The 461,373-nt window shown below is 72.8% G+C and carries 396 protein-coding genes, 3 tRNA genes and 11 pseudogenes (2 of these 410 cut by a window edge); 160 read left to right on the plus strand and 250 right to left on the minus strand.

What is annotated here, in order from left to right; genetic code table 11:
• Together QCD66_RS27485 and QCD66_RS27490 are read right to left on the minus strand one after the other, a co-directional pair.
• Positions 1 to 687: the 5' portion of an ABC transporter permease gene (locus QCD66_RS27485; RefSeq protein ID WP_364222921.1), read on the minus strand. Its footprint begins 93 nt before the window's first position; 687 of the gene's 780 nt are visible here — the first part of the coding sequence; its start codon is at positions 685 to 687; its stop codon lies beyond the left edge, outside the window.
• Positions 684 to 1,601 carry an ABC transporter ATP-binding protein gene (locus QCD66_RS27490; RefSeq protein ID WP_375735351.1) on the minus strand — a complete coding sequence of 306 codons (918 nt, stop codon included), beginning with the start codon at positions 1,599 to 1,601 and terminating at the stop codon, positions 684 to 686. The genes QCD66_RS27485 and QCD66_RS27490 overlap by 4 nt, the downstream gene beginning before the upstream one ends.
• A gap of 138 nt (positions 1,602 to 1,739) precedes the next feature.
• Between QCD66_RS27490 and QCD66_RS27495 the strand changes: the two genes are divergently transcribed.
• The 3 genes from QCD66_RS27495 (at position 1,740) to QCD66_RS27505 (ending at position 4,205) form a co-directional block, all read left to right on the plus strand.
• Positions 1,740 to 2,864, plus strand: a complete 1,125-nt coding sequence (locus tag QCD66_RS27495) for a histidine kinase (RefSeq protein ID WP_364222927.1) — start codon at positions 1,740 to 1,742, stop codon at positions 2,862 to 2,864.
• On the plus strand, positions 2,861 to 3,508 hold the full coding sequence (locus QCD66_RS27500; RefSeq protein WP_364222930.1) for a response regulator transcription factor: 648 nt from the start codon (positions 2,861 to 2,863) through the stop codon (positions 3,506 to 3,508). The genes QCD66_RS27495 and QCD66_RS27500 overlap by 4 nt, the downstream gene beginning before the upstream one ends.
• A 103-nt stretch (positions 3,509 to 3,611) precedes the next feature.
• Positions 3,612 to 4,205, plus strand: coding sequence for an NUDIX domain-containing protein (locus QCD66_RS27505; protein WP_364222933.1), 594 nt, complete (start codon positions 3,612 to 3,614; stop codon positions 4,203 to 4,205).
• Positions 4,206 to 4,257: 52 nt separating this feature from the next.
• On the opposite strand, the gene QCD66_RS27510 is transcribed toward QCD66_RS27505, so the two are convergent.
• From QCD66_RS27510 to QCD66_RS27625, 24 genes are all read right to left on the minus strand, one after another.
• A complete protein-coding gene (locus tag QCD66_RS27510) occupies positions 4,258 to 4,884 on the minus strand; it encodes a GntR family transcriptional regulator (protein WP_364222936.1) in 627 nt (208 codons plus the stop codon).
• A 33-nt stretch (positions 4,885 to 4,917) separates the two neighbouring features.
• Positions 4,918 to 5,700: an SDR family NAD(P)-dependent oxidoreductase gene (locus QCD66_RS27515; RefSeq protein ID WP_375735350.1), complete on the minus strand. Its 783-nt coding sequence runs from the start codon at positions 5,698 to 5,700 to the stop codon at positions 4,918 to 4,920.
• Positions 5,697 to 6,641, minus strand: coding sequence for an acyl-CoA dehydrogenase family protein (locus QCD66_RS27520; protein WP_364222949.1), 945 nt, complete (start codon positions 6,639 to 6,641; stop codon positions 5,697 to 5,699). Before QCD66_RS27520 ends, QCD66_RS27515 begins: the two co-directional genes overlap by 4 nt.
• 5 nt (positions 6,642 to 6,646) lie before the next feature.
• On the minus strand, positions 6,647 to 7,735 hold the full coding sequence (locus tag QCD66_RS27525) for an acyl-CoA dehydrogenase family protein (RefSeq protein ID WP_375735349.1): 1,089 nt from the start codon (positions 7,733 to 7,735) through the stop codon (positions 6,647 to 6,649).
• Positions 7,732 to 8,883, minus strand: a complete 1,152-nt coding sequence (locus QCD66_RS27530; RefSeq protein WP_375735348.1) for a CaiB/BaiF CoA transferase family protein — start codon at positions 8,881 to 8,883, stop codon at positions 7,732 to 7,734. The genes QCD66_RS27525 and QCD66_RS27530 overlap by 4 nt, the downstream gene beginning before the upstream one ends.
• The gene (locus QCD66_RS27535; RefSeq protein ID WP_364222289.1) at positions 8,880 to 9,635 is read right to left on the minus strand and encodes an enoyl-CoA hydratase-related protein; all 756 of its coding nucleotides are present in this window, start codon (positions 9,633 to 9,635) and stop codon (positions 8,880 to 8,882) included. The genes QCD66_RS27530 and QCD66_RS27535 overlap by 4 nt, the downstream gene beginning before the upstream one ends.
• A complete protein-coding gene (locus QCD66_RS27540; RefSeq protein WP_375735347.1) occupies positions 9,632 to 10,570 on the minus strand; it encodes a hydroxymethylglutaryl-CoA lyase in 939 nt (312 codons plus the stop codon). The genes QCD66_RS27535 and QCD66_RS27540 overlap by 4 nt, the downstream gene beginning before the upstream one ends.
• Positions 10,567 to 10,998 (minus strand): heme-binding protein, encoded by a 432-nt coding sequence (locus QCD66_RS27545; RefSeq protein ID WP_212816721.1) that lies wholly within the window; start codon positions 10,996 to 10,998, stop codon positions 10,567 to 10,569. Before QCD66_RS27545 ends, QCD66_RS27540 begins: the two co-directional genes overlap by 4 nt.
• Positions 10,999 to 11,065: 67 nt before the next feature.
• Positions 11,066 to 12,289, minus strand: a complete 1,224-nt coding sequence (locus QCD66_RS27550) for a CoA transferase (RefSeq protein WP_364222282.1) — start codon at positions 12,287 to 12,289, stop codon at positions 11,066 to 11,068.
• Complete coding sequence (locus QCD66_RS27555) at positions 12,286 to 12,594, minus strand: NifU family protein (protein ID WP_375735346.1); 309 nt, start codon at positions 12,592 to 12,594, stop codon at positions 12,286 to 12,288. The genes QCD66_RS27550 and QCD66_RS27555 overlap by 4 nt, the downstream gene beginning before the upstream one ends.
• Positions 12,584 to 13,639, minus strand: coding sequence for an amidohydrolase family protein (locus QCD66_RS27560; protein WP_375735345.1), 1,056 nt, complete (start codon positions 13,637 to 13,639; stop codon positions 12,584 to 12,586). Before QCD66_RS27560 ends, QCD66_RS27555 begins: the two co-directional genes overlap by 11 nt.
• Positions 13,640 to 13,676: 37 nt before the next feature.
• Entirely contained in the window at positions 13,677 to 14,753 is a 1,077-nt protein-coding gene (locus QCD66_RS27565) for an ABC transporter permease (RefSeq protein ID WP_364222273.1), read from the minus strand.
• A complete protein-coding gene (locus tag QCD66_RS27570) occupies positions 14,753 to 15,580 on the minus strand; it encodes an ATP-binding cassette domain-containing protein (protein ID WP_364222270.1) in 828 nt (275 codons plus the stop codon). Before QCD66_RS27570 ends, QCD66_RS27565 begins: the two co-directional genes overlap by 1 nt.
• Complete coding sequence (locus QCD66_RS27575; RefSeq protein ID WP_375735344.1) at positions 15,562 to 16,764, minus strand: substrate-binding domain-containing protein; 1,203 nt, start codon at positions 16,762 to 16,764, stop codon at positions 15,562 to 15,564. Before QCD66_RS27575 ends, QCD66_RS27570 begins: the two co-directional genes overlap by 19 nt.
• Before the next feature lie 1,548 nt (positions 16,765 to 18,312).
• Positions 18,313 to 19,752, minus strand: a complete 1,440-nt coding sequence (locus QCD66_RS27580) for a hypothetical protein (RefSeq protein ID WP_375737102.1) — start codon at positions 19,750 to 19,752, stop codon at positions 18,313 to 18,315.
• 68 nt (positions 19,753 to 19,820) lie between these two features.
• On the minus strand, positions 19,821 to 20,009 hold the full coding sequence (locus QCD66_RS27585) for a hypothetical protein (RefSeq protein ID WP_357536320.1): 189 nt from the start codon (positions 20,007 to 20,009) through the stop codon (positions 19,821 to 19,823).
• Positions 20,010 to 20,075: 66 nt separating this feature from the next.
• Positions 20,076 to 21,224: a glycosyltransferase family 4 protein gene (locus QCD66_RS27590; protein ID WP_357536318.1), complete on the minus strand. Its 1,149-nt coding sequence runs from the start codon at positions 21,222 to 21,224 to the stop codon at positions 20,076 to 20,078.
• A gap of 26 nt (positions 21,225 to 21,250) precedes the next feature.
• Positions 21,251 to 22,384: an endonuclease/exonuclease/phosphatase family protein gene (locus QCD66_RS27595; RefSeq protein WP_375737103.1), complete on the minus strand. Its 1,134-nt coding sequence runs from the start codon at positions 22,382 to 22,384 to the stop codon at positions 21,251 to 21,253.
• A 36-nt stretch (positions 22,385 to 22,420) separates the two neighbouring features.
• A complete protein-coding gene (locus tag QCD66_RS27600; RefSeq protein WP_364222306.1) occupies positions 22,421 to 23,743 on the minus strand; it encodes an aminotransferase class III-fold pyridoxal phosphate-dependent enzyme in 1,323 nt (440 codons plus the stop codon).
• Positions 23,676 to 24,848, minus strand: a complete 1,173-nt coding sequence (locus tag QCD66_RS27605; protein ID WP_375737104.1) for a lysylphosphatidylglycerol synthase domain-containing protein — start codon at positions 24,846 to 24,848, stop codon at positions 23,676 to 23,678. Before QCD66_RS27605 ends, QCD66_RS27600 begins: the two co-directional genes overlap by 68 nt.
• Entirely contained in the window at positions 24,845 to 25,927 is a 1,083-nt protein-coding gene (locus QCD66_RS27610) for a glycosyltransferase family 2 protein (protein ID WP_407566849.1), read from the minus strand. The genes QCD66_RS27605 and QCD66_RS27610 overlap by 4 nt, the downstream gene beginning before the upstream one ends.
• Positions 25,924 to 26,928: a glycosyltransferase gene (locus QCD66_RS27615; protein ID WP_364222252.1), complete on the minus strand. Its 1,005-nt coding sequence runs from the start codon at positions 26,926 to 26,928 to the stop codon at positions 25,924 to 25,926. Before QCD66_RS27615 ends, QCD66_RS27610 begins: the two co-directional genes overlap by 4 nt.
• A complete protein-coding gene (locus QCD66_RS27620) occupies positions 26,929 to 28,290 on the minus strand; it encodes a glycosyltransferase 87 family protein (RefSeq protein WP_407566850.1) in 1,362 nt (453 codons plus the stop codon). It abuts the gene before it with no gap.
• Positions 28,287 to 29,285, minus strand: a complete 999-nt coding sequence (locus tag QCD66_RS27625; RefSeq protein ID WP_364222246.1) for a glycosyltransferase family A protein — start codon at positions 29,283 to 29,285, stop codon at positions 28,287 to 28,289. The genes QCD66_RS27620 and QCD66_RS27625 overlap by 4 nt, the downstream gene beginning before the upstream one ends.
• Positions 29,286 to 30,320: 1,035 nt before the next feature.
• Between QCD66_RS27625 and QCD66_RS27630 the strand changes: the two genes are divergently transcribed.
• The 10 genes from QCD66_RS27630 to QCD66_RS27675 all read left to right on the plus strand — a co-directional run bounded on the left by QCD66_RS27630 (position 30,321) and on the right by QCD66_RS27675 (position 41,501).
• Positions 30,321 to 31,532 (plus strand): aspartate aminotransferase family protein, encoded by a 1,212-nt coding sequence (locus QCD66_RS27630; RefSeq protein ID WP_364222243.1) that lies wholly within the window; start codon positions 30,321 to 30,323, stop codon positions 31,530 to 31,532.
• On the plus strand, positions 31,529 to 32,455 hold the full coding sequence (locus QCD66_RS27635) for an inositol monophosphatase family protein (RefSeq protein WP_375736716.1): 927 nt from the start codon (positions 31,529 to 31,531) through the stop codon (positions 32,453 to 32,455). Before QCD66_RS27630 ends, QCD66_RS27635 begins: the two co-directional genes overlap by 4 nt.
• A complete protein-coding gene (locus QCD66_RS27640) occupies positions 32,452 to 33,480 on the plus strand; it encodes a zinc-binding dehydrogenase (protein ID WP_375736715.1) in 1,029 nt (342 codons plus the stop codon). The genes QCD66_RS27635 and QCD66_RS27640 overlap by 4 nt, the downstream gene beginning before the upstream one ends.
• Positions 33,477 to 35,387: a beta-galactosidase gene (locus QCD66_RS27645; RefSeq protein WP_375736714.1), complete on the plus strand. Its 1,911-nt coding sequence runs from the start codon at positions 33,477 to 33,479 to the stop codon at positions 35,385 to 35,387. Before QCD66_RS27640 ends, QCD66_RS27645 begins: the two co-directional genes overlap by 4 nt.
• Positions 35,384 to 36,307: a ScbA/BarX family gamma-butyrolactone biosynthesis protein gene (locus QCD66_RS27650; protein WP_375736713.1), complete on the plus strand. Its 924-nt coding sequence runs from the start codon at positions 35,384 to 35,386 to the stop codon at positions 36,305 to 36,307. The genes QCD66_RS27645 and QCD66_RS27650 overlap by 4 nt, the downstream gene beginning before the upstream one ends.
• On the plus strand, positions 36,300 to 37,643 hold the full coding sequence (locus QCD66_RS27655) for an amidase (protein ID WP_375736712.1): 1,344 nt from the start codon (positions 36,300 to 36,302) through the stop codon (positions 37,641 to 37,643). The genes QCD66_RS27650 and QCD66_RS27655 overlap by 8 nt, the downstream gene beginning before the upstream one ends.
• On the plus strand, positions 37,640 to 38,845 hold the full coding sequence (locus tag QCD66_RS27660) for a cytochrome P450 (RefSeq protein ID WP_364222225.1): 1,206 nt from the start codon (positions 37,640 to 37,642) through the stop codon (positions 38,843 to 38,845). The genes QCD66_RS27655 and QCD66_RS27660 overlap by 4 nt, the downstream gene beginning before the upstream one ends.
• Positions 38,842 to 39,219: a nuclear transport factor 2 family protein gene (locus QCD66_RS27665; protein WP_364222222.1), complete on the plus strand. Its 378-nt coding sequence runs from the start codon at positions 38,842 to 38,844 to the stop codon at positions 39,217 to 39,219. Before QCD66_RS27660 ends, QCD66_RS27665 begins: the two co-directional genes overlap by 4 nt.
• Before the next feature lie 92 nt (positions 39,220 to 39,311).
• The gene (locus QCD66_RS27670; RefSeq protein WP_407567259.1) at positions 39,312 to 40,106 is read left to right on the plus strand and encodes a helix-turn-helix domain-containing protein; all 795 of its coding nucleotides are present in this window, start codon (positions 39,312 to 39,314) and stop codon (positions 40,104 to 40,106) included.
• Positions 40,107 to 40,109: 3 nt separating this feature from the next.
• Complete coding sequence (locus QCD66_RS27675) at positions 40,110 to 41,501, plus strand: FAD-dependent monooxygenase (RefSeq protein ID WP_364222219.1); 1,392 nt, start codon at positions 40,110 to 40,112, stop codon at positions 41,499 to 41,501.
• 145 nt (positions 41,502 to 41,646) lie between these two features.
• On the opposite strand, the gene QCD66_RS27680 is transcribed toward QCD66_RS27675, so the two are convergent.
• Positions 41,647 to 42,891, minus strand: coding sequence for an MFS transporter (locus tag QCD66_RS27680; protein ID WP_375735030.1), 1,245 nt, complete (start codon positions 42,889 to 42,891; stop codon positions 41,647 to 41,649).
• Between the two features lie 251 nt (positions 42,892 to 43,142).
• Here QCD66_RS27680 and QCD66_RS27685 point away from each other — a divergent pair, with 251 nt between their 5' ends.
• The 4 genes from QCD66_RS27685 (at position 43,143) to QCD66_RS27700 (ending at position 46,837) form a co-directional block, all read left to right on the plus strand.
• Positions 43,143 to 44,354: a S8 family peptidase gene (locus tag QCD66_RS27685; RefSeq protein WP_364222214.1), complete on the plus strand. Its 1,212-nt coding sequence runs from the start codon at positions 43,143 to 43,145 to the stop codon at positions 44,352 to 44,354.
• Between the two features lie 88 nt (positions 44,355 to 44,442).
• On the plus strand, positions 44,443 to 44,808 hold the full coding sequence (locus QCD66_RS27690) for a PadR family transcriptional regulator (RefSeq protein WP_375735028.1): 366 nt from the start codon (positions 44,443 to 44,445) through the stop codon (positions 44,806 to 44,808).
• Positions 44,809 to 45,476: 668 nt separating this feature from the next.
• The gene (locus QCD66_RS27695; protein WP_407567260.1) at positions 45,477 to 46,043 is read left to right on the plus strand and encodes a tetratricopeptide repeat protein; all 567 of its coding nucleotides are present in this window, start codon (positions 45,477 to 45,479) and stop codon (positions 46,041 to 46,043) included.
• 50 nt (positions 46,044 to 46,093) lie between these two features.
• Entirely contained in the window at positions 46,094 to 46,837 is a 744-nt protein-coding gene (locus QCD66_RS27700) for a ThuA domain-containing protein (RefSeq protein WP_375735027.1), read from the plus strand.
• 75 nt (positions 46,838 to 46,912) lie between these two features.
• On the opposite strand, the gene QCD66_RS27705 is transcribed toward QCD66_RS27700, so the two are convergent.
• The 3 genes from QCD66_RS27705 to QCD66_RS27715 form a co-directional block, all read right to left on the minus strand.
• A complete protein-coding gene (locus QCD66_RS27705; RefSeq protein ID WP_375735026.1) occupies positions 46,913 to 50,902 on the minus strand; it encodes a ThuA domain-containing protein in 3,990 nt (1,329 codons plus the stop codon).
• Between the two features lie 55 nt (positions 50,903 to 50,957).
• The gene (locus QCD66_RS27710; RefSeq protein ID WP_375735025.1) at positions 50,958 to 52,175 is read right to left on the minus strand and encodes a multicopper oxidase domain-containing protein; all 1,218 of its coding nucleotides are present in this window, start codon (positions 52,173 to 52,175) and stop codon (positions 50,958 to 50,960) included.
• A gap of 141 nt (positions 52,176 to 52,316) precedes the next feature.
• Complete coding sequence (locus QCD66_RS27715) at positions 52,317 to 54,311, minus strand: OmpL47-type beta-barrel domain-containing protein (protein ID WP_364222196.1); 1,995 nt, start codon at positions 54,309 to 54,311, stop codon at positions 52,317 to 52,319.
• A 641-nt stretch (positions 54,312 to 54,952) separates the two neighbouring features.
• On the opposite strand from QCD66_RS27715, the gene QCD66_RS27720 reads away from it, so the two are divergent.
• The 3 genes from QCD66_RS27720 to QCD66_RS27730 all read left to right on the plus strand — a co-directional run bounded on the left by QCD66_RS27720 (position 54,953) and on the right by QCD66_RS27730 (position 56,921).
• Positions 54,953 to 55,561: a TetR/AcrR family transcriptional regulator gene (locus tag QCD66_RS27720; protein ID WP_375735024.1), complete on the plus strand. Its 609-nt coding sequence runs from the start codon at positions 54,953 to 54,955 to the stop codon at positions 55,559 to 55,561.
• The gene (locus QCD66_RS27725) at positions 55,554 to 56,129 is read left to right on the plus strand and encodes a class I SAM-dependent methyltransferase (protein ID WP_375735023.1); all 576 of its coding nucleotides are present in this window, start codon (positions 55,554 to 55,556) and stop codon (positions 56,127 to 56,129) included. The genes QCD66_RS27720 and QCD66_RS27725 overlap by 8 nt, the downstream gene beginning before the upstream one ends.
• Positions 56,130 to 56,234: 105 nt before the next feature.
• Positions 56,235 to 56,921, plus strand: coding sequence for a GPP34 family phosphoprotein (locus QCD66_RS27730; RefSeq protein ID WP_375735022.1), 687 nt, complete (start codon positions 56,235 to 56,237; stop codon positions 56,919 to 56,921).
• Between the two features lie 3 nt (positions 56,922 to 56,924).
• Here QCD66_RS27730 and QCD66_RS27735 read toward each other — a convergent pair whose 3' ends face one another.
• The 4 genes and pseudogenes from QCD66_RS27735 to QCD66_RS27750 all read right to left on the minus strand — a co-directional run bounded on the left by QCD66_RS27735 (position 56,925) and on the right by QCD66_RS27750 (position 60,469).
• Complete coding sequence (locus QCD66_RS27735; protein ID WP_375735021.1) at positions 56,925 to 57,920, minus strand: ATP-binding protein; 996 nt, start codon at positions 57,918 to 57,920, stop codon at positions 56,925 to 56,927.
• 146 nt (positions 57,921 to 58,066) lie between these two features.
• Positions 58,067 to 58,399 (minus strand): annotated as a pseudogene (locus QCD66_RS27740) (response regulator); the annotation flags it as partial.
• Between the two features lie 8 nt (positions 58,400 to 58,407).
• Positions 58,408 to 60,099 (minus strand): serine hydrolase domain-containing protein, encoded by a 1,692-nt coding sequence (locus QCD66_RS27745; protein WP_375735020.1) that lies wholly within the window; start codon positions 60,097 to 60,099, stop codon positions 58,408 to 58,410.
• 130 nt (positions 60,100 to 60,229) lie between these two features.
• Positions 60,230 to 60,469, minus strand: coding sequence for a hypothetical protein (locus tag QCD66_RS27750; RefSeq protein ID WP_364222184.1), 240 nt, complete (start codon positions 60,467 to 60,469; stop codon positions 60,230 to 60,232).
• A gap of 859 nt (positions 60,470 to 61,328) precedes the next feature.
• Here QCD66_RS27750 and QCD66_RS27755 point away from each other — a divergent pair.
• The 9 genes from QCD66_RS27755 to trpS all read left to right on the plus strand — a co-directional run bounded on the left by QCD66_RS27755 (position 61,329) and on the right by trpS (position 71,120).
• A complete protein-coding gene (locus tag QCD66_RS27755) occupies positions 61,329 to 62,309 on the plus strand; it encodes a class I SAM-dependent methyltransferase (protein WP_375735019.1) in 981 nt (326 codons plus the stop codon).
• The gene (locus QCD66_RS27760; protein WP_407566851.1) at positions 62,306 to 64,132 is read left to right on the plus strand and encodes a hypothetical protein; all 1,827 of its coding nucleotides are present in this window, start codon (positions 62,306 to 62,308) and stop codon (positions 64,130 to 64,132) included. Before QCD66_RS27755 ends, QCD66_RS27760 begins: the two co-directional genes overlap by 4 nt.
• A 13-nt stretch (positions 64,133 to 64,145) precedes the next feature.
• Positions 64,146 to 65,345 (plus strand): phenylacetate--CoA ligase family protein, encoded by a 1,200-nt coding sequence (locus tag QCD66_RS27765; RefSeq protein ID WP_375735017.1) that lies wholly within the window; start codon positions 64,146 to 64,148, stop codon positions 65,343 to 65,345.
• A 29-nt stretch (positions 65,346 to 65,374) separates the two neighbouring features.
• Positions 65,375 to 66,517, plus strand: a complete 1,143-nt coding sequence (locus tag QCD66_RS27770; RefSeq protein WP_375735016.1) for a pyridoxal phosphate-dependent aminotransferase — start codon at positions 65,375 to 65,377, stop codon at positions 66,515 to 66,517.
• Complete coding sequence (locus tag QCD66_RS27775; RefSeq protein ID WP_375735015.1) at positions 66,514 to 67,455, plus strand: 2-hydroxyacid dehydrogenase; 942 nt, start codon at positions 66,514 to 66,516, stop codon at positions 67,453 to 67,455. The genes QCD66_RS27770 and QCD66_RS27775 overlap by 4 nt, the downstream gene beginning before the upstream one ends.
• Entirely contained in the window at positions 67,442 to 68,104 is a 663-nt protein-coding gene (locus QCD66_RS27780) for a hypothetical protein (RefSeq protein ID WP_375735014.1), read from the plus strand. The genes QCD66_RS27775 and QCD66_RS27780 overlap by 14 nt, the downstream gene beginning before the upstream one ends.
• On the plus strand, positions 68,094 to 68,801 hold the full coding sequence (locus QCD66_RS27785; RefSeq protein ID WP_375735013.1) for a class I SAM-dependent methyltransferase: 708 nt from the start codon (positions 68,094 to 68,096) through the stop codon (positions 68,799 to 68,801). The genes QCD66_RS27780 and QCD66_RS27785 overlap by 11 nt, the downstream gene beginning before the upstream one ends.
• Before the next feature lie 61 nt (positions 68,802 to 68,862).
• Positions 68,863 to 69,945 (plus strand): aminotransferase class I/II-fold pyridoxal phosphate-dependent enzyme, encoded by a 1,083-nt coding sequence (locus QCD66_RS27790; RefSeq protein ID WP_375735012.1) that lies wholly within the window; start codon positions 68,863 to 68,865, stop codon positions 69,943 to 69,945.
• Positions 69,946 to 70,154: 209 nt separating this feature from the next.
• Positions 70,155 to 71,120, plus strand: coding sequence for a tryptophan--tRNA ligase (gene trpS, locus QCD66_RS27795; protein ID WP_364222181.1), 966 nt, complete (start codon positions 70,155 to 70,157; stop codon positions 71,118 to 71,120).
• 104 nt (positions 71,121 to 71,224) lie between these two features.
• On the opposite strand, the gene QCD66_RS27800 is transcribed toward trpS, so the two are convergent.
• From QCD66_RS27800 to QCD66_RS27810, 3 genes are read right to left on the minus strand one after another with little or no spacing between them, the layout of a single operon-like run.
• The gene (locus tag QCD66_RS27800) at positions 71,225 to 71,866 is read right to left on the minus strand and encodes a methyltransferase family protein (protein ID WP_375735033.1); all 642 of its coding nucleotides are present in this window, start codon (positions 71,864 to 71,866) and stop codon (positions 71,225 to 71,227) included.
• Entirely contained in the window at positions 71,866 to 72,582 is a 717-nt protein-coding gene (locus QCD66_RS27805) for a cation transporter (RefSeq protein ID WP_375735011.1), read from the minus strand. Before QCD66_RS27805 ends, QCD66_RS27800 begins: the two co-directional genes overlap by 1 nt.
• Complete coding sequence (locus QCD66_RS27810) at positions 72,582 to 72,926, minus strand: metalloregulator ArsR/SmtB family transcription factor (RefSeq protein ID WP_357536253.1); 345 nt, start codon at positions 72,924 to 72,926, stop codon at positions 72,582 to 72,584. Before QCD66_RS27810 ends, QCD66_RS27805 begins: the two co-directional genes overlap by 1 nt.
• A 353-nt stretch (positions 72,927 to 73,279) precedes the next feature.
• On the opposite strand from QCD66_RS27810, the gene QCD66_RS27815 reads away from it, so the two are divergent.
• Positions 73,280 to 73,924, plus strand: a complete 645-nt coding sequence (locus QCD66_RS27815) for a DsbA family protein (protein ID WP_375735032.1) — start codon at positions 73,280 to 73,282, stop codon at positions 73,922 to 73,924.
• Positions 73,921 to 74,556: a vitamin K epoxide reductase family protein gene (locus tag QCD66_RS27820; RefSeq protein WP_375735010.1), complete on the plus strand. Its 636-nt coding sequence runs from the start codon at positions 73,921 to 73,923 to the stop codon at positions 74,554 to 74,556. The genes QCD66_RS27815 and QCD66_RS27820 overlap by 4 nt, the downstream gene beginning before the upstream one ends.
• 20 nt (positions 74,557 to 74,576) lie before the next feature.
• Here the strand turns inward: QCD66_RS27820 and QCD66_RS27825 are convergent, their stop codons facing one another.
• Positions 74,577 to 75,551, minus strand: a complete 975-nt coding sequence (locus QCD66_RS27825) for a GlxA family transcriptional regulator (protein ID WP_375735009.1) — start codon at positions 75,549 to 75,551, stop codon at positions 74,577 to 74,579.
• A gap of 265 nt (positions 75,552 to 75,816) precedes the next feature.
• On the opposite strand from QCD66_RS27825, the gene QCD66_RS27830 reads away from it, so the two are divergent.
• Positions 75,817 to 76,590: a DJ-1/PfpI family protein gene (locus QCD66_RS27830; RefSeq protein WP_375735008.1), complete on the plus strand. Its 774-nt coding sequence runs from the start codon at positions 75,817 to 75,819 to the stop codon at positions 76,588 to 76,590.
• A 207-nt stretch (positions 76,591 to 76,797) separates the two neighbouring features.
• Here QCD66_RS27830 and QCD66_RS27835 read toward each other — a convergent pair whose 3' ends face one another.
• Positions 76,798 to 77,310: a hypothetical protein gene (locus tag QCD66_RS27835; RefSeq protein ID WP_375735007.1), complete on the minus strand. Its 513-nt coding sequence runs from the start codon at positions 77,308 to 77,310 to the stop codon at positions 76,798 to 76,800.
• A gap of 347 nt (positions 77,311 to 77,657) precedes the next feature.
• On the opposite strand from QCD66_RS27835, the gene QCD66_RS27840 reads away from it, so the two are divergent.
• Positions 77,658 to 79,550: an AMP-dependent synthetase/ligase gene (locus QCD66_RS27840; RefSeq protein WP_375735006.1), complete on the plus strand. Its 1,893-nt coding sequence runs from the start codon at positions 77,658 to 77,660 to the stop codon at positions 79,548 to 79,550.
• Positions 79,551 to 79,602: 52 nt separating this feature from the next.
• Here QCD66_RS27840 and QCD66_RS27845 read toward each other — a convergent pair whose 3' ends face one another.
• Positions 79,603 to 79,998, minus strand: coding sequence for a VOC family protein (locus QCD66_RS27845; protein WP_375735005.1), 396 nt, complete (start codon positions 79,996 to 79,998; stop codon positions 79,603 to 79,605).
• Positions 79,995 to 80,795 carry a helix-turn-helix domain-containing protein gene (locus QCD66_RS27850; protein WP_375735004.1) on the minus strand — a complete coding sequence of 267 codons (801 nt, stop codon included), beginning with the start codon at positions 80,793 to 80,795 and terminating at the stop codon, positions 79,995 to 79,997. The genes QCD66_RS27845 and QCD66_RS27850 overlap by 4 nt, the downstream gene beginning before the upstream one ends.
• 228 nt (positions 80,796 to 81,023) lie before the next feature.
• Between QCD66_RS27850 and QCD66_RS27855 the strand changes: the two genes are divergently transcribed.
• The 4 genes from QCD66_RS27855 (at position 81,024) to QCD66_RS27870 (ending at position 83,629) form a co-directional block, all read left to right on the plus strand.
• Complete coding sequence (locus QCD66_RS27855) at positions 81,024 to 81,437, plus strand: hypothetical protein (protein ID WP_375735003.1); 414 nt, start codon at positions 81,024 to 81,026, stop codon at positions 81,435 to 81,437.
• Between the two features lie 270 nt (positions 81,438 to 81,707).
• Positions 81,708 to 82,688: a helix-turn-helix domain-containing protein gene (locus QCD66_RS27860; protein WP_364222151.1), complete on the plus strand. Its 981-nt coding sequence runs from the start codon at positions 81,708 to 81,710 to the stop codon at positions 82,686 to 82,688.
• A gap of 101 nt (positions 82,689 to 82,789) precedes the next feature.
• A complete protein-coding gene (locus tag QCD66_RS27865) occupies positions 82,790 to 83,224 on the plus strand; it encodes a hypothetical protein (RefSeq protein WP_364222148.1) in 435 nt (144 codons plus the stop codon).
• A 57-nt stretch (positions 83,225 to 83,281) separates the two neighbouring features.
• The gene (locus QCD66_RS27870; RefSeq protein WP_375735002.1) at positions 83,282 to 83,629 is read left to right on the plus strand and encodes a hypothetical protein; all 348 of its coding nucleotides are present in this window, start codon (positions 83,282 to 83,284) and stop codon (positions 83,627 to 83,629) included.
• Positions 83,630 to 83,856: 227 nt separating this feature from the next.
• Here QCD66_RS27870 and QCD66_RS27875 read toward each other — a convergent pair.
• The 3 genes from QCD66_RS27875 to QCD66_RS27885 all read right to left on the minus strand — a co-directional run bounded on the left by QCD66_RS27875 (position 83,857) and on the right by QCD66_RS27885 (position 84,120).
• Positions 83,857 to 83,931, minus strand: a tRNA-Val gene (locus QCD66_RS27875).
• Positions 83,932 to 83,943: 12 nt separating this feature from the next.
• A tRNA-Cys gene (locus QCD66_RS27880) sits at positions 83,944 to 84,014 on the minus strand.
• Between the two features lie 33 nt (positions 84,015 to 84,047).
• Positions 84,048 to 84,120: transfer RNA gene (locus QCD66_RS27885), tRNA-Gly, on the minus strand.
• A 318-nt stretch (positions 84,121 to 84,438) separates the two neighbouring features.
• Here QCD66_RS27885 and QCD66_RS27890 point away from each other — a divergent pair.
• Complete coding sequence (locus QCD66_RS27890) at positions 84,439 to 85,044, plus strand: TetR/AcrR family transcriptional regulator (RefSeq protein ID WP_357536213.1); 606 nt, start codon at positions 84,439 to 84,441, stop codon at positions 85,042 to 85,044.
• A 145-nt stretch (positions 85,045 to 85,189) separates the two neighbouring features.
• On the opposite strand, the gene QCD66_RS27895 is transcribed toward QCD66_RS27890, so the two are convergent.
• Entirely contained in the window at positions 85,190 to 85,528 is a 339-nt protein-coding gene (locus QCD66_RS27895; protein ID WP_364207669.1) for a DUF952 domain-containing protein, read from the minus strand.
• A 193-nt stretch (positions 85,529 to 85,721) separates the two neighbouring features.
• Positions 85,722 to 86,579 carry a PmoA family protein gene (locus tag QCD66_RS27900; protein ID WP_375735001.1) on the minus strand — a complete coding sequence of 286 codons (858 nt, stop codon included), beginning with the start codon at positions 86,577 to 86,579 and terminating at the stop codon, positions 85,722 to 85,724.
• 141 nt (positions 86,580 to 86,720) lie between these two features.
• Between QCD66_RS27900 and QCD66_RS27905 the strand changes: the two genes are divergently transcribed.
• A complete protein-coding gene (locus QCD66_RS27905) occupies positions 86,721 to 87,395 on the plus strand; it encodes a methyltransferase (protein ID WP_375735000.1) in 675 nt (224 codons plus the stop codon).
• A 1-nt stretch (position 87,396) separates the two neighbouring features.
• On the plus strand, positions 87,397 to 88,611 hold the full coding sequence (locus QCD66_RS27910; RefSeq protein ID WP_375735031.1) for a cytochrome P450: 1,215 nt from the start codon (positions 87,397 to 87,399) through the stop codon (positions 88,609 to 88,611).
• A 1-nt stretch (position 88,612) separates the two neighbouring features.
• Here the strand turns inward: QCD66_RS27910 and bioD are convergent, their stop codons facing one another.
• Together bioD and QCD66_RS27920 are read right to left on the minus strand one after the other, a co-directional pair.
• A complete protein-coding gene (bioD, locus tag QCD66_RS27915) occupies positions 88,613 to 89,356 on the minus strand; it encodes a dethiobiotin synthase (protein WP_364207675.1) in 744 nt (247 codons plus the stop codon).
• Between the two features lie 70 nt (positions 89,357 to 89,426).
• The gene (locus QCD66_RS27920; RefSeq protein ID WP_407566852.1) at positions 89,427 to 90,563 is read right to left on the minus strand and encodes an aminotransferase class I/II-fold pyridoxal phosphate-dependent enzyme; all 1,137 of its coding nucleotides are present in this window, start codon (positions 90,561 to 90,563) and stop codon (positions 89,427 to 89,429) included.
• A 53-nt stretch (positions 90,564 to 90,616) separates the two neighbouring features.
• Here QCD66_RS27920 and bioB point away from each other — a divergent pair, with 53 nt between their 5' ends.
• Both bioB and QCD66_RS27930 read left to right on the plus strand, forming a co-directional pair.
• Entirely contained in the window at positions 90,617 to 91,612 is a 996-nt protein-coding gene (gene bioB, locus QCD66_RS27925) for a biotin synthase BioB (protein ID WP_375735879.1), read from the plus strand.
• Between the two features lie 2 nt (positions 91,613 to 91,614).
• Positions 91,615 to 91,812: pseudogene (locus QCD66_RS27930) on the plus strand (hypothetical protein); the annotation flags it as partial.
• A gap of 424 nt (positions 91,813 to 92,236) precedes the next feature.
• Here QCD66_RS27930 and QCD66_RS27935 read toward each other — a convergent pair.
• Positions 92,237 to 94,594, minus strand: a complete 2,358-nt coding sequence (locus QCD66_RS27935) for a glycoside hydrolase family 9 protein (RefSeq protein WP_407567261.1) — start codon at positions 94,592 to 94,594, stop codon at positions 92,237 to 92,239.
• Positions 94,595 to 95,003: 409 nt separating this feature from the next.
• Here QCD66_RS27935 and QCD66_RS27940 point away from each other — a divergent pair, with 409 nt between their 5' ends.
• Together QCD66_RS27940 and QCD66_RS27945 are read left to right on the plus strand one after the other, a co-directional pair.
• Complete coding sequence (locus QCD66_RS27940; protein ID WP_364207683.1) at positions 95,004 to 96,338, plus strand: hypothetical protein; 1,335 nt, start codon at positions 95,004 to 95,006, stop codon at positions 96,336 to 96,338.
• A gap of 231 nt (positions 96,339 to 96,569) precedes the next feature.
• Positions 96,570 to 98,120, plus strand: a complete 1,551-nt coding sequence (locus QCD66_RS27945) for an aldehyde dehydrogenase family protein (protein WP_375735878.1) — start codon at positions 96,570 to 96,572, stop codon at positions 98,118 to 98,120.
• A 129-nt stretch (positions 98,121 to 98,249) separates the two neighbouring features.
• Here QCD66_RS27945 and QCD66_RS27950 read toward each other — a convergent pair whose 3' ends face one another.
• The 8 genes from QCD66_RS27950 to QCD66_RS27985 form a co-directional block, all read right to left on the minus strand.
• Positions 98,250 to 99,329: a GNAT family N-acetyltransferase gene (locus tag QCD66_RS27950; protein WP_375735877.1), complete on the minus strand. Its 1,080-nt coding sequence runs from the start codon at positions 99,327 to 99,329 to the stop codon at positions 98,250 to 98,252.
• Positions 99,330 to 99,450: 121 nt separating this feature from the next.
• Positions 99,451 to 100,188: an amino acid-binding protein gene (locus QCD66_RS27955; protein ID WP_364207688.1), complete on the minus strand. Its 738-nt coding sequence runs from the start codon at positions 100,186 to 100,188 to the stop codon at positions 99,451 to 99,453.
• Positions 100,189 to 100,617: 429 nt separating this feature from the next.
• Complete coding sequence (locus QCD66_RS27960; protein WP_364207690.1) at positions 100,618 to 101,664, minus strand: LacI family DNA-binding transcriptional regulator; 1,047 nt, start codon at positions 101,662 to 101,664, stop codon at positions 100,618 to 100,620.
• An 84-nt stretch (positions 101,665 to 101,748) separates the two neighbouring features.
• Entirely contained in the window at positions 101,749 to 103,176 is a 1,428-nt protein-coding gene (locus QCD66_RS27965; RefSeq protein WP_375735876.1) for a GH1 family beta-glucosidase, read from the minus strand.
• On the minus strand, positions 103,173 to 104,075 hold the full coding sequence (locus QCD66_RS27970) for a carbohydrate ABC transporter permease (protein WP_357536190.1): 903 nt from the start codon (positions 104,073 to 104,075) through the stop codon (positions 103,173 to 103,175). The genes QCD66_RS27965 and QCD66_RS27970 overlap by 4 nt, the downstream gene beginning before the upstream one ends.
• 10 nt (positions 104,076 to 104,085) lie before the next feature.
• Positions 104,086 to 105,069 carry a sugar ABC transporter permease gene (locus QCD66_RS27975; protein ID WP_357536188.1) on the minus strand — a complete coding sequence of 328 codons (984 nt, stop codon included), beginning with the start codon at positions 105,067 to 105,069 and terminating at the stop codon, positions 104,086 to 104,088.
• 72 nt (positions 105,070 to 105,141) lie between these two features.
• Entirely contained in the window at positions 105,142 to 106,449 is a 1,308-nt protein-coding gene (locus tag QCD66_RS27980) for an extracellular solute-binding protein (protein WP_364207694.1), read from the minus strand.
• 375 nt (positions 106,450 to 106,824) lie between these two features.
• Positions 106,825 to 107,370 (minus strand): plasmid pRiA4b ORF-3 family protein, encoded by a 546-nt coding sequence (locus QCD66_RS27985; RefSeq protein ID WP_357536184.1) that lies wholly within the window; start codon positions 107,368 to 107,370, stop codon positions 106,825 to 106,827.
• Between the two features lie 147 nt (positions 107,371 to 107,517).
• Here QCD66_RS27985 and QCD66_RS27990 point away from each other — a divergent pair, with 147 nt between their 5' ends.
• Complete coding sequence (locus tag QCD66_RS27990) at positions 107,518 to 108,249, plus strand: pyrimidine reductase family protein (RefSeq protein WP_364207698.1); 732 nt, start codon at positions 107,518 to 107,520, stop codon at positions 108,247 to 108,249.
• Between the two features lie 104 nt (positions 108,250 to 108,353).
• On the opposite strand, the gene QCD66_RS27995 is transcribed toward QCD66_RS27990, so the two are convergent.
• Positions 108,354 to 109,715, minus strand: a complete 1,362-nt coding sequence (locus tag QCD66_RS27995; protein WP_375735875.1) for a BtrH N-terminal domain-containing protein — start codon at positions 109,713 to 109,715, stop codon at positions 108,354 to 108,356.
• A 270-nt stretch (positions 109,716 to 109,985) separates the two neighbouring features.
• Between QCD66_RS27995 and QCD66_RS28000 the strand changes: the two genes are divergently transcribed.
• A complete protein-coding gene (locus tag QCD66_RS28000; protein ID WP_364207702.1) occupies positions 109,986 to 110,231 on the plus strand; it encodes a DUF6289 family protein in 246 nt (81 codons plus the stop codon).
• A gap of 13 nt (positions 110,232 to 110,244) precedes the next feature.
• On the opposite strand, the gene sigJ is transcribed toward QCD66_RS28000, so the two are convergent.
• Together sigJ and QCD66_RS28010 are read right to left on the minus strand one after the other, a co-directional pair.
• Entirely contained in the window at positions 110,245 to 111,195 is a 951-nt protein-coding gene (sigJ, locus tag QCD66_RS28005; RefSeq protein ID WP_375735874.1) for an RNA polymerase sigma factor SigJ, read from the minus strand.
• A gap of 50 nt (positions 111,196 to 111,245) precedes the next feature.
• On the minus strand, positions 111,246 to 111,617 hold the full coding sequence (locus tag QCD66_RS28010) for a DoxX family protein (RefSeq protein WP_364207706.1): 372 nt from the start codon (positions 111,615 to 111,617) through the stop codon (positions 111,246 to 111,248).
• Positions 111,618 to 111,712: 95 nt separating this feature from the next.
• Between QCD66_RS28010 and QCD66_RS28015 the strand changes: the two genes are divergently transcribed.
• Positions 111,713 to 112,018 (plus strand): metalloregulator ArsR/SmtB family transcription factor, encoded by a 306-nt coding sequence (locus QCD66_RS28015; protein WP_364207708.1) that lies wholly within the window; start codon positions 111,713 to 111,715, stop codon positions 112,016 to 112,018.
• 12 nt (positions 112,019 to 112,030) lie between these two features.
• Entirely contained in the window at positions 112,031 to 112,540 is a 510-nt protein-coding gene (locus tag QCD66_RS28020; protein WP_364207710.1) for an SRPBCC domain-containing protein, read from the plus strand.
• Positions 112,541 to 112,598: 58 nt separating this feature from the next.
• Here QCD66_RS28020 and QCD66_RS28025 read toward each other — a convergent pair whose 3' ends face one another.
• Entirely contained in the window at positions 112,599 to 112,973 is a 375-nt protein-coding gene (locus tag QCD66_RS28025; RefSeq protein WP_375735873.1) for an Mth938-like domain-containing protein, read from the minus strand.
• A 147-nt stretch (positions 112,974 to 113,120) separates the two neighbouring features.
• Between QCD66_RS28025 and QCD66_RS28030 the strand changes: the two genes are divergently transcribed.
• The 4 genes and pseudogenes from QCD66_RS28030 to QCD66_RS28045 all read left to right on the plus strand — a co-directional run bounded on the left by QCD66_RS28030 (position 113,121) and on the right by QCD66_RS28045 (position 119,576).
• Positions 113,121 to 114,872 carry an ATP-binding protein gene (locus tag QCD66_RS28030; RefSeq protein ID WP_364207714.1) on the plus strand — a complete coding sequence of 584 codons (1,752 nt, stop codon included), beginning with the start codon at positions 113,121 to 113,123 and terminating at the stop codon, positions 114,870 to 114,872.
• A gap of 14 nt (positions 114,873 to 114,886) precedes the next feature.
• Positions 114,887 to 116,035 (plus strand): exonuclease SbcCD subunit D, encoded by a 1,149-nt coding sequence (locus QCD66_RS28035; RefSeq protein WP_375735872.1) that lies wholly within the window; start codon positions 114,887 to 114,889, stop codon positions 116,033 to 116,035.
• Positions 116,036 to 116,105: 70 nt separating this feature from the next.
• Positions 116,106 to 118,614, plus strand: a pseudogene (locus QCD66_RS28040) (AAA family ATPase).
• On the plus strand, positions 118,611 to 119,576 hold the full coding sequence (locus QCD66_RS28045; protein WP_364207719.1) for a hypothetical protein: 966 nt from the start codon (positions 118,611 to 118,613) through the stop codon (positions 119,574 to 119,576). The pseudogene QCD66_RS28040 and the gene QCD66_RS28045 overlap by 4 nt, the downstream one beginning before the upstream one ends.
• 30 nt (positions 119,577 to 119,606) lie before the next feature.
• Here QCD66_RS28045 and QCD66_RS28050 read toward each other — a convergent pair whose 3' ends face one another.
• Entirely contained in the window at positions 119,607 to 119,975 is a 369-nt protein-coding gene (locus tag QCD66_RS28050) for a helix-turn-helix domain-containing protein (protein ID WP_375736480.1), read from the minus strand.
• A 119-nt stretch (positions 119,976 to 120,094) separates the two neighbouring features.
• On the opposite strand from QCD66_RS28050, the gene QCD66_RS28055 reads away from it, so the two are divergent.
• The gene (locus tag QCD66_RS28055) at positions 120,095 to 120,940 is read left to right on the plus strand and encodes a spermidine synthase (protein WP_375736479.1); all 846 of its coding nucleotides are present in this window, start codon (positions 120,095 to 120,097) and stop codon (positions 120,938 to 120,940) included.
• On the opposite strand, the gene QCD66_RS28060 is transcribed toward QCD66_RS28055, so the two are convergent.
• Both QCD66_RS28060 and QCD66_RS28065 read right to left on the minus strand, forming a co-directional pair.
• A complete protein-coding gene (locus QCD66_RS28060; RefSeq protein ID WP_375736478.1) occupies positions 120,937 to 121,611 on the minus strand; it encodes a pentapeptide repeat-containing protein in 675 nt (224 codons plus the stop codon). The genes QCD66_RS28055 and QCD66_RS28060 overlap by 4 nt on opposite strands.
• The gene (locus QCD66_RS28065) at positions 121,608 to 122,267 is read right to left on the minus strand and encodes a hypothetical protein (protein WP_364207726.1); all 660 of its coding nucleotides are present in this window, start codon (positions 122,265 to 122,267) and stop codon (positions 121,608 to 121,610) included. Before QCD66_RS28065 ends, QCD66_RS28060 begins: the two co-directional genes overlap by 4 nt.
• Positions 122,268 to 122,558: 291 nt before the next feature.
• Between QCD66_RS28065 and QCD66_RS28070 the strand changes: the two genes are divergently transcribed.
• From QCD66_RS28070 to QCD66_RS28090, 5 genes are all read left to right on the plus strand, one after another.
• On the plus strand, positions 122,559 to 123,479 hold the full coding sequence (locus tag QCD66_RS28070; RefSeq protein WP_375736477.1) for a DNA-3-methyladenine glycosylase family protein: 921 nt from the start codon (positions 122,559 to 122,561) through the stop codon (positions 123,477 to 123,479).
• A 263-nt stretch (positions 123,480 to 123,742) separates the two neighbouring features.
• Entirely contained in the window at positions 123,743 to 124,309 is a 567-nt protein-coding gene (locus tag QCD66_RS28075) for a hypothetical protein (RefSeq protein ID WP_364207729.1), read from the plus strand.
• Between the two features lie 25 nt (positions 124,310 to 124,334).
• Positions 124,335 to 125,423, plus strand: coding sequence for an ATP-dependent DNA ligase (locus tag QCD66_RS28080; RefSeq protein WP_357536149.1), 1,089 nt, complete (start codon positions 124,335 to 124,337; stop codon positions 125,421 to 125,423).
• A 44-nt stretch (positions 125,424 to 125,467) separates the two neighbouring features.
• Positions 125,468 to 127,021, plus strand: a complete 1,554-nt coding sequence (locus tag QCD66_RS28085) for an alpha/beta hydrolase (protein ID WP_375736476.1) — start codon at positions 125,468 to 125,470, stop codon at positions 127,019 to 127,021.
• A gap of 22 nt (positions 127,022 to 127,043) precedes the next feature.
• The gene (locus tag QCD66_RS28090; protein ID WP_364207735.1) at positions 127,044 to 127,562 is read left to right on the plus strand and encodes a GNAT family N-acetyltransferase; all 519 of its coding nucleotides are present in this window, start codon (positions 127,044 to 127,046) and stop codon (positions 127,560 to 127,562) included.
• A gap of 11 nt (positions 127,563 to 127,573) precedes the next feature.
• On the opposite strand, the gene ligD is transcribed toward QCD66_RS28090, so the two are convergent.
• Complete coding sequence (ligD, locus tag QCD66_RS28095) at positions 127,574 to 128,749, minus strand: non-homologous end-joining DNA ligase (RefSeq protein ID WP_375736474.1); 1,176 nt, start codon at positions 128,747 to 128,749, stop codon at positions 127,574 to 127,576.
• Between the two features lie 125 nt (positions 128,750 to 128,874).
• On the opposite strand from ligD, the gene msrB reads away from it, so the two are divergent.
• Complete coding sequence (gene msrB, locus QCD66_RS28100) at positions 128,875 to 129,288, plus strand: peptide-methionine (R)-S-oxide reductase MsrB (RefSeq protein ID WP_364207739.1); 414 nt, start codon at positions 128,875 to 128,877, stop codon at positions 129,286 to 129,288.
• A 45-nt stretch (positions 129,289 to 129,333) separates the two neighbouring features.
• Here msrB and QCD66_RS28105 read toward each other — a convergent pair whose 3' ends face one another.
• Entirely contained in the window at positions 129,334 to 129,612 is a 279-nt protein-coding gene (locus QCD66_RS28105; protein WP_364207741.1) for an isoamylase early set domain-containing protein, read from the minus strand.
• A 248-nt stretch (positions 129,613 to 129,860) separates the two neighbouring features.
• On the opposite strand from QCD66_RS28105, the gene QCD66_RS28110 reads away from it, so the two are divergent.
• Together QCD66_RS28110 and QCD66_RS28115 are read left to right on the plus strand one after the other, a co-directional pair.
• The gene (locus QCD66_RS28110; RefSeq protein ID WP_364207743.1) at positions 129,861 to 130,121 is read left to right on the plus strand and encodes a Prokaryotic metallothionein; all 261 of its coding nucleotides are present in this window, start codon (positions 129,861 to 129,863) and stop codon (positions 130,119 to 130,121) included.
• A 237-nt stretch (positions 130,122 to 130,358) separates the two neighbouring features.
• On the plus strand, positions 130,359 to 130,808 hold the full coding sequence (locus tag QCD66_RS28115; RefSeq protein WP_364207745.1) for a GNAT family N-acetyltransferase: 450 nt from the start codon (positions 130,359 to 130,361) through the stop codon (positions 130,806 to 130,808).
• Between the two features lie 159 nt (positions 130,809 to 130,967).
• Here the strand turns inward: QCD66_RS28115 and hemQ are convergent, their stop codons facing one another.
• From hemQ to hemE, 3 genes are read right to left on the minus strand one after another with little or no spacing between them, the layout of a single operon-like run.
• Positions 130,968 to 131,672 carry a hydrogen peroxide-dependent heme synthase gene (gene hemQ / locus QCD66_RS28120; RefSeq protein WP_364207747.1) on the minus strand — a complete coding sequence of 235 codons (705 nt, stop codon included), beginning with the start codon at positions 131,670 to 131,672 and terminating at the stop codon, positions 130,968 to 130,970.
• A complete protein-coding gene (gene hemG / locus QCD66_RS28125) occupies positions 131,669 to 133,096 on the minus strand; it encodes a protoporphyrinogen oxidase (protein WP_375736473.1) in 1,428 nt (475 codons plus the stop codon). The genes hemQ and hemG overlap by 4 nt, the downstream gene beginning before the upstream one ends.
• 1 nt (position 133,097) lies before the next feature.
• Positions 133,098 to 134,195, minus strand: coding sequence for a uroporphyrinogen decarboxylase (gene hemE / locus QCD66_RS28130; RefSeq protein WP_375736482.1), 1,098 nt, complete (start codon positions 134,193 to 134,195; stop codon positions 133,098 to 133,100).
• Between the two features lie 182 nt (positions 134,196 to 134,377).
• On the opposite strand from hemE, the gene QCD66_RS28135 reads away from it, so the two are divergent.
• Positions 134,378 to 134,950, plus strand: coding sequence for a DUF3000 domain-containing protein (locus tag QCD66_RS28135; protein WP_375736472.1), 573 nt, complete (start codon positions 134,378 to 134,380; stop codon positions 134,948 to 134,950).
• 43 nt (positions 134,951 to 134,993) lie between these two features.
• On the opposite strand, the gene QCD66_RS28140 is transcribed toward QCD66_RS28135, so the two are convergent.
• Both QCD66_RS28140 and QCD66_RS28145 read right to left on the minus strand, forming a co-directional pair.
• A complete protein-coding gene (locus QCD66_RS28140; RefSeq protein ID WP_375736471.1) occupies positions 134,994 to 135,689 on the minus strand; it encodes a hypothetical protein in 696 nt (231 codons plus the stop codon).
• A gap of 83 nt (positions 135,690 to 135,772) precedes the next feature.
• Positions 135,773 to 136,885: a S1C family serine protease gene (locus tag QCD66_RS28145; protein ID WP_407566853.1), complete on the minus strand. Its 1,113-nt coding sequence runs from the start codon at positions 136,883 to 136,885 to the stop codon at positions 135,773 to 135,775.
• A gap of 279 nt (positions 136,886 to 137,164) precedes the next feature.
• Here QCD66_RS28145 and QCD66_RS28150 point away from each other — a divergent pair, with 279 nt between their 5' ends.
• On the plus strand, positions 137,165 to 138,523 hold the full coding sequence (locus tag QCD66_RS28150) for an HRDC domain-containing protein (RefSeq protein WP_407566854.1): 1,359 nt from the start codon (positions 137,165 to 137,167) through the stop codon (positions 138,521 to 138,523).
• 97 nt (positions 138,524 to 138,620) lie between these two features.
• Here the strand turns inward: QCD66_RS28150 and galE are convergent, their stop codons facing one another.
• Positions 138,621 to 139,625 (minus strand): UDP-glucose 4-epimerase GalE, encoded by a 1,005-nt coding sequence (gene galE / locus QCD66_RS28155; protein ID WP_357536126.1) that lies wholly within the window; start codon positions 139,623 to 139,625, stop codon positions 138,621 to 138,623.
• 151 nt (positions 139,626 to 139,776) lie between these two features.
• On the opposite strand from galE, the gene QCD66_RS28160 reads away from it, so the two are divergent.
• From QCD66_RS28160 to QCD66_RS28170, 3 genes are all read left to right on the plus strand, one after another.
• Positions 139,777 to 140,973 carry a thiolase family protein gene (locus QCD66_RS28160; protein WP_375736751.1) on the plus strand — a complete coding sequence of 399 codons (1,197 nt, stop codon included), beginning with the start codon at positions 139,777 to 139,779 and terminating at the stop codon, positions 140,971 to 140,973.
• Positions 140,970 to 143,036, plus strand: a complete 2,067-nt coding sequence (locus QCD66_RS28165) for a 3-hydroxyacyl-CoA dehydrogenase NAD-binding domain-containing protein (protein ID WP_375736750.1) — start codon at positions 140,970 to 140,972, stop codon at positions 143,034 to 143,036. Before QCD66_RS28160 ends, QCD66_RS28165 begins: the two co-directional genes overlap by 4 nt.
• A gap of 553 nt (positions 143,037 to 143,589) precedes the next feature.
• Positions 143,590 to 144,639, plus strand: a complete 1,050-nt coding sequence (locus QCD66_RS28170; protein ID WP_407566855.1) for a ricin-type beta-trefoil lectin domain protein — start codon at positions 143,590 to 143,592, stop codon at positions 144,637 to 144,639.
• A 90-nt stretch (positions 144,640 to 144,729) separates the two neighbouring features.
• Here QCD66_RS28170 and QCD66_RS28175 read toward each other — a convergent pair whose 3' ends face one another.
• From QCD66_RS28175 to QCD66_RS28185, 3 genes are all read right to left on the minus strand, one after another.
• Positions 144,730 to 147,213: a M14 family metallopeptidase gene (locus QCD66_RS28175; protein WP_364207767.1), complete on the minus strand. Its 2,484-nt coding sequence runs from the start codon at positions 147,211 to 147,213 to the stop codon at positions 144,730 to 144,732.
• A gap of 357 nt (positions 147,214 to 147,570) precedes the next feature.
• On the minus strand, positions 147,571 to 148,797 hold the full coding sequence (locus tag QCD66_RS28180; protein WP_357536119.1) for a HAMP domain-containing sensor histidine kinase: 1,227 nt from the start codon (positions 148,795 to 148,797) through the stop codon (positions 147,571 to 147,573).
• Between the two features lie 171 nt (positions 148,798 to 148,968).
• Positions 148,969 to 149,640: a response regulator transcription factor gene (locus tag QCD66_RS28185; RefSeq protein ID WP_357536430.1), complete on the minus strand. Its 672-nt coding sequence runs from the start codon at positions 149,638 to 149,640 to the stop codon at positions 148,969 to 148,971.
• 143 nt (positions 149,641 to 149,783) lie between these two features.
• On the opposite strand from QCD66_RS28185, the gene QCD66_RS28190 reads away from it, so the two are divergent.
• On the plus strand, positions 149,784 to 151,142 hold the full coding sequence (locus QCD66_RS28190; RefSeq protein WP_407566856.1) for a C39 family peptidase: 1,359 nt from the start codon (positions 149,784 to 149,786) through the stop codon (positions 151,140 to 151,142).
• Between the two features lie 3 nt (positions 151,143 to 151,145).
• Here the strand turns inward: QCD66_RS28190 and QCD66_RS28195 are convergent, their stop codons facing one another.
• The 3 genes from QCD66_RS28195 to QCD66_RS28205 all read right to left on the minus strand — a co-directional run bounded on the left by QCD66_RS28195 (position 151,146) and on the right by QCD66_RS28205 (position 156,916).
• Positions 151,146 to 153,032 carry a hypothetical protein gene (locus QCD66_RS28195; protein ID WP_407566857.1) on the minus strand — a complete coding sequence of 629 codons (1,887 nt, stop codon included), beginning with the start codon at positions 153,030 to 153,032 and terminating at the stop codon, positions 151,146 to 151,148.
• 57 nt (positions 153,033 to 153,089) lie between these two features.
• Entirely contained in the window at positions 153,090 to 154,964 is a 1,875-nt protein-coding gene (locus QCD66_RS28200) for a hypothetical protein (protein WP_364207771.1), read from the minus strand.
• Between the two features lie 80 nt (positions 154,965 to 155,044).
• Positions 155,045 to 156,916 (minus strand): hypothetical protein, encoded by a 1,872-nt coding sequence (locus QCD66_RS28205; protein WP_375735788.1) that lies wholly within the window; start codon positions 156,914 to 156,916, stop codon positions 155,045 to 155,047.
• A gap of 212 nt (positions 156,917 to 157,128) precedes the next feature.
• On the opposite strand from QCD66_RS28205, the gene QCD66_RS28210 reads away from it, so the two are divergent.
• Positions 157,129 to 158,316 carry a hypothetical protein gene (locus tag QCD66_RS28210; RefSeq protein WP_375735789.1) on the plus strand — a complete coding sequence of 396 codons (1,188 nt, stop codon included), beginning with the start codon at positions 157,129 to 157,131 and terminating at the stop codon, positions 158,314 to 158,316.
• 51 nt (positions 158,317 to 158,367) lie between these two features.
• Here QCD66_RS28210 and dxs read toward each other — a convergent pair whose 3' ends face one another.
• Complete coding sequence (dxs, locus tag QCD66_RS28215; protein ID WP_357536110.1) at positions 158,368 to 160,320, minus strand: 1-deoxy-D-xylulose-5-phosphate synthase; 1,953 nt, start codon at positions 160,318 to 160,320, stop codon at positions 158,368 to 158,370.
• A gap of 220 nt (positions 160,321 to 160,540) precedes the next feature.
• Here dxs and QCD66_RS28220 point away from each other — a divergent pair, with 220 nt between their 5' ends.
• On the plus strand, positions 160,541 to 160,759 hold the full coding sequence (locus tag QCD66_RS28220) for a hypothetical protein (RefSeq protein WP_364207778.1): 219 nt from the start codon (positions 160,541 to 160,543) through the stop codon (positions 160,757 to 160,759).
• A 175-nt stretch (positions 160,760 to 160,934) separates the two neighbouring features.
• Here the strand turns inward: QCD66_RS28220 and QCD66_RS28225 are convergent, their stop codons facing one another.
• The 3 genes from QCD66_RS28225 to QCD66_RS28235 form a co-directional block, all read right to left on the minus strand.
• Entirely contained in the window at positions 160,935 to 161,561 is a 627-nt protein-coding gene (locus tag QCD66_RS28225; RefSeq protein WP_375735790.1) for an LPXTG cell wall anchor domain-containing protein, read from the minus strand.
• Between the two features lie 303 nt (positions 161,562 to 161,864).
• The gene (locus tag QCD66_RS28230) at positions 161,865 to 163,112 is read right to left on the minus strand and encodes a TRAM domain-containing protein (RefSeq protein WP_364207782.1); all 1,248 of its coding nucleotides are present in this window, start codon (positions 163,110 to 163,112) and stop codon (positions 161,865 to 161,867) included.
• A 2-nt stretch (positions 163,113 to 163,114) separates the two neighbouring features.
• Positions 163,115 to 165,196 (minus strand): APC family permease, encoded by a 2,082-nt coding sequence (locus QCD66_RS28235; RefSeq protein WP_364207784.1) that lies wholly within the window; start codon positions 165,194 to 165,196, stop codon positions 163,115 to 163,117.
• Positions 165,197 to 165,375: 179 nt separating this feature from the next.
• Here QCD66_RS28235 and QCD66_RS28240 point away from each other — a divergent pair, with 179 nt between their 5' ends.
• Both QCD66_RS28240 and QCD66_RS28245 read left to right on the plus strand, forming a co-directional pair.
• Complete coding sequence (locus QCD66_RS28240) at positions 165,376 to 166,038, plus strand: TrkA family potassium uptake protein (protein WP_364207786.1); 663 nt, start codon at positions 165,376 to 165,378, stop codon at positions 166,036 to 166,038.
• Positions 166,035 to 166,730 carry a TrkA family potassium uptake protein gene (locus QCD66_RS28245; RefSeq protein WP_357536102.1) on the plus strand — a complete coding sequence of 232 codons (696 nt, stop codon included), beginning with the start codon at positions 166,035 to 166,037 and terminating at the stop codon, positions 166,728 to 166,730. The genes QCD66_RS28240 and QCD66_RS28245 overlap by 4 nt, the downstream gene beginning before the upstream one ends.
• Before the next feature lie 9 nt (positions 166,731 to 166,739).
• Here QCD66_RS28245 and QCD66_RS28250 read toward each other — a convergent pair whose 3' ends face one another.
• The 4 genes from QCD66_RS28250 to dut form a co-directional block, all read right to left on the minus strand.
• Positions 166,740 to 167,423, minus strand: a complete 684-nt coding sequence (locus QCD66_RS28250; RefSeq protein WP_364207788.1) for a DUF3159 domain-containing protein — start codon at positions 167,421 to 167,423, stop codon at positions 166,740 to 166,742.
• 78 nt (positions 167,424 to 167,501) lie between these two features.
• A complete protein-coding gene (locus QCD66_RS28255) occupies positions 167,502 to 167,879 on the minus strand; it encodes an OB-fold nucleic acid binding domain-containing protein (RefSeq protein WP_357536098.1) in 378 nt (125 codons plus the stop codon).
• A gap of 125 nt (positions 167,880 to 168,004) precedes the next feature.
• Positions 168,005 to 168,772: a DUF3710 domain-containing protein gene (locus QCD66_RS28260; RefSeq protein ID WP_375735792.1), complete on the minus strand. Its 768-nt coding sequence runs from the start codon at positions 168,770 to 168,772 to the stop codon at positions 168,005 to 168,007.
• Positions 168,769 to 169,242, minus strand: coding sequence for a dUTP diphosphatase (gene dut, locus QCD66_RS28265; protein WP_364208775.1), 474 nt, complete (start codon positions 169,240 to 169,242; stop codon positions 168,769 to 168,771). Before dut ends, QCD66_RS28260 begins: the two co-directional genes overlap by 4 nt.
• 181 nt (positions 169,243 to 169,423) lie before the next feature.
• Between dut and QCD66_RS28270 the strand changes: the two genes are divergently transcribed.
• Positions 169,424 to 169,912 (plus strand): DUF3093 domain-containing protein, encoded by a 489-nt coding sequence (locus QCD66_RS28270; RefSeq protein WP_364208778.1) that lies wholly within the window; start codon positions 169,424 to 169,426, stop codon positions 169,910 to 169,912.
• Positions 169,913 to 169,922: 10 nt separating this feature from the next.
• On the opposite strand, the gene QCD66_RS28275 is transcribed toward QCD66_RS28270, so the two are convergent.
• Positions 169,923 to 170,705, minus strand: coding sequence for a hypothetical protein (locus tag QCD66_RS28275; protein ID WP_364208781.1), 783 nt, complete (start codon positions 170,703 to 170,705; stop codon positions 169,923 to 169,925).
• A 299-nt stretch (positions 170,706 to 171,004) separates the two neighbouring features.
• Positions 171,005 to 171,301 (minus strand): DUF4193 domain-containing protein, encoded by a 297-nt coding sequence (locus QCD66_RS28280; RefSeq protein WP_121159124.1) that lies wholly within the window; start codon positions 171,299 to 171,301, stop codon positions 171,005 to 171,007.
• A gap of 405 nt (positions 171,302 to 171,706) precedes the next feature.
• Here QCD66_RS28280 and QCD66_RS28285 point away from each other — a divergent pair, with 405 nt between their 5' ends.
• Positions 171,707 to 172,234 carry a LytR C-terminal domain-containing protein gene (locus tag QCD66_RS28285; RefSeq protein ID WP_357536420.1) on the plus strand — a complete coding sequence of 176 codons (528 nt, stop codon included), beginning with the start codon at positions 171,707 to 171,709 and terminating at the stop codon, positions 172,232 to 172,234.
• 97 nt (positions 172,235 to 172,331) lie between these two features.
• Here the strand turns inward: QCD66_RS28285 and QCD66_RS28290 are convergent, their stop codons facing one another.
• Positions 172,332 to 173,180, minus strand: coding sequence for an inositol monophosphatase family protein (locus tag QCD66_RS28290; RefSeq protein WP_375735794.1), 849 nt, complete (start codon positions 173,178 to 173,180; stop codon positions 172,332 to 172,334).
• 234 nt (positions 173,181 to 173,414) lie between these two features.
• On the opposite strand from QCD66_RS28290, the gene QCD66_RS28295 reads away from it, so the two are divergent.
• Both QCD66_RS28295 and QCD66_RS28300 read left to right on the plus strand, forming a co-directional pair.
• Positions 173,415 to 175,046, plus strand: a complete 1,632-nt coding sequence (locus tag QCD66_RS28295; RefSeq protein WP_364207794.1) for an RNA polymerase sigma factor — start codon at positions 173,415 to 173,417, stop codon at positions 175,044 to 175,046.
• Positions 175,047 to 175,293: 247 nt separating this feature from the next.
• Complete coding sequence (locus QCD66_RS28300) at positions 175,294 to 175,527, plus strand: hypothetical protein (protein WP_344141869.1); 234 nt, start codon at positions 175,294 to 175,296, stop codon at positions 175,525 to 175,527.
• Positions 175,528 to 175,723: 196 nt separating this feature from the next.
• Here QCD66_RS28300 and QCD66_RS28305 read toward each other — a convergent pair whose 3' ends face one another.
• The 3 genes from QCD66_RS28305 to QCD66_RS28315 all read right to left on the minus strand — a co-directional run bounded on the left by QCD66_RS28305 (position 175,724) and on the right by QCD66_RS28315 (position 178,702).
• A complete protein-coding gene (locus QCD66_RS28305) occupies positions 175,724 to 177,442 on the minus strand; it encodes a DEAD/DEAH box helicase family protein (protein ID WP_364207796.1) in 1,719 nt (572 codons plus the stop codon).
• A gap of 296 nt (positions 177,443 to 177,738) precedes the next feature.
• The gene (locus QCD66_RS28310) at positions 177,739 to 178,452 is read right to left on the minus strand and encodes a trimeric intracellular cation channel family protein (protein ID WP_407566858.1); all 714 of its coding nucleotides are present in this window, start codon (positions 178,450 to 178,452) and stop codon (positions 177,739 to 177,741) included.
• Positions 178,453 to 178,483: 31 nt separating this feature from the next.
• Positions 178,484 to 178,702: a DUF3039 domain-containing protein gene (locus QCD66_RS28315; protein ID WP_364207800.1), complete on the minus strand. Its 219-nt coding sequence runs from the start codon at positions 178,700 to 178,702 to the stop codon at positions 178,484 to 178,486.
• A 140-nt stretch (positions 178,703 to 178,842) separates the two neighbouring features.
• Between QCD66_RS28315 and QCD66_RS28320 the strand changes: the two are divergent.
• Together QCD66_RS28320 and QCD66_RS28325 are read left to right on the plus strand one after the other, a co-directional pair.
• A pseudogene (locus QCD66_RS28320) lies at positions 178,843 to 179,733 on the plus strand (pseudouridine-5'-phosphate glycosidase); the annotation flags it as partial.
• A 92-nt stretch (positions 179,734 to 179,825) separates the two neighbouring features.
• The gene (locus QCD66_RS28325; protein ID WP_407566859.1) at positions 179,826 to 180,794 is read left to right on the plus strand and encodes a carbohydrate kinase family protein; all 969 of its coding nucleotides are present in this window, start codon (positions 179,826 to 179,828) and stop codon (positions 180,792 to 180,794) included.
• Positions 180,795 to 180,865: 71 nt separating this feature from the next.
• Here the strand turns inward: QCD66_RS28325 and QCD66_RS28330 are convergent, their stop codons facing one another.
• Complete coding sequence (locus QCD66_RS28330) at positions 180,866 to 181,219, minus strand: DUF3099 domain-containing protein (protein WP_375737254.1); 354 nt, start codon at positions 181,217 to 181,219, stop codon at positions 180,866 to 180,868.
• Positions 181,220 to 181,342: 123 nt separating this feature from the next.
• Between QCD66_RS28330 and QCD66_RS28335 the strand changes: the two genes are divergently transcribed.
• Both QCD66_RS28335 and QCD66_RS28340 read left to right on the plus strand, forming a co-directional pair.
• Complete coding sequence (locus QCD66_RS28335; protein WP_357536080.1) at positions 181,343 to 181,642, plus strand: hypothetical protein; 300 nt, start codon at positions 181,343 to 181,345, stop codon at positions 181,640 to 181,642.
• A 1-nt stretch (position 181,643) separates the two neighbouring features.
• Positions 181,644 to 181,955 (plus strand): hypothetical protein, encoded by a 312-nt coding sequence (locus QCD66_RS28340; RefSeq protein ID WP_357536078.1) that lies wholly within the window; start codon positions 181,644 to 181,646, stop codon positions 181,953 to 181,955.
• A 63-nt stretch (positions 181,956 to 182,018) separates the two neighbouring features.
• On the opposite strand, the gene rfbB is transcribed toward QCD66_RS28340, so the two are convergent.
• The 3 genes from rfbB to QCD66_RS28355 form a co-directional block, all read right to left on the minus strand.
• Complete coding sequence (rfbB, locus tag QCD66_RS28345; protein WP_364207806.1) at positions 182,019 to 183,014, minus strand: dTDP-glucose 4,6-dehydratase; 996 nt, start codon at positions 183,012 to 183,014, stop codon at positions 182,019 to 182,021.
• Between the two features lie 130 nt (positions 183,015 to 183,144).
• Positions 183,145 to 183,309 (minus strand): hypothetical protein, encoded by a 165-nt coding sequence (locus QCD66_RS28350; RefSeq protein WP_212816535.1) that lies wholly within the window; start codon positions 183,307 to 183,309, stop codon positions 183,145 to 183,147.
• A gap of 48 nt (positions 183,310 to 183,357) precedes the next feature.
• Positions 183,358 to 184,098, minus strand: a complete 741-nt coding sequence (locus QCD66_RS28355) for an HhH-GPD-type base excision DNA repair protein (RefSeq protein ID WP_375737255.1) — start codon at positions 184,096 to 184,098, stop codon at positions 183,358 to 183,360.
• Here QCD66_RS28355 and QCD66_RS28360 point away from each other — a divergent pair.
• From QCD66_RS28360 to QCD66_RS28380, 5 genes are all read left to right on the plus strand, one after another.
• Positions 184,097 to 184,582, plus strand: coding sequence for a BlaI/MecI/CopY family transcriptional regulator (locus QCD66_RS28360; RefSeq protein WP_375737256.1), 486 nt, complete (start codon positions 184,097 to 184,099; stop codon positions 184,580 to 184,582). The genes QCD66_RS28355 and QCD66_RS28360 overlap by 2 nt on opposite strands.
• Positions 184,579 to 185,478 carry a M56 family metallopeptidase gene (locus QCD66_RS28365; protein WP_407566860.1) on the plus strand — a complete coding sequence of 300 codons (900 nt, stop codon included), beginning with the start codon at positions 184,579 to 184,581 and terminating at the stop codon, positions 185,476 to 185,478. Before QCD66_RS28360 ends, QCD66_RS28365 begins: the two co-directional genes overlap by 4 nt.
• A gap of 109 nt (positions 185,479 to 185,587) precedes the next feature.
• Positions 185,588 to 186,649 (plus strand): iron ABC transporter substrate-binding protein, encoded by a 1,062-nt coding sequence (locus QCD66_RS28370; protein WP_375734723.1) that lies wholly within the window; start codon positions 185,588 to 185,590, stop codon positions 186,647 to 186,649.
• A gap of 107 nt (positions 186,650 to 186,756) precedes the next feature.
• Positions 186,757 to 188,307 (plus strand): iron ABC transporter permease, encoded by a 1,551-nt coding sequence (locus QCD66_RS28375; RefSeq protein WP_364207815.1) that lies wholly within the window; start codon positions 186,757 to 186,759, stop codon positions 188,305 to 188,307.
• Positions 188,304 to 189,497: an ABC transporter ATP-binding protein gene (locus tag QCD66_RS28380; protein ID WP_375734724.1), complete on the plus strand. Its 1,194-nt coding sequence runs from the start codon at positions 188,304 to 188,306 to the stop codon at positions 189,495 to 189,497. Before QCD66_RS28375 ends, QCD66_RS28380 begins: the two co-directional genes overlap by 4 nt.
• Before the next feature lie 279 nt (positions 189,498 to 189,776).
• Here the strand turns inward: QCD66_RS28380 and QCD66_RS28385 are convergent, their stop codons facing one another.
• The 6 genes from QCD66_RS28385 to QCD66_RS28410 all read right to left on the minus strand — a co-directional run bounded on the left by QCD66_RS28385 (position 189,777) and on the right by QCD66_RS28410 (position 195,184).
• Positions 189,777 to 190,403 (minus strand): response regulator transcription factor, encoded by a 627-nt coding sequence (locus tag QCD66_RS28385; RefSeq protein ID WP_357536065.1) that lies wholly within the window; start codon positions 190,401 to 190,403, stop codon positions 189,777 to 189,779.
• Between the two features lie 65 nt (positions 190,404 to 190,468).
• On the minus strand, positions 190,469 to 191,677 hold the full coding sequence (locus QCD66_RS28390; RefSeq protein ID WP_375734725.1) for a sensor histidine kinase: 1,209 nt from the start codon (positions 191,675 to 191,677) through the stop codon (positions 190,469 to 190,471).
• A gap of 119 nt (positions 191,678 to 191,796) precedes the next feature.
• Positions 191,797 to 192,579: an ABC transporter permease gene (locus QCD66_RS28395; RefSeq protein WP_364207820.1), complete on the minus strand. Its 783-nt coding sequence runs from the start codon at positions 192,577 to 192,579 to the stop codon at positions 191,797 to 191,799.
• Entirely contained in the window at positions 192,576 to 193,586 is a 1,011-nt protein-coding gene (locus QCD66_RS28400) for an ABC transporter ATP-binding protein (RefSeq protein ID WP_364207822.1), read from the minus strand. The genes QCD66_RS28395 and QCD66_RS28400 overlap by 4 nt, the downstream gene beginning before the upstream one ends.
• Positions 193,587 to 193,790: 204 nt before the next feature.
• Complete coding sequence (locus tag QCD66_RS28405; protein WP_375734726.1) at positions 193,791 to 195,035, minus strand: YeiH family protein; 1,245 nt, start codon at positions 195,033 to 195,035, stop codon at positions 193,791 to 193,793.
• The gene (locus QCD66_RS28410) at positions 195,035 to 195,184 is read right to left on the minus strand and encodes a hypothetical protein (RefSeq protein WP_357536032.1); all 150 of its coding nucleotides are present in this window, start codon (positions 195,182 to 195,184) and stop codon (positions 195,035 to 195,037) included. The genes QCD66_RS28405 and QCD66_RS28410 overlap by 1 nt, the downstream gene beginning before the upstream one ends.
• A 282-nt stretch (positions 195,185 to 195,466) precedes the next feature.
• Between QCD66_RS28410 and QCD66_RS28415 the strand changes: the two are divergent.
• Positions 195,467 to 196,930: pseudogene (locus QCD66_RS28415) on the plus strand (methyltransferase); the annotation flags it as partial.
• A 74-nt stretch (positions 196,931 to 197,004) separates the two neighbouring features.
• Positions 197,005 to 197,427, plus strand: coding sequence for a D-aminoacyl-tRNA deacylase (dtd, locus tag QCD66_RS28420; RefSeq protein ID WP_364207826.1), 423 nt, complete (start codon positions 197,005 to 197,007; stop codon positions 197,425 to 197,427).
• Positions 197,428 to 197,531: 104 nt separating this feature from the next.
• Here dtd and QCD66_RS28425 read toward each other — a convergent pair whose 3' ends face one another.
• Complete coding sequence (locus tag QCD66_RS28425) at positions 197,532 to 198,320, minus strand: sporulation protein (protein ID WP_357536026.1); 789 nt, start codon at positions 198,318 to 198,320, stop codon at positions 197,532 to 197,534.
• A 297-nt stretch (positions 198,321 to 198,617) separates the two neighbouring features.
• Between QCD66_RS28425 and sigB the strand changes: the two genes are divergently transcribed.
• The gene (sigB, locus tag QCD66_RS28430) at positions 198,618 to 199,640 is read left to right on the plus strand and encodes an RNA polymerase sigma factor SigB (RefSeq protein WP_375734727.1); all 1,023 of its coding nucleotides are present in this window, start codon (positions 198,618 to 198,620) and stop codon (positions 199,638 to 199,640) included.
• A 359-nt stretch (positions 199,641 to 199,999) separates the two neighbouring features.
• Here the strand turns inward: sigB and QCD66_RS28435 are convergent, their stop codons facing one another.
• The 3 genes from QCD66_RS28435 to QCD66_RS28445 form a co-directional block, all read right to left on the minus strand.
• The gene (locus QCD66_RS28435) at positions 200,000 to 202,597 is read right to left on the minus strand and encodes a GNAT family N-acetyltransferase (protein ID WP_375734728.1); all 2,598 of its coding nucleotides are present in this window, start codon (positions 202,595 to 202,597) and stop codon (positions 200,000 to 200,002) included.
• Between the two features lie 3 nt (positions 202,598 to 202,600).
• The gene (locus QCD66_RS28440) at positions 202,601 to 203,818 is read right to left on the minus strand and encodes an acetoin utilization protein AcuC (protein ID WP_375734729.1); all 1,218 of its coding nucleotides are present in this window, start codon (positions 203,816 to 203,818) and stop codon (positions 202,601 to 202,603) included.
• 185 nt (positions 203,819 to 204,003) lie between these two features.
• Positions 204,004 to 204,855: a sulfurtransferase gene (locus QCD66_RS28445; RefSeq protein WP_375734730.1), complete on the minus strand. Its 852-nt coding sequence runs from the start codon at positions 204,853 to 204,855 to the stop codon at positions 204,004 to 204,006.
• Between the two features lie 99 nt (positions 204,856 to 204,954).
• Between QCD66_RS28445 and QCD66_RS28450 the strand changes: the two genes are divergently transcribed.
• Positions 204,955 to 205,647: a metal-dependent transcriptional regulator gene (locus tag QCD66_RS28450; RefSeq protein ID WP_357536016.1), complete on the plus strand. Its 693-nt coding sequence runs from the start codon at positions 204,955 to 204,957 to the stop codon at positions 205,645 to 205,647.
• A gap of 53 nt (positions 205,648 to 205,700) precedes the next feature.
• Here QCD66_RS28450 and QCD66_RS28455 read toward each other — a convergent pair whose 3' ends face one another.
• From QCD66_RS28455 to QCD66_RS28470, 4 genes are all read right to left on the minus strand, one after another.
• Positions 205,701 to 206,264 (minus strand): hypothetical protein, encoded by a 564-nt coding sequence (locus tag QCD66_RS28455; RefSeq protein WP_375734731.1) that lies wholly within the window; start codon positions 206,262 to 206,264, stop codon positions 205,701 to 205,703.
• A 101-nt stretch (positions 206,265 to 206,365) separates the two neighbouring features.
• Complete coding sequence (lhgO, locus tag QCD66_RS28460; protein WP_375734732.1) at positions 206,366 to 207,562, minus strand: L-2-hydroxyglutarate oxidase; 1,197 nt, start codon at positions 207,560 to 207,562, stop codon at positions 206,366 to 206,368.
• 9 nt (positions 207,563 to 207,571) lie between these two features.
• Positions 207,572 to 207,859, minus strand: a complete 288-nt coding sequence (locus tag QCD66_RS28465; RefSeq protein ID WP_375734733.1) for a DUF5522 domain-containing protein — start codon at positions 207,857 to 207,859, stop codon at positions 207,572 to 207,574.
• Between the two features lie 64 nt (positions 207,860 to 207,923).
• Positions 207,924 to 208,790, minus strand: coding sequence for a PP2C family protein-serine/threonine phosphatase (locus tag QCD66_RS28470; RefSeq protein WP_357536008.1), 867 nt, complete (start codon positions 208,788 to 208,790; stop codon positions 207,924 to 207,926).
• Positions 208,791 to 209,023: 233 nt separating this feature from the next.
• On the opposite strand from QCD66_RS28470, the gene QCD66_RS28475 reads away from it, so the two are divergent.
• The gene (locus QCD66_RS28475; RefSeq protein ID WP_364207841.1) at positions 209,024 to 209,686 is read left to right on the plus strand and encodes a TetR/AcrR family transcriptional regulator; all 663 of its coding nucleotides are present in this window, start codon (positions 209,024 to 209,026) and stop codon (positions 209,684 to 209,686) included.
• A gap of 140 nt (positions 209,687 to 209,826) precedes the next feature.
• Positions 209,827 to 211,371: an MDR family MFS transporter gene (locus QCD66_RS28480; RefSeq protein ID WP_375734734.1), complete on the plus strand. Its 1,545-nt coding sequence runs from the start codon at positions 209,827 to 209,829 to the stop codon at positions 211,369 to 211,371.
• 70 nt (positions 211,372 to 211,441) lie between these two features.
• Here the strand turns inward: QCD66_RS28480 and QCD66_RS28485 are convergent, their stop codons facing one another.
• The 4 genes from QCD66_RS28485 to QCD66_RS28500 form a co-directional block, all read right to left on the minus strand.
• The gene (locus QCD66_RS28485; RefSeq protein ID WP_364207845.1) at positions 211,442 to 212,104 is read right to left on the minus strand and encodes a class I SAM-dependent methyltransferase; all 663 of its coding nucleotides are present in this window, start codon (positions 212,102 to 212,104) and stop codon (positions 211,442 to 211,444) included.
• Between the two features lie 157 nt (positions 212,105 to 212,261).
• Positions 212,262 to 215,132: a vitamin B12-dependent ribonucleotide reductase gene (locus QCD66_RS28490; RefSeq protein WP_375734735.1), complete on the minus strand. Its 2,871-nt coding sequence runs from the start codon at positions 215,130 to 215,132 to the stop codon at positions 212,262 to 212,264.
• A 54-nt stretch (positions 215,133 to 215,186) separates the two neighbouring features.
• Positions 215,187 to 215,702, minus strand: a complete 516-nt coding sequence (gene nrdR / locus QCD66_RS28495) for a transcriptional regulator NrdR (RefSeq protein WP_357535999.1) — start codon at positions 215,700 to 215,702, stop codon at positions 215,187 to 215,189.
• A gap of 299 nt (positions 215,703 to 216,001) precedes the next feature.
• A complete protein-coding gene (locus tag QCD66_RS28500; RefSeq protein WP_364207849.1) occupies positions 216,002 to 216,208 on the minus strand; it encodes a hypothetical protein in 207 nt (68 codons plus the stop codon).
• Between the two features lie 292 nt (positions 216,209 to 216,500).
• Here QCD66_RS28500 and lexA point away from each other — a divergent pair, with 292 nt between their 5' ends.
• Entirely contained in the window at positions 216,501 to 217,289 is a 789-nt protein-coding gene (gene lexA / locus QCD66_RS28505) for a transcriptional repressor LexA (RefSeq protein ID WP_357535995.1), read from the plus strand.
• A gap of 56 nt (positions 217,290 to 217,345) precedes the next feature.
• Here lexA and QCD66_RS28510 read toward each other — a convergent pair whose 3' ends face one another.
• Both QCD66_RS28510 and hflX read right to left on the minus strand, forming a co-directional pair.
• Positions 217,346 to 219,007 (minus strand): hypothetical protein, encoded by a 1,662-nt coding sequence (locus QCD66_RS28510; RefSeq protein ID WP_375734736.1) that lies wholly within the window; start codon positions 219,005 to 219,007, stop codon positions 217,346 to 217,348.
• A gap of 69 nt (positions 219,008 to 219,076) precedes the next feature.
• Positions 219,077 to 220,579 carry a GTPase HflX gene (gene hflX / locus QCD66_RS28515; RefSeq protein ID WP_375734737.1) on the minus strand — a complete coding sequence of 501 codons (1,503 nt, stop codon included), beginning with the start codon at positions 220,577 to 220,579 and terminating at the stop codon, positions 219,077 to 219,079.
• Between the two features lie 207 nt (positions 220,580 to 220,786).
• On the opposite strand from hflX, the gene QCD66_RS28520 reads away from it, so the two are divergent.
• Positions 220,787 to 222,259, plus strand: coding sequence for an NAD-dependent malic enzyme (locus tag QCD66_RS28520; protein ID WP_375734738.1), 1,473 nt, complete (start codon positions 220,787 to 220,789; stop codon positions 222,257 to 222,259).
• A 1,133-nt stretch (positions 222,260 to 223,392) separates the two neighbouring features.
• Here the strand turns inward: QCD66_RS28520 and dapF are convergent.
• From dapF to QCD66_RS28535, 3 genes are read right to left on the minus strand one after another with little or no spacing between them, the layout of a single operon-like run.
• Positions 223,393 to 224,238 (minus strand): diaminopimelate epimerase, encoded by an 846-nt coding sequence (gene dapF, locus QCD66_RS28525; protein ID WP_407566861.1) that lies wholly within the window; start codon positions 224,236 to 224,238, stop codon positions 223,393 to 223,395.
• Positions 224,239 to 224,245: 7 nt separating this feature from the next.
• On the minus strand, positions 224,246 to 225,199 hold the full coding sequence (miaA, locus tag QCD66_RS28530; protein ID WP_375734747.1) for a tRNA (adenosine(37)-N6)-dimethylallyltransferase MiaA: 954 nt from the start codon (positions 225,197 to 225,199) through the stop codon (positions 224,246 to 224,248).
• Positions 225,184 to 225,996, minus strand: a complete 813-nt coding sequence (locus QCD66_RS28535) for a class III extradiol dioxygenase subunit B-like domain-containing protein (protein ID WP_375734739.1) — start codon at positions 225,994 to 225,996, stop codon at positions 225,184 to 225,186. The genes miaA and QCD66_RS28535 overlap by 16 nt, the downstream gene beginning before the upstream one ends.
• 177 nt (positions 225,997 to 226,173) lie before the next feature.
• Between QCD66_RS28535 and QCD66_RS28540 the strand changes: the two genes are divergently transcribed.
• Complete coding sequence (locus QCD66_RS28540) at positions 226,174 to 227,382, plus strand: DUF349 domain-containing protein (protein ID WP_364207863.1); 1,209 nt, start codon at positions 226,174 to 226,176, stop codon at positions 227,380 to 227,382.
• A 61-nt stretch (positions 227,383 to 227,443) separates the two neighbouring features.
• On the opposite strand, the gene miaB is transcribed toward QCD66_RS28540, so the two are convergent.
• Together miaB and QCD66_RS28550 are read right to left on the minus strand one after the other, a co-directional pair.
• Positions 227,444 to 228,940 carry a tRNA (N6-isopentenyl adenosine(37)-C2)-methylthiotransferase MiaB gene (gene miaB / locus QCD66_RS28545; RefSeq protein WP_364207865.1) on the minus strand — a complete coding sequence of 499 codons (1,497 nt, stop codon included), beginning with the start codon at positions 228,938 to 228,940 and terminating at the stop codon, positions 227,444 to 227,446.
• Positions 228,941 to 229,001: 61 nt separating this feature from the next.
• Positions 229,002 to 229,502, minus strand: coding sequence for a hypothetical protein (locus QCD66_RS28550; protein WP_357535979.1), 501 nt, complete (start codon positions 229,500 to 229,502; stop codon positions 229,002 to 229,004).
• A gap of 147 nt (positions 229,503 to 229,649) precedes the next feature.
• On the opposite strand from QCD66_RS28550, the gene QCD66_RS28555 reads away from it, so the two are divergent.
• From QCD66_RS28555 to QCD66_RS28570, 4 genes are all read left to right on the plus strand, one after another.
• Positions 229,650 to 230,402 (plus strand): amino acid ABC transporter ATP-binding protein, encoded by a 753-nt coding sequence (locus QCD66_RS28555; protein WP_375734740.1) that lies wholly within the window; start codon positions 229,650 to 229,652, stop codon positions 230,400 to 230,402.
• A 64-nt stretch (positions 230,403 to 230,466) separates the two neighbouring features.
• Complete coding sequence (locus QCD66_RS28560; RefSeq protein ID WP_375734741.1) at positions 230,467 to 231,354, plus strand: glutamate ABC transporter substrate-binding protein; 888 nt, start codon at positions 230,467 to 230,469, stop codon at positions 231,352 to 231,354.
• A gap of 44 nt (positions 231,355 to 231,398) precedes the next feature.
• Positions 231,399 to 232,109 carry an amino acid ABC transporter permease gene (locus QCD66_RS28565; protein ID WP_375734742.1) on the plus strand — a complete coding sequence of 237 codons (711 nt, stop codon included), beginning with the start codon at positions 231,399 to 231,401 and terminating at the stop codon, positions 232,107 to 232,109.
• Complete coding sequence (locus QCD66_RS28570; RefSeq protein WP_375734743.1) at positions 232,106 to 233,077, plus strand: amino acid ABC transporter permease; 972 nt, start codon at positions 232,106 to 232,108, stop codon at positions 233,075 to 233,077. The genes QCD66_RS28565 and QCD66_RS28570 overlap by 4 nt, the downstream gene beginning before the upstream one ends.
• Positions 233,078 to 233,186: 109 nt before the next feature.
• Here QCD66_RS28570 and QCD66_RS28575 read toward each other — a convergent pair whose 3' ends face one another.
• The 8 genes from QCD66_RS28575 to QCD66_RS28610 form a co-directional block, all read right to left on the minus strand.
• Entirely contained in the window at positions 233,187 to 233,831 is a 645-nt protein-coding gene (locus tag QCD66_RS28575; RefSeq protein ID WP_375734744.1) for a LysE family translocator, read from the minus strand.
• Between the two features lie 88 nt (positions 233,832 to 233,919).
• Complete coding sequence (gene rny / locus QCD66_RS28580) at positions 233,920 to 235,689, minus strand: ribonuclease Y (protein ID WP_364207878.1); 1,770 nt, start codon at positions 235,687 to 235,689, stop codon at positions 233,920 to 233,922.
• A 644-nt stretch (positions 235,690 to 236,333) separates the two neighbouring features.
• On the minus strand, positions 236,334 to 237,065 hold the full coding sequence (locus QCD66_RS28585) for a regulatory protein RecX (protein ID WP_364207879.1): 732 nt from the start codon (positions 237,063 to 237,065) through the stop codon (positions 236,334 to 236,336).
• A gap of 23 nt (positions 237,066 to 237,088) precedes the next feature.
• Entirely contained in the window at positions 237,089 to 238,135 is a 1,047-nt protein-coding gene (recA, locus tag QCD66_RS28590) for a recombinase RecA (RefSeq protein ID WP_212816493.1), read from the minus strand.
• 180 nt (positions 238,136 to 238,315) lie between these two features.
• Positions 238,316 to 238,516 carry a DUF3046 domain-containing protein gene (locus QCD66_RS28595; RefSeq protein WP_364207882.1) on the minus strand — a complete coding sequence of 67 codons (201 nt, stop codon included), beginning with the start codon at positions 238,514 to 238,516 and terminating at the stop codon, positions 238,316 to 238,318.
• Between the two features lie 2 nt (positions 238,517 to 238,518).
• Positions 238,519 to 239,871: an MFS transporter gene (locus QCD66_RS28600; RefSeq protein ID WP_364207883.1), complete on the minus strand. Its 1,353-nt coding sequence runs from the start codon at positions 239,869 to 239,871 to the stop codon at positions 238,519 to 238,521.
• Positions 239,872 to 240,044: 173 nt separating this feature from the next.
• Complete coding sequence (locus QCD66_RS28605; RefSeq protein WP_364207885.1) at positions 240,045 to 240,710, minus strand: UdgX family uracil-DNA binding protein; 666 nt, start codon at positions 240,708 to 240,710, stop codon at positions 240,045 to 240,047.
• Positions 240,711 to 240,739: 29 nt separating this feature from the next.
• Positions 240,740 to 242,062, minus strand: coding sequence for an aminotransferase class I/II-fold pyridoxal phosphate-dependent enzyme (locus tag QCD66_RS28610; RefSeq protein ID WP_364207887.1), 1,323 nt, complete (start codon positions 242,060 to 242,062; stop codon positions 240,740 to 240,742).
• A gap of 52 nt (positions 242,063 to 242,114) precedes the next feature.
• On the opposite strand from QCD66_RS28610, the gene QCD66_RS28615 reads away from it, so the two are divergent.
• Positions 242,115 to 243,365 (plus strand): bifunctional pyridoxamine 5'-phosphate oxidase family protein/GNAT family N-acetyltransferase, encoded by a 1,251-nt coding sequence (locus QCD66_RS28615; RefSeq protein ID WP_375734746.1) that lies wholly within the window; start codon positions 242,115 to 242,117, stop codon positions 243,363 to 243,365.
• A 10-nt stretch (positions 243,366 to 243,375) separates the two neighbouring features.
• Positions 243,376 to 244,035 (plus strand): leucine efflux protein LeuE, encoded by a 660-nt coding sequence (gene leuE / locus QCD66_RS28620; protein ID WP_357535951.1) that lies wholly within the window; start codon positions 243,376 to 243,378, stop codon positions 244,033 to 244,035.
• 161 nt (positions 244,036 to 244,196) lie between these two features.
• On the opposite strand, the gene QCD66_RS28625 is transcribed toward leuE, so the two are convergent.
• The 11 genes from QCD66_RS28625 to QCD66_RS28675 all read right to left on the minus strand — a co-directional run bounded on the left by QCD66_RS28625 (position 244,197) and on the right by QCD66_RS28675 (position 255,633).
• On the minus strand, positions 244,197 to 245,210 hold the full coding sequence (locus QCD66_RS28625) for a sporulation protein (RefSeq protein WP_364207891.1): 1,014 nt from the start codon (positions 245,208 to 245,210) through the stop codon (positions 244,197 to 244,199).
• 11 nt (positions 245,211 to 245,221) lie between these two features.
• On the minus strand, positions 245,222 to 246,286 hold the full coding sequence (locus QCD66_RS28630; RefSeq protein WP_364207893.1) for a hemolysin family protein: 1,065 nt from the start codon (positions 246,284 to 246,286) through the stop codon (positions 245,222 to 245,224).
• A 126-nt stretch (positions 246,287 to 246,412) separates the two neighbouring features.
• Entirely contained in the window at positions 246,413 to 247,738 is a 1,326-nt protein-coding gene (locus tag QCD66_RS28635) for a hemolysin family protein (protein ID WP_375736691.1), read from the minus strand.
• A 191-nt stretch (positions 247,739 to 247,929) separates the two neighbouring features.
• Positions 247,930 to 248,316: a monovalent cation/H(+) antiporter subunit G gene (gene mnhG / locus QCD66_RS28640; RefSeq protein ID WP_357535944.1), complete on the minus strand. Its 387-nt coding sequence runs from the start codon at positions 248,314 to 248,316 to the stop codon at positions 247,930 to 247,932.
• Positions 248,313 to 248,576, minus strand: coding sequence for a monovalent cation/H+ antiporter complex subunit F (locus QCD66_RS28645; RefSeq protein ID WP_357535942.1), 264 nt, complete (start codon positions 248,574 to 248,576; stop codon positions 248,313 to 248,315). The genes mnhG and QCD66_RS28645 overlap by 4 nt, the downstream gene beginning before the upstream one ends.
• Complete coding sequence (locus QCD66_RS28650; RefSeq protein WP_375736690.1) at positions 248,573 to 249,325, minus strand: Na+/H+ antiporter subunit E; 753 nt, start codon at positions 249,323 to 249,325, stop codon at positions 248,573 to 248,575. Before QCD66_RS28650 ends, QCD66_RS28645 begins: the two co-directional genes overlap by 4 nt.
• A complete protein-coding gene (locus QCD66_RS28655) occupies positions 249,322 to 250,827 on the minus strand; it encodes a Na+/H+ antiporter subunit D (RefSeq protein ID WP_357535938.1) in 1,506 nt (501 codons plus the stop codon). Before QCD66_RS28655 ends, QCD66_RS28650 begins: the two co-directional genes overlap by 4 nt.
• A 139-nt stretch (positions 250,828 to 250,966) precedes the next feature.
• Entirely contained in the window at positions 250,967 to 251,515 is a 549-nt protein-coding gene (locus QCD66_RS28660) for a Na(+)/H(+) antiporter subunit C (protein WP_357535936.1), read from the minus strand.
• Positions 251,512 to 254,334, minus strand: a complete 2,823-nt coding sequence (locus QCD66_RS28665) for a Na+/H+ antiporter subunit A (protein WP_375736689.1) — start codon at positions 254,332 to 254,334, stop codon at positions 251,512 to 251,514. Before QCD66_RS28665 ends, QCD66_RS28660 begins: the two co-directional genes overlap by 4 nt.
• Before the next feature lie 308 nt (positions 254,335 to 254,642).
• On the minus strand, positions 254,643 to 255,047 hold the full coding sequence (locus tag QCD66_RS28670) for a hypothetical protein (RefSeq protein WP_357535932.1): 405 nt from the start codon (positions 255,045 to 255,047) through the stop codon (positions 254,643 to 254,645).
• A 226-nt stretch (positions 255,048 to 255,273) separates the two neighbouring features.
• Entirely contained in the window at positions 255,274 to 255,633 is a 360-nt protein-coding gene (locus QCD66_RS28675; RefSeq protein WP_364207906.1) for a hypothetical protein, read from the minus strand.
• A 226-nt stretch (positions 255,634 to 255,859) separates the two neighbouring features.
• On the opposite strand from QCD66_RS28675, the gene QCD66_RS28680 reads away from it, so the two are divergent.
• From QCD66_RS28680 to QCD66_RS28750, 15 genes are all read left to right on the plus strand, one after another.
• Positions 255,860 to 260,437 carry an ATP-dependent helicase gene (locus QCD66_RS28680; protein ID WP_407566862.1) on the plus strand — a complete coding sequence of 1,526 codons (4,578 nt, stop codon included), beginning with the start codon at positions 255,860 to 255,862 and terminating at the stop codon, positions 260,435 to 260,437.
• Positions 260,438 to 260,543: 106 nt separating this feature from the next.
• On the plus strand, positions 260,544 to 261,329 hold the full coding sequence (locus QCD66_RS28685) for an S-adenosyl-l-methionine hydroxide adenosyltransferase family protein (protein ID WP_375737187.1): 786 nt from the start codon (positions 260,544 to 260,546) through the stop codon (positions 261,327 to 261,329).
• Positions 261,330 to 261,377: 48 nt separating this feature from the next.
• The gene (locus tag QCD66_RS28690) at positions 261,378 to 261,617 is read left to right on the plus strand and encodes a CPCC family cysteine-rich protein (RefSeq protein ID WP_364207911.1); all 240 of its coding nucleotides are present in this window, start codon (positions 261,378 to 261,380) and stop codon (positions 261,615 to 261,617) included.
• A gap of 247 nt (positions 261,618 to 261,864) precedes the next feature.
• A complete protein-coding gene (locus tag QCD66_RS28695) occupies positions 261,865 to 262,074 on the plus strand; it encodes an MbtH family NRPS accessory protein (RefSeq protein WP_357536062.1) in 210 nt (69 codons plus the stop codon).
• 689 nt (positions 262,075 to 262,763) lie between these two features.
• Positions 262,764 to 268,784, plus strand: coding sequence for an amino acid adenylation domain-containing protein (locus QCD66_RS28700; RefSeq protein ID WP_407566863.1), 6,021 nt, complete (start codon positions 262,764 to 262,766; stop codon positions 268,782 to 268,784).
• Positions 268,781 to 272,071, plus strand: a complete 3,291-nt coding sequence (locus tag QCD66_RS28705) for an amino acid adenylation domain-containing protein (RefSeq protein WP_375736753.1) — start codon at positions 268,781 to 268,783, stop codon at positions 272,069 to 272,071. The genes QCD66_RS28700 and QCD66_RS28705 overlap by 4 nt, the downstream gene beginning before the upstream one ends.
• Positions 272,068 to 273,447 (plus strand): FAD-dependent oxidoreductase, encoded by a 1,380-nt coding sequence (locus tag QCD66_RS28710; protein WP_375736754.1) that lies wholly within the window; start codon positions 272,068 to 272,070, stop codon positions 273,445 to 273,447. The genes QCD66_RS28705 and QCD66_RS28710 overlap by 4 nt, the downstream gene beginning before the upstream one ends.
• A gap of 5 nt (positions 273,448 to 273,452) precedes the next feature.
• Positions 273,453 to 274,199, plus strand: a complete 747-nt coding sequence (locus QCD66_RS28715) for a DUF6875 domain-containing protein (RefSeq protein WP_375736755.1) — start codon at positions 273,453 to 273,455, stop codon at positions 274,197 to 274,199.
• Positions 274,196 to 277,498 (plus strand): amino acid adenylation domain-containing protein, encoded by a 3,303-nt coding sequence (locus QCD66_RS28720; RefSeq protein WP_407566864.1) that lies wholly within the window; start codon positions 274,196 to 274,198, stop codon positions 277,496 to 277,498. The genes QCD66_RS28715 and QCD66_RS28720 overlap by 4 nt, the downstream gene beginning before the upstream one ends.
• 233 nt (positions 277,499 to 277,731) lie before the next feature.
• The gene (locus QCD66_RS28725; protein WP_407567262.1) at positions 277,732 to 282,207 is read left to right on the plus strand and encodes a non-ribosomal peptide synthetase; all 4,476 of its coding nucleotides are present in this window, start codon (positions 277,732 to 277,734) and stop codon (positions 282,205 to 282,207) included.
• Positions 282,200 to 283,660 (plus strand): MFS transporter, encoded by a 1,461-nt coding sequence (locus QCD66_RS28730; protein ID WP_375736311.1) that lies wholly within the window; start codon positions 282,200 to 282,202, stop codon positions 283,658 to 283,660. Before QCD66_RS28725 ends, QCD66_RS28730 begins: the two co-directional genes overlap by 8 nt.
• A gap of 26 nt (positions 283,661 to 283,686) precedes the next feature.
• Positions 283,687 to 284,748: a methyltransferase gene (locus QCD66_RS28735; protein WP_407566865.1), complete on the plus strand. Its 1,062-nt coding sequence runs from the start codon at positions 283,687 to 283,689 to the stop codon at positions 284,746 to 284,748.
• Between the two features lie 112 nt (positions 284,749 to 284,860).
• Positions 284,861 to 285,256: a type II toxin-antitoxin system RelE/ParE family toxin gene (locus tag QCD66_RS28740; RefSeq protein WP_375736312.1), complete on the plus strand. Its 396-nt coding sequence runs from the start codon at positions 284,861 to 284,863 to the stop codon at positions 285,254 to 285,256.
• On the plus strand, positions 285,253 to 285,567 hold the full coding sequence (locus QCD66_RS28745) for a helix-turn-helix transcriptional regulator (RefSeq protein WP_357535908.1): 315 nt from the start codon (positions 285,253 to 285,255) through the stop codon (positions 285,565 to 285,567). The genes QCD66_RS28740 and QCD66_RS28745 overlap by 4 nt, the downstream gene beginning before the upstream one ends.
• A gap of 42 nt (positions 285,568 to 285,609) precedes the next feature.
• Entirely contained in the window at positions 285,610 to 286,431 is an 822-nt protein-coding gene (locus tag QCD66_RS28750; RefSeq protein WP_375736313.1) for a DNA-formamidopyrimidine glycosylase family protein, read from the plus strand.
• On the opposite strand, the gene QCD66_RS28755 is transcribed toward QCD66_RS28750, so the two are convergent.
• The 12 genes from QCD66_RS28755 to QCD66_RS28810 form a co-directional block, all read right to left on the minus strand.
• On the minus strand, positions 286,424 to 286,660 hold the full coding sequence (locus tag QCD66_RS28755) for a hypothetical protein (RefSeq protein ID WP_375736314.1): 237 nt from the start codon (positions 286,658 to 286,660) through the stop codon (positions 286,424 to 286,426). The two genes, QCD66_RS28750 and QCD66_RS28755, sit on opposite strands and share 8 nt — an antisense overlap.
• Positions 286,661 to 286,788: 128 nt before the next feature.
• A complete protein-coding gene (locus tag QCD66_RS28760) occupies positions 286,789 to 288,522 on the minus strand; it encodes a BCCT family transporter (RefSeq protein WP_375736315.1) in 1,734 nt (577 codons plus the stop codon).
• A gap of 164 nt (positions 288,523 to 288,686) precedes the next feature.
• Entirely contained in the window at positions 288,687 to 290,837 is a 2,151-nt protein-coding gene (locus tag QCD66_RS28765; protein ID WP_375736316.1) for a fibronectin type III domain-containing protein, read from the minus strand.
• Positions 290,838 to 291,000: 163 nt separating this feature from the next.
• Positions 291,001 to 291,531, minus strand: coding sequence for a hypothetical protein (locus tag QCD66_RS28770; RefSeq protein ID WP_375736317.1), 531 nt, complete (start codon positions 291,529 to 291,531; stop codon positions 291,001 to 291,003).
• Positions 291,532 to 291,777: 246 nt separating this feature from the next.
• Positions 291,778 to 297,594, minus strand: a complete 5,817-nt coding sequence (locus tag QCD66_RS28775; protein ID WP_375736318.1) for a ThuA domain-containing protein — start codon at positions 297,592 to 297,594, stop codon at positions 291,778 to 291,780.
• Between the two features lie 313 nt (positions 297,595 to 297,907).
• Complete coding sequence (gene pspM, locus QCD66_RS28780) at positions 297,908 to 298,693, minus strand: phage shock envelope stress response protein PspM (protein ID WP_357535893.1); 786 nt, start codon at positions 298,691 to 298,693, stop codon at positions 297,908 to 297,910.
• 28 nt (positions 298,694 to 298,721) lie between these two features.
• Positions 298,722 to 299,591, minus strand: a complete 870-nt coding sequence (locus QCD66_RS28785; RefSeq protein WP_375736319.1) for a PspA/IM30 family protein — start codon at positions 299,589 to 299,591, stop codon at positions 298,722 to 298,724.
• Between the two features lie 231 nt (positions 299,592 to 299,822).
• Positions 299,823 to 300,380 (minus strand): helix-turn-helix transcriptional regulator, encoded by a 558-nt coding sequence (locus QCD66_RS28790; RefSeq protein WP_364207942.1) that lies wholly within the window; start codon positions 300,378 to 300,380, stop codon positions 299,823 to 299,825.
• Between the two features lie 177 nt (positions 300,381 to 300,557).
• Positions 300,558 to 301,178 (minus strand): CinA family protein, encoded by a 621-nt coding sequence (locus QCD66_RS28795; protein ID WP_375735208.1) that lies wholly within the window; start codon positions 301,176 to 301,178, stop codon positions 300,558 to 300,560.
• Positions 301,175 to 301,774, minus strand: a complete 600-nt coding sequence (pgsA, locus tag QCD66_RS28800) for a CDP-diacylglycerol--glycerol-3-phosphate 3-phosphatidyltransferase (RefSeq protein WP_357535888.1) — start codon at positions 301,772 to 301,774, stop codon at positions 301,175 to 301,177. Before pgsA ends, QCD66_RS28795 begins: the two co-directional genes overlap by 4 nt.
• A gap of 52 nt (positions 301,775 to 301,826) precedes the next feature.
• Positions 301,827 to 303,293, minus strand: coding sequence for a 30S ribosomal protein S12 methylthiotransferase RimO (gene rimO / locus QCD66_RS28805; RefSeq protein ID WP_375735207.1), 1,467 nt, complete (start codon positions 303,291 to 303,293; stop codon positions 301,827 to 301,829).
• 55 nt (positions 303,294 to 303,348) lie between these two features.
• Positions 303,349 to 305,859, minus strand: coding sequence for a DNA translocase FtsK 4TM domain-containing protein (locus QCD66_RS28810; RefSeq protein ID WP_375735206.1), 2,511 nt, complete (start codon positions 305,857 to 305,859; stop codon positions 303,349 to 303,351).
• A gap of 242 nt (positions 305,860 to 306,101) precedes the next feature.
• On the opposite strand from QCD66_RS28810, the gene QCD66_RS28815 reads away from it, so the two are divergent.
• The 3 genes and pseudogenes from QCD66_RS28815 to QCD66_RS28825 all read left to right on the plus strand — a co-directional run.
• The gene (locus tag QCD66_RS28815; RefSeq protein WP_375735205.1) at positions 306,102 to 306,572 is read left to right on the plus strand and encodes a YbjN domain-containing protein; all 471 of its coding nucleotides are present in this window, start codon (positions 306,102 to 306,104) and stop codon (positions 306,570 to 306,572) included.
• A 15-nt stretch (positions 306,573 to 306,587) separates the two neighbouring features.
• Entirely contained in the window at positions 306,588 to 308,420 is a 1,833-nt protein-coding gene (locus tag QCD66_RS28820) for an HSP90 family protein (RefSeq protein WP_375735204.1), read from the plus strand.
• A pseudogene (locus tag QCD66_RS28825) lies at positions 308,401 to 309,991 on the plus strand (YbjN domain-containing protein); the annotation flags it as partial. The gene QCD66_RS28820 and the pseudogene QCD66_RS28825, both read left to right, overlap by 20 nt.
• Before the next feature lie 309 nt (positions 309,992 to 310,300).
• On the opposite strand, the gene QCD66_RS28830 reads toward QCD66_RS28825, so the two are convergent.
• The 4 genes from QCD66_RS28830 to thyX form a co-directional block, all read right to left on the minus strand.
• Positions 310,301 to 310,681, minus strand: a complete 381-nt coding sequence (locus QCD66_RS28830) for a DUF2784 domain-containing protein (protein ID WP_357535877.1) — start codon at positions 310,679 to 310,681, stop codon at positions 310,301 to 310,303.
• Positions 310,682 to 310,783: 102 nt separating this feature from the next.
• Positions 310,784 to 312,472 carry a ribonuclease J gene (locus tag QCD66_RS28835; protein WP_364207956.1) on the minus strand — a complete coding sequence of 563 codons (1,689 nt, stop codon included), beginning with the start codon at positions 312,470 to 312,472 and terminating at the stop codon, positions 310,784 to 310,786.
• On the minus strand, positions 312,469 to 313,389 hold the full coding sequence (gene dapA, locus QCD66_RS28840; RefSeq protein WP_364207958.1) for a 4-hydroxy-tetrahydrodipicolinate synthase: 921 nt from the start codon (positions 313,387 to 313,389) through the stop codon (positions 312,469 to 312,471). Before dapA ends, QCD66_RS28835 begins: the two co-directional genes overlap by 4 nt.
• Positions 313,390 to 313,441: 52 nt before the next feature.
• Complete coding sequence (gene thyX / locus QCD66_RS28845; RefSeq protein WP_364208795.1) at positions 313,442 to 314,185, minus strand: FAD-dependent thymidylate synthase; 744 nt, start codon at positions 314,183 to 314,185, stop codon at positions 313,442 to 313,444.
• A 156-nt stretch (positions 314,186 to 314,341) separates the two neighbouring features.
• On the opposite strand from thyX, the gene QCD66_RS28850 reads away from it, so the two are divergent.
• Positions 314,342 to 314,833 (plus strand): toxin-antitoxin system HicB family antitoxin, encoded by a 492-nt coding sequence (locus QCD66_RS28850; RefSeq protein ID WP_364207960.1) that lies wholly within the window; start codon positions 314,342 to 314,344, stop codon positions 314,831 to 314,833.
• A gap of 48 nt (positions 314,834 to 314,881) precedes the next feature.
• The gene (locus QCD66_RS28855) at positions 314,882 to 315,685 is read left to right on the plus strand and encodes a DUF4097 domain-containing protein (RefSeq protein ID WP_375735203.1); all 804 of its coding nucleotides are present in this window, start codon (positions 314,882 to 314,884) and stop codon (positions 315,683 to 315,685) included.
• Positions 315,686 to 315,712: 27 nt separating this feature from the next.
• On the opposite strand, the gene QCD66_RS28860 is transcribed toward QCD66_RS28855, so the two are convergent.
• Together QCD66_RS28860 and QCD66_RS28865 are read right to left on the minus strand one after the other, a co-directional pair.
• Positions 315,713 to 316,381: a DUF2752 domain-containing protein gene (locus QCD66_RS28860; RefSeq protein WP_375735202.1), complete on the minus strand. Its 669-nt coding sequence runs from the start codon at positions 316,379 to 316,381 to the stop codon at positions 315,713 to 315,715.
• Between the two features lie 59 nt (positions 316,382 to 316,440).
• Positions 316,441 to 317,670, minus strand: a complete 1,230-nt coding sequence (locus tag QCD66_RS28865; RefSeq protein WP_375735201.1) for a winged helix-turn-helix domain-containing protein — start codon at positions 317,668 to 317,670, stop codon at positions 316,441 to 316,443.
• 94 nt (positions 317,671 to 317,764) lie between these two features.
• On the opposite strand from QCD66_RS28865, the gene QCD66_RS28870 reads away from it, so the two are divergent.
• On the plus strand, positions 317,765 to 318,319 hold the full coding sequence (locus QCD66_RS28870) for a GNAT family N-acetyltransferase (RefSeq protein ID WP_375735200.1): 555 nt from the start codon (positions 317,765 to 317,767) through the stop codon (positions 318,317 to 318,319).
• On the opposite strand, the gene QCD66_RS28875 is transcribed toward QCD66_RS28870, so the two are convergent.
• Positions 318,212 to 319,483 (minus strand): glycosyltransferase 87 family protein, encoded by a 1,272-nt coding sequence (locus QCD66_RS28875; protein ID WP_364207970.1) that lies wholly within the window; start codon positions 319,481 to 319,483, stop codon positions 318,212 to 318,214. The two genes, QCD66_RS28870 and QCD66_RS28875, sit on opposite strands and share 108 nt — an antisense overlap.
• A gap of 32 nt (positions 319,484 to 319,515) precedes the next feature.
• Between QCD66_RS28875 and QCD66_RS28880 the strand changes: the two genes are divergently transcribed.
• Positions 319,516 to 320,160, plus strand: coding sequence for a GNAT family N-acetyltransferase (locus QCD66_RS28880; RefSeq protein ID WP_375735199.1), 645 nt, complete (start codon positions 319,516 to 319,518; stop codon positions 320,158 to 320,160).
• Between the two features lie 6 nt (positions 320,161 to 320,166).
• Here the strand turns inward: QCD66_RS28880 and QCD66_RS28885 are convergent, their stop codons facing one another.
• The 4 genes from QCD66_RS28885 to QCD66_RS28900 form a co-directional block, all read right to left on the minus strand.
• The gene (locus QCD66_RS28885; protein WP_364207972.1) at positions 320,167 to 321,078 is read right to left on the minus strand and encodes a carbohydrate ABC transporter permease; all 912 of its coding nucleotides are present in this window, start codon (positions 321,076 to 321,078) and stop codon (positions 320,167 to 320,169) included.
• Between the two features lies 1 nt (position 321,079).
• Positions 321,080 to 322,180 carry a sugar ABC transporter permease gene (locus tag QCD66_RS28890; protein ID WP_364207974.1) on the minus strand — a complete coding sequence of 367 codons (1,101 nt, stop codon included), beginning with the start codon at positions 322,178 to 322,180 and terminating at the stop codon, positions 321,080 to 321,082.
• Between the two features lie 68 nt (positions 322,181 to 322,248).
• Positions 322,249 to 323,493, minus strand: a complete 1,245-nt coding sequence (locus QCD66_RS28895) for an extracellular solute-binding protein (protein ID WP_375735198.1) — start codon at positions 323,491 to 323,493, stop codon at positions 322,249 to 322,251.
• Between the two features lie 26 nt (positions 323,494 to 323,519).
• On the minus strand, positions 323,520 to 324,512 hold the full coding sequence (locus QCD66_RS28900; RefSeq protein ID WP_375735197.1) for a LacI family DNA-binding transcriptional regulator: 993 nt from the start codon (positions 324,510 to 324,512) through the stop codon (positions 323,520 to 323,522).
• Between the two features lie 163 nt (positions 324,513 to 324,675).
• On the opposite strand from QCD66_RS28900, the gene QCD66_RS28905 reads away from it, so the two are divergent.
• Entirely contained in the window at positions 324,676 to 326,778 is a 2,103-nt protein-coding gene (locus QCD66_RS28905; protein WP_375735196.1) for a glycogen debranching N-terminal domain-containing protein, read from the plus strand.
• A 162-nt stretch (positions 326,779 to 326,940) separates the two neighbouring features.
• Here QCD66_RS28905 and dapB read toward each other — a convergent pair whose 3' ends face one another.
• The 8 genes from dapB to QCD66_RS28945 all read right to left on the minus strand — a co-directional run bounded on the left by dapB (position 326,941) and on the right by QCD66_RS28945 (position 336,286).
• Positions 326,941 to 327,720 carry a 4-hydroxy-tetrahydrodipicolinate reductase gene (gene dapB / locus QCD66_RS28910; RefSeq protein WP_375735195.1) on the minus strand — a complete coding sequence of 260 codons (780 nt, stop codon included), beginning with the start codon at positions 327,718 to 327,720 and terminating at the stop codon, positions 326,941 to 326,943.
• 51 nt (positions 327,721 to 327,771) lie between these two features.
• Positions 327,772 to 329,139, minus strand: coding sequence for a M16 family metallopeptidase (locus tag QCD66_RS28915; RefSeq protein ID WP_375735194.1), 1,368 nt, complete (start codon positions 329,137 to 329,139; stop codon positions 327,772 to 327,774).
• Between the two features lie 62 nt (positions 329,140 to 329,201).
• Positions 329,202 to 331,574 carry a polyribonucleotide nucleotidyltransferase gene (locus tag QCD66_RS28920; RefSeq protein ID WP_364207984.1) on the minus strand — a complete coding sequence of 791 codons (2,373 nt, stop codon included), beginning with the start codon at positions 331,572 to 331,574 and terminating at the stop codon, positions 329,202 to 329,204.
• A gap of 312 nt (positions 331,575 to 331,886) precedes the next feature.
• On the minus strand, positions 331,887 to 332,156 hold the full coding sequence (gene rpsO / locus QCD66_RS28925; RefSeq protein WP_364207986.1) for a 30S ribosomal protein S15: 270 nt from the start codon (positions 332,154 to 332,156) through the stop codon (positions 331,887 to 331,889).
• A 176-nt stretch (positions 332,157 to 332,332) separates the two neighbouring features.
• Positions 332,333 to 333,262: a bifunctional riboflavin kinase/FAD synthetase gene (locus QCD66_RS28930; RefSeq protein WP_357535847.1), complete on the minus strand. Its 930-nt coding sequence runs from the start codon at positions 333,260 to 333,262 to the stop codon at positions 332,333 to 332,335.
• 43 nt (positions 333,263 to 333,305) lie between these two features.
• Positions 333,306 to 334,190: a tRNA pseudouridine(55) synthase TruB gene (gene truB / locus QCD66_RS28935; RefSeq protein WP_364207988.1), complete on the minus strand. Its 885-nt coding sequence runs from the start codon at positions 334,188 to 334,190 to the stop codon at positions 333,306 to 333,308.
• Positions 334,191 to 334,379: 189 nt separating this feature from the next.
• Positions 334,380 to 335,708 carry an MATE family efflux transporter gene (locus QCD66_RS28940; protein ID WP_375735193.1) on the minus strand — a complete coding sequence of 443 codons (1,329 nt, stop codon included), beginning with the start codon at positions 335,706 to 335,708 and terminating at the stop codon, positions 334,380 to 334,382.
• A gap of 50 nt (positions 335,709 to 335,758) precedes the next feature.
• Entirely contained in the window at positions 335,759 to 336,286 is a 528-nt protein-coding gene (locus QCD66_RS28945) for an adenylate kinase (RefSeq protein WP_364207992.1), read from the minus strand.
• Between the two features lie 380 nt (positions 336,287 to 336,666).
• Here QCD66_RS28945 and QCD66_RS28950 point away from each other — a divergent pair, with 380 nt between their 5' ends.
• Positions 336,667 to 336,789, plus strand: coding sequence for a hypothetical protein (locus tag QCD66_RS28950; RefSeq protein WP_357535841.1), 123 nt, complete (start codon positions 336,667 to 336,669; stop codon positions 336,787 to 336,789).
• A gap of 8 nt (positions 336,790 to 336,797) precedes the next feature.
• On the opposite strand, the gene QCD66_RS28955 is transcribed toward QCD66_RS28950, so the two are convergent.
• From QCD66_RS28955 to rimP, 10 genes are all read right to left on the minus strand, one after another.
• Positions 336,798 to 337,016 (minus strand): DUF6186 family protein, encoded by a 219-nt coding sequence (locus QCD66_RS28955; protein ID WP_364207994.1) that lies wholly within the window; start codon positions 337,014 to 337,016, stop codon positions 336,798 to 336,800.
• Positions 337,013 to 337,420 carry a hypothetical protein gene (locus QCD66_RS28960; protein ID WP_357535837.1) on the minus strand — a complete coding sequence of 136 codons (408 nt, stop codon included), beginning with the start codon at positions 337,418 to 337,420 and terminating at the stop codon, positions 337,013 to 337,015. The genes QCD66_RS28955 and QCD66_RS28960 overlap by 4 nt, the downstream gene beginning before the upstream one ends.
• A gap of 42 nt (positions 337,421 to 337,462) precedes the next feature.
• A complete protein-coding gene (locus QCD66_RS28965) occupies positions 337,463 to 338,515 on the minus strand; it encodes a bifunctional oligoribonuclease/PAP phosphatase NrnA (protein WP_375735210.1) in 1,053 nt (350 codons plus the stop codon).
• A 32-nt stretch (positions 338,516 to 338,547) separates the two neighbouring features.
• Positions 338,548 to 339,048, minus strand: coding sequence for a 30S ribosome-binding factor RbfA (rbfA, locus tag QCD66_RS28970; RefSeq protein ID WP_375735192.1), 501 nt, complete (start codon positions 339,046 to 339,048; stop codon positions 338,548 to 338,550).
• A gap of 192 nt (positions 339,049 to 339,240) precedes the next feature.
• Positions 339,241 to 339,534, minus strand: a complete 294-nt coding sequence (locus QCD66_RS28975) for a DUF503 domain-containing protein (protein WP_357535835.1) — start codon at positions 339,532 to 339,534, stop codon at positions 339,241 to 339,243.
• A gap of 50 nt (positions 339,535 to 339,584) precedes the next feature.
• Complete coding sequence (locus QCD66_RS28980) at positions 339,585 to 340,622, minus strand: SAM-dependent methyltransferase (RefSeq protein ID WP_364207998.1); 1,038 nt, start codon at positions 340,620 to 340,622, stop codon at positions 339,585 to 339,587.
• 96 nt (positions 340,623 to 340,718) lie between these two features.
• Positions 340,719 to 343,694 (minus strand): translation initiation factor IF-2, encoded by a 2,976-nt coding sequence (gene infB / locus QCD66_RS28985; RefSeq protein WP_407566866.1) that lies wholly within the window; start codon positions 343,692 to 343,694, stop codon positions 340,719 to 340,721.
• A gap of 107 nt (positions 343,695 to 343,801) precedes the next feature.
• Positions 343,802 to 344,119, minus strand: a complete 318-nt coding sequence (locus tag QCD66_RS28990) for a YlxR family protein (protein ID WP_375734474.1) — start codon at positions 344,117 to 344,119, stop codon at positions 343,802 to 343,804.
• Positions 344,120 to 344,133: 14 nt separating this feature from the next.
• On the minus strand, positions 344,134 to 345,177 hold the full coding sequence (nusA, locus tag QCD66_RS28995; RefSeq protein WP_357535830.1) for a transcription termination factor NusA: 1,044 nt from the start codon (positions 345,175 to 345,177) through the stop codon (positions 344,134 to 344,136).
• The gene (gene rimP / locus QCD66_RS29000; RefSeq protein WP_364208000.1) at positions 345,174 to 345,827 is read right to left on the minus strand and encodes a ribosome maturation factor RimP; all 654 of its coding nucleotides are present in this window, start codon (positions 345,825 to 345,827) and stop codon (positions 345,174 to 345,176) included. Before rimP ends, nusA begins: the two co-directional genes overlap by 4 nt.
• Positions 345,828 to 346,086: 259 nt before the next feature.
• Between rimP and QCD66_RS29005 the strand changes: the two genes are divergently transcribed.
• From QCD66_RS29005 to QCD66_RS29035, 7 genes are all read left to right on the plus strand, one after another.
• Complete coding sequence (locus QCD66_RS29005) at positions 346,087 to 346,539, plus strand: hypothetical protein (RefSeq protein WP_375734503.1); 453 nt, start codon at positions 346,087 to 346,089, stop codon at positions 346,537 to 346,539.
• Positions 346,540 to 346,632: 93 nt separating this feature from the next.
• Positions 346,633 to 347,055: a ferritin-like domain-containing protein gene (locus tag QCD66_RS29010; protein ID WP_375734475.1), complete on the plus strand. Its 423-nt coding sequence runs from the start codon at positions 346,633 to 346,635 to the stop codon at positions 347,053 to 347,055.
• Between the two features lie 102 nt (positions 347,056 to 347,157).
• The gene (locus tag QCD66_RS29015; protein WP_375734476.1) at positions 347,158 to 347,784 is read left to right on the plus strand and encodes a PadR family transcriptional regulator; all 627 of its coding nucleotides are present in this window, start codon (positions 347,158 to 347,160) and stop codon (positions 347,782 to 347,784) included.
• Positions 347,781 to 348,497: an ABC transporter ATP-binding protein gene (locus QCD66_RS29020; RefSeq protein WP_357535823.1), complete on the plus strand. Its 717-nt coding sequence runs from the start codon at positions 347,781 to 347,783 to the stop codon at positions 348,495 to 348,497. Before QCD66_RS29015 ends, QCD66_RS29020 begins: the two co-directional genes overlap by 4 nt.
• Complete coding sequence (locus QCD66_RS29025) at positions 348,494 to 351,184, plus strand: FtsX-like permease family protein (RefSeq protein WP_375734477.1); 2,691 nt, start codon at positions 348,494 to 348,496, stop codon at positions 351,182 to 351,184. Before QCD66_RS29020 ends, QCD66_RS29025 begins: the two co-directional genes overlap by 4 nt.
• Before the next feature lie 50 nt (positions 351,185 to 351,234).
• Positions 351,235 to 351,702 (plus strand): nitroreductase/quinone reductase family protein, encoded by a 468-nt coding sequence (locus QCD66_RS29030; RefSeq protein ID WP_364208008.1) that lies wholly within the window; start codon positions 351,235 to 351,237, stop codon positions 351,700 to 351,702.
• Between the two features lie 236 nt (positions 351,703 to 351,938).
• Positions 351,939 to 352,652: a nucleotidyltransferase domain-containing protein gene (locus tag QCD66_RS29035; RefSeq protein ID WP_364208010.1), complete on the plus strand. Its 714-nt coding sequence runs from the start codon at positions 351,939 to 351,941 to the stop codon at positions 352,650 to 352,652.
• Between the two features lie 18 nt (positions 352,653 to 352,670).
• Here the strand turns inward: QCD66_RS29035 and map are convergent, their stop codons facing one another.
• A complete protein-coding gene (map, locus tag QCD66_RS29040; protein ID WP_364208012.1) occupies positions 352,671 to 353,528 on the minus strand; it encodes a type I methionyl aminopeptidase in 858 nt (285 codons plus the stop codon).
• A 117-nt stretch (positions 353,529 to 353,645) separates the two neighbouring features.
• Here map and QCD66_RS29045 point away from each other — a divergent pair, with 117 nt between their 5' ends.
• Positions 353,646 to 353,957, plus strand: a complete 312-nt coding sequence (locus tag QCD66_RS29045) for an STAS domain-containing protein (protein ID WP_375734479.1) — start codon at positions 353,646 to 353,648, stop codon at positions 353,955 to 353,957.
• Positions 353,958 to 353,987: 30 nt separating this feature from the next.
• Here the strand turns inward: QCD66_RS29045 and QCD66_RS29050 are convergent, their stop codons facing one another.
• From QCD66_RS29050 to QCD66_RS29095, 10 genes and pseudogenes are all read right to left on the minus strand, one after another.
• Positions 353,988 to 357,737, minus strand: coding sequence for a SpoIIE family protein phosphatase (locus tag QCD66_RS29050; protein ID WP_375734480.1), 3,750 nt, complete (start codon positions 357,735 to 357,737; stop codon positions 353,988 to 353,990).
• 125 nt (positions 357,738 to 357,862) lie between these two features.
• Positions 357,863 to 358,414 carry a pyridoxamine 5'-phosphate oxidase family protein gene (locus QCD66_RS29055; protein ID WP_375734481.1) on the minus strand — a complete coding sequence of 184 codons (552 nt, stop codon included), beginning with the start codon at positions 358,412 to 358,414 and terminating at the stop codon, positions 357,863 to 357,865.
• Positions 358,415 to 358,577: 163 nt separating this feature from the next.
• Positions 358,578 to 361,667, minus strand: a complete 3,090-nt coding sequence (locus QCD66_RS29060) for a hypothetical protein (protein ID WP_375734482.1) — start codon at positions 361,665 to 361,667, stop codon at positions 358,578 to 358,580.
• A 501-nt stretch (positions 361,668 to 362,168) separates the two neighbouring features.
• A complete protein-coding gene (locus QCD66_RS29065) occupies positions 362,169 to 363,224 on the minus strand; it encodes a hypothetical protein (protein WP_375734483.1) in 1,056 nt (351 codons plus the stop codon).
• 323 nt (positions 363,225 to 363,547) lie between these two features.
• The gene (locus QCD66_RS29070; protein WP_375734484.1) at positions 363,548 to 365,791 is read right to left on the minus strand and encodes an LLM class flavin-dependent oxidoreductase; all 2,244 of its coding nucleotides are present in this window, start codon (positions 365,789 to 365,791) and stop codon (positions 363,548 to 363,550) included.
• A 106-nt stretch (positions 365,792 to 365,897) separates the two neighbouring features.
• Positions 365,898 to 366,482, minus strand: a complete 585-nt coding sequence (locus QCD66_RS29075; protein ID WP_364208024.1) for a MarR family winged helix-turn-helix transcriptional regulator — start codon at positions 366,480 to 366,482, stop codon at positions 365,898 to 365,900.
• A gap of 135 nt (positions 366,483 to 366,617) precedes the next feature.
• Positions 366,618 to 366,842, minus strand: coding sequence for a hypothetical protein (locus tag QCD66_RS29080; protein WP_407566867.1), 225 nt, complete (start codon positions 366,840 to 366,842; stop codon positions 366,618 to 366,620).
• Positions 366,843 to 366,954: 112 nt separating this feature from the next.
• Positions 366,955 to 369,099: an EAL domain-containing protein gene (locus QCD66_RS29085; protein WP_364208030.1), complete on the minus strand. Its 2,145-nt coding sequence runs from the start codon at positions 369,097 to 369,099 to the stop codon at positions 366,955 to 366,957.
• Between the two features lie 53 nt (positions 369,100 to 369,152).
• Positions 369,153 to 369,971, minus strand: a complete 819-nt coding sequence (locus tag QCD66_RS29090; protein WP_364208810.1) for an SAM-dependent methyltransferase — start codon at positions 369,969 to 369,971, stop codon at positions 369,153 to 369,155.
• Between the two features lie 420 nt (positions 369,972 to 370,391).
• Positions 370,392 to 370,691, minus strand: a pseudogene (locus tag QCD66_RS29095) (SDR family NAD(P)-dependent oxidoreductase); the annotation flags it as partial.
• 47 nt (positions 370,692 to 370,738) lie between these two features.
• Between QCD66_RS29095 and QCD66_RS29100 the strand changes: the two are divergent.
• From QCD66_RS29100 to QCD66_RS29115, 4 genes and pseudogenes are all read left to right on the plus strand, one after another.
• Positions 370,739 to 371,805: pseudogene (locus tag QCD66_RS29100) on the plus strand (glutathione S-transferase family protein).
• A gap of 170 nt (positions 371,806 to 371,975) precedes the next feature.
• On the plus strand, positions 371,976 to 372,434 hold the full coding sequence (locus QCD66_RS29105) for a DUF998 domain-containing protein (RefSeq protein WP_375734504.1): 459 nt from the start codon (positions 371,976 to 371,978) through the stop codon (positions 372,432 to 372,434).
• Between the two features lie 10 nt (positions 372,435 to 372,444).
• Positions 372,445 to 372,960, plus strand: a complete 516-nt coding sequence (locus QCD66_RS29110; RefSeq protein WP_357535796.1) for an ArsR family transcriptional regulator — start codon at positions 372,445 to 372,447, stop codon at positions 372,958 to 372,960.
• Complete coding sequence (locus QCD66_RS29115; RefSeq protein ID WP_375734486.1) at positions 372,957 to 374,450, plus strand: serine hydrolase; 1,494 nt, start codon at positions 372,957 to 372,959, stop codon at positions 374,448 to 374,450. The genes QCD66_RS29110 and QCD66_RS29115 overlap by 4 nt, the downstream gene beginning before the upstream one ends.
• A gap of 13 nt (positions 374,451 to 374,463) precedes the next feature.
• On the opposite strand, the gene QCD66_RS29120 is transcribed toward QCD66_RS29115, so the two are convergent.
• Complete coding sequence (locus QCD66_RS29120; protein ID WP_364208038.1) at positions 374,464 to 374,982, minus strand: hypothetical protein; 519 nt, start codon at positions 374,980 to 374,982, stop codon at positions 374,464 to 374,466.
• A gap of 130 nt (positions 374,983 to 375,112) precedes the next feature.
• The gene (locus tag QCD66_RS29125) at positions 375,113 to 375,952 is read right to left on the minus strand and encodes a GNAT family N-acetyltransferase (protein ID WP_375734487.1); all 840 of its coding nucleotides are present in this window, start codon (positions 375,950 to 375,952) and stop codon (positions 375,113 to 375,115) included.
• Between the two features lie 244 nt (positions 375,953 to 376,196).
• Between QCD66_RS29125 and QCD66_RS29130 the strand changes: the two genes are divergently transcribed.
• Entirely contained in the window at positions 376,197 to 376,796 is a 600-nt protein-coding gene (locus tag QCD66_RS29130; RefSeq protein ID WP_364208044.1) for a PadR family transcriptional regulator, read from the plus strand.
• Positions 376,797 to 377,066: 270 nt separating this feature from the next.
• Here the strand turns inward: QCD66_RS29130 and ispG are convergent, their stop codons facing one another.
• From ispG to dxr, 3 genes are read right to left on the minus strand one after another with little or no spacing between them, the layout of a single operon-like run.
• Positions 377,067 to 378,239 carry a flavodoxin-dependent (E)-4-hydroxy-3-methylbut-2-enyl-diphosphate synthase gene (gene ispG / locus QCD66_RS29135; RefSeq protein ID WP_357535787.1) on the minus strand — a complete coding sequence of 391 codons (1,173 nt, stop codon included), beginning with the start codon at positions 378,237 to 378,239 and terminating at the stop codon, positions 377,067 to 377,069.
• A 7-nt stretch (positions 378,240 to 378,246) separates the two neighbouring features.
• A complete protein-coding gene (locus tag QCD66_RS29140; RefSeq protein WP_375734488.1) occupies positions 378,247 to 379,485 on the minus strand; it encodes an RIP metalloprotease in 1,239 nt (412 codons plus the stop codon).
• Positions 379,485 to 380,696, minus strand: coding sequence for a 1-deoxy-D-xylulose-5-phosphate reductoisomerase (gene dxr, locus QCD66_RS29145; RefSeq protein WP_364208050.1), 1,212 nt, complete (start codon positions 380,694 to 380,696; stop codon positions 379,485 to 379,487). Before dxr ends, QCD66_RS29140 begins: the two co-directional genes overlap by 1 nt.
• A 109-nt stretch (positions 380,697 to 380,805) precedes the next feature.
• On the opposite strand from dxr, the gene QCD66_RS29150 reads away from it, so the two are divergent.
• The 3 genes from QCD66_RS29150 (at position 380,806) to QCD66_RS29160 (ending at position 384,141) form a co-directional block, all read left to right on the plus strand.
• The gene (locus QCD66_RS29150; protein ID WP_407566868.1) at positions 380,806 to 381,711 is read left to right on the plus strand and encodes a YhjD/YihY/BrkB family envelope integrity protein; all 906 of its coding nucleotides are present in this window, start codon (positions 380,806 to 380,808) and stop codon (positions 381,709 to 381,711) included.
• 65 nt (positions 381,712 to 381,776) lie between these two features.
• Positions 381,777 to 382,478: a TetR/AcrR family transcriptional regulator gene (locus QCD66_RS29155; protein WP_375734490.1), complete on the plus strand. Its 702-nt coding sequence runs from the start codon at positions 381,777 to 381,779 to the stop codon at positions 382,476 to 382,478.
• 52 nt (positions 382,479 to 382,530) lie between these two features.
• Positions 382,531 to 384,141: a phytoene desaturase family protein gene (locus QCD66_RS29160; RefSeq protein ID WP_375734491.1), complete on the plus strand. Its 1,611-nt coding sequence runs from the start codon at positions 382,531 to 382,533 to the stop codon at positions 384,139 to 384,141.
• A 381-nt stretch (positions 384,142 to 384,522) separates the two neighbouring features.
• On the opposite strand, the gene QCD66_RS29165 is transcribed toward QCD66_RS29160, so the two are convergent.
• Positions 384,523 to 386,118, minus strand: a complete 1,596-nt coding sequence (locus QCD66_RS29165; RefSeq protein ID WP_375734492.1) for a Rieske 2Fe-2S domain-containing protein — start codon at positions 386,116 to 386,118, stop codon at positions 384,523 to 384,525.
• A 173-nt stretch (positions 386,119 to 386,291) separates the two neighbouring features.
• On the opposite strand from QCD66_RS29165, the gene QCD66_RS29170 reads away from it, so the two are divergent.
• Entirely contained in the window at positions 386,292 to 386,513 is a 222-nt protein-coding gene (locus tag QCD66_RS29170; RefSeq protein ID WP_357535775.1) for a DUF2631 domain-containing protein, read from the plus strand.
• A gap of 136 nt (positions 386,514 to 386,649) precedes the next feature.
• Here the strand turns inward: QCD66_RS29170 and QCD66_RS29175 are convergent, their stop codons facing one another.
• The 8 genes from QCD66_RS29175 to QCD66_RS29210 form a co-directional block, all read right to left on the minus strand.
• Positions 386,650 to 387,888 (minus strand): DivIVA domain-containing protein, encoded by a 1,239-nt coding sequence (locus tag QCD66_RS29175; RefSeq protein ID WP_407566869.1) that lies wholly within the window; start codon positions 387,886 to 387,888, stop codon positions 386,650 to 386,652.
• 143 nt (positions 387,889 to 388,031) lie between these two features.
• The gene (gene rlmN / locus QCD66_RS29180; RefSeq protein WP_357536050.1) at positions 388,032 to 389,096 is read right to left on the minus strand and encodes a 23S rRNA (adenine(2503)-C(2))-methyltransferase RlmN; all 1,065 of its coding nucleotides are present in this window, start codon (positions 389,094 to 389,096) and stop codon (positions 388,032 to 388,034) included.
• Between the two features lie 201 nt (positions 389,097 to 389,297).
• Positions 389,298 to 390,521: a phosphatidate cytidylyltransferase gene (locus QCD66_RS29185; RefSeq protein ID WP_364208070.1), complete on the minus strand. Its 1,224-nt coding sequence runs from the start codon at positions 390,519 to 390,521 to the stop codon at positions 389,298 to 389,300.
• Positions 390,521 to 391,078: a ribosome recycling factor gene (frr, locus tag QCD66_RS29190; protein WP_364208073.1), complete on the minus strand. Its 558-nt coding sequence runs from the start codon at positions 391,076 to 391,078 to the stop codon at positions 390,521 to 390,523. The genes QCD66_RS29185 and frr overlap by 1 nt, the downstream gene beginning before the upstream one ends.
• A gap of 44 nt (positions 391,079 to 391,122) precedes the next feature.
• Positions 391,123 to 391,890 carry a UMP kinase gene (gene pyrH / locus QCD66_RS29195; RefSeq protein ID WP_357535770.1) on the minus strand — a complete coding sequence of 256 codons (768 nt, stop codon included), beginning with the start codon at positions 391,888 to 391,890 and terminating at the stop codon, positions 391,123 to 391,125.
• A 184-nt stretch (positions 391,891 to 392,074) separates the two neighbouring features.
• The gene (gene tsf / locus QCD66_RS29200; RefSeq protein WP_375734494.1) at positions 392,075 to 392,905 is read right to left on the minus strand and encodes a translation elongation factor Ts; all 831 of its coding nucleotides are present in this window, start codon (positions 392,903 to 392,905) and stop codon (positions 392,075 to 392,077) included.
• Positions 392,906 to 393,040: 135 nt separating this feature from the next.
• Complete coding sequence (gene rpsB / locus QCD66_RS29205; RefSeq protein WP_364208079.1) at positions 393,041 to 393,886, minus strand: 30S ribosomal protein S2; 846 nt, start codon at positions 393,884 to 393,886, stop codon at positions 393,041 to 393,043.
• A 295-nt stretch (positions 393,887 to 394,181) separates the two neighbouring features.
• On the minus strand, positions 394,182 to 395,453 hold the full coding sequence (locus tag QCD66_RS29210) for a hypothetical protein (RefSeq protein WP_375734495.1): 1,272 nt from the start codon (positions 395,451 to 395,453) through the stop codon (positions 394,182 to 394,184).
• A 437-nt stretch (positions 395,454 to 395,890) separates the two neighbouring features.
• On the opposite strand from QCD66_RS29210, the gene QCD66_RS29215 reads away from it, so the two are divergent.
• The 5 genes from QCD66_RS29215 (at position 395,891) to QCD66_RS29235 (ending at position 401,725) form a co-directional block, all read left to right on the plus strand.
• Complete coding sequence (locus tag QCD66_RS29215) at positions 395,891 to 396,250, plus strand: YraN family protein (protein WP_375734496.1); 360 nt, start codon at positions 395,891 to 395,893, stop codon at positions 396,248 to 396,250.
• A 145-nt stretch (positions 396,251 to 396,395) separates the two neighbouring features.
• Complete coding sequence (locus QCD66_RS29220) at positions 396,396 to 397,916, plus strand: YifB family Mg chelatase-like AAA ATPase (RefSeq protein WP_364208088.1); 1,521 nt, start codon at positions 396,396 to 396,398, stop codon at positions 397,914 to 397,916.
• Positions 397,917 to 397,935: 19 nt separating this feature from the next.
• On the plus strand, positions 397,936 to 399,201 hold the full coding sequence (dprA, locus tag QCD66_RS29225) for a DNA-processing protein DprA (RefSeq protein ID WP_375734497.1): 1,266 nt from the start codon (positions 397,936 to 397,938) through the stop codon (positions 399,199 to 399,201).
• Between the two features lie 132 nt (positions 399,202 to 399,333).
• A complete protein-coding gene (locus QCD66_RS29230) occupies positions 399,334 to 400,266 on the plus strand; it encodes a tyrosine recombinase XerC (protein ID WP_375734498.1) in 933 nt (310 codons plus the stop codon).
• Positions 400,267 to 400,510: 244 nt separating this feature from the next.
• Entirely contained in the window at positions 400,511 to 401,725 is a 1,215-nt protein-coding gene (locus QCD66_RS29235; protein WP_375734499.1) for an aminotransferase class V-fold PLP-dependent enzyme, read from the plus strand.
• A 27-nt stretch (positions 401,726 to 401,752) separates the two neighbouring features.
• On the opposite strand, the gene QCD66_RS29240 is transcribed toward QCD66_RS29235, so the two are convergent.
• From QCD66_RS29240 to ftsY, 20 genes and pseudogenes are all read right to left on the minus strand, one after another.
• Positions 401,753 to 402,367 (minus strand): M23 family metallopeptidase, encoded by a 615-nt coding sequence (locus tag QCD66_RS29240; protein ID WP_375734500.1) that lies wholly within the window; start codon positions 402,365 to 402,367, stop codon positions 401,753 to 401,755.
• A gap of 354 nt (positions 402,368 to 402,721) precedes the next feature.
• Positions 402,722 to 403,045: a DUF2469 domain-containing protein gene (locus QCD66_RS29245; RefSeq protein ID WP_212816376.1), complete on the minus strand. Its 324-nt coding sequence runs from the start codon at positions 403,043 to 403,045 to the stop codon at positions 402,722 to 402,724.
• Complete coding sequence (locus QCD66_RS29250; RefSeq protein WP_375734501.1) at positions 403,042 to 403,971, minus strand: ribonuclease HII; 930 nt, start codon at positions 403,969 to 403,971, stop codon at positions 403,042 to 403,044. The genes QCD66_RS29245 and QCD66_RS29250 overlap by 4 nt, the downstream gene beginning before the upstream one ends.
• A complete protein-coding gene (locus tag QCD66_RS29255; protein WP_375734502.1) occupies positions 403,965 to 404,438 on the minus strand; it encodes an NUDIX hydrolase in 474 nt (157 codons plus the stop codon). Before QCD66_RS29255 ends, QCD66_RS29250 begins: the two co-directional genes overlap by 7 nt.
• A gap of 132 nt (positions 404,439 to 404,570) precedes the next feature.
• Positions 404,571 to 405,212, minus strand: a complete 642-nt coding sequence (gene lepB / locus QCD66_RS29260) for a signal peptidase I (protein WP_357535751.1) — start codon at positions 405,210 to 405,212, stop codon at positions 404,571 to 404,573.
• Positions 405,209 to 406,099 carry a signal peptidase I gene (lepB, locus tag QCD66_RS29265; protein WP_375736906.1) on the minus strand — a complete coding sequence of 297 codons (891 nt, stop codon included), beginning with the start codon at positions 406,097 to 406,099 and terminating at the stop codon, positions 405,209 to 405,211. Before lepB (QCD66_RS29265) ends, lepB (QCD66_RS29260) begins: the two co-directional genes overlap by 4 nt.
• 255 nt (positions 406,100 to 406,354) lie before the next feature.
• Complete coding sequence (gene rplS / locus QCD66_RS29270) at positions 406,355 to 406,720, minus strand: 50S ribosomal protein L19 (protein ID WP_375736907.1); 366 nt, start codon at positions 406,718 to 406,720, stop codon at positions 406,355 to 406,357.
• 155 nt (positions 406,721 to 406,875) lie between these two features.
• On the minus strand, positions 406,876 to 407,646 hold the full coding sequence (trmD, locus tag QCD66_RS29275) for a tRNA (guanosine(37)-N1)-methyltransferase TrmD (protein ID WP_364208110.1): 771 nt from the start codon (positions 407,644 to 407,646) through the stop codon (positions 406,876 to 406,878).
• A gap of 24 nt (positions 407,647 to 407,670) precedes the next feature.
• Positions 407,671 to 408,228 (minus strand): ribosome maturation factor RimM, encoded by a 558-nt coding sequence (gene rimM, locus QCD66_RS29280; RefSeq protein WP_375736905.1) that lies wholly within the window; start codon positions 408,226 to 408,228, stop codon positions 407,671 to 407,673.
• Entirely contained in the window at positions 408,228 to 408,461 is a 234-nt protein-coding gene (locus QCD66_RS29285) for an RNA-binding protein (protein WP_212828255.1), read from the minus strand. Before QCD66_RS29285 ends, rimM begins: the two co-directional genes overlap by 1 nt.
• A 1-nt stretch (position 408,462) precedes the next feature.
• A complete protein-coding gene (gene rpsP / locus QCD66_RS29290; RefSeq protein WP_357535743.1) occupies positions 408,463 to 408,900 on the minus strand; it encodes a 30S ribosomal protein S16 in 438 nt (145 codons plus the stop codon).
• A gap of 226 nt (positions 408,901 to 409,126) precedes the next feature.
• The gene (locus QCD66_RS29295) at positions 409,127 to 409,777 is read right to left on the minus strand and encodes a DUF402 domain-containing protein (RefSeq protein ID WP_375736904.1); all 651 of its coding nucleotides are present in this window, start codon (positions 409,775 to 409,777) and stop codon (positions 409,127 to 409,129) included.
• Positions 409,778 to 409,868: 91 nt separating this feature from the next.
• Positions 409,869 to 411,275: a proline--tRNA ligase gene (gene proS, locus QCD66_RS29300; RefSeq protein WP_357535739.1), complete on the minus strand. Its 1,407-nt coding sequence runs from the start codon at positions 411,273 to 411,275 to the stop codon at positions 409,869 to 409,871.
• 95 nt (positions 411,276 to 411,370) lie between these two features.
• Positions 411,371 to 412,453, minus strand: a complete 1,083-nt coding sequence (locus tag QCD66_RS29305; RefSeq protein WP_375736903.1) for an amidohydrolase family protein — start codon at positions 412,451 to 412,453, stop codon at positions 411,371 to 411,373.
• A 76-nt stretch (positions 412,454 to 412,529) separates the two neighbouring features.
• Positions 412,530 to 414,077, minus strand: a complete 1,548-nt coding sequence (gene ffh, locus QCD66_RS29310; RefSeq protein ID WP_375736902.1) for a signal recognition particle protein — start codon at positions 414,075 to 414,077, stop codon at positions 412,530 to 412,532.
• Between the two features lie 751 nt (positions 414,078 to 414,828).
• A pseudogene (locus tag QCD66_RS29315) lies at positions 414,829 to 417,009 on the minus strand ([protein-PII] uridylyltransferase); the annotation flags it as partial.
• A 23-nt stretch (positions 417,010 to 417,032) separates the two neighbouring features.
• Positions 417,033 to 417,371, minus strand: a complete 339-nt coding sequence (locus QCD66_RS29320; protein WP_212828248.1) for a P-II family nitrogen regulator — start codon at positions 417,369 to 417,371, stop codon at positions 417,033 to 417,035.
• 24 nt (positions 417,372 to 417,395) lie between these two features.
• Entirely contained in the window at positions 417,396 to 418,667 is a 1,272-nt protein-coding gene (locus QCD66_RS29325) for an ammonium transporter (RefSeq protein WP_375736899.1), read from the minus strand.
• A gap of 297 nt (positions 418,668 to 418,964) precedes the next feature.
• On the minus strand, positions 418,965 to 419,753 hold the full coding sequence (locus QCD66_RS29330) for an aminoglycoside phosphotransferase family protein (protein WP_375736897.1): 789 nt from the start codon (positions 419,751 to 419,753) through the stop codon (positions 418,965 to 418,967).
• A gap of 48 nt (positions 419,754 to 419,801) precedes the next feature.
• The gene (gene ftsY, locus QCD66_RS29335) at positions 419,802 to 421,031 is read right to left on the minus strand and encodes a signal recognition particle-docking protein FtsY (RefSeq protein ID WP_375736896.1); all 1,230 of its coding nucleotides are present in this window, start codon (positions 421,029 to 421,031) and stop codon (positions 419,802 to 419,804) included.
• A gap of 165 nt (positions 421,032 to 421,196) precedes the next feature.
• On the opposite strand from ftsY, the gene QCD66_RS29340 reads away from it, so the two are divergent.
• Together QCD66_RS29340 and QCD66_RS29345 are read left to right on the plus strand one after the other, a co-directional pair.
• Positions 421,197 to 423,026: an alkaline phosphatase D family protein gene (locus QCD66_RS29340; protein WP_375736898.1), complete on the plus strand. Its 1,830-nt coding sequence runs from the start codon at positions 421,197 to 421,199 to the stop codon at positions 423,024 to 423,026.
• On the plus strand, positions 423,023 to 423,544 hold the full coding sequence (locus tag QCD66_RS29345) for a DinB family protein (RefSeq protein WP_357535732.1): 522 nt from the start codon (positions 423,023 to 423,025) through the stop codon (positions 423,542 to 423,544). Before QCD66_RS29340 ends, QCD66_RS29345 begins: the two co-directional genes overlap by 4 nt.
• A gap of 50 nt (positions 423,545 to 423,594) precedes the next feature.
• On the opposite strand, the gene QCD66_RS29350 is transcribed toward QCD66_RS29345, so the two are convergent.
• The 3 genes from QCD66_RS29350 to QCD66_RS29360 form a co-directional block, all read right to left on the minus strand.
• A complete protein-coding gene (locus tag QCD66_RS29350) occupies positions 423,595 to 424,218 on the minus strand; it encodes an HAD family hydrolase (RefSeq protein WP_375736895.1) in 624 nt (207 codons plus the stop codon).
• A complete protein-coding gene (gene smc, locus QCD66_RS29355) occupies positions 424,215 to 427,796 on the minus strand; it encodes a chromosome segregation protein SMC (RefSeq protein WP_407566870.1) in 3,582 nt (1,193 codons plus the stop codon). Before smc ends, QCD66_RS29350 begins: the two co-directional genes overlap by 4 nt.
• A gap of 307 nt (positions 427,797 to 428,103) precedes the next feature.
• A complete protein-coding gene (locus tag QCD66_RS29360) occupies positions 428,104 to 428,298 on the minus strand; it encodes a hypothetical protein (RefSeq protein ID WP_357535726.1) in 195 nt (64 codons plus the stop codon).
• Positions 428,299 to 428,682: 384 nt separating this feature from the next.
• Between QCD66_RS29360 and QCD66_RS29365 the strand changes: the two genes are divergently transcribed.
• From QCD66_RS29365 to QCD66_RS29375, 3 genes are all read left to right on the plus strand, one after another.
• Positions 428,683 to 429,498, plus strand: a complete 816-nt coding sequence (locus tag QCD66_RS29365) for a CAP domain-containing protein (protein WP_407566871.1) — start codon at positions 428,683 to 428,685, stop codon at positions 429,496 to 429,498.
• Between the two features lie 232 nt (positions 429,499 to 429,730).
• The gene (locus QCD66_RS29370; RefSeq protein ID WP_375736633.1) at positions 429,731 to 430,351 is read left to right on the plus strand and encodes a spherulation-specific family 4 protein; all 621 of its coding nucleotides are present in this window, start codon (positions 429,731 to 429,733) and stop codon (positions 430,349 to 430,351) included.
• A gap of 1 nt (position 430,352) precedes the next feature.
• Positions 430,353 to 431,168, plus strand: a complete 816-nt coding sequence (locus QCD66_RS29375) for an endo alpha-1,4 polygalactosaminidase (RefSeq protein WP_375736634.1) — start codon at positions 430,353 to 430,355, stop codon at positions 431,166 to 431,168.
• A gap of 70 nt (positions 431,169 to 431,238) precedes the next feature.
• On the opposite strand, the gene mutM is transcribed toward QCD66_RS29375, so the two are convergent.
• The 8 genes from mutM to rsmD all read right to left on the minus strand — a co-directional run bounded on the left by mutM (position 431,239) and on the right by rsmD (position 436,746).
• Positions 431,239 to 432,093: a bifunctional DNA-formamidopyrimidine glycosylase/DNA-(apurinic or apyrimidinic site) lyase gene (gene mutM, locus QCD66_RS29380; protein ID WP_375736635.1), complete on the minus strand. Its 855-nt coding sequence runs from the start codon at positions 432,091 to 432,093 to the stop codon at positions 431,239 to 431,241.
• Positions 432,086 to 432,982: a ribonuclease III gene (gene rnc / locus QCD66_RS29385; RefSeq protein WP_375736636.1), complete on the minus strand. Its 897-nt coding sequence runs from the start codon at positions 432,980 to 432,982 to the stop codon at positions 432,086 to 432,088. The genes mutM and rnc overlap by 8 nt, the downstream gene beginning before the upstream one ends.
• Positions 432,983 to 433,108: 126 nt before the next feature.
• Positions 433,109 to 434,062: a phosphate acyltransferase PlsX gene (locus tag QCD66_RS29390; protein WP_375736637.1), complete on the minus strand. Its 954-nt coding sequence runs from the start codon at positions 434,060 to 434,062 to the stop codon at positions 433,109 to 433,111.
• 104 nt (positions 434,063 to 434,166) lie between these two features.
• On the minus strand, positions 434,167 to 434,340 hold the full coding sequence (gene rpmF / locus QCD66_RS29395; RefSeq protein WP_357535714.1) for a 50S ribosomal protein L32: 174 nt from the start codon (positions 434,338 to 434,340) through the stop codon (positions 434,167 to 434,169).
• A gap of 5 nt (positions 434,341 to 434,345) precedes the next feature.
• Positions 434,346 to 434,909 (minus strand): YceD family protein, encoded by a 564-nt coding sequence (locus QCD66_RS29400; protein ID WP_364208161.1) that lies wholly within the window; start codon positions 434,907 to 434,909, stop codon positions 434,346 to 434,348.
• A gap of 99 nt (positions 434,910 to 435,008) precedes the next feature.
• A complete protein-coding gene (locus QCD66_RS29405) occupies positions 435,009 to 435,506 on the minus strand; it encodes a hypothetical protein (protein ID WP_357535711.1) in 498 nt (165 codons plus the stop codon).
• Positions 435,507 to 435,697: 191 nt separating this feature from the next.
• Positions 435,698 to 436,183 carry a pantetheine-phosphate adenylyltransferase gene (coaD, locus tag QCD66_RS29410; protein ID WP_364208164.1) on the minus strand — a complete coding sequence of 162 codons (486 nt, stop codon included), beginning with the start codon at positions 436,181 to 436,183 and terminating at the stop codon, positions 435,698 to 435,700.
• Positions 436,180 to 436,746, minus strand: coding sequence for a 16S rRNA (guanine(966)-N(2))-methyltransferase RsmD (gene rsmD / locus QCD66_RS29415; protein ID WP_364208167.1), 567 nt, complete (start codon positions 436,744 to 436,746; stop codon positions 436,180 to 436,182). Before rsmD ends, coaD begins: the two co-directional genes overlap by 4 nt.
• Before the next feature lie 337 nt (positions 436,747 to 437,083).
• On the opposite strand from rsmD, the gene QCD66_RS29420 reads away from it, so the two are divergent.
• Complete coding sequence (locus QCD66_RS29420; protein ID WP_375736638.1) at positions 437,084 to 438,187, plus strand: cell wall anchor protein; 1,104 nt, start codon at positions 437,084 to 437,086, stop codon at positions 438,185 to 438,187.
• A gap of 82 nt (positions 438,188 to 438,269) precedes the next feature.
• Here QCD66_RS29420 and recG read toward each other — a convergent pair whose 3' ends face one another.
• A complete protein-coding gene (recG, locus tag QCD66_RS29425) occupies positions 438,270 to 440,474 on the minus strand; it encodes an ATP-dependent DNA helicase RecG (RefSeq protein WP_375736639.1) in 2,205 nt (734 codons plus the stop codon).
• Positions 440,471 to 442,219, minus strand: coding sequence for a DAK2 domain-containing protein (locus QCD66_RS29430; RefSeq protein WP_407566872.1), 1,749 nt, complete (start codon positions 442,217 to 442,219; stop codon positions 440,471 to 440,473). The genes recG and QCD66_RS29430 overlap by 4 nt, the downstream gene beginning before the upstream one ends.
• Positions 442,220 to 442,500: 281 nt before the next feature.
• Here QCD66_RS29430 and rpmB point away from each other — a divergent pair, with 281 nt between their 5' ends.
• Complete coding sequence (gene rpmB, locus QCD66_RS29435; protein WP_203899300.1) at positions 442,501 to 442,692, plus strand: 50S ribosomal protein L28; 192 nt, start codon at positions 442,501 to 442,503, stop codon at positions 442,690 to 442,692.
• A gap of 113 nt (positions 442,693 to 442,805) precedes the next feature.
• Here rpmB and QCD66_RS29440 read toward each other — a convergent pair whose 3' ends face one another.
• Together QCD66_RS29440 and QCD66_RS29445 are read right to left on the minus strand one after the other, a co-directional pair.
• The gene (locus tag QCD66_RS29440) at positions 442,806 to 443,273 is read right to left on the minus strand and encodes a GNAT family N-acetyltransferase (RefSeq protein WP_364208181.1); all 468 of its coding nucleotides are present in this window, start codon (positions 443,271 to 443,273) and stop codon (positions 442,806 to 442,808) included.
• 126 nt (positions 443,274 to 443,399) lie between these two features.
• A complete protein-coding gene (locus tag QCD66_RS29445; RefSeq protein WP_364208183.1) occupies positions 443,400 to 444,338 on the minus strand; it encodes a thiamine-phosphate kinase in 939 nt (312 codons plus the stop codon).
• Between the two features lie 93 nt (positions 444,339 to 444,431).
• Between QCD66_RS29445 and QCD66_RS29450 the strand changes: the two genes are divergently transcribed.
• Complete coding sequence (locus QCD66_RS29450; protein WP_357532655.1) at positions 444,432 to 444,665, plus strand: Lrp/AsnC ligand binding domain-containing protein; 234 nt, start codon at positions 444,432 to 444,434, stop codon at positions 444,663 to 444,665.
• Positions 444,666 to 445,280 carry a DUF3515 family protein gene (locus tag QCD66_RS29455; protein ID WP_375736986.1) on the plus strand — a complete coding sequence of 205 codons (615 nt, stop codon included), beginning with the start codon at positions 444,666 to 444,668 and terminating at the stop codon, positions 445,278 to 445,280.
• Positions 445,281 to 445,360: 80 nt separating this feature from the next.
• On the opposite strand, the gene QCD66_RS29460 is transcribed toward QCD66_RS29455, so the two are convergent.
• The 5 genes from QCD66_RS29460 to QCD66_RS29480 all read right to left on the minus strand — a co-directional run bounded on the left by QCD66_RS29460 (position 445,361) and on the right by QCD66_RS29480 (position 450,254).
• Positions 445,361 to 446,464, minus strand: coding sequence for a D-alanine--D-alanine ligase family protein (locus tag QCD66_RS29460; protein ID WP_375736987.1), 1,104 nt, complete (start codon positions 446,462 to 446,464; stop codon positions 445,361 to 445,363).
• Positions 446,465 to 446,546: 82 nt separating this feature from the next.
• A complete protein-coding gene (locus tag QCD66_RS29465) occupies positions 446,547 to 447,365 on the minus strand; it encodes a putative protein N(5)-glutamine methyltransferase (RefSeq protein WP_364208192.1) in 819 nt (272 codons plus the stop codon).
• 3 nt (positions 447,366 to 447,368) lie between these two features.
• Positions 447,369 to 448,493 (minus strand): cystathionine gamma-lyase, encoded by a 1,125-nt coding sequence (locus QCD66_RS29470; RefSeq protein ID WP_375736988.1) that lies wholly within the window; start codon positions 448,491 to 448,493, stop codon positions 447,369 to 447,371.
• Positions 448,494 to 448,515: 22 nt separating this feature from the next.
• Entirely contained in the window at positions 448,516 to 449,538 is a 1,023-nt protein-coding gene (locus QCD66_RS29475; RefSeq protein ID WP_357532664.1) for an NAD(P)H-dependent glycerol-3-phosphate dehydrogenase, read from the minus strand.
• Positions 449,535 to 450,254 carry a lysophospholipid acyltransferase family protein gene (locus QCD66_RS29480; RefSeq protein ID WP_375736989.1) on the minus strand — a complete coding sequence of 240 codons (720 nt, stop codon included), beginning with the start codon at positions 450,252 to 450,254 and terminating at the stop codon, positions 449,535 to 449,537. The genes QCD66_RS29475 and QCD66_RS29480 overlap by 4 nt, the downstream gene beginning before the upstream one ends.
• Positions 450,255 to 450,441: 187 nt before the next feature.
• Between QCD66_RS29480 and QCD66_RS29485 the strand changes: the two are divergent.
• From QCD66_RS29485 to QCD66_RS29510, 6 genes and pseudogenes are all read left to right on the plus strand, one after another.
• Positions 450,442 to 450,777, plus strand: a pseudogene (locus QCD66_RS29485) (NTP transferase domain-containing protein); the annotation flags it as partial.
• Positions 450,778 to 450,915: 138 nt separating this feature from the next.
• Positions 450,916 to 451,287 (plus strand): annotated as a pseudogene (locus QCD66_RS29490) (2-phospho-L-lactate guanylyltransferase); the annotation flags it as partial.
• Between the two features lie 414 nt (positions 451,288 to 451,701).
• Positions 451,702 to 451,899 carry a cold-shock protein gene (locus QCD66_RS29495; protein WP_375733890.1) on the plus strand — a complete coding sequence of 66 codons (198 nt, stop codon included), beginning with the start codon at positions 451,702 to 451,704 and terminating at the stop codon, positions 451,897 to 451,899.
• A gap of 141 nt (positions 451,900 to 452,040) precedes the next feature.
• Complete coding sequence (locus QCD66_RS29500; RefSeq protein WP_364208820.1) at positions 452,041 to 454,308, plus strand: RNA degradosome polyphosphate kinase; 2,268 nt, start codon at positions 452,041 to 452,043, stop codon at positions 454,306 to 454,308.
• 35 nt (positions 454,309 to 454,343) lie between these two features.
• Entirely contained in the window at positions 454,344 to 455,870 is a 1,527-nt protein-coding gene (locus QCD66_RS29505) for a CHAD domain-containing protein (protein WP_375733889.1), read from the plus strand.
• A complete protein-coding gene (locus QCD66_RS29510; RefSeq protein WP_364208209.1) occupies positions 455,867 to 456,760 on the plus strand; it encodes a bifunctional NUDIX hydrolase/histidine phosphatase family protein in 894 nt (297 codons plus the stop codon). Before QCD66_RS29505 ends, QCD66_RS29510 begins: the two co-directional genes overlap by 4 nt.
• 222 nt (positions 456,761 to 456,982) lie before the next feature.
• Here QCD66_RS29510 and QCD66_RS29515 read toward each other — a convergent pair whose 3' ends face one another.
• From QCD66_RS29515 to leuC, 4 genes are all read right to left on the minus strand, one after another.
• Complete coding sequence (locus QCD66_RS29515; protein ID WP_375733888.1) at positions 456,983 to 458,953, minus strand: endonuclease/exonuclease/phosphatase family protein; 1,971 nt, start codon at positions 458,951 to 458,953, stop codon at positions 456,983 to 456,985.
• 302 nt (positions 458,954 to 459,255) lie between these two features.
• The gene (locus QCD66_RS29520) at positions 459,256 to 459,978 is read right to left on the minus strand and encodes an HU family DNA-binding protein (protein WP_364208215.1); all 723 of its coding nucleotides are present in this window, start codon (positions 459,976 to 459,978) and stop codon (positions 459,256 to 459,258) included.
• Between the two features lie 176 nt (positions 459,979 to 460,154).
• The gene (leuD, locus tag QCD66_RS29525) at positions 460,155 to 460,742 is read right to left on the minus strand and encodes a 3-isopropylmalate dehydratase small subunit (RefSeq protein WP_364208218.1); all 588 of its coding nucleotides are present in this window, start codon (positions 460,740 to 460,742) and stop codon (positions 460,155 to 460,157) included.
• Positions 460,743 to 460,757: 15 nt separating this feature from the next.
• On the minus strand, positions 460,758 to 461,373 hold the final stretch of the coding sequence (gene leuC / locus QCD66_RS29530; protein WP_364208221.1) for a 3-isopropylmalate dehydratase large subunit. The gene runs 839 nt beyond the window's last position; 616 of the gene's 1,455 nt are visible here — the last part of the coding sequence; its start codon lies beyond the right edge, outside the window; it ends in the stop codon at positions 460,758 to 460,760.

The following is a 461,373-nucleotide window of genomic DNA, read 5'->3' on the forward strand; positions in this document are numbered from 1 at the left end:
GGCCCAGGCGTCGCCGACCGCCGCGGTGACGGCGCCGAACGGCAGCACCTCGCCGACGCGGGCGACGGCGTCGGGCAGGTTGACGACCGGCCCGAACATGCCGCCGGTGGCGCCCATGCCGAAGAAGAGCACCAGGCCGATCGCGACGGCGGCGTTGCCGGTCGGGGCGACGGCGGCGATGAGGATGCCGACGGCGTACATGGCCAGCGCGGCGAGCACGACCACCGCGAGTGCCATCCCGGGGTTGCGTGGCGGGTTGGCGTCGAAGGCCAGCATGGCGACGGTCAGGGCGATGACGATGCCGACGGTGGTCTGGACGATGCTCGTCACGACCTGGGCGGCGAGCACCATCGCCGGGTGGGCGGGGGTGACGGCGAGGCGGCGCAGCACCCCGGTACGCCGGTAGTAGGCGAGGAAGCTCGGCATGTTCACCACCCCGATGGTCGCCACGACGATGGCGATGACGATCGGGATGACGTACACGTCGAAGGCGGTGAGGCCGTCGAGGCCGGGCAGTTCCTGGGTGCTGGCGCCGAGGCCGTTCATGACCAGGATCAGCAGCGGCAGGCCGATCGGGATGAGCAGGCCGGCGGTGTCGCGTACGACCATCTTGGTCTCGGCGCGGATCAGGTTCAGCCAGGCCCGGGGACCGGGCCGGTGCACGGCGATGTCGGTCTGCGAGGTCATGACTTCTCCTGGGCGAACGGGCGGCCGGTGAGGGCCAGGAAGGCGTCGTCGAGGGTGGCGCGTTCGAGGCGGGTCTCGGTGGCGACGACGCCGGCGTGGACAAGGGCGGTGCTGACGTTGTGCAGCAGCTCGCCGTCGCCGGTGACGGTCACCTGTTCCCCGGCGACCTCGACCCCGGTGACGTCCGGCAGCCGGTCGAGGACGGTGGGGTCGAATCCCCGGGCGGCCCGGAACCGTACCCGCTGGGCCAGGCCGGCAGCGGCGATCAGCCCGACCGGGGTGTCGACCGCGACTACCCGGCCTTGGTCGATGAGCGCGACCCGGTCGCAGAGCCGTTCGACCTCCTCCATGAGGTGGCTGACGAGCAGGACGGTGACACCGCCGGCGCGCAGGTCCTCGACCATGGACCAGATGTGCCGGCGGGCTTCGGGGTCCAGGCCGGTGGTGAGTTCGTCGAGCAGCGCCACCCGGGGGTTGCCGACCAGCGCGAGCGCGATCGACAGCCGCTGCTGCTGGCCTCCGGAGAGTTTCTCGAACCGGGTCCCGCGGCTGCCGGTGAGCCCGACGGCCTCGATCAGCTTGTCGGGGTCGGCGCCGGTGGCGTAGAAGCTGCGGTAGAGGCCGACGAGTTCGCGTACGGTCAGGGCGCTGTGCAGGGCGCTGGACTGGAGCTGTACGCCGAGCACCTGGCGGACCCGGGCCCGGTCGCGGTGCGGGTCGAGCCCGAGGACCCGTACGGTGCCCCGGTCGGGTCGGCGCAGGCCGGCGATCGCTTCGACGGTCGTCGTCTTGCCGGCGCCGTTGCGGCCGAGTACGCCGACGATCTCGCCCTCGTCGACGGAGAGGCTGACGTCGTCGACGGCGACGACCTGCCCGTACCTTTTGTGCAGATTACGAACCTCGATGGCTAGCACGCTGGCCCTCTCCGGTTGGTGGCGGTACATCGACGCTAGGTGTCGGGGCGGGCCGGCCGCGCGTGCCGGAGGTCATGACCGACACCCATGACCTTTGGCAGGGTCTGTGCCGTTCACCAGCGCATACGCTGGACGATGATGAAACGGTTCGAGCCAGATCTGTGGGCGGGGATCCTCGGCACCCTGCTGTGCGCCGCCGTCAGCCTGTCGGTGCTGGTCGCCCAACTGCAGGGCGGAGACGTCACGCTCGGGCCGGGCTGGGTGTGGTGGCTGTGCTTCGGCGCGTACGTCGTCGCGTGGACGACCTGCGCCTGGCTGGTCGACCTTTTGCCGCGGCGGATCCTCCACGCGGTCTTCGCGGCACAGGTCGTGCTCGGCGCGACCGTGGTCCTGCTGGCGCCCCGGGCCGGGTTCATCCCGATCGTGCTGGTGTTCACCGCGGCCCTCAGCGTCTACCTGGTCCCGTGGCCGGTCACGGCCGGCGTCATCGTGGTCAACGCGGCCGTCGTGACGGCGGCGGCGGTGTTGGCCGCCGCGCACCTCGCGGCGGTCCTGGGGACGGCGCTGATCTACCTGCTGCTCCAGCTCGGCACCACGCTCGGCACCAAGGCCCACCTGCGGGAGATCCAGACCCGCCGCAGGCTGGCGGCGGCCCACACCGAACTGCGGGCGGCCGGCGCGTTGCTGGCCGAGTCCAGCCGGGCCGACGAGCGGCTGCGGATCGCCCGCGAACTGCACGACCTGATCGGCCACCAGCTGACCGTGCTGACCCTCGAACTGGAGATCGCCTCCCACCAGAGCACCCCGCCGGCCAGCGAGCACGTCACCCGCGCCGCCCGGGTCGCCCGCGAACTGCTCGCCGACGTACGGACCACGGTCGGCGAGCTGCGGCACCGGGCACCCGACCTGCGGCACACGCTCGAACACATCGTCGCGGAACTGCCCGAACCGGCCGTGCACCTGCGCATCGACGACGCCGTACAGGTCGACGAGGGGCGCACGACGGCGCTGATCCGGTGCGTGCAGGAGGTGGTCACGAACACGATCCGGCACTCCGAGGCCAGCCAGATGTGGATCGAGATCACCGCCGGACACGACGGCGGGATCACCTTCACCGCCTGGGACGACGGTCGCGGCGCCGAGCGGATCGTGGTCGGCAACGGCCTGCGCGGCATCGTCGAACGGGTCACCGAACTCGGCGGCCGGGCCCGGTTCTCGGCCGACCGTGGCTTCAAGGTCGTCGCGGAGGTGCCGGCGCCATGATCCGGGTGTGTCTCGTCGACGATCAGAACCTGGTCCGGCAGGGCATCCGTACCCTGCTCGGCCTCGCCGACGGCATCGAGGTCGTCGCCGAGGCCGACGACGGCAGCACCGCGCTGGCCGCGATCGAGCGGGACCCGCCGGACGTCGTCCTGCTCGACCTGCGGATGCCCGGGTACGACGGGATCTGGACCCTGCGGGCGCTGCGCGACCGGGGAATCGAGGTGCCCGTCCTGGTGCTGACCACCTTCGACGACGACGAACTGGTGCTCCAGGCGCTCCGGGCCGGCGCCAAGGGCTACCTGCTCAAGGACGTCACCCTCGAACAGCTCGTCGGCGCGGTCCGTACCCTGGCCGGCGGCGGCACGCTGGTGCAGCCGGCGATCACCGATCGGCTGCTGCGTGCGATCCAGGGCAACGCGGTCGTCGCCCGCGACGATCCGGCGCCGGTACGCGAGCTGACCGACCGCGAACTCGACGTGCTGCGGCTGCTCGCCAGCGGCTACGCCAACAAGGAGATCGCCGAGGCGCTGTTCCTGGCCGAGGGCACGGTGAAGAACCACGTCTCCAGCCTGCTGCTCAAGCTCGGCGCCCGGGACCGGACCAACGCCGTACTGCTCGCCCTCCAGCACGGGCTGCTGAAGTAGGGGCGGCCCGGCACTGTCGGCGAGCCGACCCACCGGGCCGGTATCAGCGACCCGTTCCCGGCCGTCAGCTCTGCAGACGATCCCACGGGAAGGGGAGACGAAAATGCAGAGCTACGCGGTTCTCTACGAGCCTTCGGGGCGGTTCCTGATCGCAACGAAGTTCGACCTGGGCTACTTCTTCTTCGAGCACGGCGTCGGGCAGATCAAGACGGCCGGGCAGGTGCTGAACGGGGCGGGCAAGGCGGCCCTCCCCGGCGGCAGGATCGACGGAAACGAGTCCATCGCCGCCGCGGCGCGCCGCGAGTTCCGGGAGGAGACCGGGGTCGACATCGCCACCGCCGCCCCCACCGTCCAGGTCGCCCAGCACTCGTTCGGCGCGTACGGGGCGGGCTACTTCCGGGTCAGCGCCGCCGAATTCAACACCCTGGCGATGCGGATCGCCACGGTGACCCTGCCGGCCGGCGAACAGGCCGCCGCCGCCATCCGGAACGGCACGATCAACAACTACGCCGGCGTGCACGCCCGGTTCCCGGCCGCGCCGCCGTCGAACGAGCTGCGGTACTCGTACACCTGGAACGTGACCGATCCGATGGACTGGCAGCAGATCCAGCAGTTGCAGCACGACCGGGACACGAACTGGTACTACACGGTCCTGCTGCACCTGCGGGTCAACCTGATCGGCGTCGCGGTCTCCTGACCGGCGCCGGCCCGGGGGCGGGCGGTGCCGCCCCCGGGTCCGCGGGGACGGGTCAGGTGATCCCGAGGGTGGCCCGGGCGGCGAGGATGTGGGCGCGCATCACCGAGCCGGCCCAGGCCCGGTCACCGGCCTCGAACGCGTCGATCAGCTCCCGGTGATGGGCCATGCTGCGCGCCATCGCGGCCTCGTCGTAGCGCCGAAACGTCCGGTTGACCAGCGGAGTCTGCACCACCGCGCCGAGCAGGGCGCTGAGCCGCCGGTTGCGGCCGGCCCGCAGGATGATCGCGTGGAACTCCGCGTTGCACACCGCGATCCGGTCGGCGTCGCGGTTCGCGGCATGGCGCTCCATCTGTGCGCTCAACTCCCGCAACTGGGCGGTCTCCTCCGGGGTGATCCGGGTGGCGGCCAGTTCGGCGCCGTAGCCCTCCAGCAGGGCCCGCAACTCGAAGATCTCCTCGAGATCCTGGTCGCTCCACGCGGCGACGGTCGCGCCACGGTTGGCCTCCCAGTCGATGAGCCCCTCGGCGTGCAGCCGGCGCAGCGCCTCACGGACCGGGGTGCGGCTCACCCCGACGGCCGTCGCAAGATCCTCCTCGGAGAGCTTCGCGCCGGGGCCGTACGTGTTGTCGAGGATCAGATTCTTGATCGACTCGTATGTCTTCTGCGAGGCGCGCGCCATGTTCCACCTTCCGTCGCCGTCGAAGAGTAGCGCCTAGACCGACGCCGTTCCGCCCGCGTTCACGGCGTATTCCGAACCGGTCACCTGGCGGGACCGGTCGCCGGCCAGGAAGAGCACCACCTCGGCCACGTCCTCGGGCTCGTTCATCCGGCCCAGCGGGAGCCCCCGCACCTGGTTGACGAAGCGGTCGGCGGCCGCCTCGACGTCGATCTCCAGCTTGCCGGCCAGCGCCGTCAGGAACGAGTCCATCGTGGACGTACGGGTCGGACCGGGCGCCACCGTGTTGACCCGTACGCCCCGCGCGCCGTACTCGATCGACAGGGCCTTGGCCAGACCGAGCAGCGCGGCCTTGGTGACGGCATAGTCGACCAGGTAGGGCTTGGGATGGCGGGCCGCCTCGGACCCGATGTTGACGACGCTGCCGCCGCCCCGGGCCGCCATCAGCGGGATGACCGCCCGGCACAGCCGTACGCAGGACATGACGTTGACGTCCCAGCTCCGCTGCCAGGCCGCGTCGTCGACGGCGGTGAACGTGTCGCGGTACGGGGCGAGGGCCACGTTGTTGACCAGTACGTCGACACCGCCGAACCGGGTCGTCGCCGCCTCGACCACGGTCGCCACCCCGTCGGGTGTGCCGAGGTCGACCGCGACCGGGACACCCGAGCCGGCCGGCCCGACGTCGACGCAGGCCGACGGGTCGAGGTCGGCCATCACCACCCGGCAACCGGCACCCGCCAGCGATCGGGCCACCGCCAGCCCGATCCCGGAGCCGGCCCCCGTGACCACCGCGACCTTTCCGGCCAGTCCGTCGCTCATCCACCGCTCCTCACGTCGATCTCCGGACCGGCCGACCAGGCCAGCGCTTCGCCGCCGGCCCGCACCACCCGCCCGATCCCGTCCTCCAACTCGTGCTCGGTCGGCAGGTCCCGCCAGGCCCACAGCCGGCGGGTGAGCCGTTCCAGCCCCAGCTCCCGGGTGACGCCGATCGCGCCGTGCACCTGGTGGGCGCAGCGGGCCACCACCCCGGCGGCGCGGGCCGCGGTGGCGAGCGCCGCCGGCACCGTCACCGCGCCGTCGTCGGCCGCCGCCAGCGCGGCGTCCAGGGCCGCCGCAGCCAGCACCGTCTGCGCATGGGCCTCCGCGACCAGGGCGGCGACCGCCTGGAACCGGGCGATCGGGCGGCCGAACTGTTCCCGGGTCGCGGCATAGGCCGCCGTCCGCCGGGCGGCACCCTCGGCGGCGCCGACAAGGCGGGCCGCGTGCAGCAGCCGCCACCGGGTCCCGGTGGGATCCGGGCCGCCGTCGGGTGCCGGCCGAGCCAGGGTGTCCACCGGCTCGTGCGCCAGGTTGACCGCCGGCCGCAGGTCGGCGCACGCAACGGTCGTGCCCGCCACGACCGCCGCGTCGAGGTGCCGTCCCCAGGGCACCGCGACCTCGGCGCCCCGGGGCAGGGCGACGCCGATCCGGCCGGCGAGCGCCGCGGCGGGGTCACGCCCGGCGGCCAGCGTCCCGAAGACGCCGGTGTGCAGTTCCGGCAGCGGTGCCGAGAGCCCGGCGGCGGAGATCGCCCGGACGACGTCCGCGAGGTCGGCGAGGTCGCCGCCCATGCCGCCGTCGCCTTCCGGTACGGCGAGCAGGTGCCAGCCCTGCTCGCCGGTGGTCCGCCACATGGCGGCCATCTCGGCGGCCGGTTCGTCGCGGTGCGGGGCGGCCCGCGCCGCCAGCACCTGTACGGCCGCCTCCGCGACCGCCCGCATCCCGGTCACCGGGCTGCCCTCATCGCCTCACGGCCGACGACCACGGTCAGCACCTCCGTCGTACCGCCGCGCAGCGAGAAGCCGGGCGCGGCGAGAACCGCGTCGTCCAGCGCCGCCCGTACGTCCACATCAGACGGAAGCGTCTCGCGGGCGGCCTCGATGACGTCGACCTCGAAGCGGTTGCCGAGCAGTTTCAGCGTCGCTGCTGCGGCGACGGGCGCCTGCCCGGCGTCCATGCGTACGGCGACCTGGAAGGCGAGCCGGCGCAGGGCGACCAGCCGGCCCACCAACTCCCCCACCCGGCCGGCCGGTCCGGCAGCCCGGTCGAGCAGCAGCCGCAGCAACGGGTACGTGCTCAGCACCCGCTCGGGACCGCCGCGCTCGAAGGCGAGCTGCTCGGTCACCTGTGCCCAGCCGGCGCCGATCTCGCCGAGCACCCACGCGTCGGGCACGAACGCGTCGTCGAGGAAGATCTCGCAGAAGTGGCCGGGGCCGCGCAGGTCGGGAATCCGCCGCACCGTCACCCCCGACGCGGTCATGTCGAGGACGAACTCGCTGAGCCCGTCGTGCCGCCGCTCGCCGTCCGACGTACGGGCCAGCACGTAGGCGTGGGTGGCCCGGTGGGCGTTGCTCGACCACACCTTCTGCCCCGAAAGCAGCCAGCCGCCGTCGACCCGGCGGGCCCGGGTACGTACCGAGGCGAGGTCGCTGCCGGCGTCGGGTTCGCTCATCCCGAGACAGAAGCGGGCTTCGCCGGCCGCGATCGCGGGCAGCAGCTCCCGCCGGAGCGCCCCGGTGCCGAGCCGGGCGATCGCCGGGCCGATCTGCCGGTCGGCGATCCAGTGCGCGGCGACCGGTGCCCCGGCCCGCAGCAGTTCCTCGGTGAGCACGAACCGGTCGACGAAACCCCGGCCGTGACCGCCGTACTCCGGGCTCCAGGTCAGGCCGATCCAGCCCCGGGCGCCGAGCCGGCGGCTGAAGTCCTCGTCGTAGCCGACCAGCCAGCTGTCGCTGCGCGGGGTGAAGACCCCCTCGGCCCGCCACCGGTCGAGCTGGTCCCGTACCTCCGCGCGCAGAGCCGCCGCCCCGCTCACGGCGCCACCTCGTCTAGTTGGGCAAGGATCTCGGCGGTGTGCTCGCCGAGGGTCGGCGCGTGCCGTCCGGCGACCACCGGCGTGCGGGAGAACGCCATCGGTGACCCGATCTGACGCAACCGCCCGGCGACCGGGTGCTCGACGGTCGACACGAACCCGCTCTCGTGCAGGTACGCCTCGGACAGGATGTCCTCGTAGCCGGCCAGCGGCGCGCACGGGACGTCGATCTCGTCGAGTACGGCCAGCCACTGCGCGGTCGGGCGCTCCCGCAGGATCTCGGCGACGATGGCGTAGAGGGCGTCGGCGTTGGCGATCCGCCTGCCGACGGTGTCGAACTCGGGCCGGGTGAGCACGTCGGCGCGGCCGGCCCGGTCGAGGAACCGCCGCCACTGCTCCTCGGTGTAGAGCAGCACGCAGAGGTGACCGTCGGCGGTCGCGTACGGCCGCCGGTTGACCGCCGCCGTACGCGGATAGAGCGGTGGCCCGGTCGGCGGGTCGAAGGTCCAGCCGTCGAGCTGTTCGAGCAGCCCGAAGGCGACCATCGTCTCGAACATGGGCACCTCGACCCGCTGCCCGGCCCCGGTCGTGTCCCGGTGCCGCAGGGCGGCGAGCACGGCGACCGCCGCCGTCAGTCCGGCGATCTTGTCGGCGAGTGGGGTGGTGACGTAGCCGGGCCGGTCCTGGTTGACGCTCTGGAGGGCGGCCATGCCGGCGGCGCCCTGGATGACGTCGTCGTACGCCGGCCGGTCGGCGTGCGGGCCGGTGCCGCCGAAGCCGGGGATGGCGCAGTAGACGACGTCCGGCCGGATCCGCTCACAGTCCTCGTAGGACAGTCCGAGCCGCTGGGCGGCCCGGGGCCGCATGTTGTGCACCACCACGTCGGCGGTGCCGACCAGGCGGCCGACCGTGGCCCGGCCGTCGGCGGACTTCAGGTCGAGCACCACGCTCTTCTTGCCCCGGTTCATGTTGAGGAACACCGCGGCCAGGCCCGGGGTCCGCGCCGCGCCGAGCTGGCGGGCGATGTCGCCGCCGGGCGGCTCGACCTTGACCACCTCGGCACCGAGGTCGGCCAGCACGAGCGTGCAGTACGGGCCGGAGAACGTGCTGGTCAGATCGAGGACCCGGATCCCCGACAGCGGCGCCGTCACGGCCGCGCCGCCCGGCGCCGCAGCGACCACATCTGGGCCGCCCGCTCGGCCTCCACCGCGAGCTCCCAGCGCGACGGTGACGGGTCGACGGCGCGCCGGAACGACGCCGTCGTACGGCGACTCAGCTCGGGATCGGCGGCGGCCGGGACGGCGAGCGCGTACGCCCGCTCGTCGACCTCGGCGTCGTCGACGCACTCGAGGGCGAGGCCGACGTCGACGGCGCGTACGCCGTCGAGTTCCTGGCCGAGCAGGGTGAAGGCGGCGGCGCCCTGGCGGCCCAGCGCGGTCGCGGCGAGCAGGTGGTGGCCGCCGCCGGGATGCAGTCCGATGGCGCCGAAGCCGGCGAGGATGCGGGCGTCGCGGGCCACGACCCGCACGTCGGCGGCGAGCAGCAGGTTGACGCCGGCACCGACGGCCGAGCCCCGGACGGCGGCGACCACCGGTACGCCGAGCCGGCCGACCCGGACGAACGAGTCGTAGACGGTGCCGAGGTCGCGGTAGTTGGCGTCGTCGGCCGGATCGGCACCGACGGCGGCGAGCAGCGCCCGGTGGGCGCCGGCGCAGAAGTGGCCGCCGGCGCCACGTACGACGACCGCGCCCACCGACGCGTCGGCGTCGGCGGTCGCGGCGGCATCGGCGAGGTCGCGGGCCATCGCCACGGTCAGCGCGTTGCGGCGCCCGGGGGCGTCGAGGGTGATGACGGCGACGCCGTCGCGGACGGTCAGGTCGACCTCGCCGCTTCCGCCGGTCACGCGGCCTCCTTCCGGTCGGGGACGGCCGGGTACGGGAACCCGCCGGCCCGGCTGAGCAGGCCCGGCACGTCGGCGCCGAGGACGTCGCCGAGCCACCGGGCGTTGTCGATCGCGGCGTCCAGCGCCACCCCGGTGCGGTAGCCGGAGCGTTCCAGCGCGTAGACGACGTCCTCGGTGGCGACGTTCCCGGTCGCCCCGGGCGCGAACGGACAGCCACCGATCCCGCCGATGCTGGCGTCGACCGCGCGGGCGCCGGCCGCGGCGGCGGCGAGCACGTTGGCCGTACCGAGATTGCGGGTGTTGTGGAAGTGGCAGCGCAGGTCGGCGCCGGTTGCCGAGCGGACGGCGGTGAACGCCGCCCCGACCGCCGACGGCACCGCGACCCCGATCGTGTCGGCGAGCGCCACCTCGTCGGGGTTGGCCGCGCCGAGCGCGTCGACGATGCGCAGGACGCGGTCGAACGGCACCTCGCCCTCGAACGGGCAGCCGAACGTGGCCGCCACGGTGACCGACGCCCGCCGGCCGGCGTCGTGGACCCGGGGCAGCAGCCGGCGTACCTCGGCCACCGCCGGTTCCGTCGGCTTGCCCTGGTTGCGCAGGCTGAACGTGTCGCTGGCGACGACGACGAAGTTGACCTCGTCGACGCCGGCGGCCAGCGCCCGGTCCAGGCCGCGCTCGTTGAGCACCAGCCCGATCGAGACGAGACCGGCGTCGCCCGCGACCTCGCCCATGACGGCCTCGGCGTCGGCGAGCCGGGGCACCTTGGCCGGGTTGGTGAAGCTGGTGACCTCGACCCGCCGGGTGCCGGCGGCGACCGCCCGGCGCACCAGCGCGACCTTGTCGGCTGTGCCGAGGTGGGTCGGGTGGTTCTGCAGACCGTCGCGGGGGCCGACCTCGACCAGTTCGACGGGCGGGCCGGCCGGCGGACGGCTCAAGACAGCACCGCCAGGCCGGCCTTAGCGACCTCCATGTCCTGCGTGTAGTGGCCGCCACTGACGCCGATGCCGCCCACGACCACGTCGTCGACCTTGATCGGGTAGCCGCCGCCGAACGTCACCAGCCGGTCGATCCCGCTCGGCGCACCCATCGCCAGCGGGCCGTCCTCCTTGATGAAGTCGTACCAGCCGTCGCTGCTCAGGCCGAACCCGACAGACGTGTACGCCTTGTCCTGCGCGAGCTGCACCGACACGAGCGCGGCGCCGTCCATCCGCTCGTACGCCTTCAGGACGCCGCTCTCGTCGACCACCGCGACGGTGACGGCGAACCCCATCTCCTCGGCCTTCGCCACCGCCGCCGCGATCACCGCGCGGGCGGCGCGCAGCGAGATCGTCTGCTTCTTGACCACGATCGCCTTCTTGGACATGATTTTTCTCCTCTGCTCAGATGGCTCCGCCGCTGCGCGGCTCAAATGGCTCCGCCGCCGGGGCGGCTCAAATGGCTCCGCCGGCGCGCAGCGCGGCGATCCGCTCGTCGTCGAGGCCGACGACCTCGCGCAGTACCTCGTCGGTGTGCTCGCCCAGCTTCGGGCCGACCCAGCGCAACCGGCCGGGTGTCCGGGACAGCCGGGGTGCCACGTTGTGCATCGGGAACGGGCCGAAGTCCGGGTGCGGCAGTTCGACGATCGCCTCCCGGGCCGCGAAGTGCTCGTCGGCGAGCATCTCCCGGGCCGTGTAGACCGATCCGGCCGGCACACCGCCCGCGTGCAACAGCTCCAGCAGCGGGTGCTGGTCGAGTTTCCCGGTCCAGGCGGCGATCAGCTCGTCCAGCGCCGCCTGGTTCTCGCCGCGCTTGGCGTGCGACGCGTAGCGCGGGTCGTCGGCGAGTTCGGCCCGGCCCATCACGGCCGCCAGCCGGCGGAACACCGTGTCCTGGTTGGCGGCGATGAGCACGGTCGCGCCGTCCTGGGTGGGGTACGCGTTGCTCGGGGCCACGTTCGGCAGGATCGAGCCGGTCCGTTCCCGTACGTAGCCGGTCAGCGCGTACTCCGGCAGCAGCGACTCCATCAGGGCCAGCACCGACTCGTAGATGGCGCTGTCGACGACCTGGCCCCGCCCGGTGCCGGCGGCGACCCGCAGCGCCATCATCGCGCCGAGCGCGGCGAAGGTGCCGGCGAGCGAGTCGCCGAGGCTGACCCCGATCCGGCTCGGTGGGGTCGACGGGTCGCCGGTGACGTGCCGGATGCCGCCCATCGCCTCGCCGATCGAGCCGTATCCGGCGCGGGAGGCGTACGGGCCGTCCTGGCCGAACGCGGTGACCCGGACGACGACGAGCCTCGGGTTGATCTCGTGGAGCTGTTCGGGTCCGAGGCCCCAGCGCTCCAGGGTGCCGGGCCGGAAGTTCTCCACGAAGACGTCGGCGTGGGCGAGCAGTTCCCGCATCACCCGCTGCCCGTCGGGCACCCGGAGGTTGCAGGTGACGGACTTCTTGTTGCGGGCCACGACCGGGAACCACAGCGACTTGCCGTGCGGTTTCTCGCGTCCCCACTGGCGCATCGGGTCGCCGTTCGCCGGCTCCTCGACCTTGATGACCTCGGCGCCGAAGTCGCCCAACAGCTGCCCGCAGAACGGGCCGGCGAGCAGGACGCCGGCCTCGACGACCCGGACCCCGGTCAGCGGGCCGTCCGCGAACGTCTGCTCCGGTGCCGGGGCCGTCATCGGTCGCCCTCCACGGTGTCCAGGCCGAACATCGCCGCGATGCGGGCCTCGGCGAAGCGGGACACGTTGCCGCGCCGGGAGACCGTACGGACGCCCTCGACCTGGAGCAGTGCCGGCGTCACGAGAGAGCCCATGGTGACCGGGGCGGACGGGCAGGCCGCGCAGCGGCCGTGGAACGTCACGTGCGCGTCGCCGTCGGCGCCGACGTCGACGGTGACCCCGCCGCCGTGCGCCTCGACGAGCTGGCGCACCTTGCCGTCGAGGGCCCGGTCGGCGGCGCGCGCGGTCTTCTTCCTACTTGCCATGGGAGCCGGCCTTCTTGTTCTTCTTCGCCTTCTTGCCCTTGGGGCTCGGCGCGCCGTACAGCTCGGCCTTCTTCGCCTCGACGTCGATGCCCATGATCCGGGCGAAGTTGAGGCCGAAGATCTTCGCCTTGACCTGGTCGGTCAGCTCCGGGTAGCCGTAGCCGTCCTGGAGGTCCTCGGGCATCGTCATGTCGGCGAACAGGTCGATGTACGCCTGCACCTTCGGCCAGACGAACGCCTCGGAGCCCCACAGCAGGCGGTCCTCGCCGACATGCAGGAGGCACTTGCCGATCGCGTGCAGCGCCGCCCTCGGCGCCACCGGGTACTGGTTGATCCAGGCGGTCAGCGCGAGGCTGATGTTCTCGTACCGGGACGCGATGTTGATCGTCTCGTCGATGAACGGCTCACCGAGGTGGTGCACGATGAACGTCATCTCGGGGAAGTCCTGCGCGGCCCGCTCCAGGTCGTACGGGGCGAGGTCGATGATGTGCTGGGTGTTGAACGCGAGTCCCTTGTGGAACTGCACGTTGGTCACCCCGTTCTCCAGGCACGCCTCCCAGATCGGGTACGCCACCTGCCGGTCGTCGATGCGCCACGACACGCCGCCGGAGTGCGCCTGGTAGAACTTGAAGCTGACCGCACCCCACTCGGTGATCTGCCGGATCGCCTCCTTGACCGCGCCGTACCGGCCGTGGGTGATCGGATCGACGCCGCCGCAGAAGAGCACCCGGTCGGGGTACGCCTCCTTGAGCTTGTAGTTGTTCTCCGCCGGGGAGAAGCCCAGCTTCCAACCGCCGTGGCTCGGCACCGTCTGCGCCATCGCGATGTCGGTGTCGGACTCGTCGAACATCAGCCGGTGGGCGTCCTCGACCGACAGTTCCCGCCCGGAGATGTCGTCGTACGGGTATCCGGGCCGGGAGTAGAGCTTCGCGTACTCGACCAGGGCGTTCGTCGACTTGCGTCCGCCGGTGCGCTCGTCGAGGTTGTCGTCGGTGAGCTTGTACATGTGGATGGCGTTGTCGAAAACGAAGTAGTCGTTCTTCATGACCCAGCTTCCGTGTCCGAAGGGTTGGGGGTTCGCGTCAGCTGCCGCGCGGTGACTGCCGTTCCAGCCGCTCGACATGCCGTACGGCGAGCTGCCGCCGGCGCCGTACGGCGAAGCCGGCGAGCGAGACACCGACGATCACGGCGAGCCCGTTGAAGATGCGCTCGATCCAGGTGGCGGCACCGAGGTGTTGCAGGCCGGCGATGGTGAAGCTGACGAAGTACGCGGCGATGACGGTGCCGAGCATGTTGACCCGGCCGGGACGCAGCACGGCCGCGCCGAGGAATGCCGCCGCGAACGCCGGCAGCAGGAACTGCTCGCCGACGGTCGGCTGGGCGGAGCCGACCCGTGACGCGAGGAGCACCCCGGCGATCGACGCGAGTACGGCGGCGCCGACGAACGCCCGGATCGTGTAGCTGTTGACGTCGATACCGGCCCGGGCCGCGCCCCGCAGGTTGCCGTCCATGGCGTAGAGCCGCTGCCCGAACGGGGTCCAGACGACCAGGAACTCCAGCAGCACCACCAGGACGGTGAGATAGATCAGCGGCAGCGGGATGCCGGCCAGGTCACCACGGGCGATGTTCGTGAAGCTCTCCGGCACGTTCTGGAAGATGACCCGACCACCGGTGATCATGTAGAGGCTGCCCATCAGCAGGCTGCCGGTCGCCAGCGTCGCGATGATCGACGACATCCCGAACTTCAGCACCAGCAGGGTGTTGAGCAGACCCACCGCGACCGCGAGCACCAGGACCGCGACCAGCGCCAGCCAGATCGGCACGCCCTGCACCGCGATCAGCCAGACGCTCACCCCCTGCGCCAGGCCGAGCATCGGGCCGACCGAGGCGTCGAGGTAGTGCGCGAGCAGCGGCAGCGTCGCCGCCAGCGCGACGATCACGGTCACCGTCTGGTTGACCAGGATCAGCCGGAAGTTCGTCGTCGTGAAGTACGTCTCCGGGCTGGCCACCGAGAACACCGCGATCACCAGGAAGAGCAGGCCGACCAACCCGTACCGGCTGACGCCCTCGACGGCGCGCTCGCCGGCACCCTGGCGCGACCGGTCGGCGCTCTGCCGGACCACGGCCCGGTCCGGTGGCGTCTTCGTCACCGTCTCCATCACGCCGGCTCCTCCTTCCCGAGCGCGTCGGCTCCCCGGACGATCAGTTGCACGCACCGCTCGACGTCGAGCGCGCCGGTCGGCCCGTGGTAGACCCGCCGGCCGCCCTTCATGACGAGCAGGCGGTCGGCCAGGGCCAGCACCTCCGGGATGCGGTGGCTGATGACGATCACCGCGTAGCCGCGGTCGCGCAGCCGTACGATCAGGTCGTTGACGCCCTGCGACTCGGTGGTGCCCAGCGCCGCCGTCGGCTCGTCCATCACCATCACGCGCGGCTCGTTCTCGGTCACCAGGGCCCGGGCGATGGCCACCATCTGCCGCTGGCCGCCGGACAACCCCTCGACCAGCACGTTCATGTCGTGCAGGTCGATACCGAGCCGCTCCAGCACCTGCCGGGTGCGGGCCCGCATCGCCTTCTTGCGCAGCACCGGCAGACCGGGCGGCCCGGCCGTCCACTCCCGGCCGAGGAAGACGTTCTCGACCACACTGAGGTTGTCGGACAGCCCCAGGTCCTGGTAGATCATCTCGATGCCCCGGGCACGGGCGTTGCCGATCGTGTGCGGCGCCAGCCGGTCGCCGGCGATCCGCAGCTCGCCGCTGTCCGGCGCGACCGCGCCGCTGACCATGTTCATCAGGGTCGACTTGCCGGCACCGTTGTCGCCGACGATGCCGAGGATCTCACCGGGCAGTACGTCGAAGGAGACGTCGGTGACCGCGCGGACCCGGCCGTACGACTTGGACAGTCCGACGACCTCCAGCACGGGACCGTCGGTCCGGGCGCCCTTCGCCAGGGACGCGGGGGCGGCCGTCACGAGGCGGCCCGCCACATCTGCTCGTACCGCTGCGCGTAGTCGACGTAGCTGTCCCAGTCGACGACCCCGTCGGCGGGCGCGTTGTCCTTGACGAAGATGGTGGCCGGGATGCCCTGCTCCGCGTCGGGCAGCGGTTCCTGCCCGGCCAGCAGCCGGACGACCTGGTCGATCGCGGCGTACGCGTTCCAGCCCCGTACCGCGCCGAAGTCGGCGAACTGGTCGCCGGTGGCGACACTGCCCAGGCGCTCGGGTTCGGCGTTCTTCGACAGCACCTTCACGTCGTCGCGGCCGGCGGCCTTCAGCGCGGCGATGATGGACTCCACCCCGTTGCCGTACGGGGTGAAGATGTACTGCAGGTCGTTGCCGTGTTTCTGCAGCAGCGACGTGGTGATGTTCTGCATCTCGATCGGGTCGACCGCCTGGGCGAGGGTGCGTTCCCTGACCTCCAGCAACTGGCAGCCGGTGCAGCCGGCGAGCACGCGCTTACTGGCCTCCAGGGCCTCGACCAGGTGCGGGTAGCCGACGTCCCACAGGAAAACGGCCTTCGCGGTGCCCTTGGAGTCGGCGACGGCCTTGGCCACCTCCAGCACCGCCTGGAACGTCTCCCGGCTGGACACGTTGGCGTCGTAGCCGACCGCCCCGCCCTCGTCGATCGCGGACACGCCGACCACCGGGATGTTCTGTTTCTGCAGTTCGGCGATGCCGTCGGCGACCTGGTTCTCCGGAATGGCGACCGTGATGACCGCGCTGGGCTTGTTGGCGGCGGCGGTCGCGAACGCCTTCTGGAAGCCCTCGGGATTGCCCTGGCCGTCGTGGATGTTCGCGGTCCAGCCCAGCGACTGGGCGATGCTCTGCGCCTTCTTGCCGACCTCTTCGCAGGAGGTGCCGATGCGGCACACGATGATGTCCAGCTTGGCGCCGGGGACCGGCTTGACCGACTCGGTCGGTCCGGACCAGTCCTGATAGACCTTGATCTTGTCGAGGGTGAGGTCGGCCTCGTTGCCCTCGAAGAAGAGCAGGCCGTCCGTGCCGGCCTCGACGAGGGTCGCGGCCTGTTCGGTGTACGCGTCGTTGACGGGGCCCGGGGCGGCGGAGTCGCCGCCGTCGCCGCAGGCGGCCATGGTTACGAGCAGTGCGGCGGCGCCCAGCGAGGCGGCCGCGGAACGGAGCCGGCGGGCTCCGGAAGTCCTGACCAACATGCCACTCCCTACAGAGGTCCGCGACCCGCGCGGCAGGGGGCTCTTTTGTCGTGGTGGAGTGCCGCCGCGGCCGTGGCCGATGGCTGTCACGACGGCGGCGGGGACGGTCCCCGGAGGCGGCTTGGGTGACACCCTCGCCCCGAGGTTGTACGCAATTGACGGTAAGCAGCGACCCCAGGGGTGTCAATAGTTCATCGGCTCGAAACAGTTAGCCCAGGTAAAGCGGACGGTAGCCGACATTAGGCCGAGAGCTACCTCACATCGATCGAGGCGGATTGTATGCAGTGAGGGGTCGGCGGCGTGCTTCAGTAGCGACCGCCCCGCAGCGTGGTTTAGGGCTCCACGGCGGTTCGGATTTCCATGCGGTTCGGCCCCATGCGGTTCGGCCCCAGGCGGTTCGGCCTCAGGCGGTTGAGGGCTCCGGCGGTTGGGGCTCCAGGCGGCGCGACGACGCCCGGTCGACTCGCGACTCCGCGGGCGATGGCGGGCCCTCGCCTGCCTGACCGACCTGCGTGGGGCTTGAGGTGGACTCGCGGAGAAGGACGGTCCAGCCCTCACGGCCCGGGCCCGGCGGGCGATCGGGCCGCCGATTGGCCATGCGACCGAGCGGGCGGGCCGAGCCGCCGGCAGGACCGAGCAGCGGACGCCGGACGGCAGGGCCGGACCGCCGGCAGGGCCGAGCAACGGGGAGGCGGGCGGCACGGCCGGACGGAGCGGCAGGGCCGAGCAGCGGGGAGGCGGGCGGCACGGCCGGACGGGTGGCAGGGCCGAGCAGCGGGGGGCGAGCGGCGGGGAGGCGGGCGGAACGGCGGGCGGCAGGGTGGCCGTGATGCGGTGTGCCCATGTCGGGTTCTGGCCTGCCCTACCGAAGGCACCCCCACCGCCACGATGATCGGCTCACGGGGCTGAGCGCGGGAGGGGTTATCCGGCTGGGATAACCCCTCCCGCGCTCAGGTCGTCAACGGGATCTCCAACGCCTGGGCGATATGTGCCGAATGACGGCGGCGGGTCACGGGTCACGCCGTTGATCTGAGCGTGAGAGACGTTATCGGGCGTGGATAAGGTCCCTCACGCTCAGATCAACAAGGAAGGCCACTGACGCTTCCGGCAGGAACCGCCCCGCCCTCGGCTCGGCCACACATCGCCGCTCCACCGCGCGCACACCCCGCCCTGCACGCCAGTAGCCGACCGGACGGCCCGCTACCGCACCGCGCCGTACAGCGCCGCGCCATACCGCTGCCGCACCGCACCGCGCGCCATGCCACTGCCGCACCGCCCGCCATGCCGCCGCCGCACCGCACAGCGCCGCGCCGCACCGCACAGCGCCGCACCGCACAGCGCCGCGCAGCACCGCACAGCGCCGCACAGCACCGCACAGCACCGCACAGCGCCGCGCAGCACCGCACAGCACCGCACAGCGCCGCGCCGTGCCGCACAGCACCGCACAGCGCCGCGCCGTGCCGCACAGCGCCGCACAGCGCCGCGCCGTGCCGCACAGCGCCGCGCCGTGCCGCACAGCGCCGCGCCGTGCCGCTACCGGCCCGTTGGTCAGGAGCCGGCGATGCGGGGCGTGATCAAACGGACTTCGACCGGGGCGCCCGGCCGGCCGCCGGACCGCGACGCGTACTCCGGGACGCCGACGCACGTGAAGAGCAGGCCGGCGAGGTCGTCCGGGCCGCCGAGCAGGGCCGGGATCTCCGAGTCGAGGAACGTCATGCCGGAGGCGCCGGCCCCGAGGGCGTACGCCGCCAGGTGCAGCCGTCCCTCGACCAGTCCGGCCGCGAACTGGGCGTCACGGTAGCCACGGTCATCGAGTGTGGACAGTGGCGTAGCGGCGATGACGACGAACGCGGCGTCGGCGGCGAGGCTCTGGTCGAGGCAGACCCGCTCCAGCTCGTCGCGCAGGTCGCCGGCCCGCAGCGGGGTCGACAGGTCGGGCCACCGGTAGAGCCCCGGCTCCACGCCGTCCACGCCGTGCACGGCCACCCAGTGCGGGATGTCCACCCCGCGCAGCGCCGCCGTCATCGACCACTCCAGCACGGCCCGTGGCAGGGTCCGGGAGCGGTCCATGAGGCGCTGCGAGCCACGCCGGAGCACGACCTCGTCGAGGGAGTCGGACGGCGGATGGTCGGGCAGCGCGGCGGCCGATGGCCACGGCTCGCCCAGCACGTCCCGCTCCCCCGCCCGCTGGGCGGTGGTGACCAGCGGGAACTCGACCGGCGGGAGGGTGCCCGTCGCGGCCGGCCCGCCCGGGCCGGTCGCCGGTTCGCCGTCGCCGAACGTCAGCAGCGCCAGCGGGTGTTCGTGCACCCCGTCGGCGCCGACGAGGCGGCGCAGTGCCGCGTCCGGGAAGAGCGTGCGCAGCCGCGGGGCGAGGCCGGCGCTGTCGGCCGCCGCCGACAGCTGCGACAGCAGGGTGCCGGCGTCCCAGTACATGTGCCGGAAGCCGCGTTCGGCGTAGCGCCAGCCGGTCCGCCAGGGCACGCCGGTCACGACCAGTGTCGTGGCCGTGCCGGACGCCGCCGGGCCGATCTGGACCAGGGCGTGCGCGGCCGCGTCGTACCAGTGGACGCCGTCGGGCACGCCGGCGACGCCGCGGGTGCTCGCGTAGACCTCCAGCGGGAAGCGGGCGCCCGCCGATCCGGCGGCCCGGAAGTAGACCTGGCGCCCGTCGCGTTCCATGCTGCGGACGACGCCCGCGCCGAGGAACAGCACCCGGCCGAGCTGGGCCGCGTCGAGCGGGCGCGCCGGTCCTTCCACCCCGGCGAGGACCGCGGTCGCGGGCACGCCGGGTTCGGGCAGGTCGCGCGGCAGGGTGACGACCGGCAACCCCTCCGGGTACGTCTTCATCTGCGGCGGGCGCGTGTCGGCGTCGTTGGGCACGAGGTCGTGCCGGACCCGTGGGTCGTCCACCGGCTCGTCCCACTCGCGGTCTGGCACATACGACGTCAGCCGGTGCAGCAGCCCGGCGCCGGAGTCTTGATCCACGCAGGCATCCTGCCAGGCCCCGACTCCGGACGCCGCTCGTTTACCGTGCCGTCGACCGGCCGGGCCGGTCAGGACTTGTCGTCGGCCACCTTGCCGCCGGGGCCGTACGGCGACCGCTGCCCCTTGGGCACGGGACGTTTCGCGGTCTTGTCGTGCGTGCCGCCGGGCGCCTCCGTCGGGTGGGGCTCCTGGGTCCGTTGCCGGGTGGTCGCCGTGTCGCCGCTGCGGCGCATCTCCGGCTGCTGGATGTTCGCCATGGCGTCTCCCCTCTCGCTCCCCTCGGCGTACCCGTGGGGCGCCGGCCCATGCCCGCCGAGGCCGGCTCACCGCACCCGGCGGGCGGCCCGGTCCCGGACGAGGTTGAACACCTCCTCGTGCGCGTCGAGGCTCCGCTCGGCGGCGAAGAGCTTGCGCGCCTCGCGGGCCTTGACCTCCCGCCGGTCGGCCGGGATGGCGGCGAGGTCCAGGATCGCCCGGCGCAGCGCCTCCGGGTCACGTGGCGGGATCAGGGTGCCGAACTGGGTCGCGAGGACCGGATACCGCCCACCGGGCAGGTCGGAGGTCACCGACGGCACGCCGCACATCATCGCCTCGGCCTGTGCGATACCGAACGATTCCGCCATCGACGGCAGGGCGAACACGTCGATGGAGGCGTAGAAGTCGTCGATCTCCTGCCCGCGCAGTTCGCCGAGCACCTCGATACGGCTGTCGGCGCCGATCTCCGCCCGGATGTCGCCGAGGTTGTCGCCGCCCATCACGGTCTTGTAGTTGCCGCCGATCAGCAGCCGGGCGTCGGGGTCGGCGATCTGCCGGAAGGCCCGTACGAGGTAGACGATCCCCTTGTCCTCGACGATGCGGCCGAGGAAGCCGACGTGCAGCCCGCCGGTACGGCGGTAGCGGGGCCGGCCGCCCCGGCGGTCGAGGCACGGCGCGGGGATGGGGCGGAACTCCTTGTTCCGTACCAGGGGCCAGAACTTCGACGCGTGGGCCTGGTCGTCGCTGTTGGTGATGACCGCCGCGGAGCGGCGCAGCGCCGACCGGGAGGTGACGTCGGAGGCGCCGACCGCGATCCGGTTGAGCAGGCCGGGCGGCAGGTAGAGGTCGATGTGCAGCATGCTCACGATCGGGGTCGGGTGGGCGAGCCTGGCCAGCAGCGAGGCTTCGGCCATCGGCAGGTTGAGGTAGAGCAGCGAGGAGCGGCGCGCGATCCGGGCCGCCTCGACCGGGTAGGCGGGGCTGATCTGGGCCCGGGTGATCTGGCCGAGCACCGGCGACCGGTAGACGTCGACGCCGCCCAGGGTCTCCCGGCGGGGCGCCGAGCGGTCGTGCTGGCTGGTGACGACCGCGACCCGCCAGCCGCGGGCGGCCATTCCCTCGGCCACCACCCGGGCGGTGTGGGTCACGCCGGAGATGTACGGCGTGTAGTAGGTGAGGGCGACGGTGAGGTCGTATTGCGGTTCGGGGTTCGTCATCGACACGGGGTCCTTTCTGGACGGTTTCACGGCGACACGACGGCGAGTTGCCCGCTGTGGTCCGACAGGCCGCCCGGCGGCACCATCCGGTATTCGTGCACGTCGACGTCGCCGCTGGTGAACAGCCAGTCGAGGCGCCACAGCGGCAGGCCGTAGCGGGCCCACGAGGTCGGATAGAGCGAGTCCAGCGCGGCGGTGGCGTCGACCAGCCGGTCGGGCAGCGTACGCAGCAGCCGCATCGCCGGTGAGGTGTTGAGGTCGCCGGCGAACACGATCGGGTGCGGGTTGTCGGCGACGTCGGCGGCCAGGGCGCGGTAGTTGGCCTGCCGCAGGTCGTGGCGGGCCAGCCCGTCGTCGGCGGTGTCCGGGGAGCGGGCCGGCAGCCCGACGACCGGCACGTGCAGGTGCGAGTTGTAGAAGGAGACCACCCGGCCGTCGACGAGCAGGTCGGTGCGCAGTGTCTTGACCGTGTGGTACGCCGGCATCAGTGAGCCGGCCGGCGGCAGGTCGGGCCATTCGTGGTCCAGCCAGGGGCGTACGTCGAGGGGACGCTCCAGGGTGATCGGGAACCGGGAGATGGTCAGCAGTTCACCGGCGACCGCGACGTGGAAGCCGGGGAACTCCCGGCGCAGCCGGTCGACGTCGGCCACCGGGACCGGGTCCCACTCCGGGGTGAAGTAGAGGAACTCGTGCAGCAGGTAGACGTCGGCCGCCTGCGCGTGCAGGAAGCGGTAGAGCCGGTCGGGGTCGTGGATCGGCTCGCCGCCCGGTCCGGTCTCCAGCAGCTGGTCCCAGTACCACGTGTTCCAGGCGAAGACGGTCACCGCGCCCGGCGGGGCCGGGGCCGGCCGGTGCCACAGCGCGGCGGGGTTGACGCCGGCGACCGGCCAGCCGACCGCCAGCGCCGTGGCGAGCAGCGCCGCGCACACCGCCCTGGCCGGCCGGGCCAGCGGCACCAGGGCGGCCAGGGCCAGCGGCACGGCGAGGAACAGCAGCGGCGGGAGCAGGTCCGGCAGGTTCCACCACCAGGCCCGGCCGGACAGCAGCCGGTGGGCGGCGACGAACGCCAGCCACGCACCGGCCGCGCCGAACGCGATCAGCGCGCCGGGGCGCGGTCGTCGCCGGGTCGGCGCGGGTGCGACGTCACCGACCGCGGTCACCGGGTGCTCCGGTCACCGCGGTCCGGCGGGTCGCGGCTACCACGCGGAGCCCACCTTCTCCCGTACGAATCCGGTCAGCAGCCGGCGCAGCCCCAGCGCGAGCGTGGCGTCGAGCGCGTCGAGGAAGTGCTCCAGGTCGGCCGGCTCGACCATCAGGGTCGGGGCGACCATGAGCGGGTTCTCGACGTTGGGGCTGTAGTACGTCATGATCTTGTGTTCGCGGTAGAGGTGCGCGATCACCGACAGGGTGATCAGCTTGGTGCCGAACCGTGGGTCGCGGTTGAAGCCGGGCACCAGCTTGCCGGCCAGGTCGAGCAGCTTCGGGCCGCTGTTGAGGAACACTCCGAACAGCGATCCGACGCCGGCGACGCGGTCGACCGCGTCCGGGTGGGACTTGCGGATCCGCTCCAGCCCCGGCCCGAGGATCGCCTCGATCTCCCGGGCCCGGCCCGGGAAGTCCTCCTCCACGACCACGTTGACCGCCTCGATCGCGGTCACGGTCTCCTCACCGAAGCCGTAGTACGTGGTGCTGTGCAGGATCACGTCGGCGAGCCGGTCGTACGCCTTGCGGAACAGCCGCTCGCGGGCGGTGTAGCCGGAGATCGACGCCTTGCCGCCGCCGAGCGACTTGGAGTAGGCGAGGATGTCCGGCAGCAGGCCGTCGTAGCGCATGAAGTAGAACAGGCTGCCGGTCTTGCCCCATCCGGTGTAGACCTCGTCGAAGATCAGCACGATGTCCTCGTCGGTGCAGAGCTGCCGCAGTTCGCGCAGTGCCGACTCCGACCAGGAACGCATGCTCGACGCGCTGTACGGCTCCACCATCAGCGCGTACACGTCACAGCCGCCGTCCGGCCGGCGGGTGGCCTCGATCGCGGCGCGCACCGCGTCGACGTCGCCGTACGGGTAGACGACCGCGTTCGGCAGCCCCGGGAACCGGAAGTGGTTCTCCGCCGAGCCGGTCAGGCTGCCCGCCCCGAGCGTCTTGCCGTGGAAGCTGATGTCGGCGCGCAGGATCGTGTTGCGGCGCCCGTCGTGGTATTTGTACGCCATCTTGATGGCGCCCTCGTTGGCCTCGGCGCCGGAGTTCGGGAAGTAGGAGACGGACAGGTCGCCGGGCAGCAGTTCGGCCACGTTGTGGCTCAGCGCCGCCAGGTATGGGGAGAAGAACGCCTTGTGCACCTCCATCCGCCGCTGCTCCGCGAACCGGGTCCGGGCCGCGAGGATGCGCGGATGGTTGTGGCCGTGGTTGAGCACCCCGACCCCGCCGGACATGTCCAGCACCCGGCTGCCGTCACGCATGTGGACCCAGGGGCCCTCGGCCTTCTCCACCAGTTCCCGGCCGAACCCGAACGTCGTCATCAGCGACACCTGCGACCGGCTGACGTAGCGGCGGTAGAGGTCGTGCACCTCCTTCGCCGTCAGCTGCTCGCACTCCTCGATCCCGATCAACCTGCCCATGGCCGCTCATCTCCCTTGCCAACGCCGCATCCGATGCGGACGACCTCCGATGGACGATCTCCACGACGCCCAGCGCCGCGCCGCCGAGCACCACCTCGCCGACGGTGGTCACCAGCCGGCTCGCCACGGCCACCACCACCGCCGCCGGCACCGGCAGCACCAGCGCCAGCGCCCCGGTCAGCACCGTCTCGCGCACCCCGAGCCCGTCGGGTACGACGACGGCCAGCACACCGACGACGGTCGCCAGCCCGAACGCGCCGACGCACAGCGGCAGCGACGGGCCGGGCGCGGCGCCCATCGCGACCGCCAGGATCCACAGGTGCACGCCGCTGACCAGCCACGACAAGGTCTGCCAGCCGACCGCGACGCGTACCGCCCGGTCGGACACCGACCGGGCGGGCTCGGGCCGGCGGAGCAGTCGCAGCACCAGGTGGGCGCCCCGGCCGAGCAGCCCCGGCCAGCCCACCGCGACCACGACCGGCAGGGCGGCCAGCGCCAGCCAGGCGGCCCGGTCGCCGAGCACCTGTACGCCGGCGAGCAGGCCGACGGTCAGCCCGGTCAGGTGCACCAGGAGGGTGCTGAGCGTCCCCGCCACCAGCATCCGGGGCAGGGTGATCCCGTTGGACGTGGCCACCTTGACGGCGGCGACGATGCCCGGCACCTTGCCGGGCACGTACTTGGCGAGGAAGCCGACGAAGAAGACGCGCATGATCCGGGTCAGGCGCAGTGGCGGGCCGAGTTCGAGCAGGACCGCCCGCCACGACAGCATCCCCAGCAGCGGGCCGACCGTGGCCGCCAGCAGGGCGGCGGCCAGCAGCAGGGCGATCCCGGCGGCGTCATGCCGCTCGCCGAGGACGGCGACGACCGACCAGTCCTGGCCGGCAAGTGCCCGTACGACGGCGGCCACCACGACGAGCGTGAACACCACCACCACGACCCGCCACAGTGGACGCCACCAGCGCGGCGCGGGGCGGCGGACCGCGGCGGCCAGCGCACCGAGGTTCATCGCGGCACCTCCGCCCCGGCCGGCCGCGGCCGGCGCCGGTGCGCGCGCTCGCGCAGCAGGACCCAGCCGGCCCGGGGCAGCCCGGCGACCAGGCCGGCGACCAGGGCCGCGTACGACAGCGCGTGCAGCCCGGCGGCGAACACGGCGAAGCCCGGCCCGCGCAGTTGGTGGGTGAGCCGGAGAAACCGGCGGTTGGCCGCGACGAACATCGCGCCCAGCACCGGCCAGGTCAGCGCCAGCCAGGGCACGACCACCGTCAGCGGTACGGTCGCCAGCGCCAGCGCCGACGTGAGCAGCGAGATCTGGGCCGCCCACTCCAGGTGCCGGAAGCGGTCGGTCGACATCATGCCGACCCGGGCGCCGGTGCCGGCCGCACCGGCCCGCTGCCGCCGCCACGTCCGCGCCATGAGCAGGGGCTTCGCGCTGGCGCGGACGAACTGTTCGGCCAGCAGCGGCAGCAGCCGGTCGACGTCGTCGTGCCGGGTCAGCACCCGGTCGGTGGCCACCAGCCGGTAGCGGTCGGGCAGCCGGGTGCCGAACTCGTCGTCCTCGCCGCTGCGCAGCCGCTCGTCGAAGCCGCCGGTCTCCTCGAAGACGGCGCGCGGGATCAGGGTGGCGGCGAAGAGGGCACCGGTGTCCCGCCCGACGCTGCGTTTGCGCCAGAAATGCTCGAACGCCACCCGGTACGCCTCCACCGGACCGTCATCGAACAACGGACGCGCGTCATAGATCCCCTGCACCATCCCCACCCCCGGCGACCCCACCAACAGCCGCACCGCATTCCCCACCGCATCCGGCGCCAACGCCGTATCCGAATCCACAAAAAACAACAACGGCGCCGAACTCGCCGCCACCCCCGCATTCCGCGCCGCCGCCGGCCCCGAATTCACCGGCAACTCCACCACACGACACGGAAACCCCGCCGCGATCTCCCGCGAACCATCCGTACTCCGGTCATCCACCACCACCACCTCGACCGGCACATACGACTGCCCGAACACCGACTCCAAACACGCCCGCAGCGTCTTCTCCTTGTTGAAATTCGGCACGATCACCGCAACCCCGCCGGCCCCGCTCACCGCGCCCGCCCCCGTGCCACGACGTACGCGACCCGCAGCACGCCGACTCCGGTGCCGACGACGGCCAGCGCGTAGAGCAGCATGTGCATCCCGGTCGCGTACGCGGCGAACGCGGCGCCCCGGAACCGGTAGGTGAAGCGCAGGAACCGGTGGCTGGTCGCCGCCGACCCGATCAACAGGCCGAGCCACAGCGGCAGCAGCCACGGCAGGAAGAAGACGAACGGCAGGGTCAGCAGGCTGAGCCCGGACAGGACGAGCCCGGTCGGCGAGAACGCGTTCACCCGCATCCCGGTGCCGGCGTTGCGCCGCCGGCCGGCGCGGAGCATGACCAGCGGTGTCTGCGTCGCGAAGCCGAACTGCTCCCGAACGAACGGCAGGAACCGGTCGACGTCGTCGTGCCGGGTGACGACGGTGTCGGTGACGACGAGGTGGTAGCGGTCGGGCAGCCGGGTGCCGAACTCGGTGTCCTCACCGGTGCGCAGCCGCTCGTCGAAGCCGCCGACCTCCTCGAACACCGTACGCGGGATCAGGCTGGCCGCGAACAGCGTCGCGGCCCGCCGCCGCCCGACGCTGCGCCGGCGCCAGAAATGCTCGAACGCCACCCGGTACGCCTCCACCGGACCGTCATCGAACAACGGACGCGCGTCATAGATCCCCTGCACCATCCCCACCCCCGGCGACCCCACCAACAGCCGCACCGCATTCCCCACCGCATCCGGCGCCAACGCCGTATCCGAATCCACAAAAAACAACAACGGCGCCGAACTCGCCGCCACCCCCGCATTCCGCGCCGCCGCCGGCCCCGAATTCACCGGCAACTCCACCACCCGACACGGAAACCCCGCCGCGATCTCCCGCGAACCATCCGTACTCCGGTCATCCACCACCACCACCTCGACCGGCACATACGACTGCCCGAACACCGACTCCAAACACGCCCGCAGCGTCTTCTCCTTGTTGAAATTCGGCACGATCACCGCAACCCCGGCCGCCGGTGCCATCTACGGCCTCCCCTCGACGGTCACGCGGCCCGGGGCCGGAGGACGTGCCGGACGGGGTGCCGGACCGGCATCCGGACCGGTCCGGTGCAGCCGGACCGCGGCCAGGACCAGCAGCGCCGCCCCGAGCAGGGTGTAGAGCAGTTCGACCGGCCGCACCCAGGTCTGTTCCGGCAGCGGCACCCAGCCGACGACGTGCGCGATCCACCAGGGCAGCGGCAGGGCGAAGACGAGCCACAGGCCGCCGACCAGCACCGGACGCCCGGGACGGGCGGCCAGCACGGCGGGCACCTGACGCCCGGAACGGGCGGCGAACACGGCGGGCACCTGACGCCCGGAACCGGCGGCGAACACGGCGGGCACCTGACGCCCGGGACGGGCGGCGAGCAGGGCGAGCAACGGCACGCACCAGACCCAGTGGGCGTACCAGGTGACCGGCGAGACGAGCAGGCCGGTGACGGCGCAGGCCAGGATTCCGGTCAGCTCCTCGTGGCGCCGGCTCGCCCACACCGCGACGGCCAGGCCGGCGACGCCCGCCAGCACACTCACCGGCAGCCACACCGGATGCCACGATTCCGGCAGGAGGTTCAGCGTGGCCCCGCGCAGCGAACTGCCGTACGCCTCCTCGTCCGGCGGCCGGGTGCGCGAGCCGTCGACGAAGGCGCCGCCCCAGAAGGTGGCCGAGGCGGACGGCAGGAGCACGAACCCGACCACGACGGTGGCGGCGAACGTCGCCAGCGCGGTCACCGCGGCCCTGATCCGGCCGGTCAGCAGCAGGTAGGCGACGAAGATCAGCGGGGTCAGCTTGAGCCCGGCGGCGACGCCGATCAGGATCCCCTGGTGGCGCCCCCGGATCCGGAGCAGGTCGACCAGCACCAGCGCCAGCAGCAGGATGTTGACGTTGCCGAGCAGCAGGGTTCCGGCGATCGGCGACAGTGGCAGCACGGCCAGGGTGCCGGCCGCGAAGAGCACCAGCCGCCGCCGGCCGTCACCGGGCGCCAGGTGTCCGGCCAGGAGCCACACCACGGCCGGTACGACCAGTGCCGACAGTGCCGTCCAGGCCCAGTAGCCGACCGAAGGGCCGACGGTTGCCAGGGGCAGCAGCGTCAGTACGGCGAACGGTGGGTAGACGAAGCCGTACCCGTCCCGGCTGACCTCGTACGGCGATCCGCCGCCCAGGACCGCCGTGGCGGCGTCCCGGTAGACCGCGAGGTCGCCCCCGGGCGCCCAGGCGCTTCCGGTCCGTGCGGCGACCCACTGCACGGCGGCGATCGCCGCGACCGTCACGGCGACGGTCAGCAGGAGCACGCCGGTCACGGTGGCGGCCGTACGGCGGTCGGGGCCGGTGTGCGGGGCAACGGTCACCGGGGCACCCCGACGGACGGGGCGGCCCGCCGGGCGGCGGGGCGGACGATCCGCTCGACGGTCCCGATCGCCGCGCCGGCCGCGGACGTGAGCTGGTAGAGCAGGTGGACGGCGGCGAATCGCAGGCCGAACCGGACGCCGCGGTCGGACATCACCCGCCGGTAGGTGCCGCCCTCGAGTGCCACGGCCAGCGCGAGCAGCAGCAGCGGCGCCGCGAGCCCGGCGGCGCCGACGATCAGCGGCAGGGGCAGGGTGAGGGCGGCGGCGAGGATCAGGCCGCTGGCCAGCACCCGGGAGGCGGCTCCGCCGAGGACCTCACCGGGCCGCACCTCGTAGGCGCTGGCCCGGGCCCGCAGGAACACCTTCGGCAGCAGGACCCGCAGCGTCGTGTCGTGGTCGTGTGTGCCGGCGATGGCGGCGGTGCTGCGTACGTCGTAGCGCTGCCTGATCCGGTAGCCGTACTCCGGTGCCTCGGTGTGCCGCAGGTCGGGGTTGAACGGCCCCAGCTCGCGGAAGACGTCGGCGCGCATCGCGCACAGTGCGGTGTGCAGCCCTTCCATCGGGCCCTCCCGGGCCAGCCACCAGTGGTACATCTGCAACGCCCGGTATTCGGCGATGAGGTTGTGCGACAGCAGCGACTCCGGGCGGAGCACGCCGCAGATGGCGCCGAGCCCCGGCGCCGACGACAGCTCCGCGACCGCGGCGGCGACGCTGCCCGGTTCGAGCGCGACGTCGGCGTCGAGGAAGAACAGGATCTCGCCCTGCGCGTGCTCGGCGCCCAGGTTGCGGGCGGCGCCGGGGCCGCTGTTCGTGGTCAGGCGCAGGACGGTGGCACCGGCGGACGCGGCGATCATCGCGGAGCCGTCGGTGCTCGCGTCGTCGACCACGATGATCTCGATGGCCGGGTGGGTCTGCCGGAGCACCGACTCGACGCACAGCGCGACCGTGCGAGCCCGGTTGTAGCAGGGGATGACGACGGAGACCAGCGGGTCCACTGTGCCTCTCCTTCTCGCGTCGGGCCGGTCCGGCCGGGGCCGGCACAGGCCGGTGCCGCGTCGATTGGGCCGGGTCGCGTGTCGCCGGAACCTCTGCGGCGAAATTCCGAGATTCGGCTTTGTCTGCTCATGTTCATATGAACGGAAGTCTGAATTGTCGACCATCAAGATCCATCAAGCGATGGCCGCCTATATTCTGCGTACGGGTGGTCACCCCGTCAAGGACTTCACAAAGAGCATTCAAGGCTTGACATCTGCTTGATACAGGTCAATATGCCGCATTGGATGGGGACAAGCGGTTCGAGAGGTTTCGGCCACCGTGCGCCGTTGTGTCACCCCATCTCTCCACCACGAGGACGGGCTGGACCGACCGGCCCGCGCCCGACGCGAGCCGGCCCACCTGCGACGACCGGACGCCGACCAGCCCCCGGGACCGTGGCGCCCGAGCCCGGGCCGGCCCGACGGCGGGCCGGGCACCGGGGCCGACCGACCCGCCGCACATGACCTCCGACACTCCGACCGTCGTCCCACACCGGACCCGGAATTGGGAACCTGTTGACACGACCGGTAATGGGAGAAACCGACCCGACGAAATCCCGGGATAGTCACGACCGTCGCACGTAGACGGATTCGGCACGGCGGGCGCACCCCCGCCCTGGCACCGGACCCGGGAAATCCTCGGGACACACTCCGCCCACCGGCCCCGCCCGCTCGGGGTCGCGGCCGCCGGCGCCCGCACCGCCGCCGGCACCCGGCGCTCCCCGACCGGCGGCACGCCCGACGGACTCCGCGGCCACCGGCGGCGGCCCGCCGTATCCACACCGGACCGCAGATGAATGGAATGCTTCCCGCTGGCGGAATTCCGCGCGCCCTTTCGGCGCCTCACGGAACAACCGGATGATTCATTGACATCACTGTTATCCGTACTCATGCTTGGTGGGCATTGCCGCCACGGGCGGTTTTGGAATACCGAATCGAGGTGGAATGGATACGTCAATACGTGACGCGTTCTATTACCCGGTCAGCGACACCAGAATGGTTCGCGGAGAGGGAATCTATCTGTACGACGAGGACGGGCGGGCGTACATCGACTGCGCTTCCGGAACGTTCAACCTCAGCCTGGGCTACTCGCATCCGGCGGTGGTCGAGGCGATCCGGCAGCAGTCCGCGAACCTCATCCACACGACCTCGACGTTCCAGGTGGACCCGGTCAGCCGCACCGTACGGCGGCTGGTCGAGGAGTCGCCGCCCAACCTGGTGCAGGTCCACCTCAAGGTCGGCGGCGGTTCGGAGGCGAACGAGGGCGCGGTCAAGATGGCCCAGCGGGCGACCGGACGGCGGGAGGTCGTGACGCTTTTCCGCAGCCACCACGGACAGACGATGATGATGACGTCGATGTCGGGGAACGCATTCCGCAAGGCCCCGTTCCCGATCCTCTATCCGGGCTCGGTGCAGGTTCCCGATCCGTACTGCTTCCGCTGTTTCTACGGACAGCGGCGGGAGAGCTGCGCGCTGATGTGCGTGGACCGGATCGACGACTTCCTCGAGTACGCCAGCGGCGGTCAGGTCGCCGCCGTCATCGTCGAACCCATCTCCGGCAACGGCGGCAACGTGGTGGCGCCGGACGGCTATCTGCCGCGATTGCGGGAGTTCTGCGACCGGCACGACATCGTGCTCATCTTCGACGAGATCCAGACCGGGATCGGCCGTACCGGGCGGATGTTCGCGGCGCAGCACTTCGGCGTCGAGCCGGACGCGATCACCGTCGGCAAGGGGCTCGGCGGCAGCGGCGCCCAGATCGCCGGCATCCTGACCAGCGAACGGCTGGCCGGGCTGCCCGCACACCACCACTCGTTCACGTACGGCGCCAACGCGCTGGCCGCCGCGGCCGCCGCCGTGACGCTGGACATCGTGGCGCGGCCGGAGTTCCTGGCCAACGTACGCGCCACCGGCGACCACATCATGGCCCGGCTGCGGGACCTCCAGCGGCGGTACCGCGCGATCGGCGACGTACGGGGCGTCGGCCTCATGATCGGCGTGGAGCTGGTGCTGCCCGGCAACGCGCCGGCGGTGGCGCTGACCGGCGAGTTGGCCGAGCGGGGGATGCGGCACGGGCTGGTGCTGCGCACCTCCCGGTACGGGCACGGCAACGTGCTGAAGATCCGCCCGCCGCTCATCCTCACCCTCGACGAGGCGGACCTGATCTGCGACCGCCTGGACGCCCTGCTGCGCGAGGTCGCCACATGAGGGCGCTGCTCACCGGCACCGCACGGGCGGTGCGCGACGCGCTCGCCGGGATCGTTCCGGCCGGCGGGCGGGCGGTCCTCGGCGACGCGCCGGGCGGCGACGCCCAGTTCGACATCGACAAGGTCGCCGAGCGGGCGGTGTGGGAGTACGTGTGCCGGCACGCGCACGTCCCGGTCGCGGTGCACACCGAGGACGAGGGAACCCGGACCACCGGCTCCGACCCCCGCCACGTCCTCGTCGTCGACCCGATCGACGGCACCCGGCCGGCGTCGGCCGGGCTGGAGATGGGCACCGTCTCGATCGCGGCGGCACCGATCGGCGACGGCCGGCCGACGCTGCGCGACGTGACCGCCGCCCACGTGCTGGAGCTGAAGACCGGCGCGTGGCTGTACGCCGACGACACCACCGGGGTCGAAACGGCCGGCTACCCGTGGCCGGTGCCCCGGCTCAGCCCGAACACCGACCTGACCCGGATGTTCTGGTCGCTGGAGTTCAACGGGCACCCGATGCGCCTGATGTGCGAGGCGTACGCGCACCTGGTGGACGCGTCGGCGAACACCGGCGGGGTGTTCGTGTTCAACAGCGCCTCGTACTCGATCACCCGGATCGTCACCGGCCAGCTCGACGCGTTCGTCGACGTCGGCAACCGGATCCTGCGCGACCACCCGGGCACCGAGGCCGCGTTCCGCCGGGCCGGCCGGGGCAACATCCTGCACCTCTTCCCGTACGACATCGCCGCCGCCGTCTACCTGGCCCGGCGGGCCGGGGTCACGGTGACCGACGGCTACGGCGCCCCGCTGGACGACATGCCGCTGCTCGCCGTCGACCCGGCCGGTCAGCGGTCGTGCGTCGCGGCGGCCACCCCGGCGCTGCACCGCGCCCTGCTCGACAACATCCGCTGGCACTCCGGAGGATTCGCGTGAAGGCCCTCGTCCTGCAACCGGACCGCACCCTGCGGCTGGTCCACCGTCCACGGCCACGGGTCACCGCCCCCGACGACGTCGTCGTACGCGTCGTGCAGACCGGCTTCTGCGGCACCGACCGCGGGGTGCTGCTGGGGAAGTTCCCGGCCGTGCCCGGTGTGGTCATGGGACACGAGGCGGTCGGCGAGGTCGTCGAGGTCGGTGCCGGCGTGACCACGCTCGCACCCGGCGACCGGGTGGTGGCGAACCCGACCCTCTACTGTGGCCTGTGCCGGTGGTGCCGGCGCGGCGCCCTGAACTTCTGCCTGCACAAGGCCGGCAACGAGATCGGCATCGACCGCGACGGCGCCTTCGCCGAACACCTGCGGCTGGAGGAGCGGTTCCTCCACCGGCTGCCGGACGGCATGTCCTACGACCGCGCCGTACTGGTCGAACCGCTCGCCTGCGTCATGAACAACCTGGCGGCGGGCCGGCTGCGGACCGGCGACGAGGTCGTCGTCCTCGGCGGCGGGCCGATCGGCGTCCTGGTCGCCCTGCTCGCCGACCACGCCGGCGCCCGGGCCCGGCTCGCCGAACCCGACCCCTACCGCCGGGCCGCCGCACGGACCTACTTCGCCGGCATCCCCGGCAGCGCGGTCACCGTCACCGAACCCGACCTGGTCGCCGCCCGGTCGGCGGCCCTGGTCGTCGACACCGTCGGCCCGCTGCTCGAGCGGGCCTGCGAGATCGCCGACGACGCCGGCCGGATCGTCGTCATGGGCTTCCACGAGCGGGCGACCGCCACCCTGCGCCCCCTCGACCTGCTCCGGCGCGGGCTGAGCGTCATCGGGGCCGGCGACTACAACAGCCACATCTTCGTCCGCGCCGTCGAACTGGCCCGGGACCTGCCGCTGGAGGGGATCGTCAGCCACCACGTACGGCTGGACGACTTCGCCGACGCGCTCGACACCCTCGGCATCGCCCCGGGCGCGGCCGCGCCGTACAGCGGCATGAAGGTCGTCATCACCACCGGCGGTGGCCGATGAGCCCCCGACCGGTCGTCTACGGCGAGTACCCGTACTACCGCGCCGACCCCGACCGCTGGGGGCCGAACCTGGCGGCGCTGGCCGACGCCGGCATCGACGTCGTCACCTGCTACCTGCCGTGGCGCTTCCACGAGGTCGCCCCGCGCCGGTACGACTTCACCGGCGCCCGCGAACCGCAGCGGGACCTGCTGCGGCTGATCGCCCTCGCGCAGAGCGCCGGCCTGGGCGTGCTGCTCAAGCCGGGGCCGTTCATCCACGCCGAGGTGCAGTTGGGCGGCCTGCCCGACCGGGTCAGCCCCGCCACCGACCCGGCGTACACCGCCGTCCTCGACGTGGCCGGCCGGCCGGTCACGTCGCAGGGGCTGCCGCTGCCGAGCCTGTCCTGCCCCCGGTTCCGGGCCGAGGTCCGGCACTGGCTGGCCGCGGTCGACCGGCAGGTCCTGGCGCGTACGCTCGCCCCGCACGGGCCGGTCGTCGCCGTCCAGATCGGCAACGAGGGCATCTACAGCGACGCGAACCGGCCGGCGACCGCGCACGACTTCGCGGCCCCCGTGCTCGCCGCCTTCGCGCAGCGGCTGCGGGCCGCCGGCTCCGCGCTCGCCGCCACGGTACGCGACACCCGGCCCGCCGACTGGCCACCGCCGCTGCGGGCGGCCTGGGCCTGGTACGGCGGCGAACTGCTGCGCGAGCGGTACCTCGACCTCGCCGCCGACCTGTCCCCGGAAACCCGCCGGGTGGCGACGGTCAACCTGCCCCTGCCGGCGCTGGACGGCCCGGCCGGCGGCGCCGCGGCGTGGCTGCTGCGTACCGCCCGGCTGGACGAGACCGGCCTGCGCGAGGGCTACACCGCCTGGGTCGGCAACCCGGCGAGGTCCCGGGCCGCGTTCGCGTCGCACTGGTTCGGCGTACGGACCCGCCGGTCCAGCAACGTCGAGGACAACTGGGGGTTCACCTGGACCGACCCCGCCTTCGCCCGCCCCGGCAACGCGCTGTTCCAGTCGCTGCTGGCGCTGGCGCTCGGCTCGCGCAGTTGCAGCGTCTACACCGCCTGCGCCACCGGGCACTGGGGTCCGCTGATCGACCTCGCCCCCGACGGCGTACGCGCCGACGGCCTGGACCCGCTGGACTACGCGCCGCCGTACTGCCCGGGTGCCCCGCTGCGCGAGGACGGCACCGCCGGCGCCAACCTGCACGCCCTGCACGCGCTGCGCGACCTGGTCCGCGCGCCGCACGCTGGACTGGCCGGCGCCCGGTTCGCCGCCGACGCCGTCCTGCTGGTCCCCGAGGCCGTCGCCCGCGCCGAGGCGTGGCCCGGCGACAGTGCCCCGGCCGCGCCCGCGCTGCCTACCGTGGCCGGGCTCGCCGTCGACCTGATGGAGCGGCACCAGTTCCAGCTCGACGTGGTCACCGAGACGAACGCGGCCGACGCCGGTGCCGGTGTGCCCTGGCTCGTACCGGTCGGACCGGCCGGCCCGGACCCGAGGCTGGCGGAACTGATCCGCGACCACCGCGCCGCCGGCCACCCGGTGGTGCTGCTCGCCGGGACGGCCGGCGGCCCGCCCGGCCCGCTGCCGGTGTTCCGGCCGGACACGCCGGACCTCACGCCGCTGCTGCGGCTGCTCCCGCCACCCCGGCACGCCCACCCCGACACCGACCCGGCCGTGGCGTTCGTCCACGTCGACGCCGCCGGGCAGCCGCTGGCCGTGTTCGTGTTCAACCTCGGCCCGCGGCCGGTCACCGTCCGCCGCACACTGCGCGGCGCCGCCGTCGCCGTCGAGGTGCCGCCGCACGGCGCCGTCTGCCTGCGGCACACCGGCACCGGCTTCACCCCGGCCGCGGTCAGCGCCGACCCCGGCCCGGCCACCACCGCATCCGGCCCGACCACCACCCCGAAGGAGACAGCATGACCACCGGCATCACGTTCGACCAGACCGTGCCCCGCGCCCTGGTCGACCGGGGCGACACCACGACCGTACTGATCACCAGCTGGACCAGGACCGCGACGACGGTGACCGCCGGCGCGGTCTGGCCCCGCCTCGGCGGCTACTACAGCCTGCTCGACCCGGCCCGGCACGACCCGCTGCTGGTCCTGGAGACCCTCCGGCAGGGCTCGCTGCTGCTCGCCCACGTCCTCGACGACGTACCGCTGGCCACCATGCAGATCATGCGCTCGGTGCACTACACCGCCGAGCCGGACGGGCTCGCGATCACCGACGAGCCGACCGAACTCGTCGTCACCGTCGAGTGCGACCACGAGGAACCGGACGGCCACACGATCATGCAGACGCAGGTGTCGTGCCGGATGTACCGCGACGGCCGCCTGGTCGGCAGCGGCGGCGGCCAGGCGGTCGTGCCGCCGGCCGACCGCTACCTCAAGGTCCGGGGCCGGGACCCGCTGGAGGTCGTGGTCGCCGACGTCGTGCCCGGCCCGGCCGTCGCGCCGCGCACCGTCGGCCGGGCCCTCGAACGCGACGTCGTCCTCTCCCCCGGCGACGTCGTCCTCTCCCCCGGCGGAGAGTCCGCCGACGGCACGGCCTACCGGCTGCGGATCGACCCCGGGCACGCCAACTTCTTCGACAACCCCACCGACCACACCCCGGGCATGCTGCTGACCGAGGCGATGCGGCAGGCGGTGGTCGCCGAGTCCGGCGACCCGTACTTCACGCCGATGTCGATGTCGGCGCGGTTCCTCCGGTTCGTCGAACTCGACCACCCGGCGGACGTACTCGTCCGGCGCGTCCCGGCCGGCTTCCGGACCGAGGTGCACCAGTTCGGTCGCCGGGCCGCCCACGCGAAGTGGCCGCTTCCCGGTGGCGGCAATGGATGAGCTGCTGCGCCTGAGCGCCGTACGGGTCGTCGAGGCGCTCCGCGACCGGCAGGTGAGCCCGCTCGAACTGCTCGACGCGGTCGAGGTCCGCCTCGCCGAGGCCGAACCGGTCGTCAACGCCCTCACCACCGCCTGCCTGGCCCGCGCCCGGGCCCGGGCGCACCGGCTCTGCGCGGACGCCGCCGAGGCCGGGCACCCGGCCTGGCTCGCCGGCCTGCCGGTGCTGGTGAAGGACGTCGTCGACGTCGCCGGGGTGCCGACGACGTACGGCTCCCCCGCCTACCGCGACAACGTGCCGACCCGCTGCGACCCGCTGGTGGAACGGATCGAGCGCCGCGGCGCGATCGTCGTCGGCAAGACCGCGCTGCCGGAGTTCTGCGCCGGTGCCGACACCGTCAACGAACTGTCCGGGCGTACCGTCAACCCGGTCGACGCCACCGTCTCCTGTGGAGCGTCGAGCGGCGGGGCGGCGGCCGCGGTCGCCGCCGGCGAGATCTGGTGCGGGCACGGCACCGACACCGCCGGCTCGATCCGGATACCGGCCGCCTTCTGCGGCGTCGTCGGCCTGCGCCCCACGCCCGGGCTCGTGCCCGCCGGCACCACCGACCCGGTCGGGTTCGAGGTCCACGGCCCGCTGGCCCGCACCGCCGCCGACGCCGGGCTGCTGTTCGCGGCCATGGTCGCCGAACCCGTCCGGGCTCCCGCCTGGTCCCGCGAACCACGGGTCGCGTTCAGCGCCGACCTCGGCGGCACCGTCCCCGTCGACCCCGAGATACGGCGGCTGTGCACCCGCGCCGCCGAGCGGCTGCCCGACGCCGGCTACCGGGTCGAGCCGGACGCGCCGGACGTCGACGGCGTACACGACGCGGGCCTGACCCTGCTGGCGCACCGGGCCGCGCTGCTGCACGGCGACCGGGTAGACCGGCACCGCACCGCCGTCGGCCCGGTGCTGCGGGCCGAGGTGGCGGCCGGCCGGCGCGTCACCGCCGACCGCCTCGCCGCCGCCCGGCGGACCCGGGCCGGGTTCCGGCGGACGGCGGCGGCCTTCCTCGGCCGCTACGACATCCTCGCCATCCCCACGTTCGGCGTACCGCCGTGGCCGGTCCCCGACCGCCCGAGCCCGTACCCGGACCGGCCGCACCTGGACCGGGCCGCCGCGGTCTGGCCGCTCGCCACCCTCGCCCCGATGGCCGGCTGCCCGGCCGTCACGGTGCCGTGCGGCCGGACCGCCGCCGGCCATCCCGTCGGTCTGCAACTCGTCGGTGCCCCGGGCAGCGACCACCACCTGCTGCGGGCCGCCGCCGACGTGGAGGCCCTCACCGGAGCCGCCGCATGAACCGCTATCCCGCCGAGCGGTCCTGCCCGCTGCGGCCACCACCGGAGTACGCGCGGTGGCGCGAGGAGGCACCGGTCACCCCGGTCGTGCTCCCCGGCGGCCGCCCCGCCTGGCTCGTCACCCGCTACGACGACGTACGGCGCCTGCTGCGGCACCCCGCGCTCAGCTCCGACTCCACCCACCCCGGCTATCCGGCCTTCGGGTCGGCGGTCGAGGTGCCGCCGCTGAGCCGTTCGCTGATCGGGCTGGACGGCGCCGCGCACGAACGGCTCCGCCGCGTCCTCGGCGCCGAGTTCTCCGTCCCGGCCGTGGCACGCATGCAACCGGAACTGGACCGCATCGTCGACCGGGCCGTCGACGGCCTGCTGGCCGGGCCGGTACCGGCCGACCTCGTCGAACGGTTCGCGCTGCCGGTCGCCTCGCGCACCATCTGCCACGTGATCGGCCTCGGCTACGAGTCGCACGAGGTCTTCGAACACAACACCCACGTGCTCACCGACGGCACCCGCTCGGCCGGGCAGAAGGCGGCGGCGAGCGCGGCGATCACCGCCCTGGTCGCCGACCTGGTCGGGGACCGGCGCCGCCGGGCCCGCGACGACCTCGCCAGCCGGCTCGTCACCACCGGCGGGCTCACCGACGAGGAGGTGGTGGACAACCTCGTGCTGCTGGTCGCCGCCGGCCACGACACCTCGGCGAACATGCTCGCGCTGAGCGCGTGGACCCTGCTGGACGATCCGGCGGCCGGCGCGGACTTCCTGGCCGCCGGCCCGCAGGGGCAGCAGAACGCGGTCGAGGAACTGCTGCGCTTCCACAGCATCATCCAGCTCGGGCTGGCCCGGGTCGCGACCGCCGACATCGAGGTCGGCGACCGGATCGTCCGGGCCGGCGAGGGCGTCGTCCTGGGCCTGCCGGCCGCGAACGCCGACCCGCGGCGCTTCACCGAACCGGACACCCTCGACCTGGCCCGCGCCGACGCCCGCCGGCACCTGGCGTTCGGGTTCGGCCCGCACCAGTGCCTCGGGCACTACCTCGCCCGCACCACGCTGCGTACGGCCCTCGCCGGCCTCCTGGGCAGGCTGCCCGGCCTGCGTCTCGCCGACGAGGCGCGGGCGCCGCAGATCAAGGACTCAATGGACTTCCACGGCCTGCACCGGCTGCCGGTCCACTGGGAAACCCCCGTCGAAGGAAGGGACACCGCATGACCACGCCCGCACACAACAAGGAACTCGTCCGGCGCCTCTACGAGCAGTTCTTCGTCCACCGCGACCTCGACGCCGTCACCGAACTCATCCACGAGCGGTTCCGGCAGCACAGCCCCGACGCGCCGTCGGGCCGCGACGCCTACGTCGACCACCTGCGCGAGGCCGCCTTCGCCGGCGGCAGTTCCGACATCAAGCGGATCCTCGCCGACGGCGACCTGGTCGCCGTACACCACCACATGCGGCTGCGCGACGACACCGGTCCCGGCCTGGCCGTCGTCGACCTCTGGCGGATCGAGGACGGGCGGCTGATCGAGCACTGGGACGTGGAGCAGCCCGTACCGGAAACGGCCCGTGTCCCCAACGGAATGTTCTGACCGCACGGCACGGGCGGCGTGGCCGGCCGCCATCGCGGCCGGCCACGCGCCCACTCAACACATCAGTACGTAAGGAGAACGTCAGCGTGACGATGGGCCTAGATTTCGCACGAACCTCAAACGACCGGGTCTTCGAGCTTCTCGATGCCCTGGAGTCGCTCGGCCCCGGGCCGCACCGGCTGCGTGACGTGGCCGCCCAGGCCCGGCTGGGCCCGTCGACCGCCCATCGCATCCTCCAGGCGGGCATCCGCGCCGGGACCGTGACCAAGGCCCAGCGCGGCCGGTACGCCCTGATCAGGTGGCGCGACCAGGGTGCCGCGACGCAGGAGCCGACCGTGCCGGTGAGCCTGCCGCTCGCCGTCTCCCGCCGGATCCGGCTCGGCCTGGCCGCACTCCAGGAGAGCACCGGCCAGTCCGTCCTGCTCTACGTTCCCCTCGTCCTCGACCCGCCGATGCGGTACTGCCTGGCGTACTTCGCCCCGGAGCACGACGAACTGCTCAGCGACGCCGAACGGCTGCTCGCCACCGACATGGTGTTCTGCGCCCCGCTCACCGTCGACGCGCCCGGCCGGCTGATCCTGGCGCACATGGCGGCCGGCGGCCCGGCCGGCAACGGCCGGCGCGGCGGGGCGGACACCGGGGGGCGGGGCCGGGCCGGCGGCGGCCACACCTACGGCCCGTCGCCGGTCGCCGGCTGGAACACCCTCGCCGTGCCGTTGCGCCGCTACGGCCAGATCGCCGGCGCCATCTGTGTGACCGCCCGGGCCGGCTGGCTGGACCAGCACCGGGACCAGACCCTCGACCGGCTGTCGCGGCTGACCGCCGAACTCGGCGACGAGACCCCGGCGTACGGCGACCCGAACCGACCAGTCCTCGAACGGAGATGAGCCATGGCAACCACACCCGCCGTCGTACTCGGCGCCGGGATCGCCGGTCTGCTCGCCGCCGCCGTACTCGCCCGGCACCCGCGCATCGGCGACGTCACCGTCGTCGAACGGGACCGGCTCGAACCCGGACCACGGCCCCGGCGCGGCCTGCCCCAGGGCCAGCACGCCCACGTCCTGATGTCGAGCGGCGCCCGGATCATCGAGTCGATCCTGCCCGGCACCACCGACCGGTGGCTCGCCGCCGGCGCGCACCGGATCGGGCTGCCGGACGGCTACGTCATGCTGCTTCCCGGCGGCTGGCTGCCCCGCTGGACCAGCGACCACTTCGTGATCAGTTGCAGCCGCGGGCTGCTGGACTGGGTCGTCCGCGAGCAGGTGCTCGCCCTGCCCGGGGTACGCCTGGTGGACCGTACGGAGGCGACCGGGCTACGCGGCGACCGCCGCCGGGTCACCGGCGTACGCGTCGAGGACCTGGACGACGACACCGGGCGGACGCTGGACGCCGGTCTGGTCGTCGACGCGACCGGCCGGGGTTCCCGCGCCCCGCACTGGCTGCGGTCGCTCGGCGTGCCCGAGGTCGCCGAGGACGTCGTCGACTCCGGACTGCGGTACGCGACCCGCGTCTTCCGGGCCCCGGCCGCGGCGGCGCACCGGTTCCCGATCGTGAACATCCAGGCCGACCCCGGGCAGGACCGGCCCGGCCAGACCGCCGCCCTGATGCCGATCGAGGACGGCCGGTGGCTGGTCACGCTCTCCGGCACCCGCGGTGGCCGGCCGTCGGCCGACGAGCGGGACTTCGTCGCCTTCGCCCGTGGGATGCGGCACCCGGTCGTCGCCGACCTCATCGCCGACGCCGAGCCGCTGGGCCCGGTCACGGTCACCAACAGCACCGCCAACCGCCGGCGCCGCTTCGAACGCCTGCCCGCCTGGCCGGACGGATTCGTGGTCCTCGGCGACGCCGTCGCCAGCTACAACCCGGTGTACGGCCACGGCATGTCGGTCGCCGCGCACGGTGCCGCCGCCCTCGGCGCGGCGCTGGCCGGGGCCGGGCCGCGGACCGGGCTGGCGCGTACGGTCCAGCGCCGGATCGCGGCCACCGCGTCGGCCGCGTGGGAACACGCCACCGGCACCGACGTACGGTTTCCCGGGGCGCGTGGCCGCCCACCCGGGCGGGCCGAACGGATGCTGTGGCGCTACCAGACCCGGCTGATGCGGACCGCCCTGGACCGGCCGGACGTGGCCCGCGAACTCGTCGAGGTGCTCACCCTCTCGGCGAAGGCGAACCGGCTCGTCCGGCCGCGGGTCGCCCTGGCCACGCTGCTCGGGCCGCGCCGGCCGGCGCCGGACGGTCCGACGTTCACCGCGGCCGAGCGGGCGATGCTGGGCACGGACTGACGGTGCGCCGGTGCCGCCGGCCGTTCCGGCCGGCGACACCGGCGCGGGTGGCACCGTCGCCGCCGGCCGCAGCAGCCGGTGGCACCGTCGCGGGCGGCGCCGTGGTCGCTGGCCGCGCGGCGCCGTCACCGGGCGTCCGGCGCGGTCATCCGTCGCGCAGCGCCGGGGCCGGCAGGCGCCGCTCCAGGGTCAGCAGCGCCACGACCGCGAGGCCGTTGAGCGCCGCGAGCGCGAGCCACGGCAGCCCGTGCCGGATCGCGAAGAGCGTGGTGAAGAAGCCGGGGCCGACGATCTCGGCGAGGGTGAACGAGTACTGGAAGGTCGCCAGGTAGCGGCCGCGGGTGGCGAGCGGTGCGGCGGCCGCGGCGAGGCCCGCCGAGACCGGCGCGTGCACGACCGACGCCGCGGTGTAGAGCACGGTCGCGCCGGCCAGAACGGGCACCACCCACCACGACTGTCCGGGCCGCAGGAGCGCCAGCGGCACGCTCCACGACGCCCAGAGCAGCGCCGCCACGGCGAGGACGCGGGTGCGCCGGTACGGCCGTAGCCGCAGCACGACCGGCGCCGTCACCAGTGACACCACGACCGTGTTGCCGACCAGGATGCCGGACACCAGCCAGGCCGGCGCGTCGAGTTGGATCACCACCACGGTCGGCAGGGCCAGGGCCAGCATGATCGTCGACAGCGCGAAGACGGCGTTGACCCCGATCAGCCCCAGGTAGGGCCGGTCGCGCAGCAACTCACGGTAGCCCGCCAGGGTCGCCGTACCGTGCGCCGTGCCCCCCGGTGCCCGTACGGCGACGGCGATGACCACCGCCGCGACCGCGAAACAGGCGGCCGCCCCGAACGCGATCATCCGGAAGACACCCGCGTCGGTGTCGGGGCTGGCGATGACGATTCCGGTCAGGACGCCACCGATGCCCAGGCCGGCGGTCCGTGACATGCTGGCCCAGCCGTACCAGTAGTCCCTGCTCGTCGTGCCGGGCCGGCCGTCGACGTAGTCGGCGATCAGGGTGAAGATCGTCGACCAGAAGAACCGCACGCCGAGCGCGGTCAGCACGGCCGCGACCAGGATGCCGGCCGGGCCGGTCACCAGCCCGGCGGCGAGGTAGCCGGTCGCGTGCAACACCTGGGCCAGCACGACCAGCGGGCGGGCCCCGAACCGGTCGGCCAGCGCCCCGGCGACCAGCGGGACCGGCAGCTGCATCAGGTTGGCGGCGCTGAGCAGTACGCCGACGAGGGCGAGCGGCACGTCGGTGACCCGGGTGAAGAAGATGAGTCCCAGCGGCAGGAACAACCCGTTGCCGATGGAGTCGACCACCAGGGCGCCGATCAGCACCGCCCCGCCCCGGCTGCGCGCCGGCGTCGTCGTGGTCCGCCCGACTGTCATGCTCCGACGAGCCTCTCGTGAGACGTACTCCAGCCACGCCGTACGGGCGGCTCTGCGCGCGGTGGACGCTACATTCCGTAGCGAGATCCGCAAATCATTATCCGCGCGGCGACGGGGGATCCGCCCCGTGCCGAAGGCCGCACCTGGGCCGGCACCGCACACCACGGATTGATTCATGTAACGTTATCTATGTATTCTCTCGACACTCACCGTCGTAAATCAGTACGACGTCCGGTTTATCGGGAGGATAAGTGCCCCCCACGAGGTCCTGGCGCCCACGCCTGCTCGCTCTCACCGCCGCCACCGCCACCACGCTGGCCACCGTCGTGGCCCTGCCAGCCCCCGCCCAGGCCGCGGCCGGCGCGGCCTACCGCGCGGCGGCGGTCCCGATCACCGCCCCCGCCGTCGACCGCAACACGACCCTGATCCCCGGCTCCTACCTCGTGACGTTCCGCGAGGGCGCCGACCCGTCCGTCGCCCTGCGCGCCCTGAAGGCCAACGCCAGCGTCGACTTCGGCAAGGGGGTCAACGGCTTCGCCGCCGACCTCACCTCCGCCCAGGTCAAGGAACTGTCGCACAGCTCCGACGTGGTGAGCATCGAGCAGAACGCCTGGCACGAGAACGTGCTCGACGCCACCCAGACCAACCCGCCGTCCTGGGGCATCGACCGCATCGACCAGACGAACCTTCCGCTGTCGGCCAGCTACACCTACAACGCGACCGGCGCCGGCGTGCACGCGTACATCATCGACTCCGGCGTCGACCCCGCCCACCCCAACTTCGGCGGCCGGGCCTCGTTCGACTTCAACTCCGTCGACACCAACAACACCGACTGCAACAACCACGGCACCCACGTCGCCGGCACCATCGGCGCCACCTCGTACGGCGTGGCGAAGTCCGTCCGGCTGCACGGCGTCAAGTGGCTGAACTGCGCCGGCGGCGGCAGCACCGCGGGCGCCGTCGCCGCGGTCAACTGGGTCACCAACAACCACATCAAGCCGGCCGTGGCCAACACCTCGTGGAACATGACGTACAGCGCCACGCTGGCCACCGCGCTGACCAACATGATGAACGCGGGCGTCTTCCTGGCGACCTCGGCCGGCAACACCGGCGGCAACTCCTGCGACCGGCTGCCGCGCAACCTCACCGCCTCGCTCGTCGTGGCCGCGAGCACGTCGACCGACGCCCGCGCCACCTACTCCTCCGTCGGCCCGTGCGTCGACATCTACGGACCGGGCTCGGCGATCGTCTCCACGCTTCCGGGCAACCGGACCGGCAGCATGAACGGCACCTCGATGGCGACGCCGCACGCGGCCGGCATCGCGGTGCTCTACAAGGCGACGTACGGCGACGCGAGCCAGGCCACCGTGCACGCCTGGATCGTCAACAACGCCACCGTCGGGGTGGTGACCGGCAGCCTGTCGGGTACCCCGAACCGCCTGCTCAACAAGCGCTCGCTGTAGGCACGCCGGCCGGGGTCGGGGCGACCCGACCCCGGCCCGCCACGTACGGCCGTTGACACCTCTCCGACCCTATGTAAGCCTTTTACTCATGACCGTCAGAGTCACCGTCGCCGTCGCGAGGGTCCTGCGGATCTTCCTGGACGACGTCGCCCAACCCCACCACGGTTACGAGTTGATGCGGCTCACCGGCTTCCCGAGCGGCAAGCTCTACCCCATCCTCGCCCGCCTCCAGAGCGCCGGGTGGCTCATCCGGGAGCCGGAGGACATCGACCCGGTCGCCGCCGGCCGACCAGCCCGCCACTTCTACCGGCTCAGCCCACAGGACGCGCACGCCGCCCGCCGCGAACTGGTCACGCTGACCGAGCAGCTCCGACCGACGGCCGCGGTATCGGACGCACCGCCCCACCGGGACGGACGTCCCGCCTGGGCCCCGCGTCTCGCCGACGACGTTTGAAACGGAAACGCCGCGCCACCACGCCCGGCACCGGTCCGGGCCCGAGCCAAGTCAGGCAATCGCACCCTCGGGAGAAGGGCTGTAGATGAGCGGGCTTCTCGAACAACTGACCGACGGAATCGACATCGTATGGGCCCTCCTGGCCGCCGTCGTCGTCGCCGTGCTCTGCGACCTGGCCAGCGAGGAGATCCGGGGCCGGCTGGCACAGTTGCCCGAGCTACCCGTACGCCTCGCCGCCCGGCGCCTGCCCCGGGAGATCCCCAGGGAGATCCGTGACGACCAGGTCGCCGAATGGCTCGCCGTCCTGCACGACATCCTTCACGACACCGAACTCCGTCCGGTCACCCGGCTGTGCCGCGGCCTGCGGCACGGCCTGGGCGTACTGCGGACCGCCAGGACCATCGGCCGTGAACTGATCGTCACCAGTTCTCCCGGCCACCTGATCACGGTCTTTCCCCGGGATCCGCTGGATCCCGCCGACTGGTCGACCTGCACCCCCGCTGCTCGGCCGGGTCCAGGCGGTCCTGCGGCAGGTACGCGAGCAGCGTGTCGACACCCGGGAGCGCGCCGACCTGCTGCTGGGAACCGCACGTTACCTGCTCCGTACCGGAATCAGCCCCGAGACGGCCCTCCACCTCCACCGGGAGGCGCTCGGCATCCGCCGGCGGCTGCACCGGGCCGGCCGGCTCAGCCTCGCGGAACTCGCCGACGGCTATCACAACGTCGCCTACAACCTGCGTGAGATGAGGCAGTTCCGCCGGGCACTCGTCCTCGACGCGCACGTCCTGCGGGTCCGCCGGGACCTGTACGCGAACGGCGACGACAACGCCGCCGAGCACCTGGCCCGTAGCCTCACCAGCCTCGCCAGCGACCACCGGGGATGCCGGGAGGCGGCCCAGGCGCACCCGCTGGACCGCGAGGCGCTCGACATCCGGCGCGGGCTCCGCCGCCGCGGACACCTGGCCGACGACCGGGACGTCGCCCGGAGTCTCAACAATCTCGCCGAGGACGAACGCATGCTCGGCGATCTCGAACAGGCCCGCCGGCACGCCGAGGAGGGCCTGGCCATGCGCCTGCGCCTCTTCGACACCGACCACCCCGACCTTGCCAACAGTCTCGACACCCTGGCCGAGGTCTACCACGAACTCGGCCATGCCGCCGACGCCATCGGATACCGGGCGAGCGCCCGGGCGATGCGGCGGCGCCTGGGTGCCCGGTGGGCCGGACGTACCTGAAGCCCGCACACCCGCAGCCGTGACGAGCGGCAGTCGAAGGAGCCGACCCGGTGTCAGAAGCCATCCACGCGACCGTCTGGAACGAGCACACCGACGAGCAGCGAAGCGGCCCGGTCGCCGGGATCTACCCGCACGGGCTGCACACCACGATCGCCGAAGGGCTGCGCGACCTGCTCGGCGGCCACACCACCGTCACCACCGCCACGCTGGACCAGCCCGGCCAGGGTCTTCCGCAGCCGCTGCTGGAGAACACCGACGTGCTGCTGTGGTGGGGCCACAAGGCCCATCACCGGGTCACCGACGAAACCGTCGCCCGCGTCCAGGCGCGGGTGCTGGCCGGCATGGGCCTGGTCGTGCTGCACTCGGGTCACCTGTCCAAGATCTTCACGCGGCTGATGGGGACGAGCTGCAACCTGCGCTGGCGCAAGGCCGACGAACGGGAACTGGTCTGGACCGTCAACCCGACCCATCCCATAGCGCGAGGGGTGCCGCACCCCATCCAGATTCCGCAGCAGGAGATGTACGGGGAGTTCTTCGACATCCCTCAACCCGACGAGCTGGTCTTCGTCAGCTCGTTCACCGGCGGAGAGGTCTTCCGCAGCGGCTGTTGCTTCACCCGCGGCAACGGCCGGATCTTCTACTTCTCCCCCGGCGACGAACTCTACCCGGTCTACCACCATCCGCAGATCCGGCGGGTGCTGGCCAACGCGGTCCGCTGGGCGCACAATCCGGTGCCGTCGCCGAGCGTGCCGGCCGGCTCGCCGCAGGTCCGCGGCGACTGGTTCACGGCCTAGCCGCGATTCCGACAGGACCCACACACGGTGGTGCCGGGTACGGGCCGCCGCCCGTACCCGGCACCTGCCGGTCGGTCAGAGCTTGCGCACCCTGACGTCGCGGAACTCCATCACGTCGTTGTTGCCGTGGTTCTGCAGCCCGACGAAGCCGCTGGTGAACTGGCGCAGATCCGTCGACGGGTCACCGGCCCGCGACGACTGCTTGCCCGGGACGTTGTCGAACACGTTGATCGTCACGCCGTTGCGGATGATCGTGTAGCGCTGTCCGACGACCCGGATCTCGTAGTCGTTCCACTCCCCCTTCGGGGTGGTCCGGGCCTGCTCCAGGTTGTTGGGCTGGAAGTTGTAGACCGAGCCGGTCTTCTGGGTCTCGCCGGTCTCCCCGTCGTACAGCTGGATCTCGTGGCCGCAGAAGATCGCCACCCAGGCCGGCGAGGTACGCGCCGAGCCCATGGTCCCGCAACTGCCCGCCGGCCGTTCCTCCAGCGGCGTACGCGGGTCCGGGAACCGCACGAAGACGCCGCTGTTGGCCCGGACGGTGCCCGGTGAGCTGTCCCGGAACCGCAGCTTGATCGAGTAGTCGGCGAACTCCTCCTTGGCGTACCAGAGCATTCCGAGCCCGCCGGAGGTGCTCATCGTGCCGTCCGGGTGCACCTTGAACGACCCGCCGGGTGCCTGCCGCCAGTCGGCCAGCGAGTACGCCGTACCGTCGAACAGCGGCTTGTAGCCGGCGGTCCGGCCGATCGGCGACGCGGCACCGGCGGCGCGAAGCGCGGCCGCCTCCTCGGCGCTGATCACGCGGGTGGAGGTGAGTGCCGCCACCAGCTCGTCGAGGTGGCTGGTGAACGAACCCTGGTTGGGCCATTCCCGTTCGTCGTCGATCAGATCGTTGATCGTGCAGCCGCCGCCGACTTCCCGGTTCGCCACCTCGGTGTCGCTGTCGAGCAGCCACACCGTTTCGCGGGAGTCGGGTGCGACACAACCGGTGTCGACCTGGACGGTGTGCTCGGCGACCTCGCCGTCGGCGTAGGTGACCTTCACCTTGGCCTGGTAGCTGCCGTGCTTGCTGTAGGTGAACGTCGGGTGCGGCTGGTTCGACGTCCGGTTGCCCTCGCCGAAGGTCCATTCCCAGGCGACACCGCCGACCCGGTGGCTGGAGAACTGCACCGTACGCGGCTGGCTCGGGTCGGTCACCCGGGCCGAGGCGTATTCCGGGCCGGGCGTCTCCGCCCCGCCGTGGTAGGTGATCCGGATCAGCTTCTGGTTGCTGTGCAGGCTGAAGAAGCCGCCCGCGTAGTCGAGCATGTAGAGCGCGCCGTCCGGGCCGAACTTCGCGTCCATCCAGGACTGGAGCTGGGCGCCACCGCTGCCGCCCGGGATGATCGCCCGCAGGTCCTCGGCGAAGGCCGGCGCCCCCTGGCTCGGTACGTTGGCCGGGTCGACGGTGACCGCGACCCGGTTACCGGAGTTCGACTGGTCACCGATGAACCACTTGTTGTCCCAGTACGCCGGCCAGGCGACCCCGCTGTTGGTGTCGACCTTCGAGCGGTGGTAGGTCGGCCCGTCCATGACGGCCTGGCCGCCACCACGCAGGAACGGACGGGTGAACGTCTCCTCGCCGGTGACGTACGACGGCAGTCCGCTGCCGTCGTTGCGGGTCGGGTAGACCGGTCCGCCGCCCTGCGGCGAGTACCAGATCATGTTGTCCCGGGCCGGCGGGATGTTGACCAGGCCGGTGTTGCGCGGCGACTCGTTCTTCAGGTTGTCGCAGTCGTACCAGCCGGTCAGGACCGTCGCGTCGGTGTTGCTGCGGTCCCGGTACGGCTGCCGGTTGCCCATGCAGTACGGCCAGCCCTGGTTGCCGGCGGAGGTGATGATGGTGGCGGTCTCGTACTTCGCCGGACCCAGCTCTGGGCTGGGGGCGGCGGCGTCCGGACCGACCCAGGCGGCGGTCAGCCAGTTGTTGACCGGGTCCCAGGCGAGCCGGGACGGGTTGCGGACCCCCATGACGTAGATCTCCGGGCGGGTCTTGCCGCCGCCTTCCTCCTGCCCGGTGAAGAGGTTGCCCTCCGGGATCGTGTACGTCCCGTCCGCCTCCGGGTGGATACGCAGGATCTTGCCGTTGAGGTCGTTGGTGTTGCCGGAGGTGCGGCGGGCGTCCTGGAAGGAGATGCCCGCGTACTCCTGCGTCCAGTTGTTGCCGGAGTAACCGCTGGAGCCGCCGGACGAGTTGCTGTCACCGGTGCCGACGTAGAGGTTGCCCTCGTTGTCGAAGGTCATCCCGCCACCGGCGTGGCAGCAGCTGTGGATCTGGGTGTCCCAGTTCAGCAGGTCCTTGCGGGTGTCCTGGTCGATCGTGGCGGCCTCGCGGTCGTAGGTGAACCGGGAGATGGTCCGCTGACCGATCCGCTTCTCCCGGTCGATCGACTCGTGCGGCATCCAGTAGGCGTAGACCCAGCCGTTCTCGGCGAACTTCGGGTCGAGGGTGATGCCGAGCAGGCCCTCCTCGTTCTTGACCAGCTCGCTGCCGCTGCCCCGGTTGCCCATGACCGCCAGCGTGGTCAGGAGCTTGACCTGCTTGGTCCGCGGGTCCCACTGGTGGATGGTGCCGCAGCCGCGGCCGACGTTCTCGTTCGCCCAGTCGACGATCGGGCCGGACGCGCAGGCGCCCCGACCGATGTAGAAGACCGTGCCGTCGGGGGCGATGGTGAGGCCGTGCGGCTCACCGATCTGGTCCATCTGGCCGGACTGGTTGGTGGTGGTGAGCCGTTCGACCCGGTAGTTGGCGGCGATCGTCGCCTTGCAGTCGCCGCGGACCGTGCCGGAGGTCCACTGGATCGCCCCGAGCAGGTGGTCGCGGAACCGGGTGTCGGTGGTCCAGCTCGCCTCGGTGCGGCCCATGCCGGTGTAGAAGGACCGGCCACCGTCGTAGTCGTGGCACCAGGAGATCGGGTGGAACGGGCCGTTGCCGCTCAGGCCGGGGTTGTAGCTGGTCTCGTCGACCTGGGCGATGGTGTGCACGCGGCCGACCGGGCTCGGGTCCCAGTTGATCCACTGGTCGGATCGGGTCCAGGTGAGCGGGAGTCCGTCGTTGGCCGGGTGGTTCCGGTCGGTGACGTTGACCTTGGCTTCCTGGACCTGGCTCTCCGGTGCCGGCCCCGCCTGCGCGCCGATCAGCCACAGCTCGGCGAGCTGGATCATCGGCTCACCGCTGTTGGCGGTGATGTCCAGCCGGTAGTACTGGTAGGCCGTGGTGTTCTCGAAGGAGAACTGCCGGGTCAGGAACCGGGACGGGAACGTCTGCCCGCTGCGGCTGTCCAGGTCGGTCCAGTTCTGCCCGTCGTTCGAGCCACGCAGGGTCCAGTTGCGCGGGTCGCGGCCCGGGGAGTCGTTGGCCGACGTCAGGGCGTACCGGCTGATCACCTTCGGCTCGGCGAGCTTGCCGGTCAGCCAGCCGGTCGTGGTACGGGTCAGCCACTTCGTGCCCGTCGAACCGTCGAAGGCGTGCTGCGCGGTCTCGTTCGGCGGGTTGTTGCCGCTCGCGGTGGCCTCGACGACCTTCTCCGACGGCGGCAGGCTGGGCGCCGGCCGGGTGCCGATCAGGCCGGTGAACCACTCCGAGGTCGGTTGGGCGTACGCGGCGTCGTGGACGCCGACGAAGCCGCCGCCGCCCTTGACGTACGCCTGGAAGGCCGCCTCCTGCGTGTCGTTGAGGGTCACCCCGTTGGCGGAGAGGAAGACCACGCTGCGGTAGCGGGCCAGGTTCTCGGGGTTGAAGACGCTCGGGTCGTCGGACTGGTGGACGTAGAAGCCGTGCTCGTTGCCGAGCTTGCGGATGATGTTGGTGGCCCGGTTCACCGGGTCGGCCTGCTCGGCCGCGGGTCCGTGGAACACCAGGACGTTGACCACCCGGTTGCCCCAGGTGGGCGGCGCCGCGGACGCGGCGGTGGTGGCGGCCGGAACGGTCAGCATGCCGGCCAGCAGGGTGGCGGCCGCGGCGACCGCGACGGCGGGACGGATCGGTCTTGTCGGTCGGGGAATCCTGAAATGGCGTCTGTCGGCCATTCCTGCTCCTTACGGGGGTCGGCGGGTCACGCCGGGGGTGGTGGGGACGGACGGATCAGCGGTGCCCGGCGTGCGGGTCGGTGGACTGGTCGCCGCCGGCCGCCGGGGCGCCGTCGGTGGAGCCGCCGTTGTTCAGCGGCGTCCGGTTGACGATCTCCCGGTGCTGATGGCCACCCGGCGGCATCTGCCCGTTCTCGTCGAGGACGTGCAGCGTGGTCGCCATGCCCAGGTCGGAGTGGAACTGCATGTGGCAGTGCAGCATCCAGTGACCCGGGCCCACCGAGTCACCGGCGGTGATCGTCACGCCGAACGAGTCGCCCGGTCCGAGGGTCTTGTTGTCGATCACCGGGATCGAGTCGACCAGCGCCTTGTTGTCGCCGGCCACCATCCCGGTACGGGTGTCCGCCCACGAGTGTCCGTGGACGTGCCAGGTGTGCATGTCGTCGCCCATGCCGATGACGATGAACTCGACCCGCTCGCCGATCTTGGCGACGAAGCAGGCCGGGCCCGGCACCGGGTTCTCCAGGTCGCAGTTGTCCGCCGCCGCTCCGCGCCGCAGGTTGATGCTCTGCCGGTCGCCGAACGCGGTGACGTACGTGCGGTCCGGGCGTACGTCGCCCTGCCGGCGCACCACCAGGCCGCCGAAGAGGCCGGAGTTGAGCCCCTGGGTGCCGTGGGTGCCGCCGACCACGTGGTCGTGGTACCACCAGTAGCCGGCCGTGCCCGGCGAACCCGTCCGGGAGCTGCGCGGCTTGGCGTACCAGGTGTAGGTCCGCGACTCGCCGGGCGCCACGAACGACCCGCTGTGCACGGTGCCGTCGGAGTCCTGGGTGTACTTCACGCCGTGTACGTGCAGCGAGACGCCGAGCGGATGCGTGGGGTTGGTGCGCAGCTGGGACAGCGTCTCCGCCGACACCTGGTTGTGCAGGGTGATCGCCAGGCACTCGCCCTCGATCATCTCCATCGTCGGGCCCGGGTACGAGGCCGTCTCCGGGGTCAGGCCGTAGCCGAGCCGGATCTGGTTGGTCACCGGGTCGCGGGGCAGTTCCACCGCGTACATCTGCAACTGGCGGTCCGGCGCGACGCAGCCCTCGGGCCGCTGGCCGTCGTGCGGGCCGGCGGCGACCGGAGTGGTGTTGTTGTTGAGGGCGAAGGCCGTGCCGGCGCCGGCGAACGTCACCAGCAGGACGGCCAGGACCATCGCCGCCCGGCTGGCACTGCTGCCCAGGAAGCCGGCCGGTCTGGACCGTTCTTCGATCGTCTCTGTCGTCAAGGTCGTTTCCAATCCTGAGCCGACCGGGGTCGGCGGGTGGGGCGTGGTCGCGGCCGGTGCGGTGCCGGCCGGCGGGTGTTCCGGTCCGCCGCCGGCGGTGGTGCGCCGCCGTTGCGGCACGGCGCACCACCGCCGGTCGGCTCACGGCGTCAGCGGGGCGACCCGTACGTTGCGGTAGCTGACGATGTCGTTGGCGCCGTGGACCTGCAGGCCGATGTAGCCGTGGGTCCGCTCCCGGCCGGCACCGCCCGGATCGTCCGCCCGGGGCGGGTCGAAGACCGCGTCCGAGGTGTTGACGAACTCGTTGATCAGTTCACCGTTGCGGAAGATCGAGTAGTGCTGGCCGACCACCCGGATCTCGTAGTCGTTCCAGGTGCCCTTCGGCGTCACGCCCGCGCCGTCGAGGGCCACGCCGTCGAAGCCGTACACCGAACCGGTCTTGTACCGGTCGCCGGTGGGGCTGTCGAAGACCTGGATCTCGTGGCCGTACTTGATCGCGACCCACTCGGGGCGGGGCTCCGTCGGGTGCTGGTGCACGCCGGGGAAGCGGACGAAGACGCCGCTGTTGGCCCGGGCGTCGCCGGGCGCCTCGTCCCGCCACTGCAACTTCAGCGAGAAGTCCCCGTACGTGCGGATCGGGAACCACAGCATGCCGAGGCCGGCGACCGGACGGCTGGTGATCGAGCCGTCGGCGTTGCGGGTGAAGCCGCCCGCCCCGACGTGCTCCCACTGGTCGAACGAGGAGCCCGACCGGTCCAGGATCGACCGGTAGCCGGTGTGCGTGTCCGACTTGCCGACGGCCGACGCGGAGGCGGTCTCGATCAGCTTGACCCGCTCGGCGTTGCTGATCACCCCGAGGTCGCGCAGTCCCTTGGCGACCGCCCGGACGTGCTGCATGAACTCGTTGTGGTTGGGCCAGGACCGCTCGCTGGCCATCAGGTTGTTGATGGTGCAGCCGGTACCGACCAGCCGGTTCGCCACCCCGCTGCTGAGCGTGCCGAGCCAGACGGACGGGCGGGTGTCGAGCACCGCGCACTCCGGGTCGCCGCCGCCGATCACGATGATGAAGGTGACCGATCCGGCGTCGGAGGTGTTGCCGGCGTTGTCGGTGGCCCGGTAGCTCAGCGTGTGCGAGCCGGGCCGGTTCACGGTGACGGGTGCGGTGTAGGCGGTGTAGGCACCCGCGTCGAGCGAGTACTCGACGGTGTCGACACCGGAGTCGTCGTCGGTGGCGGTCAGCGTGACGGTGGCCGATCCGACGTAGGCACCGGTCTCGTCCCGGGTGCCGGCGACCGCGGCGGTCACCGTCGGCGGCGTGGTGTCCGGGTCCGGCGGAGGCGCCACCGTGAACGACACCGAGCCCGGCGTCGAGGTGTTGCCCGCCAGGTCGGTGGCCCGGTAGTGCAGCGTGTGCTGGCCCGGCTCGTTGACCGTCACCGGGGCGGTGTACTCGGCGTACGTGGTGCCGTCGAGGGAGTATTCGACGGTGTCGACACCGGATTCACCGTCGGTGGCGGTGAGGCTGACGGTGGCCGCCCCGATGTAGGCGCCGCTGCTGTTCTGCTGCCCGGCGACCGAGGCGGTCACCGTCGGCGGCGTGGTGTCCTCACCGTTCTCGTCGGTGACGATCAGCAGGCCGTTCATCATCCCGTGCCCGGGGATCGCGCAGAAGTAGCGGTAGGTGCCGGGGGTGAGGACCACGTCCACCGTCCACCGCCCGCCGTTGGCGTCGAACGGGTCGGCCAGGAGGTCGACGTTCACGTCCCGGTTGTAGGCGGGGTCGCCGGTCTCGAACGTCAGGGTGTGCTGCATCCCGGTGGTGTTGCCGGTCGCGGCGCTGTTCTCGAAGACCAGCGTGGCCGGGCCGGCGACGGCGACGGCGGGTGCCGTGGTGTACGTCGTGACGTCGTTGCCGGCCGTCCAGGTGAGCACCTGGGCCTCGCGCTGCTGCGGCCGGCTGTCGTCGCCGGCCGGGCGGGCGCTCACCGGGGTGGAGGCCAGTGCGGAACTGAGCAGCAGGGCGGTCGCGGCGACGAGGGCGGTCAGCGGGCGGCGCAACCGGCCGGCGGTCGTCCGGCGGGGTGGTGGTCTCAGGCGGCGACCGGGCGCACCGTGGCTGGTGGGTGGGATTGGCATGTCCGGCAAACCTTTCACGTCTGTCCTTTTAGGACTGTGGAGATGGCCGCGCGGGATCGCGGGACGGGAGGTGGGGTGATCGGGGCGCGCGGCGACCGAGTCGGGATCTGGTTCGCTATCCGACTCGACACCGATGCCACGCGGTGGCGTGGATGACGGCCGCCGTGACCACCGGGACCCCACGGTCACCACGGACGACACGAACGTCACCGTGGTCGGGGTCCCGCCGGACGGGCGGGTGGACGGGCACGACTCGAGACCGCGGGTCCGGGTCCGATGGGGGTGGACCGGTCACCGCGCGTCGGGACGGGCGGGCAACTGTGGGACGGGGCGCGCGCCGTCGCGCCGGATCGGGTACGGCCGGTGCCCTCCAGGGGTGCCACGCCCCGTGAGGTGCTGTCTCGGAGAGGGTCGAGACCCCCGCCGAAACCTCGGTGAGCTAGCCACGCCGTCGGTTTACCTCACCGAAACAACTTACTAGCGCCAGACCTTAACGGACTTAGCATCGACGTGTCCACATCTTTCGCTAACGCGAGCAAGACTTTTATCTTTGCCAACGAAAGGGTTTCGTCGATGAAGGCGATCCCCTCATCGAGGGAACCCCGATGGCAGGATTTGCTCAGCTGTACTAATTTTGGGTTGTGCAAGCAAACAAGAAACAGACCGTCACCACGACGGCCCGGCGCCAGCAGATCGTCGACGCCGCGATCCGGGTACTGGCCCGCGACGGCCTCTCCCGGACCTCGCTCGGGCGCATCGCCAGCGAGGCCGGCCTGTCCAGCACCGGGCTGATCACCTACCACTTCGCCGACAAGAACGACGTCCTGCTCACCGTCGTGGACCACCTGATCGGCCGGTGCGCCGAGACACTGCGGGCCGCCGTCGACCGGGCCGCCGACCCGGCCGAGGCGCTCGCCGCCTACATCGAGGCGTTCATACGGTTCCAGGACGACAACCGCGACGGCGTACGGGCCCTGTGGCGGCTCGCCGCCGGCTGGAAGGCACCCGGGCGGGATTCCGCCTTCGACGACGAACCCCTCGTCGCGCCGGTACGCGAGGTGCTCGACGACGGCCAGGCCCGCGGCGCCTTCCGCGGCCTGGCCAGCCCGGTCGTGGCGCAGAGCATCCTGTGCTCGGTGGAGGGCTTCCACGAGGCGTTCACCGCCGATCCCGACATCGACACCACGGCCTACATCCGCGAGTTGCAGATCCTCTACCGACACGGAACGGAGCGTGCCGACCATGGCTGAGGGATTCACCGCGTACGACGCCGCCAAGTCGGCGGCGATCGGCGGGTTACGCGGCACCGTCCTGGAGATCGGCGCCGGCCGCGGCCGCAACTTCGGCCGGCTGCACCCGGACGTGACGTGGATCGGCTGCGAGCCCGACCGCCGGCGCCGCACCGAACTGGCGCGCACCGCGCACGGCTTCGGACACACCCGCGAGCCCCTGGCGTCGGCCGCGGAGTCCGTGCCGCTGCCCGACGCGAGCGTCGACGCGGTCCTGGCCACCGTCGTGCTGTGCTCGGTCCGCGACCAGGCCCGCGTCCTCGCCGAGATCGCCCGCCTGCTGCGGCCCGGCGGGGAGTTCGTCTTCGCCGAACACGTCGGCGCACCGGAACGCACCTGGAAACGCGCGCTGCAACGGGTGATCGCACCGGCGACGCGGCTGCTCGACCACGGCTGCGACCCGAGCCGGGAAACCGAACTGTCCCTGCGCCGCTCCCCGCTGGACCTCGTCCAGGTCGAACACTTCGACCTGCCGGCCCTGGGCGCCATCACCGTGCCGTACGTCGTCGGCCGCGCGCTGCGGACCTGACGCCACCGCCTCCGCCCCGTCTGGATAGTGGTTTTCATACCCCTTGGCCTCGGGAATCTGATCCTTCGCAAGAGGCCGATCCGACCCCGACGGCAGGTGAACCTCATGCCAACGACACCCGACGAACCACTGATCGCCGAAGACCTTCTGCTCCTGCTGTTCGATCCCGCCTCGGGATCGATCGCCGGCGAGGGCACGCTCTTCTACGTCCTCGGCGGCGCCCTCCTCACCGAACTCGCGCTCGACAGGCGGATCGACATCGACGACCGGACCGGGTTCAAGGGCCGCCTCGTCCGCACCGTCGGCAGCACCGTCCCCGGGGACCCGTTGCTGAGGTCGGCGTGGGAGCACGTCGCACAGAAGCCACGCGACGTGCAGGCCATCCTGGCGGCGATCGGTCCCCGCCTGCGTGAGCCCGTACTCGACCGGCTGGTCCGCGGCGGACACGTCCGCCGGGAGCGCCGGAAGGCGCTCGGCCTGTTCCCCACCACCGCGCTCAGCGACGGCGGCACCCCGCACCGGTCGGAGCTGCTGGCCCGGGTGCGCGCCGTACTCGTCGACGGGGCGGACCCCGACCCCCGCACCGCCGCGATCTGCGCGCTGATCTCGGCGAGCGGGACCCTCCCCACCTTTCACCGCGACATTCCCTGGTCGACCCCGGTCATCACGCGCGCGAAGGAACTCGAGCGCGGCGACTGGGGCGCCGAGGCCGCCGGGGCGGCCGCCGCCGGCACCATGGCGGCGATCGTCGCCAACGCGCTCGTCGCCGCGAACGTCCTGCCGAAGAACTGACCGTCAGCGGCGTACGGTGAACCGGAAGGCGCAGCCGTCGCCGGCCGGTCCCGGCGAGGTCAGGGTGAGGTTTCCGCCGTGGGCCAGGGCGATCTGCCGGGCGATGGCGAGGCCGAGGCCGGTGCCGGGCGGGTCGGACCGGCCACGCCAGAAGCGGTCGAAGACGCGGCCCCGGTCAGCGGCGGCGATCCCGGGCCCGTGGTCGGTAACCACCACGGCGACCTCGGCCGCCAGGACCTCGACGGTGACGTCGACGGCGGTGCCGCCCGGGGAGTAGCGGACGGCGTTGTCGACCAGGTTGTGGATCGCCCGGCGGACGGTGGGCTCGTCGACCGGGCAGACGGCCGTCGGCGCGCCGGCCGCCGACAACCTGCTTCCTCTCGTCGCGGCGAGAACGCCCACGTCGTCGACGACGGCGCGGACCAGCGCGGTCAGGTCGGTCGGCCGCCGGTCGAGCGTACGGGCCCGGCCACGGGCGTCGACGAGCAGTTCGTCGAGCACGGCCGCGAGCCGTTCGGCGGCCGCCCTGGACCGTTCCAGCCCACGCCGGTAGTCCTCGACGGTCGGGTCCGGGTGCGCCAGCAGCACCTCGGCGTTGTTCATCAGGACCGCCAGCGGTACGCGCAGTTCGTGGCTGGTCTCCTCGATCAGCCGCCGCTGCACCTCGGCGGAGTGTTGCAGGCGGTCGAGCATCGCGTCGAAGCTCGCCGCGAGCGCGGCCACCTCGGCCGGGCCGTGCGACAGCGCGATCCGGCGGCCCAGGTCGGCGCCCTGGATGTCGTCGGCGACCGCCCGCACCTGGTCGATCGGGCGTACCGCCCGGCCGGCCCACCACCAGGCCAGCGCGGCGGCGGCCGGGCTGAGCGCGAGCACGGCCCAGGTGACCCGGGCCGACCGGTGCGAGACCGTGTCCTGTGTGGCCGGAGCACCGGTTCGGATGTCCGCCGTGGTCCGCGTCTCGGTGGCCAGGACCACGCCGAAGAGCAGCAGCGCCGGCACGTAGATGGCGAGGAAGCCGAACAGGGCCAGCCGGAGCGGCCGGCGCGCCAGGCCCGGCGTGCCGCGAGGTCCAGCGTCAGTTCACCGGTCCGCAACGTCGAACCGTGGCCGTCGCCGCGCCGGCCCAGCGCGCGCAGCCGGGCCACCAGCTCCGCGAAGTGGAACGGCTTGACCAGGTAGTCGTCGGCGCCGGCGTCGAGTCCGGCGACCCGGTCCGCCACGGCGTCCCGGGCGGTCAGGACGAGCGTACGGCGCGGCCGGCGCAGCTCCGGGTCCCGGGCCAGCCGCCGGACGAGGTCGAGGCCGTCGCCGTCGGGCAGCCCCAGGTCGAGACACGCGACGTCGTACGTCGTCGTGCGCAGCAACTCCGCCGCGTGGGTGCGGGTCGCGGCGAGGTCGACCGCGTACGACTCGTTGCGCAGGCCGAGGGCGACGACCTCGGCGAGGTCGGGATCGTCCTCGACCAGCAGGATCCGCATGACGCCGCTCAACCGGCCAGCTCGGCGACGGCCGTGCCGGCCGGCCCCGACACGGTCATCCGGCCGTCGCGGAACTCCACGGTCACCTCCGGGCCGACGCCGGTCGGGTCGTCCGGACGGTACCGGTCGCCGCCGGCCGGCACGAGCTTCAGCGTGGGCGGTCCGGCCGGGACCTCGGCGGCCTCGATGCCGCCCTCGGCGTTGACCGCGTACCACCCGGTGACCGCCCCCGAGCCGGCGACCAGGGTGACGTAGGTGCGTAGCTCGCCGTCCCGGAACACGGTCCCGGCGAGGGCGACCCCGCTTATCGGCCCGAGGTCCTCTTCGAGCGATCCGCGCTCCTCACGCCCTTCCCTGGTCCGCCCGTCGAGCAACGCCAGGACCCGCTCGTCGTGCGCCCGGACGTCGTCGCTCGAGACGCGGCCGCCCGGCGGGAAGAGCGCCGTGACGGCGTCGACGCCGGTGGCGGCGACCGTGACCTGATTGCCGGCGGCGGTCACGTCGAAGCTCCCTCCCCCGTCCAGCCGGTACTTCCCGACGGTGGCGGCCGGCCCCGCGCCGGCCGCCGGTGGACCGGGCGTCGGCAGGGGTTCGCCGGCCAGCAGCGCCGGCCCCACCGTCGCCAGCAGGTCCTCGGCCGAGATCCCGGGCTTGTTGGACGCCATCGCCACCACCCGCTGCCGCTCGGGAACCCATGCCACGACCGCGTTGTGGCCGATCTGGTCGTCGCCGCCCGCCGTCGCGAGAAACGGTACGCCGAGCACCGACGCGTCGGACGCCACCCAGCCCGGCGTCTCGGACCTGCCGGCGCCGAGATCGTGCCCGGGCGCGCTGATGACCTCGACCGACTCCGGCGCCACCACCTGCCCGGTGAACAGCGCGTGCGTCCACACCGCCAGGTCATGTGCCGTCATCGCCAGCCCGCCGCTGCCGTCCATCGCCCAGTGCGGCCCGGCGAAGTCGCCCGGTTCGCCGGTCGTACCGTCGTCCAGGTAGCCGACGGCGCGGGGCCCGGGTGCGGCGGGCGTACCGTCCCAGAAGCCGCCCGCACCCCGCCCGTCGGGCAGGCGCAGGATCCGCGACGCCGTGTACTCGCGGTAGGTGGCACCCGACACCCTCTCGATGACGAGCGCCAGCAACGTGTAGCCGGCGTTCGAGTACAGGTGGCCGGAGCCGGACGGGAACGCGAGGTCCAGCCCCGCGATCGAGGCGAGGGCCGCGTCACGGTCCAGCGCCTGGTGGTCGCTTCCGTGCGACCCGTTCAACCCGCTGGTGTGCGACAGGAGCTGCCTGACCGTCACCGTCGCCACCGGGCCGGTCAGCTCGGGCAGGAGCCGACCCACCCGGTCGTCGAGGGCGACCCTGCCCTCCTCGACCAGGTCGAAGATGGTGGCGGCGGTGAACGCCTTGGTGACCGACCCGATGCTGAACACCGTGTCGATCGTGTTCGGTGTGTGGGTGGCGTCGTTCGCCGAGCCGTACGCGGCCAGGCAGTCGAAGCGGCCACCGGTCGAGATCGCGATCGAACCGCTGAATCCGGCCCGCGCCCAGGCGGTGAACGCGCCGTCGAGCCGCGGATCACACCGTGCGGCCGGGCCACCGGTGGTGGCTTGCGCCCCGGGGACGTCCTGGTTTCCGGTGCAGCCCGCCACACCGACCACCATGACAACGGCCGCCACTGTCGCAACGAATCTGGTCATGCGACGCACCGTACGAGCCGGCCCGCGAACCTGACGTAAACGGAGATCCGACCTGTCTCACCCCGCACGAGACGAAAGGGTGCGCGGCCCGCCGTTACGGTGGCGGGCCGCGCACTGCCTTTCTCGTGGTCTAGCGGCGCTCGTTGGAGCCCCGCCAGGCGCTACCGGCCTTGGCCAGGCCGCGGCTGACCACGTATCCGATGGTCAACAGGGTGATGTACAGCCAGGCCGTGTCGGCCCGGAACACGTCCACCCCCGCGCTGTTCGCTCCGACCCGGTCGGATGCGATCAGCACGGCGGCCACCGCGGCCAGGAACACCCACAGTTCCGTGCTCTTGAACGACGCCTTGGTCTCGGTCCCAGGTGTCATGGTACGGATGGGCTCCGCCTGCCGGCCGGCAGTGGCCTGCATACTCCGGTCACCCTGCGGCATGTTCCTGGTGTCCGGCATCTGCTGCGGTGCCGTCATGGTAGGGCTCTGCGCACTCATCTCTCCTCCAATGCGGTGAGATTTCGTCCGGTACGCCGCCGGCGCACCGGACCATGGTGAGCCACCCCTGGCGTACCCGGCGGGCCTCGGTGGAAACCGCCCAGCACGCGGGCGGGTCCGCCCGGCACCGCCAGCCCGTACCCGGTCGCGCCGCACCCGAAGACGCCGACACCGCGTCCACGCCCATCCGGGTTCACGCGACGGTCGCCGGGGTGTCCGGCGTCCCGGACGAAACCAGATGGCCGACGAACGCACCGACCCGCCTGGAACGGATAAGTCGCAGCCATCGGACCGATCACTACCAGACGGACAAAGGCTCGTTGTCGGACCATTCACCGAGGAGTCCGCACGTCGGCCTCCCACTTCCAGCGCGGATCCGCCCGGCCCCGGCCGACATGCGAGCCCTGCTCTCGCGCCCGACCGACGTGGTCACCCACCAGGATTCGTCCGGCCCAGGGGCGCGGTCCGCCTCACGTCCGACCGACACGTAAATCAGACCTTTGACGCGGGAAAAGTGAATCACAAATTGCGCGGAACAGGGACAAAGAACGGACAATAAACGTGAGTGAGAAAGCGATCTCGAATGAAGATCCCGATCGACCGAATGCAATTGGTGGTCAACATTTAGGAATGCCGCCTTGACGTTGACTCCCCGGCGACGCGGCGATTACGCTCGCCCAAGCGTCTTTCATGGCGTTCGATCAAATGCGAGCCAGCGACCGCCACATTGGAGAGTTCCTTGGCCAGCGTCGAATTCAAGCACCCCCGGATCGCACCCGTCTTCACTGGGGCGTTCGCCGCACACGCAACCGTCCTCGCCGACGATCTCGGACTATTCCGCGCGTTAGCCGACACCGCACTGACAGATCACGATCTCGACCGGCCACCATGGGTGGAGAACAGAATCAGAATCGAGGGCGTTTTGAACACCCTCTGCCGGATCGATGCCGTACGACGCACCGCGGACGCGTACCGTCTCACCGACTTCGGACTGGAACTCGGTCGCCAGGCACCCGTCTTCCGGCTCTGGCTCGGCGGATACGCCTCCGTTCTCGCCGACCAGATCAGCGGCGCCGTCGACCCCCGGTCAGGAGTCCGCGGTGGCGTCGTCGCGGAATCCTCCAGCCAGATCGGCAGTCGCTACATCGACGAGACGTTCATCCAACTCGTCGATTCGCTCCAACCGGCGGGACGCATCTGCGACCTTGGCTGCGGAACCGGACGACGACTTCTCAAGATCTGCCGCGAGACCGGGCAGCCGGGCCTCGGGTATGACATCTCCGCCGATGCGATCCGGGCCGCCCAGGCCACCGTCGCCGAGGCTCGCGGCCTCGGCATCGATCTCGAGATCAACCAGGGAGACGCGACGACCCTGCCCCGGAACGTGTCGGGCGTGGACATCGTCACCCAGGCGTTCATGACCCACCACATCGCTCCCGACGACTACTGCACCGCGGTCCTCGCCTCCTACCGGGTGCGGTTCCCCGGCGCCAGATACCTGGTCGTCTTCGACACCGTGTCGTCATCGGATCCGGAACACCCCGAACTGTTCGCTCCGGGGTTCGACTACATCCACGCTTTGCAGAACATGGAACCGCGAAGCCGCGCGGACGCCCTTCGGATCTTCGACGAGGCCGGCTATTCGTGCCAGCAGGAACTGGAACTCGCCGTACCCAACAGTTACGCCTGGGTGCTGAAGTTCGGCAGTGATGGTCCATGATCGACTCCCTGCGCGGAAAGAGCGTCCTGGTCATCGGAGCGGGAGAGGTGGGCACCAGCATCGGCACCGCGCTCCTGCGAAGGGGCGACATAGCCAGGCTCACCGTGCACACCGCCCGCCGGGAGACCATGGCGCGCAGGCTCCGCCAACTGTCGCAGGTCGGCGACTCGACGGTCGACCTGGTCGGGTCGTGGGGAGACGTGTTCGCTCCGGCGGACCTCGCCCACCGGTCCCGCACCGACCCGGCGGACCCCGAGTTACGGCTGGCCCTGGCGAACTTCTTCCTGGGCCCGCCGGAGCCGGGTCAATCGCGCCGGATGAAGGTCTACCGCCTGATCGACGAGCACCGTCCCGACATCGTCGTCGACGCGCTGGGGTCGGCGACGTCGTGTTCCTACGCCAGCGACACGCAACAGGCACAGCACGATCTTCTCGAGCTCGCCAACGCCGCGGCGGGACGTGGCCGCGTCGACCACGACGAGGGGTCGGGCAAGGCACGGACCGAGGTTCTCGTCGAGGCCGCCCTGTCGCTACAGATTCCGATCATCCATCGGTACGTCGAAGCCCTGGGTATGGCGATCAGGGATTTCGGGGTGGCTCGCGTGATCAAGGTGTCCACCACGGGCCTCGGCGGCATGGGCTACAACTGTCCGTACACCCATGGCTCGGTCACCGAGACGGGCCTGTCCGGAGCCCTGGTGGAGAAGCTGGCCGCCGCGGGCGTGCTGCATCAACTGCTCTGGAACCTCCACCACACGGCGGGATGCGAGATCAGCCTGGTCGTTCCGTCCGCGTTGATCGGATGGGAAGCCGTACAACACGGGCCCTACGTCTCACGGGGCCGGCCGGTAGTGGCACAGGATTGCCCGACGCCGGTCAAGATACGTTACGACCTGCCCCTCGCCGAGCAGGAACTGCCGCGATCGGACGCCGACGAAGATCAAACGGAGATGGTGTTCGTCCCCTCCGGCGACAGTTCGACCTACAGCCGGGCCGAGATGTCTCTCAGCACCGCCCTCGGCCAGTTCGAGAGCGTCACCCGCGAAGAGGTCGCCGCGGCCGTACTCGAGACGATGCGGGGCAGCACCCGGTTCGACCTTCTCACCGCGATGGACTCGGCGGCGATGCAGCCCTCCTACCTCGCCGCCCACATACGGTTCTCCGTCCTCACGTCGATGAGGGACCTGGAGGCCGTCACCCGGCAGCCGAGCATCGTCAGCGGAAATCTCGGCCCGGCGATATCGAAGGACCTGCTGGAACTGCACCTGATCTGCTCGGCGGCCGGCACGCTCCAGGATGCCGGCACCATGTCCCCGGACCTGCTCGCGGACACCACCGTCGAGAGGTTGCGTACCGACGGATACCTGCGCCGCCAGATCCTGTCCATCGGTCTCGCCGTGCTTCTGCCGGGAGACATGTGGATGGCCGGCCGGCGGCTCTCCGTCCCCCGCCAGATCCACGGGGGGATGCGGCTCACCCGCCGGCGGATAGAGGACTGGACCCGGCAGGGCTGGATCGACCTACGACCGCGGAACATCGCCCGCTGGCAGACCCACATCCGCGGCATCGAACGCCACAGGTCGGCGCTGAAGTCGCTCCTCGCGATCGACGGTCGGCAGTTCGACGTGGGCGAGGTGCTGGCATACCACTACACACTCACCGGACGCGCTCGTCGGTGGACATTGAACGGGATCGGGGCAGACAATGAAGGAATTCTCGAAGGCCCAGCTCCACACGCTTCAGGAAGAGGCGCCGACGATCTGTCGGGAACTGCGCCGCAACCAGTTCCTCAGTCGATCGGCGATTCAGAGAAATCAGGATGAGGCTGTCGTCAGAATGATTCGGCACGCTTACCACAACGTGCCGATGTACCGCAAGAAGTACGACGAGGCGGGTGTCGACATCGACTCGATCCGGCGCGCCTCGGACATCGCCCGACTTCCGATCCTCGAAAAAGAGGAACTCATCGAGGCCTTCCCGCACACCTGCATAGCGGACGGTTACTCGCCGGACGATCTGACCACGGCGGTGACCGGCGGCTCGAGCGGAAAGACGGTCCGTATCGCGTACTCGGAGCAGACGATGCGCAAGCGCGTCGTGACCGCGTACCGGATCTACGACATGATGATGGGCGGGTATCGGCCCGAGCACGTCCAGACCTACGTCTACACCGGCAAATACCCGCTCGACGGGCTGCCGGACGGCAGCTATCGACTCGTCCACATCTGGACCCTCGACGGGCTGGAGGACGCCAAGCGCAAGCTGCTGGACAGCCGGCCACACATGCTGACGCTCTACCCCTCGAGGCTGGAGGACATACGTCGCCTCCTGAGCCCGCAGGACGTGCGACTACTCCGGCAGAACCTCATCGTGATCAACGTCAAGTCGGAGATGTCGACCCAGGCCCAGCGCGACGCCTGGGCCGAGTTCTTCGGCGTGCCGGTTCTCGACGAGTACGGATCCGAGGAACTGGCGGGCACCGTCGCCGCCCAATGCCCGCAGAAGGGCTACCACATCTGGGAGGACATCGCACTCGTCGAGGTCGTGGACGAGGATGGACGCCCCCTGCCGGACGGGGAGACCGGCGACCTGGTCGCGAGCTGTCTCTACAACTGGGCGATGCCGATCATCCGGTACCGGCAGGGTGACCTGGCGGCACTGCATCCGGCCGATCACCCCTGTCCCTGTGGCCGGAAATTCCGGCAACTCAAGTCGTTCGAGGGCCGGCGCAACTCCTCTTTCGTCCTGCCCAGCGGAAGGTTCCTCTCCTCCGGTTACCTGCTCGATGTCGGCTACACCCGCCTGATGGCGTACTCGGACGCGCTGAACTCGTGGAGCCTCGTCCAGCGGGCCCCGGACCTGGTGGTGTTCGAGTGCCTTCCCGGCCCCGCCATGACGGACGTCGTCCGGGAACGGATCCGACAGGAGATCAGCGAACTTCTCCACCACGAGACGCGGGTCGAAGTGGAGTTCGTGGAATCGCTCCGGATCACCAATCGCGGAAAGCGGAACCAGATCATCAGCCTCGTCCCGTAAGCCGGACAAGAAATTGGAGAACCGGAGAGATGTACGAGCGCTACACAAACCTGACCCGATACGAAAACGTCGGAATCAACCGGAGGTTCAATCTGGCCGACGGCCACGCACACCAGGGGCAGAACAGCACGCAGCAGGAGATCGTCACCGATCTACCGAAGATCTTCTACGCGGCCGAGGCCACCCTGCAACGCGAGTCGGAAGAAGAGTTCCAGCAGGTGTTCTACCGGCTGGCCGGGCAACACTCGGCGATCCACAGCCCGCGCACCATGCTCTGCTACTCCGCGTCACTGGCGACCGACCTGGTCGCGACCTACCTGTCCAGCAGGAGCTTGTCGGTCGGTCTGCTGCAACCCTGCTTCGACAACCTCGCGACCATCCTGCGCCGGCGACAGGTGGAACTCGTACCGCTCAGTGAAGCCCAACTCGGGCCGGACTCGATCGACGACACCTTCGCCGGCATGACGACGGATGCCGTCTTCCTGACGCTGCCGAACAACCCCACCGGGTTCACCTACGACGAGGCGCAGTTCAAACACCTGGTGGAACTGTGTGTCACCCATCGGAAGATTCTCATCCTCGACTGCACGTTCCGGTTCTTCGTCACCACCCCGTTCTGGGATCAATACGCCGTGCTCGAGGACTCGGGAGTCAGCTACCTCGTCGTCGAGGACACCGGGAAGACCTGGCCCACGCAGGATCTCAAATGCAGCATCCTCGCCAGCAGCGCCGATCTGTACGAACAGGTTCTCGAACTGCACAACGACATCCTCCTGAACGTGAGCCCGTTCATACTGCGGCTGCTGTCCGCGTACGTGAACGACACCGCACGGTCCGGGCTCGAGAAGAGCATCTGGCGTACGATCAGCCAGAACCGCGACCACCTCCGCGAGTCCCTGCGTGGGACGATCCTGGTCCCCGAATTCCCGGACAGCACCATCAGCGTGGAGTGGATACGCATCAGCCACCCCACCGTACGCAGCGAGGAAATCGTCGAACTGCTCGGGAAAGCCCAGGTCGGCATCCTTCCCGGCAACCACTTCTACTGGGCGGACCACGACACCGGTTCGAACTTCGTGCGCTTCGCCCTTGCCAGGCGTTCGGACTGGTTCGCCGACTCGTGCAGATACCTGCGGACCGTGCTGCTGTCGAACTCGGTCCTCATGCCGTGAGCACCACGCCGACCGCCCGGATCGTCTACCTGGACGAGCCGACCTATCTCACGACGAGCTTCCTACGGCAACTGTCCCGACTGGGGACGGTGACGGTCCACTACGACCGACCGGGACGACAGGAGACCATTCGCCGGCTGTCCGCCGCCGACATCGCCCTCGTCGAGTGGACCACCCTGTCGGCCGACGTGTTGCGGCAGGCCCGCCAGCTACGACACGTCTCGACGCTGCTCTCCGCGACCGACCAGATAGACCTGGTAGCCGCACGCCAACTCGGTATCAGTGTGTCCCACTGCCCCGACTATTCCGTGGACGCGGTGGCCGACTACGTCACCACCTCCGTCGGGGCGCTGTCCCGCCAACTCCTTCCGGCCAGCCGGATGGGGGTGGCCGGTGTGCGGCACCGCTATCCCCCGTTCCTCGGCCGCTCCCTGTCCGGGGCCGTGATCGGCCTCGTCGGCACCGGACGCATCGGACAGGCTGTCGCCCGGCGGGCCCGCGCCTTCGGTATGGAGGTGCTGGGACACAACCGGTCCGGCCGCCCGGTGCCGGGCATCGAACTCGTCGGCCTGCCGGAACTGGTGCGCCGCAGCGACGTGGTGTCGGTGCAGGTTCCCGCGTCGGAGGAGACCGCGGAACTCCTGTCCGCGGAACTCGTCGGTGCCCTCCGACCGGGCTGCATCGTGGTCAGCGTCTCGCGCGCCGAGACGATCGCGATGAGGGCCCTCGCCGACCGCCATGCCGCGGGCCGACTCGGCGGCGTCGCACTGGACGACGTACCCGACGGCCTCGCTCCGATCTTCGCACGCAAGCAGAACACCCAGATCACACCGGGCATCGCCTGGTACACGCGGGCATCGCGGCAGGACAACCTCACCGAGGTCCTGGCGAACGTACGGGGATTCCTGAATGGAGAACCGGTCAATGTCGTCGCCTGACGAAGACGAAGAACTCACCGTCGCACTGGAATGGCTACGGGATCGGGTACGGCACCTGCCGGGCGCGACGAGCACGCTGAGTCCGGATCTGCCGGGTGCCATCGAGGTTCGGGTCCAGTCCGACGGGCCGCCGAGGATCTGTCTGCTGTCCTGCTGGCACGAGCCGTGGACGGCGGAACGTCTGGGCGTTACGTCGGCGGTTTCGATGTCCGCGCTGCACACCCTCGAACTGCTCGACCACGCCACCCGGCTTCCCGACGGCTCGATGACCGCGGTCTTCATCGCCGACGACGACGAGAAGTCGCGGAGGTTCGCCTTCAACACGGCGAGAAGCCACCTCGCCGGCACGGCGACGCCCCTCGTCGTCGTCATGGCACTCGGCTGCACACCCGGTGGCGGGCTCTTCGCGCTCGACGATCCGCGGCGGTGGCAGCCGATCGCGGTCGCCGCGGCGGTGCCATTCGTCGGCGCCGACGGTATCGACCCGGACGTGTTGGAGGAACTGGCCGCCTGTGCCGGGCAAGGGCTGCTCGCCTGCGTGTTGGATCCGTCCGGAAACGCCGACGACACCGGTCCCTCCGTCGACTCCCTGTACGCGGCGCTGAACGAGGCCGCCGATTCCGGAAAGGTCATCGCCGATGCACACTAGCTGGGAGACCTCGGAGTCGGCCGAGGCCTACTCGCGGGAAACCGCCGCCGCGCAGTGGAAGCCGATGGGATATCCGGAAGTCTTCCGGAGCCTCGACCTCACCGGCGCAGACGACCGCCCGCTACTGGACTTCGGCTGCGGCCCGGGCTTCGTCGCTCATTACGCGGCCGAGGAGTACGGCAGAAACGTCATCGGCGTCGACGTTTCCGGGTCGATGATCGAGTACGCCACCGCACATTACGATCACCCGCTGGTGTCGTACCGCGAGATACCGATCTCCGGCGGTCTCGACTTCCTCGCGTCCGAAGAGATCGGCGCGTGCATGAGCTGCTTCGTGTTCATGCAGATGCCCAGCACCGAACTACAGGTCGATGCCTGCCGGCAGATCCGGCGGGTCCTGACACCTGGCGGACGGTTCGCCATGCTGAACACCCATCCAGGGAGCGTCGGCGTCCAGTTCTCGACCCTCCGCAACGGAGAAGCGGGACGCGCCTACCTGCCCGGCGACCCGATGGTGACCTCTCTGCGCACCGCGAACGGCTCACTGACCCTTCGCGACTTCTTCTGGCGGGTGGAGGACTACGCCCACGCGATGGAGGCGGGCGGATTCCGTGACGTGGCGATCGAACACCTCCCACCGCCACCTGCCGATCCCACTCCGCACCCCCAGTTCCTGCTGCTGTCCGGGCGTGCCTAGCAACTGGGGCCGCTCCTCCAGTCCGAGTTTTCGAACGAGAAGGAAGTCGACGGTACGCCTCATGTCGTCACCTCCCCTGCCCGGCGCACACCGACTCGGCGACTTCTCCGCCTACCGCTCACACGAGGCGCCGAGGAGCGATGCCACCGGCACGGAGTGGGACCTGTCCAACAACGAGTTGACGTTGCCGCCGCTGCCGGAGGTGGCGGAGGCGGTACGGATCTGCGGCCTCGACCCGAACAGGTACCCCGCCCCACTCCCCCACCTCCTGGTCGAGAGGCTCGCCGGGCAGTTCGGCGTGGCCCGGACCCAGATCGTGGTCGGCCCCGGGAGCGCGGGAGTCCTGCAGCAGTTGCTGCTCGTCCTGTGCACCGAGCGGGACGAGGTCCTCTACGCCTGGCCGGCCTTCGATGCGTATCCGCTGCTTATCGCCGTGGCGGGAGCCACCGGGGTTCGGGTCCCGCTCACCGCGACCGGCGCGCACGACCTGTCGGTCTTCCTGGCCAGGGTCACGCCTCGCACCCGGGTCGTAATACTGTGCACGCCACACAATCCGACCGGGCGTCGCATATCCCGTGACGAGCTGCGCTGGTTCCTGAATGAGCTTCCACCCCAGGTCGTCACCATCGTCGACCAGGCCTACGTCGAATTCGACGAGTTGGACGAGAACGACGACCTGGACCTCGTCCACCAGCGTTCGAAAGCGGTCCTGCTGCGCACCTTCTCGAAGGCGTACGGCCTCGCTGGACTGCGGGTGGGATACGCACTGGCGGACTCCGAGATCTCCGAGACCGCGAGAAAGGCGACCCTGCCCTTCGCGGTCACGAGGGCGGCCGAGGCCGCGGCGGTGGCCTCGCTCGACCAGGAGACGGTGATGAAGGAGAGAATCGCGATGGTACGGCGACTCCGCACCGAACTCGGCGAATCCCTCGGCGATCTGGGACTCGCCTGCCCGCCATCGCACGGCAACTTCCTGTGGCTCCCCCTCGGCCGGTCGGCGACCGGGTTCGGCGAATCGGTCGCGCGCGACGGGATCAAGGTCAGGGTCTATCCGGACCACGGCGTACGGATCTCGGTGGGCAGCCGGGCCGCCCATCGCCGCCTGCTCGCCGCCGCCCGGGTCACCGGGCACGCGGCTGACTGACGGTCATCCGTCGCCTGTCCGAGGGACCGGGTCCGGCGGCTGCCGGTGATACCCTCATCGGCATGTGCAGCAGGAATCGATTCTGGCGGGCCATCATGAGGTGGCCCTGACCTGCTGCAAAAGCAGACACCAGTCGGTCACCCACAGGGTGGCCGACGACGCCGGTCGGTTCACCTTGGGGTCGCGGACGACTCACGAGGGAGTACTGAATGATCAGGCTGTCGGGAATCACGCCGTCCGGAGAGATGCACTTAGGCAACTATCTCGGCGCGGTGCGCCGGTGGGCTGCCGAGTCAGGCCCGGAAGACCTTTACTTCGTAAGCAATCTGCACGCCATGACCACGCACCATGAGCCGGCGACGCTACGCCGGCTGACGAGGCACCAACTCGCCGTCATGATCGCCGCGGGCGTACCCGGGGACGCCGTGTTCGTCCAGTCCGATCTGATCAACGAGCACATGGCGCTCACCTGGTTGCTCGAATGCACCTGCACCTTCGGCGAGGCACGGCGCATGGTCCAGTTCAAGGAGAAATCCGACGGCCGGGAATCCGTCCGGCTGGGCCTGCTCACCTATCCGGTGTTGATGGCCTCCGACATCCTGCTGCACGGCGCCGCCGAGGTTCCGGTCGGCAACGACCAGAATCAGCACGTCGAACTGGCACGCACCCTCGCCCGGCGCTTCAACGCCAACTACGGCGACGCTTTCGTCGTACCCCGCGGTGTTCTTCCCGAGACGGCGGCGCGGGTTCGGGACCTCACCGTGCCGGAGAAGAAGATGTCGAAGTCGGCGTCGGATGTCGGCGGGATCATCTACGTACTCGACGAGCCGGACACCATCCGACGGAAGCTGCGGCGCGCGGTCACCGACGGAATGGCGGACGTCCGGTACGCACCGGACGAGCAGCCCGGGGTGGCGAATCTCCTCGAGATCGTGGCCGCCTGCACGGACACCTCGCCCACGGCCGTCGCGGACGGCATCGACAGCTACCGCGACCTCAAGGAGGCGGCGGCGGAAGCCGTGATCGCCGAACTCGGTCCGGTCCGGGAACGGGCGCTGGACCTCCTGGCCGGTGGCGGCGAACTCGACAAGATCCGCTCAGCCGGCGCCGAACGCGCCAGGGATCGTTCTCGCGACCGGCTGGCCAACGCGCTCCACCTGGCCGGCGTGGACTGAAGCGACGTGCTTCGCGAGGGATGGGCGATCCCGCTCGCACATCCCTCGCGACAGAGTCACGCGCCACCCGGCTGGTCTCCCACCGCGGCGAATGCGGGGGCGTTCTATCTGCCCGAGGACCGGGCACCGCGACGGCCCGACGTCGCGGGCAACCGTCCGACGCCCGGCCAGAACCGGCCGACCACGGCCGCGTAGCGCCGGTAGTCCGTGCCGTGGGTGCGCAGCAGGTACGGCTCCTCCACCGCACGTACCTGCAGCTGAATCGATGTGATCAGCACCGCGGTCGCGGCCAGGCTGACCGGGTTGGGCACCATCGCGGCAAGGCCGGCGCTGGTGGCGGCCATCGCCGTGAAGATCGGGTTGCGGGCCAGCGCGAACGCGCCGGTGGTGACCAGCGCGGTGCGCTCGTGCGGGTCGACGCCGACCCGCCAGGAGGCACCCATCGGCAGTTGCGCGGCCAGCGTCGCGGCGACCCCGGCGACGGCCACGACCAGTCCGGCGGCTTGCAACCATCCGATGTCGAGTACGCCGACCGCGGGCAGGCCGGCGAGCCCGGCGGCCGGGCCGGCCACGCCCAGCAGCAGCGCGGCGGCGAACAGCAGCTTCGCCCACCAGGCCGTCGACCCGACGGGGCCGGCGTCGAGGCGCAGTCCGGTGTCGCCGGTGGCCCGCCACTGCGCCAGGCTGCGCCAGCCGAACGCCAGTACCAGCCCCAGCAGGTAGAGGGCCAGCGCCAGACTGGCGATCACCTCGCGTCCCCGGCGGTGCAGCAGCCGTCCGCGCAGGTGCCGCTCACCGGACCGGGCGGGGCGAGGCCGGCCGCCGGGGTGCAGCAGGTGTCGCCGCGCCATGCCTCGCGGCCTTCCTTGACTGCGACGGCGGCGATGACCAGCGCGGCGAGCGGGTCGGCCCAGGACCAGCCGAACAGGCTGTTGAGCCCGAGTCCGACGAGCAGGACGGCGGACAGGTAGGTGCACAGCAGGGTCTGCTTGGAGTCGGCGACCGCCGACCGGGACCCCAGCTCACGGCCGGCGCTGCGCTGCGCGTACGACAGGAAGGGCATGATCAGCAGCGACAGGGCGGCCAGGATCAGGCCGATGCTGGAGTGCTCGGCTTCGGCGCCGCCGATCAGGGCGCGCACCGACTCCACCGTGACGTAGGCGGCCAGCGCGAAGAAGGAGACGGCGATGACGCGTAGCGCCATCTTCTCCCGGGCCTCGGGGTCACGGCCGGCGAACTGCCACGCCACGGCCGCGGCGGACGACACCTCGATGACCGAGTCCAGGCCGAACCCGATCAGCGCGGTGGACGAGGCGATCGTTCCGGCGGTGATCGCCACGACCGCCTCGGCGACGTTGTAGGCGATGGTGGCGGCCACGAGCAGCCGTACCCGCCTGGCGAGCACCGCCCGCCGCGCGGACGCCGGTCGGACCGGGGCCGGCTGGACCAGGGGCAGGTTCATCAGCAGCAGCCGTTCTCGTCACTGTCCGGGCACGCGGCCGGGTCCACCGCGAGCACCAGCCCGAGCAGGTCACCGAGGGCGTGCGCCAGCCTCGGGTCGGCCAGTTCGTAGCGGGTACGCCGGCCCTGCGGCACCGCCACGACCAGCCCGCACCCCCGCAGGCAGGCGAGATGGTTGGACAGGTTCTGCCGGGTGGTGCCCAGCAGCTCGGCCAGCTCCGCCGGATATCCGGGACCGTCGCGCAGCGCCAGCAGCAGCCGCGCCCGCGTCGGATCCGACAGGGCATGACCGAAGCGGGCCAGCACCTGGCCGTACGTCAACGTCTCCACACCAGCACAGTACATCGCTCGCTGTACTATCGGGAGGGGTCGCCGGGCCGGGCTTCGCAGGCAACTCTCAGCCGCGACCCAGCCGCTCAGTAAAGCGGCGACTGTACCCTCACCGGTGTTCCGGATGGCCGCGGGTGGCGGCACCGGACCGGTCCGGGACGCGGCCCGGGCGGAGAGATTCCGCCGACAAAGGAGTGCTCATGGCGGCGAACAACGCCAAGACCCGCAAGCGCACCGCCAAACCGGCGACCGGTGCCGGCCGCACCCAGCCCGCACGGCCGACACCGACGGGCACCGGCACGGCCAGGACGGCGGCCCGAAAGACGGCGACGGCAACCAGGGCGACCCGCAAGATCCGCAAGACGGGCATGAGCACCAACCTCAAGGTGACCCTGGGCGTGCTGGCCGTCGCGCTCGCCGTGGTGGTCGGCATCGTCGTGGTCAACCGCAGCATCGACATCGCCCCGGTGGCCGCCTCGGAGGCGCTGGTGCGCGCCGACAGCCACCGGTTGTCCACCGCGGCGGACGGCAAGACGACCGTGGTGGAGTTCCTCGACTTCGAGTGCGAGTCCTGCCTGGCCGCCTATCCCGGTGTCGAACAGTTGCGCGCCGAGTACGGCGACCGCATCACCTACGTGGTCCGCTACTTTCCGATCGCCAGCCACCCGAACGCCTACAACGCGGCGCACGCCGCCGAAGCGGCTGCCCGGCAGGGCGCGTTCGAGCAGATGTACAAGAAGCTGTTCGACACCCAGACCATCTGGGGCCACAACCAACAGTCCCAAGCCCCCGTCTTCGAGGGGTACGCGCAGGAAATGGGACTGGACATGGCCCGGTTCAGGGCCGACGTGGCCAGCGCCGAGGTTGCCGCCCGGGTCAGGGCCGACGCCGCCGACGGCCAGGCACTCGGCGTGCAGGGCACCCCGACGTTCTTCATCAACGGCGAGAGGTTCGACGGCCGCCCCGACCACAACGGGCTCAAGACAGCCATCGACAGGTCACTGAACTCGTGACGCGACCCCTTGCCGGCGACGCCGGCACCCACCACGACGCCGACACCGGCATGGCCCTGACCGACCGGATCATCGGCTGGACACTCACCATCGGCGGGCTCGTCGGCGCCCTCGCCGCGTTCGTGCTCACCGTCGAGAAGATCGCCCTACTCCAAGACCCCGCCTACACACCCACCTGCTCCATCAACCCCATCCTGTCCTGCGGGTCCATCATGACCACCGGCCAGGCCGAGGTGTTCGGCTTCCCGAACCCGCTCATCGGCCTGGCCACCTTCCCCGTCGTCGCCGCCACCGGCGCCGCGATGCTCGCCGGCACCCGACTGCCCCGCTGGTGGTGGCTCGCACTCCAGGCCGGCGCCACGTTCGGCGTCGGGTTCGTGCACTGGCTCTTCTTCCAGAGCCTCTACCGCATCGGCGCCCTCTGCCCCTACTGCATGGTCGTCTGGGTCGCCATGATCGTGCTGTTCACCTACACCACCCTGCACAACCTCGACCGCGGCCACCTACCCGCACCCCGCCGGCTCACCGACACCCTCCTACGCGTACACAGCGCCATCCCCACCACCTGGCTGCTGGTCCTCGCCGCGCTGATCGGTGTGCGGTTCTGGGACTACTGGCGCACCCTTCTCTGACTCGTACGCACACATCAACCTCAACCAGCGGTCCTGGGCACCTCGTGGGCACCGAAGCGGCGGCGGTAGGTGGCCGGGGTGACACCGGCAACCCTCAGGAAGGCGCGGCGCATGGTCTCGGCCGAGCCGAAGCCACAGGTACGGGCGATGGACGTGAGGCCGCCGCGCCCGGCGTCGAGCAGGTTCTGAGCGGTGTGCACCCGCACCCGTTCGACGTACCGGGCGGGGGTGGTGCCGGTCTCACGGCGGAACAGGCGGGTCAGGTGACGCTCGCTGACCGCGGCGCGGGCCGCCATGGCGGCGAGGCTGTGTTCACCCGACGGCTGCGCCGCGACCGCGTCGAGCACCCGACGCAGGACCGGGTCGCGCGTCGCTGGCCGGACACCGGCCATGTCGAACTGCGCCTGACCACCGGGCCGCCGGAGGAAGACGACCAGATACTTGGCCACCGTCCGCGCCCGGTCGGCGCCGAGGTCCTCGGCCACGAGGGCGAGCGCGAGGTCGATGCCCGCGGTCACCCCGGCCGAGGTCAGCACCGGTCCGTCCCGTACACAGATGGCGTCGGGTCGCACCGCGACGCGGGGAAAGCGCGCGGCCAGTTCGTCGCAGGCCGCCCAGTGGGTGGTGGCCCGGCGTCCCTCCAACAGGCCGGCTTCGGCCAGCACCAGAGCGCCCGTGCAGACCGACGCCACCCGCCGCGCCCGGCGGCCAAGGCGCCGTACCTGCTCGACAAGGGTGGTGGGCGGGCGGCTACCGGCCGCCGTCGGATAGCCGGCGACCAGCAGGGTGTCGACCGGACCGTAGACCTCCGGTAGCGCGACGTCGACGTCCATCCGCACCCCGACATCGGTACGCACCGACCGGCCGTCCGGTGACGCGAGCCGGATCCGGTAGCCGCCGGCGCCGTTGAGGACCTGAAACGGTCCCGCCACATCCATGACGACGGCGCCGTCGTACACGACGAGGACGACCTCACGTCGATTGTCTTCCGCCATACCCTACTGGTCCGCCGAGATGCCCGGTCCGGTTCCCGCGGCGGTGTCCGGTGACGTCCGGCGGAACGGCACACAGCCGATGCGGACCCGATTCCCTCGGATCCGGACCGGCCCCACCGGTCCGGGAACCAGGACGAGGCGCCGGGTGACCACCGAGGTACGCACATCCGAAGACCCGCTCCGACCTGCCGGAGGACACTCCCCGGCGGCCACGGCGGACGGGAAACCGATGAGCGATCTGTTCCCTGGCATCAGGAGGTACTCGATGTTCACTGTGGACGTGAAACGGCGGACGGTGCTGCGGGCCGCGGCCGCCGGTGGGGTCGGTGCGGGGCTGGCCGCCACCGGCGTCGCCGCTCCGGCCGGCGCTGATCGGCGCACCGGTACGGACGGGCCGGCCCGACGACCGCGTATCGCGGTCCTGCTCTTCGACGGGGTCACGCCGATCGACGCGATCGGCCCGTACGAGGTGCTGTGCCGGGTGCCGGGCGCTTCGATGCTCACCGTCGGCAAGCGGACCGGCCCGGTGCGCTCGGACAACGGGGTGCTCACCCTCGGCGTCGACCACACCCTGCGTGACGTGCGCTGGGCCGACGTGCTGCTGGTACCAGGGGGGAATGTTCGCGGCGTCCAGGCGGATCCCGCGATGATCGGGTGGATCCAACAGCTTCACCGGCGAACGACGTGGACCGTCTCGGTCTGCACCGGGGCCCTCGTTCTGGGTACGGCCGGCCTGCTGCGCGGGCTGCGGGCGACGACGTACTGGGGGGTCCAGACGCAGCTTGCCCAGTTCGGCGCGACCTTTGTGCCGCACCGCTTTGTCGAGTCCGGCCGGATCATCACCGCCGCCGGCATGTCCGCGGGAATCGACATGGCCCTGCATCTCGCCGCGAAGCTCGCCGATGACCGGATCGCCCAGGCGCTGCAACTGACCGTCCAGTACGACCCGCAGCCGCCTTTCGACACCGGCAGCCCCGACAAGGCCGGCCCGGAACTCCAGCGCCTGGCGCTGGAACTGCTCAATCCCGGTGGTCGCTGAGAGTCCCATCGCTTGCCGTGAGTACGAGCGCTGCGGCGACGACCGGCTGGCCGGCGGCCACGAAGTGGTGCGCGACGCGGTCTATCACGGCGGCGGTGCGGCCGGTGTTCGGTTGCGACCGCTGAACTTCCGCGTGCCGAAGCCCTCCCGATGGCGGACCCACTGTCGACGTCCGCTCCGGGAGGGCTCGTCAGCGGAGGTGACGGTTCAGGTGACGATGGAGCCGGGGGAGGCGAACACTCCGAAGATCGGTTGATAGCCGTCATTCCACGTCACCGTGGCTTCCATCACGCTTTGAACGTGCCCGGAGACTCCATTGAAGGGCACCCTGTGGCTGCAGGTCCCGGACGGGCCGAATTCCGGCAGACAGGTCTTGACCGGGGCGAGGACAGCGCCGTGCTGGGCAATGCCGATCCTCATGTAGATGGCGCGGGTTTCGGTCGCCAACTGGCCGTCGTCGGTCCACCGGCAAGCAACGGACCAGGTGACGTTGAGGAAGCCGTCGTACACGGTGACGTCATTGCCATAGCTGACGTGGCAGACGATCGGTGCGCCGGGTGCCTGCACAACGACATCGGCTGGCTTGGCAGAAGAGTCGCTGAACGCGGCGCGTGGGCCGGGCGTTTGTGCGCCGGCCGGCGTGGCGCCGATGGTGAGGCCCATCAGCAAGGCGGTGAACACGACGAGAAGACGAAGAAGTCGTGATTGTCGCGGTTTCATGAGGCTCCTTGTAGATCGCGAGTCAGTCGTAGCCGCGGTGCGTGGGGTCGACATCCGTCGACATTTCGCGATGGCTCAGGAACGCGTACGGTGAACCTCCTTCCAGCCCGGCGGTTGCTGTCCCTGCGGCACCACGTGGTCGGGCCAACTGGTCGGTACGACGGGGCCGATACCGCTCACGCAACCGACAGTTGCGGCTACGGAAGGGCTACCGGTGATGGTGCGGGCACCGACTGGATTCCGACTGGACGCCGAGTGGACACCAGGAGCCGACTGGCTAGCATGCGTCCCCGCGCCACGGATCGGTTCCGCCGATTCGGCCGTCGAGGCCCACGTACGACGCCAGGATGGGCGGGATGGCAGTTGCCGCGATCGGCGCTGCGGTAGGGGTAGCGGAGGTGGATGTGCGGGGCGGTGCTGTCGCATCGGCGGATGTCGGGACGGTGCTGCGGGGCCTGGCGGAGCAGGTGTGGATCAATGCCGCGGAGGCTCCGCAGGCAGTGCAGTTCGTACGGCCGGCCCCCATGTCGCGGGCGTGGCCGGCGCGGCGGCAGGTACGGGAAGACGGCGACCTGTCGGTGACGTGCGGGCAGTTCCGTGACGACGTCCTGGCCATCGCTCGCGGATTCCTAGCCGCGGGGGTGCGGCACGGTGACCGGGTCGCACTGCTGAGCCGCACCCGGTACGAGTGGACCCTGGTCGACTACGCCCTGTGGGCGATCGGGGCGGTGACCGTGCCGATCTACGACACCGCCAGTTCTGATCAGGTGGCGTGGATCCTCTCGGACTCCGCGGCTGTGGGCTGCGTCGTGGAGACACCCGCGCACGCCGAAATGGTCGCGGGGCTGCGACTGGACCTACCAGCCCTGCGTGAGGTGTGGCAGATCGAATCGGGTGACCTGATCGCCCTGGCCGGCCTGGGTCGTACGGTCGATGACGCGCAGGTCGACGACCGTCGTGCGCGGGTGGCCGGCGGCGACGTGGCCACGATCGTGTACACCAGCGGCACGACCGGCCGCCCCAAGGGTTGCGTGCTGACCCACCGCAACATCCACTGCGACGTGACCAGCGCCGTCGCGGTGCTGCCGGAGCTGCTGCACCCGCGGGCGTCGACGGTGCTGTTCCTGCCGCTCGCGCATGCGTTCGCCCGGCTGATCCAGGTAGGGATCGTGCAGACCCGGGCCACGATGGTGCACATCGGCGACATGTCGGAGGTGCTGGACCAGCTACCCAAGTACCGGCCCACCTTCATCCTGGCGGTGCCGCGGGTCTTCGAGAAGCTGCACGCCCAGGCCCGCCAGAAGGCCGACGACGACCGCCGCGGACGGCTGTTCGCCGCCGCCGACCGGGTGGCGGTGCGCTACAGCCGCGCCCTCGACGAGCCGGGCGGGCCGGGCGTGCTGCTCCGGCTCGCCCGCAGCGGGTACGACCTGCTGGCGTACCGGAAACTGCGGGCGGCGCTGGGTGGGCGATGCCGCATGGCGATCGTCGGCGGCGCGCCCCTCGGCGAGCGGCTGGGACACTTCTTCCGCGGCGCCGGCATCGTGGTGCTGGAGGGGTACGGCCTCACCGAGACCTCGCCGACCCTGACGGCGAACCTTCCCTCGGCGCAGCGGATCGGCACGGTCGGCCGCCCCCTGCCCGGGGTGGACATCCGCATCGCCGACGACGGCGAGATCCTGGCCCACGGCGACGTCGTCTTTCCGGGCTACTGGAACAACCCGGACGCCACCCAGGCGACCTTCACCACGGACGGCTGGCTGCGCACCGGTGATCTCGGCAATATCGACCACGACGGCTTCCTACGGCTCACCGGCCGGAAGAAGGAGATCATCGTCACCGCGGGCGGCACGAACATCGCACCCGCGCCGATCGAGGACGCCGTCCGCGCCCATCCGCTGATCAGCCAGTGCATGCTCGTCGGCACCGGCCGCCCCCACGTGGCCGCACTGGTCACCATCGACCCGCACGCATGGCTACGCTGGCGCTCCGCGCACGGCCGGCCCGACGCCTCCGTCGCCACGATGCGCGACGATCCGCAGTTGCGCGGCGAAGTGCAGTCCGCCGTCGACCAGGCCAACGGAACGCTGTCGAAGACGGAGCGGGTCAAGACCTTCCGGATCCTGCCCCACGATTTCACCGAGGCCGACGGGGAGATCACCCCCACCCTGAAGATCAAACGCGAGGTGATCGAAGCGCACCACGGCTCCGACATCGACGCCCTCTACCACAGCCACTGAGCTGAACCGGCGTAGTCGAAGGTGAACTCGAGTTCGGATCTGGAACAGGCCCTCAGGAAGGCTGGTAACTCCCGAACGACCAGTGGTTGCCCTCCGGGTCCGCCACGCTCCCACCGCGACCGCCGTAGTCCTGGTCGACCATCTCGCGGAGCACCGTCGCCCCGGCGTCGACGGCACGCCGGAAGACGGCGTCGGGGTCATCGGTGACCAGGTACGCCGCGGAGCCACCCACGTTGGTGACCGCCCCGCCGGCGCGCTGGCTGCCGAACATGACGCCCCCGCTACCACCGGGCCACACCCACTCGGAGTGCACGACAACCGAGGGGTCGGCCTCGTCCCGGTAGGTCGCGTGCTCGACGAACCCGATCGCACTCAGCCAGGCGATCATCGCGTCGGCGTCGCGGAAGGACATGGTGTGCCAGAGCTTGATCTCTGCTGCGTTGCTCATGCCCCCGACTCTCCCCCACCGTCGGCATGCAGGTCTTGAAGGAATGGGAACTCCTCGCGCAACCACGTCGTCGGCGGGCACCCCGCGAGCCGCACCCACTCGCGCGTCAGGTGGGCCTGGTCGGCGTACCCGCACCGCTGCGCGGCCTCGGCCAGCGGCACCCGCCCCAGCACGGCACGGGTCCGCTCGAAGCGGCCCAGGCGGCGTACCTCCTGCGGCGTCATCCCGCACTCGCGGCGGACCAGCGTGCCAAGGTGGCGGCGGCTGTAGCCGACGTCGTCGGCGACGTCCTGGACGGTCGCGCCCCGGGTCAGCCGCGCGAGCGCACGACCGACCTCGGCTCGCGGTTCGTCGTGGTCGGTCAACCGCTCCAGCAGTACGTCGGCGACGAGCGCCGCCCGAGCCCCGGGCGCGCAGTCCGCGAGCTGCTCCGGAAGGTGTCGCAGAGACGGGACGACGACGTCCAGCTCGACCAGCGAGCCCGCCAGCTCGGCCGCCGGCATCCCGAGCAGTGCCCGCGCCCCGGCCGTGGTCAGCCCAAGCTGCACCCCGGCCTGCTTCCCGCCATGGTGGATCTCGGCCGGATGGGCGTGCAGCCCCGACAGAGTCGTCCACCGGCGACCACGACTCGCGTCATCACCGCGCCAGCCGACATCGAGCGGCTCCCCCACCGGCAGCACGAACGTCAGCGTCGTACCCGGCAGCCCGCGATGCACCCCGGGCGCGCCCAGGTCGACGTCGTACGCCGACAACGAGGCGACGTACGGCGCCAGCGCCGGAGGGATCGCCACACCCACCGCCCCACCGTAACCGGTGACTGACCCAGCAGGCCCCGGGTCGTCCCGGCGTACGTGTTCGGGACTGTTCGGGACCGTCCCGAACAGGGCAGACCATTGCGCCGGAAAATCCGCCCCACCACTCTTGAGTCATCCGGCCAATCAAGCGGGATGCCACCGATGAATCGACACCGCCTGAACGTCGTCGACATCTAATGCGTGGCCGATCTGCTATCAGGAGGATTCGAAGTGAAGCAACGAATCGGAGCCGTCGTCCTTGCCACTCTCATGCTGCTGACCGTGGGCGCGACCACCGCCTACGCAAACCCCGCCAAGGCTGGTTCGACCGCCGCCCTCATGTTCGAAGTCGTGGTCGAAACCACCAACGACTCGGCGGCGGCATTCCTGAGCGTTTACAACGCTTGGGAACTTTCGGTCTGCGACAACGCGAAGGATGGCATGCGTGCACGGGCCGAGCTTCGGAATCTCACCACGGGCCGTGTCATCGCCACCGCGGAAGACGCCAACGGCTCATTCAACGAATGCGACGAAGGTAACCACGCCTACCCCACTCCCAGGCTGAACGACACCGTTCGGGTGACCGTGTGGGTCCAGGACGGTGCGAGTGGCAGTCGCCAGTACAGCGCCTCCCAGATCTACTAGGTTCCGCGAAGCGCGGAATCACGGTGCCCGGCCAGACGGTCGGGCACCGGCACGTGGCCCATGGCGCTTGGGATTGGGCCCACGCCCGTGTGGACGGCAGTCCGGTTCCTGATGCCACTCCCGCCTCGGGTGATCCCCTCGTGGGCTTCACGGGCGTGTGGCGGTCCGAAGCGGTCTCTCCCAGGGCACGACCCTTTTCGATGCCTTCGGTCAGCCGCTGGACGGGTGAAATTGGATGGGCCCGCCCAGGTTGGCCATTATGGTTGGTCGATGGACGTTGTCAGCACTGCCGACGTCTCGCCGGGCGACCGGTTCGCCTTCTGGCGCGAGGTCAGCGCGAAGCTCTGGGTACCGTACGACCTGGCCCGGGAACGGCAGGCGGAAGCCGGATTCGAGGCGCGGGTCGGCATCAGCGAGTTCGGCCCACTGCAGGCGACCTTGATGACGACGATGGCACACTCGGTGCGCCGCACACCCCGGCTGATCCGGCAGGCCGACCCGGAAGTGTTCAAGGTGAGCTGCATGATCAGTGGCAGCGGCACGCTGACGCAGGACGGTAGACGCGCGGAGTTCGGCGCCGGCGATCTCGTTCTCTACGACACCTCGCGTCCGTACCTGGCCGAACTCCGGCCGGACGATTCGGCGAGCCGGATGCTGCTCCTGCGGTTCCCACGGGCTCTGCTGCCGTTTCCTCCCCAGGAAGTGCGTGAACTGAGCGCCGTCCGCATTTCCGGCGCCCACGGCATCGGCGCGATGTCGTCGCGTTTCCTGCTGCAGCTCGCCGCCCAGATGGACGAACTGACCCCGGCCGAGACCGCACGGCTGGCCACCCTGACGCTCGACGTGCTGATCACGGCATTGGCCGACGCGCTGGACACCCAGAAGGTCATCCCCGCGGACATCCGCCGGCGGGCGCTGACCGCCCGCATCCACGCCTTCATCCGCGACCATCTCGGCAACCCGGACCTGACCCCGAACGTGATCGCCGCGGCGCACCACATCTCCGTGCGCTACCTCCACAAGCTGTTCCAGCAGGAGGAGCACACCGTCGCCGGTTGGATCCGCGAACAGCGCCTCGAACGGTGCCGACGCGACCTCGCCGAACCCCGGCTCGCCGCCCGCACAATCAACACGATCGCCGCCCGGTGGGGATTCACCAGCGCCGCGCATTTCAGCCAGGCGTTCCGCGCCCGCTACAGCCAATCGCCCACCGAGTTTCGCCAGCAGCTGCCGACCGTGCACGGAGACTAAACACCTGTGCGCCCAGCCACAACGACAGGTGCGGATGCGACGGGCAGTCTCGTCTCAGGAGAGTCGGCTTATCCGAAGCGACAGCGCTGAGAGGGGAAATCATGCGCCCGTGGGCAAGGAAACTCTACGGGGCCACCGCCGCGGCCCTGGTCCTCGCCATGCCGCCCGTCATGTCCGGCCCGGCGCAGGCGGCCGACGTGGCCTACAACCGGAAGAACCAACAGCTGACCGCCACGCCGAGCAGCGGGATGCCGATCGCACTGGTCAGCCGCGAGATCACGCTCGAGGACGGCACCTACGGTTGGTGGAACTTCCCCACCTCGGCACCATGCCAGACGTACACCGGCCGCATCCTGCCCGGCACGTACACCTGGACGGATCAACTCTGGCCCGGGGTCCCCAGCGCCGGAACCTACCGGCACCACAGCTACCTCACCGAGAACAACGGCGGCTGGTCGTACCACATCCAATGTGACTTCCAGCTGTCCGCCACCGGTTCGTACAGCTGGGGCAGCGGCCTCGATCCCCACTTCTGACACCGCGTCCACCGGTACGGCTGAACTCACAGTTCCGTCACGTGAAAGGAGATCCACATGAGACTCGTACGAATCTCGATCGCCGCCGCCATGTTGGGCAGCGCCGCCGCGCTGGCGATCGCCGCTCCGGCCCAAGCATCCTGCCCGCAGGGGATCGCCAGCTTCGAGCCGCAGGTCAACGGCACGTTCGCCGGGACCGGCATCAACATCCGCACCGGGCCCGGCTCCGACTGCACCTCACGCGGCCACGGTCAGCCCGGTCAGACCGCGACGTTCCGCTGCTGGACGATCGGGCACGACGGCGCCCGCTGGACCTACCTGCACAACCGTGCAACCGGCGTGTCGGGCTGGTCCCGAAGCGACCTGCTCTCCGGCGGAGGCGCTACGGTCTCGTGCGGTATCTGAGGCCAGCCGCGCACCGGCATCAGATCCAGCAGGTCATCACCCCGATCACGGCGCCGGCGCCTGTCGGAGCCCGGGTGATTCGATCGTCATGTCCCCACCATGCGTTCAACGCACCGAGCCCGACACGGCCGGATCATCTAGATGATCTTACCTCAACGTAAGGACCACAACGGGAACGGCTCGTTACCGAACTTTCGGTAACGAGCCGTTTGACCTGCTCATACACATGGTGGGCGATACTGGGTTTGAACCAGTGACCTCTTCCGTGTCAAGGAAGCGCGCTCCCACTGCGCCAATCGCCCTCGCTCTTGCCGAGGTGGAGACGGGATTTGAACCCGTGTACACGGCTTTGCAGGCCGTTGCCTCGCCTCTCGGCCACTCCACCGAGGTAGCCCCCGACTGTGGCGGCATATCTCCGAGCGGACGACGGGATTCGAACCCGCGACCCTCACCTTGGCAAGGTGATGCGCTACCAGCTGCGCTACGTCCGCGTACTGCAGGTCTTGCTGACTTCTGTTCTTGCCTGTCTCCGCTGTTTCCCGGTGACGGATGAGAACTTTAGCCGAGCCTGCCGGCAAGTGCCAACTCGGGTCCCCCTCGGCGCGCCGCCGCCACCGTGATCCACAAAGCCGCAGGTCATGGACTTGGCGTTTCAGTCAGGCCGAGCACACCCCACAGGCATCCTAGGAACCTGGGTTGGGAGATGGAAGGAAAAAACCTGGCACGGGCGGGCTCCGGCTGACTGTTCCCTCAACCAAGTGAAGATGATGTGACACAACATGGTGACATCCATGGATTAACGTGACCGCGTGACGAGACGTTCGGCGGAGTTACGCCTCGAGTCGCTGCTAAGCGTCGCCTGCGATGTGATCGCCGAACGCGGCCTGGCCAACACCCGGACCGCCGACGTCGCCAAGGCGGCCGGCGTCAGCCAGGCACTGGTCTTCTACCACTTCGCGACCAAGGAGCGGCTGCTCTCCCAGGCGTTCGCGTACGCGGCCGAGCAGGACCTGGCCCGGGTCGACGCGCTGCTGCGCTCCGGCACCGGCCCGCTCGAGAAGCTGAAGAAGCTGCTGCGGTTCTACACACCGTCCGGCGGCCGGTCCAAGAGCTGGACGCTGTGGATCGACGGCTGGGCCGAGGCCCTGCGCAGCCCCGAGTTGGAAAAGGTGTCCCGCCGGCTCGACCTGCGCTGGAAGGAAGCGCTGACCGAGGTGATCGCGGCCGGAGCGGCCGACGGGACCTTCACCTGCCCCGACCCCGGCGGCGCGGCATGGCGGATCATCGCGCTGGTCGACGGCCTGGCCGTGCAGGTCACCGTGCACGAGCGGGTGGTCGCCCGGCGGCAGGTCACCGAATGGGTGCGGCTGTCGGCCGCACGCGAACTGGGCATCGACCCGGGCCAGCTCGCCTGAGCCGGGCCGCCGGCCGGTAGTGCCCGAAAGCGCCTCAGCCGGCTTCAGGCCCGCCTGAGGGCGGCTCAGCCGTCCCAGGCCCGCCTGACGGCAGGCTCAGCCAACCAGGCCCGCCCGTCAGCCAATTGGGCCGTCTGACGGCGGCTCAGCCGATCAGCGCGGCCACCGCGTCCGGCACCGGCACGTCCCCGGGTACGTCCTCGGCCCGTACCACCGCGTCGACCGGCAGCGGCGCGTACAGGTGCGGGAAGAGCGCCCCGCCCCGGGACGGCTCCCAGCGCAAATCGGCACCGAGCCGCCCGGGATCGACGGTCAGCAGGACGAGCCCACGCTGGCCGGCGAAGTGCCGGGCGGCCGTCTCGACGACCTGGTCCCGGCCGGAGAGGTGGACGTACCCGTCCCGCCGGTCCACCGCCGACCCCGGGTAACTCCCCCGCGCGCGGGCCTCGGCCCATTCGGCGGCGGCGAGCAGCTTGTAGATCACCCCGCGACACTAACCCGCCCGCTGCCCGCCCCGGCCCGCCGGCGCTCGCGCTGATCAGGGAGAACTGAAGCGACAACCCGAACGAACCAGGCACGCCTTCTCCTTGATCCGCGCGCCGACCGACGCGCCGACCGACGCGCCCGACCGACGCGTCGCCCGGCGCGCCCGATCGACGCGCCGGGCGACGTGGCGATCAACGTGACGACGGGGTCAGGGGGAGGTCGTGCACCTGGTCGCGGGTCAGGGTGCCGTCGGCGACCAGGACACGGTGGTGGCGGCTGACCGCGTCGCCGGCCGGGACCGGCAACGTGCGCTCGAAGGCCAGCGCGACACACACCCCCGGGTAGATCCCGGTCCGTACGAACCAGTGGTCGCCGTCGCCGAGCCCGGCGAAGACCAGGCTGTACGGCGCACCGTCGGCTCCCCGCCCGGTGAGCGCGAGCCACGGTTCGGTGCTGCCGTTGACGGTCTCCTCCCCGTCGGCGCCGGCGGTGAAGGTCTGCGGGGTGCCGGGGGCGATCCGCCAGAAGAAGCCGCCGTAGCCGGCGCCGCCGGGACGGCCGTTGGTGGCCGGGCTGCCCAGCGAGATGTCCCGGCCGGCGGGGGCGGTCAGCGTGTAGGCGATGTCGAGGGCGTACGTGCCGGCGCGACCGACCTCGCTGACGGCGACGGTGCGTTCCTCGACGAGGAGGGTGTCGCCGGCCGGGTCGAGCCAGCGCAGCCGCTGCGCGAACCCGTCGGGGCGGCGCTCGTGCCAGGTGTCGTGGACGATCCGGCCGTGGTCGTCGAGCCAGGTGTAGCCGGCGTCGCGGACGTAGGTGCGCCCGCCCCACAGGTTGGTGCCGGAGACGTCCTGCATGGCGACGCTGACCCCGAGGTGCCAGCGGTGGTCCTCGGGCAGCGTGTCGGTGACCGGGACGCCGGCGAGGGTACGGACCGGGTGCAGGTGCGGCCGGGGCGACCAGCGCGGGTCGATGTCCGGGGCGAGGACGTAGTCGGCGACGGTGCTGCCGCGCACCTGAAGGCGTACCGGGTCGGGGTGGTCGGTCATCGTGCCTCCGCTCGGGTGGGCGGGCCGGGAAAGCCCTTGCCCCACGGGTTTGCGACAGCGTATCGAGCTTCGTCGGTCGGCGGGAGCCGCCGGTTCGGCCCTCCGCCCCCGGCGTCGTCGGCGGTCGGGCAGAATCGCCGCGTGTCCGACAACCCGGCGGCGTTCGTCCGCGCCTACGCCCGGCTGGCCCCCGTGCCGTTCGTACCCGAGATCAGCCTGCACCAGGCCGACGAGCCGATCGGGTTGTGGGAGCTGACCGAGGGCGAGTTCCGCAGCGAGCAGCCGCCGCCGTTCTGGGCGTTCGCCTGGGCCGGCGGGCAGGCGCTGGCCCGCTACGTACTCGACCATCCCGAGGTGGTGGCGGGCCGGCGGGTGCTGGACCTGGCCTCCGGGTCCGGCCTGGTCGCGGTGGTCGCGGCCCAGGCCGGGGCGGCCCACGTACGGTCGGTCGACGTCGACCCGTTCGCCGGGGCGGCGGCGACGCTCAACGCGGCGGCCAACGGCGTGACCGTCGCCGCCGAGACCGCCGACCTGCTCGACGGCGACGCCGGGGACGCCGAGGTGGTGCTGGTCGGCGACGCGTTCTACAGCCAGGCGATGGCGGACCGGATGTTCGGCTTCCTGCGCCGGGCGGTGAAGGTCGGGGCGCGGGTGCTGGTCGGTGACCCGGACCGGGCGTTCCTGCCCCGCCGGCTGCTGCGGCCGCTGGCCGCGTACGACGTGCCGGTGCCGCCGGCGCTGGAGAGCGTACGGGTCAAGCACACGACGATCTGGGAACTGCCCGGCCCGGCGGGCGGCGGCAGACCGGCCGGCTAGCCTGTCCGACGTGCTGTTGCGCAGTTGGGAGGCGCCCCCGGGGACCGGTGCCGACGTCACGACGGTCGCCGACCACGCCGGCGTGACGCATCTCGTGGTGACCCGGCACGCGCTGGTCCGGCAGGTTCTCGCCGACCCCGGCACGTTCCGCCCCGACAACGCCCTGGACGCGGTCACGCCGGTGCCGGTGGCGGCGCTGCGGGTCCTGGCCCGGCACCGGTTCCGGCTGCCGCCGACGCTGGCCAACAACGGCGGCCCCAGCCATCCGGCGATCCGGGCGATCGTCGCCGACGCGCTGCACCCGACCCGGGTCGACGCCCAGCGGGCGTGGCTGACCGCCGTCGTACGCGGCCGGGTCGGCCTGCTCGGGGCCGCGCTCGACCGGGGCGACCCCGTCGACCTGTACGCCGGTCTCGCCGCCGACCTGCCGTTGCTGGTGCTCGCCCGGCTCGTCGACCTGCCGGCCGGCGGCGACGCGAATGGTGACGGAACCGAGGTCGCCGCGGTCAAGGAGTTCGCCCGCTGCGCGCTGGAACTCTTCTGGGCGCCGGTCGACCCGGACCGGCAGCTCGCGCTGGCGTCGACGGTGGGCCGGTTCCACGCCGTACTGCGGGAGTTCGCGGCGACCGGCGGCGGGCTCGCCGCCGACCTGCGGGCCGCCGGCCACCCGCCGGACGTGGTCGTCGGGGCGCTGTTCTTCCTGCTGGTCGCCGGTCAGGAGACGACGTCGCAGTTCCTGACCCTGCTGCTGCACCGGCTGGCCGGCGAACCGGCCGTCCTCGACGGCCTGCGCGCCGGCACCGTCGACGTCGCGGCCGTCGTCGAGGAGGGACTGCGTCTCGACCCGCCGATCGTCACCTGGCGCCGGGTCGCCGCCCGGGACACGACGCTCGGCGGGGTCGCGGTGCCGGCCGGTACAAGCGTCGTGCTGTGGCTGGCCCGCGCCGGCCGGGACCCGGCCGTGGTCGCCGAACCGGACACGTTCCGGCCCGGGCAGCGGGGCTCCCGCCGGCACCTGGCGTTCGGGGCGGGCGCGCACCGGTGCGTCGGCGCGCAACTGGCCCGGATGGAGGCGTCCGTGGTCGTCGCCGAGGCCAACGGCCTGCTACGCGACGTGACCGTCGTACGGGCGCCGTGGTGCCCGGACAACCTGTCGTTCCGGATGCCGGACAGCTTCGTGGTCCGCCGTACCGTGGCCGTCGCCCGGGCCGCCTGACCTACTGCTCGTCGGCCCAGGTGCGCCAGTCGTCGAGCACCCCGTAAAGGGCCGGGGTGAGCCAGCCGGGCGCCGACCGCTGGAACACGCCCGGGTCCATCGTCCCGGCACCGTCCGGCAGCGCCCCGAGCAGATGCGGGACGAGTTCGGTGAAGTTCGCCCAGTGCACGAGCTGCGGCTCGGCCGGCCAGGCGCCGACCACCACGCCGGCCGGGATGCCGCGCCGCTCCAGCGCCTCCAGCGTCAGCGCGGTGTGGTTGAGCGTGCCGAGACCGGCCCGGGTCACCACGACCGCGGGCGCGCCGAGCGACACCGCCAGGTCGGCGACCGTCCACGCCTCGCCCGACGGCCGCAGACCCATCGGTACGAGCAGACCGCCGGCCCCCTCGACGAGCACCAGGTCGTGTTCCTTGGCGATGTCGCGTACGGCGTCGACGGCCGTGTACAGCTCCAGCGGTTCGAGCGAGGCGACCCGGGCGGCGGCCAGCGGGGCCAGCGGGTCGGGATAGTTCGCCAGGGTACGGGTCGTCGTCGGGGCGCCCAGCCGGGCGACGGTGTCCTCGTCGGCCGGCGCGCCGGTGGCCGTACCGGTCTGGCCGGGCTTGACCATGGCGACGGTGAGGCCGGCGGCGCGGGCGCAGGCGGCGATCGCCGCGGTGACCACGGTCTTGCCGACGTCGGTGTCGGTGCCGGTGACCAGGACCGGCCCCCGCCAGCCGAGCTCGCTCTCACTACCTTCGCTCACGGCGTCACCTCGCTCCGCTCGGCACCACCGTGTAACCCCCTGAACCAAACGGCTCGCTCACTACGTTCGCTCACGGTGCGCACTCCACGACGATGTCGAGGGCCCGGTCGAAGTCGGTGCGGGGCACGCCCGCGTTGACGGTCAGCCGCAGCCGCGACCGGGTGTCCGGTGTGGATGGTGGACGGAAGCAGCCGACCGCGACGTCGCGGTCGAGGCAGGCGGCGGCCCAGGCGACCGCCGCCTCCGGGCCGGGTGCGGTGATCGAGAGGACGCCGCCGGCGGGGTCGGAGACGGCCAGGCCGGCGGCCCGCAGCCGGCGTACGGCGGTGGCGGCCCGGTCGGCGAGTTCGGCGCGCAGGCCGTCGCCGGCCCGGGCCAGCCGGGCGGCGGCGAGCACCCCGGCGGCGACCGCGGGCGGTAGCGCGGTGTCGTAGACGAAGGTGCGGCCGGTGTCGACCAGGTGCCGGATCAGCGGTTGCGGGCCGGCGACCACACCGCCGGCACCGCCGAGCGCCTTCGACAGGGTGGCGGTGACCACGACGTCGGGCCGGCCGGCGAGTCCGGCGGCGGCGACGGCCCCGGCGCCGGCCGGTCCGGTGACGCCGAGGGCGTGGGCGTCGTCGACGAGCAGCAGCGCCTCGTGCCGGCTGGTCACCGCGTACAGGTCGCGCAGTGGGGCCAGGTCGCCGTCGACGGAGAAGACCGACTCGGTGACGACGACGGCGGGCCGGCCGGGTGCGGCGGCCAGCGCGGCGTCGACGGCGGCCGGGTCGGCGTGCGGGGTCACCACGGTCTGCGCGCCGGACAGGCGGGCACCGTCGATCAGCGAGGCGTGGTTGTGGGCGTCGCAGACGAGCAGGGTGCGTGGGCGGACCAGGGCCCGGATCGCGCCGAGGTTGGCCAGGTAGCCCGACGAGTAGACCAGGGTGGCCCCGGTGCCGAGCCAGTCGGCGAGGGTCGCCTCGAGGATCGCGTGCAGGTCGGTGGAGCCGCGGACCAGCCGGGAGCCGGTCGCGCCGAGGCCGTACCCGGTCAGAGCGGCGCCGGCGGCGGCGGTGACGGTCGGGTGGCGGGCGAGTCCGAGGTAGTCGTTTCCGGCGAGGTCGACCACGGAGTCGGTGCCGGCGCGCGGGCGCAGCCGGCGGGTCAGTCCGGCCTTGGCGCGCAGCTCGGCGCGGCGGTCGAGCGCCGCCAGCCAGCCGCTCACTGATCACTCCCCACGTGGTGTCCGGGCAGAAGGACGCCTTGTAGGGTACGACCATGCCAGAGATCCTCGACCGCGCCCGCACCCAGGTGCTCGACGGCGGTGTCGGCCTCGACGAGGCCGGCGTCCTCGAAATCCTGCGGCTGCCCGACGAGCACCTGTCGGCGGCCCTGCAACTGGCGCACGACGTACGGATGCGTTGGTGCGGTCCGGAGGTCGAGGTCGAGGGGATCGTGTCGCTGAAGACCGGCGGCTGCCCGGAGGACTGCCACTTCTGCTCGCAGTCGGGGCTGTTCGCCTCGCCGGTGCGCTCGGTGTGGCTGGACATCCCGTCGCTGGTGGAGGCGGCACGGCAGACGGCGGCGACGGGGGCGACCGAGTTCTGCATCGTGGCGGCCGTACGTGGCCCGGACGCGCGGCTGATGAAGCAGATGCGCGAGGGGGTCGCGGCGATCCGCGAGGCGGTCGACATCCAGGTCGCGGCGTCGCTGGGGATGCTCACCAAGGACCAGGTCGACGAGCTGGTCGAGATGGGCGTGCACCGCTACAACCACAACCTGGAGACCTGCCGGTCGTACTTCCCCAACGTCGTCACCACCCACTCCTGGGAGGAGCGGTGGGAGACCTTGACCATGGTGCGCGCCTCCGGCATGGAGGTGTGCTGCGGCGGCATCCTGGGGCTCGGCGAGTCGGTCGAGCAGCGGGCCGAGTTCGCGGCGCAGCTGGCCGAACTCGACCCGCACGAGGTGCCGCTGAACTTCCTCAACCCGCGTCCCGGCACCCCGCTGGGTGACCGGCCGGTGGTCGAGGCCCGCGACGCGCTGCGCGCGATCGCCGCGTTCCGGCTGGCGATGCCGCGCACGATCCTGCGGTACGCCGGCGGCCGTGAGATCACCCTCGGTGATCTGGGTACGCGGGACGGCCTGCTGGGCGGCATCAACGCGGTGATCGTCGGCAACTATCTGACGACGCTGGGCCGGCCGGCGACCGCCGACCTGGCGTTGCTCGACGACCTGAAGATGCCGGTCAAGGCGCTCTCCCAGACGCTGTGACGACGACGGTGCCGGCGACCTGGTGCGACCGCTGCGGCGAGGTGGCGGGCGAGGGCGACCACGCGGCGTGCGTGGCGGCCCGCGAGCTGGAACCGCCGCGTTACTGCCCGGCGTGCCGCCGGCGGATGAAGGTCCAGATCCTCCCGGCGGGTTGGTCCGCGGTCTGCGTGGAGCACGGCCGACGCACCCCGCCCTCATAGTCCGCGCCCCCTCATGATCCGCGTGATCAGGGACTGAATCGCGCGTGTCTCCGGCGTGGCGAGGTACACGCTCCCTGATCACCCGGATCACGCGGACCGGAGCGCCGGCCGGGACGCGGACCGGAGCGCCGGCCGGGACCCGGGCCGGGGTGGCGCTGGCGCTGGCGCTGGCGCGATCAAGGGGAAAGCGTGCCCGCCTTGCCCCGGTTCGTCGGACGACTTGTCCTTGATCGACGCTCGATGCGCGGCGGACGGGCGGGCAGGCGGCACGGCCGCTCGATGCGCGGCGGGCGGCGGAACGGCGCGCTCCCGGGGTGCCCCGCCCGCCGCCCCGTTGGGCGGCACGGCGGGCGGGGCGGGTGGCACGGTGTCCGTCGGGCCGGCTCCGGATGGGTGGGAACGGCCGCCCGGAGCCGGCGCGCGATCAGGACACCGTGCAGGCGGTGCCGTTGAGGGTGAAGACGGACGGCTTCGGGTTGCTGCCGCCGTGCTCGGCGTTGAAGCCGAAGGAGGTCGAGCCGCCCGGGGCGAGGGTGCCGTTCCAGCCCGCGTTGGTGGCGGTCACCTGCGCGCCGGACTGGGTCACCGTCGCCGACCAGGACTGGGTGACCCGCTGCGCCGCGGTCGGGAACGTCCACCGCAGCGTCCAGCCGCTGATCGTCGTACCGCCGGTGTTGCGCACCGTGACGGTGCCGGTGAACCCGCTGTTCCAGTCGTTGGTGCCGTAGCTGACGTCGCACGATCCGGCCGGCGGCGGCGTCGTGGGTGGCGGGGTCGTGGGTGGCGGGGTCGTGGGCGGCGGGGTGGTCGGGGGCGGAGTCGTGGGCGGCGGGGTCGTCGGGGGCGGCGTGGTGGGCGGCGGGGTGGTGCCGGGTTCGTCGCCCCAGATCCGGGTACCGGCCTCGTAGAGGGTCACCCTGCGGTTCGGCCCGGCCGTCGGCTGGTACGACGGGTCGTTGGCCGGGTTCCAGGTGCCACCCTCCGGTACGCCGATCTTGAACTGGACCTCCATCCGGTGCGCCGACTGGCCGGCCGGCGCGATGGTGTACCCGGTGCAGTCGATCTCGACGTACCAGACGTCGCCGCTGAACTGGCGGGCGGTGGTCGGGGACGGGCAGCCCTGGGTGTAGCCGGGCGTGACGGTGACCGGTCCGGTGCCGTCGGGCCGGAAGTAGTAGCGGAACTTCGAGGTCTTGAGAGCGCGGGCCGGGAACGCCGACTTGTTGTAGACGATCGCCTTGATCCCGGTCGCCCGCGGCTCGGCCTGCATGACCGTGGTCTCGACGGTGACCTCGTCGATGTCCGGGCTCTCCGGTTGCGGGAAGTTCGGCAGCGGGGTGCCGCCGTACTGGGACGTCAGCCGGGCCAGCGCGGACGTGAAGCCGGCGTTGTAGTCGGTGGCGACCTCGTTCATGACGTAGTCGCCGCGGTCGTCGCGGTAGGCGTCGTCGGGCGAGGACGGCCCGCCGACCAGTGCCCCGTAGAGGACGTGCCGGGTCTCGACCGGCACCGTCTGGCTGTCCCACCAGGAGCCGTGTGCGGTGCGGTGGTGCGGGTTCTTCGGCGGGTTGGCGCCGAAGCCGATCACGTAGCTGGAGTTGCGCGGGTTGGCGCCGAGCGCGTAGTTGATCTGCCGGACGGCGAAGTCGTGGTAGCGGGTCTTGCGGGTCGCGTCGGTGGTCTTGTCGCTGTAGACCAGCGCCGCGAACGCGGTGTTGGCGGCGTAGCGCAGGGCGCCCCAGGTGTCCAGGACGGCCATGCCGCCGGGCGAGGTGCGGACCTTCTCGCCGTTCACACCGACGGTCCAGTAGTCGAGCCAGCGGTTGGCGTCGTCGACGTACTTCTGCCGGCCGGTCAGGTTGGCCAGCAGGACGTACGCCCCGAACTGCTTGTTGTCCCAGGCCAGCGTCCACTTGTAGGAGCGGGTACTGGTCTGCGGCTCGGTGCCGAGGCGGTCGTACTCGGTCTCGGCCTTGGTCAGGTAGGCGGCCTCACCGGTGGCCCGGTGCAGCCAGATCGCGCCCCAGACGAGTTCGTCCTGGTAGCCGCTCCACGACCGGTAGAAGCTCGTCGCGTCGGTGATGCACTCGTGGTAGGACTTCCGGACCGTGTCGGCGAAGGTGTAGAGCTGGCGGGCGTGGCCGACCAGGGTGTTGGCGTACGCGGCGTCGGTGGGCCGGAAGACCATGGAGCTGGCCGCCATGGCGGCGGCGGTCTCGGCGGCCAGGTCGGCGCCGCCGCAGCTGGCGTCGATCTTGTACGCCGGGCGGGCCATCGGCATCACCTCGGCCGGTCCCCACCACTTGTGGTCGTCGTCGCCCTTGCCGACCTGCCCGTAGAGCACGTTCGGGGCGGGGTGCGCCTTGATGAAGTAGTCGTTGACGAAGCGCAGGTTGTTGAGCAGGTGCGGGAGCTGGCCGGAGGCGACGTAGCCGGCGCGGTACTCCACCGCGCCCCAGGCGAGCATTGTGGCGCTGAACGCCATCGGGAAGCCGAACTTGACGTGGTCGCCGGCGTCGTACCAGCCGCCGGTGAGGTCGAGTCCGGCGTCGGCGCCGTCGGTGAGCGCCGAGTCGCCGCGCCAGGAGACCCGGTTCCAGTCCGGCAGCGGGCCGGACTGCTGGGCCTCGTAGAACAGCAGGGACTTCTGCAGGGCCTCGGCGTAGTTGTAGGCCGGGGCGGCGGTGGCCGGTGCCGGGTTGGTCGCCGTGACGACGAGGGCGGCCGCCACGGCCACGGCGGCCGCCGTGGCGACGGCGACCCCGGCGGTCGGCCGCGGCACGGTGCCGCGGGCGGGGACGGTGGCCGGCGGGTCGTGCCGGTGGCGGGACCGCCACCGGCCGAGGGGCCGTTCACCTCGGCCTTTCAGCCAGGCCGGCCCGAAGGTTGGGCGCACTAGACTTGCTCCTGTCCGTGGAGCCGCACGCGGCGACGCGCAGCGGAGGACACCTGGGGCGGATGTGGGCGCATCCGCCCCTCTTCCGTGGCACGACCGGGTGGCGGTGGCGGGTGGGGGTGCTCCCGGCCGACCGCCGCCCGTCATCCGTTCGGGCGACGGAGGTCCGTTCGACTGGCTCATGGTCGGGGACCAGGACCGGCCGGGAGCGCTCCCATGGATCCTGGACAATGTAACCGGGAGATTGTGGGTTTGTGAAGAACCCCCGGTGGCGGGACAGGTCTACGGTGCCGGAGTGGACCGAACACCTCCCCCGGAACGCCGCACCCCCACCGGCCCGGGCCGGCCACGATGGGCGGTCGCCGCTCTCGTCGCACTGGTCGCGGCCGTCGCCACGCTGGCCGGCACCGTGCTGGTGGTCCGGCTCCACGCCCGCAGCCCGCTGGACCGCTCCGACCGGGCGGTGGCCGCCGACGCGCTGCCCCGCCTGGAGTTCCTGCGCCGGGCCATCGACGACAGGGCCGCGCAGCGGATGCAGCAACTCTTCCCGGAGGGTTACTTCTTCCTGTACGTCCTCTACGGACTGTCCTGGCTCGACGTCGGCGACCGCGATCCGGCCCGGCGCGACGAGGCACTGCGGGAGGCGCGGCGGGCCCTGGACGCGCTCGACTCCGACGCCGGGCGGGCTCCGTTCAGCCCCACCCTCGACCCGCCGTACGGCGTCTTCCACGCCGGCTGGAGCGGCTGGCTGCGCGGCGGCGTGGTACGGCTGGCCGGCGGCCCGACGGCAGCGCCGTACGACGCCGAGCGGCTCGCCGCCGACGTCGGCGCGCTGGCCGGGGCGTTCGAGACGCGGCTGGCCGCCACCGGTTCGCCGTTCCTGACCGCCTATCCGGGGCAGGCGTGGCCGGTCGACAGCGCGGTCGGGATCGCCGCCGTACGGCTGGCCGACCACCTGGCCGGCACCGACACGTACGGCGGGCTGCTGGCCCGCTGGCGTACCGCCGCCGACGCCCGGCGCGATCCGGCGACCGGACTGCTGGCCCACCGGGTCGACCCGGAGACCGGCTTCCCGGTGGAGGGCGCGCGGGCGACCTCGCAGACCGTGGCGCTGCGGTTCCTGCGGGAGGTCTATCCCCAGGACGCGACCCGCGACTGGGTCCGCTTCCGCGACCTGTTCGCCTCGACCACCTTCTGGGCCCCGGGGGTACGCGAGCACCCGCGCGGCACCGACCTGCCCGGTGACGTCGACTCCGGGCCGCTGATCCTTGGCATGTCGGCATCGGCGAGCGTGGTGGCACTGGGCGACGCGGTGCTGTTCGGCGACCGGCGTACCGCGGCGGCGCTGTCCGGGCTGGCCGAGACCACCGGGTTCGCGGTCGAGAGCGGTGGGCAGCGGCGCTATCTGGGTGGCCTGCTGCCGGTCGGCGACGCGTTCCTGGTGTGGTCGCTGACCGCCGGCGGCTGGATCGTGCCGGCGGCGGAGACGACCGCGCCGCAGGGCGGGCCGGGACCGTGGTGGCGGCTGCCGTGGCTCGTCGGGTTGCTCGCCGTGGTGCCGCCGTGGTGGTTGCTGCTCGTAGTGACACTGCGCCCGATCCTCGTCAAGGGAAAGCGCTTTCCAGTTTAGTGAGATGCATCGCATCATCTATGATCTTGGATTGATTTTCGGCATCACCCCAGCTTAGAGAGCGCATGGCGGCGATCCATTCGGCATGATCGAGAGTTGGCATCGGCCAATCCGTCCTGGTATACGGGCGTACGGTTGCCGCTGCTCTTCGTGACCGGCACAGTACGGCCTAGATCAGCGGTGCCACCGAAGCCGCCGCCAACTCTGGTCACACCTCACGAGGAGACTGCGATGGCCTTGCGCCTTGCCGACGGCACCGCATGGGCGGACACCCTCGCCCGTGCCGCTGCCGCCGCCCCCGAGGCATTCGACGGCGACACCCTGCGCAACCTGGTCGAGGGGTCCTGGAAGTCGTCCGGCACCCCGACCCCGGTCCGCACCCCGATCGACAACACCGTCCTGGTCAACCTGCCCCGGCTCGACGGCGAGTCGGCCCGGGCCGCCGTGGCGTTCGCCGCCGCCGAGCACCGTGACTGGGCCGCCACCCCGCTCGCCGAGCGCAAGGCCCGGGTCACCGAGGCCCTCGACGAACTGACCGTCAACCGCGACCTGCTCGCCATGCTGCTGGTCTGGGAGATCGGCAAGCCGTGGCGGCTGGCCTGCGCCGACGTCGACCGGGCGCTCGACGGCGTCCGCTGGTACGTCGAGGAGATCGACCGGATGCTCGCCGACGGCCGCGAACCGCTGCCCGGCCCGGTCAGCAACATCGCCAGCTGGAACTACCCGATGAGCGTGCTCGTCCACGCCGAACTCGTGCAACTGCTGGCCGGCAACGCCGTCATCGCCAAGACCCCGTCGCAGGGCGGCGCGGTCTGCCTGTCCGTCGCCCACGCCCTGATGCGCCGCGCCGGGCTGCCCGCCACCCTGCTCTCCGGCAGCGGCGAGGAACTGTCCGAGGTGCTGGTCCGGGCCCCCGAGATCGGCGCGGTCGCGTTCGTCGGCGGCCGCTCCAACGGCGGCAAGGTCGCCGCGGCACTGCTCGACTCCGACAAGCGGCACTTCATCGAGCAGGAGGGCCTCAACGCCTGGGGCATCTGGGAGTTCTCCCAGTGGGACATGCTGGCCAAGCACCTGAAGAAGGGCTTCGAGTACGGCAAGCAGCGGTGCACCGCCTACCCGCGCTTCGTCGTACAGCGGGAACTGGTCGACCAGTTCCTCGACATGTACCTGCCCGTCGTCCGGTCGGTCCGCTTCGGACACCCGCTCGCCGTCGGCGACGACTGGACGTCCGGCGACCCGCTGCCGGAACTCGACTTCGGACCGCTGATCAGCGGCGCCAAGGCCGAGGAGCTGCGCCGCAAGGTCGACGAGGCCGTCAAGGGCGGTGCGGTGCCGCTCTACCGGGGCCGGCTCGACGGGGCGCCGTTCCTGGACGGGCAGGACACCTCCGCGTACGTGGCACCGGCGGTGCTGCTCGCCCCGCCCGGCCGGTCGCGGCTGATGCACGCCGAGCCGTTCGGCCCCGTCGACACGATCGTCGTCGTGGACACCGAGGACGAACTGCTCGCCGCCATGAACGCCTCCAACGGTGCCCTGGTCGCCAGCCTCGCCTGCGACGACGAGGACAAGGCGGCGAAGCTCGCCGTCGACCTCCAGGCGTTCAAGGTCGGGATCAACAAGCCGCGCTCGCGCGGCGACCGCGAGGAGCCGTTCGGCGGCCGGGGCGCGTCGTGGAAGGGCGCGTTCGTCGGCGGCGACCTGCTGGTGGAGGCGGTGACCGTGGGTGCGGGCGACCGGCTCTACGGCAACTTCCCCGAATACAGCCGCTACCCGACGACCTGAGAAAACAGGGGGTTCCCTCCTTCCCGCCGTCCCACGGGAAGGAGGGAACCCCCTTTTCTTACACACCCCAGAAAGGTCCACCGGTGGCCCGGCCCTGCACCAGAAACCGGGCCACCGAGTCGTGCCCCGCTAGGCCGCCCCGGCGGCAGCGGGAGTCGTGGTCCGCCCGGCGGCCGCCCGGGCCACCAGCGGCATCGTGACGCTCACCAGGTCGCCGTCGCGGTCGACCGGCCCCGGCCGGCCCATCCGGGCCACCGTGCGCAGCAGCGCGACGTTGTCGGCGTGGCCGTACGCGACCAGCGCCGCGAACCCGGCCCGGCCCGCGTTCGTGACCAGCCGGCGCAGCAGCGCCGTGCCCAGGCCGCGGCGCTGCCAGGCGTCCTCGACCAGGACCGCCACCTCGCCGACGCGGCCCTCGGCGACCATGCTCGCCATGGCCACGACCCGCTCCCCCTCGCCGCCGGCCGCACCGCGGGTGGTCGCCACCAGGGTCACGCCGTGCGCCGGGTCGAGCAGCCGGCCCAGCCGGGCCGGTGACGGGGCGCCGCCGGTCAGGTAGCGGCGGTGCAGGGCGCCGGCCGAGCAGCGGTCGTGCATCGCCGCCAGCGCACCGGCGTCGTCCGGCGTGGCCGGCCGGACCGTCACCTCCGATCCGTCGACCAGGACCACGGTGACCAGTTCGTCGGTGCGCCGGGTGATCGACGACGCCAGCTCGACCAGGGCCTGTGCGCGGGCGTACTCGGCCGGGGTGAACACCGGCGCGTCCCGCCGGATCTCGTAGCAGCCGCCGGCCGGATCGGGCAGGCCCAACACCGTGTCGGTGAAGCCGGCACGGGCCCGGCCGGGCGTCGGCCGCCAGGTGACGGCGGTGGCGCCGAGCAGACTCCGCAGCAGCTCGCCGAGGCATTCCGGGTCGCGGACCAGCCGGGCCGCCAGCCCGAGCGCCCGGGTCGGCTGGTCGGCCAGCCCCTGCGCCTCGGCCCGGGTCACCCAGGCGTCCCGGCCCCGGCCCCGCTCGACGGCGGCGAGCAGGTCGGCCTCGTCGAGGGTGTCCGGGGCGTCGACGAGGAAATCGTCGACCGCGCCCGCCTCGGTCGTGTGCACCTGGACGGCGAGGATGTTGACCGACCGCAGGGCGAGACTCGCGGCCAGCACGGACAGGTATCCCGGCCGGTCGTCGACCGTCGCCCGGATCCGCCACAGCGCCATGATCTGCTCCTTTCGCCGGGGTTGCCGCCGGGACCACCGGTCCCGCCGCCCGCACCTCCTACAGTGCGGGCCGGCTGTTTCCCTCAGATTGCCCGGCGGTGACTTCTCCCGACCGGAAAACTCACGACTGCGTGACGGCCGGTGGCGCGGTCACCAGGTCGAGGCGGTCGCCGAGGATGACCGCGGCCGCCCGGACCAGCTGGGCGATCCGGTCGACCTCGGTGACGTGGAACGCCGCCGCCGGCAGCCCTTCGCCGTCGACCCGGGTCAGCATCAGCACCAGGCCGGCGCGACCGAACGGGGCGACCGCGTAACGGGTGCCGACCGGACCGTCCATCGACCGGGCCCGCAGCGGGGTCACCTCCGGCAACACCAGCGGTACGGGAGCCCGCCAGCTCGCGTACGCGACCGCGGGCTCGCCGCCGCCCGTCCCGTTCCCCTCGGTCGGGCGCGGCCCGGAGCCGCTGCGGGCGGCCCAGTCCGCCGGTACGACCGCCGCGGCCGCCCAGTCGGCGGCCAGCAGCCCGGGTACGGCGTCGACCAGGGTGGCGAGCCCGTCGGCGGGGTTCGCGGCGACCTGGGCCAGCAGTTCGGCGTCCTGGCCGCCGGTGGTCGGCGCGCCGATCGCCCGCCACACCCCGTCGACCTGCACGCCGGGGATCGCGGCGAGGCCGGCGAGCAGCCGGTCGACGCGGGAGGCACCCGACCAGACGACGGTGAAGTCGTCGACGGCCCGGCCGCCCAGCCGCTCCAGCACCACGACCTGGACGATGTCGGCGCCGGCGACGCCCAGCGTGCGCGCCACCTGACCGAGCGCTCCCGGCCGGTCCGGCAGGGTGACCCGAACCCTCAGCAACATCTCAGCCCTTCCTCTCGGCGGTCCCGGCGCAGGACGACGCCGGCACTCGCGATCCAAAGCCTGCCGGGTGGGCGTTTCGCCCCTGTTGCCGTGCCATGACCCGGCAGCAACAGCCCAACTCTGACGCGACGGCCGATCCGGTATCACCCGTTCAGGGGAGCACGACACGGTGTCGCCGCGCCTCCCACTCTGCCCCGCACACACGCCGCTTGCCCCGGGTTCCTCGGAACCGCAGGTGCCCCGCCGCCGTCCCGTCCCGCACCCCCGGCCCTGGCGACCCTCCCGGCCCGTTGATCAAGGAGAAGGCGTGCCTGTTTCGGGTCGATTCGCCGGAACACTTGTCCTAGATCGACGCGCGCCTCCGGCGCGGGCGCCGCACCCCGCGCCGCGCGCACGGCAGGGCGCTCGCGCGGCGGGGCGGGGCGGGGGTCAGGCGGAGGCGCGGGGGATAAGGTGGGCGTCGAGGAGGACGTACGGCTGTGCCAGCTCCTCGCGGCGGATCCGCGCGACCAGCAGCCGGGCCATCTGCCGGCCCATCTCCTCCACCGGCTGGTGCACAGTGGTCAGCGGCGGGTCGGACTGGCGCGCGATCGGCGCGTCCTCGAACCCGACGACGGCGACGTCCTCGGGAACCCGCCGGCCGGCCTCGCGCAGCGCCCGCAGCGCCCCGCAGGCCATCAGGTCCGACGCCACGAACACCGCGTCGATGTCGGCGTCCAACTCCAGCAGCCGGCGCATCGCCGACGCCCCGCTGGCCTCGCTGAAGTCGCCGTACGCGATCAGGGTGTCGTCGACCCGGCGGCCGCCGGCCTCGACGGCCGTGCGGTAGCCGGTGAGCCGGGCCACGCCGACGCCCATGTCCTGTGGGCCGGCGATGGTGGCGACCCGGGTCCGGCCGTCGGCGAAGAGGTATTCGACGGCCTGCCGGGCGCCGCCGGCGTTGTCGACGTCGACGAAGTACGACCCCTGGGCGCCCGGCTGGAGCATCCGCGCCGGCCGGCCGCCGAGCACGGTCGGCAGCCCGCGCTGCTCCAGCAGGGTCGGCAGCGGGTCGGAGTCGTGCAGCGACAGCAGCAGCACGCCGTCGACGTGCTGGCTGGTCAGGTGGTGCTCGACCCGTTCCCGCTCGGCCGGCGACTGGGCCATCGCCAGCCAGAGCTGCATCGGGGTCTCCAGCAGCCCGGAACTGATTCCGCGCACGATCCCGGCGAAGAACGGCTCGCCGAAGACGCGTTCCTCGGACTCGGAGACGACCAGCGCCACCGAGTCGGTCCGCTGGGTGACCAGGGCGCGGGCGGCCCGGTTGGGCACGTAGCCGAGTTCGGCGATGGCCTGCTGCACCGCGGCCCGGGCCTCCGGGCTGACCTGCGGCGAGCCGTTGACGACCCGGGAGACCGTGCCCCGGCCGACCCCGGCGCGGGCGGCGACCGCGTCGAGGGTTGGCCGCCCGAGCGAGCGGGTGCGCTGGGTTGTCATCGTCTGCTCCTCCGACGTCCGACGGGCCGGCGCCGCCCCGGGTGGGGGCGGCGCCGGTCGCCTCTGGTGCTGGCCGATCTCGCCCTATTGTGCGGCCAGCCCGTTACGTCGGATCACTTCGGCGTACCACCTGGCGCTCGACTTGGGAATCCGCAACTGGCTGTCGTAGTCGACGTGGATCATGCCGAACCGCTTCGTGTATCCCCAGGCCCATTCGAAATTATCCATCAGCGACCAGGCGAAGTAGCCGCGAAGCGGCACACCGGCCTCGATCGCCTCGTGGCAGGCGCGCAGGTGGGCGTCGAAGTAGGCGAGCCGTTCCGGGTCGTCGACCCGGCCGTCGACCACCCGGTCGACGAACGCGGAGCCGTTCTCGGTGACGTACAGCGGCACCTCGGGGTATTCGTCGTGGACCCGGCGCAGGATCTCGACCAGGCCGGGCGCGTCGATCTCCCAGTCCATGTCGGTGACCGGGTAGCCACGGGTGACGAAGCGCACGTCCTCGCTGCCCGGCCAGGACGACGGCGCCCGCCAGTACGGCTCGGGTTCGGCGCCCTCGACCGGGGCGGCGACCACGTGCCGGCTGTAGTAGTTGACGCCGAGCACCGACAGCGGGGTGCCGATGACGGCGAGGTCGCCGTCGTGCACGTGCTCGAACCCGGTGACGTCCCGCAGGTCCTCGATCAAGTCGGCGGGGTACTCGCCGCGCAGGATCGGGTCCAGGAAGATCCGGTTGGCGAGGCCGTCGATCCGGCGGGCGGCGTCCAGGTCGCCGGGCGCGTCGGTCTGCGGCGTGACCGGGTAGAGGTTGACCGTCACCCCGAGGTCGTGGTCGGGCCGGGCGGCCCGGATCGCCTGTACGGCGAGCCCGTGGCCGAGCATCAGGTGGTGTGCGGCGCGTACGGCGTCGCCGCCGTCGCTGCGGCCCGGGGCGTGCGCGCCGGAGCCGTACCCGAGGAAGGCCGAGCACCACGGCTCGTTGAGCGTGGTCCAGTAGCGGACCCGGTCGCCGAGGGCGGCGTGGGTGAGCGCGGCGTAGTCGGCGAACCGGGCCGCGGTGTCGCGGACCGGCCAGCCGCCGGCGTCCTCCAGCGGTTGCGGCAGGTCCCAGTGGTAGAGGGTCAGCCACGGCTCGATCTCGTTCTCCAGCAGCTCGTCGACGAGCCGCCGGTAGAAGTCCAGCCCCTCCTGGTTGGCCGGGCCGCTGCCGCCCGGCTGGACCCGCGGCCAGGCGACCGAGAACCGGTACGACTTCAGCCCGAGGTCGGCCATCAGCCGTACGTCGTCGCGGAACCGGTGGTAGTGGTCGCAGGCGACGTCGCCGGTGTGCCCGTGCAGCACCTTGCCCGGGGTGCGGCTGAAGGTGTCCCAGATCGACGGGGTGCGGCCACCCTCGGCCGCCGCGCCCTCGATCTGGAAGGCCGCGGTGGCGGCCCCCCAGAGGAAGTCGGGCGGGAAGGTCACCCGCTCGTCGAGCAGCGGGATGGTCTGCGGGTCAGCGGGCTTGGTCACGACTTGACGGCGCCTTCCATGATGCCGCCGATGATCTGGCGGCCGAAGAGGATGAACACGATGAAGAGCGGGAGCGTCGCGATCAACGTACCCGCGAAGATCTGCGAGTTGTCGGCGAAGTACGCCGAGTTCAGCGTACGGAGGGAGATCTGCACGGTCGGGTTGGCCGGATCGGCGAGCACCACGAACGGCCAGAAGAACTGGTTCCACTGCTCCATGAAGGTGAGCAGGCCGAGTACGGCGGCGGCCGGGCGCAGGGCCGGTGCCACGACGTGCCAGTAGATCCGCCAGGTGGAGCAGCCGTCGACCCGGGCGGCCTCGATCAGCTCGTTGGGTACGGCCTGTTCGGCGTACTGGCGCATCATGAAGATCCCGAAGCCGCCGATCAGGAACGGCACGATGACCGAGGGCATCCGGTTGAGCCACTCCAGTTCGGCCATCAGGATGTAGAGCGGCAGCACGCCGAGCTGGATCGGCACCATCATCGAGGCCAGGATGACCAGCAGCATCGCGTTCTTGCCGCGGAACTTCAGCTTGGCGAAGGCGAACCCGGCCAGCGAGCCGAAGAAGACGGTGGCGACGGTGATGGTGCCGGACACCAGGAACGAGTTGAGCAGACCGGTGAGGATGTTGGCGTCGGTGTTGGACAGCACCCGTTCGACGTTCTCGCCGAGCTTGCCGCCGGGCAGGAACGGCGGTGGCCAGGCGTTCGCGGCGTCGTTCGTCCGCGACGCGATGACGATCATCCAGTAGAACGGGAACAGCGACAGGATCACACCGGCGACCAGGCCGATCCAGGTCAGCGGGGTGGCTCTGAAGAGCTTCTCGCCGGCGGAGCCGTGGTCGGCGGGCTTCTTGCGGCGGTTGGATACGGGCGGGCGCACCATGGTCGTGGTCATCGCGGATGCCTCACTTGTCCGAGCTGATTCGACGGGCGAGCAGGTAGTTGACGACCGACATGAACGCGATGAGCAGGAAGAGGACGAGCGCGACCGCGCCGGCGTACCCCCAGCGGAAGCGCTGGTTCATCACGTCGAGCAGGTACATGGTGATCGTCTGGAACTGGCCCTGGGAGCCGCCCGAAAGGCCGCCCGAACCGCTGGTGAACAGCAGCGGCTCGGTGAAGAGCTGCAGGCCGCCGATGGTCGAGATGATCAGCGTGAAGATGATCGTCGGACGTAGCTGCGGGATCGTGATCGACCAGAACTGCCGGATCCGGGACGCGCCGTCGAGCGACGCGGCCTCGTACATGTCCTTGGAGATCGACTGCATGGCGGCCAGGTAGATCAGCGCGTTGTAGCCGATCCACCGCCAGTCGACCATCGTGGAGATCGCGAACCAGGAGGCGAAGCGGTTGGCGCGCCAGTCGATCGGATCGATGCCGACCAGGTCGAGCGCCCAGTTGACCAGGCCGAAGTCCCGGGAGTAGATCATTGAGAAGATGAGCGCCACGACGGCGGTGGACGTGATGATCGGCATGGCGATCGCCATCCGGAAGAAGGTCTGGCCCTTGATCCGGCGGTTGAGGGCGTTGGCCAGCATCAGCGCGAGCAGAAGCTGCGGGACGGTCGACATGATGAACATGCCGAACGTGTTGAGGACCGCGTTCCAGAACTGGGGGTCGTTCGTGAGCAGCTCGACGAAGTTGTCCAGGCCGACGAACGAGATCGTGGTGTTCAGCGGCGACCGGTCGGTCAGCGCGATCCAGACCGTGTAGACGATCGGGTACGCGCCGAAGATCGCGAAGATCACGAAGAACGGCAGCACGTAGAGGTACGGCGAATACTTCAGGTCCAGCCGGGTCAGCGAGCGGCGGCGCTCGCGGTCCGGCTTCGGCTCTGCCCGGCGGCCGCGCGACCGGGCCGGGGAAGCCGTGTCGAAATCCAGGCTCATGGATCCTCCAACTGGGAGTGGACGCGGCGTCGGGGCGACGCCGACGGCGTCGCCCCGACCCTCTGCGGCCGGTTACTTACCGGCGGCCGCACCGTTCTTGACCGCGTCCTGCCAGGCCGCGTCGGGCGCCTGGCCCTGCTCGACGGCGCGCAGCGCGTTCTCCACCGCGGTCCGCACGGCCTGGTTCTTCGGGCCGAGGTAGACCGGCTTCAGCTCGGTGGCACCGGCGGCGAAGATGGTGCCGGTCGGCGCGTTGTTGAAGTAGTCGTTGGTCGCGGAGGCGACCGCCGCGTCCGTCAGGGCCTGCGGCGACGACGGCAGGTTGCCGACCTTCTTGAACGCCTCGACCTGGCCCTTGGCGCTGCTCAGGAACTTGGCCAGCTCGACGGCCTCCTTCTGGTGCTTGCTCGACTTCGGCACGCCGAGGAACGAGCCGCCCCAGTTGCCGCCGTTGCCGGGGGCCTTGGCGATGTCCCACTTGCCGGCCGCGGCGTCACCGGCCTGGCCCTTGATGACACCGGTCATCCAGGCGGGGCAGGCGATGGTGGCGAAGGTCGCGTTCTTGAAGCCGGCGTTCCACTCGTTGGAGAACGACTGGAGGTTGTTGGACAGCCCGGCCTGGATCATCTTGGTGGTCAGGTTGAACGAGGTCCGGACGTCGGGGTTGCTTTCCAGGACCAGGTTGTTGCTCTTGTCGTAGTAGGTGTAGCCGGTGCCGGCGCCGGCGACCTGGCTCAGCACCACGTTGAAGAAGTTGGTCGCGGCGTCGACGAACTTGTTCTTCTTGTCGGCGGCGGCGAACTTCGTGCCGGTCGCGATGAACTCGTCCCAGGTCGGCCAGAGCTTGGCGACCTCTTCGCGGTCGGTCGGCAGGCCGGCGGCCTGGAACAGGTCGGTGCGGTAGCAGATCGCCATCGAGCCGACGTCGGTGCCGAGGCCGAGCACCTTGCCGTCCGGAGTGCTGCCCTGCTCCCACTTCCACGGCAGGAAGTTGCCCTTGAGGTCGTTCGCGCCGTGGTCGGCCAGGTTCACGAACTTGTCGGCCTGGGCGTAGAACTGCACGATCGTGCCCTCTTCGATGGCGACCACGTCGCCCGCGCCGGCACCGGCGGTGATCTGCTGGGTCAGGCGGGTGTTGTAGTCACCCAGGCCCAGGCCCTTGCCGCGCTCCTGGATCTTGATGTTGGGGTTGTCGGCCTGGTACTGCTCGTACAGGGCCTCGTATCCGAATCCCTGGTCGCCGAAGACGTCGACGATCAGCGTGATGGGCTCGTTCGGGTCGGCCGAGTCCGAGTCGTTGCCGCAGGCGGTCGCGGCGAAGACCGCGACGGACGCGAGTGCGGCAGCCGCGATCCGCCGACGGCGGGGCGTGACGATCATCCTGACCCCTCTCAGGTCGTGATGTCTTTCTTGGTGGTGGGGGATCTCTCCGCACACGGAACTCGGTGTCGTGGCGTGGACCACACACCGCCGGGAGCGCTCCCATGAGATTGCCGACACGTTTCCTGAGTGTCAATAGACCCTTGGGAGCGTTCCCATTTCGTTACCGCCGCCCTCTCGGCGGAGGGCCGGACCGGGGCTCGGCCGTCGGCGGATCGCGGTGGTCGGGCGCGGCGTGACGGGTTCCCTGATCACCGTGATCAGGGACCGGACGGCACGGCACGCCTACGACCCGCCCGACCTACTCCCTGATCACGCGGATCTCGGGGCGGGGCCGGGCAGGGCGGGCGACCGGGAAGGGAGCCGGGAAGAGAGCTACGCCAGGCGGCGCAGGAGGGTGGTCACCCGGTCGGGGGCGAAGGTCCACGGGTCGAACGGGCGGCCGATCCACATCTGCAGCTCGGCGTAGCGGGGGTGGGCCGGATCCGAGACCGCGGCCAGGAACTGCTCGTAGCCGAACGCGCCACCGACATCCTCCGGCGGGCAGGCCCGGCCGCCGTCGACGCACACCGGGTAACGCTCCCCCGGCTCGGCGCCGAAGACGTCCTCCACCACGATCTCGTGCTCCCACCAGTCGCCGAAGTCGTACGTGTAGAGGAACCGGGTCCCCTTCGCCCCCACCGTGTCGAGGCGTACGTCCAACTCGTCGCGCAGGGTCAGCTCGCCGTCCGGATCCGGCTCGCCGTACTGCTGGCCGCCGATGTCGAACGAGTGCAGGTGACAGTCCTGCCAGCCCATCGCGTGCTGGACCACCCGGTGCAGGCGGTCGAGCGTGTAACCGCCCGGCACCAGCACCCGCCGCCACACCGGCGGGGACACGTCGGACAGCGAAACCTTGAGCTGGAAGATCTGACGCGGCATGGCCTGGCATCCTTCGGGCTAGGCTTCCCCCATGATCTGCCGCGCGTGCCGGGAACGCCGACACGACGACTGTCGGGGTCGCAACTGGTGCGACTGCCAGCACCGTACCGCCGTACCGACCCCTCCCGTGACCGGACCGGCGGGCGAATGACCGCCATCCGCCGCTTGTCACCCGATCCGGCCACCGCCGGCATCGACGACGACACGATCGCCGACCTGTACGGCCGCCCCGCCGAAGCCACCCTGCGGGTCAACTTCGTCACCAGCGCCGACGGGGCGGTGGAGATCGAGGGACACTCCGAGGGGCTGTCCGGCGGGCCGGACAAGCGGGTGTTCGGCGTCCTGCGGATGCTCTGCGACGCCCTCGTCGTCGGCGCCGGAACCCTGCGTCACGAGGGCTACCGGGCGCTGCGCCTCGACGAGCGCCGCCGGGCCTGGCGGGTGGCGCGCGGGCTCCCGGCGTACCCGACGCTCGTCGTGGTCTCCGGCGCCCTCGACCTCGACCCCCGGCAGGCGGCGTTCGCCGACGCGCCGGTACGGCCGGTGATCCTCACCCACGGGCGGGCGCCGCACCGGCCCGACCTGGCCGAGGTCGCCGACCTGGTGACCGTCGGCGACGACGCGGTCGACCTCGGCGCGGCGGTCGACCTGCTGCACCGACGCGGGCACCGGCAACTGCTGTGCGAGGGTGGCCCGCACCTCTTCGGCGGGCTGACCGCCGCAGACCTGGTCGACGAGGTCTGCCTGACCGTGTCGCCGCTGCTGACCGGTGCCGGCGCCGGCCGGATCACCGCCGGGCCGGCGAGCCCGCCCCGCACGATGCGGTTGCGGCACGCGCTCGCCGCCGACGACGTCCTGATGCTCCGCTACACCCGCTGACCGTCCCGTCCGGCCCGCGCCCGAGCCGCGCTGATCAAGGAGTTGTCGCGCGACAAAACGCACGGACCGGGCACGGTTTCTCCTTGATCAGCGCGGCGGCCTGATCAGCGCGGCGGCGGCGCGACGGCGGCGGCGAGTTTGCCGACCGCCGCCACCTCCAGGGCGTACGCCTCGGCCAGGGCCCGGCCGGTCGCGGCGAACAGGTCGGCGATCCCGGCCGAATCCAGCGGTGGCACCTCGGCGTACTCGCGGCTCAGCCCGGCCAGTCCCGCCGCGGCCGCCGCCGCGGTGTCCCGGCCGGCGTCGCCGTCGGCGACGACCGCCCCGCCGAGTTCGGCGGTCAGCTCACGCATCCGCGCGAACGCCGGCACCGACGCCGGCAACGCCGCCTCGGCCACCTCGTGCCAGGCCCCGGCGGCAGCGTCGAACGCCTCGGCAGCCTCGACCAGTTCCGGGGAGTCGAGCAGCCCGGCCGCCTCGCGCAGGAACGTGGCGTACAGCCCGCGCAGGTTTCCGCCGGTGATCCCGGCCGGCGACACGGCCTCCCAGACCGACAGCAGCGCCCCGGTCAGCCCGGCCCCGTCGGCGAACACCTTCGGCCAGCCCTTGGCGTTGCGGCCGTCGGTCATCAGCCGCGACCACTTGCGCCAGGCCGGCAGCGAGAACGACGTCGACGGCGCCGACAGGTGCGCGGCGCAGTCGGCCAGCCCGGCGACGACCGCGCCGCGCACGGTCGCGCCGTCGAGTTCGAGGCCAGCCGCCGGCCGGGCCTCGATGAGCAGGTTCTTGTACGACACCACCCGCGCCCGAGCCCGGTCCAGGTCGGCGCGGTCGACGGTGAGCGGCCGGAGGTTGCGGTCGTCGACGCGGATGCCGCCGCCGGTGCGGGCGTACGCGACGACCGGGTGCCCGCCGTGCCCGTCGTGGTGGGCCGGCAGGTGCCAGTAGCCGACGAGTTGCCGGTCCGGCAGCACGATCGCCGGTCGGCCGGCGTCGAGGGCGGCGTCCAGGGCGGCGGCCGCTCCCCTGGCCCCGGCGGTACGGTGCACCTCGGCCGGGATCCCGATCCGGGCCAGGGTGTCCGGCGTCCAGGTCTGGTACTGCCAGCGGTTGCGGAACCCGAGCGTCACCCAGCAGGTGCGGTGGGCGGCGAACTCCCACAGGATGTAGCCGGCGCCGAGCCCGCCGCCGATCCCGAAGAGCATCGCCTCGGACAGCGGGGCGCCGTCGTGCCGTACCCGGTGGTGGGCCAGGACGTTGGCGAGGTTGGCGGACTCGGGGTGGACGCCGCCCCGCAGCGTCCAGCCGTGGTCGACGGTCGGGGCGGGCTGGTCGGTCACCACGTGCCGCCGGGCGGTGAGGTAACGCTCGCCGGTGGCGGCCATCCGGGCCCGGATACGTTCCTTGAGCTGCTTCTTGCCGGTCATGTCGTGCTCCGTACGGCCGTACGCGCGCCCGTTTCCCACGCCCGGTCACGGTCGGCCGGATGAAGAGTGGACCTGACCTGTCGCACAGTCCCGAGGCACCTGCGTCCCCTTTGCCTCCGCGTCGCCGGGCGGCGTGGGCGCCTGGTCAGGAGGTATGGCGTAGGACCCGCCGCGCACAGCATAGCGCCACCGTGGCGCCGGGGCTTCCCGGGACGCGTGGGTGTCCCTTGCGTTTCCGACACCCCAACGAAATCATCTACGTCAATACTTAGCGGATGCCCCCGCGGGTGGAAACCGGAGGAGACCGCCATGATCCGTCGTGCCCTGCTGGCCCTCGCCCTCGCCGCCGCGACCGTCGTCGCCCTGCCCGCGGCGCCCGCCCAGGCCCGGTACTGCCAGATGAACCACTGGTGCACCACCCTGTACTACACCGACGGCAGCCTCACGACGGCGGTCGGCGGGGTCTATGTGGAGTGCGACGGCTACCAGTTCCAGTGGGGCGAGTGGACCCCGTTCGTGACCTTCGAGGAGCACCCCTGCTCGCCGCAGTGGTGACGGACGCCGGCGGTCACCGCGGCGACGACGCTCCAGCATCCGGCGACCCGTCGTCCGGCCCCACCCCGGGTGGCCGGGCGGTCGCCGACGGTCCCGGGCGGGGGACGTCGCGCAGCTTTTCCGGATTCAACATGTGGTAGAGGGCCACGATCGCACCGTCGGCCACGATCGGCGCGACGACCACGAGAAGGTCCCTGGCCTCGACGACGTAGCCGAGGCGGCCGTTGACCAGCACCGTCTCCCAGCGCGGATCCCGCCGCCTCGCCTGGTGGAACAACCCGGCGACCAGCCTGGCCACCTCCTGCGCACCGACCAGCGGCCGGCGGACCGACGGCGCCAGCCCGCCGCCGTCGCCGACGAACTCCACGTCCGGAGCGAGCACCCGGACCAGAGCGGCCAGGTCGCCGCGCTCGGCCGCGGCGAGGAACGCGGCCAGCACCCGGCGCTGTTCGGCCGGGGCGGCACCGCCGGACAGCCGCGCCGGCGGCACGGCGTCCACCGCCCGCCGGCCGCGTGAGGCGAACTGGCGGGCGCCGGCCGGGCTGACGGACAGGACCGTCGCGATGTCGGCGAACGGCACACCGAACACGTCGTGCAGGACGAACGCCACCCGCTGCTCGGGGGTGAGCCGTTCCAGTACCACCAGCAGCGCGAGGCTGACCTGTTCGGCGCGTACGGCGGTCTCGGCCGGGTCGTCGTCGGCCGGCAGCCGGGACACCAGCGGTTCGGGCAGCCACGGCCCGACGTACGCGGCGCGCCGGACCCGGGCCGAGCGCAGCACGTCCAGGCAGATCCGGGCGACCACGGTGGTCAGCCAGGCCCGCAGGTCGGTCACGTCGGGGCGGGCGGCGGCGTAGCGCAGCCACGTCTCCTGCACCGCGTCCTCCGCCTCGGCCCGGATTCCCAGCATCCGGTAGGCCACCCCGAACAGGTGGGACCGATGGGCTTCGAAGGCTTCGTGCATGGCCGGTCGACCATAACCGACCCGGTGCCGTCGCACCGGCCACCGCCCGCTCAGGCGAGGTCGGCCAGCCGGCCGATCGCCACCGCCAGTGCCAGCGCGAAGAGCAGCGCGTTCGCCGCGACCGCGCGCGGTTCGCCGAGCCGGGCGTGCGACCAGGCCGCCCCGACCATCACCACGCACAGGCCGACGGCGGCCAGCGGGGTCAGCACCGGGGCGATGCCGGTGGCCCAGGGCAGCACGAGCCCGACCGCCGCCAGGATCTCGCAGCCGGCGACGAACCGTACGAGTGGCATCGGGAACAGCGCGGTCCCGGTCTGCCCGGTCGTGATCAGCCGGTCCCGGTCCATCGTGCTCTTGACCGCTCCGGAGCCGGCGAAGACGACCGCCAGCAGGAGTTGCGCGATCCACAGAAAAGTGTCCATGCCGGTGGGACGAGACAGCGTCGACCGACGTGACGCAGCCCGACTTACCCTAATTAAGTTGCAACTTACGTAAGCATTGACTTAAGCTCCGGCCCGTGGAGGTTCTGGATGTTCTCGGTGACCCCGTGCGGCGCCGGATCGTGGAGGCACTGTCCTCGGGCAGCCTGACGTCGGGCGCGATCGCCGCCCGCTTCGACATCAGCCGGCCCGCCATCTCGCAGCACCTGGGCGCGCTTCTGGCGGCCGGCGTGGTGACCGTGCGACCGGAGGGCACCCGCCGCGTCTACGCGCTGAACCCCGACGCCCTCGACGCCGCGGCCGACTGGCTCGAACAGCAACGCGTGCGGTGGAACCGCGGCCTCGACGCCCTCGAACAGGCACTCGACACCGGACAGATCTGATACGGAGAAGACATGCCCATCGAACAAGCCCGCTTCGGCACCCTCGGGATCGGGTCCGGCGGAGACTTCCGGATCCGGTTCGAACGCGAACTCGCCCATCCGCTCGACCGGGTGTGGAACGCGCTCGTGGACCCCGGGAAACTCCGGGTCTGGATGCCGGGCTGCGTGATCGAGCCGCACGTCGGCGGCCGGGTGCACTACGACTTCGGCGACGAGGGCGCGGCCACCGGGGTCGTCACCGGGCTGGAGGCGCCGGGCGAGCGGGGCCTGCTCGAACACACCTGGGAGTGGCCGGGCGTGCCCGACTCCGCGGTGCTCTGGCAGTTGACACCGGCGGTCGCCGGGACCACGCTCACCCTCACCCACCGCGAACTGGTCGCCGAACCGGCCCGCGACTTCGCCATCGGCTGGCACCTCATCCTCGACACCCTGGAGCGCTACGCCGCCGGCCTGGAGTGGGAGGACGTGTGGGACGGCTACGAGGAGATCTCGGCCGGCTACGCCAGCCGGACCGTCGGCTGAGGCGCGCGCCGGCCGGCATCGGCCCGGCGACCGGTTCCGCGCTCACGGCAACTCCCGGTCAGCAGGTGGAGTGGAAGAGGCCGGCGACCGGGGTGCTGTCGACCAGGTCGTTGTAGACGGCCACGGCCTCCTCGGTCGGCAGGACGTGCACGGTGACGCCCCGCTCCCCCAGCAGGTCCAGCGCCTGCGGGGTGACGTGCATCCGCAACTCCATCCCGCGCGACAGCACGACGGTGGTCGCGCCGGCGGCGAGCAGTTCCTCGACGTCGGCGGGCTGGATGCCGGGCTGGTGCTGGGTGCCGGTCTCGGTCCAGTCCCACGGCCGGCCGCCACCGGGATAGAGCTTGAAGTCCTTGCCCGCTTCCAGGCCCTCGACCTCCATCCGCCCCCACGAGACGGAGAGGATCCTCGGCGATCGCGCGTCCGTACCCATTCGTGCCTCCTTCGGCGGTCAGCGGCAAAGGCTACCCACCCACCACCCCGTCACACAGGGGCGCCGAGAAGTGACGCAATGTACGGACACGCCGGGTACGCCGTCGAGGTTTCGGCCGTGTCGGTGGGGTGGGGCAGGATACCTGTCGTGACTGACGGAGAAATCGGGACCGAGGGGGCCGGCGAGCCGGTCGGGCGGGTGCTCGGCACCGCCGACGCGACCCCGCTCTCGTTCTGGACCGCCGTCGCACCGGACAGCTTCCTGCAACTCGACGACGTGGTGGTGACCCGCCGGGAACTTCCCGACCGCGAGCCGGTGACGATCGCCGGGGTGGTAACCCAGGTCCGGGCCCGGCACGAGGGCGCCCAGTTCGACTCCGACGTGTTCGCCATCGCCGACGGCACGCTCCCCGCCCAGGTGCAGGAGGCGGCCGAGATCACCACGACCCGGGTCGACCCGGAGGTCTACGTGCCGCCGGCGCCGGGTGCGCCGGTGCACCGCGCCGAGGGCGACGCGCGGGCGCGGGCGCTGCACTTCGACCGGATGGAGCGGCGGATCCCGATGGGGACCGGCCGCGACGGCGTACCCGTCTATCTCAACGCCGACTTCCTCGACGGGCAGCGCGGTGCGCACGTGTCGATCTCCGGCATCTCCGGGGTGGCGACCAAGACCAGTTTCGCCACGTTCCTGCTCTACTCGGTGTTCCGGTCCGGCCAACTGGGCGGCGACGCGGTCAACGCCAAGGCGCTGATCTTCAACGTCAAGGGTGAGGACCTGCTCTTCCTCGACCACCCGAACGCCCGGCTCGACGACGCGACGGTGGCCGCGTACGCGAAGCTGGGCCTGCCGGCCGGACCGTTCCCGGACGTACGGGTCTACGCCCCGCCCCGGGTCGGCGACCCGACCGGCACCCCGGACGTGACCAGCCGGACGGCCGGCGTCGACAGCTTCTACTGGACGCTTTCCGAGTTCTGCGCCGACGGCCTGCTGCCCTACGTGTTCGCCGACGCCGACGACGAGCGCCAGCAGTACACGATGGTGGTCCACTCGGTCGCCGCGCACCTGGCCCGGCACGCCCGGCCGGCCGACGGCGGGATCAGCCTCGACGGGGTGCGGATCGGCTCGTACGGCGATCTGGTCGACCACGTCGTGGAGCAGGTCAACGACGAGGAGACCCGCCGCGAGTGGGCCGGCAGCGCGGTCGGCCTGGGCACCGTCAACGCGTTCGCCCGCCGGCTGATCGGCAGCAAGAAGGACCTGGCCCGGCTGATCCGCGGCGACCTGGCGACCCGCCGGCCGCACACCATCAACACCGCCGACAGCGCCCAGGTGACCGTGGTCGACCTGCACAACCTGCCGGACCGGGCGCAACGGTTCGTGGTCGGTGTGACGCTGAAGAACGAGTTCACCCGTAAGGAGAAGGCCGGCACCGCCAAGCCGCTGCTGTTCGTGGTCCTCGACGAGCTGAACAAGTACGCCCCGCGCGAGGGCTCCTCGCCGATCAAGGAGGTGCTGCTCGACATCGCCGAGCGGGGCCGCTCCCTCGGCGTGATCCTGGTCGGCGCGCAGCAGACCGCGAGCGAGGTCGAACGGCGGATCGTCACCAACTCGGCGATCCGGGTCGTCGGCCGGCTCGACCCGGCCGAGGCGTCCCGCCCCGAATACGGCTTCCTGCCACCGGCCCAGCGGCAGCGGGCGCTGCTCGCCAAGCCCGGCACGATGTTCGTCAACCAGCCCGACATCCCGGTCCCGCTCTGCCTGGAGTTCCCGTTCCCGGCCTGGGCGACCCGCAAGTCCGAGGCGGGCAACGCCCCGTCGGAGACGCTGCGGTCGCTGACCCAGGCCGCCGACCCGTTCGCCGTCGTCGGCGCCCGCGCCGACGACGACATCCCGTTCTGACCCCGGAGGCGGCCGTGAAGATCCTGCACACCTCCGACTGGCACGTCGGCAAGGTCCTCAAGGGACGGTCCCGGACCGAGGAGCACATCGCGGTCCTCGCGCAGGTCGTCGCGATCGCCCGCGAGGAGCGGCCCGACCTGGTGATCGTCGCCGGGGACCTCTACGACACCGCCGCCCCGACCCCGGAGGCGACCCGGCTGGTCACCCGGGCGCTGTCGGCGCTGCGCGGCACCGGCGCCGCCGTCGTCGCGATCGGCGGCAACCACGACAACGGCGCCGCCCTGGACGCGCTGCGGCCGTGGGCCGAAGCCGCCGGCATCACCCTGCGCGGCTCGGTCCGCGACAGCGCCGCCGAACACGTGCTGACCGGCACCACCGGGGGCGGCGAGCGGTGGCGGCTGGTCGCGCTGCCGTTCCTGTCCCAGCGATACGCCGTACGCGCCGTCGAGATGTACGAACTGAGCGCCGCCGAGGCGGTGCAGACGTACGCCGACCACATGGGACGGCTGTTCGCCAAGCTCACCGAGGACTTCGGCGAGCCCGGCGTGGTCAACCTGATCACCGCGCACCTGACGGTCGTCGGCGCCCGCACCGGCGGCGGCGAACGCGACGCGCACACCGTCATGAACTACGCCGTTCCGGCCAGCGTCTTCCCGACCGGCACCCACTACGTCGCCCTCGGCCACCTGCACCGCGCGCAGCAGGTGCTCGGCCCCTGCCACGTCCGCTACAGCGGCAGCCCGCTCGCCATCGACTTCGGCGAGGAGGAGAACAGCCCGTCGGTCGCGGTCGTCACGGTCGGCGCCGACCAGGCGGCCCGGGTACGCGACGTACCGGTCACCGCCGCGGTCGGGCTGCGCACCGTACGTGGCACGCTGGAGCAACTGGCGGCGCTGCCGGTGACCGACGACTGGCTGCGGGTGTACGTCCGCGAGACGCCGCGCGCCGGCCTGCGCGAGGAGGTGCAGGACCTGCTCCCCCGCGCCCTGGAGGTCCGCGTCGACCCGGAGATGCTGCCGACCGCCGACGCCCGCAAGCGCGCCGCCCAGCGGGCCGGCCGCTCGCCACGCGAACTCTTCGGCGACTATCTCGACAGCGTCGGGCACGCCGACGACGGCGTACGGGAGTTGTTCGACGAACTGATGGAGGAGGCGAGTCGTTGAATTGGGCCAGCCACCGGAGACCGGCGACCGCCCGATCCACCCGGTGACCGACGAGGGAGGCGATTAGACAATGCGGCCGTTGCGGCTGGACCTGGCCGGCTTCACCGTCTTCCGCGAGGAGACGACCGTCGACTTCACCGACGCGGACTTCTTCGCCCTGGTCGGGCCGACCGGCTCGGGCAAGTCGACGATCCTCGACGCGATCTGCTTCGCCCTCTACGGCACCGTTCCGCGCTGGGGCGGCACCCGCGGCATCGCGAACGCGCTCGCCCCGTCGGCGAACGAGGCCCGGGTCCGGCTCGTCTTCGACGCGGCCGGGTCCCGCTACGTCGCCAGCCGGGTCGTCCGCCGCGACGGCCGGGGCAACGTCAAGACCGGCAACGCCGGACTGCAGCGGATGCCACCGGGCTTCGACGTCAGCAAGCTCGACACCGGGATGAGCCCGGAGGACCTCGGCGAGGTGCTGGCCGGCACCCCGAAGGAGATGGACGAGGCGGTCGTGGCGGCGGTCGGGCTGCCGTACGACCAGTTCACCAGCTGTGTGGTGCTGCCGCAGGGGCAGTTCGCCGACTTCCTGCACGCCAAGCCCGCCGCCCGCCAGGAGATCCTGGTCAACCTGCTCGACCTCGGCGTCTACGACCGGGTGCAGAAGTCCGCGTCGGCGCGGGCGTCGGCGGCCGAGGCCCGGCTCGCCGCCGTCGACCAGCTGCTCGACGGGCTCGCCGACACCGACGACGACACCCTGGCCGCCACCGGGGAACGGGTCACCGCGATGCGTCGGCTGGCCGGCGAGGTCGAGGCGGCCGTACCCGGTCTGGCCGACGCCGAGCGGGCCACGGCCGGGGCGGCGGACGCGCTGGCCGCCCTCGACGTCGAGATCGCCCACCTCGACGCGGTACGGGCCCCCGCCGACCTGGGCGCGGTCACCGGCGCGGTCGCCACGGCGCGGGCCGGTGCGGACGAGGCGGCGGCGGACGTCGCCGCCGCCGAGGAACGCGAGGAGAAGCTGCGCGGGAAGTCGCCGCGGCCGGTGACGAGGCGGCGCTGCGCCTGCTGCTGACGGCGCACGCCGACCGGGACCGGCTCGCCGCCGAGGCCGGCGCGCTGACCGCCGGACTGGCCGGCGCCCAGGCCGAGCACGACGCCGCCGGCGCCGCGCTGGAGGCGGCGCGGGACGCCGCGCGGCGGGCGACCGCCGACCTGGAGGCGGCCCGCCACGCCTACCAGGAGGCGCAGACCGTCGACCGGGCCGCCGCGTTGCGCGCCCACCTCACCGCCGGTGGCCCCTGCCCGGTCTGCGAGCAGCCGGTCACGGCCGTACCACCGGTCCCGGCGGGTTCGGCGGTCGCCGCCGCCGAGGCCGCCGGCCACGCCGCCCGCAAGGCCGCCGACCGGGCCGAACAGGTCGTCGCCGAACGCGACCGGACCGCCCGCGACCTGGAACGGACCCTGGACCGGGCGCGGGCCCGGCACGAGCGGCTCACCGCCGACCTCGCCGGCCTCGACGGCCGGCTCGCCGACTCCCCGGCCCGGACGCCCTGCGCCGGGAACTGGACGCGGTCGCCGCGCTGCGGGCCGCGCTCGACGACGCGGGTACGGCGGTCCGCGCCGCCCGGGAGACCGGCCGGCGGGCCACCGCCGCCGTGGTCGCCGCACAGGACCGGATCCGGTCCGCGTGGCGCGCCTTCGACCAGGTACGCGACGGGCTGGCCCGCCTCGGCCCGCCGGCCGCCGACCGCGACGACCTCGCCGCCGCCTGGGACACGTTGTGTTCGTGGGCGGGCGGCGAACTCGACCGGCGCCGGACCGACCGGGTCGCCGCCGCGGGTGCGGTCGACGCCGCGTACGCCGCCCGGGACGAGGCCGCGGCCGCCGTCGTCGCGCTGTTCGCGGCGGCCGGCGTCGACGTGCCGCCGGCCGGGGCCGGCCGCAGCGGAGCCGACCCGGCGCGTGACCTCACCCGGGCCGCCGCGGTCGCCGTCGAACGCGCCGAGGCCGACCTGCGCCGGCTCACCGAACGCCGCGAGCAGGCGGCCGAGCTACGCGGGCAGCGGGCCGGGCACGAACGTGACCACCGGGTCGCCAAGGCCCTCTCCGGCCACCTGCGGGCCAACAACTTCGAACGGTGGCTGCTCGCCGAGGCCCTCGACCAGCTCGTGGACGGCGCCTCCGGCATCCTGCGCGAGCTGACGTCCGGGCAGTACGAGCTGGTGCACGACAAGGGCGAGTTCTACGTCGTCGACCACCACGACGCCGGCCTGCGCCGGGTGGTGCGGACGCTGTCCGGCGGCGAGACGTTCCAGGCGTCGCTGGCGCTGGCCCTCGCCCTGTCCGAGCGGCTGGCCGGCATGTCGGCCACCGCCGCCAGCCTCGAATCGATCGTGCTCGACGAGGGCTTCGGCACCCTCGACGCGGCCACCCTGGACACCGTCGCGGCGACGCTGGAGAACCTGGCCGCCCGCGGCGACCGGATGGTCGGCGTCGTCACCCACGTGCCCGGGCTCGCCGAACGGGTCCCGGTCCGGTTCGAGGTGCACCGGGACGCGCGTACCGCCCGGGTGGAACGGACCGGGCTGTGACCGGCTGGCACGTCGACGCGTGGGACCCGTCGTACGGGACGTCGTTCGAGGCGCCGGCCGGACCGGCCGCGCCCAGCAGCGCCCAGGTCGACCCGGGCATCGAGGTGCCGGCCGGCGCCTGGGCGCCCCGGCCCGCGCCCGCCGGCCTGGCCGCCCCCGACGTGGTCCTGCTCGTCGACGGCGTACGCCGCAACGACGCCAGCCTGTGGAGCCGCGAGGACGACGGCGCGTCGTACCCGGGGCTCGCCGCCTCCTACGCCGCCGGCGTGGTCCGCTGCGACCTGCGCCGCGGCGCCGCCGAACTCGCCGGGTTCGCGGTCCGGCGCGGGCTGTTCACCGCCAGCCCGGCCGGCGCCGACGTCGTCGCCGGGCAGATCCGCTACGCCCTGCACCGGGTCAGCCCACCGGGCGAACTCGCCAAGCTGCCGGTCGCCGTACAGCCACAGTTGACCGCGCTGGAGGTCGACGTCTCCAACGCCGCCCGCGTCGACGGCGACCTGCTGATCGTCGACGGGCCGCTGCGCAACCGCCGGCAGCTGCCACGCGCCCTCGGCTACATCAAGACCCAGCACAGCCAGTACCTCGACGCCCGCGAGCAGGCGGTCGTCACCTCGCTGCGGGCGACCGAGCGGTCGCCGGTGTTCCGGCTCGGCACCGCCTGGGGCGGCTGGTCCTGGTATCTGCGGCTGCCCGGCCCGACCGGCGCCCCCTGGGCCGGCATCGTCCGGGTCGAGTGCTCCGCCGAGCTGTCCGATGTGGAGGCCGTGGAGCTGGCGGACCTGTCGCAGGTGACGCTGCCCCGGTTCGCGTCGACGCCGTACAAGGACCCCCGGGCGCCACAGAACCTGATCCCGATCGCCGGGCTGGAACGGCGGCTGCGGGCGATGCTCGGCGACGCCCGCCTGCTGCACCGCGCCCTGACCATGACCACGTCCCGCCGTACGGCCAACCGGCCCCGCTAGCCGGTCAGGCGTACCGCCCGCCAGTCCCGCTCAGGCCGCCGAGGCGGTCTCCCCGGGAGGCACTCCGTCCGGGCCTGCACCACCACGTGGGTGGAACACGAAAGCCGAGCCGTTCTCGTCCAGGTCGATGGTCAGCGACGCGTCCAGCGCCTTGGCCAGCCGGGTGAGTAGCGGCAGGGTCGGCAGCGAGTCACCGCCCTCGATATTGGAGATCTGCGGCTGGGTCATGCCGGCGCGCCGGGCAAGCTCCGCCTGGGACAGTCCGAGCTTCGCACGGCGGTCGTAGACGGCCTGCCCGAGCGCGAACGCGTACCCGGCCTCGACGTAGGCGGGAGACGGCTCGACCGGCTCGCCCAGGAGTTTTCTGGTTCGACGGGTCTTCCAGCGACTGTGGTTCACAACCCCTCCCCTCTGGTCCGGTCGTAGTCGTGCTCGGCCGGAGCATGCTCCGCCTCGCACAATCTGTATGACTTCCCTGGTTGCGGATGCACGGCTGCCGTCCCGGCATACTCGACGGCGTGGGGCGGAAGCGGGGTGGGCAGCGGCTCGGGGTACGGATCGACTCCGGGCTGGCCGAACTCGCCCCCGACCCGGACCGCCCCGCCAGCTTCACGCTGCTCGTCGACGGCACCCCGCAGTCGCACGTCGACCTCGCCGACCCGACCCACCTGGAGTTCGAGTACGTCCGCCGGATCGCCATGGTCGTCGACCTGATGGCCCCCGCCGGCCGGCCGCTGCGGGTGCTGCACCTCGGCGGCGGCGCGCTCACCCTGCCCCGCTACGTGTCGCGTACCCGCCCCGGCTCCACCCAGCGGGTCGTGGAGATCGACGCCGCCCTGGTCGACCTGGTCCGGGAGCACCTGCCCTGGCCGCCCGACCGCAACCTGCGGGTCCGGGTCGGCGACGCCCGCGACGCGGTCACCACCGGCCGGGACGGGTCGTACGACCTGGTCGTCGCGGACGTGTTCGCCGGTGCCCGTACCCCGGCCCGGCTGACCTCGGTCGAGTTCGCGGGTGAGGTGGCCCGGGTGCTGGCGCCCGGCGGTCTCTGCGTCGCCAACCTCGCCGACGGCGGCGCGCTGAAGTACGCCCGCGGCCAGGTCGCCACCGTCGGTGCCGTACTCCCCCACGCCTGCCTGGTCGCCGACACGGCGGTGCTGCGCGGCCGGCGGTACGGCAACCTGGTGCTGGTCGCCGGGCGGGTGGAGCCGCCGGTGGCCGGGCTGACCCGGCGGGCGGCCGGCGACTGGTTCCCGGGCCGGGTGGTGCACGGCGACGAACTGGAGCGGTTCACCGGCGGTGCCGCCGTCGTACGCGACGCGACCGCCCGCCCGTCGGATCCGCCACCGGTGGGTTTCTTCTAGCCGGACAGGACCGTGACGTCCGGTGCGCCGTTCGCCGCGAACCACTCCGCGAGGGCCGCACCGTCGATCAGGTCGGGCTCCGTGCCGGAGCCGACGTCGACCGGGCCGACGACGTGGCCGCGAGCCCCGGTCACGAAGCTGCCGGCCAGCCGGGCGCCGGCCAACCGGGCCGGCCCGTCGTCGGGACCGAACCCGCAGTACCGCAGCGATGCCCCGCGCAGGTCTGCCCGCCGCAGGTCTGCCGCCAGGAAGACGGCCGAGTTGAGGAAGGCGTCCCGGAAGTCGGCGTCCGACAGCACGGCACGGTCGAATTCGGCGGCGAACAGGTGGGCGGCGCGCATCGCCGCACCTTCGGCGGCGATCTCGCTCGCCTCGATCTTGGTGAGGTCGGCTCCGGAAAGGTTGGCCCGGTTGAGGTCGGCGCCGATCAGGGTGGCCCCGCGCAGGTCGGCGTGGACGAGCCGGACACCGTCGAGGCAGGCACCGAACAGGTACGCCCCGGCGAGGTCCAGCCCGGTGAGGTCGGCGCCCCGGAAGTCGTACTGGTCGCCGACGAGATCGGGGCCGTCGGATGCGGAACGGGCGTCCAGGTATTTCTCCAGAGCCGACCGAGCGTCAGCCTCGACCGGCCACGCGGTGACGGAATGCCGATTCTTGCCATAGCCGATCATGGGTAGAACACCACTTTTCCATCCCATTCTCTCCGGGCGGCAACCCGCGCCTTGAGATCATCACTCGATTCACGGGTCAACAACCAGGTATCGACGATCACGTTCTTCCCGTCACCGATCTCGTCCTTGATGGTGAGTTCGAAGGCTGCCGGCTCGTAGCGACCTCTCAGCCCATCCGGCATCGACTCCCCCGCCCGCCTGTCGTACGGCGGAAAGAACTCGGCCGGCCCCTTCACGTCCCAGTACCGCCCACCCGAGTCGACGAAATCACCCTGATCCTTGACGGCGTCGGGCCTGCTCTGGTCCAACTCGGCCCGCCGGATCGGCCCCGGAAGGTCACCGCGCCGCTCGCATTCGAGCCCGACCTCCGCCTCCCGGGGCGTCTTCCTCGTAACGCGACCTCCCTGCGCGGGGTCACGGGCGAGTTCCGCCATCCGCCCCTGGTATTCCGGCGTACCGACCTCAGGAGTGACGTAGGACTCCGTCTCCGCGGGCCCGCCGAGCCGCCGGTCGTTCTCGGCAACGGCCCGGCGGACATCGGCCCGCGACGGCCCGTCGGCGACGGCCTCCGTTCGGGGCGACTGTCGATCATCGGCAGCCGGGCTCCCACTGTCGACCGGGGCGTCGACCGTGACCCGGCTCCGCTCGACGGTCATGAACCCCTTTCCCACCAACCGGAGGCCGACATCGGAATGCCGCGAAAGATGGCCGCCATCCATCGAACTGGATGCATGCGGAGAGTAGCCACAGCACTGCGCGACAGCCCATCGACCGCTCGATCATTGGCACCATTTGACAGACATGGGTCAATGCCACAAGGGAGCCGATGGTTGGGATAAGGGCTCGGAATGTCATTTTCCGCCCACATTGGTCGATCGACCTCATGGGAGCACCGGCACGGCCAGCACCCGCTCCTCGGAACGCCGGGCGCGTGGCACAGTGTCCGGGTGGACGGGACCGGGCCGGCGGTGAGCCGGGTGCTGCGGCCGCCGGCCGGCTACCACCTGGCCGGTTCGGTCGGCGCGCTCGCGATGGGCCGCCACGACCCGTGCGCCCGGTTCGTCGCCGGCACCTTCTGGTGGACGGCCCGGACCCCGGACGGGCCGGGCAGCCTCGCGCTCCGCCGCAGCGGCACCGAACTGGTCGCCGAGGGCTTCGGGCCGGGCGCCGACCGGGTGGTCGACCGGGCCGACGCGGTCGCCGGCCTGCGTGACGACCTGACCGGGTTCGCCGAGGTCGCCGCCACGCATCCGGTGGTGGAGCGGCTCGCGCACGCCCACCGTGGGCTGCGACTGCCGGCCACCGGGCAGGTCTTCCCCCGGCTGCTGCGGGCCGTACTCGAACAGAAGGTCACCGGCAAGGAGGCGTACCGGGCGTACGCGGCGACCGTACGCCGGTTCGGAACGCCGGCGCCCGGGCCGGTCGCCAACCTGTGGATTCCGCCCGAGCCGGCGGCGATCGCGGCGCAGCCGTACTGGGTGTTCCACCCGTTCGGGATCGAGCAGCGCCGGGCCGACGCCCTGCGCCGGGCCGCCGCCGCGGCCGACCGGCTCGAACGGTGCGCCGACTCGGCCGAGGCGACCGCCCGGCTGACCGCGATCCCCGGCATCGGGCCGTGGACGGCGGCCGAGGTGGTCCGGATCGCGTACGGCGACGCCGACGCGGTCAGTGTCGGCGACTACCACATCCCGAACACGGTCGCCTGGGCGCTGGCCGGCGAACCGCGTGGCGACGACGCGCGGATGCTGGCCCTGCTGGCGCCGTTCACGGGGCACCGGGGACGGGTGTGCGCGCTGCTGGACGCCGCCGGCCTCCACGCACCCCGGTTCGGCCCCCGGATGCCCCTCCGCTCCTTCGCCCGCTACTGACCGCGCCCCGCCCACGCCCCCGCCCGCGCGCCCACGCGCCGTGCGCGTGGGCGGGGGCGCGGTGCACGCCGATCAAGGGCTTGTCGTGGCTGAGCCGGTCCGGAATGCCCGCAACATCCCCAAGATCGGCGCAGGCGGGGCGAGGCGGGAGCGGAGCGGGGGCGAGGCACGGAGCGGAGTGGGAGCACGGTGGGCGAGGGGCGGGCGCGAATGCGTCCGACCAGCCATGGACACGCTCCCATGGGACGTGGGAACATCGCGACATGTCCACCGACGTCGATACCCGACCTCGCCGCCGGCACCTGTGGATCGCCGCCGCGCTGGCCGGCACGCTGGTCGCCGTACTCGCCACGCAGTGGATCACCAGGGCGGGCGGCTCGGACTCCGGTGACCTTCGTACGCAGATCGCCGCCCGCATGGTGACCGTGCTCGAGAGCACCCCGGCCGAGCAGCACGGCGGCCACGGCGCGCACGCCGCCGGATACTCCGGCTCGACCACCGTCTGCGGCGTACGGATCTTCGGGTTCGAGCCGCCCGGGGCCACCAGCCTCGACATGGTCGACGTCGTCTACGGCCACCACCTGTGCGGCATCGCCGAGGGCAGGCGGCACTGGGACGGCGCCGTCAAGCTGGTCGGCCCGGTCGTGATGCGGCTGTCGACCGACCCGCCGACGATCCAGGTGGCCGAGGCGACGCAGACCGCGACGTTCCGGGAGCGGGTGCTCGAACTGATCCCGGCGCAATACCAGGCCGTGGCGTTCGAGGAGTCGCTCGACCCGTCGACCATGGCCGAGCTGCGCAAGCGCTACGACGACGCTGCCGGGTTCTGACGTACCCGGGTGGTTGACTGGGCGGATGGAGCTGCCAGTCAACCCACCGGTCGAGCCGATGCTCGCGAAGAGCGTGCCCGACATCCCCGTCGGCGACGGCATGACCTACGAGCCGAAGTGGGACGGCTTCCGCTGCATCGTCTTCCGTGACGGCGACGAGGTCGAGCTGGCCAGCCGGGGCGGCAAGACCCTGACCCGCTACTTTCCCGAGGTGGTCGAGCAGGCCCGGACCCAGCTCCCGGCCCGGTGCGCCGTCGACGCCGAGCTGATCGTGATCCGCCGTGACGGCGACGGCCGGCCCCGGCTCGACTTCGAACTGCTCTCCCAGCGCATCCACCCGGCCGCGTCCCGGGTCCGGATGCTGGCCGAGACCACCCCTGCCGACCTGGTCGCCTTCGACCTGCTCGCCATCGGTGACGAGGCGCTGGTCGACCGGCCGTACAGCGAGCGCCGGGCCCGGCTCGAGCGGGCGCTGCGCGGTGTCGAGCCGCCGGTGCACGTCACACCGACGACCACCGACCTGGCCACCGCCCGCCGCTGGTTCGAGATCTTCGAGGGCGCCGGCCTCGACGGGATCATCGCCAAGCCGGCCGACATCGCCTACGAGCCGGGCAAGCGGCTGATGTTCAAGGTCAAGCACGCCCGTACGGCGGACGTGGTGGTCGCCGGCTTCCGCTGGCACAAGTCCGGCCCGGTGGTCGGCTCGCTGCTGCTCGGCCTCTACGACGACACCGGCACCCTGCACCACGTCGGAGTGTCCGCCTCGTTCACGATGGCCCGCCGCAAGGAACTGCTCGACGAGCTGGCGCCGTACCGGGAAGGGGTGACCGGGCACCCGTGGCTGCACGGTGACCACGAGCTGGGCCAGCGGATCCCGGGCGGGCCGAGCCGGTGGACCGGCACGAAGACCCTGGAGTGGGAGCCGTTGCGGCCGGAGCTGGTCGTCGAGGTGGCGTACGACGCGATGGAGGGCGACCGGTTCCGGCACACCGCCCGGTTCGTGCGCTGGCGGCCGGACCGCGATGCGCGGTCGTGCGGCTACGACCAGTTGGACCGGCCGGTGCGCTTCGATGTCGACCAGGTCCTCGCGGGCGATCCCGACCCGACCGGCTGACCGGGCGGCATAGGCTGGGCACGGCGGCAGCACGATCTTGGAGGGTGCCCGTGGCCCGCGACCACCGGACGATCCTGGCCGGCCTGCTGGCCGCGACCCTGGCCCTCGCCGGCTGCACGCTGCCCGGCCGCGGCGACCGTGGCACCGCCCCGCAGGGCACCCCGACGGAATCGGCCGGTGCCGCGGCGACGGTGTGGCGGCCCTGCCCCGAGGTGGCCGAGGACCTGGTGGGCCGGGGTGCGGCCGGCGTGACCTACGAATGCGCGACCATCCAGGTCCCCCGGGACTGGGCGGCACCCGACGGCGGCACGTTCGACCTGGCGCTGCTGCGGGCCCGGGCGGCCGACCAGCGTGACCGGATCGGGTCACTGGTGCTCAACCCCGGCGGGCCGGGCGGTTCCGGCGTCGACACCGCCGTATACCTGTCGTTCGGCTCCGCCTTCGGCGGCCTGCCGGCCGAAGTGCTCCAACGGTTCGACCTGGTCGGCTTCGACCCGCGCGGGGTGAGCCGATCGAGCCCGGTCAAGTGCATCCCGGACGCCGACCTCGACGCGACCTTCGGCGCCGAACCCGACCCCGACCAGGCCGAGTTCGACGCGCTGGTCGCCCTGAACCAGCGCATCGGCGAGGGCTGCGGCACCCAGTACGGCGACCGGCTGCGACTGTTCGCCACCGAGCAGGCGGCCCGGGACATGGACGCCGTACGCGCCGCCGTCGGCGACGAGAAGCTCACCTACCTCGGCTACTCGTACGGCACCCTGCTCGGTGCGACGTACGCCCAGCTCTTCCCGCGGAACATCCGGGCGCTGGTGCTCGACGGCGCGATCGACCCGCGGCAGGGCATCGTCGAAGGCTCCGAGGGCCAGGCCAAGGGATTCGAGCTGGCGTTCGGCAACTTCACCCGGTGGTGTGCGCAGACCCCGGACCGGTGCCCGATCGCCCCGGACGCGCGGGTCGCGGTGACCGACGCGCTGGAGAAGGCGCGGGTGTCGCCGGCGGTCGGTGAGGGCGGCCGGGAGGCGACCCCCGGCTGGATCCTCTACGCGGTGATCTCCTCGCTCTACACCGAGGCCGGCTGGGAGGAACTGGCCGGGGCGATCGACGACATCGAGCGCGGCGACCCGGCCAAGGTGTTCGAGCTGGCCGACCGGTACGCCGAGCGCGGCCCCGACGGGCACTACAGCAACCTGTTCGACGCCAACCTCGCGGTCAACTGCGCCGACGAGGAGTCCGGCCCGAGCGTCGAGCAGATCCGCGACCTGCAGCTGGAGTGGCGCGAGCGGTATCCGCTGTTCGGGGCGCCGCTCGCGGTGTCGATGCTGTCCTGCGCCTCGTGGCCGGCACAGCGCGACGGCTACCCGACCGGGCCGGCCACCGGCGCCCCGCCGATCCTGGTCGTCGGCACCGTCGGCGATCCGGCGACGCCGTACGAGCAGACGCCCCGGCTGGCCGAGATGCTGGGCGTCGGCGTGGTGCTGACCTGGGAGGGCGAGGGCCACACCGCCTACCCGCAGACCGGCTGCGTCAACGAGGTCGTCGACGCGTACCTGATCGACCTGACCGTGCCGGCCACCGGGCGGCGCTGCCCGGCCCGCTGAGCCGGCTGGCAGACTGGCACCCGTGACCGAGGTGATCTTCCGCACGGCCCGCCGCGCCGACGTACCGGCGATCGTCGCCCTGCTCGCCGACGACCCGCTCGGCGCCGGCCGGGAGGCGGCGGGCGGGGACGCCGGCGGCACGGTCGTCGGCGAGGAGGTCGACGCCGCCTACTGGCGGGCGGTCGGCGACATCGACGCCGCCTACTGGCGGGCGTTCGACGACATCGACGCCGACCCGCGCAACGCGCTCGTCGTCGCCGACCTGGCCGGCGAGGTGGTCGGCACGATGCAGCTCACGTTCATCCCCGGCCTGAGCCGCCTCGGCGCGGAGCGGGCCCAGATCGAGGCGGTCCGGGTGCGCGCCGACCAGCGCGGTGCCGGCCTCGGCCGCCGGATGATCTCGTGGGCGGTCGACGAGGCGCGGGCCCGCGGCTGCCGCCTCGTCCAGCTCACCACCGACAAGCGGCGGGCCGACGCGCACCGCTTCTACGCCGGGCTCGGGTTCGAGGCCAGCCACGAGGGCATGAAGCTCGCGCTCTGACCGGGCCGGGGTCAGCCCTTGCGGTCGCGGTCCTTCGACGGCTGCACCCGCTTCGGCTCACCGGGCATCTTCGGATGGTCCGGCGGGTACGGCAGGTCGCCGTTGCCCTCCTTCTCGTCCCGGTCGGCCCACTCCAGCAGCGGCGTGATGTCCCACCCGGCGTCGTCGATCGCCGCGTGCGGGTCGCCGATCCGGGCGAACCGCTCCGGTACGGTCCGCAGGTCGAAGTCGTTCGGCTCGACATCGGTCAACTCGTCCCAGGTGACCGGGGTGGAGACGGTGGCCCGGGCGTTGGCCCGCAGCGAGTAGGCGCAGGCGATCGTCCGGTCGCGGGCCATCTGGTTGTAGTCGATGAAGACCTTCTCGCCGCGCTGCTCCTTCCACCAGGCGGTGGTGACCAGGTCGGGCCGGCGCCGCTCGACCTCCCGGGCGAACGCGATCGCGGCCCGGCGCACCTGCGTGAACGTCCACCGCGGCGCGATCCGCAGGTAGACGTGCACGCCCCGGCCGCCGGAGGTCTTCGGGAAGCCGGTGACGCCGAGTTCGTCGAGCAGCGCGCGGACCTCACCGGCGACCGCGACCGCGTCGGCGAAGTCGGTGCCCGGCTGCGGGTCGAGGTCGATGCGCAGCTCGTCGGGGCGGTCGACGTCGTCGGCGCGTACCGGCCACGGGTGGAAGACCACGGTGCCCATCTGGGCCGCCCAGGCGACGTGCGCCAGGTCGACCGGGCACAGCTCGTCGGCCGTACGCCCGCTCGGGAAGCTGATCGTCGTGGTCTCGATCCACGGCGGTACGCCCCGGGTCGGCACCCGCTTCTGGAAGAACATCTCGCCCTCGATGCCCTGCGGGAACCGCTGCAGCATCGTCGGCCGCCGGTGCAGGGCGCGCATGATGCCGTCGCCGACGGAGAGGTAGTAATTGAACAGGTCGAGCTTGGTGTAGCCGGGGCCGGGGAAGTAGACCCGGTCCGGGCTGCTCAGTCGCACCGTACGGCCGGCGACCTCGACCTCGACGGCCGGTGCCTTCGCGCTCGCCCGCGACTTCTTCGCCGGCGCCCTCGCGCCGGTTTCGGCGCTGTCCGCCGGCGCCCCGGAACTGTCTGCCGGCGCCCCATCGCTGGTCCCGGAACTGTCTGCCGGCACTCCGGCGCCGGTCCTGGAGCTGTCGGTGCCCGCGCTGCCGCCCATGCCGCGACGATAGACCACCGGCGCTGCGGCCGGTGCCCACACGCGCGGTCCGACCTGGTACGCCCCCTGCTGTCCGGTCCGGTGTGAGTGGGTCGGCGGGCGGCCCGGAGTCGTACCGTTGGGGTATGGCTGTTGACAAGAGCACGCTGCCGACCACCGAGGACGAGTGGCGGGTCCGTCTTTCCCCCGAGGAGTTCCGGGTGCTGCGCCAGGCCGGCACCGAGGCGCCCTTCACCGGCGAGTACGTCGACACGAAGACGCCCGGGCTCTACCACTGCCGGGCCTGCGGCGCCGAACTGTTCTCCAGCGACACGAAGTTCGACTCGCACTGCGGCTGGCCGAGCTTCGACGAGGCGCTGCCGGGCGCGATCAGGTATGTCGAGGACCGGTCGCACGGCATGGTCCGGGTCGAGGTGCGGTGCGCGGTCTGCGACTCGCACCTGGGGCACCGCTTCGACGGTGAGCACTACACCCCGAAGAACGCCCGCTACTGCATCAACTCGGTGTCGATGACGCTGGAGCCGCGCGCGGGCGCGTGACGGCGTGCGGGGCGGGGCCGTCTTCGACCCCGCCCCGGCACCGGTTCAGCCGAGCAGGAGCCGGCCGCCCTGGTGGTCGATCAGGTCGGCCTGCTCGTCGTCGAGCCACACCCCGCCGGTGGCCAGGTAGCGGAAGTGGTAGTCGCCGGCCTTGAGGTTGACGGTGACGGTGCGGACGCCGTTGCGCCGCAGCACCAACTCGTGCCGCCCCGGCTCCCAGCCGTTGAAGCAACCCACCACGCTGACGGCGCCGGTCGGTGCGTCCTTGGGCAGGCAGAACGTTACCCGGGTCTTGTTGCCGAACAATTTACTGCGCTTGATCACGCCGCTCCTCCGGGAAAAGGATCCAACCGTCTGAGCTTCCCCGCGGTGGCACGCCGACGCCACCGACACACCGCGCGTTACACGTAATTCACCGGTTCTACCCGTTCCGGATACGCACCGGCACGCAGGTCAGCCCGGCGATGGTCATACCGGGCGACTAGGGCAATCGGCCGATTTTCCCGCTTTCCGGCCGCCGGCCGCCCCGCCTTCGCGCACGCTGGCCGGGAGACGAAACGGGAGGTTGCGCCATGGGGACCTGCGAGGTCTGCGGCAACGAATACTGGATGACGTTCGAGGTGCGGACGGTGAGCGGCGACGTGCACACGTTCGACTCGTTCGAGTGCGCGGCCCACCGCCTCGCGCCCATCTGCGAGCACTGCGGCTGCAAGATCATCGGACACGGGGTGGAGGTGTCCGGCCGGTTCTTCTGCTGTGCCCACTGCGCCCGCTCCGTGGACCGCGAGCAGGGCGCCGGCCTGCGGGACACCGTGGGCACCCACCCGGGCTGACCACCCCCGTCGCGCCTTCCCCGCGGCGCCTTCCCCGCCGCACCGCGCGACGGAGCCCGCCACGGCGGGGCGCCATGATCGTCTGCTGCTCCGGCACCCGACACGCCGACAAGGCACCGCCTGGACAGCAGACGATCATGGTGCGGCCGGCGACAGCCAGACGCCGCACCAGCCCTCGGCCCGCGCCGGCGCCCACCGGCCGGCGGGAGCCGGCGCGGGCGTGCCTACGATCGCGGAATGCAGCCGCAGACGACCGAGACGCGCGTGGCGTCCTTCGCCGACCTGGACACCCGTACCCTCCACGACCTGCTGCGCCTGCGGATCGACGTGTTCGTGGTCGAGCAGGAGTGCGCGTATCCCGAGATCGACGGGCGGGACACCGAACCCGGCACCCGGCACCTGTGGCTGGCCCGGGCCGGCACCCCCGTCGCGTACCTGCGGATCCTCGCCGACCCGGACGGTGTCGAGCGGATCGGCCGGGTCCTGGTCGCCCGCGCGGCCCGGGGCGACGGCCTCGCCGGCCGGCTCATGACCGAGGCGCTGCGGGTGGTCGGCAACCGGCCGTCGGTGCTCGACGCGCAGGCCCACCTGGCCGGCTTCTACGCCCGCTTCGGCTACACCCCGACCGGCCCCGAGTACGTCGAGGACGGCATCCCTCACATCCCCATGCGCCGCGACCCCCGGTAGACCGAGACCGGAGTCGCGAGTCGACCGAGCGCCGCCGCACCGTCTGGAGCCCGAGGACATGCGGCGAAGCCGTCATGCCCGCAGGGTGAAGACGGTGCATTCAGGCGGCGCGAAGCGGAGCGAGCCAGCCGAGCCGAAAGCGAGGCCAGCCAACTCAGCTCACGGCAGGGCGGTGACGAGTTCGGCCACGGAACGCCGGCGGCCGGTGTAGAAAGGGATCTCCTCGCGCACGTGCCGGCGGGCCGTCGACGCCCGCAGGTCACGCATCAGGTCGACGATGCGGTGCAGCTCGTCGGCCTCGAAGGCCAGCATCCACTCGTAGTCGCCGAGGCCGAACGACGGGACGGTGTTGGCGCGTACGTCCGGGTAGGGGCGGGCCATCCGGCCGTGTTCGGCCAGCATCTCGCGGCGCTCGGCGTCGGGGAGCAGATACCACTCGTACGAGCGGACGAACGGGTAGACGCACACGTAGGCGCGGGCCTCCTCGCCGGCGAGGAACGCGGGTACGTGGCTCTTGTTGAACTCGGCCGGCCGGTGCAGCGCCATCTGCGACCACACCGGGGTCAGCGCGCGGCCGAGGGCGGTGCGGCGCAGCAGGCCGTACGCCTCCTGGAGCGCGTCCGGCGAGCCGGAGTGCCACCAGACCATGATGTCGGCGTCGGCGCGCAGGCCGGAGACGTCGTAGGTGCCGCGTACGGTGACGTCCTTGGCGGCGAGGCCGTCGACGAGCGACTCGACCTCGGCGGTGACGCCGTCGCGCAGGGCGGGCAGTTGACCGCTGTACCGGAACACCGACCACATGGTGTAGCGGATGGTCGCGTTGATCTCGCGGAGCCGCGCGGCGTTGGTCTGCTCGCTGGTCATGCCGGCCTTCCTTCCAGGGACTTGATGATCTCTTCGGCCGCCGTCTCGCCGGAGCGGACGCAGACCGGGATGCCGACCCCGTCGTAGCCGGCGCCGGCCAGGGCGAGGGTGGGGTGGGTGGCGCGCAGCCGGGTCCGGGCCGCCGCGATCCGGTCCAGGTGGCCGGGGGCGTACTGCGGCAGGGCGCCGCCCCACCGCTGGACCCGGCTGTCGACCGGGGCCGGCACGGCCGCCCGCAGCACGGTGGACAGGTCCCGGTGTACGGCGGCGACCAGTTCGTCGTCGGGGCGCTGGAGCAGGTGTTCGTCGCCGTGCCGGCCGACCGAGGCGCGGACGACCGCGAGCCCGTCGGCGCGGCGCTGGTGGGCCCACTTGGTGGTGAAGAAGGTGGCCGCCTTGATCAGGGTGCTCTCGGTGGCCGGTACGAGGAAGCCGGACAGGTCGGGCAGTGGCGGGTCGGGCAGGGCGAGGCTGACCAGGGCCACGCTGGCGTAGTCGAGTATGCCGACGAGGCGGGCCGCGTGGGCGTCGACGGCGGCGAGCAGCCGGGCGGCGGGCCGGGCCGGCAGGGCGAGCACGACCGCGTCGACGTCGACGGTCTCCGGGGCGGGGGTGGGGCCGACGACGAGCCGCCACCCGTTCGGGGTCGGGGCGAGTTCGCGTACGGTCGCGTCGAGCCGCAGTTCGGCGCCGCTGTGCGCGGCGGCGGCGGCGACCAGGGTGCCGAGCCCGGTGTCGACGGTGCCGAAGACCGGGGCGCCGGTCGGTCGGGGGGCGGCCGCCTGCGCGGCGCGTACGGCGCCGACCAGGGTGCCCTCGTGGCGGGCGGCGCGGGCCAGGCCGGGCATGGTGGCGGCGAGCGACAGGGTGTCGGCCCGGCCGGCGTAGACGCCGCCGAGCATCGGGTCGACGAGCCGGTCGACGACCTCGTCGCCGAGCCGCCGTCGGACCAGTGCGCCGACGGCGACGTCCTCGTCGGGGTCGAGCAGCGGACGGCCGGCGTCGTGGTCGAGGTCGGCGGCCGGGTGGGCGATCCCGGCGACGGCGGCCAGGTCGCCGGGTACGCCGATCAGGGTGCCCTTCGGCATCGGCCGCAACCGCCCGCCGACGGCGATGGCGGCCTGCCCGACCGCCGGATGGGTGATCCGGTCGGCCAGCCCGAGCCGGCGGGCCAGGGCGACGGCGGCGGAGTCGCCCCCGGCGGGATCGCGCATCAGGAACGTCTCGGCGCCGGCCTCGGTGGCCGATCCGGCGAGCTCGCCGGTGCGCAGCTTGCCGCCGAGCGCGCCGGACCGTTCGAAGACGGTGATCCGGGTGTCGCGGGGGGCGCGGTCGCGCAGCCGTACGGCGGCGGCCAGTCCGGCGATGCCGCCGCCGACGACCGCGACGTGCCAGCCGCGTCCGTCGCCTCCCGGTGTGCCCATGTCAGCGGGCGGATGCCTGGTGCACCAGGTCGACGACCCGGGTGAGCACGTCGGGGTCGGTCTCGGGCAGCACGCCGTGGCCGAGGTTGAAGACGTGGCCGGGGGCGGCCCGCCCCTCGGCGAGGATCCGCCGGACCTCGGTCTCGACGACCGGCCACGGCGCGAAGAGCACGCACGGGTCGAGGTTGCCCTGTACGGCCTTGTCGGCGCCGATCCGGCCGGTGGCGACGTCGAGCGGGATGCGCCAGTCGACGCCGACCACGTCGGCGCCGGCCTCGGCCATCGCGGGCAGCAGTTCGGCGGTGCCGACGCCGAAGTGGATGCGGGGTACGCCGGCGTCGGCGAGCCCGCCGAGGACCCGGGTGGAGTGCGGCTGGACGTAGGTGCGGTAGTCGGCGGCGGACAGCGCGCCGGCCCAGGAGTCGAAGAGCTGCACGGCGCGGACGCCGGCGGCGATCTGGACGCGCAGGAACTCCAGGGTGATGTCGGCGAGCCGGCCGCACAGCGCGTGCCACAGGTCGGGGTCGCCGTACATCAGGGCCTTGGTCTTGGCGTGGGTGCGCGACGGCCCGCCCTCGACGAGGTAGCTGGCCAGGGTGAAGGGTGCGCCGGCGAAGCCGATGAGCGGCGTGGTGCCGAGTTCGGCGACGAGCAGGCGGACGGCGTCGGCGACGTACGACACGTCGTCGGCGGTGATCCGCCGGATGCGTTCGACGTCGGCGTGGGTGCGTACCGGCTCGGCCACGACGGGGCCGGTGCCGGGGACGATGTCGAGGTCGACACCGGCGGCGGCGACGGGGACCACGATGTCGCTGAAGAGGATGGCGGCGTCGACGCCGTGCCGGCGGACCGGCTGGAGGGTGATCTCGGTGACCAGGTCGGGCCGGCGGCACGACTCCAGCATCGGGATGCCGGCCCGGATCTCGCGGTATTCCGGCAGCGACCGGCCGGCCTGGCGCATGAACCAGACCGGGGTGTGCGGCACCGGCTCGCGGCGGCAGGCCCGCAGGAACGCCGGCTCGTCGGTGGTGTCCTGGTCGTGGGCGGTGCCGCGGTCGGGGGCCGCGTTGCCCGGCATCGTCGTCGTCATCCCCGCCATCGTGCCACGCGCCCCGGCGGGGGTACCGGGCCGTCCGGCCCTGGCGAGCCGGGTCACCCGGACCGGGTCGCGCACCTTATGTCGGGCTTGTCGTGAAAGCGGGGTCCGGTTCCCGGTCCGGCGGCAGGGATGATCGGCGCGCCGATCATCCGGCCCGGGGCCTGCCGGCTTAGGCTGCGGACATGGCAGCCTCCACCGCGGTTCCCGAGGTGTTCGCGAACGCGGTGGCCGGCCTGCGCGCGGCATCGCCCCGGCGGGAGATCGTGCTCAAGGAGATCGGGCCGCCGCAGCGGCTGGCGCCGTACGCTTTCGCGCTCGCCGCGACCGTCCTGCGCGGCGGCGAGGAGGTGGCCACCGGCCGGCTGATCCTGCTGCACGACCCGGCCGGCCACGACGCGTGGGACGGCATGCTGCGCCTGGTCACGTACGTGTCGGCGGATCTCGAACTGGAACTGGCCGCCGACCCGCTGCTGCCGTCGGTGGGCTGGAGCTGGCTCGTCGACGGGCTCGACGCCCACCACGCCGGCCACCGGGCGATGGGCGGCACGGTGACGCAGACCATGTCGACCAGGTTCGGTGACCTGGCCGGCGAGCCGGCCGCCGCCGACCTCGAGATCAGGGCGTCGTGGACGCCGGCCACCGACGACTTCGCCGCCCACCTGCACGGCTGGTGCGCGCTGCTGGCCTCCACCGCGGGGCTGCCGCCGCCCGGGGTCACCGCGCTGCCCGACCGCCGGTCGACGGCCGGCCGCTGACCGCCAGCCGGGGCGCCCGTCGCAGGACGCCCCGCCGGATGGTTCAGAGGTACTTGTTGGCCTCGTCGCAGGTCTTGTCGAGGTCCTTCACCGCCGCGTCGTACGCGGACTGGTTACCGGCCGCCGCGGCGGTCAGCGCGGTGCTGAGCAGTTCGAGGCACTTGGAGATGATCTGCTTCTGCCGGACCTGCTCGTCGCGGTCGTTCTGGGTGCCGGTCAGGTTCTGCTCGGCGGTGTCGGCCCGCTTGGTCGCCGCCGACAGGTCGGTCTTCAGCTTCTCCAGCTCGGTGTTCTTGGTGGTGATCGTGGTGTCCCGCTCCTTCACCTGGGCGGTCAGCGTGCCCCTGGTCTCGGAGAGCTCGTTGGACTTGGCGACGTAGAGGCCGGTCATCACGCCGCCGAGCACGAAGAGCAGGCCGGCGACGATCCCGAGGATCAGCACCGTCTGGCTCTTCTTCGGCGCGGCGGCCGGCGCCGGGCTGGCCGACACCGGGGGCCCGGACATCTGCTCGCCGAACGGCGGGCCGGACATCTGCGCCCCCGGGTACGGCTGCTGGGCCGGCGCCTGCTGCTGGTAGCCCGGGTCGTAGGCGACCGGCGACCCGAACCCGCCCTGCGGCGGCGGGGAGCCCTGGTACGGCTGGTAGGGGCCGCCCTGGTCACCGGCGGGAGGCCCGTACGCGTTCGGGTCGTAGCCCTGCTGCGGTGGCCCGTCGGGGCCGGTCGGCGGGTAGGACATTGCTTCCTCCAGAAGGGTGGCCGCCGCCCGGCGGTGTCGGAAAGCGGCGGGGCGGTCGAGCGGGTGGTGGGCGGTCGAGCGGGTCAGCAGATCTGGAATCCGTCGCAGGCGGTGGCGATCGGGATGGCGAGTCCGACCCCCTCGGCATCGGCGACCTTGGCGGTGGCGATACCGACCACCTGCTTGGCGCCGTTGATCACCGGTCCGCCGGAGTTGCCGGGGTTGATCGGGGCGTCGAACTGGATCATTGATGGGCCACCGCCCGGCATCGTGCGGAAGGCGCTGACCACGCCGGTGGTGACGCTGTCCTCCAGGCCGAGCGGAGCGCCGACCACCACGACCTGCTGGCCCGACTTGACCGGCTCGGTGGCGGTCACCAGGCCGGTGAACGCGCCGGTGGTCACGAGCTGGGCGACGTCGTTGCGCTCGTCGACCCGCACGATCATGGCCGGGAAGCGCTGGTCGCGGCGCTCGATGAAGACCTCGCGGCCACCGCTGGTCCACACCGACTCGACCACGTGGTAGTTGGTGAGGAGGTTGGTGCCGCCGCCCTCGGCCGGCTTGCCGACGGCGAAGGCGGTGCCGCCGGAGTTGCCGGCGCTGACCCGGAAGACGCTGGGCAGCGCCACGGTCGAGATGGCCTCCGGGTTGAAGACGTCGCCGGCCTGCTTCTCCAGCTCGCCGGTCCGGCCCTCCAGGCCCTCGAACCGGCTGCCGTCACTGGCCTGCGCGTCGGCGAGCCGGTCGTCGGCGGCGGCCAACTGGTCGGCCAGGTTGTTGATCTGGACCGCCTGCAACCCGGCCACCACGGCGAGGAAGAGCGCCAGGACGAGCGCGACCACGCCCGGCCAGGAGACGCGCCGGCGGGCGGCGGGCGGCGGCGCGGCGCCGGGGAAGCCCGCCGGCGGATGCACCGGCGGCGCCGACCTCGGCTGCGGCGCGGCCACCACCGGTGAGCCCGGGGTGGGCCACGACTGGGTGGCCGGTGATCCGGGGCCGGACCATGGCTGGGCCGCCGCCGGCGGCGGTGCCAGTTGCGGCGGCTCCATCTTGGGCGGCAGCGGTCCCGGCCGGGCCGGGGCGCCGGCCTCCGGGGCGGGCGGCTGTCCGGTTTCCGACCCGTCTGCCGGGGGCGGGCTCGGCGCGGGCTGCTGGTTGCCCGGCTGTCCGGCGTACGGGTCGTAGCCAGCGGTCATCGTTACACGCCTCCCAGGGACGCTGTCTCATGTCTTTTGTCTGCGTCGGCGGCGCACGACCGACTCCACTGTCCAACGGTCGCACGACCGGACAACCCCACCGACTCGATCTCGCGGCAGGGTGGACCGTACCTGCATGAAAGGGGTTTGTCTGCCCTGATGTCCGGGCCGTGACAAACCACGCTCACCTCCGCGTGGAAGGTACCGGCGGGCGGATCACGGTCGACTCGCCGGGCCGGCTGTTCGATGCGGCGAGCGCGCGCCGACTAGGGTTGCCAGGTGACCGACGAACCACCCCTGCGCCGTCGGGCCCACGAACGCCAAGCGGGGGACGAGCCACACAGCCGCCCGGCGGGTTCGCCGGCGTCAGATGGAGCCGCCACGTCGGCGTCAGATGCAGTGGGGCCCGACCCGAAGCCTGGTGGGCCCGTTCCGCTCATCGCCCCCCGCGACGGCACCCCCGTCCCGGTCGAGACACCCGACGAGTTGGCCGAACTGGTGGCCCGCTTCGCCGCCGGCACCGGACCGGTGGCGATCGACGCCGAACGCGCCTCCGGCTACCGCTACAGCCAGCGGGCCTACCTGGTCCAACTGCGCCGGGCCGGCGCCGGGACCGTGCTCATCGACCCGTTGCCCCTGGGTGACCTGCGTACCCTCGACGCGGCGATCGCCGACGCCGAGTGGGTGCTGCACGCCGCCAGCCAGGACCTGCCGTGCCTGGCCGACCTGGGGCTGCGGCCGCGGCGGCTGTTCGACACCGAACTCGCCGCCCGGCTCGCCGGATTCGAGCGGGTCGGCCTGGCCGCGCTGACCGAGTCGCTGCTCGGCTACACGCTCGAGAAGCACCATTCGGCGGCGGACTGGTCGAGCCGCCCGCTGCCGGAGTCCTGGCTGACCTACGCGGCCCTCGACGTGGAGATGCTCACCGACCTGCGCGACGCGCTCGCCGCCGAGCTGGTGACCCAGGGCAAGGACGGCTGGGCCGCGGAGGAGTTCGCCGCGGTGGTCGCGTGGGGCCTCGTGCCGCCCCGGCAGCGACCGGACCCGTGGCGGCGCACCTCCGGCATCCACCGGGTCCGGGGGGCGCGGGCCCAGGCCCGCGTACGCGCCATGTGGTACGCCCGGGACCAGATCGCCGCCCGGCGCGACTCGGCGCCCGGCCGGGTGCTGCCCGACGCGGCGATCATCGCGGCGGCCGAGACCGATCCGCGCGACGAGCGCACGCTGCTGACCCTGCCCGGCTTCGGCGGCCGGTCGGTGCGCCGGCTGGCCCGGGTCTGGCTGGAGGCGCTCGGTGAGGCGCGGGGCCTGGCCGACAGCGAACTGCCGGTCAACCCGCCGGTCGACGGCCCGCCGCCGCCGCACCGCTGGGCCGAGCGCGACCCGGCCGCCGCGGCCCGGCTGGTCCGGTGCCGCGAGGCGGTGACCCGGATCGCGGCGGAGCACCGGCTCCCGCCGGAGAACCTGATCACCCCGGATTCGGTACGCCGGCTGGCCTGGACCCCGCCCGAGGAGGTCACGGTCGAGACGGTGACCCAGACCCTGCGCGGGTACGGCGCCCGCTCCTGGCAACTCGGCCTGGTCGGCGAGGACCTGACCACCGCCCTGCAGGACCCGCCGCCACCGCCACCGTCCTGACGCCGTGCCCGATCGCCCGCGATCTTGCGGTTGTCTCCCCCTTTCGTACCGGTTCGGGGGGGCGACAAATGCAAGATCGCGGGATAAGGGGTGGCGGTCAGGAGGCGGCGAGCCGCTCGTCGCGGATCTCGGCCCACTGCAGCGAGTGGCGGATGCCCTCGGCGACGGTGAACTCCGGCTTCCAGTCCAGCAGCCGGCCGGCCTTGTCGATCCGGGTGTAGGTGCCGGCCGAGTCGCCCGGCCGGGGGCCGGTCTCGCCCACCCGCAACGGCCGGCCGGCCACCGACTGGAAGGCGGCCACCAGCTCACGCACGGTGGTGCCGTCCCCGGTCCCGAGGTTGATCACCTCGTGGGAGCGGTCGCCGCCGGCCGGCAGGATCGCGTCGAACCGGCGCAGCGCCTGCACGTGCGCCCGGGCGAGGTCCCAGACGTGGATGTAGTCGCGGATGCCGGAGCCGTCCCGGGTCGGCCAGTCGACGCCGGTGATCAGGAACTCGTCGTCGTTCTCGTGCGCGGTAATGATCTTGCCGAGGGCGTGCGACGGCTGGCGGAGCTGCAGGCCGGTACGCAGCTTCGGGTCGGCACCGATCGGGTTGAAGTAGCGCAGGGAAAGCACCCGCAGGTCGGTGGCGACCGCCGCGTCGGCGAGGATCGCCTCCATCATCGCCTTGGTGCGCGCGTACGGGCTCAGCGGGTCGAGGCCCGACGTCTCGTCGACGGAGAAGTCGTCGCTGGGCCGGTAGATCGCCGCCGACGAGCTGAAGAGCAGGCGCTGGCAGCCGTTGCGCACCACGTGCTCGACCAGGTCGACCGACTTGGCGACGTTCTCCCGGTAGTAGCGCAGCGGCTGCTCGACCGACTCCGGCACCACGATCAGCGCGGCGGCGTGCACGACGGCCTCGATGTCGGGGTGCTCGGCGAAGATCCGGTCGATCAGCGCACCGTCGGCGATGTCGCCCTGGTAGAAGATCCGGTCGCGGGTGAACTCGATCCGCCCGGTGCACAGGTTGTCGAGCACGACGGGAACGATGCCGTCGTCGAGGCAGGCCGAGACGATCGTGCTGCCGATGAAGCCCGCGCCGCCCGCGACGAGTACCTTCACGCGTCCACCCTCCGGGTTGTCCGATTACGTCCGTGCTCAACGTACCGGAAACGGGCATCTGTGGTCCGCGCCACAACCCCGGCGCTGACGCCGATAGTTACCGACGAGTAGCATCCGGGGTACACCACCGCGCCGGCAAGGAGGCTCACAAGTGCCCCGTGAAGTCCGCGATGTCGTCTTCGTCGACGGCGTCCGCACCCCGTTCGGCAAGGCGGGCGGCATGTACGCCAACACCCGCGCCGACGACCTGGTGATCCGCTGCATCCGCGAACTCCTGCGACGTAACCCGCAACTCCCGCCGGACCGAGTCGAGGAGGTGGCCATCGCCGCCACCACCCAGATCGGCGACCAGGGGCTGACCCTCGGACGGACCGCCGCGCTGCTCGCCGGCCTGCCCAAGACGGTTCCCGGCTACGCGATCGACCGGATGTGCGCCGGTGCGATGACCGCGGTGACCACGGTCGCCGGCGGCATCGCGATGGGCGCGTACGACGTCGCCGTCGCCGGCGGCGTCGAGCACATGGGCCGGCACCCGATGGGCGAGGGCGTCGACCCCAACCCGCGCATCCTCGCCGAGAAGCTCGTCGACCCGTCCGCCCTGGTCATGGGCGCCACCGCGGAGAACCTGCACGACCGGGTACCGCACGTCACCAAGGAGCGCACCGACGCGTACGCGCTCGCCTCGCAGCTCAAGACCGCCAAGGCGTACGCCAACGGCAAGCTCCAGGACGACCTGGTGCCGGTCGCCGTACGCGACCCGGAGACCGGCTGGGGGCTGGCCACCGTCGACGAGGCGCCCCGCGACACCTCGCTGGAGAAGCTCGGCACGCTGAAGACCCCGTTCCGCCCGCACGGCAAGGTGACCGCGGGCAACGCGGCCGGGCTCAACGACGGCGCCACCGCCAGCCTGATCGCCGCCGAGGAGGTGGCCCGCGAACTGGGCCTGCCGATCGGCATGCGGCTGGTGTCGTACGCCTTCGTCGGCGTCGAGCCGGAGGTGATGGGCGTCGGCCCGATCCCGTCCACGGAGAAGGCGCTGCGGATCGCCGGACTGTCCATCGGCGACATCGGCCTGTTCGAACTCAACGAGGCGTTCGCCGTGCAGGTGCTCGCCTTCCTCGACCACTTCGGCATCGCCGACGACGACCCGTGGGTCAACCAGTGGGGTGGGGCGATCGCCGTCGGGCACCCGCTCGCCTCGTCCGGCGTACGGCTGATGACCCAGCTCAGCCGGCAGTTCGCCGAGCACCCCGAGGTGCGCTACGGCATCACCGCCATGTGTGTCGGCATCGGCATGGGCGGGACCGTCATCTGGGAGAACCCCAACTGGGAAGGTGCGCAGAAGTGACCCTGAACAACCCGAACGAGGTGGTCACCAGGGCGCTGCTGCGGCAGGTCGCCGTACCCGGCCTGGAGAAGCCGGCCGCGTTGATCACCCTCGACAACGGCCACGACCACACCAAGCCGAACAGCTTCGGCCCGGCCGGACTGGCCAGCCTCGACGAGGCGATCACCGCCGCGCTCGCCGCCGACCCGGCGTTCATCGCGGTCACCGGCAAGCCGTACATCTTCTGCGTCGGCGCGGACATCACCGGCGTACCGCTGATCCAGAACCGGGAGCAGGCGGTCGAACTGGGCCGGCTCGGCCACCGGATCTTCGCCCGGCTGCGGGACTGCGCCGTACCGACGTTCGCGTTCGTCAACGGCGCGGCGATGGGCGGTGGCCTGGAACTGGCCCTGCACTGCCACTACCGCACCGTTTCCGGCGGCGCCGCCGCGCTGGCCCTGCCCGAGGTCGGCATCGGCCTGGTGCCCGGCTGGGGCGGCACCCAACTGCTGCCCAACCTGATCGGCATCGCCGGCGCCGCCCAGGTCATCCTGCAGAACCCGCTGACCCAGAAGACGCTCAGGCCCGCCCAGGCCCGTGAGCTGGGCATCGCCGACGAACTCTTCGAGCCGGCCGACTTCCTGGAGCGGTCGCTGGAGTGGGCGGCCGGCGTGGTCCGCGGCACGGTCACCGTGCAGCGCCCGGAGGTCGACCGGGAGATGTGGGACGGCGTGCTGTTCTTCGCCAAACACACCCTCGACGAGAAGCTGCACGGCGCGGTCCCGGCGGCCAACAAGGCGCTCGAACTGCTCGCCCTGGCCAAGGAGACCGACTTCGCCGCCGGCACCGCCGCCGAGGACGAGGCGCTCGCCGATCTGATCATGGGTGAGGAACTGCGCAGCAGCCTCTACTCGTTCGACCTTGTGCAGCGGCGGGCCAAGCGACCGGCCGGCGCGCCGGACCCGGCGCTGGCCCGCGAGGTCACCAAGGTCGGCATCGTCGGCGCCGGCCTGATGGCGTCGCAGCTCGCGCTGCTCTTCCTGCGCCGGTTGCAGGTCCCGGTGGTCCTCACCGACCTCGACCAGGCCCGCGTCGACAAGGGCGTGGCCTACGTCCACGCCCAGGTGGACAAGCTGGTCGGCAAGGGCCGGCTTCCCGAGGGTACGGCCGCCAAGCTGCGCGGCCTGGTCTCCGGCTCGGTCGACAAGTCGGTCTTCGCCGACGCGGACTTCGTCATCGAGGCGGTCTTCGAGAACCTGGAGATCAAGAAGCAGGTCTGGGCCGAGCTGGAGAAGATCGTCTCGCCGGAGGCGATCCTGGCCACCAACACCTCGTCGCTGTCGGTCACCGCGATGGCCGCCGACCTGGAGCACCCGCAGCGGGTCGTCGGCGTGCACTTCTTCAACCCGGTGTCGGTGATGCCGCTGGTCGAGATCGTACGGGCGGAGCGCACCGACGACGTGGCGCTGGCCACCGCGTTCGCGGTCGGCAAGAAGCTGCGCAAGTCGTGCGTGCTGGTCAAGGACGCACCGTCGTTCGTGGTCAACCGGCTGCTGACCCGGTTCCTCGGCGAGACGTTCGCCGCCGTCGACGCCGGCACCCCGCTCGACGTGGCCAACACCGCGCTCGATCCGCTGGGCCTGCCGATGCGGCCGCTGACGCTGCTCACCATGGTCGGCCCGGCGGTCGCGCTGCACGTCGCCGAGACGCTGCACGCGGCGTTCCCGGACCGGTTCGCGGTCAGCCCCAACCTGGCCCGGATCGTGCGGGCGGGCAAGCCGCTCACCGACCGGGACGGCGACATCGACCCCGAGGTCGCCGCACTGCTCGAGGTCGGGTCGGCGCCGCTGACCGCGCAGGAGGTACGCCAGCGGGCGCTGGACGCGCTGGCGCAGGAGGTCCGGCTGATGCTCGACGAGGGCGTGGTCGCGCAGCCGCAGGACATCGACCTGTGCATGATCCTGGGTGCCGGCTGGCCGTTCCACCTCGGCGGCGTGACCCCGTACCTGGACCGCACCGGCACCTCCGAGTCCGTGACCGGCACCCGCTTCCTCCCGAAGGGCGCGGCCAGCCTCCCCGCCTGACCGCCCCCTCCCCTCCCCCCACCCCATGATCCGCGTGATCAGGGACCAAATCGCGCGTGTCGCCGGCGCGCCACGCGACGAGGTCCCTGATCACGCGGATCTTGCTATTCCCCCGGCAGCCGCCGAGCCGGCTGATCGGCCGAACGGTAGGCGGCTCCCAACCGGACGCCGATGCCCGAACGTCGCCGACTGTGGCAGGGTCGGTCGGGCTCGGACCTGACAGCCCGGCAGACCTCGTCGGATCAGGCACGTCCGGCACGTACAGGTAGGACGGCCGGCACCGGCGCCGACCTGGCAGGCGACGGCGCAACCCCGGACGGACCGCCGGCAGGCAGCGGCGCACCGTCGGCACGGGACCTGGCCGGCGGGCAGCGGCACGGCGCCGACGGATGCCGGCGCCGCCCCGGCCGGCCGACGGCACCACGGCACGAAGCGGATGGCACAAGGCACGGTCGGGACCGGACGCTGCGAAGCGGGGGCATGGAACGGGTGTGGCGGCGATGACGGCGGCTGTGACGCGCACTGGTGTGGCCGGACCCGGACGGGGTCGAGGATGAGCGACAGCCGCCGATGCCGGGCCTGCGACGAGCCGTCGGCCCAGCCGACCTGCGGCAGATGCACCGCCGGCAGCGACCCGCTGTTGGTCCGGCCCTACGTCGACCGGGCGGCCACCGTGGCCGGACCGCCGAAGCCCGTCGACAGCATGACCACGACGTGGGAGTTCCCGGCCGCGGCCGTACCCGCGCTCGACCCGGCCCCGCCGGGCCACCCGCGACCGGTCGCGGGCGACGGATCCGGCGCCGGGCCGGGAAACACCCCGGGTACGGCCACCGGCGGGTTGGCCGGGCGAATCCGCGGCCGGATGACCCGGCTCCGCACCCGCGACCGGATGGTGCTGATCGGCGCCGCACTGGTCCTCGTGGTGGCCGCACCGGTCGCGCTGGCCCGGGGCGGCGGCCAGGATGCCCCGGAGCACGGGCCGACGATCGACGCCGGGCCGGTCTGGGTGCCCCCGACCACCGCCGACCTCCCGACCGGCGAACCGTCGGCGCTGCCCGACCCGGCCCGTACGGCCGGCCCGCGCGCCACCTCGTCGGCGATCGCCGCCACCCCACCCGGACGCAGCGCCGCGCCGGGCCCGTCGGCGACCGCCGGCAGCGCCGGTCCGACGACGCCGGCCCCGGCCACGCCCTCCGTGCCGTTCACGGCCCCACGCACCGGACGGATCATCGGTACGTCCGGCTTGTGCGTCGACAACATGTACGACAACCGCGACCACGGCAATCCGATCACCATGGCGTCCTGCAACGGCTCCGGCGCGCAGCGTTGGACCTTCCGGGAGGACGGCTCGCTGCAGATGCACCGCATGTGCATGGGCCCGGCCGGCCACGGTGCGAGCAGTCCGGTTCAGCTCAGGCGGTGCGGGCGGGGCTCGCGACCGGCCTGGCAGTTCCGGTCCGACGGGACGATCCTGCACGTGGCGTCCCGGCTGTGCCTGCACGACCGCGGTGGTACGGGTGGACCGACGGCACCCAACGGCGCACCACAGCTGAGCATCACCTCGTGCTCGGGTGCCCCCGGTCAGCGCTGGACGTTCCGCTAGCACCGGGGTCGGCGAGCACGGTCCACCGAGCACACGTCATCGCCCCGTCAGCGCGGGCGAACCCGTGCTGACGAGGCGATGCGCGCCGGGCTACTTCTTGCCGACCGTGATCGTCGCCGATCGGTAGTTGTTGCGGTTGCCATTCTCCGGGTCGTAGTTCTTCTCGACGTTGCCGGCGGTGTCGACCGAGAACCAGCGGAACGTGGTGGTCTCGGTCACGTGGAACACCTGCCCCGGCTCACGGAAGTCGGTCGACTCGTAGCGCGGCGACTGGAGCGTGGGCCGGCTGCCGTCCGTCGTGTAGTAGATGGTCGCCGGCTCGCTCGTCTCGAAGCGCACGTCGACCGGGCCGGAGTACTTCCCGCCGCCGGGAACGAGCTCGGACGTCGGCTTCTTCTTGTCCTTGCCCCACTCCGCCGCGATCCGGAACATCTCCATGATCCCGTTGGCGTACTCCATCGTCTCCGAGTGGCCGCTGACGAGCGCCGGATCACCCACCCACGGCGGCTGGAAGGAGCCGCCCTGCCAGTTGCCGGTGGCCGGGTTGTAGATGGAGCCACCGACCTCCCAGCCGAAGGCGTAGATCCCGTAGGTGTGGTACAGGTCCTCGCGCACGTTGCCCGCGGAGGAGTAGAGGACGTCCGACGAGCCGCCGACGTTCTCCGGCGTGACGACGGTCTCCCGGTAGGCCTTGACCTGCGACAGGATCCGGCCGGCCGACTGCCAGTAGAACGCCTCGTCGCCCATCGGCGGGCGCGGCGTGGTGACCCGCCCGTCCGCGATGTAGGCGCCGGGCTGCCAGAACAACTGGCCGCCGTTGGAGTGCACCGACATCATGAACTTGATGTTCGAGTACGTCTCGACCAGCCAGACGATGTTCGCCGCCTCCGGCTCGGACAGCTTCTCCGGCCCCTGGTAGGTGCCGCTGACGCAGCTGAACGAGCCGCCCGCGTAGCCGTCGTGGGCCGACCCGACCCGGTAGTTCCGGTTCAGGTCGACGCCCCAGGAGTTGCGCCGGGCCGGATCGGCGTCCTCGTCCGGGCAGTGGTTCGTCAGGTTCTTACGCTGAGAGGCGAAGTTGTAGAAGCTGTAGTTCGCCCCGTCGGGGTTGTTCGACAGGATGAGGAAGATGTCGGTGTCGTTGACGATCTTCTTCGTGTCCTTGTCGGTCTTGTAGTTACGCACCAGGCGCTCGGCGGTCTCCAGTGTGGTCGTCGCCGGCACCCACTCGCGGGCGTGGTCCTGCGCCTGGATCAGGACGCCGGGGTTCCGGCCGTCGCGGTGCTTGCCGATGCGCAGGACGGGGACCGTGGCCGGGCCGCGGGGCACCTCGCCCTCCGGCGCGCCGACCCGCTTCTCGTCGAGGAAGTCGGTCAGCGCGACCGGGCCGGCCGTCGGCGCGACGATGCCGGTGCCGGCGTTGGTGCGGTACGGGTGCGCCCGGTCGATGAGGCCCTGGGACCGGGTCTCCACCGCCGCCGCCACCTCCGCGGCGGTGCTCGCGAGCGCGCCCGCGGCATCCTTCGCGAGGAGGACGCGGACCGCCTTGCCCGCCACCTCGACGGTGAGCGGGAGGTTGGCCCCCGGCCGCTCCACGAACTCGACGGTGACGTCGTTGCCGCCCTCGTGGCCCCATGCCGCCGAGCTGACGACGACCGCGGCCTGCCCGGTGCCGCCGATCGTGGCCTGCGCCTTGCGCTGGTAGCCGTTCGTCTTGTTCGGCAGGTAGATGATCTGGGCGATGTCCGGGTACTGCCGGGCGATCTCCTCGGCACGGCTGTAGAGCTGCTGCGGGTGCTTGTAGCCGTCGATGAAGTCGTACTTGTAGCCCGGGTTGTCCGTCAGCGGCGGCGGAGCGTCCTCGAGCCAGTTGGAGACGCTGCCGGTGGTGACGCCCCCGGTCGAGCTCGTGACCTTGATCTGGCTCGGGCGGGTGTCGAGTTTGAACAGGTTCCGGTGGAACATGTACTGCCCGGAGTCGACGAAGCGGCTCATCGTCCGCGCGAAGCCGAACGAACTGCCCCGGCCGGAGTCGTTCTCGAGCTGCATCATCACGACCGGGTTGGCCTGCTGCCCTTCGGTGGTCCGCGCCTCGACGTAGAGGAAGCCCTGGCCCTTCGTGGTGAACCAGTCGGCGCGGACCACCCGTACGGTCTGCGCGTGGCTGAGCGGCTGGACGGTCCGGGCCGCCGCGGCGGCGGCGCCGAGGCCGCCGTCGGCCTCTTCGGACCATTCGAAGCCCTCGTCGTCGGCGAGGATCTTGACGCCCATCGCCTCGAGTTCGGTGATCTGCTCGGCGGTCACCACCGCCTCGCCCTCGATGCCGTTCGGCACCCGCTTGAGGCCGTGATCGATGTCGAAGCCGGCGTCGACCACCTTGTCCAGCATGTCGGAACCGGTCAGCTCGATGCGTACGAGCTGTGCCGACTCGTCGTGCTCGTGGTGGGATCGCTCCGAGCCGGCCGGGACCGTGGCCTCCACAGGATCCGCGCCCGCGGGCGGGGGACCTATGAGGACGCTCCCCAGCAGGGCGGGTAGCGCGAGAAATGCGATCCGCATTCGTCTGCGTCGCATGCCCTCTCCTTCTGTGTGTGGCATGTGGTGGATACCGTGGCCGGCCCGGTCGCGGACCGTGGGCAGGTCGGTGCGGCGAGCGTATGCGCATCCATCGCATCGAAGATCGTGCGATCCGGGGGACTTGAGCGAACCTTGAGTTTGCTGGTCGCGGCCACGAGGAACGCGCCGGCACAGGGGCTCGGCACGTCCGGATGGGTCGAAGAGACCGGCAGCGGATCCCGGCGACGCCGGGCCGCGGGTCAACCGCGAGCGGGTCGCCCGGGCTGCCCCGTCACCGTCCCGGTCGCGCCCGCCGAACGCGGGCCGGCCACGCCCGACCGGCCGCCCTGAACGGTCGCCGGGAAGCCGGTCGGGTCAGACCGGGTCGGCGGGCGAGGTGGTCGGTGGGCTCACCACCGCGGAGGCGGTGACGACCGGGGTGGTGTCGGCGGCCGGCAGCGTCACCGTCACCTCCAGGCCGCCGCCGGGCTGCGCTACCGCGCCGACCGTGCCGCGGTGCGCGTCGCAGACCGCCCGTACGATCGACAGCCCCAGCCCGGACCCCCGCGCGCCGGTGCGTTCCCGGCCGCCCCGCCGGAACGGTTCGAACAGCCCGGGTACGTCGGCGGGGTCGACCTCGAAACCGGTGTTGCCGACCACCAGGTAGACGTGCCCGTCGGCGGACCCGGTCCGGACCCACAGCTCGCCGTGCAGGTGGTTGTACCGTACGGCGTTCTCGACGAGGTTGCCGGCGAGCCGCTCCAGCAGGCTGGGGTCGCCGACCACCTGGGCCGGCCCGAGCGTGGCGGTGACCCGCAGCTTGAGCCGTTGCGCCTCGGCGCTGGTCGCCGACAGCGCGGCGCTGACCCCGCAGGCCAGGTCGGTCGGCACCTTGCGGCTGAGCCGGCGACCTGACTGCGCCTCGCTGCGGGCCAGCACCAGCAGCGCGTCGACCAGTCCGTTCGCGCGTTCGGAGGCGTCGCGGACCACGGTTGCCATGCGCCGGAACTCGGCGACGTCGGCCTCGTCGTCGGCCAGCGTCACGTCGATCTCGGTACGCATCACCGCGAGCGGCGTACGCAACTCGTGGGAGGCGTTGGCGACGAACCTCTTCTGCGCCTCGAACGCCTCGCCGATCCGGTCCAGCATCGCGTCGAACGTGGCGGCGAGTTCGGCGACCTCGTCGTCGGCGCCGGTGTAGCGGATCCGTTCCTCGAGGGTCTCCTCCCGCAGCCGCTGGGCGGTGGCGGTGACCTGGTGCAGGGGGCGCAGCGCCCGGCCGGCGACCACGTACGCCCCGGCGACGCCGACGATGCTGATGGCCAGCAGCGCCACCAGCCCCTTGGCGAGCAGTTCGCCGGAGACGGCGTCGACGACGTGCTCCTGCCAGACCCGGGCGTCGAGGGTCTGCCCGTCGGCGAGTACGACCGTGGTGCCAGGCAGGAGCTGGTCGGCGGGGTGCAGCGCGTCGTCGACCAGCAGCCAGGCGAGCACCATCAGCACGGCACCGGCCCCGACCAGCAGGACGCCGTTGAGCAGGGTGAGCCGCAGCCGCAGGGTGGGCCGCAGCCGGGACCGGCGCCCGGTGAGATAAACGGTCATGCGTCCACCTCGCTCCGCTCGGCGGCCGCACGACTCAAACTGAACCAACCGATGCCCTCGCTCCGCTCGGTCATACGTCCACCTCGCTCCGCTCGGCGGCCGCACGACTCAAACCGAACCAACCGATGCCCTCGCTCCGCTCGGTCATGCGCCCACCTTCCCACGCCCGGGTCAGGGCAGGTAGGGGTCGGGCATCCGGTAGCCGGCGCCGACGACGGTCTCGATCAGCGGTGGGTCGCCGAGCTTCTTGCGCAGGGTCATGACGGTGACCCGTACGGTCGTGGTGAACGGGTCGGTGTTGGCGTCCCAGACCCGCTCGAGCAGTTCCTCGCTGGAGACGACGGCGCCGCGGGCCTTGAGCAGTTCTTCCAGCACACCGAACTCCTTGCGGGTGAGGTCGACCGGGATGCCACCGCGGCTGGCGACCCGCCGGGCCGGGTCGACGACCAGGTCGGCGAGGGTGAGCACGGGCGGGGCCGGTGGGGTGGCCCGCCGGCCGAGGGCCTGCACGCGGGCGACGAGTTCGTCGAAGGCGAACGGTTTGGGCAGGTAGTCGTCGGCGCCCAGGGACAGGCCCTCGACCCGGTCGGCGACCGTGCCGCTGGCGGTGAGCATGAGCACCCGGGTCAGCGCACCGGAGGCGGCGAGGTCGGCGCAGATCTGGTCGCCGTGCACGCCGGGCAGGTCGCGGTCGAGGACGATCACGTCGTAGCGGGTCACGAACGCCATCTCGTGGCCGGTGTTGCCGTCGTGGGCGACGTCGACGGCCATGCCCCGGCGGCGCAGGCCGCGGGCGATCGCGTCGGCGAGGTTGTGCTCGTCCTCGACCACCAGCACCCGCATCAGCGCCTCCTTCCGGAACGCCGCCATCCGGCGGATTCAACCTACTGCCGCGGGACAACATGTGGCGGTACCGCGGGCGTTGCAAAGAACCTTCCGGTACGACAGACTTTCCGGCAAGGATCTTCACCGCTCAGGAGTCGTTCGTGCAGCAGACCGGCCCGGACATCGCCTACCGGGGCTTCCGCGGTGCGGCGCGGCTGGCCACCGGCACCATGACCGGAGCGGTTCCCCGGGGCGACGGGATCGCCTTCGACTCCCCGGCCGGCACGCTGACCCACACCGATCCGCACACCGGGGTCACCGCGGCCTACGAGCTGGCCACCTGGACCTCTCCCCTGGTCGAGCCCGGGTTCCCGGTCGCCGAACTGGTGCCGTCGTGGACCGCCGACACCCCGGCCGGGAGCTGGATCCGGGTCGAGATGCGCGGCGCCGACCGGTCCGGCCGGCCGACCCGCTGGTACGACCTGGGCAGTTGGGCCGCCGACGACGAGGGCGTACGGCCCACCTCCCGGCCGGACCAGGCGGACCCGGACGCGCGGGTCGACGCCGACGTGCTCACCGCCGCCTCCGGCCGGGAGTGGACCGGCTGGTGGCTGCGGGTGACCCTGCTGCGGCCGGCCGGTGGCGACGCCACCCCGGCGCTGCGGTCGGCCGGCGCGGTCGCCACCGCGCCGGCTCCGGCCGCGCCCCGACCGCACGGCCCCGCACCGCACGGCGCCACACCGCCCGCCGCACCACACCGCCCGGCGCCGCACGGCTCCTCCGCCCCGCACCCCGCGGCGGCGGCCGCCCCGGCACCGGCCGCCCCGCACCCTGAGGCGGCCGCCCCGGCACCGCCCGCGCCGGCGCGGCCGGCCGCCCCACCGCGCCGGTCCGGCACGTCCCCGGCGTGGGGCGTCGTGCTGGACGTACCCCGCTTCTCGCAACGGCTGCACCGCGACCACCACCCGCACCTCGACGGTGGCGGCCTGACCTGGTGCAGTCCCACCTCGACGGCGATGGTCCTGGCCTTCTGGGGAGCCGGCCCGGCGGCGGCCGACCACGCGTGGGTGGGACCCGACGACCCGGCACCGTGGGTCGACCACGCCGCCCGGCGCTGCTACGACCACGCTTACCGGGGCACCGGAAACTGGCCGTTCAACACCGCGTACGCCGGCACCTTCGGGCTGGACGCGTTCGTCACCCGGCTGCGCGGCCTGGCCGAGGCGGAACTCTTCGTCGCCGCCGGGATCCCGCTGGTGATCTCGGTGTCGTTCGCGGCCGGGCGGGTGCCCGGCCTCGACTACGGCACCCGCGGGCACCTGCTGGTGCTGGCCGGTTTCACCGCCGGCGGCGACCCGGTGCTCAACGACCCCAACTGGCCGACCGACGAGGCGGTCCGCCGGCCGGTGCCCCGGGCCGCGCTGGAGGCCGCCTGGCGCGGCGGCAGCGGCGGCCTGACGTACGTGATCCGGCCCGCCGACCGGCCGCTGCCGGCGGCACCGCCGCAGGCGAACTGGTGACGGTCAGCGGGTGGTGAGCGGGCGTACGTCCCACAGCCAGACGTCGTCGACCCGCTGCGCCGGGCCGAGGATCTCCTCCACCGTGGTGCGCAGGGGGTCCGCCCGCCGGTGCTCGACCGGCAGCACGATGATCGCCGCGTTCCAGTAGCGCAGGTCGTCCTCGACCCGCCGCTTGGTCTCCTCACCGACCGACCTGGGCTGGCCGGACGAGGCGACCCGGTTCAGCAGGGTGGAGGTGACGGTCGGCGGCGCGCCGAAGCCGCCGGGGTCGCCGTCGACACCGTTTCGCGGGCCGAGGAAGTAGCCGCGCGGGATGGCGAACTCCAGGTTCTGCGACGCCGCCCAGCGCAGGCCGTCGGAACTGCCGAGGTCGGGCAACGGCAGCGGGACCAGGGTCTGCCCCGGCGCGACGTACGGCCGCCACTGGCCGGAGGTGATGAACGCCGGGACCGGTGGCCGGCCGACCTCGCGGTAGGGCAGCGGGGTGAGCGGGACCAGCGCGATCAGCAGCGCCGCGACCCAGGCCCGGCGGCGCAGCCGGCGCTGCGGTTCGGCCACCCGGTCGGTCAGTGCCCGGTCGGTGGCCACCGCGAGCAGTACGCCGACGACGGCCGACGTGATGAGCCCGAAGCGGGTGGGCACGACCGAGTCGAGCAGCGGTACGTGCACCAGCAGCGCCCACGGGCCGGGGAAGAGGTCGTGCCCGCGCCAGCGCAGTTCCTCACCGAGCGACAGCACCGCGAAGATCAGCCCGGTCGCGGCGAGCGAGCGCACCAGCACGTCCCGGCGCAGCCAGGCCACGGTGACCACGAGCAGGACGACCAGCGGCCAGCCGAAGAACGCGTTCTCCTCGGAGTAGTTGGGCGCGAGCCCCTTGTTGGCCTCGGCGTCGCCGCCCAGCGTGGTCGAGCCGGCGTTGAAGTACGCGGCGATGTCGTTGCCGTGGTCCGGCACCGCCTCCTTCAGCCCGCTGTAGCTCTGCGGCCCGGAGAACTGGACGTAGAGCGGGTAGGCCAGCAGCGCGCCGGCGACGACGGCGCACACCGCCAGGCCGGCGAGCAGCGGCTTCCAGGCCGGGCGCAGCAGCTCCCGCCGCTGCGCCACGTAGATCGCCAGGAAGACGCCGCTGGCCAGGGCGGCGAAGAGCAGGATCTCCTCGTTGATGAACACCTGGTAGACCACCAGGGCGGCGAGGATGAGCCCGTCGCGTACCGGGCGGGTGCCGGGCCGGCACATGACCAGGACCCGCCACACGATGAACGGCACCAGGAACTGCGAGACGATGTTCGGGTGCCAGTTGCCGTGGCCGAGCATCGCCGGGCAGAAGCCGCAGAAGGCGCCCCCGACGGCCGCCGCCAACCGCGACGACACGATGTGCCGGGAGAGGACGAAATACCAGGCGGTCGCGGTGCCGGCCAACCCGACGGTGATCATGACGGCGAACGAGACCGGCGGCCCGAGGAGCATGGTCACCGGCACCATCGGCACGGTCAACCCGTACATCGACGTGTTGGCCATCAGGTTGACGCCGTCGGGATAGTTCATCAGGTCGGTGAAGAACGGGTAGCGGCCCTCGGTGACGACGCGTACGGCGTGGGCGAGGAAGAACTGCCCCTGGGCCGGGTCGCTGGCGTGCTCCGGCCCGACCCGGCCGGCCGGGTCCATCCAGAGCCGGCCGGTCACCCACACCGCGGTGGCCAGGTAGATGCCGACGACGAGCAGGTCGGCGTACCGGCGGGCGTAGGTGGTCAGGAGGCGGCCCAGCGGCCCGCCGGTCACCGGGCCGGAGCGCGATCCCGGCGTGGACCCGCCGGCCCGGCCCGCGCCCTCGGCGTCCGGCGAGGCATCGACGTCCACGGCGGCGCGGGCAGGATCGTTCGGGGAGGCCATGATGGCTCGAATCGTAGTCGAGAAGGGGATTAGTCCGGATTACTTAGCTCTAGTCGATCATCGGACTGTTTCGTCCCGGCGCGGCGTGGCGAGTTCCCGGACGTCCCAGACCCAGACGTCGTCCACCCGCTGCCCGGGTCCGAGCAGGTCCTCGACGGTGTGCCGGAGCGCCGGCGCCTGGTCGTGCCGGACCGGGAGCACCACGATCGCCGCGTTCCAGTAACGCAGGTCGTCGCGGAACAGCCGGCGCTGGCGGTCGTCGACCTCGACGGGCACCCCGGACGACGCCACCCGGGCGAGCAGTCCGGCGCCGTGGCTCGGCGGGGCACCGAACGCGGCCAGGTCGCCGTCCTGGGCGTTGCGCGGTCCGAGGAAGTAGCCACGCGGCACCGACATGTCGAGCCGGGTCGCGGCGGCCCAGCGCAGCCCGTCGGCGTTGCCGTTCTCGGTGACCGGGACCGGGACGACCGTCTGCCCCTCGGCGACGTACGACCGCCAGGTGCCGGAGGTGACGAAGTCCGGCACCGGCGGGCGGTTGTGGGCCGGCAGGGCGACCGGGATCAGCGGCACCAGCGCCATCGCGAGGCCGAGCGCCCACGCCTGCCGGTTGATCCGTGGTACGCCGACCGCCTGGCCGCGCAGCACCCGGTCGGTGGCGATCGCCAGCATGACGCCGACCACGGCCGACGCGATCATGCCGAACCGGGTGGGTACGACGAAGTGCAGCAGCGGCAGGTGCACGAAGACGGCCCACGGCCCGGGGCCGATCTCGGTCCCCTTGTACGACACGACGGTGCCCAGCGACAGCAGGGCGAAGAAGAGGCCGGTGAAGGCGAGTGCCCGGACGACCGCGTCCCGCCACAGCCAGACGGTGGTGACGACGAGCAGCAGGACCAGCGGCCAGCCGAAGAAGGAGTTCTCCTCCGACGGGTTGGGGGCGAGGTTCTGGTTGGTCAGCTCGTTGCCGCCCAGCGTCGGCGTGCCGAAGCTGGTGAAGGCGGCCAGGTCGTTGCCGAAGTGGGCGACCTCGATCCCCTGGTAGTTCTGCGGCCCGGAGAACTGCACGTAGAGCGGGTAGGCGAGCAGCGCTCCGGCGATGACCGCGCAGACGGCGAGCCCGCCGAGCAGGCGGCGCCACGCCCCGGCCCACAGGTCCCGCCGTTGCAGGACGTACGCCAGCAGGAAGACCCCGCAGGCGATCGCGGTGAAGAGCAGGATCTCCTCGTTGATGAAGGCCTGGTAGGTGACCAGCAGGGCGAGGATGATCCCGTCGCGGACCGGTCGGGCGCCGGGCCGGCACAGCACCAGCACCCGCCACACGATGAACGGGACCAGGACCTGGCCGATGATGTTCGGGTGCCAGTTGGCGTGCGCCAGCATCGCCGGGCAGAAGCCGCAGAACCAGCCGCCGACCGCGGCGGCGACCCGGGACGAGACCAGGTGCCGCGACAGCACGTAGTACCAGGCCGCCGCGGTCAGCGACAGCATCAGCGTCACCAGCGCGACGAACGAGACGGCCGGCCCGAAGAGCATGGTGACCGGCACCATCGGCACGCTCAGCCCGAGCATCGGCGTGTTGGCCATCAGGTTGACCCCGTCGGGCACGTTCATCCGCTCGGTGAAGAGCGGGTTCTCGCCGTGGGTCACCACCCGCACCGCGTGGGCCAGGAACCACTGCATCAGCGACGGGTCGCTCTCCAGCGTCGGGGCGACCCGGCCGGGCGGGTAGGCCCACAGCCGGCTGGTCACCCACACCGCGGTGAGCAGGTAGAACCCGACGACCACGAAGTCGGCGCGCCGGCTCGACCACCGCCGCAGTCGCGCTGTCACCGACCTGACCCGGCCGGGTGCGGTGCGGTCGGAGACGTCGTCCGCCGGGGGTGACTTCGGCCGGTCGAGCAGGAATTCAGGTGAACTGTCCGCGACGGTCATAGTGCCTCGGATCGTACTCATCGGCGGGGCGACGATCTGGACCAGCCGCCCATTCCATACCCCTGGCGCAGGATCTGTCATCAATCGCGCGGCGGAACCGGCAGGTCGCGTACGTCCCACAGCCACACGTCGTCGACCCGCTGCGGCGGTTCGCCCATGAGTTCGGTCATCGCCGTCCGCAGCGCGTCGACCCGGCGCTGCTCGCCGAGGACCACGACGGCCGCCCGCCAGTAGATCAGGTCTTCGCGGGCCGCCTGCCGTTCCGCCTCGCCGATCGGCGGGACCACGCCGTTGCGGTAGACGTCCTGCAACAGCGCCGAGGTGGGCCGCTGTGCCTGCCCCCAGGATCCGTCGATGTTCCCCGGCGGGTCGGCGGGGCCCATGAAGTAGCCACGCGGCGCCTGGAACTCCAGGTCGGACAGTGCCGACCAGCGCATGCCCAGCCTTCCGCGGGTGACGTCGGCCAGCGGCACCGGCACCAGGGTGCGGCCCTCGGGGACGTACGGCCGCCACTGCCCGGAGGCGATGAAGTCGGGCAGCGGCTCCACCCCGCGTACCGGGGCGGGCAGCGGGGCGACCGGGACGAACGCGGCGACCAGGGCCACCCACCACGCGATCCTCGCCGGCCGGGCGACGCGGTGCCCGGCGACGGTGGTGTCCGGCGCGAGGCTCATGATCCGGTCGGCGGCCAGCGCGAGGACCACGCCCGCGGCGAACGTGGCGACGATCGCGAACCGGGTCACGCTGACCAGGTCGATCACCGGCACGTTGCTGATCAGCCAGAACGGCAGCTTGATCCCGGTGTCCTCGCCCTTGTAGACCAGCGTCGGGCCGAGCGAGATCACCGCGAAGAACAGGCCGGTGATCAGCAGCGCGCGGGCCGCCACCGAGCGCCAGAGCAGCGGTACGGCGACCGCCAGCAGGATCAGCACGGGCCAGCCGAAGAACGAGTTGTCCTCGGTCGGGCTGTTGCTGAGCACCTCGACGGTCGCCGGGTCGCCGGCGAGCGACTGGCGGGCGAACGCCGGGTAGGCCGCCAGGTCGGTGACGAAGGCGTCCGGGTCGTACGGCAGGCCGCGGTAGTGCCCGGGGCCGAAGAACTGCCACCACAGCGGGTAGGCCAGCACCACGAACGACAGCGCGGCGGCGACGCCGAGCCCGGAGAGCATCGGCCGGAGCGCCGCCTTCGCCTCCGCCGGCCGCATCGCGGCGTACGCCACCACGAAGACGCCCAGCGCCATCGCGGCGAACAGCAGCGCCTCCTCGTTGATGAAGATCTGGAGCACGATGAAGACGGCGAGGATCGCCCCGTTGCGCACCGTCCGGCCGGGTTCGCGTAGCTTCAGCGCACGCCAGACGATGAACGGGATGAGGAAGTGCGCGACGAAGTTGATGTGCCCGTTGGCGTGCGAGATCATCGTCGGCGCGAACCCGCACCACAGACCGCCGATGTAGGCCGCCGCGCGGGACCGGACGAAGTGCCGGCTCAGCACCCAGTACCAGGCGGCCGCGGTGCCGGCCAGGCTGAGGGTGAGCAGCAGGACGACCGAAACCGCCGCGCCGAAGAAATGGGTGATCGGCGAAACGGGGATACCGAGTGCCATCATCGACGTGTTGGACATCATGTTCACGCCGTCGGGCACGCCGAGCCGTTCGGACCACAACGGATTCTCGAAGTGGAAGACCACCCGCTCGGAGTGCGCGATCAGGAACATGTGCAGCCCGTGGTCGTCCTCGTTACCGGTCAGCACCCGGTTGTACGGGTCGAGCCACAGCCGGCCCATCACGAGCACGCCGAGCGCGAGATAGGTGCCGTACGCGACCAGGTCGACGAGCCGTTCGCGGCTGATCCGCAGGAGCTGGAGGAAACGACGGGAATGGTCCGGGCTGTGGGACGCGGTGCCGCCATTGCGGCCGGCAGCGGCGTCCACGTTGGGTTCCGCGGAGGTCATGATGGCTGGCATGTTAGCCGATCCGATCGGTCGCCGAGCCGGGCGGGAAGATATCCGCCGGCCACCGTCCTGACCCGCAGTTATACCCGTCGAGACAACGGAACAACGCGAAACGAATTGATGAACGCCTTATTCAGATGTGCCGCCTCGGCCCCCCTTCCGGGTCCCGTACGATGTGGCACCGGGCATCAGGGTCGACAGGGGGACCTCACATGATCTCGCTCCGGCGCGGTCTGCTGGGCATCGGCCTGGCGGCCGTCATGGTGGGCGGCGCCGCCTGCGGCGGCACCGAAGAGGTGCCGCCGGAGCGGGCGCTGCCGGTGGGTCACTACACACTCGACGGTGGGCTCCAGGTCTGGCCCGCGCGCGGAGGGCTGTCCGGCGACGAGGAGGCCCACCGGGCGGTGGCGCGGGCCGTCGACGCCTGGCGCACCCCCGCCGGTGACCGGCCCCGGCTGGAGACCTCCGGCATCCTCTGGCTCGGCGAGACCGACGGGCGGACCCTCGCCGTGGTCGCCGCCGACGTACCGGTCTACGGCGCGTCGTGGCTGCTCCAGCTCGACGGCGCCGGCGACGGGCTGGCGGTGACCAGCGCGGCGCAGTACACCGACCCGGGCTACCTGGTCTATTCCGACCTGCTCCCGGTCCGGCTGGGCAGCACCACCCGCTACCTGGCGTCGGCCCGGGTCGAGCAGGTCACCGGCCCGAACGGGCGCCCGGTGCGGGTGAGCGAAGGGCTGACCGACCCGGTCGACGTGGCGCGGTGTACGGCGAGCCCGATCGCCGTGCGGCTGCGGGCCACCGAGTCGCAGCCCCGCGGCACCGCCAACGACGAACTGCTCGACCTCGGCACCGCCGTCGAGCAGCCCCGCTACCCGGTCGTCCCGGACCAGGACGGGCGCGGCGCGACCGCGCTGGAGGACCTCGACACGTGCGCGCTGGCCGGCGAGGACATCGCCTTCGGCAGCATCGACCCGAGCCCGGCCGACGGCCGCTCCTACCCCCAGGTGCCGACCTCGTGGCCGATCGAGTCGATCTACCAGGTCAACCTGGGCGAGGTCGGGTCCGGCCCGCTCGCCGGGCGGTTCGACCGGCTCACCTGGCGCAGCCAGGAGGGCACCACCTACGCGGCGGTGTTCCGGCCGGACAACGGCACGCCGGCGGTCTCGAAGGCCGACCGGGTGGCCGCGGTGCAGGCGTACGAGATCGACATCCAGGGCCGCGAGTACGTGGTGCTGAGCTGGGACGACGAGGACGACGACGCCGTGCTGCAACTGCCCGAGGGGGTCCAGCCGGTGCTGGAGCAGCGAGGGCTGGCGGTGGTGCCGAAGGCCGACCGGTCGCAGACCTACCGGGTGAGCGTCGGCGGCCGGCTGGAGACCCGTACCGTCGAGAAGTAGACCGCGCGCGAGAGCCCCGGACCCTGCGGTCCGGGGCTCTCGGCTACGAGGTCACTTCGCCTTCACACCCCACGCGTCGGGCACCGGCAGCTCCCGGTCGCCGGCGTCGTCGAGCCGGGACACCCAGCCGGTCACCTGGCGGGCCACGTCCTGGGCGGTCAGCCCGATGTCGGCGAGGATCTGGGCGCGGGTGCCGTGCGGATGCCACTGGGCCGGCACGCCGAGGTCGCGCAGCGGCACCCGGACGTCCGCGTCGCGCAGCTCCTTGGCCAGCGCGTCGCCGACGCCGCCGTTGCGTACGCCGTCCTCGACGGTGACCACCAGCCGGTGGCCGGCGGCCAGGGTGACCAGCTCGGCCGGCACCGGCCGCACCCAGCGCGGGTCGACCACGGTCACGCCGTAGCCGTGCTCGGCGACCCGGGCGGCGACCTGCGTGCCGAGCTGCCCGAAGGCACCGACCGCGACGAGCAGGACGTCCTTGCGCTCGGCCTCGGCGAGCACGTCGACCGGCCCGACCCGGCGCACGGCCGGCAGGTCGGCGGCGACCGAACCGGTCGGGAAGCGCAGGATGGTCGGGCCGTCGTCGACGGCGACCGCCTCGCGTAGTTCCTCGCGCAGGGTGGCGGCGTCACGGGGGGCGGCGATACGCAGGCCCGGCACCACCCCGAAGACCGACATGTCCCAGATGCCGTAGTGGCTCGGCCCGTCCGGTCCGGTGATGCCGGCCCGGTCGAGCACGAAGGTGACCGGCAGCTTGTGCATGGCGACGTCGAGCAGCACCTGGTCGAAGGCCCGGTTGAGGAAGGTGGCGTAGACGGCCACGACCGGGTGCAGGCCGCCGAGCGCCAGCCCGGCCGCCGAGGTGGCGGCGTGCTGCTCGGCGATGCCGACGTCGTACGTGCGCTCGGGATACTTGCGGGCCAGCGCGGCGATCCCGGTCGGCTCGGCCATCGCGGCCGTGATGCCGACGACGTCGGGGCGCTCGTCGGCGATGTCGACCAGTTCCTCGGCGAAGACGTGGGTCCACTTGACGCTCGGCTTCGCCAGCAGCTTGCCCGTCTCCGCGTCGAAGGCACCCGGGCCGTGCAGGCAGTCGGCCTCGTCCTCCTCCGCCGGGCGGTAGCCGTAGCCCTTGCGGGTGACCGCGTGCACGATCACCGGGCCGCCGAAGCCCTTGGCCTTGCGCAGCGCCGACTCGACGGCGGCGACGTCGTGGCCGTCGATCGGGCCGACGTACTTCAGGCCGAGGTCCTCGAACATGGTCTGCGGGGAGACCGCGTCCTTGATCCCCTTCTTGACCGCGTGCAGCACCTCGTACATCGGCTTGCCGACCAGCGGCGTCGAGCCGAGCGACTCCCGGACCAGGTCGAGGACCTTCTCGTAGCCGGGGTTGAGCCGCAGCGCCGACAGGTGGTCGGCCAGCCCGCCGATGGTCGGCGCGTAGGAGCGGCCGTTGTCGTTGACGACGATGACCAGCGGGTTGCGGGCGCCGGCGATGTTGTTCAGCGCCTCCCAGCACATGCCGCCGGTCAGTGCGCCGTCGCCGACCACCGCCACGACGCTGCGCTGCTCGCCGCGCAGGGCGAACGCCTTGGCGAGCCCGTCGGCGTAGGACAGCGCGGTCGAGGCGTGCGAGTTCTCGATCAGGTCGTGCTCGCTCTCGGCCTGGCTCGGGTAGCCGGACAGGCCACCGCGCTGACGGAGCTGGTCGAAGCCCTCCTGCCGGCCGGTCAGCATCTTGTGCACGTATGCCTGGTGGCCGGTGTCGAACAGGAACTTGTCGCGGGGCGAGTCGAAGACCCGGTGCATCGCGATGGTCAGCTCGACGACGCCGAGGTTGGGTCCGAGATGGCCGCCGGTGCGCGAGACCTTCGCCACCAGGAAGTCCCGGATCTCCGCGGCGAGGATCTCCAACTCCTCGGCCGACATGCGTTTGACGTCCTGCGGGCCGTGGACCGTGCTCACCAGACGACCGTCGCCGGCCGGACCTTCTTCAACGCTCATGACCGGACAGTCTATCGGTGCCGGCCACGCACGCGGCCTGAGACAAGATCGACGGATGGCCCCCCGGCCGGGCCCGGCACCGCCGGGCGCCAGTTTCGACAAGGCTGTCGTTCCGGGGTGATTCCACCCACGGGCCGTCACCCGATCGGTCAACAAAAGCGGCGGAATGCCGCGACCGCCGTACGCTGAGGGTAACTACGCCCTTCCCGAAGGTAACGCCATGTCGTCGCTGCCGTCCGTCCCCCGGCACCCCGTCCGTCCCGGCGCCGCCGCCGCCGGCCAGGTGCTCGCGCTGGCCCTCGTGGCCCTGGTCGCCCTGCCCCTGCTGCCCGTGGTCCTGCTGGTCGCCGCCTGGATCAGGCTGCGGGACCGGTTCGACCGCCCGGCACCCGCCGCCCGGCCGGTCTCCGCCCCGCCCTCCGCGGCCCACGCCGCCTGACCGCCGCCGCGCGGCCCCGCGGACCGGTTCGCCGCCGGCCACTGACTGCCCGGCCCCGCGGACCGGCCCGCCGCCGGCGCTGTCGGTCCGCCGTCACCGGTTCAAGGTCCGCCGCCAGACGCCGCGGGTCCCGCGGGCGCGTCGCCCGCGGGACCCGGAAACGCCCGGCTACGGGTCACTCCACCCGGCGCCGGAAACGGCCGAGGAGCAGGACGACAGCGCCCGCCCCGAGCAGGGACAGCCCGACACCCGCCACGGTCGCGGTCGAGTCACCGGTCTTCGGCAGCTCGTCCTTGTGCGTCGGCGTGGCGGTCGGCTTGTGCGTCGGCTTGTGGGTGGGCGTGTGGGTCGGCTTGTGGGTCGGTTTGTGGGTCGGCTTGTGGGTCGGTTTGTGGGTCGGCTTGTGCGTGGGCCGGTGGGTCGGCTTGTGGCCCAGCGTCTCGCTGTACTTGAAGCCGGCGATCCACAGCGTCCAGGTCGTGCCGGGCTCCCACTTGACCCGCTGGTAGTCGTAGTCGTCGGCCCGGACGTAGCCCTCGATCTTCTTGTCCTTGTCCTTGTCGCTGGACAGGACGTAGCGTTCGCCCTTCTCCGATCCGTTGCGGATCCGCAGGACGGCGTACTCGTCACCCTTGTCGTGCTTGACCGACAGGCCGTAGTCCTTGCGGTCGGGCCGGCAGCGCTCCCGCTCCTCGCCGCCGGTGGTGCTGTTCTCGCCTCCCTCCCACGGCCTGCACGTGGGCGTCGACGCGACGTTCACCTCGGCCCCGTATGCGGCCGGCGCGGCAGCCAGCCCCATCATCCCGATGGCTCCCAACAGACCCGCCGTGACGGCGGCTGACAACGTACGAAGCACAACGTCCTCCAAGGAAGTTGCAAAAAGGACCCCATTGTCGATGGGCTTCACCGGCGGACGGTGGGCACGATGTGCGTCCCGACCAGCTAACGAGGCATCCATCAACGGGGCGCGCCCACGGGACACAACTACGTCCGGTGGGCCTGGCGATGACACCGAGTAGTCGCGAATGGCCGGCCGATCGGACCACCCCGGGCGCTGTCCGGCCGAACCGGACATCGATAGATCCGCCGCGACGGCGGGCGGCGGTCAGCCCGGGAGGAGCAGGCCGACGCACTCCACGTGCTGCGTCATCGGGAACAGGTCGTACGCCCGCAGGGCCGCCAGCCGCCAGCCGGCGGACCGGAACGTCGCCACGTCACGCGCGAAGGCCGCCGGGTCGCAGGCGACGTACGCGACCGCCCGCGGCGCCGCCCCGACCAGGGCGCGCACCACCCCGGCCCCGGCACCGGCCCGGGGCGGATCGAGCACCACCAGGTCGACCGGGCCGGTGATCCGGCGCCGGGCCAGCGCCGTCTCGACCCGGGCCGCGACGATCTCGACCCCGGGCAGGTCGCGCAGGTTGTCCCGGGCCGCCGCCACACCCACCGGCGCCGCCTCGACCAGGGTGATCCGGGCCGCCGGCCCGACCCGGTCGGCCAGCGCCGCGGCGAAGAGCCCGGCACCGCCGTACAGGTCCCACGCCGACTCCCCCGGCGCCGGGTCGAGCAGGTCGACCACGGCCCCGGCCAGCGTGTCGGCCGCCGCCGGGTGCACCTGCCAGAACGCCTCCGCCGGCAGCCGCCAGTCCCGGCCGACGGCCCGTTCGGTCACCGTCGCCGGACCGTCCACGACGGTCGCGGCGCCGTCGGCGAGGGCGCGGACGGTCACGTCGCCGCCGGACGACGCGACCGTCTCCACCACCTCGGCCGCCGGCCAGCGCCGGCCACCGGCCGCCAGCACCGGCAGGTCCCGTACGCCGGGGTGCGCGATCAGGCAGCGGTCGACGGGTACGACCTGGTGGGTGCGGTGGCGCAACAGTCCGGCCCGGCCGGCCGCGTCGACGGCGTACCGCACCCGGGACCGCCAGCCGAGCGGCCCGCCCGGCAGCGCCTCGACGGTCACCCCCAGGTCGGCGACCTCGTCGGGGGTCAGCCCGCCGAGCCGGTGCAGTTGCTCGCGTACGACGTCGGCCTTCCACACCAGCTGCGCGGCCGGTGCGACGTGCTGCAGGTCGCAGCCGCCGCACAGCTCCGGCCGGGCGTACGGGCACGGCGGCGCGACCCGGTCCGGCGCCGGGTCGAGCACCGCCACCGCGTCGGCGCGCAGGTAGCCGCGGTGCAGTTCGGTGATCTGCGCGACCACCCGCTCGCCGGGCAGGGCGTGCCGCACGAAGACCACCCGGCCGTCGAGCCTCGCCACGCAGTGGCCGCCGTGCGCGACCGCACCGACCACGAGTTCGACCCGGTCGCCCTCGACCGGGTCACCGGCCGCCGCCGTGGTGTCGACCGTCTCCACGTTCACCCCTCCCCCCGGGCCGGGGCGGCGCCGCCCCGGTCCGCCACGGTTTCACCGGCCGGGTCCCCGTCCACCGACGGGTAGGGGTCGCGACGGGCGGCCCGCGGCCCGCGCGCCGGCCCGAGGGTCAGCGTCGCGTCGTACCGCTCCAGGTTCTTGTTGGCGGTCGACGCGAGTTGCCAGGGAACGCTGGTCACCATGACGCCCGGCTCGAAGAGCAGCCGGCCCTTGAGCCGCAACGCGCTCTGGTTGTGCAACAGGTTCTCCCACCAGTGGCCTACGACGTACTCGGGGATGAAGACGGTGACGACGTCGCGGGGCGCGTTCCGGCGCGCGGACTTGACGAAGTCGATGACCGGCCGGGTGATCTCCCGGTAGGGCGAGTCGATGACGGTCAGCGGCACCGGCACCCCGTGCCGTTCCCAGTCGCGCTGCAGCTTCTGGGTGTCGGTGTCGTCGACGTTGACGGTCACCGCGGTCAGCGTGTCGGGCCGGGTCGCCTGCGCGTACGCGACCGCCCGCAGCGTCGGCCGGTGCAGCTTGCTGACCAGTACGACCGCGTGGTTGCGGGCCGGCAGGACCGGCCGGCCCTCGTCGGGTTCGAGTTCGGCGGCGACCCGGTCGTAGTGCCGCCGGATGGTCAGCATCAGCAGGTAGATGACCGCCATCGCGGCGATGGCGATCCAGGCGCCCAGCAGGAACTTGGTGATCAGGACGATGACCAGGACGGTGCCGGTCAGGCCCATGCCGAAGCCGTTGATCGCCCGCGAGCGGAGCATCCGCCGCCGGGCCTGCGGGTCGCGTTCGGTCCGCAGCCGCCGGTTCCAGTGCCGGATCATGCCGGCCTGCGACAGGGTGAACGAGACGAAGACCCCGACGATGTAGAGCTGGATCAGCCGGGTCACCTCGGCCTGGAACCCGACGATCAGCACGATCGCGAAGACGGCCAGGAAGACGATGCCGTTGGAGAACGCCAGCCGGTCGCCGCGGGTGTGCAGTTGGCGGGGCAGGTAGCGGTCCTGGGCGAGGATCGAGCCGAGCACCGGGAAGCCGTTGAACGCGGTGTTGGCGGCCAGGAAGAGGATCATCGCGGTCGCGGCGACGACCAGGAAGAGCAGCACCGACCCGGAGCCGAAGATCGTCTCACCGAGCTGGGCGGTGACCGTCTTCTGCACGTAGCCGGCCGGCCCCGACTCGATCTGCTGGGCCGGGTCCTCGACGAACTGCAGGCCGGTCAGCCGGGCCAGCCAGATGATCCCGACGATCAGGCCGACCGCGACCGAACCGAGCAGCAGCAGCGTCGTCGCCGCGTTGCGGCTCTTCGGCGGCTTGAACGCGGGTACGCCGTTGGAGATCGCCTCGACGCCGGTCAGCGCCGCACAGCCGGACGAGAACGCCCGCAGCAGCAGGAACACCATGGCCACACCGGTCAGGTCGTGCCACTCCGCGCTGATCACCAGGTCGGCGCTCGGCGCCCGCAGGTCGTGGCCGAGCACCACCACCCGGACCAGACCGGTCAGGATCATGCCGCCCACGACGATGATGAAGCCGTACGTCGGGATGGCGAGCGCGGTGCCGGACTCGCGCAGGCCGCGCAGGTTGATCGCGGTGAGCAGGACGACGGCGCCGACCGCGATACCGACCTTGTGGGTGGCGACGAACGGCAGCACCGAGCCCAGGTTGGCGACCCCGGAGGAGACCGACACGGCGACGGTCAGCACGTAGTCGACCATCAGCGCGCTGGCCACCCCGACCCCGGCCTTCTGGCCGAGGTTGACGGTGGCCACCTCGTAGTCGCCGCCCCCGGACGGGTAGGCGTGCACGGTCTGCCGGTAGCTGGCGACCACGGTCAGCATCACCACGACGACGGCCAGCCCGACCCAGGGCGAGAAGATGAACGCGGACGCGCCGGCGATCGACAGGGTCAGCAGGATCTCGTCCGGGGCGTACGCGACGCTGGACAGCGCGTCGGAGGCGAACACCGGCAGCGCGACGCGCTTCGGTAACAGGGTGTGTTTGAGCCGGTCCGACCGGAACGGTCGGCCCAGCAGCAGCCGCTTCATCAGGGCGGTCGGACGGGCCACAAGGGCTAAGCGTACGGCCGGCCGACCCGGTCGCACGTCGCGGAGGGTGATCACGCCCGGCGCGCCGTACGGCCGGTCCGCCCGCGCCGGGCGTGCCGGGGCGTGGCACGCTCTTGGATGACGCGGGCGGCCCGGCCAACGGGGCGGGCGGGGCGCGGCACGGTAGCGGGAGGACCGGCGTGCACATCGTGATCATGGGCTGTGGCCGGGTCGGCTCGACCCTCGCCCAGCGGCTGGAGGCCCTGGGACACTCCGTCGCGGTCATCGACCAGAACGCGGACGCGTTCCGGCGGCTCGGACCGGACTTCGGCGGGGTCACGGTCACCGGCATCGGCTTCGACGGCGAGGTGCTGCGGGCGGCCGGCGTCGAGCGCGCCGACGCGTTCGCCGCGGTCTCCAGCGGCGACAACTCCAACATCATCTCGGCCCGGCTGGCCCGCGAGACGTTCGGTGTCAACCGGGTGGTCGCCCGGATCTACGACCAGAAGCGGGCCGAGGTCTACGAGCGGCTCGGCATCCCGACGGTGGCGTCGGTGCGCTGGACCGCCGACCGGATCCTGCACCATGTCGTACCCGAGGGCATGGAGATCTTCCGCGACCCGACGAGCACCGTGTCGATCATCGAGGTCCCGACCCACCGGGACTGGGTCGGCCGGCCGCTGCGCGGCTTGGAGGAGGCGACCGGGGCCCGGGCCGCCTACCTGATCCGGTTCGGGATCGGCACGCTGCCCACCGCCTCCACCGTCGTACAGGAGGGAGACCAGATCTTCATGCTGGTCACCGACGACATCGCCGAGACCGTGACGGCGGTCGCCGTCGGCGCGCCGGAAGGGGGGCGGTGACCGTGCGGGTCGCCATCGCGGGAGCCGGCAACGTCGGCCGCTCGATCGCCCAGGAGCTGATCGAAAACGGCCACCAGGTGATGCTGATCGAACGGCAGCCGAGGATGCTGCGCCCCGAGCGGGTGCCGCAGGCCGAGTGGATTCTCGCCGACGCCTGCGAACTGGCCAGCCTCGAGGAGGCCGACGTCGCGAGCTGCGACGTGGTCGTCGCGGCGACCGGCGACGACAAGGTCAACCTGGTGGTGTCGCTACTGGCCAAGACCGAGTTCGCGGTCGCCCGGGTGGTGGCCCGGGTCAACCGGGCCGAGAACGAGTGGCTGTTCACCGAACAGTGGGGCGTCGACGTGGCGGTGAGCAAGCCGCGGGTGATGGCCGCCCTCGTCGAGGAGGCGGTCACCGTCGGCGACCTGGTGCGGTTGATGACGTTCCGGCAGGGCGAGGCGAACCTGGTCGAGATCACCCTGCCGGCCACCGCGCCGTACGTCGGGCAGCCGATCCGCGACGTGCCGCTGCCCCGCGACGCCGCCCTGGTCGCCATCCTGCGCGGGCGGCGGGTGCTGGTGCCGACCCCGGACGACCCGCTGGAGGCCGGCGACGAGCTGATCTTCGTCTGCACGGCCGACATGGAGGACGCCGTACGCCAGGTCGTGCTGGGCGCCGACAGCGTCGAACGGACCCGCAACGGGTCCTGACGCGCCCGGTCAGGCGGAGGCGGGCGTGGCCACCTCGGTACGGGTGACCCGGCGCACCACCCAGATGGTGATCGCCAGCAGCAGCGCGTACGGCGGGTAGCCCAGCGCCAGCCGGGCGACGCCCAGCGCCGTCTCCATGTCGGCCAGGTAGAGGGCGGCCTGCACACCCACCTTGGTCAACCACACCACGCCCCACAGGATGGTCAGCCAGTTGAAGGTGCGGACCAGCACTGGGTTGTGCCGCCAGTCCGACTTGCCGCCGCCGACGATCACCGACCACAGCCAGCCGACCAGCGGCTGCCGGATCGCCACCGAGGCGAGCAGCGCCACCCCGTACGCCACGCCGTAGAGGATGCCGGGCAGGTAGAAGTCCCGGGCCTCGCCGGAACGCAGGGCGATGAAGGCGCCGATCCCGACGCCGAACAGGCCGTTGACCGCGTGCCGGACCGGCTTGCGCTGGGTCAGCCGGAAGACGGCGATCGCCACCGCCACGCCGACCGCCGCGATGATCGCCGGACGCAGCTCGAAGATGACGTTCACCAGCACGAAGACGAGCACCGGGATGCCCGACTCGACCAGCCCGCGCCAGCCGCCGAGCTGTTCGGCCATCTGCTCGGCGAAGGTCGGCATCCGCTCCTCGTCGGGCGTGCCGGCCGCGTCGGTCTTGGCCGTCGGGGGCTGTCCACTCGTCATCTGGGGCCGTCTTTCACTCGCGGTCACACCGGCGGTGGCACCTGGGCCGTCGTCTGCGGCCGGTTCCACCCCGGTCGGTCACCTGGGCGGTTCCAGCTCGTAGTAAGGGTTGTAGATGACTTTACGGTCATCGCGTACGGCTACACGACCCCGCGCGGTCAACTGCCGGCCCGGCTCGATGCCGGTGATCTGCCGCCGGCCCAGCCAGACCAGGGTCACCACGTCGGTGCCGTCGAAGAGGTCCGCCTCCAGGGTCGGTAGGTTGGTGCGCGGCGTGTAGACGACCGTACGCAGCCGACCGGACACCGAAGCCAGCTCGCCCCGCCGGCACTGCCGGGCCGGCACGCAACCGGACTCGGCGCTCTCCCGTTGCAGCTCCTGCGCGTCGAGTTCCGCCTCGCTGGCGGTCAGCCGCTGGAAGAAGCGGCGCAGCGACGGCCGCTCGTCGGTCGCCATGACCTGGTGTCATCCTCCTCGGCGGGCCCCCGCTGGACCCGCCCGGCCCGGTGCGGGCCGTGCTGCCAGCGTACGCCGGCCGGCCCGGTCGCCGGGTCGGCAACCGGACCGGCCGGGTCGCCTGGTCAGTCCGCGCGGCGCGGGCGGGGCGACGGCTTGCGCTTGTGCGGCTGCTGGTCGCCCGGCGCGGCACCGTTGGTCGCGGGGGTGGCCGGCTGCTGCTGGGCGGCCTGCTGTTGGGCGGCCTCCTGCTGGGCGGCCTGCTGCTCGGCGACCTCGCGCGGCAGGCGCAGCGGCAGCGGCTCGCGCACCGGCTTGGCCTCGCCGCCCCGGTCGACGACCAGCCCTTCGAACGCCCGCGTCAACCGGTCGCTCACGCCGGGATCGGCGGCGACCGGCCCCTGGAAGATGCCGCGCACCATCCACCGCGGCCCGTCGACGCCGACGAAGCGCAGGTCGGTCAGGCCCTCCGGGGTACGGACCCGGGCCCGCAGCTCGACGCCGTGCTCGCCGTCGCTTTCCTGCGCCGCGACGCCGTCGTTGAACAGCGAGGTCCGGATCTCCTCCCGGAACTCGGCCCAGATGCCCTCGCTACGCGGCGCGGCGAACACGGCGAGCTGCAGCGCGTTCCCGCCGTCGACGAGCACGACCTGCTGCACGCTGCCGTCGGGGTTGGCCTGCACCCGGACCTCGACGCCCTCGACCGCCGGGATGTGGAGGCTGCCCAGGTCGAGCCGCTGCACCCCCTCCGGCGCCTCCGAGCTGTCGTACGGGCCGCGCTCGGGAGCCGCGTTCTCCTCGGCCGGGCTGTCGCGCGCGACGTCGGCCGGACCGCCGGGCCGCTCGTCGCGGGCGTGCCGTCCGGAGCCGCCGCGTCGCCGGGAAAAGATCACTGGCTCAACCTCTCGTCCACAAGATCCGCCTTGACAACCTGCTCGACCAGGCCGGCGTGGCCGCCGGTGGAACCGTGCCCGCCAACCCCGCGACTGGAGTCGGGCAGCTCGTCGACGAGCAGGAAGTCTGCCCGCTCCACACGCTGCACCACAAGCTGCGCGATCCGGTCGCCGCGGGAGATCTTCGCCGGGTGCACCGGATCATGGTTGATCAGGTTGACCAGGATCTCCCCCCGGTAGCCGGCGTCGACCGTACCGGGCGCGTTCAGCACCGTGACCCCCAGCTTGGCGGCCAGCCCGGAACGGGGGTGCACCAGACCCACGTAGCCGTCCGGCAGGGCCAGCGCGACCCCGGTACGGACCAGCGCCCGGGCGCCCGGGGCCAGCTCCACGTCCTGCGCCGACACCAGGTCCGCACCGGCGTCGCCCGGGTGGGCGTACGTCGGCGGCGGCAGGTCCGGGTCGAGCATGCGCAGCGGTACGGGCACGGCGTGGGTCACGGTCTCACTCTTCCGCTCGGGGCGTCGATTCGGGGCGATCGGTCGGTCCGGTCCGCCGGCCGCCGGCCGGCGCCCTCCATCCTGCCGTGTGCCGCCGGCGCCGCGCGCCGTACCCTCGGACAACGTGGAACCATCACCATCTGGACAGAAGGTGGCGCCGGACCCGACCGGACCGGGTGGCGCCGCCGACGGGTACGCCGAGCGGCTGAGCCTGCCCTGGTGGCTGTGGCTGGCCGGGATCGCGGCCGGCGGGCTGTTCGCGGCCGAGATCTGGATGGGGGCCGGCGGCGTACGCGCCTGGCTGCCGTTCGTGGTGATACCGCCGCTGGTGCTCGGCACGCTGTGGTGGCTGGGCCGGATCCGGGTCGCGGTGACCGACGGCGAACTGCGGGTCGACGACGCCCGGCTGCCGGTGCGCTTCGTCGCCGACGCGATCGCCCTGGACGCGGCCGGCCGCCGGGAGGTGCTCGGGGTGGGTGCCGACCCGCTGGCGTTCGTCGTACAGCGGCCGTGGGTGCCCGGCGCGGTGCAGGTGGTCCTCGACGACCCCGACGACCCGACGCCGTTCTGGGTGGTCAGCTCCCGGGACCCGGTCCGGCTGGCCGAGGCGATCCTCGCCGCGCGCGACGCCCGCGCCTGACCGGTCCGGCTCAGGAGCGGGGCAGGCCGGGACCACCGAGTGCCTTGCGCCCACCGCGCAGGTCGTCGCGGATCCGGTCGCCGAGGCTGCGGGTCGCCCGCCGGTTGAGCAGGCTGGCCACGGCGGCACCGGTGAGCATCGGGCCGAGCGTGGTGAGGTTGCGGCCGAACCTGCGCAGCAGCATGTCGCGCAGCTCCTTGCGGGCCGCGGTGCCGAGGATCGCGGCCATCCCGCCGCCGGGCAGCAGCGGGTTCACGCCCCGCCCGCTCGACCAGGCCTGCAGCAGCGCCACGGCGCGTTCGGCGCCGCCGCCCTCGACCGGCACGCCGTACACCTCGTGGAGTTCACCGATCAGCTTGACCTCGACGGCGACCACCGCGATCGTCTCGGCGGCCAGCAGCACGGGCGCCGAGAGCAGGGTCGGCGCGGCGACCCACTGGATCGAGCCGACGCTGCCGCCGGCGGCGCCGATGCCGGCGGTCGTCCGCGAGGCGTTGCGGACCAGGCGCTCGGCAAGGACCTCGCCCTCGATCCCGCCGTAGTGCCGGCGCAGGGTCTCCAGATCGCGGATCGGGACGTGCGGGGCGATGTCGCCGATCGCGTCGGCCATCCAGCGGATGGCGGCCCTCGGCTTGAACAGGTCGCCGACGCCGCGACCGCGGAACTGGTTGATCATCCGGCCGAGCAGCCGCTTGCGCTGGGCCGGTTCGAGGTCGTCGGCGGTCAGCTCGACGACGGTGCCGCTCAGGTCCTCGACGGTGCCCGGCTCTTCGACGGTGCCGGCCTCGACCATCGCGGCGTCGCCGGAGGTCCCGGGCTTCCCGGCGGCCGGCTTCAGCTCGCCTGTCGAGCCGGCGGTACGGCCGGACTCGGCAATCGGCGCCGGCACATCCGACGGGACGTCCGGCGCCGGGTCTGGGCGGCTCATGGTCTGCCCTCCAGCACTTCGTTGGTCCAGTTCGCTCGGCCGGGGACGCGGGCACCGCACCACCGGGCGCTACGAGTCAAGCAGGGCCCCGCCACCCGCGCACGTCGAACTGAACGCGGCGACCCCGGTCCGAGGCCGCCGCCTCCCCCCTCGTGCGTCGGAACTCAGGCGCACTCCCGGCAGATCAGCTCGCCGTTGCGTTCCACGGCCAACTGGCTCCGGTGGTGCACAAGGAAGCAGCGCGCGCAGCGGAACTCGTCCGACTGCATCGGCAGCACCTTGACCGTGAGTTCCTCGTCAGCCAGATCGGCACCGGGCAGCTCGAAGCTCTCGGCCACCTCGGCCTCGTCGACATCCACCGCGCCGGACTGCGAGTCGACGCGTCGTGCCTTGAGCTCTTCCAGGCTGTCCTCGCCGAGGTCAACCTCGTCGCGACGCGGAGCGTCGTAGTCGGTGGCCATCGGTTCACTCTCCCGTATCGATGAGTCGTTGCCGGTTTGTAACGCCGGACGACAGTGTTTCGGTACCCACGGTCGCCGGGATGCCGCCCTTCTCGAAAGAACTGCCCCGGCGAGCGGGGTACCTTACCCCCTCACAAGCGAGGCATGTATACCGCCCTCGTCGGATGGATGTACGCCTGGACGCGAGAAGTTGTTCCCAATGTGACTCAGGCGACACGAAGATAGGGGCCCGGGTCGACTGATCATCGTCGCCGCGCCGGCAGGTCCCCCCTTGTTTCCGCGCACCGGCCGGACAACCGCTAACCTCGGCGGCATACTCGGTAGCCACGGGGCCGACCACGGGTCGGCCGACCGGTCACCGGCCCTCACTCAGTCACCGGGAGCAGTCTCATGAGCTTTGCGCGGGTGCGGGCACTCGTCGTCGTCGGCGCGCTGGTCGTGTTCGCACTGATCTTCGTGGTCTTCGCCCTCGTCCGGGACACCCAGGGTGGCCAGAACACGGCCAACTCCTGCCCCGAGGGCTGGGCACTGGCGAACCTGACGCTCCGCGAGCCCAAGGACGTCAAGATCAATGTCTACAATGCGACAGATTCGGTCGGGCTGGCCACGAGCGTCGCGGGCGACTTCTCCAACCGTAAGTTCCAGGTCGACAAGACCGGCAACGATCCGCTGAAGAAGGGCGTCGACGGGGTCGCCGTCCTGCGCTACGGCCCGAAGGCCGTCGGATCGGCACACCTGCTGCGGGCCTACTTCCTCGACGAGGCCCGCCCCGAGTACGACCCCGCCCGCGAGGACGACGTCGTCGACGTGGTCATCGGCACCGGCTTCAAGCAACTCGCCACGACCACCGAGGTCAACCAGTCGCTGGTCGAGCTCGGCGGCCGGCCGGAGCTGCCGCCGCAGACCTGCGCGGCCCCGACCGACCAGACCTGACCGGTCCGGTCCCGGGGCACCCCGGGACCGGTCACGACACCACCGCCGCCACCGGCCGTCCCGGCCCCACCGAGGGTCGCCGGGGCGGCCGGTGGCGTCACGGGCCGCCGGCCGCGTCCAGTTCGACGAGCAGGTCGTGCAGCGGGCCGAAGAGCGCCGGCGGGGCCGCCACGACCAGGTCGGGACCGGCCGGCTGCCCCTTGAGACCGCCGAGCACCAGGCCGGCCTCGGTGGCGACCAGCCCGCCCGCCGCCTGGTCCCAGGCGTTGAGCCCCTTCTCATAGTACGCGTCGATGGCCCCCTCGGCGGCCAGGCACAGGTCGATGGCGGCGGCGCCGGCCCGCCGGATGTCGCGCACCCGCGCGATCAGGCCGAGCAGCACCCTGGCCTGGTGCAGGCGCCGGGCCGGGTCGTAGCCGAATCCGGTGCCGACCAGCGCCTGGGCGAGGTCGGTCTCGGCCGAGCCGTGCAGCCGGTGGCCGTCGCGGTAGGCGCCGCCACCGAGGGTGGCCGTCCACTCGGTGCCGGTGGCGATGTTGCGCACCACCCCGGCGACCACCACCCCGTCGACCTCGGCGGCCAGTGAGACCGCGTAGTTGGGCAGCCCGTACAGGTAGTTCACGGTGCCGTCGATCGGATCGAGGATCCACCGTACGGCCGCACCGGCCGCCGGCCGGTCGCCGGAGACGCCGTACTCCTCGCCCAGCACGGTGTCACCGGGACGGGCGACTCGCAGGTCGGCGATGACCTGACGCTCCACCGCCCGGTCGGCGGCGGTGACCACGTCGGTCGCCGTGCTCTTGGTCGCCACCGCGCTGACGCCCTCGGCGCGCATCCGACGGGCCGTCGCGGCGCCGTCGCGGGCCACCCGTACCGCGATTTCCAGCAGATCCTGCGGCTTCGGTGCCGTGTCCTTCACTCCTACCTCCCTCACCACCGCTATCATCCTTACAAACTCCACGTTCGCTCCCATTCGGCGGCCCTGTGCCGCCGTTGCGGCGTGCGACGCGGGATGATCGCTGCCGGCGGAGTTACAATTCACGCCTACCCTCGTGCAACGGCCCGCCCGCCAGCGGCCGGGCCGGGACTCGGGGGTCACCCACCACACCGCCCGGCAGGTCGCTCCGCGCTGCGCTGGACGGTCCGGCCGTGCTCGCTCATCGCCTCCGGAAGGTCATTCGTGACAGAACCCCGCCACGTCGGCGCTGACGTCCGCTCGCTCACCGACACCCTGATCGCCCACGCCGAGCGCGCGGGTGGACAGCTAACGTCGGCGGAGGTCGCGCGCACGGTCGAGTCCGCCGAGGTGACTCCGGCCCAGGCCAAGAAGATCCTGCGCGCCCTTTCCGACGCCGGGATCACCGTGGTGGTGGACGGCTCGGCGAGCACTCGCCGCCGGGTCGCCGCCGCCCGGTCGGTCACGCCCGCATCGCGGGCGACGACCGCCAAGGCGACCAAGAAGCCGGCGCCACCCGCGCCGGCGCCGAAGCAGGCTCCCGCGCCCGAGGAGGCGGCCGCGCCGGCCAAGAAGGCCGTGCCGCGCAAGGCCGCCGCCGGTGGCGAGGCCGCGCCGGCGCCCACCAAGGTGGCGGCGAAGGCCGCCCGGACGGTGAAGGCGGCCGGCGGCACCGGCCCGGCGAAGGCGACCGGTCCCGCCAAGGCCACCAAGGCGACCAAGGCCACGGCCAAGGCCGAGGGCGAGCCGGGCGCCGACGGCGAGATCGATCCGGAGGAACTGGCCGCGATCGAGGACGTCGTCGTCGAGGAGCGCGCCGAGCTGACCAAGGCGGCCGAGGCGGACGCGTCCGCGTCGGCGTCCGACAACGACTTCGAGTGGGACGACGAGGAGTCCGAGGCGCTCAAGCAGGCGCGCCGGGACGCCGAGCTGACGGCGTCGGCCGACTCGGTCCGCGCCTACCTCAAGCAGATCGGCAAGGTTCCGCTGCTCAACGCCGAGCAGGAGGTCGAGCTGGCCAAGCGGATCGAGGCCGGCCTCTACGCCGCCGAGCGGCTGCGGGCGGCCGACGAGGGCGAGGAAAAGCTCGTCATCCAGCTCTCACGGGACCTCGGCTGGATCTCGCGCGACGGCGAGCGGGCCAAGAACCACCTGCTCGAGGCCAACCTCCGGCTCGTGGTGTCGCTGGCCAAGCGCTACACCGGGCGGGGCATGGCCTTCCTCGACCTGATCCAGGAGGGCAACCTCGGCCTGATCCGCGCCGTCGAGAAGTTCGACTACACCAAGGGCTACAAGTTCTCCACCTACGCCACCTGGTGGATCCGCCAGGCCATCACCCGCGCCATGGCCGACCAGGCCCGCACCATCCGCATCCCGGTGCACATGGTCGAGGTCATCAACAAGCTCGGCCGTATACAGCGCGAACTGCTCCAGGACCTGGGTCGTGAGCCCACTCCGGAAGAGCTGGCGAAAGAGATGGACATCACACCTGAGAAGGTGTTGGAGATCCAGCAGTACGCCCGCGAACCGATCTCGCTCGATCAGACCATCGGTGACGAGGGCGACAGCCAGCTCGGCGACTTCATCGAAGACTCCGAGGCCGTGGTCGCGGTCGACGCCGTGTCGTTCTCACTGCTGCAGGACCAGCTCCAGCAGGTGCTGCAAACGCTCTCCGAGCGCGAGGCGGGCGTCGTACGGCTGCGCTTCGGGCTCACCGACGGCCAGCCGCGCACCCTTGACGAAATCGGTCAGGTCTACGGCGTGACCCGGGAGCGGATCCGCCAGATCGAGTCGAAGACGATGTCCAAACTGCGGCACCCGTCGCGGTCGCAGGTGCTCCGCGACTACCTGGACTGACCCCGCCACGTCAACTGATCGTGTCGCTTTGATCACCAGTCGTATATCCGACTGCGGTAATTGGTCGGTTACGCGATTGTGATCGTTGACGTGGCACCCTTGGTACACGGCAAACTGTCCCAACGATGTGTGACCTCGGTCCCCCGAGGGCACGTTGGGAAGGCCGCACCCACCATGGGTGTTGCACGATAGGTGAGAGCAACGACCGAAGAACGTGTTCATCGGTGACGACCCGAGGAGGAAGGCGATGACCCCGACCCTCACGCCGCCGCCCGAGACGGTGGCTCCCCCAGCCGCCGATGAACGGTGCGACCGCTGCAACGCCGCCGGCAAGCTCCGGATCACCCTGTCGGGTGGCAGTGAGCTGGTGTTCTGTGGACACCACGCGAACAAGTACGCCGAGGATCTTGTCAAGATCACCGTACGGTTCGTGGCCGACCCGGAGTTCAACTGGCGTGGCGCCGACCTGATGGCGAACTGAGACGTTCCGGTTCCGCCCGGCAACCACCGGGCGGGACCGGACGTCCGATCCACCGAGACGCGAAAGCGGCCGGAGTTTCCCCTGGCGGGAGCCTCCGGCCGCTTCGTGTATCCGGCGGCATGTCGCCGCCGTCCGGTATGGCGGTGCCGGGCCGCCACTGTCCGGGGTGTCCCCGCCGTCCGGCGCGGCGCCGGGCTCAGAGCGACTGCATCGTCGCGATCCGCTCCTCGAGCTGCTCGATCGTGGCCTGGGCGCTGGGCGGCCCACCACACAACCGGCGCAGCTCGGCATGGATCTTGCCGTGCGGCAGCCCGGTGCGGTGGTGCCGGGCGGCCACCAGGGCGTTGAGCTGCCGGCGCAGCCGGATCCGCCGCTCGGCGGCCGTCGGTGGCGCGACCACCGGCTCCCGGGGTTCCGGTGCCGGATCCGCCTTCCGGCGGCGCTGGGCGGCCAACTGCTCCGCCTGGCGCTTGTTCAGCAGCAGCGCCACCTGGTCGGCGGTGAGCAGGCCGGGCAGGCCGAGATAGTCCTCCTCCTCGGGGGTGCCGGCCTGGGCACCGGTGCCGAAGGACGCGCCGTCGAAGATCACCTGGTCGAGTTCGGCGGTCGCGGACAGCGCCTCGAACCGCTTCTCCAGCTCGCCGCCGGCCTTCTCGTCGCGCTGGGCCCGCTCCAGCAGCTCGTCGTCGAAGCCCTCCTTCTTCGGCCCGCCGAGGATGTGGTCGCGTTCGGCCTCCATCTCGCTCGCCAGCCCGAGCAGGTGCGGCACGCTCGGCACGAAGACCGAGGCGGTCTCCCCCGGCCGGCGGGCCCGGACGAACCGGCCGATCGCCTGGGCGAAGAACAGCGGCGTCGACGCGCTGGTGGCGTACACGCCGACCGCCAGCCGGGGGATGTCGACCCCTTCCGACACCATCCGCACCGCCACCAGCCACCGGTCCTCGGAGGCGGCGAACGCCGCGATCCGGGCCGACGCCCCCACGTCGTCGGAAAGCACCACGACGGCCTTCTGGCCGGTCAGCCGCTCGATCAGCCGGGCGTACGCCCGCGCCGACTGCTGGTCGCTGGCGATCACCAGCCCGCCCGCGTCGGCCATCCCACCCTCGCGCAACACCTGCAGGCGGGCGTCGGCGGCCCGCAGCACCTGTGGCATCCAGTCACCGGCCGGATCGAGTGCCGTACGCCACGCCTGCGCGATCAGGTCCTGCGTCATCGGCTCGCCCAGCCGGGCCGCCAGCTCGTCACCGGCACTGGTCCGCCACCGGGTCTCCCCGGAGTAGGCCAGGAAGATCACCGGCCGTACGACGCCGTCGCGCAGCGCGTCGGCGTAGCCGTAGACCGAGTCGGCACGGGACCGTTGCAGGCCGTCCCCGCCACGCTCGTACGTCACGAACGGGATCGGGTTGTCGTCGGACCGGAACGGGGTGCCGGTGAGCATCAACCGCCGTACGGCCGGCTCGAAGGCGGCCTTGACCCCGTCGCCCCACGAGCGGGAGTCACCGGCGTGGTGCACCTCGTCGAGGATGACCATGGTCCGCCGGGTCATCGTGCGCCGCCGGTGCACCTGGGGCGCGATCCCCACCTGCGCGTACGTCACCACCGCCCCGTGGAAGTCCCGGGACGAGTGCACGTCGGCGTTGCGGAACGACGCGTCGAGCTGGATGCCGACCCGGGCCGCCGCCTGCGCCCACTGTGTCTTCAGGTGCTCGGTCGGGGCGACGACGGTGACCGCCTCGACGGTGCCGTCGGCGATCAGCTCGGCGGCGATCCGCAGCGCGAACGTCGTCTTGCCGGCGCCCGGCGTGGCGACCGCCATGAAGTCCGGGGACCGGCGACGCAGGTACTCCACCAGCGCCTTGCGCTGCCAGGAGCGCAGCGCCGGAAAGGACTGCGTCGAGACCGGTTGGCTGACCACGCGGAGGCCCCCTTCCGATGGTTACGGCCACGGGCGTCGCACCGCCACGAGCCCCATGGAAACGCCTCCGCGACCGGTGGCCGGCGAAGGCCGTCCCAGCATAACCACGACCGTTCCCGCCCGCCCCGGACGACACCGCCACCCCCCGGACACCCACCGGTCACACCACCCCGTCACGCCCCTCCCACGCCATCCACACCCGCACCCGCGCCGTCGCCCGCGCCCGTTGATCGCGCCCGTTGATCAAGGAGAAACCGTGGGCGTTTCGCCGGAAGTCGCCGGCAACTACTCCTCGATCAACGCGGCGGGTCGGGCGGGGTGGGCGGGGACGGCGGGGGCGAGAGGGGCGGGGGCGGGGGCGAGGGGGATGGGGCAGGCGGGGAGGGCGGGAAAGGGCGGGTGGGGGCGATCGGGGCGGACCACTTGCGGCGCAGGGCGATCAGGCGTACCGCGAAGATGAACGCCGCGGCGGCGACCAGCGGGACCGGGCCGGTGAGCCCGGCCGCGTCGACCGCGACCACGGCGACCGCGCCGCCCAGCGCGGCCACCGCGTAGATCTCGCGCCGCAGGACGACCGGGATCTCCCCGGTGAGCAGGTCACGCCCGAGCCCGCCGCCGATGGCGGTGAGCATGCCGATCACGCACGCGCCGACCGGCGGCACCTGGGCGTCGAGGGCCTTCACGGTGCCGGTGACGGTGAACAGGCCCAGCCCGGCGGCGTCGAGGACGAGCACCGTACGGCGCAGCCGGGCGAGTCGCGGGTGCAGGTAGAAGACGAAGCCGGCGGTGACCGCGGCGACGGCCACGTAGCGCCAGTTGGCGAAGGCCAGCGGCGGCACCTCGCCGATCACCACGTCACGGATGATGCCGCCGCCGAGGGCGGCCACGAAGCCGACGAAGACGACGCCGAAGAGGTCGAGGCGTTTGACGATCGCGGCCGACGCCCCGGACGCGGCGAAGACTGCCACCCCGACCAGGTCGGCCAGGAGCAGCACGGTCGAGGTGTTCACCGCGCCGAGGCTACGGGTGCCAGCTCAGGGCTCAGCCCCGCATCGACTCGTAGATCTCCTTGCAGCGGGGGCACACCGGCGAGCCGGGCTTCGGGCTCTTGGTGACCGGGAACGTCTCACCGCAAAGGGCGATCACGAAGGTGCCCATCACGGCACTCTCGGCGATCTTCTCTTTCCGGACGTAGTGGAACATGTCCGGCCCGGTGTCGGCGTCCTTCAGCTCCGGACGCTCGAGAACCTGTGTGCTCACGCGACAACACCTCCGACAAACCAGTTTGACAGGTCACCATCCCACGGTCCAACGCGGCCGGCGCGGGCGCGGGCCGTACCGTGGTGATCGTGACCGATCCTGCCAACCGCCCCGGCCTGCCCGAACACCCGACCCATCCGATCCGGTACGGCGAACACGTCGCCGAGGCGCGGCGCACCGGTCGGCCGATCGTGGCCCTGGAGAGCACGATCGTCTCGCACGGCCTGCCCCGACCGGACAACCTGCGGGTGGCCCGCGAGATCGAGGCGACCGTACGCGAGGCGGGCGCGGTGCCGGCCACCATCGGCATGGTCGGCGGGCAGCTCGTCGTCGGCCTCGACGACGCCCAGCTCACCCACCTGGCCGGCGCCGACGGCGTCACCAAGCTGTCCGTACGCGACCTCGCGGTGGCCGCCGCGACCGGCGCGGACGGGGCCACCACGGTCGCCGCGACCAGCGCGGTCGCCGCGGCCGCCGGGATCGGGGTGTTCGCCACCGGCGGACTGGGCGGGGTGCACCGGGAGGCGGTGCAGACCTTCGACGAGTCGGCCGACCTGACCACCCTGGCCCGTACCCCGATCGCGGTCGTCTGCGCCGGCGTGAAGTCGATCCTCGACGTCGGCGCCACCCTGGAACGGCTGGAGACGCTGGGGGTGGCCGTCGTCGGCTACCGCACCCGCCGGTTCCCCGGCTTCTTCATCACCGACGGCGGCTTCGACCTGGACTGGTCGGTCGACACCCCGGAGCAGGTGGCGGCCGTCCTGGCCGCCCGGGCGGCGCAGGATGTGCACCACGGCGGGCTGATCGTCGCCAACCCGCTGCCGGTCGACGAGCAGCTCGACCCGGCGCTGCACGACCGTACGCTGGCCGAGGGCCTGGCGCTGCTGGCCCGCGACGGGATCACCGGCAAGGCGGTCACCCCGTTCCTGCTCTCGCACTTCCACTCCGCGACGCAGGGCGCGAGCCTGGCGGTCAACGTACGGATCATCCTGAACAACGCCCGGCTGGCGGCCCGGATCGCCGCCGCCGCGCCGCCCGGCGCCGACCGGACCGGGGCTGGCCCGATCGGTGCCGGCGGCCTGACCGGCGCCGGACCGGGCGGTAGCGTGCCGACCGTGGCCGGATGACCGGCGAGCCGTCGCCCGCCGGTGCCGGCGGCGACCGACCCCGGATCGTCGTGCTCGGTGACGTGGTCACCGACGTGCTCGCCGTGCTCGGCGGCCCGCTGGCCATCGGATCGGACGCCCGGGCCGGGATCAGCGTCACCGGCGGCGGCCAGGCGGCCAACACCGCCGCCTGGCTGGCGGCCGGCGGTACGCCGGTCACCCTGGTCGCCGCGGTCGGCGCCGACGACGCCGGCCGCGCCCGGATCGCCGAACTCGCCGGCCTCGGCGTCGACACGGCGGTCCACGAGAGCCCGGACGCGCCGACCGGCACCGTGATCGTGCTGGTCCACGACGGCGACCGGACGATGGTCACCGACCGGGGCGCCAACCTGCGCCTTCCTCCCGGGCACGTCGATGCCGCGCTGGCCGCCCGGCCCGGGGCACGGCACCTGCACCTGTCGGCGTACCCGCTGCTGGACGCCGGGTCGCGCGACGCCGGGCTGCGGGCGCTGGCCGCGGCGCGCGGACGCGGCATGTCGACCAGCGTCGACGCGGCGTCCGCCGAGCCGCTGCGGCAGGTGGGCGCGGCGGCGTTCCTGGACTGGGTACGCGACGTCGACCTGCTGCTGGCCAACGCCGACGAGGCGGCGGTGCTGGCCGGTGACCGGAGCCCGGCCGAACAGGCGCGGGCGCTGTCGGCGGGGATCCGGCACGCGGTGGTCAAACGTGGCGGGGCCGGGGCGGTGTGGGCGCGACCGGACGGCGGGGTGGTCAGCGAGGCCGGCCGGCCGGTGCCGGTGGTCGACGCGACCGGCGCCGGTGACGCGTTCGCGGCCGGCCTGCTCGGGGCGTGGGTCGCCGGTGGCGACCCGGCCGCCGCGCTGCGCGCCGGGGCGGCGCTGGGCGCGGTGGCCGTGGCGACGGTCGGCGCCCGGCCGGCGACCGCCCGGTCGCGGGCCGCCTCCGCCGCCGGTCCGGTCGGCTGACGCCCCCCGCCGCCGGCCCCGCCTGCTGACACCCCCCTGCCGGGCCGGCCGGCTGACGGCCGGCGGCGTCGTCAGTCGGCGTCGATGATCCGGGGCTGCTCGGCGGCGGTGAGGGTGCGTGGCGCGGGCTCCTCCCGCGACCGGTGCCGCATCCGGTTGACGAAGCGGTGCTCGTCCTTGGGCGGCCGGTCGTTGGCCAGCAGGACGGCCAGCCACGGTACGAGCACCATGCCGATACCGCACAGCGGCAGCCAGATCCACAGCAGTGGCACGTCGAGAGTGATCAGGAAACCACCGGCGATCAGGCAGGCGACCCGGATCAGCATCATCACGATGTAACGCACCTGGCGGCTGTGCAACTGGTCGTTCTGGCTGCGCGGGGCGTCGGTGATCAGGATCGGCCGGTGGCCCGTCTGCTTGACCATGGCACTCCTCACTTGACCATGGTTCTCCTGGTGGGTCCGATCCCATCCTGCCACCTCCCGCGCCGGCCGTTCGGGCAACCTCTGTCGATCTTGGACGTACCACGCGCGTGGTACGCTCCTGCGGTGGGCAACCGGTTCAGCTTCACCGATGAAGCGCTCGGCAACCTGGAGGTCTACGCGGTCAGCCCCACCGAGGTCTGGCAGGCCCTGCGGGCCCCGCACCGGGTCATCCGGCACCTCGGCGACGACGCGATGGTGGTCTACTCGACCACCCGCCGGGGCCGGCGACTGGCCATCCTGCTCGCCGAGGCCGACCACACCGACAACGACTGGGACATCCTCTCCGCCCGCGAACTCAGCGACAGCGAGGCGAAACGCTACGACGAGGCGGTGGGGCGATGGCGAACGCGAGGGGGCGGATGAGATGAGCCGGCACGACGCGATCAAGCGGTTCCACGACGGCGGCGACGGGCTCGCCGACCTGATCGGTGAAAGCCAACCGGTCGGACTGCCGACGCCGGACACCGACGAGCCGATGGTCAGCCGGTCGATCCGGCTGCCGGTCGAGACCTACGAACGGATCCGGGCCGCGGCGGACGCGCGCGGCATGGGCGTGACGACCCTGATGCGGCAGTGGATCGAGGCCGGCCTGGCCGACCTCGACGACTCGGCGACGGTGTCGCTGGCCGACGTACGCCGGGCCCTGGCCGCCCTGGCCCAGCCGAACGCCGCCTGAACCGCCCGGCGCCCGGCGGCTACACCGGCCCGGCGGCCGGGTTTTCTCGGGTGCCGGGCGGTGTCAGCGGCCCAGTTCGGCGTAGCGACGCTCGGTCTGCTCCTTCTTCGGCCGCCACCAGGCCTCGTTCGCCCGGTACCAGGCGACGGTCTGCGCCAGCCCGTCCCGGAAGCTGGTGTAGACCGGCTTCCAGTCGAGTTCGGCGCGCAGCTTGCCCGGGTCGATCGCATAGCGCAGGTCGTGGCCGGGCCGGTCGTCGACCAGGTCGAACCAGTCGCGCGGGCGGTCGAGGAGTTCGAGCAGCTCGGCGACGACGGTCAGGTTGTCGACCTCACACTCCGCGCCGATCAGGTAGGTCTCGCCGATCCGGCCGCGTTCGAGGATCGCGAGCACCGCGCTGTTGTGGTCGTCGACGTGGATCCAGTCGCGCACGTTCTGCCCGGTGCCGTAGATCTTCGGCCGTACGCCGTCGATGATGTTGGTGATCTGCCGGGGGATGAACTTCTCGACGTGGTGGAACGGCCCGTAGTTGTTCGAGCAGTTCGAGATCGTCGCCCGGACGCCGTAGGACCGGACCCACGCCCGGACCAGCAGGTCGGCGCCGGCCTTGGTCGACGAGTAGGGGCTCGACGGGTGGTAGGCGGTGTGCTCGGTGAACCGGGCCGGGTCGTCGAGTTCGAGATCGCCGAAGACCTCGTCGGTCGAGATGTGGTGCAGCCGTACGTCGTGCCGGCGCACACTCTCCAGCAGGTGGTAGGTGCCGATGATGTTGGTCTCCACGAACGGCCACGGCTGCGCGACGGAGTTGTCGTTGTGCGACTCGGCGGCGAAGTGGACCACGGTGTCGACCCGGGAGACGAGGTCGTCGACCAGGGCGGCGTCGGTGACGCTGCCGGGCACGAACGTGATCTGGTCCTCGACGGCCGCGAGGCTGGTCCGGTCACCGGCGTAGGTCAGCGCATCGAGCACCGTCAGATCGACGCCGGGCAGGCGCTCGAGGGTCTGGTGTACGAAGTTCGCTCCGATGAAACCGGCTCCGCCGGTCACGAGCATCCGCATCGCGTCACGATAACACCGGCGCCGGAACGCCCGGTGTCTCGAACAGCCCTGCCCGGCCCTTGTGACAGCTATCGGCGCAACGCTTGACGACGGGTCGGCCGGGCGCCTCGACGGCGCCCCGGCCGGTGGCTCAGTCGGGTCCCTTGACGACCGCCGACGGTCCCGAACAGGTCGGGCAGGTCGTCCACACCTCCCGGGTCCGCCCGTCCATCACCGCCCAGCGCAACACCCGGCCGGCACCCAGACAGGTGTGGCACGGAGTGCGGCCCGACTCACCCCGCTCCCGCTCCGCCATGGCGAGAGCCTAGCGCCGTCCGCCGCACCGGGGTGCGGTCGCGCCGCGTCACCGCGCCGGGCCGGCCGCCTTCGCCGCCGCCTTCATCTGCTTCTTGTACTCCCGCACCTTGACCAGGCTCGCCGCGTCGACGATGTCGGCCACCGACCGCAGCGAGCCCTCCTCGCCGTAGACGCCGGCCGCCTCGCGCCAGCCGGCCGGCCGTACGCCGAACTGCTTGCCGAGCAGGGCGGTGAAGATCTGCGCCTTCTGCTTGCCGAAACCGGGCAGCGCGCCGAGCCGGCGCAGCAGGTCGGCACCGTCGGCCGCCCCGGTCCAGATCGCCGCCGCGTCACCGTCGTAGTCGTCGACGACGGCCCGGGCCAGCTTGCGGCTGCGTTCGGCCATCGATCCGGGGAACCGGTGGATCGCGATCGGGGTGGCGAAGATCCGGGCCAGGTCGTCGGCGTCGTGGTCGGCGATCGCCGCCGGGTCGAGCCGGGTCACCGCCAGCCGCTCCGCCAGCCGGTACGGCCCGATGAACGCCTTCTCGAGCGGGATCTGCTGGTCGAGGAGCATGCCGAGCAGCAGGGCGAACGGGTCGGCGGCGAGCATCTCGTCGGCGGCGGGCTCCTGCGCCAGATAGAGCTGCGACATGCGTACAGCCTGCCAGAACCGCCGGGCGGGCGGTGCGGTACGGCCGTCGGGACCGTCGATCCGGTGCCGGCGTACCGTCGGCCACCCGCGGCCGGCGGCGCCGGTCGCGGCCGGGAACCCGGGGGTGCCCGCCGGTCGATATTGTCGGCCCATGCCTGCGGGTTCAGACGACAACACCGTGGACCACCCCGGAACCGGCACCGACGACGACCGCCGGCGACGGCGGGCGCCGGGCTCGCTGGAGGGCGAGATCCTGGCGGTCCTGCACGACTCCGGCACGCCGCTGTCCCCCGGCGAGGTACGCGAACGGCTGGCCGCGCGCGACGACCACGAACTGTCGTACAGCGCGGTCGTGACGACCCTGTCCCGGTTGCACGCCAAGGGTGTGGTGACCCGCGGCCGCAGCGGCCGGGCCTACCGCTACGCCGCGCCGTCCGACCCGTCCGGGCTCGTCGCCTGGCGGATGAGCCGGCTGCTGGACGCCGAGGCCGACCACGCCCCGGCGCTGACCCACTTCATCTCGGGGTTGTCGGCCCGCGACGAGGAACTGGTCCGCCGGCTGCTGCTCGGCGACACCATCGGGGACGGGACGCCGGAGGGCGGACTACGAACAGGCGGCCCCGGGGCCGACGGGTGATCGGGCACCTGCTGCTGTCGGCGGGGCTGGCCCCGCTGGTCGGCGTCGCGGTGACGTACCTGCTCGTCGACAGGCTGCGACCGGCGGTCGCGACGGTCGCGTTCACCCTCGCGGCGGTGCTGCTGGCCCTGTCGAGCACGGTGACCGTGCTGACCGCCGCCGCGCACGCGGCGACCCGGTTGAGCGGAGGGCATCCGGTCGGCTGGGCGTCGTGGCTGGCGCTGGCCCTGCTGGTGGCGGGTGCCGGTGCCGTGGCGGTCGCGGCCCGCCGGGAGGCGGCGGGGCTGCGTTCGGCCCGGCGGGAGGCGGCGGGGCTGCCCGGCGACGACCGTCTGGTGGTGGTCGAGGACGACCGGCCGGCCGCGTTCACGTTGCCCGGCCGGCCCGGTCGCATCGTCGTGACCGACGGCATGCTGTCCGCGCTCGGCCCCGCCGAGCGGGCCGCGGTGCTGGCCCACGAGCAGGCGCATTTGACCGGCGCGCACCACCGCTGGCTGCTCGGCGTACGGCTGGCGGCGGCGGCCAATCCGCTGCTGCGCCCGGTCACGGCGCTGGTGGTGTACACGGTGGAGCGGTGGGCCGACGAGCGTGCCGCGGACGAGGCCGGCGGGCGGTCGGTGGTGGCCCGGGCGATCGGCCGGGTCGCGCTGGCCGGGCCGGCGGTGCCGGGCCGGACCACGGGCCGGCTGCACCTGTCGGTCGCCGGCTGGCCGGTGCCCCGGCCGGGGCCGGTGCCGCGCCGGATCGCCGCGCTGCTGCGGCCGGTGCCGGCCGGGCGGCACCTCACCCTGCTGGCCGCGCCGGCGCTCGTCGTGGCCGGATCGTGCTTCTGGACCGGTGAGGCGGTCGTCGATCTCGGGGAGTTCGTCCGGCTGTCGCGGGCCCGGGGCCGCTAGCGAGGGCACCCACCCCTGTTGCCTGAGGTTAGGCTCTGCTAACTTCTACATCGTTGTAAATGAGCCGGGCCCGGCTTTTCGCTTGCCGTGACGTTCTAAGGAGCACGCTGTGCCCACCTCTCCCCGGAAGGCCGCGCTCGCACTGGCGGCCGCCAGCCTCCTCGTGCTCGGGCTCGCCGCCTGCGGCGCCGAGGATGACGCTCCGGCGCAGGCCGAGACCCCGACCTCCGACAAGAAGATCACCGTCTACAGCGGCCGCAGCGAGTCGCTGGTCAAGCCGCTGCTGGAGCAGTTCACCCAGGCGACCGGGATCGCCGTCGAGACCCGGTACGGCAACACCGCCGCGATGGCCACCCAGCTTCTCGAAGAGGGCGACAAGTCCCCCGCCGACGTCTTCCTCGCCCAGGACGCCGGAGCGCTCGGTGCCGTCGCCAAGCAGGGCCTCTTCGCCACGCTGGACGGCGCGGTCACCGACAAGGTGCCGGCCGCCTACCGGGCCCGCAGCGGCCAGTGGGTCGGCGTCACCGCCCGCGCCCGGGTACTGGTCTACAACCCCGACCTGGTGCCCGAGGCCGACCTGCCCGCGTCGGTGTTCGACCTGACCGGGCCGGCGTGGAAGGGCAAGGTCGGCGTCGCCCCGACCAACGCCTCCTTCCAGACCTTCGTCACCGCGATCAAGGTGCAGCACGGCGAGGCGAAGGCCAAGGAATTCCTGGCCGGGCTCAAGGCCAACGACCCGCAGGTCCGCGACGGCAACGGCCCGATCCTCGACGAGGTCAACAGCGGCAAGCTCCCGGCCGGCCTGCTCAACCACTACTACCTCGGCGAACTGGCCAAGGAGCAGGGCACCACGCCGGACGGCCTGAAGGCCAAGCTGCACTTCTTCCCCGGCGGCGACAGCGGCGGCCTGGTCAACGTCTCCGGCGTCGGCGTGCTCACCAAGGCCGCGCAGGACCCGGACGTCAAGGCGTTCGTCGACTACCTGCTCGGCGCCGACGCGCAGAAGTACTTCGCCGAGCAGACCTACGAGTACCCGGTCGTGGCCGGCGTCGAGGGACCGGCCGGCGTACCGGCGCTGAGCAGCCTCACAGTGCCGGACATCGACCTCAACGACCTCGACGCGCTGGAAGCGACCATCGCGCTGATCAAGGAATCGGGACTCGTCCCCTGAGTACGACACTTCCGCCGACGGGGCGGGCGCGCGACAGCGCGCCCGCCCCGTCGGGCCTGCCCACGGCACCGGCCCCGCAGCCGCCGTACCGGCCCGTCCACCACCGCGTGGCCGCCGCCGTACGGCGGCTGGTGCCGCGTCCGGTCCTGTTCGGCACCGCCGTCCTCGCCGTCGCCGTCGCCCTGATCCCGGTCGTCTACCTCGGGGTACGCACCGCCGAGGCGGGCGGCGAACGGATCGCCGAGGAACTGTTCACCGCCCGGGTCGGGCTGCTCGCCCTGCGTACGCTCGGGCTCGCCGCCGTGGTCACCGCCGGCTGCCTGCTGCTCGGCGTCGGCTCGGCGTTCCTGGTCACCCGCACCGACCTGCCGCTGCGCCGGTTCTTCGGGGTGCTCGCCGCGCTGCCGCTGGCCGTGCCGACCTACATCGCCGGGTTCGCCTGGATCTCCACCGTGGACCGCTTCGAGGGGTTCTGGCCCGGCGCGCTGGTGCTGACCCTCTGCTCCTACCCGTACGTCTTCCTGCCGGTCGCCGCCGCGCTGACCGGCGCCGACCCGGCACAGGAGGAGGTGTCCCGGTCACTGGGGCGGGGCGCCTGGCGGACCTTCACCGACGTCACCCTGCGCCAGATCCGCCCCGCCCTGACCGGCGGCGGCCTGCTGGTCGCCCTCTACGTGCTCTCCGACTTCGGCGCCGCCTCGATCCTGCGCGTCGACACCTTCACCCGGGCCATCTTCATCGCCTTCGACCTCGGCTTCGACCGCACCGCCGCGCTCGTGCTGTCGACCGTGCTCGTCGTGCTCACCGTGCTGCTGCTCGCCGGGGAGAGCGCCACCCGGCGGCGCGGCGAACGCTACGCCCGGGTCGGCTCCGGCGCCCGCCGGCCACCGGTCCGGCTGCGGCTCGGCCGGGCCCGCTGGCCGGCCGTCGCCGTGCTGGCCGGCGTCGCCGCCCTCGCCCTCGGCGTACCCGCCGTCAGCCTCGCCCAGCGGATGGCCGCCGGCGTCTCCCGGCCCGGCTCGCTCGGCGAGATCGCCGTCGCCGCCGGCAACTCACTGTGGCTCTCGCTGGCCGGCGCCGCCCTCACCATGCTGCTCGCCCTGCCGATCGGCCTGCTCAGCGCCCGCGCCCCCGGCCCGCTGACCGGGCTGCTGGAACGGCTGAGCTATCTCACCCACGCCCTGCCCGGCGTCGTCATCGGCCTGTCGCTGGTGTTCTTCGGCATCAACGTCGCGTACCCGCTCTACCAGACCACCTGGCTGCTGGCCCTCGGCTACGCCGCGCTGTTCCTGCCACTGGCGGTCGCCGCCGTGGCCGGCGCCGCCGCGCAGGCACCGCCGATCCTCGAGGAGGTCGCCCGGTCGCTGGGTCGCGGGCCGGTGGCCGTACTGCGCACCGTCACGCTGCCGCTCACCCTGCCCGGCATCGGTGCCGGCGCCGCGCTGGTCTTCCTCACCTGCATGAAGGAACTGCCGGCCACTCTGCTGCTGCGCCCCACCGGCACCGACACCCTGGCCACCGAACTGTGGACCCACACGACCGTCAACGCGTACGCCGCGGCCACCCCGTACGCGGCCCTGCTGGTGCTGCTCTCCTCGGTGCCGACCTGGCTGCTCGCCGCCCGTAGCGGAATCCTCGAATCCGAAGGTGGGAGATGAAAGAGGCGCTGACCCTACGCGGGGTGGCCAAGAACTACGGCCCGGTCGCCGCGCTCGCCGGCGTCGACCTGACCGTGCCGGCCGGCACGCTGACCGCCGTACTCGGCCCGTCCGGCTGTGGCAAGACGACGCTGCTGCGCTGCGTCGCCGGCTTCGAACGGGTCGACACCGGCGAGATCCGGATCGACGGCACGGTGATCGCCGGCCCCGGCGCCCACCTGCCGCCGCAGCGCCGCCGGGTCGCCGTCGTCCCGCAGGAGGGCGCGCTGTTCCCGCACCTCTCGGTCGCCGGCAACATCGGGTACGGCCTCGACCGGGCCACCCGCCGCGGCGGCCGGATCGAGGAGGTGCTGGCCCTCGTCGGGCTCGCCGGCCACGGCGACCGGATGCCGCACCAGCTCTCCGGCGGGCAGCAGCAGCGGGTCGCGGTCGCCCGCGCCCTCGCCCCCCGGCCCTCGCTGGTGCTGCTCGACGAGCCGTTCAGCGCGCTCGACGCCGGACTGCGGGCCGAACTGCGGCACGACGTACGCGAGGCGCTGCGCGCCGACCGGGCAACCGGCATCCTGGTCACCCACGACCAGGGCGAGGCGCTGTCGACCGCCGACCAGGTCGCGGTGATGCGCGGCGGCCTGGTCGTCCAGTGCGCCGCCCCGGCGGCGGTCTACCGCGAACCGGCCGACCCCTGGGTGGCGGCCTTCGTCGGCGACGCCGTCCTGCTGCCGGCGGTCGTCGAATCCGGTGCCGCCCACACCGTGCTCGGCCCCGTGCCGCTCGCCGGCACCTTCGGGTCCGGCGCGGTGACCGTGCTGGTCCGTCCCGAGCAGGTACGCATCACCGCCCGCCCGGCCGCTTCCGTCCGCGACAGTTCCCCCGCAACCGGCACGGCGGCCGACGGTCCGCCAGCCGGCGGCGTGGCGGCCGGCGGCTCCGTGGCCGACGGCGCAGTCGACGGCTCCGTGGCCGGCGGCTCCGTGGGCGACCGTCCGGGAACGAATGGTTCGGTGCCCGGCGGTCCGGTGCCGGCGACGGTGTTGCGGCACGAGTTCCACGGTCACGACGCGCTGGTGGCGCTGCGGCTCGCCGACGGGACCCGGATCACGGCCCGGATCCTCGACGCCGGGACGCCGGTCGCGGTCGGCACCGATGTCACCGTGCACGTCGACGGCACCGCCCGTGCCTGGCCCGCCTGACTCCCCACGCCCGCCGGCCTTGGGCACCGGCCGGGGTCGGGGTTCGGGGTGATGCTGTTTCGGTTGACAGCGAATTCGGCGTATCCACAGCGAATTCGCTGTGGGCTCCGACAGTGACCCTGCCGCGCGGCAGTCGGGGAACCCGACCGGGGATCCCGATGATCGTCTGCTGTCCGGCCACACGACACGCCGGGTGGCGAGTGCGGAACAGCAGACGATCACGACGGCGCGCCACACGGCCGCGCGGCGTACAACCGTACGACGGCACCGGGCCGGTGGTCAGATCCAGCCGTAGCGGCGGGCGATCTTCGCGGCCTCGTGCCGGTTCGCCGCACCGACCTTGGTCGCCGCCGACGACAGGTAGTTGCGGACCGTGCCGGGTGACAGGGCGGCCCGGCGGGCGATCTCGTCGACCGGGGCACCGTCGGCCGCCAGCTCCAGCACGTCGGCCTCGCGCGGGGTCAGCGGGCTGTCACCGGCGCTGATCGCATCGGCGGCCAGCGCCGGGTCGACGTACCGGCCGCCGCCGTGGACCGTACGCACCACCTCGGCGAGCACCTCCGCGGAGACGGTCTTGGGCAGGAAGCCGCGTACTCCGGAGGCCAGGGCCCGCTTCAGGTGGCCGGGCCGCCCGTGGCTGGTGACGATCATCGACCGGCAGTCGGGCAGCTCGGTGAGCAGGGTGGCGGCGACGGTCACCCCGTCGATGTCGGGCAGTTGCAGGTCGAGCACGGCCACGTCGGGCCGCAGCGCCCGGGCCATCGACAGCGCCTCGCGGCCGGTCGCCGCCTCGCCGACGACGGTGAGATCGTCCTCCAGGCCCAGCAGAGCGACCATCGCGCCGCGGATCAGATGCTCGTCGTCGGCGAGCAGCACCCGGATCGGCCCGGCACCCGAACCGCCCACCGGACCGCCCAGCGCCGAACCGGCCGAACCGCCCACCGGACCGCCGTCGACGGCCGGACGGGGGCTCACGGCGCCACCGCCGCGCCGAGCGGCAGCCGGGCGGTCAGCCGGAACCGGCCGGGCGCCGCCGGGCCGGCGGACATCGTGCCGCCGACGGCGGCGAGCCGTTCGGCGAGCCCCTGCAACCCGCTGCCGAACTCGGCCGGCCGGCCGGCCGGCACCCCGTCGTTGTCCATGGTCAGCGTCACCGTCCCGGTTTTCCGCCCGTCGGTACGCAACGAGATCACGCACTCGTTCGCGTCGGTGTGCCGTAACACGTTCGTGGTGCCCTCGCGGACCACCCAGCCGAGCGTCGCCTGCGCGTCCGGCGGCAGGCCGGTCCCGTCGACCAGCACCTGGCAGTCGACGCCGGCCGCCGCGAGGACCGACCGGGCACCGGCCAACTCCGCCTCCAGATCCGGGCTGCGGTACCCGCGTACGACCTCGCGCACCTCGGTCAGCGACTCCTGCGCGATCCGGCGTACCTCGAGCATCTCGGTCACGGCCTCGGTTCGGCCGCGCGCGGCGAACTTCGCGGCCAGTTCGCTCTTCAGCGCCACCACCGACAGGTTGCGGCCGAGCACGTCGTGCAGGTCGCGGGCGAACCGCAGCCGCTCCTCGGCGACCGCGAGCCGGGCCTGGACCTGGCGGGACTGGTCGAGTTGCCACACGACGCCGAGCATCCACGCCGACAGCCGGAAGCTGACGTACCCGGCGACGAAGACGGCGACCAGGGCGATCGTGATTCCCACCGCCCGCTGTGGGGTGAGGCCGTCGGCCCGCCCGACGACGAAGGTGCACGGCACCCCGGCCAGCAGTGCGAGCAGGCTCACCCGGGGCGGCACGGCCGTCGACAGCGCCGCGTAGAAGTATCCGGCGAAGACCAGGAACGCCGCCGTCTTCGCCGGGCTCTCCTCCAACGTCGGCAGGAGCAGCAGCGCGAGCCCGGTGCCGGCCAGGGTGAGGACGCCGCCCGCGACGGCCAGCCCGACCGGACGCGGCCGGCGGCCCAGGTAACTGTCGAGCCCGGCCCGGGTCAGCAGCAGGCAGACGACGGCGTGCGCGACGCTCAGCACCAGGATCGGCAGGATCCGCCCGGCGTCGCGGACCGGGGACAGCACGGCGAGGACGACCAGCGGTTCGAAGCAGACGACGCTGTACATCGACAGGCGGGTGTAGAGGTCGAACCGCTCGGGCTGGCCGCGTCCCCGCCACCATCCGGTCAGGCTGCGCACCGGTATCCTCCCGTCCCCACCCGCGTGGCCGGCGGCGGCGTCCACCGACCACGTCCGAATCGTATGCGCCGGCCCGGGGCGCGCCGACCCGCGCCGGCGCGCCCCGGGACCGCCCCCGATCAGCGGCGCGGTTCCCAGCGGAACCAGCGGCGCATGCCGACCACGCCGAGCGCCGTCCAGCCGAGCAGGATCAGCAGCGGTACGACAGCCGGCCCGAACACCCCGGTGAAGCCCGTCGGGTCGGCGCCGGTCGTGGTTCCCAGCCAGCCCAGCCGGACGAGTTCGACGACCGGGGTGAGCGGCAGGAACGCGGCCACGTCGGCGAGCAGGTCCGGCATGCTCTGCAGGGGCAGGACCAGCCCGGAGCCGATCATGCAGACGACCAGGACCGGCATGGTGCTGATCTGGGCCATCTCCACGTTGCGGGTGAACGTCGACGACACGACCGCCAGCAGGACGAACAGCACGATGCCGCCCGCCAGGCCGACCAGCAGGACCGGCAGGTTCACCGGTACGGCCAGGTCGAGCAGGGCCGCGCCGGCGACGACCGCGAGCACCGCCTGCACCAGGGTGACGACCACCGCCGGCACGGCGGTGCCGGCGAGGATCTGCGCGTCGGTCATCTCCCCGGTGCGCAGCCGCTTGAGCACGAGTTCCTCACGCCGGGCCACGTACGTGGTGACCAGGTTGTAGTAGACGACGTACAGCAGTACGAAGCCGAGCAGGCCGGTCACCGCGAACGCCCCGGCGGACAGCCCGCCGGCGTCGATACCGAGGGAGGCCAGGAACCAGACGGTACCGATCGGCAGCAGCACCGCGGTGACGACGGCGGTGCGGTTGCGCCAGAGCAGGAGCATCTCCGTACGGCCGAGTCGGGTGATCCGGCGCAGGGCCCCGGTCATACCGCCACCTCCGGTGTGCGGGCCGCCGTACCGGCGGTCGTGGTGTTTGCCGTGGGGTCGGTGCGGTCGTCGGCGACCGCGAGGAACGCCTCCTCCAGCGACGCCGAGCGGGCGTCGAGGTTGGGCAGTTCGAGGTCGCGGGCGGCGGCCCAGCCGAGCAGGTCGGTCAGCGCCGCCTGGAGGGTGTCCGTCTGGAGGGTGACCCGCTGCCCGGTACGGCCGGTGGTCACCTTCGCGGCGTCGAGGTCGGGCCGCCGGCCGGACAGTGGCGGCAACTGCCGTACGTCGAGTCCGGCGGGCAGGTCGAAGCTGATCCGCGCCGGGCGGCTGGCCACCACGTCCGCGACGGTGCCGGTGGTGACGATCTCGCCCCGGTGCATGATCGCGAGCCGGTCGGCGAGTTCCTCGGCCTCTTCGAGGTAGTGGGTGGTCAGCACGACGGTGGTGCCGTCGACCAGCAGGGCCCGGACCAGCCGCCAGGTGTTGCGGCGGCTCTCGGGGTCCAGCCCGGTGGTCGGCTCGTCGAGGAAGAGCACCTCGGGCCGGCCGAGCAGGGCCAGCGCCAGGTCGAGCCGGCGGCGCTCGCCGCCGGACAGCTGCTTGACGACGGTCTTCTCCCGGTGCCGCAGGTTGACCATGTCGAGCGCCTCGCCGACGGGGCGGGGTCGGGTCAGCGTGCCGGCCCACATCTGGGCGGTCTCGGTCACCGTCAGGTCGGACGGGAAGCCGCCCTCCTGGAGCATGACGCCGATCCGGGGCCGGACCCGGGCCCGGTGCCGGACCGGGTCCAGGCCGAGGACGCGGACGCTGCCCGCGGTGGGCCGGTCGAGCCCTTCGACGAGTTCGAGGGTGGACGTCTTGCCGGCGCCGTTGGTGCCGAGCAGGGCGAACAGTTCGCCGGAGTCGACGGTGAAGGAGATGCCCCGGACCGCTTCGTAGCCCTTCGGGCCGCCATACCGGCGGCGCAGGTCGCGTACCTCGACCGCGGGGGATGTTGGCTTTTCCATGCGGTCCAGTCTTCGGCGTACGGCCCGCCGGGGGCAGTGCGCCGGCACACCGGTCCGGATGGATCGCGCACCGCTGCCCCATGACAAATCTCATGGGTCGGTGCCGCCCGCCGACGCGGGAGGCCGGGCCGGACCGCCCCGACAGCGGTCCGGCCCGGCCGGTCCTTCCCGCACCCGCCGCCCGGTCGGCGGCGGATCGCCCGGCTAACCGGCGAAGTCGCGGAACAGCAGCGAGGCCAGGGCCAGCGCCACCACCAGGTTGAAGACCGTGGCGCTGGCGAAGACGGCGATCGGCCGCCAGCCGGCCTCGCGCAGCGAGGAGACCCGGAACTCCAGGCCGATGCTGACGAACGCCAGGATCAGGAACCAGGTACGCAGGTCGTTCACGACCCCGATGACCGCCCGGCCGTCGCTGCCGGCGTTCCGCAGGTAGATCGTCGCGATCACCGAGGCGGCGATGAAGCCGAGCACGAACTTCGGGAACCGCCGCCACAGTTCGCCGGCGCCGGGCCGGGCCGAGCCGGCGGTCCGGTCCACCTTGTACGCGAAGTAGGCGGTGAGCGCGACCGCGACGACACCCATCAGGGCGTTCTGGGTGACCTTGACGATGCTGGCGATCTGGAGCGTCTCCTCGCCGGCGAGGGCGCCGGCCGCGGTGACCGCGGCGGTGGTGTCGATGTTGCCGCCGATCCAGGCGCCGGCCACCGCCGGGCTCAGCCCGAACACGCCGGCCAGCCACGGCAGGACGAAGATGGACGGCAGGGCGAAGAGGATGACCAGGCTGGCGGTGTACGCGAGCTGTTCCCGGCGGGCGCGGACCGCGCCGGCGGCGGCGATGGCGGCGCTGACGCCGCAGATCGACACCGCCGAGGCGAGCAGCGCGCGCAGCCGGTCGTCGAGCCCGAACCGGCCGGCGAGCCACCAGGTGAAGAGGAACACGGCGCTGATCAGCAGGATCGCCTGGGCGATGGCCGGGCCGGCCGCGCTGACGATGACCGACAGGTTGATCGACGCGCCGAGCAGCACCAGGCCGGTCTTGATGAAGAACTCGGTGCGGAACGCGACGGCGATCCGGTCCCGGATGCCGGTCACCGTGACGACGACGTTGCCGAGCAGGCCGAGCAGGATCGCGTAGACGGGGTATTCGACGGCGGCCGCCAGGTCCTCGACCGAGGTGCCCGCGAACCATTCGGGTACGCCCTGTTCGAGGTAGCGGGTGAGCGCGGCGAGCGCGAAGACCACCACCAGGCCGACGGCGGTCCAGGCCCAGAAGGCGCCGTCGCGTACGCCCCGGCCGGTCTTCGCCGTGGTCGGCAGGCCGGTTTCCGGCGCGGTGGTTTCCGGCGCGGTGGTCGGGGTGGTGACATCGGGGTCGGCCGGGCGGGTCGCGTCGGGGTCGGCCGGGCGGGTCGCGTCGGGGTCGGCGGGGCGGGTGGCGTCGGCGGTCATCAGGGCACCAGCCCGGTCGGGATGACGCCGAGCAGGACCAGGGCGAGCAGGACGAGCCCGAGGACCGTCGCCGCCCAGTCCTCGTTGAAGGCCAGCGTGCTCTCGGGTTGCGTCGGTGCCGGCTCGGGGGTGGGTCTGTCGTCACTCATTCGGGGGTCCTTCTTCGGGGTGGGCCACGGCCGTCCCACGGCGGTACGGGGGTGGGGCGAGGCGGGGGTGGCGTCGCCGGCACGCGGCGGGGGTCGCCACGGGGAGGAGCGCTGCCCATATTCCTACTTTCCCGATAGGAATATCAAGAGACTGTTCGCTATCTGGGACATGCCACCGGTTCGATCCCGCGCCCCGTTGGCCGGGTTGCCGCCCGCCACGCCGGGGCGAGCCGGCAGGATGGCAGGGTGACAGTCAACGACGCGCATCCCGTACCTCCGGCCCTGCTTTCTCCGGCCGGGATCGACCAACTACGCGACGCACTGACCACAGCCGGCTTCACCGCCGCCGGCATCGCCGAACGGCTGGGCCCACAGGCCGCGGCGGCGGCCGGGCGCAACGACCTGCGGGCCGCGCTGCGGCTGACCGGCGACCGCGACCCGCTGAGCACCCTGATCCGGCTCTTCGTGTGTGGGCAGACCGAACCCGAGGCCGCCGTCGAGGCCGCCCTCGCCCCGCTGCCGCTCGCCGAGGCGCGGGCCGCCGGCCTCGTCGAACGCTGGGGCGACGGGTTGCGGCAGGCCGTCGACCTGGAGCCGTACGGCTCCGACTGGTGGGTGCTGTCCGACGTGCCGGCGACGGCCCGACCCGGCCAGCCGCTGCCCGCCGACCACGTGCTCGGCATCGGCGGGGCGTCGACCACGCTCGCCGGTGCCACCGTCCGCCGCCCGGTCGGCACCGCCCTCGACCTCGGCACCGGCTGCGGCGTGCAGGCGCTGCACCTGGCCGGGCACGCCGACACGGTGACCGCCACCGACCTGTCCGTACGCGCGCTGCGGTTCGCCGCGACCACCGCGGCCCTCAACGGGCAGAAGTGGGAACTGCTCCAGGGCGACCTCGTCTCCCCCGTGGCCGGCCGGCGCTTCGACCTGGTGGTCAGCAACCCGCCGTTCGTGGTCGGGCCGGGCACCGCCACGCACATCTACCGCGACTCCGGCCGGGCCGGCGACGGCGTCTGCGCCGAACTGGCCGCCGCCGCACCCGGCCTGCTCGCCGAGGGCGGCACGATGCAGTACCTGGCCAACTGGGTGCACGTCGGCGGCGAGGACTGGACCGAACGGGTCGCCGGCTGGTTCGCCGGCACCGGCCTGGACGCCTGGGTCGTGCAGCGCGAGGTCGCCGACCCGATGGCGTACGTCAGCCTGTGGCTCGCCGACGCCAGCGAGGACGCCGACCCGCACCGGGCCGCCGCGTGGCTGGACTGGTTCGACGCGCACAAGGTGGAGGCGGTCGGCTTCGGGCTGATCACCCTGCGCCGCAGCGGCCGCACCGATCCCGTCGTACGCGTCGAAGACCTGCGCCAGCAGGTCGAGCAGCCGCTGGGCGAGCAGGTCGCGGCCTGGTTCGGCCGGCAGGACTGGCTGCGCGACCGCGACGCCGAGCGGTTGCTGTCGACCCGCTACCGGGCGGCGGACGGCCTGGTGCTGCGTCAGGAGGCGACGATGGGCGACGAGGGCTGGGCGGTGGACCGGCAGGTCCTGACCATGCGCGACGGCCTGCGCTGGAGCGAGGAGGTCGACCCGCTGGTGCTCGCGCTGGTCGGCGGCTGCGACGGTTCGGTGCCACTGCGCGACCAGCTCGCGCTGCTGGCGCTGGCGCACGAGGTCACCGAGGACGACCTCGCCGAGGCGGCCCTGCCGATCGTCGCCCACCTGGTCGAGCGCGGTGTCGTGGCACCGGCCGGCGACGGGGCCGGACCGGTCGGCGGCGTGATCGGTGGCACGGCCGGTGGCGTGACCGCGCCGGTGCGGGGCTGACCGCCGTGCGGGCACTGGTGCAGACGGTGAGCCGGGCCAGCGTGACGGTCGACGGCGAGGTGGTCGGCGCGGTCGACGACGGGCTGCTGGTGCTGCTCGGGGTCACCCACGGCGACACCGCGGCGACCGCGGACACGATGGCGCGCAAGGTGTGGGAGCTGCGGATCCTCGACGACGAGCGGTCGGCCGCCGACGTCGGCGCGCCGGTGCTGGTGGTCAGCCAGTTCACCCTCTACGGCGACGCGCGCAAGGGGCGGCGGCCGAGTTGGACGGCGGCGGCACCGGCCGGGGTCGCCGAGCCGCTGGTGACCGCGTTCGCCGAGGCGTTGCGGCAGCGCGGCGCCAAGGTGGAGACCGGCCGGTTCCGGACGCACATGCTGGTCGAGAGCGTCAACGTCGGCCCCCGTACGGTCCTCCTGGAACTCTGACCGCCCATGATCGCCGTGATCAGGGAGTACGTCGTGCGGGTCGCCGGTGTGTCGACCCGCACGGTCCCTGATCACGGCGATCTTGGCGCCGGACCCGGCGTGGGTCAGAAGAACAGGCCGCGCTTCTGGGCCGACTGGCGCAGCCAGGCGTCGAGCTGCGCGACCCAGTCGGTGTGCTCGGCCTGCGCGTAGTCGACGGTGAACCGACCGAACGCGTCCTGGCCCTCGGTGAACAGGCCGCCACGCTTGTCGATCTCCAGCACCACCTGGAGGAAGTGCGGGGTGGCGAGGAACGTCACCTCGAGCTGGTTGAGGGCGCTGGCGTACTGCGGCGCCGGGTAGAACTCGATCTCCTGGTAGAACGGCAGCGTCTGCTCGACACCGTAGATCCGGCCGCTCTCCACGTCCGCCCGGGAGAACCGGAAGCCGAGCCGGGCGATCGCCTCCAGGATCCGCTCCTGCGCGGGCAGCGGGTGGATCGCCACCGGGTCCAGGTCGCCCTTGTCGACGGCGCGGGCCACCTCGAGCTCGGTACGCAGGCCCATCGTCATCCCGTGCAGCCGCTGCCCGTAGATGTCGGTGATCGGGGTCTCGAACGGGACGTCGAACCGGAACGGGATGTCGAAGCGCTGCCCGCTCTCCAGCCGGAACGGGCCGGTCAGCCGCTGCCGGTGGAACTCCTTGGTCGTCTCGTACTCGCTGTCGCCGCTCTCGACCTCGACGCGGGTGGACAGCGCGAGGGTGACGGCCTCGATGTCGGTGGCGTGGTCACCGCCGACGACGTGCACCTGACCCTCCAGGTATCCGCCGGGACGGGCGTTGGGGTTGCCGAGAACCGTCTCGACGGAGGGTCCGCCCACGCCGAACGCCTGCATCATCCGCTTGAAGACCACGACGTCCTCCGTTGCCTTTCGTCCATTGGCCGCAGGGGTGTCTGACTGGCCGCTGGATGGCACACTAACCGCCGCCGGCAAGACGCGACTGTCGGGTGACCGGCTCACATTCCTCCCAAACCGGCGCTAACCACCACCGGGGTCCCCTAGTGGTCTACCGGATTCATGCCACCTGCGTCCCGCCTCACCCCCGCTTCACGCCTCGACGACCAAGCTGTTCCTCACCAGCGCGATCCCGCCGCTGGGAAAACCGCACCACATGTCGACGCGGGGAGGCGACTGAAGGTGGTTCTGGACATGACGAAAACCGAGATCGACCCGGCCGCGACGGCCCGTCCCACTCTTGACACGACCGCCGACGACGCCCCCGGCGACACCCTGACCGACCTCGACGCCATCGACGAACGCGGCGTCTCCGCCGACCTCGTCCGCGCCTACCTCAACGGCATCGGCCGGACCAAGCTGCTCACCGCGGTGCAGGAGGTCGAACTCTCCAAGCGGATCGAGGCCGGCCTCTACGCCGACGAGAAGCTCGGCGGCACGTCCGTCCCGGCCGACCTGCGCGCCGAGTTGGAGATCATCGTCGCCGAGGGCCAGGCGGCCAAGAACCACCTGCTCGAGGCCAACCTCCGGCTGGTGGTCAGCATCGCCAAGCGCTACACCGGGCGGGGCATGGCCTTCCTCGACCTGATCCAGGAGGGCAACCTCGGCCTGATCCGCGCCGTCGAGAAGTTCGACTACACCAAGGGCTACAAGTTCTCCACCTACGCCACCTGGTGGATCCGCCAGGCCATCACCCGCGCCATGGCCGACCAGGCCCGCACCATCCGCATCCCGGTGCACATGGTCGAGCAGGTCAACCGGATGGTCCGGGCCCGCCGCGACCTGTCGACCACCCTCGGCCGGGAACCCACCGTCGGCGAGGTCGCCAAGGCGATGGGCGTGCCGGAGTTCCAGGTGATCGAACTGATCTCCTACGACCGCGAGCCGGTCAGCCTCGACCAGGCCGTCGGCGAGGACGGCGAGAGCGCGCTCGGCGACTTCGTCGCCGCCGTCGACCCGCGCGAGGAGCCCGGCGACGCGGTCTCCCGGGGCATGCTGCGCAACGAGGTCGACGTCGTGCTCGCCACCCTGTCCCAGCGCGAGCAGGCGGTGATCCGGCTGCGGTTCGGCCTCGACGACGGCCGCCAGCGCACCCTCGACGAGGTCGGCCGCGAGTTCGGGCTCTCCCGGGAGCGGATCCGCCAGATCGAGAAGGTGACGCTGCTCAAGCTGCGCCACCCGTCGCGCGCCGAACGACTCGAGGCGTACGCGAACTGAGACGCCGCCACGGCCGGCCGTGTCCATCACGGCCGGCCGTACGCGCGTTCGGGCTACTGCCAGATGCGCCGGCACTGCACGGCGAGCCGTTCCGTCGCCACCCCGTACACGTCGACGACGCTCACCGAGATCGCGTAGAACTGGCCGACCTGAGCACGGCACCGGCGAACAGGGTGCCGAGGAAGCCGCCGGTCCGCTTGGCGGTGCGTGACGAGCGCATTCGATCTCCTCTTCGGACGGCCGACCGGAACCCGGAGATATTGATCGACAGTTGTCGATGTCGATCGTCACGATGCCGCATCCACACCGGGACGGGCAAGCTGTGCGGTGCCCGAATCGGCGGTCCCCGCGCAACCGGTCTACAGCCGGCGGGGGCCGGTGTCGGGGCGTACGGCGGACGGGGCGATCCGCACCTGCGCGTCCAGGACCGACAGTCCCGACGTACGCGCCAGCACCGGGTTGAGCCGCAGCGACCGGATCCGCGGATGGTCGTCGACCAGCCGGCCCACCCGTTGCAGCAGCTCGGCGAGGGCGGCCCGGTCGACCGGTTCGGTGCCCCGGTAGCCGTGCAGCAGCGGCGCCGCCCGTGGCTCGTCGACCAGGGCCAGCGCGTCGGTGTCGGTCAGCGGCGCGGCCCGCCAGGCCCGGTCGCCGAGCAGCTCGGTCGCCACCCCGCCGAGCCCGAAGCCGACCACCGGCCCGAACGCCGGGTCTTCGACAGTCTCCACGACGCACGCCACCCCGGGCGGCACCATCGGCTGGACCAGCACCTCGGCACCGAACCGGCCGGCCATCTCGACGTAGGCACGCCGGACCGCGTCGGCGTCGGGAAGATCGAGCCGTACCGCCCCGAGATCGAGCCGGTGCCGCAGCCCACCGCCGGCCGCCTTCAGGACCACCGGGAAGCCGATCCCCTCGGCGACCCGTACGGCCGCGTCGGCGGACGCGGCCAGCTCGACGCGGACCAGTTCGATCCCGTACGCCGCGAGCAGGTCGGGCACCGCTCCCCCGGCGTCGAGCACCGCCGCCGCCCGCCGCCGGTCGATGCCGTCGAGAGCGGACAGCACCCCGGGCGGCTGCCGCAGCCAGTCGGCGTAGGCGACCACCCGGGCCAGCGCCCGGACGGCCTCCTCGACCGACGGGTAGGACGGCACCCCGTCCGGCAACCGACCGGCGAGGAACGTCGCGACGGTCGGCCGGTCGCCGGCCAGCGCCACGCTGGCCAGCGCGGAGGCGAAGTCGGTGTCCTCGTCGGGCAGTTGGCCGGGCAGCGGCGGGGCGAAGACCACCACCAGGGCGTCGACGTCCGGGGCGACCGCGGCGTCGGCGAGCGCGTCGGCGAAGTCGTGTGCGCTCGCCCGCGGCCCGACGTCGGCCGGGTAGCCGTCGGCGACGGTGAGCCCGAGCGCCCGGCACGCCGTCGCGGCGAGCCCGGCCAGTGCCGAGGAGTTGGTGACGATGCCGACCCGGCGACCGGCCGGCAGCGGCTGCTTGGCCAGCAGGACGCCGACGTCGAACAGTTCGGCGACGGTGTCGACCCGGATCACGCCGGACCGGGCGAACAGCTCGGTCACCGCCGCACCGTCCGGCCCGGCGGGACCGACGCCGACGTCGATGACCGGGTCGGCAGGACCGGCGCCGACGCCGGTGGCCGGGCCGCGGGCCGGGGAGGCGAGGGCGACGATCGGCTTCGTCCGGCCGATCCGCCGGGTCAGCCGGGCGAACTTGCGCGGGTTTCCGAACGTCTCCAGGTAGAGCAGGATCACGTCGGTGCCGGGATCGTCCTGCCAGTACTGGAGCAGGTCGTTGCCGGAGACGTCGGCACGGTTGCCGGCCGACACGAAGCTCGACAGGCCCAGCGCCCGCCGGTCGGCCTCGGCCAGCAGCGCCACCCCGAACGCGCCGGACTGGCTGAAGAAGCCGGTGCGCCCCGCCACCGGCAGCCGCGGGGCGAGCGTGGCGTTGAGGCGTATCCGCTCGTCGGTGTTGGCGATCCCCAGACAGTTCGGGCCGACCACCCGCATGCCGGCCGCGTATGCCGAACGGGTCAGCTCGCGCTGCGCGGCCGCGCCGTCCGGGCCGGCCTCGGCGAAACCGGCCGAGAGGACGACCAGCCCGTGCACGCCGGCCGTGGCCGCGTCGGCGACGGCGGACGGCACCACGTCCGGCGGCACCGCCACGACGGCGATGTCGACCGGGACGCCCGCCGTGACGGCCGACGGGTGCGCCGGCAGCCCGCCGACGGTGGCCGCCGACGGGTGCACCGGCACCACCGCACCGGTGAAGCCGCCGTCGCGCAGGTGCCCGAGTACGGCCGCCCCGATGCCCTGACCGGTCGCGCTGGCGCCGTACACCACGACACCGCGCGGGGCGAGCAGCCGGGCGATCGACCGCGCCTCGGTGCTGTGCTCGCGCCCCCACTGCACCTCCAGCGACTGCTCGGTGGGAGCGATCGGGAAACTGAGATGCACCACACCGTCGGCGTATTCGCGCTGGATCTGGTAGCCGGCGTCGGAGAAGACCCGCAGCATCGCGGCGTTGACCGGCAGAACCTCGGCGACGAACCGGCGCATCCCGGCCTCCCGCGCGGCGGCGGCGAGATGCTCCAGCAGCACCGACCCGATGCCCCGGCCCTGGTGGGCGTCCTCCACCACGAACGCGACCTCGGCGTCGCCGGCCGCCGGCCCCAACCGCTCGTAGCGGCCGACCGCCACGATCCGGTCGCCGGACACCACCACGAACGCCTCCCGGTCGTGGTGGTCGACGTGGACGAACCGGTGCAGGTCACGCTCGGGGATGCGGGGATAGGGCGAGAAGTAGCGCAGGTAGCGGGTGCGCTCGGAGAACCGCGAGTGCATGGCCACGATCGCGGCGGCGTCGTCGGGCGTGATCGGGCGCAGGTGCGCGGTCGTGCCGTCACTGAGCAGCACGTCCGCGGAACGGTCGGTGCCGGCCACCGGTCAGTCCCTCGGGTCGTGCGGATCCAGGCCGTGCAACGGGAACACGGCCCGGCGGGTGGCCATCACGGCCCGGTCGACGGCATCGGGCTCGCCGGTCGGCTGCCACGGCTCGAACCGCACGTCGGCATCGTCGGTCATCCGGATCGGCACGTCGCTGCCCGGCCGGCGGGTCAGCGCCAGCGTCCGCCAGCTGGCCGGGGTCAGCGTGGCCGGGTCGATCGGCTCGCCGGTGGCCGTCGCCAGCAGGTGCGTCCACGTCCGTGGCACCACCTCGACGAGCGCGTATCCGCCGCCGCCGGTCGCCACCCAGCGGCCGTCGCACAGCTCGTCGGCCAGGGCCCGCATCGCCAACTGGGCGGCCCGCTGCCCGTCGACGGACAGCCGCAGATCGGCCAGCGGATCGGCCCGGTGGCTGTCGGCGCCGCACTGGCTCACCAGGATCTGCGGCCGGAACGCGCGCAGCACCGAGGGCACCACCGCGTCGAAGGCGCGCAGCCATGCCACGTCACCGGTGCCCGGCGGCAGGGCCAGGTTGACCGCGCTGCCCTCGGCGCCCGGCCCGCCGGTCTCGTCGGGGAAGCCGGTGCCCGGGAACAGCGCCAGCGGGGTCTCGTGCACGCTGACGGTGAGCACCCGCGGGTCACGGTAGAAGATCTCCTGCACCCCGTCGCCGTGGTGCACGTCGATGTCGACGTAGGCCACCCGCTCGGCGCCGAGGTCGAGCAGGCGGGCGATGGCGACCGCCGGGTCGTTGTAGACGCAGAAGCCGGCGGCGCGACCGGGCATGGCGTGGTGCAGCCCGCCGGCGACGCTGACCGCGCGGCGGGCCCGGCCGAGCCAGACCGCCTCGGCGGCGGTGAGGGTGGCGCCGGCGATCAGCGCGCTCGCCTCGTGCATCCCCTCGAAGACCGGGTTGTCGCTGGTGCCCAGGCCGTAGCCGGAGAAGAAGGGGTCGTGCGGCGCGGCGCGCACGGCGTGCAGGTAGTCGGCGCGGTGCACCCGGGTCAGCGCGGCGTCGTCGGCCGGTTTCGGCGCCGCCACCGTCACCCCGGGACGGTCGAGCACGCCGAGGTCACGGGCCAGTGCCATGGCCAGCTCGACCCGCACCGGGTCGAGCGGATGGTCACCAAGGTCGTAGGACAGCAGGGCGTCGTCCCAGACCACCAACGTCTCGCACCGGTCGGCCGTCGCCCGGCCGGCCGACGTGCCACCACTCACCGACGTGCCGCCATTCGCCGACCTGCCGCCATTCGCCGACGTGCCCTCTCCGACATGCCGCCATCGTCGCACGCCGGCCGGCGGCCGGCCGGTCGCCCGGCGTCGATCAAGGCCGCCCGGTCCCGGCATTGGCCAAGGCGGCCGGTCCCGGTGGCGACCGGGGCGGCCGCGGCCCGGCCGCCGGCTCAGTCCGGTCCGTCGCCCGTCGCGACCGGGCGGGCCGGGTCGGTCACCCACCCGCTCCACGACCCGACGTAGAGCGCGGCGTCCGTCCGGCCGGCCCGGTGCAGCGCCAGCACGGTGTGGGCGGCGGTCACCCCGGACCCGCAGTACGCGCCGACGCGTACCCCGTCGGTGACGCCGACCCGCGCGAACCCGGCCCGCAGCGCGTCGGCGGGCCGTACCCGGCCGTCGGCGCCGACGTGCTCGGTCGTCGGGAGGTTGACGGCACCGGGGATGTGCCCGGCCACCGGGTCGACCGGCTCGGTCTCGCCCCGGTAGCGCGCCGGCACCCGGACGTCGATCAGCACGCCGTCACCGGCGAGCCGGGCCGCCGCCGACGCGTCGAGGACCGGCAGGCCACCCGGACGGACGGTGAAGTCGCCCGGCTCCGGCTCGGGCACCGCCGTCGTCACCGGCTCACCGGCCGCGACCCACGCCGCGAACCCGCCGTCGAGCACGCGTACGTCCTCGTGACCGGCCCACCGCAGCGTCCACCAGGCCCGGGCCGCGGCCTGGCCCTCCCCGCCGTCGTAGACCACGACCGGCCGCCCCGCCCCGATCCCGGCCGCGCGCAGCACCCCGGCCAGGGCCGCCGGGTCCGGCAGCGGGTGCCGACCGCCCGCGCCGGGCGGCCCGCACAGTTGCGTGTCGAGGTCGACGAAGACGGCACCGGGCAGGTGGCCGGCGGCGTAGTCGTCGCGGCCGGGCGGGCCGGCGAGCCGCCAGCGGACGTCGAGGACGACGGGCGGCCGGGCCGACCGGAGCGACGCGGCGAGGGCAGCCACGCCGACCAGGGGATCGATGGGTACGGACACGTCGAACAGTCAACACCATCAGGACCGCCGGCGCCCGTTCCGCAAGAGGCTGACGTCCTGTTTATCGGGGTAGGATCGAGGCTTGGGAGGACACCTGCTGTGAACGACCTCGTCGACACCACCGAGATGTATCTACGCACCATCCTCGAGTTGGAGGAGGAGGGTGTGCCGCCGTTGCGCGCGCGCATCGCCGAACGGCTCCGTCAGAGCGGCCCCACGGTGAGCCAGACCGTGGCCCGGATGGAACGCGACGGGCTGCTCACCGTCGAGGGCGACCGCCATCTGCAACTCACCGAACTCGGCCGGGCGAACGCGGTCTCGGTCATGCGCAAGCACCGGCTCGCCGAACTGCTGCTGGTCAACGTGATCGGGATGCCCTACGAGGAGGCGCACGAAGAGGCCTGCCGGTGGGAGCACGTGATGAGCGACGCGGTCGAGAAGAAGGTCTACGACCTGCTGAACCGGCCGACCCGCTCCCCGTACGGCAACCCGATCCCGGGTCTGGAGGCGTTCGGCGCGGCCGAGCCCGGGCCGGCCGGCGCACCCCCCGCGCCCGACGGCGAACGCAACCTCGCCTTCCCGGGTCTGACCGGGCAGGTCGTCGTCCGGCGGATCTGCGAGAGCGTGCAGACCGACGCCGAGGTGCTGCGCCAGCTGCACTCCGCCGGTGTCGACCCCGGCGTCACGGTGACCGTCGCCCAGGAACGGGACGGGGTGACGATCGACCGCTCCGGTGACAAGATCCGGCTGCCGCGCGAGGTGGCCTCGCGGGTCTTCGTCGCCGCGCACTGAGCCACGCCGCCGACGCGGCCCCGGGCAACCGCCCGGGGCCGCGTCGGTTGTGGCTACTTGGGAAAGTCCGCGACCCTCGGCGCGACCTGCCGGGCCAGCTCGACCAGTTTCGGCGCGAGTTCGTCGGCGGCGGACCGCTCCGGCCCGACCGGGAACGTGTACCGCAGGGTGACCAGCCGTCCCTCCCCGGTGAGCCAGCCGACCTCGGCGGCGGCACCGTCGTCGCCGGCCGGCGCCGTCGTCGACCGGTACGCGCCCTTGCCCAGTTCCTTGACGGTGGTCGCCCCCTTGGGGACCATCTCGCTGGTGAAGACCCCCTGGTCGGCGCCGGTGGCGGTCAGCGACAGCACGAGATCGGGTCGGCTGGCCCCCTCGTCCTGCACCACACAGGTACGGGTCTTCTGGTGCTCCATCGCCGCCGCGACGGTGAACCTGGTGCCGGTGGTCTCCTCGATGACGGCGTAGTCGAGCAGTACGCACGCGCCGCCGGCGACCGATGCCGGCAGGGCGGTGACCACGGGCGGCGGTGCCGGCGGCGGCGGTACGGCCGCGGCGTCGGATCCGCACCCGGCCAGCAGAAAGAGACCCATGCCGATCATGCCGGTGCGTGCGCGCACTGGCCACCTCCAGACGTACGGCCGCCGGCGCGGCGGTCCGTCGGACACCGTACGCACTCCGACGCCGTCACGAAAGTCCGGTACCGCCCGGCGTGTCCGCCCTAGCCGGCGGCCGGTGCCGGCAGGCCGGCGACGATGTGCCGTGCGATCTCCAGCGAGCTGGTCGCGGCCGGCGACGGCGCGTTGAGCACGTGCACCTGGCGGTCGCGGCGGAGGATCAGGAAGTCGTCGACGAGCCCGCCGTCGGGCGCGATCGCCTGGGCGCGTACGCCGGCGGCACTGGGCACCAGGTCCGCGGCGGTCACCTCCGGCACCAGCCGGGCCAGGCTGTGCGCGAACCGGCGGCGGGACAGCGAGCGGCGTACCTCGGTCAGGCCGTACCCGAGGTGCCCGCGTGCCAGCCGCCACAGCCCCGGATACCCGGCCAGGTCGGCGACGTCGCGCACGTCGAACCGTCGCCACGAGTAGCCCTCGCGGGCGGTGGCCAGTACGGCGTTGGGCCCGGCGTGCACCGAGCCGTCGATCATCCGGGTCAGGTGTACGCCGAGGAACGGGAAACGCGGGTCGGGCACCGGATAGATCAGCCCGCGGACCAGGTCCCGCCGGTCCGGCCGCAGCTCGAAGTACTCGCCGCGGAACGGCACGATGCGCGCGGGCGGGACGACGCCGGCCAGCCGGGCGATCCGGTCGGCGTACAGGCCGGCGCAGTTGACCACGACGTCGGCGACCACGTCACCGTCGGTGGTGCCGACGACCTGCTCCGCGCCCCGGGTGCTCAGCGCGGTGACCCGGGTGCCGAGGCGGACCCGGGCCCCGGCCTTCTCGACGAGTGCGGCGAGCGTCGTGCAGACCGTGGTGAAGTCGACGATGCCGGTCGACGCCACGTGCAGGGCGGCGACGCCGCGCACGTGCGGCTCGTACTCCCGGGCCTGCTCGCCGCTGATCAGCCGGACCGGCAGGTCGTTGGCGACGGCCCGCTCGTGCAGGGCGCGCAGCCGGGGCACCTCGGACTCGTCGGTGGCCACGATCAGCTTGCCGCACACCTCGACCGGGATGCCGTGCTCGGCGCAGAACCGCACCATCGAGGCGCTGCCGGCCCGGCACAGCCTGGCCTTGAGGCTGCCCGGCTTGTAGTAGACGCCGGCGTGGATCACCCCGGAGTTGTGGCCGGTCTGGTGGGCCGCCACCCGCGGTTCCTTCTCCAGCACGGTCACCTGGGCGTCGGGATGTTCCTCGGTGAGCCGGTGGGCGGTCGCCAGCCCGACGATGCCGGCACCGATCACCACGTATCTCGCCATGGGCGCACGCTACCGGGTGGGCGTGGGGTCGGGGGCCGGTCCACCGGGCGGCTCGTCGTCGACGTACGGGCAGTGCCGGCACCCCCGTCCGCAGCAGGTCCCCCGCCTGGCCAGGAAGGCCGCGGTCAGCACGAACAGTCCGGTGTCGGGATCCCGATAGCCGGCGTCGCCGCCATGGAGGGCGGCGGTGTGGGCGGCGAGGATCCGGTCCCGGGCCGGATGGTCGGGGGCCAGCCGTGCCGGATGCGGTTCGGTCAACGGCCGGCCGGCCAGTGGCAACCGCCGCTCCCCCCGCACCCCCCGACCCTACGCCCGACCGGCTGCCGGGCCGCCGCGGGCGGGCATTGCCGGGTACGACCCGTCAGGCGGGCACGCTCACGACCAGGGCGGCGGCGTCGTCCGGTACGTCGACGGCGGCGGCGGTCAGCAGTCCCTCGAGCCGGTGCACGACGGCCGGCGCGGTCGGCCGGGCCGAGCTGCGCAGGAGCCGGCAGAGGCCTTCCACCTCCAGCCGGCCGCCGCCCAGCTTGGCGTCGGTGACCCCGTCGGAGTAGAAGACCAGCGCGTCGCCGGGCTCCAGCCGGATCTCGACGACCCGGTAGACGGCACCGGGCAGGCAGCCGGCGATCAACCCCGTGCAGTCCACCGGCCGGGCGTGGCCACGGCGGGTGACGATGGGCGCGGGGTGGCCGGCGCTGGCGACGACGACCGAGGCGGGCCCGCCGGCGCGGGTGGGTGGCCGCAGCCGGGCGACGGTGGCGGTGCACAGCAGGACGTCGTCGCGCAGCTTGTCGGTCAGGATCGCGTTGAGGCGGGCGAGCGCGTCGGCGGGGCCCAGGTCGAGGGTGGTGGCCGTACGCAGGGTGTAGCGGGTGAGCGCGGTGAGCGCGGCGGCGCCGGAGCCCTTGCCGACGACGTCGCCGAGGAACATCCCCCAGCTGCCGTCACCGAGCGGGAAGACGTCGTAGAAGTCGCCACCGACCGGTTCGCCGTGCGCCGGGCGGTAGTAGGCCGCGGCCTGCATGCCGGGCACCTCGGGTACGGGTGGTGGCACCAGCCGGTCCTGGAGTGTCTCGCCGAGCCGGGTGAGTCGCTGCCGTTCGGATCCCCGTCGGTCGGCGACGGGCCGTGGATCGACCTCGTCGGCGACGAGCGCGGCGATGGCACGCAGGCCGGCCAGGTCGTCGACGGGGCGTTCCCGTTCGGCGATTGCCGTCGAGCGAGTCACGAACCGCCCCTTTCTACCGCATTTCAGCTACCCAGGGTGCACGTTGAGTAGCGGTTAGTACATCCAACGTAGCCGCGCTACGCCGAGCCGCCAGGGTGATCCGCGAGTTGGCACCCTTCTTCCGAGCCCCGCTCCACCGGACGGCCCATGCGATCCCGACCGACCGGCCCCCGTGTTTCCTTTCACACCGTGAAACTTTGCGGGGAATGAACCAAGCTCCCTACGCTGTTGCCATGACCAGTCCCGGCACGGCCCCCACCGGCCGTCGCGACCGCAAGAAGCGGGAGACCCGGGACGCGCTCATCAACGCGGCGCTCCGACTCGCCGCCGAGCGGGGCGTCGAGCAGGTGACCGTCGAGGAGATCAGCGACGCGGCCGACGTGTCGTCGCGCACCTTCTTCAACTACTTCTCCAGCAAGGACGAGGCGATCACCGGCCGTGACCGGCTGGCCGGGCAACGCCTGCGGGACCGGGTCCAGGACGCACCGGCGCACCTGAGCCCGCTCCAGGCGCTGCGGCTCGCGGTCCACGAGGAACTGGCCAGGCTGGAGGACGACAAGGAGGGCTGGCGACTGCGGATGTCGGTCATCGGCAGCAGCCCGCAACTCCTCGCCCGGCTGACCAGTCTCGGCCAGGTCGAAGAGAGAGAACTCACCAACGCGATCGCCGAAAAACTCGGCGCGGATGTCGGCCGGTCCGCGTACCCTCACCTGGTTGCGGCCGCCGTCGGTACGGCGGTACGCGTCGCCCTGGCCCGCTGGTGCGCCGAAGGCGAGTCCAGGCCACTGCCCGCCCTGGTCGACGAAGCCTTCGACCTGCTCGCCGCCGGCCTGGCGGCCCCCGCCACCGACCCGGCCGGTCCGACCGGCCACCCGACACCGCGCACGCCGGTCTGACCGGCACCACCACCGCGCGACCGGTCCCCGTGGGGCCGGTCACCGACCTGTTCGACCCGCGCCCCGACGCGCCGCTTGAGAGAGACGACCGTATGACTGCGACAGCCTCAGCGCCACCAACCGCTGCGGACAGCGGGAAGATGAACCGCCGGGAGGTGCTGGAAGCCCTGTCCGGGCTGATGATGGGCATGTTCGTGGGCATCCTGGCCAGCACCGTGGTGGCCAACGCCCTGCCGCGCATCATCTCCGACCTCGGCGGCAGCCAGTCCGTCTACACCTGGGTCGTCACGTCCGAACTGCTCGCCATGACGGTCACCGTGCCGCTGTGGGGCAAGATGGCCGACCTCTACAGCAAGAAACTGCTGATCCAGATCTCGCTCGGGCTGTTCGTCGTCGGGTCGCTGATCGCCGGCTTCACCCCCAACGTCGAGGTTCTGATCTTCAGCCGGGTCGTGCAGGGCATCGGCGCCGGTGGCCTCACCGCCCTTGCCATGATCATCATGGCCGCGATGATCTCCCCGCGCGAACTGGGCCGCTACGCCGGCCTGTTCGGCGCCGTGTTCGGCGTCGGCACCATCGCCGGCCCGCTGATCGGCGGCGTACTGGTGGACACGTCGTGGCTCGGCTGGCGCTGGTGCTTCTTCATCGGCGTGCCGATCGCCCTCGGCGCGATCCTGCTGCTCCAGCGGACCCTCAAGCTTCCGGTCGTGAAGCGCCAGGTCAAGATCGACTACTTGGGCGCGCTGCTGATCACCGCCGGCGTGTCGACCCTGCTGATCTGGTCGACCCTGGCCGGCAACCAGTTCGACTGGCTCTCCGGTTGGACCGCCGGACTGGTCACCGCCGGCGTCGTCCTGCTCGCCCTCGCGGTGCTGGTCGAGTCGCGGGCCGAGGAGCCGATCATCCCGCTGGACATCTTCCGCAACCGCACCGTCGCCCTCGCCATCGTCGCCAGCATCCTGGTCGGCGTGGCCATGTTCGGTGGCACCGTCTTCCTGTCCCAGTACTTCCAGCTCTCGCTGGGTAAGTCGCCGACCGTCGCCGGCCTGATGAGCCTGCCGATGATCTTCGGACTGCTGGTGTCGTCGACCGTCGCCGGCGGCCTGATCACCAAGTACGGCCGCTGGAAGGGATACCTGGTCGCCGGCAGCGCAATCATGGTCGTCAGCCTGGTGCTGTTGTCCACCCTCGACGCGCAGACCTCGATCCTGGTGCTGTCGATCTACATGGCCCTGCTCGGCATCGGGGTCGGCATGATCATGCAGAACCTGGTGCTCGCCGCGCAGAACGACGTGCCCGCGGCCGAACTCGGCGCGGTCACCTCCGCGCTGACGTTCTTCCGCAGCATGGGCGGCACGGTCGGGGTCAGCGCCCTGGGCGCCGTACTGGCCAACCGGGTCAACAGCCTGATGACCGAACAGCTCGGCGACGCTGCGGGCGGCGGCACCGAGGGTGGCGGCCACGCTGTACCCGACCTCTCCATGCTGCCCGAACCGGTGCTGCGCATCGTGCAGGACGTCTACGGCACCGCCACCGGTGACCTCTTCCTGGTCGCCGCACCGTTCGCGGTGCTCGCCCTGGTCGCGGTGCTGTTCATCAAGGAGAAGCCGCTGAAGACCAAGACCGGCGCGGAACGCCTCGAGGAAGAGGAGCGCGCCGCCGCCATGGGCGCCGGCATGCACTGACGCCGTACGGCACGACACGAGGGGAGGCGACGGCCGTCGCCTCCCCCTCGTCGTGTTCCGAACCACCGGGTCAACCCGGGCTGCCCGCACCCCGCTTGTGCGCGATCACCAGGCCCTGCGGGGTCTTCTCCGTCCCCTCACGCTGCTTCACCGTCGTGACCCACAGCTCGAACCCGGCTTCCCGCAGCAGGTCGGCGATCTCCTCCGGCCGCTGCCGGTGGAAGGTCAGGTCGACCGGCCGGCCGAACGCCTCGGTGTGACGGGTCCGGTCGTCGCCGACCTGGAAGGCCAGCATCAGGTGCCCGCCGGGGACCAGCACCCGGTGGAACTCGGCGAAGACGGCGGGCCGCAGCTCCCACGGGACGTGGATGACCGAGTAGTAGGCGAGCAGCCCGCCGAGCGAGGCGTCCGGCAGGTCCAGGGCCAGCATCGACCCGACCTCGAACCGCAACCCCGGATACGTACGGCGGGCCAGCGCGATCATTCCCGGCGAAAGATCGATACCGGACGCGTCCAGCCCCAGCCGGTCCAGCAGGACCGTGACCCGACCCGGACCACAGCCCACATCGGCGACGGACAGGTTGCCGGTGGCGCGTACCCGCTCCGCGAAGGTGGCCAGCAGAGCCCGGTCGAGGGGGCGCTCGTCCAGGTCGGAACGAAGCCACTCGGCGTAGTCGACGGCCATGGAGTCGTACGAGTCACGGGTGGTGGCGAGGAACGCATGATCAGACACCCGGGCAGGCTAGTCGGTGTGGCAGCCGCGACCCGACCCCGCCAAGGTCAGATGGTGGACCCGTGGCTGACCGACGGCCGACGGCCGGCTCCGGGACCGTACGTGGTCCCTGAGCCGGCCGTCGTCGAACGGTTCGACCGCCAGCGGCGTCAGGCGCTCAGCTGCAGCCGGAGGTGGAGCCGCAGCCCTCGCAGACGTAGCAGCTACCGGCCGGGCGCATCTTGGTGCCGCAGGTGAAGCAGAGCGGCGCGTCGGCCGCCTTGCTGGTCACCGCCTCCAGCAGTTCGGTGGTCGAGCCGACCGCCGCGACCGGCTTCGCCACCGTCTCGGCCGGCGCCGCGGGGGCGGCGTCGGTGTCGCTCTTCGTCTCGATCGGCGCCGACGCCGCCATTCCGGTCAGGTCGACGCTCGCCGCGGCCTCCGCCTCGGCCTCGGCACGCAGCTGCGCGGCCCGCTCCTTGGCGGTGAAGATGCCGAGTTCGGCGCGGCGCTCGTACGGCAGGAAGTCCAGCGCCAGCCGGCGGAAGATGTAGTCCATCACCGAGGCGGCCATCCGGATGTCCGGGTCGTCGGTCATGCCGGCCGGCTCGAAGCGCATGTTGGTGAACTTGCTGACGTACGTCTCCAGCGGCACGCCGTACTGGAGGCCGATCGAGATGGCGACCGAGAAGGCGTCCATCACGCCGGCGAGGGTCGAGCCCTGCTTCGACATCTTGAGGAAGACCTCGCCGAGGCCGTCGTCGGGGTACGACGACGCGGTGAGGTAGCCCTCGGCACCGCCGACCGAGAAGGAGACCGTCTCCGACGGACGCTTCTTCGGCAGCCGCTTGCGGACCGGCCGGTATTCGATGACCTTCTCCGGCTCGGCGGCCGCGGTGACGGCCGGTGCCGCCTCGGCCGCGGCCTTGGCCGGCTTGGCGGCCGACAGCGGCTGCCCGACCTTGCAGTTGTCGCGGTAGATCGCCAGCGCCTTGAGGCCGAGCTTCCAGCCCTCGAAGTAGATCTTCTCGACGTCCTCGACGGTGGCCGCCTCCGGCATGTTGACCGTCTTGGAGATCGCGCCGGAGATGAACGGCTGCACCGCCGCCATCATCCGTACGTGGCCCATCGGGGCGATCGACCGCTCGCCCATGGCGCAGTCGAAAACCGCGTAGTGCTCGGGCTTGAGGCCGGGGGCGTCGACCACGTGGCCGTTGTCGGCGATGTGCTCGACGATCGCCTCGACCTGCTCCTCGGGGTAGCCGAGGCTGCGCAGGGCGCGCGGCACGGTCTGGTTGACGATCTGCATCGAGCCGCCGCCGACCAGCTTCTTGAACTTGACCAGGGCCAGGTCGGGCTCGACGCCGGTGGTGTCGCAGTCCATCATCAGGCCGATGGTGCCGGTGGGGGCGAGCACCGACGCCTGGGCGTTGCGCCAGCCGGACTTGTCACCGATCTTGTTGCCGACGGTCCACTGCTTGGTGGCCTCGCGGACGATCGCGGTGGCGACGGTGCCGGTCGGCTTGATCTCGTCGTTGGCGGCGGCGTGCTTGCGCATGACCCGCTTGTGCGGCTCGGCGTTGCGGGCGTAGCCGTCGTACGCGCCGACGATGCCGGCCAGTTCGGCGGAGCGGCGGTAGGCGGTGCCGTGCATCAGCGAGGTGATGGCGGCGGCCAGCGACCGGCCGCTGTCGGAGTCGTACGGCAGGCCGGAGGCCATCAGCAGGGCGCCGAGGTTCGCGTAGCCGATGCCGAGCTGCCGGTAGGCGCGGGTGGTGTCACCGATCTTCTCGGTCGGGAAGTCGGCGAAGCAGATCGAGATGTCCATCGCGGTGATGACGAACTCGACCGACCTGACGAAGCGCTCGACCTCGAAGCCGCCGTCGGCGCGGAGGAACTTCATCAGGTTGAGCGAGGCCAGGTTGCACGACGAGTTGTCCAGGTGCAGGTATTCCGAGCACGGGTTGGACGCGGTGATCCGGCCGGTCTCCGGGCAGGTGTGCCAGTCGTTGATCGTGTCGTCGTACTGCAGGCCCGGGTCGGCGCACTCCCAGGCCGCCAGGGCGATCTTGCGGAAGAGATCCTTGGCGTCGATGGTCTCGATGACCTCGCCGTTCAGCCGGCCCCGCAGGTCGAACGTGCCCCCGGTCTCGACGGCGCGCATGAACTCGTCGGAGACCCGGACCGAGTTGTTGGCGTTCTGGTACTGCACGCTGACGATGTCGGCGCCGCCGAGGTCCATGTCGAAACCGGCGTCCCGCAGCGCGCGGATCTTGTCTTCCTCGCGGGCCTTGGTGACGACGAACTCCTCGATGTCGGGGTGGTCGACGTCGAGGATGACCATCTTGGCGGCCCGCCGGGTGGCGCCGCCGGACTTGATCGTGCCGGCCGAGGCGTCGGCGCCGCGCATGAAGCTGACCGGGCCGGAGGCGGTGCCACCGCTGGAGAGCAGCTCCCGGGAGGACCGGATCCGCGACAGGTTGACCCCGGAGCCGGAACCGCCCTTGAAGATCAGCCCCTCCTCCTTGTACCAGTCGAGGATCGAGTCCATCGAGTCGTCGACAGCGAGGATGAAGCAGGCGCTGACCTGCTGGGGCGACTGGGTGCCGACGTTGAACCAGACCGGCGAGTTGAAGCTGAAGACCTGGTTGAGCAGCATCGAGGTCAGCTCGTGCTCGAAGATCTCGGCGTCCTTCGGCGAGGCGAAGTAGCCGTGCTCCTCACCCGCCTTCCGGTAGGTCTTGACGACCCGGTCGATGAGCTGGCGCAGCGACCACTCCCGCTCGGGGGTGCCGACCGCGCCCCGGAAGTACTTGGTGGTGACGATGTTGGCGGCGTTGACGCTCCACGAGGTCGGGTATTCCACGCCCCGCTGCTCGAAGTTGACCGAGCCGTCCCGCCAGTTGGTCATGACGACGTCGCGCCGCTCCCAGGTCACCTCGTCGTACGGGTGAACCCCCTCGGTCGTCCAGACCCGTTCGACCTTGAGCCCCGCCGTGCTCGCGGTCCGTGTGCGCCCTTTGCTCGTCGTCACGCTCTCCCCCGACATCTCATAGCCCCCTTGACACACGCGGCACCCGCCGCGCAACGATCGGGATGAAAATCAGCTGGTCCGGTCAGCGGCCGGCGCCACGCCGGCGGCTCCCGCCCCGTTCGCGGTCCGGAACCGTTCGGCCGCGGCGACCCGCAGCGCCTCGATCTCGCGTTCGAAGTCGTCGAGCGACTCGAACGAGCGGTAGACGCTGGCGAACCGCAGGTAGGCCACCTCGTCCAGTTCGCGCAGCGGCCCGAGGATGGCCAGGCCGACCTCGTGGCTGGGCAGCTCGGCCGCGCCCTTGGCCCGTACGGTCTCCTCGACCTTCTGGGCGAGCAGGGCGATCGCGTCGTCGTCGACCGGCCGGCCCTGGCACGCCTTACGGACACCGCCGATGATCTTCAGGCGGCTGAACGGCTCGGTGACCCCGCTGCGCTTGACCACGGCCAGCACCGCCTCCTCGTGGGTGGTGAACCGCTTGCCGCACTCGGGGCAGGACCGCCGCCGGCGGATGAGCTGGCCGTCGTCGGCCTCGCGTGAGTCGACGACCCGCGAGTCGGCGTGCCGGCAGTACGGGCACCGCATCGCCGAGTCTCCCTTCCGCCGGCGGGCCGCGCCGCCCCACCGAGGTCCGCGCACGCCACGGGACAGCGGCCGGCCGCCGGGCGGCGCTGTCGGTGGTGCGTGCGGAGGTGCGGTGGGCCGTCGGGCCGACCTGTGCTCAGCGCCAACCGGAGCTTCCGATGACACCTTGGAAGATCCCGGTGACAGTCTGGAAACCCAACCTGTGGCTGACTTACATCCCTGTGACTACTACATCTAGGGGTCGACCGTATGCCGCCGAGGGGCGCCGGTCAAGTTGACGGGCCGGTCGCGGCGCGTCGTCACCCATCCAACAGATGAGGTCGCTCTGCGGTTACCGGCACGCCGGCCACGGACGCGGCCGAGGCCCGCGCCGGCGGCGTCCCCAGGGCCGCGACCGCGGCCGCCACCAATACGAAGAACAGCACCACCACAACCCGACCGCGACGGGTGAGCCTCAGCCGCGGCGCCTTCCGGGCCGGCGCGACCTGCACCGACACCATGGCCACCTCCAAGATCCTACGACCATCGTTCGAACGCGCGTACGATGGGTCTATCAGAACACGTGTACTGATGTCGAGCATCCGCAAGCGACACGCCGACGCCACGTCGTACAGATGTTTGAAACTGGCCGATCCCACCGATACGGTCATGAGCGACCGGAGCCCACCGATTCCACGACAGGGCGATCCGATCACCCCAGCGAAACCGACCGGCCCCACGAACACAACCGCTCAGCACCACCCCCCGATACGCACCACGAGCCGACAAGGCACCCGACGCCGACCAGGGAGGACGGACGTGTCGACCGACGACCGGACGAGCCGGCAGCAGCAACCGCAGAAGGATCTCGCTCCGGCACCGGCGACCACCCGCCGCAAGGGTCCGGCCCGGGCCCGCGCCAGCGCGCCCAACCTACGGGCGGTGACCCCGGTGGTGAGCACCTTCCCCGACCTCGCCACCCCGGACCTCACCGCCCGGCAACGACGCATCCTGGAGTTCATCCGCGACTGGGTGGAGCGCTACGGCTACCCGCCGAGCGTGCGTGAGATCGGCGAGGCCGTCGGCCTGGTCTCCCCGTCCAGCGTCGCCTACCAGCTCAAGGAACTGGAACGCAAGGGCTTCCTGCGCCGCGACCCCAACCGCCCGCGGGCGGTCGACGTACGCCCGCCGAACGACCTGGTCGACGACGAGGCCGCCCGGGCGCAGCGACCCAAGCCGGCGTACGTGCCGATGCTGGGCCGGATCGCCGCCGGTGGGCCGATCCTCGCCGAGCAGGCGGTCGAGGACGTCTTCCCGCTCCCCCGCGAACTCGTCGGCGAGGGCGAGGTCTTCATGCTCCAGGTCAAGGGCGACTCGATGCTCGACGCGGCGATCTGCGACGGCGACTGGGTGGTCGTACGCCAGCAGCCGAACGCCAACTCGGGCGAGATCGTCGCGGCGATGCTCGACGGCGAAGCCACGGTGAAGACCTACCGGCTGCGCGACGGGCACGTCTGGCTGATGCCGCAGAACCCGGCCTTCGACCCGATCCCCGGCGACGACGCCACCATCATGGGCCGGGTCGTGGCGGTGCTCCGCCGCATCTGAGGCACGGTGCCGTCGGTGGTCGGGGCCGCCCGCCCGGACCACCGACGGCCTGACGGTCAGTGCGGGTGGTGGCCCTGCGCAGGCCCGTACGCTCCGGCGTGGTCGTCGTAGCCGGCCGGCGGATAGTCGCCCGGGCGGGCCCGGCCGGGCCGGCTCCCGCCGGCGGGGCGCCGCCGCGGGTCGCCGTACGGCTCGGGATCGTCCCGGCGGTCCCAGCCACCGCGGGAATCGCCGCCGTCCTGGTAATCGCGGCCGCCGCCGTAGACACCGCCACCGCCACCGCGGCCGCCCGACGGACCGCCGTCCCGGGTGCCGCCGCCGTAGACGCCACCACCACCGGCCGAACGCCCGCCGTAGACGCCGCCACCACCGGCCGAGCCGCCGGTCGCGCCGCCGGCTCCGGACCGGCCGCCGTAGACGCCGCCACCACCGGCCGAACGCCCGCCACCGCCGCCCGACCGGCCACCATAGACACCGCCGGCCGCCCGGTCGTCGACCGGGCCGGAGCGGTCGAAGTCGTCGCCCCGCCGGCGGTCCGGTGGCGGCGCGACAGCCCCCTTCACCGGCTGCCGGCCGACCTTCTTCGGCGGCTCGGCGGCGGTCTTGCCGCCGCGCCGGCGGGCCTGGACGATGCCGAAGATGCCGGCACCGACCATCAGCGCGCCGACCACGCCGACCGCGGCGATCAGGTAGGTGATGTCCTGGAGGCTCAGCGTGTCGAACCACGACTGCTCGTTGCCGCCGGCCGGGTCGTCCCCGGCCGGCGTGGCCTCCACCTTGGTCGGGGTGTAGCTCATGATGATCACGTCGGAGTCGTCGCCGAGGGTGCCGACGTCGGAGACCGTCACGTACTTCGAGCCGTCGGCGCTGAAGCTGATCCCCTCGCCGAACGCGTCGGCGAGCGGGGTGACCCGGGGCGTACCGGTGGTCAGCGCCTTGACGATGTCGCCGTCGGGCACGTCCCACTCGAAGGCGTCCGCGTACGTACGCAGCACGACCTTGCGGCCGTCGGCCGAGCGGGCCGCGCCGGTGACCGTGAGCCGGCCGGCCGCGAGCAGCGGGTTCTCGGTCTGGGTCCGGGGCAGGGTGAGCTCGCCGGCCTTGCGCATCGACACCGGCTCTTCGTTGTTGGCCTGCAACGGCCCCTCGGGTACGAAGATCTCGGCCTTGCCGGTCGTCTTGGAGACGATGACCGGTGTGCCGTCGGCGGCGATCAGCAGCGCCTCGGCGTCCCGCGGCTCGCGCTCGGGGTAGGCGACCCGGTGGATCACCGGCCGGGTCGACCCGTCGACCGGCATGCTCCACAGCGCGACGTGCGGCCGGCGCTCGTCGTTGGTGGCGTTGTCGCCGATGTCGGCGATCCAGACGGTGTTGCCGTCCGGCGACAACGCCAGGTCCTCGGGGTCGCGCGGACTGCTCGGGAACGAGACGTCCTTGACGACCTTGCACTTGTCGTCGAGGAAGAAGACCCGTTTGCGGGACTGGATGTCGGTGCCGTCGTTGACGACGATGTAGCCGCTCTCGGTGGCGATGATGCCGGAGAGCTCCCGCGTGCGGTTGTCGGTGACCGTGCAGACCTCTTCGCCGGACGCCTTCGGCACCTCGGGAGCCCCGGACGGACTGGGTGTCGGTGCGGCCGCCACCGGTCCTCCGGTGAGCGCCAAGCCGATCCCGACCAGGCCGCAGGCAACCACGACCCCTGACATGACACGCCGCATTCGCCCAGTGTCGCACGTTGCGCGCGACCCCTGTGTTACGCCGTGATCAATCACGCTGGGTGCAACAACTCAGCGCTTTCCGTCGGCCCGGAAGGGGTCCAGCTCGGCGGCGAGGGCCTCGTCGACGCGTACGTGCAACAGCGTGCCCTCCGGCAGGTGGGAGGTGCCGAGCACCTCGCCCCGGCGGTGCACCCGGGCGACCAGATCACCCCGGTCGTACGGCAGCACCGCCCGGACCTCGACGGCCGGCCGCGGCAGCCGGCTCTCGATCACCGACCGGAGTTCGTCGATGCCCCGGTTGGCCCGGGCGGAGACGAGGACGGCGTCCGGCCACTCCCGCTTGAGCCGCAGCAGGGTCTCCTCGTCGGCGGCGTCGGTCTTGTTGACGACCAGCAGCTCGGGCAGCCGGTCGGCGCCGACCTCGGCGAGCACCTCGCGTACGGCGCGGACCTGCTCCTCGGGGTCGGGATGTGCCCCGTCGACGACGTGCACGACCAGGTCGGCGTCGGCGACCTCCTCCAGCGTCGAGCGGAACGCCTCGACGATCTGGTGCGGCAGGTGCCGGACGAAGCCGACCGTGTCCGACAGGGTGTAGACCCGGCCGTCGCCGGTCTGCGCCCGGCGGGTGGTCGGGTCGAGGGTGGCGAACAGCGCGTCCTCGACCAGCACCCCGGCACCGGTCAGCCGGTTGAGCAGGCTGGACTTGCCGGCGTTGGTGTAGCCGGCGATGGCCACGGCCGGCACCTCGTTGCGCGACCGGCGGGCCCGCTTGGTCTGGCGTACGGTCCGCATGCCCTTGATCTCCCGGCGCAGCCGGGCGATGCGGGTGCGGATCCGCCGGCGGTCGGTCTCCAGCTTCGTCTCACCGGGACCGCGCAGGCCGACCCCGCCGCCGGCACCGCCGCCGCGGGCGCTACCGCCGCTCTGCCGCGACAGCGTCTCACCCCAACCACGCAGCCGGGGCAGCAGGTATTCGAGCTGGGCCAGCTCCACCTGCGCCTTGCCCTCCTTGCTCTTGGCGTGCTGGGCGAAGATGTCGAGGATCAGGGCCGTACGGTCGATGACCTTGACCCTGACCTGCTGCTCCAGGTTGCGGAGCTGGGACGGGGAGAGTTCCCCGTCGCAGATGACGGTGTCGGCGCCGCTGGACACGACGACGTCGCCCAGGCTGCCGACCTTGCCCCGGCCGATGTAGGTGGCCGGATCGGGTCGGCCCCGGCGCTGGATGAGCCCCTCCAGCACCTGGGAGCCGGCGGTCTCGGCGAGTGCGGCCAGTTCGGTGAGGGAGTTCTCCGCGTCGGTGACCGAACCATCGGTCCAGACCCCGACCAGGACGACCCGCTCCAGCCGCAACTGCCGGTATTCGACCTCGGTGACGTCGGTGAGCTCGGTGGACAAACCGGCTACGCGGCGCAGCGCGTTACGGTCCTCCAGCTCGAGTTCACCCGTCGTGGCCTCGGTGTCGTCGTCGAGGTCGAAGGTGGGGACGGCCGACTCGTCGGCCCGGTATGTACGCAAAAGTTGCCTCCTCAGGCTTCGATCGTGACACGCCGACGCGCCCACCGCATCCATAAATGCCGGCGCGGCGCCGCCATCCCGGCCACCGGCGGCGGTCCCGGAAATGAGGTGACTCACCGGTAACCCGGGGGCCGGCGACGCCCCGACCGCGTCGCGCGACAATGCCATGTGGCGGCCGCTGGCCGCCCGCCCGCGGCCCGCGCCGGCCGCGTGACATTCCCCGCGGCCCGCCGGCCGCATCCAACGACGGAGGGAACCCCCGTGGCGACGACCCGCCTGCCCAGCGCCGGCTTCTCGATCACGATCCGGATCGGCGTCACCGCCGACGCCTCGGCGATCGGCCGGCTCACCACCTGCGTCGGTGAGGCGGGCGCCATCGTCACCGCCCTGGACGTCGTCGACTCCGACCCGACCACCGTCGTGGTCGACCTGACCTGCGACACCGCCGACTCCGCCCACGCCGACCAGGTCGTCAAGGCACTGGTCGACCTGCCCGGGGTCGACGTCCGCAAGGTGTCCGACCGGACGTTCCTGCTGCACCTCGGCGGCAAGATCGAAGTGTCCCCGAAGGTGGCGCTACGCACCCGTGACGAACTGTCCCGGGCGTACACCCCCGGTGTCGCGCGGGTCTGCCTGGCCATCGCCGAGAACCCGGACGACGCCCGCCGGCTGACCATCAAACGCAACACGGTCGCCGTCGTCACCGACGGATCCGCGGTCCTCGGACTGGGCAACATCGGCCCGGCCGCCTCTCTTCCCGTCATGGAGGGCAAGGCCGCCCTCTTCAAGCGCTTCGGCGGCGTCGACGCCTGGCCGGTCGTGCTCGACACCCAGGACCCCGACGAGATCGTCGCCATCGTGCGGGCGATCGCGCCGGCGTACGGCGGCATCAACCTGGAGGACATCGCCGCGCCGCGCTGCTTCGAGATCGAGGCCCGGCTGCGTGACCTGCTGGACATCCCGGTCTTCCACGACGACCAGCACGGCACCGCCATCTGCGTGCTCGCCGCGCTGACCAACGCGCTGCGCGTCGTCGGCAAACAACTGGCCGACGTCCGCGTCGTCGTCTCCGGTGCCGGCGCGGCCGGCACCGCGATCATGAAGCTGCTGCTGCGCCAGGGCGTCGGCGACATCATCGCGTACGACCGTCAGGGCGCCCTCCACCCCGGCCTGCCCGACCTCAACCCGGCCTGGCAGTGGCTGGCCGAGAACACCAACCGCGACGGGTACGCCGGCGACCTGCGCGGCGCCATCCGCGGCGCCGACGTCTTCATCGGGGTCAGCGCCCCCAACCTGCTCACCGGCGACGACATCGCCACGATGGCCCCCGACTCGATCGTCTTCGCGCTGGCCAACCCCGACCCCGAGGTCGACCCGCGGCAGGCCCGCAAGCACGCCGCGGTCGTCGCCACCGGCCGCTCCGACCAGCCCAACCAGATCAACAACGTGCTCGCCTTCCCCGGGGTGTTCCGCGGCATGCTCGACGCGCACGCCGAGCAGTTCACCGAGGAGATGGCGATCGCCGCGGCCCGGGCCATCGCGGACGTGGTCGGCGAAGACAAGATCAACCCGACCGTGATCGTGCCGAGTGTCTTCGACGCCCGGGTCGCGCCCGCCGTGGCCGCCGCCGTACGGGCCGCCGCCCAGGCACCGGCGGTCGCCAGTTCCGGCCCGACCGACCTGCCCGAGATGGCCGCCGAAGCCGCCGCCCCCACCCCGCCCCTGGCCAACTGACCCCCGCCCCCCTCGCCGCCCAGCCTTCCCGCACAGCCCCGCCCACCGTCCGTCGATCTTGGGGTAATCGGGGTCTGAGCCGGGCGAAGCGCCACGACTGCTCCTCGATCGGCGGGTGGGCTGGGTTTCTCCTCCCGGTGGGGCTGGGTTCCTCCTCCCGGTGGAGCGGCGTTCCGCCGGTGGGGTGGCGGGATGCGGGGCGGCGGGGTGGTTACGCGTCGAGCCCGCCGGCTGGGCGACGGGCAGGCCGGTTGCGCCCCTGGCCGGACGTGTCCGGCCGCTCGTGGTCCCGGCTGGACGTGGCCCGAGCCGGTTGCGGCCCCGCCCGGTCGTGGTCCGGCCGGTCGTGGTCCAGCCGGTCGTGGCCCCGCCCGGTTGCGACCCGGGCCGGTCACGGTGCAGTGGTGGCCGTCGGCGGGTGGCCGGTCGTGGGGCCGTTACTACCCTGCCGTGATCGTCCCTCGGTCTGTCGTGATCGTCTGCTGGTCTGCCGTTGCCGCAGGGCGTGTCGACCGGCGGACCAGCAGACGATCAACGGGTTTCCGCGATCACGCCACGCTCCGCTCCTATGAATTGGTGCGGTGGTGGCAGGGCAAGGTTGCTGCTGAGCTCCACAGCGAATTCGCTGTGGTTACGCCGAATTCGCTGTGGGCCCGAACAGCGATACCCCCGCCTCCGGCCGGTCGGCGTCGATGGTCTCGATCATCTGCGGTTCAGACACCCGACACGCCGGTCTCCGAGTGTCTGAACGACAGACGATCAAGGCGCCCCGTCGATCACGGAGTTGTTGCGCGACAGCCATGACACAGCGGGCACGCTTTGTCCTTGATCAGCGCACCCGAGCGGCGCCCGGGGCGGCGCACACCAGAAGCCGGGCGGCCGCGAGCAACGCACCTTGAGCAAACCACCCCTCGCGGCGCACACCCCGAGCAGCGCGCCGCCAAGCTGAGCACACCGAGCAGCACGCCGCCGAGTGGCGCACACCGCGCGGCCCGCCCCGAGCAGCGCGCCGCCAAGCGGCGCAGCCCAAGCAACGCACACCAGGAGCGGCACGCCGCCGAGCGGAACACGCCAGCGCAGGGCGCGGCCCCAAAGAGCGGGAACATACCCGGGTGCGGGCCCGCAGCGGCGGATCAGCTCCGCAGGGCCGTCTCGTCGACCTCGCCCCTGGCGACCAGGACGGCGGGCCCGGCCAGCCAGCAGGTGCGCTCGTCGATGGTGACGGTCAGCCGGCCGCCCGGCACGTCGACCGCCACCACTCCGGTGTCCAGCCCGGCGTCGCGCAGCGCCACCGCTCCGACGGCGCAGGCGCCCGACCCGCACGACAGGGTCTCGGCGGAGCCGCGTTCGTACACCCGCATCAGGGTGTGCAGGTCGGTCCCGTCGAGCGGTTCGCCGGGCGTCACGAACTCGACGTTGACGCCGGCCGGGAACAGCGCCCGGTCGAACTCGGGTGCCCGGGTGAGGTCGAGGGCCGCCAACTCGACGCCGGCGGGCAGGGCGCAGACCAGGTGCGGGTTGCCGCAGTCGACGGCGGCGCCGGGCAGGACCAGCCCGTCGAGGGTCGCGGTGCTGCGGTCGTACACCCGGGGGTGGCCCATGTCGACGGCGATCTCGTCGGGTCCGACGAGCGCGCGCACGACGCCGGCCCGGGTCGCCACCGGCAGGCCGGTGTCGGGCGAGCCGGTCACGCCGATCGAGGACAGGTAGCGGGTGAAGACGCGTACGCCGTTGCCGCACATCTCGGCCAGCGAGCCGTCGGAGTTCCAGTAGTCCATGAACCATTCGGCCCGGTCGGCGTAGCCGGCCGCCGCCGGGTGGTTGGCGGCCCGCACGACCCGCAGTACGCCGTCACCGCCGATGCCCCGGCGCCGGTCGCAGAGCGCGGCGGCGAGTTCCGGCGTGAGCGGGAGGCGGCCCTCGGGGTCGTCGAGGATCACGAAGTCGTTGCCGGTGCCGTGGCCTTTGGTGAACTGCACGGTCCCATCATTCCCGATCCGCCCGGACCGCCGTCAGGGCGGCCGGCAGCAGGTCGGGGCGGGTCGGGTCGAGCCAGTGGACGCCGGGGTCGCGGCGGAACCAGGACCGCTGCCGGCGGACGAACCGGCGGGTGAGCCGTACCGTCTCGTCGTGCGCGTCCGCCTCGGTTCCCACCCCGTCGAGGAAGCGTAGGACCTGCTGGTATCCGAGCGCGCGGCCGGCCGTACGCCCGTCGCGCAGGCCGACCTCGGCGAGCCGCCGGGTCTCGTCGACGAGGCCGGCCGCCCACATCGCGTCGACCCGGCGGGCGATCCGCTCGTCGAGTACGGCGGTGTCGAGGTCGACGCCGAGCTGCACGCTGTCGTAGTACGGCTTCGGTTCGGGCAGGGCGGCGGTGAACGGGCGGCCGGTCAGCTCGATCACCTCCAGGGCGCGCACGATCCGCCGGCCGTTGCCGGGCAGGATCTTCTCGGCGGCGGCCGGGTCGGCGGCGCTCAGCCGGGCGTACAGCGGTGCCGGGCCGGTCGCGGCGAGTTCGTCCTCCAGCCGTTGCCGCAGGGCCGGGTCGGTGCCGGGGAACTCGAACTCCTCGAGTACGGCGCGTACGTAGAGTCCCGAGCCGCCGACCAGCAGCGGGACCCGGCCCCGGGCCCGGATGTCGTCGACGGCGGCGCGGGCCAGGCGCTGGTATTCGGCGACGCTGGCCGGCTCGGTGACGTCCCAGATGTCGAGGACGTGGTGCGGCACGCCGTCGCGTTCGGCGGGGGTGAGCTTGGCGGTGCCGATGTCCATGCCCCGGTAGAGCTGCATCGAGTCGGCGTTGACCACCTCGCCGTCCAGTTCGTGGGCCAGCGCGATGCTCAGCGCCGACTTTCCGGCGGCGGTCGGCCCGACGACCGCCACGACCGGGCCGGGCCGGCCCGCCGGCCGGTCCGGGGTGGCGGTCACGCCGGGGCCCAGGTGGCGACGAGGTAGGTGACGCCGTACGGAGCGTCGTGGTAGGACAACCGGCCGCGCCACGGCCGGCCGGTTGTGGCCACGGCACCGGCGAGCACCTGCCACGGCGCGCGCCCGGCGACCAGCAGCTCGGCCGACAGCGCCGGGTCGAGGTGGAGCAGGGCGTCGACGTCCGCGCCGGCCAGGGCCGCGGCGACCGCCTCGTCGTACGCCCGCGCGCGCGGGTCGTCGTATCCGGGTGACTTCTGGCCCCGGCAGGCCGACGCGTCGCCCATCACCAGCAGTGCCCACGGTTCGTCGCCGGCGTCGGCGGCGAGCCGGGCGCCGAGGGCGGCGCAGTCCGCGGGCGCCTGTCCGGCGGCCACCGTCTCCATCGCGATCGCGGGTGCCACGCCGGTGGACGGCCGGCCGGCCCGGTCGAGGAGCCAGGTGCCGACAAGCAGGCTGAGCGGCAGCGGCCGGTCGGCGGGGGCGGCAACACCGTTCGTAAGGGTGGCAGCACCGACCGCGGCGGCCGCGCCGACGGTCACCGTCATCGGCGCTCCCCACGGAGCGAAAGAACCGATGAAAGGGGATACATACGTCTTTTGCTCATCATCTGCCCCGACGACCACGATCGTACGGGCGCCGGAATCGACGAGTCGCGCGACCGCCGCGTCACACTCCGTACGGAGATCGTCGAGTTCGGAGGCCGCCCGACCGGCGATGTCGGGGACGATGACCGGCGGGTGTGGGCAGACGGCTGCGGCGACCAGGGACACGCGACCACCGTAGCGGGCGGCGACTGTACACCGGCTCATACACCCGTCGGGGCCGACTAGGACACCGTATGGTCACGGTCGCCCTCAGGCGCTCGACGCGGACCGGGGCGGACCTGTGAGAATGCCCCTGGGAAACTTCGCTGCAATCTCACTGCGCTGTGGCGGCCATCGCCGGGCTGAACCGCCCGGCGGCGCCGGGAGAACGAGGATGGGCACATGAGCGACTGGACGACCTTCGGACGGGTTGACGCGGACGGCACGGTTTACGTCAAGACCGCCGAAGGCGAGCGCGTCGTCGGTTCCTGGCAGGCGGGCGCACCCGAGGAAGGTCTGGCCCACTTCGCGCGCCGCTTTGCCGACCTGGTGACCGAGGTGGATCTGACCGAGACGCGGCTCAACTCGGGAGCGGCCGACGCGGCCCACTCGTTGACCACCGTCAAGAGGCTGCGGGCCTCGCTCGCCGAGGCACACGTCGTCGGCGACATCGACGGGCTCACCGAGCGGCTCGACAAGCTCGCCGCCGCCGCCGAGCAGAAGGCGGGCGAGGCGCGGGCCGCCCGGGACGCGGCCCGGACCGAGGCGGTGGCCCGCAAGACCGCCCTGGTCGAGGAGGCCGAGAAGCTGGCCGCCGAGTCGACCGGCTGGAAGTCCGCCGGCGACCGGCTCAAGGAGATCCTCGACGAGTGGAAGACCGTCCGGGGCGTCGACAAGAAGACCGACGGCGAGTTGTGGAAGCGGTTCGCCGCCGCCCGGGACGGTTTCACCCGGCGGCGCGGGGCGCACTTCGCCACCCTCGACGCCCAGCGCAAGCAGGCCCAGGGCGCCAAGGACGACCTCGTCCGGGAGGCCGAGTCGCTGGCCGAGTCGACCGACTGGGCGGCCACCGCCAACCGGCTCAAGGAGCTGATGAGCGAGTGGAAGGCCGCGCCGCGGGCGTCCAAGGAGGCCGAGCAGCGGCTGTGGGAGAGGTTCCGCGCCGCGCAGGACAGCTTCTTCTCCCGGCGCAGCGAGGTCTTCTCGGCCCGTGACGCCGAGCAGCGCGGCAACCTGGAGCGCAAGCAGGCGCTGCTGGCCGAGGCGGAGGCGCTAGACGTCGACGCCGACCCGCGCGCGGCGCAGGCCAAGCTGCGCGAGATCCAGGGCCAGTGGCACGAGGCGGGCCGGGTGCCCCGGGAGGCGGCGGCCGGTCTCGACCGCCGGCTGCGGGCGGTCGACGAGAAGGTACGCGTCGCGATGGACTCCGCCTGGCGGCGCACCGAGCCGTCGGCGAACCCGCTGCTGGTTCAGATGCGCGAGCAGGTGGCCGAGGCCGAGCAGCGGCTGGCCCGGGCCCAGGCCGCCGGCGACGCGAAGCGGATCAAGGAGGCCGAGCGGGCCCTCGCGTCGAAGAAGCAGTTCCTGGCCCTCGCCGAGCAGGCGAGCTGACGTACCGGGAAAAAAGGGGGCACCGTCCGCGCGGACGGTGCCCCCTTTTCGGTGTCCGGGGTCAGCGGTCGCAGGCGCTGGCCGCGACCGGCGCCGCGGGTGGCGCGCCGACCGTCGGGAGTCCGAGCAGGACCCCGGGGGTACGCGGCGCGCGGCCGGCCTCGAAGGCGTCGCCGGCCCGGGTCCGGCGGTGCGACAGCGGCGCCCCGTCGGCGTTGAGGTGGTGCGGGGCGGCGTAGGTGACGGTGGTGTGCACGATGTCGCCGGGCCGGATCCGCCCGGTGAGTTCGCCGGTGCCGAAGTGGACCAGCCGGCCGTCGCGGGCCCGGCCGGACATCCGGCCGGTGGCCTGGTCCTTGCGGCCCTCGCCGACCGCGACCAGTACCTCGACGGTCTCCCCCACCAGTTTGCGGTTCTCCGCCCAGGTGATCTCCTCGACGCAGGCGATCAGCCGGTCGTACCGCTCCCGCACGACCTGCTTGGGCAGTTGCCCGTCCATGGTGGCCGCTGGCGTGCCGGGCCGCTTCGAGTATTGGAAGGTGAACGCCGACGAGAAGCGGGCGGCGCGGACCACGTCGAGGGTCCGTTCGAAGTCGGCGTCGGTCTCGCCGGGGAAGCCGACGATGATGTCGGTGGTGATCGCCGCGTCGGGCATCGCCGTCCGGACCTTGTCGATGATGCCGAGGTAGCGCTCGGCCCGGTAGGAGCGGCGCATCGCCTTCAGCACGTCGTCCGACCCGGACTGCAACGGCATGTGCAGCGAGTGGCAGACGTTGGGCGTCTCGGCCATCGCCGCGATCACGTCGTCGGTGAAGTCCTTCGGGTGCGGGCTGGTGAACCGGACCCGCTCCAGCCCCTCGACGTCGCCGCAGGCGCGCAGCAGCTTGCCGAAGGCGAGCCGGTCGCCGAACTCGACCCCGTACGAGTTGACGTTCTGGCCGAGCAGGGTCACCTCGAGCACGCCCTCGGCGACGAGGGCGCGTACCTCGGCGAGCACGTCGCCGGGGCGGCGGTCCTTCTCCTTGCCGCGCAGCGACGGCACGATGCAGAAGGTGCACGTGTTGTTGCAGCCGACGGAGATCGACACCCAACCGGCGTACGTCGACTCGCGGCGGGCCGGCAGCGTCGACGGGAACACCTCGAGGGATTCGAGGATCTCGACCTCGGCGGCGGCGTTGTGCCGGGCGCGTTCGAGCAGCGCCGGCAGCGAGCCGATGTTGTGGGTGCCGAAGACGACGTCGACCCACGGCGCCTTGCGCACGATCTCGCCGCGGTCCTTCTGGGCCAGGCAGCCACCGACCGCGATCTGCATGTCGGGCCGGCGGAGCTTGGTCGGACGCAGGTGGCCGAGGTTGCCGTAGAGCCGGTTGTCGGCGTTCTCCCGTACGGCACAGGTGTTGAAGATGACGACGTCGGGGTCGGTCGACCCGTCGGCGGGGGTGTAGCCCGCCGCCTCCAGCAGCCCGGAGATCCGCTCGGAGTCGTGGACGTTCATCTGGCAGCCGTAGGTCCGCACCTGGTAGGTGCGCGGGACGCTGCTCTTCGGCGCGGTAGTCATAGCAGAAACAGAGTATCGGGCGCTGCCCGGCACCGTCCGGGCCGGCGGGCGGGCGGCGCGGTCAGGCTGCGGCGCGGGTGGTGATCACCGCGCCGGGCGCCCAGCGGGACGGGCCGTACCGGGCCCAGTCCCGGCACCACGGGTCGGTGGGCGTGCACAGCCGGAGTTGTGAGTAGTCGTCGCCGTCCTCACCCTCAGTGATCTTCACATGGACCGGCCTGATCGTCGCGTCCGGCTGGGCGAGCAGGTGCCGGCCCGGGTCGAGGGTGTCGTCGGGCAGGAGGCAGGCGCGTCCGAGCCGCCGGGCGAACGCCGCCGCGACCGCCGACTCGGCCGGTTCGACCGGTGCGGCGTAGCAGTCGACGCGGACGGGGAAGTCGCCGCCGCCGACCCAGACGTCGCAGTGGACCGTACCGGTGGGCAGCTCACCGGGGTTGCCGACACCGAACGCCGCCACCGGACGGCCGAGCACCGCCGCCAGGGCCGCCCGGATCTCGCGCGCCGGTACGGGCGCGTCGATCAACCAGTTCCAGAGGGCGGAGGAGGCCGACGGGTAAGCCATACGATCATGTTGCCGGCCTCGGAGGCACCTTGTGGCGTGTGTTATCGCTCCGTGACCATCCGAGTTGCTTTCTGACACACCGTGCCGCCTACAGTGGCTCAATCCAGGACTGATGTCCTCGATCAAATACCGGACAGGGCGGTTGGAATGACGGTGACGAAGGCTGAACCACTCATCATGCTCGACAAGGTCGACAAGTGGTTCGGTCCGCTGCACGTGCTCCAGAAGGTAGACCTCTCCGTCAACCGGGGCGAGGTCGTCGTGGTGATCGGCCCCTCGGGTTCGGGCAAGTCCACCCTGTGCCGGGCGATCAACCGGCTGGAGCCGATCAACAGCGGCACCATCACTTTCGACGGCAAACCCCTGCCGGCCGAGGGCAAGGCGCTGGCCAAGCTGCGCAGCGAGGTCGGCATGGTGTTCCAGTCGTTCAACCTGTTCGCGCACAAGACCATCGTCGACAACGTCTCGCTCGGACCGATCAAGGTCCGGGGCGAGAAGCCGGCCGCCGCCCGCGACCGGGCGATGAAGCTGCTCGACCGGGTCGGCATCGCCAACCAGGCCAGCAAGTTCCCCGCCCAACTCTCCGGCGGCCAGCAGCAGCGGGCCGCCATCGCGCGGGCGCTCGCCATGCAGCCCAAGGCGATGCTCTTCGACGAGCCGACCAGCGCGCTGGACCCGGAGATGGTCGGTGAGGTGCTCGACGTCATGGCCTCGCTGGCAAGTGAGGGTATGACGATGGTGGTGGTCACCCACGAGATGGGGTTCGCCCGCCACGTCGCCAACCGGGTCATCTTCATGGCCGACGGCCAACTGGTCGAAGACGCTCCCCCGGACGAGTTCTTCGCCAACCCCCGCAGCGACCGGGCCAAGGACTTCCTGTCGAAGATCCTGACGCACTGAGGCGTCATCACCAGAGGCAGGCACGCCCCCCGGGCCGCCGGCTCTTTCGAGGAGGAGAAACACAATGCGCGTAACCCGTATCGCGACACTGGCTACGGTGGCGGCACTGTCACTGACCGTGGCCGCCTGTGGCGGCGGTGACAGCGACAGCGACGGTGGCGACACCGGCGCCGGCAGCAAGGAGTTCGCGGCCGGCAGCACGATGGAGCGCCTCAACCAGGCGCAGAAGATCATCATCGGCACGAAGTTCGACCAGCCCGGCTTCGGCCTGAAGGGCCTGGACGGCAAGCCGGCCGGCTTCGACGTCGAGATCGGCAAGGCCATCGCCACCGAGCTCGGCATCCCCGAGGACAAGATCGAGTACATCGAGACGCCGTCGGCGGTCCGCGAGGAATACATCGAGCAGAACAAGGCCGACATCGTGATCGCGACCTACACGATCAACGACAAGCGCAAGGAGCGGATCGACTTCGCCGGCCCGTACTACGTCGCGGGCCAGCACATCATGGTGCGCGCCGACGACACCTCGATCACCGGCCCGGACTCGTTCAAGGCCGGCGACAAGAAGGTCTGCTCGGTGCAGGGCTCGACCCCGGCCGAGACCATCAAGGAGTACCTGGCCAACGAGGGCCAGCAGCTCGTCGTCTTCGACGTCTACCAGAAGTGCGCGGACGCGCTGGCCAGCGGCCAGGTCGACGCGGTCACCACGGACAACGTCATTTTGCTCGGCTTCATCGCCCGCAACGAGGGCAAGTTCAAGCTGGCCGGTGAGAAGTTCACCGACGAGCCGTACGGCATCGGCCTGAAGAAGGGCGACACCGCCTTCCGCACCTTCATCAACGACGCGCTGGAGAAGTTCTACGGCGACGGCACCTACGAGAAGGCCTGGAAGGACACCGCCGGCAAGTTCGACGAGAACACCCCGACCGGCCCGGCCGTCAACCGCTACTGATCCAAAGACGGAGTCTGGAAGGTGAGTGAGACGGGAGTGTGTACGTGAGTGTGCTCGTCGAACACTTCGACGTGTTCGTCGGAGGGTTCTGGCTCACCTTCCAGCTCTGTGTGCTCGCCGCGATCGGTGCCCTGATCCTGGGCACCATCGTGGCGGTCATGCGGATCTCGCCGGTGCCGCCGCTGCGCTGGATCGGCACCGCCTACGTGACGGTGTTCCGGAACTGTCCGCTGACCATCGTGTTCTTCTTCGCCGCGTTCGGTCTTCCGGCGCTCGGCTCCAACGCCGACTTCCTGCGGATCCCCGGCCTGTCGAGCATCTTCAGCCGGCTCGGCATCGACCTGCCGTACTTCCGCTTCGCGATCATCGCGTTGAGCGTCTACACGGCGGCGTTCGTGTGTGAGGCGATCCGCTCCGGCATCAACGCCGTGCCGCCCGGCCAGGCCGAGGCGGCCCGGGCCATCGGCCTCACCTTCGCGCAGAACCTGCGGCTGGTCGTGCTGCCGCAGGCCTGGAAGTCGGCGATCGTGCCGCTCGGCAGCGCCCTCATCGCCATGATCAAGAACTCCGCGCTGGCCGGCTTCTTCGGCCTGACGGGTGACCTGTCGAACTCCGGGACGAACCTGACCAGCGCGGCTGGCGAACCCATCATCCCCGTCTTCATCGGTATCGGGATCGGCTTTCTCATCATGACGGTGCCGTTCGGGCTGTTCCTCGACCGGATCGAGAAGCGGCGGGCGGTGGCCGTCCGATGAACCAGCAGTCCGTCCTCTACGACGCCCCCGGCCCGCGCGCCAAGCGGGTCACCCTCGTCGTGAGCGTGGTCATCGCGGCCCTGGTCGCGGTCGGCGCCTACTTCCTCGTCTACCGCCCGCTCGACGAGCAGGGCCAGTTCGACATGGAACTGTGGGGCCCGCTGATCGACCCGTCCAACGAGGTCTTCTCCCAGGTCTGGAAGCTGCTCGGTGGTGGTTTCCAGGCCACCCTCACCGCGGCGGCACTGGCCATCGTCTCCTCGCTCGTGGTCGGCACCGCGCTGGCCGTCGTACGGGTGCAGCTCAAGGCGACGATGAAGCGCCGCTTCGTCCACCACAGCCGGCCCACCGCGATCGCGCTGCGGACGCTGACCCTGGTCCTGAACGGAATCACCCGGTTCTGCGTCGAGGTGTTCCGCGGCCTGCCGGTGGTCATCACGATCTTCTTCGTCGCCAGCGCGCTGCCCGACCTCGGGGTCGACCTCGGCCGGATCCTCTGGTATCTGGTCATCGGCCTCACGCTGTACAACAGCGTGGTGATCGCCGAGATCTTGCGCTCCGGCATGGAAGGGCTGCCCGGCGGCCAGCGGGAGGCGGCCGAGGCGATCGGGCTGAGCAGCTTCGCCACCATCCGGCTGATCCTGCTGCCGCAGGCTTTCCGGATCATGCTGCCGGCCCTGATCAGCCAACTGGTCGTGGTGCTCAAGGACACCTCGCTCGGCTTCATCATCAGCTACGAAGAGGTGTTGCGGGTCAGCACGACCGTGATCCTCAACCTGGAGAACCCGATCCAGGTCTACACCGTGGTCGCGGTGATCTACATCGCGGTCAACTACGCGCTGTCCAAGCTCGCCGAATACGTCCAGCGCCGTATGGCGCGGGGCCGCAAGACCGGCACCCTGCGCAAGGCGAAGGACCAGCCGCCGGCCGCCCTGGCCGCCGATCTCACCCCACCAGCCAAGCTCTGAACTGGCTCCACCCCGCCACCAGCGGAGGTGTCCAGCGAACGGCAGAACGGAACGGACCCGCCCACCGGCGGGTCCGTTCCGTTTCGTGCCCTGTCGTGCCACCCGGCGGTCAGGTCTGCTCGGCGGCCAGCCGGACGCCGAAGCCGAGCAGGAGCGTGCCGGTCACCGCGTCCAACGCCCGCCGGAACCGGCGCCGGCCGAGAACCCCACGAACCCGGTGCAGGCCGGTCGCGACCACCAGCAGGTACGTCAGCGACAGCAGCGCGTGACTCAACCCGAACACCAGCAGGACCGGCAGCGGCGTCGACGGGCCGACGAACTGCGGCAGGACCGCCAGGTAGAAGGCCAGCACCTTCGGGTTGGTGATGTTGGACAGGAAGCCCTGCCGCCAGCCGGCCCGCGCCTGCGCCGCCCGGCTCGGACCCCGGGCCGGGCCGGGGTCGTCCGGAACGACCGCGTACCGGCCCGCCCACGCCGACCGGAACGTCTGGACCGCCAGGTACACCAGGTAGGCGATACCGGCCCACTTGATCGCCTGGAAGAGCGGCTGGTAGTGCACGATCACCGCGCCGAGGCCGGCGATCGCGGCCAGTCCCTGGACGGCGTTGGAACTGGCCACCCCGGCGGCGCTCCAGCGTCCCCGGCGGGCGCCACCGGCCAGCGTGTTCTTGACGATCACCGCGAAGTCCGCCCCCGGCACCAGGACGAGGACGGCGGCGAAGGCGACGTACGAGAGGTAGGAAGACCAGGTCACCGCCTGACGGTAACGACCGTCCCGCCCACCCTCGACGTGTTTCCCGTCGCAGGAACCGGCCGGCCGGGTCCCGTCGCGAGCCGGTGACTCAGCGGGCGATCTCGGTGACCCGGGACTCGCGGACCACGGTCACCCGGATCTGCCCCGGATAGGTCAGCTCCTCCTCGATCTGCTTCGCCACGTCGCGGGCGAGCACCGCCGCCCCGATGTCGTCGATGTCGTCCGGCTTGACCATCACCCGGATCTCCCGGCCGGCCTGCATCGCGAAGACCTTCTCCACCCCGGACTTGCCGCCGGCGATCTCCTCGATCCGCTCCAGCCGCTTGACGTACGACTCCAGGCTCTCCCGCCGGGCGCCCGGCCGGCCGCCCGAGCAGGCGTCCGACGCCTGGGTCAGCACCGCCTCGATCGTCTGCGGCAGCACCTCGTTGTGGTGCGCCTCGATCGCGTGGACCACCTCTTCGGACTCGCCGTACTTGCGGGCCACGTCGGCACCGATCAGCGCGTGGCTGCCCTCGACCTCGTGGGTGAGCGCCTTGCCGATGTCGTGCAGGAACGCGCACCGCTTGATGGTCGGGATGTCGAGCCGCAACTCCGCGGCCATCACCCCGGCGATGTGCGCGGTCTCGACGAGGTGCTTGAGCACGTTCTGCCCGTACGACGTGCGGTAGCGCAGCCGGCCCAGCAACGTCACCAGCTCCGGGTGTATCTCGGTGATGCCGACCTCGACCAGCGCGTCCTCGGCGGCCCGCTGGCACAGGCGTTCGACCTCGTGCTTCGCGGTGTCGAAGACCTCCTCGATACGGTGCGGGTGGATCCGCCCGTCGAGCACCAGCTTCTCCAGCGTCAGCCGGCCGATCTCCCGGCGTACCGGGTCGAAGCAGGAGAGCAGCACCGCCTCGGGGGTGTCGTCGATGATCAGGTTGACGCCGGTCACCGACTCGAACGCGCGGATGTTGCGGCCCTCGCGGCCGATGATCCGGCCCTTCATCTCGTCGCCGGGCAGGTGCAGCACGCTGACCACGCTCTCCGCGGTCTGGTCGCTGGCGACCCGCTGGATCGCGTCGACGACGATGTGCCGGGCCCGCTGCTCGGCCGTGCTGCGGGCGTCGGTCTCGATGTCGCGTACGAGGAGCGCGGCCTCCCGCTTCGCCTGACCCTCGATCGCGTCGATCAGTTCGGTCCGGGCGACCTCCGCGGTCAGGCCGGCGATCCGCTCCAGCTCCCGCCGCTGTCGCTCCTCGGCCTCGGCCAGCGCCGCCTCCCGGGTGGCGAGCCCGGCCTCCCGGGCGACCAGCTCCGCGTCCGCCGCCGCCAGCCGGCGTTCCCGCTCGGTGAGCCGGTCGACCTCCTCGCTGTGCAGGCGCTCGCGCTCGTCCATCCGCAGGGCCCGCCGCTCGACCTCGGCCGCCTGCTCCTTGGTCGTCGTGGCCAGCAGGGCGATCTCGCGCTCGCCGCTGCGCCGGGCCGCGGCGCGTACCTGCTCCGCGTCGGCCTCGGCCTGCCGGTGGGCCCGCTCCAGCACGGTGTCGGCTTCGGCCCGGGCGGCGTCGAGCACCCGGCGCGCCTCCGCCCGCGCCGAGTTGGCCTCCGCCTTGGCCGCGGCCGCCTCGGCGCGGGCAGCCGCCGCGGCCGACTTGGCCTCGTCGACGGTGGAAGTCGCCTCGTCGGCGGCGGACCGCAGCGCCGCCAGCGACTGCTGCTGGCGGTCCTTCTCGGCGACGTACGCCGGGTCGTCGGTGGGCGGCAGGGTGGGCTGGGCGACACGGAGCTGGCGCAGGGCGCGGGCACCGAGGACGAGCCCGACGACCACGATGGCGGCGAGAAGGACGATCGCGACAAGCAGCACCCAGGTCATGCGGCCGCCTCGCTTCGCTCGGCACCCACACGACGCACACCGAGCCGACCGCTGCCCGCACGACGGACACCGAGCCGATCGCTGTCCTCGCTACGCCCGGTCATGCGCCATGTCCGGCTCGCCGCGAGCACGTCGCGCCGCACCCACAGCGATGCCCTGTGGGGCATCTCTGTGGGGCCTGACCCGTCTTCCGCCTCGCTCATCTGGGCCGCCTCCCCTCCACCGTCCGGCGCCGGAAGGTCAACCCCTCCCGTTGCCGCTTCCTCGGCTGAGACGCCCGACCTAGGCGGCTGAGGGTGCGACCCTTCGAGCGGTGCCGGAAAGGCACCGCCTGAGGCCACTGGTATATCTTGCCGCCTACGGACCGGCCTGTCCGCTAACGGGTTGTCTGGCCACCATGTTGACCAAAAGTGATGCCGTACTGTTACGCGATCTATGTTGTGCGCTTAGCCTGCAAGGGTCGGTTATCTCGCTTGTACGCGAGGCTAGGGTGCCGGGGGCCGTTCGGTCAAGAACCCATGATCGAGCAGGGACGCAAACAGAGGGCACACGGGTCCTTACCCGCAGCTCATCGCCTTGAACCCTACCGATCCAGGGCACATCACCCTTCAAACCGGACAGAGATCACCAATCAGCCTTATCGTCTAGTGCTCCGACCCCTCGGCATCAGCGAGGGCATCGGCGTCGATGTGCTCGGCGAACTCGGCGGCCTCGGCGCTCTGCGCGGCCAGCGCCTCCTTGACGGCCCGGATCGCCACCCCGGGCGGGTAGCCCTTGCGGGCCAGCATCCCGACCAGGCGACGGAACACCGCGTCCGGATCGCCCCGGACCGTACGGAGCTTGCGGTCGACCAGCACCCGGGCCGTCTGCGCCTCGGTCGTCTCGTCCAGTTCGCCCAGCGCCTCGCTGGCCGTGTCGGAGTCGACGCCACGCTGCCGCAACTCGTTGGCCAGGGCCCGGCGGGCCAGCCCGCGCCCGTGGTGGCGGCTCGCCACCCACGCCCGGGCGAACGCCGCGTCGTCGATCATGCCGACCTCGTCGTAGCGGTCGAGGACGGCGTCGGTCGTCTGCTCGGAGATGCCCCGCCGAGCCAGCGCCGCCGCCAGCTCGGCCCGGGTGCGTGGACGGGTGGCGAGTTGTCGCAGGCAGATCTCGCGGGCCACCTCGGCCTCGTCACGGGGCGGCTTGGCCGGCTCGACGACCGGCGGGGTCGTCGTGGCGCCCTCCGGCCAGCCGTCCTCGTCGAGCGGCGGCCCGGAGTCGTCGGTGGGGCGGGCCCGGCCACGCCGGGGCCGCCGGGCGGAGGGCGCGTCCGTCCGGGGCGGGGCGGCATCCCAACCCCGTCCCGAACGGGCGCCTCGCCGTCGTCCAGCCATCGGTCAGGACGTCCGGCGGCCGGTCAGAAGTCGACCGGCGGCAGCTCCGGGCCGCTCGCCGCGTCGATGGCACCCGCGCCGACACCGAGCTTCTCGAGGATCTTCTTCTCGATCTCGGCGGCGACGTCGGGGTTCTCGCGCAGGAACTCGCGGGCCTTCTCCTTGCCCTGGCCGAGCTGGTCGCCGTCGTACGTGTACCACGCACCGGACTTGCGGATGATGCTCTGCTCCACACCGACGTCGATCAGGGAGCCCTCGCGGGAGATGCCCTTGCCGTACATGATGTCGAACTCGGCCTGCTTGAACGGGGCGGCCACCTTGTTCTTGACGACCTTGACCCGGGTGCGGTTGCCGACGACGTCGGTGCCGTCCTTGAGGCTCTCGATGCGCCGCACGTCGAGCCGGACCGAGGCGTAGAACTTCAGCGCCCGGCCACCGGTGGTGGTCTCGGGGCTGCCGAACATGACGCCGATCTTCTCGCGGAGCTGGTTGATGAAGATCGCGGTCGTGCCGGTGCTGTTGAGCACCCCGGTGATCTTCCGCAGCGCCTGGCTCATCAGCCGGGCCTGGAGGCCGACGTGGCTGTCGCCCATCTCACCCTCGATCTCGGCGCGCGGCACCAGGGCGGCGACCGAGTCGATGACGATGATGTCCAGCGCACCGGAGCGGATCAGCATGTCGGCGATCTCCAGCGCCTGCTCACCGGTGTCGGGCTGGGAGACCAGCATCGCGTCGGTGTCGACGCCGAGCGCCTTGGCGTATTCCGGGTCGAGCGCGTGCTCGGCGTCGATGAAGGCGGCGATGCCGCCGGCCCGCTGGGCGTTGGCCACCGCGTGCAGCGCCACGGTCGTCTTACCGCTGGACTCCGGCCCGTAGACCTCGACGACCCGGCCCCGGGGCAGGCCGCCCACGCCCAGCGCCACGTCGAGCGCGATCGACCCGGTCGGGATCACCGCCGTCTGGACGACCGGCCGCTCCCCCAGCCGCATCACCGAGCCCTTGCCGAACTGCTTGTCGATCTGCGCGAGAGCGAGGTCTAGCGCCTTCTCCCGGTCAGGTCCTGCCGCCATCGTTGCCACCCCTGCCTTCGCCGGCATCTTTCCACCCTTAGTCACGCGGACACGCTAAGCGCTGGGTCCGACAGAAAACAGCCGCCAGGCCGTGGCCTGTGGACAAGCACCGCGCTGTGGACAATAGCCGAACAGGTGTACGACGCAACCGCGACACGCCAGAACAGGCGTACGAGCAGCTCAGCGTAGTCGCGCGGGCACCCGATCGGGATACGTGGCGCACACCGCCCGCCACACCCGCAGCGTCTCCACGCCCTCGGCGAGCGCCTGGTCGATGGTCCGGCCGCCGAGCTGTGTCAGCACCTGGTCGGCGGCGATGCTGCGGGCGTAGGCCGGCCCGAACGTCTCCTCCAGCCGGGCCCAGAACTCGGTCAGCCGCACGGTCAGCTCCCCTTCACCGCAGCACCCCGGACGCGTAGCGCCAGCGCCGTCAACGGGACGGTGGCGATCGCGGCGAGCAGATTGAGCACCGGGTATCCGGCGGCCTCCACGATAAACCCGCTCAGCGCGCCGGCCGACGCGCCCGCCAGTCCCATCAACAGGTCGGACAACCCCTGGGTGGCGGGCCGCGCCTCGACCGGCACCGACTCCGACAGCAGCGTCGAGCCGGCGACCATCGTCGCCGACCAGCCGAGACCGAGCAGGACCAGGCCGGCCACCAGCCGTACGGTGTCGTGCCCGGCCGTGCCGGCCACCGCGCACGCGGCGAGCAGCAGGCCGACGCCGCCGAGGATGACCGGCCGGCGGCCGAGCCGGTCGGTCAGCCAGCCGACCACCGGCGCGAGCGCGTACATGCCGGCGATGTGGGCGCTGAGCACGATCCCGACCACCCGTAGCACGTCGGCGTCGCCGTGCGACTCGCCGAGGTGCACCGGGGTCATCGCCATCACACCGACCATGACCAGGTGGCCGACCGCGACCGCGGTGACCCCGAGCCGGGCCGCCGGGCGCGCCGCGACCACCCGCCACGCCGCACGCATGCCGCCGGTGCCGGCCGGCGCGGATGACGCACCGGCGGCCGGCGGGGATCCGGCCGGCGCGGAGCCCACGGCCGCGGTGGCGCCGGCCGGCTCGGGTCCGACGGTGGGCGGGATCGTGGCGGTCGCGATCCGGCGGGCGGTGAGCAGCGGGTCCGGCCGCAGGAGGACCAGCAGTACGCCGGCGGCGAGGGCGAAGGCGACCGCGCTGAAGACGAACGGCCCCGACAGCGGCGGCAGCCCGAACCCGCTGACGGCGCGGTCGGCGAGCGCGGCGAAGTTGGGCGCGGTGACCGCGCCGATCGTGGTCGCCCAGACGATCACCGACAGTTGCCGCCCTCGGCGGGCCGGCTCGGCGAGGTCGACGGCGGTGTAGCGGGCCTGGAGGTTGGCCGCCGACCCGCCGCCGAAGAGCAGCATGCCCAGGAACAGCAGGGGCACCCAGTTGGTGACCGCCGCCGCCACCACGAGCAGGGCACCGGCGGCACCGGCGGCGTACGCCGTCACCAGGCCCGGCCGCCGCCCGTGGCCGGTCATGATCCGGGTGACTGGTACGGCGAGCAGTGCCCCGCCGACCACGCTGGCGCTGGCGGCCAGCCCGGAGACGCTGGTGCCGGCCAGCCGGGCGGCGAGCAGCGCGCCGACCGAGATGCCGATGGTGGTGCCGATGCCGCCGATGATCTGGGTGCCGAACAGCAGCCGGAGCGTGCGGCGCTGGACCCGGGGAACGTCCACCGCCGGGTCGCCGATCATGGACATCGGGCCAGCCTACGGTCGCCGGGGTGACCGCGTCGCCCGGCAGCGTGGTGATCGTCTGCGGTTCAGGCGTTGCCGGCACGGCGTGTCGACGGTCTGCGCCGCAGACGATCAGGGAGCGCCCGGGCCGCCGCGACACAGCGCGCGGCAGCCGGCGGCGGGTTCAGGCGGCGGGTTCAGGCGGCGAGGGCCCGGGCCACCACCTTCAGGTCGGCGACCAGGCCGTCGAAGGCGATCTCCTGGTTGTCGGCGCGCAGCACCGCCGACGGGTGGATGGTGGCCACCAGCCGGGCCGGCTCGACCGGGAAGTCCCCGGGGTTCGGCGCCGACGCCGGCCAGGGCAGCAGTTCGCCGCGTGAGCGGGTGACCCGGAACGACGGCCCCAGCAGCGCCTTGGCCGCCGTCGCGCCGAGCACCACGACGATCTCCGGCCGGAGCCGGGCGAACTCGGCGACCAGCCAGGGCCGGCAGGCCACGATGTGCGTCTGGTCGGGGGTCTGGTGGATCCGCCGCTTGCCGCGCATCTGGAAGCGGAAGTGCTTGACGGCATTGGTGATATAGAGGTGCGCCGGGTCGATGCCGGCCGCGTCGACCGCCCGGCGCAGCAGGTGCCCGGCCGGCCCGACGAACGGCAGGCCGCGCTGGTCCTCGACGTCGCCGGGCTGCTCGCCGACGAACACCACCCGGGCGTGCGCGTCGCCGCGGCCGAAGACGACCTGGGTGGCGCCCTCGTAGAGTTCGCAGCCGCGGCAGTTCGGGGCGGCGGCGCGTACGTCGTCGAGGCTGGCGGAGGCGGGCGGGACGTACGGTTGCGCGCCAGAGGCGGTTTCGGTGCGGGGCATGACGGAGTTTGTACCCGGTGCCACCGACATCACGCGCTGAAGGTCGGTGGGGTCGGCGAGTCGACCGCCGCGGCGACCGCGGCGGCGAGCCCGGGGACGTCGGCGTCGTCGAGCGGGGTGACGGTGATCCGGATTCCGGGGGCGCTGGCGAGGCGGTAGAGCGAGCCGGGGGCGACGGCGTACCCACTGTCGCGCAGCGTGGTCACCGCCCGGGTCTCGTCGGGCACCGGGACCCAGACGTTGATGCCGGTGTGGCCGGTGGCCGGCACGCCACGGGCGGCCAGCGCGGTGACGAGGGCGGTACGGCGCCGGTCGTAGCTCTCCCGGGCGGCCGTGATCCGGCGGCCGGTCGCCGGGTCACGCCACAGCCGCACGACCGTACGTTGCAGCAGCGTCGACACCCAGCCGGCGCCGATCCGCATCCGGCCGGCGACCCGGGCGACGGTCGCCTCGTCGCCGGCGAGCACGGCCAGCCGCAGGTCGGGGCCGTACGGCTTGCTCACCGACCGCAGGAACGCCCAGGTCCGGGTCGCCCCGGCGAGCGGTGCCAGGGGTACCGACGCGAGTTCGCCGGCGTGGTCGTCCTCGATGAGCAGCAGGTCGGGGTGGCCGGCGAGGACGTCGCGCAGGGCGGCGGCCCGGGCCGCGGTGACGGCGGCCCCGGTCGGGTTGTGGGCGCGGGTGGTGACGACCAGGGCGCGTATCCCGTTGGCCAGTGCCCGGCGCAGCCCGGCGACGGTCGGGCCGTCGCCGTCGACCGGGACCGGGACGGGTTCGAGGCCGAGAGCGGCGACCAGGTCGAGCAGGTTGCCCCAGCCGGGGTCCTCGACGCCGACCCGGTCGCCGGGGCGCAGGTGGCCGGTGAGCAGCCGGTCGATGCCGTCGAGGGCGCCGTTGGTCAGGGTGAGCGCGGTGGCGTCGACGCCGTCGGCGGCGAGCCGGGCACGGGCCAGGTCGGCGAGTTCCGGCAGTACGCCGCCGGCCGCGTAGCCGACCGGGTCGGCCGGTGGCACGGCCGGCAGCGGGGGCAGCAGCCGTCGGTCGGGGTCGCCGGCGGACAGGTCAAGGACCCCGGCCGGTACGGCGGGACGCAGCGCCGAGCGGGTGGTGGCGACCGGTGGCCGGGGCCGGATGCGGGTGCCGCCCCGGCCGGCGGTCTCGACGACGCCGCGCTGGCGCAGGGTGCGGTAGGCGCTGGCGACGGTGGCCGGGCTGACCCCGAGGTCGGCGGCGAGGGCGCGGACGGCGGGTAGCGGGGCGCCCGGGGGCAGGTCGCCGCCGCGGACGCCGGCCTCGATGCTGGCCGAAATCCCGGCGGCCGTCGTGCCGGTCGGCTGATATTGTGCTGTCACAGTTTGAGCATTGTACTAGAACAATGCTCCCAGCAGGACGAAGGAGTCGGCGATGGGCGACTACCCGCAGACCCCGAGAACCACCGCCAGCCGCATCCGGGACCGGATCGCGTACGAGCGCGCCACCGCGCACGCGATCCTCGACGAGGCCCACCACTGCACCTTCGCCTTCACCGTCGACGGCGAACCACGGGCGCTGCCCACCCTGCACGTACGCGTCGACGACACGCTCTACCTGCACGGCTCCACCGGCAGCCGGCCACTGCTCGCCGCCCGGGGCCCCGCCGGACTGCCGGTCTGCGTCACCGTCACCCTCCTCGACGGCCTCGTCTACGCCCGCTCCCAGTTCCACCACAGCGCCAACTACCGCTCCGTCGTCGCGCACGGCACCGCCCACCTGGTCACCGACGAGACCGAGAAGCGGGCCGCGATGACCGCGCTGGACGACAAGCTGGGCGCCGGCCGGGCCGCCGACAGCCGCCCGCCGACCCGCCGGGAACTCGCCGAGACGGCCGTGATCGCCCTGCCACTGAGCGAGGTGTCGGTCAAGGCCCGCCTCGGTGGCGTCGCCGACGACCCCGAAGACCTCGACCTGCCGCACTGGGCCGGCGTGGTGCCGCTGCGCCACGTGCCCGGCGTGCCCGAGCCCGACGCCCGGGTCACCGCACCGCTCCCCGGCTACCTGCGGACGCCCCGGTCGCAGTGGCTGACCCCGGCCGTGCTGCGCGGCGCGCACGTCGTACTCGAACCGCTCGACCACTCGCACGTCGACGGGCTGCTCGCCGCCGGCGCCGACCCCGAGGTGTGGCGTCACCTGAGCAAACGGCAGCCGACCGACCGGGCCGGCATGGCCGCGATCGTCACCGACGCGCTGCGCGCCCACGAGCGCGGCGACCGGGTGCCGTGGGTGCAGCGCTGCGCGCGGACCGGCGAGATCGCCGGCACCACGTCGTACTACGAGGTCGACGAGGTCAACCGGTCCGTCGCCATCGGTCACACCTGGCTCGGCCGCGAACACTGGCGTACCGGCATCAACACCGAGGCCAAGCTGCTGCTGCTCGAACGGGCCTTCGACGTACTCGGGGCCCGGCGGGTGGTCTGGCACACCGACCTGCGCAACGAGCGCTCGCAGGCGGCCATCGGCCGGCTCGGCGCCCGCCGCGAAGGGGTGCTGCGCAACCACCGGCGCCGGCCCGACGGAACGTGGCGGGACACCGTCCAGTTCGCCATGATCGACGACGAGTGGCCAAACGCACAGGTCAGGCTGCGGGAATCGCTTCGCCCCGCGCCCCCGCCGGGGTGAGGATCCAGCCATGCTCGGCACCATCGACCTGGGGACCTACGTCCTGGGCACCATCGCGATCATCCTGCTGCCCGGTCCCAACTCGCTCTTCGTCCTGTCCACCGCCGCCCGCCGTGGCGTACCCGCCGGCTACAAGGCCGCCGCCGGGGTGTTCCTCGGCGACACCGTGCTCATGGTGTTGTCGGCCGCCGGGGTCGCGTCGCTGCTGCGGGCGTACCCGCCGATCTTCCTGGTGATCAAGTACGCCGGCGCGGCGTACCTGGCCTATGTCGGGCTGACGATGTTCCGGGCCGCCTGGCGGCGCTTCCGGACCCGCAACGACCCGGACACCACCCCGCTCATCCACGCCGCCGAGCCGGCCGCGGTCCGGCACCCGTTCCGCCGCGCCGCGGTGATCAGCGTTCTGAACCCGAAGGCGATCCTGTTCTTCGTCTCGTTCTTCATCCAGTTCGTCGACCCGTCGTACGCCCATCCGGCGCTGTCGTTCCTGCTGCTCGGCGCGATCGCGCAGCTCGGCAGCGTGCTCTACCTGAGCGTGCTGATCTTCACCGGCACGTTCCTGGCCGCCCGGTTCCGGGAACGGCGCCGCCTCGCCGCCGGCGCCACCACCGGCATCGGCGCCCTCTTCCTCGGCTTCAGCCTCAAACTCGCCACCGCCACCACGGTCTAGCCGCTGCGCCCCGCGCGCGGCGCGGGACGCCGGGGCGCGGGGCGCAGCGTCGATCATGGAGTAATCGTGGGGATCGGCGTCCGTTTTGCGAATGACATCCCCTTGATCGACGCGGTCGGGGACCGGCGGGGGCCGGCGGCGGCCGCCGGGGGCCGGGCCGGTCAGCTCGTGCCGTCGGGGGCGCCGCCGCTGTGGCCGGGCTGGTCGTAGCCGCCCGGGCCGGCGGTCTCGTCCACCGGCCGGGCCCGGCGCCGCCACCAGGCCCGCTTCGCCGCGCCCGACCGGCCCGCCGCCGACCGGCCCGTCCCCCGACGGCCCGTCTCCGAACGGCCCGCCCCAGAACGACCCGGCGGCGAGTGGGCCGGCGCGGACGAACCGCCGGCCGTCCCCGCCCGCCCGGCCGGGTCGCCGTCCGGGCCCGCGAGCATCTCCCGCAGCCAGCCGTCGAGCACCGCCGGCCAGTCCGGCCCGTCGGTGTGCCGGACCCGGAACCGTCCGACCCGGCCCCGACCGCGGCCGCCGAGCCGCCCGGCCAGCCCGAGAACCACGTCGGCGCCGGTCGGGTCCGCGACGATCGCCACACCGACCTCGGACAACCAACCCGGGTACGACTCCGGCGGCCGGAACGCCACCTCCTGGTGGAACGGCAGCCGCTGGTCGACCCCGTCGAGTCGGCCGTCGCGGATCCGCGCGTCCCGGTAGGAGAATCCGAGCCGGGTGAACGCCACCAGGATCCGCTCGTGCACGGCGGCCGGCGCGACCCGGATCGCGTTCATCCCGGTCTCGTCTACGGCCCGCACGACCACCAGCCGGGTGTGTACGCCCACCGCCATGCCGGGCAGCGGCCGGCCCCGCACCTCGGTCACCGGGGTCTCCCACGGCACCTCGACCTCGAACGGCAACGCGTGACGGACGCCGGCGCGCAACGTGAACGCGTCGGCGACGGTGCCCCGGTGGAACTCCACCGAGGCGCCGTCGTCGGGATCGGCCGCGGACACGTCGACCCGGCAGACGAGGCCGACCGCCACCTGGTCGACGGTGACGTCGATGTCGCCGCCGACCACCCGGACCTCGCCGCGCAGGCGGCCGCCGGGCCGGACCACCGGCTCGGCGAGCACCGTGTCGACGGCCGGGCCGCCGGCACCGAACCTGCTCAGGATCCTCGTCCGGACCACCTCCGCCCGTGCTAGCGCATCCGCCGGCCGCGCGGCACCGGGTCGGTCTCGTCGTCGAACTCGCCGATGACCTCCTCCAGCAGGTCCTCCAGCGCGACGAAACCGACCGGCCGGCCGGTGCCCGCCCCGTTGGTGACCAGAGCCAACTGCGCCCGGTCGGCCCGCATCGCGGCGACCGCCTCGGTGACCGTCGCCCCGGCGCCGAGGCTGAAGGTCTCCCCCATCAGCTCCCCGGCCGTCGCCTTACGGCCCGCCGTCACCGCCCGCACCGCCTCGCGTACGTGCACGATGCCGACCACCCGCTCCGGCCCGTCGAGCACGATCAGCCGGGACCGGCCGCTGTCGCGGCAGATCTCCTCGATCCGCTCCGCGCTGTCGGCCTTGTCGACCTTGACGATCCGGTCGAACGGCTCCATCACGTCGGCGACCCGGGTGGCCTGCAGCTCCAGCATGCTGGTCAGCATCTCGTGCTGGTCGGCGGCGAGCAGCCCGTGCTCGCGCGACTGCTCGAGCAGCAGCCGCAGTTCCTCCGGCCCGTGCACCTGGGCGAGCTGGTCCTGCGGGTTGACCTTGACCAGCCGCAGGGTCGCGTTGGCCATCTCGTTGAGCACCGACAGGATCGGCCGCGACACCCGGGCGAAGGCCCGGAACGGCAGCCCCAGCAGCAGCGCCGACCGCTCCGGGTCGGTGATCGCCCACGACTTCGGGGCCATCTCGCCGACCACCAGGTGCAGGAAGGTCACCAGGGACAGCGCGAAGACCAACGCGATCACGTGGCTGGCCGCGTCGGGCAGGCCCACCGTGTGCAGCAGCGGTGCGACCAGCCGCTCGATCGCCGGCTCGGCCAGCGCACCGAGCCCCAGGGTGCAGACGGTGATGCCGAACTGCGCGCCGGCCAGCATCAGGGACAGCTCGCGTACGCCGTCGAGGGCGGCCTTGGCCGCCCGGCCGCCGGTGGCGGCGGCCTGCTCCAACCGGTAACGCTTGCTCGCCACCAGCGCGAACTCGGCTGCCACGAAGAACCCGTTGAGCGCCAGCAGGACCACCGAAATCAGCAGCGCCACTCCAGGAGTCACGCTGTCACCTCGCTCCGCTCGGCGACACCGTGCCAACCACCGAGCCAGCCGGTTCGCTCACTCACAGCGTCACCTCGCTCCGCTCGGCGCCACCGTGCCAACCACCGAGCCAGCCCGTTCGCTCACTCACGGTGCCACCCCCAGGCGTACGGAGTCGGCGACGTGCCGGTCGACGGCCAGGACCTCTACGGCGGCGCTCGCCCGGGGCTGGTCGGCCTCGGCGACCAGCTCGATCTCCAGCCGGTCGCCGACCTGCGGCACCCGGCCGAGTTCGCGCATGACCAGGCCGGAGACGGTGTCGTATTCGGGGCCTTCGGGCAACCGGATGCCGGTGGCGTCGGCCACCTCGTCGATCCGCCAGCGCGCCGGCACCACCCAGGAGCCGTCCGGCTGCCGGATCGGGGTCGGCTCGGGCGGGTCGTCCTCGTCGCGGATCGGGCCGACCAGTTCCTCGGCGATGTCCTCCAGGGTGATCACGCCGGCGAAGCCGCCGTACTCGTCGACCACGCAGGCGAGCTGGCGGTGTCCGCCCCGCAGCCGGTCCAGCACGGTCGGCAGCGGCAGGGTGTCGGGCACCAGCAGCGGCGGTACGAGCACCGCCGAGATCGGGGTGGTGTCGCGCTTCCCCGGTTCGATGGTGAGTACGTCGGCGATCCCGACCACACCGACGACGTCGTCGACGCCGTCGGTGCCGCGTACGGGGAAACGGGAGTGCCCGGTGTCGACCATCTCGACGATCCGGCGGACCGGCTCGTCGGCGCGTACGGTGTGCACGTCGACGCGGGGCACCATCGCCTCGCCGGCGGTCAGTTGACGGAAGTCGAGACCCCGGTCGAGCAGGTCGGACATCTCGGCGTCGAGGTGCCCCTCCTCACGCGACTCGGCGATGATCTGCTCCAGGTCCTCTGGGGTGGCGCCGGTGGGCAGTTCCTCGATCGGCTCGATGCCGACCCGGCGCAGCAGCCGGGTCGCGGAGGCGTCGAAGAGCCGGATCAGCGGCCCGGCGACCGCCATGTAGATCAGGGTGGAGCGGCTCAGTGCCCGGGCCAGCGTCTCCGGCCGGGCGATGGCGAGGTTCTTCGGGGCCAGTTCGCCGAGCACCATCTGGATCACGGTGGCGATGACCAGCGCGAGCGCGATGGCCAGCGGCAGGGTGACCGACTGCGGCACCCCGGCGCCGCCGAACAACTGGGCGAGGCCGTCACCGAGGAAGGGTTCGGCGACATAGCCGACCAGCAGTGCGGTGACCGTGATGCCGAGCTGCGCACCGGAGAGCATGAACGACAGCCGGCTGGTGACCTTCAGCGCCCGCTCGGCGGCGCCGTCGCCGCCGTCCGCGAGCTGTCGCAGCTTGCCCCGGTCGACGGCGACGTAGCCGAACTCCTGGGCGACGAAGTATCCGGTGGCCGCGGTGAGAACGATGATCAGCACGAGGCCGACGAGGATCAACACGGGTGGCTCAGCGCCCCCGGGCCGGACGCCGCGTGCTGGTTGTGCCGGGCGTTACCCGGCCAGCTATAGCTGCCCTCCTGGGCAGTCGGTTCGGTCATCCGGTCAGTTTATAAGCCTCGACCGGCCCTCCGGGTCACGGAACGGAGGGCCGGGCCGGGACCGTCCCGCCCGGCCCGACCCGGCGCCGTGGGTCAGCCGCGGCGCCGCCGCCGGTTGCCGCCACCGCCGCCGCTGTCGACGGCCCCGGTCGGCGCCCGATCGGCGAGTTCGTCGACGACCAGGTCCGGTTCGGGACGCTTCAACCGGTACGCGGCCCGGCCCACCATGTGCGCGGCCACCGGCGCCGTCACCAGTTGGAAGAGCCCGACCAGCAGCAGCATCGTCAGGTCGGACCGGGACCGGATCCGCAGCGCGACACCGGCCAGGATCAGCAGCAGTCCGAGCACCTGCGGCTTGGTGGCCGCGTGCATGCGGGCCAGCACGTTGGGGAACCGCACCAGGCCCACGCCGGCGGCCAGGCTGAGCAGCGCGCCGGCGATCAGGAAGATGGCCGACAGCGTGTCGGCGGCGGTGTTCACGAGTCGTCCCGGGCGGCGAAGCGGACCACGCTGACCGAGCCGACGAACCCGAGGATCGACAGCACGACGAGGATCGGCAGGGTGGTCGCGTGGCGGTTGAAGGCCGCCTCCGCGCCGATCGCCCCCACGAGCACGGCGAGCAGGACGTCGGTGGCCACCACCCGGTCCAGCAGGGTCGGGCCGCGCACGATCCGGACGATCGCCAGTACGGCGGCGGTCGACAGCAGTGCGGTGACGGCCACGACGACGGCGATGGTCATCGGGATGCTCCTTCGTCATCGGAGTTGGCGGCCTTGCCGGCCTGATCGGCTTGCCCGGTCTCCCCGGTGGATTCGCCGGTCTTTCCAGTGGACTCGCCGGTCTTCCGGGTGGATTCGGCCGGGCCGGCCTTGCCGGTGGCGGTGGCCTCCCCGGCCATGTCGGTCTTCCGCGCGCTGTCGCCCGGGCCGGTGGCTCCGGACTCCAGGAGACGCAGCTCGGCGTCGGACCCGGTCGCCCGGATGATCCGCGCCTCGAGTTCGAGGATCTCCTGACGCATCCGCTCCACGGCCTCGGGTCCCGCCAGGTCGAGCAGGTGCACGTAGAGGGTGCCGGTGGACCGGTCGGCCTCGACGATCAGGCTGCCCGGCACCAGCGACAGCGCCTCGGCGGTCAGCGTCAGGTTGAGGTCGGAGTGCACCCGCAACTGCACCGCGATGATGGCGCTGCTCGGCCGGTAGCCGGGCCGCAGCGCCACCCCGGCCACCTCGATACTCGCCGTGATCAGGTCGGCCAGGAAGCGCAGCACGAAGCGGAGCAGGGCGAACGGCCGGATTCGGCCGCCGAAGGTCACCCGGGGCAGCGGGAAGAAGACGAGCACGACGACCGCGACGACCAGACCGCCGATCACGTTGCCGACGGTGAAGTCGCCCCACAGCAGATTCCAGACCACGACCAGCCAGACGACCGCGACCATCTGGTCACGCCAGCGCCGGGAGGTGGCGCGTGGTGGGGGTGATGTCGTCGTCATCGGGTTCCTTCCGGGAAGACCGCCTCGACGTACGGGGTGCGGGCCCGCAGGTCCTCGGCGGCGTCGGAGCTGACGTCGAACAGCGGCCCGGCGACCACGGTCAGCGCCAGCCCGAAGATCACCAGCCCGAGGGTGGCGCCGACCATCAGCGGCGGCAGCGACGTCTGCGCCCCCTCCGACACCTGCTTCGGGCTGCGCCAGAACGCCAGGTTCCAGACCTTCATGGTGGCGTACAGGGTGAGCAGGCTGGTCGCCGTACCACCGGCCACCAGCAGCCAGGGCAGCAGGCCGCCGGCCTCGACGCCGGCCTGGAGCAGGCCGAGCTTGCCGAGGAACCCGGAGAAGGGCGGTATGCCGGCCAGGTTCAGCGCCGGCAGGAAGAAGATCACGCCGAGTAACGGTGCCATCTTCGCCAGCCCGCCGAGCTTGTCCAGGTTGGTGCTGCCGGTACGGCGTTCGACCAGACCGGTGGCGAGGAACAACGTGGTCTGGATGGTGATGTGGTGGACCACGTAGAAGATCGCCCCGGACAGGCCGGCCACCGACATCAGCGCCACCCCGAAGATCATGTAGCCGATATGGCTGACCAGGGTGAACGACAACAGACGTTTTATGTCGGACTGGGCGACCGCGCCGAAGATGCCGACCACCATGGTCAGCAACGCCACGATCATCAGCAGGTCGGCGGTGCGCCCGCCGGGGAACAGCAGCGTCTCGGTACGGATGATCGCGTACACGCCGACCTTGGTGAGCAGGCCGGCGAACACGGCCGTGACCGGAGCCGGCGCCGTCGGATAACTGTCCGGCAACCAGGCCGACAGCGGGAACACCGCCGCCTTGATGCCGAAGGCGAGCAGCAGCATCAGTTGCAGCACCAGCCGCAGGTTGTCCGGCAACGCGTCGAGCCGGTCGACGAGCTGGGCCATGTTCAGGGTGCCCGTGGCCGAGTAGATCAGCCCGATCGCCGACAGGAAGATCAGCGACGAGAGCAGGCTCACCACGACGTACGTCGTACCGGCCCGGATCCGTACCTCGGTCCCGCCCAGGGTCAGCAGCACGTAGCTCGCGGCGAGCAGGATCTCGAACCCGACGAAGAGATTGAACAGGTCGCCGGAGAGGAACGCGTTGGTGACGCCGGCGGTCAGCACCAGATAGGTCGGGTGGTAGATGGCGACCGGTGTGCCCTCGTCCCCGTCGGCCCGGCCCTCGCCGATCGAGTAGAGCAGCACGCACAGCGTGACCGCCGCCGAGACGACCAGCATCAGCGCCGACAACTGGTCGGCGACGAGCACGATGCCGACCGGCGCCGGCCAGCCGCCGACGTTGACCACCAGCGGGCCGTCGCGGTGGGCGACGACCAGCAGCACGCAGGCCACCGCCAGGGTCGCTGTGAGCACGACCACGCTGACCGCCCGCTGGCTGCGGGGATGCCGGGCGAGCACCAGGGTCAGCGCCGCCCCCAGCAGCGGCATGACCACGGGCAGGGGCACCAAATTGGTCATGCCACGCCTCGCTCCGCTCGGCGCCGCATGACTGCGACGTGCTGACTGATTCCCTCGCTCCGCTCGGTCATGCGACACCTCGCTCCGCTCGGCGATCGCCTGACTGCCCTGCGCTGGCTGATTCCCTCGCTCCGCTCGGTCATCGCTTGCCGTCCTTGTCGTTCTTGTCGACGGTGGTCTGCGCGGCGTCCACGGCGATCTCCTCCGGCCGGTCGGCGGGCGCGCCCTCGGCGGGCGCCTCGTCACCGACCGGTTCGGGATCGACCTGTTCCGGGTCGACACCGTCGTCGTCGGTCCCGTCGGTGCTGTCGTCGGTGCCCGAGACCTCGTCACGCTCGGCGAGCTGGACGATGCGGCGGTCCTCCAGGTCGTCCTGGACCTCGTCGTGCCCGATCACCTGCCAGCTCCGGTACGCCATCGCGAGCAGGAAGGCGGTCATGCCGAGCGTGATGACGATGGCGGTCAGCACCATCGCCTGCGGCAGCGGATCGCTCATGTCGGCCTCGTCGGTGACGCCGACGATGGGCGCGCCGCCCGCCCGGCCGCCGACCAGGATCAGCAGGTTGGCGCCGTTGCCGAGCAGGATCACCCCGAGCAGGATCCGGGTCAGGCTCCGCTCCAGCAGCAGCGTGACACCGCAGGCGAAGAGCACCCCGATGACCACCACCAGAACCAGATTGGGGCTCATGCCAGCTCCTCCTCTCGGCGGGCCGGGGGCTCGGCCTCGCCGTCGGCCTCCATCTGCCGGTCGACCTGCGCGCCGAGGCTACGCAGGATGTCCAGGACCAGGCCGACGACGATCAGGTAGACCCCGATGTCGAAGAAGATCGACGTCACCAGGTGCACGTCACCGATAAGCGGTGGATGGAGGTCGACCACCGTGCTCTGCAGGAAGTCGCCGCCGAACAGCAGGGCTGCCAGGCCGGTGCCGACCGAGACGAACAGTCCGGAACCGAGCACGAGTCCGGCGTCGACCGGGGCGGCCTCGTCCAGTTCGTACCGGCCACCGGCGAGATACCGCACGACGAGGGCGAGACCGGCGACCAGACCGCCGGCGAAGCCGCCGCCGGGCGCGTTGTGCCCGGAGATCATCAGGTAGATCGAGAAGAGCACGATGGTGTGGAAGATCAGCCGGGTGACCACCTCGAAGACGATGGACCGCTGCCGGCTGTGCACCGTCGGACCGGCCCGCAGCCACACCGGTTCGCGGCGTCGTTTCGGCAGGTCGCGGCGGCGCGGGCCGGGGCCGCCCCGGGGTCGCAGGAAGATCAGGCTGGCCACCCCGGTCGCGGCCACCACCAGTACGGCGATCTCGCCCATGGTGTCCCAGGCACGGATGTCGACGAGTGTGACGTTGACGACGTTGCGGCCGTGGCCGTACGAGACGGCGAGCTCGGGGAAGTCGACGGAGATCGGCACCGCGTCCCGCCCGCCGGCGGCGGCCAGCGCCAGCCCGGACATGGTCACGCCGACGGCGACCCCGATGACGATCCGGGTCCACCGGCTGCTGCGCAGCGGCCGGGCCGAGAAGTGGGCCGGCAGCCGGCGCAGCACCAGCACGAACACCACGATCGTGACGGTCTCCACCAGGAACTGGGTCAGCGCCAGGTCGGGTGCGCCGTGCAGGACGAACATCATCGCGGTGCCGTAGCCGGTGACCCCGACCAGCACCATCGCGGTGAGCCGGCGCTGGGTGCGTACGGCGAGGATCGCGGCGGCGGCGAGGACCACCCCGACGACGAGCTGCAGCGGGGTGTCCCACAGCGACACCTGCTCCGGCCAGGGCCGGCCGATCAGCAGCGCGCCGCCGGGCACGGCGACCAGCACCACCAGGATCGTGCCCAGGTACTGCGGCAGCGCACCGCGCTGGGTGGCACCGGTCAGTTCGACGGCACCCCGGTCGAGCCAGTGGGTCAGCTTCGAATAGACCTCGGCGCCCTCGATCGGGACACCGATCCGTCCGACGGCGCGGCCGCCGCGGCCGTACCGCTGGAAGAAGAGCAGGCCGACGACCACGGCGAGGACCGACAGGCCGAGCGGCAGGGTGAGGCCGTGCCACAGGGCGAGGTGGTAGCGGCCCTCGCCGGCCAGCCGGGCGTACGGGCTCAGGTAGCTGTCGACGACCGGGGCGAGCGGTCCGAGCACCAGCCCGGCCAGGGCCAGCACCCCGACCGGGGCGAAGAACGCGCCGCCGACCTTGCGGACCGGGGTGGGTTCCATCCCGGGCTTGTCGGCGAAGGTGCCCCACACGAACCGGGCGCTGTAGGCGACGGTCAGCGTGGCACCGACGACGAGTACGGCGAGGACCAGCGGCTCGTCCAGGAACGCCTCGAAGATCGCCTCCTTGCCGACGAAGCCGAGCAGGGGCGGGATGCCGGCCATCGACGCGGCGGCGAGCAGGGCGGCGGCGAAGACGGCTGGCATCCGGCGCCACAGCCCGGACAGTTCACCGAGCTGGCGGGTGCCGGCGTTGTGGTCGACGATGCCGACGACGAGGAACAGGGTGGCCTTGAACAGGGCGTGTGCCAGGAGCATCGTGGCACCGGCGAGGGCGGCGTTGTAGGTGCCGGCGCCGGTGACCGCGACGAGGAAACCGAGCTGGCTGACGGTGCCGTACGCCAGCAGCAGCTTCAGGTCGGTCTGTCGCAGGGCCGCCCAGCCGGCCATGACCATGGTGAGCCCGCCGAGGGCGTACACGATCAGGTGCCACGGCCCGGCGTACGCGAACAGCGGCGCGATGGTCGCCACCAGGTAGATGCCGGCCTTGACCATGGCCGCGGCGTGCAGGTAGGCGCTGACCGGGGTGGGTGCGGCCATGGCCGCCGGGAGCCAGAAGCTGAACGGGAAGATCGCCGACTTCGACAGCGCGCCGGCCAGGATGAGCACCAGCGCGACACCCAGGTACGCCCCGGACGGCTTCGCCCCGTCGACGATCTCCGACCAGCGGTAGGTGCCGGCGTGCTGGCCGAGCATGATGAAGCCGATCAGCATCGCCAGGCCGCCGACGGTGGTCACGATCAGCGCCTGCGCCGCCGCCCGCCGGCTCGCCCGCTTCTCCGGGTTGTGCCCGATGAGGAGGTAGGAGAAGACCGTGGTCAGTTCCCAGAAGACGTAGAGCAGGATCAGGTCGTCGGCGACGACCAGGCCGAGCATCGCCCCGGCGAAGCCGACGAAGACCCCGGCGAACCGGCCGAGGCCGGGCTCGCTGTCGGAGAAGTAGCGGGCGCAGTAGATCAGCACCAGCGCACCGACCCCGCCGACGAGCAGGACCATCAGCCACGACAGGGTGGTCACCCGGAACGACAGGTCGAGCCCGAGCTGCGGAACCCAGGGGTACGTCTCGACGACCGCCCGACCGTCGCGGACGCCGGCGGTCTGGGCGACGGCCCAGCCCAGTGCGGCGGCGGGGGCGACGGCCAGCGGGTAGAAGGCATGCCGGCCCCACCACCGGACGAACAGCGGCGCACAGAGCGCCATCACGAGGTGGAGGGCCAGCAGCACCAGCATGCGTACTCCAGATAGGTGTCATCGCAGGCCCTGGGGCAGGGTCTGCGGCTGCTATACGGATCAGACGGCACCGGCCCCGCGTGACGGACCTGTATGGCCGAATTGCGCGCGGGTTGGTGCCGTTCCCGGTAGATGGCAGGCCGTCCGGGGGTTGCGGACAGCTCAGTGTGCCTGGTGGCGACCCGTCCGCCCGATCCCGGTCAGCCGGGGGGTGCCGACCGGACCGCGCCGGCTCGGGGCCGGTGGACCGATCGGGGTGGGTCGCCCGCCACGTGGCCGGCCCGCGCACGCGGACCTTCCGTGGGCGGCTAGCCGACCGGTGGTGCCCGGCCGGGCTGGGCGCCGACCGGGCTCTCCGGTAACCGGGCCCCGGGCGGTGCGGCGCGGGACAGGTCCAGCGGCTCCGGCTCCGGTTCGGGAGGGACGGTGGGGTTGCCCAGCTGCACCTGTTCCACGGCCGGCCGGCGCAGTTCCTCGTAGGTCCACTGCCGGTTGGTGGCGCGTCCGGCGCCGGCATCACTGTCGGTGCCGGCGCCCGTGCTCGATGCGAGCGGGAAGAGCGCGGCGCCGATCGAGGCGTGCGCCTGCGCGATGGCGCCGGCCGGCACGGCGGCGGAGGCCGCGCCATGCACGAAGGTGATTGCGAGTACGGTGAACAGAACGGCCGCGAGCAGCCGATCGATCGGTCGGAGTGCCTGGGTTCGTCCCCGCATGTCACCTCCCACCGATCGTCCGGCGGTAAGTGTAGCGGCTCCCAATGGTCGTTACTTGAACGAAACATTGCAATCCGAGGGCCCCGGGCAACGCTACGGTCGGCCGGCGTCCGGCTGCCGCTTCCCGGTGGCGTGGCCGTTTCCCGGCGGCGGCGGCCGGTATCCGGGAGCGGCGGACGGTGCCGGTGGCCGTGGATGGTGCCGGTGACGGCGGGTGGCGCCCGGGTCAGGCGGCCCGGGCGGGTCCGGCGAGCGGGGTGACGCCATCCACCACCAGGTCGGGCCGGCCGAGCGCCAGCGCGATCTCGTTGATGACCCGCTGGTCGGCGGTCAGCGAGCGGATCGACCGCCCGCGGTGGCGGCCCTCCCGGCGCAGTACGAAGTAGTGCACGGCGGCCCGCACCCAGGCCCGGTCGGCGGCGCTGGCCCGGGTGGTGCTCACCACAAGGTCGCGCAGTGACGCGGCGAGCCGCTCGGCGAGGCCGAGGTCGCCCGCGTCCGCGGTCCGGAGCACGGCGAGGTGGTTGTCGACCTGGCGGATGAGAACGTCGGTGTCGTGCTGAAAATTACGCTGAATCCCGGTCATTCCGGCCCCCCCGACTGACCTTTGGCGTTGCCGGCGAAGTTACTGCATTCCTCGCAATACCGGCAAGTGTTTCCATCAATTGCCGGTATCAACGTTCGTCCCGCCCATCGGTTTCGTGACCTGGACAACTTCCGGTCCCGCTTCGGTGCGGCGAGCGCCGGCGACCGGTCGTCGCCAGCGACCGGGGTGGCAGGGTTGTGTCGTACCGGGCGGGCAGGATGGGGACGTGGTGGAGGTACTCGCGGGGTTCACGGCGGCGACCCGGGACTGGTTCGCCGCCGCGTTCGCCGCGCCCACCGAGGCCCAGGCGGGGGCGTGGCGGGCGATCGGCGCGGGGCGTAACGCGCTGGTCGTCGCGCCCACCGGGTCCGGCAAGACGCTGGCCGCGTTCCTGTGGTCGCTGGACCGGCTGGCCCGCGAACCCGCCCCGGCCGACGCCCGGCACCGGTGCCGGGTGATCTACGTCAGTCCGCTCAAGGCCCTCGCCGTCGACGTCGAGCGCAACCTGCGCGCCCCGCTGGCCGGCATCCGGCAGGCCGCCGCCCGGCTCGGGACACCGCCGCCGGACATCACCGTCGGGATGCGGACCGGTGACACCCCGGCCGACGAGCGGCGGGCGTTCGCCCGCACCCCGCCGGACATCCTGATCACCACGCCGGAGTCGCTGTTCCTGCTGCTCACCTCGGCGGCCCGGGAGTCGCTGCGCGGAGTGGAGACGGTGATCGTCGACGAGGTGCACGCGGTCGCGGCGACCAAGCGCGGCGCCCACCTGGCGCTGTCGCTGGAACGCCTCGACGAGCTGGTGCCCCGCCCGGCCCAGCGGATCGGCCTGTCGGCGACCGTACGGCCGGTCGACGAGACGGCCCGCTTCCTCGGTGGCGCCCGCCCGGTCGAGGTCGTCGCGCCGCGCACCGCCAAGACCATCGAGGTCAGCGTCGAGGTGCCGGTCGAGGACATGACCCGCCTCGACGAGGTCGAGCAGCCCGGCGACCCGGACGGCCCGCGCCGGGCGTCGATCTGGCCGGCGGTCGAGGAGCGGGTCTTCGACCTGATCGCCGGGCACCGGTCGACGATCGTGTTCACCAACTCCCGGCGTGGCGCCGAACGGCTGTGCGCCCGGCTCAACGAACTGGCCGCCGAGCGCGCCGCCGGCGGACCCGCCCCGGACGGTGCCGGCCCCGACCCCGACGGTGGGGCGGGGCGGGCGGCCGGGCCGGCCCGGCTGCCCGCGCAGATCATGGCCCAGTCCGGGGCGGCCGACGGCGCTCCACCGGTGATCGCCCGCGCCCACCACGGCAGCGTGTCGCGCGAGGAACGGCGGCAGATCGAGGAGGCGCTCAAGTCCGGCCGGCTGCCGGCCGTGGTCGCCACCTCCAGCCTCGAACTCGGCATCGACATGGGCGCCGTCGACCTGGTCGTGCAGATCGAGGCTCCGCCCAGTGTCGCCGCCGGCCTGCAACGCGTCGGCCGGGCCGGGCACCAGGTCGGCGCGGTGTCGCGGGGGGTCGTGTTTCCCAAGCACCGCGGTGACCTGCTCGCCTGCGCGGTGGTGGCCGAGCGGATGGCCGACGGGGCCATCGAGGAGCTGCGCCATCCACGCAACCCGCTCGACGTGCTCGCCCAGCAGATCGTGGCGATGGTGGCGCTCGACCCGTGGCCGGTGGCCGAACTGGCCGCGGTCGTCCGCCGGGCGGCGCCGTACGCCGAACTGCCCGACTCGGCGCTGCACGCGGTGCTCGACATGCTCTCCGGGCGCTATCCGTCGACGGCGTTCGCGGAGCTGCGGCCGCGGCTGGTCTGGGACCGGGTCACCGACCTGCTGACCGGGCGGCCGGGGGCGCAGCGGCTGGCGGTGACCAGCGGCGGCACGATCCCGGACCGGGGCCTGTTCGGGGTCTTCCTCGCCGGGGCGGAGCGGGCGGCCCGGGTCGGTGAGCTGGACGAGGAGATGGTCTACGAGTCGCGGATCGGCGACGTCTTCCTGCTCGGCTCGTCGTCGTGGCGGATCGAGGACATCACCCCCGACCGGGTGCTGGTCTCGCCGGCCCCCGGGCAGGCCGCCCGGATGCCGTTCTGGAAGGGCGACTCGATGGGGCGCCCGCTGGAGCTGGGGCGGGCGCTGGGCGCCCGGCTGCGCGGGCTGGTCCGTGGCGGCGACGCGGCGGCCGACACGCTGCGGGCCGGTGGCCTCGACGAGTGGGCGGCCGGCAACCTGCTCGCCTACCTGCGTGACCAGCGCGACGCCACCCGGTCGGTGCCGGACGACCGGACGGTGGTGGTCGAGCGCTTCCGCGACGAACTGGGCGACTGGCGACTCGCCGTCCACTGTGTGCTCGGCGCCCGGGTCAACGGCCCGTGGGCGCTGGCGATCGGGCGGCGGCTGGCCGAACGCTACGGCGTCGACGCCCAGGTGCTGCCCTCCGACGACGGCATCGTGGTCCGGCTGCCGGACACCGCCGACGAACCGCCCGGTGCCGACCTGGTCGCGTTCGACCCCGACGAGATCAGCGCGATCGTGGAGGAGTCGGTCGGCTCGTCGGCGCTGTTCGCCGCCCGGTTCCGCGAGTGCGCCGCCCGCGCCCTGCTGCTGCCGCGCCGCGATCCGCGCCGCCGGCAGCCGCTGTGGCAGCAACGGCAGCGGGCCGCCCAACTGCTCGACGTCGCCCGCGAGTACGCCGACTTCCCGGTCACGCTGGAGGCCGCCCGGGAGTGCCTGCGCGACGTGTTCGACCTGCCCGGGCTGGTCGGTCTGATGCGCGACCTCGCCGGCCGGCGGGTGCGGCTGGTCGAGGTCGAGACGTCGCGCCCGTCGCCGTTCGCCCGGTCGCTGCTGTTCGGATACGTCGGCGCCTTCCTCTACGAGGGTGACGCACCGCTGGCCGAGCGCCGGGCCGCCGCCCTCGCCCTGGACTCCGCCCTGCTCGGCGAACTGCTCGGCCGGGTCGACCTGCGCGAGTTGCTGGATCCGTCGGTGGTCGCCGAGTCCGAGCGGCAACTGCGCTGGCTGACCGAGCAACGCCGGCCCCGCGACGCCGAGGACGTCGCCGAGATGCTGCGGGTGCTCGGCGACCTCACCGGGGCGGAACTGGTCGAGCGCGGCGCCGACCCGGGATGGCTGACCGACCTGGAGTCGGCGCGCCGGGCGCTGCGCATCCGGGTCGCCGGCGAGGAGCGCTGGATCGGGGTCGAGGACGCCGGCCGGTTCCGTGACGCGCTCGGCGTGGCGCTGCCGGTCGGGGTCGCCGACGCGTACGTCGAACCGGTCCCCGATCCGCTCGGCGACCTGGTCGCGCGCTATGCCCGTGCCCACGGTCCGTTCGCCGCGGCGACCTGTGCGGCCCGGTTCGGGCTCGGGGTGTTCGTGGTCGAGCAGGCGCTCAAGCGGCTCGGCGCGACCGGCCGGGTGGTGTCCGGCGAGTTCTCCCCCGGCGGGGTCGGCACCCAGTGGTGCGACGCCGAGGTGTTGCGGCTGCTGCGCCGCCGGTCGCTGGCCGCGCTGCGCCGTGAGATCGAGCCGGTGCCGCCCCGGGCGCTGGCCACGTTCCTGCCCCGCTGGCAGCAGGTCGGCTCCTCGGCGCGCGGGGTCGACGGGGTCGCCGCCGTGGTCGAGCAGCTCCAGGCGGCGGCGGTGCCCGCGTCGGCGCTCGAACGGCTGGTGCTGCCCGCCCGGGTCGCCGACTACTCCCCCGCCCACCTCGACGAGCTGTGCGCCAGCGGCGAGGTGCTGTGGGCCGGCGCGGGGGCCATCGCCGGTGGCGACGGCTGGGTGAGCCTGGTCTACGCCGACAGCGCCCCGCTGCTGCTGGCACCGCCCGACGAGTCGCTGGCCCGTACGCCGTTGCACGACGCGGTGCTCGACGCCCTGGCCGACGGTCAGGCGCTGTTCTTCCGGGCCCTTTCCGAGCGGGTCGGCGGCGGTGACGAACCGGCGCTGGTGGCGGCGGTGTGGGATCTGGTCTGGGCCGGCTGGCTGACCAACGACACGCTGGCACCGCTGCGGGCCAGCCTCGGCGCCGGCGGCACCCACCGGGCGCGGGCGTCGGCGCCGCGCGCCCGGCAGCGACGGCCGGGACGGGTGGCGCTCGGGTCGCGCGGCGGGCCGCCGACGGTCGCCGGCCGGTGGTCCCGGCTGCCCGACCGCGACCTCGACCCGACCCGCCGGGCGGCGGCGCTCGGCGACCTGTTGCTGGAGCGGCACGGCGTGGTGACCCGCGGCGCGGTCGGCGCGGAGGGGATCACCGGTGGGTTCGCCGGGGTCTATCCGGTGCTGGCCGCGATGGAGGAGCGGGGCGCGGCCCGGCGTGGCTACTTCGTCGAAGGGCTCGGGGCGGCCCAGTTCGCGGTTCCCGGCGCCGTCGACCGGCTGCGGGCGCGGGCCGAACCGGACGGACCGGGGCAGCGGTCCGGCGGGCCGGCGCTGGTGCTGGCGGCGACCGACCCGGCCAACCCGTACGGCGCGGCACTGCCGTGGCCGGACCGGGTGGTCGACGCCGGCGACGGCGAGCCGGCCACGGCCACCGGGCACCGGGCCGGCCGCAAGGCGGGTGCCCTCGTCGTGCTGGTCGACGGTGAACTGGTCCTCTACGTCGAGCGTGGCGGTCGCACAATTCTGTCCTTCATGGACGATTCGGGCGCACTGGCCCGGTCGGCGCGGGCGCTGGCCGGCGCGGTCCGTTCCGGCGCGCTCGGCGCGATGTCGGTCGAGCGTGCCGACGGCGCGGCGGTCCGCGCCTCCCCGCTGCACGACGCGCTCACCGAGGCCGGCTTCCGGGCCACCCCGCGTGGCCTGCGCCTTCGCGGCTGACGATCGGTGCCGCCGACGGGCGGAACGGGACCGCCGACGGCGGGTGGGCCGGACCGCCGGCGGGCAGGGGGCGACGGGCGGGCGCGGGCGCGATAACGTTCCGGTCATGGTCGACTACCCCGTGATCAGCCTCACTACCGACTTTGGACTGTCCGACGGATTCGTCGCCGCCTGCCACGGGGTGATCGCCGGCCTGGCGCCGGCCGTACGGGTGATCGACGTCACCCATCTCGTCGATCCGGGTGACATCACCCGAGGCGCCGTGGTGCTCGCCCAGACCGTGCCGTTCCTGCCGCCGGCGGTGCACGTGGCGGTCGTCGACCCGGGCGTCGGCACGGCGCGGCGACCGGTGGCCGTACAGACCCCGGGCGGGCTGCTGGTCGGGCCGGACAACGGCCTGCTGCCGTGGGCCGCCGACGCGCTCGGCGGGCCGACCGCCGCGGTCGAGCTGTCCAACTCGGACTGGTTCGTGGGCGCGTCGCGGACCTTCCACGGCCGGGACGTCTTCGCGCCGGTCGCCGCCCGGCTCGCCACCGGGGCGTCCCTGGCCGACGCCGGTCCGGCCCTCGACCCGGCCGGCCTGGTACGGCTGCCGGAGCCGGCGGTGTCGGCCGGCGAGGGCTGGCTGGAGTCGCAGGTGCTGACCGTCGACCGGTACGGCAACGTGCAGCTGGCCGCGTCCGGTGCGGCACTCGACGCCCTGGGGTCGCGACTGCGGGTCGGCGGCATCCGGGCCGTCCGGGGCGGGACGTTCGGCGACACCCACCCGGGTGGCCTGGTGGTCTACGTCGACTCCGCCGGCCGGGCCGCGGTGGCGGTCAACGGCGGGCGGGCGGCGGCGGTGCTCGCGGTCCGCCCCGGCCACGTCGTACGACTGGTGACGGTGCACTGACCGGAGGTGCGCTGCGCGCCCGATCGCTTACTGTGAAAGGCTTGTGAGGTGGATACGACTCCGATCACCAAGTGTCCATGTTGCAGCTACCGGACCGGCTGCCTGACCTGTCCGGTGTGTTTCTGGACCGACGACGGCCAGGGTGACCATGATGCCGACGTGGTCCGCGGCGGCCCCAACGGCGATCTGAGCCTCGCCCACGCCCGGCTCAACTTCGCCATCTACGGCGCGAGCCACGAGCGCTACCGGGAGACCGTCCGGCCGCCCCGGATCGACGAGTACCCGTGACCGGCCCGGTGCGCCCGCGGGCGCACCGGCCGCTTCTCCACCCCGCCCCCGAGGTTTGCCCGGCCCTCGCCCGCCGCCCTGCGGCAGGCGGGGGCCGGCGGTCGCGTGGCAGGTCGACGGTGGTCGCCCGACAGCCCGGGGCACGCCGATCCGGGCGACCGTCCGTCGGGTACAGACAATCGCGAATTCGTCGATGTACAGTCTCGGATATCGCTTCACCGTTTCAGCGAAGAATCCCGGAGACATGATGGAAGAACTCGAAGACCGCCGCCTTTACCACGTGGTCGTCAATGACGAGGAGCAGTACTCGATCTGGGCCGACGGATCCGAGATCCCGGCCGGCTGGCGCACCACCGGATTCAGCGGCGACCGCGCTGCCTGCCTTGCCCACATCGAAGAGGTCTGGACCGACCTGCGTCCGCGCAGCCTTCGAGAATGGGCCGCGAGCAACATCTGAACGCGGCGCCCACCAGCTCGGATCGACCGCGACACAACCGTCCGTCCGCTCCTTTCCGGAGCCGGACAACCGTCGACCGGCCACCTCGACCGACGTTTCGTCGCACCGGTGACCGGTTGAACCGCAATCTGCCCCCAAAATGCAGTTCCCGTAACCGTAGTCCATGCGCGCAAAGCCGTCGCGCCAACCCCGCGGGTCCGCCACCCCTCGCCGGACCCGCGGGCCGGGGCCCCTCTGTCTCAGCTCGTTCACCAGGTGTAACAGCAAGATCGGACATCCCACCCCTAGCCGACAAGATCAGGACAGCCGGGTTGACCGGTCAGCCCTCCCGTCGGGAACCGTACGGCCGCCGCATCGCCGCCGAATGGCCGACGCAGGACAGGACAAACGGTCAAACGCACAAAGCGGGATACCTCAGGCACCTAAGTGAATTTCCTGACTCTTAGCTCAGTTCTCGCCACATCGGCAGATGTCCACATTTCAGCAACACATCACAACATCGACGGAACCAATGTCACCCGCTAGAACAGTGGTTGACACAGGTGAATGGTTCTCGTAATTTCTTGTCAGGCCCGCCGTGGGCCTATCAATCGTTCGGCAATGCCGCAGCCCGGCCGCAAGATTTAACAATCTTCCGCGCCGGTTCAACGGGGTGTTCGGCAAGCAGTCATCAGATAGGGATCCAAACTGTGCGAAGCACGCCCCTCGACACCGTCGTCGACGATCGGTACAACACCGTCACGCTCCAGCCCGGCATGTTATTCGCGCACAGTTACGAACCCCGGTCCGGCATCGACATCATCCAGGTGGTCGTCGACTGGCCGCTGCCGCTGGACGGCGCGGCGATGCGGACCGCGTGGCAGCACGCCGTAGATCGCCACCCCGTCCTGCGCACCGCGTTCACCTGGCCCGACGACGGCGAGCCGGTGCAGGAGGTGCTGCCTCGGGTGACGCTGCCGGTCGCCGCACTCGACTGGACCGGCCACGCCCCCGACGGCGCCGACGAGCGGCTGGCGGCGTTCCTCGCCGACGACCGCGCCGCCGGGGTCGACCTCGCCACCGCACCGCTGGCCAGGCTCGCGCTGATCACGCACGGCCCGGGCCGGCACAGCATCGTCGTCACCTTCCACCACGCGATCCTCGACGGCCGCTCGCTGCACATGCTGCTCGACGAGGTCGTCGCCGAATACGACGCGACGACCACCGGGCAGGCGTACGAGGCCCCGACCCGGCCCGCCTTCCGCGACTTCGCCACCTGGGCCGGCACCCGCGCCACCGACGCCGACCGGGAGTTCTGGACCGGCCGGCTGGCCGGCGTACCCCTGCCGACCGCGCTGCCGCTGGCCAACGCGCCGGTCGGCCCGTCGGCCCGGCCCGACCCGTCCCGCGAGACGACGCTGACCCTGACCGCCGCCGAGACGGCCGCGCTCAACGAGGCCGGCGCGGCGGCCGGGGTGCCGCTGAGCACCCTGGTCAACGCCGCCTGGGCGGTGCTGCTGCACCGCTACAGCGGCAGCGACGACGTGGTCTTCGGCGGCACCCGCACCTGCCGCCGGGGCACGGTCGACGGCGCCGAGCTGATGATGGGCCTGCTGATCAACACGGTGCCGCTGCTGATCCGGGTCGCCCCGGACCGCACGGTCCGCGAGTGGCTGGCCGACGTACGGCGGCAGATCGACGCCGTACGCCCGCACCAGGTCGCCCCGCTGCCGCAGATCCAGCGCTGGACCGGGCTGCCCGCCAACACCCCGCTCTTCGACAACCTGCTCATGTACGAGCACCGCGACCTGCAGGCGGCGCTGCGCCGGACCATCCCCGACTGGGGCGACCGGTCGGCGCGGGTGCACCGGCGACCCGCCCCGCCGATCACGGTCTGCGTCTTCGGCGAGCCGACCGTACGGGTCCTGCTCTACCACGACCGGCGCCGGCTCACCGACGGCGCCGCCGACGCGATGCTGCGGCAGTTCCACACCATCCTCGTCGGGTTCGCGGCCGGGCTCGACCGCCCGGTCGCCGACCTGCCGCTCCAGGACGCCACCGACCGCGCGCTGCTGACCGGCGCCTGGGCCGGCCTGCCCGCGCCGTCCACCTCGGACACCCACGACGCCGACCACCCGGTCGCCGCCACCGTCCCCGATCTCGTCGCCGCGCAGGCCGGCCGGCGCCCCGACGCCGTGGCGGTCAGCGCGCCCGACGGCGAACTGACCTACCGGGAGCTGGACGAGCGGGCCAACCGGCTCGCCCACCTGCTGCGCGCCTACGGCGTACGCGTCGACGAGCCGGTCGCGGTCGCCCTGCCCCGGTCGCTCGACCTGATCGTGGCCCTGCTCGCCGTCCTCAAGGCCGGCGGCGCCTATCTCCCGCTGGACCCCGACGACCCGCCGGCCCGGACCGGCCGGTTGCTCGCCGGCAGCGGCCAGCCGCCGGTGCTGGCCGCCGGCCCGGTACCCGGCGCCGACCGGGTGCTGCGCCTCGACGAACTCGCCCCGGCCCTGGCCGACCAGCCGGCCACCGCGCCGGCCACCCGGCCCCGGCCGACGAACCTGGCGTACATCAGCCACACCTCCGGCTCGACCGGGCGGCCGAAGGGCGTCGCCGTACCGCACGCCGCCGTGGTCCGCCTCGTCCACGAGCCGGGCTACCTGCGGCTCGGTCCCGAGGAGACGGTGCTGCACCTGGCCCCGGTCGCGTTCGACGCGGCCACCCTGGAGATCTGGGGTGCGCTGGGCAACGGCGCCCGGCTGGTGGTCGCCCCGCCCGGCCCGTTCGGCGTCACCGACCTGGCCAAGCTGCTGCGCGGCGAGAAGATCAGCGTGCTGTGGCTGACCGCCGGCCTGTTCCACCAGGTCGTGGAGTTCGACCCGGAGTCCCTCGCCGGGGTCGGCCAGCTGCTGGCCGGCGGCGACGTGCTCGCCGCCAGCGCGGTCCGCCGCGCCCTGCGGGTCCGCGGCGGGGCACCGCTGGTCAACGGGTACGGCCCCACCGAGAACACCACGTTCACCTGCACCCACGTGCTGACCGACCCGGCGGCGGTGCCCGACCCGGTGCCGATCGGCCGGCCGGTGCCCCGGACCACCGTCTACGTGCTCGACGACCAGCTCCGCCCGGTGCCGGTCGGGATGCCCGGCGACCTCTACACCGGCGGTGACGGGCTGGCCCGCGGCTACGTCGGCCAGGCCGCGGCCACCGCCGCGGTGTTCCTGCCCGACCCGTTCGACCCGCGCCCCGGCTCGCGGATGTACCGCACCGGCGACCGGGTGCGCTGGCGGCCGGACGGCACGCTGGACTTCCTCGGCCGGGCCGACGAGCAGGTCAAGATCCGCGGGTTCCGGGTCGAGCCGGGCGAGGTCGCCGCCGTACTGCGCGACCACCCGGGCGTCGGTGACGCCGCGGTCGTCGTCGACGGCACCGGCGAGCAGCGCCGGCTGCTCGCGTACGTCACCCCGCGCCCCGGCGCCGCCGCCCCCACCCCGGACGACCTCGCCCGGCACACCGCCGACCGGCTGCCCGGGCCGCTGCGGCCGGCCGCCCACGTGGTGCTGAGTGCCCTGCCACTCAACCGCAACGGCAAGATCGACAGGAGGGCGCTGCCCGCGCCGGCGGCACCGGCCGCCGACCGCCCGGACTGCGCGACGCCGCCCACCGACCCGACCCAGGCCGGGCTGGCCGCCACCTGGGCGCAACTGCTGGGCACCGCGCCGGGAAGCGCCGACGACGACTTCTTCGCCCTCGGCGGCAACTCGCTGCTGGCCACCCGGCTGACCTTCGCCATCGCCGACCGGTTCGGCGTCGAGGTGCCGGTCCGGGTGGTCTACGAGCGGCCGAGCCTGGCCGCCCTGTCTACCGCGATCGACGAGCACCTGGCCCGGCCGGCCGCCCCGGTCGAGGGCGTGGTCCGGCGCGACCGCGACCGCTACCGGATGCCCGTCCCGGCCGCGGCCACCGCCGCGCCGACCGCGACCGCCCCGGCCGCCGCCGGGCCCATCCCGACCGCCGCGCCCACCCCGACCGTCCCGGCCACCGCCGGACCCGCCCCGACCGCGCCCGCCGCGGCCACCGCCGTACCGGGCCCGACCGCCACGGCGGCGCGGCGGACCGGCCCCGGGTCCCCGGCACCCGACGGCGTCCCCGGCCACCTGGTCAAGCCGACCCCCGGACCGTGGGCGATGTGGCGGTGGGTCGGGCTGCGCGCCGCCGGCTTCCCGCTCGACCTGCTCACCGCGCTCGGCGACGTCGACCTGGTCGCCGCCGCCGACGCGGTGCTCGCCGCCGAGGACCACCTCGACACCGCCCGCCGCGACCTCGCCGACCGGCTGCGCCGGGTCCGCGCCGCCGCGCCGGCCGACGAGCGCGCCCGCTGGAACCGGGCGATCCGGCAGGGCCGGCGCGACGCCGCACCCGATCCGCTGCCCGACGGCGCCGAGGAGGTCGACGGCGGTGCCCTGGTCCGCGCCCACACGACGGTGGTGGCCGCGTACGCCGGGCTCGACGCCGCCCGCGACCGGTTCGACGCCGCCCACCGGCGGGCCGCCGCCGGCCGCTCCGAGGCGCTGCGCGCCGCCGCCGCCGACCCGCTCTTCCGGGAGGCGGTGACCTGGCAGAACCGGCACGCGCTGCGGACCGGGATCGACGCGGTCCGCACCGCCGACGGCGGCACCGGCTCCAAGCACCGGCAGCACGAGGCGCTGGTCGCCACCTACCTCCAGCGCTACTGCGTCAAGAACGACACGATCGGCTTCTTCGGTCCGGTCGGCTGGGCCCGCGTCGACGAGCAGGATGAACCGGTACGTGTCCGGCACGGCGCCGCGCCGCTGGCGAAGCGTACGGTCTACTTCGAGAACTGGGCGGTGGCCGAGGCCGCGGCGGCGCTGGTCGCCCGCGAACCCCGGCTCGGCCCCTGGCTGATCCCCCGCCGGCTGCCCTACCTGACCGTGGTCGACGGGCAGTTCGCCATGCCCCTGACGCCGCCCACGCCGCTGCCGCCGGGTGTGGCCGAGCTGCTGCTCGCCTGCGACGGCAGCCGTACGGCCCACGAGATCGCCACCGCGCTGCTGGCCGCCGGAACCCCGGGGCTGACCGGCCCGGAGCAGGTCTACCGGCTGCTGGGCGAGCTGCGCGACACCAAACGGATCACCTGGTCGCTGGAGGTGCCCAAGGAGGACCTCTTCGCCGAACGGGTGGTACGCGCCCGGCTCGCGGCGGTCCCCGACCCGGCGCTGCGCGAGCCCGCGCTGGCCGACCTCGACGACCTGATCGCCGCCCGCGACGCGGTCGCCGGCGCGGCCGGTGACCCGGAGGCCCTCGGCGCCGCGCTGGCCGACCTCGAGGAGCGGTTCACCACTTTGACCGGCAGCGCCGCGACCCGGCGGGCCGGCAAGGTCTACGCCGGCCGCACGCTGGTCTACGAGGACTGCCGGTCCGGTACGCAGGTCAGCCTCTCCCCCGAGCTGGCCGGCACGCTGTGGCCGACGCTGAGCCTGCTGCTGGAGAGCGCCCGGTGGTTCACGTTCGCCGGGGCGGCCCTGTTCCGGCGGGCCTGCACCGAGCGCTACCAGGAGCTGGTGAAGCGGACCGGTTCGACGTCGGTCCCGTTCGGCGACTTCTGGCTGTGGGCCAACGACCTGCTCTTCGACCTGCCGGAGAAGCTGATCGCCCCGGTCACCCGGGCGCTGCAGGACCGCTGGGCGCGGATCCTGCCGGCGGCGGTCGACCACCGGATCACCATCACCAGCGCCGAGATCCACGACCGGGCGATGGCCGAGTTCGCCGCGCCGCGCCCCGGCTGGATGGGCGCCTACCAGCACAGCCCGGACGTGATGCTGGCCGCCGACGGTCCGGACGCGATCGCCCGGGGTGACTTCCGCTGGGTGGTCGGCGAGGTGCACCCGGGCGTCAACACGCTGCGCTCGGCGCTGTTCGTGGCCCAGCATCCCGACCCGGAGCAGTTGCGCGCGGCGATGGCCGCCGACCTGCCCGACCAGCGGCTGGTGCTGGCCGCCACCGGCGAGGAGGGCGGCGCGCCGGCCCGGATCACCGACAAGCTGATCATCGGTCGGGACGTCCGGCTGGTCTTCGGGCACGACAGCGGCGGCCTCGACCCGGCCACCGCCGTGGCGGTCGCCGACTGCGTGCTGGAGCCGGTCGACGGGGTGCTGACCGTACGCAGCCGCGACGGCCGCTACCGCCTGCCGCTGACCGAGGTGATCGGTGAGCCGCTGATGCTCCAGATGATCCAGCGGTTCGACATCCTGCGCCCGGCCGACCACCAGCCCCGGGTCACCGTCGACCGGGTGGTGCTGGCCCGGGAGAGCTGGCGGTTCACCGCCGCCGACCTCGACTTCGCCCGGGTCGCCGACGAGGGCGAGCGGTTCCGCGCGATCCGCCGCTGGCAGGCCCGCGTCGGGCTGCCCCGGCACGTGTTCGTCAAGACCCCGGTGGAGAAGAAGCCGTTCCACCTCGACCTCGCCAGCCTCGCCTCGGTCGACGTCTTCTGCCGGGCGGTCCGCCGGACCGTCGACGGGGCGGGCGACACCGCGACCCTGCGGCTGAGCGAGATGCTGCCCGGCCCGGAGCAGTCCTGGCTGACCGACGCCGAGGGCCGGCGCCGGACCGCCGAGCTGCGCCTGGTCGCGGTCGACACCCGTACGCCCGCCGCACCGACCACCACCGCCGCACCATCCGGTCACCCCGGGGAGAGGCCGCCCGCATGAGCGCCGCCGAGACGTTCGTCCTGCCCTCGTCGTACACCCAGCGTCGACTGTGGGTCATCGACCAGATGGAGCCGGGCACCGCCACGTACAACATCGCCTGGGCGGTCGATCTGACCGGCCCGCTCGACGTGGCGGCGCTGTCGTCGGCGCTGGGCTGGCTGGTCGACCGGCACGAGGCGCTGCGTACCCGTTTCACCGCCGTCGACGGCGAGCCGGCCCAGGTGGTCGGCCCGCCGTGGCCGGTCGAGCTGACCGTGGTCGACGCCGCCACCGCCGGCCCGGACGGTGCGGCGGACCCGGTACGCGAACTGGTCGACGCCGCCGGCCGTGAGCCGTTCGACCTGGCGGCCGGCCCGCTGACCCGGTTCGGGCTGATCCGGCGTGGCCCGGACGACCACGTGCTGACCGTGGTCATCCACCACTCGGTCGCCGACGGCTGGTCGTTCGGCATCCTGTTCGGCGAGTTGGCCGCCGGCTACCGGGCGGCCGTCGGTGGCGGCGTGCCGGACCTGCCCCCGCCGCCGGTGCAGTACGGCGATTTCGCCGTCTGGCAGCGCGAACAGTCCGAGCGTGGCGCGTTCGACGCCGACCTGGACTTCTGGCACGGGGCGCTGGCCGGCGCGCCGACCCTGCTCGACCTGCCCGCCGACCGGCCCCGCCCGGCCGAGCAGACCGCGCACGGACGGGAGCTGTCCTACCCGGTGCCGGCGGCGCTCGCCGGGCGGCTGCGCGAGCGCGCCGACAGCACCCTGTTCGCCGTGCTGCTGGCCGGGTTCCAGAGCCTGCTGCACCGGCTGACCGGCCAGGACGACCTGCTGGTGGCGGTGCCGGTGGCGGGGCGTACCCGGCCGGAGACCCGCGACGTCGTCGGCTTCTTCGCCAACACCCTGGCGCTGCGGGCCCGGTTCGACGGCGCGACGAGCTTCGCCGACGTACTCGATGCGGCGCGGGCGAGCGCCACCGCCGCGCAGACCCGGCAGGACGTGCCGTTCGACCGGATCGTGGACCGGTTGTCGCCCGAGCGCAGCCTGGCGTACGCCCCGGCGGTGCAGGTGATGTTCGCGGTCGACGAGCCGCCGCCGGTGGTGTCCTCGGCCGGCCTGCGGATCGCGCCGCAGCAGTGGCACAACGGGACCGTCAAGTTCGACCTGACGCTGACCGTCGACGTACGGCCCGAGGGGCTCACCGTCCGGATCGCCTACCGGACCGACCTCTACGACGAGGCCCGGATCGACCGGGTCGCCGGCCAGTACCTGACCCTGCTCGGGGCCGCGCTGGAGCGGCCCGGCTCGCCGGTCGGCGCGCTGCCGCTGCTGGCCGACGCCGAACGCGAGCGGATCCTGCACGGCTGGAACGACAGCGACCTGGCGTTGCCCGACGTCGCCTCGGTACCGGAACTGCTCGACCGGCACCCGGCGACCGACCCGGACGCCGTGGCGGTCGCCGGCCCCGACGGCACCCTGACCCACCGGCAGCTCGCCGAGCGCGCCAACCGGATCGCGCACCTGCTGCGGGCGCACGGGGTCGGACCGGACGTACCGGTCGGGTTGTCGCTGCGGCGCGGCACCGACCTGGTCGCGGCGATCCTCGGTGTGTGGCGGGCCGGCGGCGGCTACCTGCCGCTCGACCCGGCGCTGCCGGCGGCGCGGCTGGCGACGATGCTGCGCGAGGCCGCGCCGCCGGTGCTGCTGACCGACGCGTCCACCGCCGAACGGGCCGCCGAGGCGGTCGCCGGTGCCGGTGACCCGGTGCCGGTCGTGCTGCGGCTGGACACCGCCGACCTGGCCGGGCTGCCCGGCACCCCGCCGGCCGTGGCCGGGCACCGCGACAGCCTGGCCTACCTGCTCTACACGTCCGGCTCGACCGGCACCCCGAAGGGCGTCGCCGTCACCCAGGGGTCGGTGGTCAACCTGCTGGCCGGCTTCGACCGGCTGCTCTGCCTCACCGCCGCCGACCGGGTCGCGGCGATCACCACCCCGGCGTTCGACATCTCGGTGGTCGAACTCGTCCTGCCGCTGCTGGCCGGCGCCCGGATCGAGCTGGTCGACGCGGCGACCGCGCTGGACGCGGCGGCGCTGCGCGACGCGCTCGCCGCCCGCGGGATCACCGCCGCGCAGGGTACGCCGGCCACCTGGCGGATGCTGGTCACCGCCGGGGGCGTGCCGGCCGGGGTGCGGCTGCGGATCAGCGGCGGCGAGGCGCTGCCGCGCGACCTCGCCGACGCCCTGCGCGCCGACGGCGCCACCCTGATCAACGGGTACGGCCCGTCGGAGACCACGATCTACTCGACGGCCGGCGCGGTCGGTGCCGACGGCCCGGTCGACCTCGGCCGGCCGACCGCCAACACCCGGATCTACCTGCTCGACGAGGCCGGCCAGCCGGTGCCGGAGGGCACCGTCGGCGAGGTCCACATCGGAGGGCTCGGGGTGGCGCGCGGCTACCACCGGCGGCCCGCGCTGACCGCCGACCGGTTCCGCCCCGACCCGTTCGGGCCACGGCCGGGCGGCCGCCTCTACGCCACCGGCGACCTGGCCCGCTGGGGGCCGGGCGGGCGGCTGGAATACCTCGGCCGGGGTGACCACCAGGTCAAGGTGCGCGGGTTCCGGATCGAACTCGGCGAGATCGAGGCGGTGCTGCGCGACCACCCGGCCGTCGCCGAGGCGGTCGTGACGACCTGGCGCGGCGACGCCGACGACGTCCGGCTGGCCGCGTACGTCCTCACCACCGCCCCCGGCACCGACAGCGCCGCGCTGTGGCCGGACGTGCGGGCCGCGCTGGCCGGCCGGCTGCCGGACTACATGGTGCCGGCGACCCTGGTCGTGCTCGACGCGCTGCCGCGCACCGGCAGCGGCAAGATCGACCGCCGGGCGCTGCCGGAGCCGTCCTGGCGGGAGACGACCGCCGACGGGCCGGCCGGGGCGTCCAACCCGGTCGAGGAGAAGCTCGCCGAACTGTGGCGCGAGGTGCTCGGCCTGACCGAGGTCGGGGTGCACGACAACTTCTTCGCCCTCGGCGGGCACTCGCTGACCGGAACCCGGCTGATCGCCCGGATCCGGACCGCGTTCGGTGTCGAGCTGCCGCTGCGCAGCCTGTTCGCGGCACCGACGATCGCCGGGCTGGCGCCACTGCTCGACACCGCCGGCGGGCCGGGCCGGCCCGAACCGGTCACCGACCACATCGGATCGGCCAGCCGGGCCCCGGAGGACCTGCTCGCATCGCTCGACGACCTCTCCGACCGGGAGATCGACGAGCTGCTGGACACCCTGATCGCCGAGGAGGGCAAATGACGGACGGGCAGAACCCGTTCAGTCGCCAGGAACGGGTAGTCGTCATCGGTGCGGGCCTGTCCGGCTCGCTCGCCGCGGTCTACCTCGCCCGGCGCGGATACCAGGTCGACGTCTACGAGCGCCGGCCCGACCCCCGTACCGCGCCGGCCGGGCTCGGCGGCCGGTCGATCAACCTCGGGCTCTCCGCCCGGGGCATGCGGGCGCTGGACGAGGTGGGGCTGCTCACCGACGTACTCAAGCGCAGCGTGCCGATGCGCGGCCGGGTCGTGCACTCGCCGGACGGCGCGGTGCGGTTCCAGCCGTACGGGGTCCGCGAGCACGAGATCCTGCACTCGGTGCTGCGCGACGAGCTGATCGCGCTGCTGGTCGACGCGGCGGAGACGAGCGCCGGGGTCCGGTTCCACTTCGGCTGGCGGCTCACCCGGCTGGACCGCGACACGGCGACCGTCGAGGTGCTGCCCGAGGCCGGCGGCGACCCGGTCGAGGTGAGCGCCGACCTGGTCGTCGGCGCGGACGGCATCCACTCGGTGGTCCGCCAGCACCTGCAGCGGGGCCTGCGGGCCGACTACTCGCAGGAGTTCCTGGAGTGGGGCTACAAGGAGCTGACGATCCCGGTCGGCGACGACGGCAACCCCCGGGTACGCCTCGAGGCGCTGCACGTGTGGCCGGGCGACTCCGCCATGATGGTCGCCCACCCCAATGTGGACGGTTCGCTGACCTGCTCGCTGTTCATGCCGCACGAGGGCCCGGTCAGCTTCGCGACGCTGGACACCCCGGAGGCGGTCCTCGGCTTCTTCCGGGCCAACTTCGCCGACGCCGAGGAGCTGATGCCGAACCTGGTCGAGGAGATCGCCGGGCACCCGGTCGGCCACCTGGTGACCGTACGGACCGCACCGTGGCGGCACGGCGACCGGGTGGTGCTGATCGGTGACGCGGCGCACGCCGTCGTCCCGTTCTACGGGCAGGGCATGAACTCGGCGTTCGAGGACTGCCTCGTCCTGGACGGCTGCCTGGCCCGGCACCCCGACCGGGCGGCGGCCCTGGCCGCGTTCGAGGCGGCCCGCAAGCCGCACACCGACGTGCTCGCCGACCTGTCGATCGCCAACTTCGTCGACCTGCGCGACCGGGTCCACAAGCCCGCCTACACCGCGCACGCGGTCGCCGACCGGCTGCTGTCCCGCCTGCTGCCGGACCGGTGGACCCCGCTCTACACGATGGTCGCCCACACCACGACGCCGTACGCCGACGCGCTGGCCCGGGCGAAGCGGCAGGACCGGATCCTGCGCGGTGCCGCCGCGGCCGCCGGTGCCCTCGCCGCGCTCGGCGCGGTCACGACGATCGGAGCGGCGCTGCGGCGTCGTTCCCGGGGCAGGTGAGCGCGGTGCTGACCCATCCCGACCGGCCCGGACTGGCCCTGTTCGAGGCGGCCGACCTGGTCGCCGAACCGCTGCACCCGCGCATCGACGGCATCGCCGACCGGCTGCGCGGGGTGATCCGGTGGGCGCGCGAATACCTCTGCGAACCGCATCCGGACCTCGGCCGCAAGGGGCCGGTGTGCCCGTACGCCCAGGGGTCGCTGGACCGCGGCATCTTCTACCTGGCCGTCTACCGGGGCAGCACCGTCGACCTGGTCGAACTCGACGAACTGCTCGCCGGCTACCGGGACTGGTTCCGGCGGCTCGACCCGGTCTCCGGCCCGGCCGCCCAGTTCAAGACGATCCTGGTGACCCTGCCCGACCTGGCGAACGAGACCGCCCGGCCGATCATCGACGCGGCGCAGGAGCGGCTCAAGCCGGCGTACACCGAGCAGGGGCTGATGATCGGCGAGTTCCACGACGGGCCGCCGGCCAAAGGCGGGCTGTGGAACCCGGACTTCCTGCCGTTGAACAGCCCGCTGCCGCTGCTGGCCGTACGCCACATGGTGGCCAACGACTTCCCGTTCCTCGCCGACAACCCGGTGACGCTGGCCGCGTACCTGCGGCACTTCGCGCACGCGGGGTCGGTCGGGTTGCGTGAGCAGGTCGCGGCGGCGGCCGGCCGGTTCGGCCTGACGGTGCCCGAACCGCGTACCGAGCCGGCCCCGCTGCGACGGATGTCAATGAGCGAGCGAATCGAGAAGGTGTCATGACGGCGGACGTTCCGGCACAGGGCGGCAAGCGGGCGCTGCTCGCGCGGATGCTGACCGAGCGGGCGAAGGCGCCACGCAGCTACCCGGTGTCGTTCGGGCAGCAGCGGCTGTGGTTCCTCGACCGGTTCCAGCCCGGCGACCCGGTCTACAACATCCCGGTCGCGTTCAAGGTGGCCGGCCCGCTCGACCCGGGCGCACTGCGGGCCGCCCTGAACGTGGTGGTCGGGCGGCACGGCGCCCTGCGCACCACGTTTACCGAGGCCGGTGGCGAGCCGGTGCAGGTGGTCCGGCCGGCGGTGGAGTTCGACCTGCCGGTCGTCGACCTGGCGGGGCATCCGGAGGCCGACCGGGCGGCGGAGGCGGTCCGGCTGGCGTGGGCCGACGCGGCCGCGCCGTTCGACCTGGCCGCCGGGCCGCTGTTCCGGGCCCAGCTGATCCGGGTCGGCGAGGAGGAGCACTACCTCGCGCTGAACCTGCACCACATCATCTGCGACGCCTGGTCGCTGGGCGTGCTGTTCCGGGAGCTGAGCACGGCGTACGCGGCGATCCTGGCCGGCGAGAAGCCGAAGCTGCCGGAGCTGCCGACCCAGTACGCCGACTTCGCCGTCTGGCAGCGCGACAAGCTCGCCGGCGACACCCTGCGGGAACAGCTCGACTACTGGGTCGACCACCTGCGTGGGGCGCCGGCGCTGCTGTCGCTGCCCACCGACCGGCCCCGGCCGGCGGTCCGGTCCTACCGGGGCGCGCTGCACTACTTCACCCTGCCGAACACGCTGAAGCAGCGGATCGAGACGTTCAACCAGGCGACCGGCGTCACGATGTTCATGACCCTGCTGGCCGCCTTCCAGGCGGTGCTGTCGCGGCACAGCGGCCAGGACGACATCGTGGTGGGTACCCCGGTCGCCGGCCGTAACCACCCGGACCTGGAGGGGCTGATCGGGTTCTTCGTCAACACCGTCGCCCTGCGGGTGTCGACCGCCGGTTCGCCGTCGCTGCGGGAACTGGCGGGCCGGGTTCGCGAGGTGACGCTCGGCGGCCTCGGCAACGCCGACGTGCCGTTCGAGAAGCTGGTCGAGGAGTTGCAGCCGGAGCGCAGTCTCGGTCACTCGCCGGTCTTCCAGGCGCAGATGATCCTGCAGAACGCGCCGAACGACGAACTGGTCTTCGGCTCGGCCTCGGCGAACTCGCTGGAGGTCGACAGCGGCAGCGCCAAGTTCGACATCTCGCTGGTCGGCGAGACGATGCCGTCGGGTGCGCTGCGGCTGGCGTTCGAGTACGACACCGACCTGTTCGACGCCGAGACGGTGGCCCGGCTCGGCCGGCACCTGACCGCGCTGCTCGACGCCGGAACGGCCGAGCCGGACCGACCGCTGAACCGGATCCCGCTGCTGACCGGGGTGGAGCGCTGGCGGGCGGTGGTGGAGTGGAACGACACCGAGCGCGGCCTGCCGCCGGTCGACTCGATCCTCGACCTGCTCGACGACGAGCCGGCAGCGCCCGGCACCCCGCCGGCGCTGACCGGCCCGGACGGCGCCGTCGACCCGGACGGGCTGGCGCGGCGGTCGGACCTGATCGCGCACCGGCTCGTCGCGGCCGGGGTCGAGCCGGGCACGCCGGTCGGGTTGTGCCTGGACCGGGGCGTCGACATGGTCGCCGCGGTGCTGGGGGTCTGGAAGGCCGGCGCCGGCTACCTGCCGCTGGACCCGAGCCTGCCCGCCGACCGGCTGCGCTACATGCTGTCCGACTCCGGCGCCCGGGTGGTGGTGACCCAGAACGCGGTCGCGAACCGGCTCGACGGGGCGCTCGACGACGTACCCACGGTCCTGCGGCTCGACGACGGCGCGGGCGGCGACGTCCCGGCCGGTCCGCCGGGCGTCGCGGTCCACCCGGAGGGGCTCGCCTACCTGATCTACACGTCGGGCTCGACCGGCCGGCCGAAGGGTGTGGCGGTGCCGCACCGGGCCGTGGTCAACCTGGTCGCGTCGTTCCACGACGACCTGGATCTCGGGCCGGATGACGTGTTCGCGGCGGTGACCACGCTGTCGTTCGACATCTCGGTCCTCGAGCTGCTGGTCCCGCTGGTGCGTGGCGTCCCGCTGCTCGTCGTCGGCACCGACGAGGTCGGTGACGGCCCGGCGCTGCGCCGCCGGCTGGTCGACGCCGGCGTCACCGCGATGCAGGCGACCCCGGCGACGTGGCGGCTGTTGCTGGCCACCGGCGGGGTGCCCGAAGGGCTGCGGCTGCGGCTGTGCGGCGGCGAGGCACTGCCGCCGGACCTGGCCGCCGCCCTGACGACCGACGGCGCCACCTTGTGGAACTGCTACGGCCCCACCGAGACCACGGTCTGGTCGGCGGCGACCCCGGTCGCGCCGGACGCCGCCATCGACCTCGGCGCCCCGATCGCCAACACCCGGCTGTACGTCCTGGACGAGGCCCTCCAACCGGTGCCGGTCGGGGTCGTCGGCGAGGTGCACATCGGCGGCGCCGGTGTGGTGCGCGGCTACCACGGCCGGGCCGGCCTGACCGCGGAGCGGTTCCGGCCGGACCCGTTCTCCGACCAGCCCGGTGCCCGGATCTACGCCACCGGCGACCTGGCGCGGCAGCGGTCCGACGGGCGGCTGGAGTTCCTCGGCCGCATCGACCACCAGGTCAAGGTGCGCGGGTTCCGGATCGAGCTGGGCGAGATCGAGGCCGCGCTGCGCGAGCACGAACTGGTCGCCGACGCGGTGGTCGGCACCTGGGCCGGCGAGGGCGGCGACGCCCGGCTGGTCGGGTACGCCGTACCGGCGCCGGGCACCGACCCGGAGGCACTGTGGACGGCGGTCCGGCCCACCCTGGCCGGACGGCTGCCGGAGTATATGATCCCGGCTACCCTGATGCCGCTGACCGCGCTGCCGCTCAACGCCAACGGCAAGGTCGACCGCAACGCGCTTCCCGAGCCGCGGTGGGGTGACCCGGAGGCGGAGCGGGTGCCGCCGCGCGACCCGGTCGAGCGGGTCCTCGCCGAGATCTGGCAGGAGGTGCTGCGGGTCGACGGGGTCGGGGCGTTCGACGACTTCTTCCGGCTCGGCGGGCACTCGCTGTTGGGGGCGCAGGCGCTGAGCCGGATCGGCGCGACGTTCGAGATGGAGGTGCCGATCCGGGTGCTGTTCGAGGCTCCGACGGTGGCCACCATGGCCGGGGCGCTGCGCGACCGCGAGCCGGCCGCCGGGCACGTCGACACGATCGCCGCCCTGCGGCAGGAGGTGGCCGGGCTGTCCACCGAGGAGTTGCGCGCGCTGCTGGGCGAGCAGTCGTGACCGGGGTCAGCGAGGTAGGCATGTCCGGTCCCGGCGAGGTGACGGCATGACCGAGCGCAGCGAGGGAATCGGCAGGCTCAGTGGAAGTCACGCCACCGCCGAGCGGAGCGAGGTGACGGCATGACCGAGCGCAGCGAGGGAATCGGCAGGCTCAGTGGAAGTCACGCCACCGCCGAGCGGAGCGAGGTGGGGGCGTGACCGACGTCGATCGGGAGCGGCTGATCCGGGAGCTGATGGCCCGGCGCGGGCTGGCGACGGCGGTCCGGCCGGCCGGCATCCCGCGCCGGCCGGCGGATGCCCCGATCCCGCTGTCGCCGATGCAGGAGGGCCTGTGGTTCCTCGACCGGCTGGAGCCGGGCAACCCGGCGTACGTCCTCAGCCAGGCGGCCCGGCTCGGCGGCCCGTTGCGCCACGGGGACGTACAGGCGGCCGTCGACGACGTGGTGGCCCGGCACGAGGCGCTGCGGACGTACTTCACCGAGCGGGACGGCCGGGTCGAACAGGTGGTGCTGCCGGCCGGTGACCCGCGGACCCGGTCGGCCGTCTGCTACGAGGACGTGTCGGATCAGGCCGACCTGGAGGCGGCGATCGTCGCGGCGGCCAGCGCGGAGACCGAGACCGGGTTCGACCTGGGCCGGCCACCGCTGCTGCGGGTACGGCTGTCCCGGCTCGGCGCCGACGACCATCTGCTGGTGGTCAGCCTGCACCACATCGTCGCCGACGACCGCTCGGTCAGTGTGGTGATGACCGAGATCCTCGACGGCCAGCACCGGCACCGCACCGGGGAGGGGGCGGCGGAGCCGCCGGCGGTGCAGTTTCCCGACCATGTGGTGTGGCAGCACGGCCGGATGGCGGCCGGGGCGGCGCAGCAGCAGCGGGAGTTCTGGACGGGGCAACTCGCCGGGGCGACCGGGATGCTGGAGCTGCCCACCGACCGGCCGCGGCCGGCGAAGCAGACGTTCGCCGGAAAGACCCGCTCGTTCCCGATTCCCGACGAGCTGGCCGCCGCGGTCGACGCGCTGGCCAAGCGGACCGGCTCGACCAGGTTCATGGTGTTCCTGGCCGCGACGCAGATCCTGCTGTGCCGGCTCAGCGGCCAGGACGACGTGATCGTCGGCTCGCCGGTGTCGATCCGGCGCGGGCCGGAGCAGGAGTCGATCGTCGGCCTGATGGTCAACAGCCTGCCGCTGCGCACCGACCTGTCCGGCGACCCGACGCTGGCCGAGGCGCTGGGCCGGGTACGGCGGACCTGTGTCGAGTCGCTCGACCACGCCGAGCTGCCGTTCGAGCAGGTGGTCGAGCTGGCGAAGCTGCCCCGCGACCTGAGCCGCAACCCGCTTTTCCAGGTCATGGCCCTGATCAACCCCGGTGGGGTGACCCGGCCGTGGAAGGACCTGACGCTGCGGCCGGTCGGGCTGGCCCGCGACACCGCCCGGATGGACCTGACCGTGGCGGCGTACGAGTTCGCCGGCCGGCTCGCCGGGGTGATGGACTACAACACCGACCTGTTCGACGCGGCGACCATCGACCGTCTCGTCGCCCGGTTCCTGGCGGTGCTGTCGGCGCTGGCCACCGAGCCCGACCGACGACTGTCCACACTGGACCTGACCGGGCCGGCGGAGCTGGCCGACCTGGCCCGCTGGAACGACACCGGCCGCGACTACCAGTCCGGTGCCGGCCTGTACGACCTCTTCGCCGCGCAGGCGGCCCTGGCCCCGGAGGCCCCGGCGCTGCTCGACGCCAGCCCCGACGCGGACGCCGGGACGCGGTCGGCCACCGCCCGCCCCGACGGGTCGGCACCGCCGCCGGCCGTCTCCGACACCCCCGTGGTGACGTACGGCGAACTCGACCACCGGGCCGGCGTGCTCGCCGCCCGGCTGCGGGCCGCCGGGGCACGCCCGGACCGGCCGGTCGCCGTCGCGCTGCCGGCCGGCGTCGCCGCCGTCACCGGCATCCTCGGCGTGCTCCGGGCCGGCGCCGGCTACCTACCGCTCGACCCGACCCACCCGCCGGCCCGGCTGCGGGCACTGCTCGACGACGCCGGGGTGACCGTGACGGTCACCGGTGCCGCCGGGGCGGCCGCGTTCGCCGGCTGGCCCGGCACCCTGGTCGTGCTCGACGCCGACGGACACCCGACCGGCGACGGGCCGGCGGCCGACCCCGTCCCGGCCGGCGGTCACCCGGACCGGCTCGCGTACGTCATCTACACGTCCGGTTCGACCGGCACCCCCAAGGGCGTCATGGTCGGCCACCGGACCGCCGCCAACCTCGCGCTCGCCTTCGCCGACCTGCACGACATCGGCCCCGGCGACCGGCTGCTGATGCTGCCGCCGCTGAGCTTCGACGCCTCGGTCGGCGACCTCTTCCCCGCCCTGGTCAGCGGGGCCGCCGTGGTCCTGCACCGGGAACCGGCCGCGCTGACCGGTCCGGGCATGCTCGACCTGTGCCACCGGCACGGCATCACCCTGGTGGACACCGCCGCTCCACTGTGGATTCGCTGGGTGGGTGACCTGGCCACGGCCGGCGACACCGTCGACACCGGGCCGCTGCGGGCGGTCATGGTCGGCGGCGAGGGGGTGCCGCTGTCCGCCGTACGGGATTTCGCCGCCCGCACCAACGGCAAGATCTCGCTGTACAACCATTACGGGCCGACCGAGGCGACGGTCTGCGCCACCACGTACGCCACCGTCGACGGCGCGGAGCTGCCCGGCCTGACCCGGCTGCCGATCGGCCGTCCGGTGCCCAACGTGCGGGTGCACGTGCTCGGCCCCGATCTGCGCCCGGTGCCGATCGGCACCCCCGGCGAGGTGTACGTCGGCGGCACCGCACCGGCCCGCGGCTACCTCGGCGCGCCCGGGGTGACCGCCACCCGCTTCGTACCCGACCCGTTCGGCGCTCCCGGCGACCGTCTCTACCGCACCGGCGACCTGGCCCGGCACCGGTCCGACGGCACCCTGGAGTTCCTCGGCCGCACCGACCGGCAGGTCAAGATCCGCGGCCACCGGATCGAGATCGGCGAGGTCGAGGCGGCCTGTGCCGACCTTCCCGGGGTGGCCCGGGCCGCGGTCGTGGTCGCCGACGGCACCGCCGGGCCCCGGCTGGTCGCCTACCTGGTGCCCGGTGCCGGCGACGTCGACGTACCGGCGGCCCGGGCCGCGCTGCGCCGGCGGATGCCGGACCACCTGGTGCCGTCGGCGTTCGTCGTCCTGCCCGACCTGCCGGTCAACCGGCACGGCAAGCTCGACCTGGCCGCCCTGCCCGACCCCGGCGAGGCCGACCGGCCGCCGTACGTGCCGCCGCGCACCGACACCGAACACGCCGTCGCCGCCGTCTGGTCCGAACTGCTCGACGGCGCGCGGGTCGGCGCGCACGACAACTTCTTCGACCTCGGCGGCCACTCGCTGCTCGCCGCGCCGTTCGTCGCCGCGCTGCGGGCCCGGCTCGGCGTCGACGTCTCGATGCGGGCACTGTTCGACACCGCCGACCTCGCCGGCCTCGCCGCCCTGGTCGACGGCGGTGGCACCGACCGGGCCGCCGCCGGCGTGGAGCTGCTGCGGGCCGAGGCCCGGCTCGGCGACGACCTGCCGGTCCCCGCCGGCGAACCGGCCGCCGTACCGGCCGAGGTGCTCTTCACCGGCGCCACCGGCTTCCTCGGCGCCTACCTGCTCGCCGACTGGCTCGACCACACCGCGGCCACCGTGCACTGCCTGGTCCGGGCCGCGACCCCGGCCGCCGCCACCGAGCGGGTACGCGCCAACCTGCGCAAGTACGGCAAGTGGCGGGACGGGTACGCCGAGCGGATCGTCGGCGTGCCCGGCGACCTCGGCGAACCCCGGCTCGGGCTGACCCCGGCCGGGTTCGACGATCTCGCCGGCCGGCTCGACGCCGTCGTGCACAACGGCGGCGTGGTCAACTTCCTCCAGGCGTATCCGGCGCTGCGGCCGGCGAACGTCGGCGGCACCCTGGAGGTGCTGCGGCTGGCCGGGACCGGCCGGCCGGCCGCCGTCCACTTCGTCTCCACCCTCGGTGTCTTCCTCACCCCGTCGAACACCCTCGGGCTGGTCCGCGAGGGCGACCGGCCGGACGACTGCGAAGGGATCGGCGAGGGCTACAACGCCACCAAGTGGGTCGCCGACGCGCTGGTCCGCGCCGCCCGCGACCGGGGGATGCGGGTCGGTGTGCACCGGCCGGCCCGGATCACCGGCGACGCCGTCTCCGGCACCGGCAACGTCGACGACTACTTCAGCCGGCTGCTGAAGACCTGCGTGCAGCTCGGTGGCGTACCCGACATCGACGACGCCGTCGACCTCGCCCCGGTCGACTACGTCGGTGCCGGCATCGGGCACCTGACCCGGAGCGGGTCGACCGGCGACCACCACTTCTACAACAACCGGACGATCAGCTTCGGCGGCCTCGCCGAGGCGCTGACCAGCTTCGGCTACCCCGCCGAGCTGATGCCGTACGGGACGTGGCGGGCCGCCCTGCTCGACCGGCCGGACGCCGCGCTGGCCGGTTTCGCCCCGATGTTCGGCACGCAGACGCCGGTACGTACCCAGCCGACCTTCGACTGCTCGGCCACCGAGGCCACGCTCGCCGCCGCCGGCATCGTCTGCCCGCCGGCGGACGCGGCCCTGGTGCACACCTACCTGTCGGCGTTCGTCCGGGCCGGCTTCCTCGACCCACCATCTACCGGGAGCAGCAATGGCTGACCTCGCCATCCCCGCCCGCCGGCTGGTCGCCATCTGGCTCGCCCAGCTCCTCTCGCTGATCGGATCCAGCCTCACCGCGTTCGTGCTGGGCGTCTGGGTCTACCAGGAGACCGGGTCGGTCACCCAGTTCGCGATGATCTTCCTGTCCGCGACGCTGCCGGCCGTGCTGGTCGCCCCGTTCGCCGGGGTGCTCGCCGACGGCCGGGACCGGCGCAAGCTGATGCTGGTCAGCGACACCGTCGCCGCGCTCGGCACCGCCGCCCTCGCCCTGCTGGTGGCCAGCGACAACCTGGCGGTCTGGCACATCTACGTCGCCGGTGCGGTCACCGCCGCCGCGTCGACCGTGCAGGGGGTCGCCTACCAGTCGATGACCCCGTCGCTGGTCGGCAAGAAGCACCTCGGCCGGTTCAACGGCCTGATGCAGGTCTCCCGGGCCGTGCAGATCGCCGCCCCGCTGCTCGCCGGCGTACTCGTGGTCACCATCGGTGTCGCCGGCGTGATGGCCATCGACCTGGTCACCTTCGTCATCGCGGCGACCACCCTTATGCTGGTCAGGATCCCGTCCTCGATCACCCGCCCGCCGAAGAGCGGCGACGCGGCCGAACCGCTGCTGCGCCGGGCCGCCGCCGGCTGGCGGCACCTGCGCGACCGGCCCGGACTGCTCCAGCTCATGGTCGTCTTCGCCGTCTACAACTTCCTCTTCGGCATCGCCGGGGTGCTGGTCCAGCCGCTGATCCTGTCGTTCGCCGACGCCGACACCCTCGGCGTGCTGATGTTCGCCGGCGGCGCCGGCCTCTTCGCCGGCAGCCTGGTCATGGGTGCCTGGGGTGGCCCGAAGCGCCGGATCAACGCGGTCTGCGGCGGCCTCGCCGGCGGCGGTGTCGCCCTGGTGCTGCACTCGCTGTCGCCGTCGGCGTGGCTGATCGGCATCGTCGCGCCGCTGTTCCTGTTCATGCTGCCGATCATCAACAGCTCCACGATGACGCTGATCCAGACCAAGACCGAGCCGTCGGTGCTCGGCCGGGTGCTCGCCACCGCCCGGGTGCTCGGCGACGCGAGCGTGCCGCTGGCGTACGTCATCGCCGGCCCGCTCGTCGACGGCTTCTTCGAGCCGCTGCTGCAGCCCGGCGGCGCGCTGGCGGACTCGGTCGGCTCGGTGATCGGCACCGGGCCGGGCCGGGGCATCGCGCTGCTGTTCGTGATCACCGGCTCGGTGATGGTGGTGCTGGCCGCGGTCGCCTGGGCCACCCCCGGCGTACGGCGGGTCGACGACCTTCCCGACGCCCTGCCCGACGAACCGGCGGCCGCTTCCGCCGAGGCCGCCGAGGATGTCGCCGGCGCGGCCGCGCCGAAGGCAGCCGCACCGGCCGGCCCCGTACCGGACATCGAGCCGGCGCCCGTGCCGAAGCCGGCCGGCGAACCGGAGCCGGACGCCGCACCCGCCACCCGCTGACCAGAACCGCCCGAAGGAGCCCAGCCATGCCGGTGCCGATCCAACCCGACGAACTCAAGCAGTTCGTCGAAACCGACGAGGCGCCCGCCGCGTACCTCGACCTGCTCAACGCGGTGTCGTTCCGGACCGCCGGCGCCGGCCTGCGGCTGGGCGTCTTCGAGGCGCTCGCCGACGGGCCGCTGCCGCTCGACGCGCTCGCCGAGCGCACCGGCACCGACCGGCTCGGCCTGCGCCTGCTGGTCGAGGCCCTGGCCGGGTACGGCTACCTGGAGCGCACCGACGCCGGCTACGCCAACAGCGCCAACACCGCCCGCTGGCTGCTGCGCTCCGCGCCGGGCACCTTCGCCCCGGTGCTGTCGTTCTGGTCGGCGCTGGTCACGCACTGGTGGCACGACCTGGAGGAGTCGGTCCGCCGCGGCGGCCCGACCGGCGACTTCTACGCCTGGCTGGAGACCCGCCCGGACACCCTCGCCGACTTCCAGACCATGCTGCGCCGGCTCGCCGACTGGCTCGGCGAGGAGATCGTCCCGCTGGTCCCGCTCGGCGCCGGCGCGACCAGCCTCGTCGACCTCGGCGGCGGCCACGCCAGCTACTCGGTCGCTTTCCTGCGCGCCAACCCGGAACTGCGGGCCACCGTCGTCGACCTGGGGGGCGCGTTGCGCCAGGGCGCCCAGACGGTGGCGACCGCCGGCGTCGCCGAGCGGGTCGACCTGCGCCCCGGCGACCTCTTCGGCACCGAGATCGGCACCGGCCACGACCTGGTGCTGCTGTTCAACATCGTGCACGGCTACCAGCGCGACGACGTGCTCACCCTGCTGCGCCGCGCCGCCGCCGCGCTGCGCCCCGGTGGCCGGGTGGCACTGCTCGAACCGCTCGCCGACGTACCGGAGCGCCCGCCGGGGGTCGGCGAGTCGTTCGTGCGGATGTTCAGCCTCAACCTGTTCCACACCCAGGGCGGCCGGGCGTACGGCCTCGACGAGCTGACCGACCTGCTGGCCGAGGCCGGCTTCACCGACGTACGGCAGACCCTGCTGACCCGCTCCGACACCGACCACCTGGTCGTCGCCACCCTCCCGGCCGGCGACTGACGACCTGAGCGTGAGTGGGGTCATGCCGCGCGAATAACCCCGCTCACGTTCAGTTCGCCGCCGTCCCTTCCAGCTCTCCCTGTTGATGTTTAGGCAGAGCTATAGTCTGGTCGTGGTGAAGCACACCTCCCGGCGGTGGACGATCAAGACGACGGCCGAGGTGCGCCAATGGCTGCGCTCCCTGCGTCAGACCGACCCCGAGACATACCGCTCGGTCAGCGTCGCGATCGACATGCTCGCAGAGGTCGGTCCCGGACTCGGTCGGCCGCTCGTCGATTCGCTCCGGGAATCGAGGATCGGCCACCTGAAGGAGCTACGGCCCAGGTCCGGCCGTGAAATCGCGATCCGGGTGCTCTTCGTGTTCGACCCTTGGTCGCAAGCGGTGCTGCTGGTGGGCGGCAACAAGGCCGGCAACTGGGCACGGTGGCACAAGACCGCGATCCCGGCCGCGGAGATCGCCTACGAAACCTGGCTGGCGTTCGAACGGAAGCGGAGGGAGGAATCGTGACAGAGTTTCACGACTGGGAGGACATCCGGGCCGAGTTGGACGACGGAGACAGCGACGCGCTTGACACGGAGCGCGCCCGCACCGAGGCCTGGGTCAGCGCGTTCCACCTCGCGGAAGAGCGCAAACGACTCGGACTCACCCAACGGGAGGTCGCCGACCTCATGGGCGTCACCCCGGGTCGGGTCAGCCAGATCGAGAACGGGGATCTCGACGCCAACGAGGTTGCCACCCTGAGCCGGTACGCACGGGCGCTGGGCGCCCGGATGCGGATCATCTTCGACTACGGGAACGACCTCCGCCAGATCGCGTGACGGATCAGCGGGGGTGTGGCTGATGTGCGGCAGGATTGACGGGTGCCCGAAGGCGACACCGTCTGGAACACGGCCCGCGTGCTGGAACGCGCGCTGGCCGGCCGGCCCCTGACCGGGTCGGACTTCCGGGTGCCGCGACTGGCGGCCACCGACCTGACCGGGTGGGCGGTGCTGGAGTCCGCCAGCCGGGGCAAGCATCTGTTGCTGCGGCTGCGCCACCCCGACTCCGACCGCCGGCTCACCCTGCACTCGCATCTGCGGATGGACGGGACCTGGCGGACGTACGCCCCCGGCCAGCGCTGGACGGCCCGGCCGGCGCACCTGATCCGGGTGGTGCTGCGGACCACGGACGCGGTCGCGGTCGGATACCACCTGCACGACATCGCCGTGGTACCGACGGGTCAGGAGTCGAGCCTCGTCGGCCATCTCGGGCCGGACCTGCTCGGCGCCGACTGGGACGCGGCCGAGGCTGCCCGCCGGCTGGCCGCCGCCCCGGCGGTCGAGATCGCCGACGCGCTGCTCGACCAGCGCAACCTCGCCGGCATCGGCAACCTCTACAAGGCCGAGGCGCTGTTCCTGCGGGGGCTGTGGCCGTGGACCCCGGTCGGCGAGGTGCCGGACCTGCCGGCCCTGGTCGGGCTGGCGCAGCGCCTGCTCGCCTCGAACCGGGGCCGCTGGCTGCAGACCACCACCGGCTCGCTGCGCCGCGACGAGGCCAACTACGTGTACGGCCGGGCCGGCCGGCCCTGCCACCGCTGCGGCACCCTGGTCCGCCGTGCCGACCAGGGCGAACGGATCACGTTCTGGTGCCCCACCTGCCAGCCCGGACCCGGCACCGGGCCGAGCCGGTCCGGGATCAGGTGAGGGTGGCGTAGTACCAGCCGGGGATGGGGTCGTTGCGGTACTGGCAGTCGATGGTCCGGGGGACGGGGGCGCCGCTGGTCATGAGGTCGTTGTACGCGGCCTCGCACTCGTAGTAGCCGTACGGCCCGTACCAGGTCGTCACGTAGGCCTGGGCGGGAACCGCGGTGACGGCCACGGTGGCGGCGGTGGCGGCCGCCAGGGCCAGGATGCGGCGGATCGACGGGCGCATGGCGGCCTCCGGGGCGTCGCACGATCACGTATCGACCATCATATATTCGATGGAGTCGGTCGTTCCAGAGTGGGCACGCGGGCGTCGGTCGCCCTGAGCACGTACGGCGGGCCACCCACGGGGCCGGATCATGGTCGCGGGCGCTCGGGGTTCTCCCGGTCGTCGGGTTCCTCCGGCCGGCGCAGGACATACCAGCGGCGTACCGGGCGGGTCCGCGGTAGCCGCTCCTCCTGGTAGGAGCGGGCGGTACGGACCGCCTCGGCCAGGCCGTGCGGGCGGGTCCGCCGTGGTCCGCCGCCGGCCATCGGGTCGGCCGCCATCTCCTTGAGCAGCGCGACCGCCAGCCCGAGCATCACCACGACGAACGGCAGCGCGACCATGATGGTCGCCTGCTGGAGTCCGCCCAGGCCGCCGGCGACCAGCAGTACGGCGGCGACGGCGCCGATCATGACCCCCCAGAGCACGGTCAGCGCCCGGTGCGGATACAGCGCGCCCCGGGAGGAGAGCGAGCCGAGCACCAGGGAGGCGGAGTCGGCGCTGGTGACGAAGAAGATCCCGATCAGCACCATGGCCACCACGCTGGTGACGGCGGCCAGCGGCAGCGTGTCGAGCAGTCCGAAGAGGGCCTGTTCCGTGCCGGCCTCGACGTCGGCGACGAGGTCACGCGACCCGGTGGTCTGGGCCCGCAGGGCGCTTCCGCCCATCACCGCGAACCAGACCGCGCTGGCGCCGCTGGGCACCAGCAGCACGCCGACCAGGAACTGGCGTACGGTCCGGCCCCGGGAGATCCGGGCGATGAAGGTGCCGACGAACGGTGCCCAGGAGATCCACCACGCCCAGTAGAAGATGGTCCACACGCCGAGCCATTCCGAGCCGGCGAACGCCCCGGTACGGGTCGAGATCTCGACCAGGCCGGCGAGGTAGTTGCCGACCGCGGCGGGGAGTACGTCGAGGATGTAGACGGTGGGCCCGACCACGAAGACGAAGAACATCAGTGCCACCGCCAGCACCACGTTGGTGGTGGAGAGCCACTTGATCCCCTTGTGCAGCCCGGAGAAGGCGGAGACGACGAAGGCCAGGGTGAGCGCGCCGATGACGATCAACTCGACCGAGACGGCCTCTTCGACACCGGCGACGATGTGCAGGCCGGCGGCGATCTGCAACGCTCCCAGGCCGAGGCTGGTCGCGGTGCCGAAGACCGTGGCGAAGATCGCCAGCAGGTCGATGGCCTGCCCGGCGACACCGTCGGCGCGCTTGCCGATCAGCGGGTGGAAGGCGGCGGAGATCCGGTTGCCGCGCCCCTTGCGGAAGGTGGCGTAGGCCAGCGCCAGCCCGGCGACGGCGTAGATGGCCCACGGGTGCAGGGTCCAGTGGAAGAGCGTGTACTGCATCGCGACCGAGGCGGCCGCGCCCGTCTCGGGCGCCACCCCACTGGCCGGGGGCGGGACCCGGAAGTGGTCGATCGGCTCGGCGACCGCGTAGAAGACCAGGCCGATCCCCATTCCGGCGCTGAACATCATGGCGATCCAGGCCAGGTTGCTGAACTCCGGCTCGTCGTCGTCGCGGCCGAGCCGGATCCGCCCGAACCGGCTGAGCGCGATCACGATGGCGAGCACCAGGAAGGCGTTGGCGGCGATGACGAAGAACCAGCCGAAGGTGGCGATGGTCCAGTCGAGTCCGCGCGCGCCGAATGCGCCGAGCGACTCCTGGGAGAAGATCCCCCACAGCACCACCGCCAGCACCCCGAGCAGGCCGACCCCGACGACCACCGGGTCCGGGGTACGCCGTTCGCCCGCCGCCTGACGTACCGCTTCCTCGGCCGGCTCCACTCGCTCGTCGGGAGTCGCCGGTTCGCCGCTCATGCCGGGTTCACCGCTGCGTCCACCATAAGAGCGTTATATCGGGCAAATGGCAGGCAAGACAATGGAACGGACATTTGCCCGATAGTGGCGAGTCGGAACGGCGCGGCCGGTGGGACCACGCGTACGCGGTCCCACCGGCCCGGGTTGCCGGTCAGGCGGTCGGATCAGCCGCCGGCCCGCTGGTCGAGGTGGCCTTCCTTGTGGCCGAGCACGATCGTCGGGTAGTTGAAGGCGACCCGCCTGGTGTTCGGATCGATCACCTGGATACGGGCCAGGGTGCAGTGCTCCGGCCGGATGAGGGTCCGGCCGCCGGAGGGCACGTCGGCGATCTTCTTGATCGGGTTGCCCTGAAGGTCGAAGTACCAGGCCTCCAGCTGGTACCAGCCGGTGTTGGTGAACTCGAGCGCACCGAGCAACGGGTACTGGCTGACCCGCTGCACGCCGACCGTCGCCGTGGTCGTACGGCCGTCCGGGCCGTACGCGGTCAGCGTGTAGGCGACGTTGCCGTCGTGGGTGCCGCCGGCGACCTCACCCGTCCAGCTGGCGACCGTGTTCTGGGTCTTGTCGTACAGGGTGGCGTCACCGCGCTTGACCACCACCCGGTTCGCCCCCGTGGTCCGCCAGCTCAGGGTGATCTTCGCGTTGACGCAGGCCTGCACCGCCGCCGGCGACGAGGTGAAGCTCTCGACCTTCGGGGCGCCCTTGGTCCACGCGGTGCCGTTGAGGCTCTCCCCGGCGTCGTGGCCGGCCCTGCGCGGCAGCACACCGAACTCGTAGTGGGTCGACGACGTCAGGCCCTTGATGGTGTACGTCATCACGCCGGTGCCCGGGTTGGCCGGGATGGTGACGTTCTTCCAGGTCTCCTCGCCGACCGGGCGCCATCCGACGACGTAGTTGTCCTCGCCCTCGGCGTTGTCGTTCCACCGGATCTGCAGCGACGCCTCCCCCTCGGCGACCACGGTCAGGCCGCTCGGTTTCGGCAGCGCCGGGTGGAGGGTGGTGGCACAGGTCTCCGACGCGGCCTGGGACGCCTCGTTGAACGCGATCACCCGGTAGCAGTAGCGGGTGGCCGGGGTGACGTCGCGGTCGGTCAGCCAGCGGATGTCGGCGCGCCCACGGTAGATCTCGTGCCACGCGCCGCCGGTCGTCGACCGCTCGACCCGGTAGTCCGTCACACCGGTGGTGTTGCCGGCCCACCTCAGGGCGATCGAGGTGGAGTAGATGGACCACTGCCCGAACGGCTCGATCACCGGCGTGGGGACCGGCACCGGGACCGTGTAGTCGCGGCAACCCAACTGGACCCGGTCGTTTCCGCCGTGCGAGCGGTTGACGGCCTGGACACAGATGGTGTGCGCTCCCGGCCGCATCGTCGCCGGCAGGTCCGTCACGTCGAACCCGTGTGCCGGGCCGTACTCCGGGCCGAGTTCCGGCCGGTGGGCACTCGCGGTCACCGTACGCACCAGGGCGCCGTCTTCGTAGATCTCGACCTGCACCGGGGCGCGGGGTTCGTCGGGGTCGACTGCCCAGCCCCGGACCCGGACGGTGCCGCCGACGCGGGTGACCTCGTCGACGGTGCCGATCGGGTCGTGCCGCACCGTGTACGTACGGCAGCCGAGCTGGGTGTTGACGCTGCCCGCGCCGACGTTGACGGCCCGGACACAGACGATGTGCTCCCCGTCGGACGGGTGTTCGGGCAGTTGGACGGTGAAGCCGTGGGCGGTGCCGTAGGCGGCGTACCCGGCCGGCGCGGCGGCCAGCGCCCGGTTCGCCTGGGTGGTGGCGACCAGCGAGCCGTTCTGGAGAACCTGCACGTCGACCGCACCGGCGGTGTCCGGGTCGAGGGCCCAGCCGTGCAGCGTGACGGTGGTTCCGGACCGGTCGATCCGGTCGAACGAGCCGACCGGGTCGACCCCGACGGCCAGCGGTACGCAGCCGATCCCCACGTCGTGGCCGGGCCCGTTGTTGATCGCCGTGGCGCAGACGTTGCCGCCGACGACCGCCGGCACCGTGCCGGAGAACCGGCCGTCGGCACCGGCCGTCACCGAACCGGCCTTCTTACCGCCGATGGTGATGTCGACCCGGACGTTGCCGCCGTCCGGATCCTCGGCCTGACCCGTCACGGCGACGCCGGCCGGCACCCGGGTCGCGGTGCCGAGCTTCCCTCTCGGGGGCAGCCCGGGTCCGCCGGTGTCGCAGGCCGGCGGAGGTTTCGGCCGGTCGCACATGGGACTGGCATGGGCCGGGGCCACCTGCGCCAGCATCCCCCCGGCCGCGGCCACCGCCGCGACGACCGCGGCTTGGATGAGTCTTCTCACGTCGTCCCTCTCTCGTGGAGAGGGCGGTGCCCCCCGGTCCGCCCGGAACCGCTCCGTCCACTTCAGACGGTGTGTCGGTTCCAGTCCAGCGTGACAGGGGTGTGGCCAGGACACTCGTAACTATCGACTGGCCGACAGGTGACCGGTGCCACTGACCGGCGGCTCAGCGACGGGCACGCACCGGTACGAGACGGCGCCGGTTCACCACGGCCAGGCCCACGGCGCCGGCGACCACCACCGCCGCTCCCCCGACAAGCCACCATCGCATCCCGGACCCCTCCCCGGCGTCCGCGGCGGCCGGCCCGGCCGCGCCGGGCGGAGCCTCCTGCGGTACGCGGGCCCGCACCGACGTGGTGACCCGGGTCGGGTTCGGCGGCGGCGTGTCGACCGTGATCTCCCAGTCGCCGGGCGAGAGCAGCGATCCGACCCGGTAGAAACCGAGCCCCTCGTTCGACGGGCCGACCTGCACCGGCCCGACCATCCGACCGCCCTCGCCGGTGCCGTTAAGGACCAGCCGCATGCCGTTGTCGACCGGGTGGCCGTCCTCGTACCGGGCCTGGATGGTCACCCCGGCACCACCGTCACCGGCCACCTCGAGCGTGACCTTGCCACCGTGCGCGGCGGCCGGCTGGCCACCCACCGCGACGAGCAGGGCGGCCAGCAGGGTGACGAGGACGATTCTGAGCAGTCGCATCTGACCAAACCTCCAGTGGCGCCGGGTGGCGCCGTGGCCGGGATGCGGGGCGGCCGTCCGGCGACCGCCCCGCACCTCCTTGCTTGCAGGCCGCCTACCGGCGACCGAACTTCCCCTTGCAGGCCGCCCGCCGGCGACCGAACTTCCCCTTGCAAGCCGCCTGCCGGCGACCGAACTTCCCCTTGCAAGCCGCCTACCGGCGACCGAACTTCCCCTTGCAGGCCGCCTACCGGCGACCGGTGGTTCCTAGAGCTTGCCGCCGGGGGCGATCCGGGTCGGGTCCTCGGCCACCCGGCCGGCCCCCTTCACGGACTTCCCGTCGTTGGCCCTGACGCCGGCCGTACTGGCCGAACCGCCCAGCCGGACGATCATCGCGTCGGTGTCGCGGACGAGCACCGCGCGCACCTCGGCGTCGGTCACCAGCGCGGTGTCCGACGCCAGCCCCCGGAAGGCGGTGAGCTGCTGGATCGCCCGGTTGTCACGCCCCTCGGCCTCGGACAGCCGGGCAGCTGCCAGCTTGTTCGTCAGCTGCCGGTGGGCCTTGTTCGACAACCGCCCGGTGGCCTTGAACCGGTCGATCAGGTTCTGCATGTCGCGGAACGAGGTGGTGACGAAGAACCGTACGGTCGAGGTCGTCTCGTTCCCGGCCTTGTCCGTGGCGGTGACGGTCAGCTCGTGCATGCCGAGGGTCAGTTCGTACATGGCCTGGAGCGTCCCGCTGTGGTACGTCACCCCGTCGAGCTTCCCGACGGTGGCCTCGATGCCGCTGGTGGGGTCGACGGCCGCGAAGGTGACCCGGACGTCCTGGCTGTCCCCGTAGAGCTGGCCGTCGGCGAGCCCGGCGACGATGACGGTCGGCTTCGTACCGTCGATCTTGATGATCGCGGACTTGAGCGTCTCGACGTTGCCGGCGGCGTCGGTGGCCCGGTACAGCAGCTCGTGCTGTCCGTCGCCGCTGACGTCGACCGGCTCGGTGTACGGCGTCCAGTCACCGCCGTCGAGCGCGTACTCGACCTTGGTGACGCCGGAGCCGGTCTCGGTCGTGGTGAGGGTGACCGGGACGGTGCCGGCGTGCCAGCCGTTGTCGTTCGACGGGGCGAACTCGGCAGCCGTCACCGGCGCGGTGGTGTCGATCCGGACCTCGACGGTCTTCGTCTCCTCCACGTTTCCGGCCTCGTCGGTCGACCGGAACCGCAGCTCGTGGCCGCCGTCCCCGCTGATCACCACCGGTTCGGTGTACGCCGTCCAGCCGGTCTCGTCGTCGAGCTGGTACTCGGTCGACGCGACACCGCTGCCGCCGGCCTCGTCGGTGGCGGTGAGGGTGACGGTGGCCGGGCCGGTGTACCAGCCGGCGGTCCCCGGCCCGTCGACGGTGCCGGTGGTGACCGGCGCGGTGCCGTCGGCGGTTTCGGTGGTCAGCCGGAAGTAGTCGAACGACGCGGTCTTCGACGCCGTCTGGTTGGCGCCGAGGGTGAACAGGCCGACGTTCGGCGTCGCCCCGACGGCGGCGTTCGTCAACGGCTCGAAGCTCGTCCACTCCTGCCCGTCGAGCGAGTACGACGCCGTGTAGACGTTCCCGGTCCGGCTCAGCCGCAGGTGCCACACCGAGTCGGTGAGGTTGGTGACCTGGGGCTGCGGGTTCTGGACCACCGATCCGATCTCGCTGCGGAACTCGATCCGGCGGGAGACCGGCTGACCGGGGGTGTTGTCGACGATGTAGTCGAGTTTCAGGTAGTTGTCGTCGTCGGCGTGCACGATGAGCCCGGCCTGCTGGTACTGCTCGTTCAGCAGGCTGCCGTCGACCTTCGTCTCCAGGGTCCAGTCGCCTTCCGGCGCGCCCTGCATGATGAAGTTCGTCGGCCCGGTGTTGCTGCCGGTGTAGATGTCACCGTTCGGTACGTCGATCTTCAGCGACCCGCCCTCGAGCCGGTAGGCGGTGGCGTCCTCGCGCAGGATCGCGTCCCACCGGCACTTGTCGAGCGCGGTGCCGTCGAACTCGTCCGACGGTTCGACCGGTCCGGCCGGCTCGTCCGGCGTGATCTGGAACCAGTCGAAGTGGGCCTCGACCACCGGCGCGGTGGTGCCGCCGTTCAGCGCGAACAGGCCGATCTTCGGGTTCTCGATGCCGGCGAGCACGGCCGACCGGCCCACCGGGGTGAAGTTCTGCCCGTCGCCGGACGCCTCGGCGGTCAGCGTCGTACCGTCGCTGATGATCCGCAGGTACACGGTGTCACCGGCCGGCGCCGGCGCGGCGTCGGCCCCCTCGTTGCGCGGGGTGCCGGCGGTCTGCCGGATGAACTCGATCTTCCGGGAATCGCCGAAGAGCAGGTCGAGCTTCGCCCAGTTGGCGTCGTCGCCGTAGACGATCAGGCCGGCCTGCTGGTAGTTGGCGGTGACCGGCACCGTCACCTTCGTCGTCGCCTGCCAGGCCCCGCCGGGCGCCGGCTGGAGCACGATGTTGGTGGCGTCGGTCCGGGCGCCGTACAGGTCGCCGACCGAGGTCGGCAGCTTCAGCACGCCGTCCGCGACCGAGTAGAGCTGGTTCTCCCGTACGACGGTGGTCCACCGGGTCTTGTCGAGCGAGTTGCCCGCGAAGTCGTCCGAACGCGCCCCGAAGCAGGACGTGTTGGGCGCCTCGGCGCGGACGGTGGTGCTGGCGTACGCCTTGGCGCCCCGCGCGTCGGTGACGGTGAGGGTGGCGGTGAACGTGCCCGGCACGGTGTAGGTGTGGGTGGCGTTCGCCGTGGTGGCCGAGCCGCCGTCGCCGAAGTCCCACTGGTACGTCAGCGGGGATTCGCCCTCGGGGTCGGTCGCCGTCCCGGTGAAGTTCACGGTCAGCGGGGCGGTGCCGGTCGTCGGGTCGGCGGCGACGGTCACCGTCGGCGGGGCGTTCTCGGTGACGCCGCGGCCGAGGAAGTCGACCCAGTTGACGTTGAACAGCGAGTTGGCGCCGCCGCTCGGATGCTTGGCGACGAAGAACAGCGGTGCGCTGCCCGCCGGCGGGTCGGTCAGGTCGACCGTGACGTCGGTGTACGTCTGCCAGGCGCCGGTCCCGGGCACCGTGGCGGTGACCAGCAGCGGACCGTCGACGGCGCCGCTGCGGACCTGGATCAGGCCGCCCTGTTCGGCGGACGCGACCCGGAACCGGAGCTGGTCGATGCTGTACAGGCTGGCGGGCGCGACCGACCACCAGTCGCCGTCCTCGATGAAGCCGATGTTCTGGAAGCCGCCGGCGGTGTCGCCGGTGGTCTCCTTCTGCACGCCCGGGTCGCCGCCGCCGGTGCCGTCGGCGGTCCGGCCGGTGGCGGTGAAGTACTCGGCCTGCTTGCGCTTGGGCTGCAACCGCTCGATGGACCGGCCGGTCAGCGGGCTGGCGCCGCCGACGCCGCCGTTGTCGGTGTAGCTGGCCTCGAAGACCGCGAACACGTTGGCCTCGGCACCGTGCCCGGCGGCCAGCGACGTCTGCACCGTGCCGGTGCAGCCGTGGTAGGTGTCCAGCGGATGGGAGTGCTCGTCGTGCCCGAGGAACGACTGCAGGACGACCCGGTCGCAGTCGATCTCGCCGTCCTCGGGGTCGGTGACCCGCACGGTGTATTCGACCTGGTCGCCCCAGTCGAAGAAGCCGCCGTCCGGCGGGAACTCGATGGTCACCGTCGGCGCGGTGTTGCCGACCGTGACGGGCACGTTCGCGACCGCGTCGCGGCCCTTCTCGTTGGTGACGGTGAGCTGGGCGGTGTAGTTGCCCGGCTCGGCGTACGTGTGTGCCGGGTTGGCGGCGGTCGAGGTGCCGCCGTCGCCGAACGTCCAGGCGAAGGTGATCTGGCCGCCGTCCGGGTCGCGGGAGCCGGCGCTGGAGAACTGTACGGCCAGCGGCGCCTGCCCGGACGTGGGCTCGGCGCTGGCGACCGCGATCGGGGCCCGGTCACCGGCGATGTAGTCGATCCGGTAGACGCCGGAGTTGTCGTTGTTCCCGCCGAACCCGCTGCCCCACTCGATCATGTAGAGGGCGCCGTCGGGGCCGAACTCGAAGTCCATCGGGCGGATGAACTCCATGCCGGTCAGCAGGTTGTTGATGTCGACCAGTTCGGTCGCGTCGGCACTGACCTGGAACGTGTACATCTTGGACTGGTTCCACTCGCCGAACAGCGCCTTGCCGTCGAAGTACGCCGGCCACTTGGTGTCGGAGGCCAGTTCGGGGTCGTACCGGTAGACCGGGCCGCCCATCGGCGCGCCGCCGCCACCGATCTCCGGGTAACGCGGGTCGGGGCTGTAGCCGTAGTCGACGGTGGCCGGGATCGCCGGCGGCAGGTTGGTCAGGCCGGTGTTGTTCGGCGAGTTGTTCACCGGCGCCGCGCAGTCGAACTTCGCCCCGCTCGGTCCGGACGGGAACGTGAAGTCGTTGTACGCCAGGTTGCTGCCGTGACAGTACGGCCAGCCGAAGTTGCCGGGCGCGTCGACGACGTTCCACTCGACCCGGCCCTCGGGTCCCCGGTTGGGGTTGGCGGTGCCGGCGTCGGGGCCGTAGTCGGCGACGTAGAGCACGCCGGTCTGCTGGTCGATGCCGATCCGGAACGGGTTGCGGAAGCCCATCGCGTAGATCTCCGGGCGGGTCTGCGCGGTGCCGGCCGGGAACAGGTTGCCGGTCGGCACGGTGTAGCCGCCGGCGTCCTCCGGGTGGATCCGCAGCACCTTGCCACGCAGGTCGTTGGTGTTGCCGGAGCTGCGCTGGGCGTCGTAGTCCTGCCGGCCCGGCCGCTCGTCGATCGGGGTGTAGGCGCTGGACTCGAACGGGTTGGTGTTGTCGCCGGTGGCCAGGTAGAGGTTGCCGTCGGCGTCGAAGACCATGCTGCCGCCGGCGTGGCAGCAGGTGTTGCGCTGGGTGTCGACCTGGATGACGACGCTCTCGCTGGCCGGGTCGATGGTGGTGCCGGTGACCGTGAAGCGGGAGAGCAGGTTGCGCGGGCCGCCGCCGGCCGGCGCGTAGTAGAGGTAGATCCAGCCGTTGGTGTCGAAGCCGGGGTCGAGCCGCAGCCCGATCAGGCCGTCCTCGTTGCCGGTGAAGACCGGCAGGGTCATCGCGGTGCTGGTCAGCCCGGTCTCGGGGTCGATCACCTGGACCCGGCCGTCCCGCTCGGCGTAGAAGACCCGGCCGTCGCCGGCGACGTCGAGTTCCATCGGGTTGTTGGTGTTGCTGTCCAGACTGATCTTCTCGAAGCTGTCGTCCAGGGTGGCCCGGCAGTCGGCGTCGACGGCACCGGCGGCGGTCTGGATGCCGCCGAGCAGGTGCGCGACGAACTCCGGTTCGGTGTACGACTCGTTGGTGTGGCCGCCGCCGGTGTACCAGGCCCGGCCGCCGTCGTAGTCGTGGCACCAGGCGATCGGGTGGTCGGCGCCCATCGCCCCGGCCCCCGGGGTGTACGTCCGCTCGTCGAGGCTGGCGAGCACGTGTACGTCGCCGCGCGGGTTGGTCTGGAAGTTGTACCACTCGTCGTAGCGGGACCAGTTCGCCGGCAGCGCCGCCGTGGACGGGTGCGCCGGGTCCTCGACCTTGATGGTGGCCTGCTGGTTGGCCGGGTGGGCGGAGAAGTACGCGCCGACGAGGCCGCCGTACCACTCCCAGCTGTATTCGGTGTCGGAGGCGGCGTGCACGCCGACGTAGCCGCCGCCGGCCCGCACGTACCGCTCGAACGCGGCCTGCTGGTCGGGGTCGAGGACGTCGCCGGTGGTGGACAGCCAGATCACCGCGGCGTACCGGGCGAGGTTGGCGTCGGTGAACGCGGCGCCGTCCTCTGTGGTGTCGACGGTGAACCCGTTGTCGGCGCCGAGTTGCTGGATCGCGGCGATGCCGGCCGGGATCGAGTCGTGGCGGAACCCGGCCGTCTTGGAGAAGACCAGGACCGAGTACGGGTCGACCGCCGTCACGGCGCGCGTGGCTACGGGCGCGGCGGAGGCGGGTGCCGGGCCGGCCACCACGCCGGTCGCGGCGAGCGCGAGGGCGACGGTGCCGGTGAGCAGGAGGCGGGTCAGGGCGCGCGGTGATCGCGATCGGCGCGTTGGGGACACGGGGATCTCCATCATCTGTCGAGGACAGGGATGAGTCCCGTCGCCAGCTCGCCGAAGGGCCGGAGTCGGGTGGTGGGGTTCAGGCGCGCGCGACCCGCCGAGGTCGCCCGCTCCATTTTGTAGGGTGGTTGAACAAATTAGCCCCGGTACGCCCCGACGGCGCAAGACATAGACAAGCCAACATTGGTAACGGTTACGTAAACACAAGATCGGCTTGATCGATTCGCCGGATTGATCCGCAATCCAGAACCCGCGTGGGCGAGGGGCGACGCCGGTCGGGACCGCCGGCCGGGCACCCGGTGCCCGGCCGCCGTCAGTGCTGCTGCTGGGCCCGCATCGGGTCGGCGAACTTGCGCAACTCGGCCAGGTCCGAGGCGACCCCGCGCAGCCGCTCGCTCGCGTCGGCCAACTGCGACACCGCCGGATGCTCCACGGCACCCCGGCCGTCCTCGGCCACATACCCCGCCGCCGCCGCGACCAGCCGCTCGTAGGCGGTCACGCCCCCGGTCAACTGGTCGACCAGGTTGCGGTGCGCCTCGTCCAGACCGTCACGGGAGTCGGCGGGCGCGACCCGCAGCGCCCGCTCCACGCCGGCCACCCGCTGGGCGAGTTCGCGCAAAGACCGCTCGGCCACCGCCGCGTCCAGCACCGCCGCGTCGGCCGAGCCGGTCAGGTCGCCCGCCAGCCCGGCCATCGCCGCCGACGCCCGGTCCAGCCGCGCCGACGGCTCGGCCGCCGAGGAGCCGCGCAGGGCCATCCGGGACCGCTGCCGGCGGACCTCCTCCATCGCGGTCTTGCCGACGGGCAGCCGCTCGACCGCCGCGACCAGCCGCGCCCGGGCCTGCTCGGGGCTCACCGGCTCGGGCGGGGGCGGCGCCGGCTGGGCGGCCAGCGCCCGCAGGTCGATCCACCGCCACGCGGCGAGCGCGATCGAACCACCCGCGGCGGCGGCCCAGGCGGCGTCGGGCAGCCCGATCCCGGCGTACGGGATCAGGATGGCGGCGGCCCCACCGAAGCCGCCACCGAGCACGGTCCAGCGCCGGGCGGACCGGCGCAGCTTGCGGAGCCGGCGGAAGTAGCGCGCCCGCTGGTCGGCCACGTGAAGCTCCTCCCCCGCCCCGGCCGGGTCAGCCGGCGGCGCTCTGATCGCCGGTGTTGCGCTCCTTGGACAGGCTGGCCCGGATCTCGTCCAGCCGGGCCACGCTCGCCGGGTCACCGGTCGCGGCCTGGCCGACGGAGGGCTGCCCGGCGGCCTGCTGCTGGCCACCCAGCTGCTCACCGGCCATGCTGGCCCGGATCTGCTCCAGCCGCGACGAGCCGGCCATGTCCAGCGTCGTCTTCTGCACCTCGAGCATCCGGCCCTCGACGGAGTTGCTGGCCAGTTCGGCCCGGCCCATCGCGTTGGCGTAACGGCGCTCGATCTTGTCGCGGACCTCGTCGAGCGACGGGGTGTTGGCCGGTGCGGCCAGCGACGACATCGACTCCAGCGACCGGGCCACGGTCTCCTGCATCTTGGCCTGCTCGAGCTGGCTCAGCAGCTTGGTGCGCTCGGCCAGCCGCTGCTGCAGGACCATCGCGTTGTTCTCCACCGCCCGGCGGGCCTGGGCCGCAGCGGCCAGCGCCTGGTCGTGCAGCGCCTTGAGGTCCTCCATCGACTGCTCGGCGGAGACCAGCTGGGTCGCCAGCGTCTGCGCCGTCTGCTCGTACTTGCCGGCCTCGGCCTCGTCACCGGAGGCCCGCGACCGGTCGGCGAGCACCAGCGACTGCCGGGCCATCGACTGGAGCTTCTCGACCTCGGACATCTGGCGGGACAGCTTCATCTCCAGCTGCCGCTGGTTGCCGATCACCGCGGCTGCCTGCTGGACGAGCGCCTGATGCTGGCGCTGGGACTCCTCGACGGCCTGCTGGATCTGCACCTTCGGATCGGCATGTTCGTCGATCTTGGCGCCGAAGAGCGCCATCACGTAGCGCCAGCCCTTGACGAACGGGTTCGCCATATTCGCGTGTCCCCTCAGTGTCATCAGTGCGGTGTCCCGCCCGGGTCGACCCGACCCGGGCGACCGTACGGCACGTCTCCATCGTCCCAGCCCGGCGCCAGCGCGTCACCCGGCCTCAGGGGGATATCCGGGGATACGGTCCGGTCAGGAGATCAACCTTACCCAGGCCCGGCCAGCATTGCCGAGCCGGCGCGTGCCCGTACGGACACACCGGGTAGCGCGGGCGATTGATCAGGCGGCGTAGACGACGTCGAGGTCGTGCTTCTTGCCGGAGCGCACCGTGCGGGTGGTCCGCAGGGTCGCCTTCAGCGGCCCCTCCTGGCGCACCGACACCGAAACCTTGCCGTCGGAGGTGACCTGGCGCACCTTGGCCTCACCGACCGGCAGCCGGCCGGCGTCGGCGGTGGGCCGCACCTCGGCGGCCCGGGCGGCACGCGCGTCCGCGCCGACCGCGGTCCGGGCCGGACGGGCGGCGCCGGCGGGCCGCACCTCGCGCCCGACGGCCGGATCGGCACCCGGCGCGTCCTGCACCGGCACCAGCACGCCCTGCATCTGCTCGGCCAGCGCGACCGTGTGGCTGACCTCGCGCAGCAGGTCGGACAGGTGGGCGCCGAGCGCGTCGCAGATCGACGCGAGCAGCTCGCTGGACGCTTCCTTCTGACCCCGCTCGATCTCGGACAGATAGCCGAGACTGACGTTGGCGGCGGTGGAGACCTCGCGTAGGGTGCGGTGCTGTCCCTGCCGGCGCGCGCGCAATGCGTCACCGATCACCCGGCGTAGCAGGACCATGGCACCTCCTCCTCACGCGGGGCCAACCGGCGTCTGCCGGAGGCTTCCCGCAACCGTACCCGCTGCGGAGCCCTTAAGACATCCTGCCCCGCCGGGGCATTCGTCCACCATCCCCCCGCGGTGATCAGTCCGCCGCGGGGGCCCAGAATCCCACCCATCGGGCACATCTCGCTGCTTTCAGCCAGATTCCGGCGGCTCGTCACCCCGCCCGGCGCTGGTGGCGGGGGCCGCTTTTGCGACGCCGGTGGCGGCGGCCGTTCCTCCGACGCCGGTGGCGGCGGCCGTTCCTCCGACGCCGGTGGCGGCGTCGATTTGTTCGGCCAGCAGGCGCAGCGCGGCGACGACAGTACCCGCCCGAACGGCGGTCCGGTCGCCGTCGAGGGTCAGCCGGCGGACCGCCGGCCCCGACGGACCGGCCACCGCGACGTAGACCAGCCCCACCGGCTTGCCGTCCTGCGGCTCCGGCCCGGCCACCCCGGTCGTCGCCAGCCCCCAGTCGGCCCCGCAGGCGGCCCGCGCGCCGTCCGCCAGCGCCACCGCCACGTCCGGGTCGACCGGACCGCGCTCGGCCAGCAGACCGGCCGGTACGCCGGCCAGCGACCCCTTCAGCTCGGTGGCGTAGACCACCAGCCCGCCCCGGAAGACCGCGCTGACCCCGGGCACCTCGACCAGGGTGGCCGCCAGCAGGCCACCGGTCAGCGACTCGGCGGTCGCCAGGGTCGATCCCCGCGCCTTGAGCCGGTCCACCAGCCCGGTCAGCCCCGCCGGGTCGACGCCGGCCGGCCGGCCGGCGGTCATCCGGCCCGGCCGCGCAGCCGCAGGGCGCGCAGCACGTAGTCGAGCCCGGTGAGCACGGTCACCAGCACCGCCGCGGCCATGATCCACGGACCGACCCCGGCCAGGGCCGCCGGCACCGGCCACAGGTACCAGACGATGGCGAGGGTCTGCAGCGCCGTCTTCAGCTTGCCGCCCCGGCTGGCCGCGATCACCCCGTAGCGGATGACCCAGAACCGGATCAGCGTCACCCCGAACTCGCGGACCAGGATCAGCCCGGTCACCCACCAGGGCAACTGGTCGTACCAGGAGAGCAGGACCAGGGCGGTCCCGGTCAACGCCTTGTCGGCGATCGGGTCGGCGACCTTGCCGAACGCCGTGACCAGCCCGAACCGGCGGGCGATCCAGCCGTCGACGAGATCGGTCGCCGAGGCGACCGCGAAGGTCACGCAGGCCGCGATCCGGGTGCTGGAGTGCGTCATCGCCGAGGTGACGACCAGCACCGCGAAGACCGGGATGAGCACCATGCGCAGGGCGGTCAGCGCGTTGGCGGCGTTGAGCAGTGGCACCTGGCCGGCGACGGAGGACGAACTGGACGGCGGGTGACTCGTCGTCTCCATCAGCACGTCCCCGCCCGGTCGTGCCGCGGCCGGACCCGGTGGGCCGCCCCGGTCACGCCGCTGCCGAGATCATTTCGACCGGCACCGCGAGGAGGTCGACCCCCTCCGTGCCGGTCACGGTCGCCCGCACCAGGTCGCCGGGGCGCAGGACGGCGAGGTCCACTCCGCCCGTCGGTGGCGCCACCAGGGTCGTCGAACCGTCGACCTCGGGCGCCTGGTGGGCGGCCCGCCCCTCGACCAGCCCGTCTTCGACCGAGTCGACGAGCACCTCGACCGTCGTCCCGATCCGCTCCTCGGCACGCTGCGAGCACAGCTCGTCGGCCAGGGCGGCGAGCTTGTCGTAGCGCCGCTTCACGGTCGCCGCCGACACCTTGCCGGGCAGCGAGGCGGCCTCGGTGCCGTCCTCGTCGCTGTAGTCGAAGACGCCGATGGCGTCGAGCCGGGCGTCGGTCAGGAAGCGGACCAGCTCGTCGACGTCGGCCCGGGTCTCACCGGGGAAGCCGACGATGAAGTTGCTGCGCGCGCCGGCCTCCGGGGCGAGCGCCCGGGCCGACTCCAGCAGCTCCAGGAAGCGGGCCGTCGACCCGAACCGCCGCATCCGGCGCAGCACCGGCTCGCTGGAGTGCTGGAACGACAGGTCGAAGTACGGCGCGACACCGGGCGTGGTGGCGATCGCCTCCACCAGGCCGGGCCGGGTCTCGGCCGGCTGGAGGTAGCTGGCCCGGACCCGCACGATGCCGGTGACCGCGGCCAGCTGGGGCAGCAGTTTCTCCAGCAGCCGCGGGTCGCCGAGGTCCTTGCCGTACGACGTGGAGTTCTCGCTGACCAGGACCAGTTCGCGGACCCCGGTCTTGGCCAGCCACTCGGCCTCGGCCAGCAGTTCGTCCGGCGTACGGGAGACGAACGCGCCGCGGAAGGCGGGGATGGCGCAGAACGAGCACCGGCGGTCGCAGCCGCTGGCGAGCTTGAGCGAGGCGACCGGCCCGGCGTCGAGCCGGCGGCGCAGCACCGGCCGCAGGTGGGCCGGGGTGTGCGCGTCGACGGTCGCGTGGCCGGGCACCACGACCGCGCTGTCGCGGCGGGACACCGGGGTCAGCGGCAGCAGTTCGCGCCGGTCGCGCGGGACGTGCGCGTCGAGCTGCTCCCCGGCCAGCACCGACCGGAGCCGGGCGGAGATGTCGGGGTAGTCGTCGAAGCCGAGCACCGCCTGGGCCTCGGGCAGGCTGCCGGCCAGCTCGCGGCCGTAGCGCTCGGCCATGCAGCCGGCCGCGACCACCTTGGCACCGGTGTCGGCGGCGTCGAGAAGGGTCTGGATGGAGTCCTGCTTGGCCTTCTCGACGAAGCCGCAGGTGTTGACCAGCACCACGTCGGCGCCCTCGCCGTCGGTGCTGACCTGCCATCCGTCCGCGTGCAGGCGGGCGGCCAACTCCTCCGAGTCGACCTCGTTACGAGCGCAGCCCAGGGTCAGCAGCGCCACCCGGCGGCCGTCGGGAGGTGGGGAGGAGGAGGTCACAGACACCTCCCGAGGGTACCGGGCCGGGCTGACAGCCCGGCCCCCCGGCACCCGTACGGCGTCAGTCGTCGGCCCGCAGCGCGACGAGCGCCTCCTCGAGTTCGTCGGGTTTGACCAGCACGTCGCGGGCCTTGGAGCCCTCGGAGGGGCCGACGATCCCGCGGGTCTCCATCAGGTCCATCAGCCGGCCGGCCTTGGCGAACCCGACCCGCAGCTTGCGCTGGAGCATCGACGTCGACCCGAACTGCGAGGTCACCACCAGCTCGATCGCCTGGATCAGCACGTCCAGGTCGTCGCCGATGTCCTCGTCGATCTTCTTCTTGTTGTCCTGCGCCGGGGCGAGCACGTCCGGCCGGAACTCCGGCTCGCGCTGGTCCTTGCAGAACTTGACGATGTCGTTGATCTCGGACTCGCCGACCCAGGCACCCTGGATCCGGACCGGCTTGGAGGCGCCCATCGGCAGGAAGAGTCCGTCGCCGCGACCGATGAGCTTCTCGGCACCGGGCTGGTCGAGGATGACCCGGGAGTCGGCGAGCGAGCTGGTGGCGAACGCCAGCCGGGAGGGCACGTTGGCCTTGATCAGGCCGGTGACGACGTCGACCGAGGGCCGCTGGGTGGCCAGCACCAGGTGGATGCCGGCGGCCCGGGCGAGCTGGGTGATCCGGACCACGGAGTCCTCGACGTCGCGCGGGGCGACCATCATCAGGTCGGCCAGCTCGTCGACGATCACCAGCAGGTAGGGGTAGGGGCGGATCTCCCGTTCGCTGCCCGGCGGCGGCTTGACCTGCCCGGCGCGCACCTTGCGGTTGTAGTCGTCGATGTGGCGGACCCCGGCGGCGGCCAGGTCGTCGTAGCGCATGTCCATCTCGCGCACGACCCAGTCCAGCGAGTCGGCCGCCTTCTTGGGGTTGGTGATGATCGGGGTCACCAGGTGCGGGATCCCCTCGTACGCGCTCATCTCGACCCGCTTGGGGTCGATCAGCACCAGCCGTACCTCGTCGGGGGTGGCCCGGCTCAGCAGCGAGACCAGCAGGGAGTTGAGGCAGGAGGACTTGCCGGCACCGGTCGCGCCGGCGATCAGGATGTGCGGCATCTTCGCCAGGTTGGCCACCACGTAGCCGCCCTCGATGTCCTTGCCGAGGGCGACCACCATCGGGTGGTGGTCGCTGGTCGCCGCCCGTGAGCGCAGGACGTCACCGAGTGCCACGTCCTCGCGGTCGGAGTTGGGGATCTCCACGCCGACCGCGCTCTTGCCCGGGATCGGGCTGAGGATGCGTACGTCGGGCGATTTGACCGCGTAGGCGATGTTGCGGGAGAGCTGGGTGATCCGTTCGACCTTGACGCCGTGGCCCAGTTCGACCTCGTAGCGGGTGACGGTCGGGCCGCGGGTGAAACCGGTCACCGCCGCGTCGACGCCGAACTGGTCGAAGACGCCCTCGAGGGCGGCCATGACGTCGTCGTTGGCCTTGCTGCGGGTCTTGGGCGCGCTGCCGCCCTTGAGCAGGTTGGCGGGGGGCAGCCGGTAGTCGCCGGCCATCCCGGAGATGGCCAACTGCTCGGCCCGGGTCGGGGCCGGGGAGTGCTCGGGCGGCGGGGCGGGCTTGCGGGCGGCGCCCTTGCCGGCCGGCTTGCGCGGCAGCACCACGGTGTCGTGGACGACCTCCTGGTCGTCGTATCCGGGCTCGGCGGGTTCCGGCTCGGCGGCGGTGGCGACCCGGCGGCGGGCCGGGCGGCGCTTGGACGGCGGTGGTTCCTCGTCCTCCCCGTCGGGACCGTCGGCGTCGTCGATGTCGTCGTCGGGGTCGTACGGACCCGACGGGCGGCCGAGCAGCGAGCCGACGAGCATGCCGACCCGTTCCGGCACCTTGTTGATCGGGGTGGCGGTGATGACCAGGAGCCCGAAGAGCATCAGCAGCACGAGCAGGGGTACGGCGACCCAGCCGGTCACCGCCTTGACCAGAAGCTGCCCGACGCCGGCCCCGATCAGGCCGCCGGCGTAGTCGCGCTGGGCGTTGTCGACCGGGTCCTGCCCGATGTGCAGCAGCCCGGCGGTCGACACGATCAGCGCGGTCCAGCCGACGAGGCTGCGGCCCCGGTGTGCGGGGTCGCCGGGTTCGCGCATGAGCTTGACCGCGCTGACGAGCAGCAGCAGCGGGACGGCGGCGGCGATCGCGCCGAGGAAGAGCCGCACGGTGTCGGCGACCCGGGCGCCGACCGGCCCGGCGCCGGAGAACCAGACCGCGACGCCGGTCAGGATGGCCAGCCCGAGCAGGAACAGGCCGGCGCCGTCGCGGCGGTGGCCCGGGTCGAGGTCGCGGGCGGGGGCGACCTGGCGGCCGACGGCGCGCACCGCCCAGCCGACGGAGTGGGCCAGTCCCATCCACACGGCACGGACGCCGCGACCGAGGTGGACGGCGGGGCTGGCCCGGCCGCGGGTCGGGGTGCGGGCCGGCCGCTTGCGGGGGGTGGCTGCGGCCCGGGTCTTCGCCGGTTGGCGGGCGCGCGGCGTCGCGGCGCCGCGCGCCGGTGACGCGCTCCGACGCCGGTTAGCCGAAGAGGTCCGCCCCGCCATAGAGTCACACGGTAGCCGCGCGGTCCGACTAATCCTCGCTTTTGACTGCCGTGTCCCGCCGTCCGTCGCCGGTGGCGGTGCCGGCTGTCACACCCGCCTAGCATCATGGGCGGACCAACCGGCACAAGCCACACAACACGCGGGGTGGCGGCGCGGCCTTACCGTGCTGTCTGCCGGACCGCGATCCACTCGGGCCCGTGGTCCGTCACCCCCGCCCCCGCACGTCAGGAAGGACGCCGCACATGCCACCGCCGGGTTTCCAGGACACTTCAGACGAACCCACCAGCGGTGGTCAGTTGCAGACACTTCAACCGCTCAGCCACGAACTGATCGCCTCGGTGCTCGACGCGCGGGACTACTCGTTCCACACCGACGAGGACGGCGACATCTTCGGCAAGTGGGACGACAACCTCATCTACTTCTTCCGGCTCGGCAACGCGGGCGAACTGCTCCAGATCCGCACGATGGCGGCCAGCACGTTCGGGATCGACGACGTGCCGCGGCTCTACGCCTTCTGCAACGAGTGGAACCACGACCGGCTGTGGCCCAAGGCCTTCGTGCACGTCAACGACGACGGCAGCGTCCGGGTCTGCGGCGAGGTCATCACCGACCTCGAACAGGGCGTGACCACGGCCCAGCTCGACCAGCTCCTCAACTGCGGTGTCTCCACCGGTTGCCAGATGGCCGACGCCGTCGCCGAACTGCGGGACTGACCGCGGGTGTCCACCATGGAGCATCGCTTCCAGGTCGACCTGCGCGGCATCGTCGACCTGCTCAGCCACCACCTCTACGCCAGTCCCCGGGTCTACGCCCGGGAGCTGCTGCAGAACGCCACCGACGCGATCACCGCCCGGCGGGAGTTCGACGCCGCCGCCGGACCCGGCCGCATCGTCGTCGAACCGCTGCCCGACGGCGCGCTGCGGGTGCACGACAACGGCATCGGCCTGACCGAGCCCGAGGTGCACCTCTTCCTCGCCAGCGTCGGCCGCACCTCCAAGCGCGACGACCTCGGCTTCGCCCGGCAGGACTTCCTGGGACAGTTCGGCATCGGCCTGCTGTCGTGCTTCATGGTCGCCGACGCCGTCGAGGTCGTCTCCCGCTCGGCCAAGGGCGGGCCGGCCGTACGCTGGACCGGCCACGCCGACGGCCGCTACACCACCGAGACCGACGACACCGCCCGCGCGGAGGTCGGCACCACGGTCACCCTGCGACCGCGGACCGACACCCGGCACTGGCTGGTCCCCGACCGGGTCGGCGAACTCGTCCGGTTCTACGCCCACCTGCTCGACGTCGACGTCGAACTGGTCGCCCCCGACGCGGCCCCGGTCCGGCTCACCGACGAGCGGGCCCCGTGGGAGATCGATCACCCGAGCCCGGAGGAGCGGCACGCCGCCCTGATCGACTACGGCCGGCAACTGCTCGGCACCCGGCCGATGGACGTCATCGACCTGCGGGTGCCCGAGGCGGGCCTGGTCGGCGTCGGGTTCGTGCTCCCCTCGGCGTCGGCGGTCGGCCAGGGCGGCCACCGCGTCTACCTCAAGCGGATGCTGCTCAGCGAGGACGCGAGCAAGGTCGTACCGGAGTGGGCGTTCTTCATCCGCTGCGTGGTCGACACCGCCGTGCTGCGGCCGACCGCCAGCCGGGAGGCGCTCTACGAGGACGACCTGCTGTCGTCGGTACGCCAGTCGCTCGGCGAACAGATCCGCGGCTGGCTTCTCGACCTGTCGGTCAACCACCCCGACCGGCTGTCCGCCTTCCTGCGCGTCCACCACCTCGGCGTCAAGGCCCTCGCCGTACGCGACGACGAGATGCTGCGCCTGGTCGACGCCTGGCTGCCCTTCGAGACCAGCCGGGGCGCGATGCCGCTGCGGGTGTTCCGCCGCGGCCTGTCGATGGTCCGTTACGTCGAGACGGTCGACGAGTTCCGCTCGCTGGCCGCGATCGCCAGCGCCGCCGGCACGCCGCTGGTCAACGCCGGCTACGCCTACGACAGCGAGATCCTGCAACGGCTGCGCCGGGTCGACCCGACGATCCAGGTACGTCGCCTCGACCCCGGTGAGCTGGCCGCCCGGCTCGACCCGCTACCGCCGGGCCAGGAGGCGGCCGCCGCCGGCTTCCTGGAGACCGCCCGCACGGTGCTGGCCGACCTGGGCTGCAAGCCGCTGCTGCGCCAGTTCGACCCGGTGACGGTGCCCGCGCTCTACATCGTCGGTCAGCAGGCGGCGAACCAGGACTCGCTGCGGCGCAGCATCGAGGCCTCCGACGAGTTGTGGTCCGACGTGCTGTCGGCGTTCGACGACGTCGAGGTCGACCACCGGCCGGAACTCGTCTTCAACTGGCGCCATCCGCTGGTCCGCCGGATCGCCGCCGACCCGTCCGGCCCGGCGGTACGGCACGCCGTGGAGGCGCTCTACGGTCAGGCGCTGCTCGCCGGCCACCATCCGCTCCGGGCGGTCGACACGGCGGCGCTGAACCGCTCGTTCCTCGCCCTGCTCGACCGGGCGTTCACCGGTCCCCCCAACCGCTGGACCGGCGACGGTCCCACCGAGGAGAAGTCGTGACCAGCAAGGAAGAACTGACCGAGGCCCTGGAGGACGCCCAGGACCTCCCCGACGGCGACGGCAAGATCGCCGAACTGGAACGCATCGTGGCGCACGCCGACGCCCTCGCCGACGTACGGCTCGGCTTCGACGCGCGGTACGCGCTGATCGACGCGTACAACAACCACACCGAGCGGTGGCGGATGCTGCCGGCGTTCGGCTGGTGCCTGGCCGCGTTCGACCGCGACCCGTCGATGTTCGACGACTGGGACGCCGAGATGCTGCGCTGGTACCACAAGTGGGCGGTGGCGACGCTGCGCAGTACGCCCCGGGTCGGGCTGGCCCAGACCCGGGCCGCGCTCGACGACATGGAGCGGCGGTTCCGCGAGGGCGGCCAGAGCCTGCAGACCATCTACAACCTGCGCTGCAAGGTCGCCGACCACCTCGGCGACGAGGCGGAGGCGCGGGAGTGGCTGGCGAAGTGGCGTACGACGCCCCGCGACGAGAACAGCGACTGTGCCGGCTGCGACCCGTCCCGGCAGGCCGAGCTGCTCGCCGGCTGGGGCGAGTGGGAGGAGGCCCTGAAGATCGCCGAGCCGGTGCTCAGCGGTGTGCTCGGCTGCACCGAGCAGCCGGAGAAGGCGCTCGTCGCGGTGATGGTCCCCTACCTGCATCTCGGCCGGTTCGAGGAGGCCGCGCAGGCGCACGTACGCGCCTACCGCCGGCACCGGTACGAGCGGGACTCGTTCGCGTTCCTTCCCGAGCACCTGCGGTTCTGCGCGCTGACCGGGCACCACGAGCGGGGTCTGACCATCCTCGAGGAGCACCTGGGTTGGCTGGACCGGCCCTACGACGAGGCGTCCGCGATGGAGTTCGCCGCGGCCGGCGCGCTGGTCTGCCGGCTCGCCGACGAGGCCGGCCTCGGCCGGCGGACGATCCACCGCCCGGAGCACGGCGACCGGGCGGCCGCCGACGTCACGGTCACCGCGCTGGCGTCCGATCTCGTCGCGACCGCGCAGGATCTGGCCGGCCGGTTCGACGCCCGCAACGGCACCGCGCACCAGTCGGGCCGGATCGCGGCGTGGCTGGCCGCCCGCCCGCTCACCGAGCCGTTCGAGCTGCCGCCGGACGAGCCGCCGCGGGCCGCCGTACCGGCCGGGCTGCCGGTGGAGGGCCGCGACGACGTGGTGGCGCCGCTGACGGTCGAGGCGATCGTCGCGGCGCTGGAAGAGCGCGGTGACCACTACTTCGTCGACGAGGACGGCACGGTCGGCGGCCGGTGGGGCGACGCGCTGGTCCACTTCGAGCGGCTGGGCGAGCGCCGGGAGATCCTGCACGCCCGGGTGGTGGCGCAGCGGCGCCTGTCGGTCGACCGGCTCGCCGAGGCGTACGAGTTCTGCAACGCCTGGAACCACGACCGGCTGCTGCCGAAGGCGTACGTGCACGACACCGGCGAGGGCGAGCTGATCCTGGCCGGCGACGTCACCACCGACCTTGAGCACGGGGTCGCGGCGCCGCAGCTCGCGGTGCTGGTCAACGCCACGCTGGCGACGGGTTCGGCGTTCGCCACCGCGGTCGACGAGCTGCCGTAGCGGCCGCCGGCGCGAGACGAGCGGCGGGGGGGCCTGCCGGGTGGACACCCGGCGGGCCCCGCCGTCACGGCCCGGGCGGTCAGAGCGGAAGGTCCGGCAGGCCACCGGGAACGAGGCCGCCGATGACGCCGAGCAGGCCGGTGATGAAGTCGGTGACGACGCCGATCAGATCGTTGGCCATTGGAATTACCTCCTTGGGTCGATGACTTGCCTACCTCGACCCACTACCCAACGCATACATGTTAATACTCACCGTGACCAACTTTTCCGGCGCCCACCCGCACCGGCCACATCGTCCGGTGCGGCCGGCTACCTACGCTGGTCGGCCCGGAGTCTCGAGGCGGCCCGGCGACGCAGGAGCAGCACCGTCCACGAGCCCAGCACCGCGACCGCCACCAGGGCCTGGACCAGCGGGGTGAAGCGCTCCGGATAGAGCACACCCTCGATGTAGCGGTCGATGAATCCCCCGGTGTAGCCCGATTCACCCGCCTGCCGCCGCGACCACGCCTCGGCGGTCGTGAGCGGACAGGTCAACCCGGCGGCCACCACGATCAGCCCCCACGACGCGGCGACAGCGTGCGCCCAGAACGTCCGCGGCCAGCGCCACGCGATGAAGCCGCCCAGCACGACGTACGCCACGAAGGCGAAGTGCAGCACCAGGATCACGGTCGTCAGCAGTTCGTAGCCCATCGGTCCTCCCGCCGGCCAGCCTATGGCGGCCGGCGGGACGTGCCATACGCATCGGACCCGGGCGGTACTGAGTACGCGTACGGAGTTGCCGGTGGCGGCCGCTCAGACCTCGACGACCGTCGGCACGATCATCGGCCGGCGCCGGTAGGCGTCGTTGACCCAGCGGCCAACCGTGCGCCGGACCAGTTGGCCGAGCTGGTGCGGATCGGTGATGCCCTCCGAGGCGGCCCGGTTGAGGGCCTCGGTGATCAACGGGATGACCGGGTTGAACGCCGCCGGGTCGTCGGAGAAGCCCTTCGCCGACACCGTCGGCCCGCCGACCACCTTGCCGGTGACCGAGTCGACCACCACGGTCGCCGCGATGAAACCGCCGTCGCCGAGGATGCGACGCTCGGTGAGCAGCGACTCGCCGACGTCGCCGACGGCGAGCCCGTCGACGTAGACGTATCTGCTCTTGACGTGCCCGACCAGCGACGCCCGCCCCTCGACCAGGTCGACGACGTCGCCGTCCTCGCACAGCACGACCCGGTCCGGCGCCACGCCCGACTCGATGCCGAGCCGCGCGTGGGCCCGCAGGTGCCGCCACTCGCCGTGCACCGGCAGCAGGTTGCTCGGCCGTACGACGTTGAGCAGGTAGAGCAGCTCACCGGCGGGCGCGTGCCCGGAGACGTGCACCTTGGCGACGTCCTTGTGGATCACGGTCGCGCCGGCCCGGGAGAGCTGGTTGATCACCCGGTAGACCGAGGTCTCGTTGCCCGGCACCAGCGAGCTGGCCAGCACCACGGTGTCCCCGGGGGCGATCGTGATGTGCCTGTGGTCGCCGGTGGACATCCGGCCCAGCGCGCTCATCGGCTCGCCCTGCGAACCGGTCGACATCAGCACGATCCGGTCCGGGGGCAGCGCGGTCGCCTCGTCGAGGCCGACCACCAGACCCGGCGGGATCTGCAGCAGGCCCAGGTCACGGGCGATGCCCATGTTGCGCACCATCGAGCGGCCGATCAGGGCGACCTTGCGGCCGTGCTCGCCGGCCGAGTCGAGCACCTGCTGGACCCGGTGCACGTGCGAGGCGAACGAGGCCACGATGATCCGGCCGCGGGCCTTGGCGAAGATCGAGTCCAGGACCGGGCCGATCTCCCGCTCGGGGGTGACGAAGCCGGGGATCTCCGCGTTGGTCGAGTCGGACAGCAGCAGGTCGACGCCCTCGGCACCGAGGCGGGCGAAGCCGGCCAGATCGGTGACCCGGCCGTCGAGCGGCAACTGGTCCATCTTGAAGTCGCCGGTGTGCAGCACCAGACCGGCCGGGGTCCGGATCGCGACCGCGAGCGCGTCCGGGATCGAGTGGTTGACCGCGAAGAACTCGCACTCGAAGGGGCCCAGCCGCTCGCGGCCGCCCTCCTGGACGGTCAGCGTGTAGGGCTCGATCCGCCGCTCGGCGAGCTTGGCCTCGACCAGGGCGAGGGTGAACTGCGAGCCGACCAGCGGGATGTCGGCCTTGTGCGCGAGCAGGTAGGGCACCGCTCCGATGTGGTCCTCGTGCCCATGGGTGAGCACGATCGCCTGGACGTCGTCGAGCCGGTCCAGGATCGGCGCGAAGTCGGGCAGGATCAGGTCGACGCCCGGCTGCTCGACGTCCGGGAAGAGCACGCCGCAGTCGACGATCAGCAGCTTGCCGCCGAACTCGAAGACGGTCATGTTGCGGCCGATGGCACCGAGCCCGCCCAGCGGGATCACCCGCAGCCCGCCCTCGGGCAGCGGCGGGGGCAGCTCCATCTCGACGTGCGCCTGACTCACCGCAGCTCCAGTCCGGCGTCGGCGCAGTCGCTGCGCAACTGGTCGATCTCGGCCTCGGTCGCGTCGACCAGGGGTGGCCGTACCGGTCCGGCCGGCAGGCCGCGTTGTGCCAGACCGGCCTTGACGAGGATCGTCCCCTGGGTCCGGAAGATGCCGGTGAACAGCGGCAGCAGCCGCCGGTGCAGGGCCAGCGCCTCTTCGGTGTCACCCCGGTCGTACGCCTCGATCATGCGCTTGGCCAGCGCACCCGTGAAGTGCGTGGAGGTGCCGACCAGGCCGACCGCGCCGATCGACAGCGCCGGGAGGGCGAGCGCGTCGTCGCCGCAGTAGTAGGCGAGCCCGGTGCGGCTGAGCACCCAGGAGGTGGCGGTGAGGTCGGCCTTGGCGTCCTTGACCGCGACGATCCGCTCGTGGTCGGCGAGCCGGACCAGGGTCTCGGTCGCGATCGGCACCCCGGCGCGGTGCGGGATGTCGTAGACCATCACCGGCAGGTCGGTCGCGTCGGCGACCGCGGTGAAGTGGCGCAGCAGGCCGGCCTGCGGCGGCTTGTTGTAGTACGGCGTCACGACGAGCAGCCCGTGCGCACCGGCCTTCTGCGCGGTCGCGGCCAACTCGGCCGTGTGCCGGGTGTCGTTGGTGCCGACGCCCGCGACCACCAGCGCCCGGTCGCCGACCGCCTCGACCACCGCGCGGATCAGGGCCTCCTTCTCCGCGTCGGTCGTGGTCGGCGACTCACCGGTGGTGCCGTTGACCACGACCGCGTCGGCGCCCTGCTCGTCGACCAGGTGGCCGGCGAGCTTCCCGGCACCGTCGAGGTCGAGCGCCCCGTCGGCGGAGAACGGCGTGACCATGGCCGTGAGCAGCCGCCCGAACGGGCGTGGTGCGCTCGCGCGCGTGGCGGATGGGTCCTGCGTCATGCACACAACCTAGCGGACGCCGGCAGCGGGTTTTCCACGCTCCCGCACCGTGTCAGGACAGCTCGGCGTACGGGCTCGTCGCCACCTCGGTGCCGTCGGGCAGCCGGGTGACGACGAAGTCGGCGAACACGTTCGGCGCGACCCGCTGGAGTTGGCGCAGGCACTCCACGGCCAGCTCGCGGATCTCGACGTCGGCCTGTTCGGTGGCGCGCATGCCGATGAAGTGCCGCCAGGCGCGGTAGTTGCCGGTGACGACGATCCGGGTCTCGGTGGCGTTGGGCAGCACCGCCCGCGCCGCCTGCCGGGCCTGCTTGCGGCGCAGGGTGGCGTGCTCGACGTCGGCGAACCGGGCCTCCAGCCCCTCGAGCAGCTCGGTGTAGGCGCGCACGCTCGCCTCGGTCGCCTCGACGAACTTCTTGTGCAGCTCCGGGTCCTCGGCGATCACCCGGGGTTCGACCATGGCGGCGTCGCGCTCGGGTACGTAGCGCTGGGAGAGCTGGGAGTACGAGAAGTGCCGGTGCCGGATCAGCTCGTGGGTGAACGAGCGCGACACGCCGGTGAAGTAGAACGTGACGCTGCCGTGCTCCAGCACCGACAGGTGGCCGACCTCCAGGATGTGCGCGAGGTAGCCGGCGTTGGTGGCGGTGGCCGGATTGGGCTTCTTCCACGACTGGTAGCAGGCCCGGCCGGCGAACTCCGCGAGGGCCTGACCGCCTTCGGCGTCGGTCGACCACGCGACGTCCTCCGGCGCCTCGAAGTGGGTCCACCCGATGAGCCTGACCTGCGGCTCGATGATCTCCGGCACGGTGATCCCCCTATGTCATGGCTGGTGTCCCAGGACTGTAACCGCCAACGGCGGGGCCGGGTGACGGCCCCCCGCGACGCCACGCGCGCACCATGAAGACAGCACACACGGCTTGCTATGACGTCACGGCGATGCCATAGTGACGTCATGGACCTCACGCCGTACCTGGACAACCTGCGTCGCGACCTCGCCGCGACCGCGGCACCCGGCGGTGCCGAGATCAGCCGGGCCGCCGAACTGCTCGCCGGCTCGCTGGAACCGAGCGCCCGGCTCTGCCTGCTGGACGCGCTGTCCGACGCCGCCGACGAGATCACCACGCAACTGTCCGGCGCCGGCGTGGAGGTGCGTCTGCGTGGCCGGCAGGCCGAGTTCGTGGTGACCGAGACCCAGCCGGCGTCCGCGCCGGCCCCCCAACCGCCGCCCGTCGACACCGGGGGTGACGTGTCGCGCATCACCCTGCGCCTGCCCGAGGCACTCAAGGACGCCGTCGAGCGGACCGCCGCCGCCGAGGGCGTCTCGGTCAACGCCTGGCTGGTCCGGGCCGTCGCCGGCGCCGTCCAGACCGGACACACCGGACACACCGGCCCGCCGTCCAGCCACCGGTCGGGCCGCCGGATCACCGGCTTCGCCCAGGCCTGAACCCCGCCGCCGGACCAGTGCCGGCGGCACCGACCCCAGGAGGACGTCATGAACGAGTTCCCGCGCGACACCCCGGTCACCGTCGTCGTCAAGCTGAGTGCCGGCGCACTCGACATCGTCGCCGAAGAGCGGACCACCGCCACCGTCGACGTGCGGCCGTACGCCGACAACGAGCAGTCCCGGACGCTCGCCGAACGCACCAGCGTCGAACTGCGCGGCGACACGCTCACCGTCACCACGCCCCACGGCGCCGGCCTGTTCCGCCGCTCCGGCGGCGTACGCGTCGAGATCCGGGTGCCCCACCACAGCGCCGTGCGGGTCAAGGCGGCCTCCGCCGACGTCGACTGCCGGGGCCGCTACGCCGCCGCCTCCGTCGACACGGCGTCCGGTGAGATCCACGTCGAGCACGTCACCGGCGACGCCACCCTGCACAGCTCCAGCGGCGACGTGACCGCGGCGCGGGTCGACGGCCGGCTCACCCTGACCTGCTCGTCCGGCGACCTGAACGCCGGGTACGTCGGCGGCGAGGTCGTCGCCAAGGCGGCCAGCGGCGACATCGACATCCGGGAGGCAATGGCCGGGGTGCACGCCCGCAACGCCTCCGGTGACGTCCGCATCGGCGCGGCCCGCAGCGGCACCGTCGATGTCGGCACCACGTCCGGTGACATCGGCGTCGGCGTCACCGCCGGCACCGGGGTATGGCTCGACGTGAGCACCTTGTCCGGCACCGCCCGCAACGGGCTCGACATGGGCGCCCCCGTGCCGCCGAACGGTCACCAGCTCAGCCTGGCGCTGCGCAGCGCCAGCGGCGACATCGAGGTGCACCGGGTCGCCCCGGCCAAGACGCTGTGACGCGGCCCCGGTCAGACGTGGAACCGGTCAGACGTAGAACCAGTCGAACGGCGCCCACGGCAGGTTGCGCAGCGCCGAGAAGGTGAACCACACGGCGAGGACCACGCCGATCGTCTTCGGGGTGATCCGAAGTTGCGGCAGCCGGCGGCCGAACATGTGCTGCGCCGCCCAGGCCACGTAGAGATAGACCAGGAACGGTACGACGAACACGAACACCAGGTGGTGGCGGGCGGCGGCGCCGAGGTCGCCGTGCATCAGGTACCAGACGGCACGGGTGCCGCCACACCCCGGACAGTCCAGCCCGGTGGTCATCTTCAGCAGGCAGGACGGCATCGCGTCGGGCGAGCTGCGGGTCGGGTCCATCACCAGCACGGTGCCGAGCGCCGCCGCGACGCAGCCGAGCGCGGCCACCGGCGCCGCCCAGCGGGGCGCCCGGTTCCACAGCTTGGTCATGAAGCGGGTGAAGCGGTCGGGTTCGGCGGGCACGAAGGCCGGCGCCGGCTGCCACTGCCCGTCGGGGCCCGGCTGCCAGCCCTCCGGGGCGGCCTGCCACTGCCCGTCCGGGCCGGGCTGCCAGCCGGCGGGCGGCATCATGGTCGGCTGGCCGGCGGGCACGGGTGGCGGGCCCTGCTCGGGGCCGTCCGGCGCCGGCGCGCCCGTCGTCAGGCCGGCCTTCGGGTCAACCACGATCGCCATCCCACCCCGTCTCGGACCCACCGGCACGCCGGGCATCTCCCGCCCGGCACGCGCTCGTCTCACCGTACACCGGCGGGGCTCGACAGCACGGCCGCGAGCGGACCGCGCAGGTCGCCCGCGACGGGCGGCGCGACGTCGGACAGGCCGAGCCAACCGGCGAGCCGGCGCAACTCGTCGGCGAGCGCCAGCGCGGTGCCGGCGACGTCGGCGCCCGGCTCGACCCAGGCCGCCGGCACCCGCAGCACCCCGGCCCTGCGGTCGGCCTTCAGGTCGACCCGGGCGGTGAACCGGTCGCCCTGCAGGAACGGCAGCACGTAGTAGCCGTACACCCGCTGCGGCGCCGGCACGTAGATCTCGATGCGGTAGTTGAATCCGAAGAGCCGCTCGGTGCGGGCCCGCTCCCAGATCAGCGGGTCGAACGGGCTGACCAGGGTGTTGGCCCGGATCCAGCGGGGCAGCCGGGCCTGCGCGTGCAGGTAGGCCGGCCGGCGCCAGCCGGCCACCTGCACCGGGGTCAGCACACCGGCCTCGACCAGCTCGGCCACCGCCGTGCGGGCGGCGTCGACCGGCAGCCGGAAGTAGTCACGCAGCTCCGGCTCGGCGGCCACCCCGAGCGCGCGGGCGGCGACCGCGACCAGCTCACGGTAGGCGTCGGCGGGGGCCGGCGTCGGGGTGTCGAGCACCGCCTTCGGCAGCACCCGCTCCGGTACGTCGTAGAGCCGGGCGAAGGCGGTGTTGCGGGACGCGGCGGTCACCTCGCCGGCCCAGAACAGGAACTCCAGCGCCCGCTTGACCGCCGACCAGTTCCAACCCCAGTTGTCCTTCGCCTTCGGGGTGTCGTGCTCGATGTCGCCGGCGGTCAGCGGCCCGTTGGCGCGCACCTCGTCGAGCACCCAGCGCACCAGGTCCGGCTGCTCGGCGGCGATCCGCCGCATGCCGCCCCACGACTCGACCCGGGCCGCCGCCATCCGGAAGCGCAGTGCCGGCTGGAGCGCGACCGGGATCAGCGACGCCTCGTGCCCCCAGTATTCGAACAGCTCGCGCGGGCGCTGGTAGGCGGCCCGGTCGAGCAACGCCGTCGGGTAGGGCCCGAGCCGGCTGTAGAGCGGCAGGTAGTGGGCGCGCTGGAGGACGTTGACCGAGTCCATCTGGAGCAGCCCGACCCGGCCCAGGACGCGGCGCAGGTGCCGCAGGTCGGGGGTGCCACCGGGCACCGGGTCGGCGAAGCCCTGCGCGGCGAGTGTGATCCGCCGGGCCTGGGCGAGGGAGAGCGATTCGGGTACGGCCACCGCACGCACGCTAGCCGATACCCCCGACACTCCACCGTCCCGCGCGGCGGCGTTTCGGGTTGCCCGGCCGGCGGGCAGGCGGTAGACCGGAGCGGTGCTGACGATCCGGCGCGAGCGGCCCGACGACGCGGCGGCGGCCGCCCTGGTGCACGTACGGGGCTGGCAGGCCGGCTACGCCGGCATCCTGCCCGACGAGGTGCTGGCCCGGCTCGACGTGGGCACCTGGGCACGGCGCCGGCGGGAGGTCGGCACCAGCGACCCGGACCAGCCGTTCACCACCCTGGTCGCCGAGGGGCCGGCCGGCATCGTCGGTCACGTCCGCTTCGGGCCGTACCGCAACGAGCAGGACGAGGACGACCTCGATCCGGCGTACGGCGAGATCCTCGGCCTCTACGTCGACCCGGACCACTGGGGCACCGGCGTCGGCGGGCGGCTGCTCGCGGCGGCCCGTGAGGCGCTGGCCGAGCGGGGCTGGACCGAACTGCGGCTCTGGGTGCTGATCGACAACGTCCGGGCCCGCCGCTTCTACGAGCGGGCCGGGCTAGCTCCGGACGGGGCGCGCAGCGTCTACCGGATCGCCCGCCCCGGCGGTCTCGCCCCGTACGTCTTCCCCGAGATCCGCTACCGCGGTCCGGTCGACGCCGCCTGACCGGTCCCGGATCGGCAGGGCGAAGAGCAGGACGAGGCTGATCCAGGCGTACGCGTTGCTGCCGAGGAACCCGTCGACGCCGGAGAAGTCGACCTGCCACTGCCAGACCAGCCGGCTGACCAGCAATCCGTAGCTGACGGCGGCCAGCCCCAGCAGGGCGCGCCGGCGCCGGCTCCCGGCCGGTGCCGCCAGCCCGTTGTCGACCAGCAGCAGCAGGGCCGGGATGAGCCAGACCAGGTGGTGCACCCAGGTGACCGGGCTGACCAGGCAGGTGACGATGCCGGTCAGCGCCAGCCCGGTCATCTCGTCGCCGCGGGCGACGGCGGCCCGGACCCGCCACACCCAGTACGCGACCACGACGGCCACCAGCACCAGCCACAGCGCCCGGCTCGGGTGGACCGGGTCGAGCCGGGCCACGATGCCCTGCAACGACTGGTTGGAGACGAACGACAGCACCCCGACCCGGTCGGTGTTCCACAGCGCCTGGGTCCAGAACTCCCGCGACGCGTCGGGGAAGAGCGCGGCCGCGACCAGGGTGACCAGGGTGGCCGTGCCGCTGGCCGTGAGCGCGGCCCGCCACCTGCCGGTGACCAGCAGGTAGACGATGAACAGGCCGGGGGTGAGCTTGATCGCGGTGGCCAGGCCGATACCGACCCCGGCCCACCGGCTGCCCCGGGACGTGAACAGCACCAGGTCGGCGGCGACCAGGATCAGCAGGAGCATGTTGACCTGGCCGAAGTTGACCGTCTCGCGCAACGGCTCGAACGCGGCGGCGAGGCAGGCGACGACGGCCAGCGCGAACCAGCGGGTCCAGCCCTGCCGCCGGGCGACCGGGTCGACCAGCCACCACAGCAGCAGCAGGGTCGCCGCCGCCGAGGCGGTGACGCTGACCACGATCGCGACCGGCCAGCTCACCAGCGCCATCGGCAGCATGACCAGTGCCGCGAACGGCGGGTAGGTGAACCCGTACAGGGTGTTGACGCGGATCCAGTCGTAGAGGTGCCCGCCGTCGTTGGCCCAGTAGTTGATCGCCCCGTAGTAGACCTGGAGGTCGAAGAAGCCGTGCCGTTCGGCGGCGACGGCGAGGAACGCGGCGACCGCGACGGCGAGTACGACAACCACCAGCACCCGGCGCGCGGTGCCGGAACCCGCCCCCTTCGCCATCACGTCTCCCCTGGTCCGTAGGCTCACCGGTCATGGCGCTCGGGTACGTCCGTCCAGCGCGTCCACAGGACGCCGGCGAGATCGCACGCATCCAACTCGCGACCTGGCGGGTAGCGTATCGCCGGCTGTTGCCGCGACACGTGCTGGACCGGCTCGACGAGGCGTTCCTGGCCCGGCAGTGGAGTGCGGCGGTCGAGTCGCCGCCGTCGCCACGGCACCGGGTACTGGTCGCGATCGAGCAGGCCGAGCAGTCGGTCCTGGTCGGCTTCGCCGCGTCCGGGCCGGCCGACGAGCAGGCCCTGGCCCCGGAGGAGCCGGCGCTGCCGCCGCACACGGCCGCGGTCACCGACCTGCTCGTCGAGCCGCGCTGGGGCCGGCGCGGGCACGGCAGCCGGCTGCTCGCCGCCACCGTCGACCTGTGGCGCGAGGACGGCTTCGCCACGGCGGTGGCCTGGGCGTTCGACGGCGACGACGCGACCCGGAAGTTCCTGACCTCGACCGGCTGGGAGCCGGACGGGGCGGCCCGGGCGCTCGACGTGGACGACATGCTCGTCCCCCAGTTCCGGCTGCACGTCCGGGTGCCGGACGAGCCGGTGCCGGCACCGCCGGCCGAGACCGGGCCGGCCGGGGCACCGCCGGCCGAGGCGGGACCGGCTCAGGCGGGACCGGCGGCGTAGCGCCGGTCAGCCCTTGTCGCTGCCCTCGTTGGCGCCGCGGATGAAGTAGCGCTGGAAGATCACGAAGATCACCGCCACCGGGATGGTCGCCAGCAGGGCCGCGCCGAGCTTGAGCGGATACTGCGAGCCGGCCCCGAGCGAGCCGCTGACCAGGTCGGCCAGCCCGCGCGGCAGGGTGAACAGCGCCGGGTCCTGCACGGCGACCAGGGTGTGCGGGAACTCGTTCCACGAGCCCTGGAACGACAGGATGGTCAGCGTGATCAGCGCCGGCCGGGCCATCGGCAGCACCACGGACCAGAACGTACGGAACACGCCGGCCCCGTCGATGCGGGCCGCCTCCTCGACGCTGACCGGGATCGACTCGAAGAACTGCTTCATGATGAAGACGCCGGCCGCGTCGACGAGCAGCGGCAGGATCAGCGCGGTGTAGGTGTCGTAGATGCCGAGCTGGTTGAGGACCAGGAACTTCGGGATCAGCAGCACGACGCCGGGCACCGCCATCACCGCGATCACCGCCGCGAAGATCGCGCCCCGGCCGCGGAAGCGCAGCCGGGCCAGGGCGTAGCCGGCCAGCGAGTCGAGCAGGATCCGGCCGATCGTCACCACGACGGTGACGACCAGCGAGTTCGTCATCCACAGTGGGAAGTTGGTGCCCTCGAAGATCCGCTGGAAGCTGGCGAGGTCCACCGGGTCGGGCACCGGGGACAGCGGGTTGGCGGCGGCATCCGGCTCGGTCTTGAACGACCCGGCGATCTGGATCACGAACGGGTAGAGGAAGACCAGGGCGAAGAAGACCAGGATCGCGTACCCGACGAGGTTGCTCACCAGGCCGCGCGGCCCGGCGGGCCGGCCCATGGCACGCGGGGGGCGTTTCGCCGCGCCGCCGGTACGCCGTCCCGGGTCGGTGGTCACGGCCATGTCAGGACCTCCGCTCGGCGCGGCGCCGGAACCGTCGGGGCCGGTCGCCGTCACGCTCGCGCAGGACCCGCCGCTGGACCAGCGTCAGGACGATGATGATCAGGAACAGGACGAACGAGATAGCCGCGCCGGAGCCGTACTCGAAGTCGCGGAACGCGGTCCGGTAGGACAGGTACGCCGGGGTGAGCGTCGTCTTCGCCGGATTGCCCTGGCTCATCACGTAGATCTGGTCGAAGACCTGCCAGGTGCCGATCAGCCCGAGGGTCAGCACCAGGAAGAGGGTCGGCCGGATCATCGGCAGGGTCACGTACCGCAGCCGCTGCCACCGGCCGGCGCCGTCGAGGGTGCTGGCCTCCTCCAGTGCCTCCGGCACGTTCTGCAGCGCGGCCAGGAACATCAGCATGAAGGTGCCGGACGTGGTCCAGACGACCAGGGCGATGATCGCGCACATCGCCACGCTCGGCCCGGACAGCCAGTCCCACCAGGTCAGCCCGAACGGCCCGCCGCCGGCCAGCGCGGCCGGCGCGCTGTCGACGCCGAACACGCCGAACACGATGTGCAGTACGCCGCGGGCGTCGGAGAACCAGGCCGGCCCGTCGATGCCGAGGAGGGCGAGCAGGCCGTTGACCGCGCCGGAGTTGGCGAACAGGAAGAGGAAGACCACGCTGATCGCGACCGAACTGGTCACCGACGGGAAGTAGAACGCGGTACGGAAGAACGACCGCCCCTTCAGCATCCGCCGGTTGACCACCAGGGCGAGGAAGAGCGCGAGCACGGTCTGCACCGGCACCACGATCGCCACGTAGTAGAGGTTGTTGCGGATCGCGGTCATGAAGTCGCGCCGGGCCAGGCCGTCCTCGGCGAACAGCCGGGTGTAGTTGTCGACGCCGACGAACGGCACGCCGGCCCGGAACGGGCTGCCCTGGCCGTTCCAGCCGGTGAGGCTCACCCACAGCGCCATCAGGATCGGCAGCAGGAGGAACAGCCCGAGGATCACCACCACCGGGGCGACGAACAACCAGCCGGCGACGGCCTCGTTGCCCCGGATGCCGGAGCCCGGCCGCCGGCCCGCCTTCGCTCGCGTACCGGAGACGTCAGGCATCTTCCCCTCCCCCACGAATCGGTCACCGCGCCGGGGGGCGGCCGGTCCGGCCGCCCCCCGGTCGCGGGTCAGCCGCCGAGCACCGCCTCGGTGTTGCGTTGCAGGTTCTGCAGGATCGCCTTCGGGTCGCCGCCGGCCAGGCCGCCGAGCTGGGCGTCGAAGTCGACCAGGACGCTGTCCATCTTCGGGGCGTTCACCGGGCCCTGGGCGTACTCGGCGCCGTCGATGAACGGCTTGTCACCGGGGAACTGCTGGAGGTACCGGTCCCGGGCGGACTCCCGCGACGGCATGACGCCGAACGCCGAGGCGAACGTCAGCTGCTGGTCGACGGTGGTCATCGCCTCGACGAAGCTGATCGCCTGTTCCTTGTACTTGCTCTTGGCCGAGATGCCCCAGCAGTTGGTGAAGGACAGGGTGCCGGTTCCGGCGGGTCCGGCGGGCAGCGGGTGGACGGCGTACTTCACGTCCGGGAAGTCGTTCTGCAGGGCGCCCTTGATCCAGTTGCCCTCGATCGTCATGGCCGCCTGGCCCTTGCCGAACGCCTCGCCGGCCCAGCCCGCGTCGAGCTGCTTCGGGTACGCGGCGAGCCCGCCGGCGACGAGCGTCTTGACGTACTCCAGGGCCCGCAGGTTCTCCGGGGTGTCGGCGGTGGCCTTGGTGCCGTCGGGGCTGGTGATCCAGCCGCCGGCCTGGACCATGAAGGCACCGACGCGGTCGCGGGTGTCGGCGACGGTCAGCGGCATGATCCCGGCCGCCTTGATCTTCTCGGCGGCGGCGGTCAGCTGCTCCCAGGTGGTGGGGACGTCCGCCTCGGTCAGGCCCGCCCGCGTCCACAGGTCGGTGTTGATCTGGAGGGCGAGGGTGGAGAAGTCCTTCGGCGCGCAGTAGAGCTGGCCGTCGCGGGTGAAGGCGGTGCGCAGGCTCTCGTAGAAGTCACCGGACTCACTGATCTTGTCGCCGTACGGCTCCAGCGCGCCGACGGCGGCGTAGTCGGCGAACCGGCCGGCCTCGACGTAGAACACGTCCGGCGGGTTGTCGCCGGCGAACGCCTGGCCGAGCTGCTGGGTGAGGTCCTGGGCGGGGGTGACCGTCGCGGTGTTGCCGGACGCGGTCGCCCACGCCGCGGCGGCGTCCTGCACCGCCTTGGTCTCGGCGTCGCCGGACGACCCGATCAGGATCTGCAGCGCGGCCGGACCGTCCTGCTGGGCCGGGCCGCTGTCGTCGTCGAACCCGCTGCCGCAGGCGGCCGTGCCGAGCAGCGCGATGGCGGTGACACCCGCGAGGGCGGCCCGCCGGAGTGGCCGGTTGGTCATGTCGTCTCCAGGTGGTTCCGGTGGGATCACGCCGTCTGGCGGAGCACCAGCGACGGGTGCAGCAGCAGGGGGGTCGGGGGTACGGGCGGGCCGTCGAGCATCGCGACCATGAGGTCGACGCAGCCGGCGGCCGCCTGGCGCAGTGGCTGGCTGACGCTGGTCAGCCCCATCGCGGCGGCCACCGGCGTGTCGTCGAAGCCGATGACGGCCAGCGACCCGGCCGGGTCGGGGTCGGCGCGCAGCGCGCCGAGCGCGAGCGAGTCGCTGACGCAGACCAGCGCGGTCGGCGGGTCGTCGAGGTCGAGCAGCTCGCGGGCCGTCGCCTCGCCCTCGGCGATCCCGTCGACGGTCTCCCGGGCCAGCCCGTGCGGGTCGAGGCCGACCTCGGCGAGAGTGGACTCCCAGCCCGAGCGGCGGTCGTCGCCGACCGCGGAGCCGGCCGGCCAGCCGATGAAGCCGATCCGCCGGTGTCCGGTGGCGAGCAGCCGGCGGGTCGCCTGGGCGACGCCGTCGGCGCCGTCCACGTCGACCCAGAGGTGCAGGTCGGGGGTGTCCCAGGGGCGGCCGAACGTCACGAACGGCACGTCGCGCCGGGCCAGCCAGGAGGTACGGGGGTCGCCGTGCCCGGTCCCGGTGAGCACGAACCCGTCGAGGTCGTACGCCCCGAGCAGGTCGTCGTAGGTGGCGATCTCGTCGTTGTCGTCGCGGGCGGTGTAGAGCATCACCCGGTAGCCGGCCGCGCCGGCGGCGTCGGTCAGCCCGTGCAGGAACCGGTCGGCGACCGACCCGTTGACGCCGTCACCGGCCGGCTCGATGCGTACGGCGAGGAGGCGGGACCGGCCGGTACGCATCTGGCGCGCGGCCTGGTTGGCGCGGTAGCCGAGGGCGGCGATGGCCGCGCGCACCCGCTCCCGGGTTTCCGGTCGCACGATGTCCGGGCTGTTGATGACGTTCGAAACAGTCTGCCGGGACACCTGGGCATACGCGGCAACAGTCGCGATAGTTACCTTCTGCGACATCCACCACCTCCTGACCTGCTTGAACGTTCCAATTCGGATAGTGCATGATTAGATCGTTCAAGTTTCTGGAATGTTTCGCACTTTGACACTGCGGACACGGTTCTGTCAACTCCCCGACAACGCGTCCGCGACCCTGTCCTCCACCCTGCGAACAGGAGCGCCCATGGAAGACCGCCGCCTGCAACCGCTGCTGCACGATCTCGTCGGCCTCGTCCTGGCCCCGACCAGCGCGCTGGCCGGACCGGACGGCCAGATCCGCGCCGCCGGGGTCCAGGGGGTCTTCCACGCCGACGCCCGGGTGCTCTCCCAGGCCCTGCTACGCGTTGACGACCGCGAGCCGGAGCCGCTCACCCACGCCCCCGACGGCCCGTACGGCGCCCGCTTCGTGGCGCTCGCCCGCTGGCTGGGTGACCCCACCCCCGACCCGACCGTCCGCCTCGACCGGGTACGGCGGATGACGCCGGCCGGCCTCACCGAGGAGATCCGGGTGACCTCGACCGCCGGGCTGCCGGTGACCGCCACCGTCACCGTCGACCTGGCCTGCGACCTCGCCCCGATCGAGGTGGTCAAGTCCGGCGGCCACGGCGAACCGCTGACCGCCAAGACCGGCCGGCCCGGCGAACTGGTCTGGGCGGCCGACGGCACCACCGTCACGGTCACCGCCGAAGCCGGCGAGGTGAGCGGTCCGGTCCGGCCCGCGACGGTCGGCACCGCCACCGCCGCCGACCCGACCGGCGCGTACCGGATCACCTGGCCGGTCCGGCTCGCCCCCGGCGCCCGGACCACGCTGCGCTGGCGGCTCGCGGTCGACGACCCGCGCGCCGTCGTCGTCCGCCCGGTCGGCGACACCGCCTGGTCGCGGCCCACCGTGACCGCCGACGACCACCGGCTGCGCCGCCTGGTCGACCGGTCCGTCGACGACCTGGCCGCACTGCGGCTGGCCACCGCCGACACCCCGCACGACGTCTTCCTCGGCGCCGGCGTGCCCTGGTTCCTCACCCTCTTCGGCCGGGACAGCATCTGGGCCGCCCGGATGCTCCTGCCGCTGGGCACCGAACTGGCCGGCGGCACCCTGCGCACGCTGGCCCGCCGCCAGGGCACCCGGGTCGACGGCGAGTCCGGCGAGGCCCCCGGCAAGATCATGCACGAGCTGCGCCGGCACGAGTTCCACCTGCGCGGCGACCGTCTCAGCCTGCCCGCCGCCTACTACGGCACCGTCGACGCCACCCTGCTGTGGATCTCGCTGCTGCACGACGCCTGGCGCTGGGGCCTGCCCGAGGCCGAGGTCGCCGACCTGCTGCCGCACCTCGAGGCGGCACTGGGCTGGCTGGCCGACCACGCCGACGCCGACGGCGACGGCTTCGTCGAGTACGTCGACACCAGCGGGCACGGCCTGGCCAACCAGGGCTGGAAGGACTCCTTCGACGCGGTCCGGTTCCACGACGGCCGGTTCGCCGAGGCACCCGTCGCCCTCGCCGAGGTGCAGGGGTACGCGTACGAGGCGGCCGTCGCCGGGGCCGCCCTCCTCGACGCCTTCGGCCGCCCCGGCGGCGACCGCTGGCGCGGCTACGCCGCCGGACTCGCCGAACGCTTCCGCACCCGGTTCTGGGTCGACGGCCCGCTCGGCCCCCAGCCGGCACTCGCCCTCGACGGCCGCAAACGCCCGGTCGACTCACTGACCAGCAACATCGGCCACCTGCTCGGCACCGGCCTGCTCACCGGCGCCGAGTCGACCACCGTCGCCGAACTGCTCTCCTCGGTCGCGCTGTCCGGCGGCTTCGGCCTGCGTACGATGTCCGACCTGGACGCGGCGTTCAGCCCGCTGTCGTACCACTGCGGTTCGGTCTGGGCCCACGACACCGCCATCGTGCTCGCCGGCCTCGCCCGCGGCGGATTCAGCGTGCCGGCGGCCCGGCTCGCCGATGGCCTGCTCGCCGCCGGTGAGGCGTTCGACTACCGGCTGCCGGAACTCTTCGGCGGCGACGACCGGACGGTCGGCCGCCCGGTGCCGTACCCCGCGGCCTGCCGGCCGCAGGCATGGTCCGCGGCGGTCGCCGTCGTGCTGCTACAGGCCGCGACCGGCCTCGACCCCGACGTGCCGGCCGGCCGGGTGCGCCTGCGTCCGCTGCGTCCCGGCCCGTTCGGCGCGCTGAGCGTCAGCGGGCTGCGGGTGGCCGGCAGCCCGGTCGACGTCGCCGTGGACCGGGACGGGACGGCCCGGATCAGCGGCCTGCCCGCCGGCCTGACCGTCGACGTCGAGCCCTGACCGGCGCAGCCCGGAGTGCGGCCCCTGCCGGCACGGCCCGGCTCACGGTCGTGGTGATCGTCTGCTGCTCAGGCACTCCCGCGCCGGCGTGTCGAGTGTCCGGACGACAGACGATCGAGGCCGGACGGCCGGGGACGGCCGGTGACGGCGGACCGACGGGGGTCAGTCCAGGAGCGCGTCGAGGCCGAGGGTGAGACCGGGCCGGCGCGACACCTCGCGGACGGCCAGCAGCACGCCGGGCATGAACGAGGCCCGGTCGAGGGAGTCGTGCCGGATCGTCAGCGTCTCGCCGGCCGTACCGAGCAGCACCTCCTGGTGCGCGACCAGGCCGGCGGCACGCACCGAGTGCACGCGTACGCCCTCGACCAGGGTGCCCCGCGCGCCCGCCATCTCGTCGGCGGTGGCGTCGGGCATCGGCGCCGATCCGGCGGCCGCCCTGGCCTGCGCGATCACGCGGGCGGTGTGGAGGGCGGTGCCGCTCGGCGCGTCGACCTTCTTCGGGTGGTGCTGCTCGATGATCTCGACGGAGTCGAAGAAGCGGGCGGCGCGGGCGGCGAACTGCATCATCAGCACCGCGCCGATGCCGAAGTTGGGCGCGATGACGACGCCGACGTCCGGCCGGTCCGCGAGCCAGCCGCGTACCCGGTCCAGCCGCTCGTTGGTGAACCCGCTGGTGCCGACCACCACGTGGATGCCCTGGTCGACGGCCCAGCTCAGGTGGTCCATGACCACGTCGGGCGTGGTGAAGTCGACGATCACCCGCGCGCCGGCGTCGGCGGCGGCGGTCAGCGGGTCCTCCTGGTCGATGGCCGCCACGAGTTCGACGTCGGCGGCCGCGTCGACCGCCCGGCACACCTCGAGGCCCATCCGTCCCCGGGCGCCCAGCACGCCGACCCGGATCGGTCCACCCGTCCGGTCCCTGGGTTCACGCTCGTCAGTCACGGGGCACAACCTATCCCACCGGCCCGGTCCGGGTACGACGTGCGGGCCGGTTCAGGCGGTGGTGAAATCGCCGTCGTCGAACGGGCCGACGACGGCCAGCGACATCGGGCGGGACAGCAGGTCGGCGGCGACCGCGTTGACGTCGGCGGTGGTGACCGCCTCGACCCGGGCCAGCAACTCCTCGACGGTCATCAGGTCGCCGAAAAGCAGCTCGCCCTTGGCGATCCGGCTCATCCGCGACCCGGTGTCCTCCAGGCCGAGCACGTAGCCGCCGCGCGTCATGCCCTTGCCGCGGGCCAGTTCCGCCTCGGTGACGCCGTGGGCGGCCATCTCGGCCAACTCGGCCCGGATCAGCTCCAGCACCTCGTCGACCTTGCCCGGGGCGCAGCCGGCGTAGACGCCGAAGATGCCGGCGTCGGCGTACTGGCTGAAGTAGGAGTAGACCGAGTAGGCCAGCCCGCGCTTCTCACGAATCTCCTGGAACAGGCGGCTGGACATGCCGCCGCCGAGGATGTTGTTGAGGACGTCGAGCGCGAACCGCCGCTCGTCGAGCCGCCCGAAGCCGGCGCAGCCGAGCACCAGGTGGGCCTGCTCGGTGTCCTTGTGCTCGACGACGGTGTCGGCCCGCCGGGTGCGTACCGGGCGGATCGCCGACCGGCGCGGTGCCGGCGCGGCCGGTCCGGTGTCCAGCGGCCCGCCGCGCAGCGCGGCACGCACCAGCCGGACCACCTCGGTGTGTTCGAGGTTCCCGGCGGCGGCGACCACGATGGACGGTGCGGTGTAGCGGCGCCGGTAGAAGCCCTGGATCTGGGCCCGGCTCATCGGCGAGATGGTCTCCTCGGTGCCGGAGATGAGCCGGCCGAGCGGGTGGTCGCCGAAGACCGCCCGGGCGAGCAGGTCGTGCACCTCGTCGCCGGGCTCGTCGTCGTGCATGGCGATCTCTTCGAGGATCACGCCCCGCTCGGTCTCGACGTCGGCCGGGGTGAGGATCGAGTCGGCGACCGCGTCGACCACGACGTCGATCGCCAGCGGCAGGTCCTCGTCGAGCACCCGCGCGTAGTAGCAGGTGTATTCCTTGGTGGTGTAGGCGTTCGTCTCGCCGCCCACCGCCTCGATCTCCGCGGAGATCTGCAACGCGTCGCGCTTGTGGGTGCCCTTGAAGAGCAGGTGTTCGAGGAAGTGCGAGACGCCGCACTGCGGCCTGGTCTCGTCGCGCGAGCCGACCGCGACCCACACCCCGAACGAGACGCTGCGGGTCGTCGGGATCGCCTCGGTGAGGATCCGCAGCCCGCTGGGCAGCACGGTACGGCGTACCGTGCCGCCCAGGGTGCGGGTGACCGCCCGGCCGCCGCCGCCCGACCTGGATCGGGCGGCCGCGCGGCCATCGGATCGACCGCCGGTGCGCTGAGCTGGGAGCAATGTGGGTCGCACCGCCCGGTTCAAGTGACCATTGCTCCTAGCTCGACGTACGGCCCGACGGGTCAGCTGTGCCGGTTGCGGCGCCGGCGCGGCTGCTCGCCGCCGCCCTCGCCGCCCTCGCCCCGGTCACCACGGCTCGGGCCGCGGTCGCCGCGGTCCCGGTCACCACGGTCGCGCGGGCCGCGGTCGGACCGGTCCCGGGCCGGCGGACGCTCGCCACCGGCCTCGGCCTCGGCCGCCTCCGGGGCCTCCTCGCCCTCGGGACGGACCTTGTCCAGGTAGATCTTGCCGCGGGCGTCGATGTCGGCGATCTGCACCTCGACCTTGTCGCCGACGTTGAGGAAGTCCTCGACCCGCTCGACCCGCTTGCCGTCGCCGACCTTGGAGATGTGCAGCAGGCCGTCCCGGCCGGGCAGCAGCGACACGAACGCGCCGAACGCGGCGGTCTTGACCACCGTGCCGAGGAACTTGTCGCCGACCTTGGGCAGGGTCGGGTTGGCGATCGCGTTGATCCGCTCGACCGCCGCCTCGGCGGCCGGCCCGTTGGTCGCGCCGACGTAGATCGTGCCGTCGTCCTCGATCGAGATGTCGGCGCCGGTCTCGTCCTGGATCGCGTTGATGGTCTGGCCCTTCGGGCCGATCACCATGCCGATCTTGTCGACCGGGATCTTCACCGTGGTCACCCGCGGCGCGTAGTCGGACATCGTGGCCGGGCCCTCGATCGCCTGGCGCATCACGTCGAGGATGGTCTGCCGGGCCTCGTACGCCTGCTGCAGCGCGGCGGCCAGCACGTCGGACGGGATGCCGTCGAGCTTGGTGTCGAGCTGGAGCGCGGTGACGAACTCGGGAGTGCCGGCGACCTTGAAGTCCATGTCGCCGAACGCATCCTCGGCACCGAGGATGTCGGTCAGCGTCACGTAGCGGGTCTTGCCGTCGACCTCGTCGGAGATCAGGCCCATCGCGATGCCGGCGACCGGTGCCTTCAGCGGCACACCGGCCGAGAGCAGGCCGAGGGTCGAGGCGCAGACCGAGCCCATGCTGGTCGAGCCGTTGGAGCCGAGCGCCTCGGAGACCTGCCGGATGGCGTACGGGAACTCCTCGCGGCTGGGCAGCACCGGGATGAGGGCCCGCTCGGCGAGCGCGCCGTGCCCGATCTCGCGCCGCTTCGGCGCACCGACCCGGCCGGTCTCGCCGACCGAGTACGGCGGGAAGTTGTAGTTGTGCATGTAGCGCTTGGACTTCTCCGGCGACAGGGTGTCCAGCGTCTGCTCCAGGCGGAGCATGTTGAGCGTGGTGACGCCCATGATCTGGGTCTCGCCGCGCTCGAACAGGGCGCTGCCGTGCACCCGGGGCAGCACGCCGACCTCGGCGGTCAGCGGGCGGATGTCGCGCAGGCCCCGGCCGTCGATGCGGATCTCGTCGCGCAGTACGCGGGCCCGCACCTCGGACTTGGTCAGCGAGCGGAAGGCCGCGCCGACCTCCTTCTCGCGCCCCTCGAAGGTGGCGGCGAGCTGCTCGTAAGCCTTGTCCTTGATCCGGTCGAGGGCGTCCTCGCGCTCGGCCTTCGGGGCGATCTTGAGGGCCTCGGCGACCTCGCCGCGGACCGCCGCGGCGACGGCCTCGTAGACGTCGTCGGAGTAGTCGAGGAAGACCGGGAACTCCGCGACCGGCTTGGCGGCCACCTCGGCCAGCTCGCTCTGCGCCCGGCACAGCTCGCGGATGGCCGGCTTGGAAGCCTCCAGGCCGGCGGCGACGACCTCCTCGGTCGGGGCGGGCGCGCCACCGGCGACCAGGGCCACGGTGTGCTCGGTCGCCTCGGCCTCGACCATCATGATCGCCACGTCGCCGTCGGGCAGCGCCCGGCCGGCGACCACCATGTCGAAGGTGGCCCGGGCCAGTTCCTCGTGGGTCGGGAAGGCGACCCACTGGCCGTCGACGTGCGCGACCCGGGTCGCCCCGATCGGGCCGGAGAACGGCAGGCCGGACAGCTTGGTCGACATCGACGCCGCGTTGATCGCGACCACGTCGTAGGGGTGCGCCGGGTCGAGGGCGAGCACCGTCGCCACGACCTGGACCTCGTTGCGCAGGCCCTTGACGAACGAGGGGCGCAGCGGGCGGTCGATCAGGCGGCAGGTGAGGATCGCGTCCTCGCTCGGCCGGCCCTCGCGACGGAAGAACGAGCCGGGGATGCGGCCCGCGGCGTACATCCGCTCCTCGACGTCGACGGTCAGCGGGAAGAAGTCGAAGTGCTCCTTCGGCTGCTTGCTGGCGCTGGTCGCGGAGAGGACGACGGTCTCGCCGAGCTGGGCGAGCACCGATCCGGCGGCCTGCCGGGCGAGCCGGCCGGTCGAGAAGACGATCTCACGGGTGCCGAACGCACCGTTGTCGATGACGGCCCTGCTGTGCTGGTTGCCGAGATTGGTCTGCTCGGTCATAGGTGTTTCGTGCTCCTTCGATCGTGGGCCCACGACCCCGCCGGAGCTGTTCAGACAGCCGGTCTTCGATCGAAGCGCCCGGGGGAGCCGGCTCGGAACGGCCGGCTGGCCCGGGGGCCACTACCGAGGACCGGTGCGCTGACCGGCTCACGATGGCAAGGGCGCTGGTGCCCTGTCGTGCCGTCGCCGGTGGCGACGGTGGTCTCGAGTGTCGCCTCGGCGGCGACGGGTGGTCTCGATCGTCGCCGGGTCGGCGACGTGTTCCGTGGTGACGGACTCGGGGGGAGCGGCACCGGCCGCTCCCCCGACAAGTCACCTACGCAGGCCGAGCCGCTCGATGAGCGACCGGTAGCGGTTGATTTCCTTCTTCTGGAGGTAGTTGAGCAGCCGGCGGCGGCGACCGACCAGCAGCAGCAGACCACGACGGCTGTGGTGGTCGTGCTTGTGCACCTTCAGGTGCTCGGTCAGCTCCGCGATCCGCTTGGTCAGCACCGCGACCTGCACCTCGGGCGAACCGGTGTCACCCTCGACGGTCGCGTACTCCTGGCGGATCTTAGCCTTGGACTCTTGGTCGAGCGCCATTTTCTCCCTGTTTCCGTGGGTTTGGATCGCAAACCTCGCACCCGCGGCGTCGTGCAGGCACGCGAGGCCCACCGTCGGTAACCCGACGTCCCGCCCAGGTTACCAGCCCGCAACCGCGCCTTCGCGCTACCGCCCACCGGGCACGTCCTGCCTGGCCGGTGGGCCGCCGGTCGCCGTCACCCGTCGGTGAGCACCGCACGGGTCCGCTCGACGTCCAGGGCCATCTGCCGGACCAGCGGTTCCACGCCGTCGTACCGGCGCATCTCCCGCAGATGCGCCACGAAGTCCAGCGCCAGCCGCTCACCGTAGAGGTCGCCGTCGAAGTCCAGCACGTACGCCTCGACCCGCCGTTCCCGGCCGCTGAAGGTCGGGTTGGTGCCGATCGACACCGCCGCCCGGTGCCGCTGCCCCCGGCACACCAGCCACGCCGCGTAGATCCCGTCGGCGGGCACCGCCGCGTAGCGGTGGCACAGCAGGTTGGCGGTCGGGAAGCCGATCTCCCGGCCGCGCTGGTCACCGCGTACGACGACCCCCTCCAGCCGGTGCGGGCGCCCCAGGGCGCGGGCCGCCGCCTCGACGTCGCCGGCGTCGACCCCGGCCCGGATGTACGTCGACGAGAACACCGTGCCGTCCTGCGACACCAGCGGCGCCCCCTCGACCGCGAAGCCGAACGTGCGCCCGAGCCGACCGAGCAGCTCGACGTCACCGGCCGCCCGGTGCCCGAACCGGAAGTTGTCCCCCACCACGACCAGCGCGGCGTGCAGGTGCTCGACCAGCACGTCGTGCACGAACCCCTCCGGGGGCAGCCGGGAGAAGGCGGCCGTGAACGGCAGGACGCACAGCACGTCGACGCCGAGTGCCTCGATCAGCTCGGCCTTGCGGGCCGGCTCGGTCAGCACCGCGGGGTGCGATCCGGGCCGGACCACCTCCGCCGGGTGCGGGTCGAACGTCACCACCACCGACTTCACGCCGAGGTCGCCGGCCCGTTTCACGGCGTGCGTGATGGTCGCCTGATGGCCCTTGTGGACGCCGTCGAACACCCCGATCGTCACCACCGCGCGACCCCAGCCGCCCGGTGCCGCGTCATACCCCCGCCAGCGCTGCATCAGCCTTCCTTCCCCCCGTCGTGCCCCGCGCCCGCCTGTCGCGTCATGCCGGGGCGAGCACGATCTCGGCCCGGGCCCGCCCCTCCCGTTCGCTGACGATAGCGAGCAGGCCGCCGTCCGGGCCGAAGACCGCGTACGGGCCGACGATGCCGGCCGGCTTCAGCGGGCCGCCGTGCGACAGCACCTTCGCCTCGGCGGCGTCGGCCTCGCGCTGCGGGAAGTAGCGGCGGGCGGCCTGCGTGAGCGGCAGGTTCACCACGTCCGGCGCCCGCCGCTCCAGTTCCTCGAGGGTGGCCGCCTCGGCCAGGGTGAACCCGCCGACGGACGTACGGCGCAGTGCCGTCAGGTGTCCGCCGACCCGCAGCGACGTGCCGAGATCCCGGGCGATGGCACGCACGTAGGTGCCGGACGACACCGCGAGGTCGACGTCCACGTCGACGACGCCGGGCTGGTCGCGGCGGATCGCGAGCACGTCGAGGCGGGCCACGGTGACCCGGCGGGCGGCGAGTTCGACCTGCTCGCCGTCGCGTACCCGCTTGTAGGCCCGCTGCCCGTCGATCTTGATCGCGCTGACCGCGCTGGGCACCTGGTCGATCTCGCCGGTGAGCGCGGCGAGCCCGGCCCGGATCGCGTCGTCGGTGACCGTGTCGGCGGCCGTGGTGGCGATCACCTCGCCCTCGGCGTCGTCGGTCACCGTCGACTGTCCGAGCCGGATCGTGGCGGTGTAGCCCTTGTCGGACCCGATCACGTACGTCAGCAGCCGGGTGGCCCGGCCGACGCCGACGACCAGTACGCCGGTGGCCATCGGGTCGAGGGTGCCGCCGTGTCCCACCCGCCGCGTCCTGGCCAGTCGCCGGATGCGGGCGACGACGTCGTGGGACGTCATCCCGCCGGCCTTGTCAACCACGATGAGCCCGTCACTATGCACGGTCGTCCACCCTGCCAGACCCCCGTCTCCCCTTCCCCGCGGCCCACCCGTGATCCTCGTGATCAGGGACCAGGTCGGGCGTGTCGCCGACGCGCCGGCCTCCCCGCTCCCTGATCACCGGGATCAAGGAGCTGGACCGGGGGCCGGGACGGGTCGGCCGGGGGCGCCGGGTGGGTGCGCGGGGCGGCGTCAGCGGACCGCGCCGACGACCGCCCAGCGGCCGGAACGCGTCCGCAGCAGCAGGCCGACCAGCCGGATGACGACCATCAGCACCAGTCCGGCCCAGATCCCGCCCAGCCCGAGGTCGAGGGCGTACGCCGCCCAGATGGCGGGCAGGAACCCGCCCAGTGTCGCCACCAGGGTGAGGTTGCGCAGGTAGCGGACGTCGCCGGCCCCGATCAGCACCCCGTCGAGGGCGAACACGACCCCGGCCAGCGGCTGCATCGCCACGAACCACGGCCAGGCCAGCATCGCCTGGTCGCGTACTGCCGGGTCCGGGCTGAACCACCCCGGCACGACGCCGGAGCCGACGGCGATGAGCACCGCGAACACCAGCCCGCAGGCGACGCCGAGCAGGGCGATCCGGCGGGCCAGCCAGCGGGCGCCGTCGGCGTCGCCGCCGCCGAGGGCGGCGCCGACCAGCGACTGGGCGGCGATCGCGACGGCGTCGAGGGCCAGCGCGGTGAAGAAGAACAGTTGTACGGCGATCTGGTGGGCGGCGACCGAGGCGGCGCCGAAGCGGGCCGCGACGGCGGTGGCGGACAGGAAGCAGATCTGGAACGCGGCGCCCCGCATCAGCAGGTCCCGGCTGACCGCGAGCTGGCGACGGATAACCGAGGGGTCGGGGCGCAGGGCGGCCCGCTCGACGAGCAGGGCGCGGGCGAAGAGCAGCCCACCGAGGCTCTGGGCGACGACGTTGGCGATGGCGGAGCCGGGCAGCCCGAGGCCGACGGGATAGACCAGCACCGGGCAGAGCATCGCGGACAGGACGTTGGCCGCCAGTACGTAGACCACCGGCCGGCGGGTCTCCTGCACGCCCCGCATCCAGCCGTTGCCGGCGGCGGCCAGGAGCAGGCCGGGGGCGCCCAGCGCGGCGATCCGCATCCACTGCGCGGCGGCGTCGGCCACCTCGGTGCCGCCGCCGGCGAGGGTACGCGCCAGCGGCCCGGCCACGACCTGCATGCCGAGCGCGACGGCGACGCCGACGGCGAACGCGAGCCAGGACGCCTGGACGCCCTCGGCGACGGCGGCGGCCCGGTCGCCGGCGCCGAAGCGGCGGGCGGCCCGCCCGGTGGTCCCGTACGCCATGACGGTGCCGAGCCAGGCGATCAGGGTCAGTACGGTTCCGCCGACGGCCAGCGCGGCGAGCGGCACCCGACCGAGGTGACCGACGACGGCGGTGTCGACGAGCACGTAGACGGGCTCGGCGGCGAGCACGACGAGGGCGGGCAGGGCGAGGCCGGCGATCCGGCGCAGCGTGGCGCGGGATGTCGCGGGTAGGGCCGTGGGGTGACTCATCGTCCCGCATCCTCACACGGGTCGGTAATGGGTCACAACCTCCTGACCACTTACCCGGGCGGTCGCCCGTACGCCATGCCGCCGGCGAGCCAGCGGCGCACCTCGCGCCGGCTGCGCAGCCGTACGACGGCGAGTCGTGGCGTGTGGGCGGCGACCGCCGCGAGAAGGTGGGTCCGGGGCCGACCGGGATAGCTCCAGATCCAGCGCAGGAACGCCGGCGTGAGCCGTTCGGGGCAGCCGGGGTGCAGGTCCGGGCGGCCGGTGGCGCGGAACCGCCAGCGACGCCGGATCACCGCCCACAGGCAGACCGGTCGGGGCAGGTCACACAGGACGAGCAGGTCGGCGCGGGGCAGCCGCAGGTCGAGGGTGGAGCCGTAGTTGCCGTCCATCACCCAGGCGTCGGCGGCGGCCAGCCGGCCGACGGTGGCCCGCCAGCGGTCCGGTTCGGTCGCCACCCAGCCCGGCTGCCAGTAGTGCCGGTCGAGGTGCACGACGGGCAACTCGAGCCGCTCGCCGAGTTGCCGCGCGAGGGTGGACTTGCCCGCGCCGCCGCTGCCGACGACGAGGATCCGGCGCACGGCCCGATCGTATCGCCGGGGCGTGCGTCCGGCGGCCGTACGGCGACGGTGGGCCGCCGGCGCCCCGGGTGTCCGGGACGGCCCGGCCGGCGATGGACGCCGGCGCTACTGGCGGGTGTCCATCGAGGTCTGCAGGGCGCGGCGGGCCTGCTCGCGGGCCTCGTCGCTGGTCTCGGGCTTCGGCTTGCTCGCCATGGGAGGTTCCTTCCAGGGTGCGCCGGGAGGTCCGGCCGGCGGCGGACACGCGGGGGTGTCGGGCGCGGGCCGGATCGGCGGTGGGCGGTGGTGCTGGTCGCCGGCGGCGGCCGTCCGGGATCACCGGAAGCGGACTGCCGGGGCAGCGTGCCGGCCCGGGTCTGGTCGACCCTGGAGGTCGGAACGTGGTGGGCCTCGCCCGGATCGCCACCCACGGGGGCAGCGCGGTGACGGGCACGGCGCGCACCGTCACCCAAGCTATCGTTCAGGTCCACATCCTGCGCACCATTCCCGTGATGCGAGAATGATCACCAGGTCAGCGGGCGAAGAAATGCCACCCCAGCCACCACCAGAAGCCGAACACCCCGATCCGGCCAACCGGCACCCGGCCGACCTCGTACTGCATCACGTAGGCACAGACGTCGCCGAGCGTCGGAATCCTCGAACCCTCCCGGCGCGCCGCCCACTCCATCACCAGGAACAGCACGATGGCCACGGCGAAGCCGCCGATCGCCAGCAGACGGGTGCCGCTCATCGCCGGACCAGTCCCCAGAACGCCGCGAGCCAGGCGAAGTAGGCCGCCGAACGGATCAGCGGCTCCTCGAGCAGCGGGTCGGCGAGCTTGGAGAAGGTGGGGAACTCCTCGGACGACCCGAGGAAGAACGTCGCCCCCTCGAAGACGGCGAAGATCACCGCCGGCAGCACCCACCAGACGGCGGGCCGGCCGAACGAGCGGGGCGCCGGCCGGCGCGGCAACCGGTTGGACAGCCCCAACCAGACCAGCGTGCCGCCGGTGCCGATCGCGTAAAGGTTCGCCTGGGTGGAGAACGACGGGAACTGACCCCCGATCACCGACAGCAACGCCAGCACCGGAACCGTGACCAGTGGTCTGTCCCAGGCCCGGGGCACCGACGCGGTGAGTTCCTGCGGCTGTTCCATCAACCGATTGTCACCTGCTGTCCGGTGCGACGGAAACCCGGATCAGACTCCGGCTTGTCCCGGAACCTCCGGATCGATCAGTGCCGTGTCCAACTCGTCCCGGATCGCCGCCGCCACCTCGTGGGCGGTGCCACGCCCGGTGAACCCCGCGGCGAGCCGGTGCCCGCCGCCGCCGAGCGCCACCGCGACGCGGCTGACGTCGACCGCGCCCTTGCTTCGCATCGACACCGCCCACTCCCGGGTGCCGGTCTGCTTGACCACGCAGCTCACGTCCGCCTCGGCGGCGCACCGGACCGAGTCGATCAACGGCTCCAGGACGTACGGCCGCTGTCCGTGCCGGGCCAGGTCGTCCTGGGTCGCGTACGTCCACACCATGCCGTGACCACCGGCCGCGGCCGGATCGAGCGTCGTCCGGCTCAGCACCTCGCCGTACAACCGGATCGCACCGAACGGGCGGGTGTCGAAGATCCGCCGGGAGATCTCGCCCGGCCGGATGCCGGTGGCGAGCAGGCGGGCCGCCATCTCGTGCACCGCCGGGGTGGTCATGTCGAACCGGAACGAGCCGGTGTCGGTGGCCAACGCCACGTAGAGACACTCGGCGATCTCCTGGTCGAGCGGCACCCCGAGCCGGGTGAGCAGCCGCTCGGCGACCACCGAGGTCGCGGCGGCGGCCGGGTCGACCAGGTGGATCCCGCCGAAGCGGGTGTTGGACGCGTGGTGGTCGAGCACGATCGCCGGCGCCCGGTCGAGCCGGTCGACCAGGTCGCCGAGCCGCGACTCACTGGCCGCGTCGAAGCACAGCACCAGGTCGGGATCGGCGATCGCCTGCGCGGCGGGCACCAGCAGGTCGAGGCCGGGCAGCGCCCGGAATGGTTCCGGCACCTCGGGCGGGCCGGGGAACGTGGCCTGGAGCTGGCGTACGCCGAGCCGGCGCAGCCCCAGCCCGAACCCCAGCATGCTGCCCAGCGCGTCCCCGTCGGGGTTGACGTGGCAGATCAGCAGCACCCGCCCGCCGGCCGGCAACGACCGGACGGCGGCCACCGCCGCCGCCCAGTCCTCCTCCGTCGGCCCGCCGGGTGCGGGCGGCTCGGCCAGAGCCGCCCCGTTGCCGCCGCCCGAGGCGTCGGTCACCGCCGGTGCTCCGCGGCGTCGGCCGGTCCCGTGCCGCCGACCCGGTCCTCGTCGCCCTCGCCGTCGCTGTCGTCGTCGGTGTCCTCCACCCGGTAGGGCTGCGCCTCACCGGCGTGCTGGGCCCGGGCGGCGAGCCGCTGCACCTCGGCGTCGGCGTTACGGGCCGCGGCGAGCAGCTCGTCGATGTGCTTCACCTGGTCCTGCACGTTGTCCAGGACGAACGTCAGGGTCGGCGAGTGGCGCAGCCCCAGGGCCTTGCCGACGGTGCTGCGCAGCATGCCCTTGGCGCTCTCCAGCGCGGCCGCGGTGCCGGCCTGGGCCGCCGCGTCGCCGAGCACCGTGTAGTAGACCGTCGCGTCCCGCAGGTCGGCGGTTATCCGGGCGTCGGTGATCGTGATCATGCCGAGCCGGGGGTCCTTGATCTGGGTACGCACCACCGAAGCCACCAGTTCGCGTACCCGCTCCGCGTGCCGACGTACCTTGGCCGGGTCCGACATCTCGCCACCTCCACGGCATCCTGCGTTCCAGGACAGTGCTCAACCGTCAACGGACATTCCGTACCTGCGGGCCGGCGGCCGACCGGATCGTCGTGCCGCCGGTGACCGGGCCGGTGCCCATGACTGGAACATTACCTTCGCCGCGGCCGGCCACACCTGCCGGCGCAACCCCGGTCACACCGGCCCGGGCGGTCAGTCGTCGGGGCCGTGCAGCCGGCGCCGGACCGACAGCAGTTCGGTCTCGGGGCGGCCGGCCACCAGCCGCTCACAGGAGTCGAGCACGGTGCGGACGTGGGCCGCCTCGGCGGCCACCACGGCCACCGCTATCTCGGCGCGGCCGTGCAGGTCGAGGGCGCCCACCTCGGCCGCCGACACCTCGAACCGGCGCAGGGCGGCGACGATGGGGCGTACGTAGGAGCGTTTCGCCTTCAGCGACCGGGAGTCGCCGGGCAGGAGCAGGTCGAAGACCGCGGTTCCGGTGAACATCGCCGGTCAGCGTAGCGAACCGGTCCCCGGGGTTCACCCGGGTTTCCCGCTCACCCGGGTTTGCGGGCCACCAGGACGTCACGTTCGATGGCCTGGTCGACCCGGTGCGAGAAGTCGAGGTAGCCCGGCCCGTCCACGGGCACCAGGCCGGCGTCGGCGAGCACGGCGGCGGCCTCGTCGCGCCGGGCGACGTGGGTGTTCCACGAGATGCCTACCGCGCCGCCGGGGCGGAGCAGTTCGGCCCAGACCGGCACCGCCGCCGCCAGCAGGTCCAACGGCCGGCGGGACAACCCCTGTTCGGTACGGCTGCCGTGGGCGACCCCGTACGGGGCGTCGGCGACCACCACGTCGGCGCAGCCGGCCCGCAGGAACTCCCGGGCCCGGACGGTGTCGCCGTGCAGCACCGTGACCCGCTGGGTGGCTCCGGACCGGTAGTCGTCCTTCGAGCCGGCGAGGACCGCCTCGAACCGCCGCGCGACGAGTCGCCGGTCCCGGCGTACCGGGGTGGTCTCCGCGGTGTGCTTGAGCCGCTTGCGCTTGAGCCAGGTACGCAGGAACGCCGAGTACGCGTCGACGTCCTTGCCGTCCAGTTCGACCCCGATCGCGTCGTAGCCGTACATGAGGGCCTGGTTGAGGGTGGTGCCCCGGCCGCACAGCGGGTCGAGCACGACGAGCTGCCGGTCGAGCATGCCGGGTGCGGACGCCGACGCCAGCAGGGTGACGTTGAGCAGCAGCCGGGTGAACTGCTCGTTGGTCTTGCCGGCGTACTTCGGGATGGTGATCAGGTCGTCGTCGAAGCGCGCCAGCGGGTGCAGCGGTACGGGGCGCAGCAGGTCGTCGCCGACCCGCTCGAACAGCGCGTACGCCGCCGACAGGTTCGCCAGCCGGTCGACGTCGCGCCGGCTCGGGGTCGCCTCGAAGGTGACGTAGCCGACGCCGGCGATCTCCCGCTCGGCGATGTCGCCGACCGGCCCGTCGAGGACCCCGGCCGCGGCCAGCACGGCCAGCTCGGCCCGGGTCATCCGGCCGGCCGCGTCGGCGTAGACGCGGTTGGCCGACGGGGCCAGCAGCAGGGCGTACTCGGTCATCGTGGGGTTCTTCCGTTTCGGTGGTGCAGGGGCCGGGGCAGGACGCGATCCGGGGAGGGACCCGTACGGGTCCCTCCCCGGATCAACGCGGATCGGTCAGGAGCGCGGCTTCTCCCGCATCTCGAAGGTCTCGATGAGGTCGCCGACCTGGACGTTGTTGTAACCGCTCAGGGTCAGACCGCACTCGAAGCCCTCGCGCACCTCGGTCGCGTCGTCCTTGAAGCGCTTGAGCGAGCTGATCGTGAGGTTGTCCGCCACGACCGCGCCGTCCCGCAGGAGACGTGCCTTGGCGTTACGCCGGATGACACCCGACCGCACGATGCAGCCGGAGATGTTGCCGACCTTGGACGAGCGGAAGACGTCGCGGATCTCCGCGCTGCCCAGCTCGACCTCTTCGTATTCGGGCTTGAGAAGGCCCTTGAGCGCGGCGTCGATCTCCTCGATGGCCTGGTAGATGACGGTGTAGTACCGGATCTCCACGCCCTCGCGGTCGGCGATCTCCCGGACCTTGTTGGAGGCCCGGACGTTGAAGCCGATGATCGTGACCGCCTCGGACGAGGCGCTCGCCAGCATGACGTCGCTCTCGGTGATCGCACCGACGCCCCGGTGGATGATCCGCAGTTGGACCTCTTCCGGGATGTCCAGCTTGAACAGCGCGTCCTCGAGCGCCTCCACGGAACCGGAGACGTCGCCCTTGAGCACCAGGTTGAGCGAGGTCTTCTCGCCCTCCTTGAGCTGCTCCATGAGCGTCTCGAGGGTGGCCCGCCCACGGCTGTTGGCGAAGCTCGCCGCCCGCCGCCGGGCCTGCCGCTGCTCGGCGATCTGACGCACCGTGCGGTCGTCCTCGGCCGCGAGGAACGTGTCGCCAGCGCCCGGGACCGCGGTCAGACCGAGGACCAGGACCGGACGCGCCGGACCGGCCTCGCTGACCGGCTTGCCGTTCTCGTCGAGCATCGCCCGGACCCGGCCGTGCGCCCCACCGGCGACGATCGAGTCGCCCGCCCGCAGGGTGCCCTTCTGGACCAGGACGGTCGCCACCGCACCACGACCCTTGTCGAGGTGGGCCTCGATCGCGACACCCTGGGCCGGCCCGTCGATCGGAGCGGTCAGCTCCAGCGACGCGTCGGCGGTCAGCAGCACCGCCTCGAGCAGCTCGTCGATGCCGATGCCCGGCTTGGCGGCCACGTTGACGAACATGGTGTCGCCGCCGTACTCCTCGGCGACCAGCCCGTATTCGGTGAGCTGCTGGCGGACCTTGTCGGGGTTCGCCTCCGGCTTGTCGACCTTGTTGACCGCGACCACGATCGGCACGTCGGCCGCCTTGGCGTGGTTGAGCGCCTCGATCGTCTGCGGCATGACGCCGTCGTCGGCCGCGACGACCAGGACCACGATGTCGGTGACCTGGGCACCACGGGCACGCATGGCGGTGAACGCCTCGTGACCCGGGGTGTCGATGAAGGTCAGCGCGCGGTCGACGCCGTCGTGCGGTACGTGCACCTGGTAGGCACCGATGTGCTGGGTGATGCCACCGGCCTCGCCCGCGACGACGTTGGCCTTGCGGATCGCGTCGAGCAGCTTGGTCTTACCGTGGTCGACGTGACCCATGACGGTCACCACCGGCGGCCGGCTGACCAGGCGGTCCTCGGCGACCTCGGCGTCGAGGTCGATGTTGAACTGGGCCAGCAGCTCGCGGTCCTCGTCCTCCGGGCTGACGATCTGCACGTCGAAGCCGAGGTGCTCGCCGAGCAGCAGGAGGGTGTCGTCGGAGCACGACTGGGTCGCGGTGACCATCTCGCCCAGGTTGAACATCTCCTGGACCAGCGAACCCGGGTTGGCGTTGATCTTGTCGGCGAAGTCGGACAGCGAGGCGCCGCGCGACAACCGTACGACCTGACCCTGACCCCGGGGGGCACCCGAGCTCATGGTCGGTGCGGACAGGTTGTCGAACTCTTGTCTGCGCTGCTTCTTCGACTTGCGACCACGGGTCGGCTTGCCACCCGGACGCCCGAAGGCGCCCGCGGCACCGCCGCCACGGCCACGACCGCCACCGCCGGGGCGACCCGCGCCACCGGCCGGAGCGCCGCCACCGGGACGGAAGCCACCACCGGCACCGCCACCGCCGCCACCACCGGGGCCACCGCGGAAGCCACCGCCACCGCCGCCACCACCGGGACCGCCACGGAAGCCACCGCCACCGCCGCCACCACCGGGACGGAAGCCGCCGCCGCCACCACCGGGACGACCGGCACCGCCGCCGGGACGACCGGCACCGCCACCGGGGCCGCCACCCGGGCGACCCGGACGCTGCGAGGGCATCGACGCGGGGCTCGGCCGCGGCGGCATGGAAGCCGGGCTCGGCCGCGGCGGCATGGAGGCCGGGTTGGGCCGCGGGCCGCCACCGGTCTGCGGTGCCGGACGCTGACCACCCGGGGTGATGCCGAACGGGTTGTTGCCGCCGCTACGCGCGGGCGGCCGGCCACCGGGACGACCCGGCGCCGGAGCCGGCGTGCCGGGCGCGCTCGGCCGGTTCGCGGCCGGCGAACCCGGACGCGGGGGAACCGAGGTCGGACCCGGCTTCGGTCGCGGCGCGCCGCCGTCGGCCGGCGGCTCCCGCCGGGCCGGCGCCTCGCGCTGCTGCTGCCGGGCAGCCTGCGCCGCCTTGACGGCGGCCTCCTGCTCGGCCTTGAGGGCCGCGGCGCGCGCCTCGGCGGCCGCCACCTCGATGTCGTGGGCACTCGCCGGCTTGGCCACCGGTGCTGCCGGCGGCTGCGGCGGGCCGAGAACCGGCCCCTTCGGCCGGACCGGCGGAGCCGGTCGGCGGGGCGGCATGGGCTTGGCCGAGATCCTGGCGGGGCTGCCGGGACTCGGTGCTGCGGGCGTCGGGGCGGCGGGGGCCGAGGGCTGCTCCGACGATGCGACGAACGCGCCACGCAGCCGCCGGGCGACGGGTGCCTCCACGGTGCTCGACGCGGACTTGACGAACTCGCCCATCTCCTTCAACTTGGCGAGAACGGTCTTGCTTTCGACCCCGAGCTCTTTTGCCAGCTCGTGTACGCGGGCCTTGCCTGCCACTGCACTCCTCACTCCGAGGTCGTGCGGGCAGATCCCGCAGCGACCTCACTCGTGCACTTGAAGCCTGGTCATTTCAGGGACTTCATCGTGTGCTCATGTCGGTCGTCCTACCTTGCTTGCGACCCTCGTCCGGTCGGATGACCGGACGTAGTGGTTGACGCGCGGAGGTACTCGGCCAGCTCACCGGTGTCAGGTGCCCCGGTGATGCGCAACGCCCGCCCGAAGGCGCGGCGTCGCTGCGCCAGCGTGAAGCAAGCCGGATCAGGATGCAGGTGCGCGCCCCGACCCGGCCGGCTGCGGCGCGGATCGGGACAGAGGCTGTGACCAGCACCGATCTCGATCGCGACGATCCGCAACAGTTCGGCGGCCGGCGCACGACGCCGGCAACCCACACAGGTGCGGACCGGCAACGCACGACGAACCACGAGAAAGTCTACCCCTACGCGCCGGCAACCGCTCCGCCCGGCTCGGCGGCGTGATCACGTACGCCCCGGTCGCCGGGAGCCGACTGCTCGGTATCGGGCCGGATGTCGATCCGCCAACCGGTCAACCGGGCCGCAAGTCGGGCGTTCTGCCCCTCGCGGCCGATCGCGAGCGAGAGCTGGAAATCGGGCACCGTGACCCGGGCGGTACGCGTCGCGGCGTCGACGACCTCGACCCGCAGCGCCTTGGCCGGCGACAACGCGAACCCGACGAACGCCGCCGGGTCGTCGGACCAGTCGATGATGTCGATTTTCTCACCGTGCAGCTCGCTCATCACCGCCCGGACCCGCTGCCCCATCGGGCCGATGCAGGCGCCCTTCGGGTTGACCCCGGGCGCCGTCGAGCGCACCGCGATCTTCGTACGGTGACCTGCCTCACGTGCGATGGCGGCGATCTCGACGGTGCCGTCGGCGATCTCCGGCACCTCCAGCGCGAAGAGTTTCTTGACCAGGTTGGGGTGCGACCGGGAGAGCGTGATCTGCGGGCCGCGGAAGCCCTTGGCCACGTGGACCACCACGCACCGGATCCGCTGGCCGTGCTCGTAGACCTCGCCGGGCACCTGCTCGGACTGCGGCAGCACCGCCTCGAGCTTGCCCAGGTCGACGGTGACGATGCCCTTCTCGGCCCGCGCCTCGTGCGCCTGCACGACCCCGGTCACCAGGTCGCCGTCGCGGCCGACGTACTCGCCGAAGTGCACCTCGTCGGTGGCCTCCCGCAGCCGCTGGAGGATCACCTGCTTGGCGGTCATCGCCGCGATCCGGCCGAAGTCGTGCGGGGTGTCGTCCCACTCCCGTACGACGGTGCCGTCGGGGTCCGTCTCCTGGGCGTAGACCAGCGCCGCCCCGTTCTTGCGGTCGATCTCCACCCGGGCGTGGGGCTCCGCGCCCTCGGTGTGCCGGTAGGCCGTGAGCAGCGCGGTCTCGATCGCCGCGAGAATCGTGTCGAACGGGATCTCCCGCTCGCGTTCCAGTGCGCGCAACGCCGCGAGGTCGATGTTCACCTCTGCTCGCCCTCCACTTCGTCGTCGTCGGGTTCGTCGGCGTCGTCGATCTCGTCGAGATCGTCGTCGGCCACCTCGTCGAGCCGGGTGAACTCCACCTGGACGCGGCCGGGGCCGAGGTCGACGTGCTTCCATTCGTGGGTGACACCGTCGACGTCGAGGGCCACCCCGGCGTCGTCGGCGGCGACCACCCGTCCGGTCACCTGCCGCTCGCCCGCGGTGACCTTGACCAGCCGGCCGACGCTGCGCCGCCAGTGCCGGGGCAGGGTCAGCGGGCGGTCGACGCCGGGCGAGCTGACCTCGAGCTGGTATTCGCCGACGAGCAACTCGGTGCCGTCCTCCTCGGCGGCGTCGAGCGCCGCCGAGACGGCCCGCGAGACGTCGGCGACGGCGTCCAGGCCGATGCCCGCCTCACCGTCGACGATCACCCGTACGACGTGCCGGCGGCCGGCCCGGGAGACCGAGACGTCCTCCAGGAAGTAGCCGGCGGCGGTGACGACCGGTTCGATCACCGCGCGCAGCCGGGCGCGGCGAGCCGAGAGGTCGGCGCGGGGCCGGTCGGCGGGACGGGGGCGCTCGCCGCCGCGCGGCCGGGCCTCGCCGCGCGATCCGGGTGCCGGCCTGCCGGAGGCGCGGCCACGCTGCGTCATCTGGCGGACCCCTTCACCATCGTCGGCCCCGGCGGGCAATGCCGCTGGGTAACCATGCCAGTACGCCACCGGGCGTTCGCGCCCGGCGGCTGCGCAGAGCGTAACGCGCGAACGGCTCTTCCGATCGGCCGGCGCACCGACCCGGCGGGCCGGAGACGGCGGGGGCGCCCCACGGGCGGCGCGGATGGTGTTGACTTGGCCGGTGCGGAGCGGGAACACCTACATCCACGACATCGGACCGGGACGCTCCCGGCGATGGCTGCTGCGGATGGCGGGCGCCACGGCCGGTCTGGCGGCCACCGGTGTGCTGTCGGCCTGCGGCCTCTTCGACGGCGACGACCCACCACCGGCCCCGGACCCGCTCGCCCCGCTGCTGGCCGACGCGCGTGGCCTCGCGGCCCGGCACGAGGCCGCGGCCGCGGCCCATCCCGCCCTGGCCGACCGGCTGACGCCGATCGCGCAGGCACACCGCGCGCACGAGGCGGAGCTGGTCCGGGTGACCCGGGAGTCACCGTCCCCGTCGCCGTCCGGGGCCACCGGGGTGGCGCCGCAGGTGCCGGCGGAAGCCGACGCCGCCCTGGCGGAGCTGCGTACGGCCGAGGAGGCGGGCCACAAGCTGGCCCAGGACGCCTGCCTGGCCGCCCCGGCGGAGCGGGCGGCGCTGCTCGGCTCGATCACGGCCGCCCGGGCGACCCACCTGGAGGTGCTGTGAGCAAGCGGAGTATGACGGCGTGAGCGAGCGCAGCGAACGAACCATCAGGCAACACGATGAACACGGCGGCGCCGAGCGAAGCGAGGTGACGCCGTGAGTACGGGACTGGCGGCGGCGCTGACCGCCGAATACGCGGCGATCCACGCGTACGGGGTGATCGGGGTGCGGCTGGCGGACGCCGCCGCGGCCGACGCGCGGGCCGCCGAGGCGGCCCACCGGACTCGCCGGGACGCGCTGACGGTCCTGCTGAACGAGACGTCGGTCACGCCACCGCCGGCGGAACCGTCGTATGTGTTGCCGTACCCGGTCACCGACGTCGCCTCGGCACTCCGGCTGGCGGTCGAGATCGAGGAGCGTACGGCCGCGGTGTGGCGGGCGGCGCTGCCGGTCACCACCGGCGACCAGCGTGGTCAGGCGCTCGCGGCGCTGACCGACTGCGCGGTACGGGCGACCCGGTGGCGCCGTACGGCCGGCGGCGTCCCGCTCACGGTCGCGTTTCCCGGCAAGGTGAGCTGACCCGGCGGTTCCGGGTCCGCGCCGTCCCGTTCACCGGTGGCCCGGACGGGGCGCCGGTGACACCGGGAACCCTTGCATACCCAGTACGTATACTGGTTGAGTATGACGATCCGCCACGGTCTTCTCGCCCTGCTCGAGCGCCAGCCGATGTACGGCTACCAGCTCCGGGCCGCCTTCGAGGAGTCCACCGGCGCGACCTGGCCGCTCAACATCGGGCAGGTCTACACCACGCTGGCCCGGCTGGAACGGGACGGTCTCGTACGGCCCCTGCCGGAAAACGACGGGGGGCAGCGGCCGTACGAGATCACCGACACCGGCCGGGCCGAACTCGCCGCCTGGTTCGGCACTCCGATCAGCCGGAACGACCGCCCCCGCGACGAACTGGCGATCAAACTGGCGCTGGCGCTGACCACCCCGGGCGTCGACGTGCGGGCCGTCGTGCAGACCCAACGCACCGCGACGATGCGTACCCTCCAGGAACTCACCCGGCTGAAGGTGCGCGACGACCGGCCGGGCGACCTGTCCTGGCGGTTGGTGCTGGACTCGATGCTCTTCCAGGCCGAGGCCGAGATCCGCTGGCTGGACCATTGCGAGGTCAGCCTGGTCCGGCACCGGCCCGCCGCACCCGGCGGCGCCGTGCCGACCGACCGGTCTCCCGGGCGCCCGTACCCCGCCGGTCCCGCCGTCGGCGCGGACGCGCCGGACGCCCCCGCGCGGGCGGAACGGTGAACCTGCTCGAACTTCGCGACGTGCACCGGACGCACGGTTGCGGCGCGGGCGCGGTACACGCGTTGCGCGGGGTCGACCTGACCGTCCGGCCGGGTGAGCTGGTCGCGGTGATGGGGCCGTCCGGCTCGGGCAAGTCGACGCTGCTCAACCTGGCCGGCGGGCTCGACCGGCCGACCCGGGGCCGGGTATCGGTGGCCGGCGCCGATCTCGGCACCCTCGACCGGCGCGGGCTGGCCCGGCTGCGCCGCCGCTCGGTCGGCTACGTCTTCCAGGACCTCAACCTGCTGCCCAGCCTCACCGCGGTGGAGAACGTCGCGCTGCCGCTCGAACTCGACGGCCGGGGCGTACGGCACTCCCGGCGGCTCGCGGTCGCGGCGCTGGCCGAGGTCGGCCTCACCGACCTCGGCGACCGGTTCCCCGACGACATGTCCGGCGGCCAGCAGCAGCGGGTGGCGATCGCCCGCGCGCTGGTCGGCGAACGGCGGCTGGTGCTCGCCGACGAACCCACCGGCGCGCTCGACTCCCAGACCGGCGAAGCGGTCCTGCGGCTGCTGCGCGGCCGGGTCGACGCCGGCGCGGCCGCCGTGCTGGTGACCCACGAGGCCCGGCACGCCGCGTGGGCCGACCGGGTGGTGTTCCTGCGGGACGGGCTCGCCGTCGACACGTCCGGGCCGCTCGACGGGCCGGAGCACCTGCTCCAGGACATCGGGTGAGGTCCTGGCGGGCCGCGCTGCGGATCGCCGCCCGGGAGGCCCGCCGGGCGCGGGCGCGTACGGCGCTGGTGGTGGCGATGATCGCGCTGCCGGTGCTGGCGCTGTCGTACGTGGCGGTCAACTACGACATGTTCCGGCTGACTCCCGCCGAGCGGGCCGAACGCCGGCTCGGCACTGCCGACGCGTCGCTGACCTGGCTGGTCGACGGGCCGCTGACCCAGAACCTGCGGGGCGGCGGATGGGTGATCCCCGGTGATCCGCCCACCACGGCGCCGACGCTCGACGAGGTACGGGCCGTGCTGCCGCCGGGCAGCCGGGTCGTCCCGCTCGGCGAGACCAGGCTGGCGCTGCGTACCACCACCGGCGTCGGCGAGCTGCCGGCCACCGTGGTCGACCTCGCCGACCCGATGGTCCGCGGGATCGCGTCGGTGGTCGAGGGCCGTGCGCCGGCCGGCGACCGCGAGATGGCGGTCAGCGCCGAGGCGCTGCGCCGGCTCGGCGTCGGGCTCGGCGACGACGTGACGAGCGCCGACGGCGTACGCGTCTACCGGGTGACCGGGGTGGTGGAGTTCCCGGCGGACCTGGGCGAGATGGTGGCGCTGCCGCCGGACGCGGGCCCGGTGGCGCAGCGGTGGCTGGTCGACGCCCCGGAACCGGTGACCTGGGAGCAGGTCGAGCAACTCAACCAGCGCGGATTCCTGGTCGAGTTACGGACGGTGCTGCTCGACCCGGCGGCCGATCCCCGCTACGACCCGTCCGTCGCCGACGCGGACGCGACGGTCGTCGGGACGGGCGTGCTGGTCGCCGGGTTGGGCGTGCTGGAGGTGGTCCTGCTCGCCGGGCCGGCGTTCGCGGTCGGCGCCCGCCGCCGGCGACGCGATCTCGCCCTGGTCGCCGCGAACGGCGGCACCCCCGCCCACCTGCGCCGCATCGTGCTGGCCGACGGCGTGGTGCTCGGGGTCGTCGGGGCGGCCGTCGGCATCGTCCTCGGCATCGCCGCCGCGTTCGCCGGCCGCCCGCTCGTCGAGGAGTACGTGGCCCAGGCCCGGGCCGGCGGATACCGGGTCCTGCCGCCGGCGCTGCTCGCCGTCGCCGGGCTGGCCGTCGCCACCGGGGTGCTCGCCGCGATGGTGCCGGCGTTCACCGCGGCTCGGCAGGACGTCGTCACCGCGCTCAGCGGCCGGCGCGGCGCGGTCCGGTCCCGCCGGCGGTGGCTGGTCGTCGGCCTGCTCGCGGCCGCCACCGGCACGGCCCTGGCGGCCGCCGGCGCGGCGTGGGTGAGTGAAACGGTCATGCTGGCCGGGTTGGCGCTCGCCGAACTCGGCCTGGTGTTGTGCACACCGAGCCTGATCGGGCTGCTCGCGAGGTTCGGCCGGCTGCTGCCGCTGGCGCCCCGGATCGCGCTGCGCGACACCGCCCGCAACCGGGCCGCGGCCGCGCCGGCGATCGCCGCCGTGATGGCCGCGGTGGCCGGCAGCGTGATGATCGGCGTGTACCTGGCCAGCGATCGGGCCCGTAGCGTCGAGGGGTATCAGCCGGCCCTTCCGCACGGTTACGTCACCGCCTGGTACGACGGCTTCGCGCCACCTTCGGATCCGGCACCGGTCGAGCGGGTCGCCGCCGCCGCCCGCGACGCCGGTATCGAGGTCGGCGCGGTGGCCCGGTTGCACCAGCCGACCTGCCCGCCCGGCACCGCCGAACGGATCTCCTGCGGCCTGACCGTCGCGGTCCCCGCCGGGCGGGCGTGCCCGTACGACCCGTCCGGCGCCCTGGAGGCGCGGGACCGCCGCCGGGCGGCCGAGGATCCGCGCTGCGCCGTCGGGTACCACACGATCTCGGGGGTGCTCGCCGACTCCGTCGTCGACGACGGGTCGGCGCTACCGCTGCTGACCGGCGCGGACCCGGACGACCTGCGCCGGGCCACCGAGATGCTACGGGCCGGCGGGGTGGTGGTCACCGAGCCCGGTCTGGTCGTCGACGGGCAGGTGGCCGTGGAGGTCCGTCGCTACGACCCGGCGCTGCCACCGGATCCCGGTGGCGGGCGCGCCGTCGTCGACACGGTCCGGCTGCCCGGCTACGCCCTCACGTCCGGCCTCTCCGCCGAGCGGGTCGTCTACTCGCCGGCGGCGGTCGACCGGCTCGGCCTGGCCGCCGCCCACACCGGTTTCGTCCTGGCGACCGCCACCGAGCCGACGACCGGGCAGGAGGACCGGCTACGCGACGGCCTGCGCGCACTGCCCGGCAGCCCGGTGCCGGCCGTCGAGCGCGGCCCGGGTGGCTACGGCGACCTGGACGCGATCCTGCTGGCGATCGCCGCCGGTGTGGTCACCCTCGGTGCCGCCGGCATCGCCACCGGGCTCGCGGCCGCCGACGGCCGGGCGGACCTGTCGACCCTCGCCGCGGTCGGGGCCAGTCCGCGGGTACGCCGGCTGCTGTCGCTCTGCCAGTCGGGCATGATCGCCGGGCTCGGTTCGCTCCTCGGGGTGGTCGCCGGGCTGACCGGTGCCGTCGTCGTCATGTTCGCCCTCAACGAGGCCGGCCGGGCGGACTGGCCCGGTGGGGGCACCTACCCGGTGACGGTGCCGTGGTCGATGCTGACGGTCGTGCTCGCCGTACCGGTCGTGGCGATGCTCGGCGCGGGCCTGCTGACCCGGTCCCGCCTGCCGGTCGAGCGACGGATCGTCTGACCCGTCCGCCGGGGCTGTCCTCCGGCGGCGCGGGGCGGCAGACTGTGCCGGTGCCGGCCCTGCGAAACGTGACCCGTCGCCTCGGACACCGCCGGTGGTTCGCCGCCGCCGCCCGCGTCCTGGTGCCCGCCGACCGGCTGGTCAGCCGGCTGACCAGGGGCCGGGTGGTGGCGCTCGGCCTGGTGCCGTCACTGCTGATCACCACGACCGGACGGCGGTCCGGGCAGCCGCGCGGCAACCCCCTGCTGTACGTCCGCGACGGCGACGCCTTCGTGGTCGCCGGCTCCAACTGGGGGCAGGCCCGCCCGCCGGCCTGGGCGCTGAACCTGCTCGCCGATCCGGCCGCCACGGTCACCGTCGCCGGTCGGCGGGTCCCGGTCCGCGCCCACCTCGCCACCGGTGCCGAACGGGACCGGTTGTGGGGCCTGCTGGTCCGGGAGTGGCCGGCGTACGACACCTATGTGGACCGGGCCGGCGGCCGGCCGGTACACGTGTTCCGGCTCACGCCGGCCGGCTGATCACGGCCTCTCCCCCCTTGGTGCCAGACCCGCCGCGCGGACCGCTCCGGGCCGCCGGCCGCGCCCATCCTGGTATCGGCGCACCCCACCTCCGGGGCTGCCGACGGGGAGGACGAGATGAACACGCGATTCTGGGCCGGGCCGACCTGACGGATTCCCCCACCAGCACCGGCCACGCAGGCCGGCCGACACCGCCGAACTCGCCGCGAGCCCGCTCATGGCGCACAATTGCGGCCGTGCCGCAGGACAATCCGTACCTCGCGAATCCGCGGTGGGCCGTCGCCGAACGGGTCGCCGAGACGGCCCGGCGACGTTTCCCCGCCGACGTCCTGGCCATCGGGGCGTACGGCCGGCTGGCCCACGGCGACGACGACGAGACCACCGGGATCGACCTGGTGGTGGTGACCTACCGGGAGTCCGGCGGGCCGCGCCCGACCCGGCGACGGATCGACGGGGTGCTGGTCAAACTCGACGTCGTCGACGCCGACCGCTGCCTGCGCCGCGCCCGCACCCTCGACACGTCCTGGCCGCTGGCCGCCGACCGGTATGTGACGACCAGACCGCTCTACGACCCGACCGGCTGGCTGGACCAGCTCCGCGACGCGCACCTCGGCCGGCTCGCGCAGGCCCGGGCCCCCGAGTTCAGCACGCTCGCCCGGGAGGCGTGGTGCGAGGCGGCGTCGGCGCACGCGCTGGCGGGCCGGCTCGCCGCCTGGTACGACACCGACGGCGCCCTGGTCGGCCTCGGTGTGGCCCGGCTGGCCGCGGCCAACGTGGTGGGGCTGCTCACCCGCACCTATTTCCGGGACGGCGCCGACGCGGTACGGCGGGCCGGGCTCGCCGGCGCCGACCTGACCGAACTGGGCGAGGTGCTGCGTGCCCAGGCCGGTGAGCTGGCCGCCCGGGGCCGGCCGGTCGACGGCACGGTCGCCGACCTCTTCGACGCCTGAGCGGGCGGTCAGGCCCGGTCAGGGCAGGGTGAGGATCTCGACGCCGTCCTCGGTCACCACGACGGTGTGCTCGAACTGGGCGGTCCACCGCCGGTCCTTCGTCACGACCGTCCAGCCGTCGGACCAGAGGTCGTACTCGTACGTGCCGAGTGTGATCATGGGCTCGATCGTGAAGGTCATGCCGGGTTCCATCACGTCGGTCGGCCGGGGACTGTCGTAGTGCGGGATGTAGAGCCCGCTGTGGAACGCCTCACCGATGCCGTGGCCGGTGAAGTCGCGCACCACGCCGTAGCCGAACCGCTTCGCGTACGACTCGATGACCCGGCCGACGACGTTGATCTGGCGGCCCGGCGCGACCGCGCGGATGCCGCGCATCATCGCCTCGTGGGTACGTTCGACCAGCAGGCGGGCCTCCTCGGAGACCTCGCCGACGCAGAAGGTCGCGTCGGTGTCGCCGTGTACGCCGTCGATGTACGCGGTCACGTCGACGTTGACGATGTCGCCGTCCTCGAGCACCGTCGAGTCCGGGATGCCGTGGCAGATCACCTCGTTGAGGCTGGTGCAGCACGACTTGGGGAAGCCCTTGTAGCCCAGCGTCGACGGATAGGCGTCGTGGTCGACCAGGAACTCGTGCACCACCCGGTCGATCTCGTCGGTGGTGACCCCGGGCTTGCAGTGCTCACCGGCGAGCTGGGTGGCCTGCGCCGCGATCCGCCCGGCGACCCGCATCTTCTCGATCGTCTCGGGCGTCTGGACGTGCGACCCGGTCCACGGCTTCGGCCGCTTCTTGCCGACGTATTCCGGACGGGGGATGTGAGCGGGCACCTGTCGCCACGGGGAGCGCGTGCCAGGGGTCAACGGCGCACGGACGGTCATGCGGTAAGCTTATCGCCGCCGTCGGCGGGGGCCGACGGATCGCCCGCCGGTGCCGGGAACCACGGAGCCAGGGGGCGCTTGTTGCCGTACGGCAACCACTGTGCCAAGGTACTTGCCGTGGATCAACAGGGTGCGGATTCCAACTTCTCCGCCGCCGCCCAGGCAGATGGTGACCACGTGACGGTGAATGTCACCGGCGAGGTCGACATGGCCACCGCCGACACGATGTACGCGGCGGCGACACCGTCCGGCGCCGCCCGGCTGACCCTCGACCTGCGGGCGGTCACGTTCTTCGACTCGGCCGCCATCCATGCCCTGGTCCGGCTCGGCGCCCTGTACGCCGACGCGCTGACGGTGCTGCCGTCCCCACAGGTGCGCCGGGTGCTCGACATCTCCGGCCTCGGCGACCAGCCCTGGCTCGCCGACTGACGGCGGCACCCACCGACCTGCCGGCGGCGCTCACCCGCCCAGCCGGCGGCGTACGGTCACCGTCGTGCCGCTGTCGGACCGGTGCACCGTCAGCTCGGCGAGCGCGCCGATGAGCGCCAGGCCCCGACCCCGGAACCCGGCGCCGTCGGATTCCCGCCACCGGCCGCTGTCCCGGACGACGGCGGCGACCTCGTCACGGCCGATGGTCACCTCGATGCTGATCGTTTCCTCGGCCGGCCCGACCGGGTGCTCCATCGCGTTGGCGGCCGCCTCGGAGACCGCCACGACCAGGTCGAACACGTCGTTCTCCGGCGCCCCGTGCCCGGTCAGGAAATTCTCCAGCCGCCGGCGCAGCACGCTGAGCCGGGCCGGGTCGGCCGCCAGGCGCAGCACCAGCCGGTCGGGCTCGGCGGCCTCCAGGGCCAACACCGCGACGTCGTCGCGTCGGGGCCGGCCGGCCACCCGCCCGACCATCGCGTTCACCAGGTCGTCGACGTGGTCGGTCGGGCGGGCCGCGTCGGTGAGGAGCTGCGCGAGACTGTCGTCGATGCCCTGCCGCCGGTCCTCGACCAGGCCGTCGGTGTAGAGCAGGATCCGGGCGCCCGGATCGAGCTGCCCGTCGACGGTGGCGTACTCGGCGTCGGGCAGCGCGCCGACCGGCGGGCCGAGCGCCCTGGTGTAGAGGAATCGGGCCGTGCCGTCGGGCTCGATCAGCGCCGGCGGCGGATGCCCGGCGCTGGCATACCGGAGCCGGCCGGTGACGGGGTCGAAGCGTACGCACACCACGCTGGCGAAGGAGCGCCGGCCGACCGTGCCGACCAGCCGGTTCAGCCGGGTCAGCGCCGCGCCCGGGTCGAACCCCTCCAGCATGTACGCGCGCAGCGCGTTGCGGAGCTGCCCCATGGCGGCGGCCGCCCCCACCCCCTTGCCGACGACGTCGCCGATGACCAGCACGAGCCGGCCGTCGTCGACCGGGATCGCGTCGTACCAGTCGCCGCCGACCTCGACCTCGCTGTTGCCGGCCAGGTAGCGGCTGGCGACGATCGCACCGGGTAGTTGCGGCAGCGACTGCGGCAGCAGGCTGTGCTGGAGGGTCATCGCGATCCGGTGCTCGGCCTCGAAGAGGCGGGCGTTGTCGAGCCGTACGCCGACCAGCCGGGCGAGCTGGGCGAGCACCTCCTCCTCGGCGTCGGTGACCGGGCCGCGGTACGGCCAGGCCCGCAGTTCGCCGAACGGTTCGCCGGTCATGCCGGACAGCGGCACCACCAGCGGCGGGTCCGTGGGCAGTTCGCCGCCGCCGTCCGCCTCGAAGCGGGCGCCGGGGACGCTGACCACGACCCGGGCGGCGCGGACGGCCAGCTGCGCGTGCTCGGCCGCGGCCTTCGTCACCTCGGCCGTCGACTGGGCGGTGTTGACCGCCACCGCCGCGTCGGTGAGGGCCCGCAACTGCCGGATGATCTGGCCCCGGAGCTGTCCCAGCTCCACGTTGGACCGGACCCGGGCGATCAGCTCCTGCCCGGAGAACGGCTTGACCAGGTAGTCGTCGGCGCCCGCGGACAGGCCCTCGACAGCCGCCACCTCACCGGCACGGGCGGAGAGCATCACGATCGGCAGGTGCCGGGTGCGCGGATCCGCGCGCAACGCCGCCAACAGCTCGAACCCGTCCATTCGTGGCATCATCACGTCGGTGATGACCAGGTCGAACGCGCTGTCGGCGGCGGCCTGGGCGGCGGCCACGCCGTCGGCGACCGCCACCACCTCGAAGGCCGGCGACAGCAGCCGGGTCAGATGGTCACGCAGGTCGGCGTTGTCGTCGGCGACGAGGATCCGGCCGCCACGCCCGGCCGTACGGTCGTCGCCGCCCACCGGACGGGACCCCCCGGCCGGGGCCACCGCGGGGGCCGGGACGACCTCCCCGCCCGCCCACCGCACCGCTTCGGCGAGGTAGAGCCGGGCGGTGTCGCTCTCGTCCACCGGGGTGTCGCCGGTGCCCACCTGGTCGGCGGGCAGGTGCCCGGCACCGAACGGCAGCGTGACCGTGAACGTGCTGCCGACGTCGGGCCGGCTACGCACCGCGACCCGGCCGCCGTGCAGTTCGGTGAGTTCGCGGACCACGGCCAGGCCGATGCCGGTGCCCTCGTGGCTGCGGGCCCGGCGGCCGACGACCCGCTGGAACCGCTCGAAGACCAGCGGCAGGTCGGCCTCGGGGATACCGACGCCGGTGTCCGAGACCTCGAGCACCGCCGACCCACCGGACGCGAGGGTCCGTACGGTGATCCGGCCGGCGAAGGTGAACTTGAGCGCGTTGGACAGCAGGTTGAGGACGATCTTCTCCCACATCTCCCGGTCGACGTGCACCGGACCGGGCAGCGGCGGGCAGTCGACGTCGAGCCGCAGCCCGGCCCGCTCGGCCGCGGACCGGAAGTTGCCGGCCAGCCGGGCGGTGTAGTCCGACAGGTCGGTCGGCCGGTAGCTGGCGTCGATCCGGCCCGAGCCGATGCGGGAGAAGTCGAGGACGGTGTTGACGAGCTTGAGCAGCCGCAGGGCGTTGCGGTGCATCAGCTCCAGTGCCTCGCGGTCGGCGACGGACAGGTCGGGGGCGGCCAGCGCCTCCTCCAGCGGCCCCAGGATCAGGGTCAGCGGGGTGCGGAACTCGTGGCTGACGTTGGAGAAGAAGTTGGTCTTCGCCTGGTCGAGGGCGGCTAGCTGCGCGGTCCGGGCCCGCTCCTGCTCGTACGCCCGCTGGTTGGTCACGGCCGCCGACACCTGGGCGGCCAGCAGCCGGAAGAAGTCGCGGTAACGCTGGTCGACGGCGAGCCGGCGGCTGGCGCCGAGCACCAGCGCGCCGACGGTACGCCCGCCACCGGTGACCGGCAGCACGAGCACCTCGTCGGCGGTGTGGTCGGGCACCGACGACAGGAACGCCGACACCGGGGCCTCGGCCGGCCGCCCCCGCGCCACCACCTGGCGCAGCAGGGCCGCTCCGGCCCCCCGGGTGTGTGGGCCGACCGTGGTGACGCGGACCGTCGGTGCGGGCACGCCGGCCGCTGACACCAGCGCCACCGCCGGCTCGTTGGCGGCCGGCTCCGGGGCGTCGGCGGCGGGCTGCGGTGCGGGACCGGCGGGCGGAGCCGTCCCGGCGTCGTCGAGGTAGAGCAGGGCGAACGGCACGTCGTTCGGGTGCTCACCCAGCACGGCCGCGACGCGGTCCCCCAGGTCGGCCTGCCCGGAGGCGTCCGCCAGCCGGACGCCGAGCGCGCTCAGCGCGCCGACCCGGCGCTCGCCGAGGACCCGGCCGGTGGTGTCGCTGACGATGCAGAAGACCCCGACCACCGAACCGTCGTCGGCACGGATCGGGTCGTAGGAGATGTCGAAGTACGTCTCTTCGAGGAACCCGTGCCGGTGCAGCATGAACGGGTGGTCGGTGGCCCAGAACGACCGGCCGGTGGCGGCCACCTCGGCGAAGAGCTGGCCGAGCACCTCCCACGCCTCGCTCCACATCTCCCGCCCCGGGCACCCGAGCCAGTCCGGGTGCTTGTCGCCCATCGTCGGCACGTAGGCGTCGTTGTAGAGCGCGACGTGCTCCGGCCCCCAGAAGATGACGATCTGGGCACGGGAGGCCAGCATGCGTATGGTTGCGTGGCGCAGCGGGGCCGGCCAGTCGGCGAGGTCACACCCGATCGGCGTCGCCGCCCAGTCCAGGTCACGGATCCGGGCGCCCATCTCACCGCCCGCGTCGAGCGCGGCAGCCAGATCGGCGGGAAGCGGATCCGGTCCCATGGCACCTCCAACCGACGACAGCACGAACCGACGGACCCTCAGGCCCGTCGGCTGCGGCTTCTACCCTGGCCGCCCGGGAAAGTAACACGGCACGCCGGCGCGGGAACCGCCCCGACCGCGCGGGGTCAGGAGAAGGTGGGCAGCCCGTCGATGCTCGCCGCGTTGCGGGTGGCCCGGTATTCGACCAGATCGGCCCCGGTGCGCCGGGAATGCGCCCGGACCAGCAGGTCGCGGTCGCCCTCGTACGCCATCAGCGGCACCGCGTAGCCGCAGGAGTCGCTGATCCGGTGTACGTCGACGGTGATCACCGCCCGCAGCCCGTGCAGGTCGGGTGGGTCCGGAAAGAGCGCGAGCAGGTCGGCGCAGGCCGGATCGTCGACCGCGACGAAGGTGCCCCGGCCGTAGAGCCGGACGATGTTCGGCGGGCCCTGGAAGGCACAGAACATGATCGTGATGCGGCCGTTGTCGCGCAGGTGGGCGATCGTCTCGGCGCCGCTGCCGTGGTAGTCGAGGTAGGCGACCCGATGCGCGTCGAGCACCACGAAGCTGCCGGTCATGCCCTTCGGTGACACGTTGACGTGGCCGTCGGCACCGCTGGGCGCGGTGGCCACGAAGAACATCACCTGCGCCTCGATGAAGTCCCGCAGCCGGCCGCCGATCTCCTCGTGCAACTTCACGGCATCCACTCCCCGGTCGCGGCGGTCGTGGCCCCGCCACGGCCGCCCCCTGACCCGATCCTGTCACGGCCCCGGCCGGCCCGCCCTCCCCTGACCGGCCGCGACCGGGCACACGACGCGGATCGGGGACCCGGTGTCCCGGGTCCCCGATCGGGCGGCCACGTCAGTTCGTGGCGGCGTGCACGTGTTCGTTCGTCGCCCGCAACAGGTCGACGACGGTCGTCACCGCCGGCAACCCCTCCCGGTGCGTGCCGGCACCGACCCGGCCCGACCAGTACCGGTACTGCGCCGCCAGGGTGTCCGTCCCGGTCCGCGCGGCCTGGAAGACACAGGAGCCGAGCGGGTCGATCGGCCGGTCGGCCGCGGTCGAGAGCGCGCAGGCCGGACCGAACCGCTCCTGGTCGTACCGGGGGTCGTGCCCGGTCAGGTCGCCCTGGCACGGATCCCAGTCCAGATACTGCTGGCAGGGGGCGTAGTTGGCCACCGCCCGGTGGAACGCGTTGCGCAGGTACTGCGAACCCGGGTCGTGGCTGTTCTGGCTGCGCGGCAGGCCGAAGTCCGCCGGCAGCGGCCGGTCACCGAAGAGCTGGGCGTTCATGACGTCGTCCCGCTCCAGGGCCGAGGCCCAGCCGAGTTCGGTGAAGATCTGCAGCATCCGTACCGCGTCGCTGACCTTGTGTCCGGCGTCCCAGAGCTGCTGGGACGGCGACCAACTGCCGGCCGGCGGCCGTTCGGTGCCGGTGCCGAGGGCGGCGACCCGGTAGAAGTACTTCTGCTTGCCGGTGAGCATCGCCCGGACCTTGACCCGGGCCTCCTCGAGGACGGCCGGGTCGTCGACGACGGTCCCCACCGTCTCCATCTTCGACCGGTACGTCGACGCCCAGTTCTTGGTCACGTAGTGGTCCGGTTCGTTGCAGTAGCCGGTCGGGATCGGGTCCCGGACGGTCCACGTGCAGATGTCGCTCAGCCCGGTCCGCCAGGTGACGGCGCGGACGTCCCGCCACTGCCCGCCGACCCACTTCGCCTGCTGTCGGGCGACGAGCTTCAGCGTCCCGGACGTGATCTCGGACCGGGGTCCGGTGGTGGTCCGGAGGTTCTCGTAGCTGGCCTCGAGGCAGCTGCGCAGCTCGGGCCGGTGCCCGGGCGGCATGCCGTAGTTGCCGAGGTGGTAGACGTTCGGCAGGGCCGAGCGGTTCACGTTGGTCGGCGTGGACACGGCCCGGCCGTTGTTTTCGCAGTACGGCATCGTCGCCACGTCCGCCACCCGACCGCCGGCCGGGATGGCCTGGTCGGGGCTGCCCCACATGTCGTACTCGCGGTCGGTCTCGACCCAGCGGACCGCCCGGCCCACCTCGGCCAGCGCCACCGACCAGCCGGTCATGGCCGAGTCGTAGTCGGCGAGCAGGGTCTTGAACAGCGCGTTGGTGTCGCCACCGGCGGCCGGGGCGCTGAACTGCCGGACCCGCCGGTTGATCGCCTCGCCGGCCGAGATCGTGGTGCCGGTCTCGGTCGCCGGAAGCTGCCCGGCGTAGACCGGGTTCTGCAGGGCGATGACCAGGTTCGCCCGGGCGCCGAGCAGCCACGCGGCCGGGTTGGCCACCTCCGCCGCCGGCTGGTCGCCGGGCGCCGGGGTCAGCGCGATCCCGCGCTGGCCGGCCCACCGGGCCAGGTAGTCGATCGAACCGCTGGGCAGGTGCAGGTCGACGGTCGCGACCGGGTCGGCGAACGACGCGCCGACCGGCACCACGTACGGCGCCCGCCGGGCGTCGTCGACGGCGAACGTACGGGTCGGCGAGTCGGCCTCGTCGAAGTAGATCTCGTACGAGCCGATCGCCGGCACGCCGCGCGCCTGCCGGTGCACGTACCGGTCGATGGTGGTCTTCAGCGGCTTCTGCGCCACCTCCTCGAACGCGGCCTGGCTGGCCAGGGCGAGCGCGTCGACCCGCTGGTCGAGGACGAGCAGCTGGCCGGCGATGACGGTCAGCTGGGCCCGTACCTCGGCGGCGCTCCGGGACAGGGCGGTGAGCTGGGCGGACAGCGCGTCGTACATGGCGCCGAGCATCTTCTCGATCCGGTCGAACCGCTTGTCGAGCCCGGCGGCGAGCCGGGTCACCTGGTCCCGCAACTGCGCGATCTGCTGGCTGACCGCCGAGTCGGTGCCGCCGCCGGTGAACAGCGGCAGCAGCAGCATCGCGGCACCGACCAGTCCGCCGACCAGGGTGATCGAGGCCAGCGCCAGGCTGGCCGCGGTCATCGTCGCGGCGGAGATCGTCGTCACGTACGTGCTGATCGCGCTGACCGCGCCGACGACGGCCTTGCCGATGATCTCGATCTGCTTGCCGAACGGCTTGTCGACCAGGCCGGCCAGGAAGGACAGCACGGAGACCGCCTGCCCCAGGCCCTCCAGGGCCTTCTTGTTCGCCTCGGCCGCGGCCTTCGCTGCCGCCTCGTCGGTGCTGGTCGGCTTGTTCGGGCCGTCGACGGGGAACTTGTCCGACGCGGCGACCACGCTCGTGACCGTCGCCTCGGCCCGCGCCTTCAGGGCCGCGAGGGCCGCGTCGAGCTGGGCCCGGACGACCGCGTCGTACGCTTCCTTGTCGCCACGCTCGGCGGTGATCGCCGCCAGGTCGAGGTGCCCGGCCAGCTCCGGCAGGGCCGCCAGTTCGGTGGCGCTGGCGCCCAGCGCGACGCCGAGCCGGTCGCCGTACGCGCCGTTCCAGACGGCGGCGAGGTCGGCGTCGGTGGCACCCTGCCGGTGGAAGGTGCGCCACACCTGCGTCTGCGCACCCCGGAACAGGATCTCCCAGACGTGTTCCTGGGTGCCGGTGCGGATCTGCTCGATCGGCGGCACGATGCCGCCCAACTCCTCGCCGGTGGTGGTGCGCAGCAGCGCGCCGACGGTCGGCCCGCCCAGGTACGCCCCTTCGGTCTCGGCCAGTTTCGCCATCGACGCCGCCAGCAGCAGCAGCTTCGCCGGCGACTCGTCGTCGGCGCGGACGGCCTGCGTCACCGCCGTGGTGGTGACGGTGAGGTGCTGCTGGATCTCCGGCCGGGCGGCGGTCGGGTTCCTGGCCCGCCAGTCCAGCAGCTCGGCGGTGACCACCGTGTCGACCAGTGCGGCGGTGCCGGTACCGCGTACGCCGACCGCGGCCGCGAACAGCGCGTCGTGGGTGCCCGGCTCGTCGTAGGCGACCGGGTCCGCGGCCCGGGCCGGGGCGGCGAGCCCCAGCACCAGAGCCGCACAGAGTGTCATCGCGTACCACCGGTGCCGGTGGCCGCGACGGCGACGAAAGTCCACCATCTTCTCCTTCGTGTGGTGCCGCCAATTGCGCCCGGCCACACTTGCGGGTCTCTTACGGCCGACTTGTCGCCCTGCTCAGCACCCCGCCGCGGCGTAATTGCGTTGCCGATCGGGGCGGGCCGGCGCATGCTCGTTGGCATGACAAGGCACCACGGAGCGCGCCGGCACCGGCGCGCACACAGCGTGGTCCTGCGAAGGGTCCTCAGGCGTCGTTAGCGCACCGGGCCCGGCAGGGCCCGGTCCCTCCCCGGGAGTCGCCTGACGACTTCCCCGCCGGGTCTTCGGCCGACCCGGCACCGCGGCGGCGCGGGGCGTGCTCACCTCTCTCACCCGTACGGCGTTCGCCGTGCCAGCGCCCGCCCCGCGCCGCCGCCCTTCGCCCCCGGCTCGCACGCCGGTGGGCCGGGCGCCGCGGATGCGATCCACGACTCCCGGCCCACCTTCACGTGCTGGCTAGGCCTGCGGCCTGCCCGGCTCGATGGTGTAGTCCACGCCACCGACGACGAAGCTCTCGCCGGGCTCACGCAGCGGCCCGACCTGGGTGATCTGGAGCCCGTACGACTTCTGCAGCGGCTGGGCCGCCGAGAAGCTCAGTTTCAGCACGGGACGCTCACCCGGGTTGATCAGGATTCCCTTGATCGCAGCCCGCTGCGGGTCGGCGAACTCGATCTGGGTGCGGCCGACCACCCGGATGCCCTCACCCTGCTGGCCGCCCCGCTGCCAGCGCGCGAACAGCTCCGGACCGAGGTCGGCGACGAGCCGCAGCCCCGGGACGGGCTCGGCCAGCGGCCGGACCGCGATGTCGAAGGGGGCGGCGACGTTGAGCGCGTTCGCCACCGCGAACGGCCGGTCGACGATGATTCCGCCGCCGCCGACCGAGACGGTGTCGGCGTTCTTCCAGACGATGTTGTTGTTGTACTGGGTGTTGATGGACGTGGCCGGCCCTTCGAAGAGCATCGGGTCGGTCTCCGACTCCCAGCGGAGCAGGATGCAGAAGTGGCCGAGGGAGGGCACGTTGGGCCACGTGATGAACGTCGAGGTGACCCCGCCGGGGGCGACCGCGATGGTGCGGGAGCCGATCGGGGTCCAGTCGCCCGGCCAGTTCGCGCCGCCACCGGACGTGGTGTAGTAGGCCTTCAGCGTCCCGAAGCTCACACCCGCCCCGTACGGCCCGTTGGCCCGGAGGTTGGCGTGGATGTAGCTCGTCGACCCGACGACCGGGTTCGAGTGGACGCAGCCCGGCGACGTATTCGGGCAGACCTTGACGTCCGGGCTGTTGAAGAAGGACGAGAGGATCGCGCCGTGAGGCTCGAAGCCGACGTCCGAGGAGGTGTCCTTGAGGTAGGCGTCGGTGCGCGACGACACCGTCGAGCCGGAGCCCGGGCCGGCGTCGACGGTGGTGCCGGCCGTGGCGGCACCACCGGTGGAAACGGCCATCAGCGCCGCCAATGCCGCGCCGAACAACAGCCGCGCCACCGCTTTGCGGCCGCGCGGAACTGATGCGTTCATGGGTTTTCCTTCCCGTCGAGAACTGGGGTGTCGAGCAGCGGGGAGCACTCTCTAGAGCCGGCGGGAATACTGTAGTTCAGCGACGGACGGCAATGGAATAACTGCATAAAAGCAATTGGGGGACGTGCCCACTTTTGCCGGGGAGTGGCCATTTGTCGAATGCGGGAAAACGTGAATGGAAAAAGCGTCGGGCGATATGTATCAATCGGCGGGACCGAGCCTCTTGTACGCCTGCACCGCCCCGCACCCGCCGGCCCGGCCCGCACCGGACCGGACTGCACCGGACCGACCCGACCCGCCGGCCAGCCGACCGGCCGGCGGGGTCAGGCCACGTTGAAGTTGTCGCGGAACAGGTTGCCGGGGTCGTGGCGCCGCTTCAGCTCGCGCAGTCGCCGCAGCGTCGCGGGCGGGAAGGCGTCGGTGATCCGTTCCGGGCGCAGGTCGGTGTCGAAGTTGGTGTAGAGCCCGGAGAAGTGCCGGGCCAGGTCGTCCCACAGCCGGTCGAGGCGCCGGCGGTCGGTCCCGAACGCGACCGCCTGGAAGTTGGCCGACCGGTGCGCGAAGGCGGTCGCGTCGGGGTCGACGTCGGCGACGGCGCCGCCCATCGCGCGGATCTGGAAGAAGTACACCGCCCCGCTGGCGACCAGGTGGGCCGCCGCGGTGGCGAACTCCGGGGTGAGGTGCTCGAGCAGGCCGGACCGGGCGACCGGTTCGCCCTGCCCCTGGTGCGAGCCCTCGACGTGGTGCATGAGCGCGGCGTACGGCACGATCTGCGCGGCCTGGTCGAGCACCGGTGCGATCCCGGCGATCGGCTGGAGCCGCTCGCCCACGGTGTCCGGGTCGGCGGCGTCGACGACGGTGAGGATCTGCGCGACCGGCGGTCGACCGCGCCGCGCCCCGCCCATGATCAGGTTGGCGGTGGTGTCGCGCGGTGCCGCCTCCAGCACCGCGCCGAAGCGTTCCAGCAGGCCGGCGGTGTCGCTCGCGTCCAGGGCGAACTGTCCGAAGCCGACGTCGCCGACCTTGTCGACGACGAACTCGAACGACGTCACGATGCCGAGGTTGGCGCCGGCGCCACGGACGCCCCAGAACAGGTCGGGGTTCTCGTCGGCGCTGGCCCGCACCGTCGTGCCGTCGGCGAGGACGAGGTCGACGGCGAGCAGGTGGTCGATGGTGAGCCCGTACCGGCGGACGAGCCAGCCGATCCCGCCCGAGGTGGCCAGCCCGCCGACCCCGACCCCGCCGTAGTCGCCGGAGGTGAGCGCCCAGCCGTACGGGGCGAGGGCGGTGGCGACGTCGCCCCAGCGGGCCCCGGGCCCGATACGTACCCGGCGGGTTTCCCGGTCGACGACCTCGATCGTGTCGAGGTGGGCCAGGTCGATCACGATGCCGCCGTCGTTGGTGGAGCGTCCGCCGATGCCGTGCCCGCCGCTGCGGACCGACAGCGGCACCGGTTGCTCGCGGGCGAAGGCGAGCGCGTTGACCACCTCGGCGGGGTTCCGGGGCTGGATGACGAGCCCGGGCGAACCGGCCCGCATCGCCGACGAGCGGACGCGGGCGTACCCGAAGTCGCCCGGCTCGACGGTCACCGCCGCGAGCGACGGGGGTACGCCGTCGTAGTCGATGCCGGTGCGGCGGCGGGCCAGCGCGGCGGCGCCGCGCCGCTCGGGCTCGGCCCGCGGGCCGCGTTCCCGGGCGACGGCCTCGCGCAGCGCGGGCGCGACCTCTTCGGCGAACCTGCGTGCGACGTCGGGGTCGTCGGCCATCAGTATGAACGTGCCGATGCCGTCGCGCAGCACCAGCGGCAGCAGTTCCTCGACCCACTGGTCGGCCGGGCCGTCGAGGAAGCCGCGCCGGGACGCGGCGAAGGTGCCGCTGATGTTGAGCAGCCGGCGGATCTCGCGCGGGTCGCGGCCGGCCTCCCGCGCCGCCTCGTCGATCACCGCCTGGCCGGCGGCCAGGTCACCCGGTTTCAGGTACGGCAGCGACGGCAGCCAGCCGTCCGCCTTGCGCCCGACCAGGCGCAGCATGCGGGGCTTGTACGCGCCCAGCCAGATCGGGATGTCGTGGGCGGGCAGCGGGCCGCGTTTGGCGCCGTGTACCCGGTAGTGGTCGCCGTCGTGCTTCAGGATGCCGGGTTCGTCGGCAGCCCAGATCCCGCGGATGATGTCGATCGCCTCGTCGAGGGCGTCGACCGACTGCCCGGGGGTCAGCCGGCGGCCGCCCATCGCCTCGATCGCGTCCCAGAATCCGCCGGCGCCGAGGCCGAGGTCGAACCGGCCGCCGGAGAGCAGGTCGAGGCTGGCGGCGGCGCGGGCGGTGACGGCCGGTGGGCGCAGCGGCAGGTTGAGCACGTTCGCCGAGATGTGCACGGATCGGGTCTTCGCGGCGACCCAGGTCATCAGGGTCCAGGTGTCGAGGAAGCCCGGCTGGTAGGGATGGTCCTGGAAGGTGACCAGGTCGTAGCCGAGTTCCTCGCTGAGCTGGGCACGCGCGACGGCGGCGTCCGGCGGGGTGACGGTCGGGGTGATGAACGTGCCGAACTGCAGCGGGTGCCCGTAGTCCATGACGCCCTCCGATCGAGTGGTGATGACGACTGTCTGGGATGCCAATCGTATGTCGGACCACTCATTTTGCGACCAGCACGTGCCGTCACGCTCGTCACAGGAAGCGTCAGGAGGCCGCGTCGGCCCGACGGTCGGCCGAGCCGCGCCGAACACGTCGCTTCGGGGTCGGCGCCGGGCCGGAACCGAGGTCCTGGACCAGCTCGCAGGCGTTGTCGAGCCGGTCGGCCTCGTTGGCGCGCACCGCGAGGCGCCGCAGCACGTCGCGAAACACCCGCGCCTCGTCCTCGGAGACCTCGCCGAGCAGGTGCGTGTCGATCGCCCGCAGGTGACGCTCGGCCAGTTTCCAGGCGAGGTGCCCCTTGTCGGTGGCGACGATCTGCCGGTTGCGCCGGTCGGCCGGATCGGGCCGGCGGGCCACCAGCTCGGCGGTCTCCAGATCGTCGACCAGGTAGGTCATCACCGTGCGGTCGATGCCGAGCCGCTTGGCGAGGGCGGACTGGCTGCCGGCGTCGCCGTGGACCGCCGCCGCGAGCACCTGGTATCCGCGCGGCCCGCCCGGGATGTCGCTGACCACCTCGTTGGACGCCTTGACGTACGCGCGGAACAGCACCCCGAGGTTGAACCCGAGGTCGTGGGCGAGCGACGCGCCCGCCGGGGCACCGAGGGCGGAGGCGGGCGGGGTGTTGTCCATACCGACGACCCTAACAAGCCCTGCTGTCCAGCCAGAAGATCACAATTCGCGACGTTCTTCAGCGAAGACCGTCTGCCCCGAAGATGGGTCACCGGCTGCCGGTGCCGGCCACGACGGGCCGGCACCGGACCCTGGCTACCGGCCGCCGTCGGCGAGGGTGACCAGGGCGGTGGCCGCGCGGAAGTACTTGTTGCGGCCGAGATCGCCGATCGTCTTGATGTTGAGCGCTTCCCTGAGCAGCTTCGCGTCGTCGTCGGTCACGCCGGCCAGTGCGGCCACCGGCGCGTTGACCAGTTCGGCGAGTTCCTTGTCCTCGTACGACTTGTCGAGCAACTTGGCAAGATCCGCTGTCACCGCCATGACGCCTCCCTCCGTACGGGCATCCGACCGGACACCCTGAGATGAGAGAAACTTTTACATATCGGACTTGTCCCATGTGCAGCATTCGCCGACATTGGCGCTGAGTTACGGCTCAGCGGCGGGAGGCGACGCCGGCCGCGCCACGCAGCAGGGCGGTGATGCCGCCCGCCTCCTGCGGCGGCCCGTAGAAACGGCCCTGACCAGTGTCGCAGCCCAGCGCCGACAGCCGGTCGGCCTGGTGCCGGGTCTCCACCGCCTCCGCCGTCACCGAAAGGTTGAGCGCGTGCGCCAACCGCACCAACGCGTCGACGATCCGCTCGTCGACCCGGCTCACCGGATCGTCGCCCCGGATGCCCTCCACGAACGCACCGGCCAGCTTGAGCGAGTGGATCGGCAGCCGGCGCAGATAGGCCAGGTTGGAGTAGCCGGTGCCGAAGTCGTCGATCGCCAGCCGTACGCCCAGCGCGGCGAGCCGGCGCAACGACCGCAACGGCTCCCCCGTCGTGGCCATCACCGCGCTCTCGGTCAGCTCCAGCTGCAACAGCTCCGCGGGCAGGCCGGTGCGCTTCAGCACCGCCGCGACCTTGCCGACCAGCGCCGCTTCGCTGGCCTGCCGCGCCGCCAGGTTGACGCTGACCCGCAGCCGGGCGTCGGGAAACTCGGCCAGCCAGCGACTCGCGTCGGCGCAGGCGGTCGCCAGCACCCGTTCACCGAGGTCGACGATCAGCCCGGTCTCCTCGGCCAGCGCGATGAACCGGTCCGGCCCCAGCCGGCCGAGCTGCGGGTGCTGCCAACGCACCAGCGCCTCGACGGCGATCAGCCGCCGGTCGCCGGTCGCGACGATCGGCTGGTATTCGAGGACCAGCTCGTCACGCTCCAGCGCGGCCGGCAGCGCGGTCGCGAGTGCCGACTTGGCCCGGTCGCGGGCGCTGCGTACCGGGTCGAAGACCGCCCAGCGGCCGCGACCGTCGGCCTTGGCCCAGTAGAGCGTGGTGTCAGCGGCCTTCATCAGGTCGGCCGGATCGGTGTCGGCGACCGGACGCTCGACGATGCCGATGCTGGCCGAGACGGCGAGCTGGTGTTCGCCGATGCGGACCGGCTCGGCGACGGCGGACAGCGCCGCCTCGGCGACCCCGACCACGTCCTGGCGGCCGGTGCTGCCCTCGACCAGGATGACGAACTCGTCGCCGCCCATCCGGGCCACCAGGTGCCCGCCGTCGGCCACGCAGTCGGCCAGCCGGTTGGCGACCACGCTGAGCAGCCGGTCGCCCAGGTCGTGCCCGAGGCTGTCGTTGATCGCCTTGAAGCCGTCGAGGTCGATGAAGCAGACCCCGATCCGGTCGCCGGGCGCGGCCCGGCCGAGCACCGCCGTCAGCCGGTCGAAGAACAGGGTGCGGTTGGGCAGCCCGGTCAGCGGGTCGTGCTGGGCCTGGAACCGCATCCGCTCCTGGAGTTCGTAGCGGTCGGTGATGTCCTCCATCATCGCGACCGTGAAGCGCGGCCGGCCGTCGTCGTGGCGGACCAGCGACACGGCCAGGTTGGTCCAGAAGGCGGTGCCGTCGCTGCGGTGGTAGAGCTTCTCCATCCGGGCCGCGTCGTGGCGGCCCTGGATCAGGTCGGTGTAGTGCTGCCACATCCCGTCGGGGTCGTCGGTGTGGAAGAGCTGCGCGACGTTGACCTGCCGCATCTGTGCCGGGGTGTAGCCGAACATGTCGGCGAGCGCCTGGTTGACCTCGACGATGCGGCCGTCGGTGTCGGCGATGCCGATACCGATCGCGGCCCCGGTGAAGATCGCGCGGAAGCGTGCCTCGCTGTCGCGCAGGGCCTGCTCCGCCTCGTTGCGGGCGGCCCACACCGAGCGGCTGAGCCGCTCCTGCTGGACGAAGGTCCGGTCGCGCAGCGCGGCGGAGAAGCCGGCGGCGAGCGCGCCCTGCAGCGCGGTGGCCCGTTGCCGGACCGCCGGGGAGTCGGCCAGGTCGGGCAGTACGTGGGTGACGAACCGTTCGCCGAGCGCGCGTACGGTCCAGCCGAGCACCGCCGGCTCGGTCAGGTGCGCCTCCACCAGGGCCGTCCCGACGTCGTGCCCCGGCCGGTCGGTGAACTGCGGTGCGAGCGTCGCCCGGGCGAGCCGGACCGTGTGCGCCAGGAGCATCTGCTCGATCTCGACCGAGCTGACCGGCACGAAGCCGAGCCGCCCGACGGCGGCGGCCCAGTCCCGGGCGAACAGCTCCGCCCCGGCGTGGCTGAAGCCGTCCACATCGGACCGACCCGGTGTCGCGCCGGCTGGATCGTCCGCGGGCCCTGTCACGGCTACCCGTCGGCGCGGTCGTTGCGGCCGAGCGCGCCGAACGCGCCGAACCGCTCCGGATGATCGTCCACGTCGGACGGTACGTCGGGCCGCCACAGCGGCATGTGGACGACGCCGGGCGGGAGAATGGTGAAGTCGCCGAAGAACGCGGTGACCTCGGCCTTGGACCGCAGGGTGATCTCGGTGGAGGTGCGGGCGGAGAGCCGCTGCGCGTCGAGCATCTCCTGCGGCTGGTCCTCGAACGTCGAGTGCGAGATCAGCAGGTAGCTGCCGGGCACCGTCGCCCCGCGCAGGGTGGCCAGGATCGCGCCCGGGTCGTCGGCGTCCGGGACGAAGTGGACGACGCCGGCGAGCAGGATCGCGACCGGGCGCCCCAGGTCGATCAGCCCGGTGGCGGTCGCCTCGGCCAGGATCCGCTCCGGTTCACGCAGGTCGGCGTGCAGCACGGCACAGCGGTCGTTGCCGTCGAGGATGGAACGGCTGTGCGCGACGGCGACCGGGTCGATGTCGACGTACACGACCCGGGCCTCCGGGTTGGCGGCCTGGGCGACCTCGTGGACGTTGCCGACGGTCGGGATGCCGGAGCCGATGTCGAGGAACTGGTCGATCCCCTCGGCGACCAGGACGCGTACGGCCCGGCGCAGCAGGGCCCGACCGGCCCGCATCGTGTCGGCGAGATTCGGCGTCATGCCGGCGATCTGCGCGGCGAGCTGGCGGTCGATCTCGAAGTTGTGCGCTCCGCCGAGAAAGTAGTCGTAGACCCGGGCCGCGCTGGGCCGGTTCATGTCGATCTCGGTCGGCGGTCCACTCGACTGGTCCATCTGTCGCCTTCGGGTAGTCCGGGGAATCTGAGGGGGTCCCTGGCCGGCCCGAGCATAACCGCCCCGCGCCGAGGTGCGGTGACCGTGGTCACGCCGTCCCGGCCGTCGCCGGCAGCCCGACCGCGCGCAGGCTCGCCGTCCAGAGCCGGCGGGCCCGGTCCGGGTCGGTCGAGCGGGGCGAGGCGGCGAACGGGGCCCGGAACGCGAAGTAACCGCCGGGTACCAGCGCGTCGTCGGCGGTGGCCAGCCAGACCAGTGTGTCGGCGCCCCGCTCCGGCGTACGGAACAGCAGCGGGACCGGGCGGGCCAGGGTGACAGCGGGCTGCCCCGCCCGAACCGGGTCCGTACCGGGCCGGGGAGCAGGAAGCCGCCGAGGTGGTTGACCTGCATCGTGACGTCGTGGCCGTCGACGGTGGCACGGGTCCGGGCTGCGAACTGGCCGGCGTTGTTGACCAGTACGTCGACCCGGGGAAGGTCGGCCCGCAACCGGTCGGCGACCTCGCGTATCTCGGCGAGCCGGGCGAAGTCGGCCCGGTAGGTGCGGGGCGGGCGGCCGACGACTGCGGCGACCCGGTCCGCGGCGTGGGCCAGCCTCGCCGGTTGCCGCCCGAGCAGCACCACGTCGTCGCCGGCACGGGCGAGCGCGACGGCCGCCGCGAGCCCGATCCCCGAACTGCCACCGGTGACGACCACCGTCCTGCGCTGCCCCATACCCGTCATTCGATCATCGGCGGCGCGCGCCCGCCGGGCACGGATAGGTTGGCGGTATGGCGCAGGCGCAGTTCACCCGGGAGACCGGCAGCGGCGGCGAGTTCGTCCGCCAGCCCAACCGATTCACCGACCGGATCACGGCCGACTCCCAGTCGCCGCCCGGTGGCGGGCCGGACTCGCGGGGGCGGTGGCCGGTCGAACCCGGCCGCTACCGGCTGGTCTGGTGCCGGGCCTGCCCGTGGGCGCACCGCGCCCGGATCGTGCTGGGCCTGCTCGGACTCGACGAGGTGATCTCGGTCGGCACCGTCGACCCGATCCGCGACGAGGCCGGCTGGCGGTTCACCCTCGACGAGGGCGGACGCGACCCGGTGCTGGGCGTGGAATTCCTGGCCGAGGTCTACCGGGCGACCGATCCCGACTACGCCGGCCGGGTGACCGTGCCGGCGCTGGTCGACACGGTCACCGGACGGGTGGTGACCAACGACTATCCACAGATCACGCTGGACTTCGGCACGCAGTGGCGGGCATACCAGCGGCCGGGCGCCCCGGACCTCTATCCCGAGGCGTTGCGGCCGGAACTGGACGCGCTGATGGCGGAGATCTTCCGCGACGTCAACAACGGCGTCTACCGGTGCGGGTTCGCGGTGACGCAGCAGGCGTACGACGAGGCGTTCACCAACCTGTTCGCCCGGCTCGACCTGCTGTCGCAACGGCTCACCGGGCAGCGCTACCTGATGGGCGACACGATCACCGAGGCGGACGTACGGCTGTTCACGACGCTGGTGCGCTTCGACGCGGCGTACCACGGGCACTTCAAGTGCAACCAGCGCAAGCTGACCGAGATGCCGGTGCTGTGGGCGTACGCCCGCGATCTCTTCCAGACGCCGGGGTTCGGCGACACCGTCGACTTCGACCACATCAAGCGCCACTACTACGGCACGCACCCGGCGATCAACCCGACCGGGATCGTGCCGCTGGGTCCCGACCTGTCCGGTTGGACCACGCCGCACGGGCGTGGCTGAACCGCTCCGGGCGGCGGCGGGGTTCGGGGCGGCGGCCTGCGCCGTCGCCGGCACGGTCGCGGTCACCGTCGCGGTGGTCGCCGGGCCCGGTCCGGGCCTGACCGGGTACGTCAGCGAGGCCGGCGTCGAATCCAGCGGGTACGCGTCGACGTACCGGCTGGGGATCTTCGTGCTCGCGGCCGGCCTGCTGCTGTTCGCGCTGGCCCTGCCGTGGGCGCCCGCCGGCGACCCGGCGGTGCGGGGCGGCGCGGGAAGCCGGGGCGGGCCGGCGATGCGGGTCGGTGGCGTCGTGTTGCCCGACCTGGTCCGCACCGCCGGGGCGCTGCTGGTCGCCAGCGCCGCCTGCACCGTGCTGTCCGGCGCGGTGACGTGCAGTGCCGGCTGCCCGCTGCCGCCGTTCGAGCCGGCGACGACCGCCGACCTGGTGCACGGTGCGGCCAGCATCGCCGCGGTCGCGTCGTGCGTCTTCGCGATGGTCGCGCTGGCCTGGTCGCCGGCCACCCCGCGGGCGTTGCGCCGGTTGTCGGCGGTCGCGGCGGCCGTGGCGCTGCCGCTGTCGGCCACGGTCGGGATCGCCATGCTCGTGCTGGGCCGCAGTTCCGTGGTCGCCCTGGTGGAACGGGTGCTGCTGGTCGAGGCGGCCGCCTGGGTGCTCGCCGGCGGCGTGCTGGTCGGGGTCGGGCGGCTCCGGTCCCGCCCCGCCAAGATGCGAAATTACGTAGGTACGTAATACTGGAGACATGTCGAAGGACGATCTCGCCGCCCGGGTGGCCGCCCTGGAGGAGGCGGTGGCCCGGCTGACCCGGCAGGCCACGCCGGAGCCGCGTACCGGCCCCACCGGCCCGGACACCTTCTGGGCGCTGGAAGGACTGCGCGACCGGCTGCCGCCGCAAGCCGAGGCCGGCGCCGTACTCTTCACCGGCACCGTCGACCTGCCCACCGGCGAGCACTACGAGTGGCAACTGGGCCGGCCGGTCGACGACCTGCTCGGCACCGACTGGTCCGAACACGCCGGCACCCTCGCCGCGCTCGGCCACCCGGTACGCCTGCTCCTGCTGCGCCAGGTGCTGCTCGGCTGCCGTACGACCGCCGAACTGGCCGAACAGGAAGGGCTCGGCACCACCGGTCAGCTCTACCACCACCTGCGCCAGCTCGTCGGCGCCGGCTGGCTGCGCCCGTCGTCGCGGGGCCACTACACGGTGCCGCCCGAGCGGGTGGTGCCGCTCCTCACGATCCTGACGGCGGCGACCCGATGAAGATCACCCGACCACTGGTCGCCGCCGCCCTGACCGGGCTGGTCGCGGCCGGGCTGGCGACCTTCGCCGCCCCCTCACCCGCCGGGCTGGCCGGCGACCGCACCGGCGACACCGGACCCGCCACCCGGGTCCGGGACGCTGTCGACGACCCCGCCGGCTACCGCGGCCTCGCCGTCGCCACCGTCGACGGCGGCCAGGTACGGGTCGCCGGGATCGGCGAACGCGGCACCGCCGGCGGCGACGTCGACGCCGGCACCCGGTTCGAGTCCGGCTCGCTCACCAAGGTCATGACCGGCATGCTCCTCGCCGACCTGGTCGCCGACGGCGTCGTGACGCCCGACGACACGCTGCGGCAACTGTTCCCCGGCCGCGCCTTCGAGGACCCGGCCGTCGGCGACGTCACCCTGGCCGAGCTGGCCGGTCACACCTCCGGGCTGCCCCGGCTGGCCCCCGCGCCCGGCGGGCCACTGAGCACCGTCGTCGCGGCGGTCCGCGGCACCGACCCGTACGCCGGGCAGGACGCCACCCACGTACTCGACGCGTTGTCCGGCACCCGGGTCCGCGACCACCGGGGTGAGGTGACGTACTCCAACTTCGGCATGGCGGTGCTCGGCCTGGCACTCGCCGAACGGGCCGGTACCGCCTACCCGGAACTGCTGCGCCAGCGCCTGCTCGACCCGCTCGGCATGACCGCGACCGGTTTCGTCGGCGAAGGCGATCCGCTGCCGGCGGGTGCCGCGACCGGCGGCACCGGTGCGGGTCGCCCCATGCGGGCGTGGCGGGCCGGCGGGCTGGCCGCCGCCGGCATCGGCATGTGGACGACCGCGCACGACCTGGCCCGGTTGCTGGCCGCGACGATGGCCGGAACCGCGCCGGGCGCCGACGCGACCACCCCCAGGTACGGCCCGGACGACGAGCGGATCGGGTACGGCTGGTTCACCACCCGGTACGACGACCGCGAGATCGTCTGGCACAACGGCGCGACCGGCGGCTTCAGCACGTACGTCGGGTTCGAGCGGGCGACCGGCCGGGGCGTGGTGCTGCTCGGCAACACCGACCGTGGTGTCGAGGCGGTCGGGCTGCGACTGCTCGGCGTCGACCGGCCGACCGACGGCCCGGACGCCAACTGGCTGCTGATCGCCGTCACCGTCGTACTGCTGGTCGGCGGCGGGCTCGGCCTGGTCGCGACGGCGACCGGCACCGGCAGCACCTGGCGGCCCGCACCGGACCGGCTCGGGCTGGCCGGCGGCGTGCTGTCGGCGGCGGCGTCGCTGGTGCTGGCGCACCGGGCGGGGGCGTGGCTCGACGTTCCGGCGGTGTTGTGGCCGGTGGCGGTCGGGTTCGCGGTCGCCGGCGTGGTGCTGGCGGTGTTCCGATTGCCGGGCCTGCCGGTGACCGGCCGGGGCACGCCCTGGGTGCGCTGGACCGGCGCGGCGATCGGCGCGGTCGTGAGCGGCGGGCTGATCCTCGCGGTGGCGATCCTGACCTGATCGCCGCTGTCCCCTACTTGGCCGCCTCCAGGGTCGGTGCCGGCTGGGCGGCCGGGCCGGGGGTGGCCGCCGACGTACCGAGCCGCTCGTAGAGCATCCCGCCCTGGTGGGCGAGGGCACCGACGACGGTGGGCACGATCGGCAGGATCCAGTCGGCGACGATGCCGCGGTGCGGCAGGTTGAGGATCAGCACCGCGGCGGCGGCGCCGCCGAACCCGTGCGCCAGGGCGCGCCACACGGCGCGACCGGTGTGGCCGACGGCGGCCCGCCGGGCGGCCCGGTCGCCGAGGTCGGGGAAGCCGGCCAGGGCACGGGCGTCCCGGCGGCCGAAGTTGACCCCGGCCACCCCGCCGGCCACCGACGTGCCGACGACGGTCGCGGCCAGCAGGTCCCGGGCCAGCAGCAGGAGCAGCCCGAACGCCAGCGCTCCGAGCCCGAGGGCGACGGCGGCGCGGATCCACTCCCGCTTGTCGCCCGGATACCAGTAGTACTTGGTGGTGCCCTCGGAGACCTGCTTGACGATCCGCCCCATTTCGGCCCCTCACCTCGCTGACCGTAACCCGTTCCCTCAACGATCGTTACGAAGCGTAGGCATCAGCGGGATCACCTGGCTGGCAGCATACTGAAAATAGCTACCATTCTCCCAAATGGCGGGAAACCGGTCAGAAGAGGACGGTTGCGAACGTGCCCACCGAACGGAAACCACACCGCTCGTACACCCGGCGGGCCGGCACGTTGTAGTCGTTGACGTAGAGGCTCACGGTCGGGGCGACCCGGCCCGTCGCGTCGCGCATCACCGCCGACATCGCCGCCGTCGCGATCCCCCGCCCCCGCCACTCCGGAGCGACCCAGACCCCCTGGATCTGCGCGGTGCGCCGGGTCACGACGGCCAACTCCGCCTTGAAGACCACCTCACCGTCGACGACCTTCACGTACGCCCGCCTGGCGCGTACCAGGTCGAGCACCCGGCGCCGGTAGCCGCGCCCGCCGTCGTCGACCAGCGGCGACGCGCCGACCTCCTCGGTGTACATCGCGACCGCCGCCGGGAAGAGCAGGTCCATCTCGTCGGAGCGGGCCAGCCGCACGTCGGGGTCGGGGCGCACCGGTGCCGGACCCTCCGCGGCCAGCAACGGCTGGTTCGGGCGTACGTCCCGCGCCGGTCCCCACCGGCTCTCCAGCCGCTCCCACAGGCCGAGCACCGCGTCGGCGCGGCCGACGATGGAGGAGCAGAGCCGTTCCTCGGAGCCGATCCGCTCGGCGAAGGCGGCGACCGCGGGTTTCGAGGCGAGAATCGGGGTCAGGTGGCCGCCGAGCCAGCACAGCGACTCCACCTGGCGGCGCGAGCCGTAGCCGAAGATCCGCCCGTCGGCCCGCCACCAGGAGAGGCCGTGCGCGGCGACCCGCTCGGCGACCTGGGCGGCGGCGAACGGGTCTAGGTCGAGGAGCCTCTCGACCGCACCGCGCTCGGTCTCCCCGAGCTGCCGTACGGGCACCATGAGCACGCTTACCAGCGTGCCAGATTCGCGGCGCCCAGGTGCGGTCAGCCGCCAACTCCCCACTCCCCCCTCGACGATCCCCGTGATCAGGGACCAAGTCGGGCGTGATGCCGGCGTGTCGTGGTTCGAATCCCCTGATCACCGGGATCAAGAAGCCCGGCCTCGCGTGGTGGACGTCTCTGTCGTCTTGTCGGCGATAGTTTTCCGATATATCGTCGAGCCATCAACGACAGTCTGAGGGGAGACTGAAATGGGATTCCGACGCGATTTCCACGCGGCCCACGAGGGCCGGATGCGGGGCTTCCGGCCGTTCCCGCCCGGCGGCTTCGGCCCCGGGTTCGGCGCCGGCTTCGGCGCGGGACCGGGCTTCGGTCCAGGACACGGTCACGGCCGGGGGCGCGGGCGGGGCCGGCGGCCCAACGTCCGCACCGCCGTGCTCGCCCTGCTCACCGAGCGGCCCATGCACGGTTACGAGATGATCCAGGAACTCGACCAGCGCACCGGCGGGGCATGGCGCCCGAGCCCCGGGTCGATCTATCCGACGCTGCAACTGCTGGAGGACGAGGGCCTGATCGTCGCCAGCACCGAGGAGTCCGGCGGCGGGCGCAAGCGGTTCGCGCTCACCGAGGCCGGACGGGAGGAAGCGGCCACGGCGGCCGAGGCTCCGCCGTGGGCGGAGTTCGAGGAGAGCGTCGGTAGCTGGCAGGACATCCGCGACGCCAGCATGCAGGCGATGCAGGCGCTGCGGCAGGTGATGACGACCGGCACCGACGACCAGCGGGCCCGCGCGGCCCAGGTGCTCGACGAGACCCGGCGCAAGCTCTACGCGATCCTCGCCGAGGAGAAGTGAGCACGCTTCCGGGTTCCTCACCGCCATGATCGCGGTGATCAGGGACTAGGGCGGGCGTGTCGTCGGCGTGCCGCGGTCACCAGCCCCTGATCACCGGGATCTCGCAGCCGCGGCCGACCATCGCCCACGGCGGTGGCGGCTGCCGGCCGTCGGCCACGGGTGGCGGCTGCCGGCCGCGGGGGTGAGGGCGCCTGCCGGCACGGTGCCCGGCCCGGACAGCGGAACGGCCCGCCACCATCGGTGGCGGGCCGTCGGCGGATCCGGCGTGGGTCAGTGGACCGTCACGGACGGGGCGCTGACCAGGTCACGCAGTTCTTCGGGAAGCTCGGCGCCCATCTCGTCGGCGAGCCGGATCGCCTCCTCGACCAGGGTCTCCACGATCTGCGACTCCGGCACGGTCTTGATGACCTGGCCCTTGACGAAGATCTGGCCCTTGCCGTTGCCGGAGGCCACCCCGAGGTCGGCCTCCCGGGCCTCCCCCGGGCCGTTGACGACACAGCCCATGACCGCCACCCGCAACGGCACCGGCAGCCCCTCGAGGGCGGCGGTGACCTGCTCGGCCAGGGTGTAGACGTCGACCTGGGCCCGGCCGCAGGACGGGCAGGAAACGATCTCCAGACCCCGCTCGCGCAGCCCGAGCGACTCCAGGATGGCGTTGCCGACCTTGATCTCCTCGACCGGCGGGGCGGACAGCGACACCCGGATCGTGTCCCCGATCCCCTCGGCCAGCAGGGCGCCGAACGCCACCGCCGACTTGATCGTGCCCTGGAACGCCGGCCCGGCCTCGGTGACGCCCAGGTGCAGCGGGTAGTCACACTGCTCGGCGAGCTGCCGGTAGGCCCGCACCATCACGACCGGATCGTTGTGCTTGACGGAGATCTTGATGTCACGGAAGCCGTGCTCCTCGAAGAGCGAACACTCCCACAGCGCCGACTCGACCAACGCCTCGGCGGTGGCCTTGCCGTGCTTGGCGAGCAGACGCTTGTCGAGCGAGCCGGCGTTGACCCCGATCCGGATCGGGATGCCGGCCGCCGAGGCCGCCGCGGCGATCTCCTTGACCTTGTCGTCGAACTGCCGGATGTTGCCGGGATTGACGCGTACGGCCGCGCAGCCGGCGTCGATCGCGGCGAAGACGTACTTCGGCTGGAAGTGGATGTCGGCGATCACCGGGATCTGCGACTTCTTCGCGATGGCCGGCAGCGCCTCGACATCGTCCTGCGACGGCACGGCGACCCGGACGATCTGACAGCCGGACGCCGTCAGCTCGGCGATCTGCTGGAGGGTGGAGTTGACGTCGGCGGTGAGCGTGGTGGTCATCGACTGGACCGACACCGGGGCGCCGCCTCCGACCGGCACCTGGCCGACCATGATCTGGCGGCTGTGTCGGCGCGGGGCGAGCGGCGGGGGCGGTACGGCGGGCATGCCGAGGCTGACTGCGGTCACTGGGTACTCACCTTGAGAAGAGCGTGATCGGATTTATCACGTCGGCGGTGACGGTCAGCAGCGTGAAGGCACCACCGACGAGGATCACCACGTATGTGACTGGCATGAGTTTGAAGTAGTCGACCCGCCCCGGATCCGGCTTGCCGAGCCGTGCGAAGAGCCACGAGCGGGCCCGCTCGAACCAGGCGATCGCGATGTGCCCGCCGTCGAGCGGCAGCAGGGGCAGCAGGTTGAAGACACCGACGAAGAAGTTCAGCGAGATGAAGAGCAGGACGAAGATCTCCCACGCGTCGTTCTCGACCGCCTCGCCGCCGAGCCGGCTGGCGCCGACGACGCTGATCGGGGTGTCCTGGTCGCGCTGGTCGCCGGTGATCGCCGCCCACAGCGCCGGGATCTTCTCGGGGATGCGCTGCATCGCCCGGACGGTGCCGACCGCCATGTCGCCGGTGTATTCGGCGGTGGCCCCGATCGCCTCGATCGGACCGTACGTGACCATCAGCGGAACCCCGGGGGGCGGCACCGGGCCGGCGACACCGAGCGCGGAGACGGTGACGGCGGCACCCTCGGGGTTGTCCAGCGGGGTTCGCTGCACGGCCGCGAGGTCGGCGGTCACCTGGCCCGGCACGCCGGCGCGCTCGTAGCCGATGGTGGCCTGACCGGGCGGCAGTCCGCGGACGACGTTGACCAGGTCGGTGTAGGTGGCGACCGGGGTGCCGTTGATCGAGGTGATCTTGTCGTCGTCCCGGAGGCCGGCCTGGCGGGCCGGGCCCGCCGGATCGCTCGGCAGGCACTCGCGCGACTCGTTGGCCACGACGACACAGTCAGTGATCTTCACGTGGGCGGGAAGCGGACCGGCGAGGGCCTTGTTGGGCAGTCCCATGAACATGGCGGCCAGCCACAGCGCAACGATCGCCAGCATGAAGTGCGTCGCCGAGCCGGCGCCCATCACGATGGTGCGCTTCCAGACCGGGTAGCGCCACATCACGCGGTGCTCGTCGCCCGGCTCGACGTCGTCGTCCTGCGGGGTCATCCCGACGATCTTGCAGAATCCGCCGAGCGGGATGGCCTTGAGTCCGTACTCGGTCTCACCGCGCCGGAACGAGAAGATGGTGGGGCCGAAGCCCACGAAGTAGCGGCTGACCTTCATGCCGAACTTCTTGGCGGTGAGCATGTGCCCGGCCTCGTGCAAACTCACCGAGACAAGGATGGCCAGGGCAAACAGCACAACCCCGAGCAGGTACGCCATCAAGCTCCCTCCGCAGACGCCCCGATGATTTGCCGCGCCTGCGCCCGTGCCCAGGTCTCCGCGGCGAGCACGTCCTCGACGGTACCCGGTTCGGCGAAATCGGGGGCCGCCCCGAGCACCCGCTCGAGTGTGTCGACGATGCCGAGGAACGGTAGCCGACCGGCGACGAACGCGGCCACGCACTCCTCGTTGGCGGCGTTGTAGATCGCCGGGCGGCAGCGGCCGGCCTCGCCCGCCGCCTTCGCCAGCCGTACGGCCGGGAACGCCTCGTCGTCGAGCGGGGCGAACTCCCAGGTGTGCGCGGCGGTCCAGTCGACGGCGGCGGCCGCTCCCGGCACCCGGTCTGGCCAGCCCAGGGCCAGCGCGATCGGCAGTTTCATGTCCGGCGGACTGGCCTGGGCCAGGGTGGAGCCGTCGACGAACTCGACCATGGAGTGGATCACCGACTGCGGGTGGACCATCACCTCGATGTCGGCGTACGGCACGTCGTAGAGCTCGTGTGCCTCGACGACCTCCAGCGCCTTGTTGACCATGGTCGCCGAGTTGATCGTGACGACCTGCCCCATGTTCCAGGTCGGGTGGGCCATCGCCTGCTCGACGGTGACCCCGGTCAGCTCCTCGCGGCGCCGCCCGCGGAACGGGCCGCCGCTCGCGGTCAGCACCAGCCGGCGCACCTCTTCGCGGGAGCCGCCGCGCAGGCACTGCGCCAGGGCCGAGTGCTCGGAGTCGACCGGCACGATCTGCCCGGGGCGGGCCAGCGCGGCCTTCACGAGCGGGCCGCCTGCGACCAGCGACTCCTTGTTGGCCAGGGCGAGGGTCCGCCCGGCGCGCAGGGCCGCCAGGGTCGGCGCGAGCCCGAGCGAGCCGACGACCGCGTTGAGCACGATGTCGGCCGGCAGCTCGGCCAGCTCGGCCATCGCCGACGGGCCGGCCACGATCTTCGGGATCTTGAAGCCGCCGGCGGGGTAGTCGCGCCGGGCCGCCTCGGCGTAGAACGCCAACTGCAGGTCCTGGGCGGCGGACGCCTTGGCCACGCCCACCACCTCGACGCCGAGTTCCAGCGCCTGGGCGGCGAGCAGGGCGACGTTGCCGCCGCCCGCGCCGAGCCCGACGACCCGGAACCGGTCGGGTGCGTGGCGGACGATGTCGATGGCCTGCGTGCCGACCGAGCCGGTCGAGCCGAGCAGGACGATGTCGCGGGGTGAACTCACGCCGCCCATTGTGGCCGAGCGGGATTGGGAGCCGGTGGGGAGCCGCCCTCGATCAAGGGCCGGCCAGCGTACGGGCGTGCGGACGGCCGGGTCGGGGAATGAAGGAGTGATGGAATCCGGCTGGAGGTGGCCGCGCCGGTTGGCCCGCGCGGCGTTGCGGCCGGTCCGGGGCCGGGACCTGGCACTGCACGCGGCGGCGATCACGTTCTACGGCGCGGTGGCGGTGGTGCCGGTGGCCCTTCTGGCGGTCTGGGCGACCGGCCTGGTCGCCGGCGCCGACCGGGTACGACGGCTGGCCGGTCACGCGATCGAGACCCTGCCCGACCAGATCGGCGCCGACCGGGCCGCCGCCGCGCTGATCGACGCCGGGCTGGGGCTGACTCCCCTGTTCGCACTGGCCGCCCTCCTGCCGGCGTCGCTGTACGGCGAAGGGCTGCGTCGGGCGTTCGGGTCCGTCGCCCGCCCGGCGCCACCGGCCGGGCGGCTGATCGGCTGGCGTGGCCGGTTGCTGCTGTTGCCGGTCCTGGCCGCCGCGCCGGCGCTGCTGTTGTCGGTGCTGCTGACACTGCCACTGACCACCGGGCTGGTCGGCGAGGGCGGCTGGGCCGGCGTACTCGGGGTGGTGCTGTCCTTCCTCGCCGTCTGGCTGGGGCTGACGCCGGTGCTGGTCTGGGTGTTCCGGGTGGTCGGGCCGGCCCGGCCGGACTGGGCGTCGACCGCCGTCGTCGGCTCGTTCACCGCGGCCAACCTGTCCGGCTTCCTGCACGGGTTCGTCCTCTTCTGCTCGCTGCCGCTGGATCTCGGCGTACCGTTCGGCGGCTTCGACGGGATCGGCGCGGTCGTCGCGGTGCTGCTGTGGCTGTACCTCTTCCACGTGATCGTGCTCACCGGCTATTCGGCGACGCTGGCGGGCAGCGCCCGGTGGGTCCGGCGGGCCACCGGTGGCGCCGACCGCCCCATCGCGCCGGTGGTTCCGGCCGGCCGGAACCGGGATCGGGAACGGATAGTCTGTTAGAGCCGGTTAGCGCAGTGAACGGCGTTCATCCGGCGACGCGGCCCGTGGCGACGAGGAGGTGGCGGTTGACGACGGCACCGACGCGACGCGAACGCCTTCGTACGGCGACCGTCACCGAGATCAAGGAGGGGGCCCGCCGACTGCTGAGGGCCGGCGGGCCACCGGCGATCTCGCTGCGGGCCATCGCCCGTGACATGGGCATGACCGCCCCGGCGATCTACCGGTACTTCCCCAGCCTCGACGCGCTCACCGCCGCCCTCGCCGGCGACCTGTACGACGAGGTGCGTACGACCGTCGAGGCCGCCCGGGACGCCGCCGGGGCGGACCCGCTCGCGCAACTGCTGGACATGGCCCGGGCGTTCCGGCGCTGGGCGGTGACCCACCCGGACGAGTTCACACTGATCATGGGTCACCCCGCCGGTGGGACCGGAGTGTCCGAGGCGGCCTGCGTCGACGCCGGGCACCCGGGCGCCCGGCTCGGCGCCACGTTCCTGCGGCAGCTGACGGTGCTGTGGGAACGCGCCCCGTTTCGCGCGCCGGCCGGAGAGGCGCTGGAGCGGTCGCTCGCGCCGCTGCGCAGCCGGCACGGCGAGGTGCCGGTGGAGGTCGCATACCTGTTCCTCGCCGCCTGGACCCGCCTCTACGGCCTGGTCGCGATGGAGGTGTTCGACCACCTGGGGTGGGCCGTCACCGATCCCGAACCCCTCTTCGAGGCCGAACTGGCCAGCCTGGCCGAGCAGCTCCGCTCCCCCACGAAGATCCCTTGATCGCATAGCCGGGCATCGCAGTGAGACGGCCCGCGCCGTTACGCTGCCGGGCATGAATGAGCGGTCGAGCGCCCAACTGCCCTCCCGTGCCGACGTGGTCGTCGTCGGCGCCGGCCACAACGGTCTGGTCTCCGCCGTCCTGCTGGCCCGCGCCGGCCTCGACGTGGTGGTGCTGGAGGCCGCGCAGGTCGTCGGCGGAGCCGCCCGCACCGAGCGGCCGTTCGCCAAGGTCCCCGGCCTCGGCCACTCCACCGGTTCCTACCTGCTCGGCCTCATGCCGCCGGAGCTGATCACCGAACTCGGTGTCGAGATCCCGGTCCTGCGCCGCGATCCGCACTATTTCCTGCCGACGCCGGGCGGTGCCGGCTCGCCCTACCTGCTGTTCGGATCCGACCGGGCGGCGACCCGCGAGCAGATGGCGGCCTTCTTCTCGCCCGCCGACATCGCCGCCGACGACGCGATGCAGGCCGAGTTGGCGGCCCTACGGAAGGACCTCGCGCCGGCCTGGCTGGCCGAGCCGTCCGCCGTCGAGGAGACCGCGCAGCGATACGTCCGGCCGGCGCTGCGGCAGGTCTTCGTCGACCTCGTACGCGGCTCGGTCGCCGACTACCTGGCCCGGTTCGAGTTCCGGTCCCAACTGCTGGTCGCCATGTACGCGGTGACGGATGGCCTCTCCGGCCTCAACGCCGGTCCCGACGATCCCGGCACCGGGCACAACTTCCTGGTGCACAACATGTGCCGGCTGCCGGGGGCCGACGGCACGTGGATGATCGCCCGGGGCGGGATGGGCACGGTGTCGCGCACCTTCGCCGACGCGGCCCGCGCCGCCGGGGCACAGATCTTCACCGGCACGCCGGTCAGGTCGGTCACCGTCGATGGCGGCGCGGCCAGCGGTGTGGTGCTGGCCGACGGCCGTACGGTCGGCGCGCGGGTGGTGCTCGGCGCCTGCGATCCCTACCGGCTGATCGACCTGGTGCCCGACAACGCGCTGCCGGCCGAACTGACCGCCCGGATGGCGGCGGCCCGGCGACCGGGCAGCACACTGAAGATCAATCTCGCGCTCTCCGGGCTGCCGCGCTTCGCCTGCCTGCCGGACGACGCGCCCAGCCCTTTCGGCTCGACGATCCACCTGCTGCCCGGTTCGGCGTCGCTGGTCGGTGACGGGGCGGGCGAGTCGCCGATGGCGGCGCTGCGCGCCATGTGGGCCGACGTGCAGGCCGGCCGCCTGCCCGAGGAGCCGACGATGGAGTGGTACCTGCACACCACGGTCGACCCCTCGTTGCAGGACCCCGCCGGCCACCACTCGTCGGCGCTGTTCGTGCAGTCGGTGCCGTACGAGCTTGCCGACGGGACCTGGGCCGACGCCCTGCCGTCCTACGTGGACAAGCTGCTCGCGGTCTGTGAACGCTACGCCCCCGGCACCGGTGAACTGGTCGCCGACATGATGCCGCTGACGCCGCCCGGCATCGAGGAGCACTTCGGCATCACCGGCGGGCACATCCACCACGTCGACAACACGGTGTCGTTCACCGACCGGATGCCTTACGCGACCGGGCTGGACGGCCTCTACGCCGGCAGCGCCGGCTGCCATCCGGCCGGCAGCGTCATCGGAGCGGCCGGCCACAACGCGGCGAAGCGGATCCTCGCCGACCTGGCCACCTGAGCGCACGCTGGCCACCTGAACGCACGGCAGCCGGCGGGCAGCGGGCAGCGGGCGAGTCTCGGGCGTGTCGCTACCGAAGATCCCTGATCACCCCAGGTCGGACCGGAAATCGGCCCGACCTGGCGGCCAACCGGTTGACAAACCCCTGTTAGTGCCCGCAACTCCGGACACACTGCGTTGAATGGGCAAAAGCGCCGAGTTCAGGCCGACCCCGAACTCGCGCGAAGCCGGAGAGAGTGGCCTCCCCGCACCGGACGGCCACTCTCTCCGTTTCGCTCTCTCCACCTGGTCACGTGCCGGCCGGCGCGCAGTTCCGCTCCACGCGGTCGCGCCGGCTGGCGCGCACGGCACCCGCCGTCAAGAGGCGGACGCGGTGACGAGTCAGCCGGCCGCCGGGTCGGCGGGAGCCGGTTCTGCCTCGGCTGGTGCCGGCGTCCCGGCGCGGCGGGCCCGGACCTCGTGGCCGACGCTGGTCAGACAGCGCCCGCTGGGCAGGTCGAACCGCCAGCCGTGGAGCTGGCAGGTCAACTGGTTGCCCTCCACGATCCCGAACCGGGTCAGGTCCGCCTTCAGGTGCGGGCAGCGACGCTGCACGATCCAGTCGCCCAGCTTGATGTCCTCGGCGTCCGGCTTCTGTTCGGCATACCAGCCCTCGGCGTACTGGAGGCGCTCCTCCGACAGGCACTTGAAGAACGCGTAGACGAACTCGTTGTACTGCCCGATCCGGGCGGCGGAGAACCGGCAGGACAGGAACAGCGAGTTGACCCAGTCGACCTCACCTGAGTGCAGCAGTTGCTCGATCAGGGCGCGCTCGGTGCGGAATCGGTAGCGGACCTTTTCGTCGGCGTACGGGCGAACCTGCTTGCCCGGGAAGTCCACGACGACCGACTCGATCGACTCGCCGTCGTAGCCGACCAGGTCGAACCGGACCGGGCCACCGACGCCCTTGGCGAGGTAGACCGACTCCTCGAGCAGCGGCTCGATCCGCCGCTTCATCTCCTTGAGCACGTCGACCTCGGGGTGCCGCCAGGACTGCTTCGCCGCCTCGATCACCGGCCGCTGCCGCTCCTGGTATTCGCGCAGGTGCTGTTCCTTGTTGGCGAAGAACTCGTCGAGGTCCGCCACCGGGTGCTCGGTGCGCGCCCCACCGTCGGCGGTCAGCTCGGTGACCGTGCCGGGCAGCAGCACGATCGCGTTGCTGCCGCCGACCTTGGCGTATTCGCGCAGGAAGTCGGACTGGTCGGGGAAGATGTTGCCCTCGTCGCCGTGGATGTCGTTGAACTGCCACAACTCGTCGTCGAGGAAGCACGGCGGACCGGCGATCGGGAAGACGTGCGACGCCTTCAGGTCGTCGATGTAGCGCCAGGTGCGGTCGTACTGCCGCTCCCGCTTCTGCTTGCCGAACGCGGTCTTGGCCGCGTTGGGCAGCTCGTAGACCATCGGGTACCAGATAGCGCCGGAGAACTGGAGCAGGTGCGCGTGCACATGTCCGAGTTCGGCGAACATGGTCAGGTCGGTCGGTCGGGCGTCGTTCTGGTTGAGCAGCCGGACGCCGTCGTACTCGACCCACAGCGACGAGTCCCCGATGGGGCCGTCGGTGGGCGACGTCAGCGCCTGGATCAGCACCTTGAGGCCGCCGTCGAGTTCGGTCACCTCGTTGGTCTTGGTCCGGATGAACCGGGTGAAACCCACCTCGCGCAGCTCGTCCTCGAGTTCCGAGGTCGGATACTCCGGCAGCAGCACCGTCGCCTTCTTCGAGATGAAGCGGCGCAGGTGCGCCGCGTCGAAGTGGTCACGGTGCAGGTGCGAAACGTAGAGGTAGTCGACGTCGCCGAGCGTCTCCCAGTCGAGTTGGGAGTTGTCCGGGAAGGGAAACCAGGAGGCGAAGTAGGCCGGGTTGACCCACGGGTCGCACAGGATGCTGCCCGCGGCCGTGTCGATCCGCATGCTGGCGTGCCCCGTACCGGTCACTCGCACCGCACAGACCTCCTAGATCAAGACCATCAAGGTGTACGGCAAAACGCTACCGGAGCCGGCGGTGCCGCGGTTCGCCGACGCCACCGAACGGGTCGTACGGCCCACTGGCGGCGGGCCGGGTGGCCCGTGCCAGACTCTTACCCAGATCGCATCACCTGGGAAAGGACCTCACCGTGGCGGGAAGCGAGCCGGTAACCTCACCCGACCAGCGCAAGCCGGGCCACCGCAAGGCGGGCCAGATCGGTGCGGTGGTGTCCGCACTGCTGCTGCTGTCGATGGTCATCGGTAACCACGAGGGCCGCGTCGAGGACATCTGGCTGGTCGGCCTCGCCGCGCTGCTGCTGCTCATCGTCGTCGGCGACATCGTGCTGCGCCGCAACGGCCTGCGTAACTGACACCGGCCGCTCCGCGCCGCGACCACCCTCGCGGCACCAGCCGTCGGCCCGTGCCGGGTCGCGGCACCAGACCGGCCCCGGAAACACACAGGGCCCGTTCCGGTACGTACCGGAACGGGCCCATCGTGCGTGCGGCTCAGTGCCGGCGCAGGATGTCCTGGACCTCCTTGAGTGCCGCCTCGACCTCGGCCTCGAAGTAGCCGCCCGGCACCAACTCGAACCGGGTGTTGTCCAGGGCGGCCGGGTCGACCGGCATCGGGCCACGGCCGGACATCGCCATGAGGATCCCGTCGAAGAGCCGGTCGACCTGCACCGGGTCGTATCCGCTGCCGAAGCGGCGAACCTGGAAGGTACGCCGGATCTCGTCGACCCGCTGCGCGTCGCCACCGGCGGGCGGCGGGCCGCCGAACGGCGGCCGGTCCAACGGCGGCGGACCGTCGAACTGGGGCCGGTCCAACGGCGGCGGACCGTCGAACTGGGGCCGGTCCAACGGCGGCGGACCGTCGAACTGGGGCCGGTCGTAGGGCGGCCGCTCCAGCGGCGGGCGGTCGACCGGCGGGCCGTCGAACGGCGCGCGGGCCACCGGTGGGCGATCGTAGGGGGGCCGGTCCGGCGGCGGGCCGGCCGGTCCGGTACGCGGGCCGGCGGCGCGCGGGTCACGGTCGGGCATCCGGATCTCGGCGGTCATGTCCATGCGGCCGTGCCGGCCGGGCTCGAAACCGTCGAACCGGTCATCGGGCTCGTCGAACCGGCGCGGGCCGGCACCCGGCGGAGGACCCGCCGGGCCGGGCGGGCCGTCGTAGCCGCGGGGGCCGTCGTAGCCACCGCCGAACGACCCGGTGGGCTCGTCGTAGCGACCGTAGGGGTCGCCGGGCGGCGGGCCGGCCGGTGCCGGCATCGCGCGGGGCGGCGGGGCGGACCCGACCGGAGGCATCCGGTCGGGTCCGGGCGGACCCATCCGGTCCGGCGGCCCCATCCGGTCGGGCGGGCCGAGACGGTCGGGCGGGCCCATCCGGTCGGGCGGGCCGAGACGGTCCGGCGGACCCATCCGGTCGGGGGCCTTACGGTCGGGCGGGCCGCCACGGTCGAACCGCTCGACGGCGCGGGGCTCCGGCGCGTGGGCCGGGCCGCCGCGCTCCTCGAACTCGGCGAGCTGCCGCTCCACCCGGTCGAGGTGCAGGTCCACCTGCCACTCGTCGTAGCCGCCGAACCGGACCCGGAAGACCACGTCGTGGACCTCCTGCGAGGCGACCGGCGAGCCCACCGGCTCACCGGCGAGCGTGGCCTCGACCCGGTCGAGGAAGGTGTCCACCTCGTCGACCTTGTAACCCCGACGGAGCGCCTTACGCCGGAAACGCTGACCCTGACTCGCCACTATGTCTCCTGGTTCGCTCGCTCGTCACGCCTGGTCACCCGGCAACCGGCCGGCGGGCCCGGGCCGGCCCGCACGCCAACTGTGCCATTCTGACGCCCATCCGCCGCGCCGGCAGCGGTCGTGGGTCCGCCCGTTCCGCCCGCTCACCGGTCCACCTCGGCGGCGGCGAGCTGCCCGCAGGCGCCGTCGATCTCCTGGCCACGGGTGTCGCGTACGGTCGTCGAGACGCCGGCCTGGCGCAAGCGGCGGACGAACTCCCGCTCCACCGGCTTGGGGCTGGCGTCCCAGCGGCTGCCGGGGGTCGGGTTGAGTGGGATGAGGTTCACGTGGGCCAGCCGCCCAGCCAGCAGCCGGCCAAGAAGGTCGGCTCGCCACGGCTGGTCGTTCACCTCTTTGATCATCGCGTATTCGATCGATACCCGGCGCCCCGTCCGGTCGGCGTAGGCCCACGCCGCGTCGAGCACCTCGGCGACCTTCCAGCGCTGGTTGACCGGCACGAGTTCGTCGCGCAGCTCATCATCGGGCGCGTGCAGCGACAGCGCAAGGGTGACCGAGAGGTCTTCGTCGGCGAGCCGGCGCATCGCCGGGACCAGCCCGACGGTGGAGACGGTGATGTGCCGCTGGGACAGCCCGAGCCCCTCCGGTGCCGGTGCACAGAGCCGGCGTACGGCCGCCACGACCCGGGCGTAGTTGGCCAGCGGCTCCCCCATGCCCATGAACACCACGTGCGACAACCGGGGTGGGGCGCCGGCGACCACACCGGAGGCGGCGACACCGGCGAGGTAGACGGCCTGGTCGACGATCTCGGCCGTCGAGAGGTTACGGGTCAGTCCGGCCTGCCCGGTGGCGCAGAACGGGCACGCCATCCCGCAGCCCGCCTGGCTGGAGATGCAGACCGTGACCCGGTCGGAATAACCCATGAGCACGCTCTCCACGAGCGCTCCGTCGTGCAGCCGCCACAGGGCCTTGCGGGTGGCCCCGTCGTCACAGGCCATCTCGCGTACGGGGGTGAGCAGGGTGGGCAGCAGCTCCGCCGCCAGCCGGTCCCGGGCGGCGGCCGGCAGGTCGGTCATCAGGGCCGGGTCGCGGACCAGCCGGCCGAAGTAGTGCGTCGACATCTGCCGGGCCCGGAAGGCGGGCTCGCCGAGTTCGGTGACGAGGGCCCGCCGGCCGGCGAGGTCGAGGTCGGCGAGGTGCCGGGGCGGCATCGAGGCCCGGCGGGCGGCACCGGGAGCCGGGCCGGGCGTGCCGGCGGGGCCGGCCGGGTCGGCGAAACCGGCGGGGCTGGTCGTGCCGGCAGTGCCGGTGGGGCTGATCGGGATCACTGGCAGGCTATTCATGGCCTGTCCAGTGTCCCACGCGCCGGCCGGACCACCCGGCCCCGAGGACCCCCAAACGTGCACCATCCCTCAGCCGGGTGGGGCGAACAGCGTCAGGAGGAAGTAGGCGGTCGGCACCGCGAAGAGGACCGAGTCGAGCCGGTCCATCAGACCGCCGTGCCCGGGCAGTAGGTTACTCATGTCCTTTATGTTGAGATCGCGTTTGATCATCGACTCGGCCAGGTCGCCGAGGACCGCGGCCACCGAGACCGCCACCCCGAAGACCGCTCCCCACCAGGGCGCTACATCGAGCAGGAAGTAGAGCAGCAGAGCGCTGCCGACGGCCGCGGCGGTCACCGAGCCGCCGAACCCCTCCCAGGACTTCTTCGGGCTGATCGACGGGGCCATCGGATGCCGGCCGAGGAGGACACCGACGGCGTAACCGCCGGTGTCGGACAGGACCACGGCCGCGAGGATGACGAAGATTCGCCAGTCACCGTCCGGCATGGCGGCCATCAGCGCGGCGAACCCGCCGAGGAACGGCACGTAGACCGCGATGAGCACGGAGGCGGTCAGGTCGCGCCGGTAGCCGGCCCACCCGTCGCCGATCCGCCACACGAGGGCGGCGAGCACCGTGACCACGAGCCCGAGAAGAAGCCCGTCCGGACCGACCTGCCAGGCCAGACCGGTCATGAGTACGCCGCCGGCGAGCAGCGGAACCATCGGTGGACGGGCGTCGACGGCGCGTACCGCGCGGGTCATCTCCCAGATTCCGACGCTGAACGCCAGCGCGATCACGACCAGGAACGCCGGCCGGTAGGCGAACAGGGTGCCGACGAGCACCGCGCCGAGGGTGACGCCGACCCCGATCGCGGCGGGCAGGTTGCGGCCGGCCCGGCTCGGCGGTTTCGGCCCGGCGGCCGTACCCGCGCGGCCGGCCCGGCGCTTCCCCGGCTGCCGTCGACGCGGCGGTTCCGACGGTTCCGGCGGCTGCACCACCGGGTAGGCGGCCGTCTGCGCGTCCGCGTCCACCATCGGGTAGGCGGCCGTCTGCTCGTCCACCACCGGCTCGGGATCGTCACCGGCACCCGGCGGGTACGCGGGGACGGCACCGTTCGTGTACCCGCCATGCCCACCGGGCGGCCGACCCGGTACGGCGTACCCGTTGCCGTTACGCGGCGGCCAGTCGTCGGGGCTGGGCGACGGGTTGGCGTCGGGGCGCGAGTGCCGGGCGTAGGGATCGGGCGCGGCACCGGTGTGCCGCGCCCGATGTGCGTCGGTGCCCGATCCGGGATGAGGGTCGAGGTAGGACATCAGACCTCGAGCAGCTCGGTTTCCTTGTGCTTGACCAGCTCGTCGACGTGTGTCACGTAGCGGTGGGTGAGGTCGTCGAGTTCCTTCTCGGCACGGCGTCCATCGTCCTCGCCGGCCTCGCCGTCCTTGACGATGCGGTCCAGCTCTTCCTTCGCCTTGCGCCGCACGTTGCGGATCGCGACCTTGGCTTCCTCGCCCTTGTTGCGGGCCACCTTGATCATGTCGCGGCGCCGCTCCTCGGTCATCTGCGGCAGCAGGATCCGGAGCTGGTTGCCCTCGTTGTTGGGGTTGACCCCCAGGTCGGAGTCGCGGATCGCCTTCTCCATCGCCTGGAGTTGCGACGCGTCGTACGGCTTGATGATGGCCATCCGGGGCTCGGGCACACCCACCGACGCCATCTGGGTCAGCGGCGTGGGGGTGCCGTAGTAGTCGATGATGACCTTGGAGAACATCGCCGGGCTGGCCCGCCCCGTCCGGATCGCGCCGAACTCCTCTTTGGCGTGTTCGACCGCGCGGTCCATCTTCTCTTCGGCCTCGAGGAGCGTGTCGTCGATCACCTGCTCCGTCGCCTCCTTCTCTTGCTCGTAGGTCGTCGGACGGCCTAGGCCGTGATCAGGGTCCCGATCCGCTCGCCACCGACCGCCCGGATGATGGTGTCCTCGCCCTCCGCGCCGAACACCAGCATCGGCAGGCCGTTGTCCATGCAGAGGCTGAACGCCGCGGCGTCGGCGACCCGCAGGCCGCGGCTCAGCGCCTCGGCGAACGTGACGGTGTCGAGTCGGCGGGCATCGGGATCGGTGCGCGGGTCGGCGGTGTAGACGGCGTCCACACCGTTCTTGCTCATCAGCACCACGTCGGCACGGATCTCCAGCGCCCGCTGGGCAGCGACCGTGTCGGTAGAGAAATAGGGCATTCCGGCGCCGGCACCGAAGATGACCACACGGCCCTTCTCCAGGTGACGGATCGCCCGCAACGGGATGTAGGGCTCGGCGACCTGGGCCATCGTGATCGCGGTCTGTACCCGCGTCTCGATGCCCTCCTTCTCGAGAAAGTCCTGCAGCGCGAGGCAGTTCATGACGGTGCCGAGCATGCCCATGTAGTCGGCCCGGGCGCGGTCCATGCCACGCTTCTGCAACTCCGCGCCGCGGAAGAAGTTGCCGCCGCCGATCACCACGGAGACCTGCACCCCACGCCGGACGACGGTGGCGATCTGCCGGGCGACGGCCTGTACGACGTCGGGAGCGACGCCGACCTCCCCGCCGCCGAAGACCTCGCCGGACAACTTCAGGACGACCCGCCGGGACCGGCCGGGGGGTGGTGCGGTGGGATCGTCCTGCACAGCGGTCTGCTCATTCACGGTCTGCGTCATCCGACCCGCCTCTCATGCGCGGGGCAAGCCCGCCGCGCGGTGGCACCGGAGGGTGCCGCCGCCCACCTTATGGGACGAGGAGGCCGCGGTGCCTATCACGTACACCAGCGGCCTCCTCGGATTGTCTATACCCACGCGGCCGTCCCGCCCGCGAGGGGCGGGAGAACCGCACGGTCGGGCTCGGTCAGGCCTGGCCGACCTCGAACCGGACGAACCGCGTCACGTCGATGCCGGCCTCGCCGATGACCTGCTTGACCGACTTCTTGTTGTCGGTGACAGACGCCTGCTCCAGCAGGACGAAGTCCTTGAAGAAGGCGTTGACGCGACCCTCAATGATCTTGGAGATGGCAGCCTCGGGCTTGCCCTCCTCGCGGGCGCTCTGCTCGGCGATGCGCCGCTCGGACTCGACCGTCTCGGCCGGCACCTCGTCACGGGTGAGGAACTTCGGCCGCATCGCGGCGATCTGCATCGCCACGGCACGGGCGTCGGCGTCGCCCGCCTCGTCGGCCTTGCCGGCGTATTCGACCAGCACGCCGACCTGCGGCGGCAGGTCCTGCGCCTTGCGGTGCAGGTAGACGGCGACCGTGCCGTCGACCTTGGCGAAGCGGTTCAGCACGAGCTTCTCGCCGATCTTGGCCGACTGCTCGAGCACGGTGTCGGCGACGGTACGGCCGTCCGGCAGCGTCGACGCCAGCAGCGCCTCGGCGTCGGCGACGTCGGCCTGCTCGCCGTGCTCGACCAACTGCTGGGCCAGCGCGATGAAGTCGGCGTTCTTGGCGACGAAGTCGGTCTCGCAGTTGAGCTCGAGCAGCGCCTTGCCGGAGTGGGCCACGAGGCCGTTCGCGGCGGTGCGACCCGCACGCTTGTCGACGTCCTTGGCACCCTTGATCCGCAGGAGCTCGACAGCCTTGTCGAAGTCGCCCTCGGTCTCCGTGAGCGCCTTCTTGCAGTCCATCATGCCGGCGCCGGTGAGGTCGCGGAGCTTCTTGACGTCCGCGGCGGTGAAGTTGGACATGACTCTCTCTTCGATGTTTGAGGCTGTGGGTGGGGTGGTCAGTTGGGGATTACCCAATCCGGGGCGCACCGTGCCCTCGTACCCGATCGGGCGGGCCGGCCGCGGGTTCGCGTCCGGCCCGGCCCGACGGTGAGGTCACTCGGCGGCAGCCGCCGCGGGCTCGGCAGCCTTCTGCTCTTCGTCGGCCTTCTTCTCCGGCGTCTCCAGCAGCTCGCGCTCCCACTCGGCCAGCGGCTCGTCGGCCGCGACCACACCCGGCTCGGGCTTCTCGTCGGTGCCGCGCTGCCGTCCGGAGCGGGCGATCAGGCCGTCGGCGACCGCCGCGGCGATGACCTTGGTGAGCAGTTCGGCGGAGCGGATCGCGTCGTCGTTGCCCGGAATCGGGAAATCGACCTCGTCGGGGTCACAGTTCGTGTCGAGCACGGCGATCACCGGGATGCCCAGCTTGCGGGCCTCGTCAACGGCGATGTGCTCCTTCTTGGTGTCGACGACCCAGATCGCGGCCGGCACCTTCTGCATGTCACGCAGACCACCCAGGGTGCGGGTGAGCTTGATCTTCTCGCGGGAGAGCTGGAGCGTCTCCTTCTTGGTGTAGCCCTGCGCGGTGCCGCTGAGGTCGCCGATCGCCTCCAGCTCCTTCATCCGCTGGAGCCGCTTGTAGACCGTCTGGAAGTTGGTCAGCATGCCGCCCAGCCAGCGGTGGTTGACGTAGGGCTGGCCCACCCGGGTCGCCTGCTCGGCGATGGCCTCCTGCGCCTGCTTCTTGGTGCCGACGAAGAGGATGCTGCCGCCCTCGGCGACGGTGCCACGCACGAACTCGTACGCCTTCTCGATGTAGTCGAGGGTCTGGCGCAGGTCGATGATGTAGATGCCGTTACGCTCGGTGAAGATGAAGCGCTTCATCTTCGGGTTCCAGCGCCGGGTCTGGTGCCCGAAGTGGACGCCGCTCTCCAGCAGCTGACGCATGGTCACTACGGCCATGGTGGGGTGCTCCTTCTGTGGTCCCTGGTTGTCACGCCCGGCCGGCCGGCCGGGCATCCTGGCACCGGGTCGTCGGCCATGGCGGACCCGAACGGAGTCGGGACCAGGGGGCCGTCGCCCCACGGATGACCGCGGGGAGGGCGCGCGAGGTCGACCGCATGGCGGTCGCCAGTCGATAAGTGTACGCCCTGACGTGGCCGCTCCGGCCCCGACCCGTACCCGCCGGTGACCGGCGCCGGACCGACCCGGCTGGTGGCCCGGCCGGACGCCCGCGCCCGGCCGGACCCGGCTGGGGTCAGCCGGCCGCGAGCGCCGCCGCGACGAAGAGCACCAGGCCGACCGTGAGGTAGGCGGTCGGCGGCCGTAGCCAGGCACGACCCGGCTCGGCGAGCCCGGCCGCGCCGGTCGCCAGGGCGTAGAGGCCGGCACCGAACACCGGCAGCCCGAGGACCAGCATGACGCCCGCGACCACCCCGCCGAACGAGATCGGGTCGGCGAGCAGCGCATTGGCGAGAAGCACCAGGGCGGGCACCTCGAAGATCAGGACGAGCAGGGCGTACGCGACCGCCAGGCCGGGGCGGCGGGTTCGGTACACGCCGTCGCCGACCGGCGCGGTGCCGCCGGGGCGGCGCGGCGCGGCGCGGTCGAACGGGTCGCCCGGGTATCGCGGCCCGTCACCGGGCGGTGCCTCGGCCTGGTGCATCGTGACGGCCGGCATCGGCCCGGTCGGCAGTTCCAGCGGCCGGTGCGCATCGGCGTCCCGGTTCGCGTCGATCGTCCGGCCGGCGTCCGGAACACGGGGAGCGTCCGGAATGCGGTGTGCGTCGGAGGGTGCCCGCAACGCCTCGGTGGCGTGGTGGTGCATCTCCGGCCGGTGCTGCGGTTCGGCGGCGCGCGGCGGCTCGGCCATCGGCCCCGGCTCGACCGGCGGGACCGGTACGTCGATCACGGACCGGGCCGGCTCCGGGGCCGGCGGCCCCGCCGGTGACACCGGCCGTCCCGGCTCGGTCGGCCGGCGTCCGATCTCCACCAGCCCGGTCCGTTCGGGACCGCCACGCCGGGTGTCGAGCGGCTCGCCACGCCCGCTGTCCAGCAGGTCTGCGCCGCCACCGGTGCCGCGCGACGGAGGCTCCAGCGGCAGCCGGATCGAGCCGAGGGCGCCCCGGGCCGCCTCGCCGCTTCCGTAGCCGGCACGCCCCTGGTCGTCGCGCACCTCGATGTCGAGCTGCGTGCGGAGCTCTTCGGCGTGCCGGGACTCCGGCTCCCGGTGCCGGTCGGCCCCGAACCGGTCGTCGTCGGCGTATCGGTCACCGCCCGCGTAGCGGTCGCTGTCGGTGTAGCGGTCACCGTCGGAGTAGCCGCCCGGTCCGGCATGACGCGGCCCGGGGTCGGCCAGCGCGGCGTAGCGGTTCTCCTCGACCTCGCCGGAGCGCTGCTCGGGCACCCGGTAGCCGTCGTCGGGGTAGCGCTCGTCCGCCCGGCCACGCCAGCCGGACTCGGAGTAGCCGCGTTCACCGGCGTACCAGCGGGGTTCCTGCTCATCGGGGTAGTTACGTTGACCGTCCACGGTCCCGCACCGTATTCGACCCTGGCAATCATCGCCAACCGGTCGCCCGTACCGGCCCGCCGCCTGTCACGTGTCGCGGGCGCCGGCCTCAAGGCGGGGGTGGATCGCCGGCCCGGATCTCCCGTACATCCGCGGCGAACACTCCGAACCGGCCGATACGTCCCGGCGCCACGCACGGTGCGAGTCGGACGGCCAATCGCCGCGGATAGGTGGGTCCACGCCTTTTCGGACGCCGGGCCGATGTCGGGCCGCCGCGTCGCAGGATGAGCCGACCGGCGGCGCCGTCGAGATCCTGCCCCGGACCGGCCCGCACGACCGGAGCGGTACGCCATAGCACGGCGACCACTTGATCGTCCGGCTGTCCACAGGGATGCCCGCCGTCCACAGGCGGACCGGCCGCCCTACCCCTGAGCGGCCCGGACGGCCAGCCTCGTGGCATGACGTTGGTGAGACGGGCGGTCGGCGCCTACGGCGAACGCCGTGCGGTGCAGCACCTGGTCGCGGCGGGGCTGCGGGTGGTGGCTCGCAACTGGCGGTGCGTCCACGGCGAGGTCGACATCATCGCCTGGGACGGCGAGACCCTGGTGTTCTGCGAGGTGAAGACCAGGCGGAGCACCACGTACGGGCCACCGGCCGCGGCGGTGGTGCCGGCGAAGGCACGGCGCCTGCGCCGGCTCGCCGCCACCTGGCTCGCCGGCGCCGCCACACACCCGCGCGAGGTCCGCTTCGACGTCGTCGCGGTGCACACCACCGGGCGCGGTCCGGCCGCGGTGGAACATGTGCGGGCGGCGTTCTGATGCCGGGTCCTCGCCGGGAACCTCCGTCGGGCCGGGCGGTCGGCACCGGGCCGGCCGGCGCCGTGGGGGCGGGCGACACGGCTGCCGGCAGCGTGGCGGCGGGCGGTCCGTGGCCCGTCGGCGGCGCGGCGGGCGGGTGGCGGCGATGAGCTACGCCCGCGTGCTCTCGGTCGGCCTGGTCGGGGTCACCGGCCATCTGGTCGAGGTCGAGGCCGACCTGGCCGCCGGCCTGCCGGCGGTCGCACTGTCCGGCCTGCCCGACACCGCGCTCAACGAGGCCCGGGACCGGGTCCGCGCGGCGATCGTGAACTCCGGCCAGAGCTGGCCGAACCGGCGGATCACCGTCAACCTGCTGCCGGCCACCCTGCCCAAGCACGGTTCGGGGTTCGACGTCGCCATCGCCTGCGCACTGCTCGGGGGCTCCGGGGAGTTGCCGCTGGCCCCGCTGGACGGGGTGGCGATCCTCGGCGAACTCGGGCTCGACGGGGCCGTACGCCCGGTGCGCGGGGTGTTGCCGATGGTCGTCGCCGCCGTACGGGCCGGGATAACCCGGGTGGTCGTGCCGCTGGCGAACGCCGCCGAGGCGGCCGTGGTGCCCGGCGTACGGGTCAAGGGCGTCGACTCGCTGCACCGGCTTGTGGCGTTCGTCCGCGACGGCGGCCGGCTGCTCGAACCGCCCGAGCCGGACCCGGTGTCCCCGCCGGCTGGGCCCGACCTCGCCGAGGTCGCCGGGCAGGGGCTCGGCCGGCGCGGGCTGGAGATCGCGGCGGCCGGCGGGCACCACGTCGCGTTGATCGGGCCGCCCGGCGCCGGCAAGACCATGCTGGCCGAACGCCTGCCGTCGATCCTGCCGCCGCTCGACGACGAGGCGGCGCTCGAGGTCAGCGCCCTGCACTCGATCGCCGGTCTGCTCCCGCCGGGCGGCCGGCTGCTGCGCCGGCCGCCGTTGCAGGCCCCGCACCACACCGCGACGGTCCCGTCGCTGGTCGGAGGCGGCAGCGGCCTCGCCCGCCCCGGCGCGGTGTCGCTGGCCCACCGGGGCGTCCTCTTCCTCGACGAGGCCGCCGAGTTCAACGTCCGGGCCCTGGAGGCGCTACGGCAGCCGCTGGAGAGCGGCCGGGTGCTGATCACCCGCAGCCGTGGCGCGACCGAATACCCGGCCAGCTTCCAGCTCGTCCTGGCCTCGAATCCGTGCCCGTGCGCCAAGCCGTCCGGCGACCTGGCGTGCGAGTGCACCCCGCTGGCCCGGCGTCGCTACATCGGGCGATTGTCCGGGCCGCTGCTGGACCGGATCGACGTGCAGGTGCCGCTCGTGCCGCTGCGGGCCGCCGACCTGGTCGCCGCCGCGACCCCGGCCGAGCCGTCGGCGGTGGTCGCCGAGCGGGTCCGGGCCGCCCGTTCGGCGGCCGCGCAGCGGTGGGCCGGCACGGGCTGGCGGGTCAACGCCGACGTACCCGGCCCGCACCTGCGACGGACCCGCTGGCGGCTGCCGGCCCGCGACACCGAGCAGTTGCGCCGGTCGCTGGACACCGGGGCGCTGTCCGCCCGCGGCTACGACCGGGTGATCCGGATGGCCTGGACGATCGCCGACCTCGACGGGCGGGACCGCCCCGGTGCCGACGACGTTGCCGAGGCGAGCCAGCTCCGCTCGGGCCGGTCGGCCTGACCGGCACCCGGTACCCACCATGGCCGGCCCCGCCGGCCGCCTTCGAAGGGAGTGCACGATGGGTGGCATCGACCGGACCCGGCTGGCCCGGGTCGCGGTGAACTGGCTCGCCGAGCCGGGCAACTGGGCGGCCTACCGGATGGTGGCCACCGACGGCCCGGTACGCGCGCTACAGCGGATGGTCGACGGCGATGTGCCCGACCCCGGGCTGCGTACGGCGGTCGGGGCCCGGCTCGCCAGCGGCGATCCATGGGCGGTGGCCGAGGCCGCGGCCGAACGGGCCGGACGGCTGGGCGCCCGGATCGTGGTGCCCGGCGACGACGAGTGGCCGGGGCCGGTCGGCGATCTCACCCGGCTGGCCCTCGACGCCGAACGCAGGGTCGACCGGGAGACCGCGCCGCCACTGTGCCTCTGGGTGCGCGGCCACCTCGACCTCGCCAACGCGCTCGACCGCGCGGTCGCCGTCGTGGGTGCCCGGGCGGCCAGCCCCTACGGCCTGCACGTCGCCGGGGAACTCGGCTTCGGTCTCGCCGAGCGCGGTTGGACCGTGGTGTCGGGCGGTGCGTTCGGCATCGACGCGGCGGCGCACCGGGCCGCCCTGAACGCCGACGGTACGACGGTGGCGGTGCTGGCCTGCGGGCTCGACCGGCCCTATCCGGCGGGCAACACCGCGCTCTTCGACCGTATCGCCGACACCGGGCTGCTGGTCAGCGAGTGGCTGCCCGGCCAGGAGCCGCTGCGGCACCGCTTCCTGATCCGCAACCGGGTCATCGCGGCCGGCACCGCCGGCACGGTGCTGGTCGAGGCGGCGGCCCGCAGCGGTGCCACCCAGACGATGCGCCGGGCGCTGGGCATCGGTCGCCGCGCGATGGTCGTGCCCGGACCGGTCACCTCGGCGATGTCCGTCGGCTGCCACGAACTGCTGCGCGACCAGCCCGACGCCCGCCTGGTCACCGGTGTGCCGCACGTGCTCGAGGAGGTCGGACGGATCGGCGCGGACCTGGCCCCGCCCGTTCGCGCGCCCGAGCAGCCCCGTGACCGGCTCGACGACCAGGCCGCGCAACTGCTGGAGGCGATGCCCCGGCGCGGTCCGATCGGGCTCGACCCGCTGGCCGCCCGGGCCGGAGTCGACGTACGGACCGCGATGCGCAAGGTCGCGCTGCTCGAACAGCTCGGATTCGTCGTACGCCACGACGACGGTTACGCGCTGGTCCCGAAGTCCCGCGGGTCGGGCCCGCCCGGCGACCGACCGGCACGACCCGCACCCGCTGATCGACCGGCATGACCCGCACCCGGCGGCCGATCAGCGTGACCCGTGCGGCGAGCGGCCGACGCCCGTCCCGGTGACCCGTCGGCGTGCCCGGGTCCGGGGCGTGGCCGCTTGACGCGGTGCCCGGCACCGGACACCGTCACGGTGATGAGCCGAAGCACGCAGGTCACCCACGAAGAGCTGCCGCCGGCGATGCGGGACGCGGTCGACGACTTCGCCCGCCATCTGTCCCGGGTCGACAACCGGTCGGCGCACACCGTACGGGCGTACGTCGCCGACGTGGTCTCACTGCTCGACCACGCCAGCGCGATGGGCTGCACCGCACCGGGAGAACTCGACATCGCCGTGCTGCGTAGCTGGCTGGCCAGGCTGCGCACGCTGGGCGCGGCCCGCAGTTCGCTGGCACGTCGGGCGGCGGCCGGGCGCACGTTCAGCGCCTGGGCCCACCGCAGCGGGCTGCTCGCCGCCGACGTCGGCGCCCAACTGGCCAGCCCGAAGGGGCGGCGCGAACTGCCGACCGTCCTGCGCGCCGACCAGGCCGCCATGCTGGTGCGGGCCCCCGGCGACGAGGCCGCGCCGGTGCTGCTGCGGGACCGGGCGCTGCTGGAGCTGCTGTACGCGACCGGAATCCGGGTCAGCGAACTTTGCGGGCTCGACATCGCCGACGTCGACCGGGGGCGGCGGGTCGTACGGGTCATCGGCAAGGGTGACAAGGAGCGCGCGGTGCCGTACGGCCTGCCGGCCGAGGAGGCGGTCGACGACTGGCTCCGGCTCGGCCGGCCCGACCTGGCGACCCCGGACAGCGGGAACGCCCTGCTGCTCGGTGCCCGGGGCGGGCGGCTGCAACCGACGATCGCCCGCCGGGTGGTCGGCGGCTACGCCCGGGCCGCCGGCCTGCCGCACACCAGCCCACACGGGTTGCGCCATTCCGCGGCGACCCACCTGCTGGAGGGCGGTGCCGACCTGCGGGCGGTGCAGGAGCTGCTCGGCCACTCGTCGCTCTCGAGCACCCAGATCTACACCCATGTGTCGGTGGAGCGGCTGCGCGCCGCCTACCGGCAGGCCCACCCGCGCGCCTAGCCTCGTTCTCGACCGCCGAGCCGGGCCGGCGGCACACCGAGGGCTGCCGGGGCACCGGGGCCCAGCAGGCACACCGGGACCCAGCCGGCGGCACATCTCGCCGGCCGCACTCCAGGTCCACCCGCGCACCGGACCACGGCCCACACCGGCGGACACCGAACGCGCCGTCTTCGCACCGTGGGCGCCGACCGCTCCGAGCCAGCCCCGGGCTGCCGAGCACGCCGCCGGCAAGACCTGGAGGCCGATGATCGCCAGAAGCTACGATCGCGCCGTGACCGCTGACGGACCGCGACCACCCGAACCGATCACCGGCGCCCGGCTGTTGTTCTCACTCGACCCGGCCGTCGCGTATCTCAACCACGGTTCGTTCGGCGCGGTGCCGATCGGGGTGCAGCGCGCCCAGCAGCGCATCCGTGACGAGGTCGACGCCAACCCGATGCGGTTCTTCCAGTCCGGCCTGGTCGAGCGGATCACGCACACCCGTCGGCACCTGGCCGGTTTCCTCGGCGCCGACCCGGACGGCACCGCCCTGGTCGGCAACGCCACCACCGGCGCCGCGATCGTGCTCGGGTCGATGCGGCTGCGCCCCGGCGACGAGATCCTGCACACCGACCACGGATACGGCGCGGTGTCGCTCGCCGTCGAACGGGAATGCCGCCGCACCGGGGCGGTGGCCCGGTCCGTGCCCGTGCCGCTGCGGGCCAACGACCAGGAGATCGTGGCCGCGGTACGCGCCGCGCTGCGCCCCGGCCGGACCAGGCTGCTGATCGTGGACCACATCACCTCGCCGACCGCCCGCCTGCTGCCGGTCGCGGCGATCACCGCCGTGGCCCGGGCGCACGACGTCGCGGTGCTGGTCGACGGCGCCCACGTGCCGGGTCACCTGCCGGTCGCGGTCGACGCGATCGGGGCGGACTTCTGGGTCGGCAACTTCCACAAGTGGGCGTACGCGCCACGCGGCACCGCCGTGCTGGTGGTGGCGGCGAAGTGGCGGGAACAGATCGAGCCGCTGGTCGTTTCGTGGGAACAGCCCGCCGGTTTCCCGGGGTCGGTCGAGTTACAGGGGACCCTCGACTATTCGCCGTGGCTGGCCGCCCCGACCGGGCTCTTCACACTGCGCACCCTCGGTGTCGAGGCGGTACGCGCGCACAACGCGGCACTGGCCGCGTACGGGCAGCGGGTGGTCGGTGCCGCGCTGGGAATCCCGGCCGTCGAGCTGCCCCGCCCCGGCGGTGACTCCGTCGCGATGCGGCTCGTCCCGTTGCCGACCGGCCTGGTCACCGACCATCGGGAGGCGCACACCCTGCGCCAGCGGATCGCGGACGAACTGGCCGTCGAGGTGGCGATCAACGCCTGGCGCGGGCAGGGGCTGCTCCGGCTGAGCGCGCAGGTCTACAACCGCGCCGAGGAGTTCGACCGGCTGGCCCGGCAACTGCCCGCCTTCCTCGCCGGCCGCTGACCGCCCCCACCCCGCCCGAGCGGCCCCTCACCGGCCCGCCGGCCGTCCCGCTGACCGTCGACGCCCCCGACGGCCGCCGGCGGCCCCGCCGACCGTCGACGGGCCGGCCAGGTGCTGCGGCAGCAGCCGGACCCGGCCGAGGCCGAGCAGGGCCAGCGGGTCGAGGTATTCGTCACCGCGGCGCAGGCCCCAGTGCAGGCACGCCTCGACCGGGCAGCCCGGGTGTCCGGCCTCCAGGGTCCCGATCGGGTCGCCGGCCCGGACCGCCGCGCCTCCCGTGACGGCGGGCAGCACCGGTTCGTACGTCGTGCGCAGGCCGTTGCCGTGCACCACGCTGACCACGCCCCGCCCGGCGATCCGGCCGGCGAAGAACACCGTGCCGGCGCCGGCGGCGAGCACGGGGACACCGGTCGTGGCGGCCAGGTCGACGCCCCGGTGGCCGGGCAGCCACGGGCGGGGCGGCGGGTCGAAGCGTCGTACGGGCCGTGGGGTGCCGTCGAGTGGCCAGCGGAAGGCCCCGGCGGGCCGCTGCATAGCCGGCTGCGGGGTGTCCGGCGGGCCGGCCGCACCGGGCCGCACCGGTGTCGCGACACCCATCACGACCGCGAGCCCGGCGACCAGGAGCAGCCGCCATGCGGGCACCCTCCGCGGGGCTGGCGGTACGCACCCCGCCGGCGGCCGGCCGACGCGGGACGGGGACGGGAAGAGGGGCGGCCGGGAGAGGTACCGGGTCATGGTCGAGCAGCCTGGCCGGCGGCCGGCACGGGCGCAACGACGCCGGCTACGCCCTGTGGACGGTGGGCGGACTGTGGACAACCGCCGTCCGGCGGGTGGATCTGCTATGGCGGGGGCAACGCCGCACGGAGGGGACGGCGACAGGCGACCAGCGACGGGTCCACTGTGGATCGCCGGTGCCCGATCCGTACACTGTGGAGAGCGCCGGAACGTGGGACGGGCATTGCGCCATCCGGACAGTGATGGCAGTGTTACAAGGAGTCAGCTGCCGAATCCGGAGTCTGCGGGAAGGGAGATATCAGGCTTCTCCAACTCTTCCACATTGACATCCTTGAAAGTCATGACTCGGACATTCTTGACAAACCGCGCAGGGCGGTACATGTCCCACACCCAGGCGTCGTGCATCTCGACCTCGAAGTACACCTCGCCCTCCGAGTTGCGCACGTGCAGGTCCACCTGGTTGGCGAGATAGAAGCGTCGCTCGGTCTCGACCACGTAGGAGAACTGACGGACGATGTCGCGGTACTCCCGGTAGAGCTGCAGCTCCATCTCGGTTTCGTACTTCTCGAGATCTTCCGCGCTCATCGCACTCCGCCTTCCATTGCCACATCTTCCCCCACCGGCGCCGGCAGCCGAGGGTGCTCCCCGAACGCCACGCCGACGGTACTCCCTGCGAGGCCGCTGCGCTCCATCGGCTCGCCTCCATCGCGGGCGGTCGGAGCCGCGCCCGAACCCACCGCGCCACCCGCGCCCGAACCGGCCGCGCCAGCTTCGTCCACGCCGTCGGCCCCACCCGTGCCGCCGGCCCCGCCGCCCGGTCGACCGAGCCCTTCCGGCCGGCGGGCCCGTGGCGGGCTGCCGGCACGCCCCGACGCGGTGGCGACGTTGACGTACGAGAAACGGTGTTCGGCACAGGGCCCCTGCCGTCGCAACGCCTCGTTGTGGTCGGCGGTGACGTAGCCCTTGTGTTCGGCGAACCCGTAGCCGGGGAAACGGGCGTCGAGTTCGACCATGATCCGGTCCCGGGTCACCTTGGCGAGCACGCTGGCGGCGGCCACGCACGCCGCCACCTGGTCGCCCTTCCAGACCGCGAGGCCGGGTACGCCGAGCCCGTCGACCCCGAACCCGTCGGTGAGCACGTAGTCCGGCCGGGTCGACAGCGCGGCGAGGGCGCGGCGCATCGCGGCCAGGTTGCAGACGTGCAGGCCCAGCGCGTCGACCTCCTCGGCCGGGATCACCACCACCGCGTACGCCAGGGCCCGCCGGACCACCTCGGCGTAGATCCGCTCGCGGCTGGCCGGGGTGAGCAGCTTCGAGTCGGTCAGCCCGTCGATCTCGCCGCGCCGTCCCTCGGGCAGCACCGCGGCGGCGGCGACCAGCGGGCCGGCGCAGGCGCCGCGCCCGGCCTCGTCCGCCCCGGCCACGTTCGGGAAACCCCGGCGCTGCAGCACGCGCTCCAGGGCGTAGATGCCGCTCTCCCGGCGGACCACGGCGCGCGGCGGGGTCAGCACGCCGGCTCCCACGGTACGGCGGTCAACTGGCGCAGCAGGCCCGGTAGATCCTCGGGATAGAACCGCTCGGCGGTCCGTTCCAGTTCGTCGGCCGACCACCATCGGTGCGACTCGATGCTGTGTCGTTCCACCTCGTCGAACCCTCTCGTGTCGACCTGCCAGGACGTGACCCGGGCCAGGAAGAAGTCCTGTTCCTGGCGATACCACCGGCCGTCGAACGGAAACTCGACCTCCTCGTGCCGGACTGGGTCGCCGAGTTCGGCCGGCGTCAGTTGCAGGCCGGTCTCCTCCGCCAGCTCGCGCGCCGCACCGGCGGCCGGCGACTCGGCCGGCTCCAGCCCGCCACCGGGGGTGAACCAGTAGCGGTGGTCGGGCCGGGCCGGATCGAACCCGTTGAAGAGCAGCACCCGTCCGGCCCGGTCGACGAGGAGCACCCGGGCCGCCCGCCGGAGGATGAAGTCAGGCACCGCACCAGCCTAGGTGGTGGTTCCGGCGGCCGGCCGGACGCCCGGTGTGCCGGCCGTACGGCTCGGGACGCCGAGCCGGGGCGGCCGGTGGGCGGCCCGCGCCGGCCGGGGCGCGGCGCGGGCCGGCGCCGGTCAGCTCTGCGGGCCGGGCACGGAGTCGAACGTGCTGGGAATCGACAGCCAGGTGGCGCGGCCGAAGGGCCAGAAGAGCACGAACGCCCGCCCGACGACGGCGTCCTCCGGGATCGTCGCGTTGTCGATGTCCTGCGAGCGGTTCCAGTGCTCCAGCGAGTCGCCCGAGGCGGACCGGTGGTCGCCCATCATCCACAGCCGTCCGGGTGGGATGGTGACGTCGAACTCCTGGCTGGCCGCCGGGTCGGAGACGCCGCCCTCGGAGAAGATGTAGGGCTCGTCGAGCGAGTGCCCGTTGATCATCAAGCGGTCCTGCGGGTCGCAGCAGACCACCCGGTCGCCGCCGACGGCGATGACCCGCTTGATGAAGTCCGAGCCCTCCTCGCCCCCGTGCCACGCGCCGGGTGCCCGGAAGACGATGATCTCGCCCCGTTCCGGCGACCGGAAGTTGTAGACGAGCTTGTTGACCAGCACCCGGTCGTTGATGTCGAGGGTGTGTTCCATCGACTGCGACGGGATGTAGAAGGTCTGGATGACGAACGCCCGTACCAGGACGGCGACGAGGATCGCCACGCCGAGCAGGATGGGCAGCTCGCGCCAGAACGAGTTCTTCTTGGGCTTGTCGGTCTGCTCGTCAATCACGGGACGAGCCTACGACGACGGGACGGCGGCCGGAGTCGGGAACGCGCGGCGAACAGGAAACCACCCAAAATAGGCACAACAACGGCGATACCTCCCGGATTCTCGGACTTGCTGGGTGTCGCGTCGGGCCCCAGGGCAATGGGCTGCGGCAGCGTATCGAACGTCTCCGGCACCGACAGGCTGCTCCACTGCGAGTACGGCCACACCACGGCGAACGCGCGGCCGATCACGTTGTCGATCGGCACCGGCCCCTGACAGCGGGCGTCCTGCGACACGAGCCGGTGGTCGCCCATGACGAAGAGCTGCCCCGGCGGTACGACCACCTCCTCGAACCGCCGCGGCCCGCAGTCGCCGGCGCTGGGCGGCAGCTCGAGCGGCGAGTTCCGCAACACGTAGCTGGATTCGTCGAGCGGATGGCCGTTGACGGTGAGCCGGCCCTGCTCGTCACAGCACTGAACGCGGTCGCCGGGCACCCCGATGACCCGCTTGATGAAGTCCTTCTCGCCGGGGCGGCCCACCCCGACGAGGTCGCCGAGCGTACGGCCGAGCTGGGCGAAAAAGCCGCCCGCCGGCTCCTCCTCCAGCTGCGGCGCCCACGCCTCGGTGCCCCGGAACACCACCACCTCGCCGCGTACGGGGTCCCGCATGTCGTAGACGACCTTGTTGACCAGGACCCGGTCACCGACGAGGAGGGTGTCTTCCATCGACCCGGACGGGATGTAGAACGCCTGGAGCAGAAAGGTGCGGATCAGCACCGCGAGGCAGAACGCGACGACGAGGAGGAGGGGCAACTCCTGCCAGAGCGGCATGGGCTTGCGCTGGCGTCGACGGTCGGCCCGGCGACGCCAGGGCTCGACCTCGTCCCGCAGGTCGTCTTCCGCGTCCACGCTACGAATCTCCCCGGTCCCGATATACAGCTCTACCGCCCGCGGCGGCCCCGTCAGGGCGCCACGGGCGGTAGAGCGATTCTGTCCCGCTCCCGCGGCTCGCACCGCGGACGTAGCGTTCGTCGCCACTCACTGACTGGCGGCGTTCGATGTCTCCTCAGCGCCGCGCAGCACAGTCTCGCCTGTCACTCTCCATAGCGTAGAGGTATCGAGCGATCACGGCACTGTGAGAAGGCTGAAAGTCTCGCCCCGCCGTCAGGCGACCGGAGCGGTGACCTTCTCCCGCTTCTCCTTGATCTTGGCCTTCTTGCCCCGCAGCTCGCGGAGGTAGTAGAGCTTGGCCCGGCGGACGTCGCCCCGGGTCACCACCTCGACGCGGTCGATGGCCGGGCTGTTCAACGGGTAGGTCCGCTCCACCCCGACCGCAAAGCTGATCTTGCGTACGGTGAAGGTCTCACGCAGGCCCGATCCCTGGCGGCGGATCACGACGCCCTGGAAGATCTGGACCCGGGACCGGTTGCCCTCGATGACCCGGGCGTGCACCTTGACGGTGTCACCAGCCCGGAAAGTCGGAATGTCGGTCCGCTGCGACTGGGCGTCCAACGCGTCCAGGGTGTTCATCGCTGCATCCTCGAAGATCACGGCGCACCGGTCGTCGGTGCGCGGATGGGTGATTCTGATCCCCGGCATCGGTCCACCCCGGATTGCTGGTGGGGAGGAGGCGGGCCCGGAGATCCTCGTAGCCGACCGCGGCGCGGCCGACCACGGCAACCTCACTACTCTGCCATACGCTCGGCCGGCGCAGGGAACCCGGCCCCGGTCAGCGCCGCGACATCCCGTTTGTCCAGTTCGTCGGGGGCCAGCGCGGCCAGCATGTCGGGCCGGCGCCGCGCGGTACGCAGCAACGCCTCGTCGCGTCGCCAGCGGGCGATCCGACCGTGGTCACCCGACCGCAGGATCTGCGGCACCTCCCGCTCCCGCCACACCGGCGGCTTGGTGTAGACCGGCCCCTCCAGCAACCCGTGCGCGTGCGACTCCTCGGCCAGCGAATCGGCGTTGCCGAGCACACCGGGCAGCAGCCGGGTCACCGCTTCCAGGATCACCAGAACCGCCACCTCGCCGCCGAAGAGCACGTAGTCGCCCAGCGACACCTCGGTCACCCGGGCCCGGGCGGCGGCGTCGTCGAGCACCCGCTGGTCGATGCCCTCGTAGCGGCCGCAGCCGAACACCAGGTGCGGCTCGGCGGCCAACTCGTGGGCGAGCGACTGCCGCAACGGCTCCCCCGCCGGCGTCGGCACCACCAGCCGGGCCGGCGGGCCGGACGGCAGGACGGCGTCGAGCGCCTCCCCCCACGGCTCCGGCCGCATCACCATGCCCGGGCCACCGCCGTACGGCGTGTCGTCGACCGTACGGTGCACGTCGTGGGTCCAGGTGCGCAGGTCGTGCACTGCCAGGTCGAGCAGGCCGGTGGCCCGCGCCTTGCCGATCAGCGACAGGTCGAGCGGGCTGAAGTATTCGGGAAAGATCGAGATGATGTCGACACGCATCACTGCCTCCGGAAGTGACCGGGGCTACAGGTCGAGCAGCCCGCCGGGAGGGTCGACCACGACCCGGCCACCGGCCAGGTCGACCTCGGGCACGATGGCCTTGACGAAGGGGATCAGCGCCGTACGCCCGTCGGGGCGGCGCACGACCAGCAGGTCGGAGGCGGGCGCGTGATCGATCCGGGCCACCTCGCCCAGCGTCTCGCCGGCCGGGTCGACCACGGTCAGCCCGACGAGCTGGTGGTCGTTGAACTCGTCCGGGTCGGTCGGCGCGGCCACGTCGGCGCTGTCGACCGTCAGGATCGTGTCGCGCAGCACCTCGGCGACGTCACGGTCGACGACCCCTTCGAAGCAGACCAGCAGCCGGCCCTGGTGCCACCGGATCGACTCGACGGTCAACCGGTCGGGAACCCGTACGAGGTGACCGGGAGCGGACGGCGCCGGGGCGACCGGCGACGCCGCCGGATCGGTGACCAACACCGACCCGGCGGCGAAACGCGTCTCGGGCTCATCGGTCCGCACCTCGACGGTGACCTCACCGCGGATGCCGTGCGGCCGGCCGATCCGGCCCACGATGAGGCGCATCAGTACGAGTCGACGATGTCGACGCGCACGCCACGCCCACCGATCGAGCCGATCACCTGGCGCAGGGCCTTCGCGGTGCGCCCGCCCCGGCCGATCACGGTGCCCAGGTCTTCCGGGTGCACACGGACCTCGAGGCGCTTGCCCCGCCGGGAGTCGACGAGCCGCACCCGCACGTCGTCGGGGTGGTCGACGATGCCCTTGACCAGGTGCTCGAGCGCGGGCCGCAACGCCACGTCAGGCCTGCTCACCGGAGTCCGCGGCAGCCGGCTCCTCGGCCTTCGCCGGCTCGTCGGCCTTCTTCTTGGTGGACTTCGCCGGGGTCGGGGCGACACCGGCGGCGGCCTGGGCCTCGGCCTCGTAGGTGGCCTTGCGGTCGGCCTTCTCCGCCTTGGTCAGCAGCGGCGGCGGCGCGGGCAGGCCCTTGAACTTCTGCCAGTCACCGGTCTTCTCGAGCAGGCGCTGGACGGCCTCGCTCGGCTGGGCGCCGACGGACAGCCAGTGCTGGACGCGGTCGGACTTGACCTCGATCACCGAAGGGTGCTCCTTCGGGTGGTAGATCCCGACGTACTCGATCGCACGACCGTCACGCTTGGTGCGCGCGTCGGCGACGACGATGCGGTACTGCGGGTTGCGGATCTTGCCCATCCGCAGAAGCCGGATCTTTACGGCCACGTGTTTCGCTCCTGTTGCGAGTCGCACCTGCCCGGACGGGCGGTGTGCACGGGTGAGAGCCGACCGGCACAGTGGGGTTGGGCCGGTGACTGCTCGGATGGACTGGCAACGCGCCCGGGTTAGAGGGCGCCGCACGCGTGCCGGATACCAGCAAACCATTCTGCCAGATCCACCCCGGCGTGCTCACACCGGACCGCGAACCGCGACCGGAATCCGCCGCCGCGGCTCACCGCTCGACCGGCGGCCGGTCCCAACCGTCCGGCAGGGCGGCCGGCGGATGCCAGCCCGGATCGGGTACGAAGTCGCACCACGTGCCGTCGAACGGGAACGCCCCGGCCTCGGCGAGCGCGATCACCCGCTTGCCCTCGGCCCGCACCTCCTCGGCGTCCCGCACCCAGTAGTGGTCCGGGAACGCGAGCCGCTCGACGAACTCCTCCTCGTCCTTCCACTGCCAGGACAGGTCCGGGCGGACGACCACGTCGAGATCCTGGTCGACCATGTCGATCCCGGCGAGCCGCCCGTCGTCCCAGCGGACCCCGGACTCCTCGAGGTTGACGTACCAGTTGGCGAAGACACCGGCGTCGTCGCGGAACCACCAGACCGAATGGGCCGCGCCGGAGGGCAGGAACTTCAGCACCGGCGGGCCGCTCCACCGGCCGGGGAGCAGCCGGTAGGACCGGCGGGTCCACTCGGCGAACGGCATGGCCCGCATCCCACGGCCGTCGTCGGCGACCTCGTTGGCCACCGCCGAGCCCCGGTCGATCCAGAGCAGCAGGCCGCGCGGGTCGTCGCTGACCACCCGCGCCGTACGCACCCAGCCGATCCGGCCACGCCGTACGTTGCGGTGCACGATCAACTGGCCCGGCTCGAAACGCATGCGCCGACCCTATCGACCCGGCACCGCCGGGCCGCACCCCGCCGCGCCGGGCCGGTGTGCGGCCCGGGCGGGCGTGCGGCGCGGCGGCCGGTCAGTAGGCGCGGGCGAGGATGGCGACGAGGTCCGGCTCGTCCTCGCTGTCCGGAACCGAGCCGTCGGGACGGACCAGGCAGCGCACGGTCACGCCCTGGCCGTTGGCGCGGGTCTCACCCTCGGTGCCGACCGCCGCCCAGGGCAGCCGGGCCCAGCCGGTCGCCGACGCCTCCAGCGCCTCGTCGAGAGTCTTGACGTCGACGGTGCGGGACTCGCGGAACGCCAGCGCGCTGTCGTGCAGCGTCTTCTGGTCGGCGTCGAGCGCGGCGAGCACCGTCGACACCACGTCGCCGACCGGGACCGGGGTCTTCGAGCCGTCGGTACGGCGCACGACGACCGCGTTGCCGGCGGCGAGGTCGCGGGGGCCGACCTCGACGCGTACCGGGTAGCCCTTCAGCTCGGCGTCCACGGCCCGGCGGCCGAACGGGGTGTCGACCCGGTCGTCGAGCGCGACCCGGACCCCGGCGTCGCGCAGCGCGTCGCGCAGCTTGCCCGCCGCCTCGCCGACGCCGTCACCGGCCTTGACGATCATGACGTATGCCTGGATCGGGGCGATCCGCGGCGGCACCCGCAGCCCGTCGTCGTCGCCGTGCGCCATGATCAGTCCGCCCAGCATCCGGGTGGACGTCCCCCAGGACGTGGTCCAGGCGTGCTCGACGGTCCGGTCGGCCGAACTGTAGGTGATGTCGAACGCCCTGGCGAAGTTCTGCCCCAGTTCGTGGCTGGTGCCCATCTGGAGCGCCTTGCCGTCACCCATCATGCCTTCGAGGGTGTAGGTGCTGGTCGCGCCGGCGAAACGCTCGCGGGCGGTCTTGCGGCCGACGACGACCGGGATGCCCAGCACGTTGACCATGAAGTCCTCGTACGCCTCGTGCAGGATCCGCCGGGCGTAGGCCCGGGCGTCGGCCTCGTCGGCGTGCGCGGTGTGCCCCTCCTGCCAGAGGAACTCGCTGGTCCGCAGGAAGATCCGGGGGCGCAGCTCCCAGCGGACGACGTTGGCCCACTGATTGAGCAGCAGCGGCAGGTCGCGGTAGGAGTCGACCCACTTGGCCATGAACTCGCCGATCACGGTCTCCGAGGTCGGCCGGACCACGACCGGCTCGGCGAGCTGCTTGCCGCCGCCGTGGGTGACCACCGCCAGCTCCGGCGAGAAGCCCTCGACGTGCTGGGCCTCGCGCTTGAGGTAGCTCTCCGGGATGAAAAGCGGGAAGTACGCGTTCTCCGCGCCGGTCGCCTTGATCCGGGCGTCCATCTCGGACTGCATCCGCTCCCAGATGGCGTAGCCCGCCGGTCGGATGACCATGGTCCCGCGGACCGGCCCGTTGTCGGCGAGCTGAGCCTTGGCGATCAGATCCTGGTACCAGCGGGGGAAGTCCTCCGCGCGGGGAGTGAGCACGCGTGCCATGACCGCACATCCTAGACCGGCGGGTGGACGCTCCCCGTCCCGCGGTGCGGATGTTCCGCGCCGGGGCCCGGTGAGCCCGCGCCCGGCACCGGCGTTCAGCGGACGATCCGGCCGCGCAGCACGATCCGCTGCGGCGCCTCGACCACCCGCAGGTCGCGGCGCGGGTCGCTCGGGTAGGCGACCAGGTCGGCGAGGCCGCCCTCGACCAGGCCGGGGAATCCCAGCCACTCCCGGGCGCCCCACGACGCGGCCCGCAGCACGTCGGAGGCCGGCATCCCGGCCCGCTCGTGCAGCATCAGCATCTCCCGGGCGGCCAGCCCGTGCGCGATCCCGCCACCGGCGTCGGTGCCGACGTAGACCGGCACGCCCGCCTCGTACGCCGCCCGGACCACGTCCGGGAAGCCGTCGCGCAGGGCGAGCATGTGCTTGGCGTACCCGGGGAACTTGTCCCGCGCCCGATCGGCGATGTTGCCGAACGTCGCGATATTGATCATGGTGGGGACGAGCGCGGTCCCCTGCCGGGCCATCACGTCGATCAGGTCGAGGCTCAGCCCGGTGCCGTGCTCGACCGAGTCGACGCAGGCCCGCACCATGATCTCGACGGCCGACTCGGAGAAGGTGTGCACCGCGATCCGGGCCCCGGCGGCGTGCGCCGCGTCGACCGCGGCGGCCAACGTCGCGTCGTCCCAGGCCGGGGCTAGATCGCCGGCGTCGCGCTCGATCCAGTCGCCGACCAGCTTCACCCACCCGTTGCCGGCGTGCGCCTGCGCGGTGACCGTGGCCGGCACGTCCGCCGCCGCCACCTCCACACCGATGTCGCGCAGGTAGCGCCGGGGCGGCGCGACGTGCCGGCCGGCGCGGGCCAGTCGCGGCAGCCCGGGCTCGTCGTCGAGTTCCGGGTACGGGTACGGCGAACCGGCGTCCCGGATCGCCAGGACCCCGGAGTCACGGTCGACGGCGGCCAGTTCCCGGGCCCGGTCGAGCGAGTCGATCGGGGCGCCGCCCGGGGCGATGCCGATGTGGCAGTGCGCGTCGACCAGGCCGGGCAGGACGAACCCGCCGTCGACGATCATGGTGGCCCCGGCGACCGGCTCGTACGTCACCCGGTCGCCGACCAGCCACAGGTCGCGTACCTCGTCGTCGGGCAGCACCACCCCGCGTACGTGCCAAGCCGTCATCGCCACCCGCCGTTCCGCTCGCCCGATGTCGCCCCGCCGCCCCGTCGACCCGCCGCCCCGACGGGCGGCCGGCCGGTTACTTGCCGTCGGGGCGCTTCGTGAGCTTGCTGAAGTCGAGGTTCGGCAGCTTGAAGCCGGGCGGCAGGCCCTGGCCACCCTGCAGCGCGCCCGGGTCGAGGCCGGGCGGGAGCTGCGGCATGCCACCCGGGAAGCCGCCACCGGCCGCGTGACCGGCCGCGCGGGGCCGCCCGCCGCCCTTGTTGCCCTTGCGCTTGTTCTTCGGCGACTTGGTCGCCTTACGCCGCGAACCGGGCAGCCCCATCATGCCGCCCATCTGCTTCATCATCTTCTGCGCGTCGGCGAAGCGGTTGAGCAGCTGGTTGACGTCCATGACGGTGACGCCGGAACCGCTGGCGATCCGGGCCCGGCGCGAGCCGTTGATGATCTTCGGGTTGGTCCGCTCCCCCGGCGTCATCGACCGGATGATCGCGGTGACCTTGTCGAAGTGCTTGTCGTCGACCTCCGCCAACTGGTCCTTCATCTGCCCCATGCCGGGCATCATCGCCAGCACGTTGGCGATGGGCCCCATCCGCCGTACGGCGATGAGCTGGTCGAGGAAGTCCTCCAGGGTGAACTGCTCGCCGCCCATCAGCTTGGCGGTCATCTTCTCCTTCTGATCGGCGTCGAAGGCCTGCTCGGCCTGCTCGATCAGAGTGAGTACGTCGCCCATGCCGAGGATGCGGCTCGCCATCCGGTCGGGGTGGAAGACGTCGAAGTCCTCCAGCTTCTCGCCGGTCGAGGCGAACAGGATCGGCTGCCCGGTCACCTGCCGTACCGACAGCGCCGCACCACCGCGCGCGTCACCATCGAGCTTGGACAGCACGACGCCGGTGATGCCGACCCCGTCGCGGAACGCCTCGGCGGTGGTCACCGCGTCCTGGCCGACCATCGCGTCGATGACGAAGATGACCTCGTCCGGGTCGACGGCGTCGCGGATGTCGGCGGCCTGCGCCATCATCTCCGCGTCGATACCGAGCCGGCCGGCGGTGTCGACGATGACGATGTCGCGGGCGGCCCGCCGGGCGTGCTCGATCGACGCCTTGGCGACCTGCACCGGGTCGCCGACGCCGTTGCCCGGCTCGGGCGCGTAGACCTCGACACCGGCCCGGCCGCCGAGCACCTGCAACTGGCCGACGGCGTTGGGACGCTGGAGGTCGGCGGCGACCAGCAACGGCTGGTGCCCCTGCGCCTTGAGCCAGCGGGCCAGCTTGCCGGCCAGCGTCGTCTTACCCGAACCCTGGAGACCGGCGAGCATGATCACGGTCGGCGGCTGCTTGGCGAACTGGAGCCGTCGGGCCTCCCCGCCGAGTACGCCGACCAGCTCCTCGTGCACGATCTTGACAACCTGCTGGGCCGGGTTGAGCGCCTGGGAGACCTCGGCACCCCGCGCCCGCTCCTTGACCTTGGCGATGAACCCCTTGACGACCGGCAGCGCCACGTCGGCTTCCAGCAGCGCGAGCCGGATCTCGCGGGCGGTCGCGTCGATGTCGGCGTCGCTGAGCCGGCCCTTCCCGCGGAGCTTGCCGAAGATCCCGTTGAGGCGGTCACTCAAGGTGTCAAACACGACGCAACATCCCGTTCGTCAGATTTCCGCGGGCAGAACCTCGTCGGCCGCGACGGGAACCGGGCGCCGCGCCGCGGCGGAGACCGGCACCCGGCCGCAACGGCACCGGACACCCGGGTCCCGACGGAGACCGGGCGCCGGGTCGCGTTGGAGACCGACGTCGCAAGAGTAACCGCCCACCCCCCACCCGGTCCCCACCCACCGACCCACCACCCACCCCGGCACCCCCGCCACGACACCCCCGACCATCCACCCCACGCTCCCGCTGCCGGCCCGCCGGCCCGCCCCCACTGCCACCGAGCCTCCCCCTGCCGCGCCGATCAGCCGCCGTCGGGGCCGCGGCCTCTCCGCCGGACCGGTCAGCCGCCGTCGGAGCCGCCCCTCTCCGCCGGGCCGATCAAGGAGAAGTCGTCCCCAAACCTGCCCGCTTTGCCGCGAACATCCCCTTGATCAGCGCATCGCGTGCCCGATGCGGGCGCCGTCGGCCGGACCGCACCGCGTGATCGCGCTGATCGAGGAGAAAACATGGTGATTCGTGCCCGTTCTGCGGCAAGTATCACCTTGATCGGCGCGGCCGGCGGCGGGACGCACGCGGCGCGGCGGGGCAGGCGCGCGACGGGGCGGGGCGCGCGACGGGGCGGAGGGGCGGGGCGGGGCGGCGGCGCGGCGGCGCGGCGGCGGGGCGGCGGCGCGGCGGCGCGGCGGGGCGGCGGGGCGGCGGGGCCGATCGCACCGGCCCCGCCGGGCGTTGTCAGATCGCTGCCAGGACGGCTGTCTCGATGCGGGTGAGTTCGGCGTCGTCGAAGGTGCCGACGAGGTAGAACGCGTCGACCACGTCGCCGCCGAGCGTCGAGATCCGGGCGGCCCGGACCTGGACGCCGGCCTCGTCGAGTGCGCTGGTGACCCGGTAGAGCAGCCCCGTCGCGTCCGCCGCGCGCAGCTCCAGCACGACCGCGTCCGTCGCCGCCGCCCGGTGCCAGACGATCTTCGGTGCGGCGCCGCCGGCCCGGGCCGCCATCGCCCGGCCGCGCAGCCGCTGGGTCACCGACACGTCGCCGGTGACGGCCCGCCGCAGGTCGACGGTGAGCGCGATCGAGTCGGGCGGGGTGCCGTAGCGGGGCTGGACCCGGAACTCGACCAGGGCCGTCCCGTCGACGGTGGAGGCGTCGGCGGTGAGGACGTCGAGGCGGTGCAGGGCGAGGCAGCCAGCGACCGCGGCGAGCAGGCCGCGCCGGTCGGCGGCGGCCACCGCGACCCGTTCCCCGTCGAGGTGTACGGCGGGCAGCGGCCCGGCCACGAGGGCCGGGTCGGGTACGGGCGGTTCGGGCAGCGCGCCGGTGTCGAGGGCGGTGTGGACGCGGCGGACCAGGCCGGCGACGAGCCGGGCCTTCCAGTCCGACCAGGCGGCGGGGCCGGTGGCGCGGGCGTCGGCGCGGGCGAGGCCGTGCAGCAGGTTGAGGGTGGCGGTGTCGCCGACGGCTTCGGCGACGCCCGCGACGGTGACCGGGTCGTCGAGGTCGCGGCGGGTGGCGACCTCGGGCAGCAGCAGGTGCAGCCGGACCAGTTTCTCGATCATGGCCACGTCGGCGGGCGGCAGCCCGATCCGGGTGGCGATCTTCCCGGCGACGGGTGCGCCGGCGACGCTGTGGTCGCCGGGCAGTCCCTTGCCGACGTCGTGCAGGAAGGCGCCGAGCAGGAGCAGGTCTGGCCGGTCGACCTCGCGGGTGTACGCGGTCGCCTCCTGGGCGGCCTGCACGAGGTGCCGGTCGAGGGTGTAGCGATGCACCGGGTTGTGCTGGGGCAGGCTGCGCATCCGGGTCCATTCCGGCAGCCAGCCGTCGATCAGGCCGTACCGGTCGCAGGTCTCCCAGGTGGGCACCAGGCCGTCGCCGGCACCGAGCAGCGTGACGAGGGCGGCGCGGGCGGCGTCCGGCCACGGCGCGGGCAGCGGCGGACAGTACGCGGAGAGCCATTCGCAGGTGGCGCGGGCGATCGGCAGCCCGGCGACGGCGGCGGCCGCGGCGACCCGCAGCGACAGGCTGGGGTCGGGCCGGGCGCCGATGGCGGTACGGGCCAGCACCAGTTCGCCGTCGTGTTCGACGACGTCGCGGGCGACGGGACGGCGTACCGGGCGGTTGTCGGCGCCCCGCCGGCGGGTGCGCAGCCGGTCGGCGGCGCGGAAGGCGTCGTCGAGGGCGTGCCGGACCGTACGGGCGTCCCCGGCGACCCGGCGCAGCAGGGCGTCGCCGTCGTCGAGGTCGAGGAGCTTGGCGACGGCGTCGCGTTCCTGGGCGAGGAGCCGGTCGACACGCCGGCCGACGGCGACGTGCAGGGCGTCGCGGGTGTCGAGCAGGCGCAGTTGGGCGGCCTGTACGGCGGGCCGCATCGCGTCGCTGATGCCGGCCAGTGCGATGCCGCGCAGGATGCCGACGTCGCGCAGCCCGCCGGCAGCCTCCTTGAGGTCGCCCTCGAGCAGGAAGGCCAGTTCGCCGTGGGCCTTCCAGCGGGCGGCGGTGACCTCGCGCAGGGCGGGCAGCTGGCGGACGGCGGTGCGCCGCCACTGGTCGGTGGCGGCGGCCAGCAGCCGGCCGGTCAGTTCCCGGTCGCCGGCGACGTGCCGGGCGTCGAGCAGGCCGAGGGCGACCTTGACGTCGTCGTGGGCGACGGACAGCGCCTCGGGGATGGTGCGTACGGAGTGGTCGAGGCCGACCCGGGCGTCCCAGATCGGATACCAGATGGCGGCGGCGAGCTGGTCGGTCCCGGGCACTCCGTCGTGCAGGAGGACCAGGTCGAGGTCGCTGTACGGGGCGCACTGCAGCCGGCCGAGCCCGCCGACGGCCACGAGCGCGACGCCGGGGACGCCGCGTGGCAGGAGTGAGTTGAGCCAGACGTCGAGCGCCGCCGCACGTTCGACACGTGCGGCGGCGCCGATGGCGTTCGTCATCGCGGGGGTTTTCAGAGCGCGTCGAGCCCGCGCTCACCGGTACGGACCCGGACCACGTCCTCGACGGCCGTGACCCAGACCTTCCCGTCGCCGATCTTGCCCGTACGGGCGGCGGCGACCACCGCGTCGACGACCTTGTCGACGTCGATCTCGTCGGTCAGTACCTCGACCCGGATCTTCGGCAGGAACTCCACCGTGTACTCGGCACCCCGGTAGACCTCGGTGTGCCCCTTCTGCCGGCCGTAGCCCTGGACCTCGCTGACGGTGAGCCCGGCCACGCCCAGGGCGTGCAGTGCTTCCTTGACGGCGTCCAGTTGGTGCGGCTTGATGACCGCGGTCACCAGCTTCATGTCCAGTCCCTCCATCGCTGGAACTTAACCGGCGACCTTTTCGGTGGCCGGGGCGGCCGGCTCCGCCGGCTCGGTCGACGCGGTCGGCGCGGCGCTGGTCGGCTTGCCGACGATGGAGGCGAAGCCGCCACCGGTGCTGGAGAACTCGTACGCCGACTCGGCGTGCTCGGCGTTGTCGATGCCCTCGACCTCGGCCTCGGCGCTGGCCCGGAAGCCGATCGTCTTCTCGATGGCGAAGCCGATGACGTAGGCGACGACGAAGCTGTAGACCATCACCGCGACGACACCGAGTGCCTGCTTGCCGAGGAGGCCGATCCCACCGCCGTAGAGCAGTCCGGCGTTGCCCTCACCGGCGATGACCTCGACGGCGAGGAAGCCGATGAGCAGCGAGCCGATGATTCCGCCGACCATGTGGACCGCGACGACGTCGAGCGAGTCGTCGTACTTGAGCTTGTACTTCAGGCCGACCGCGGCGGCGCAGACGGCACCGGCGATGAGGCCGAGGGCGATGGCGCCCAGCGGCTCCAGGTAGGCACAGGCCGGGGTGATGCCGACCAGGCCGGCGACGGCGCCGGAGGCCGCGCCGAGGGTGGTCGGCTTGCCGTCGCGCAGCCACTCGACCACGATCCAGCCGAGCACCGCGGCGGCGGTGGCCACCTGGGTGTTGATCAGCGAGATGGCGGCGGTGCCGTTGGCGGCACCGGCGGAGCCGGCGTTGAAGCCGAACCAGCCGAACCACAGCAGGCCGGCGCCGAGCAGGACCATCGGCAGGTTGTGCGGCTTGAACTTGTCCTTCGGCCAGCCGACCCGCTTGCCGAGCACCAGGGCGAGGGCCAGGGCCGCCGCACCGGCGTTGATGTGGACGGCGGTGCCGCCGGCGAAGTCCAGGACGCCCATCTCGAAGATCCAGCCGCCGCCCCACACCCAGTGCGCGACCGGGAAGTAGACCAGGGTGGCCCACAGGCCGGCGAAGATCAGCCAGGGGCCGAACTTGGCCCGGTCGGCGATGGCGCCGCTGATCAGCGCGACGGTGATCACGGCGAACATCAGCTGGAAGCCGGCGAACAGCAGGTCGGGGATGCCGCCCTCGGTGCCGGACTCCAGCATCCCGCGCAGGCCGGCGGCGGACAGGTCACCGGTGATCCCGCCGATGTCCTCGCCGAACGCGATGCTGTAGCCGTAGAAGACCCACAGCAGGCTGACGAGTCCGATCGCGCCGAAGCTCATCATCATCATGTTGAGTACGGACTTGGAACGCGTCATGCCGCCGTAGAACAGCGCCAGACCGGGTGTCATGAGCAACACCAGGGCGGCGGACGTCAAAATCCAGGCGGTGGCACCAGAATCTAGCTCCGGCACGCTGCCTCCTCTCAGGTGAGATAACCACCGGCCTATGAGGCAGCATCGCCCGACGCCGGTTGCTGGGAAGCTTCCGGCGCCGCTGTTTCACCCGCCGTCACCACGCGGTTTCGACCACGTCACGGGTTGTTTCGCACGTGTGAAGAAAACCTCACAACAGCGGGAACGGACAGGGGCATATCAACCGAATAGCCCATGCCAGCTGTCGAAGAGGTGACAGGTGTACCGCGCTTGTTAACGCAGTGCGTATTCGAGGGTGTGCCGCTCGTAGTCGAGCAGCCGCAGGTCGCGCATCGGACGGCGCAGATGCCCCTTGTGCACGATCCGCACGAACGCCGGGTCACCGGCCGCCGCCATCCGGCGGATGCCCTCGACGTGGTCGACGACCCGCTTGCGGATCGTGCGGACCAGCCGGTGCCGGTCGCGCGGGATCAGCCCGTACGCGTCGGCGAACAGCCGCAGCCGGCGCGGCCGGTCGGGGCGCTTCCAGCCCAGCGTGTAGGAGTCCCGGTCGGAGAAGAGCGGCACCCACGTCCACGCCGCGTACGCCACGTCGTAGATCCGGGCGCCGGGCGAGGCGAGGTCGAAGTCGATCAGGGCGAGGGTGCCGTCCGGCCGCCAGATCACGTTGTGCGGGGCGGCGTCGTGGTGGCAGATCACCTCGGTGTCCGGCGGCGGCGGCCCGAACGAGCGCCACACCGCGTTCGGCGGCGGCTGGAAGCCGTACTGGGCGTCGTGGAACATCCGCAGCATCGTCGCGACGGTCACCAGCGCCTCGTCGGTGACCCAGTGCGGCGCCAGCGGGTATTCGCCGCACTCCCCCTCCAGGTACGACAGCACCTCGCGGTTGCGCTCGTCCATGCCCAGGGCGCGGGGCGAGCCGGTGAAACCGACGTACTCCAGGTGGCGCAGCAGGGCGTGGACCGACTGGGTCCACGGCCCGACGTTGCGCCGGACGGTGTCACCCACCCGCACGACGGTGCTCACGTTGCCGCCGTGGAGCGGGATCTCCTGCGAAGTCACGTGCGGTCTCCCGTGGCGTAGCGCCTGATCGCGGTAAGTCACCCGAGGTTACGCGTCCGTGCCAAGCGGCTCGGTACCCAGGAGCGCGTCGACGAACTGCGCCGGGTCGAACGGGGCCAGGTCGTCGGGGCCCTCACCCAGCCCGACCAGCTTGACCGGGATGCCCAACTGCCGCTGTACGGCGATCACGATGCCGCCCTTGGCGGTGCCGTCGAGCTTGGTCAGCACCACCCCGGTCACGTCCACGACCTCGGTGAACACCCGGGCCTGGCTCAGCCCGTTCTGGCCGGTGGTGGCGTCGAGGATCAGCAGCGTCTCGTCGACCGGGCCGTGCTTCTCGACCACCCGCTTGACCTTGCTCAGTTCGTCCATCAGGCCGACCTTGTTCTGCAGCCGGCCGGCGGTGTCGATCAGCACCGCGTCGACGCCGGTGTCGATCCCCCGGCGCACCGCGTCGAACGCGACGCTCGCCGGATCGGCGCCCTCCGGGCCACGGACCACCTCGGCGCCGACCCGGCCGGCCCAGGTGGTGAGCTGCTCGGCGGCGGCGGCCCGGAACGTGTCGGCGGCGCCGAGCAGCACGCTGTGGCCGTCGGCGACCAGGACCCGCGCGATCTTGCCGCAGGTCGTCGTCTTGCCCGCGCCGTTGACCCCGACGACCAGCACGACGGCCGGGTTACGGACGCCGTCACCGGCAGCGGTCGGATTGACCTTGAGCGAGCGGTCCATCGCCGGGTCGAGGGCGTTGACCAGCTCGGCGGCGAGCAGCGCCCGCAACTCGGTCGCCGACCGGGTGCCGAGCACCTTGGTCCGCTCGCGGAGCCGGTCGACGATCTCGCGGGTGGCGTCCACCCCGACGTCGGCGGTGATCAGGCTGTCCTCGATCTCCTCCCACGCGTCCTCGTCGAGGTGGTCGCGGGAGAGCAGACCGAGCAGGCTCTTGCCGAAGACGTTCTGCGAACGGGCGAGCCGGGCCCGCAGCCGGACCAGCCGGCCGGCGGTCGGCTCCGGCTTCTCCACCGTCGGTGGCGCGACCGGTGGCGGCGCCGGCGGGGCGGGCACGGTCGGCGTCTCGACCGGCGGCGGCGCGACCAGGACGTCCTGCTCGGCCTCCGGGGTCAGCACCGGTGGCGGCACCGGCCGGTCCTCGACGCTGGTGCCGGTGGTGGTCCCGCCGGGCGGGGGGCCGGGGCGCCGGCGCAGCCGGGGCACCATCAGTCCGAGACCACCGAGCACCAGGACGCCCAGCAAGATCAGAGCGAGGACGACGTAATCCATGCGGGAAATCCTGTCAGATGGCGCCCGGTGTGTGTCGGGCACCGCACCCGTCGGGCGGTAAACGTCACCCCCACGGTCGGGCAGGGGTAGCGGCCGGGGCGCCGGGGTAACAAGGATGGGCTTCCAAGCCCCCACCCCCGGAGGTCCACCATGGGTGTCCAGCCCATGCCCAGCGCCACCGCCGAACTGCTGATCGGGCCGCTGCTGCGGCGGGTGGTCGGCACCCGCGCCACGGTCTGGGTGGAGACCAGCGGCCCCGGCACGGTCAGCGTGCGTACGCCGGACGGGGCGGGCGGCTCCGCGGCCACGTTCACCGCGTTCGATCACCACTACGCGCTGGTCGTGGTCGACGGGCTGGCCCCGGACGCGGTGACGCCGTACGAGGTCTTCATCGACGACGAGCGGGTCTGGCCGCTGCCGGACTCGCCGTACCCGGCGAGCGTGATCCGGACCCGGCGGCGCGACGGCGACGACGCGGGTGCCGTACGGCTGATCTTCGGCTCCTGCCGGGAGACGACCCAGCACTCGACGACCCGGCGGCTGCGGCCGGACGCCCTCGACGCGTACGCCCGGCGGCTGATGACGCGCGGGTCCGACTCGCCGGAGCGGCCGGACCTGATGGTGCTGCTCGGCGACCAGGTCTACGCCGACAACACGTCGCCGAAGGTCCGCCAACTGCTGCGCGGGCGGCGGAACCGGCCGGCGGGCGCCCCCGCCGAGCAGGTGGTCAGCTACGACGAGTACACCAAGCTCTACCTGGAGTCGTGGCGCGACCCGGAGATCCGCTGGCTGCTCGCGACCGTACCGAGTGTGATGATCTTCGACGACCACGAGGTGATCGACGACTGGAACACCTCCCGGTCGTGGCGCGACGACGTACGGCGGGAGCCGTGGTGGGCCGAACGGATCGCCAGCGGGCTCGCCTCGTACTGGGTCTACCAGCACCTGGGCAACCTCGAACCGGAGGAGATCGCCACCGACCCGGTCTACGCCGCGGTGGTCGGTGCCGACGACGCGACCGGGGTGCTGCGGGAGTTCGGCGCGCGGGTCGACGCCGAGTCCGACTCGTCGCCGCCGGCGCGCGGCTACCGGTGGAGCTACCGGGTCGACGTCGGACGGACCCGGATCGTCGTGCTCGACAACCGGTGCAGCCGGGTGCTGGACAACGGGTCGCGGGCGATGCTGCCGCCGGACGAGTGGTCGTGGTTCGTCGACCAGACCCACGGCGACTACGACCACCTGGTCGTCGGGGCGTCGCTGCCGTGGCTGCTGCCGCCCGGCATCCACCACCTGGAGGCGTGGAACGAGCGGCTGGCCGGGTCGGCGCGGCCCCGGGTCGCGGCCCTGTCGGAGAAGATCCGCCAGGTCTTCGACCTCGAACACTGGGCAGCCTTCCACCGCTCGTTCGACGACCTCGCCGAGTTGTTCGCCCGGCTGGGCAGCGGCGGGCGCGCGGCGGCCCCGGACCGGGTCGGCGCCGGGGCGGGGGCCGGGAACGCCGCGTCCGGGACCGCCGGGCCTGGGACCGGCGGGGCCGGTGAGGCCGCCGGGGCCGGGGGCGGTACGGCCGGCGGGCAACGGGTCGGGGCCGGGCCGGCCTACCCGCCACCGGCGTCGATCAGCGTGCTCGGCGGCGACGTGCACCACTCGTACGTGGCCCGGGCGCACTTCGCCGTCGAGGTGACCACCCCGGTGCACCAGTTGACCTGCTCGCCGATCCACAACCAGGTGCCGGCGTTCATGCGGCCGGTGATGCGGCTGGGCTGGTGGCGCGGGCCGGCGTCGGCGGCCGGGGCGCTGGCCCGCTCCGCCGGGCTGCGGCGCCCGGTCGTCGGCTGGCGCAAGCTCGCCGGCCCCTACTTCGGCAACGCGATCAGCACCCTGTTGCACGAGGGCCGGTCGGCGCGGGTGACCGTCGAGGGCACCCGCAAGGACGGCGAGTTGCGGATCGTGGCACAGCAGGCCCTGGCGGCAGGTGGAAAGATGCCGGGATGACCTGGACCGCCCCACCCGCCGAACGCGCCACCGAGCCGTACACGGGACCCGAACGCCCGATGCTGGAGGGCTGGCTCGACTGGCACCGGCAGACCCTGCTGACCAAGTGCGCCGGGCTCACCGCCGACCAGTTGCGTACGGCGAGCGCCGAACCGTCCAACCTGACCCTGCTCGGCCTCGTCCGGCACATGACCGAGGTCGAGCGGGCCTGGTTCCGCAGGCGGTTCGCCGGCGAGACGATCGGTGAGGTCCACTGCTCGGAGGCCAACCCCGACGGCGACTTCGACGACGTGGCGACCGCCGACGCCGCGGCCGACCTCGCGGCGTTCCAGCGGGAGATCGAGCTGGCCCGGGCCGCGGCCGCCGGCCACGACCTCGACGAGACGTTCTTCCACCAGCGTCGCGGGGCCGAGATGAGCCTGCGCTGGATCTACCTACACATGATCGAGGAGTACGCCCGCCACAACGGCCACGCCGACCTCATCCGCGAACGCATCGACGGCGCCACCGGCGACTGACGCGGGGCGCCACCGGCGCCCGACGAGTGTCAGGCGGCGCCCGACGAGTGTCAGGCGGCCAGCGCGGCGCGGACGTACGGGAGATCGGCCGGACCGCTCCAGCGCAGGGCCGACAGGCCGGCGGCGCGGGCACCGCGTACGGCGCGGTCGTCGTCGTCGACGAGAAGCACCTGGTCGGGCACGGTGGCGAGCGCGGTGGCGGCGGCGTGGTAGTACTCCCGCGACGGCTTGGCCGCCCCGACGACCGACGAGTTGACCACCAGATCGACCTCACCGGCGAGCCCGAGCGCGGCCAGGTCGGCGTCGAGCAGGTCGGTGGCGTTGGTGCCCAGCCCGACCCGTACGCCGGCGGCCCGGACCTCGCGGACCAGGGCGAGCACGTCGGGGTCGACCTCGCCCCGGTACGCCTGCCAGGCGCCGACGGCGGCCCGGGCGGTGTCCACGCCACCGGCCTGCTCGGCGAGCGCCTCGGCCACCCCGGCCATCCAGTCGGCGTGGCTGACCTGCCCGGTGACCGCGGGGTTCAGCCGCTCCGGTGCCATCGCGGCGCCGTGCAGGCTGCCCGTGGCGAGGCTGTACTCGCGTTCGACGACGGCGGTGACCGCCGGATCCCAGCGGCGGAGCACGCCGTCGAGGTCCAGCAACAGGGCGGTGACGCGCTTGCGCTGGCTCATTCCTCGCCTCCGGTGTTGATCCGCTGGCTGATGACCTGGGTGACGCCGCCGCGCATGGTGACGCCGTAGAGCGCGTCGGCGACCTCCATGGTGCGCTTCTGGTGGGTGATGATGATGAGCTGACTCTTTTCCCGTAGCTGGGCCATCAGGGTGATCAGGCGGCCGAGGTTGACGTCGTCGAGCGCCGCCTCCACCTCGTCCATGATGTAGAACGGGCTGGGCCGGGCCCGGAAGATCGCCACGAGCATCGCGACCGCGGTCAGCGACCGTTCGCCGCCGGACAGCAGCGACAGCCGCTTGATCTTCTTGCCCGGCGGCCGGGCCTCCACCTCGACCCCGGTGGTGAGCAGGTCGTCGGGTTCGGTCAGCACCAGCCGGCCCTCGCCGCCGGGGAAGAGCACGGTGAAGACCTGTTCGAACTCGCGGGCGGTGTCGGCGTACGCGCTGGCGAAGACCTCCAGGATGCGGTCGTCGACGTCCTTGACCACGGTGAGCAGGTCGCGGCGGGTGGCCTTGAGGTCCTCCAACTGCTCGGAGAGGAACTTGAACCGTTCCTCCAGCGCGGCGAACTCCTCCAGGGCCAGTGGGTTGACCTTGCCGAGCAGGGTGAGTTCGCGCTCCGCCTTCGCCGCCCGCTTCTCCTGCGCCGGCCGGTCGTACGGCACCGGTTCGGGGACCGGCTTGCCGTCCTTCTCGGCGGCGGCCACGTCGGCCGGGGTCGGCGGCACCGGGTTGGCGGGGCCGTACTCGGCGATCAGGGTCGCCACGTCGAGGGCGAAGTCCTCGGCGGCCTTGGCCTCCAGCTGCTCGATCCGCATCCGCTGCTCGGCCCGGGCCACCTCGTCGCGGTGCACCTCGCTGGTGAGCCGTTCCAGGTCGGCGCCGAGCCGCTTGGCGGTCGCCCGGGTCTGCTGGAGTTCCGCCTCCCGGTGCGCCCGGGCGCGGGCGATCTCGTCGCGGGCCCGTTCGGCGGTGGCCAGCGAGCCGGCCAGCCGGGCGAGCGCGTCCCGGGCGCCGAGTTCGACGGCGCGGGCGATGCCGGCGCCGCGGACCCGGGCGGCCTTGCGGGCGGCGGCGCGTTCGCGGGCGGCCCGTTCGGCGTTCGCCTGGCGCAGCAGCGAGTCGGCCCGGCCGGCGATCGAGGCGACCCGCTCCTCGGCGGTGCGGACCGCGAGGCGTACCTCCATCTCGTTCTGCCGGGCCCGGGGCAGCGCGGCGGCGAGTTGGTCGCGCTCGTCGGTCGACGGGTCCTCGTCGATCGGGGTGGCCTCGGCCAGCCGCAGCCGCTCCTCCAGCTCGGCGATGCCGGCGAGGTCACGGTCGCGGGCCTGCTCGGCCCGGTCACGCGACGCCGCGAGCCGTTCGGTCTCGGCCTTGGCGGACCGGGCGGCGGCGCCGAGTTCGGCGAGCCGGCGGGCGGCGGCGTTGCGCTGCCCCTCGGCCTCGCGCTTGGCGGCCGCGGCGACCGAGACGGCCTCCTTGCGGTCGGCGACCTCGGCCCGGGCCGCGACGAGTTGCTCCTTGAGTTCAGCGCTGGTCGCCTCGGCGGCGACCCGGTTGGCCCGGGCCTCCTCGACGGCGGCCTGGACCTCGATGAAGCTCGGCGCCTTCGCCGAGCCGCCGGCCGCCGCGTAGGCGCCGACCACGTCGCCGTCGGGCGTGACCGCGCGCAGCTCCGGGTTGCGGGCCGCCAGCCGGGCCGCCGCCTCAAGATCATTGACGAGTACGACGTCCCGCAGCGCCCGGTGCACGGCCGGTCGTACCTCTTCGGGGCATTTGACCAGGTCCGGCGCCCAGCGGGCGCCCTCGGGCAGGGCCGGGCGGAGCGCGTCGGCCGACCCGGTCATCCCGGGACCGTCGGGACCACCGACCAGCAGGTCGGCCCGCCCCGCGTCGGAGATCTTGAGCAGCCGCATCGCCTCGGTCGCCTCGTCGACGCCGCTGACCGCGACCGCGTCGGCGAGCCCGCCGAGCGCGGCGGCCAGCGCCGCCTCGTGCCCCGGCTCGACGGTCAGCATCGCGGAGAGGTTGCCCAGCAGGCCCGGCACCTGGTCGGCGCGGGCCAGCAGCGCCCCGGCGCCGTCCTTGCGGCGCAGGCCCATCGCCAGCGCCTCCTCGCGCGCCTTCCAGGTCGCCGCGTCCTTCTCGGCGGCCCGCTCGGCGTCGGAGAGCTGCCGTACGGTCGCGCCGGCCGCCTCGTGCGCGGCCACCGCCTCGTCGTGCCGGGCGTCGAGGTCGGCGTTGTCGCGGTCGGCCTCCGACGAACTGGCGGCGACCGCGTCGACCTCGGCCTGCGCCTTCTCGGCCCGGCCCAGCGCGTCGGCGTGCGCGGCGGCCAGCCGGGCGATCTCCTCGGCGGCCGAGCCACTGCGGGCCCGCGCCGAGTTGACCTGGCCGGTGAGCTTCGCCAGCCCTTCCCGCCGGTCGGCGATCGCCTTCGCGGCGACGACCAGCGCCCGTTCCGCCTCGGCGAGCTGCCGCTCCAGTTCCTGGCGGCCCTCGACCGCCTCGGCGAGGCGTACCTGGTCCTCGGTCAGCGCGGCCCGCAGGTCCTCCTCCTGGGCCCGGACCCGCTCGGCCTCGGCCGCGAGCTGGTCCGGGTCACGGCCCGGGCGCTCGTCCTCGGGCGCGACGCTGAGGTGCCGGTGCCGCTCGCCGGCAAGCTGCTGGGTGGACCGGAACCGCTCCTGGAGCGTGGACAGCCGGTACCAGGTGTCCTGGGCGGCGGCGAGCAGCGGGGCGTCCTGCGCCAGCGCCGCCTCCACCTCGGCCAGCCGCTCCTGCACCACGGCGTGCTCGGCCTCGACGATCTCGCGACGCTCGCGCAGCGCCGCCTCGTCGGCGATCTCCTTGTCCAGCGTGGAACGCAGGGTCGCCAGGTCGTCGGCGAGCAGCCGCAGCCGGGCGTCGCGCAGGTTGGCCTGGATGCCGGCGGCCCGCCGGGCCACCTCGGCCTGCCGACCAAGCGGCTTGAGCTGGCGACGCAGCTCTGCGGTCAGGTCGGTGAGCCGGTTGAGGTTGACCTGCATCGCGTCGAGCTTGCGCAGCGCGCGTTCCTTGCGCTTGCGGTGCTTGAGTACGCCGGCGGCCTCCTCGATGAAGGCGCGCCGGTCCTCCGGCTTGGCGTGCAGTACGGCGTCGAGCCGGCCCTGCCCGACGATGACGTGCATCTCCCGGCCGATGCCGGAGTCGCTGAGCAGCTCCTGGATGTCGAGCAGCCGGCAGGAGTCGCCGTTGATCTCGTATTCGCTCTCGCCGGACCGGAACATCCGGCGGGTGATCGAGACCTCGGTGTATTCGATCGGCAGCGCACCGTCGGTGTTGTCGATGGTGAGGGTGACCTCGGCCCGGCCCAGCGGCGCCCGGCCCGCGGTGCCGGCGAAGATCACGTCTTCCATCTTGCCGCCCCGCAGCGCCTTGGCGCCCTGCTCGCCGAGCACCCAGGCGATCGCGTCGACGACATTGGACTTACCGGACCCGTTGGGACCGACCACGCAGGTGATGCCCGGTTCCAGCTTCAATGTCGTGGCGGAGGCGAAGGACTTGAAGCCCTTCACCGTCAGGCTCTTGAGATGCACGCTTCCGATCCTCGTCGACGTGGCCGCCGGGCTGCCGGCCCGGCGCTGGCCGCCGGCCGGGCCGCGGCCGCGGTGCCCACTCCTCAGCTCGTCGGGGGCCACCGGTCGGCCCGTCACCGGGGCGGACGGTCCCGGCCATTGCGCAGCGTAACCCGCATCGGCACGGTCGACGGAACGGCACGCGCCGGCCGGTCGGGCCGAGGGCAAAAAGCTGCGCGCCGACACGGAATGGTCGGCGCGCGTTTCGTGTGGTGCGATTCAGATGTGCGGGCAACGGCGCCGGGGTCACCGGCCTCCGCAGCTCGGATCAGGCCATTGCCGGCTCTGCCAGCCGCAGCAGTTCGTCTGCTTCGGCGGCAGCCGCGGCGAGCCGATCGTTGTCGGCGCGCAGGCGGGTGATCTCGAACTCAAGTGCCTCGACCCTGGCACGCAGTCGGGTGACCTCGTCGAGCAGGCGCCGGTCGGGCGCCACGCCAACGTGGCCGTAGAGGGCCTTCGCCATATCAACTCCTTGTAATGCGCTGCCGGAAAGGCCGGTCAAACGCGCGCCCAGCTTGGTCGCGGCGAAGTCCCCGGGCACACGGGGACAGGATCGGGCGCGACTGGCGACACCTCTATAGTCCGCCGATGTCGGGGCAACGTCAAGCTGCGCGGGGCACGGATCACTCTCACGGCACCCCGCCCGGCCGTGGCGGCCACCTCCGGTTACAGACAGAGATCACTGTCCGGACGCCGCCGATGCTACCGACCGGACGTTTCCGGCCCGCTAACGATGATCTCTTCCCAGCCTTATGTCTTCCTTAGCCGGATTGCCCGGGCGACGGCCGGCTGCGTACGGTCGCACCGGCCCCGACCCCGGCCGACCCGAGCAGACGGAGGCGACAGCGTGTACGGCGACAGCCACGACACCGACCGGCGACCGGCGTTGCGCGGACGGGGTCGGCACCGCGGCCCGCGCCGGCTGCCCGGCCTCTTCGGGCTCGCCGCCGTGGTCAGCGTGCTGCTGGTCGGGCTCGGCGTCGGCGCGGCCCTGCTGCCGTCGTACCTCGCCGGCGGACCCGAATCGACCTCGACCGGGGTCACCACCGGGGACGGCGCCGGCAACGGTCTGGTCAGCCCGGACGAACTGCCGCTGCAGACCGACCCGGCCACCCCGACCGGGGAGCCGTCGACCCCGGCCACCCCGAGCGGCAGCCCGTCACCGAGTGCCACCCCTACCTCGGCCGGCCCCAGCCCCACCCCGAAGGCGTCGAAGACCAGCGCCACGCCCCGGCGCACGCCGAGCCGTACGCCCACGACACGTACCGAATCCGGCGGCGGCAGCCAGGAGGAACAGGTCGTCGCGATCGTCAACCAGCGGCGGGCCGAGGCCGGCTGCGGCGCCGTACGCACCAACGCCGACCTGGCGAAGGCGGCCCGGCTGCACAGCGAGGACCAGGCGGCGCACAACCGGATGTCGCACGAGGGCAGCAACGGCAGCTCGCCGTGGCAGCGCGCCGAGCAGGCCGGCTACCAGCGGGCGATCAGCGAGAACGTGGCCGCCGGCTACCGGACCCCGGCCGCGGTCATGGAGGGGTGGATGAACAGCCCCGGCCACCGGGCCAACATCCTGAACTGCGACGCCAAGGCGATCGGCATGGGAATCGCCCGGTCGGGCGACGGCACCATCTACTGGACCCAGATGTTCGGCTCCGCCGCCTGATCCCCCGGGCGGCCGGCTCCCCCGGTCGCGCCGCCCGCGCCCGGTGCCCACGCCGTCCGGATCGCGCGCCCGGCCGGGCCGCCCGCGGCCGTGCCGCCGGACACTTCCGGCTCGTTGACCCCGGGTGGAGCGGTGTGCCGCGGCCGGACGGCGGGGCGGCGTCGTCGGCGGCACCCCGCCCCGGCCTGGCCAGCACGGCCCGCGCCGTTCCAGAGCCCGGGGGAGCTCATCGATGACCGTACTGCTGCCTCTCTACGTCCATCCGGCGGTGGACCCGGCGGCGTGGGAACCGGACCGGCTGCGCGGCGCCACCGTCGTGGTCGACGGGCACGACGCCCCCGCCTACCGCCGGGTCACCGCCCGGCTGGCCGCGGCCGGCGTGCCGGTGCTCGGGTACGTCGACCTGGCACGGGCCGCCCGGCCGCTCGCCGACGTACTCGCCGACGTCGACGGCTGGACCGGCCACCCCGTCGCCGGCGTCTTCCTCGACCGCACCCCCACCGGCCCGGCCGCCGTCGGCCCGGTCGCGCTGGCGGTACGGGCGGCCCGGCGGGCCGGGCTGACCGAGGTCGTCCTCAACCCCGGGGCCCCCACCGACCCGCTCTACCGCCGGCTCGGCGTCGCCATCTGCACCTTCGAGGGCGGCTGGCCGGACTACCGGCGGTGGACCGGTGCCGGCGGCGAACTCGGCGACGGCCACCTGGTGCACTCGGTGCCGCCGGCGCAGCTCGCCGCGGCGCGGCGGCTGATGGACTGGCGGGGCGCCGGGTTCGGGCTGGTCACCGACCGGGGGCTGCCGCACCCGTACGGCGGGCTCCCCAGCCGCCTGGACGTTCCCACCCCGGCGCGCTGACATGCCCGGGGCGTGCGCGCCGCGTACCCGCACCGCCGGGTCGGTGGCCGTGGTGCTGGTCGTACTGGTGGCCGGGGTGGCCTGCGGCGACGACCGCGACCCGCCGGTCCCCCGCCCCTGGCCGACGCAGACGGCGCTGACCTGGCAGTGGCAGCTCACCGGCGAACCGGACGTCACCGTCGACGCCGACGTGTTCGCCCTCGACGGGTTCACCGCCACCGCCGACGAGGTCGACCGGCTACGCGCCCGGGGCAAGCGGGCCGTCTGCCACGTCGAGGTCGGAGTGCTGCGCACGTCGCGACCGGACGCCGGCCGCTTCCCGCCCCAACTGCTCGGCGAACCCACCGGGCGGCCCGGCGAGTGGTGGGTCGACATACGGCAGTGGGGGGTCCTCGAACCGATCCTGACCGACCGGTTCCGGCTCTGCCGGGGCAAGGGTTTCCACGCGGTGGCGCCGTACGACGTGGACGGTTACGCGCACGACCCCGGCCTGCCGCTGACCTTCGACGACCAGATCGTCTTCAACCGGCGGCTGGCCGACCTGGCCCGCTCGCTCGGGCTCTCGCCGGGCCTGGTCAACGACATCGACCAGGTCGCGGCGCTGGAACCCGACTTCGACTTCGCCGTCAACGAGGAGTGCTACGTGGCGGCCGAGTGCGACCGGCTGCTGCCGTTCGTCGCGGCCGACAAGCCGGTCTTCCACGTCGAGTACGACGCCGACACCACCGAGTTCTGCCCGACGACGCGCGCGCTGGGTTTCGCGTCGATACACAAGAGCCGCGAACTGGGTGCCTGGCGCGCGCCATGCCTCTTCTGATCGCCGGGCCTCTACTGATCGCCCGGCCGGTTCCGATCGCCGGGCCGGGGCGGCCCGGCCCGGCGCCCGGTCAGGGGCGCGGGAGGCGCGGGCGGGGCTGGCAGCGCGGGCAGCTGAAGGAGGAGCGGTTCATGAACGGCTCGCGGCGGATCGGGGCCCCGCACCGGTGGCACGGCAGCCCCTCCCGGCCGTACACGTCGAGCGACCGCTCGAAGTAGCCGCTCTCGCCGTTCACGTCGACGTACAGGGCGTCGAAGCTGGTGCCGCCGGCCTTGATCGCCGCACCGAGCACGTCGCGTACGTGCCCGAGCAGCCGGCTCACGGCCGGCCCGGTCAGCGCGGCGGTAGGCCGCAACCCGTGCAGCCCCGCGCGCCACAGTGCCTCGTCGGCGTAGATGTTGCCGACGCCGGAGATCAGCGTCTGGTCGAGCAGGGCCCGCTTGACCTCGGTGCGCCGCCGTCGCATCGCGGTCACGAAGTCCGCGTCGGAGAACTCCGGGTCCATCGGGTCACGGGCGATGTGCGCGATCTCCGTCGGCAGGTCGGCGCCGCCCTCGGAGTACGATAGTCCGCCGAACGTGCGCTGGTCCACGAAGCGCAGTTCCGGTCCGCCGTCGTCGAAGGTGAACCGGATCCGCAGGTGCGTCTCGTCGGGCGTCCCCGCCGGCTGCATCAGCAGCTGCCCCGACATGCCGAGATGCCCGATCACCGCGTCGCCGCTGTCCAGCGGCAGCCACAGGTACTTGCCCCGGCGGCGGACGTCGACCACCCGCTGGCCGGCGAGCGCCGCCGCGAAGTGCGCGGCGCCGGGCAGGTGGCGGCGGATCGCCCGCGGGTGCCGTACGTCGACGGCGGCGAACCGGCGACCGGTCACCCACCGGGCCAGCCCCAGCCGGACCGTCTCGACCTCGGGCAGCTCAGGCACGCCGGCTGCCGGACGGGTCGGGATCCGGGATCGACACCCCGTCGGCGGCCGCCGGGACGGGGCCGGCCCCCGCACCGGGCTCCCCCACCGGGACGGCGTCTGCCGGGGCGGTCGCGTCCAGGCCGGTCGCGTCCGGGGCCGCGGTCGGCCGGTCCGGCGGCACCTCCGTCGGCTCGGCGACCTGCTCCGACAGCGTCCGCCAGGCCGCCTCGGCGGCCCGCTGCTCGGCCTCCTTCTTGCTGCGGCCGTCGGCGCCGCCGTACCGCTCGCCGGCGACCACCACCCACGCGGTGAACGTCTTCGCGTGGTCCGGGCCGGCGTCGTCGATCCGGTACTCCGGCACCCCGACCCCGAGCGCCGCGGTCAGCTCCTGGAGGCTGGTCTTCCAGTCCAACGCCGCGCCGCGCCCGGCGGAGTCCGCCATCAACGGGTCGAACAGGCGGTGGATCACGATCGAGGCGGTGTCCAGCCCGTACTGGAGGTAGATCGCGCCGAGCAGCGCCTCCAGGGTGTCGGCGAGGATGCTCGCCTTGTCCCGGCCGCCGGTGGTCTCCTCGCCCTTGCCGAGCAGCAGGTAAGGCCCGAGGCCCTGCGGCCCGAGGCCGCGGGCGACGTCGGCCAGGGCCCGCATGTTGACCACGCTGGCCCGCAGCTTGGCGAGCTGCCCCTCCGGCAGGTCCGGGTGGTTGTGGAAAAGCGCCGCCGTGATCACCACGCCGAGCACCGAGTCGCCGAGGAACTCCAGCCGCTCGTTGGTCGGCAGGCCGCCGTTCTCGTACGCGAACGAGCGGTGGGTCAGGGCCCGCTCCAGGAGTTCGGGGTCGAGGGAGATCCCGAAGGCCGCCTCCAGGTCGCCGATCGACGGCCGTCTGCGCCTGTCGTTGCTCATGTGCTCACCTCGCCGCTGTGGTCGCCGTGGATCGGGTGCACCGTGGCCGGTGCCGTCAAAGTCGAGGTCATGCGGTCCCCTCGCTCCGCTCGCTTCGCTCGCATGCGCCCCCCTCGCTTCGCTCGGTCATGCTGTCACCTCGGCCGAGGCCGCGAGCAGGGTGGCGACGGTGCGGGTCGCGGCGCGGCGGTGCAGGTGGGCGGCGAGCGCGATGCCGGAGGCGACGTCGGCGCCGTCGGCGGCACCGTGGCAGACCACCACCGTGCCGGGCACGCCGAGCAGGGCGGCGGCGCGGGGCACACCGCCGGCCGCGGGTGGCCCGCCCGCCATGGCGTACGCCCCCTCGATGCCCTTGAGCAGCACGTTCCCGGTGAACCCGTCGGTCACCACGACATCGGCACGGTCACCGATGCCGAGGTCGTAGCCCTCGACGAGTCCCTCGTAGGTGGCGTCGCCCGGCAGGCCGACGGCGGCGAGGAGCGGGTCGGCGGCCCGGCGTACCCGGTCGCCCTTGCCCGGCTCGGCGCCGACGGAGAGCAGGCCCACCCGGGGCCGGGCGATGTCGTGGACGACGGCGGCGTAGGCGGCACCCAGGATGGCGTGCCTGGCCAGGGTCGTCGGCCGGGCCTCCAGGGAGCCGCCGACGTCGAGCAACACGACCGGGCCGTGTACGGCCGGCAGGCTCGCGACCAGCGCGGGGTGCCGGACGTCGGGCCAGCGGCGCAGGCCGAGTACGGCGGCGGTGACGGTCGCCCCGCTGGCACCGGCCGACACGACGGCGTCGGCGGCACCCTCGGCGACCGCGGCGACGGCGGCCCGGACGGTGGTGTCGGTCCGGCTGGCCCGGGTGGGTGCGTCGGCCATGCCGACCGCGTGGTTGACCGGGCGTACGGCGACCCGGTCACGCTGGGCCGGCGGGAGCACGGCGAAGACCTCGTCGGCCGTTTCGGGTGGCCCGACGAGTAGCAGATGCAGTCCAGGATCGGCGTCGCATGCCCGCAGAGCGCCGTCAACCACGACGGCGGGAGCGTTGTCCCCGCCGAGGAGGTCGACGGCGATCCGCACGGTCCCCGGCTCCACGGACCCGGCCGTCGAGTCGCGGCCGGCGGGAGCCGGGGCACCGGGCGATGGCCAGGGCCTGCGCGCCGCCTGACCGGAAGTCGGAGGCGTCACGCTGGCCGGCGTCAGACCTCGATGACCTGGCGGCCGTTGTAGGTGCCGCACACGGTGCAGGCGGTGTGGGGCAGCTTCGGCGACCGGCACTGCGGGCAGGCCACAGTCGCGACCGCCGCGACCTTCCACTGCGCCCGGCGGGACCGGGTGTTGCTGCGCGACATCTTGCGCTTGGGGACGGCCACGGTTCCTACTCCTCTTTACGGGTCAGTTGCGACAGGCTCGCCCAGCGCGGGTCGATCTGCTGGTGGCTGTGGTCAGCCGGCAGTTCGTCCCACTGCACCCCACACTCGGGGCACAGCCCTGGGCAGTCGTCTCGGCACAGCGGGTTGGTCGGCAGTGCGAGCACCACCGCATCCCGCAGCGCCGGCTCCAGGTCGATCAGGTCGCCCTGCAGCCGGCCCACCTCGTCCTCGTCGGTCGTCTCGTCCGTGGTGCTGTTCTCGTAGGCGTACAGCTCCTGGACCGTGACGGTCAGCGAGTCGCCGATCGCGCGCAGGCACCGCCCGCACTCGCCCTGGACGGAACCGCTGACGGTTCCGGAGACGAGCACACCCTCGGACACCGATTCGAGTCTCAGGTCGAGGTCGAGGTCGGCGCCTTCCGGCACACCGATCAGCTCCAGTCCGAGGTCTGCCGGCGCCGGCACCACCCGCTTGACCGTACGCAACGCGCCAGGCCGGCGCGGCAGCTCCCTCGTGTCGAGGACCAGCGGCGACCTGGGGTCGAGGTGGATCGGCGAATGTTTGGGCATAGTCAGACTCCGGCCTGTGCGAGGCCGACGTTGAAGGTTACCTGAGCAGGGACCTCAGCGTCGAACCGGGGCACCGTAGCAGCGGCCCCGAACGGGTGGTCAGAAAGTCAGCGGGCGTTCGGTGTCCTCGCCACCGAAGTTGCCGATCTCGCGCAGGGCGTGCATCTTGTCCCGCCCCCGCTCGATCGAGGCGAGCGCCCGGGTGAGGAACTGCTCGAAGTTGGCCAGCGCGGTGTCGACGTAGTCGTCGACCTCCTCACGCAGCCGCTGCGCCTCGGCGCGGGCCTCGGCGACGATCCGGGCGCCCTCGTGCTCGGCCGAGACGGTGATCTCGTTGACCGAGACGAGGCGGGCGTGTTCGGCCTCGCCCTCGCTGATGATCCGGTCCGCCTCGCGTTTGCCGGCGTCCATGATCTTGTCGCGCTCCTCCAGCAGGGCCGCCGCCCTGCGCAGGTCACCGGGGAGTTCGGCGCGCAACTCGTCGAGGATGCCGATCATCTCCCCACGATCGACCATGCAGTTGTTGCGCGACATCGGGACGGACCGCGCCGTCTCCAGGATGGCGATGATCTCGTCGATGCGGTCGAGCGGGTCCACCCGGCACCTCACCCCTGTAGTTCGTCGGCCGACCTACATGATGCGGGGTCGACCCAGATCCCTGCTCAACCAATCATGCGGTGCGGGAGCGACAGGAGGACCGACCCGGGCCGACACGGCGCGTCGCCGGACGAAGCGAGCACCCCGGACCGTACGGGGACCTTCCGCCGGAAAACCACCCGTCGGACCTGTCACGCCCCCGCGGAGCGCAGGCGGTCGGCCAGGCGGGCGAGGACCGGTTCCGGCAGATGCGCCGACACGTCCCCGCCCCACTTCGCGACCTCCTTCACCAGACTCGACGAGACGAAGGAATAGAGCGGGTTGGTCGGCATGAAGAGGGTCTCGACGCCGGCCAGCCCGATGTTCATCTGGGCCATCTGCAACTCGTAGTCGAAGTCGCTGACCGCGCGCAGCCCCTTGACCACCACGCTCGCCTCCTGCGCGCGGCAGAAGTCGACCAGCAGGCCGCGGAACGACTCGACCCGTACGTTGCCGTAGCAGGCGGTGACCTCGCGCAGCAGTTCGATCCGCTCGTCGACGGTGAACAGGCCCTGCTTGGACTGGTTGATCAACACTCCGACGATCACCTCGTCGAAGAGCCGGCTGCTCCGGCCGACGATGTCTAGGTGTCCGTTGGTCACCGGATCGAACGAGCCTGGGCACACCGCACGTCTCATGATCGGCGACCGTACCAAAGCGTGGTCTCGCCGTAACGCCGGACGTTCTCGCCGGTGACTCCTTCCACCCAGGTGACCGCGCCGCCCCGGGTCGCCCGTTCGACCACCACGACGGCGTCCGCCGCCAGCCAACCGCCATCGACGAGGGCGGCCAGCATCGCGGTGACCTCGTCGTCCGGCACGGCGTACGGCGGGTCGGCCAGGACCACGTCGTACGGCTCCCCGTCCGGCGGCCCGGCGGCCAGCACGGTGCCGACCTTGCCGGTCACGACCCGGACCGCCGGGCCGCCCCGCAGGGCGGCCACGTTCTCCCGGATGGTCCGGACGGCCCGCTGGTCGGACTCGACGAGCAGCACGTGGGACGCGCCCCGCGACAGCGCCTCCAGGCCGAGCGCGCCGGACCCGGCGTAGAGATCGGCGACCCGGGCCCCGTCGAGGTCGACCCGGGTGTCCAACGCGCTGAACAGGGCCTCACGGACCCGGTCGGAGGTCGGCCGGGTCTGCCCACCCGGCGGTGCGGCGATCCGCCGTCCGCCGAACGTCCCGGCGACGATCCGCGTCATGACACCTCCAACCGTCCGTCCCGTCGCCGTCCACACGGGCGAGGACCGCCTCGACGCTACGCGACGAGCAGCGCCGTCCGGCCGCCGGTCGGACGATGACCATGCCACCCTCGGTGCGCGGCGGGCAGCTTTCCGTAGATCAAAGATCTCGGATGCGTATCAGCGTCCTTAGCGGTCCATGAGGGCCACCGGTGCGCGCCGCGAGCCGATATGGTCTGGCGCTGTGCCGGCGCATGTTCGCCGCCGGCGCACGTCGCCGCCGTTGGTCGCGCCCGTTCGGTGAGCGCGCCACCACCCCCCGGCGTCGTGCCTGAGAGCTTCCACCCCAGGAGTACGCGTGATCTCTTCCAAGCTGTCGCTGCGGCGACCGCTCGCCGTCGTCGGCGCCGCGTTCCTCGGCCTAGCCGCCGCGGTCGCGGTCGCCTCGCCCGCCAGCGCCCACCACAGCGTGGTCGACGGCAAGGCCGCCTGCGACACCACCACCGGTGAATGGGTCGTCGACTGGACCGTCACCAGCGTCGCTCCCGCCGAGTCGACCGGCTACCGGCTCTACGAGGTCCTCGCCAAGCCCGTCCCGGTGACCGGCATCGCCGTCACCGAGGGCGACGGCTACCCGCTCGACCCGCACACCCCGCTGACCGGCACCCAGCGCCTGCCGGGCACCACCCAGACGGCCTCGCTGCAGGTCAAGGGCGCCTGGGACAGCGGCCACGAGGACACCAAGTGGAAGAAGAAGACGATCACCCTCGGCGGGGTGTGCGAGAAGGAGGAGCCGCCGCCGGCGACGGCCGCGCCGACGTACACGATCGTCACCGACTGTGACGGCCTGGTCGAGGTCACCCTGACCAACGGCAAGGACGCCACCGCTCCGGCCAAGTTCAAGGTCGTCACCGCCGAGGGCTTCGAGAAGTCCGTCGAGGTCGCCCCGGGCGAGGAGAACACGGTGGAGATCCCGGCCGAGCAGGCCGGCGAGATCACGGTCACCGAGGCCGGCCAGGAGAAGCCGCTGTTCACCGGCTCGGCGCCCGAGGCGGAAGGCTGCCCCACCGCCGGCCTGGAGGTCAGCTGCGAGGACATGACCTTCAGCCTGACCAACCCCGAGGACGGCAGCCAGCCGTTCACCGCCGTCTTCACGCCGAGCACCGGTGACGTCCAGAAGATCACTGTCGCCCCGGGCGAGTCCAAGAGCGTCAAGTTCGCCGGCTCCGCCGGCCTCACCATCGACGCCGTGATCGAGGGCTACGAGGACGACGTGGTCACCTTCGCCTGGGACGAGGAGAAGCCCGAGGACTGCCCCGCGCCGGGCGGCGGTGGCGGCGGTGACCTGCCGCTGACCGGTGCCGCGGCCGGTGGCATCGCGGCCGGTGCCGCGCTGCTACTCGCCGTCGGTGGCGTCCTGTTCTACCTGGCCCGTCGCCGTCGGGTGACCTTCACCGCCTGAGCATGACGTGCCACGGGGCGCGTCGGTCCGACCGGACCGGCGCGCCCCGTTTGTCGTGAGGTCGGACCGGCCCTCCCGTCCGTCAGCCCTTCTCCAGGTATTCGGCCCGTTCCTCGTCGACCAGGGCGGCCACCGATGCGGCCAGCGCCGGATGCCGCAGCAGCTCCGGATCCTCCTCGACCAGCGCGATCGCCTCCGCCCGCGCGTCGCGGATCAGGTCCGCGTCGCGCAGCAACGACAGCAGCCGCAGGTGCGAACGCCGCCCCGACTGCGTCGCCCCCAGCACGTCGCCCTCCCGGCGCTGTTCCAGGTCGAGTTCGGCCAGCTTGAATCCGTCGGTCGTCGACGCCACCGCGTCGAGCCGCTCCCGGGCCGACGATCCCTCGGCCATCTCGGTGACCAGCAGGCAGAGCCCGGCGGCCTGGCCCCGGCCGACCCGGCCGCGCAACTGGTGCAACTGCGACACCCCGAACCGGTCGGCGTCCAACACGATCATCACGGTCGCGTTGGGTACGTCGACCCCGACCTCGATCACCGTCGTCGCGACCAGCACGTCGAGATCACCGGCGGCGAACGTCCGCATCACCGCGTCCTTCTCGTCGGCCGGCAGCCGGCCGTGCAGCACCCCGATCCGCAGGCCGTGCAGCGGCCCGTCGGCGAGCAGCGGCGCGACGTCGAGCACGGCCAGCGGCGGCCGGCGCCCCGACTCGTCGACCTCGGCGGCCGCCTCCTCCGGCGACGACGAGTCCTCGCCGATCCGCGGGCAGACGACGTACGCCTGATGGCCGGCGGCCACCTCCTCGCGCAGCCGGCGCCAGGCCCGCTCCAGGTAGGCCGGCTTCTCGCTGGCCGGTACGACGTGCGAGGCGATCGGCGACCGGCCGCGCGGCAGCTGGGAGAGTGTCGAGACCTCCAGGTCGCCGTAGACGGTCATCGCCACCGTGCGCGGGATCGGGGTGGCCGTCATCACCAGCACGTGCGGCGGCTGCTCGGCCTTGGCCCGCAGGGCGTCACGCTGCTCCACCCCGAACCGGTGCTGCTCGTCGACGACCACCAGGCCGAGGTCGGCGAACTCGACGCCCTCGTAGAGCAGGGCGTGGGTGCCGACCACGATCCCGGCCCGGCCGCTGGCGACCTCGTCGAGGGCCTGCCGGCGGGCGGCGGCGCCCAGCGAACCGGTGACCAGCGCGACGCCGGTGCCGGCCGGGTCACCGTCCAGTTCACCCGGCCGGCCGAGCGGGCCGAGCAGGCCGAGGATGCCCCGGTGGTGCTGGGCCGCGAGCACCTCGGTCGGGGCCAGCAGCGCCGCCTGGCCGCCCGCGTCGACCACCTGGAGCATCGCGCGCAGCGCGCAGACGGTCTTGCCGGAGCCGACCTCGCCCTGGAGCAGCCGGTGCATCGGGTGGGCCGTCGCCAGGTCGGCGGCGATCTCGTCGCCGACCGCGCGCTGCCCGGCGGTCAGTTCGTACGGCAGCCGGCCGTCGAAGGTGGCGAGCACGCCCCCGTCGGTCCCGGGCCGGTCCCGGGCCGGCCGGTCGGCCGCCCGGTGCTTGCGCTGCACCAGGGTCAACTGCACGGCGAACGCCTCGTCCCACTTCAGCCGCCGCCGGGCCCGGAATAGTTCCTCCTTCGTGGACGGCCGGTGGATCTCGCGCAGCGCGGTGCCCAGCCCGACGAGGTTCCGGGTGGCGCGTACGGTCGCCGGCAGCGGGTCGTCCGGCGGGGTGAAGGTGTCCAGGACGACCCGTACGCACCGGGCGATGGTCCAGGTCGGCACCGCCGCCGCGGCCGGGTAGACCGGGATCAGCGCACCCGCGAACTCCTCGATCTCGCCCGCGGCCGCCACCTCGCCGTCCGCCGGCCCGTCGCCGAGCAGCACGTATTCCGGCCCGTTGAGCTGGCGCTTGCCACGGAACTCCGTCACCTTGCCGGCGAACAGCCCCCACCGGCCCGGGGTCAGTTCCCGGCTGCGCCACGCCTGGTTGCCGAAGAACGTCAGCGTCAGCACCCCGCCGGAGCCGTCGCCGACGGTCACCTCCAGCAGGTTGCCGCGCCGCTGCCGCATCGGGCGTACGGTCGCCTGCCGGACCTGGCCGAGGACGGTGACGTCCTCGCCGACCTCCAGCGACCGGATGTCGGTGTGCTCGCCGCGCTCGTCGTAACGGCGCGGGAAGTGGTAGACGAGGTCACCGGCGGTGTGCAGGTCGAGCTTGTCGGCCAGCGCCCGCGCGGTCTTGTCGCCCACCAGCTTCTTCAGCGGCGTGTCCGCCGTCGACGGCTCGGTCATTCCACCCCCACCAGCAACGGATAGAACGGCTGGCCGCCGTCGTAGGTCTGCACCTCGACGAACGGCCACCGGTGTGCCGCGTAGCCGCGCAACGCCTCGTCCAGGCCGGTCGGGGCGTCGGCGCCGAGCAGCATGGTCACCAGCTCGCCGCCGCCGCCGAGCATCCGGTCCAGCAGCGCCTCGCAGGTCGCCAGCAGGTCGGTGCCGATCACGTGCACCTCACCCTCGACCAGCGCCAGTACGTCGCCCGGCTGGCACCGGCCGGCCATTGTCAACGCCTCCCGGCTGGCGAAGCAGACCTCCGCCGACCGGCACGCCCCGGCCGCCTCGGCCATCTCGATCACGTCGTCGTCGAACCGGCGACCGGGATCGCGTACGGCCAGCGCGGCGAGTGCCTGCACCGGCGACCGGGTCGGCACCACACTGACCCGCAGCCCGAGGTGCTGGGCCTCCTCGGCGGCGGCGCGGGCGACCGCCTGGGCGTTGGGGTCGTTGGGCAGCACCACCACGTGGATCGCCCCGGTCGCCCGGATCGCGTCGAGCAGTTCGCCGGTCGACGGCCGGCCGGCGGCCACCACCGCCCCCTCGGCGACGAACAGGGCGGCGAGGCCGTCACCGGCCGCGACCACGACGGCGCCCCGGCCCGCCGGGCCGGCCGGCGGGCCGGTCGGTTCCACCGCCGGGGCGGCGTCGACCTGGTCGGCGAAGCGGGTGACCGCGATCTGGTAGGGCCGGCCGGCGGCGATCCCGGCCTCGATCGCCGCGCCGATGTCGTTGACGTGCACGTGCACGTGCCAGGTGGGCAGTTCGTCGTCGGCGCCGGTGCCGACCACGACCAGCGAGTCGCCGAGGGCGGCCAGGGTGGCGCGCATCCGCTCGACGGCGGGCGGCCGCGCGTCGAGCAGGAATCGGACCTCGTACGCGAACTCCGGCGAGCCGGCCTCGCGGGCGACGACGGCCGGCGCCCGGACCGACGTCCGGTTGCCGTCGGCGGGCGGGTCCGCGGCGGCGGGCGGCTCCGGGGCCGGCGGGGTCGGGGCCGGCGGGGTCGGGGCCGGCGGGGTCGGGGCCGGCGGGGTCGTCTCGGTCGGCCGCGTTCCGGGCGGCTCGGGCCCGGTTCCGGTGACCACCGCGGTCAGGGCGTCCAGCAGGACGCAGAGGCCGCGTCCGCCCGCGTCGACCACCCCGGCCCGGGCCAGGACCGGCAACTGCTCCGGCGTGCGGGCGAGCGCCTCGGCGGCCGACCGGGACGCCGCCCGGACCACGGTCGCCAGGTCGTCGGAGTCGGCGGTGGCCGCGCCCCGGGCCGCGGCGGCCACGACCGTCAGCACCGTGCCCTCGACCGGGCTCGCGACCGCCGCGTAGGCGGCCGAGGCCGCCACGTCGAGCGCCCCGGCCAGGTCACGGCCCCGGACCTCGGGGGCGCCGGCCAGCGCGTCGGCCAGCCCGTGCAGGATCTGCGACACGATCACGCCCGAGTTGCCCCGCGCGCCGAGCAGCGCCCCGCGCGCCATCAGCCGCAGCACCCGGCTGTGCGGCGGGCGCGATCCCTCGGGCGAGTTGTCGAGGTCGAGGGTGAGCGCCTGGTGCGCCGAGGCGAGGGTGAGCACGAGGTTGGTGCCCGTGTCGCCGTCGGGCACCGGATAGACGTTGAGCCGGTCGATCTCCTCCTGGTGGCGCCGCAGCGCGGCCAGGCCGTCCGCACACCATCGACGCACGGCCGCGGCGTCCAGGGTGTCCAGCACGGCGATGAGCCTACTTGCGCCGCCCGACACCCGCCGTCCAGCGCCACGATCCGCGTGATCAGGGAACGCGTCGCGCGTGTCGTCGGCGGGTCGGGGTGCCAGGCCCCTGATCACGCGGATCATGTTGGTGGGCCGGGGGCGATTCGTTGGTCGGCCGGGGTATCGGGTAACCTGACCAGGTTGCCCGGCGACCCTGGTCATCCGTGCCCGCGAGCGGGACGGTGACCGGCCAGGTTCCCGCCGGCGATCGACCGAACGAGCAGATTCCCCAGGAGTATCCCGTGGCTAGCGTGTGTGACGTCTGTGGCAAGGGACCGGGCTTCGGCCACAACGTTTCCCACTCGCACCGGCGGACCAACCGCCGCTGGAACCCGAACATCCAGTCGGTGCGTACCCCGGCCGGTGGTGGCACCACCCGCAAGCTGAAGGTGTGCACCTCCTGCATCAAGGCGGGCAAGGTCACCCGCGCCTGACGCGTCCGCGTCACCGCATTCTTCCGGCCAGCCGCCGGGTCACCACGACCCGGCGGCTGTTCGCGTGCGCCGAATCGGCGGTTGCCGGCCCGGTCCGGACCGGCAACCGCTGACTACAGGGCGCGCGCGAACGAGATGCAGCCGGGCGCGTCCCGGTAGTAGCCGAAGTTGGGGATCCGTTCGAAGCCGGACGACTCGTAGAGCGCGATCGCCTCGGGCTGCTTGTCGCCGCACTCCAGCACGAGTCGCTTCCGGCCGTGCTCACGCGCCGACCGCTCCACCGCGGCCAGCACCACCCGGGCCAGGCCACGACCGCGGGCCGCGGGCGCGGTGTACATGCGCTTGATCTCGCCCACCTCGCCGCTGTCGCCGTGACTGCGCCACGCGCCGCAGGCGACCGGCTCCCCGTCGACGTACGCGACGAGGAAGGCACCGGCCGGCGGGTCGAACTCGGCGGCGTCGACGGGGGTGTCGTCGCCGCTGCCGCCGTACCGCTGGCCCAGGTCTGCCAGCGCACTCGCCACGAGCTGCTGCGCGACCAGCGAGCCGTAGCGGACCGTGCGGATCTCGATGTCACTCACCGGTAAAGGGTAGATGGACCAAGGGCCCTTACCCCTGTGGGGTGGGGGTCACGATCGCCCCGGCCGACCGCCCGGCGGGGCCGGCCGGGAGGCGGCAGCGCGGCCGGCCCGGAGGCGGCGGCGGGCCTAGCGGAAGTGGTCCCAGCCCGACGGCCCCTTGTACGGCCGGCCGTCGACCGTGACGCCATCCCCCTCGACGACCCGGCCGATCACCTTCCACTCCGGCGGCAACGCCAGCGTGTCCGGGAACGTCGCCGCGAGCGCGTGGTCGTCGCCGCCGCCGAGCACCCACTGGTAGGGGTCGACACCCAGGGCGTGCGCGGCGTCCCGCATCTGCCGGGGGATCTCGAAGGCGTCCCGCGTCACGTCGACCGCCACCCGGCTCGCGGTGGCGATGTGGCCCAGGTCGGCGAGCAGCCCGTCCGACACGTCGATCATGGCCGTCGCCCCGAGCCGCGCCGCCGCCGGCCCGGCCGCGTACGGCACGTCCGGCCGCCGGTAGGACTCCACGAGCAGCTTCGGGGTACGGAACCCACGGGACAGGACGGTGTATCCGGCCGCCGCGTAGCCGACCCTGCCGGCGAGCGCCACCACGTCGCCCGGCCGGGCGCCGCCGCGCAGCACCGGGGCGATGCCGTGCAGGTCACCCAGCGCGGTCACCGCGATGGTCAGGGTCGGGCTCGACGACATGTCGCCGCCGACCACGCAGGCACCCACCTTCGCCGCCTCGGCGGCCAGCCCGTCGGCGAGGTCCTCGGCCCACCGCACGTCGAGCCCGGGCGGTACGCACAGCGCGACGAGCAGCGCGGTCGGGCCGGCCCCCATCGCCGCGATGTCGGCGAGGTTGGCCGCCGCCGCCCGGTGCCCGATGTCCTCGGCGGTCGACCAGTCACGCCGGAAGTGCCGCCCCTCCACGAGCACGTCGGTCGATGCCACGACGCGCCCGTCCGGGGCCGCCACCAGCGCCGCGTCGTCGCCCGGGCCCAGCAGCGCGGTCGGCCCCACCTGCAACCGGGCGGTGACCCGGGCGATCAGCCCGAACTCACCGGTCCTCGCCACACTCACGCGACGGCCTCCCTTGGCTACCGTGATGGTTAGCCCCTACTCCGTACGGTAGTTTCACCTGCGAGCCGCTCGGCGGCGGACAGGAGTGGGGTCGTGGTCCAGGCGTACATCCTCATCCAGACCGAGGTCGGAAAGGCACGTGACGTGGCCGCAACCATCACGGATATCTCCGGCGTGGTCCGGGTCGACGCGGTCACCGGGCCGTACGACGTGGTGGTGCTCTGCGAGGCGCACACCGTCGACGAGCTGGGAAAGCTGATCGTGAGCAAGGTGCAGATGGTGCCCGGGATCACCCGCACGTTGACCTGTTCGGTGGTGCATCTCTAGGTGGTGGATCAGATCACTCCCACGCGTGAACCGGACCGCGACGCGGGTCCGGACCGCACCACCCGGCAGGCGGCGATCTGGGCGACCGTCGTGGCGCTGCCGATCGCCGTCCTCGTCGGGCTCTTCGCCTTCTCCCAGATCAACGGCGGCGGACCGGCCGCCGGCCCCTCGCCGTCGGCCGACCCGGCCGCGGGGCAGCTGGCGACGCCGGTCGAGATGGCCGCACCGGAGCTGGCCGAGCGGCCCGCCGTCGTCTGCCGTGCCCTGTTGTCGCAGATCCCGCCGACCGTGCGCGATCTGCGGCAGCGGCCGGTGACCGCCGGCGCGGAACAGAACGCGGCGTACGGCGAGCCGCCGATCACGGTCGCCTGCGGGGTGCCGGCCGCCGAGTTCCCGCCCACCGACCCGGTCTGGGTCGTCAGCCGGGTCTGCTGGCACTCGGTCGAGCAGGCCGACGCGGTGGTCCTCACCACGGTCGACCGCGAGGTGCCGGTGCGGGTGACCGTGCCGCGCGCCTACCCGGAGGCGTTGCAGTGGCTGGCGCCGCTGTCCGACTCGATCGTCGAGTCGGTCCCGTCGGCGACGTCCGGAATCCCCTCCGGCTGCACCGGCTGACCGCGGGCCGGCGGCGCCGGCCCGCGTATCCCGGCGGCCCGCGTATCCCGCCGGCCGGGAAAGCCCGGCGGGCCGGTCGCTCAGTGCAGGCCGGAGCCGCGCCGCAGGGCGGTACGGATCAGCCGGCTGACCAGCTTCGGATACTCCAGCCCGGTGGCCGCCCACATCCGCGGGAACATCGACGTCGACGTGAACCCCGGCATCGTGTTGATCTCGTTGAGATAGACCGTGTGGTCCGGGGTGACGAAGAAGTCGACCCGGGCCAGTCCGGCGCAGTCGAGTGCGGTGAACGTACGGCAGGCGTACTCCTGGACCTGTCGGGCCACGTGTTCCGGCAGGTTGGCCGGGATGTCGTACTCGCAGGAGTTGTCGAGATACTTCGCCTCGAAGTCGTAGAAGTCGTGCCCCTGCTCGACGACACGCACCTCGGCGAGCAGCGACGCCTCCGGCGCTCCGCCGGCCTCGCCCTCCAGCACGCCGCACTCCACCTCGGCACCGACGATCGCCGCCTCGACCAGCACCTTCGGGTCGATCTGCCGGGCGGCGGCCACCGCCGCGTCGAGGTCGGCCCAGTCGCTGACCTTGCTGATGCCGTACGACGACCCGGCGCGCGACGGCTTGACGAAGACCGGCAGCCCCAGGCGCTCCTTGTCCTCATCGGACAGGGTCACGCCGTTGCGCAGCACCGCGTACGGCCCGACCGGGATGCCCTCGACGGCGGCGAGCTTCTTGGTGAACTCCTTGTCCATGGCGGCCGCCGAGGCGAACACGTTCGCCCCGACGTACGGGATGCCGGCCATCTCCAGCAGGCCCTGGATGGTGCCGTCCTCGCCGTACGCGCCGTGCAGGGTGGGGAACACCACGTCGACGCCGTCGAGTGCCTGGCCGCCGCGGATCGGGTCGAGGATCAGCAGGTTGTTGCCGACCGGGTCGGCGGGCAGCACCACCATCCGGCCGGAGTCGACGGTGATCTCGGGCAGCCGGCGCTGGGCGATGGCGAGTTGCGAAGCGTCACCGTCGGTGAGCACCCAGCGGCCGTCGCGGGTGATGCCGATCGGCACGACCTCGAACTCGTCGGGGTCGAGGGCGGCGAGCACGGCACCGGCACTCACGCAGGAGATCCCGTGTTCGGTGCTGCGACCGCCGAAGACGATGGCGACCCGGGTCTTCCGTGGGCTCGTCACGCAGGCTCCTTACTCGTTCTCGGCTGCCCGGATCTGGCGCAGCCGGTCCGTCGCGGCGCTACCCGCGTCCACCCGGCAGACCCTACTCTGCGTGCTCGGTCCGCGGGTCGATGACCGGAGTAAGCCCATCCGCCGGGCGACGGCCGGACAGGACGGTGGCTCCAAGATCTTCATCGTGTACGACCGCGGCGGCAAGCCCGCTGTCCGCCATGATCCGCGCGGCCGCCACCGCCTGCGCCGCACCCGTCTCCACGACCAGGTGCCCGCCCGGCGCCAGCCAGCCGGTGGCCCGACCGGCGACCCGCCGCAGCACGTCCAGGCCGTCGGGGCCGCCGTCGAGCGCCGCGCGGGGCTCGTGCAGCCGGGCCTCCGGCGGCAGCAGCGCCACCGCGTCGGTCGGCACGTACGGCACGTTCGCCACGAGCAGGTCGACGTCGCCGGCCAGCCCGGCCGGCAGCGCGTCGAACAGGTCACCCGCGTACACCCGCCCGCCGTACGGGGCGAGGTTGCGCCGGGCGCAGCCGACGGCGGCCGGATCGACGTCGGCGGCGACCAGCCGGGCCGGCCGGATCCGGTGCGCCACGGCGGCGGCGACCGCGCCGCAGCCGCAGCACAGGTCGACGACGGTCGCGTCCGGCCCGGTCAGCTCGACGGCACGGCGGACGAGCAGCTCGGTACGGCGGCGCGGCACGAACACCCCGGGTTCGACGGCGAGCCGCAGGCCGGCGAAGTCGACCCGGCCGAGCACGTGCTCCAGGGGCAGGCCGGCGACCCGGCGGGCGACCCGGTCGGCCAGGTCGGCGGCGCCACCGCCGGCGGCGACCAGCAGCGCGGCCTCCTCCTCGGCGAAGACGCAGCCGGCGGCCCGCAGCCGACCGACGATCGCGGCGACGTCCGGCACCGGCTAGGCCGACCGGTCCAGCGCCCGGCCGATGTCGGCCACCAGGTCCGCGGTGTCCTCGACGCCGCAGGAGAGGCGTACGAAGCCGGGTGCGGTGTCGTCGCCCCACTGCGCGCGCCGGTCGGCGGTGGTGTGCAGGCCGCCGAACGACGTGGCGGCGAACACCAGCTCGGCGGCCGACAGGAAGCGCGCCACCCGCTCGGCGCTGCCGAGGTCGAACGCGACGATCCCGGGCACCCGCCGCATCTGGGTGCTCGCCACCGGATACGCCGGGTCGTCCCCGAGGCCGGGCCACCGTACGCCGGAGACGTCGGAGCGCGACCGCAGCGCCCGGGCGACGGCGGCCGCGTTGGCCGACTGCCGGGCCAGCCGCAGGTCGAGGGTTGCCAGCGAGCGGTGGGCGAGCCAGGCGTCGAACGGGCCGGGCACCGAGCCGGTGGTGTCCCGCCAGGTGCGGACCGTTGCCAGCAGCTCCGGTGACCGGGTCGCCAGGTAGCCGAGCAGCAGGTCGGAGTGGCCGGTGAGCGCCTTGGTGCCGGACGCGACGACGAGGTCGGCGCCGAGGTCGAGCGGGCGCTGGCCGAGCGGTGTCGCGGTGGTGTTGTCGACGGCGAGCAGGGCGCCGGCGGCGTGCGCCCGCGCGGCGAGGTCGGCGATGTCGCAGACGTCCAGGCCGGGGTTGGCCGGGGTCTCCAGCAACACCAGCCGTACACCCTCGAACGACGGGTGCGGACCGGCGGTCGGCACCGTCCGCACCGTCACCCCGTTGGCCGCCAGCACCGAGTCCGCGAACGCCCGCACGGTGAAGTAGCCGTCCGCCGGCAGCACGACGGTGTCACCGGACCGCACGAGGGAGAGCAGCAGCGCGGTCAGCGCCGCCTGCCCGCTGGCGAAGGCGAGGCAGTCGCCGCCCTCCAGTTCGCCGATGGCGGCTTCCAGGTTGCGCCGGGTCGGGTTGCCGGGGCGGCCGTACCAGTCCCGGCCCGCGGCCGCGTCGCCGCCGGCGGGATCGAGGTGGTACGGCGCGGCGAACACCGGCCCGGGCAGGAACGGCTCCCCCGGCGCCGGCTCGGGCAACCCGGCGTGCACGCAGCGGGTGCCGTCGCCGTACCCGTCGGTCTGGCTCATCGTCGCTCCCGGTACGTCGGCGTCACTCTGGCTTGGTGGTACGGCTCATCAGCGCGGTCAGCGCCACCCGGGGATCGACCCCCTCGTGGCAGACCCGCTCGACCTGCTCGGTGATCGGCATCTCGACCCCGTGGGCGCGGGCCAGGTCACGGATGGCGAGGCAGCTCTTGACCCCTTCCGCGGTCTGCCGGGTCGCGGCCTGCGCCTGCTCCAGGCTCTCACCGCGGCCCAGGTGCTCGCCGAAGGTCCGGTTGCGTGACAGCGGCGAGGTGCAGGTGCCGACCAGGTCGCCGAGGCCGGCCAGACCGGCGAAGGTGAGCGGGTCGGCACCCAGCGCGACACCGAGCCGGGCGGTCTCCGCCAGCCCACGGGTGATCAGGGTGGCCTTGGTGTTGTCGCCGAGCCGCATCGCGGTCGCGATGCCGTACGCGAGCGCGATCACGTTCTTGACCGCCCCACCCAGCTCGGTCCCGATCACGTCCCCGTTGGTGTACGGGCGGAAGTACGACGTCGTCACCGCGTTCTGCACGAGCGTGGCGCGGTCGGTGTCGGTGCAGGCGACCACGGTGGCGGCCGGCTGCCCGGCGGCGATCTCGGGCGCCAGGTTGGGGCCGGAGACCACGACGACCCGGTCGGCGGCCACCCCGGCCGTCTCCACGATCACCTGGCTCATGCGCTTGGTGGTGCCGAGTTCGATGCCCTTCATCAGCGAGACGAGGGTGGCGTCGGGACCGACGAACGAGGCCCACTCGGCGAGGTTGCCCCGCAGGGTCTGCGACGGTACGGCCAGCACGACCAGCCACGCCCCGGAGATGGCCTTGCCGGCGTCGGCGGTGGCCGTCACGTTCGCCGGCAACCGCAGGCCGGGCAGGTAGTCGGGGTTGGTGCCGGTGGCCCGGATCGTCGCCGCGACCTGCTCGCGCCGCGACCAGATGGTCACCTCGTTGCCCGCGTCGGCGAGCACCTTCGCGAAGGCGGTTCCCCAGGAGCCGGCCCCCAGCACCGCCACGTGCCCACCCGGGGCCCGCCCGCTACGCTCGCTCACCGGCCCGCCCCGGATTCCGGCGCGGTCGGCTGCCACAGCGGTGGGGGTGTGCCGCCACGGATCTCGGCGAGCAGGTCACGCAAGTGCAACATGATCTCCTCTGTCATCTCGTCGAGGGTCGCCTTGGTCGGTGCGGCACCGGTCCACCGTTCGAGGTCCACCGGCGGCCCGGCCTTCACCTCGACCGGGATACGCGGCCGGAGGCTGAACCTCTTCGTCCGCGGGTCGAAGATCTGCTGCGGGCCCCACATCGACACCGGCACGACCGGCGCACCGGTGGCCAGGGCGAGCCGGGCGGCGCCGGTCTTGCCCCGCATCGGCCACAGTTCGGGCTCCCGGGTGGTCGTCCCCTCGGGATAGACCACCACGGCACCGCCGGACTTGACCGCCGCGACCAGCAGGTCGAGCGACTTCGCGGCGTCGGTCGTGCCCCGCTCGACCGGAATCTGCTTGACCTTGAGCAACATGCGGCCGACGACCGGGACCCGGAACACGCTCGCCTTGCCGAGGAACTGCGGCCAGCGGCCGGCGTCGTAGACGAAGTGCCCGCAGACCAGGGGGTCGGCGTGCGAGATGTGGTTGGCCACGACGATGACGCCGCCGCCGGTGGCGAGGTGCTCCGCACCCGACCAGGTCCGGTGGGTCCACAGGGTGAGGACCGGCTTGACGACGACCACCACCAAACGCCGCCAGAACCCCAGCCTGCGCCGCGCCACGCTGCCTCCTCGTTTCCACACCGACCACGGTCCGACCGGTGCCGCGATCGTTGCCGCGGCCGATTCTCCGGGTACCGGGGGCTCGAAGCGAAATCATGCCCGTTCCACCTGGGTACGACCAGGCAGGGTCGGCCACGTGCCGGGCTGGCAGGATTGGCGCGTGCGGGAGCCGACGTGGGTCGTGGTGGTGCCGGTCAAGCGTCTGGCCACGGCGAAGAGCCGGCTGCGCGGCGCGCTGGCCGACCCGGGCGCCGAGGCGCACGCGGGGCTGGCGCTGGCGATCGCCCTCGACACCGTCGCCGCGGTGCTCGCCTGCCCGCCGGTCGACCGGGTGCTGGTGGTCACCGACGACCCGATCGCCGGGCCGGCCCTGGCCGCGCTGGGCGCCTCGGTGGTGCCCGACGTCCCGGACGCCGGCCTCAACGCGGCCGTGGCCCACGGTGCGTCGCTGGCTACCGACCGGTGGGTGGCGGCGCTCGCCGCCGACCTGCCGGCACTACGCCCGGCCGACCTCGCCGGCGCGCTGCGGGAGGCCCTGGGAGGGCTGACCGTGGGCGGGCCGGCCGTCGGCGGGGCGGGCGAGGGCGGGCCGGCCGCGGGCGGGGCGGGCGTCGGCGGGGCGGGCGAGGGCGGGCCGGGCGTCGGCGGGCCGGGCGCGGGCGGGGCGGCCCCGGCGGGGCGGCCATGGGCGGGGCGGTCGACCTGGGCGGTGCCGGGTGGGGCTCCGCTCCCCACCGCGCGGCGGCCGGCGCCGGGCCGGCCGGGGCGCCGGTTCCTGGCCGACGCGCCGGGCACGGGCACGGTGCTGCTCACCGCCCCGCCCGGCGTACCCCTCGATCCACGCTTCGGGGTCGACTCCGCCGCCCGGCACGCCGCCTCGGGTGCGCTGCCGCTCACCGGCGGGTGGCCGACCCTACGCCGTGACGTCGACACCCCCGCCGACCTCGCCGCCGCCGCCGGCCTCGGCCTGGGTCGCCACAGCGCCGCCCTCGTCCCGGCCGCCGCCGGACACCTCGGAGATGAGCGAAGGTGACGGCGAGAACCGCCCGACTACGGAGGACTGGGGCGGTTGTCGTGGAAGCGCCCGTTGGTGGTCCTTGCTGATCTGGGCGGGAGAGACCTTATCCAGGCTCGATAAGGTCTCTCCCGCCCAGATCAACCGCGTCCCCCTGCGACCCGCCCCATCCACGCACATCGTTCACGCGACCCGACACGCGATCATGGGGATGATGTTCACAAGTCGGGCGGGAAACGCCACGTTTTCTCCATGATCGGCGGACTGGGGGCGGCGGGGGCGGCGGGGGCAGGCGGCGGGGGCGGCAGGCGGCGCTGCGGGGGCGGCAGGCGGCGCTGCGGGGCGCGGCAGGCGGCGCTGCGGGGCGCGGCAGGGGGCGGGGCGCGACGCGTGACAGGTGCGGGGCACGAGGCGCGCGGGTACGGTGCTGGCATGCAGGGGACCGTCGCCACCTACAATCCGCTCACCCGCTCCGGGACGTTGCTGCTCGACGACGGCGACGAGATCGCGTTCGGGGCGCCGGCCTTCGACGCGTCGGGGTTGCGGCTGCTGCGCCCGGGTCAGCGGGTCCGGGTCGAGCACGACGAGTCCGGGCAGGTCAGCAGGGTCACGTTACCTACATTTCAATGATCGAAATGTGGCATGTTGATTTGGCGGTCACCCGGATCGGGTGATGATGAATGGGTGACGAATCCAGCCGGCCGCCGCCCCCCGCACCAGCGCCAGTCCCGTGCCGACCAGTCACCGACGCCCGACGACGAGCGCCCGCCGGTGCCGCGTGGCCAGGTCCGACGGCGTGGTTCCAACGGGCGATTCGTCCGGCGCGACAACTCGACGACGGCGCTGAGCCCGGGTGTTCCGCCGCGCCCCGAGCCGCCGGCCGGCACCGGTGATCCCGACCCGGACCGGGCGCCGTCGGTCGCGCACGACCCGACCGACTCGCCGCCGCCGGACGGCGTGCACCCGGCGACGCTGGAGCCGCTGCCGGAGGACCGGTTCCTCAACCGGGAGTTGTCCTGGCTCGATTTCAACGCCCGGGTGCTCGCCCTCGCCGAGGACCCGGCGACACCGTTGCTGGAGCGGGCGAAGTTCCTGGCGATCTTCGCCAGCAACCTCGACGAGTTCTTCATGGTCCGGATCGCCGGTCTCAAGCGCCGCCTCCAGGCCGGCCTGCCGATGCGCGGCGGCGACCGGCTGCCGCTGCGCACCCAGCTCGAGCTGATCGCCGAGAAGACCGCCGGCCTGGTCGCCCGGCACGCCCGCTGCTTCGTCGACGACGTACTGCCGCGGCTCGCCGCCGAGGACGTCCACCTGGTGCGGTGGGCCGACCTGGACGCCGGCGAGCGTGAGCAGTTGCGGACCTACTTCCGGGAGGCGATCTTCCCGGTGCTGACGCCGCTCGCGGTCGACCCGGCGCACCCGTTCCCGTACATCTCCAGCCGCTCGCTGAACCTGGCCGTGGTGGTGCGTGACCCCGATGGCGGGTCGGAACTGTTCGCCCGGGTCAAGGTGCCCAACAACGTGCCCCGGTTCGTGCCGGTGGGTCCGAGCCGGCCGGCCCGGTTCCTGCCGGTCGAAGACCTGATCTCCACCCAGCTCGGGCAGCTCTTCTCGGGCATGCAGGTCGTCGAGTGCCATCTGTTCCGGGTGACCCGCAACGCCGAGGTCGAGGTCGACGAGGACCGCGACGAGGACCTGCTCCAGGCCCTGGAGCGGGAACTGGCCCGGCGCCGGTTCGGCCCGCCGGTCCGGCTGGAGGTCGCCGCGTCGGTCTCCGACCACGTGCTCGACCTGCTCGTACGTGAGCTGGACATGGACAGCCACGACGTCCTGCGGGTGCCGGGCCTGCTCGACCTGTCGTCGATGTGGCAGATCTACGACGCCGTCGACCGGCCCGATCTCAAGGAGCGGCCGTTCGTACCCGCGACCCATCCCCGGCTGGTCGAGGGCGAGGTGCCGCGCAGCGTCTTCTCGGTGGTCCGTGACGGCGACATCCTGGTCCACCACCCCTACCACTCGTTCTCCACCAGCGTGCAGCGGTTCATCGAGCAGGCCGCCGCCGACCCGAACGTGCTGGCGATCAAGCAGACCCTCTACCGTACGTCCGGCGACTCGCCGATCGTCGACGCGCTGATCGACGCCGCCGCCGCCGGCAAGCAGGTGGTGGTGCTGGTCGAGGTGAAGGCGCGCTTCGACGAGGTCGCCAACATCGGCTGGGCGCGGATGCTGGAACGGGCCGGCTGCCACGTCGTCTACGGCCTGGTCGGGCTCAAGACGCACTGCAAGACCGCGCTGGTCGTACGGCAGGAGGGCAACCAGATCCGCCGCTACTGCCACATCGGCACCGGCAACTACCACCCGAAGACCGCCCGGCTGTACGAGGACTTCGGGATGCTGACCGCCGACCCGGAGGTCGGTGCCGACCTGACCGACCTGTTCAACGTCCTCACCGGCTACAGCCGGCAGACCGCCTACCGCCGGCTGCTGGTCGCGCCGCACGGGGTGCGCAGCGGCATCATCGAGCGCATCGACCAGCAGATCGAGCAGACCCGGCGGGGCGGCCGGGGCCTGGTCCAGATCAAGGTGAACTCGCTCGTCGACGAGGACATCGTGGACGCGCTCTACCGGGCGTCGCGCGCGGGCGTACGCGTCGAACTGGTCATCCGCGGGATGTGCACGCTGCGGCCGGGCGTACCCGGGCTCTCCGACAACATCCGGGTCCGGTCGATCCTCGGCCGGTTCCTCGAGCACTCGCGGGTGTTCCGGTTCGGCGCCGACGAGTCGGCCGAGTTCTGGATCGGTTCGGCGGACCTGATGCACCGCAACCTCGACCGGCGGGTCGAGGCGCTGGTACGGGTCACCGACCCGGTCGCCCGCGCCGAACTGGACCACATCATCTCGTCGTGCATGAGTGACGACGTGGAGGCGTTCGAGCTGGCCGGTGACGGCACCTGGGCCCGGCGGGTCAGCAGCGACGACACCCCGCTGGTGCACCTGCAGGAGGCGCTGCTGCGCCGCGTCGTCGGCGGCGCGAGCTGAGCGGCGGGCCGGAAGATCTGGTTAGGCTGGCCGGCATGCTGGAGGAGGAACGCAAGTACGAGGCCGATCCGGCGTACGCGGTCCCCGACCTGGCCCCGGCCCTGCCGGACGGGGGACGGGTGGTGGAGCGGTCGCCGGCCACCCTGACCGCGACCTATCTCGACACGTCCGATCTGCGGCTGGCGCGGGCCGGGGCGTCGCTCCGGCACCGTAAGGGCGACCCGCTGCCGTGGACGGTGAAGTTCCCGGCCGACCTGCCGGGCCGGCGGCACGAGGTGTCCCGGCCCGGCCGGCCCGGCCGGCTGCCGGCCGAACTGTCCGCGCTGGTGACCGCCTACTCGCGGGGCGCGGCGCTGGCCCCGGTCGCGGTCGTGCGGACCGTCCGCCGGGCGTACGAGCTGCGGGACGCCGACGACCGGCTGCTGGCCGAGGTCGCCGACGACGCGGTATCCGTGCTGGACGGGCGCAAGGTCCGCGCCACGTTCCGCGAGATCGAGGTCGAGCTGGGGGACGGCGACGCCGAACTGCTCGACCGGGTCGGTGAGGTGTTGTGCGCGGCCGGGGCGCGGTCCGGCGGGTTCACCCCCAAGCTCGTACGCGCCCTCGGCCCCGCCGCGCAGGAGGGTCCCGACCTGGTCGCCCCGGCCGGGCTGCCGGACGAGCCGACGGCCGGCGACGTGGTCACCGACGCGGTTCGCAAGCACGTCCGGCGGATCCTCGCCCACGACCCGCTCGTCCGGCTGCGGGTGCCGGTCGGCGACGACACCGCCGTGCACCAGATGCGGGTCGGCTGCCGGCGGCTGCGTAGCGACCTGCGTACGTTCCGGCCGCTGACGAAGTCGTCATGGTCGCGGGCGTTGCGCGACGAGGTGAAGTGGCTCGCCGACGCGCTCGGCGGGCCACGCGACGCCGAGGTGCTGCGCGACCGGCTGCGCCGCACGGCCACCGGCGACCCGCTCAGCCCGCTCGACGAGGCGGCGGTCGCCCGGATCGACCAGGTGCTGGCCGTACGGCAGGAGTCGGCGCTGGCGGCCCTCGACGAGGTCCTGACGTCCGACCGCTACGCCGCCCTGGTCGAGGAGCTGGTGGCCGCCGCCCGCGAGCCGCGGCTGACGAAGCGGGCCGGGCAGCCGGCGGCCGACGTACTCCCCCGGCTGGTGGCCAAGCCGTGGCGCCGGCTGGTGTTCGGCGCGGACGGCGTCGACGGTGCCGGCGAACTCGGCCCGACCGATCCCGACGAGCGCTGGCACGACACCCGGATCGACGGCAAGAAGGCCAGGTACGCGGTCAACGCCGTCAAGCCGGTCGTCGGCGCACCGGCCCGGAACCTGGGCAAGGCCCTGTCGAAGGTGCAGGATCTGCTCGGCGAGCACCAGGACGCGGCGGTGGCCGCCGACGCCTGGCTGTCGATCGCCGCCGAGCACCCCGCCGACCACGCGCTCGCGGTGACCGCCGGGCGACTCGCCGAGCGGGAACGCCAGATCATCCACCGGGTCCGGGCCGAGTTCCCGCAGCGGTGGAGCCAGGCCACCGAGCATCAGCTCGTCGCGTGGCTGCCGTGACCGTCCCGATCCGCGCCGCGGGCGGCGTGGTGTGGCGGCCGGCCGGCTCCGGCGAGGTCGAGGTCTGTGTGGTGCACCGGCCCCGCTACGACGACTGGACCCTGCCGAAGGGCAAGCTCGAACCGGGTGAGCATCCGCTGCTCGCGGCAGTGCGGGAGATCGCCGAAGAGGCTGACGTCGGTGGGGTGCCGCAGGTCCGCTTGTCGGGCATCCGCTACGGGATGCGCGACGGCACACCGAAGTCGGTCGACTACTGGTCGGTGCGGGCCGTCGACCGCGGCGGCTTCCAGCACGAGACCGAGGTCGACGCGATGCGCTGGCTGCCGGTCGGGGCCGCGGCGGGACTGCTGACGTACGCGCACGACGCGACCGTCGTACGCGAGTTCGCCCTGCTGCCCCGGGTGACGGCCGTGCTGGCCGTCGTACGGCACGCCAGGGCCGGCAAACGCGCGACCTGGACCGGTCCGGACGTGGCCCGGGAGTTGGACGCGGCCGGGCGGGTCCAGGCGGCCGGGCTGGCCGGACTGCTGGCCGTGGTCCGGCCGGAGCGGCTGGTGTCGGCGGCGCCGCGGCGGTGCGTGCAGACGCTCGCCCCGCTCGCCGACCGGCTCGACCTGCCGATCGAGGTCGACTCGGGCTTCGACGAGCCGGTGCCGGGCCAGGACGGGGACGAGAACGCCCTGGCCGCCGCCGGCCGGCTGGTCGAGCTGGCGACGGCCGGGCGGCGGTCGGTGGTGTGCAGTCAGGGCAAGGTGCTGCCGGCGGCGCTGGCCGCCCTGGCCGGTGGGGCTGCGGGCGACTTTTACACGCCGAAGGGCACCGGCTGGCTGCTGGCGTTCGCCGGTGAGCGTCTGGTCGGTGCCGACCGACTCGACCCGGCGGCCGTCTGACCCCGGACGCGCGGCCTGATCCCGGACAGCGTCCGGCTTCGGCCCGCCCGGGTGTCGGGTGTCCGCCCGGTGGCGGGTGTGCCGCCCGGGCGCACAGCGAATTCGCTGTGCGTACGCCGAATTCGCTGTGGCGTCGAACAGCGGTACCGGTCCGGGCGAGCGGCGGGCGGGCCGTCGGGCGCCGTCGGGCGCGCGGCGGGCGGGCGGATCGGGCGAGCGGCGTCACGGCCGGGCGCGGTCGAGGGTGACGGCGACCGCGAGGTGGTCGGAGGCGGTACTGGGCGGCGCGGCGGCGTCGGTCGCGGTCAGCCCGGCCGAGACGAAGATGTGGTCGATCTGCTCGTCCGGGGCGTCGGCCGGCGCGGTCGGCAGTGGTCGGGCCGGCGCCAGCGCGTCGACCAGGCCGGCGTCGGTGAACACCTGGAACGCCGGATCGCCCGGCTCGGTGTTGAAGTCGCCGGCGACCACCAGTGGCCGCCCGGCGGCGTACCCGGTGGCGAAGCGGACCACCTCGCCGGCCTGCACGACCGGCCCGTCGTCCGGTGGCGGCTGGAGGTGGGTGGAGACGACCACCAGTTCGCCGATGCCGGTGTCCAGGACGGCGGCCAGGGCCTGCGCCCCGGTGGGAGCGCCGACGGGCGTGAGACGCACGGTACGGGTCTCGGTCACCGGCAGCCGGGTCAGGATCGCGTCGCCCCACACGGCGTCGGCGGCGGGCGCGAAGACGTACCGCATGCCGAGCCGGTCGGCGATGAGGGCGAGGGTGTCGTGGCCGCCGTTGAGCAGCCAGGCCCGGTCGACCTCGCTGAGCGCGACGACGTCGGCCCGCTGCCCGGCGACGACGTCGACCAGCCCGGCGAGGTCGAAGCGCCCGTCGAGCCCGAAGCCCATCCGGACGTTGTAGGCGACCACCCGGACCGGGCCGGGTTCCGGTTCGCGGACCTGCACCGCGTTGTTCGGTACGGCGACCGCGGCGAGCAGGGTGGCGACGGCCGCCGCCACGGTCACGAGAAGGGGCCGGCGCACCGCGGATCCCGGTCGGCGTACGGGGCGCCGCATCGCGACCGCCGCGACGAACAGGGCCAGGACGACCGGTACCCACTGGTTGGGGTAGCCGAGGTCGTAGGCGGAGTAGTAGAGCACCGCGCCGACGGCGAAGACCACCATCCCGCCCACGACGGCGAATCCGGCGCGCATTCCGGGTCGCCCGGAGCCCGGCACCCCGGCCGGTCCCCGGGTGGTGGCGGCGGCAGCGGAACCGGTGGCAGCGGCGGCTTCCGGAGCGGCGGGGGCTTGCGGGGCGGCGGGGGCTTGCGGGGCGGCGGGGGCAGCGGGGGCGGCCTGGGCCAGGCAGGCACCGAGCCCGACGGCGGTCAGCAGGATCGCCGGGATCAGCAGGGTGGTCGGCGGCACGACGAACATGACCGTGCCGGCCAGCAACGGCACGGGTGCCAGCCAGCGCATCGGGCCGCGGGGCGGGCGGGCCAGCCCGGCGCCGGCGAAGAGCGCGACCGCCGCCGCGGTGACCACCCCGGGCCAGGTGTCGCCCAGCGGGGTGGATCCGGCGGTTCCGGCCGCGCCGCCGTACAGATAGGACACCGCCGTGGTGGCCAGGGCCGGCGATCCGGCGATCATCCCGGAGAGCAGCAGGGCCGGCCCGACGAGCAGCCACGGCGCGGCCCGGACCGGCCCGGGTGCGGATTCGGCCCGCCAGCTCAGGGCGAGGAAGGCGGCGACCATGGCACCGGTCAGCACCCAGGACAGCGGATCGGTCCGCCAGGTGAGGTCCAGGGTGTCCAGGGCGGTGTGCAGTACGGTGCCGGCGGCCAGGCCGAGGACCAGTCCGGGGGTCGGATCGGCGGTTCCGGCGGCGGTGGCGGCGAGCCACACCAGTCCGGCGAGCAGGCCGAAGCTGGCCACGTAGAGCTGCACCTGACCGCCGTCGGTGGCGCCGAGGCCGGCCCGGCAACCGCCGAGCACGATCGCGGCGGCGAGCAGCACGGGACGTGGACCGACCCGGCGGACCAGTGGCGGGGCGCCGAGCGCGAGGACGAACCACATCAGGGCGAAGGCGCCCATGAGTTCGGCGGGCGTGGCGGCGGCCTGGCCGAAGATGGTGATGATCGAGGGCAGCCAGACGCGCAGGACGTCGACGAGCAGGGCGATGCCAAGTGCGGTGGCGGCAACCGACATGGACGACCGGCGCACGGTTCCCCCTCGGGTTGGCGGTCCCTCTCGGACGGGCGGGACAACCCGAGTCATTCTCGTGTTCCATCCCCCACCGATCAAGGGCCGCGTTTTCCGCCGCCCACGGGCCGCGATTCCCCACCGATCAAGGGCCGCGTTTTCCGCCACCCACGGGCCGCGATTCCCCACCGATCAGGGGCCGCGATTCCCCGCCGGCCAAGGGCCGCGATCCGGGGCGGCCGGCCCCGGCACGCGAGAAGGCGCCCATCCCGTCGGGGATGAGCGCCTTCTACGCCGTACGCGCCGGGTCAGCTCCGGGCCGCGGCCTTGCGGGCCGGGGCCTTCTTCGCGGCGGTGGTACGGGTCGTGCTCTTGGTCGCCGCGGCCTTCTTGGCCGCGGTGGCGGACTTCTTCGCCGGCGCGGCCTTCTTGGTCGCGGCGGCCTTGGTGGCGGTGGCCTTGGTGGCCGCCTTGGTCGCGGTCTTCTTGGCAGCGGCCGTCTTGGCCGGCGCCGTCTTCTTCGCGGCCGCCGTCTTGGCCGGCGCCGCCTTTGCGGTGGTCTTCTTGGCCGCGGCGGTGGTCTTCGCCGCGGCGGCGGTCTTGGCAGCGGTGGCGGTCTTGGCGGCGGTGGTCTTCTTCGCCGCGGCCGTCTTGGCCGGGGCGGCCTTCGCGGTCGTGGCCTTCGCCGTTGTGGCCTTCGCCGCCGTGGTCTTCGTGGCCGCGGCGGTCTTGCGTGCCGCGGCGGCCTTCGGGGCCTTGCCACTGGCGACCATGTCCTTGAAGCCGGCGCCCGGCCGGAACGCCGGCACCGCCGTCTTCTTGACCTTCACCGCTTCGCCGGTGCGCGGGTTGCGGGCTGTTCGCGGTCCCCGCACACGCTTTTCGAAGACTCCGAAACCGGTCAGTGCAACGCGGTCGCCCTTGGTGACCGCCGCCTGGACCTCTGCGAGAACCGCGTCGAGCGCCGCAGTCGCCGTCTTCCGGTCCCCCAGGCGAGCGGCAAGCGCCTCGATGAGCTCGGCCTTGTTCACGACTTTCCCTCCCGAATGTACTTCTGGACTCAACGCGAGCCATTCTGCGCGCACGGTATGCCCTTTGCCACCAGTACACAAACATCCGCCGGAAAAAAGTCGTTGTGTCGTAACGGATTCGCCCCCGTCGGCCAGGCCGACGGGGGCGAAAACCGCTGTGCGGTCAGGCGTACGGCCTAGGCGACCACTGGCAGGAAGGGCAGCCGCCGCTCCTCGTAGGCGCCGATCGCCGACTCGTGCCGGAGCGTCAAACCGATGTCGTCCAAGCCTTCCAGCAGCCGCCACCGGCTGAAGTCGTCGAGCGGGAACGACCAGGCCGCGTCGCCGACCCGGACCTCGCGGGCGGTCAGGTCGACGGTCACCGCGGTGGCCGGGTCGGCCTCCAGCCGGGTCCACAATTCTTCGACGACAGCCAATTCCAGCTCGACCGGCAGAAGACCTTCCTTGAGCGCGTTGCCGCGGAAGATGTCGCCGAAGCGCGGCGAGACGACGGCCCGGAACCCGAAGTCGCGCAGCGCCCACACGGCGTGCTCGCGCGACGATCCGGTGCCGAACTCCGGCCCGGCGACGAGGATCGACGCACCGGAATACCTCGAATCGTTGAGCACGAATGCGGGATCCTCCCGCCATGCGCTGAACAGACCGTCGGCGAAGCCGGTTCTGGTCACCCGCTTCAGATACACCGCCGGGATGATCTGATCTGTATCCACATTGGAGCGCCGCAGCGGCACCGCGCCGCCGGTGTGAACGGTGAACTTTTCCATCGTCTTCTCAGCCCTTCACAGGTCGGCGGGAGCGGCGAGACGGCCGGTCACGGCGGTGGCCGCGGCGACCGGCGGCGACACCAGATGGGTACGCCCACCACGGCCCTGCCGGCCCTCGAAGTTGCGGTTGGACGTCGACGCCGATCGCTCGCCGGGCCGGAGCGTGTCGGGGTTCATGCCCAGACACATGGAGCAGCCGGCGAAGCGCCACTCGGCACCGGCGTCGATGAAGACCTTGTCCAGCCCCTCGTGTTCGGCCGCCTCCCGCACCGCGGCCGAACCCGGCACCACCAGCATCCGTACGCTGTCGGCGACCTTGCGCCCGCGCAGCACGTCGGCGGCGGCCCGCAGGTCCTCCAGCCGGCCGTTGGTGCACGAGCCGACGAAGACCACGTCGACCGGCACGTCGCGCAGCGGCGTACCGGGCCGCAGGTCCATGTATTCCAGGGCCCGCTGGGCGGCGGTGCGCTCCGCGTCGTTGTCGAAGTCCTCCGGCGCCGGCACCGCGGCGTTCAGGGCGGCGCCCTGGCCCGGGTTGGTGCCCCAGGTGACGAACGGGCTGATCCGGCCGGCGTCGAGCGTCACCTCGGTGTCGAAGGTCGCCCCCTCGTCGGTGGGCAGGCTGCGCCAG

Source organism: Polymorphospora sp. A560 (assembly GCF_045781765.1).
Lineage (GTDB): Bacteria > Actinomycetota > Actinomycetes > Mycobacteriales > Micromonosporaceae > Polymorphospora > Polymorphospora lycopeni.

Coding starts and splice junctions, on each gene's coding strand:
- QCD66_RS27495 (WP_364222927.1), top strand. CDS start 1,740: ATGAAACGGTTCGAGCCAGATCTGTGGGCGGGGATCCTCGGCACCCTG.
- QCD66_RS27500 (WP_364222930.1), top strand. CDS start 2,861: ATGATCCGGGTGTGTCTCGTCGACGATCAGAACCTGGTCCGGCAGGGC.
- QCD66_RS27505 (WP_364222933.1), top strand. CDS start 3,612: ATGCAGAGCTACGCGGTTCTCTACGAGCCTTCGGGGCGGTTCCTGATC.
- QCD66_RS27510 (WP_364222936.1), bottom strand. CDS start 4,884: ATGGCGCGCGCCTCGCAGAAGACATACGAGTCGATCAAGAATCTGATC.
- QCD66_RS27515 (WP_375735350.1), bottom strand. CDS start 5,700: ATGAGCGACGGACTGGCCGGAAAGGTCGCGGTGGTCACGGGGGCCGGC.
- QCD66_RS27520 (WP_364222949.1), bottom strand. CDS start 6,641: ATGCGGGCGGTCGCGGAGGCGGCCGTACAGGTGCTGGCGGCGCGGGCC.
- QCD66_RS27545 (WP_212816721.1), bottom strand. CDS start 10,998: ATGTCCAAGAAGGCGATCGTGGTCAAGAAGCAGACGATCTCGCTGCGC.
- QCD66_RS27550 (WP_364222282.1), bottom strand. CDS start 12,289: ATGACGGCCCCGGCACCGGAGCAGACGTTCGCGGACGGCCCGCTGACC.
- QCD66_RS27555 (WP_375735346.1), bottom strand. CDS start 12,594: ATGGCAAGTAGGAAGAAGACCGCGCGCGCCGCCGACCGGGCCCTCGAC.
- QCD66_RS27560 (WP_375735345.1), bottom strand. CDS start 13,639: ATGAAGAACGACTACTTCGTTTTCGACAACGCCATCCACATGTACAAG.
- QCD66_RS27565 (WP_364222273.1), bottom strand. CDS start 14,753: ATGGAGACGGTGACGAAGACGCCACCGGACCGGGCCGTGGTCCGGCAG.
- QCD66_RS27575 (WP_375735344.1), bottom strand. CDS start 16,764: ATGTTGGTCAGGACTTCCGGAGCCCGCCGGCTCCGTTCCGCGGCCGCC.
- QCD66_RS27585 (WP_357536320.1), bottom strand. CDS start 20,009: ATGGCGAACATCCAGCAGCCGGAGATGCGCCGCAGCGGCGACACGGCG.
- QCD66_RS27590 (WP_357536318.1), bottom strand. CDS start 21,224: ATGACGAACCCCGAACCGCAATACGACCTCACCGTCGCCCTCACCTAC.
- QCD66_RS27600 (WP_364222306.1), bottom strand. CDS start 23,743: ATGACGACGTTCGGGTTCGGCCGGGAACTGGTGGAGAAGGCCGAGGGC.
- QCD66_RS27605 (WP_375737104.1), bottom strand. CDS start 24,848: ATGAACCTCGGTGCGCTGGCCGCCGCGGTCCGCCGCCCCGCGCCGCGC.
- QCD66_RS27615 (WP_364222252.1), bottom strand. CDS start 26,928: ATGGCACCGGCGGCCGGGGTTGCGGTGATCGTGCCGAATTTCAACAAG.
- QCD66_RS27630 (WP_364222243.1), top strand. CDS start 30,321: ATGGTTCGCGGAGAGGGAATCTATCTGTACGACGAGGACGGGCGGGCG.
- QCD66_RS27635 (WP_375736716.1), top strand. CDS start 31,529: ATGAGGGCGCTGCTCACCGGCACCGCACGGGCGGTGCGCGACGCGCTC.
- QCD66_RS27645 (WP_375736714.1), top strand. CDS start 33,477: ATGAGCCCCCGACCGGTCGTCTACGGCGAGTACCCGTACTACCGCGCC.
- QCD66_RS27650 (WP_375736713.1), top strand. CDS start 35,384: ATGACCACCGGCATCACGTTCGACCAGACCGTGCCCCGCGCCCTGGTC.
- QCD66_RS27655 (WP_375736712.1), top strand. CDS start 36,300: ATGGATGAGCTGCTGCGCCTGAGCGCCGTACGGGTCGTCGAGGCGCTC.
- QCD66_RS27660 (WP_364222225.1), top strand. CDS start 37,640: ATGAACCGCTATCCCGCCGAGCGGTCCTGCCCGCTGCGGCCACCACCG.
- QCD66_RS27665 (WP_364222222.1), top strand. CDS start 38,842: ATGACCACGCCCGCACACAACAAGGAACTCGTCCGGCGCCTCTACGAG.
- QCD66_RS27670 (WP_407567259.1), top strand. CDS start 39,312: ATGGGCCTAGATTTCGCACGAACCTCAAACGACCGGGTCTTCGAGCTT.
- QCD66_RS27675 (WP_364222219.1), top strand. CDS start 40,110: ATGGCAACCACACCCGCCGTCGTACTCGGCGCCGGGATCGCCGGTCTG.
- QCD66_RS27680 (WP_375735030.1), bottom strand. CDS start 42,891: ATGACAGTCGGGCGGACCACGACGACGCCGGCGCGCAGCCGGGGCGGG.
- QCD66_RS27690 (WP_375735028.1), top strand. CDS start 44,443: ATGACCGTCAGAGTCACCGTCGCCGTCGCGAGGGTCCTGCGGATCTTC.
- QCD66_RS27705 (WP_375735026.1), bottom strand. CDS start 50,902: ATGGCCGACAGACGCCATTTCAGGATTCCCCGACCGACAAGACCGATC.
- QCD66_RS27715 (WP_364222196.1), bottom strand. CDS start 54,311: ATGCCAATCCCACCCACCAGCCACGGTGCGCCCGGTCGCCGCCTGAGA.
- QCD66_RS27725 (WP_375735023.1), top strand. CDS start 55,554: ATGGCTGAGGGATTCACCGCGTACGACGCCGCCAAGTCGGCGGCGATC.
- QCD66_RS27730 (WP_375735022.1), top strand. CDS start 56,235: ATGCCAACGACACCCGACGAACCACTGATCGCCGAAGACCTTCTGCTC.
- QCD66_RS27745 (WP_375735020.1), bottom strand. CDS start 60,099: ATGACCAGATTCGTTGCGACAGTGGCGGCCGTTGTCATGGTGGTCGGT.
- QCD66_RS27750 (WP_364222184.1), bottom strand. CDS start 60,469: ATGACACCTGGGACCGAGACCAAGGCGTCGTTCAAGAGCACGGAACTG.
- QCD66_RS27760 (WP_407566851.1), top strand. CDS start 62,306: ATGATCGACTCCCTGCGCGGAAAGAGCGTCCTGGTCATCGGAGCGGGA.
- QCD66_RS27765 (WP_375735017.1), top strand. CDS start 64,146: ATGATTCGGCACGCTTACCACAACGTGCCGATGTACCGCAAGAAGTAC.
- QCD66_RS27770 (WP_375735016.1), top strand. CDS start 65,375: ATGTACGAGCGCTACACAAACCTGACCCGATACGAAAACGTCGGAATC.
- QCD66_RS27780 (WP_375735014.1), top strand. CDS start 67,442: ATGTCGTCGCCTGACGAAGACGAAGAACTCACCGTCGCACTGGAATGG.
- QCD66_RS27785 (WP_375735013.1), top strand. CDS start 68,094: ATGCACACTAGCTGGGAGACCTCGGAGTCGGCCGAGGCCTACTCGCGG.
- QCD66_RS27790 (WP_375735012.1), top strand. CDS start 68,863: ATGTCGTCACCTCCCCTGCCCGGCGCACACCGACTCGGCGACTTCTCC.
- trpS (WP_364222181.1), top strand. CDS start 70,155: ATGATCAGGCTGTCGGGAATCACGCCGTCCGGAGAGATGCACTTAGGC.
- QCD66_RS27805 (WP_375735011.1), bottom strand. CDS start 72,582: ATGAACCTGCCCCTGGTCCAGCCGGCCCCGGTCCGACCGGCGTCCGCG.
- QCD66_RS27810 (WP_357536253.1), bottom strand. CDS start 72,926: ATGTACTGTGCTGGTGTGGAGACGTTGACGTACGGCCAGGTGCTGGCC.
- QCD66_RS27815 (WP_375735032.1), top strand. CDS start 73,280: ATGAGCACCAACCTCAAGGTGACCCTGGGCGTGCTGGCCGTCGCGCTC.
- QCD66_RS27825 (WP_375735009.1), bottom strand. CDS start 75,551: ATGGCGGAAGACAATCGACGTGAGGTCGTCCTCGTCGTGTACGACGGC.
- QCD66_RS27830 (WP_375735008.1), top strand. CDS start 75,817: ATGTTCACTGTGGACGTGAAACGGCGGACGGTGCTGCGGGCCGCGGCC.
- QCD66_RS27835 (WP_375735007.1), bottom strand. CDS start 77,310: ATGAAACCGCGACAATCACGACTTCTTCGTCTTCTCGTCGTGTTCACC.
- QCD66_RS27840 (WP_375735006.1), top strand. CDS start 77,658: ATGGGCGGGATGGCAGTTGCCGCGATCGGCGCTGCGGTAGGGGTAGCG.
- QCD66_RS27845 (WP_375735005.1), bottom strand. CDS start 79,998: ATGAGCAACGCAGCAGAGATCAAGCTCTGGCACACCATGTCCTTCCGC.
- QCD66_RS27860 (WP_364222151.1), top strand. CDS start 81,708: ATGGACGTTGTCAGCACTGCCGACGTCTCGCCGGGCGACCGGTTCGCC.
- QCD66_RS27865 (WP_364222148.1), top strand. CDS start 82,790: ATGCGCCCGTGGGCAAGGAAACTCTACGGGGCCACCGCCGCGGCCCTG.
- QCD66_RS27870 (WP_375735002.1), top strand. CDS start 83,282: ATGAGACTCGTACGAATCTCGATCGCCGCCGCCATGTTGGGCAGCGCC.
- QCD66_RS27900 (WP_375735001.1), bottom strand. CDS start 86,579: ATGACCGACCACCCCGACCCGGTACGCCTTCAGGTGCGCGGCAGCACC.
- bioB (WP_375735879.1), top strand. CDS start 90,617: ATGCCAGAGATCCTCGACCGCGCCCGCACCCAGGTGCTCGACGGCGGT.
- QCD66_RS27945 (WP_375735878.1), top strand. CDS start 96,570: ATGGCCTTGCGCCTTGCCGACGGCACCGCATGGGCGGACACCCTCGCC.
- QCD66_RS27950 (WP_375735877.1), bottom strand. CDS start 99,329: ATGGCGCTGTGGCGGATCCGGGCGACGGTCGACGACCGGCCGGGATAC.
- QCD66_RS27955 (WP_364207688.1), bottom strand. CDS start 100,188: ATGTTGCTGAGGGTTCGGGTCACCCTGCCGGACCGGCCGGGAGCGCTC.
- QCD66_RS27960 (WP_364207690.1), bottom strand. CDS start 101,664: ATGACAACCCAGCGCACCCGCTCGCTCGGGCGGCCAACCCTCGACGCG.
- QCD66_RS27970 (WP_357536190.1), bottom strand. CDS start 104,075: ATGACCACGACCATGGTGCGCCCGCCCGTATCCAACCGCCGCAAGAAG.
- QCD66_RS27975 (WP_357536188.1), bottom strand. CDS start 105,069: ATGAGCCTGGATTTCGACACGGCTTCCCCGGCCCGGTCGCGCGGCCGC.
- QCD66_RS27980 (WP_364207694.1), bottom strand. CDS start 106,449: ATGATCGTCACGCCCCGCCGTCGGCGGATCGCGGCTGCCGCACTCGCG.
- QCD66_RS27985 (WP_357536184.1), bottom strand. CDS start 107,370: ATGCCGCGTCAGATCTTCCAGCTCAAGGTTTCGCTGTCCGACGTGTCC.
- QCD66_RS27990 (WP_364207698.1), top strand. CDS start 107,518: ATGACCGCCATCCGCCGCTTGTCACCCGATCCGGCCACCGCCGGCATC.
- QCD66_RS28000 (WP_364207702.1), top strand. CDS start 109,986: ATGATCCGTCGTGCCCTGCTGGCCCTCGCCCTCGCCGCCGCGACCGTC.
- sigJ (WP_375735874.1), bottom strand. CDS start 111,195: ATGCACGAAGCCTTCGAAGCCCATCGGTCCCACCTGTTCGGGGTGGCC.
- QCD66_RS28010 (WP_364207706.1), bottom strand. CDS start 111,617: ATGGACACTTTTCTGTGGATCGCGCAACTCCTGCTGGCGGTCGTCTTC.
- QCD66_RS28020 (WP_364207710.1), top strand. CDS start 112,031: ATGCCCATCGAACAAGCCCGCTTCGGCACCCTCGGGATCGGGTCCGGC.
- QCD66_RS28025 (WP_375735873.1), bottom strand. CDS start 112,973: ATGGGTACGGACGCGCGATCGCCGAGGATCCTCTCCGTCTCGTGGGGG.
- QCD66_RS28060 (WP_375736478.1), bottom strand. CDS start 121,611: ATGATCGGCTATGGCAAGAATCGGCATTCCGTCACCGCGTGGCCGGTC.
- QCD66_RS28065 (WP_364207726.1), bottom strand. CDS start 122,267: ATGACCGTCGAGCGGAGCCGGGTCACGGTCGACGCCCCGGTCGACAGT.
- QCD66_RS28075 (WP_364207729.1), top strand. CDS start 123,743: ATGTCCACCGACGTCGATACCCGACCTCGCCGCCGGCACCTGTGGATC.
- QCD66_RS28080 (WP_357536149.1), top strand. CDS start 124,335: ATGGAGCTGCCAGTCAACCCACCGGTCGAGCCGATGCTCGCGAAGAGC.
- ligD (WP_375736474.1), bottom strand. CDS start 128,749: ATGGGCGGCAGCGCGGGCACCGACAGCTCCAGGACCGGCGCCGGAGTG.
- msrB (WP_364207739.1), top strand. CDS start 128,875: ATGGCTGTTGACAAGAGCACGCTGCCGACCACCGAGGACGAGTGGCGG.
- QCD66_RS28110 (WP_364207743.1), top strand. CDS start 129,861: ATGGGGACCTGCGAGGTCTGCGGCAACGAATACTGGATGACGTTCGAG.
- QCD66_RS28115 (WP_364207745.1), top strand. CDS start 130,359: ATGCAGCCGCAGACGACCGAGACGCGCGTGGCGTCCTTCGCCGACCTG.
- hemQ (WP_364207747.1), bottom strand. CDS start 131,672: ATGACCAGCGAGCAGACCAACGCCGCGCGGCTCCGCGAGATCAACGCG.
- hemG (WP_375736473.1), bottom strand. CDS start 133,096: ATGGGCACACCGGGAGGCGACGGACGCGGCTGGCACGTCGCGGTCGTC.
- hemE (WP_375736482.1), bottom strand. CDS start 134,195: ATGGCGGGGATGACGACGACGATGCCGGGCAACGCGGCCCCCGACCGC.
- QCD66_RS28135 (WP_375736472.1), top strand. CDS start 134,378: ATGGCAGCCTCCACCGCGGTTCCCGAGGTGTTCGCGAACGCGGTGGCC.
- QCD66_RS28140 (WP_375736471.1), bottom strand. CDS start 135,689: ATGTCCTACCCGCCGACCGGCCCCGACGGGCCACCGCAGCAGGGCTAC.
- QCD66_RS28145 (WP_407566853.1), bottom strand. CDS start 136,885: ATGACCGCTGGCTACGACCCGTACGCCGGACAGCCGGGCAACCAGCAG.
- QCD66_RS28170 (WP_407566855.1), top strand. CDS start 143,590: ATGAGCGACAGCCGCCGATGCCGGGCCTGCGACGAGCCGTCGGCCCAG.
- QCD66_RS28175 (WP_364207767.1), bottom strand. CDS start 147,213: ATGCGACGCAGACGAATGCGGATCGCATTTCTCGCGCTACCCGCCCTG.
- QCD66_RS28180 (WP_357536119.1), bottom strand. CDS start 148,797: ATGACCGTTTATCTCACCGGGCGCCGGTCCCGGCTGCGGCCCACCCTG.
- QCD66_RS28185 (WP_357536430.1), bottom strand. CDS start 149,640: ATGCGGGTGCTGGTGGTCGAGGACGAGCACAACCTCGCCGACGCGATC.
- QCD66_RS28195 (WP_407566857.1), bottom strand. CDS start 153,032: ATGGCCTCCCCGAACGATCCTGCCCGCGCCGCCGTGGACGTCGATGCC.
- QCD66_RS28200 (WP_364207771.1), bottom strand. CDS start 154,964: ATGACCGTCGCGGACAGTTCACCTGAATTCCTGCTCGACCGGCCGAAG.
- QCD66_RS28205 (WP_375735788.1), bottom strand. CDS start 156,916: ATGACCTCCGCGGAACCCAACGTGGACGCCGCTGCCGGCCGCAATGGC.
- QCD66_RS28210 (WP_375735789.1), top strand. CDS start 157,129: ATGATCTCGCTCCGGCGCGGTCTGCTGGGCATCGGCCTGGCGGCCGTC.
- dxs (WP_357536110.1), bottom strand. CDS start 160,320: ATGAGCGTTGAAGAAGGTCCGGCCGGCGACGGTCGTCTGGTGAGCACG.
- QCD66_RS28220 (WP_364207778.1), top strand. CDS start 160,541: ATGTCGTCGCTGCCGTCCGTCCCCCGGCACCCCGTCCGTCCCGGCGCC.
- QCD66_RS28225 (WP_375735790.1), bottom strand. CDS start 161,561: ATGATGGGGCTGGCTGCCGCGCCGGCCGCATACGGGGCCGAGGTGAAC.
- QCD66_RS28250 (WP_364207788.1), bottom strand. CDS start 167,423: ATGACGAGTGGACAGCCCCCGACGGCCAAGACCGACGCGGCCGGCACG.
- QCD66_RS28255 (WP_357536098.1), bottom strand. CDS start 167,879: ATGGCGACCGACGAGCGGCCGTCGCTGCGCCGCTTCTTCCAGCGGCTG.
- dut (WP_364208775.1), bottom strand. CDS start 169,242: ATGCTCGACCCGGACCTGCCGCCGCCGACGTACGCCCACCCGGGCGAC.
- QCD66_RS28275 (WP_364208781.1), bottom strand. CDS start 170,705: ATGGTCGAGGCCGGCACCGTCGAAGAGCCGGGCACCGTCGAGGACCTG.
- QCD66_RS28280 (WP_121159124.1), bottom strand. CDS start 171,301: ATGGCCACCGACTACGACGCTCCGCGTCGCGACGAGGTTGACCTCGGC.
- QCD66_RS28290 (WP_375735794.1), bottom strand. CDS start 173,180: ATGATAGCGGTGGTGAGGGAGGTAGGAGTGAAGGACACGGCACCGAAG.
- QCD66_RS28300 (WP_344141869.1), top strand. CDS start 175,294: ATGACCCCGACCCTCACGCCGCCGCCCGAGACGGTGGCTCCCCCAGCC.
- QCD66_RS28325 (WP_407566859.1), top strand. CDS start 179,826: ATGACCGGCGAGCCGTCGCCCGCCGGTGCCGGCGGCGACCGACCCCGG.
- QCD66_RS28330 (WP_375737254.1), bottom strand. CDS start 181,219: ATGGTCAAGCAGACGGGCCACCGGCCGATCCTGATCACCGACGCCCCG.
- QCD66_RS28340 (WP_357536078.1), top strand. CDS start 181,644: ATGAGCCGGCACGACGCGATCAAGCGGTTCCACGACGGCGGCGACGGG.
- rfbB (WP_364207806.1), bottom strand. CDS start 183,014: ATGCGGATGCTCGTGACCGGCGGAGCCGGTTTCATCGGAGCGAACTTC.
- QCD66_RS28350 (WP_212816535.1), bottom strand. CDS start 183,309: ATGGCGGAGCGGGAGCGGGGTGAGTCGGGCCGCACTCCGTGCCACACC.
- QCD66_RS28360 (WP_375737256.1), top strand. CDS start 184,097: ATGCCTGCGGGTTCAGACGACAACACCGTGGACCACCCCGGAACCGGC.
- QCD66_RS28355 (WP_375737255.1), bottom strand. CDS start 184,098: ATGGGCCGACAATATCGACCGGCGGGCACCCCCGGGTTCCCGGCCGCG.
- QCD66_RS28380 (WP_375734724.1), top strand. CDS start 188,304: ATGAAAGAGGCGCTGACCCTACGCGGGGTGGCCAAGAACTACGGCCCG.
- QCD66_RS28395 (WP_364207820.1), bottom strand. CDS start 192,579: ATGACCGGGGCCCTGCGCCGGATCACCCGACTCGGCCGTACGGAGATG.
- QCD66_RS28400 (WP_364207822.1), bottom strand. CDS start 193,586: ATGGAAAAGCCAACATCCCCCGCGGTCGAGGTACGCGACCTGCGCCGC.
- QCD66_RS28405 (WP_375734726.1), bottom strand. CDS start 195,035: ATGACCGCCGACGCCACCCGCCCCGCCGACCCCGACGCGACCCGCCCG.
- QCD66_RS28410 (WP_357536032.1), bottom strand. CDS start 195,184: ATGAGTGACGACAGACCCACCCCCGAGCCGGCACCGACGCAACCCGAG.
- sigB (WP_375734727.1), top strand. CDS start 198,618: ATGACGAAAACCGAGATCGACCCGGCCGCGACGGCCCGTCCCACTCTT.
- lhgO (WP_375734732.1), bottom strand. CDS start 207,562: ATGGCGAGATACGTGGTGATCGGTGCCGGCATCGTCGGGCTGGCGACC.
- QCD66_RS28475 (WP_364207841.1), top strand. CDS start 209,024: ATGACCAGTCCCGGCACGGCCCCCACCGGCCGTCGCGACCGCAAGAAG.
- QCD66_RS28480 (WP_375734734.1), top strand. CDS start 209,827: ATGAACCGCCGGGAGGTGCTGGAAGCCCTGTCCGGGCTGATGATGGGC.
- QCD66_RS28490 (WP_375734735.1), bottom strand. CDS start 215,132: ATGTCGGGGGAGAGCGTGACGACGAGCAAAGGGCGCACACGGACCGCG.
- nrdR (WP_357535999.1), bottom strand. CDS start 215,702: ATGCGGTGCCCGTACTGCCGGCACGCCGACTCGCGGGTCGTCGACTCA.
- QCD66_RS28510 (WP_375734736.1), bottom strand. CDS start 219,007: ATGCGGCGTGTCATGTCAGGGGTCGTGGTTGCCTGCGGCCTGGTCGGG.
- hflX (WP_375734737.1), bottom strand. CDS start 220,579: ATGGATGCGGTGGGCGCGTCGGCGTGTCACGATCGAAGCCTGAGGAGG.
- QCD66_RS28535 (WP_375734739.1), bottom strand. CDS start 225,996: ATGAGCCGGTGTACAGTCGCCGCCCGCTACGGTGGTCGCGTGTCCCTG.
- QCD66_RS28540 (WP_364207863.1), top strand. CDS start 226,174: ATGAGCGACTGGACGACCTTCGGACGGGTTGACGCGGACGGCACGGTT.
- miaB (WP_364207865.1), bottom strand. CDS start 228,940: ATGACTACCGCGCCGAAGAGCAGCGTCCCGCGCACCTACCAGGTGCGG.
- QCD66_RS28550 (WP_357535979.1), bottom strand. CDS start 229,502: ATGGCTTACCCGTCGGCCTCCTCCGCCCTCTGGAACTGGTTGATCGAC.
- QCD66_RS28555 (WP_375734740.1), top strand. CDS start 229,650: ATGACGGTGACGAAGGCTGAACCACTCATCATGCTCGACAAGGTCGAC.
- QCD66_RS28560 (WP_375734741.1), top strand. CDS start 230,467: ATGCGCGTAACCCGTATCGCGACACTGGCTACGGTGGCGGCACTGTCA.
- QCD66_RS28570 (WP_375734743.1), top strand. CDS start 232,106: ATGAACCAGCAGTCCGTCCTCTACGACGCCCCCGGCCCGCGCGCCAAG.
- rny (WP_364207878.1), bottom strand. CDS start 235,689: ATGACCTGGGTGCTGCTTGTCGCGATCGTCCTTCTCGCCGCCATCGTG.
- QCD66_RS28585 (WP_364207879.1), bottom strand. CDS start 237,065: ATGGCTGGACGACGGCGAGGCGCCCGTTCGGGACGGGGTTGGGATGCC.
- recA (WP_212816493.1), bottom strand. CDS start 238,135: ATGGCGGCAGGACCTGACCGGGAGAAGGCGCTAGACCTCGCTCTCGCG.
- QCD66_RS28600 (WP_364207883.1), bottom strand. CDS start 239,871: ATGTCCATGATCGGCGACCCGGCGGTGGACGTTCCCCGGGTCCAGCGC.
- QCD66_RS28605 (WP_364207885.1), bottom strand. CDS start 240,710: ATGCCCCGCACCGAAACCGCCTCTGGCGCGCAACCGTACGTCCCGCCC.
- QCD66_RS28615 (WP_375734746.1), top strand. CDS start 242,115: ATGGGCGACTACCCGCAGACCCCGAGAACCACCGCCAGCCGCATCCGG.
- leuE (WP_357535951.1), top strand. CDS start 243,376: ATGCTCGGCACCATCGACCTGGGGACCTACGTCCTGGGCACCATCGCG.
- QCD66_RS28645 (WP_357535942.1), bottom strand. CDS start 248,576: ATGACCATCGCCGTCGTCGTGGCCGTCACCGCACTGCTGTCGACCGCC.
- QCD66_RS28650 (WP_375736690.1), bottom strand. CDS start 249,325: ATGACGACGACATCACCCCCACCACGCGCCACCTCCCGGCGCTGGCGT.
- QCD66_RS28655 (WP_357535938.1), bottom strand. CDS start 250,827: ATGACCAATTTGGTGCCCCTGCCCGTGGTCATGCCGCTGCTGGGGGCG.
- QCD66_RS28660 (WP_357535936.1), bottom strand. CDS start 251,515: ATGAGCCCCAATCTGGTTCTGGTGGTGGTCATCGGGGTGCTCTTCGCC.
- QCD66_RS28665 (WP_375736689.1), bottom strand. CDS start 254,334: ATGCTGGTGCTGCTGGCCCTCCACCTCGTGATGGCGCTCTGTGCGCCG.
- QCD66_RS28670 (WP_357535932.1), bottom strand. CDS start 255,047: ATGCGGGGACGAACCCAGGCACTCCGACCGATCGATCGGCTGCTCGCG.
- QCD66_RS28675 (WP_364207906.1), bottom strand. CDS start 255,633: ATGACCGGGATTCAGCGTAATTTTCAGCACGACACCGACGTTCTCATC.
- QCD66_RS28685 (WP_375737187.1), top strand. CDS start 260,544: ATGGTCGACTACCCCGTGATCAGCCTCACTACCGACTTTGGACTGTCC.
- QCD66_RS28695 (WP_357536062.1), top strand. CDS start 261,865: ATGGAAGAACTCGAAGACCGCCGCCTTTACCACGTGGTCGTCAATGAC.
- QCD66_RS28705 (WP_375736753.1), top strand. CDS start 268,781: ATGAGCGCCGCCGAGACGTTCGTCCTGCCCTCGTCGTACACCCAGCGT.
- QCD66_RS28710 (WP_375736754.1), top strand. CDS start 272,068: ATGACGGACGGGCAGAACCCGTTCAGTCGCCAGGAACGGGTAGTCGTC.
- QCD66_RS28720 (WP_407566864.1), top strand. CDS start 274,196: ATGACGGCGGACGTTCCGGCACAGGGCGGCAAGCGGGCGCTGCTCGCG.
- QCD66_RS28725 (WP_407567262.1), top strand. CDS start 277,732: ATGGCCCGGCGCGGGCTGGCGACGGCGGTCCGGCCGGCCGGCATCCCG.
- QCD66_RS28730 (WP_375736311.1), top strand. CDS start 282,200: ATGGCTGACCTCGCCATCCCCGCCCGCCGGCTGGTCGCCATCTGGCTC.
- QCD66_RS28735 (WP_407566865.1), top strand. CDS start 283,687: ATGCCGGTGCCGATCCAACCCGACGAACTCAAGCAGTTCGTCGAAACC.
- QCD66_RS28755 (WP_375736314.1), bottom strand. CDS start 286,660: ATGCGCCCGTCGATCCGCCGCATCCTGGCCCTGGCGGCCGCCACCGCC.
- QCD66_RS28760 (WP_375736315.1), bottom strand. CDS start 288,522: ATGAGCGGCGAACCGGCGACTCCCGACGAGCGAGTGGAGCCGGCCGAG.
- QCD66_RS28770 (WP_375736317.1), bottom strand. CDS start 291,531: ATGCGACTGCTCAGAATCGTCCTCGTCACCCTGCTGGCCGCCCTGCTC.
- QCD66_RS28785 (WP_375736319.1), bottom strand. CDS start 299,591: ATGGCGAACCCGTTCGTCAAGGGCTGGCGCTACGTGATGGCGCTCTTC.
- QCD66_RS28790 (WP_364207942.1), bottom strand. CDS start 300,380: ATGGTCCTGCTACGCCGGGTGATCGGTGACGCATTGCGCGCGCGCCGG.
- QCD66_RS28795 (WP_375735208.1), bottom strand. CDS start 301,178: ATGACCGCCGGCCGGCCGGCCGGCGTCGACCCGGCGGGGCTGACCGGG.
- pgsA (WP_357535888.1), bottom strand. CDS start 301,774: ATGGAGACGACGAGTCACCCGCCGTCCAGTTCGTCCTCCGTCGCCGGC.
- QCD66_RS28810 (WP_375735206.1), bottom strand. CDS start 305,859: ATGGCGGGGCGGACCTCTTCGGCTAACCGGCGTCGGAGCGCGTCACCG.
- QCD66_RS28815 (WP_375735205.1), top strand. CDS start 306,102: ATGCCACCGCCGGGTTTCCAGGACACTTCAGACGAACCCACCAGCGGT.
- QCD66_RS28820 (WP_375735204.1), top strand. CDS start 306,588: ATGGAGCATCGCTTCCAGGTCGACCTGCGCGGCATCGTCGACCTGCTC.
- QCD66_RS28830 (WP_357535877.1), bottom strand. CDS start 310,681: ATGGGCTACGAACTGCTGACGACCGTGATCCTGGTGCTGCACTTCGCC.
- dapA (WP_364207958.1), bottom strand. CDS start 313,389: ATGACGCAGGACCCATCCGCCACGCGCGCGAGCGCACCACGCCCGTTC.
- QCD66_RS28850 (WP_364207960.1), top strand. CDS start 314,342: ATGGACCTCACGCCGTACCTGGACAACCTGCGTCGCGACCTCGCCGCG.
- QCD66_RS28855 (WP_375735203.1), top strand. CDS start 314,882: ATGAACGAGTTCCCGCGCGACACCCCGGTCACCGTCGTCGTCAAGCTG.
- QCD66_RS28860 (WP_375735202.1), bottom strand. CDS start 316,381: ATGGCGATCGTGGTTGACCCGAAGGCCGGCCTGACGACGGGCGCGCCG.
- QCD66_RS28875 (WP_364207970.1), bottom strand. CDS start 319,483: ATGGCGAAGGGGGCGGGTTCCGGCACCGCGCGCCGGGTGCTGGTGGTT.
- QCD66_RS28880 (WP_375735199.1), top strand. CDS start 319,516: ATGGCGCTCGGGTACGTCCGTCCAGCGCGTCCACAGGACGCCGGCGAG.
- QCD66_RS28885 (WP_364207972.1), bottom strand. CDS start 321,078: ATGGCCGTGACCACCGACCCGGGACGGCGTACCGGCGGCGCGGCGAAA.
- QCD66_RS28890 (WP_364207974.1), bottom strand. CDS start 322,180: ATGCCTGACGTCTCCGGTACGCGAGCGAAGGCGGGCCGGCGGCCGGGC.
- QCD66_RS28895 (WP_375735198.1), bottom strand. CDS start 323,493: ATGACCAACCGGCCACTCCGGCGGGCCGCCCTCGCGGGTGTCACCGCC.
- QCD66_RS28900 (WP_375735197.1), bottom strand. CDS start 324,512: ATGTCGCAGAAGGTAACTATCGCGACTGTTGCCGCGTATGCCCAGGTG.
- QCD66_RS28905 (WP_375735196.1), top strand. CDS start 324,676: ATGGAAGACCGCCGCCTGCAACCGCTGCTGCACGATCTCGTCGGCCTC.
- QCD66_RS28920 (WP_364207984.1), bottom strand. CDS start 331,574: ATGACCGAGCAGACCAATCTCGGCAACCAGCACAGCAGGGCCGTCATC.
- rpsO (WP_364207986.1), bottom strand. CDS start 332,156: ATGGCGCTCGACCAAGAGTCCAAGGCTAAGATCCGCCAGGAGTACGCG.
- QCD66_RS28930 (WP_357535847.1), bottom strand. CDS start 333,262: ATGCAGCGCTGGCGGGGGTATGACGCGGCACCGGGCGGCTGGGGTCGC.
- QCD66_RS28940 (WP_375735193.1), bottom strand. CDS start 335,708: ATGAGTCACCCCACGGCCCTACCCGCGACATCCCGCGCCACGCTGCGC.
- QCD66_RS28955 (WP_364207994.1), bottom strand. CDS start 337,016: ATGAGCGGCACCCGTCTGCTGGCGATCGGCGGCTTCGCCGTGGCCATC.
- QCD66_RS28960 (WP_357535837.1), bottom strand. CDS start 337,420: ATGGAACAGCCGCAGGAACTCACCGCGTCGGTGCCCCGGGCCTGGGAC.
- rbfA (WP_375735192.1), bottom strand. CDS start 339,048: ATGTCGGACCCGGCCAAGGTACGTCGGCACGCGGAGCGGGTACGCGAA.
- QCD66_RS28975 (WP_357535835.1), bottom strand. CDS start 339,534: ATGTTCACCGGAACCGCGGTCTTCGACCTGCTCCTGCCCGGCGACTCC.
- QCD66_RS28980 (WP_364207998.1), bottom strand. CDS start 340,622: ATGACCGAGTACGCCCTGCTGCTGGCCCCGTCGGCCAACCGCGTCTAC.
- rimP (WP_364208000.1), bottom strand. CDS start 345,827: ATGACGCAGCGTGGCCGCGCCTCCGGCAGGCCGGCACCCGGATCGCGC.
- QCD66_RS29015 (WP_375734476.1), top strand. CDS start 347,158: ATGACGATCCGCCACGGTCTTCTCGCCCTGCTCGAGCGCCAGCCGATG.
- map (WP_364208012.1), bottom strand. CDS start 353,528: ATGACCGTCCGTGCGCCGTTGACCCCTGGCACGCGCTCCCCGTGGCGA.
- QCD66_RS29050 (WP_375734480.1), bottom strand. CDS start 357,737: ATGGGACCGGATCCGCTTCCCGCCGATCTGGCTGCCGCGCTCGACGCG.
- QCD66_RS29060 (WP_375734482.1), bottom strand. CDS start 361,667: ATGACACTCTGTGCGGCTCTGGTGCTGGGGCTCGCCGCCCCGGCCCGG.
- QCD66_RS29065 (WP_375734483.1), bottom strand. CDS start 363,224: ATGAACGCATCAGTTCCGCGCGGCCGCAAAGCGGTGGCGCGGCTGTTG.
- QCD66_RS29070 (WP_375734484.1), bottom strand. CDS start 365,791: ATGGACTACGGGCACCCGCTGCAGTTCGGCACGTTCATCACCCCGACC.
- QCD66_RS29075 (WP_364208024.1), bottom strand. CDS start 366,482: ATGGACAACACCCCGCCCGCCTCCGCCCTCGGTGCCCCGGCGGGCGCG.
- QCD66_RS29080 (WP_407566867.1), bottom strand. CDS start 366,842: ATGGCGGTGACAGCGGATCTTGCCAAGTTGCTCGACAAGTCGTACGAG.
- QCD66_RS29090 (WP_364208810.1), bottom strand. CDS start 369,971: ATGGACCAGTCGAGTGGACCGCCGACCGAGATCGACATGAACCGGCCC.
- QCD66_RS29105 (WP_375734504.1), top strand. CDS start 371,976: ATGCGGGTCGGTGGCGTCGTGTTGCCCGACCTGGTCCGCACCGCCGGG.
- QCD66_RS29110 (WP_357535796.1), top strand. CDS start 372,445: ATGTCGAAGGACGATCTCGCCGCCCGGGTGGCCGCCCTGGAGGAGGCG.
- QCD66_RS29115 (WP_375734486.1), top strand. CDS start 372,957: ATGAAGATCACCCGACCACTGGTCGCCGCCGCCCTGACCGGGCTGGTC.
- QCD66_RS29120 (WP_364208038.1), bottom strand. CDS start 374,982: ATGGGGCGGATCGTCAAGCAGGTCTCCGAGGGCACCACCAAGTACTAC.
- QCD66_RS29130 (WP_364208044.1), top strand. CDS start 376,197: ATGGGATTCCGACGCGATTTCCACGCGGCCCACGAGGGCCGGATGCGG.
- QCD66_RS29140 (WP_375734488.1), bottom strand. CDS start 379,485: ATGGCGTACCTGCTCGGGGTTGTGCTGTTTGCCCTGGCCATCCTTGTC.
- QCD66_RS29150 (WP_407566868.1), top strand. CDS start 380,806: ATGGAATCCGGCTGGAGGTGGCCGCGCCGGTTGGCCCGCGCGGCGTTG.
- QCD66_RS29160 (WP_375734491.1), top strand. CDS start 382,531: ATGAATGAGCGGTCGAGCGCCCAACTGCCCTCCCGTGCCGACGTGGTC.
- rlmN (WP_357536050.1), bottom strand. CDS start 389,096: ATGCCGCCCCGGCACCTCGCCGACCTCGACCTCGCCGGCCGGCGGGCC.
- QCD66_RS29185 (WP_364208070.1), bottom strand. CDS start 390,521: ATGTCCTACCTCGACCCTCATCCCGGATCGGGCACCGACGCACATCGG.
- pyrH (WP_357535770.1), bottom strand. CDS start 391,890: ATGACGCAGACCGTGAATGAGCAGACCGCTGTGCAGGACGATCCCACC.
- tsf (WP_375734494.1), bottom strand. CDS start 392,905: ATGTCCAACTTCACCGCCGCGGACGTCAAGAAGCTCCGCGACCTCACC.
- rpsB (WP_364208079.1), bottom strand. CDS start 393,886: ATGGCCGTAGTGACCATGCGTCAGCTGCTGGAGAGCGGCGTCCACTTC.
- QCD66_RS29215 (WP_375734496.1), top strand. CDS start 395,891: ATGACGTTGGTGAGACGGGCGGTCGGCGCCTACGGCGAACGCCGTGCG.
- QCD66_RS29220 (WP_364208088.1), top strand. CDS start 396,396: ATGAGCTACGCCCGCGTGCTCTCGGTCGGCCTGGTCGGGGTCACCGGC.
- dprA (WP_375734497.1), top strand. CDS start 397,936: ATGGCCGGCCCCGCCGGCCGCCTTCGAAGGGAGTGCACGATGGGTGGC.
- QCD66_RS29230 (WP_375734498.1), top strand. CDS start 399,334: ATGAGCCGAAGCACGCAGGTCACCCACGAAGAGCTGCCGCCGGCGATG.
- QCD66_RS29235 (WP_375734499.1), top strand. CDS start 400,511: ATGATCGCCAGAAGCTACGATCGCGCCGTGACCGCTGACGGACCGCGA.
- QCD66_RS29245 (WP_212816376.1), bottom strand. CDS start 403,045: ATGAGCGCGGAAGATCTCGAGAAGTACGAAACCGAGATGGAGCTGCAG.
- rplS (WP_375736907.1), bottom strand. CDS start 406,720: ATGAACACCCTGGACGCGTTGGACGCCCAGTCGCAGCGGACCGACATT.
- trmD (WP_364208110.1), bottom strand. CDS start 407,646: ATGCGTGTCGACATCATCTCGATCTTTCCCGAATACTTCAGCCCGCTC.
- rimM (WP_375736905.1), bottom strand. CDS start 408,228: ATGCGCCTCATCGTGGGCCGGATCGGCCGGCCGCACGGCATCCGCGGT.
- QCD66_RS29295 (WP_375736904.1), bottom strand. CDS start 409,777: ATGCGTTTCGAGCCGGGCCAGTTGATCGTGCACCGCAACGTACGGCGT.
- proS (WP_357535739.1), bottom strand. CDS start 411,275: ATGGCACGCGTGCTCACTCCCCGCGCGGAGGACTTCCCCCGCTGGTAC.
- QCD66_RS29305 (WP_375736903.1), bottom strand. CDS start 412,453: ATGACGGCTTGGCACGTACGCGGGGTGGTGCTGCCCGACGACGAGGTA.
- QCD66_RS29320 (WP_212828248.1), bottom strand. CDS start 417,371: ATGAAGCTGGTGACCGCGGTCATCAAGCCGCACCAACTGGACGCCGTC.
- QCD66_RS29325 (WP_375736899.1), bottom strand. CDS start 418,667: ATGACACCCGGTCTGGCGCTGTTCTACGGCGGCATGACGCGTTCCAAG.
- ftsY (WP_375736896.1), bottom strand. CDS start 421,031: ATGGATTACGTCGTCCTCGCTCTGATCTTGCTGGGCGTCCTGGTGCTC.
- QCD66_RS29340 (WP_375736898.1), top strand. CDS start 421,197: ATGCCCAGCGCCACCGCCGAACTGCTGATCGGGCCGCTGCTGCGGCGG.
- QCD66_RS29345 (WP_357535732.1), top strand. CDS start 423,023: ATGACCTGGACCGCCCCACCCGCCGAACGCGCCACCGAGCCGTACACG.
- QCD66_RS29350 (WP_375736895.1), bottom strand. CDS start 424,218: ATGAGCCAGCGCAAGCGCGTCACCGCCCTGTTGCTGGACCTCGACGGC.
- QCD66_RS29360 (WP_357535726.1), bottom strand. CDS start 428,298: ATGGCGAAGGCCCTCTACGGCCACGTTGGCGTGGCGCCCGACCGGCGC.
- QCD66_RS29370 (WP_375736633.1), top strand. CDS start 429,731: ATGACCGTACTGCTGCCTCTCTACGTCCATCCGGCGGTGGACCCGGCG.
- QCD66_RS29375 (WP_375736634.1), top strand. CDS start 430,353: ATGCCCGGGGCGTGCGCGCCGCGTACCCGCACCGCCGGGTCGGTGGCC.
- rnc (WP_375736636.1), bottom strand. CDS start 432,982: ATGAGCAACGACAGGCGCAGACGGCCGTCGATCGGCGACCTGGAGGCG.
- QCD66_RS29400 (WP_364208161.1), bottom strand. CDS start 434,909: ATGCCCAAACATTCGCCGATCCACCTCGACCCCAGGTCGCCGCTGGTC.
- coaD (WP_364208164.1), bottom strand. CDS start 436,183: ATGAGACGTGCGGTGTGCCCAGGCTCGTTCGATCCGGTGACCAACGGA.
- rsmD (WP_364208167.1), bottom strand. CDS start 436,746: ATGACGCGGATCGTCGCCGGGACGTTCGGCGGACGGCGGATCGCCGCA.
- recG (WP_375736639.1), bottom strand. CDS start 440,474: ATGACCGAGCCGTCGACGGCGGACACGCCGCTGAAGAAGCTGGTGGGC.
- QCD66_RS29470 (WP_375736988.1), bottom strand. CDS start 448,493: ATGAGCCAGACCGACGGGTACGGCGACGGCACCCGCTGCGTGCACGCC.
- QCD66_RS29495 (WP_375733890.1), top strand. CDS start 451,702: ATGCAGGGGACCGTCGCCACCTACAATCCGCTCACCCGCTCCGGGACG.
- QCD66_RS29505 (WP_375733889.1), top strand. CDS start 454,344: ATGCTGGAGGAGGAACGCAAGTACGAGGCCGATCCGGCGTACGCGGTC.
- QCD66_RS29515 (WP_375733888.1), bottom strand. CDS start 458,953: ATGTCGGTTGCCGCCACCGCACTTGGCATCGCCCTGCTCGTCGACGTC.
- leuD (WP_364208218.1), bottom strand. CDS start 460,742: ATGGAAAAGTTCACCGTTCACACCGGCGGCGCGGTGCCGCTGCGGCGC.